Source organism: Variovorax sp. EBFNA2, from assembly GCF_033802765.1.
In the GTDB taxonomy this organism is placed as follows: domain Bacteria; phylum Pseudomonadota; class Gammaproteobacteria; order Burkholderiales; family Burkholderiaceae_C; genus Variovorax; species Variovorax paradoxus_H.
This window is the reverse complement of sequence record NZ_CP138496.1, coordinates 6,010,879-6,458,005: the sequence shown is the minus strand read 5'-3', so window position 1 is coordinate 6,458,005 and position 447,127 is coordinate 6,010,879. Positions and strand designations below refer to the sequence as shown.

The following is a 447,127-nucleotide window of genomic DNA, read 5'->3' as shown; positions in this document are numbered from 1 at the left end:
CCCAATGCGGCGACCGCAACTTCATCGCCAAGGCGCAATGCATGGCGGCCCAGTGCGTGAAGCCCGAGTACAAGTCGCACGCGCAGTGCGAAGCGGTGCGCCGTCAGCAGCGCATCGACGAAGAAAAGCGCAATCCGTCGCTCTTGAACTGAGCGCGCGCCGGCCCCGGCGGCCTCAGCCTTTTTGCAGCCGCTCGATGGCAATCGCCAGCGCGGCGGGCTTGCCGGACAGCACCAGGGTGTCGCCGTCCGACAGCAGCGTGTCGTCGTCCGGCACGCGCGCCTGACCGTCCTGGCGGCGCAGGTTGGCCACGCGCACGCCCAGCGTCGGCAGCGCCATCCGTCCCAGCGTCTGGCCGATCGCGCGGGCGCCCGGCGTGAGCGTGAAGCTGTTCAGGCGCTCGTGATCGATCTCGTCGGCGTTGTCGTCATCGGCGCCGTGGAAGTAGCCGCGCAGCAGGTTGTAGCGCGCGTCGCGCTGGTCCTGCACCACGCGGATCACGCGCCGCATCGGCACGCCGACCAGCGCCAGCGCATGGCTGGCGAGCATCAGCGAACCCTCGATGGCCTCGGGCACCACCTCGGTGGCGCCGGCGGCCTGCAGCTTCTCGAGGTCGTGGTCGTCCTGGGTGCGCACGATCACCGGCACGTGCGCCGCGTGGGCGCGGGTGTTGGCCAGCACCTTCATCGCGCCCCCCACGTCGAGGTAGGTGACCACCACCGCGCTGGCGCGCGCCAGGCCTGCCGCCATCAGCGCCTGCAGCCGCGCCGCGTCGCCGAACACCACCGAATCGCCGGCCGCGGCGGCTTGGCGCACGCGGTCGGGGTCGAGGTCGAGCGCCATGTAGGGAATGCCTTCGCGCTCCAGGATGCGCGCCAGGTTCTGGCCGCAGCGCCCGTAGCCGCAGATGATCACGTGCTGCGCGGTGTTGATGGTCTTGCGCGCGATGCTCGTCATCTGCAGCGACTGCTGCAGCCAGTCGCTCGCCACCAGCTTGCGCACGATGGTGTTGGTGTACATCACGATGAACGGCGTGGCCAGCATCGAGAGCACCATCGACGCCAGCACCGGGTTGGCCAGCCACGGCGGCAGCAGGTTGCGGTCTTGCGCGAGCGTGAGCAGCACGAAGCCGAACTCGCCGGCCTGCGCCAGGTACAGGCCGGTGCGCAGCGACACGCCCGAGGTCGCGCCCAGCACCCGCGCCAGCACCGTCACCAGCCCCAGCTTGAACAGCAGCGGCACCACCAGCAGCACGGCCACCAGCCGCCAGCGCTCGACCACGATGTGCCAGTCGAGCGACATGCCGACGGTGATGAAGAACAGCCCCAGCAGCACGTCGTGGAAGGGGCGGATGTCGGTCTCGACCTGGTGCTTGTATTCGGTCTCCGACACCAGCATGCCGGCGATGAAGGCGCCCAGCGCCAGGCTCAGCCCGGCCAGTTCGGTGAGCCAGGCCAGGCCCAACGTGATCAGCAGCACGTTCAGGATGAACAGCTCTTCGCTGCGCCGCCGCGCCACCAGCGTGAGCCACCAGCGCATGATGCGCGGCCCGCCGTAGAGCAGCACGCCGATGAGGAAGGTCGCCTTCACTAGCGCAAAACCCAGTGCCTTGGCCAGCGCCTCGGGCGGCGCGCCCAGGGCGGGAATCAGCACCAGCAGTGGCACCACGGCCAAATCTTGAAACAGCAGCACGCCCATCACGCGCTTGCCGTGCTCGCTCTCCAGCTCGAGCCGCTCGGCCATCAGCTTGACCACGATGGCCGTGCTGCTCATGGTGAGCGCGCTCGACAGCGCCAGCGTGGTCTGCCACCCGAGCTGCCAGGCCGGCGGCAGCTGCGTGGCGATGAGCAGTGCGCCGACGGTGGCCAGCGCCATGGTCAGCAGCACCTGCAGCAGACCCAGCCCGAACACGTGCTTGCGCATGGCGCGCAGCTTGGGCAGGCTGAACTCGAGCCCGATCACGAACATCAGGAACACCACGCCGAATTCGCCCAGGTGGCGGATGCCTTCGGAGTTCTGCGCCAGCGCCAGCGCATGCGGGCCGATGAGCACGCCGGCCGTCAGGTAGCCGAGCATCGGCGGCAGCTTGAGCGACCGGCAGGCCACCACGCCGATCACCGCGGCCAACAGATACAACAGCGTGAGATCGAACGAAGACATAGGCGCCGATGCTAGAGCAATGTCCGTGCCCCGGGCTTCCCCGGGCCATGTGATCCCCGACCGCGCCCGCCTCGTAAAATCCGGCGATGAGCTCCCGCCCCGCCCCGACCCCCATGGTCGACCCCGAAGCCATCCTGGCCCGGGCACGCGTCACATTCGACATCGAAGCCGAAGCCGTCCTCGGCCTGAAGGCCCGCGTCGGCCCGAGTTTTGTCGAGGCCGTGCGCAAGATTCTCGAAGTGCGCGGCCGCGTGGTCGTGATGGGCATGGGCAAGAGTGGCCACGTCGGCCGCAAGATCGCCGCCACCCTCGCCTCCACCGGCACGCCCGCGATGTTCGTGCACCCGGCCGAGGCCAGCCACGGCGACCTCGGCATGATCAAGTCGGTCGACCTCGTGCTCGCCATTTCCAACAGCGGCGAGGTCGACGAACTCACCGTGCTGCTGCCGGTGGTCAAGCGCCAGGGCGTGCCCCTGATCGCCATCACCGGCCGTGCCGATTCCACCCTGGCGCGCCATGCCGACATCGTGATCGATGCCGGCGTCGCCAAGGAAGCCTGTCCGCTGAACCTCGCGCCCACCGCAAGCACCACCGCCCAGATCGCCATGGGCGACGCGCTGGCCGTGGCTTTGCTCGATGCACGCGGTTTCGGTTCCGAAGACTTCGCGCGCTCGCACCCCGGCGGCGCGCTGGGCCGCAAGCTGCTCACGCACCTGAGCGACGTCATGCGCTCGGGCGACGAGGTGCCGTGCGTGCCGCCGACGGCCACCGTCAGCGAGCTGATGCGCGCGATGAGCATCAAGGGCTTCGGCGCCGCCGCGGTGGTCGAGCCCGACGGCCGGGCGCTGGGCATCTTCACCGACGGCGACCTGCGCCGCCTCATCGAAGCCGGCGCCGATCTGCGCACGCCCAAGGCGGCCGACATCATGCACCGCGACCCGCGCACCATCCGCGTCGACGCGCTGGCGGTGGAAGCGGCCGAACTCATGGAGCAATGCGGCATCACCCGCCTGTTCGTGATCGACAGCGCGGGGGTGATCGTCGGCGCGGTGAACACCAACGACCTGATGCGCGCGAAGGTCATCTGATGCCGCTTGATTTCCAGGCCGAGACCCTGCTGGCCGCGCAAGATGTGCGCATCGTCTTCTTCGACATCGACGGCGTGCTGACCGACGGCGGCGTGTACTTCACCGAGCACGGCGAGACGCTCAAGCGCTTCAGCATCCTCGACGGCTACGGCCTCAAGCTGCTGCGCAAGGCCGGCATCACGCCGGCCGTGATCACCGGGCGCGACTCCAAGCCGCTGCGCGTGCGGCTCGAGGCGCTGGGCATCGAGCACGTGCGCTACGGCACCGAAGACAAGCTGCCCGCCGCTGAGGCCATGCTGACGCAGCTCGGCTTCACCTGGGCGCAGGCCGCCGCCATCGGCGACGACTGGCCCGACCTGCCGGTGCTGACCCGTGTCGGCTTCGCGGCGGCGCCGGCCAACGCGCACGCCGAAGTGCGCGCCGTGGCCCGCTACGTCACCACCGCACGCGGCGGCGAAGGCGCGGCGCGCGAATTCTGCGACCTGCTGCTGACGGCCTGCGGCCAGTACCGCCCGTTGCTCGACGCTGCCCTGGGCCCCCGACCATGAGCCCGCAGCTGCGACGCGCCTGGAACCTGACGCGTGATGTGCTCGACCGCAGCACCATCTACCTGCCGATCATCCTGATGTTCGGCGTGGCGCTGGGCACCTACTGGCTGGTGCGCAACGCGCCCAAGCTGTTGGAGCCCACCGTCAAGGCCGCGCCCACGCACGAGCCCGACTACTTCATGCGGGATTTCGTCATCAAGAACTTCCTGCCCAACGGCGACCTGCGCAGCGAGCTGCATGGCGTCGAGGGCCGGCACTACCCGGACACCGACACCATCGAGGTCGACCAGGTGCGCATGCGCTCGGTGTCGCCCGAGGGGCTGGTCACGCGCTCGTCGGCCAACCGGGGCCTGTCGAATGCCGACGGCAGCGAGATCCAGCTGTTCGGCAACGCGATCGTGATCCGCGAACCGGCGGTCAGCGCGAGCGGCAAGGCCACGCCGCGGCTGGAGTTCCGGGGCGAGTTCCTGCACGCGTTCCTCGACACCGAAAAGGTGAAGTCGAACAAGCCGGTCACGCTCATCCGCGGCAGCGACCAGTTCACGGGCGATTCGCTCGACTACGACAACCTGAGCGGCGTGGCCAACCTCACGGGCCGCGTGCGCGGCGTGCTGGTGCCCTCGGCCGCGGCGGGCAAGCCGCGCTGAGCGGCTGCACTACAAAAACAAGTTCCCGGGAGACGACCGATACATGACCACCGCCGCACCGCTCGTCTTCATCACCGGCGCCTCCAGCGGCATCGGCCAGGCTTTGGCCGCGTCTTTCTACGACGCGGGCTACCGGCTGGCGCTGGTCGCGCGGCGCACGGCGGAGATCGACGCCTGGGCCACAGGTCGCCAGCTGGACGCGGGCCGCTACCAGGTCTACGGTGCCGACGTGGCGGACACCGACAGCATCGTGGCCGCCGGCACCGACTGCATCGCGCGCCAGGGCGTGCCCGACGTGGTGATCGCCAACGCCGGCATCAGCATCGGCATCGACACGGCCGATCGGTCGGACATCGACGTGCTGGCGCGCACCTTCGCCGTCAACAACGTGGGGCTGGCCGCGACCTTCCATCCGTTCGTGCAGGCCATGGTGAAGCGCGGCAGCGGGCGGCTCGTGGGCATCGGCAGCGTCGCCGCCATTCGCGGGCTGCCGGGGCACGGCGCCTACTGCGCGAGCAAGGCCGGCGTGGTCGCGTACTGCGAGAGCCTGCGCGGGGAATTGCGCACCAGTGGTGTGAAGGTTGTCACGCTGTGCCCGGGCTACATCGACACGCCGCTGACCCAGGGCAATCGCTACGGCATGCCCTTTCTCATGCAGCCCGAAGACTTCGCAGCCCAGGCGCTGCGCGCCATCGAGGCCGGCACCAGCTATCGCGTGATTCCGTGGCAGATGGGCGTGGTCGCCAAGGTCATGCGGCTGCTGCCCAACGCGCTGCTCGACCGCGCCGTGCAGGGCCGGGCGCGCAAGAAGCGCAGCGGCGAAGCCTGAGCTTCATCGCCGTCGCACAGGCAAAGAAAAAGGCTCCCGAGGAGCCTTTTCTGTTTGTGTGCCGTGAGGCATGCGAAGGATTGAACGGGGTTCAGTACCCACCGTTGCCGCCGCCGCCGTAGCCGCCACCACCGCCGCTGCGACCACCGCCGCCGCCGCCACGGGGACCTGCGCCGTAGGGGCTGCGGAAACCGCCATCGCCACCACCGCCGCCGCCACCCGAGCGACCACCACCGCCGCCGCCGTAGCCGCCGCCGCCGCCGTAGCCGCCGCCACCGCCGGAACGGCCACCGCCGCCGCCACCACCGTAGCCGCCACCACCACCGCCGCCGTAGCCACCGCCACCACCGCCGCCATAACCACCACCACCGCCGCCGTAGCCGCCACCGCCGCCACTGCGGGGGGGACGTGCTTCCATGGGACGTGCCTCGTTGACGACCACGCTGCGGCCACCCAGGGGTTGGCCGTTCATGCCGTTGATGGCGGCCTGTGCTTCCGCGTCACTGCCCATCTCGACAAAGCCGAAGCCCTTCGAGCGGCCCGTGTCGCGCTCCATCATGACCTTGGCGCTGGTCACTGCGCCGAACTGGCCGAAGGCCTGTTCGAGATCACCGTCGCGCACCGAATAAGGCAGGTTGCCGACGTAGAGTTTGTTGCCCATCAAGGGACTCCTATAAACACATCAAGAAAAGCGATGGAGTCCCGAAAGCATCACTCAAACGAGAGCCGCCGAGCCGCGCGAAACTGACCGATCACCGAGTTGCTTCCTCCCAAAATCAAGAGGGAGGCTTGTGCATTATGGGTGAAATATCAAAAAAGCAAGCATGAATTTGCGTCTTGAGGTAGCGACTTTTGAAACCAATGGAAGTTAGCGCACGCCTACCTGTTTGAGCCGGGCCAATTGACGATGCGGCTACAATTTGCGGGTCATTGGGGAGTAGCCGCCTTCCGCTTGCGAGAAGGGCCCGCGTCAACAGACTTGTCCTTGCCCCACGAGGACATGGCGCGTGCAGTGAACACACCTGGCGAGACCTTTGACCGCACAACTTCGGGAATATGGCCGAAGGTGTTGTGCGGTCAATTGCGTCCTTCGGCCCAAGGAACCCCACATCTCTCATGGAAGCTTTTCTCGTTGCAACGGGCGTGGTCGCGCTCGCCGAAATGGGCGACAAGACCCAACTCCTGGCCCTTTTGCTGGCCGCGCGTTTCAGGAAACCCTGGCCGATCGTGCTCGGCATCTTCGTTGCCACGGTCGTCAACCACGCGATGGCCGGCGCGGTCGGCAACTACATCACGCGTTGGCTCGGTCCCGAGGTGCTGCGCTGGATTCTGGGCGGCTCGTTCATCGCGATGGCCGTCTGGATGCTCATTCCCGACAAGCTCGATGAGGACGACGCTCCCGGCGTCTCGAAGTTTGGCGTCTTCGGCACCACCGTGATCGCCTTCTTCCTGGCCGAGATGGGCGACAAGACCCAGATCGCCACCGTCATGCTCGCCGCCCGCTTCACGCAGGACTACGCCTGGGTCGTCGTCGGCACCACGCTGGGCATGATGCTGGCCAATGCGCCGGTCGTGTGGCTGGGCGACAAGATCGTGCGGCGCGTGCCGATCAAGCTCGTGCACGGCATCTCGGCGGCGATCTTCCTGGTGCTGGGCGTCGTGATGATCGTCGGCTGGTAAGAAAAGAAGGAGGAATCCCTTCCAGAAACACCGCGGAACCGGCTTCGCCGGGCCGCTGGTGTTGCCCCCGGAAAGGGGGTTGGAGAAGCGACACGAAGTGCGCGAAGCCTGGGGGATATACTTGGTCTGCGCCGATTTGCTTCAGCTTGCGGGCGCTTTATAAATTCTGCTAAAGACGGCTGCCGAACCCGGCTCGTTTTTGGCGAGGCCGGGTTTTTTCATTCATGTCGTCGCCATCACCTTTGGTCGTCACCCCGCAGTCGATGCAGTTCGCAGGCCCGCTGGCCTTGCGCAGCGGCGCTTCGATCAGCGGCTACACGCTCGCCTACGAAACCTACGGCACCCTCAACGCCGAGCGCAGCAACGCGGTGCTGGTGTGCCATGCGCTCAATGCCTCGCACCACGTCGCGGGCGTGTACGAGGGCCAGGCCCGCTCCGAGGGCTGGTGGGACAACATGGTGGGTCCGGGCAAGCCGTTGGACACCGACCGCTTCTTCGTGATCGGCGTCAACAACCTCGGCTCCTGCTTCGGCTCGACCGGCCCGATGCACGTGAACCCCGCCAACGGCCGCGTCTACGGCGCCGACTTCCCGGTGGTCACGGTCGAAGACTGGGTCGACGCCCAGGCCGTGCTGCTCGACGCGCTCGGCATCCAGACGCTCGCGGCCGTGATGGGCGGCAGCCTCGGCGGCATGCAGGCGCTGTCGTGGACGCTGCAGTACCCCGACCGCGTGCGGCACGCCGTGGTGGTGGCCAGCGCGCCCAACCTCACGGCCGAGAACATCGCCTTCAACGAGGTGGCGCGCCGCGCCATCGTGACCGACCCCGACTTCCACGGCGGCCACTTCTACGAATACGGCGTGGTGCCCAAGCGCGGCCTGCGCATCGCGCGAATGATCGGCCACATCACCTACCTGAGCGACGACGTGATGAACGCCAAGTTCGGGCGCATCTTGCGCAGCGCCGTCGAAGGCGAGGTGGTGGGGCTCGACTACCGCTATTCCACGCAGGACATCGAGTTCCAGATCGAAAGCTACCTGCGCTACCAGGGCGACAAGTTCAGCGAGTATTTCGACGCGAACACCTACCTGCTGATCACCCGCGCGCTCGACTACTTCGACCCCGCGCGCCACCACGGCGGCCAGCTCAGCACTGCGCTCGCGCAGGCCACGGCCAAGTTCCTGCTCGTGAGCTTCAAGACCGACTGGCGCTTCTCGCCCGCGCGCAGCCGCGAGATCGTCAAGGCGCTGCTCGACAACCGCCGCAACGTGAGCTACGCCGAGATCGACGCGCCGCACGGCCACGACGCCTTCCTGCTCGACGACGTGCGCTACATGGGCGTGGTGCGCTCGTACTTCGAACGCGTCGCCAAGGAGTTCCAATGAGCGACATCGAACACCAACGACTGATTTCACAGCTTGTGCCCCATGGCTCGCGCGTGCTCGACCTGGGCTGCGGCGACGGCAGCCTGCTCGACCTGCTGCAGCGAGAGCGCGGCTGCACCGGCTACGGCGTGGAGATCGCCGACGGCAACGTGTTGCAGTGCATCCGCCGCGGCGTCGACGTGATCCAGCTCAACCTCGACGAAGGCCTGGCGATGTTCGACGACGCCACCTTCGACGTCGTGCTGCAGATCGACACGCTGCAGCATCTGCGCAATGCCGAGGTCATGCTGCGTGAGACCGCGCGCGTGGGCCGCTTCGGCATCGTCGCCTTTCCCAATTTTGCGCACTGGCCCAACCGCCTGAGCGTGGCGCGCGGGCGCATGCCCGTGACGCGCCGCCTGCCCTACCAGTGGTACGACACGCCCAACATCCGCGTCGGCACCTACAAGGACTTCGAAGTGCTGGCCGGCAAGAACAACCTGCGCGTGCTCGACGCCTTCGGCCTGCAGAACGGCCGCGATGTGCGTTGGCTGCCCAACGCGCGCGCCAGCACCGCGGTCTTCAAGTTCGAGCGGGGCGGCTGAGCACGCCGCCTTGCACCGCACGGACATCGGGTCGGAATGAGCTTCACGCTCGCGCAGCCGGTTCACAGCGAACTGCTCATCAAGAAAAGCCGTTTCATCGGCTGCGTGCAGCCGGTGCCCGACCGCGCAGCTGCGCTCGCCGTGGTCGCCTCGCTGCGCGCCGAACATCCGGGCGCCGCGCACGTGTGCTGGGCGCTGATGGCTGGCGGACAGTCGGCCGCGAACGACGACGGCGAGCCCGGAGGCACGGCCGGACGTCCCATGCTCGAGGTGCTGCGCCACCAGCAGGTGGAAGGCGCGCTCGCCACCGTGGTGCGTTACTTCGGCGGCGTGAAGCTCGGTGCCGGCGGCCTCGTGCGCGCCTACACCGACGCCATCGCGCAGGCCCTGCTCGGTGCCACGCTGGTGCCGCTCGTGCGCCAGCGCCAGCTGCAGTGCGCCGTGCCCTACGCGCTCGAGGGGCTGGTGCGGCGCGAGCTCGCTGCCATCGGTGCGGTGCTCGAAGATGTGCAGCACGGTGACGACGTGCGCTTTGCCTTCGCATTGCCTGCGCCCGAGGCGGACGCCTTCATCGCGCGCCTCGACGATGCTGCGCAAGGGCGCGTCGTCTGGCCGACGGCGTGAGCCGCTTCGCCGGCGCCTTGCCCGGTGTCGGCTCTGCAGCCAGGGCGAGCACGCCGCGCGATGCGAGGGCGACCGGCTCCGCCAGGTCGTCGTCGACACCGCGCCGCGTCATCTCGGCGGTCACGATGCCGGTGGGCACGGCCAGCACGCCCCAGCCCAGCAGCATCATCACCGAGGCGATCGCGCGGCCCAGATCGGTCTTGGGCACGAGGTCGCCGAAGCCGACCGTGGCCATGGTCGAGATGGCCCAGTAGATCGCCACCGGAATGCTGGTGAAGCCGTGCGTTGGGCCTTCGACCACATACATCAGCGTGCCCATCACCAGCACCACGAGCATCACGAAGCCCACGAACACCGTGATCTTGCGGCGGCTGGACGCCACCGCCGACACCAACGCCCGGTACTCCACCGAATAGCGTGAGAGCTTGAAGATGCGAAACACGCGCAGCAACCGCAGGATGCGCACGTCGATCAGGTAGGCCAGCTCCGGCGCGAAGGCCACGAGAAAGGTCGGCAGCAGCGCCAGCAGGTCGATCACGCCGTAGAAGCTCAGCGCGTAGCGCAGCGGCTTGTTCACGCAGCACAGCCGCGCGATGTACTCCAGCGTGAAAAGAATCGTGAACACCCATTCGAGGGCATTGAACAGGGGGCGCCACTGGTCCCGGATCGACTGCACGCTGTCCAGGATGACGACCAGCACGCTCATCACGATCACCGCGATCAGCGTCAGGTCGAACCACAGGCCGGCGGGCGTGTCGGCCTCGAAGATCACGGTGAAGAGCTTGCGCCGCCAGCCGCGCGCAGGTTTGTCGAACCGCGAGTCGGTGTCGGCGGGCGTGGACAGGGCTTCGAGCTTCGGGCGAATCAGGCGGGTCATGCGGGCATTGTCATGGGGCCGGGCGACTTATTCAGTTACGCTTCTTGCGCAATGAAGTGCGGCATGCCGCGAGCGCCTTCTTACGATAGTCCCCTTTCTTGAGGAGCTCCCCATTGGCCACACAGTCCCCCTTTTTCGGCAAGCGCGATCGTGACACCGACTCGTTGACTTCGCGTCCCGCACCGCTGGTTGGTTCGGGCACCAATCTCTCGGGCACTCCCGTCAATCCCTCCTCGTTGACCGCGCAGGCCGGCCTGGCCCCGGTGGCGGCAGCACCTGCCGCCAAGGAAGGCGGCAGCAAGCTCACCGTCGGCCCGAACATCAAGCTCAAGGGCGTCGAGATCACCGATTGCGACACGCTCGTGGTCGAAGGCCTGGTCGAAGCGACCATGGACTCGCGCCTGATGCAGATCGCCGAACAGGGCGAGTTCAAGGGCTCGGCCGAAATCGACATCGCCGAAATCCGCGGCGTGTTCGACGGCAACCTCACCGTGCGCGAAAAGCTCGTCATCCACTCGACCGGCAAGGTCACCGGCAAGATCCGCTACGGCAAGATCGTGATCGAAGAAGGCGGCCAGCTGTCGGGCGAAATCAGCTTCGGCGCCAAGGCGTCGTAAGCCAGCCGAGGCGGTCGCTCAGGCGGCCGGCGGCTCCCATCCCAGGCGCTCCAGCAAGGCACCGGCCGCGGCCGGTGCCTTTTCTTTGGCGCCATTGATGAAGTACACGAACACGTCGCGCGCCTTCGGTGCAGCGGCCCAGCCCTGCGCGCGCTCGGCCCAGGTGTCGAGCGCCCTCGGCCCGTAGCCCGTCTTGAGCTTGGCGTCGGCCATCATGAGCCGCGCATAGGCGACGTCGCCTTCGGGCTCCTCGAACGACGGAAACTTGTCGGCGTCGGTGAACACGGTCGACACCTTGTGCTTCTTCGCGAGCGCCTTGTAGGCGGGCACGATGAAGCTCTCGTGCCGCACGTCCATCACGTGGCGCAGCACGCGGCTGCCCTCCTTCTTGGGCAGCAACTCCAGAAACGCCTCGAAGTCTTCCGCATCGAACTGCTTGGTCGGCATGAACTGCCAAACGATCGGCCCGAGCTTGTCGCCCAGCTCGCTCACGCCGCTGTCGATGAAACGCTGGACCGACTCCCCCGCGCCCGCCAGCACCTTGCGGTTGGTCGTGAAGCGCGAGGCCTTCATCGAGAACACGAAGCCGTCGGGCGTGTCGTCGTGCCATTTGCGGAAGGTCTCGGGCTTGAAGGTGCTGTAGTAGGTGCCGTTGATCTCGATGGCGCTCACCTGTCGGCTCGCGTAGTTCAACTCCTTCGCTTGCGCGAGCCCCTTGGGATAGAAGTTGTCGCGCCAGGGCTCGTAGGTCCAGCCGCCTATCCCCACCTTGATCCGCGTCGATGGTGCCTTGCTCACATTGCGCTCCGGGTTTTGAGATCGCCCGCACTCTACGCGCGCTCGCCGCGAGCGCAAAATGCGTTTTTTCGTCCCCGCGGAGAACCCCCCGATGAACGCCCCCCTGCACCGTGAAATGCCCGCCGGCACGCTCGACGCGACGCGCGCCCTCTCTGACGTCACCGCCCAATGGGACGGCGACATCGTCAAGCAACTCACCGACTACATCGCCATTCCCGCCAAGTCGCCCGGCTTCGACAAGGACTGGTCGGCCAACGGCTACCTGGAGACCGTGCTGCGCAACGCCGCGGCCTGGGTCGAGGCGCAGAAGGTCGAAGGCCTGAAGCTCGAAATCGTGCGCCTCGAGGGCCGCACGCCGGTGCTGTTCTTCGAAGTGCCGGCCAGCGGCACGAACATGACCGAGACCGTGCTCATGTACGGCCACCTCGACAAGCAACCCGAATTCACCGGCTGGCGCAACGACCTCGGCCCGTGGACGCCCAAGTACGAGAACGGCCTGCTCTACGGCCGCGGCGGCGCCGACGACGGCTACGCGGTGTATGCCAGCGTGGCCGCGCTGCAGGCGCTCAAGGCGCAGGGCGTGGCGCACCCGCGCATCGTCGGCCTCATCGAGACCTGCGAGGAAAGCGGCTCCTACGACCTGCTGCCGTATGTCGACGCGTTGCGTCCGCGCCTGGGCCAGGTCGAGCTGGTGATCTGCCTCGATTCGGGCGCCGGCAACTACGACCAGCTGTGGCTCACGACCTCGCTGCGCGGCATGGCCAGCGGCACGCTCAAGGTCGAGGTGCTGACCGAAGGCATCCACTCGGGCGATGCCTCGGGCCTCGTGCCCTCGAGCTTCCGCATCATGCGGCAGGTGCTCGACCGCCTCGAAGACAGCGCCACCGGCCGCCTGCTGCCCGCCAGCTTCCACTGCGAAGTGCCGGCCGACCGCCTGGCGCAGGCCAAGGCCACCGCCGCCATCCTCGGCGACGAGGTCTACAAGCGCTTCCCGTGGGCGCACTACGACTGCGGCGGCTCGACCATGTTCGCGCTGCCGACCACCACCGACCCGCTCGAGGCCCTGCTCAACCGCACCTGGAAGCCCACGTTGTCGGTCACTGGCGCCGAAGGTTTCCCGGCCCTGAAGGACGCGGGCAACGTGCTGCGCCCCTACACCGCCTTCAAGCTCTCGCTGCGCCTGCCGCCGCTGGTCGACGCGGCCGAGACGGTGCAAAAGCTCAAGGCCCTGCTCGAAGACAACGCGCCCTACCAGGCCCGCGTCACCTTCGAAGGCAGCGGCGCCACCGGCTGGAACGCACCGACCATCACGCCGTGGTTCGAGGACGCGCTCAACAAGGCCTCGCGCGCGCACTTCGGCGCCTCGTGCGGCTACATCGGCCAGGGCGGCACGATCCCGCTGATGAACATGCTGAGCGCCGGCTTCCCGACGGCGCAGATGATGGTCTGCGGCGTGCTCGGCCCGAAGAGCAACGCGCACGGCCCCAACGAGTTCCTGCACGTGCCCTACGCCAAGAAGCTGACGGCCGCCGTGGCCGAGGTCATCGCCGCCCTGCCGGTCGCGCACCGCACTGCGGCTGCGGAGCCGGTGGCGGCTTGAGCGCCGCGCCGGGCCGCCCCAAGCAAGCTCGCTCCCGCTGGGCGGGAAGGCGCGCAGCGCCAGGGGTGCGCCCATGATCGACGCGCTGCCCCTACCGCATCGCGTGTCGCTGTCCACGCCGGACGGCGAGACGCTGGCGCTGCGGCGGCTGCCCGCGGCCGGCGCACCCCGCGCCGTGGTGGTCGTGGTGCATGGGCTGGGCGAGCACGCGGGGCGCTATCACGGCCTGGCCAAGCAATTGCACGCGTGGGGGTTCGCGGTCTGGGCGCACGACCATCACGGGCACGGCGAGTCCACCGGTGCGCGCGGCGGCCTGCCGAGCGAGCTGCGGCTGGTCGACGACCTCGCCCTGGTGATCGACGATGCGCGCCGCGAGAACCCCGGGGTGCCGCTGGTGCTGCTCGGCCACAGCCTGGGCGGCCTGGTCGCCGCGAGCCTGGTGGCGCGCGGCGTGCGGCCGGTCGATGCGCTGGTGCTGTCGTCGCCGGGGCTCGATCCGGGGCTGAATGGCGTCCAGAAGATGCTGCTGGCCGTGCTGCCGCGCATCGCGCCCAACCTGCGCGTGGGCAACGGGCTCGACGACAACTACCTCTCGCACGACCCGGAGGTGGTGCAGGCCTACCGCGACGATCCGCTCACGCACGACCGCATCGGCAGCCGGCTGGCGCGCTTTCTCGCGCACGAAGGCGCCACGGTGCAGCAGCACGCGGCGCATTGGCCGGTGCCCACGCTGCTGGTCTACGCGGGGGACGACCGGCTCGTGCGGCCGGCTGCGAGCCGCGCCTTCGCGGCGGCTGCGGCGCCCAGCGGCAAGGTCGAGGCGAGGTGCTTCGACACGCTGTACCACGAGCTCTTCAACGAGCTGGATGCAGAGCCCGTCTTCGACACGCTGCAGCGCTGGCTCGACCGGCGGTTTCAGGTCGCGACCGTGTCGACGCTCGCCGCCTGAGGTCGCTCAGGCCTTGGCCGCCAGTGCTTGTTTGCGCTGGGTCTGCGCGAGCCAGACCAGCGCCGCGCCGGTCAGCGCCACCGGCACCAGCGAACCGTAGTTCAGCAGCTGCCAGCCCTGCGTCGTCACCAGCACGCCCGAGGCGAACGAGGTCAGCGCGAGCGTCGCGAACACGCAGAAGTTGAGCGCGCCCTGCGCGCGGTCGCGCTCCTCGGCCGTGTACGCCGTGAGCGAGAGCGTCGTGCTGCCGGTGAACAGGAAATTCCAGCCCACGCCCAGCAGGAACAGCGCCACGAGGAAGTGGTGCAGCTCCACGCCCGACAGCGCCACCACAATGCAGCCGAGGTTGAGCGCCAGCCCCACCCCCATCACCGGCAGCACGCCGAAGCGGCGAATCAGGTGGCCGGTGAAGAAGCCCGGCGCGAACATGCCGATCACGTGCCATTCGAGCACCAGCGCCGCGTCGGAAAACGGCAGGCTGCAGATCTGCATCGCGATGGGCGTGGCGGCCATCAGCAGGTTCATCACGCCGTAGCTCAGCGCACCCGCGGCGGCGGCCACGATGAACACGGGCTGCCGCATGATCTCGCCCAGCGACCTGCCGCCGGCCGCTTCCTTGCGCGTCGGCGATGGCGGGAATTCGATGAAGCGCATCACGGCCATCGACAGCAGCGCCACCGCCGCCAGCGCGATGTAGGCGCCGGCAAACGGCACGGAAAGGGCGTCTCGCGTGAAGGTGGCGAGGTTCGGGCCGGCCACCGCACCGATCAGGCCGCCGGCCATCACCATCGACACGGCCTTCTCGCGCCAGGCCGGCAGTGCCAGTTCGGCCGCCGCGAAACGGTAGAGCCCGGCGTTGGCGTTGTAGTAGCCCGCGACCACCGTGGCGAAGCACAGCAGCCAGAAATTCTTCGAAGACGCCGCGTAAGCGCACAGCAGCGCCGAGCCGACCGCCACCGCCAGTCCGATCTGGAACGAGCCGCGGCGGCCGAAGTGCTGCTGCGTGCGCGCCACCAGCCCCGTGCTCAGCGCGCCGCCCACCACGTAGCCCATCACGGGCAGCGTGGCCATCCAGCCCTGCGGCGCGATGCCCAGGCCCACGAGGCCGTTGATGGCGATGAAGGTGACGTTGTTGGTCAGGAGCAGGCCCTGGCAGATGGCCAGGAGCCACAGATTGCGATTCATGGGGCGCGGTTCTACGCGATTGGGCGACGAAGGCAAGGCGCCGGCCAAAAAAAAGCGCCCTCGCGGGCGCCGGAATTCTGAGAATGGAAATTCGCCGGGTGGCAGTTCAGGCCGGCTTGTTGCCTTGCAGCAGACCGCTGAGCGAGCCCAGCAGGTCGTCCTGGTTGCCGAGGCCTTGCTCGGGCACCTTGCCCTGCGGCGTGAGCTGGTTGATGAGGGCCGGCAGCATGGTGGCCAGCATCGGCAGCAGCATTTGTGCGTTGATGCCGAGCTTGGACGCGATGGCGGCGATCGTGTCGCCGCCCAGCGCGTTCTGCAACTGATCACCCGAGACCGGCCGGTTTTCGCCGTTGCCGATCCACGAGCCGATCACGTCGCCCATGCCCGCCTGCTCGAATTTCGAGACCATGCCGCCGAGGCCGCCCTGCCCGCCGTTGTTGGCAAGCAGGCCGCCCAGGGCGCCGGCGAGGCCTCCGAGATCTCCCAATCCCCCGAGGCCTCCGCCCTGCGGTTGCTGCTGTTGTTGTGCAGCGCCTCCCAGCACCTGACCGAGTACCGAATCGAGCAATCCCATGGCGTTTCCTTGGTGTGTGACAGAACCGGCGGCATTTTCCGACGCCCCGGACCGCAAGCCGAAGGTGGCGTGACCACTTTCAAGCTTGCATCGTGACAAATTACTTGGTCCGCGCAGGCCGTTTGGGAAGCAATGCGGGATTGACCCCTTGCACGCCCACCAGGCCGAGCACGGTGACGAGCGAATTCTGCGCGCCTTTCCATGCATCTGTCACGTCGATCGACTCGGCCAGCGAGTGGAATCCGCCCGACTTGCCGCCGCCGCCGATGATGATGGCCGGGATGCCCAGCGAAATAGGAACGTTCGCATCCGTGCTGCCGCCGCGCAGCAGCGTCTTGTGGCCAAAAGCACTGTTGGCGCGCGTCGCGGCCTCGACGATCACCGAGTCGGGCGCCGTGCGACCGCCCGGGCGGTCGCCGATGAGCTTGGTGCTCACGCTCAGGCTGCTCACGTTCCAGCGCTTGTTCTCTTCCGCCACGGCCTCGTCGAGCGTGGCGAGGATCTTCTTTTCGGCCTCGAGCAGCGAGGCCATGTCGTCCGAGCGGATGTCGATGGCCATGCGGGCATCGGGCGCGATGGTGTTCACCGAGGTGCCGCCGCCCACGGTGCCGACGGTGAAGGTGGTCTTGGGGAAGCTGGGCGTGCGTACCTCGGCGATCTTGGCGATGGCGCGGCCCATGCCGTGGATCGCGCTGGGGACATGGCCGAAGGCGCCGAAGCTGTGGCCGCCCGGGCCCTTGAAGGTGACTTCGTAGCGGTGGCTCGCGGTGCCGAGCACGAGCACGTGGCCGTCGGGCGAGGGCTCCAGGCCGACCATGCCGTCGATGTCGAGGTGGTCGCGGAAGATGGCCTTCATGCCGCGCAGGTTGCCCAGCTCTTCCTCGCCGACGTTGGCGACGAACATCAGGTCGCCGACGGTCTGGATCTTGTTGTCGTTGAGCACCTTGAGCCACGACAGCAGCACCGACAGGCCGCGCGTGTCGTCGCCGATGCCGGGCGCGTAGAGCTTGCCGTCGCGCTCCTTCACCTTGACGTCGGTGCCGGCCGGAAAGACCGTATCGAGGTGCGCCGAGACCAGCAGCTTGGGACCGTTGCCGGTGCCCTTGCGCAGGCCGATCACGTTGCCTTCGGCGTCGATCTTCGCGTCGGTCAGGCCGAGCGCCTTCATGCGCGCCAGGAAGGCTTCGGCGCGCTTCTGTTCCTTGAAGGGCGGCGCCTCGATCTCGGTCAGGGCCTTCAGTTCTTCGACCGTGCGTTCGTGGTCGGCCTTGACCGATTCCAGCAGCTTGCGGATCGCAGGCGAGGCCATGAGCTGGGTGTAGGCCTGGTCGACCGCGGGGCTGACCTGCGCCGGCGTGGGCGCGACGGCCTGGTTCTGGGCGTGGACGGCGGGCATGGCGCACAGCGCGGCCAGAACGAGGGGGGCGAGACGAAACGCGCGGGATGAACGAGGCATGAGGGAGCGGCCTTTCCGGGAGGCGGATTGAACAATAAAAAGGAAGCGGCCATTGTTCCGCAGGCACCCGGTTCGCGCCTCGCGGAAAACCCCCCGGAACGGCTCAGGCGCCGATGAGCGACACCAGCGCCGCGAGTGCCGCGGTTTCTGCGCGCAGCACCCGCGCGCCGAGCGTGGTCGGTGCGAAGCCGCGCGCGATGGCGTCCTGTTCCTCGGAGGCGCTGAGGCCGCCTTCGGGGCCGCTGAGCACGAGAACCGGCTGCGTGGTCGGTGTCTCTGCAGCCACGACGGAAACGGCGCGTGTGCCGTCGGCCAGGCTGAGCACGAGGCGTGTCGCCGCAGCGTCCGAGGCGGCCGCACCGCCGAGCCAGCCCCCGAAGGACTGCACCGGATGGATCACCGGCACGCGGTTGCGACCGCACTGCTCGCAGGCCGCGACGGCGATGGCTTCCCAGTGCGCCCGTTTCTTCTCGGCGCGCTCGCCCGACAGGCGCAGCACGCCGTGCGCGGTGGCCAGCGGCTGGATGCTGGTCACGCCGAGTTCGGTGGCTTTTTCGACCAGCCAGTCCATGCGCTCGTTGGCCGGCATGCCGACCGCGAGGTGCACGGCGTGGGCCGCTTCGCGCTCCACCGGCGTGTGAACGCCGACCGCCACGGCGACCTCGCTGCGGCCCATGCGCTCGACCGTCGCGGCGTACTCGCCGCCCGTGCCGTCGAACAGGGTGAGGGTGTCGCCGGGCTGCATGCGCAGCACCTGCACATGGCGCGCGGCGCCCGGCGGCAGCGCCAGGCTGGCGCCGGCGGTCAGCGGCACGGAGCAGTGAAAACGGGGCATGCTATGGAATCAGGAGCCGACGGCGCCCGTGGTGCGGGCGCTACAGCGATTTTCTTTTTCGGCTTTTTTCAGTTTCTCTTCAGACTCGGCCGTAGGCGAAGCCGGTGACGGCTGTCGTGCCCTCGACTTCGTCGATCACCCGCACGAGCGGCGTGAGTTCCATGTAGCGGCTGGCGGTGGCGCGGATGTAAGCGATGAAGCGCGGCGTGTCGGCCAGGTAGCGCGGCTTGCCGTCGCGCAGCGTGAGGCGCGCGAAGATGCCGGCGACCTTGAGGTGGCGCTGCAGGCCCATCCATTCGACCGCGCGGTAGAAGGCGCCGAAATCTTCATCGACCGGCAGGCCCGCCTTGCGTGCGGCGTTCCAGTAGCGGATGGTGATGTCGAGCACGAACTCCTCGTCCCAGCTGAGGAACGCATCGCGCATCAGGCTGGCGATGTCGTAGCTAATCGGGCCGTAGACGGCGTCCTGGAAGTCGAGCACGCCCAGCGGCTGGCCGGCATCGCCGCCCACCATGAGGTTGCGCGGCATGAAGTCGCGGTGCACGTACACGCTCGGCGACGCGAGGTTGTTCTCGACGATCAGCGCGAAGGCGCGGTCCAGGCGTTCTTTCAGCCGGCCTTCGACGGCCACGCCGCGGTGCTTGCCGATGTACCACTCGGGAAAGAGCGCCAGTTCACGTTCGAGCAGCGCCCGGTCGTAGGGCGGCAGCACGCCGGGTTTGGAAGCCAGCTGCCAGCGGATCAGCGCGTCGATGGCCTGGTCGTAGAGCGGCCGGTTGGCGTCGGGCCGCGCTGGGTCGATCACGTCGAGCATGGTCTGGCGGCCCAGGTCGTCGAGCAGCAAAAAGCCGTGGTCGCGGTCCCATTCGAGCACCTGCGGCGCGGTCACGCCGGCCTCGGTCATCAGCTGTGCCACCTGCACGAAAGGGGCGCTGTTTTCCTTGTCGGGCGGCGCGTCCATCACGATGCGCGTGCGGCCGTCGGTGGTGTCCAGGCGGAAGTAGCGGCGGAAGCTGGCATCGGCCGAAGCCAGCCGGACGGTGTCCGGTCGCAGTTGCCGGGCGCCGGCGATGCCAGCCAGCCAGCCCCGGAACGCTTCGGCCCGCTGCGGATCTGTCCAGAGAATGGCCTGGGCGGGGTGTGGGGTCGTGGACGCCGGGGTCGAAGGTGCTGTCATGGATAATCAATTCTACAAATCCGCCTGGCGCGGCACCCCTTCCCAAGGCCGACCCGGCCGGGCAGGGTGGCTGCCGGTCCCCGCAACCCGCCGGCTTGCCGCGCCGTCCCGACGATTTTTCGTTCCGAATCGATGCCTACGACCCCACGCGCTGCCCTGCGACGTTCGAGCCCGCCGCTGCCACTGGCCGTGCTGTCGCTGGCGCTGCTGCACGCGCAGGGCGCCTTCGCCCAGCAGGCCGGTGTGCTTGACGGGCCCCTCACGCTCAAGCGCACGCCGCTGCTCACCGAGACGCTCACGCCCGCGCAACGCAGCCAGCTGCCCAGCCTCGTCACCGGCGACCGCATTTCCGGCCGCCCCGACCTGGAGACCGTGGTCGAGGGAAACGCCACGCTGCGCCGTGGCCCGCTGGCCATCACGGCCGACCGCCTCGAGTACTACCAGCCCGACGACCGCGCCAAGGCCACCGGCAATGTGCGGGTCAACCAGGCCGGCAACGTGTACGAAGGCCCCGAGCTCGAACTCAAGCTCGAGACCTTCGAGGGCTTCTTCAACAACGTGCGCTACCGCTTCCTCTCGACCGGTGGTCACGGCGAGGCCGAGCGCATCGACTTCGTCGACTCCAACGTCTCGATCGCGCGGCGCGCCAGCTACACCACCTGCCGCCGCGAAGACTTCCCCGGCTGGATGCCGGCCTGGCTGCTGACCGCCGCCACGCTGACCACCGACACCGAGGAAAACGAAGGCGTGGCCATCGACGCGCGCATGAGCTTCATGGGCATCACGACGCCGCCGATCCCGCGCGTGACCTTCCCGCTGTCGAACGAGCGCAAGAGCGGCCTGCTGCCGCCCACCATCGGGCTGGACAACACCAACGGCTTCGAGGTCGCGCAGCCCTACTACTGGAACATCGCGCCCAACCGCGACGCCACCATCACGCCCACGCTGATGAGCAAGCGCGGGCTCAACCTGGCCAACGAATTCCGCTACCTCGAGAAGGACTACAGCGGCAGCATCCGCCTGGACCTCATGGGCAGCGACCGCCTCGTGGGCCAGCGCTACAACGAGGCGCGCGCCGAGCAGCTGCAGAGGTTCAACAACGGCGAGATCGCGCTCAAGGACCTGAACCTCGGCAAGGCGCCCGACAGCACCAAGCGCTGGGGCCTGTGGCTCAACCACCACCATGACTTCGACGCCAAGGCGCTGGGGCTCGACTCGCTGTCGGCCAGCCTCAACATCAACCGCGTCAGCGACAACGACTACTGGCGCGACTTCACGCGCACGCCGACGCTCGCTCAGCGCCAGCTGCCGAACGATGCCTCGCTGAACTGGACCAAGGGCGACTGGAGCGGCGCGGTGCGCGCCCTGCGCTACCAGACGCTGCAATACAACCTGTCGCCGGTCGTGCCCTCGTATGACCGCGTGCCGCAGATCACGGCGAACTACGCCAAGTACGACTGGCACGGCTTCGACGTGTCGCTGAATACCGACTACTCGCGTTTTCGCGTCAACAGCATCCTGGCGGGCCAGCCCGGCTTCGACGCCAACCAGCAGTCGCAGCCCGACGGCGACCGCGTGTTCGCGCAGGCGGCGATCAGCCGGCCGTTCCTCACGCCGAGTTCGTTCGTCATTCCCAAGCTGCAGCTGCACGCGACCTCGTACAACTACTACCTGCCGCAGTCGTCCATTCCGAAGGCCTCGGTCAACGGCATCGACTACGTGAACGGGATGCCGTACAACCCGAGCCAGCTGTACTTCTTCCAGACTTCGTCGAACCGGGTCGTGCCGACCTTCAGCCTGGACAGCGGCCTGATCTTCGAGCGCGACGCCAACTACTTCGGCCGCGCCTTCCGCCAGACGCTGGAGCCGCGCGCGTACTACGTGTACACGCCGTACCGCGACCAGAGCATGCTGCCGAACTACGACTCGGCCGCCAACGACTTCAGCTTTGCGACCATCTACACCGAGAACGCGTTCTCGGGCGCCGACCGCATCTCGGACACCAACGCGCTCACGCTGGGCGTCACGTCCCGCCTCATCGATCCGGGCACCGGCGTCGAGGCCGTGCGGTTCGGCATCGCGCAGCGCTTCCGCTTCGCCGACCAGAAGGTCACGCTGCCCGGCGTTGCGCCGGTCACCGACCGCACCAGCGACCTGCTGCTGGGCGCCCAGATCAACTGGACGCCCAAGTGGAGCCTGGACACGCTGCTCCAGTACAACCCCGATTCGCGCCGCTCCACGCGCAGCGCGATCAGCGCGCGCTACAACCCGGGCCCGTACCGCAACCTCAGCGCCGCGTTCCGCTACCAGGCGCCGAGCACGCCCATCGCCACCGACGGCAACAAGTCGATCGACGTGGGCTGGCAATGGCCGATCAACGACCTGTGGGGCGACAAGGGCAAGGACCTCGGTCCGGGCAAGGGCGAAGGCGGTGGACGCTGGTACGCCGTGGGCCGCCTCAACTACAGCCTGCAGGACAAGAAGCTCACGGACGGCGTGCTCGGGGTCGAGTACGACGGCTGCTGCTGGATCGGTCGCGTGGTGCTGCAGCGCATCACCACCGGCCAGGTGACGGCCAACACCCGCATCATGTTCCAGCTCGAATTCGTCGGTTTCTCCGCCATCGGATCGAGCCCGATGCAGGCCTTGCGGCAGAACGTGCAGCGCTACCAGCCGCTGCGTCAACCGACCGAAGCCCCGAGCCGCTTCACCAATTACGACTGAAACGACGACCGTTCACGCCATGAAACACATCCGTTCCCTCCTCACCCTGGGTTGCCTTGCGGCCATCGCCGCAACGGCCGGCGCACAGGGCTTTCGTTCCGGCAGCGGCATCACGGACATCATGCGTGCCGGTCCCCGGATCGTGCCGCCGGCGGCCCGCCCTGCCGCCCCCTCGGCGGCGCCGGTGCAGCGCGCGGCCGAGTACATCGTGGCGCTGGTCAACTCCGAGCCCATCACCAACACCGAGGTGCAGTCGCGCGTTACGCGCCTGATCCGCGAGAACCCGGACGCCGAGCGCGTGCCGCGCGCCGAACTCACGCGCCTCGTGCTGGAGCGCCTGATCACCGAGCGCGCACAGCTGCAGCTCGCGAAGGAAAACGGCATCAAGGTCGATGACGTGGCGATCGACCAGGCCGAGCAGACCGTGGCCCGCCAGAACGAGATCAGCCTCACCGAGCTGCGCAGCCGCGTCGTGGCCGAGGGCATCTCGCCGCGCGAATTCCGCAACGACCTGCGCGACCAGTTGCTGCTTACGCGCCTGCGCGACCGCGAGGTCGAATCGAAGGTCAAGATCAGCGACACCGAGGCCGACGAGTACCTGCGCGACCAGCGCGAAAACGCCGTCAAGAACAGCGCCCTGCTCAACCTCAACATCGCGCAGCTGCTGGTGGCCGTGCCCGAGAACGCCACCGAGGCGCAGGTCGCGACCGCACAGAAGAAGGCCACCGACCTCGCGCAGCGCGCGCGCGGCGGCGAGGACTTCGCCAAGCTCGTGCGCGAGAACTCCGACTCGCCCGACCGTGCCAACGGCGGCGCGCTCGGCTTGCGCAGCGCCGACCGCTACCCGCCGGTGTTCGTCGAAGCCACGCAATCGACCGCGGTGAACGGCATCGCCGGGCCCGTGCGCTCGGGCGCCGGCTTCCATGTGCTCAAGGTGCTGACCAAGGCGCAGGTGGGCTCGTCGGATGCCTCCATCACCCAGACCCAGGTGCGCCACATCCTGCTGCTGAACGATCCCAAGCGCACGACCGCGCAGGCGGTGGCGCAGCTGCAGGAATTCAAGCGCCGCGTGCAGTCGGGCACCGCCGACTTCGCCGGCCTGGCGCGCGACAACTCGCAGGACGCGAGCGCCAAGGAAGGCGGCGACCTCGGCTGGGCACGCCCCGGCCAGTTCGTGCCCGAGTTCGAGGAAGCCATGGACCGCCTCACGCCGGGCCAGATCAGCGACCCCGTGGTGTCGCGCTTCGGTGTCCACCTGATCCAGGTGGTCGGCCGCCGCGAAGCCAAGCTGAGCCAGTCGGAGCAGCGCGAAGCCGCACGTGCCGCCCTGCGCGAACAGCGCGTCGAAGAAGCCTTCACCACCTGGGTGCAGGAAGTGCGCGCGCGCGCCTACGTCGAGTACCGCGAGACGCCGCAGTCCTGATGGCCGCGGCAGCGTTCTAGGCCGCGATGGCACAACACATTGCAAGAAAGCGGTTCGGGCAGCACTTCTTGTCCGACGGCGGGATCATCGACGGGATCGTGCAGGCGATTGCGCCGCAGCCCGGCGATGCGATGGTCGAGATCGGGCCCGGGCTGGCGGCGCTCACGCAGCCGCTGGTCGAACGGCTTGGCCGGCTCACGGTCATCGAACTCGACCGCGACCTGGCCAAGCGGCTGCGCGAGCATCCGCAGCTCGATGTCATCGAGTCCGACGTGCTCAAGGTCGACTTTGCCGACCTCGCGGCCAAGGCCCAGCCGAAGCCGCTGCGCGTGGTCGGCAACCTGCCCTACAACATCTCCACGCCGATCCTGTTTCACCTGCTGGGCTACGCCCACCTGATCGCCGACCAGCACTTCATGCTGCAAAAGGAAGTGATCGACCGCATGGTGGCCCGGCCCGCCACGTCGGATTACAGCCGTCTGAGCGTGATGCTGCAGTGGCGCTACGCCATGGAAAACGTGCTGTTCGTACCACCCGAGAGTTTCGATCCGCCGCCGCGCGTGGACAGCGCTGTGGTGCGCATGGTGCCGCTCGCGCAGCCGCCGGTGGTGAATGCAGCGCGGCTCGGCGAGATCGTGCAGGTGGCCTTCAGCCAGCGCCGCAAGATCCTGCGGCACACGCTGGGCAAGTGGCTTGGGGAGCACGGCTTCACGGGCGAATTCGATATCCAGCGCCGCGCCGAGGAAGTGCCGGTGGCCGAATACGTTGCACTGGCCCAGGCCGTTCCTCCATGAAAAATGCCCGTCGATGACGGGCATTTTTCTTTTCCAGGGTGCCACCGATCCGGCTTTGCCGGTCGGCAGGCGCCGCCCCCGGAAGGGGGTTGGCGAAGCGACACGAAGTGCGCGCCGCCGGGGGGTGAGCCTGGTTAGGCAGCGGCCAGCCAGTACCCCGCGTTGAAGGGGCTGCTCATGCGCAACGCCAGGGGCGACACGTCGACGAGCTTGTCGGTCGGCATTTTTTCGCCGGCCGGCTCGGTGCTGGCGGCGGTGGCCGCAGCGGTTGCTGCCGTGGCGGCAGGGTTGACTTCGATGCCATCGAGGGTTTCAGCGGTGGGCTGAGCCTCGTTCGCCCGTTCTGCTTGGCTGGTGGATGCAGAACGGGCTACAGAAAAGAATAGAAGCAGCGGAACGGGACCTTGCGATCGCCCCAGTAGTCCGAAGCGTCGCGGAAGATGTCGAGCAGTTGCTCGCGCGCTTCCTTGTCGAACTTGGCGTTGGCCGGAATCTGTTCGAGCACGATGACGAAACCAGGCTGCGGGCCCGATTTATGCAACGGGTCGGTCATGCAGTCGTACAGCGCGTCGAAGTTCTTGCCGAAGTGCGCCGGGAAGGTGAACTGCTGGGCAATCAGGTCGAGCACGTCCTGCTTGGTCTGGGCGTTGCCCAGGTTGGCATACAGGAAGTGCTGGCCGGCCGCATTGGCGGCATCCTGCAGGTCGTTCACGCGGAACGCGCGGATCGATTGCACGATGTTCGGGCGTACGGCTCGAAGGGATAAGGTCATATCCGCTGGTCTTTCCATAGTCATCATCATCTCGTCGGGGCGCTTCGGGGCGCCGCTCAGGTCGTTGTCATCGCTCATGGCGCAATCCGTCTGAAACTCGCATAGTGGTCCGCCGTGTACCAGCAGGCCTCGGGTGCCGTGCGCTGCTCGCCACCGCAAACGATTCGCCGGGCACCGCGGTTGCGCGCGCCGGGCGTTGGCACCGTGTATTCGCGGTAATGCCCGCGGCGTGCCGCTGGCAGGATGCGTTCGCGATTGCCGAATACCGTGCCGTCTTTGTCGTACCGGAAGGGGCCACCGTCAAGGATGGCCTGGTAGGTTCGCTGGCCCTGGACCGGGAGATCGGTCAGGGCAATCGATGCCTCGGTGGACGTTTTCTCGGCGCCGAACCATCCGCGGGCCTCGGCCCCCGTCGTCAGAGCCACCAGCATCAAGCTGGTGAGCGCAAACTTAGTGACAGAGGACGTGATCGAGGCGTAAGCCGCCATGGGGCACCACAAGAAAAGAGCGGGGGGTTTGAACTGCGCTCAACCTCGGGGTTAACCCGCAAATTCAAGCCCGCGAGTGTGCACCACGCTGGCGAAAATAGCAAGCGACTGCCCAAAGTTTGAGCAGTCGCGAGGACGGAAAGCGACGCCTTAAGTTGGCGTCCACTCTCGTCAAATGGCCTATCTCTCGGCGTTTGCGTCGGCCACTGTCAAGGCTGTCATGTTCACAATGCGGCGAACAGTGGCGCTCGCCGTGAGAATATGCACAGGTTTGGCCGCGCCGAGCAGAACCGGGCCGATGGCGATGTTGCCGCCGGCGGCGGTCTTGAGCAAGTTGTAAGAAATGTTGGCGGCGTCGATGTTGGGGAACACCAGCAGGTTGGCGTCGCCGGCGAGCGCGCTGTGCGGCATGACGACCGCGCGCTGCTTGCTGTCCAGCGCCACGTCGCCGTGCATTTCGCCGTCGACTTCGAGCCAGGGCGCCTGCACGCGCAGCAGGTCGAGCGTGCGGCGCATCTTGATGGCGCTGGGCTCGTTGCTGGTGCCGAAGTTGGAGTGCGACAGCAGCGCGGCCTTCGGCTTGAGGCCGAAGCGCATCATTTCCTCGGCCGCCATGGTCGTGATCTCGGCCAGTTCCTCGGGCGTCGGGTCGTAGTTGACGTGCGTGTCGACCAGGAACACCTGGCGGTCGGGCAGCAGCAGGCCGTTCATGCAGGCATACACCGGCACGTCCTGCGGGGTGCTTTCGCAGCCGCCGGGGCGCTTGCCGATCACCTGGTCGATGTAGTGCAGGTGGATCAGCGTGGTGCCCCAGGTGCCGCAGATCATGCCGTCGACCTCGCCCTTGTGCAGCAGCATCGCGCCGATCAGCGTGAGGCGGCGGCGCATCTCGATCTTGGCGGTCTGCACCGTCTGGCCCTTGCGCTCGGTCATGCGGTGGTAGGTCTGCCAGAAGTCGCGGTAGCGGTGGTCCTGCTCGACGTTGACGACGTCGTAGTCGAGCTCTTCCTTCAGGCGCAGGCCGAACTTCTCGATGCGCTGGGCGATGATGGCCGGACGGCCGATCAGCGTCGGGCGCGCCAGGCCTTCGTCGACCACGATCTGCGCGGCGCGCAGCACGCGCTCTTCTTCACCTTCGCAGTAGGCCACGCGCTTCTTCGGTGCGCGCTTGGCGGCATCGAAGATCGGCTTCATGGTGGTGCCCGAGGCGTAGACAAAGCTCTGCAGCTTGTCGCGGTAGGCGTCCATGTCCTTGATCGGGCGCTGCGCCACACCGCTTTCCTCGGCCGCCTTGGCCACGGCCGGCGCGATCTTCATCATCAGGCGCGGGTCGAAGGGCTTCGGAATCAGGTATTCGGGGCCGAAGCTCAGCTTTTCACCGACGTAGGCGGCGGCCACGCGTTCGCTCTGCTCGGCCTGGGCCAGCTCGGCGATGGCGTGCACCGCGGCAATCTCCATCTCGTCGGTGATGGTGGTGGCGCCCGAGTCGAGCGCGCCGCGGAAGATGTACGGGAAGCACAGGACGTTGTTGACCTGGTTCGGGTAGTCGGTGCGGCCCGTGGCCATGATCACGTCGTTGCGCACCGCATGGGCGTCTTCGGGCGCGATCTCGGGATTCGGATTGGCCAGCGCGAAGATCACCGGCTTGGGGGCCATCTTTGCGACCATTTCGGGCTTCAGCACGCCGCCGGCCGACAGGCCGAGGAACACGTCGGCACCGGCGATCACTTCCGACAGCTTGCGCATGTCGGTCTTTTGCATGTACTGACGCTTGTCGTCGTCCATCAGCTCTTCGCGGCCTTCGTAGACCACGCCGGCCAGGTCGGTGACGAACACGTTTTCGCGCTTCAGGCCCACCTTGAGCAGCAGGTTCAGGCAGGCCAGCGCCGCGGCGCCCGCGCCCGAGGTGACCAGCTTCACTTCGGCGATGTTCTTGCCGGCCACTTTCAGGCCGTTCAGCATGGCGGCCGCCACCGTGATGGCCGTGCCGTGCTGGTCGTCGTGGAACACCGGGATCTTCATGCGCTTGCGCAGCTCGCGCTCGACGTAGAAGCAGTCCGGGGCCTTGATGTCTTCCAGGTTGATGGCGCCGAAGGTCGGCTCCAGCGACGCGATGATCTCGACCAGCTTGACCGGGTCCTTCTCGTCGATCTCGATGTCGAACACGTCGACGCCGGCGAATTTCTTGAAGAGAACGCCCTTGCCTTCCATCACCGGCTTGGAGGCCAGCGGGCCGATGTCGCCCAGGCCCAGCACGGCGGTGCCGTTGCTGATGACACCCACGAGGTTGCCGCGCGAGGTGTACTTGAAGGCGTTGGCCGGGTCCTTGACGATTTCCTCGCAGGGCGCGGCCACGCCGGGCGAGTAGGCCAGCGACAGGTCGCGCTGGTTGACCATCTGCTTGGTCGCCGCAATGGCGATCTTGCCGGGAACGGGAAACTCGTGGTACTCGAGGGCGGCACGGCGCAACAGGGCGCGCTTGTCTTCCGGGGTGGGGGTCGAAGGGGACGATGCGGTCGAATCGGACATGTGCCGTTGCTCCTGGTGGCGCTTCTTCTGGGGGCGCCGATTGTAGACCTGGGTCCATACCGCCCTGCGCCGCATGGCCGGTGGCAGGCATGACCAAAAGCACGGGGCGCCGTCAAAGCCCTGTGGCAATATGTGCGGCTGGGACACAAACCGACAACATCTCGAGAGGAACGACCATGGCCCTGATGGATTTCATCAAGAAACAGTTCATCGACATCATCCAGTGGACCGAGTCCGGCGATGGCACGCTGGCCTGGCGTTTCCCGATGGCCGAGATGGAAATCCAGAACGGCGCCTCGCTCACCGTGCGCGAATCGCAGATGGCCGTGTTCGTGAACGAAGGCCAGGTGGCCGACGTGTTCGGTCCCGGCATGTACAAGCTCACGACGCAGACGCTGCCCGTGCTCACGTACCTGAAGAACTGGGACAAGCTCTTCGAATCTCCCTTCAAGAGCGATGTCTATTTCTTCAGCACGCGCCAGCAGGTCGACCAGAAGTGGGGCACGCCCCAGCCGATCACGATCCGCGACAAGGACTTCGGCGCCGTGCGCCTGCGCGCCTTCGGCAACTACAGCTTCCGTATCGGCGATCCGAAGCTGTTTCACACCGAAATCTCCGGCACGCGCGACATCTACTCCGTGGCCGACCTCGACGGCCAGCTGCGTGGGCTGGTGCTGCAGAACATCAGCAACGCCATCGCTTCCAGCGGCCTGCCCTTCCTCGACCTGGCGGCCAACCAGATCCAGTTTGCGACCGCGCTGGCCACCCAGCTGGTGCCCGAGTTCGAGAAGATCGGCATCAAGCTCGAGAACATCACGGTCCAGAACGTCTCGCTGCCCGAAGAGCTGCAGAAGATCCTCGACCAGAAGATCGGCATGGGCATGGTCGGCAACGACATGGGCAAGTTCATGCAGTACCAGACGGCGCAGGCCATTCCCAAGTTCGCCGAAGGTGCAGCGGGTGGTGGCGGCATCGCGGGCGACGCGATGGGCCTGGGTGCCGGCGTGGCGCTCGGCCAGGTGCTGGCGCAGAACCTCGCACAGGGCCTGAGCCCGAACGCGGCGGCCCAGGCTGCGGCCACGGCACAACAGCCGGCCGTGGCCGTGGTGAGCGCCGCCGACGTGATGACCACGCTCGAGAAGCTCGGCGAGCTCAAGACCAAGGGCATCCTCACGCAGGAAGAGTTCGACGCCAAGAAGGCCGAACTGCTCAAGAAGCTGGTCTGACCCCAGGCTTCGCGCGCTTCGTGTCGCTCTTCCCCGCTCCTTGCAGGGGGCGATGCCTGCGGGCCGGCGTAGCCGGTGCCGCGGTGGTGTCTCCCGCCTCGTTCGTTGTTGCCGTCGTGTCTTCTGCCGTGTGCCATGGCTGAGGAAACCGGCAACCAACGCTACTACCGCGCGCCCTGCCCCGGCTGCGGCGCGCCGGTCGAATTCCGCTCGGCGCAATCGACGCACGCGGTCTGTCCTTACTGCCAGAGCACCGTCGTGCGCCAGGGCGACACGCTCGCGCGCACCGGCAAGATGGCCGAGCTGTTCGACGACTTCAGCCCGCTGCAGTTGTTCGCCGCCGGCCGCATCCAGGACAAGCCCTTCACGCTGATCGGCCGCCTGCAGTACACCTATCCCGGTGGCCGCTGGACCGAGTGGATCGCTGCACTCGACGGCGACCGCACCGGCGTCCTCAGCGAGGACAACGGCGCCTACGTTTTTGCGCTGCCCTTCGACCTGCAGCGCGCCGCGCCGCCGCCGGTCGACCTGCGCGTGGGCGCCACCACCGCCTTCGCCGGCCAGAGCTACACCGTCGCTTCCAACGAACAGGTGGCGCTGACCTCTGCACAGGGCGAACTGCCGCACCTGCCCGAGCTCGGCAAGCCGTTCGCGATGGTCGAGCTGCGCAACGACAAGGGGCTGGTGCTCAGCATCGACTACGGCACCGCCAAGCCCACCGCGTACCTCGGCCGCTCGGTGCAGCTCGACGACCTGCAACTCACGGGCCTGCGCGACGAATCCGCGAAGGACGAAAAGGGCCGCAGCTTCAACTGCCCCAACTGCGGCTCGCCCGTCACGGTCAACCTGGCCGACAGCAAGAGCATCACCTGTGGCTCGTGCAACAGCATCATCGACCTGTCGCAAGGCATCGGCGGCGAGCTCAAGCACGCCGAGCAGAACGAGCCGGTGCGCCCGCTCATCGCGCTGGGCAGCGTGGGCCAGCTGCAGGGCGCGCAGTGGCAGGTGGTGGGCTTCAAGCACCGCATGGGCCAGGAGCCCGGCGACGACGAGCAGTTCGGCTGGGACGAGTACCTGCTCTACAACAAGAAGCGCGGCTTCAGTTTCCTGGTCGATGCCGAAGACGGCTGGAGCATGGTCAAGCCGACCACCGGTGCGCCCGTGATGGCAGAGAACGGCACCACCGCCACCTACCTCAACAAGCGCTACCAGCAGCAGTACGCCTACAACGCCGAGACCACCTACGTGGCGGGCGAGTTCTACTGGCAGGTCGAGCGCGACCAGAAAACCTTCAACCGCGACTTTGCGAGCGGCGGCGCGCTGCTTTCGATGGAGCGCTCGGCCAACGAGCTGACGTGGTCGTCGGGCAGCAAGATCGACAGCGGCGCTGTGGCCACGGCCTTCAAGCTCGACGCCAAGAAAGACCTGTTCTTGCGCGGCGACGCGCTGCCCGTGAGCGCCGCGTCCGGCATGGGCTGCGGCACGATCATCCTCGTCATCGTGGTCATCATCTTCGTGCTGATCATGATGAGCAACTGCAGCGGTTCCTCGAGCGGCTACCGCAGTTCGGGCGGTTCGTACGGCGGCTACTCGAGCGGCGGCAGCCACAAATGACGAAGATCGCGCGCAGGCGCTCCTCTCTCATCACTTCTCTCTTTATTGCTACGACTGGAGGTCCCCATGGGAATTGAATGGCTGAAACCGGGCGTGGTCCTCGGATCGCTCGTGTATGCGCTGATCGGCGTGGCGGTCTTCTGGATCTGCTTTTTGATCATCGACAAGATCACCCCCTATGACCTGTGGGGCGAGATCGTCGAGAAGCAGAACATGGCGCTGGCTTTGGTCGTGGCCGCCATGAGCCTGGGCATCAGCGTCATCGTGGCTGCTGCAATCCATTGAGCGACGCGGCCCTGCCCGCGCGCACCCCGGAGGCGCGGGGGCCGCAACCCGTCGAGATCGCGCTGCTCGCCAGCGTGTTCGTGGTCGCCGCGTGCGGTCTGGTTTATGAACTGAGCGCGGCCGCGCTGAGCTCTTACCTGCTTGGCGACTCGGTGCTGCAGTTCAGCACCATCATCGGCACCTACCTGTTCGCCATGGGCGTGGGCTCGTGGCTCTCGCGCTACTTCGAGCGGCAGCTGCCGGCGCACTTCCTTCGCATCGAACTGCTCGTGGCGCTGATCGGCGGCGCGCTGCCGGCCATCCTGTTCCTGGCCAACGCCTATGTGCCGGGCGCGTTCCGGCTGCTGCTGTACGGCCTCGTGGTGGTGGTGGGCACGTTGGTGGGGCTCGAGATTCCACTGGTGATGCGCATCCTCAAGCGCAACATCGTGCTCAAGGACCTCGTGTCGCAGGTGCTGACCTTCGACTACCTGGGCGCGCTCGCCGTGTCGGTCGCATTCCCGCTCATCCTTGTGCCGCAGCTCGGCATGATCCGCACCGGCCTGCTGTTCGGCGTGATGAACGCCGCGGTGGCCGTGTGGGCGCTGTGGCTGTTCCGCCATGAACTGCGCCGCGCCGGCGCGCATGCGGCGGCGTGCTTCCTGACGCTGGCCGCGCTCATCGGCGCCTTCTGGGGCGCCGACCACATCACCACGCTGGCGGAAGACAAGTTCTACCAGGACCACATCGTCTTCAGCGCCAGCTCGCCCTACCAGCGCATCGTGGTCACGCGCGGCGCACTGGGCCACCGGCTGTTCCTCAACGGCAACCTGCAGTTCGCCGAGCGCGACGAGTACCGCTACCACGAGGCGCTGGTGCACCCCGCGATGGCCGCGCACGGTGCGCCGAAGAAGGTCGCCGTGCTCGGCGGCGGCGACGGCATGGCGGTGCGCGAAGTTCTCAAGTACCCCTCGGTCGAGTCGGTCACGCTGGTCGAGCTCGATCCGAACATGACGCAGCTCTTCACCACGCACGAAACGCTGGCCGCGCTCAACGGGCACGCGCTCTCGTCGCCGAAGGTGAAGGTGGTCAACACCGACGCGTTCCAATGGCTGCAGCAGGACGGAGACACGTTTGATGTCATCGTGGTCGACTTTCCCGACCCCACCAACTTCGCCATCGGCAAGCTCTACACCAACAGCTTCTATGCGCTGCTCGACCGGCGCCTGTCGGCCAGCGGCTACGCGGTGATCCAGACCACCTCGCCGCTGGTGGCGCGCAAGAGCTACTGGACCGTGGCGACCACCATCGAGTCGGTCGGCCTGAAGGCCACGCCGTACCACGCGCACGTGCCGAGCTTCGGTGAATGGGGCTACATCATCGCGAGCCGCCGGCCCTACCGGCTGCCCGATGCGCTGCCGGGCGGCATGCGCTTTCTCACGCCTGCGACGCTGCCCCTGATGTTCGACTTTCCGCTCGACATGGTGCGCGTGCCAACCGAAGTGAACCGCCTGTCGAACCAGACCCTCGTCACCACTTACGAACAGGAGTGGGGCAAGGTCATGGCGCACTGATATGGCTCGCCCCCAGGCTGCGCGCACTTCGTGTCGCTTCGCCAACCCCCTACCGGGGGCAACACCTGCGGCCCGGCAAAGCCGGTTCCGCGGTGTTCCACGAAGGAACCGGGTGCCATGAGGCGTCGTGGCTTTCTTGGCGTCGCTGCCGGTGCAGGCGCCCTGGCGTTGGCCGGCTGCGAGGCACCGCCGCCGTCCATCGACGGCGGCTTCACCGGTGTCGATGTCGCGCGCGGCCACGCCATGCGCGAAGGCTCGCTCAGGTCGCAATCCCCGGCGACCGTCAAGCGCACCCGCGTCGTCATCGCGGGCGGTGGCGTGGCCGGTCTTGCGGCGGCGCGCGCGCTGCGCCTTGCGGGCATCGACGACTTCGCGCTGCTCGAACTCGAAGACACTGCCGGCGGCAACGCGCGCGGCGGCGCGGTCGGCGGCATCGCCTGTCCGCTCGGCGCGCATTATTTGCCCACGCCCGGCGACGACGCGCACGAGGTGCAGGACCTGCTGGAAGAACTCGGCCTGCGCCGCCGCGTGGCCGGCCGCTGGACCTACGACGAGCGTCACCTCTGCCACAGCCCGCAGGAGCGCCTGTTCTTCCGCGGCGAATGGCAGGACGGGCTGCTCCCCGTGCACGACGTCGGCGATGCCACGCACGCCCAATACCGCCGCTTCGCGCAGCGCATCGACGCGCTGCAGCACGCCGCGCACTTCGCCATTCCCACGTTGCGTTTCGCCGTCACGCCCGAGCTGCTCGCGCTCGACGCCGTGCCCTTCGCGGGCTGGCTCGACCGCGAAGGTTTTGACGACGCCCACCTGCGCTGGTACCTCGACTACTGCTGCCGCGACGACTACGGCGCCGGCATCGCGCAGGTGTCGGCCTGGGCCGGCATCCATTACTTCGCGAGCCGGCACGGCTTCCATGCGCCGGGCGACGCGAGCGGGAGCACCCATGACAGTGGCAGCGACAGCAACCCCGATCGCGACGGCGTGCTCACCTGGCCCGAAGGCAACGGCTGGCTCACGAAACAGCTGGCCGCGCCGCTGGGCGAGCGCCTGCGCACCGGCCAGGTCGTCATGCGCATCGCCGAAGGGCGCGGCGGCGTCGAGGTCGACGCGTGGGATGCCGCATCGAAATCGATGGTGCGCTGGCAGGCCGAGCGCTGCATCGTCGCGCTGCCCGTCTTCATCGCCGCGCGCGTGGTGGAGAACCCGCCGCCGCTGCTGACGAGCGCTGCCGCACATGTGCGCTACGCCCCGTGGCTGGTCGCCAACGTGCACCTGCGCGGGCCGCTGGCCGACCGCGTCGGCGCCGCGCCGAGCTGGGACAACGTGATCTACGGCACGCGCGGCCTCGGCTACGTCGATGCGCGCCACCAGACGCTCGACCCCACGCCGCGCGGCACCGTGCTCAGCTGGTACCGCCCGCTGGGCCCGAGCAGCTACGACACCGGCGACGGCCGGCAGCTGCTGCTCGAGCGCCCATGGACCGCATGGCGCGACGAGTTGCTGGCCGAGCTGTCGGTGCCGCACCCCGATCTGCCCGCGCTCGCCACGCGCGTCGAGATCACGCGCTACGGCCACGCCATGTCGATCCCGCGGCCCGGTCTGCTCGCGCAGATCGGCGCGCACGGCGACCGCGTGGCCGCGGGCCGGCTGTCGTTCGCGCACGCGGACTGGTCGGGCTATTCGATCTTCGAGGAAGCGTTCACGCGCGGCCACATCGCTGGAGCGAACCTCGCATGAAGACGCTGGTGCTCGGCGGCTACGGCAACTTCGGCGCGCGCATCAGCCGCGCGCTGGCGCAGGACGCGGGCATCGAGCTGTGGGTCGGCGGGCGCGACCTCGAGCGGGCCACGGCGTTTGCGCAATCGCTGGGCGGTCCCGGGCGCGGTGCGCGCGGTGTGCGCATCGATGCGCAGTCGCCCGATCTCGCGCAGGGGCTGGGCTTCCTGGGCGTGGACCTCGTCATCCACACCGCCGGCCCGTTCCAGGGCCAGGACTACCGCGTGCCGCAGGCCGTGGCGGTCGCCGGCGCGCACTACATCGACCTGGCCGACGGCCGGCGCTTCGTCTGCGACTTTCCCGCCGCGATGGACGCCGCCTTCCGCCGTGCAGGCCGCACCGCCGTGGCCGGCGCCAGCACCGTGCCGGCACTGTCGTCGGCGGTGGTCGATCACCTCGCCGCCGGTTGGCAAAGCCTGCGCAGCATCGACATCTGCATTGCGCCGGCACAGGGCGCACCGCGCGGCGAAGCCACGCTCGCGAGCGTGCTCGCCTACTGCGGCGCACCGATCCGCGTCTGGCAGGGCGGCCGATGGACCAAGCAGCCCGGCTGGGCCCATCCCGCGAAGGTGCAGTTCGCCCGCATGAAGCCGCGTCGCGGCGCCCTGTGCGACATCCCCGATCTCGAACTCTTTCCCGCGCGCTACGCCGGCGTGCAGTCGGTCATGTTCCGTGCGGCACTCGAAGTCGGCCTGACCCAGCACGCCTTCGCCTTCCTGGCCTTCCTGCGCCGCCTGGGATTGCTGCGCGCGCCGCAGAAGCTGGCGCCGTTGCTGCATGCGACAGGTGGCGTGTTCGATGCATTCGGTACCGCGCTCGGCGGCATGGTGGTGCGCGTCGAAGGCATCGATGCGCAGGGCGCCGTCGCACGCCGCGCCTGGCACATCGCGGCCGACGACAACCACGGCCCCGAGATTCCCTGCATGGCCGCGATCCTGCTGGCGCGCCGGCTCGCGCATGGTGACGCGTTGCCGGTGGGCGCGCATGCCTGTGCCGGCCTGCTCACGCTGCCTGAGTTCGACCCCGAGTTCGCGCGCTGGGGCATGGTGACGGATGTGATCGACGAAGCGTCGACTGCGCCATGACACGCCCTGCTGCGAACGACAACGACCGCCTGCTGCGCCTGAGCCTCGTCGCGGTCTGGCTGTTCACCGCCGTCGCCAGCATCCTAGAACTCGACGGCCAGAGCCGTCGCGTGCTGGCCGACGCAGGCATCGCCTCGCCGCTCTGGCTGGTGCATTCACTGATCGTCGGCGGTGCAGCCGCGGATCTTGCAATCGGCCTGGCGCTGTGGCTGCGGCCCGGGCGCACTGTCTACCTCGCCGCCTTTGCGCTGATGCTCGCCATGACACTCGTGGCGACCGTGCTGCAGCCAGGCCTGTGGCTGCACCCGCTCGGTCCGCTGCTCAAGAACCTGCCCATTGCCGCGCTGCTCTGGCATTTGTACCGACGCACGACGCCATGAACACCTACCTCGTCCTCAAGTGGCTGCACATCGTCTCCAGCGTGCTGATGGTCGGCACGGGGCTGGGGTCGGCCTTCTACATGTTCTTTGCCAACCGCAGCGGCAGCGTGCCGGCGCAGGCGGTGGTGAGCCGGCTGGTGGTGCGCGCCGACTGGTGGTTCACCACGCCGACGGTCATCCTGCAGCCGCTCACCGGCTTCGCGCTGGCGCACATGGCGGGCTGGCCGCTGTCGACGCCGTGGCTTGCGCTGTCGCTGGGGCTCTTCCTGTTCGCAGGGGCGTGCTGGCTGCCGGTGGTGTGGCTGCAGATCCGCATGGCGGCTCTTGCGGCGCACGCGCACCGCGAGGTGATGCCGCTGCCGCCGCTGTATCTACGCTACCAGCGCTACTGGGAGCTGCTGGGTTATCCGGCGTTCGTGGCGATGGCGGTCGTGTTCTGGTTGATGGTGAACAAGCCGCAGTTGTCGTTCTCCTGAGCGGATGTCATGGCGGCGTCACGCCTGGCCGGCAAGGTCTCGCGTTTTCGACTGAAACCTTTCTCGCTCATGACGCGTCTCGCTCCCCTCTCTTTGATCGCCTTGGCTGCGGCCTTCGCCTGCAGCGGCGCTGTGGCCCAGACCGTCTTCCCCGCCACGCTCGCCGGCCACGTCGTGCTGCCCGCGCAGAGTTTTGTCGCCGCACCGAAAGAGGCGCCGGCCGACCTGCAGGCCAGCGGCAAGTTCACGACCGGCAAGCGCGTCGAAGCGCTGGGCACGGTCGAAGGCCTCTCGGCCGGTCGCGGCACGGGCGTGTCGGTGCCTTTCAAGGGCCAGCCGTTGCAGGGCCACTCGGGCATCAAGAAGATGGACGACGGCTCTTTCTGGGTGCTCACGGACAACGGCGCCGGCGCGAAGGCCAACTCGCCCGACTTCATGCTCTACCTGAACCACTACAAGGTGGACTTCAAGAGCGGCAAGTTCAACCGCCTGAACACGATCTTCCTGCACGACCCCGACAAGAAGGTGCCGTTTCGCATCGTCCACGAAGGCACGAAGCAGCGCTACCTGACGGGCTCCGACTTCGACCCCGAGAGCTTCCAGTTCGCAGGCGGCGCGCTGTGGATCGGCGAGGAGTTCGGTCCCTTCCTGATCAAGGCCGACCTCAAGGGCAAGGTGCTCGCGGTGTTCGACACGCAGGTCGACGGCAAGGCCGTGCGCTCGCCCGACCATCCGGCCGTGACCACGCCGGGCGCACCGGGTGGCGCGGTCGATTTCCAGATCAAGCGCTCCAAGGGCTTCGAAGGCATGGCCTCGTCGAAGGACGGCAGCAAGCTGTACGCGCTGCTCGAAGGCCCGGTATGGAACGCCGAGACGAAGGACTACGAGAAGCTCGACGGCAAGGAGGCGCTGCGCGTGCTGGAGTTCGACGTGGCCTCTGAAAAATGGACGGGTCGCCACTGGAAGTACCCGCTCGAAGCCAACAGCCACGCCATCGGCGACTTCAACATGATCGACGGCACCACGGGCCTCATCATCGAGCGCGACAACGGCGAAGGCACGAGTGACAAGGCCTGCCCCGAAGGCCAGAAGCGCACCGACTGCTTCCACGACCTCGCGAAGTTCAAGCGCGTCTACAAGGTCGAGCTGAGCGATGCGAACGTTGGCGGCGCGTTGCGCAAGATCGGCTACATCGACCTGCTCAACATCGCCGACCCGAACAAGCTGGCGCGCAAGCCGCTGAACGACGGCGTGCTCAAGTTCCCGTTTTTCACGATCGAGAACGTCGATGTGGTCGACGCCACGCACATCGTGGTCGGCAACGACAACAACCTGCCCTTCTCCAGCAGCCGCGAGCCCAACAAGGCCGACGACAACGAGCTGGTGCTGCTCGAGGCCGGCGCGCTGCTGCAGGCGAAGTAAGGCGCACGGCGGCGCCCGCCTTTCAAGGCCCCGCGCGCGGGATGGGGGGCGGGAAAAGCCTAGAAGATGAGTATGATTCTCATTCTCCAGGTTTCTCCTCTCCCTCTGTCCCATGAATTTCCGAACGACCTTGCACGCCGTGCGGCGCTCGTCGTGAGCGCCGGCGTGCGTTACCGGATGGGCGTGGCGTCGCGGGCCGTGGCCGCCATCGCGGGCGGCTACGGTGTCGCCGCGCTGTCGGCCGCCGTGCTCGCGCTGGGCCTGCCCGCCCTCTTCGGCATGGCGCGCAGCGAAGCCGCGCTGACCGGCACGCTGGCCTCCTTCCTCGTCTACGCCGTGGCCGTGATGTGGGTCTTCGCGGCGCGCTCGGCGTGGCGCGCCTGGACCGGCCTCGCCATCGCGGCGGCGCTGCAGGGCCTGCTCTTGCTGCTGTGGACCCAGGGCGGCGGAGGCGCCGCATGAAGGACGGATTCCGCCAGTCGATGGCGTGGCTGCACACCTGGTCGGGCCTCTTGGTCGGCTGGGTGCTCTTCATGGTGTTCGCGGCCGGCACGGCGTCGTATTTCAAGGACGAGATCACCTTCTGGATGAAGCCGGAGCTGCATGCCATTTCGCACGGCAGCGTGACCCAATCGGTCGCGGCCGAGAACGCAGCGGCCTACCTGAACCGCAACGCCAGTAACGCGGCGCGCTGGTTCATCACGCTGCCGACCGCGCGCGAGCCCTCGGTCGGGGTGCTGTCGATCAAGCCGCCGCCACCGCCCGGTTCGCCGCCGGTGGAGCGGCGCCGCAGCTTCGACCGCGCCGCGCTCGACCCGGCCACGGGCCAGGCGATCACCGCGCCGCGCGAGACGCGCGGCGGCGAGTTCTTCTACCGCCTGCATTTCGACCTGCACTACATGCCCGCGATCTGGGCACGCTGGATCGTCGGCTTCTGCGCGATGTTCATGCTGGTGGCCATCGTCAGCGGCATCGTCACGCACAAGCGCATCTTCAAGGACTTCTTCACCTTGCGTCCGAAGAAGGGCCAGCGCAGCTGGCTCGACGCGCACAACGTCACCGCCGTGCTCGCGCTGCCGTACCACGCCATGATCACCTACACCGGGCTGGTCACGCTGATGTTCATGTACATGCCGTGGGGGCCGCAGGTGGCCTACAAGGCGCACGGCGGCACCGACACCTTCTTCGCCGAGGCCTTCCCGGGCGGCGCGCGCACGCAGGTCAAGCCCTCGGGCACCAAGGCCGCGCTGGCGCCCCTCGCACCGATGGTGGCGCAGGCCACGGCCCACTGGGACGGCGCGCCCGTCGGCCGCATCGTGGTGCACCAGCCCAACGACGCCAACGCCGTGGTCTCGATCGCGCGGGCCGAGGGCCGGCACCTGTCGTACGAACAGCCTTCCATGCAGTTCAACGGCACGACCGGCGCGCTCATCGGCACCTTCGGCGACGTGCCGAAGGCCGCGGCCGAGACGCGCGGCGTGCTCTACGGTTTGCACATCGGCCGTTTTGCCGATCCGCTCTTGCGCGCGCTGTTCTTCGTCTCGGGCCTCGCAGGCTGCCTGATGGTGGCGACCGGCCTGCTGCTGTGGGCCGTGAAGGAGCGCCAGAAATACGCCAGGACGCTCAAGCAGGGCGGGCGCATCGGCTTCGGCCTGCGGCTGGTCGACGGGCTGAACCTCGGCGCGATCGCCGGCCTGCCCGTGGCCATGGCCGCCTTCTTCTGGGCCAACCGCCTGCTGCCGGTCGACGTGGCCGGCCGCAACGAGGCCGAGATCCGCTGGTTCTTCATCGTCTGGGGCGCCACCGCCGTGCTGGGCCTGCTGCGTCCGACCCTGCGCATGTGGCAGGCGCAGCTCGCGCTCGGCGCGCTGCTGTTCGCGCTGCTGCCCGTGCTCAACGCCTTCACCGGCCCCGCGCCGCTCACGGTCAGTCTGCGCAGCGGACCGAGTTCGGTGGCGGGTTTCGACCTCGTGGCGATCGCACTCGGCCTGGGGCTCGCGGGTGCGACCTGGCTGGTGGAGCGCAAGCGCCGCAAGGCTTTGGCGGCGCCCAAGAAGGCCGTCAAGCCGCCGCCGACCGAACTCGCTGCTTCGGGGCAGGGGTCGTGATGCCGCTGCTCGGATTGGTGTTCGCGGCCTCGCTGGCCGGCTTCTGCGCGCTGAGCCTCGCGATGGATCGCCACAGCGAAGACGTCTTCGGCCGCGGCAGCACGCCGGGCGCCTGGCGCCGATGGCTGCAGCTCGGGGGCACTGCATTGCTGTGCCTGTCGCTGTGGGCCAGCCTGGAGGCAGCGGGCGGGTCGGTGGGTTGGGTGCTGTGGCTCGGGGCGCTGACTGCGGCGGCGCTGGCGACGGTGGGGTTGTTGAGCGGGTTGCCGCATCGCTTTCACTGGATCGCTTCTGCCGCAGGGGGCGTTGCGTTCCTCAGCCTGCTGTTCTGCCTCTGATTGCTTGCCGCCGCGACAGGCAAGCCCCCGCTCAGGTCTTCTTGTCTGTTTTCTCGAACAGTTCTTCCAGCAGTTCGCGAGCCATCTCCTCGGCAGATGTCCTGGCGAACGAGGTGCGGCGAACTTCACCCGCCGTGATCAGTTTTCCAGAAAGGGGATCGCGAACCTTGATGGTGAGCTTGAACAGGAACATGGACATGTCCCAGGACCATTGGTCGTTGTAGGTCAGGATCACATCCATCGGCTCGCTGGGCTTGGCGGCAGCCCCCACCACGGCGGTGTACCCCATCGACTTCAACTGCTGCGCAATGACGCGGTCGACGTTGTAGCCATCGCCCTCGATCGTTTGCACGTAGATCTTGCGAACGTCCGGAGGAATCTTCTTGCTGGATGTCGTGAGGTCGGCGGCACACCCGGAGAGCAGGATCGCAAGGGACGACATCCATACCCAGAGCCAGCGCGACATGGTGCTTTGGATGGCATCCATTACTTGTTCCCTTCCAATTGAATCTTGCATTCCTCGAGCAGGTTCTTGCTCTGCGTCACGTGAAACGGCGACCCCACAAACATGGTGACCAGGGTGCCATGCGCTGACTCCTCCAGGTCAAAAACGCGCATGGTGATGCCACCTGCCCGCAGGGCGACCGAGTCTGTGCTCGTCGTCACTTCGTAGGAGGTCTCTTTCAGCTTGCGGGCCAGGCATGCGGCCACGTCGGACTTGCTGGCCTCGATCTCCTTGATCTCGCGAGCCGGCGATTTGCGAACGGTGTCCGCAGAGACCGAACACCCCGCCAGCACGACCAGTGCCGGTACCCATGCAAACGCCCATCTTCCAAATACTCTCGCCACGTCTTCTCCCGTTTTCTTCTTTTGCGCAATGCCCGAACCGGGCCATCACCCCCGCATCAACGCCTCGATCTCATCCGCCTTCACCGGCACGCCCCGCGAAATCAGTTCGCAGCCCGTGGCCGTGACGATCGCGTCGTCCTCGATGCGGATGCCGATGTTGTGGAATTGTTCGGGCACGCCTTCGCCGGGCCGCACGTAGATGCCGGGTTCCAGCGTCAGCACCATGCCCGGGTGCAGGATGCGGCTCGGGCGGTTCTTGATGAGTTCGTTCGACAGCGGGTCCTTGCGCTCGCTCACCTCGCCCACCTGCGTGGGTTCGACATAGCTGCCGCAGTCGTGCACGTCCATGCCCAGCCAGTGGCCGGTGCGGTGCATGTAGAACTGGAAGTAGGCGCGCGAGTCGATCACGTCGTCGACGCTGCCGACCTTGTTGCCGTCGAGCAGGCCCAGGTCGAGCATGCCCTGCGCGAGCACCTTCACGGCGGCGTCGTGCGGGTCGTTGAAGCGGTTGCCGGCCTTGGTGGCGGCGGCCGAGGCGTCCTGGCTGGCGAGCACCAGGTCGTACAGCGCGCGCTGCGGGCCGCTGAACTTGCCGTCGGCCGGGAAGGTGCGGGTGATGTCGCTGGCGTAGCCGTCGAGTTCGCAACCGGCGTCGATCAGCACCAGCTCGCCCTTGCGCACGGGCGCGGCGTCGGCGCGGTAGTGCAGCACGCAGGCGTTGGCGCCGGCCGCGACGATGGAGCCGTAGGCCGGGTACTGCGAGCCGCCCAGGCGGAACTCGTGCAGCAGCTCGGCGTCGAGGTGGTACTCGCGCACGTCCTTGCCCTCGCGCAGCATGCGCGCCGACAGCTGCATCGCGCGGATGTGGGCGCGGGCGCTGATCTGTGCGGCGCGACGCATGATGTCCTGCTCGTGCGCGTCCTTGACCAGGCGCATCTCGTCGAGCGGGCCGCACAGGTCGCGTTGTTCTTCGGGGCACAGCGCGCCGAAGCGCACGCGCGCGCGTACCGACTGCAGCCAGCCGTCGATGCGGGTTTCCAGGCCCTTGTGGGTGGCGAAGGGGAACCACACGGTGGAGCGGTTCTCGAGCAGCTTCGGCAACTTCGCATCGAGGTCGTTGACCGAGAAGGCCTCGTCCACGCCCAGCGCGGCGGGGGCGGCGTCGGGGCCGAGGCGGTAGCCGTCCCAGATCTCGCGTTCGAGGTCTTTCGGCGCGCAGAACAGCGTGGCGCGGCCGTCGCCTGCCAGCACCAGCCAGGCATTGGGCTCGGTGAAGCCGGTCAGGTAGTAGAAATAGCTGTCGTGGCGGAACAGGAAGTCGCTGTCGCGGTTGCGCTGGCGCTCGAGCGCGGTCGGGACGATGGCGATGCCGTCCTTGCCCAGTTGCGAAGCGAGGCGCGCGCGGCGCTCGGCGTAGATCGTGGCGGTGTCTGCGGAGGTCATCTTGGCGTGTTCAGTTGGGCAAGCCGTTCGGGAGTTCCCACGTCGGTCCAGGGGGCGGTGTAGAGCTCGGCGCTCACTTGTTCATTGTCCATCGCCGCGCGCAGGATCGGGGCCAATGGGGCCTTGATGCCGCCCGGGTTGCCCGCCGGGATGCTGCAGTACGGCGGCGCAAACAGCGCGGCGCGGTACAGGCCGATGGTCGAGAAGGTGTATTTGTCGGCCGCCTGGTTCAGCGCGAGCCCGTCGGCCGAGAGGCCGAAGTCGCCCTTGAGGTTGTGCGCCGGGTTCGGCACCAGCCACAGGTGGGCGAGCTTGCCGCCGGCCAGGAAGCGGTCGACGGCGGCTTGCGTGAAGCGGAAGTCGGGCGCGAACACGTCGCCGGCCGCGACCCAGAACACCTCGCCCAGCAACGGCAGTGCGCGCACGATGCCGCCGGCCGTTTCGAGCGCGCCGCCGAAGTCGCGGCCTTCGTCGGAATAGGAGATGGACAGCGCGCCATGGCCCGCCAGCACAGGGTTCGCACCGAACCGGGCGGCGACCTGCGCGCCGAGCCAGTCGGTGTTGACGACCAGCTCGGTGAAGCCGCCCTCGGCCAGTGCTTCCATCGGCCACTGCATCAGCGGCTTGCCGCGCACCTCGAGCAGGGGCTTGGGGCGGGTGTCGGTCAGTGGCCGCATGCGTTCGCCGCGGCCGGCGGCCAGGATCATCGCGCGCACCGCCATCACCGCACCGACCCGGCCACACGCCCACGTTGCAGCTCGTTGCGTTCGCTGTGGCGGGGCTGGAACAGTGCCACCAGGCAGGCCATCAGCGCATGCGCCTTGGCCGAGTGGTCGGCACCGAAGTTGCAGACGTACACGTCGAGCGTCACGCCGCGCTGCTCGGGCCAGGTGTGGATGCACAGGTGCGATTCGGCCAGCAGCAGCGTGGCTGTCACCCCGCCCGGGCCCTGCGGCGTGGCCGGAAAACCGTGGACCAGCTTGCCCACGGCCTGCAGCCCCGCGGCGGCCACGGCCTTGGTGCAGACCTCGCCGAGCGCGCGCCCGTCGGTGAGCCATTGGAGGCCGCATTGGCAGTCGTGGAGATCGGCGGTGAGGTGCAGCCCTTGCATGGGGGGCAACTCTAGCAGCGTGCCTGCGACACAAGAGAGCATCAGCGGGGTGTTGGCCCTGTATCGAGGCCGGGCGCGGCTCGCCCGGTAAAATCTCGGGTTCTCCCGTATCCCCTACCCACCCTTTTCCCCCGAAAGCCCACTGCCCATGGCAAACCAAGCCCTGATGGCCAACGCGATCCGCGCGCTGGCAATGGATGCCGTTCAACAAGCAAATTCCGGACATCCGGGCGCACCGATGGGCATGGCCGACATGGCCGTCGCCCTGTGGGGCGAGCACCTGCGCTACAACCCCGCCAACCCGCACTGGTTCGACCGCGACCGCTTCGTGCTGTCCAACGGCCACGCCTCGATGCTGATCTACGCGGTGCTGCACCTCACGGGCTACGACCTGCCCCTGGCCGAGATCAAGAACTTCCGTCAGCTGCACAGCAAGACCGCCGGCCACCCTGAAGTCGACGTCACCCCCGGCGTCGAAACCACCACCGGCCCGCTGGGCCAGGGCATCACCAATGCCGTGGGCTTCGCGCTGGCCGAGAAGCTGCTCGCCGCCGAGTTCAATCGCAAGGACCTGGCCATCGTCGACCACCACACCTACGCCTTCCTGGGCGACGGTTGCATGATGGAAGGCATCAGCCACGAAGCCTGCGCCCTGGCCGGCGCCTGGCACCTGAACAAGCTGATCGCCCTGTACGACGACAACGGCATCAGCATCGACGGCCAGGTCAAGCCCTGGTTCATCGACAACACCGAAGAGCGCTTCAAGGCCTACGGCTGGAACGTCATCGGCCCGATCGACGGCAACGACGCGAAAGAAGTGGCCAAGGCTATCGCCAAGGCCAAGAAGGAAGCGACCAAGCCCACGCTGATCGTCTGCAAGACCACCATCGGCAAGGGCAGCCCGAACCGCGCCGGCACCGCCAAGGCGCACGGCGAGGCGCTCGGCGCCGAAGAAATCACCCTCACGCGCGAAGCCATCGGCTGGCCCTCCCCTGCCTTCGAAATCCCGGCCGAGGTGTACGCCGACTGGGACCACAAGGCCGAAGGCGCCAAGACCGAAGCCGCCTGGAACGACACCTTCGCCGCCTATACGGCCGCGTACCCCGAACTCGCCGCCGAGTTCACGCGCCGCATGAAGGGCGAGCTGCCCAAGAACTTCCACCAGGTCGCATTCGACACCGTGGTCGCCGCCCACACCAAGGGCGAAACCGTGGCCAGCCGCAAGGCCAGCCAGCTCGCGCTGGAAGCCTTCACCGCCGCGCTGCCCGAAATGCTCGGCGGCAGCGCCGACCTCACGGGCTCCAACCTCACCAACACCAAGAGCACCGCCGCGCTGCGCTTCGACGCCAAGACCGGCGCCGTGGTCATGAACGTGCCGGCCGTGGAACCCAAGCAGGGCGCCGAAGACGAGGCCGCACCCGCGCCCGTCGAGCCGCCGCACGGCACCATCGGCCGCCACATCAACTACGGCGTGCGCGAATTCGGCATGGCCGCCATCATGAACGGCGTGGCGCTGCATGGCGGCTACATCCCCTACGGCGGCACCTTCCTCACCTTCAGCGACTACAGCCGCAACGCCATCCGCATGGCCGCGCTCATGAAGCGCCGCGTGGTGCACGTGTTCACGCACGACTCCATCGGCCTGGGTGAAGACGGCCCGACGCACCAGTCGATCGAGCACGCCGCCTCGCTGCGCCTCATTCCCAACCTCGATGTCTGGCGTCCGGGTGACACGGCCGAAACCGCCGTGGCCTGGGCTGTCGCACTGCAGAACGCCACGCGCCCGACCGCGCTGCTGCTGAGCCGCCAGAACATCGCCTACGCCGCCAAGAGCGACCTGGGCGACATCAGCCGTGGTGCCTACGTGCTGTCCGAGCCCGAGAACGTCGGCCTCAAGAACAAGAAGACGGCCGCCGTCATCATCGCCACCGGCTCCGAAGTGCAGCTCGCACTGGCCGCCCAGAAGCTGCTGGCCGACAAGAAGATCGCCGTGCGCGTGGTGTCGATGCCCTCGACCACCACCTTCGACCGCCAGGACCTGGCCTACAAGAAGGCCGTGCTGCCCAAGAAGATCCCGCGCGTCGCGGTCGAAATGGGCTGCACCGACGGCTGGTGGAAGTACGGCTGCGCGGCCGTGGTCGGCATCGACAGCTACGGCGAGTCGGCCCCCGCACCCGTGCTGTTCAAGCACTTCGGTTTCACGGCGGAGAACGTGGCCGCCACCGTGGAAGCGGCCCTGCGCGACTGAGCGTCGCGCGGTTCGTCCGCTTCCCGTCCGATCAAAAAGTTTTTCAACCTTAGGAGCAAGTCAGATGGCTATCAAACTCGGTATCAACGGCTTCGGCCGCATCGGTCGCAACGTGCTGCGCGCAGCCGTGCAGAACTTCAAGAACGACATCGAAATCGTTGCCATCAACGACTTGCTCGAGCCGGAATACCTGGCTTACATGCTCCAGTACGACTCGGTGCATGGCCGCTTCAAGGGTGAAGTGACGGTCGAAGGCAACACGCTGATCGTGAACGGCAAGAAGATCCGCCTGACGCAAGAGCGCGACCCGTCGCAGCTCAAGTGGAACGAAGTCGGCGCCGACATCGTGCTCGAATCGACCGGCCTCTTCCTCACGAAGGAAACCGCGCAGAAGCACATCGACGCAGGCGCCAAGAAGGTGATCCTGTCGGCCCCCTCGAAGGACGACACCCCCATGTTCGTCTACGGCGTGAACGACAAGAAGTACGCCGGCGAAGCCATCATCAGCAACGCCAGCTGCACCACCAACTGCCTGGCCCCGCTGGCCAAGGTGCTGAACGACAAGTGGGGCATCAAGCGCGGCCTGATGACCACCGTGCACGCTGCCACCGCCACGCAGAAGACCGTGGACGGCCCGAGCAACAAGGACTGGCGCGGCGGCCGCGGCATCCTGGAAAACATCATTCCTTCGAGCACTGGCGCTGCCAAGGCCGTGGGCGTGGTGATTCCCGAGCTGAACAAGAAGCTCACGGGCATGAGCTTCCGTGTGCCGACCTCCGACGTGTCGGTGGTCGACCTCGTGGTCGAGCTGGAGAAGGAAGCCACCTACGCCGAGATCTGCGCCGAAATGAAGGCACAGAGCGAAGGCGCGCTGAAGGGCGTGCTGGGCTACACCGAAGACAAGGTCGTCGCTACCGACTTCCGCGGCGACCCGCGCACCTCGATCTTCGACGCCGAAGCCGGCATCGCCCTGGACAGCACCTTCGTGAAGCTCGTGAGCTGGTACGACAACGAATGGGGCTACTCGAACAAGTGCCTCGAGATGGTGAAGGTCGTGTCGAAGTAAGACTTCGCGGCCTCCATAAAAAACGCGCCCTCGGGCGCGTTTTTTCTTGGGCGAATGGTTGTTGAACTGCTCAGCGCAATTTCTCGTTGCGCCGTATCTCGCTGCTGAGTTGCGCCGTCATGCGCGTGGCGGCGCGCCGTGCGGCCAGGCCGTAGTCACCGTTGAACTCGCCGAACTCCGCCGTGCCGTTGCCGACCGCACGCACGCGCGTGACCTCGGCGCCCGCGGTGTCCGTCACCACGCAGGCCACCTCGGCCGTGAACGCGGTGGGCGGCCAGGTGATCCATGAGGACGAGCTCGAATCGGTCTTGATCTGCGGCGTGAACACGAGCGAGATGCCGGTCGCCTCGTTGGCCTTGGCATCGCCCGCGGTACGCAGGACGACCACGTTGCGGTAGACCGCGCGCAGCGCATCGCGGATCGACTTTTCCAAGTCGCGGTACGGGTAGTAGCTCACGCGGTCGCCGCTGCCGCCGGCGGTGATCACCTGCAGATCGCGTTGCGCATCGGTCATCACGTAGGCCACCTTCTTGGGAATGAGGTGGGCCGTCGACCGCGGAGGTGCGGTCTCGGTGATCATCGTGATCGGGTGGGAGCAGCCCGCCAGCAGCACGACGGTGGCCAGCGCTGCGGCCAGTCGGGGGATCGGAGAAGAAGAAAGAAACGACATGGTGCTTCTCCGGCCTTACGGCGCAGACGGCGCAATGGCCGCGACGAATTGCGGGTCGGCATACACCTGCCGCAGCAGCGCCCGCACCAGCCGCGGGTACGCGGCCTGCCCGGCGGGCACGGCCACGATGTTGGCGTAGCTCGAATCGAAGGCGATCTCGCCGCGGTAGGTCTTGCGCAGCCTCTGCGCGGCGTTGCGCGTGACGGTGACTTCGACGTCCATGCGGCCGGAGCCGTTGACCACGCCCAGGTCGAGTTCATTGACGAGGATGCGCGCCGCGATGCGGGTTGGGGCCTTGGGGTCGTAGACCGAAATCTCGCTCAGGTCGCGCATCAGCGCGTCTTCCAGGTACTGGGCGAAAGTGCCGCTGGGCGACACCAGCCTGGCGCGGCGCAGGCGCAAGGTGTTGACGGTGTCGTTGGGGTCGGTCGGCTGCACCTTGCCCACCGCGACCTTGCCGGGGGTGTGGGCCTCGAGCCGGTCGAGCGCCTCGTAATCGGCGGCATAGGGCGGCGCGCCGAGTTGTGCGCAGCCCGTGGCCAGGGCAGCCAGCAGGAGCGCGCCCATGCGCCAGCGCAGACCCAGCGGTCTGAAGACGATCGCCATGTATTGATCCTCCCCTCGTCCGAGATGAGATGTCTTCTTCTCCCCGGCGCGAGGGTAGCAGGCATCGCGCCGCGCGCGAAGGCGGCGGCGGCGCGACGCGGCGAATTCAGATCGGCTCGAGCACGTGGATCAGCTTGCTCTCGGTGAACTCCCGGGTCTGGGCGCTGAAGGCCGCCATGTGCGGCGCGACCCCGTGGGCCTGCAGGGCCGGGAGCGAGGCCCACTTCTCGATGACCACGAAGGTGTCGGGCCCGAAGCTCGCCTTCGACGGCGGAACGCCCTGCGCGTCGATCGTGGCCCCGTACTCGATGCAGCCCTCTTCGGCGAGCACGGCGGCGCGGTTGGCGTGGAAGGCTTCGAGCAGACGGGCGCGCTGGCCGGGCTTGGCGGTGATGACGGCAACGACTTGGATCATGGAACAGGGTCTCCGTGGAAGTGAGGGGGTGATGCGGTGAAGGGAACGACCGAATCTACGAGATCGCGCGCCGCCGCGCAGGTCCGGTGGGCGACAAGGCCGCCGCCCGGCCGCCGCATGCACACGCCGCATGCGACACAGTTACCCGCAAGACACACTCTCGCGCCGCCACTGTCGCGCCGAGGCCATAGGATCAGGTCTTCTTCCGCACCGATCTGCCTTTTGCCATGTTCATCGTCACCCTGACCTACATCCGCCCGCTCGAGGAACTCGACGCTCTGATGGATGCGCATGTCACCTGGCTGAAAAAGCACTACGCCAGCGGCCTGTTCGTGGCCTCGGGGCGCCAGGTGCCGCGCAAAGGCGGCGTGATCCTCGCGCGCTCGGGTGACCGCGAGGGCCTCGAGGCGGTGCTGGCGCGCGACCCCTTCGTGCAGGGCGGCGTCGCGCGCACCGACGTGATCGAGTTCATCCCCAGCATGACCGCGCTGAACGTCGAAGTGCTGCGCGGCTACTGAGCACCGCGCGGCCTCGAACGTCGACCGATCAGGCCCCCGGCACTTCCTCGCGCCCATCCGGGTGCCGTGCAAAGCGCGCGGCGTCGGCGCCATGCACCGGCGCCGGGTCGGCCCAGGGCCAGCCACCGAATTGCGTGCGGCGGTAGTCGGCCATCGTCTGGCTGATCTCGGCCTGCGTGTTCATCACGAACGGGCCGTACTGCGCCACGGGCTCGGCGATCGGGCGGCCCTGCAGCAGCAGGAACTCGCCGTCGCCCTCGGGGCCGTTCAACAGCTCGACCGGCGCGTCGGCGCGCAGCTCGATCGCCGCCGGCCCGTCCACGCGCCGGCCCGCCACCTGCGCGGTCGCGCCCTTGAAGAAATACAGCATGCGCCGCGTGCCCTCGCCCGTGGCGGGCGGCAGCGTCCAGCGCGCGCCGGGCGTCATGCGCAGCGTCCAGATCGCCAGGTCGGCACCGGCCTGCGCGGCCCATGAATCGGGCGGCGGCGCGAGCGGGTCGATGGCGGCTTGGGCCAGCGCGCTATCGCCGCCGAAGCGCCCGGCGATCACCGCCACCTCGGTGCGGCCGCCTTGCGCGTCGTCCGAGGCGAAGCGCGGAATCGCCTCCGACCAGAACATCGTGAAGTGCGGCTGCGCCATCTTGTTCTTCGCCGGCAGGTTGAGCCAGATCTGGAACAGCTCCAGCGGGTTCGGCGCGCTGGCGTCGAGCAGCGGGAACATCTCCGAATGCACGATGCCCTTGCCGGCCGTGAGCCACTGCACGTCGCCGCCGCCGAAGCGCGCGGTGGCGCCCAGCGAATCGGAATGGTCGACCAGGCCCTTGCGCACGATGGTCACCGTCTCGAAGCCGCGGTGCGGGTGCGACGGAAAGCCCGGCACCGTCTCGCCGTGGTACATGCTCCAGCCGTCTTTGCGACTGAAGTCCTGGCCGATCTGGCGGCCGGCCAGCGAGGCCTCGGGGCCCATGCGGCCGTTGGCCTTCGGGTACGCGTCGTCGTGGTAGACGCAGAACAGGAACGGGTCGAGCGTCTGCCACGGGAAGCCGAGCGGCTGGACCTGGACGATGGGAGACGGGCTGCTGCTGCTGCTGCTTTCGTTGCTGTCGGACATGTCGGGACTCCTGGGTGGGGTGGGCACGGCCGCCATGCGGGCCGTGCCTGAACCAGGAATATCGGGGCGCCGCCGCCTTTCGGTAGGTGCCTTCCGCGCAACGATCAAGAGCGCATATGGAACGATGGGCATCGTCCGGGCCGGTGTTACTGCGCGGGCATCTCGGCGTTCGGGTCCATGTAGACCAGCTCCCACAGGTGGCCGTCCAGGTCCTGGAAGCCGTGGCCGTACATGAAGCCGTAGTCCTTCGGCTCGCTGGGCGTCGTGGCGCCAGCGGCCACCGCCTTGGCGACCAGGTCTTCGACCTCGGCGCGGCTCTCGCATGACAGGCACACCAGCACCTCGGTGCTCGTGCGGGTGTCGGTGATGGCCTTGGTCGTGAAGGTCTTGAAGAAGTCTTCCATCAGCAGCATCGCGTGGATGCTGCCTTCGTGGATGACCATGCAGGCGGCGTTGGCGTCGGTGAACTTCGGGTTGAAGGTGTAGCCCAGTGCGCCGAAGAACGCCTTGCTCTTGTCGAGGTTCTTGACGGGGAGGTTCACGAAGATCTGCTTGGTGGCCATGGTGTCTTTCCTGTGTCGATGAAGGGTGGATGGGGTGTTTGCCGACGTCTTGTGTACGCCGTCCACAAAAGATATCAAAGAAAATGGACGGTGTCCACATGATTTTCGCGCCCCCGGAATCGGCCGGCAGCACGTCGCTGAGGGGGAAAAAGAGCGGGCATCATGAACACCATGGAAATCGAGTTCAAGTTCTGCATTCCCCCCGACCGCCTGAAGGCCGTCGACACCGCATTGCGGCGCGGCGCCGTCGTGCGCACGCGCCTGCAAGCCCGCTATTTCGACACCGCCGACCAGCGCCTCGTCGCCGACGGCATGGTGCTGCGCCTGCGCAAGGAGGGCCGGCGCTGGGTGCAGACCGTCAAGGCCGCCGGCGACAACGCGCTGCACCGGCTCGAGCACAACGTCGACCTGGGCACCGGCGCCGCCGCGCCCGCCATCGACCCCGCGCGCCACGCCGACACGCCCGTCGGCGAGCGGCTGGCCCGCCTGCTGCAGCTGGCCGATAGCGTCCCGGTGCCGCTGGTCGAGCGCCAGTCGACCGACATCGTGCGGCTCACGCGCGACCTGCGCGTGAGCGGCCAAGGCGGCGCCGTCGTCGAGATGGCGCTCGACGTCGGCAAGGTCGTCGTGCACGCGGGCACGCCTGCGCAGCGCACCTCGCCCGTGTGCGAGCTGGAGCTCGAACTCAAGAGCGGCGATGTGCAAGGGCTCGTGGCCCTCGCGCGGCGCTGGTCGCAGCAGCACGGCCTGTGGTTCAGCACCGTCTCGAAGGCCGAGCGCGGCATGCGCCTGCTGGCCGAGCAGGAGACCGTGCCCGCCGTCAAGGCCGAAGCGCCGCGCTTCCCGGCCCACGGCCTCGATGGCCGCACCCTCCAGCAGGCCGTGGTCGCGTCGTGCCTGGGCCAGATGCTGCCCAACGCCAGCGAGATCGCCGCAGGCAGCACCGACGAAGAACAGATCCACCAGCTGCGCATCGGCATCCGCCGCCTGCGCACCGCGCTGCGCGAACTCGCGGGGCTCGACGCCGACACGAGCCGCTTCGACGCCGCCGCCTGGGAGCCGCCGCTCGTCGACGCCTTCCGCGCGCTGGGCGACCTGCGCGATCGCGAACAGGTCGTGAAGCTCGCGCAGCCGCGGCTGCGTGAAGCGGGTGCGCCGGAGGTTGATCCGCTCGTGAGCGATGCCGACGCAGCCGCGTCCGCGCTGACGCCCGGCGACATCGTGCGCGCTGCGGCGTTCCAGGACGTGCTGGTGTCGCTCATCGGCTTTACCGCCGCCACGCCGCCGTCGACGGGGTCCGCACCGCTCGCCCCCGACGAGGCCCGCCAGCAGCTGCGCGAACAACTCCAGCGTTTGCACAAGCAGGCCGTGCGCGACGGCGAGCGTTTCGAATCGCTGGCCACCGAGCACCAGCACCGCGCGCGCAAGCGGCTCAAGCGCCTGCGCTACCTGGGGGAGTTCGTCGCGCCGTTGTTCGCCGAAGCGGAAGGCCGCAAAAAGAAGAAGGACGCGGCCGAGCGCTACCTGAAAGCCCTGCGCCCCGCGCAGGACGCGCTGGGCGCGTTCAACGACGAGGCGGTGGCGCTCGCGCTGTACCGCGAGGTCGCATCGCGCGACCCGCGCGCGTGGTTCGCGGTCGGCTGGTTCAGCGCGCGCCGCGCGGCGGGTGCGAAGGCGTGCCGCAAGGCGCTGGAAGAGATCGGCGAGGCGCCGAGGTTCTGGAAGAAGAAGTAGTCACCCGCCGTCGAAGCGAACGCCGGGCCGCGTGGCCCTCGGCGCTCGTCAGCGACTCACTCAGTGATGGTGCCCATGCGCCCCATGCACATGCCGGTGCTCGATTTCCACCGGCAGCGCCGCGCGCACGTCCGTCACCTGCAGGCTGAACTTCAGCGCCTTGCCGGCCCACGGGTGGTTGCCGTCGAGCAGCACGACCGGGCCCTTGATCTTGGTCACGGTGAAGACGTGCTCGGTGCCGTCGTCGAGCCGGCCATGCAGCTGGCCGCCGACCTTCACGCCGGGCGGGAACTCGGTCTTGGGGATGGTGCGCACCAGCGCCTCGTCGCGCAGGCCGAAGGCGTCTTCGGGGGCGAGGTTCAGCGTGGTCTGGAAGCCCTTTTCCTGGCCGTCGAGCGCTTGCTCGATTTTGGGCAGGGTGTTCTCGTAACCGCCATGCAGGTAGGCCATCGGCTCGGGGCTGGCTTCGATGAGCTTGCCCTGGGCGTCGGCGACTTTGTACTTGAGGGTGACGACGGTGTCTTTTTCGATTTTCATGGCGGGCATTTTCTGTGGAAATCGATCCGCGTCCGAAGTCAGGTCATCCGCGCCCGCCACACCTCCGGCAACGCCTCCTCCTCCCGCAGCTTCTGCGTCACCACCGCGATGAACGCCGACACCGCCCGCGGCAGGTGCTTGCGGCTGGGGTAGACCACGCTCAGCCCGTGCCCGGTGCGCTGGTACTGCGGCAGCACCGGCACCAGCCGCCCGGCCTCCACATCGAGCCGCCCCATGGCCGGCGGCAGCAGCGCGATGCCCAGGTCGGCGATGGCGGCCTTGCGCAATGCCTGCGCGGTGTTGCCGCTGAAACGGCCGCCGACCTGCACTTCTTCTTCCTTCCCGCCGGGCCCGGTCAGGCGCCAAGTGGTGCGGCCGCTGGGGTGGGCGGGGGTCACGCAGTCGTGGTCGGCCAGCTCGCCCAGCGTGGCGGGCGTGCCGCGTGCGGCCAGGTAGGCGGGGCTGGCGACGAGGCCGTCGGTGCGCGGGCCGAGCAGCTGGCGGGCGACGTAGCCCGAGTCGGCCAACGCGCCGCCGCGGAAGGCGATGTCGATCTGTTCGGCGATGAGGTCGGCCTTGGCGTCGCTGAGCACGAACTCGATGCGCACCAGCGGGTACGCCGCCAGGAAGTCGGCCACCCAGGCCATGGGGAAGAAGTCGAAGAAATCGGCGGTGGTCGCCACGCGCACCCGGCCGCTGGGTTCCTGGCTGCCGGTGATGAGCGCCTGCCCGGCCTCGACCAGCCCGTCGACCGCCTCGGCGCACTGTTCGTGAAACGCCTCCCCGGCGCCGGTGAGCGTGAGCTTGCGGGTCGAGCGCTGCAGCAGCCGGGTACCGAGCTGCGCCTCCAGCTGCTGGATGCGCCGGCTCACGGTGTTGGGCGGCAGGCCCAGCCGGCGGCCGGCCTCGGCAAAGCTGCCGTGGCGCACCACCTGCACGAAGACGGCGATGTCGTTGAGGTCGAGCATGGCGGGGTCTATTCCTTCTGTTCGTGGACGAGTGCAATCCGACTCTACCGTCTAGTCGATCAATGCGTGCATGCCTAACCTTGGGTCCATGGCCTTGCGGCCTTCGACCACCCCCATTTCATTCAGGAGCACGCACCCCATGACCGGACAGCAACAACAACCCCGCATCGGCATCATCCTCGGCTCGACCCGCGAAGGCCGCTTCGGCGAGAAGCCCGCGCAGTGGATCCACGAGATCGCCAAGCAGCGCACCGACCTGGCCTTCGAGCTGGTCGATCTGCGCGACCACCCGCTGCCCTTTTTCAACGAAGCCGGCGCGCCCGCCTGGGGCCCGGTGAAGAACGAGGCCGCGCAGCGCTGGCAGGCCAAGCTGGCCACCTTCGACGGGCTCATCATCGTCACGCCCGAGTACAACCACGGCCCGAGCGCGGTGCTGAAGAACGCGATCGACTGGGCCTACAAGGAGTTCATCCGCAAGCCGATCGGCTTCGTGGGCTACGGCGGCGTGGGCGCGGCGCGGGCCGTGGAGCAGCTGCGCCTGGTCGCGGTCGAGATGCAGATGGCGCCGGTGCGCCACGCGGTGCACATCGGCATGGTCGAGTTCCTCGGCATCTGGCAGCAGGGCAAATCGTTCGATGACTTCCCGCACCTGGCGCAGTCGGCCACGGGCCTGCTCGACGACATGGCGTGGTGGACCCGCGCACTGAAGACCGCCAGGGAGGCTGTATGAGCGCAGTTGTTGCAACGGACACCCGCGCCATCGTCTACCGCACGCGCGGCGCCAAGCACGGACCGATCACGCGGCTCATGAGCCCTGGCGACCTGGGCGAGTACCTCAAGCCTTTCGTGTTCCTCGACCTGTTCGGCTTCGACACCACGGGCGGCCACAAGGGCTTCGGCATGCACCCGCACTCGGGCATCGCCACGCTGACCTGGCTCATCGAAGGCGACACGCTCTATGAAGACACGACCGGCGAACAGGGCGTGCTGCGCGGCGGCGGCGTCGAGTGGATGCGAGCCGGCAACGGCGTGTGGCACACGGGCGCACCAGCGCCGGGCGTGACGCGCGTGCAGGGCTTCCAGCTCTGGGTGGCGCTGCCGGCCGCTGAAGAAAACGCGCCCGCGCAGAGCATTTACCTCGCGCCCTCGCAGGTGCCGCAGGACGGCCCGGCACGCGTGCTGCTCGGGCGCTACGGCGCGGCGCAAAGCCCCATTCCGGCGCCCTCTCCGATGAACTACCTGGCCGTGCAGCTGAAGGACGGCGAACGCTGGCGCTACACGCCGCCTGCCGGCCACACGGTGGGCTGGGTGGCGGTGAACGCGGGCCGGCTCGACGCGGGCGATGGCACCGGTGGCCCCATCGGCACGGGCGAGCTTGCGGTGTTCGAAGAGTCCGATGCGGCGCTCGAGGTCGTGGCGCAGGGCGACACGTCCTTCGTGCTCGGCTCGGCGGTGCCGCATCCGCACGAGCTGGTGATGGGCCACTACTCGGTCCACACGAGCCGCGCGACGCTCGACCAGGGCGAGGCCGAGATTCGCCGCATCGGCGCGAAGCTGCGCGAGGAAGGCCGGCTCGGCTAGCCTGAACCACGTGTAAGCCAGCATGCGCCGCGCGGGCGGCTGCGCCAGAATCGTTCGCTTCTGTTTTTCTCTCGAACGATCCCGCAGCCGCCCCACGCCATGAATCTCGTCGACGCCTTCGCCGCCCACGCCACCCATTTCATCGACATCCGGCGCGACATCCACGCGCACCCCGAACTCGGTTTCGAAGAGCACCGCACGGCCGAGAAGGTGGCGGGCCTGCTCACCGAATGGGGCATCGAGGTGCACCGCGGCATCGCGGGCACGGGCCTGGTCGGCGTGCTGCGCAAGGGCACGGGCACCCGCACCATCGGCCTGCGCGCCGACATGGACGCGCTGCCGCTGAACGAGGCCAACGACTTCGCCCACAAGTCCACGCACGCGGGCCGCATGCACGCCTGCGGGCACGACGGCCACACGACGATGCTGCTGGCCGCCGCCTGGCACCTGTCGCAGCAGGGGCCCGCCGACTTCGACGGCACGGTGCATTTCATCTTCCAGCCTGCTGAAGAGATGGGCAAGGCCGGCGCGAAGAAGATGATCGACGAGGGCCTGTTCGAGCGCTTTCCGTGCGACGCGGTGTTCGCGCTGCACAACTTCCCGGTCGGCGACGTGGGCCGCTTCGCGCTCAACGAAGGTGCGCTGATGGCGTCGAGCAACACCTACAAGGTCACGCTGCGCGGGCGCGGCACGCACGCCTCGATGCCGCACACCGGCATCGACCCGGTGGCCGCCGTGGTCACGCTGGCGCAGCAGCTGCAGACGATCGTGCCGCGCACCATTCCGAGCACCGAGCGCGCCCTGCTTGCGGTCACGCAGCTGCAGGGATCCGACGCACCGAACGTGATTCCTGATGAAGCTTCGGTGGGCGGCACGGTGCGCACCTTTTCCGTCGAGGCCATCGACAAGATCGAGGCGCGCCTGCGCGAGGTGGCCCAGGGCGTGGCCATGGCGCACGGCTGCACGGCCGACATCTTCTTCAAGCGCTCGTCGCCGCCGGTGGTGAACCACGCGGCCGAGGCGCGCTTTGCGGCCGGCGTGATGCGCGAGGTGGTGGGCGACGACATGGTCACCGACGACTTCCCCGCCGTGATGGGCGCCGAAGACTTCGCGCACATGCTGCTGGCGCGGCCCGGCTGCTACGCCTTCCTGGGCAATGGCGACGGCGACCACCGGCTGGACGGCCACGGGCCCGGCCCTTGCATCATCCACAACACCTCGTTCGACTTCAACGACGAGATCATCCCGATCGGTGCCAGCTACTTCGTGAAGCTGGTGCAGCGCTGGCTGCCGTCGGGCGCCTGACCCATTTTTTTGTTGACGATGAAAGCGGCCCCGCCCATGACTTTTTCTCTGCTGACCCGACGTTCGCTGGCTGCCGCGGCAGCCGCCCTGGCCCTGGGTGGCTTCGGCCTGGCCCATGCGCAGCAGCGCGTGATCCACATCATCGTGCCCTTCGGCACGGGCGCCGTGCAGGACACGGTGGCGCGCGCCTTCAACAACGAGCTGGGCGCCGCGCTCGGCGGCAGCGCCATCGTCGAGAACCGCGCGGGCGCGGGCGGCACGGTGGGCGCGGCGATGGCGGCCAAGGCGCCGGCCGACGGCAACACGCTGGTGCTGGCGGCGGCCAGCCACAACATCGCGGGCTTTCTGTACAGCAAGCTGCCCTACGACCCGCTGAAGGACTTCGTCGGCGTGGCCAACGTGGGCAACGCGGGCTATGTGCTGGCGGTGGCCAGCGGCATGAATGTGGCGAGCACGGCCGACTTCATCAAGGAGGTCAAGGCCAACCCCGGCAAGTACAACTATGCCTCGGCCGGCAACGGCAGCGCCACGCACCTGGCGATGGCGTCGTTCCTCGCGAAGGCGGGGCTGCAGATGACGCACATCCCGACCAAGTCGACCGGCGAGGCCGTGAACGAGGTGCTCGCGGGCCGTGTGCAGGCGGTGATCTCGTCGAGCATCGGCGTGATGGGCTTCCAGGACGACGCGCGCATGAAGCTGCTGGCCTCCACCGGTCAATCGCGCAGCCCGTTCCTGCCGAAGCTGCCGACGGTGGCGGAGAGCGGCTTGCCGGGCTACGCCTTCGATTCGTGGATCGGCCTGCTGGCGCCGGCCGCAACGCCGAAGGCCGAGGTCGAGCGCATCAACGCGGCGGCCAACAAGGTGCTGGCCGATCCGGTGATCCAGGAACGCTTCAAGCGCCTGGGCGTGGAGCCGCGCAGCCAGAGCGCCGAGGCTTTCCAGAAGCTGCTGCGTGCGGACTGGGATGCGATGGGGGTGGTGGTGAAGGCTTCGGGGGCTAAGGTCGACTGACCTTTTGTTCGCTTGGTTTAGCGCTCCTGTTCGGGGCGCGTGCCCGGGCCACCGGGTACTTCCCTCCGCGAATGTCCCCCGCTTCGCTCCTCCTTGATTTCGCTGCGGGAAGCACCCAGTGTCCCGGGCACGCCGGGCGCTGTCGTGGTGCTCCCCGATCCATCACTGCACTGCCCAACGAGCACGTCGATGGGGTGCCTTGCGCAGCGAAATTAAGGAGGAGCCCGAAGGGCGGGGGACATTCGCGGAGCAAAGGCTCCCCGTCGGCGGGATCGCCGCCCCGAACGGCCCGTTTGTTCACAGATATCACAGAAGCCTTCAGCCTGAAAGAGCGCTTGCCCCACAGATATCTACAAGATATGTACTTAATATATTTAAACTGCGACAGGCACCCCATGTAGTTGGCCCCTGTCGTTTTTCATTGTTCTTAACCCTAGGACGAAGCATGAAGTCACAAGCAGGCATGGTTTCCTCACTCAGTCTCGCGGGCCTTGTTGCCTTGGCCGTGGCAAGCCCCGCGCACGCGCAGGAGCAGGTGGTCAAGATCGGTCACAGCGGTCCGCTGTCGGGTCCCAACGCCTTCGCGGGCAAGGACAATGAAAACGGCATCCGCCTGGCCATCGAGGAGCTCAACGCGAAAAAACTCAGCGTCGGCGGCAAGACGCTGAAGTTCGAGCTGATTTCCGAAGACGACCAGTGCGACGCCAAGACCGGCGTCAGCGTGGCGCAGAAATTCGTCGACGACGGCGTCAAGTTCGTCATGGGCCCGTACTGCTCGGGCGTGGCCATTCCGGCTTCGCGCATCTACAGCGACGGCGGCACGCTGGTCTCCACCGTGGGCACCAACCCGAAGGTCACGCAGGGCGGCTACAAGAACCTGTACCGCATCATCGCGAGCGACAACCAGATCGGTGGCGCCATGGCCGTGTACGCGGCCAAGGAACTGAAGGTGAAGAAGGTCGGCGTGATCGACGACCGCACGGCCTTCGGCCAGGGCCTTGCCGAAGAGTTCACCAAAGAGGCCAAGAAGCAGGGCCTCACGATCGTGGGCCAGGAGTTCACCACCGACAAGGCCGTCGATTTCACCGCCATCCTGACCAACATGAAGGGCAAGGCGCCCGAGGCGATCTTCTTCGGCGGCTATGCGCCGCAGGCCGCGCCCATGGCACGCCAGATGAAGCAGCTGGCCGTGCCGGGCAAGCTGCTGGGCGGCGACACCGTGTGCAGCCCGGCCACCGGCAAGATCGGCGGCGACGCGGTGAACGACCTGGTGTTCTGCGCGCAGGGCGGCTCCATGCTCGAGAAGGCGCAGAGCGGCCCGGCCTTCAAGGAGAAGTTCAAGAAGCGCTTCAACATCGATCCCGATGCGTACGCCGCTTCGTACTACGACCAGGTGCTGTTCATCGGCGAGTCGATGAAGAAGGCCAACACCATCGACCCCGACAAGGTCGGCGCCGAGCTCTACAAGACCACCTACAAGGGCGTGGCCGCCACCTACGCCTACGACGACAAGGGCAACATGAAGCAGGCGCCCATCACCGTCTTCACGTTCAAGAACGCGGCCCCCGTGCCCATCGCCAGTTACTGAGCCCCACACGCATGCAACGCATCCAGATCATCGATTCGCACACGGGCGGCGAGCCCACGCGCCTTGTGATCGGCGGCTTTCCCGATCTGGGAAAGGGCTCCATGGCCGAGCGCCGCACGCTGCTGGCCGATCAGCACGACAAGTGGCGCGCAGCGGCCGTGCTCGAGCCGCGCGGCAGCGACGTCGTGGTCGGCGCGCTGTTGTGCGAGCCGGTGTCGCCCGATGCGGCGGCCGGCGTGGTCTTCTTCAACAACGCCGGGTATCTGGGCATGTGCGGCCACGGCACCATCGGGCTGGTCGCGAGCCTGGCGCACATGGGGCGCATCGGCGTGGGCGAGCACCGCATCGAGACGCCTGTCGGCACCGTCACGACCACGCTGCATGAAGACGGTTCGGTGAGCGTGCGCAACGTGCCGGCGTACCGGCACCTGCACCAAGTGGCGGTCGATCTGCCCGGCCACGGCAGCGTGCGCGGCGACGTGGCGTGGGGCGGCAACTGGTTCTTCCTCGTGAGCGAACACGGCCAGCGCGTGGCGAGCGACAACCTCGCGGCGCTGACCGACTACACGGCCGCCTTGCGCAAGGCGCTCGCGGCGCAGGGCATCACGGGCGCGAACGGCGCGGAGATCGACCACATCGAACTCTTTGCTGACGACGATGCCGGCGCCGACAGCCGCAACTTCGTGCTGTGCCCCGGCAACGCCTACGACCGCTCGCCCTGCGGCACCGGCACCAGCGCCAAGATCGCCTGCCTCGCGGCCGACGGCAAGCTCGGGCCCGGCGCGGTGTGGACGCAGGCCAGCGTGATCGGCAGCGTCTTCGAGGCGAGCTACGCGATGGACGGCGACCAGGTCATTCCCACGCTGCGCGGCCGCGCGCACATCAGCGCCGAGGCCACGCTGCTCATCGAAGACGAAGACCCCTTCGGCTGGGGCATCCGAACATGAGGCTCGCCCCCAGTCTTCGCGCACTTCGTGTCGCTTCGCCAACCCCCTACCGGGGGCAACACCTGCGGCCCGGCAAAGCCGGTTCCGCGGTGTTTCGCGAAGTGCGATAGGCCGTGGACGCGGACGTCATCGTCATCGGCGCCGGCATCGTCGGCGCGGCGTGTGCCCATGCGCTGGCGCAGGCCGGCCGTCGTGTGTGCGTGCTCGATGCGCGCCTCGGTGGTGCGACCGGCGCGGGCATGGGCCACCTCGTGGTGATGGACGACAACGCGGCCGAGCTCGAACTCAGCCGCCATTCGGTCGCGCAGTGGCGCGGCCTTGCACCGCGTCTGGGCGCCGACTGCGCCTACAGCCCCTGCGGCACGCTCTGGATCGCGGCGAACGACGAAGAAATGGCCGAGGCCGAACGCAAGCAGCAACGGCTGGGCGCGCTCGGCATCGAAAGCCGGCTGCTGAGCGCGGGCGAACTCGCGCGCGCCGAGCCCGCCCTGCGCGCCGGCCTGTCGGGCGCGCTCGAAGTGCCGGGCGACGGCATCCTCTATGCGCCGAATGCGGCGCGCTGGCTGCTCGCGCAGCATGCGGCGTCGGTGCACGTCGAACACGCGAAGGTCGAGGCCCTTGAAGACGACGGCACGCTGCGCCTGGCCGACGGTAGCCGCCGCCGTGCGCCGCAGGTCGTGCTCGCCAACGGCATCGAGGCGACGACGCTGTGCCCCGAATTGCCGATCCGCCCGAAGAAGGGCCACCTGCTCATCACCGACCGCTACCCGGGCACCGTGCACCACCAGCTCGTCGAGCTCGGCTACGTGACCAGCGCGCACCACAGCGATGGCGACTCGGTCGCCTTCAACGTGCAGCCGCGGCCCACGGGGCAGCTGCTGGTCGGCTCGTCGCGCCAGTTCGACACGACCGACCTGGCCGTCGAGGCGCCGATGCTCGCGCGCATGCTGCAGCGCACGCTCGACTACCTGCCGGGGCTCGCCGACCTGAACGCCGTGCGCGCGTGGACCGGCCTGCGCGCCGCCTCGCCCGACGGCCTGCCGCTGCTGGGCAAGCACCCGTGGCGCGAGAAGCTCTGGCTCGCGGTCGGCCACGAAGGGCTGGGCGTGACCACGGCGCCGGGCAGCGCGCATGTGCTCGCAGCGCTGATGACCGGTGCGACGCCCGATTTCGACGCCGCGCCATATGCGCCGCGCGGCCTGCGGGAGAGGGCATGAGCGATCAGACACAACTGCACATCGATGGCCAGCTCGTGCGCGTGAAAGCGGGCAGCTCGGTCGCCGCCGCGTTGCGCGTTGCGGGCGGCATGGGCGCGGCGCGCACCTCGGTCACGGGCCAGCCGCGTGCGCCGTTCTGCGGCATGGGCGTGTGCCAGGAATGCCGCGTGCAGATCGACGGGCGGCGCCGGCTCGCGTGCCAGACCGTGTGCGCCGACGGCATGCGCGTGGAGACGACGGCATGAGCGGCGTCACGCTCGAAACCTGCGATGTGCTGGTCGTCGGCGCGGGCCCTGCGGGCATGGCCGCGGCCGTGGCGGCGGCGCCCAGTGGTGCGTCGGTCGTGGTGATCGACGACAACCCCATGCCCGGCGGACAGATCTGGCGCGACGGCTCCGGCGCTTCGTTGCCGCCCGTGGCGCGCCAGTGGCGCGATGCACTCGCACGCCACGCGAACATCCGCGTGCGCAGCGGCACGCGTGTCGTCGCCGCGCCTGCTTCGCATGAATTGCTGCTCGAAGACGCCGAAGGCGCGACGCGCATGCAGTGGAAAAAGCTGATCCTGTGCACCGGCGCGCGCGAACTGCTGCTGCCCTTCCCCGGCTGGAAACTGCCCGGCGTGACAGGCGCGGGCGGGCTGCAGGCGCTGATCAAGGCGGGCTTGCCGGTCGAGGGCGAACGCATCGTCATCGCGGGCAGCGGGCCCTTGCTGCTGGCCGCTGCAGCCACGGCCAAAGCGGCCGGCGCGCAGGTGCTGCGCATCGCCGAGCAGGCCTCGTTCGCTTCGGTCGCGGCCTTCGGTGCCAACCTCGTGCGTTGGCCCGGCAAGGTCGTGCAGGCGCTCACGCTGGCCGATGGGCGCTACCGCACCGCGACGCGCGTGCTCTCGGCGCAAGGCACGACGCAGGTCGAATCGGTGCGGCTGCGCCACGGCAGTCGCGAGGTCGAACTGGCTTGCGATCGCATCGCCTGCGGTTTCGGGCTCACGCCGAACACGCAGCTGGGCCAGCTGCTCGGTTGCGCGCTCGCGGGCCAAGCCATCACAGTCGATGCGCTGCAGGCCACGAGCGTCGCAGGCATCTACGCGGCCGGCGAATGCACCGGCTTCGGCGGCAGCGAGCGCGCGCTGGTGCAGGGCACCATCGCCGGTCATGCGGCCGCCGGCGAGGCCGCGAAGGCCCGCACCCACGACCGCGAACGCGCCCGCTGGGACGCCTTCGCCGCCCAGCTGCACCGCCGCTTCGCACTGGCCGACGACCTCAAGGCCCTGCCCCGCCCCGACACGCTCGTGTGCCGCTGCGAGGACGTGCCCTTTGCTGCGCTCTCGGCCTGCACCGGCTGGACCGATGCCAAGCTGCACCGCCGCTGCGGCATGGGCGCCTGCCAGGGGCGCGTCTGCGGCGACGCGGCGCAGTTCCTGTTCGGCTGGACGCCGCCCGCGCCGCGCCCGCCGCTGGTGCCGGTCCGCATCGAGACACTGGCCGGGCTCGCAGCGCCCGGCGACGCCCGACAATGACGGCCCCGCATCTGTACACGCACGAGCACATCCACACTCCCACCATGGCCGCCCCGAAGACCGCTCTCCGACCCCCGCCCAAGCGCCGCGCGGCCGACCTGGCCTACGACGCCATCGAGGCGCTGCTGTCCACCATGCAGCTGGAGCCCGGCAGCCAGATCGTCGAGGCCGATCTGGCCGAGCGCACGGGCCTGGGTCGCACGCCGGTGCGCGAGGCGCTGATGCGCATGGTGTCGATCGGCCTCATCGTGCAGCAGCCGCGCCGCGGCCTGCTGGTGTCGACCATCGACCTGGCCGACCACCTCGACGTGATCCAGACCCGGCGCGTGCTCGAGCAGCTGATTGCGGCCTGCGCCGCGCGCCGCGCCACCGCGCCGCAGCGCCAGGCCATCGTGCGCTGCGCCGAGGCCATGGTCGAAGCGGCCGGCCGCGGCGACCTGACCGACTACATGCACGCCGACCGCGCGCTCGACCTCGTCACGCACCACGCGAGCCACAACGACTCGGCCGTGAAGGCGGTGGTGCCGCTCATCGTGCAGTGCCGGCGCTTCTGGTACGCCTACCAGCACGAGGGCGAGATCGTCGAGGGCGCCAACGCGCACCTCGAACTGGCGCAGGGCATCGCCACCGGCGACGAGGCCGCGGCCATCGCGGGGGCCGAGCGGCTCATGGACTACCTCGAAGTCTTCGCCCGGAAAATCATCGACAAGTAGGCCGAAGGGCCTCGCTCCCAGGCGCCCACACCGGGGAACTACGCGTGATCTGCCCGCGCCTTCGCCGCATACTGGCCCGATGGCCGCTGCACCCCGCGCTCGACCCGACGACTTCTTCACCCCCGACGAGTGGCAATCGCTCACCACGCGCTCGTCGTGGCGGGGCCTGTGGCTGGTGGCGCACTGCTGGGGCGTGATCGGCGCCGCGATGGCGGTGGGCATCGTGTGGCCGTGGACCATTCCGCTCATGGTGCCGATCGTCGGCACGCGCCAGCTGGGCCTGTTCATCCTCATGCACGACGCCGCGCACGCGGGGCTGCACCGCAACCGCAAGGTCAACGACTGGGTCGGCTACTGGCTGTGCTCGCCCACGCTGCGCGACTACCGGCCGTATCACCTGCAGCACCACCGCTTCGTGCAACAGACCGAAGACCCGGACCTGGTGCTGTCGGCGCCCTTTCCGATCTCGCGCGACTCGATGTGGCGCAAGGTCGTGCGCGACCTGAGCGGGCAGACCTTCTACAAGCAGCGCTTCGGCCACATCGCCGACGCCCTGCGCCAGCGTGCGCCGGGCGAATCGGCGCTGCGCGTGTTCGGGCGCGCGCTGGCAAAAGACAAGCGCTTCCTCATCGGCAACGGCCTGGGCCTGCTGGCCTTCACGCTCGCCGGGGTCTGGTGGGCCTGGGTGCTCATGTGGCTGCTGCCGATGGCGACCTGGCTGCCGCTCGTGAGCCGCGTGCGCAACATCGCCGAGCATGCGCTGGTGGCGCAGAACGAAGCCGATCCGCTGCGCCAGGCGCGCACCACGCATGCCGGCTGGCTCGAACGCATCTTCGTGGCGCCTTATTGGGTCAACTACCACTGCGAGCACCACATGTTCACCAACCTGCCCTGCTGGGCGCTGCCGAAGGCGCACCGCCTGCTGCAGCGCCAGGGCGCGACCGCGCGCATGGAAGTGCAGCCCGGCTACCTGCAGCTGCTGCGCCAGGCCGCGCCAGTGGCGTAAGACCTCAGCGGCTGGGTGCGGGCTGCACCGCCGGCACCGGCTGCGCACCGCGCTGCGCCTGCTGGCTCAGCCAGATGCTCGCGATCACGATGCCGATGCCCGCCATCTGCCAGCCCGACAGGCTCTGGCCCAGCAAGGCCCAGCCCAGGATCACCGCCGTCACCGGGCTCAGGAAGGCCAGCGGCGCGATCGCCGAGGACTCCAGCCGGGCCACGCCGCGGAACCACACGATGTAGGTGAGTGCGGCGCCGATCAGGCCGAGCCAGGCGAAGCCGACCCAGTTCATCGCCGTGAGCGCGGGCAGCGGCGGTTCCAGCCACAGTGCCACCGGCAGCAGCAGCAGGCCGCCCGCGGTCAGCTGCCAGGCCGTGAAGGTCAGCGCCGACACCGGCGGCTGCCAGCGCCGGCTCAGCACCGTGCCGAAGGCCATCGACACGGCCGCCGTGAGCGCGGCGGCGATGCCCAGCGCGTCGAGCGTGGCGTTCGGCGTGAGCACCAGCAGCGCCACCCCGCCCATGCCGATGACGGCCGCTGCCACCGACAGCGCGCGCACCGGCGCGCCCAGCAGCAGGCCGGCGAGGAACACCACGAACAGCGGCTGCACCGAGGTGATGGTGGCCGCCACGCCGCCCGGCAGCCGATAGGCGGCCAGGAACAGCATCGCCCACAGCACCGAGAAGTTCAGCGCGCCCAGCAGGAAGATGCGGCCCCACCACGCCCGGGGCGGCAGCTGGCGCACGAAGAGCATCAGCAGCAGGCCCGCCGGCAGCGCGCGCAGCAGCGCCACCGTCAGCGGGTAGTTCGCCGGCAGCAGCTCGGTGGTCACGATGTAGGTGCTGCCCCAGATCGCGGGCGCAATGGCGGTGAGCAGGACGTCGGTGGTGCGGGAGGTCATGGCCTGAATCTATTCAATTGACCCCTCGGGCGCTTCCCACCCCAGCAGCTCGGCCAGCCGCTGCACGATCCAGCCGGCCTCGGCGGGCGCCACGCCCGATTCGGGCGTGGCGAGCCCGGCGTGGATGCGCCGCAGGATCTCGCTTTCGACCGGCACCTCGGTGTGGTGCTGGATCTGCGCATGGCCTACGAGGTGGCCGGCGAGGTCTTCGCAGATCTCGTAGCGCGCGCGCACCACGTCGATCGGTTCGCGCAGGCGCTGGCGCGCGTCGCTGTAGACCGCGAAGAACGAGGGCGGGATGTAGATCTGGTTGTCGTCGGACATGGCGGCGGCAGGAATGGCGGGCCCCAATGACAAAACGCGCCCGGAGGCGCGTTCGTCGTGGCTCCGAAGAAAGAGCCGCGGGGGCTGGATCAGCCGCCCTTGGTCGGGCGCTTGCCCGGGTTCTTCTTGCTGCGCGTGGCGGTGCCGCGCTCGAGGCTGATCTTCTGGCCGCCACCGTTGCGCGGCACGGTGTAGCCGGGCATGGGCGTCGGCTTCGGGCTGGCAAGACGGTCGGCTTCGGTACGGATTTTCTTGGGCATGGAAAGCTCGGATAAAAAGGATGTTCGACCCCCGATTAGGCCACATCGGCAGATTTCATCTGCCAAGCGCCGAAACGGGAGCATGGGAGGGATGTCAGGTCGACTGCGCAGTCAGCAGGCGCACCCTGACGCTCTTGCCTTTCACGCGGCCGTTGTCCAGCTTGCGTGCGGCTTCTTCGGCAATGCTGCGGTCCACCGCAACATAGGTCGAGTACTCGTTGACGTTGATCTTGCCGACCTGCTCCTTGGCATAGCCGCAGTCGCCGGTCAGCGCGCCCAGCACGTCGCCGGCGCGGATCTTTTCCTTGCGTCCGCCGACGATCTGCAGCGTGGCCATCGGCGGCGTGAGCGGCGCGCCCGGGGCCGGCGTGAGCTCGGCCAGGTTGTGCCATTCGGATTCGCGGCCCTGCAGCTGCTCGATCTTTCCGACGAAGCCCATCTCGTTCATGCTGGCCAGGTTGAGCGCCAGGCCTTCCGAGCCGCCCTGCTGGCCCACGCGGCCGGTGCGGCCCACGCGGTGGATGTGGATTTCGGAGTCGGGCGTCACGTCGACGTTGATCACGGCTTCGAGGTGCGAGATGTCCAGGCCGCGCGCCGCCACGTCGGTGGCCACGAGCACCGAGCAGCTGCGGTTGGCGAACTGCACCAGCACCTGGTCGCGCTCGCGTTGTTCCAGCTCGCCGAACAGCGCCATCGCGCTGAAGCCCTGCCCTTGCAGCACCTCGACGAGGTCGCGGCACTGCTGCTTGGTGTTGCAGAAGGCCAGCGTGCTCACGGGACGGAAATGGTCGAGCAGCAGGCTCACGGTGTGCAGCCGCTCGCTGTCTTTGACCTGGTACCAGCGCTGGCGGATCTTGCTGCCCTCATGCTGGGCCTGCACCGTGATCTGCTCGGGATTCTTCATGAACTGCTGCGCGAGCTTGGCGATGCCTTCGGGGTACGTGGCCGAGAACAGCAGCGTCTGGCGTTCCTTGGGGCACTGGCGCGCCACCGTCACGATGTCGTCGAAGAAACCCATGTCGAGCATGCGGTCGGCCTCGTCGAGCACCAGCGTGTTCATCGCCGAGAGGTCGAGGTTGCCGCGCTCCAGGTGGTCCATGATGCGGCCCGGCGTGCCCACGACGATGTGCGCGCCGTGCTCCAGGCTGGCGATCTGCCCGCGCAGCGCGACGCCGCCGCAGAGCGTGACCACCTTGATGTTTTCTTCGGCGCGCGCCAGCCGGCGGATTTCGGTCGTGACCTGGTCGGCCAGCTCGCGCGTGGGGCACAGCACCATCGCCTGGATGGCGAAGCGGCGCGGGTTCAGGTTGGACAGCAGCGCCAGCGCAAAGGCGGCGGTCTTGCCGCTGCCGGTCTTGGCCTGCGCGATCAGGTCCTTGCCGAGCAAGGCCAGCGGCAGTGCGGCGGCCTGGATGGCCGTCATCTGCGTGTAGCCGAGCTGGGTGAGGTTGGCCAGCATCTGGGGCGACAGCGCCAGCGTGGCAAAGCCGTGGGGTTCGGCGGGGAGGCCGCCGGCTGGGGAGGTGGTGGAGTTCATCGTTCGGCAGCCGGAGACATACAGACAGGAAGACGCAAAAGGAAAAGTGACGCCCGGAAAAGACAAAGGCCTTGCAGGGCCCCCTCCGGGAGGGCGCTCTGCAAGGCCGGCCGGGCGTCGCTCAGCGACGGGGCGAGTTGTTGTTGGTTGGCGGGGGACCGCGACGTTCCAGGTGACGGAACGTGATGCGGCCCTTCGTCAGGTCGTAGGGCGAGAGCTCGAGCGACACCTTGTCGCCGGCCAGGATGCGGATGTGGTGCTTGCGCATCTTGCCGCCGCTGTAGGCGATCAGCTGGTGACCGTTGTCGAGCGTGACGCGGTAGCGCGAGTCGGGCAGGACTTCGGTCACTGCGCCGTTCATTTCGATCAGTTCTTCCTTGGGCATAAGTGATTACCTCTGAATCGTTCGATGTGTGTTGGAGATGAGATTGGGCGTAATTGTTTCAGGCCGCGCACGGAAGTGCGAGAGGGGCCTGCGGTGCGCGCTCGCGCACCCAGCCCAAGCCCTGTTCGATGGCGTAGCCGAGCGCCGCGGCGTGGCTGGCAAAGCGGGGCGTGAAGCGCATCACGCGGTCGTGCATGCCGCTGCCGTGGCCGGAGCGGATCGAGACGGAAGCGGCAAAGCCGCCGTCGTCCTGGTGTCGAATGAGCGGGGAAACAAGGTACTTGCCCACCGCGATACTGTGTTGAATGATGTCCATGAAGCCTTGGCGCCGCGCGCAAAGACAAAGCGCGAAGAGCCTGAAAAATAATTGAAAACGGGCGCGGACCGGCCGCAACGGCGCGGGGGATGCGCAATTCGCTTCAACAGGAACGAAGGCAGTGGTGGCAATCATGGGCGCCCGGTCTGGCGCTCCAACACACTGTGAAGCCGGCTTGAAAATGAAAGGCCTGAAGCATCCAAGGACAGTGCAGGTCAGCCGGCGGGAGTGACGAAATTCTTCGTCGTGGTATCGAAACGAACCCGACATTATAGCTTGCAGGGCATGACAGTTGCTTGTCTTAAAAACAACGTCTGCATGAAAAAGGCCCCGAAGGGCCGTCTGTCATGCAATGACAGCTATTAAAAATATAGCAACCCATTCGCTGCAAGCGCCCGGGTCGTGCCCGGCACGGCTCAGATCCCCAGCATCCGCCGGTTGGCCGCCACGTCTGCGCCGCCTGCCGCGAAGTCGTCGAAGGCGCGATCGGCCACGCGGATGATGTGGTCGCGAATGAAGGTGGCGCCCTCGCGCGCGCCGTCTTCCGGGTGCTTGATGCAGCACTCCCATTCGAGCACTGCCCAGCCCGGAAAGTCGTACTGCGCCATCTTCGAGAAGATGGCCTTGAAGTCGACCTGCCCGTCGCCCAGCGAGCGGAAGCGCCCCGCGCGGTTGATCCAGCTCTGGAAGCCGCCGTACACGCCCTGCTTGCCGGTCGGGTTGAACTCGGCGTCCTTCACGTGGAAGAGCTTGATGCGCTCGTGGTAGTGGTCGATGTAGGCCAGGTAGTCGAGCTGCTGCAGCACGAAATGGCTCGGGTCGTAGAGCAGGCAGGCGCGCGGATGGTTGTTCACGCGCTCCAGGAACATCTCGTAGCTCACGCCGTCGTGCAGGTCCTCGCCGGGATGAATTTCGTAGCCCACGTCGACGCCCACGGCATCGAAGGCATCGAGGATGGGGCGCCAGCGGCGCGCCAGTTCGTCGAAGGCTTCCTCGATGAGGCCGGCCGGGCGTGGCGGCCATGAATAAAGATACGGCCAGGCCAGCGCGCCCGAGAAGGTCGCGTGCGCCGTGAGCCCGAGGTTCGCCGAGGCCTTGGCCGCATGGTGCAGCTGCTGCACCGCCCACTGCTGGCGCGCGACGGGGTTGCCGCGCACCTCGGGCGCCGCAAAGCCGTCGAAGCCCGCGTCGTAGGCCGGGTGCACCGCGACCAACTGGCCCTGCAGGTGCGTCGAGAGCTCGGTGATCTCCAGTCCGTGGCCCGCAAGCCTGCCCTTGATCTCGTCGCAGTAGGTCTTGCTCTCGGCGGCGCGCTTCAGGTCGATGAGGCGCGTGTCCCAGCTCGGGATCTGCACGCCCTTGTAGCCGAGGCCCGCGGCCCAGCCGGCGATGGCGTCGAGCGAGTGGAACGGGGCCGTGTCGCCCGCGAACTGGGCCAGGAAAATGCCCGGCCCCTTGATCGTCTTCATGCGTGTCTCCTGATGCGCCGCACAGCATACTTCGGGGGTTCGGCTGACACACGACCGAAGTTCGATGGGCGCACAATGAACTTTGTCCACAGGGAACCCATCGAGATGTCTCAGCCTGTCGCCGCCCGGCTCAAGATCGGCTTGTCCGCCTGCTTCTCGCACGCCGACCCGGCCCGCTCGCTCTTCACGAACAAGACACTGCAGTACGTCGAACAGTCGATCGCACACTGGCTCATGTCGGCCGGCGCGATGGTGGTGATGGTGCCCTGCCCCACGGGCGAAACGGCGCGCGGCGACACCAAGCTCTCGCACTACGCCGAGTGGCTCGACGGCGTGGTGATGCACGGCGGCGCCGATGTCTGGCCCGGCAGCTACGGCGAGGAGCCCCTGAAAGACGCGTGGATCGGCGACCAGATCCGCGACCTGTACGACCTCGCGCTGGTCGAAGCCTTCGAGCAGGCCGGCAAGCCGATCTTCGGCGTGTGCCGCGGCCTGCAGCTGATCAACGTGGCCTTCGGCGGCTCGCTCTACCAGGACATCGAGGCGCAGCACGGCCATCCCGAGACGGTGCGCCACCGCGACCCGGTGACCTACGACCAGAACTTCCACCAGATCGAGATCGTCGAAGGCACGCGCCTGTCGAAGCTGTTTCCCGACGTGCGCACGGCGCGCGTCAACAGCATCCACCACCAGGGCATCAAGGGCCTCGCGCCGGGCTTCGAGGTCGAGGCCTGGAGCCTGCCCGACCGCGTGCCCGAGGCGATCCGCCGCCGGCCTGAAAAGGGGCGCGGCTACATCGCGGCGACGCAGTGGCACCCGGAGTTCCACAAGTACGGCAGCACCGAGACGGTGGACGACACGCCGATCCTGCACGACTTCCTGTGGGCCTGCGCCACCGCCCGCGTGGCGCCGCGCACGAGCATGCGCGAGATGCAGGGGCGGATTCGCAACCGGGCGTCGCGGTTGCTGCGGCAGGCGTTGCTGCGGCGCTGATGACGTCGGCGCGCTAGGTCCAGCTCACGAAGGTGGCGGCCGGAATGCTCGTTCGCCAGAACGCCTCTTCGCGAACGGGTGCTCCCCAGGCTTCCAGATAGTCGAGCACCAGGTCCCGCGTCAGGCGATCCTTCAGCAGCCTCGAGGCGTAGCGCGCCGTCTGCTCGAACCCGAGCGGGTTGCCTTCCTGAAAGAAATCCCAGTGATCGTCTTTCATCACGCGCACCATGCGCCTCAGCTTGCCCTCTGCATGGACCTCGAACGAGTTGATCTGGTCCGCCACCTGTTCATCGGTGCTCCGCACCTCGACAACGTTGAACAGGAACCGGGCACAGTACGAGCGAAAGAAGTAGTCGCTCGATGCAGCATGCGGCATGAACGCCGTGAGTTGCGGCGCAGCCTCCGGTTGCCAAAGCAGCATGGTGGAGTTTTCTCCGCTGTACGACTGGGAGGGAAACAGGAAGGGCGTGGCGGCTACTTTCACTCTCATAGGGGGATAGCCGTCGAAGGCTCGTGCCACTTCGCTCAAGGGTGCGCGAACGACGACGAGGTCGAAGTACGGTCGGCCCAAAGGATCGAAATTCGCCGCAATGGTCATATGGGGCGATTTTCGACGCTTGGAAACGGGCGAGCGTGAACTCCGCTCATTCTTCTTCGTCTCAATGCCAGGCCGCGCGCACCAGCGCGGCGGGGTCGCTGGTGCCGGCGCTGATGCCGGTCACCGGGCCCCAGTCGGGATCGAAGCGGCTCGACACGAAGGCCGCCGAAGCGAGCGGGCTCGCATGCTGCAGCATCAGCCCGGCCTGTGCCGCGCGCACCAGCCGCTGCGTGAAGCGGCGCGCCTGGCGTTCCAGGTCTTGCGGCGCCAGCTGCACCATCTGGCGCAGGGCCTGCACCTCGGTCTGCAGGCGCGTTTCGCCGGCGGTCACTTCCTGCAGGTGGTCGAGCACGAGGTGCGCGTCGTCGGGGTTGCGCGACACGGCACGCAGCACGTCCAGGCACATCACGTTGCCCGAGCCCTCCCAGATCGAGTTGACGGGCGCCTCGCGGAACAGGCGGCCCATCGGGCCGTCTTCCACGTAGCCGTTGCCGCCGAACACTTCCATCGCCTCGCCCGTGAGCGCGACCGCGCGCTTGCAGTTCCAGAACTTGGCGGCGGGCGTGAGCAGACGGCGCCACGCAGTGTCCAGCGGTGCGGGCGAGCCGAAGCGCGACGCGAGTTCCATCGCCAGCAGCGTGGCGCTCTCGGTTTCGAGCGCCATGTCGGCCAGCAGCTCGGTCATCACGGGCTGGTCGACCAGCGCCTTGCCGAAGGCAAAGCGGTTGCGCGTGTAGTGCAGCGCCTGCGCGAAGCCCTGGCGCATGAAGCCGGCGCTGGCGAGTGCGCAGTCCAGGCGCGTCACGGTCGCCATCTCGATGATGGTCGGGATGCCGCGGCCCTCGTCGCCCACGAGGACGCCCCAGGCTTCCTTGAACTCGACCTCGCTGCTGGAGTTGGAGCGGTTGCCGACCTTGTCCTTCAGGCGCTGGATGTGGATCGCGTTCTTGCTGCCGTCGGGCCGCCAGCGCGGCACGAAGAAGCACGACGAGCCGTGCTCGTCGGTCTTGGCCAGCACCAGGTGGCCGTCGCACATCGGCGCCGAGAAGAACCACTTGTGGCCGGTGATGAGGAACTCGCTGCCCCACGGGCCCTGGCCGGCCGGCACGGCGCGCGTGGTGTTGCTGCGCACGTCGCTGCCGCCCTGCTTCTCGGTCATGCCCATGCCGACGGTCATCGAGGTCTTGCCCTCGAGCGGGATGTCGCGCGCATCGTGTTCATTTGACGCGAGCTTGGTGCTCAGGTCGGCGTACAGCGCGGCGTTGCGGCGCATCACGGGGATGCAGGCCTTGGTCATGGTGGTCGGGCAGGTCGAGCCCGACTCGATCTGGCTGTGCATGTACAGCGAGGCGCCGTAGCCCACCCAGGCCGAGGGCCGCTCGTCGAAGAATGGCAGGTTGGCGATGCCGTTGCGCCGCGCGATCGACATCAGGGTGTGCCACGCGGGGTGGAACTGCACGCTGTCGATGCGCGTGCCGGTGCGCGAGTGCGTGTGCAGTTCGGGCTCGTGGCGGTTGGCGTCCTCGGCGGCGCGCAGCGTGGCCTCGGCGCCGTACTCGGCGCCTTGGCGCACCAGCTCGTCGTCGCGCCAGGCGGCGCCACCGCGCGCCACCGCGCCGCGCAGCGCGGGGTCGCTGGTGTAGACGTTGTAGTCCTTGAGCTCGGGGACCTGGTTGTCGGGGTGGATGCCGGTGGTGGTCATGGCGTGGTCTCCGTGAAGCGATGAAAGAGGGGCGTGTTCAGGCGGTGGCGGCGCGTTCGCGCACCACCAGCGTCTGGGTCGCGAGGCCGAGGAGGCCGCGCGTGTCGTACAGGTGGGACACGGTGAGGCCCGCGCCGCCGGCGTGCATCTCGGTGCTGGCGCGCAGGCCGATCCACTCGCCCTCGGGCACGCGGAACAGGTTCAGGCTCAGGTCGGCGTTCGAGAACAGGAAGTCGGTGGGCGGCAGCACCCAGCTCAGGCCGTTGCCGAAGTCGGCCGCCGCCGCCGCGCGCATCGCGGGCGACGTGGCCACGCCGCGCACCAGCGGCACTGCGAGCCGGAACCACGCAGCGCCCGCGCCGGGCTGCGAGATGTCGCCCTGCGCAAGGCGCGATTCGACGGCGGTCTGGTGGAACGAGATCCCGTCGGGCAGGCCGGGAATGCGCAGGTGCTCGGTGCAGTCTTCGGGCCGCGGGCGCAGTTCGCGCGGCGTATCGCCCGCGGGCAGGTTCGTCGGCAGCGTCACCGGCGACGTCTTCAGCAGCAGCGCATGCGCGCGGGCCACCACCGTGTCGCCCGCGAGCAGGTCGATGCCCACGCGCACCGTGGCGCGCGCGGCCTGCGACTGCGTGCGCGTGACCAGCGGCGCCACCGGCACCGGCTTCACCAGCTCGAGCGTGAGCCGGGCCAGCTGCCAGCCGGGGCCGGGCGCCGCGCCTTCGGCGATGTGTGCGAGCAAGGCGGCGGGTGCGCCGCCGTGCTGCGCGCGCGGGTCCCAGGGGCCGCGCGAGAGGGCGTCGGGCTGCCACGCGTCGCCCTCGCCGGTGTAGACGGCGGGGGGCGTTGTCTCGGGGGCACGGTCGTGCGAGGTCATTGCAGAATGCCTTTCGATGGGATCAAAAATTCTAGGAACAACCCGCCCGCCAGGTGTTCGGGTTCGGCGGCCATGACCGGCGCCCGTGCACCCGCCGCCGCCCCGAGGAGGAAGCCGCGCCAGTCCCGCGCGCGCCACACCTCGCAGGCCTTGCAGGAAGCCTTTGTTCGGCTTTTGGTCGAGAAAGGCTATGCCGCCATCACGATCCGCGAGATCGTGGCCGTCGCGGGCACGGGCCTGGGCAGCTTCTACGAATACTTCGAGAACAAGGAAGATCTGGCGCGCGTGTGCCTGCACCTGCGCTCCAAGGCGCTGCTGCTGGACATGCGTGCGGTCGTGGCCGCGAACGAAGGCCGTCCGTGGCGCGAGATCGTCGATGGGGTGATCGATGCGCAGCTCGATGCGCACCGCGCGCAGCCCGTGGCCTGGGGCGCGCACTACCTGCTGGAGCGGCACCTTTCCAGCCCCGAGGCCTACCGCAAGATGTACGACCGCTTCGTGGCCGAATGGGTGGGCGTGCTCGACGCGGCGGGTGATGTGCGGGCCGACGGCCCGAAGAAGAAAGAAGCGGCGCGCGTGTGCCAGACCATCATCTACGGGCTGGTGGCGCACACCCACCTCGGCACGGGCGGGCGGCCCGACCTGCAGGCGCTGTCACGCCAGTTGCGTGATGCGCTGCGAGGCTACCTGGCGACGGTCGCCTGATGCGGGGTCGCTCAGCGCGACGACTTGTTCGTCGTGCCGCTGACGCCGGCGTCGATGGTGCCGAACACCGTCACGCCGCTGCCCGATGACGACGTGGAGGAAGAAGACGGCGACGGCGCGGTGCCGGCGCAGCCTGAAATCAACAGGCCGGTCGCAAGGACGGCGAGGGCGGCAAGGATCGACTTCACGGCAGGACTCCAGAGAAAAAGGACGTCCCACTATAGGCCGGGGGCTCCGGCCGCCCTGTAACAAAGACACCAGCCGCCGCAGGGGTTGCGGCGTGGTGGCGTTCAGCTCGTTGCGATGCGCGGGTCGGTCGACAGCAGCATCTCGACCATCAATCGCAGGTCGGCCTGCAGCCGCGCCGCGCCGGCTTCGTCGAGCGCCAGCGTGGCCTCGTCCATGTAGAGCTTGCGGTTGATCTCGACCTGGATGCTGTGCCGGTTCGCCGCCGGGTTGCCGTGCCGGCGCACCAGCTCCACGCCCTTGTACGGGTGGTTGTAGTCCACGCTGTAGCCGCGCGCGCGCAGGTGCGCGCACAGCCGCTGCGACAGCGCCGGGTCGGCCGTGCTGCCGTCGCGGTCGCCGATCACGAAGTCGGCGTGCGCCAGCCCCGGGAAGTCGGTGGCGTGGCTGCCCGCAATGGCCGGCATCGAGTGGCAGTTGATGTGGACGCTGTAGCCGTGCCGCGCATGCGCGTCGTCGATGGCCTGCGCCACCGCCGCGTGGTACGGGCGCCAGCACTGGTCGATGCGCTGGCGCACCTCGGCCACCGTGAGCGGCCGGTCGTAGATCGGCAGGCCCTCGTCGGTGAGCTTCCAGATCAGGCCCTTGCCCAGGCGCACTTTCGACAGCACGCGCGGGTCGGTCGACACCGGCTCGGTCCACGGGCCGTCGAGCATCGTGGTGTCGACCTCGGTCATGTCGCGGTTGGCGTCGAGATAACTGCGCGGAAAGTGCGCCTCGACCCAGGCGGCGCCCATGGCGCTCGCGAAGGCATAGAGCTTCTCGACGTGGGTGTCCTCGGCCCGGCGCAGCGTGGCGAGGTCGCACACGGGCCGGAAGTCCTCGGGGTAGACGGTGCCGCTGTGCGGCGAGTCCAGCACCAGCGGGGTGTGCCCGGCGACGCTCGTCACCTGGGCGCGGGTTTGAATCAGTTTCAGAACTGGATGCATAGGCAGGGTCGGTCAGTCCAGTCGGATGCGCGCGAAGGCGGCCACCTTCTTCATCTTCTCGATCTCGCTCGCGATCTGCTTCGTGAACTCCGCCGGCGTGGTGCCCGAGGCGTACAGCCCCTGCAGCGCGAGGCGCTCGCGCACCGCGGGGTCCTTCAGCGCGGTGGCCACGGCCTGCTGCATGCGCAGCACCAGCTCGGGCGGCGTGCCGGCGGGCGCGATCATGCCGAACCACGACGGGTCGTTGCTGGCCGCCTGGCCCAGTTCGCCGTAGGTCGGCACGTCGGGCAGCACGTCGAGGCGGCCGCTCCAGGACACGGCCAGCGCCTTCAGCTTGCCGGCCTTCACGTGCGGCAGCGACGAGGCCACCTGGTCGAAGTACACCGGCACCTGGCCCGCGAGCACGTCGTTGATGGCCGGGCCCGCACCGCGGTAGGGGATGTGCACCATCGAGGTTCCGGTGCTGCTCTTGAACAGTTCGCCCCACATGTGGCCGATGGTGCCGTTGCCCGGCGAGGCGTACGACACCTTGCCGGGGTTGGCCTTCAGGTACTTCACGAGTTCCGCGAAGCTGCCGACCGGCAGCACGGCCGGGTTGATGACGATCACGCCCGGCGCCTTCACCAGCTCGGTCACGGCCGTGAAGCCCTTGATCGGGTCGTAGGGCAGCTTCTGGTACACGGCCGGGTTCACGCCGTGCGTGGAGAGCGTGGCCACGCCGAAGGTCAGGCCGTCGGGCGCGGCGCGCGCCAGCTCGGCCATGCCGATCGAGCCGCCCGCGCCGGCGCGGTTGTCGATTACCACGGGCTGCTGGAGGATCTTGGCCAGGGGCTCGGAGAGCACGCGGGCCGTGATGTCGGTGGCGCCACCGGGCGGGAAAGGCACGACCAGGCGGATCGGCTTGCCTTGGGCAAAGGATATTCCTGGGGCGAAAGAAGCGGCGGCCAGGATGGAGAGGAGATGACGACGTTGCATGAGGGTTCTTCCAATGGAACGATGAGTGAATGTGCAAAGCTGCAGCTCACCTGAAGCAAAGGATATACCCGATATCATTCCAATCTGGAATGACTTGATGGGCTCCCCCATGCCGCTGCGACGCCTCAACCCGCCCCTGAACCTGCTGCGCGCCTTCTCCACCGTGGTGCGCTTCGGCGGCGTGTCGCGCGCGGCCGAGGCGCTGCACCTCACGCAGGGCGCGGTCAGCAAGCAGGTGCAGGAGCTCGAACGCTGGATCGGCGCGCCGCTGTTCGAGCGCAGCCGCAAGCGCCTGGCGCTCACGCCGGCCGGCGAGCGCTACGAAAAGGCCGTGCGCGCCCTGCTGGCGCAGCTGGAAGCGGCCACGCTGGAGCTCATCACCAGTGGCGACGGTGGCGGTGCGCTGCACCTGTCGACGCTGCCCACCTTCGGCGCCAAGTGGCTGATTCCGCGCCTGCCCGATTTTCAGCAGCGGCACCCGCAGATCACGCTGCATTTCGTGTCCTTCGTGCACGGCTACGACTTCGAGCGGCCCGAGCTCGACTGCGCCATTTTGTTCGGTGACGGGCACTGGCCCGGCGCGCGCTCGCATTACCTCGCGGGGCAGGACGTGGCGCTCATCGCCCCGCGCGCCGCGCAGGCCGAAGCCCCCATCCGCACGCCGCAGGACGTGGCGCGCTGCACCCTGCTGCGCCACGTGAGCGTGCCGCAGTCGTGGTTGCACTGGAGCGAGGCGCACGGCGTGCGCGGGCTCGACCCGCTGGCCGGGCTGCAGTTCGACCAGTTCCAGACCATGATCCGCGCCGTTATGGCGGGCATGGGCGTGGCGCTGGTGCCGCGCTGCCTGGTGCAGGACGAAATCACGTCGGGGCTGGTGGAAGAGCCGCTGCCCAACGGCGGCTACCGGGGCAGCGAGGGCTACTGGTTCTGCTACCCCGAGGGGCGCGGCCAGCTGGCCACGCTGGATCATTTCCGCAACTGGCTGCTGGCCGAGGTCGACCGCAGCGGGGAAGCGATGGCGCAGCCGCTGGCCGTGCCGGCCGCGCCGGCCTGAGCAGTTACTCGGGCTTGGCGCCCGACGCCTTCACCGCCGCACCCCAGAGCCCGATCTCGCTCGCCACGAAGCGGTCGAACTCGGCGCCGGTCGTCGGTGCCGGCTCGGAGCCCCGGTCGCGGATGAAGCGCGCCATCTGCTCGCTCTTCAGGATGTCGGTCACTTCGTGGTTCAGCCGCGCCACGATGTCGGGCGGCGTGCCGCGCGGTGCCATCAGGCCGAGCCAGCCCACGGCTTCGAAGTCCTTCGTGCCGGCCACGCCGGTCTCGCGCACCGCAGGCACGTCGGGCAGTTGCGACGAGCGCGTGGCCGACGTCACCGCCAGCGGCACCGCCTTGCCCGACTTGATGTGCGGCAGCGCGGCCGTCACCGAGTCGACCATCAGCGGCACCTGGTTGCCCAGGAAATCCGCCTGCGCCGGCCCGCTGCCGCGGTACGGAATGTGCGTGATGAACACATGCGCCGCCGACTTGTACATCTCGCCCGACAGGTGCTGCGTGCCGCCGATGCCGGCGCTCGCGTAGCTCAGCTTGCCGGGCTCGGCCTTGGCGCGCGCCGTGAGGTCGGCCAGCGTGCGGATGCCGCTTTCGGGCGTGGCCAGGAACACCAGCGGCACCTTCGCGATCAGCGAGATGCCGACGAGGTCGCGGCGCGGGTCGAAGCCCGGCTTGGCGTAGAGCGTCTGGTTCACCGCCATCGCGCTGCCGGCCACCACGAGCGTGTAGCCGTCGGGCGGCGCGCGCACCACGAACTCGGTGCCGATGTTGCTGCCCGCGCCCGCCTTGTTGTCGACGATGACGGGCTGGCCCAGCCGCTTGCCGAGCTGTTCGGCGAGCGCGCGGGCAAAGATGTCGGTGGCCTGTCCGGGTGGGAAAGGCACGACCAGCTTGACGGGCTTGTCAGGCCACGCGGCGGCCTGGGCCAGGCCCGCGCCGCCCAGCAGCATCGCTGCACACAGGGCGGTGGCGAGGTGTCTGCGTTGCATGCGTCGTCAGGCCGCGTCGGGCGCCGAGAGGTGCTTGCCCACGATGCCCGCGAGTTCGAACATCGTCACCTGGTCCTTGCCGAACACGGGTTTCAGCTTGGCGTCGGCATTGATCGCGCGCTTGTTGGTCGCGTCCTGCAGGCCGTTGGCCTTGATGTAGTCCCACAGCTTCTTGATGACCTCGGTGCGCGCCACCGGTTCAGCGCCGATCACCGCCGCCAGCGAGTCGCTGGGCTTGAGGCCTGCGCCCGGCTTGCGCGGCTTGGCCGCCTTCTTCTCGGCCGGTGCCTTCTTGGCAGCAGGCGTCTTCTTCGCCGCGACCTTCTTGGCCGCCGCGGTTTTCGCCGCCGGCTTGCCGAAGGTCTTGCGCGGCGGGAACTTGCTGCCGCCTTCGCGCGGTGCGAATTCGAAGGTCACCTTGCCTTCCTCGGCATTCCAGGTCAGGAAGGCCTTGAAGGCGCGGCGCGTGCGCATCGACACGAACTTGTCGAGCAGGTCGGTCTTGCCGGTGGCGAGCAGCTTTTCCATCTGGTCGCGCTCCACCGGTTGCTGCAGGATGATCTTGCCGGTCTTGAAGGTGCAGCTCGGGGTCGGCTGCTCGTTCGTGGGCACCGATTTTTCGCAGACGTAGTTGCTGCCGTGATCGAACACCGGCGCGCCGCACACCGGGCACGGGCCCACGGTGTCCTGCGCGCTGAAGTCGACGATCTCGCCGCTCTCGGCGTTCTTGTCGTCGCCGAAGTCGAACTCCAGCTTCCAGTTCTTCGCTTCTTCCTCGTCGTACTTGAGGATGATCTCGGCCGTGAAGGGCCAGCCCGCCTTGGAGCGGAAGCCGTCGAGCGGGCCGATGTGCTTGTCGCGCACCAACGCCTCGGCCTCGACCACCTCGAAGGTGCGCCCGGCCGGCGACTTGCCGAACGAGAAGCCGCAAGCGTCTTCGCCCGTGCCGCTCTTGCCGGTGCAGCCGTAGCGGCGGTAGTTTTCCTTCACCACGCCGCCGCAGTTCGGGCAGGGCGTGGCGAGCGTGGCGTAGTCGCCGGGCACGGTGTCGCGGTCGTACTCCTTGGCCTTCTTGACGATGTGCTCCGTCATTTCGGCGATCTCGCGCATGAAGGCGTCGCGGCTCAGGGCGCCCTTCTCCATCTGCGCGAGCTTGTACTCCCATTCACCCGTGAGCTCGGCCTTGGAGAGTTCTTCCACGCCCAGGCCGCGCAGCAGCGTCATGAGCTGGAAGGCCTTGGCGGTCGGGATGAGTTCGCGGCCTTCGCGCAGCATGTACTTCTCGGCGATCAGCCCTTCGATGGTGGCCGCGCGCGTGGCTGGCGTGCCCAGGCCCTTCTCCTGCATGGCCTCGCGCAGCTCGTCGTCGTCGATGGTCTTGCCGGCGCCTTCCATGGCGCCCAGCAGCGTGGCTTCCGAATAGCGTGCGGGCGGGCGCGTCTTCAGGCCCTTGAGGTCGGCCGACTCGGTGTTCACGATTTCGCCCGGCTTCACCGGCACGAGGCGCTTGCCGTCCTTGTCGTCTTCCTTTTCGTCGTCTTGGGCTTCCTTGCCGTAGATGGCGAGCCAGCCCGGCTTCACCAGCACCTTGCCGTCGGTACGGAAGGGGTACTTCTTGCCGCCCTGCTCCACCGTGCTGATGCGCGTGGTCACCTGGTGCTCGGCGCTCGGGAAGAACACCGACAGGAAGCGGCGCACCACGAAGTCGTACAGCTTCTGCTCGGCTTCGCTCAGGCCGCTCGGGGCCTGCAGCGTCGGGATGATGGCGAAGTGATCCGACACCTTGGCGTTGTCGAAGATGCGCTTGTTGGGCTTGACGTAGTTGCCGTCGACCGCCTGCTGCGCGAACGGCGCCAAGTGCTTCATGCCGCTGTTGGCGAGCATTTCCATGGTCTGCTTGACCACTGGCAGATAGTCTTCGGGCAGCGCGCGCGAATCGGTACGCGGGTAGGTCAGCGCCTTGTGGCGTTCGTACAGGCTCTGGGCCAGGGCGAGCGTGGTCTTGGCGCTGAAGCCGAAGCGGCCGTTGGCCTCGCGCTGCAGCGAGGTCAGGTCGAACAGCGCGGGCGAGGCCTGCGTGGTGGGCTTGCTCTCTTCGGTGACCGTGGCGGGCTTGCCGCGCGAGGCGTCGGCGATGGCGCGGGCTTCCTGCTCGGACCACACGCGGTCGGCGCGCTGCTCGGCATCGGGCTCGCCGTTGGCCAGCAGCGGCGCGTTGGCTTTCTTCCAGTCGGGGTTGAACCACTTGCCCGGGTACTGGCCGGCCTCGGCCGCGAAGCTGCCGTGCACTTCCCAGTAGTTGCGCGAGACGAACTTGCGGATCTGCTCTTCGCGCTCCACCACCACCGACAGCGTCGGCGTCTGCACGCGGCCCACGGTCGTGAGGAAGAAGCCGCCGTCGCGCGAATTGAACGCGGTCATGGCGCGCGTGCCGTTGATGCCCACCAGCCAGTCGGCTTCGGAGCGCGAGCGCGCGGCGTCGGCCAGGCCCTGCATCTGCTTCTCGGAGCGCAGCGCGTCGAAGCCGTCGCGAATGGCCTGCGGCGTCATCGACTGCAGCCACAGCCGCTTCACCGGCTTGCCCAGCGGGCTCTTGCCGCCGGCGTACTGCTCGATCAGGCGGAAGATCAGTTCGCCCTCGCGGCCCGCGTCGCAGGCGTTGATGAGCTGCGTCACGTCCTTGCGCTTGGCCTGCTTGACCACGGCGTTCAGGCGCGTCTTCGTCTTGTCGACCGGCTTGAGGTCGAAGTGGGGCGGAATCACCGGCAGGTTGGCGAAGCTCCACTTGCCGCGCTTCACGTCGAATTCTTCCGGCGCCTGGATTTCGACCAGGTGGCCCACGGCACTGGTCACGACGTAGGTGTCGTTCTCGAAATGCTCGTCATGTTTGTCGAATTTGCCGGCCACCGGCGTGAGGGCCCGGACGATGTCCTGGGCCACCGACGGCTTTTCTGCGATTACCAAAGTTTTTGTCATCTGAGGGCTCTCTATACTCTGCGGCTTCCCGCGTGCACACGCGCGCACACGCATGTGTGCATATTCAACCTAACAGACTTCGGCGATGCCTTCCAAATCCCCACGCTCCAGCGGTCGTCGCATCCAGACGCGCCGCTCCACCGTCCACGGCAACGGCGTGTTCGCCGTGCAGGACCTGGCGGAAGGCGAAACGCTGATCGAATACAAGGGCCAGGTCATCAGCTGGAAGGAGGCGCTGCGCCGCCATCCGCACGACCCTGCGCAGCCCAACCACACCTTCTACTTCCACATCGACGACGGTCGTGTGATCGACGGCAATGTCGAAGGCAACGCCGCGCGCTGGATCAATCACTCGTGCGAGCCGAACTGCGAGGCCGACGAAGTCGATGGGCGCGTTTATATCAAGGCCCTGAGAAACATCGCCGCCGGTGAGGAACTCAACTACGACTACGGCCTGGTCATCGATGAGCCGTACACCGAGAAGTTGTTGTCCGAGTTCCCGTGCTGGTGCGGCTCCGAGCAGTGCCGCGGCACGCTGCTGACGCCGAAGGACGAGGACGAAGAAAAAGACAAGAAGAAAAAGAAGAAGGCCAAGAAAAAAGCCGAAAAAAAGAAGGCCGAGGCCAAGGAAGCGAAGAAGGCTGAAAAGAAAGCCGAGAAGAAAAAAGCGGACAAGAAGGCCGACAAGAAAAAGGCCGACGGCAAGAAGAAGTCCAGCGACGACGCCCCGTCCGCCGCCGGAGACTGACCATGGGCACGCCGGCCTCCGCCTGGTTCGAAGAGCGGATCGCCGCGGCGGTCGCGCCGCTGCTGCCCGGCTTCGCGGTCGAGGCCGTGGCCGAAATCGATTCCACCAACACCGAGCTGATGCGCCGTGCGCGCGCCGGTCGCACCGACCCCGTGCTGCTCGTGGCCGAGCGCCAGACAGCCGGACGCGGTCGTCTCGGCCGCCCCTGGCAGAGCGCGCAGCAGCCCGAGGCGCCCGCCTCCCTCACTTTTTCGCTGGGCCTGCCGCTGGCGCCGGCCGACTGGTCGGGCCTGTCGCTGGCCGTGGGCGTGACCGTCGCCGAAAGCCTCGACCCGACGGGCGCACACCAGATCGGCCTGAAATGGCCCAACGACATCTGGGTGAACGACCGCAAGCTGGTCGGCATCCTCATCGAAACCGCCATGCCGCAGACGGCGCGCCCCGATGCCGCGCGCTACCTCGTGGTCGGCATCGGCATCAACATCGGTCCGCGCGAAGGCGACGGCATGCGCACGCCGCCGGCCTGGCTGCGCCAGTGGCAACCCGATGCGTCCGCACCCGAGGTGCTGCAGGCGCTGGCCGAGCCGCTGGTGCGCAGCGTGCTCGCCTTCGAGGCGAACGGCTTCGGGCCCTTTGCCGAACGCTTTGCGGCGCGCGACGTGCTGCGCGGACGCGAAGTGACGCTCAGCGACGGCACCGCCGGCCTGTGCGAAGGCGTGGCCTGGGGCGGCGAACTGCAGGTGCGCACCGACGCCGGCCTGCAACTCATTTCGAGCGACGAAGTGAGCGTGCGCCCGCGCGGCATGTCTTTCTGAGCGAGGGCATGAAGCTGCGCCTGGTCCTCATCGCCCTGCTCGCGGTCAACGCGGGCTACTGGCTGTGGACGCGCGGCGACCTGGCCGGCTTCGGGCTCGCACCCGCGGCGCTCGACGAGCGCGAGCCGCAGCGCATGGCGCGGCAGATCCACCCCGAGTGGTTGCAGATCCGCAAGGAAGCCAAGCCCGCGCCCTGACCCGGTCAGGCGGCGGCCGCAGCGCGCGCGAACATGCGCCGCGCCTTGGCCAAGGCGGCCTGCAGCTTTTCTTCCGACGGCGGCTCGTGCGAGCTGGAACTCAGGCCGAACTTCTTGCCCGCGATCTCCTGCGCCGCGACCAGGATGCTGCCCAGCACGACCGGATCGGTCTCGGTGTCGAGCGCCTGTCGCAAAGGCTCGAGCGCCTTGGGCGCGGCGCTGCGGCGGCTCAACACGATCTGCATCAGCGCGCTCGCCGCCCATTGGCGGTTGGTGGCGACGGCATCGTGCGTGAGCAGCGGCACCACCTTGGCGATGTCGGTCGTGCCGCCGAGCCAGCCGATCACCCACAGGCCCTTGCAGCGCAGGTCGTCATGCGGCGACGTGAGTGCGGTGCGCGCCAGGGCCGCGGTTTCTTTCAGGCGCCGGCCCTTGCGGTACTTGAAGGCGCCGAGCATCTGCAGCACCGTGGCCTGCATGGCCGGATCGGGCTCTTGCTCGAACTGCGCGAGCAAATGGTCTTCAGCTTCGTCACCGCGCTCGCCGAACTTGCGGCAGAGCCAGTCGTAGAGCTCGCTGTCCATGCCGGTGTCGTGCAGCAATCCGTAGTGGAAGGCGAGCGCTTCGGGCGACTGCAACTCGAGCAGGTCGGCGCCGAAGTCGAACATGTCCGACACGTCGGTGTCGGTGCGGATCTCTGCGAAGCGCTGGCGCAGCGCGTCGAGCGTGGGGGGCGAACTCATTCGGAAGGGGCCTCCTCGAAGCGCACGGTGAAGAGCGCGCCCGGCGGATGCTTGCCGGGATGCGCGTCTTCCAGTTTCACCCGCGCGCGGTGTTGGTTGGCAATTTCTCGCACGATCGGCAGGCCCAGGCCCGAGCCGTCGGCCTCGTTGCCGAGCACGCGGTAGAAGGGCTCGAACACCAGCTCGCGGTCGGCCTCGGCGATGCCGGGGCCGTTGTCCTCCACCTGCACCAGCTGCACGTGGCCGAAGGGGTCGGCCAGCACGCGGGCGGTGATCACGCCGGGGCGCTCGGGCGTCGAAGGCGTGTAGTTGAGTGCGTTGTCGACCAGGTTGCGCACCAGCTCTTTCAGCAGCGTCGGGTTGCCGTCGACCATCACGCCGGGCGCGCCGGCCTGGGCGCCGTCGTAGCCGAGGTCGATGCGCTTCTCGATCGCGCGCGGCACGGCCTCGCGCACCACCTCGATGGTCAGCCGCGCGAGGTCGCAGGGCTGGCAGTGCGTCATGGCGCTGGTGCCTTCGGCGCGCGCCAGCGACAGCAGCTGGTTCACGGTGTGCGTGGCGCGCACGCTGGCGCGGCCGATCTGCTTGAGCGACTGCTTCAGCTCGTCGGCATTGGCGCCTTCGCGCTGCGCCAGGTCGGCCTGCATGCGCAGGCCCGCGAGCGGCGTCTTGAGCTGGTGGGCGGCGTCGGCCAGGAAGCGCTTCTGCGTGAAGATGGAGTCGTTGAGCTTGTCGAGCAGTTCGTTCACCGACGACACCAGCGGCACCACCTCGAGCGGCACCGAGGATTCATCGAGCGGGCTCAGGTCGCCCGGGCGGCGCTCGCGGATGCGCGCCTCGACCACCGACAGCGGCTTGATGCCGCGCACCAGCGCCAGCCAGATCAGCAGCACCGCCAGCGGCAGGATCGCGAACTGCGGCAGCAGCACGCCCTTGATGATCTCGGTGGCGAGCACGGCCTGCTTCTCGCGCGTCTCGGCCAGTTGCAGCAGCGAGGGCGGCACGTCGTCGCTGCCGCTGGGAATCCACAGCGAGGCCACGCGCACCGGCTGGCCGTGCACCGTGCTGTTGTGCAGCAGGACCACGTTGGTGCCGGGCGGGTCGTCCACGTTGGGCTGCGGCAGGTCGCGCTCGCCGTGCAGCAGCGTGCCGTGGCCGTCGAGCAGCTGGTAGTAGATGTGGCCCGCGTCGTCGGCGCGCAGGATCTCGCGCGCCGACTGCGACAGCACGAAATGCGTCTGCCCCTCTTTCACCGTGACCAGTTCGGCCAGCACCTTCACGTTGTGCTCCAGCGCGCGGTCGTAGGGCGCGTTGGCGATGCCCTGCGCCACCAGCCACGTCACGCCGATGCTCACCGGCACGAGCAGCAGCAGCGGCGTGAGCATCCAGTCAAGGATTTCGCCGAACAGGGAGCGCTGGGCGCGCTGGAAGAGCTTCAAGGGAGTTCCTGGCAAGGCGAAAGAACGCTGGCGAGCGTGAACTAGTGCTGCGATTCGCAGCCGTGTCGTTTCATTGACGAGGTGTGACTGGTTGTAGCCTTGGTGTGCAGTTTCTGCAATTCAAAAACATCAGGGAGAAATCATGAAGCAAAAGACCGTGGGCGGCTGCCCCAAGCCGCTCTGGATCGCCGCGACCGTGTTGGCCGCCAGCGTGGGTGTGACCGCATGCGGCGGGGGTGGAGGAGGCGGCGGCGGTGGCATGCCGATGCTGCCCATCGCACCAGTTCTGGCACCCGCCCCCGCGCCCGCTCCGGCCCCCGCGCCTGCGCCGGCCGAGAACCGCGATCCGGTGCCGGGCTCCGAGCCGTCGCCCTCGCTGAGCGCGCCGCAGGCTGGTTCGACCGCCGCGGTGGGCAACGACAGCGAAGGCATCTACGCCGCGGGCGTGCGCGGGCTCGCCTTCGTCGGCGCCGATGGCTCGATTGCGCGCAGCTTCACGGTCGGCACGCTGTGGGGCTCGCTGAAGCTCACGGGGCTCGACTGGTCGTTCAACCCCGACACCGAGTTCTCTTTTCTCAGCGTCTCGCAGGTCACCGGCTCGGGCACCTTCGCGCCGAAGAAGACGATGAACGGCACCTACGCCTACGGCACCCGCGACCCGGCAGATTTCGGTCCCCTGACCTACACCATCGAGAACGCGTTGGCGGTGTCGCAGGCGAGCGTGGTCGGCACGTGGTCCAACAACGACAGCAGCCTCGGCGTGACGGTCCAGGTCGACGACAAGGGCGTGTTCACCGGCACCACGAGCGGCGTGGAGATCGGCCAGTGCACGCTCTCGGGCACCGTCGCCCTGGCGCAGCCCGGCTCGGCCAAGAACATGTACGCGCTCAAGCTGAAGGCGGTGAATGCCGCGACGGCCAGCAAGGACGACTGCCAGCTCACCCTTGCCGCCGCCGGTTCCTACGTCGGGCCGGCGGCCATCGGGCTGGTGCCGGCGGGCGTGTTCGAGAGCAACGGCTACTTCCGCAGCCTCATGTTCCTGATCCGTTCGAACACCGGCGCCACGCTGCTCGTCGGCCTGCGCAAGCAGCCCTGACGGTGTTCTGCGCGGGCGGGGCACGCTCAACCGGGAATCTTCTCGAGGCAGTAGCCCAGCCCGCGCACCGTCGCGATGCGCACCGGTCCTTTTTCGATCTTCTTGCGCAGGCGGTGGATGTAGACCTCGATGGCGTTGATGCTCACCTCTTCGCCCCATTCGCACAGCCGGTCCACCAGCTGGTCCTTGCTGACCAGCCGGCCGGCGCGCTGCAGCAGCACTTCGAGCAGGCCCAGTTCGCGCGCCGACAGCTCGATCATCTTGCCGTCGATGGTCGCCACCCGGCCGGCCTGGTCGTAGACCAGCGGGCCGTGGCGGATCGCGTTGCTGGTGGCGCCCATGCCGCGCCGCGTGAGGGCGCGCACGCGCGCTTCGAGCTCCTGCAGGCTGAAGGGCTTGGCCATGTAGTCGTCGGCGCCGTGGTCCAGGCCCTTGACGCGCTCCTCGACGCTGTCGGCGGCGGTAAGCACCAGCACGGGCAATTGCGAACCGCGCGCACGCAGGCGCTTGAGGATCTCGATGCCGTGCAGGCTAGGCAGCCCGAGGTCGAGGATCAGCAGGTCGAACTCGCTGTGGGTCATGAGCGCGGTGTCGGCCTGCGAGCCGTTGGCCACATGATCGACCGCCGCGCCCGAGGTGCGCAGGCTGCGCAGCAAGGCATCGGCCAGCACCTGGTCGTCTTCGGCAATCAGTATCCGCATGTGCGCCACCTCCGGCTCAGTCAGTGTCGGCGCCCCTCGGCGCGCGTTGTCCCATGACGCGAAGTCTAGCCCGCCGTATAGGCCTCGAGTCCGATGGTTACCACGGTGGCAATCTCGTCGCCCACGCTGGCGCGGAACTCGCGCTCGGCCTGCGTGACGGCGCGGCGGAAGGCGTCCAGCCAGGCCAGCCCGTCGGCCGTGAACAGCACGCGCCGCGCGCGCGCATCGAGCGGGTCGGGCCCGCGCGTGACCAGCCCCCAGGCTTCGCACTGATCGACCAGCGTGCCCATGGCCTGCTTGGTCATGCCGGCGCGCTCGGCCAGCTCGGTCAGGCGCGAGCCCTCGCGTGCCAGGTGCCGCGTGATGTGGATGTGCGCGGCGCTCACCTGCGCACGCGCCGCGAGGTTCGACAGCGCCAGCGGCACCTCGATGTCGTGCGCCATCAGCGCCAGCACGCGCTCGTCGAAGCGGCGCATCGCATGGCCCAGCAGGCGGCCCAGGTGGGTCTGCCGCCAAGCGTCGGGATCGGTCGGAAAAGCGAGGTCGGACATGGCGCCAAATGGTAAGCCAAACTGACCATAAAGTGGGTTTGCAAACTGCAATGAGCCCCTACACTACTGTTCAAGCATCCAGCCTGTGATTAAAAGCAGATGGATGAATCCCGACACAAACCGTTGATATTCAAGGAGATTTCCACATGGACGCAGTCGTCAAGGGCGCAAGCATCTCGGTCGCCAACAGTGAAAAGGCCAAGGCCCTGCAAGCCGCGCTGGCCCAGATCGAAAAGCAGTTCGGCAAGGGCACGATCATGCGGCTCGGCGAAGGCGAGGCGCTCGAAGACATCCAGGTGGTCTCCACCGGCTCGCTGGGCCTGGACATCGCCCTGGGCGTCGGCGGCCTGCCGCGCGGCCGCGTCGTTGAAATCTACGGCCCGGAATCCTCGGGCAAGACCACGCTCACGCTGCAGGTGATCGCCTCCATGCAGAAGCAGGCCGGCACCTGCGCCTTCGTCGACGCCGAGCACGCGCTCGACGTGCAGTACGCCCAGAAGCTCGGCGTGAACCTGTCCGACCTGCTGATCAGCCAGCCCGACACCGGCGAGCAGGCGCTCGAAATCGTCGATTCGCTGGTGCGCTCGGGTGCTGTCGACCTGATCGTGGTCGACTCGGTCGCTGCGCTCACGCCCAAGGCCGAAATCGAAGGCGAAATGGGCGACTCGCTGCCCGGCCTGCAGGCCCGCCTGATGAGCCAGGCGCTGCGCAAGCTCACGGCCACGATCAAGAAGACCAACTGCATGGTCATCTTCATCAACCAGATCCGCATGAAGATCGGCGTGATGTTCGGCTCACCCGAAACCACCACCGGCGGCAACGCGCTGAAGTTCTACGCCTCGGTGCGCCTGGACATCCGCCGCATCGGCACCATCAAGAAGGGCGACGAAGCCATCGGCAACGAAACCAAGGTGAAGGTGGTAAAGAACAAGGTGAGCCCGCCGTTCAAGACGGCCGAGTTCGACATCCTGTTCGGCGAAGGCATCAGCCGCGAGGGCGAGATCATCGACATGGGCGTCACGGCCAAGATCATCGACAAGTCGGGCGCCTGGTACGCCTACAACGGCGAGAAGATCGGCCAGGGCCGCGACAACGCCCGCGAGTTCCTGCGCGAGAACCCCGACCTGTCGCGTGAGATCGAGAACAAGGTGCGCGAATCGCTGGGCATTCCGCTGCTCGCAGCCGATGCCGGCAGCGAACCCGAGAAGGCCGAGAAGCCCGCCAAGGCCTCGAAGGCCGACAAGGCGGCAGCGGAGTAAGTTCGACAAGGCGGCCGTCGCGCAGTGCGCGGGCCGCGTGAGCGCCCCACCCCCGCATGGCTTTCAGCGCCCCCTCCCTCAAAGGCCGCGCCCTGCGCCTCCTGAGCCAGCGCGAGCATTCGCGCACGGAGCTGGAGCGCAAGCTGGCCAAGCACGAGGAAGAGCCCGGCACGCTGGCGAAGGCGCTCGACGAGCTGGCCGCCAAGGATTTCATCAGCGAGCCGCGCGTCGTGGCCTCGGTGCTGAACCAGCGCGCGGCCCGCTCGGGCGCGTTGCGCGTCAAGCAGGAGCTGCAGGCCAAGGGCATCGCGCCTGAAGCCATCGCCGAGGCGGTGGCCGGTTTGCAGGAGACGGAAGTCGCGCGCGCCACGGCCCTGTGGCGCCGCCGCTTCGATGCACCGCCGGCTGATGCCAAAGCGCGTGCGAAGCAGATGCGATTCCTGATGGCGCGCGGTTTCTCGGGCGCTGTCGTGTCCAAGGTGCTCAGGAGTGATTTCGATGACACAAGCGACGACAACCCCGACGAATGAAGGCGGCGCGCTCTCCCGCGTCATCACGCAGCGTGTGAACTGCGAATGGCGCGACGCCTATGCGCTCGCGTCCGACCCCAAGCGGCTGCCTGACTGGGCCAGCGGCCTTTCGAAAAGTGCGCTGGTGCCGCACGGCGACCACTGGGTCGTGCGCACGCCCGAAAGCGGCGAGGCCCGCATGCGCTTTGCGCCGCCCAATGAGTTCGGCGTGCTCGACCACTGGGTGGCGCCCGAAGGCGTGCCCGAGGTCTACCTGCCGTTTCGTGTGATCGGCGTGGCGCCGGGCGTGTGCGAGTTGCAGTTCACGCTGCTGCGCCAGCCGCACATGGACGACGCAGCCTTTGCGCGCGATGCCGACTGGATCGCGCGCGACCTGCAGGCCCTGCGCCGCCTGCTCGAGGCGGGCTGAGCCGGGTCTGGCTTACTCCGCGGCGGCGACTTCGTCGGCCAGCGGGTTCTCGGCCTTGTACGAGGCGATGTCGCGCACGTTCTTCTGCACCGCCACTGCGCCGAACAGGCTCAGCAGGAAGGCCATGGCGTAGAAGCCTTTTTCGCTCGCGGCCAGCGAGGCGTTGAACAGGCCCACGGCCAGCAGGCCCACCGACAGCAGCAGCGAGACCCAGCACAGGCCGAAGTAGATGCCCGTGACCGAAATGCCTTCGAGCCGGTCGCGCACCGTCTTTTGCAGCGACACGGCGGAGAACAGGCCGTACATCAGGATGGTGAAGTAGTAGCCCTTCTCGTTGAGCTGCATCGCGGCATTCCACAGCCCGAGCAGGTAGACGATGGCACCGATGATCAGCGCGGCCCAGGAGGCGGCGACGAATGCAGCGGTCGGTTTCTGAAATTTGACGGTTCCCATGGCGATCCTCCTCGTTGTTGTGTGGCGCGATTATGGTGCGGGAAGGCGGTGGCATGATCGCCGGCGACCGGCCTCCCAGGAGGCGGCTTTCCAAAAAACCGGAGGAACCGTTCATGTCGTCACAACCCGCTCGTCCGCAGTCTCTCGTTCGCACCGGCGCCAAGGCCGGCTTCGCCTTCGCCGGCTCGGCCATCAAGGGCGCGCTGATCGGCCTGTTCCTCGGCGGCGGCGTGTTCTTCTATTACCTGAGCCAGCTGCAGGGGCCCGGCAACACAGCCGCGCGGGCCGGCGGTGCGGGTGCCATCGTGGCCCTGATCACGTCGCCGCCGCTGCTGGTGGCCGTGCTGCTGGCGTTGTTCGTTGGCGTGTACTTTCTGCTCGGCGTGCAGCAGGGCCGCGCCCGCGCAATGCAGCACGTGGTGGTGGCGCGCGGCGAGGCCGTCTCGCAGCGGCTCGGCGACGCGATCGCGGGCCGCATCGAAGCCATGCCGCGCACCCACGGCGGGCTGCAGCGCGTGGCCGACTGGTTGTCGCCCGACGCCCTGTGCCAGCAGCTCGCGCCGATGCTCGGCGAAGGCCGCGCCGTGCGCACCGTGGTCGGCTTCGTGCTGGCCCGCCTGCCCCTGAGCGAGATGCTGGCCGAGTGGCAGCAAGAGCGTGCCGCGCACGGTGCAGCCGCACCGGCGACGGGCGAAGGCGCTGCGCAAGATCCCGCGCTGCGCGCGCTGCTCACGCGCCGCATCCACGAGGTGCTGCAGGACATGGCGACGCCTTCGCGCACGCTGTTCTACATCGCGCTGGCCGTGCATGCGGCCTTGCTCGGCGTCGGGCTGTGGCTCGTGCGCTGAGCCCGACCGTCTTCGTTGGGCTTGGGGCGCGCAGCCGCCCTCGCGCTGACGCCTCGGCCACAATGAGCGCCCGCGCAGGCCTTGCGGCATGCGCGGCATCCATGCCTCCCCGTCTGCCCCTCCCCTCGCTTTCATGATCGTCCGGAAACGCCCGTCCGGGCTCAAGCTGTTTCTGTCCTGGCGGGGCTCCGTCCTGCCGCGCATCGCCGCGGCGCTCGCGCTCAACGTGATCGTGGCCATCGTCGTCACGGTGCTGCACGGGCGCTTCGGCTCGATCAAGATTCCGCTCGGCACCGTGCCCTTCGCGCTGCTCGGCTTGCCGCTGGCGATTTTCCTGGGTTTTCGCAACACCGCGGCCTACGACCGCTTCTGGGAAGCGCGCAAGCTCTGGGGCGAGGTGATCCTGCGTTCGCGCAACCTGGCGCGCCAATGCCAGAGCCTCATCGACGGCGATGCGCCGGTGAACGCCGGCGCCGACACCGTCCGTCGCCTGGACGATCTGCGCGTGTGCATGACCTTGCGCGCCGCGGCTTTTGCCCATGCGCTGCGCCACCAGTTGCGCGGCACCGACGCCGCCGCCGACACCCAGCCCTTCCTGCGCGAAGCGGAATGGCAGGGCCTGACGCAGGTCGCCAACCGGCCGCATGCGCTGCTGATGCACATGGGCGCCGACCTGCGCGAAGCGCTGCGCGCGCGACGCATCGATCCGGCGCTGGCGGCGGGCGTCGACGGCACGCTGTCGGCGCTGAGCGCGGCGGCCGCGTCGTGCGAGCGCATCCTCAGCACGCCCATTCCCTTTTCGTACACGCTGCTGCTGCACCGCACGGCGTACCTCTACTGCTACCTGCTGCCCTTCGGGCTGGTGGACTCCGTCGGATTCATGACGCCGGTGGTGGTGCTGATCGTGGCCTACACCTTCTTCGGCCTGGACGCGCTCGGCGACGAGATCGAGGAGCCCTTCGGCACCGAGTCGAACGACCTGCCGCTTGAGGCGCTGTGCCGCACGCTCGAGATCGACCTGTGCCAGTCGGTGGGCGCTCCGGCGCCGGCGCCGATGGTGCCGGTCGATTACTTCCTGCGCTGACGTCCGCCCCAGGGGCCCGACGGAAAGCAAAAAGGCCGGTCCTTGCGGGCCGGCCTTTCGGGTCTGTCAGCGGTTGAAGTGGCTCAGAGACCGAGCATCAGCTTGAGGTTCTGTACCGCAGCGCCGCTGGCGCCCTTGCCCAGGTTGTCCAGGCGCGCGATCACCACGGCGTGGCGGTGGTCCTCGTTCGGGAACACGCGGATCTCGAGGGTGTTGGTGTCGTTGAGTGCCAGCGCGTCGAGCTTGCCGTCGTCGGTCGGCGGCAGCACCTTCACGAACTGTTCGGGCGTGTTGCTCTTGGCGTAGTGCGCGGCCAGCGCGTCCTGCAGGTCGCCGGCCTTGGGCTTGCCGGGCAGCAGGTCGAGGTGCAGCGGCAGCTGGACCAGCATGCCCTGCTTGAAATTGCCCACCGACGGAATGAAGACCGGCCGGCGCGTGAGGCCCGTGTAGGTCATGATTTCGGGGATGTGCTTGTGCTTCAGGCCCAGCGCGTAGGTCTCGAACAGCGGCGCCTTGCCGGCTTCGTAGTCTTCGATCATCGTGCGGCCGCCGCCGGAGTAGCCGCTCACCGAAGGCAGCGACACGGGGAAATCGGCCGGCAGCAGGCCCGCATCGACCAGCGGACGCACCATCGCGATGGCGCCGGTGGCGTAGCAGCCGGGGTTGCCGACGCGGTCGGCCTGGGCCACCGCCTGCCAGTGGCCTGCGACGAGTTCGGGGAAGCCGAAGACCCAGCCCGGCGCGATGCGGTGGGCGGTCGAGGCGTCGATGATCTTGGGTTTCTGGCCCGGGAGCTGATCGATCAGCGCGACCGATTCGCGCGCCGCGTCGTCATGCAGGCACAGCACCACGAGGTCGACGCCCGCCATCAGCTCGCGCTTGGCGGCCACGTCCTTGCGCAGCTCGGGCGCGATGCTCACGAGCTCGATCTGCGGCATCGTCTGCAGCCGCTCGCGAATTTGCAGGCCGGTGGTGCCGGCTTCGCCGTCGATGAAAACCTTGGCCATATCGGAGTATGCGTAGAGTGGCTAGAAGAAAGTACGTATTGACCGCAACCGCACATCAAGTATTGGTGCGGCGCACCATGATACAGTCCGCGGTTGTTCGCCGCCCCCAGCCGTCAGGCTGCCGTCGCCCGCGAACAACAGAGCAGAAACAACAGTCTCACTCCCGATCTCCCGTTCTCAACCTCCTCCTTCCGAGAGACATCCCTCATGAAGATTCACGAGTACCAAGGCAAGGAAATCCTTGCCAAGTTCGGCGTGCCGGTGCCGCGCGGCATTCCGGCCTATACGGTTCAGGAGGCGGTCGAAGCCGCCCAGAAGCTTGGAGGCCCGGTCTGGGTCGTCAAGGCCCAGATTCACGCGGGTGGCCGCGGCAAGGGCGGCGGCGTCAAGGTCGCCAAGTCGATCGAAGACGTCAAGAAGCTGGCTGGCGAGATCCTCGGCATGCAGCTCAAGACGCACCAGACCGGCCCTGAAGGCCAGAAGGTCCGCCGCCTCTACATCGAAGACGGCGCCGACATCAACAAGGAATACTACATTTCGGCCGTGACCGACCGCGCGACGCAGAAGATCGCGTTCATCGCGTCGAGCGAAGGCGGCATGGACATCGAGGAAGTGGCCCATTCCACCCCCGAGAAGATCATCACGGTCTACGCCGACCCCAAGGACGGCCTGACCGACGCGCAAGCCAAGGAAATCGCCGACGGCATCGGCATGCCGGCCGATTCGACCGCGCAAACGGTCGACATCCTCAAAAAGCTCTACACCTGCTACATGGAGACGGACGCCTCGCTGGTCGAGATCAACCCGCTCAACCGTGACAGCAAGGGCAACGTCGTCGCCCTGGACGCCAAGTTCAACTTCGACAGCAACGCGCTGTTCCGCCACCCCGAAATCGTGGCGCTGCGCGACCTCGACGAAGAAGACGCGGCCGAAGTCGAAGCCTCGAAGTTCGACCTCGCCTACATCTCGCTGGACGGCAACATCGGCTGCCTGGTGAACGGTGCCGGCCTGGCCATGGCCACCATGGACACCATCAAGCTGTTCGGCGGCGAGCCGGCCAACTTCCTGGACGTGGGCGGCGGTGCCACCCCCGAGAAGGTCACGGAAGCCTTCAAGATCATGCTGAAGAACAAGAACGTGGAAGCCATCCTCGTGAACATCTTCGGCGGCATCATGAAGTGCGACACCATCGCCACCGGCGTGATCGCAGCCTGCAAGGCCGTGAACCTGCAAGTGCCGCTGGTCGTGCGCATGAAGGGCACCAACGAAGTCGAAGGCAAGAAGCTGCTGGCCGAGTCGGGCCTGCCGATCATCAGCGCCGACACCATGGCGGACGCGGCCCAGAAGGTCGTGGCAGCAGTCAAGAAGGCCTAAGGAACAAGTCATGTCGATCTACATCAACAAAGACACCAAAGTCATCACGCAAGGCATCACCGGCAAGACCGGTCAGTTCCACACCGAAAAGTGCCAGGAATACGCGAACGGCAAGAACGCCTTCGTGGCCGGCGTGAACCCGAAGAAGGCCGGCGAGTCGATCTTCAACATCCCGATCTTCGGTTCGGTGAAGGAAGCCGCCACGCAAACCGGCGCTACCGTGTCGGTGATCTACGTGCCGCCGGCAGGCGCCGCGGCCGCCATCTGGGAAGCCGTTGAGGCCGACCTGGACATGGCGATCTGCATCACCGAAGGCATTCCGGTTCGCGACATGCTCGAAGTGCGCAACCGCATGAAGGCCAAGGAAGCGGCCGGCGGCAAGAAGACCTTGCTGCTGGGCCCGAACTGCCCCGGCCTGATCACGCCCGACGAAATCAAGATCGGCATCATGCCCGGGCACATCCACCGCAAGGGCCGCATCGGCGTGGTCTCGCGCTCGGGCACGCTGACGTACGAAGCCGTGGCTCAACTGACGGAAATCGGCCTGGGCCAATCGTCGGCAGTCGGCATCGGCGGCGACCCGATCAACGGTCTGAAGCACATCGACGTGATGCAAGCCTTCAACGACGATCCGGACACCGACGCCGTCATCATGATCGGTGAAATCGGCGGCCCGGACGAAGCTGACGCAGCCCGCTGGTGCAAGGACAACATGAAGAAGCCGGTCGTCGGTTTCATCGCCGGTGTCACTGCCCCTCCCGGCAAGCGCATGGGCCACGCCGGCGCGCTGATCTCGGGCGGTGCCGACACGGCCGAAGCCAAGCTCGCCATCATGGAAGAGTGCGGCTTCACCGTAACGCGCAACTTCTCGGAACTGGCAAAGCTGCTCAAGGGCAAGCTCTAAAAAGCACTCGTACCGCTGGCGGCGTTCCCGCCGCTCGCATTACCACGCAGAAATGAAAAAGCGCCCGCATTGAGTTGCGGGCGCTTTTTTAACTACAACACAGTGGAATCAGAGACATGGAACTTCTTCAAAGCACGGACTTCTGGATCGGCCTGATCAAGATCGTCTGGATCAACATCATCCTGTCGGGCGACAACGCCGTCGTGATCGCCATGGCGGCACGATCGCTGCCGCCCGCGCAACAGAAAAAAGCCGTCCTGTTCGGCTCGGGCGCGGCCGTCGTGCTGCGCATCGTGCTGACGGTGGTGGCGGCCAAGCTGCTGGCGCTGCCCTATCTGCAGATCATCGGTGGCGCGCTGCTGCTCTGGATCGGCCTGCAGCTCTTGAGCGAGGAAGACGACGGCGACGGCGAGTCCAAGGAATACGGCAGCATGTTCGCCGCCGTGCGGACCATCCTGCTGGCCGACCTGGTGATGAGCCTGGACAACGTGATCGCCGTGGCGGCCGCCGCGCAAGGCAGCATGGTGCTGCTGGTGTTGGGTTTGGCCATCAGCATCCCCTTGGTGATTTTCGGCAGCACGCTCATGATCAAGCTCATGGAACGCTTCCCGATCATCATCATGCTGGGCGCTGCGCTGATCGGCTGGGTCGGCGGCGAGACCATCGTGAGCGACGTGTCGCTGCATGAGGCGCTGGTAGCCAATCCCTGGTTGCACTATGCGGGCGCGATCGCCGGCGCGGTGCTCGTCGTGGCCCTGGGCCGCTTCCTGCAACGGCGCGCACGCGCTGCTGCGCACTGATACTTTAAAAAAGCGAGCGCTGACAAACGATGGCAGGTGTTGGCGTTTCTCTTTTCTCCAGTCGACCGGCCCTGAGCTGGGAGTTCGCGGCACTGACCGATGTCGGGCGCCTGCGCGCCCACAACGAAGACGCCGTGCATGTCGATCCGGCCCTCGGCCTGGCGCTGCTGGCCGACGGCATGGGCGGCTACAAGGGCGGCGAGGTGGCCAGTGCCATGGCCATTTCGCTGATGCACGCGAGCTTCGGCCGCTGGTTCGCCCAAGCCGGCATGCAGGCGCCCGCCCGCGTGGTCCGGCGTGCACTGCAAGCGGCCACCGACGAGGCCAACGGCGCCATCCTCCAGGCCGGCATCACCCACGAAGAGCTGCGGGGCATGGGCACGACCCTGGTGCTGGCGGCGTTTCGTCCGCAGCGCGTGGTGGTCGGCCACATCGGCGATTCGCGCTGCTACCGCCTGCGCAACAACAAGCTGGAGCAGCTCACGCGCGACCATTCGCTGCGCCAGCAGCAGCTCGACGCCGGCGCCATCACGCCCGAAGAAGCCCTGAACTCCCCCACCCGCAACCTCGTGACGCGCGCCGTGGGCGTGGAAGCCCAGGTCTTGCTGGAGATGCACGAGCACAGCGCCCGGCCGGGCGACCTGTACATGCTGTGCTCCGACGGACTCAGCGAGATGGTGCCGGATGCGCAGCTTTTCACGCTTTTGACTCGCGATCTGGGGCTCAAGGAGATGGCTTCACTTTTGGTTGCAATTTCAAACGACAATGGCGGACGGGATAACATTTCAGTTGTTCTGGCCAAGGCGGGCGTCAGCGAAGCGACCCGCGGGGCCATGTAGCAGCCAACCCAGGCGGCGGACCGTTTGCGCCGCCTGAGGGTGCTGGATCTTTGCAAACGGGGAGTAATCGGCCATGCCGAAGATGATCATTTCGGTCGATGGCGTCGTCATCGGCCAAGTGGCGCTCGCCAAGAATCGCACGACGTTGGGCCGGCGCGCCTACAACGACATCGTGATCGACAATCTTGCCGTCAGCGGCGAGCATGCCGTGCTGCACATGAGCGGCGGCGAAGTCGAAATTGAAGATCTCAACAGCACCAACGGCACCTACGTCAATGCGCTCGCCATCCAGAAGCAGGCGCTCCAGGACAACGACGTCATCGAGGTCGGTGGCTGCCGCATCCATTTCCGTTCGCACAGCAACCTCATGGCCGGCCCCGGTTCCGTGCGGGCCTCGCTTTCCGAGTATTCGGCCCCGATGCCGCTCTCGTCGGCGCCCACCGAATCGGGCGCGCTGGTCGAACTCGGCGTGCCCATGCTGCGCGTGCTCTCGGGCGCCAACGAAGGCCAGGACGTCCCGCTGCAGAAGGTGGTCACCACCATCGGCAAACCCGGCGTGGCCGTGGCTGTCGTCACCCGCCGGCGTCAGGGCTACGTGGCTGCCACCGTTGTCGGCAGCGTCACGCTCAACGGCGTGCAACTGGGCGCCGAAGCCGTCGCGCTGCAGGAAGGCGACGTGCTCGAACTCGGCGGCGCCACGCGCATGCAGTTCGTCCGGATCTGAGTCGGCGCGGGCGCCCTTCTCCGCTCCCCGTTTTTTTGCCGTCAGGCCACCGTTGTCCAAGGCTGATCGGCCATGAGCGCATTGCTGCGGCACTGGCCGCGCATTGCCATCACGCTGCTGCCGGTGTTGCTGGCGCTGCTCCATGCCACTGGCGTCTGGCGGCTGGGCGTGATCGAGCACCTGGACCACCTGATCTACGACGCCCGCCTGCGCGCCACCATGCCGGGCACGCCCGACACGCGGGTCGTGATCGTCGACGTCGACGACGCCAGCCTGGCGCGCGAAGGCCAATGGCCCTGGCCGCGCGACAAGATCGCCAGCCTCACGAATGAATTGCTGGTTCGCCAGCGCGCGGCCGTGTTGGGCTTCGACGTGATGTTTCTCGAGCCCGACCGGAGCTCCGGCCTCGGGCGCCTGAAAGAGATCGCAGCCGGACCGTTGCGCGGTGTGCCGGGTCTCGCCGCCGAAATCGACCGGCTCGCACCGACCCTCGACCACGACGCGACCTTGGCCCAGGCCCTGCGCGGCCAGCGCGTGGCGCTCGGTTATTACTTCACGCGCACCGAACAGCCCAGCGCCAAGGGGCTGCTGCCCGCAACGCCGGTGCTGCCGCCCGAGGCTTTTCCGCCCCACGCTTCCTTCGTCACGCTCTGGAACGGATTCGGGGCCAGCCTGCCGGTGCTGGCGAGTGCGGCGCCCGTCGCGGGGTTCCTCAACACCCTGGTCGGTGACGGCGGCGACGACGGCGTGATCCGCAGCGTGCCGCTCATCGCGCGCTACGAAGGCGAGCACGCGTCGCCTGGCCACTACGAGTCGCTGGCGCTGGCGGTGTACCGGCTGGCGAACGGCTCGCCGCCGGTGCGGCCCGCGCTCGTGGCCGGTGATGGCGACTTTCCACGCCTGCAGGCGTTGGTGCTCGGGTCGTTGCGCATCCCGGTCGACCAGAGCGCCAGCCTGCAGGTGCCGTTCCGCGGGCCCGGCGGTCCGCGTGCGGGGTCGTTCCGCTACGTGGCCGCCGCCGACGTGCTCGACGGTCGACTCGCGCCGGGCGAATTGAAGGACAAGATCGTGCTGCTCGGCGCCACCGCGCCCGGCCTGCAGGATTTGCGTGCCACCCCGGTCGGCGCGGCGTTCCCGGGCGTCGAAGTGCACGCCAACATCGTCTCCGGCTTGCTCGACCAGCGCCTGCTGGCCGTGCCCGACTACGCGCCGGGGTACGAAGTGCTGACCGTGCTGGCCGCCGGGCTCCTGCTCGCATTCGGGCTGTCGCTGTTGTCCGCGTCGCGCGCCGTGCTGCTCGGTGCGGGCGTGGTCGCCGCACTGGTCGGCCTCAACACCTGGCTCTACATCGGCCACAGCCTCGTGCTCCCGCTGGCGTCCGCGCTCGTCATGGCGGCGCTGGCCTTCGCGCTCAACATGAGCTGGGGCTACTTCGTCGAATCGCGCGCGCGGCGCGGGCTGGTGCGGCTCTTCGGCACCTACGTGCCACCGCAGCTGGTCGACGAAATGCTCGTGCGCCCCGGCCGCTACAGCATGCGCGCCGAGAGCAAGGAAATGACCGTGATGTTCTGCGACATGCGCGACTTCACCCGGTTGTCCGAGCAGATGGCGCCGGCCGAGCTGCAGGCCTTTCTGAACACCGTCTTCAGCCGGCTCACCGAGGTGATCAGCGCGCACCGCGGCACCGTCGACAAATACATGGGCGACTGCGTCATGGCCTTCTGGGGCGCGCCGATCGACACGCCCGACCACGCCGCGCTCGCCGTGCAGGCCGCGCTCGACATGGCCGCCGCCGTGCACGACATCAACCGCCTGCACCGCGCGAGCGGCCGCCCCGAAATCAGCGCCGGCATCGGCCTCAACAGTGGCCTCATGAGCGTCGGCGACATGGGCTCGACCGCGCGCCGCAGCTATACCGTGGTCGGCGACGCGGTCAATCTCGCGGCGCGGCTGGAGGGCTTGAGCGGCCACTACGGCGTCGAGATCGTGGCCAGCGGCGCGACCCGCGAAGCGGCGCCCGGATTCGTCTGGCAGGAACTCGACAGCGTGCGCGTCAAGGGCAAGGCCCAGGCCGTCGCCATCTACACCCCGCTCGCGGCGCAGCAGGACGGCGCCGACGCGCAGCACACCACACGGCAGCAGCTCGAACGCTGGCGCGAGGTGCTCGCCGCCTACCGCCGCCAGGATTGGGCGCTGGGCCGAAACTTGCTGGCTCCCCTGCTCGCCGCGGATGCCAAAAAAGTCCTTTACCAGCTCTATGCCCAGCGTTTAGCCTCGATGGCGCTACGCCCGCAAGACCCGGACTGGGACGGCGCCACCCGGTTCGACACCAAATGACGACAGACGCAACCAAGGGGTCTTCCACAATGCAGGTACGCGTGCTGGGTTGCTCGGGCGCCATCGCCAAGGACTGCCGCACCACCTCGTTCCTGGTCGATGCGGACCTGCTCGTGGACGCCGGCACGGGCGTCGGCGATCTCACCCTCGACGAGATGGCCGCCATCGACGACGTGGTGCTCACCCACTCGCACCTCGACCACATCGCCGCCCTGCCCCTGATGCTCGACGCCGTCGGCAGCCGCCGCACCCGGCCGCTGCGCGTGCATGCCTTGGCTGCCACCATCGATGCGCTGCGGGCCCATGTGTTCAACAACGTCATCTGGCCGAATTTCGAACGCATTCCCAGCCCCGAATCGCCCTTCGTGAGCTTTCACGAGATCGCCGTCGGCCAATGCCTCGAACTGGGCAGCGACGCCCCCAAGCTCATCGAAGTGCTGCCGGCGGTCCACACCGTGCCGGCCTGCGGCTTCGCCATCCGCCGGGCCGAAGGCGGCGCCCACTGGGTCTTCAGCGGTGACACCGAACGCAACCCGCCCTTCTGGGAGCGCATCAACGCCATCGACGTGGCGATGCTGGTCATCGAGACCGCCTTCAGCTCCCGCGAGGAGGCGTTGGCCGAACGCAGCCTGCACCTGTCCCCGGTGGCGCTGGCGCACGAACTGGCGCAGATCGACCCGGGCAAGCAATACCCGATCTACATCACCCACACCAAGCCGGCCGAGACCGAAGAAATCATGAGCCAGATCGAGATGCTGGCGGGGCGCGAGGTGGCAGGGTTGGCGCAGCGGGACATCCGCTGGCTCAAGGCGAACGGGGTGCTGACCTTCTGACCAAGCCCGGTCGGGCATGACAAATTTGTCGACACATTTGGCATCTGAGTGCGAGTTGTGTCACATCATGTAACCATCTTGTGACCAAAGACGGCCCTAGCGAGGGCTGCAGGGTGGGGAAGCCGGGTGGCACGGATGCTGCGGAAGTGACCCCGCTCCGGGCTGGTTCCCGGGCTTTACAAACCAACCTGGAGTTAATCGAATGAACCGTCGTTCTATCGCACGCAATGTGCAAAAGGGTTTCACCCTGATCGAGTTGATGATCGTTGTGGCGATCATCGGCATCTTGGCTGCTGTGGCGCTGCCTGCGTATCAGGACTACACCAAGCGCGCAAAGGTGACGGAACTGATTTTGGCGGCGTCTGCATGCCGCACCACAATTAGCGAGGTCGTGCAATCGGCTACAGGTACCTCATTGCCGAACGGAGGTGCGTGGGGTTGCGAATCGACTTCTGCTACTTCCCAGTACGTGGCGAGCGTGGCAACCAGCAATGCCGGCGTGGTTACCGTCACTGCTCAGAATATCCCGGGCGTTACTGGAACCATTACGTTGACCCCGTACGTTGGCGCCACCGGAACGACTGCTCCCACTGCTGGTACGGTTATCGGTCGTTGGGTTTGCAACGGCACCATCGATCCTAAGTTCCGTCCGGGCTCCTGCCGCGGGTGATAGTTCTCTGAATGAAACGGGCAGCTTCGGCTGCCTTTTTTTATGTCCAAACTTTCTCTTCGGCAAATCTTGATCTTTATGGCGACGGGTCTGGCTGGAATTGGCTGGCTTGTTCCCAATCATTACGCGCCATGGGTGTCTGCATGGAGTGATGGGGCCTCGATCGTGGCCTTTTTTCTCATGGCATTTTTGATGCTTGCCGAAGTAAAGCAAAGAGAGCACGGAAAACAGTCAGCCCTGCTGGTATTTGTTGCATGTGTTTCGGTTGCTGCTATATTTTTCCAGGTCATTTTCGGAAAAATAATATATAGCGGCGATGCAGTTGTTTCTGCTTTTTATGTATTTATTTGGTTTGGCGCTACCATTGTTGGGGCTGTTGCAAAAGGTAAATTTGGCGAAGAATGGCTATTGGTATTCTTGGTTGGGCTCGCTGGGATTTCGGCCCTGAGTGTCACCATCGCATTGCTTCAGTGGACCGGTTCCCATGAGTTGGGTGTTTATTTTGCAGAGCTGAAGCCGGGTGGTCGCCCGTTTGCAAATGTTGCACAGCCCAATCATTTTGGGACCATCTGCTTTGTGGGGTTGTGCACGATGCTTTATATCTATGAGCGCAAGTTGATCGGAAGACTGCCGATTCTTCTGTTGGCAAGTTTTTTTGTCATAGGTATGGTGTTATCTCAATCCCGAACCGGATTGCTTCAGTTGGTCATGCTTTCGATTTTTTCATGGATGAAAAAGGGGAGGTGGCCAATTCTATTTTCTAGGGCTCTGCTATTATTTTTGTGTGTAAGCGCCTTCGTTGGTGTTTCCAAACTTCGTGAAATAAACGAGTTACTGCTCCTCGGCGGCGGGCGATACTTCCAAGACTCAATTGGACAGGAAATAAGGTTCCCCTATTGGTCTTCGATGGTTGACGCATTAAGACGCGAGCCGCTCTGGGGCTATGGGTGGCAACAAATAGGGGCGGCGCAGTACGCGATTGCACTTGATCACCCCAGTGTCGGAGCACATTTTGAACACAGTCATAATCTTATTCTTGACTTGATGCTGTGGAATGGGGTTTTTCTTGGCGGTGCTCTTGTTCTGGCGCTAATTATTTGGGGCGCCGGAGTATTTTCCCGTTTGAAGGATGCGTCGGAATTATGGATATTTGCCATAATTGCCGGGCTCTTTGTCCATTCAATGTCCGAATACCCTCTCGACTACGCTTATTTTTTAATTCCACTTGGTCTTTTGATGGGGTGGCTTCAAGGATCGAATAAATTCGAGATAGAAGTCAAGAGTAAAAAGAGCCTGTGTTGCATTTTAATCCTCACATTCCCTGCTTTTCTTGCAATCGCTTTTGACTATGCTCGCTTCGAAGAAGCCTTTCGAACGCTTCGACTGGAGACTGCGGGGATAGGAGCGGAAGCGACGATGATCTCTATTCCGAACGCTGTTGTATTGAATCAGCTGGAGAGTTTTCAGAAATTCGCCGCCAAAGAGGCCAGGCCGAAAATGACGGTAAATGAATTGAATGCCATGAAAATGGCAGCGCTGAGATTTGGATATCCTCCGGTCCTTTTTCGATATGCTATTGCATTGGGGTTGAACGGTAAAGGCAGTGATGCTCAAGTCGTGATTTCACGAATTTGTAAAATTCACGGAAAAAAATCGTGCCAAGAAGCTGCTGAAAATTGGGGTGGTCTCGCGAAAAAGTATCCCGAGTTGCTGAATGCTAAATTCAACACTGAGAACGTGATTGAGCGATGATTTTTTGAATTAATGGAAGTGCAGTACAAGGGCTTGAAAATTTTGCTCGGGCAAACACGGCCGTCGAAAATTTGTAACCCATGAGTCCATTGCGACGAACAGGCAAGATTTCACGCTGGTCAGCAATCGAACGACGAGTTCTGGAAGCCCGCGCCGCTGCCAGCGCAGGCGCCCTTTGCGAGGCCGCAACTGCCTTGATGACGTGAGTGTAGAAAGCCAACGCTGGGCTGTTAAATCTTCTGCCGGATGGTCGTTTGGGAGCGATGAGCGGCGGCCTTGTGCCCTCCCAGAGTGAATATCATTCAATTCACACATGGACACATTTCAAAACAAGTGCAAACACATGCCGCCAGAGCACGCCAGCGCGGCCTGACGGCCATCGAGCTGCTCGTCACGTTCACCATCCTTGCGATCCTGGTCGGCATTGCCGCCCCTTCGATGTCGCGCTTCATCAACCAGTGGCGCGCCTCCAATACCGTCAACGCTCTGACCGGCTCGCTGCGCATTGCGCGTACTGAGGCGATCGCGCGCGGACGCCCGGTCGTTGTGTGCCGGGTGGCATCAAGCACGGCTACCGCTTGTGAGACCACAGCGGGCACCAAGGGTTACGCCAGCGGCTGGATCGTGTTCGTCAACAACGATCGCGACGCCAACAACGACTTTTCTTCGACGAACGGCGATGAACTGTTGCTTCGTCAGGTGGAGCCCTCCGGCATCGCGATCATCAAGCTCAAGACCGCGGGGCGCTTTGTCTTTATGCCCAACGGTCTGCTGAACGGCACTGCTAATGGCATCGACATCGACGCCACCGGTTTCAGCAGTGCCAGCGCCACGCCGTGGGCGCGCAAGGCCCTCTGCATCACCAAGCCCGGCCGTGTTCGTTCCGTAGCGAACGCGTCCGACTGCGATAGCAACGAGGGATGAAGTCGCCCGACTGCTCGGCCGTACTTGGACAGCCCCGCCCTTTTTTCACGGACATGAGAACCCACAACAGACAGCGAGGCGCCACCCTCATCGAGGTGCTGGTGGCCATCGTCATCTTGGCCGTTGCCCTGTTCGGCATGGCGGGGCTCACTTCCTCGGCCATCAAGTACAACCAGTTCTCCCGTATGCGGGCCACCGGCTTGAGCCTGGTGACCGACTACACGGAGCGCGCCCGGGCCAATCTCTCCGGCTTTGCGAACTACGCCAACACCACGGCGTACACCGCCAGCACGCGTTCGGCCGCAACGACCGACCCCACGGAAGCACCGGCCAGTTGCCAGGTCGATACCTCCAATCCCACGAACCCCATCAATACCTGCGGCTCGGCGATTGCGGACTACGACAAATCCCAATGGCTCACCAACGTCGCCAACCGGTTGCCGGGCGGCACCGCCTACGTCACCGCGGACCTGACGGACGCACCAGCGGGCGTGAACGGCCTGCCGGCCACCCGCGTGCTGAACATCTGGTTGATCTGGACCTCGATCCAGGAAGGCGAGGGCTTTCGGCAGTCGCAGCCGTGCCCCAAGGGCGCCAACATTTCCGAGGCCACCGAGGCTTCGGTGACCTGCATGTATTTCCGGGTCACGCTATGAGAAAGACTGCGATCTTCCCGCGCCGCGCGCGCCAGCAGCACATTGCCGGCTTCACCCTGCTCGAACTGCTGATCGCGTTGACGCTCGGGCTGGTGATCCTGGCGTCCAGTCTTTCGATCTATGTTGCGTCGAGCCGGGGCAGCCAGATGTCCCAGGTCGAAACGCAGATGAACGAGGACGGCATCCTCGCGCTCAACCTGATCCAGCAGCAGCTCAAGCAAGCCGGCTACTCGCGGCAGATCATTCCAGGCAGCGGCGCCACTGTGATGGGCAACTACGCGGGCCCAGCTGTGCGTGGGTGCGACGGTGGCTTTACCGATGCCACCGCTGCGGGCGCCTTTGGCAGCCTGGCGTGCAAACCGGGTGGTGGCAGCGACGCCATCGCTATCCGGTACGAGGCCACCACGGACAACACGACGCCCTCGACTGACAGCACGCCGTTGGCGACAAATTGTGTGGGCACCGGCATCGTCGCGGCGACTCCCTCGCAGGTGGCCCCACCTCCGACGCCCGCGTCTGCAGCGCCAAACTACACCCTGGCAGACAACCGTTACTCGGTGGCTGACGCGAGCACGCAGCCCATGCTGTCCTGCCACGGATCGGAGAAAAGCAGCGCCACAGCCAACGCCATAGGGGCCGCGCAGCCATTGCTGGCCAATGTGGAAGACATGCAGATTCTCTACGGTGTGGCCAATCGCCCCAGCGCTGAACTGGCCTCTACCTACGATCCCATGCGGCACCAGATCGTCCAGTACCTGGATGCATCCGGGGTCGACGCGTTGGCCAGCAGCGGTGTCCTTCCTGATCTCACCGAAGACCGTTGGAGTCGTGTGCTGAGCGTGCGCGTGTGCCTGCTCATGCGCAGCGATCGGCCTGTGAAGGACGTGCCCGCCGGCGGGACGTCTTACAAGAACTGCAGCAACGTCGACGTCACTGACAACGACGGCTATCTGCGCAGGGCTTACATCACCACGGTGCTGCTGAGAAACCGCCTGATCATCCAATGAGCACCACGCCTTCTATTCATCGCTGCCCGCGCATGCATTCGGGACGTACCCGTTTCCGGCAAGAGCGTGGCGCTGTGCTGGTCATCACACTGATCCTGATCGTGATCCTGTCACTGTTGGGCACCTTCGCGATTCGCAATGCGACCCAGAGCGAGCGCAGCATCAACGGCATCCGCTTGACGGAAGTGGCACGCGAGGCTGCAGAAACCGCGCTGCGCTTCTGCGAACAGGTGGCCATCTTCGACGGCGACGGCAAGGACTACACCGAGTACTCCACCACGGGCCTGCGCGGCAAGATCATCGCCACCACCATCGAGTCGGAGTTGGATACAGCCGCTGAATGGCGCAAGAGCGCTAGCTGGACGGGCAACAACGTGATCAAACTTCCGGCTGACTACTACAACAAGAAACCGTCTGGCTCAGACATTGATTCCGCGCAGCTGAACATCGAGCCGCGCTGCCTCATCCAAAAAATCGAAAGCACATCCACGCCGAAGCTCACGGGCTATCTGATCACTGCCCGGGGCTTCGCCAACAACGCCAAGTTCGACGACGCGACCGGTAAATCCACCCGGGGCGCCGAATCGTGGATGCAGTCCGTGTTGTCGCGCAGCAGCTGAATCCCATGCCCCCGCCTCTTTTCGCCATGACATACCTACCTTGCGATTCCCGTCGGTCCCGCGGCTTCACCTTGATCGAAGTCATGATCGTGGTCGCGATCGTTGCCATCCTCGCGGCTGTGGCGTTGCCGAGCTACCAGGAGTACGTGCGCCGTTCCAAGCGTGCTGAAGCCCAAGCCATCCTGATGGAAGCCGCGCAGTTCATGCAGCGCTATTACTCGGCCAATGACCGCTACACCGCCAGTGCGGGAGGCACGAGCGCCAGCGAAGTCGAGCAGAAGAACGGCGACGTCAGCATGCTTCCTGCGAACCTACGCAATTCGCCCAAGACAGGCACCGCCAACTACACCATTGCCGTGTTCGCGCCCGACACCACGCACAGCTACACCCTCAAGGCCACCCGCACGGGAAGCATGAGTGCAGACAAGTGCGGCACGCTGACCTTGAACAGCCAAGGCGTGAAAGGTGTAGATAGCCCAGCCACGGGCGTCAACGTTGCGGATTGCTGGAAATAGCGAACGCAACAGTCCGCTCAAACAAATAGCAGCGCTTGAGATTCGGTTGATTGCGCGCCTCGAGCGTCGCACCAATTCACCAGCTCACGGCATCCTTGAAAAAATACCAGATCGCCCGGGGAAATACGCGATGAACACCGCATTCCAGACCCTTGCACCGACCACGCAGACAACCTGCGCGTGGCGAGCTTTTCGAAGGATCGCCTACCGCTTGATCGCTTCGCTCGTTATCGCTGTTTTTCCTGTCGCCGGCGCGTTCGCTGCTGGCACACCCAGCCAAGCACCATTGTTCAGTGCAGTGCCGGGCGCCAAGCCCAATCTGATGTTCGTATTGGACAATTCAGGGTCGATGGCGTACGAATACCAGGAAGGGTATTCAATGCCTGAAAGATGCAAAAGCAGTTCGTGCGATTACGCTTGGTATCGCATGCGCTCGAACAGCGTCAATACGCAGTATTACAACCCTTCGATTACCTACTCGCCTCGAGTCAATTCCAGTGGCGTTGCAGAAGACAATCCGCTTGTTTTCATAGACAATCAATCATCCAGAAAATTTTCTTATTCTGCGCCGGGCATTGCTTACACGATCAACGACGATAATTATGTCCCGTCCTATGTTACTTACACCGCGGCGGGCAGTGTAGACGGCGATGCGAAATTTACCTATGTTCGATGCACGAACACAAGCTGTTCTTCCAATGCCGCGACAGATATTACGCCGACATCAGGCAGTGTGACTTTGCCCAGCGGGCACAAGCGCACAGACTGTGGGCCAAATGCCACCGAGTGCACCAAGGAAAAAGAGCTTCAAAACATTCTCAATTGGTATCGCTGGTATCGCACTCGCACCCTCGCGGTCAGTACAGCCGTGGGCCAAGCGATGCAAAACTATGAAAGCAAGTTTCGTGTGGGGTATGTTCAATACAACTACACCAACACGGCAACTGAAAGAAGCGGAACGGCCACCAATATCGTGCGAGGTGTCCGGTATTTCAGCGACGACAAGGATGACGCCAATAAGAAATGGAAAACACAGTTCTATAACTGGATCTACGGAATCATTCCAGCTCAAGGAACGCCAAGTCACAACGCCCTGTCTCTTGCGGCTGGATATTACAACGGTGATGTCAAGTCCACATACGGGAATCCCTGGAAAAACGATCCGACGAGCACGGGTGAAACCAGTGCAGCCAATGATCTGAGTTGCCGGCGCGCTTACTCGATCGTGTTGTCAGATGGTGCGTGGAATTCTGCGACCACAAAAAACGCCGATATCAAATATGCCAGCACGCAGGGCACGAACTACAGCGGAAATCCGTCGGGCAACCCGGCTGCGCTTCAATTCAACCCGAGTGGAGCCACGGGATCCAGCAATGCCAATCTTGCAACCAGACTGGCAGCCCGCAATCTCTACATCCCTTACAGCGATGGAGAGGCCAGCAGCTATGGCTTTGCCGACCTGACCGCCCGTTATTTCTGGCGCACGGACTTCTCGGGCACGTTGGCCAACAACGTCCCCCCCATTGAAGGTCAGCACAACCCCACGTTCTGGCAGAACATGACGACCTTCACCATCGGCTGGGGGTTGACGCCATCGGGGGAATCTGGGACAGCCAGCGGTTTGACTTGGGCGCAAATCAATACATACAACAACGATTGGCTTGCCGGTAATTCAACGACGCGTCCGAAGTGGGCATCTGGCGACTTGAACGCGACCTCTGGCAGCGCGGCCGATGCACGGCGCGTCGATGACTTCATCCGTGCTGGTTTCACCGGTGGTGGCCGCGCTTACAGCGTCTATTCGGGCGAAGATGTTCGCCAGGCTCTCGACAATGCGCTCAGCAGCATGGTGGGTTCGGGCAACGACGCCGGGGTGGCCGTGTCGGGCAACAGCAGCGAATTCCAGACGCTGGAAAACCAATACAAGTACACGACGGAATATCAAACGGCCGACAACAGCGGCGACATCAAGGCCTTCCAGCTGAATGCCAACGGCGGCTATCTTTCCGTGGATTCGTCCGGCAAGGCAGTTCCCGCATGGTCTGCCAATGCCAAGATGCCCGCCCTGACGAGCCGGAAGATTTTTTCCCTGTCGGACTATGACGCCAACGTGCCCAGCAAACTGGCCACCAAGCGCGTGGAGTTGAACTACAACACGACGCTGAACAGTTTGCCACTCGACTTCAAGGCGCTGTTGAACGCGGACAGCCTGCAAAAAACCGACAGCAGCTTCATCCGCTACCTGTTGGGTGAAGACCCGCAGAAGGATATCAACAACACCGTCTATCGCTCGCGCAAGCAGCCGATCGGCGCGTCGGTCAATTCGCCGCCGGTGTTCGTGGGTGGACGCATCGACATGGGCTACAACATCTATGGCTCGGTCGATGGCAAGGACACCTATGCCACCTACAAGGGCAACAAGACATCGCTGCCTCCGACCATCTTTGCCGCCACCAACAACGGCAAGGTCCATGTGCTGAACGCCGCCAAGAACGACACCACGCTGTCGGGCATTCCGGCCGGTACGGAACTGGCCGAATTCATGCCCAAGGGTGCAATGGCCTCGCAGATCGATCTGGCCAACTCGAATTTCCGCTTCCGCTACACGCTTGACGGGCCTTTGGTGGAGCACGACGTGTACGACAAGAACAACATGACCCCTGCGGGCGGAGCGGCCGCATGGCGCCAACTGGTGTTTGGCACGGGCGGGCGCGCGGGCAGCTTCATGTACGGCCTGGAGTCACCCATGAACTCAGGGAACCGGACCCCGACCAAGGATCACTTTCTCTGGGAATTGAACAACAAGACCGAGGGATATGACAACCTGACCCATGTGACCAACAACCCCACCGCAGGTCAACTGGACGACGGCACCTGGGTCGTGCTGACGGGCAGCGGCCACTATCCGGCGTCCGGCAAGAAAGTCGGCTTGTATGTGGTGGAGGCGATCACTGGCAAGCTCAAGGCATTCATCCCGCTGCCGGCGGCATTTGGCAACGACGTCACCGACGGCAACCGCGGTCTGGGCGGTGTGGTGGCCGTGCGAGACACCACCCGCAAGATTGTGGCCGCCTACGCTGGTGACGCCAACGGCAATCTGTGGCGTTTCGACCTGCGAAGCTCGAAGTTTGTGGTGTCCTATGACCGGCCGTTGTTCACCACGCCGGGTGGCAAGACACAGCCCATCTACGCCGCACCGACATGGCAGGTCCATCCTGGCGACGCGAGTGCCTGTACTTACAGCACCACCTCGCAGTGCGGCGCCATCGTGGTGGTGGGCACGGGCATCCTGCTCGACGAAGATGACCTGAAGACGCCGGCCACGAAGCAGGCCATCTACGGCATCTGGGACCAGACGCCGATCGGGGGCAACGACAAGGCGGGCTTCAACAAGGTCGTGCTCACGGATCTGGTGGCGCAAACCATCGACATGGGGTCGGCGAAACTGGGAACCGGCATCGAGAACGGCAAGAATTTCTACCAGGTCAGCGCCAATCCCGTGGACTGGAAAACCAAGAAGGGGTGGCTGCTGAATCTTGGGGTGATCAACTACACCGGGGCCATGGCCAATGGTGAGCGGATCGTGGGCGACTTGGCCAACCTGGGCAGCAGCGTGATGATCACGTCTTTTCTGCCCGAGAGTAAGGACCTGGGCCTCGAGTCCTGCACGGCCACCGGCAGCCTGCCCAACATCATCTACGTGCTCGACGCGCTGACGGGCAAGAACAAGTATTCCTTCGACGTCGATTCCAACGGCAGCTTCGATTTCTATTCGATCGTCGCCATCCCTGCTGGCGGCTTCACGCGTGGCAACGTGAGTTCGCGCAACATGATCGGCCAGCCCAACGAAGGGCGGCCGGACCTCAGGCCTGATGTCGATTGCACCAACGAGACCGGCTACCTGACCGGCGTGGGCGGCACACAGAAGGCTGGTGACGGCTGCTCGGCGCCCAAGGTCTGGCGTCGCGCTTGGCGGCCGGTGATCTCGCCACCGTTCTGAGCTCCTGCCGGTACAGCGAGCCGTCGCCGGCAGGGCCGTCGGGCATCGCTCTTGCGCCCGGCCGGGCTGCCGTCCCGAAATTCGGGCCAAGGGCACAATGTCGAGGGATGACCGTTGATGCTGCCCGTGCCTCCCCCACGCCAGTGGCCGAGCGCGCAAGTTTCATAGTGCTCGCGGGGCTGGTGGCGCTCCCTTTCTTGAGCCCGCTGGTCGCGGGGCCCTCGGTCAATACCTGGCAGACGTTCGTCACAGGGGCATGCCTTGCAGGACTGCTGGTGCTGATACCAACAGCCCCTCTGCAACGGAAGATGTGGGTTTGGCTGGCCGCAAGTGCGTTCTTCGTCGCGCTGTCGGACGCGGGCCGAGTCACTGCGTTCCTGTGGCCGACATTGGGCGTGTTCGTGGGAATAGGAGCAGCAGCCTCCGTTGGCGCGGGAGCGGTCAGCGGGCAAGGGCCGTATGCCCGTTCAGTGGCGGTGGGCCTGCTCGCCGCAGGTTTGCTCAGTGCCGTCCTTGGGCTGCTCCAGTATTACGGCTTGGCGGAGTCTCTTGGTCACTTGACTACATCTCCATCGGTGGGCCGTGCCTGGGGAAACCTTCGCCAGCGCAACCAGTTTGCGACCCTGATCAACCTGACTTTGGTCGCGGCGTTGTGGCTGTATGCCTCGCGGCGATCTCGACGCGCCGGGTGGTCGCTGGGGGGCGCAGCCGTTCTGTTGATCGCCGCATTGGCCGCGTCTGTGTCCCGCACGGGCCTGCTGCAGTTGCTGATGATCGTCGGCATCGCCGGTGTCATGGCATGGCGGGAGCGTCACCCGTCGCAAGGAGGAGCGGAGCGCGAGGGTTTCAATCTCCCGGCGCTGTGGTTTTTGCTCAGCGCGCTCCCTTTGTATGCCGCATTCCATTGGCTGTTGCCGTACCTAGCCAGTGTCGGCAGTGTTGCTTCCAGCACCGGCATGCTCCACCGCCTGCAACCCACCGTCGTCACGACCGACAGCCGCGTCGTCCTCTGGCAGAACGTCCTGACCCTCATCGCCCAGCGCCCCCTCACCGGCTGGGGCTGGGGCGAACTCAGCTTCGCGCATTTCGCCACGCTGTACAACGGCCCGCGTTTCCCCGTCATCCTCGACAACGCCCACAACCTCCCACTGCACCTCGCGGTCGAGCTGGGCATTCCGGCAGCGCTATTGATCTGCGGCGGTTTTCTCTGGCTGGTGGCGGCGGCGAAGCCGTGGCGCGAGCACGACCCCTTGCGGCTGATGGCGTGGGGCCTGCTCGGCGTCATCCTGCTGCACAGCCTGCTCGAATACCCGCTCTGGTATGGCCCCTTCCAGCTGGTGTTCGGCCTGTGCCTCGGCATCCTGTGGCCGGCATCGCCCCAGCGCCCCGCAGTGAATGGCAGCCGAAAGCTCGCCACCTTCGCCGCAACAGCCTGGATCGCCGTCATCGGCTACGCCGCCTGGGACTACACCCGCATCAGCCAGATCTACCTGCCGCGCGACGCGCGCCTGCCGGCCTACCGTGACGACACGCTCGCCAAGCTCCAGGGCTCGTGGCTGTTCTCACGCCAGGTGGATTTCGCCGAACTGACGCTCACCGCCGTCACACCGGCGAATGCCGCGCACATGCACGAACTGGCCGGGCGCGTGCTGCACTTTTCGCCCGAGCCGCGCGTGATCATGAAGTTGATCGAAAGCGCCGAACTGCTGGGGCGCGATGCCGAAGCGCAGGCGTTGGCCGCGCGCTTTCGGGTGGCGTTTCCGGCTGCGTTCGCCCGCTGGATGGACAACCGCCCGGACGATGCGCCCGAGCTGTAGCCGCTTCACTCACTCCGTCGTGGCGACGTAGCTCCCCGACTTCCCGCCGTGCTTCTCCAGCACATGCACGTCGGTGATGCGCATCCCGCGGTCGACGGCCTTGCACATGTCGTAGATGGTGAGCAGCGCGACCTGCACGGCCGTGAGGGCTTCCATCTCGACGCCGGTCGGGCCGACGGTCTCGACGGTCGCGGTGCAGGCCACCTGCGGCGCCTGGCCGCCCTCGGCGAGCGCGAAGGCCACGGCCACGCGGGTCAGCGCGAGCGGGTGGCACAGCGGGATCAGGTCGCTGGTCTTCTTGGCCGCCTGGATGCCGGCGATGCGCGCGATGCCCAGCACGTCGCCCTTCTTGGCGGTGCCCGATTCGATCAGCGCGAGCGTCGCGGGCTGCATCTCGATGCGGCCGGTGGCCACGGCCACGCGGTGGGTGGCGGGCTTGGCCGCCACGTCGACCATGTGGGCCTGGCCTTGGGCGTCGAAGTGGGTGAGGGTGCTCATCGGTGAACGTTCGTTTTGAAGATGCATCATACGAGCCCGAGCCACAGACGAGGAATGCCGCGCTTGACTCCTTCTTCCCCCAAGAAAACCCGCCCGGCGCCCTTCCGGCATGCGGTGTGCGCTACTTTTTTAATAGCTTCCCAGGTGCTGCTGCCGGCCCCCGCGCTGGCGCAGGTGCAGCAGATCCTGCCGGGCCTCGGCGACGGCGGCGAGATGACCGCGAGCGCCGAGCGCCGGCTGGGCGACCAGATCGTGCGCGAGCTGTACCGCGACACGGACTACATCGACGACCCGGTGATCGCCGCCTACGTGCAGGACATCTGGCAGCGCCTGCTGGACGCCGCACGCGCGCGCGGCGAGCTCACGCCGGAACTCGACGAGCGCTTCGCCTGGACGATCCTGCTGGGGCGCGACCGCAACATCAACGCCTTCGCGCTGCCGGGCGGCTACCTCGGGCTGAACCTGGGGCTGCTGGCCGCGGTCGGCAGCCGCGACGAGCTGGCGACGGTGCTCGGGCACGAGCTGTCGCACGTCACGCAGCGCCACATCTCGCGCATCATGAGCAAGCAGGGCAAGCAGATGCCCCTGATGGTCGCGGGCCTGATCCTCGGGATGATCGCGGCCAGCAAGAGCCGAAATTCCGACGCCGGCCAGGCCGTGATCATGGGCAGCCAGGCGCTGTTCATGCAGAACCAGCTGAGCTTCTCGCGCGACATGGAGCGCGAGGCCGACCGCATCGGCTTCGGCGTGATGACGCAGGCGGGCTTTGCGCCGCAGGGCGCCGCGGCGATGTTCGAGAAGCTGCAGTACGCCTCGCGCCTGAACGACAACGGCTCGTACCCCTACCTGCGCAGCCATCCGCTGACGACCGAGCGCATCTCGGACATGCAGGGCCGCTTCCAGTTCCGCGCCGATGCCGCACCGCCGGTGGTGCCGCTGGTGATGGACCACGCCATGGTCGCCGCGCGTGCCCGCGTGCTGACGCGCCCGGGTGTCGACGTGTTGCGGCTGTGGGTCAACGCGGCGTCGAGCGGCGAGTTCGCGGGCAGTTCACCGGCGCAGCAGGCGGGCACGCTCTACGCGGCGGCGATGGCGGCCAAGGCGCTGCGCGACTTCAAGGCGGCGCGTGCGCTGGCCGAACGGCTCGTGACCCGCACGGCGGACGACGCGGCCGCGAGCAAGCAGGCGCGCTGGCTGCAGGCCGAGATCGAACTCGCAGCCGGCGGCGCGCCTCGCGCGGCGGCGTTGCTCGACGCCAAGTCGAAGGAGCGGCCCGAGATGATCCTCGCGGCCGAAGCCGCGATCGCCCAGCGCCAACCCGCGCCGATGGTGCCGGTGCTGCGCGATTGGGTGGCCGTCCATCCGCGCGACGCCACGGTCTGGCGCACGCTGGCCAACCTGTACGGTGCGCAGAACGACACGCTGCGCGCGATCCGCGCCGACGCCGAGGCCAACGTGGCGATCCTCGATTACCCGGCGGCGCGCGACCGCTTCAAGGCGGCGCAGGAACTGATCCGCAAGTCGGGCGGGCCGATCGATCACTACGAGGCATCGATCGTCGACACGCGCGCGCGCGCCGTCGACGTGCTGGTCAAGCAGCAGGCCGAGGAGCCGCCGCTGAAGTGATGATGAAGGGGAAGAGGGCGGTGCCGCCGGCGCTCAGCGCCGTGACGACAGCAGCCCGCCCAGCGCGCTCTCGATGAGCAGCCCGAGCAGCGAGTAGATCAGCGAGCCCACCAGCGCCGCAAAGAAGCCGCTGACGTGGAACCCGCCGAGCAGGCCCGAGGCGGCCCAGAACAGCAGGGCGTTGATCACGAACAGAAACAGCCCGAGCGTGACGATGGTGACCGGCAGCGTCAGGATCACCAGCACCGGCCGCACGACCATGTTGAGCAGGCCGATCACGGCCGCCGCGAGCAGCGCCGAACCGAAACTCTGAACCTGGACGCCGCTGTAGAGGTAGGCGACCGCGAGCAGCGCGACGGCGCTGAGAAGCCATTTGAGGAGGATGCGCATGCGCCGCAGGATACCCCACGGGCCCGCACAAAAAAACGCCCCGCTGCGTTGCCGCAGCGGGGCGTGTGTCGGTTCGAAGGGCGTGTGGCCCGGGGCTTACTCGGCCAGTTCGTTCGCCAGCACCAGCAGTGCGCCCATGCCCATCACGGCGCCGGGAAAGGCCCAGCCCGATTGCTTGGGCGGGGTCTGGTCGGGTGTGACCGGTTCCAGGTCGACGCCGATCTTCGGGCGGCGCGCATCGACCACATGGGTGGCCGCGTGCTCGCGCTTGAGTTGCTGCGTCAGGTCGGTCAGCGGGCCCTTGGCCAGCACCGCCGTCACCTGGCCGCCGTTGCGTTCGAGCAGCGGCAGCATCTGCGCCTGCACCTTGCTGAACCACTTGGCGCGCCAGTTCTCGCGCGCGCTGTGGCTCACCCACTTGCTGATCCGGTGTGTCATGCGCGGCGCGCAGGCCACGAGCACCCAATGGCGCGCCACGACGTTGTCCGCATCCGGCGCCAGTTCGGCGAACTGCTCGCTGGCATAGACGGCGTCGTCGACGTAAAGAATGATCTTTTCCATGGGTGCTCTCCTTTGATAGTTAGAGTGACAGAGACCGGATTGATGCAAGAAGTTTCAGTGCGGGGCGTTTATCGACCGATGAACGCTCAGTGGGCCGGGGTGGCGGGAGCCGGCTTGCGCGAGGCCACCCACTTGCCGATCGCCAGCACCAGCAGCGCACCGAAGACGCCGGCGGCGTACTTGATGGTGTCGGTCTGCGGCACCTTCGGCACCCAGGTCCAGTTGGTCGGGTTCGCCAGGGCGGGGTCGGACACGGCCATCGTGCCGGCGATCCAGCCCAGCAGCATGCCGCCCAGCGTGATGATCATCGGGAAACGGTCCATCAGCTTGATGACCAGCTGGCTGCCCCAGACGATGATCGGGATGCTCACGAGCAGACCGAAGATCACCAGCGGCATCTGGTGGCCGTCGCCCGCGCCTTGTGCGGCACCGGCGATGGCGATGACGTTGTCCACGCTCATCACCAGGTCGGCAATGATCACGGTCTTCACGGCACCCCAGAGCTTGTCGCTGCCGGTGATGTTGCCGTGCGCGTCGTCATGGTCGGGGGCCAGCAGTTTCACGCCGATCCACAGCAGCAGGATCGCGCCCACCAGCTTCAGGAACGGAATCGCGAGCAGCGTGAGCGCGAAGAAGATCAGGATCACGCGCAGGATGATGGCGCCGGCGGTGCCCCACAGGATGCCCTGGGTGCGTTGCGCGGGCGGCAGCTTGCGGCATGCCAGCGCGATGACGACAGCGTTGTCGCCGCCCAGAAGAATGTCGATCATGATGATCTGACCGACCGCGACCCAGAATTCCGGGGTCATGAACTGTTCCATAGATTCCTCATTGTCTTGGCAGCGCGCCCGCAGCTCCCTGGAGGGGACCACGACGGGCAGCGGCATGCCGATGCGTTTCGATTCACCCTGCGCGGGTGCGGTCGAGAGCGGGGGTGCGAAGGCCGGGTGACACCGGGGACTTGCGAACGCTTCGACCAAACCTGCGCAGGTTCAAATCGAAGGTCTCGCTCGACGACAGCAGGCGCGCCGACAGGCGTCGGCGCGTGTGTCGCCCGCCAGGCCGGAAGTGTTGTGCTTCGTATTGACGACCTGACGATTCACGCTGCCCGGGAACAGCGATCGGGAGCTACTCCCCTTCGTGGGCGGGATTAGAGCATTGAAGACAGGGCCGAGGCAACCAAAAGTTTTCTTCACATTTGAAAGCGATTCTTCTGCAGCCCGCATGCATTGGGCAAAGCACGCTCTGCTTTTCGTAGCGTCCATGCCCCTAAAAAGGCGCGGGACATTGCGGGACTATGATCGCCGCTCGCTGTTTTTTCACTCTTCATGGCCGCCATCCACATCACCGACATCGAGGCCGCCATCAACCACTGGCGCGAGAAGTCTCCCTCGCCCGACGGCATCACGCTGGCGCCCGAACTGCGCGCGCTGGCCGAGGTCTATGCGCTCATGGTCTTCCACCACGAAGACGAGGTCGACGAGGTCGGCTTTCCTGCCAAGGCATGGGCCGCCTGGCTCGACTGGTACCACAGCACGCCCGACACGCCCTGCATCGCGATCTGCTCGACGAGCCAGGGCGACGACGAGTGCAAGGGCTGCGGGCGCAGCTTCGACGAGGTGCAGTACTGGCCGGCGATGACGCCGGTCGAGAAGCGCGTCACCTGGCGCCGCATCACCATGGAAGACTCGGCGTGGCGCTTCAACCGTTATGCCGAGCGCGCGCGCGAAGCCGAGCCGGCGCAGCAGCCGGCCGAGGCTGAGCCCGAGTTCGATCCCGACACCGACAAAAACTGGGCGCCCTGACCATGCGCCGCCTCGCGCAAGCCCCCAACCTCGCGATCGCGACCGTGTGGGCGCATGCCTTGCGCGAAGAAGGCGTGGCCGCGACGGTGCAGCGCGAATTCCTCGGTGCGGTCATGGGCCAGCTACCGCCCGACCAGTGCCTGCCCGAGATCTGGATCGACGACGAATCGCAGTACGAGCTCGCGAAGCGCTTGCTGCACGAACTGCAGAACCGCCCGCAGCGCAGCTGGCGGTGCGTGTGCGGCGAGCAGGTCGAAGGCGGTTTCGAGCAGTGCTGGCAGTGCGGCGAGATGATGCCGGCCGCCTAGCTGCGCGGGTTCACTTCCAGCGCAGAAGCTCGACGTCGATGCTGTTCACGCCGTCGCCCAGCGTCAGCGTGCTTTCCTGGATCGTTGCCTGCAACTGCATGCTGCGCTGCGCCAGCTTGGCGAGCGCCTGCGAGGCTTCGGTCGGCACGCGGTAGACCTTGAGGTTCTGCGGCCGCGTGAGCTTGTTCTCGATGCCGCGCCACCAGATTTCGGCCGCGTGGTTGAAGCAGTAGACGATCACCTCGTCCGCCTTGCCGCAGGCCTTGATGATGGGCTTGTCTTCCGGCTGGCCGACCTCGATCCAGATTTTGGTCTGGCCCGTGAAGTCGCGCAGCCACACGTCGGGCTCCTCGACGTTGGACAGCCCCGCGCCGAAGGCCAGCGTGCCGTCGCCGTTGCAGATGTCCTGCAGCTGGTGCGCGTTGAGCGCGAGCGCGACCAGCCGGATCATCATCCGCTCGTCGGTCTCGCTGGGGTGGCGCGCCAGGGTCAGCGCATGGTCGGCGTAGTAGCCGTGGTCGATGTCGGCAACGGCGAGGGTGGCCTTGAAGATCGTGGACTTGAGGGCCATCAGACGCGCTTTGCCAGCTCGGCCGCCTTGCCGGTGTAGCTGGCGGGCGTCATGGCCAGGAGGCGGGCTTTTTCCTCTTCGGGAATGGCCAGCGAACGGATCAGCCCGTGCAGCGCCTCGGCCGTCACGGTCTTGCCGCGCGTGACTTCCTTGAGCTGCTCGTAGGCGCCCTGCACGCCGAAGCGGCGCATCACGGTCTGGATCGGCTCGGCCAGCACTTCCCACGAGGCGTCGAGGTCGTCGGCCAGCGCTTCTTCGTTGAGCTCCAGCTTGCCCAGGCCCGTGGCCAGGCTGGCGTAGGCCAGCGTGGCGTAGCCGAAAGCCACGCCGATGTTGCGCAGCACCGTGCTGTCGGTCAGGTCGCGCTGCCAGCGGCTGATGGGCAGCTTCTCGCTCAGGTGGCGCAGCACCGCATTGGCCAGGCCCAGGTTGCCCTCGGCGTTCTCGAAGTCGATCGGGTTGACCTTGTGCGGCATCGTCGACGAGCCGATCTCGCCCTTCTTCAGGCGCTGCTTGAAGTAGCCCAGGCTCACGTAGCCCCAGATGTCGCGCGAGAAGTCGACCAGGATCGTGTTGACGCGCGCCACGGCATCGAACAACTCGGCCATGTAGTCGTGCGGCTCGATCTGGATGCTGTACGGCTGGAAGTTCAGGCCCAGGCCCAGCGGCGCGGGCGTCTCGACGACCTTGCGGCTGAAGGCTTCCCAGTCGAACTCGGGCCAGGCGGCCAGGTGCGCGTTGTAGTTGCCGACGGCGCCGTTCATCTTGCCGAGCAGCTGCACGGCGGCGATTTGCGCGCGGGCCTTGGTCAGGCGCACCGCCACGTTGGCGATTTCCTTGCCGACGGTGGTCGGGCTGGCGGTCTGGCCGTGCGTGCGCGAGAGCATGGACACGTCGGCGAACTGGTGCGCCATTTCGCGCAGCTTGGCGATGAGGCCGTCGATGGCCGGCAGCACCACGGTGTCGCGCGCGGCTTGGATCTGCAGGGCGTGGCTGGTGTTGTTGATGTCTTCGCTGGTGCAGGCGAAGTGCACGAATTCGGCGGCGGCCAGCAGCTCCGGCCGGGCTTCGAACTTCGACTTGATCCAGTATTCGACGGCCTTCACGTCGTGGTTGGTGGTCTTCTCGATGTCCTTGATGGCCAGCGCGTCGGCCTCGGAAAAGTGCGACACCAGCCCCATCAGGTACTTGCGGGCGCCGCCCGTGAGGGGCTTGAACTCGGCAAAGCCGCAGTCGGACAGCGCAATGAACCAGGCCACCTCCACCTGCACGCGACGGTGCATATAGCCCTGTTCGCTCATCAGCGGGCGCAAGGCCGCGAGTTTGGCCGCATAGCGGCCGTCAAGGGGGGAGAGGGCGGAGACGGTGGAAAAGCTCATGCCCGAATTTTAGGCGGCCCCCGGCGGGTCGCGCCGCGGGGGAATTGGGGCGGCGACTTTTTCCCTTCACCTAAAATGCCTGCGAACAAACGTTAACAAACGATATGGGGAGAGAGCCTTCATGAAACTGATCGGATCCGCCGCCAGCCCTTATGTGCGCAAGGTGCGCGTGGTGCTGGCCGAAAAGCGGCTCGACTACCAGTTCGTGATCGAAGACGTCTGGTCCGCCGACACCACGATCGCCCATTCGAATCCGCTGGGCAAGGTGCCGTGCCTGATCATGGAAGGCGGCGAGGCGATGTTCGACTCGCGCGTCATCGTCGAGTACATCGACACCCTGTCGCCCGTGGGCAAGCTCATTCCGCAGCAAAGCCGCGAACGCGCCGAGGTCAAGACCTGGGAAGCGCTGGCCGACGGAGTCATGGACGCCGGCGTGCTCTGGCGCCTCGAAGCCACCTGGACCGGCCGCGCCGACGGCGAGCGCAGCGCCGCCTGGATCGAGCGCCAGCGCGTCAAGGTCGAGGCCGGCGTGGCCGCCATGGCCAAGGGCCTGGGCGACAAGCCCTTCTGCAGCGGCATCCACCTGAGCCTGTCGGACATCGCGGTCGGCTGCGCGCTGGGCTGGCTGGGGCTGCGTTTTCCCGAGATCGACTGGCGCGGCGAACACGCCAACCTGGCCCGGCTGTACGACAAGCTCATGCTGCGGCCGAGCTTCATCGACACCCAGCCCTGAAACGACAAAGCGCCCCTTGAGGCGCTTTTTTCATGGGCCGTTCGGGCCACCACGTGCCGGAAGGTCGGCGGGGCGCTGCGTCATCGCGGGCCCCGCTGGCGGCGGGAAGACAAAAATGCTGCGAGGCGCCCCGACACGAAGGAGGGAGGGAGGGAGGAGGAGAAGAATCGCCTCGGGATTTCAACCGGACGGCAGGCGCCCGGAAGACCTCGCAACATGAAAACCTGTGGGCATTTGCCGCCCACGCTCAAGTATGAGCGCGGCTCCGGTGCCCGGTTCCCGGTCGAGTGGTAAACGTTTGTGACTCAAAGTTCACATTGCAGGGGGCCGCATTGCGCATCACAGCAGCCCGGTGCATGCGTCAATCGCCCGCCTTGTCCTGACTCGGCCCGAGCTGTTTCTCGATGACGTTCACAAAGCCGGTTTCGTCCGGCGCCGTCATGCTCGACCAAGCCTGCACCACCTTGCCGTCGCGCCCGATCAGGTACTTGTAGAAGTTCCACTTCGGTGTTGTGCCCGAGGCCTGCGCGAGCTGCTTGAACAGCGGGTTGGCATCGGTGCCGCGCACCGACGACTTGGCGAACATCGGGAATTTCACGCCGAAGGTGCTTTCGCAGAAGTCGGCGATTTCCTTGTTGGAACCCGATTCCTGGGAGAAGTCGTTCGAGGGGAAACCCAGCACCACGAGGCCGCGCGCGCGGTACTTCATGTCCAGCGCCTCCAGCCCCTTGTACTGCGGGGTGAAGCCGCAAAAGCTGGCCGTGTTGACCACCAGGACCACTTTTCCGGAGTACTGGCAAAGGTCCTGGGGCTTTTCATCCTGCAGCCGCGGGAAGCTGTGTTGCAGGATGGCCGGGCACCCGGCGGCGGCGCCACCCGAGGGCGCTGCAGGCGCGGCGGGGGCCGTCTGGGCACCCACCGGGAGGGCGGCGGCGAGGCCCGCCACGAGGGAAAAGGCCGTGGCGCAACGTCGCAGCGTCGACAATCGGGCGGGGGTTCGCATGACGGGCTCCTGGATCGAAAGGGGGGTGTGCATCTATGGCGCAAGCGCGCGCGTAAGCACATCATCGCGCGTCTGTCACGGGCGCGCCAAACGGCCCGATTAAAATCGGCGGCCATTGAAAGACTTTGATGCTCTACCCGGAACTCTTCAGACAACTCGAATCCGTCCGCTGGGACATGGACAAGGACATCCCCTGGCAGTCGTTCGACGCTTCCTTGCTGACCGAAGAGCAGGCGCAGACCATCAAGATGAATGCCATCACCGAGTGGTCGGCGTTGCCGGCCACCGAGATGTTCCTGCGCGACAACCGGCACGACAGTGACTTTTCGGCGTTCATGTCGATCTGGTTCTTCGAAGAGCAGAAGCACTCGCTGGTGCTCATGGAGTACCTGAAACGCTTCAGCCCGCAGCACGCGCCCACCGAGCAGGAGCTGCACGAGGTGCGCTTCGACTTCGACCCCGCGCCCCCGCTCGAAACCCTCATGCTGCACTTCTGCGGCGAGATCCGCCTGAACCACTGGTACCGCCGCGCCGCCCAGTGGCACACCGAGCCGGTCATCAAGCACATCTACACCACGCTGAGCCAGGACGAAGCCCGCCACGGCGGCGCCTACCTGCGCTACATGAAGCGCGCCATGGAAAAGTTCGGCGACGAGGCCCGCGCCGCCTTCACCAAGGTCGGCGTGCTCATGGCCAGCGCGCGCCGCACCGCCCAGGCGCTGCACCCGACCAACCTGCACGTGAACAAGGCGCTGTTCCCGAACGACACCATCCAGAGCCGCATGCCCGACCCCGACTGGCTCGAGCACTGGCTGGACAAGCAGATCAAGTTCGACGCCGTCTGGGAAACCAAGGTCGGCGAGCGCATCCTGCACAACCTGAGCCTCTTGATGAACCGCAGCTTCAAGACCGTGCAGGAGCTGAACCGCTACCGCAAGGAAGTCTCGGCCACGCTGGGCCCCAAGCCCGAATACCAGGGCGCCTGAGCCGCTCCCAGACTTCGAAGAAATCGCCCCGCATTCCGGGGCGATTTTTTTTGCCCGCCGGCTGTCACAGCGCGCGGGCCTCGAACGTCTAATCGGGCATGGACGACCCGACCCTCACCTTCGACAGCCACCGCCGCCGCCTCCAGGGCATCGCCTACCGCATGCTCGGCTCCGTGGCCGAGGCGGAAGAGGTGGTGCAGGACGCCTGGCTGCGCTGGCACGAGGCCGACAAGGCCAGTTTCGACAGCGCCGAAGCCTGGCTCGTGACCGTCGTCACGCGCCTGTCGATCGACCGGCTGCGCAGCGCCAAGGTCCAGCGCGAGCACTACATCGGCCCGTGGATGCCCGAGCCCACGCTCACCGGGTCGCCCGACACGCCCGAAGAAACGCTCGAGCGCGTCGACAACATCTCCGTCGCCTTCCTGGCCGTGCTCGAGCGCCTGGCGCCCGAGGCGCGCGCCGCCTTTCTCATGCGCGAGGTGTTCGACGCCGACTACGACGAGATCGCCCAGACCCTCGGCAAGAGCGAGGCCGCCTGCCGCCAGCTCGTGCACCGCGCCAAGGCGCAGGTGCAGGAGGCGCGCCCGCGCTTCCAGGTGTCGCGCGACACCCACCAGCGGCTGCTGCGCGCCTTTGCCGACGCCGCCGCGCGCGGCAGCATGCAGGACCTGAAGGCGCTGATGGCCGAAGACGTGGAACTCATCGGCGACGGTGGCGGCAAGGTGCAGACCTTCAGCAAGATCCTGCGCGGCAGCCAGCGGCTGGCGCAGCTGTACTACTCGCTCTGGCGCCGCATGGGCGCCGGCGTGCGCATGGAGTTGGTCGAACTCAACGGCGAGCCCGGGATGCTGCGCTTTCTCGACGGCGAGCTCGAATCGGCCCAGACCTTCGAGATCGAGGGCGAGCGCATCGTGCGCATCCGCGCCCAGCGCAACCCCGACAAGCTGGCGCGCATCGCGCAGCTGTTCGCCGCGAAACGGTCTGACTGAAGAAAAAATTCGCGCGGCCTGTCACAGGGCCGATGGCTGGCGCGTCTTCAGGGTGTAGCAAGCAGATTTCATCGCTCTTCTTCATCAACCACCCAGGAGTACATCTCATGAGCCAAGCCCCCGCCCTCCGTCTCGCCTGGACCAAGTTCGCTCCCAAGTCCTTCCAGGCCATGATCGCCGTCAACGGCAGCTTCGAGTCGAGCACGCTCGGCAAGGTGCTGATCGACCTCGTCTTTGCGCGCGTGTCGCAGATCAACGGCTGCGCTTACTGCCTCGACATGCATGTGCGCGACCTGCGCGTGCAGGGCGAAGAGTGGCAGCGCATCAACAGCCTCGCCACCTGGCGCGAGGTGAGCCTCTTCAACGAACGCGAGCGTGCGGCGCTCGACTGGGCCGAAACGCTCACGCGCCTGGCCGACCACCACGCCGATCGCGATGCGGAGTACGAAGCATTGAAGGCCGTCTTCAGCGACCAGGAAATCGTCGAACTCTCGCTCGCCGTGGCGCAGATCAATGCCTGGAACCGCCTCGGCGTGGGCCTGCGTTCGCAGGTCGTGGCCAAGGCGATGCCCTGAGCCTCAGCGCCGCTCCACCACCATCGGTGCGATGCGCAGGCTGTCGCGCAGCTGCGTGACGGCCTCGCCCGCCGCGTTGCGCGACGGGAACGGGCCGGCCTGCAGGCGGTGCGTGCCGGCTTCGCTGAACACGCGCAGCTGCGGTGCCAGCGTGGGCAGGCCGCGCGCGGCCTGGTTTCTCAGGCTCTCGGCGCCGTCGCGTTCGCGGAACGCACCGAGTTGGACCCAGAAGCCGGAAGCGGCGGATGCAGAAGGCGTCGACGGTGCCGCGGGCGCAGCGAGCGGGGCCAGCGGCGCGAGGTCTGTCACCACCATCGCTTCGCGCGGGCCGGCCGGTGCCTCGGGCGCTGATGGCGGTGCCGCGGCCATCACGGGCGTCTGCGGTGCCACGGGCATCGTCGCTGCAGGCGCGGCAGCGGCCGTCATCGCGACCGGCGCGACCCAAGCCGATGGCACGGCCACCGGCGCCGCCGCCACCCGGACGGGCGCGGGGGCCGGCGCTCGCGCAGGCGCCGCCGCATAGGCCGTGCCCGCATCGCGTCGCCAGGCGCCGGTGCGGATGTCTTCATTGGTGATGCGCTCGATCTCCACCGGCGCCACGCCGCGCAGCAGATCGAGCTTCAGCGCCGCCGTGTAGCTCAGGTCGATCACGCGGCCGTCCACGAAGGGTCCGCGGTCGTTCACGCGCACGATCACTTCGCGCCCGTTGGCCGGGTTGCGCACGCGCACGTAGCTCGGCAGCGGCAGCGTCTTGTGCGCGGCCGTCATGGCGTACATGTCGTAGGGCTCGCCGCTGGCGGTGGACGCCGCATGAAACTTGCGGCCGTACCACGAGGCGATGCCCGATTCGCGGAACGGCCGGTCGTCGGTGATCGGCTGGTAGCCGCGGCCCAGCACCGTGTACGGTTTGCTGGTGCCGCCGCTGCTGCGGATGGGCTCGATGCGGGGCTCGGCGTCGGGCACGCGGTCGAGGTCCGAGGGGATGTTGCTGCCGGGGCCGTCGCGGCCACCGGCGACGCCGCCACCGCTGCTTCGCGGTCCGCTGGCGCAGCCGGCCAGCACGAGCGCGGCGGCCAGGGCGCAGGCCGTCAGCGCCCGGGAAGCGAGCGTGCCGTCAGCCAAAGACCGCCTTCCACAGCGCCAGCATGGCGTCGCGCTCGGCGCTCAGGGCGGGCGGCGTGACCTGTGTCGGCTCTTCGTTCAGGCGTGCGCGGTGCTGCACGCGGCGCAGCTCGCGGTAGGCCTTGGCCGCGTCGCGGCCCACGCCTTCGGGCAGCAGGCCGGCCTGTTCGGCACGCAGCAGCAGCGCGATGTTGCCCAGGTTGGGAATCAGCTCGGGGTGTGCGCCTGAGGCCGACAGCACCAGGAACTGCACCGCGAACTCGGCATCGACCATGCCGCCGGGGCTGTGCTTCACGTCGAAGCGGTCGGCCTTCACGGGACGGGCGCCGCGCAGCTTGTTGCGCATGCCGATGATCTCGGCCTTCAGCGACTCGCGGTCGCGCGGGGCCACCATCACGGCCTCGCGCACCTGGTCGAAACGCGCGCCCAGTTCGGCGCCGTGGTCGGCGCTGCCGAGCACGAAGCGCGCGCGCGTCATGGCCTGGTGCTCCCAGGTCCATGCGGTGTTGCTGCCGCGTCCGAGCTGGTACTTTTCGTAGGCCTCGAAGCTGGTGGTGAGCAGGCCCGAGTTGCCGTTGGGCCGCAGCGCGGTGTCGATCTCGAACAGATCGCCCTCGCGCGTTTTCACCGTGAGCCAGTTGATGAGCTTGCGCACGTAGGCCGCATAGACCTCGCCGGCGCGCTCGTCGTCGTCGTCGTAGACGAACACGATGTCCAGGTCGCTGCCGTAGCCCAGCTCTTTGCCGCCCAGCTTGCCGTAGCCAATGATCGCGAACTGCGGCACCTCGCGGTGCCGGTTGCGCACATGCGGCCAGCACCAGCGCGCGGTCACGCGCAGCGTGGTGTCGGCCAGCGCACTCAGGTCGTCGGCCACCTGCTCGACGGTGATGCGGCCGTCCACGTCGCGCGCCAGCGTGCGGAACACTTCGGCGTGGTGGGCGTGGCGCAGCAGGTTCAGCAGGCGCTCTTCGTCGGCTTCGCCGGTGCGCGTGAGCGAGGTGTGGCGCGCTTCGAGTTCACGCTCGAATTCGTCGGCGATGAAGCGGCCCGAGAGCATCTCGTCGCTCGCGAGCTCGTCGATCACGCCGGGGTGCTGCATCAAATAGCGCGCCGGCCATTTCGCGGCGCCCAGCAGGCGCAACAGGCGCTCCTGCACGGCGGGGCGTTCGACCAGCAGCGCCAGGTAGCTCTCGCGGCGCATCAGCGGCTCGATCCAGTCGGCCCAGCGCATCGCGGCATCGACGTGGCGCGGCGTTTGCCCTGCGCCGTCGCCGTCGGGCTCCTTCAGCCACTGGCCGGTGCGTTGCACCAGTTGGCGCAGGCGGCCCCGGGTTTCTTCGCGCAGGGCGAGCACACGCGGCGTTTCGCACCAGTCGCGGATGCGCTCGGCAAACACGGGCGGCAGGTCGTCGAGCAGGTCGGCCAGGTCGGCGGGCGCGGCCGATTTCTTGCCGTTGCACTTGCCGTTGCAGGGCTTCTCGCCGCCCAGCAGCTTGTCGAATTCCTGCGCCACGAACTCGCGGTGCGTGTCGAGCTGTTCGAGGAAGGGGCAGCAGTCGGCATAGCCCATCGACTGCGCGATCCAGCGCAGGTCGTCGTCGTTGACCGGCAGCACGTGGGTCTGCTGGTCGTCCAGATACTGGATGCGGTGCTCCACGCGGCGCAGGAACTCGTAGGCCGCGGCCAGCGTGTCGGCCGTGTCCTGCGGCATGAGGTTGGCGCGCGCCAGCCGCTGCAGTGCGTCGAGCGTGGGGCGCGTGCGCAGCTCGGGGAACTGGCCGCCGCGCACCACCTGCAGCAGCTGCACGGTGAATTCGATTTCGCGGATGCCGCCGCGCGAGAGCTTCACGTCGTTGGCGCGCTCGGGGCGTCCGGCGCTGCGGCGCGCCGACTGCTCGCGGATCTGGCGGTGCAGGATGCGCAGCGAGTCGAACACGCTGTAGTCGAGGTAGCGGCGGAACACGAAGGGCAGCACCACGGTGCGCAGCGCCTGCGCCTGTCCGCCGAGCACCACCTCGCGCGGCGCGACCACGCGGCTCTTCATCCAGGCAAAGCGCTCCCATTCGCGGCCCTGCACCTGGAAATATTCTTCGAGCGCATCGAGCGAGACCACGCTCGGCCCCGAGTTGCCGTTGGGCCGCAGCGCCAGGTCGACGCGGAACACGAAGCCGTGCTCGGTCACGTCGCCCACCAGCGCATAGATGCGCTTCACGGCGCGCGCAAAGTACTCCTGGTTCGACAGCTTGCCGCGCCCGTCGGCATCGCCGGCCGTGTCGCCGTCGACGTCGTACAGGTAGATGAGGTCGATGTCGCTGGACACATTGAGCTCGCGCGCGCCGAGCTTGCCCATGCCAATCACCCACAGCTGCGAGCGCTGGCCTTCGGGGCCGAGCGGCGCGCCGTGCTGGGCGTCGAGTTCATGGCAGGCGTCCTGGCAGGCGATGTCGAGCGCCAGTTCGGCCAGCTCTGTCACGGCGGTGGTCACCACCGCGAGCGGGGCCTGCTGGTCGCAATCGAGTGTGACCAGGCGTTCCATGACCAGCTGGCGCACGATGCGCAGCGCATCGCCGACGGCCACGCCGCGTGCGCGCAGGGCGTCGTAGGCGACGGTCATCGATTCGCGCCGGGGCTCGCCGGGTGGCAGCAGGCCGAGCTCGGCCGCATAGCGGCGACGCAGTCGCTGGACGAATCGGGAACTGGAAGAAAACGCGGAAGGCGTCGGATTGGATGGCAACTGATTCACACTGGTGTGGGTTGGCGCGGAACCCGGCTCTAGGCTGGCGGTCATAATTCCCGACACAGCGCGACCCTCAATGAACGACACGGCGTCTTCCCCTTCACGTCTGCTCCAAATCACCGCTGTGACAGCGCGCTGGCTATTGGGTCTGCTCTTCGCTGCGTGGCTTCTGCTGGCGCTGTCAGTCGTGGTCCTGCACGCGTGGATTGTGCCGCGAATCGGCGATTTTCGCGGTGCACTCGAGGCGCAGGCTAGCAAGGCCATCGGTGTCCCGGTGCGCATCGGCGCCATCACCGCCCGTTCCGAAGGGCTATTTCCGGCCTTCGAATTGCGCGACGTGGTGCTGCAGGACGCAGACAAACGCGAGGCCCTTCGCCTCGTGCGGGTGGTGGCGAGCGTGTCGCCGCGATCGCTTTGGCGCCTGAATTTCGAGCAGCTCTACATCGAGGGCCCGCAGCTCGACGTGCGTCGCGACACTCAGGGAAAACTCCATGTGGCTGGATTGCACATGGAGACCGACACCACCGGAGAGACCCGCGCCGCCGACTGGTTTTTCGCGCAGCGCGAGTTCGTCATCGAAGGCGGCACCGTGCGCTGGACCGACGAGCAGCGCCGCGCCGAACCCCTGCTGCTGACCGACGTGCGCTTCGTCTCGCGCAACGGTTCGCGCCGCCACGGTCTGCGGCTGGACGCCACGCCGCCGGCCGGCTGGGGCGAGCGCTTCACGCTGCGCGGCCAGTTCCGCCAGCCGCTGCTGTCGATCCGCAGCGGCCACTGGCAGACCTGGGACGGCCAGCTCTATGCCAACCTGCCCTACATCGACGTCACCCGGCTGGGCCAGTACGTCTCGCTCGATGCGCGCATCCGCGAAGGCAACGGCGCGCTGCGCCTGTGGGCCGACGTGAACGACGGGCGCATCGTCGGCGGCGCCGCCGACCTCGGACTGAACCGCATCGACGCCTCGCTCGGCAAGGGGCTGGAGCCGCTGGTGCTGCGCGCCGTCACCGGCCGGCTGGCGGGGCAGCTGAACGCCGACACTTTCGAGTTCTCGACCACCGCGCTGCAGTTCGACACCGTCGACGGCCTGCGCTGGCCCGGCGGCAACCTGTGGCTGCAGCACACGCCGGCCAAGGGCCGCACGCCCGAGCACGGCGCGCTGAAGGCGGACCGGCTCGACCTCGCGGCGCTGGCCCTCATCGCCGACCGCCTGCCGCTGGGCGAGGCCACGCACCGCGTGCTGGGCGCCTATGCGCCGCGCGGCCTGGTCGAGCGCATCGACATGAACTGGCAGGGCGCGCCCGACGCAATCGCGCGCTACCAGGCCAAGGGCCGGATCAGCGGGTTGCGCGTCGCGTCGCAGCCGGCCCCGGCCGCACCGGTCGCGTCGAGTACGCCACCACCGGCGGGCGCTGCCGCCACGCCGCCCCGCGTGCACCCCGGCACGCCCGGCCTCAGCGGCGCCACGCTCGACTTCGACGCCAGCCACACCGGCGGCACGGCCACGCTGGCCATGGCCAAGGGCACGCTCGAATTCCCCGGCGTGTTCGAAGACCCGGTGATCCCCATCGACCGGCTCTCGACCCAGCTGCAGTGGAAGCTCGACAACGGCGCGATGCAGGTGCAGGTGTCGAAGCTGCGCTTCGCCAACGCCGACGCCGAAGGCGAGGCAGAGGCCCATTGGCGCACCAGCGACCCGGCCACCTCGCGCAGCCGCGCGCAGCACCCCGGCGTGCTCGACCTGCAAGGCAAGCTCACGCGCGCCGACGGCACCCGCGTGTTCCGCTACCTGCCGCTCGACATTCCGCAGCACACGCGCGACTACGTGCGCGAGTCGGTCGTCAAGGGCACGGCCAGCACGGTCGATTTCCGCGTGCGCGGCGACCTGTACGACATGCCCTTCATGGACCCGAAGCAGGGCGAGTTCCGCATCGCGGCCAAGGTGTCGGACGTGCACTACGCCTACGTGCCGCCATCGCTCGCCGCCGCCACGGCCGCCCCCGCGACGCCCGCGTCGCGCACCGGCCCGCCCGCCGCGCCGCCGCCCGTGTGGCCGGCGCTCACGGGCGTGTCGGGCGAGCTGGTGTTCGAGCGCGCGGGCATGCTGGTGCGCAACGCGCGCGGGCGCATCGCGGGCGCGCCCGGCGTCGAGGTCACGAAGGCCGAGGCGCAGATCGCCGACATGTCGCACCACGCCGCCATGCTGCGCGTCGACGCGCAGGCCAAGGGGCCGCTGGGCGAAGTGCTGCGCGCCGGCGCGCCGCTGGCCGGCGAGGCCGGGCCTTTCCTGCAGCGTGCGCGCGCCACCGGTTCGGCCGACTACAAGCTGCACCTCGACCTGCCGCTGGACAACGTCGACAACACCAAGGTGCAGGCCACCGTGACGCTGGCCGACAACGAGCTGCAGCTGGTGCCCGAGGCCCCGCCGTTCACGCAGGCGCGCGGCACGCTCAGCTTCACCGACACCGGCTTCTCTCTGGCCGGCGTGCAGGCCCGCCTGCTGGGCGGTGATGTGCGCGTCGAAGGCAAGGGCCGCTTCAGCGGGCCGCAGCGCGAACTGGCGCTGAAGGCGCAGGGCACGGTCAGCGCCGAGGGCCTGCGCGGCGCGCGCGAGGTCGACTGGCTCGCGCGGCTGGCCAGGCAGGCCACCGGCAGCGCGCCGTATGCCGCCACCTTCTCGATGCGCGACGACACGCCCGAGTTCTCCCTCACCAGCAGCCTGCAGGGGCTGGCGCTGAACCTGCCCACGCCGCTGGTCAAGACCGCCGAAGAACAGATGCCGCTGCGCATCGAAAAGAAGGTGCTCACGCGCGACGCCCGCCACGTCGCCACGCAAGACCAGCTGACGCTCGAACTCGGCCGCGTCGGCGCGGTGCAGTACGTGCGCGAACTCTCGGCCACGGGCGAGGCGCGCGTGCTGCGCGGCGGCATCGGCATCGGACTGGCACCGGGCGAGACGGCGCTGCCGCCCGACCGCGGCGTGTTCGCCAACGTCAACGTCGCCAAGCTCGACATGGGCGCCTGGCAGACGCTGGTGGGCACCAGCGCCGCGGCCGCCGCCGGCGGCGAGCGCGCCGACGATCCCGACCTGGCCTACCTGCCCACGCGCATCGCCGTGCGCGCGCAGCAACTGGGCATTGCGGGCCGCACCCTGCACAACGTGGTGCTCGGCGGCACGCGCGAAGGTGCGCTGTGGCGCGCCAACGTCGACGCCAGCGAATTGAGCGGCTACGCCGAGTACAGCCACAGCCAGGACGGCCGGCTCTACGCGCGGCTGGCGCGCCTGAAGATCGCGCCGACCGAGGCCACGCAGGTCGAGACCCTGCTCGACGAGCAACCGGGCACCTTGCCGGCGCTGGACATCGTGGTCGACGACTTCGAGCTGCTGGGCAAGCGCCTGGGCCGCGCCGAGATCGACGCCGTCAACCGCGGCGGGCGCGAATGGCTGCTCAACAAGCTCGCCTTCAGCGTGCCCGAAGCCACCTTCACCGCCAAGGGCACCTGGGCCGCACCGGCGGGCGGCGGCGCAAGCGCCGGCCAGCGCCGCACCACGGCCATGAACTTCAAGCTCGACATCGCCGACGCCGGCGACCTGCTCACGCGCTTCGGCATGCCGGGCGTCCTGCGGCGCGGCAAGGGGCGGCTCGAGGGCGAGGTCAACTGGCGCGGCTCGCCGTTCTCGCTCGACTACCCGAGCCTGGGCGGCCAGTTGCAGGTCGACGTGGAGCAGGGCCAGTTCCTCAAGGCCGATCCGGGCCTGGCCAAGCTGCTGGGCGTGCTGAGCCTGCAGGCGCTGCCGCGCCGACTCACGCTCGACTTCCGCGACGTGTTCAGCCAGGGCTTCGCCTTCGACTTCATCCGCGGCGACGCCAGGATCAACAAGGGCATCGCCAGCACCAACAACCTGCAGATGAAGGGCGTCAATGCCGCCGCGCTCATGGACGGCTCGGCCGACATCGTGCGCGAGACGCAGAACCTGCGCGTGGTGGTGGTGCCCGAAATCAACGCCGGCACCGCCGCGCTGGTGGCCACGGCCATCAACCCCGCCATCGGCCTGGGCACCTTCCTCGCGCAGTGGGTGCTGAGCAAGCCGCTCGCGGCCGCCGCCACGCAGGAGTTCCACATCGAAGGCACCTGGGCCGATCCGAAGATCGCCAAGGTGCCGCGCTCGCTGCAGCTGCCCGGCCTGCCGGGCACGTCGGGCGCACCCGCGGCCGGCGAAGGCAGGAAAACGGAGACCACGCAATGAAAGTCGCAGCCATCCAGATGGTGTCCGCCATCACCCGCGAAGCCAACCTCGTGCGGGCCCACGCCCTGCTCGGGCAGGCGGCGCGCGACGGCGCCGAGCTTGCGGTGCTGCCCGAGTATTTCTGCATGATGGGTGCGCGCGACACCGACAAGCTCGGCCTGCGCGAGACCGCCGGCGCCGGCACCGTGCAGGGCTTCCTGGCCGACGCCGCGCGCGAGTTCGGCCTGTGGATCGTCGGCGGCACGCTGCCCATCGAGAGCGACGACGCCGACCACGTGTTCAACAGCTCGCTGGCCTTCTCGCCCGAAGGCAAGTGCGTGGCGCGCTACGACAAGATCCACCTGTTCTTCTTCGACAACGGCACCGAGCACTACGACGAGCGCCGCGTCATCGCACCGGGCGCGCAGCCGGTGGTGTTCGACCTGCCTTCGCGCGACGGCCACAGCTGGCGCGTGGGCATGAGCGTCTGCTACGACCTGCGCTTTCCCGAGCTGTACCGCGCGCTGGCGGGGCAGGGCGCCGACCTGATGCTGGTGCCCAGCGCCTTCACGCGCACGACGGGCGCCGCGCACTGGGAGGTGCTGCTGCGCGCCCGCGCCATCGAGAACCTGGCCTGGGTGGTCGCGCCCGCGCAGGGCGGCACGCACGAGAACGGCCGCCAGACCTGGGGCCAGTCGCTGGTCATCGACCCCTGGGGCACGGTGGTGGCGCAGCAGGCCGTCGAAGAGGGCGTGGTGCTGTTCGACCTCGACGCCCGCCAGGTCGAGCGCACGCGCGCCCAGCTGCCCGCGCTGTCGCACCGCGTGCTCGCCTGACGATGGCCGACGAGGCGCTCGACGTTCCCGCACCGCCGCCGCCGCAACAGCCGCAGCGCCGGGGATGGGTCGTCGCCTTCGCGCGCCTGCGCTCGCTGTGGAAGCGCTGGTTCCTCTGGCTGCTGCTGGCGGTGCTGGTGTCGGCGCTGCTGGTCACCGTCGTGTGGCTGGCCGGTCGGCACGAGGTCGAGCAGGTGCAGGCCGCGCTCGAGCGCGACACCGCCGATGCCGTCGTCGACCTGCGCAGCGGCCTGCAGCGCAACGCCCAGAGCCTGCGCGCCACGCTCGCGCCGGGCATGGAGCGCACGCACTGGGCCGACCGCGCGGCGGCGCAATTGCGCGAGCACCGCGAATGGCTGCGGCTCGAATGGCGCGATGCCGACCTGCGCCCCATCGAGGCCGTGAACACGCCCTACCGCACACGCATCCTCGAAGAGAGCAACCGCGGCCCCGCGCAGTCCGATGTGGCACTGGCCTGCGCCACCGCGCGCAAGGGCGGCGCGCCCGCCTACTCACCCAGCCACTACGTGCCCGTGGCCGGCGGCGGCGGCGTCGAGGTGATGGAGCTGTGCCTGCCGATGGACGGCGGCGACTACCTGGTCGCGAGCTATTCGCTGCGCGACACGCTGGTCGAACTGGTCGGCCCCACGCTCACGCGCGGCCAGGAGGTCGCCTTCACCGAGGCCGACGGCACGCGGCTGGTGGCGCTGGGCACGTCGCGACGCATCGGCACGCGCGTGTTCACCTCGCAGCAGCGCATCGACCTGCCGGGCGCCTCGCTCATGCTGCGCGTGGACGGCTGGCGCGCCGCGCCCGACCTGTTCCCCAACATGCTCACGGCGCTGGTCACGGCGATCTCGATTGCGCTCGTGTCGGTGCTCGTGCTGCTGGCGCGCGACACCCGCCGCCGCCTGCGCGCCGAGCGCGACCTGGCCGACGCGCTGGCTTTTCGCAAGGCGATGGAAGACTCGGTCATCACCGGCCTGCGCGCGCGCGACCTGCAGGGCCGCATCACCTACGTCAACCCGGCCTTCTGCGAGATGGTCGGCTTCACGCCCGAAGAACTCATGGCCGACAGTGTCGAGGCGCCGTACTGGCCCACCGAGCTGGCGCACGAATACCACCTGCGCCAGACGCGCCGTTTCGCGGGCGGCCTGCCGCCGCGCGAGGGCTTCGAGTCGGTCTTCATGCGCAAGGACGGCACGCGTTTTCCGGTGCTCATCTTCGAGGCACCGCTGATCAACGCGCACAAGGTGCAGACCGGCTGGATGAGTGCCTTCATCGACGTGAGCGAGCAGCGCCGCGTCGAAGAGATTTCGCGTGCCAGCCAGGAGCGACTGCAGGCCAGCGCGCGCCTGGCCACCGTGGGCGAAATGGCCTCGCTGCTGAGCCACGAGCTCACGCAGCCGCTGGCCGCCATTGCCAGCTACGCCACCGGCTCGCTCAACCTGCTCGGGCCCGAAGTGAAGGGCGAGCAGGCCGAAGTGGCCATGGCCGTGAAGCGCATCGCCGAGCAGGCCGACCGCGCGGGCCAGGTCATTCGCAGCGTGCACGACTTCGTGCGCCGGCGCGACCGCATGCGCGAGGCCGTGGCGCCGCAGGCGCTCATCGACGCCGTGCTGCCGCTGGTGCGGCTGCAGGCGCGCAAGCTCGACGTGACGATCGAGATCGTCTTCGAAGAGCGCCTGCCCGCCGTGGTGTGCGATCGCACGCTGGTCGAGCAGGTGCTGCTGAACCTCGCGCGCAACGCCATGCAGGCGATGGACAGTCCCGACAACACTGGAAACCGCCTGTTGAGGCTGCGCGTGGCGCGCGCCCTGCCCGTGGGCGCCACCGTGCCGGCCGACGGCCGCCGCTGGCTCGAGTTTTCCGTGGCCGACCTGGGCTGCGGCATCAGCGACGACGTGGCCGCGCGCCTGTTCACGCCCTTCTTCACCACCCGTGCCGACGGCATGGGCCTGGGCCTGAGCCTGTGCCGCACCGTGGTGGAGCAGCATGGCGGCGCGCTGATGTTCGAGCCCAACCGCCCGCAGGGCACCGTCTTCCGCTTTACGCTTCCGGCTGCGGGATAGCCGCCTTTTTCTTTTTCTTCGTTTTCTGTTCCGCTGGACCTCATGGCATGCAACCGCTGATCGATGGCTTGATCTTTATCGTGGACGACGACGCCAGCGTGCGCGAGGCGCTGGCCTGGCTGCTGCGTTCGCGCCGCCTCGCCAGCGAGCACTTCGGCAGCGCCGAGGCCTTCGAGCAGTACCTGAACGAGGCGCCGCTGCCCGATCAGCCGCGCTGCCTGCTGCTGGACGTGCGCATGCCCGGCATGAGTGGGTTGGTGCTGTTCGACCGCCTGGCCGAACGCGGCCTGCTGGCCGAGATGCCGGTGATCTTCCTGACCGGCCATGCCGACGTGCCGACCGCCGTCGAGGCGGTCAAGCGCGGGGCTTTCGATTTCTGCGAGAAGCCGTTCTCGGACAACGCACTGGTCGACCGCATCGAGCAGGCGCTGGGCATGTCGCAGCGCGCCCTCGAAGTGCAGCGCGTGCGCCGCGGCCTGGCCGACCGCATTGCCGAGCTGACCGACCGTGAGCGCGACGTGATGCGGCTCGTGGTCGAGGGCCTGCCGAACAAGCTCATCGCCGACCAGCTCGCGATCAGCGTGCGCACGGTGGAGGTCCACCGCGCGCGCGTGTTCGAGAAGATGGAAGTGAAGTCGGCGGTGGAGCTGGCCAACCGCCTCAGAGACCTTTAGAAGGTCAGATTTTCTCGGCGACGAAGATTTCGACGCGGCGGTTCTGCGCGCGGCCGGCGGCCGTGCCGTTGTCCGCCAGCGGCTCGCGCGAACCGCGGCCGTCGGTGGTGATCACGGTGGTCGACACGCCGCGGCCCACGAGGTGGTTGCGCACGCTGTCGGCGCGGCTCACCGAGAGGCGCTCGTTGCCTTCTTCGCTGCCCGTGCTGTCGGTGTGGCCGACCACGCGCAGGCTGGCGGTGGTGGCGCTCTTCAGGCCCTCGGCGACCTTGTCCAGCACCTGCGCCAGGTTGCGCTTGACGTTGGAACGGCCCGTGTCGAACGAGAGTTCATTGGGAATCACGACGTGAAGCTGGTTGTCGGCGGTCTGCTCGATCACCACGCCGGTGCCCTTGGTGGAGCCTTCGAGCTCGGCCTTCAGCGCGGCCAGTCGGGCGGTCCAGCTGTTGGCCGGTGCGGCCTGCTGTGCGGCCGGTGCTTCGGCCGGCGGGGTCGACGATGCGCACCCCGCGATGAACAACACAGCGGCCAGGGCCGCGCTAGACACTACAAACTTCCTCATGAATTTTCCCTCTGCTTGGACCAATGAAAACTGAAGCGGGAACCGGCCGTTCGATGGTGCGGCCGGTTTCCCCGTGGGGCTTTTGATCAGCCGCGCGGTGCGCGCTCGCCCACGTAGATCTCGACGCGGCGGTTCTGTGCCCGGCCGGCGTCGCTGTTGTTGTCGGCCACCGGCTCGTGCGAGCCGCGGCCTTCGATGCGGAATGCCGCGGCGCTCACGCCGCGTGCCACCAGGTAGTCGCGCGTGCTGGCGGCGCGGTCCACCGACAGCGGGTTGTTGATGGCGTCGGAGCCGGTGCTGTCGGTGTGGCCAATGATGCGCACCTCGGCGTTCGGGTTGTTGCGCAGGCCGTTGGCGAACTGGTCGAGCACGGGCGCGAAGTTCGACTTGATGTTGGAGCGGCCCACGTCGAACGACACGTCGCTCGGAATGGCGAGCTTCAGCTCGTTGTTGGCCGTCTGCGTCACGGCCACGCCGGTGCCCTGCGTGGCGGCTTCCATCTGGCGCTTCTGGTTTTCCATGCGCTGCGACCACAGGTAGCCGCCGAGCGCGCCGGCTGCCGCGCCGACCACGGCGCCCGTGCCGATGGCTCCGCGGTTGCCGCCGGTGGCCGAGCCGATGGCGGCGCCGCCGAGCGCGCCGATGCCGGCGCCGATGCCGGTGTTGCGTTGGGTGTCAGTCATGCCGCCGGCGCAGCCGGACAAGACGAGGGCTGCTGCGGTGGTTGCAAGAACGAACTTTTTCATGGCGATCCCTTTCAAGGTTGAATCAAGCGGGCCACAGCTTAGCCCCCGACGCGCCCCCGATGGTACGTGCTCAAAGCCCTACGGAAAATAAGAAAACTTTCGCCATCGCCCGTGAATGCTGCGATGATTGCTACTAAAGTTGTAGCAATGGGGTGCTTGTCCGACAACGGGCTGCGCCGTGCGGCTACACAAGCATTTCACGCTTTCGGCGGCCGGTCCTCGTCGGGTTGCTCGGCATCGGCCTCGTCATGCAATTCACCCTTGTTACGCCCGGAAAACATGGTCCACCAGATGATCAAGATCAGGACGAGTCCCGCGGCGAGGGCTTCAAGCAGAATCAAACCCATGAGAAATGGACTCCAGTGGCTGGTCGGGCTTGCAATCGTAGCAACGCTCGCCGGCTGTTCCCTCGGCCCCCGCGCCCCCGAAGCCCCCACCCGACCCACCGTCACCCCGCCGCGCGACCTTGGTCCGCTGACCGGATCGCTCGCGCATCCGAAAAGCCGCTGGGTCCCCGTGGGCTGGTCGGAATTGCCGGGCTTCAGCGAAGACCCGTTGCACGAAGGGTGGATCGCGTTGCTGGCCAATTGCGCACGCCCCAACGCCGCCTTCGCGCCGCTGTGCCGCGACGTGCGCCAGCTCGCGATCGCCACGCCCGAAGAGCAGCGCCGCTGGATGACCGACCGGCTGCAGCCCTACCGCGTCGAATCGCTCGCGGGCCAGAGCGAAGGCAAGCTCACGAGCTACTACGAGCCCGTGTACGAAGCCTCGCGCGTGCCCTCGGCCGGCTTCAGCGTGCCGCTGTACCAGGCGCCCGACGGCCTCGTGCCCAAGCGCCCCTGGTTCACGCGCCAGGAAATCGAAACCCTGCCCGAAGCCCAGGCCGCGCTGCGCGGCCGCGAGATCGCCTGGATGGCCGACCCCATCGACGCGCTCATGCTGCACATCCAGGGCTCGGGCCGGTTGCGCATCACCGAGGCCAACGGCTACCAGCACACCGTGCGCGTGGCCTACGCCGCCACCAACGAGCAGCCGTACCGCAGCGTGCAGCAATGGCTCGTGAGCCAGGGCGTGAGCAAGGTCGGCAAGTGGCCCGACGACACCAAGGCCTGGGCTGCGCAGAACCCGCAGCGCGTGTCGCAGATGCTGTGGAGCAACCCGCGCTACGTGTTCTTCCGCGAAGAAACGATGAGCGAACTCGACGCCGCCTTCGGCCCGCGCGGCGCGCAGGGCGTGCCGCTCACGGCGGGGCGCTCCATCGCCGTCGACCGCGAGAGCATTCCCTACGGCACGCCGGTCTGGCTTGCATCGAACGGTCCGACCGCGCAGCTGCAGAAGCTGGTGGTGGCGCAGGACACGGGCAGCGCCATCGTGGGCGCGGTGCGCGCCGACTACTTCGCCGGCACCGGCGCCGAGGCCGGCCGGCTGGCCGCGAGCGTGAACCAGCCGCTGCGGCTGTGGGCGCTGTGGCCGAGGCAGTCGCCAGCGCCCTGAGCAAGGGCAAGGCACACGTCTCTTCCAGAAACACCGCGGAACCGGCTCTGCCGGGCCGCTGGTGTTGCCCCCGGTAGGGGGTTGGCGCAGCGACACGAAGTGCGCGAAGCCTGGGGGCGAGCCACAGTTTCACAGGCATGTCATGCGAAGTGCCTAACTTCGCGGGTTGGTTTCAATCCCAACCCACGAAAGACATTGCGCATGACCGCAAACACCCGCACGGACGCCCATGGCGTCGATCTCGACGACGTCGGCACCAACGATTCCCCGAATCCCTCCTTCACCGATCTGGTCGCGTCGCGCCTGAGCCGCCGCCATCTGTTCGGCCTGGGCGTCGGCACCGCCGGTACCGCACTGCTGCAGGCCTGCGGCGGCGGCAGCGGTGGTGGCGGCGCAGCCTTCCCCATTCTTCCGCCCGCACCGGCCCCCGCGCCGGCTCCGGCTCCCGCCCCGTCGCCCACGCCGCTGAAGCTGGGCTTCAACCCCGTCGCCAAGAGCCTTGCAGACGTCGTGACCGTGCCTGCCGGCTACACCGCCAGCGTCCTCTATCGCCTGGGCGACCCGATCGCCGCCGGCGTGGCTGCGTACAAGAACGACGGCACCGACGATCCGGCCACCTACGATCGCCGTGCCGGCGATCACCACGACGGCATGACCTTCTTCGGTGTCAACGCCGCCAACAAGTGGGACGCGACCAGCGCCACGCGCGGCCTGCTGGTGATGAACCATGAAGCCATCACGCCGCTGTTCCTACACCCGGCCGGCCAGACCATCGTGAGCGGTGTGCGCACCGTCGCCGACGAAGTGCAGCGCGAGTTCTACCTGCACGGCGTGAGCGTGATCGAGGTGAACAAGAACGGCAATGCCTGGAGCTACAAGCAGGATTCGAGCTTCAACCGCCGCGTCCACACGCTCACCGAAATGCAGTTCTCGGGCCCGGCCGCCAAGACCGACTACCTGAAGACCAAGTACTCGACCGACGGCAGCAAGACCCGCGGCACGCTCAACAACTGCGCCAACGGCACCACGCCGTGGGGCACGTACCTCACCTGTGAAGAGAACTGGGCCGGCTACTTCCGCCGCATCAAGGGCACCGACGATAGCAAGCGCTCGATGAAGGAACTCGCGAGCTTCGGCCGCTACGGCGTGGCCAGCACCGGCCGCGAGCTCTGGGCCACCGTCACGCCCGACACCGCCGACGGCCAGTACGGCCGCTGGAACACCGAAGTCATCGGCGCCTCGGCCACCGACGACTATCGCAACGGTCACAACACCTACGGCTGGGTGGTTGAGATCGATCCGTTCAACCCCACCAGCACGCCGAAGAAGCGCACCGCTCTCGGCCGCTTCGGCCACGAAGGCGCCTGCCTCGGCCCGGTCGTGGTCGGCAAGCCGCTGGTCTGGTACATGGGTGACGACTCGCGCAACGAGTACATCTACAAGTTCGTCTCCACCAAGAACTGGGACGCGGCCGACATCGGCGGCGGCATGGCCTCGGGCGACAAGTACATGGACGACGGCCGCCTCTACGTGGCCCGTTTCGACGAAGACGGCACGGGCGTGTGGCTCGAGCTCAAGCTCGGCGTGAACAACATCACTTCGAACTACGACAAATACGCCTTCGCCGATGCGGCCGACGTGGTGATCAACGCCCGCCTGGCCGCCGACGCCGCTGGCGCGACCAAGATGGACCGCCCCGAGTGGACCGCCGTCAACCCGAAAACGGGCGACGTCTACGTGACGCTGACCAACACCAACGCCGCCTCGCGCCCGATCGACAAGACCAGCGCCTCCAACCCGCGCTACTACGACGACCAGACCACCGCCAACAAGTCGCAGCTGGGCAACCCGAACGGCCACATCGTGCGCTTCGCGGACGAGAACGCCGACCCGACCTCGCTGCGCTTCAAGTGGGACGTGTACCTCTTCGCCGCGCGCTCGACGGCCTCGGCCGACGTCAACCTCTCGCAGCTCACCGCCGACAACGATCTCTCCAGCCCCGACGGGATGTGGTTCAGCCACGCCGCCCCCGGCCTGCTGTGGCTGCAGACCGACGACGGTGCCTACACCGACGTGACCAACTGCATGCTGCTGGCCGCACTGCCCGGCAAGGTGGGCGACGGCGGCGCGAAGGTGATCACCAACGTGGACACCGCGAGCAGCAGGACGCGCACGCAGAACACTTTCGTGGGCAAGGCGCCCGGTACCGAAGGCCTGCGCCGCTTCCTGGTCGGCCCGGTCGATTGCGAACTCACCGGCATTGCCGAATCAGGCGACGGCCGTGCGCTGTTCGTGAACATCCAGCATCCGGGTGAAGGCACGAGCGACATCGCGGCGCCGATCAGCCACTGGCCGGACGGCGGCGCGTCGCGCCCGCGCTCGGCCACCGTGGTCATCACGAAGAACGACGGCGGCCTGATCGGTCTCTGAGTTTTCTTTCCCCTGACTCCTTCGGGAAACACCGTGGAACCGGCTTTGCCGGGCCACTGGTGTTGCCCCCGGCGAGGGGGTTGGCGCAGCGACACGAAGTGCGCGAAGCCTGGGGGCGTGCCAACTACAACGGCGCTGCTGGCAACGGCAGCGCCGTTTTGTATCTCACCTGCTTCAGCGCAAAGCTCGAGCGGATCTTCTCGATCCCCGGAATCGGCGTCAGCTGCTCCATGATGAAGCGCTCCAGCGCCGCCATGTCGGCCACGGCGATGCGGATCAGGTAGTCGCTGTCGCCGGTCATCAGGTAGCACTCCATCACCTCGTCGTGCTCGGCGATGCGTTGTTCGAAGTCGGCCAGCGACTGCTTGCTCTGCGTCGTGAGGCTGATCGAGATGAACACGTTGAGCCCCAGCCCCAGCGCCTTGGCGTTCGCCAGCGCCACATAGCGATCGATCACGCCGCTGGTCTCCAGCACCTTCACGCGCGCCAGGCACGGCGAGGGCGACAGGTGCACGCGGCGCGCGAGTTCGACGTTCGACAGCGCGCCGTCGCGTTGCAGCTCGTCGAGAATGCGCAGGTCGATGGCATCGAGTTCCATGAAATTCCGCGAAGCTGTTGAATCGTGGCATTTTATGCTTGCAAATAGCCATGAAATCGAAGGTGCCGGTAGCTAATTTTCCGCAAGGCGGCTTAAAGTGCTGGCATGAACGCCCCGATCTCCGCCGACCAGATGCGCGCCCTGTTGCTCGACACGCCGCCGTCGCACGACCCCGACCCCGAAGAGACCGCCGAATGGCGCGACGCCTTCCTGGCGCTGGCGCAGACGCAAGGCGCGCAACGCGCGCGCCAGATGCTGACCGAGCTGGCACGTCTGGCGCGGCAGCAGCGCATCGGCTGGCAGCCCGAGCTGGCCACGCCGTACGTCAACACCATCGCCGCAGCCGATCAGCCGCCGTTTCCGGGTGACCTCGCCGTCGAAGAAAAGCTCGCCTCGCTGATGCGCTGGAACGCGCTCGCGATGGTGGCCAAGGCCAACCAGGCGTATGGCGAACTCGGCGGCCACATCGCCAGTTATGCGAGCGCGGCCGACTTGTTCGAAACCGGCTTCAACCATTTCTTCCATGCGCGCAGCCCGGCGCACCGCGGCGACCTCGTGTTCTTCCAGCCGCACAGCGCGCCCGGCGTGTATGCGCGGGCGTACCTCGAAGGCCGCCTGAGCGAAGAAGACCTGAACCACTACCGCCAGGAACTCACCGCGCCGGCGTTCGTGAACGGCAGCGGCGCGCGCGGGCTGTGCAGCTACCCGCACCCGTACCTGATGCCGGACTTCTGGCAGTTCCCCACGGGCTCGATGGGCATCGGCCCGATCAGCTCGATCTATCACGCGCGCTTCATGCGCTACCTCACGCACCGCAACCTGCTGAACTGCGAAGGCCGCAAGGTCTGGGGCGTGTTCGGCGACGGCGAGATGGACGAGCCCGAATCGATGAGCGCGCTGACGCTCGCCGCGCGCGAAAAGCTCGACAACCTCGTGTGGGTCGTCAACTGCAATCTGCAGCGTCTGGACGGCCCGGTGCGCGGCAACGGCCGCATCATCGACGAGCTCGAAAAGCTCTTCGCCGGGGCCGGCTGGAACGTCGTCAAGCTCGTGTGGGGCAGCGACTGGGACGGCCTCTTCGCGCAGGACGTGAGCGGCGCGCTCGCGCGCGTGTTCGCCAACACCGTCGACGGCCAGATGCAGACCTTCGCCGCAAAAGACGGCCGCTTCAACCGCGACAACTTCTTCGGCCAGAACCCCGAACTCGCGCGCCTGGCCGAAGGCATGACCGACGAGCAGATCGACCGCTTGAAGCGCGGCGGCCACGACCTCGTGAAGATCCATGCCGCGTATGCCGCTGCCGCCGCCCACAAGGGCCAGCCCACCGTGATCCTTGCCCACACCAAGAAGGGCTACGGCATGGGCAGCGCCGCGCAGGGCAAGATGACCACGCACTCGCACAAGAAGATGGGCGACGTCGACCTCATCGAGTTTCGCGATCGCTTCAACCTGCCGCTCACCGATGCGCAGGCCACCGCGATGGACTTCTACCGCCCGGCCGAAGACAGCGCCGAAATGCGCTACCTGCGCCAGCACCGCGAAGCGCTCGGCGGCGCCATGCCGCGCCGCGAGACCGCGTGCGACGTCGTGCCCAAGCCCGACATCGCGGCCTACGCGAACTTCGCCACGGCCGCCGCCGGCAAGGAGATGAGCACCACCATGGCCTTCGTGCGCATGCTGGGTAACCTCATGAAGGACAAGGCGCTCGGTCCGCGCATCGTGCCCATCGTGGCCGACGAGGCGCGCACCTTCGGCATGGCCAACCTGTTCAAGCAGGTCGGCATCTATTCGAGCGTGGGCCAGCGCTATGCGCCGGAAGACATCGGCTCGGTGCTGAGCTACCGCGAAGCCACCGACGGGCAGATCCTTGAAGAAGGCATCAGCGAGGCCGGCGCCATTGCGAGCTGGACGGCCGCGGCCACCAGCTACAGCGTGCACGGCCTGGCGATGCTGCCGTTCTACATCTACTACTCGATGTTCGGCTTCCAGCGCGTGGGCGACGCCATCTGGGCGGCGGCCGACCAGCGCGCACGCGGCTTCCTGCTGGGCGCCACCTCGGGCCGCACCACGCTCGGCGGCGAAGGCCTGCAGCACCAGGACGGCAGCAGCCACCTGGTGGCCGCGACCATTCCGAACTGCAAGGCCTACGACCCGGCCTTCGCGGGCGAGATGGCCGTCATCGTCGATGCGGGCATCCGCGAGATGATGGTCGAGCAGCAGGACGTGTTCTATTACGTCACGCTCATGAACGAGAACTACGCGCAGCCCGACCTGCCGGCGGGTGCCGAGGCCGACATCCTGCGCGGTTGCTACCGCTTCGGCACGTATGCGCCGGCATCGGGCAAGGCCAAGAAAAGCGTCACGCTGCTGGGCTCGGGCGCGATCCTCACCGAGGTCATCAAGGCCGCACAGCAGCTGGCCGACGAAGGCATCGAGGCCGAGGTGTTCAGCGTCACGAGCTGGAGCGAGCTGGCACGCGACGGCCAGGCCTGCGAGCAACGCGCGCTGGCTGGCGAGAAGAACGCCGGCACGCCCTTCGTCGCGCAGCAACTCGGCAAGGGCAGCAGCAAGGCCCCGATCGTCGCCGCCACCGACTACGTGCGCGCCCTGCCCGAGAGCGTGCGCGCCTTCCTGCCCGAAGGCCGCCGCTACCTCACGCTGGGCACCGACGGCTTCGGCCGCAGCGACACGCGCGCCGCGCTGCGCGACTTCTTCGGTGTGGACGCGGCGAGCATCGCGCGGGCCGCGCGCCACGCGCTCGGCCTCTGACACAGGCGAAGGTGCGGCCATGCGGCGTGACGGTGCGGTGCCTGCGTTAGAGTCGCAGACCCCACCGCCTCCCCGCGCCCATGACCCCCCGTTTTCAGTCCCTCGCTCCCGCCGTCCGCCTGGCCGATCAGGTGGCGGATGCGCTCGTGGCCGAGGTGCGCAGCGGGCGTTTGTCGGAAGGCGATCGGTTGCCGACCGAGACCGCGTTGGCCACCCAGTTCGGCGTGAGCCGCACCGTGGTGCGCGAGGCGGTGTCGCGGCTCAAGTCGCTCGGGCTGGTCGATTCGCGCCAGGGCAGCGGCGTGTACGTGCGCGCTGCCGGCGTGGAGCCGTTGCGTTTCGAGATGCCGCATGTGGCATCGCGCGAAGCGGTGGTGCAGATGGTCGAGCTGCGCCGCGCGCTCGAGGCCGAGGTGGCCGCGCTCGCGGCCGAGCGCCGCACGCCCGAGGACATGCTGCGCATCCGCGATGCCATCGATGCGCTGCACGCGGCGGTGTCGATGGGCGGCAACGGGGCCGACGAAGACGTGCGCTTTCACCGCGCCATCGCCGAGGCCGCGCGCAACCCGTTCCTCATCGGCACGCTGCAGTACCTGCGGCAGTTCCTGCATGGCGCCACCCGCGTCACGCGCGCCAACGAGGCGCGCCGTGCCGACTTCGTGCGCGAAGTGGCGCAGGAGCACGCGCGCATCGTCGAGGCGATCGATGCCGGCGACGCACTGGCCGCGCGCGAAGCCGCCAAGGCGCACATGGACAACGCCATCCGCCGCATCGAGCAGGCCGACCCGGCCTTCTGGCAGCAGGAAGGCGCCCAGCTCGCCCGCCCCCTGGTCGAAGGCTGGCCTGCGGGCAAGTAAGCCCACGCTCACAGTTTCGTGAAGAGGTCGCAATGTGCGGGTTATCCCGTATCCGGGAGTTTGTCTTAAATTTGTATGATGACCTGACAAGTAAGGGGCGACCGCGCCGCAGGGTGACGGGACGACCCCGTTTTTTCATCCAGCGGACTCCCTCCCAATGACTTCCACCCTCCAGGCCGGCGCGCCTTCGGCCATGGCCGACCTGCCCGTCGATGCCGCGCTCGAGAAACGCGCCTACGCCAAGGTGTTCTGGCGCCTCGTGCCCTTCCTGATGCTCTGCTACGTGGTCGCGTACCTCGACCGCGTGAACGTCGGCTTCGCCAAGCTGCAGATGGGCGCGGACCTCGGCTTCAGCGAAACCGTGTTCGGCCTGGGCGCCGGCATCTTCTTCCTGGGCTACTTCCTGTTCGAGGTGCCGAGCAACCTGCTGCTCAACCGCGTGGGTGCCCGCGTGTGGATCGCGCGGATCATGATCACCTGGGGCCTCTTGTCGGCCTGCTTCGTGTTCGTGGAAACGCCGACCAGCTTCTACATCCTGCGCTTCCTGCTCGGCGTGGCCGAAGCGGGCTTCTACCCCGGCGTGATCCTGTACCTGACGCACTGGTACCCGTCGCACCGGCGCGCGCGGATCATCGCGGTGTTCATGTCGGCGATTCCCGTGGCGGGCATCTTCGGCAACCCGCTGTCGGGCTGGATCATGGACGCCTTCCACGGCGTGTCGTCGATGCACGGCTGGCAGTGGATGTTCATCATCGAAGCCATTCCCGCCGTGCTGGTGGGCGTGATGGTGCTCCTCTACCTGGACAACGGCATCCAGCACGCACGCTGGCTCTCGCCCGAAGAAAAGCAGTTGCTGCAGCGTGAAGTCGCGCGCGACCAGGCGCACGGCGCCAAGGGCCCGCACTCGGTGGGCGCGATGTTCCGCGACGCGCGCGTGTGGTGGATGGCGCTGATCTATTTCGCCTTCGTGATGGGCCAGTACGCGCTGACCTTCTGGCTGCCGACGCTGGTGAAAGCCACGGGCGTGCAGGGCAACTTCAACATCGGCCTGCTGAGCGCCATTCCGTTCCTCTGCGCGATCGTGGCGATGAACCTCTTCGGCCGCAGCGCCGACGCGCGCCGCGAACGCCGCTGGCACCTGATCATTCCCGCGATGATGGGCGCCGTGGGCTTCACGGTCGCGGCCTCGTACACGCAGAACACGGTCGTGTCGCTGACCTTCCTGTCGCTCGCGGCGGCCGGCGTGCTCACCTGCGCGCCGCTGTTCTGGTCGCTGCCCACCGCCTTCCTTTCGGGCACGGCGGCGGCAGCGGGCATTGCGGTCATCAACTCGGTGGGCAATCTCGCGGGCTTCGTGAGCCCGTACCTCATCGGCTACCTGAAGGACCTCACGGGCAGCACGCAGATCGGCATGTACGTGCTGGCCGGCGCGCTGGTGCTCGGCGCCATCGGCGTGTGGCTCACGCCCAAGCAACTCGTCAATCGCTGATCGAAGGACGCACGACATGACTTCTTCTTCCAACACCCCCCCCGTCGTCGGCCTCGTGGGCCTGGGCGCCATGGGCAGCGGCATGGCGCAATCGCTGCGCCGCGCGGGCCATGCACCGCATGTGTTCGACGTGCGCCCCGGCGTCGCCGAAGCCTTCGCGCGCGAAGGCGGCACGGCCTGCGACACGCTGGCTGCGCTCGGCGCGCAGTGCGACATCGTGGTCAGCGTGGTCGTCAACGCGGCGCAGACAGAGTCGGTGCTGTTCGGCGACGGCACCACGCCCGGCTGCGCGGCGTCGATGAAGCCCGGCAGCCTGTTCGTGATGTGCTCCACGGTCGACCCGAACTGGTCGGTGGCGCTCGAAACGCGCCTCGCGCAGCAGGGCATCCTGTACCTCGACGCGCCCATTTCCGGCGGCGCCGCCAAGGCCGCGAGCGGCCAGATGACGATGATGACCGCCGGCACGCCCGCGGCGTATGAAAAGGCCGGCGCGATGCTCGACGCGATGGCCGCCAAGGTCTACCGCCTGGGCGATTCGGCCGGCGCGGGCAGCAAGGTGAAGGTCATCAACCAGCTGCTGGCCGGCGTGCACATTGCCGCCGCGGCCGAAGCCATGGCGCTCGGCCTGCGCGAAGGCGTGAACCCCGACGCGCTGTACGAGGTCATCACCCACAGCGCCGGCAACAGCTGGATGTTCGAGAACCGCATGGCCCACGTGCTCGCGGGCGACTACACGCCGCTGTCGGCCGTCGACATCTTCGTGAAAGACCTGGGCCTGGTGCTCGACGTGGCGCGTGCGAGCAAGTTTCCGCTGCCGCTGTCGTCCACCGCGCACCAGATGTTCATGCAGGCCTCCACGGCCGGCTTCGCGCGCGAAGACGACAGCGCGGTCATCAAGATCTTCCCGGGCATCGAATTGCCTGCTGCGAAAGAATCGAAGAAATAGCATTGAGCGTTGCGCTCCACCGATCAGGAAAGACACACACCATGAACGTTCTCATCACCGGCGGCTGCGGCTTCCTCGGCGCCCGCCTCGCCCGCACCCTGCTCGCCGGCGGCCCGCTCGCACTGGCCGGCGGCCAGCCCCAGGACATCGCGCGCATCACGCTCGCCGACCGCGTGCCGCCGCCCGCCGACCTCGCGGCCGACGCGCGCATCCAGTTCGTGCAGGGCGACCTCTACGAGCAGGCCGCCAACGGCGCATTGCCGCTGGCCGACACCGACGCCGTGTTCCACCTCGCCGCCGCCGTGAGCGGCGAGTGCGAGGCCGACTTCGACCTCGGCATGCGCAGCAACCTCGACACCACGCGCGCCCTGCTCGACGCCTGCCGCAGCGCCGGCCATGCGCCCGTGTTCGTGTTCTCCAGCTCCGTCGCCGTGTTCGGCGATTCGCCCGAGCAGCGCCTGCCCGCGGTGATCGAAGACACGACGCTGCCTACGCCGCAGAACAGCTACGGCATCCAGAAGTTCATCGGCGAGCAGCTCGTGGCCGACTACACCCGCAAGGGCTTCGTGCAGGGCCGCAACGTGCGACTCATGACGGTGTCGGTGCGCCCGGGCCGTCCGAACGGCGCGGCCTCCAGCTTCCTCAGCGGCATGCTGCGCGAGCCGCTGGCCGGCGTGCGCGCACGCTGCCCCGTGGCGCCCGAGACGCCCGTCGCGCTGGCCTCGCCCGGCAACACCGTCGCCGGCATCGTGCGCGCGGCCACCGCCGGCGCCGCCGAATGGGGCGCGCGCACCGCCATCAACCTGCCCGCGCTGACCACCACCGTGCGCGAGATGGCGCAGGCGCTCGAACGCATCGCCGGCACCGAGGCCACCGCCCTCATCGACTGGGAGCCCGACGCCGCCATCGCGAAGATCGTCACCAGCTGGCCCAGCCGCATCCATGCGGCGCGCGCCGAGGCGCTGGGCCTGAAGGCCGATGCCAGCTTCGACGCCATCCTGCGCGATTACGTGCGCGAGAACGCACAGGCGGTCACGCTGCCGCTGAAGGGCTGAGCGATGGCGAAGCTTGTGCTCGGCTGCATCGCCGACGACTTCACCGGCGCCACCGACCTGGCCAACAACCTCGTGCGCGCCGGCATGCGCGTGGTGCAGACCATCGGCGTGCCCGCCGGCCCGCTCGACGCCGACGTGGATGCGGTCGTGGTCGCGCTCAAGTCGCGCACCATCGCGCCGGCCGACGCCATCGCGCAGTCGCTCGACGCGCTGCGCTGGCTGCAGGCGCAGGGCGCGCAGCAGATCTACTTCAAGTACTGCTCCACCTTCGACAGCACGGCCCAAGGCAACATCGGCCCCGTGACCGAGGCGCTGATGGACGCGCTGCGATGCGACTTCACCATCGCCACGCCGGCCTTCCCCGACAACAAGCGCACCGTGTTCAAGGGCTACCTGTTCGCGGGCGACGTGCTGCTCAACGAGAGCGGCATGCAGAACCATCCGCTCACGCCGATGACCGACCCCAACCTCGTGCGCGTGCTGCAGGCGCAGTGCACGCGCAAGGTGGGCCTGATCGACCACGCGGTGGTCGCACGCGGCGCAGCGGCCATCGAAGAACGCATCGCGCAATTGAAGGCCGAGGGCGTCCGCATCGCCATCGTCGATGCGGTCTCGAACGACGACCTGCTGCGCATGGGCCCGGCGCTCGCGAAGCTGCCGCTGCTCACGGCGGGCTCGGGCGTGGCCATCGGCCTGCCGGCCAACTTCGGCCTCGCGCCGTCGTCGCAGGCCAGCGCCTTGCCGAAGGCCGGCGGCAAGACGGCGGTGGTGTCGGGCAGCTGCTCGCTCGCCACCAACCGGCAGGTGCTCGACTTCATCCAGCGCGGTGGCGCGGCGATGGCCATCGACCCGCTGCGCATTGCCGCAGGCGTGGACGTGGCGGCCGAAGTGCTGGCCTGGGCCGCACCGCGGATCGACAAGGGTTCTGTGCTCGTCTACTCGACCGCCGAAGCCGGCGCCGTGAAGTCGGTGCAAGGTCGGCTCGGCGTGGAAGAAGCCGGCGCGATGGTCGAACGCACCATCGCCGCCATCGCGCGCGGCCTGGTCGAGCGCGGCGTGCACCAGCTGGTGGTCGCGGGCGGCGAAACCTCGGGCGCCTGCGTGCAGGCGCTGGGCATCGCGCAGATGCAGATCGGTCCGCAGATCGACCCCGGCGTGCCGTGGTGCCATGCGCGCTCCGATGCGGCGCCCGAAGCCGGGCTGCACATCACGCTGAAGTCGGGCAACTTCGGCAGCGACGATTTCTTCACCAAAGCTTTTACAGTGCTCGCATGACCGAGAACGAAGCCCGCGACGAAATCTGCCGTGTCGGCCGCAGCCTGTTCGAGCGCGGCTACGTGCATGCCACGGCCGGCAACATCAGCGTGCGGCTGGACGACGGGTTCCTCATCACACCGACCGATGCCTGCCTGGGTTTTCTCGACCCCGCGCGGCTCGCACGGCTCGATGCCCAAGGCCAGCAGACGGGTGGCGACCGCGCCAGCAAGACCATCGCGCTGCACACGCGCATCTATGCCGCCGCGCGCGCGTTCGACCCCGCCACGGCCTGCGTGATCCACACGCACAGCACGCACTGCGTTGCCCTGACCCTGGGCAATCCGCAAGCCGAACTGCTGCCCGCGCTCACGCCCTACTTCGTGATGAAGGTCGGCCATGTGCCGGTCATTGCGTACCACCGCCCCGGCGCGCCCGAGGCGGCCGAACAGGTGGCATACACCATCGCGCGCTACGGCGCGGCCGGCACGCCGATCCGCGCGGCGATGCTCGCGCGCCTGGGCCCCAACGTCTGGCACGAAACACCGGCCGCCGCCATGGCCGTGCTCGAAGAGCTGGAAGAAACCGCACGCCTGCAGATGCTCACGCAGGCCACCCGGCCCGCACCGCTCGCCCCCGATCAGATCGATGAACTGCGCCGCACTTTCGGTGCGCGCTGGTAGTAGAAACACCCCATGCCTCAATTCGCAGCCAACCTCTCGATGCTCTACCCGGAGCTCGCATTTCTTGACCGCTTCGACGCCGCCGCGAAAGACGGCTTCCAGGCCGTCGAGTACCTTTTCCCCTACGACTTCAGCAAGGAAGAGATCGTCGCGCGCCTGAAGCACAACGGCCTGCAACAGGTGCTGTTCAACGGCCCGCCCGGCGACTGGGCCGGCGGCGAACGCGGCCTGGCCTGCCTGCCGGGGCGCGAGGGCGAGTTCCGCGAAGGCATTGCCAAGGCCATCGACTACGCCGTGGCGCTCGACTGCCCGCGCATCCACGTCATGGCCGGCCTCGTGCCCGAAGGCCTCACGCGCGAGGCGGCAGAAGCCGTCTATGTCGAGAACCTGCGCTGGGCCGCGGCCGAGGCTGCGAAGGCCGGGCGCGACGTGCTGATCGAGCCGATCAACACGCGCGACATTCCGCGCTTCTTTCTCAACCGGCAGGACCACGCGCACCAGATCGTCGAGACCGTGGGCGCGGCCAACCTCAAGGTGCAGATGGACCTGTACCACTGCCAGATCGTCGAAGGCGACGTGGCGATGAAGCTGCGCCAGTACCTGCCGACCGGCCGCGTCGGCCACCTGCAGATCGCGGGCGTGCCCGAGCGCCACGAGCCCGATGTGGGCGAGCAGAACTACGACTACCTCTTCGGCGTGATCGACGAAGTGGCGACGCAGTGCGGCTGGCAAGGCTGGGTCGGTTGCGAATACCGCCCGCGCCGCGGCATGGAGCCCGGCGGCACCTCGGCCGGCCTGGGCTGGCTGCGCGACTGGCGCCAGCGCGCATGACGACGCTCGAAGCGCTGCGCATCCCGATGCCGCTGCGTGGCTTTGCCGCGGCGGGCGATGCGCAGGTCTTCGACGTCACGATCGACGGCGACAAGATCGCGGCCATCGTGCCCAGCGCGTCGCAGACGCAAGCACGCGGCACGCTGCTGAGCGCGCTCGTCGAGGCGCACGCGCACATCGACAAGAACTTCACCGTGCAGGACGTCGGCGCCGCGCAGGGCGACCTGTTCACCGCCATCGAGCGCATGGGCCGCCATCGCGCGAGCTGGACTAGCGCCTCGCTGCGCCTGCGCATGGAGCGTGCGCTGCACGAGGCCTGGCGCGCCGGCACGCGCGCGCTGCGCACGCACCTCGACTGGGTCGAGCCCGAGCCGCCGGCCGCGCTGGCCGTGTTCGAGGCGCTGCGCGAAGAGTGGGCTAGCCGCATCGCGCTGCAGTTCGTCGCGCTCGTGCCGCTCGACGTGTTCGCCGACCTCGCGGCCGGTGAGCGCATCGCGCGCGACGTGAAGCGCGCGGGCGGCGCGTTGGGCGCTTTCGTCTACCGCAATGAAGGCCTGGTCCACAAGCTGGGCCGCGTGTTCGACCTCGCGCAGCAGCACGGGCTGACGCTCGACTTCCACGTCGACGAAGGCCTGGACACCGACGCCAGCGGCCTGCGCAGCATCGCGCAGCTGGTGCGCGCGCGCGACTTCAAGGGCCGCGTGGTCTGCGGCCACGCCTGCTCGCTCTCGGTGCAGGACGATGCCGTGGCCGCCGAAACGCTCACGCTGTGCGCCGGCGCCGGGCTGCACCTGGTCGCGCTGCCGACCACCAACCTCTACCTGCAGGGCGCGTGGGACCGCACGCCCGTGGCGCGCGGCATCACGCGCATCCGCGAGGCCGCAGCGCACGGCCTGCGCGCGAGCCTGGCCACCGACAACGTGCAGGACGCCTTCTATCCCTACGGCAGCTACGACCTGCTCGAGACCTTCGGCCTGGGCGTGCAGATGGCGCACCTCGCGCCCGCCGCCGACTGGCTCGACACCATCACCGTGAACCCCGCGAAGGCGCTGGGGCTCGCATGGGACGGGCGGCTGGCGCCGGGTTGCCCGGCCGACCTGGTGGTGCTGGCCGCCACCGACGAACACGAACTCATCGGCCCGCGCGGCCGCCTGCGCAGCGTCTACCGCGCGGGTCAACTTCTGGAGCCGAACACACCATGAGCATGGGCAAGCCGATGGCCAACTATGCCGCCGCCAAGCGCGTCGGCGATTTCGTCTTCATGAGCGGCGTGGTCGCCGTCGACCCGGCCACGCGCCGCGCGGTGGCGGGCTACGACGCCATTCCCGAAGAAGCCCGCACCGCGCTGCAGGGCGTGGGCTACGCCACGGGCCAGATGTCGGTCGACATCTTCGAGGCGCCCATCGTGGCGCAGAGCTGGTTCGTGCTCGAGCGCATCCGCCAGATCGCGGCCGAGCACGGCGGCACCATGGAAGACGTGGTGAAGCTGGTGCAGTACTTCCGCCACCTGCCGCACTACGCGTTCTACAACCGCGTGCGCGGCCTGTTCTATCCGGGCGAGCCGCCGGTGAGCACGGTGGTCGAGGTGTCGCGCTTCCTGCCGGGCGACGAGGTGCTCGTCGAGGTGGAAGCGACGATGTTCCTGCCCCTGCGCAGCGCTACCTGACGCCTGCGCCTTTCAAAAGAAACTCCGTCACCTGCTCGATCAGGTAGCGGCGGTCCTTGTCGTCACCCTCTTGTGCGGCGCTGCGGTAGTAGGCCGCCTGCGTGGCGTGGTCGGCGTAGAACTGCGTCACGGCCCAGATGTGGAACAGCACCAGCATCGGGTCGGCCTTGTCCATCAGGCCCTGGTTCATCCAGTTCTGGATCACGGCGGCGGCCTGGTCGGTGCGCTGCTTGCTCGTGTCCATCATGCTGTTGATGACGGGCGCGCCGCGCATCATCTCGGCGGTGAAGATGCGCGAGCGCAGCGGGTGCTCGAACGAGAACATCATCTTGCGCTGGATGAGATCGCCCAGCACCTTGCGCGGGCCGAAGGCCTCGTCGCTGAAGCCGAACACCACGATCCAGTCGGTCAGGATGTCCTGCAGCACCTGGCGGTACAGCGCTTCCTTGCTCTCGATGTAGTAGTGCAGCTGCGCCTTCGACAGGCCGGCCTTGTCGGCGATGGCCTGCGTCGAGGCGCCGGCCAGCCCTTCGCTGGCGAACACCTCGATGGCGGCCTGGTTGATGAGGCCGAGCACCTGTGTGTACTTGCGCGAACGCCCGCGCGTGGCGGGTGCGTCGCTGTCGGTGTCGCTCACGCTCACAGCTGCAGCACCAGGTCGGGGCCCTTGGCGCGCGAGCAGCACAGTGCGACCTTGGTGCGCCGCTCGGTGCCCGTGAGGCAGAAGTCGCGGTGCTCGGCGCCTTCGCCGTCGCCCTCGACCACGCAGGTGCCGCACAGGCCCTGCTGGCACGACACGGGAATGTCGATGCCCACTTCGTGCAGCGCATCGACGGCAGTCTGGTCGGCCGCCACCGGCACCTCGATGCCGCGCCGCGCCAGCTTCAGCGTGAAGGGCAGGCCCGTGGTGGCGGCGGCCGTGCCGGTGGGCGCGGCGAAGTACTCGGTGTGCAGCGCGTCTTCGGGCCAGTGCGCGGCGGCCTCGCGCACCGCCTGCATGAAGCCGCCGGGGCCGCACACGTACAGGTGCGTGTCGGGCGCGCGGTCGGCCAGCAGCGCGCGCAGGTCGATGCGTTGCGTCGCGTCACCCTGGTCGAGGTGCAGCTTCAGATGTGGGGCCAGCGCGGGCGCATACAGCGCCTCGGCAAAGGCCAGGTGCTCCTCGCTGCGTGCGAACACGCACAGCGTGAAGTCGGCGCCGCGCGCGGCCAGCGCCTGCGCCATCGCCAGCAGCGGCGTCATGCCGATGCCGCCGGCCAGCAGCAGGTGGCGGCGAGCTTCGGCGCGCAGCGGGAAGGTGTTGCGCGGCGCGCTGATCGCAATCAGGTCGCCCTCGCGCACGCGCTCGTGCATCGAGGCCGAGCCGCCGCGGCTCGCGTGTTCGCGCTTCACGCCGATCACGTAAGAGCCCGTGCCCGAGGGCGCGCGCGCCAGTGAATACTGGCGCGAGAAACCGCCGGGCATGTGCACGTCGATGTGCGCGCCGGCCTCGTAGCCGGGCAGCGCGCGGCCCCACGGATGCGTCAGCTCGAAGGCCAAAATTTCCGGCGTCTGGCGCGAGATGCGTTCGACGCGGACGGTCAGGGTGCGTTCGAGGCTCATGGTGTCTGTCTCCCTGCTTGCTTGTTTGTTTGTGGGCTAGATGTTGTGCAGCGTGCGCGCCACGCGCGCGATGAAATGGCTGCGGTCGCGGTCGGTGACGGCGTTCATGTCGTGCAGCTGCAGCCACGTCACCTTGCAGCGCCACGCGAACAGCGCGCGCAGTGCGCGCGTGAACAGCCGTCGCCCCGGGTCGCCGATGGCCATCACGAACCAGCGCGGCGAGCCGCCCGTGGTCACCACGGTGAGCCGGCGGATGTGCCGCATGCCCGACTTCGCGAGCTGTCCCTTGCGCTCCGCGGGCAGGAAGGCCACGCCCGGCAGCCACACGCGCTCGAGCCAGCCCTTGAGCATGGACGGAGGTCCGTGGAACCAGGTGGGGTAGACGAACACCAGGTGCTCGGCCCACAGCAGCGCTTCGACGTGGGGTTTCACGCGTTCGCGGATCAGTTCGGGGTTGTCGAGGTAGGCGATGCGCTCTTCGCGTGTCAGCGTCGGGTCGAAGCCCTCGGCGTACAGGTCGATGGCCCGCACCGGGTGGCGAGGCTGCAGCGCGTCGAGGGCGGTGCGGTAGAGCGCGTGGTTGAAGCTGTCAGGATTCGGATGGCAATGGACGACGAGCGTTTTCATGGTTCGGGCCGGTTCGCCTGTTCGGCGAGACGGGGTCAGAGCCCAGGGATAAAAGGCCGCGCGTGCCTTATGGCAAACCCAGGCGCCGGCATCTGACCCCGGCGCAAGCCCCGCGCGACCCACGGGAAAAAACGAAGCGACTTACTTGCTGGTGAGCTTCTTGCGGATGTCGACACCGACGCCCTTGTTGACGAACTGCGTGCTCACGACCTTCGACAGGTCGATCTCGCCGGGCTTGTACAGGCCGGCCTTGACCATCTTGTCGTAGAAGTCCTTCACGCGGGCTTCGTCGATGGCGCCGATGCCCTTGGTGAGCGAGTCGCCGCTGTCGACGATGCCCATCTTCTTGATGAGGTCGATGGAGCCCTGCAGCGCGGCTGGCGTGGCGTCGGGGTTGGTCTTGGCCATGAGCTCGTTGGCGGCCTTGTTGTCGCCGTAGAGGTAGTTGTTCCAGCCGACGATCGAGGCCTCGATGAACTTGCGCACCGTCTCGGGCTTGGTCTTGATGAGGTCGGCGCGGGTCTCGATGGTGGTGGCGTAGGTCGAGAAGCCGTGGTCGGCCAACAGGTGCACCACGGGGTCGAAGCCGGCCTGGGCCTTGATCGACAGCGGTTCCGAGATGGCGTAGCCCTGCTGGATCGACTTCTTGTCGGCGAGGAACGGGCCGACGTTGAAGGTGTAGGGCTTGAGCTGCGCATCCTTGAAGCCGTGCTCCGACTTCATCCACTGCCAGAAGCTGAACTGGCCGTCCTTGCCGATGAAGGCCACGGGCGCCTTCGTCATGTCCTTGAAGCTGTCGTAGCCCTGGCCCGGGTGCGCGAACATGGCCTGCGGGTCTTTCTGGAAGATGGCCGCGACCACCACGGTGGGCACGCCGTTCTTCACGTTGTCGAACGATTGCAGCAGGTTGCCGGTCATCAGGAAGTCGACCTTGCCGGCCGGCAGCATGGGCCGGTTGTTGACCATCGGGCCGCCCTGCATGATTTCCACGTCGAGGCCGTACTTCTTGTAGGTGCCGTCCACCAGCGCCTGGTAGAAGCCGCCGTGACCGGCCTGCGCTTTCCAGTTGGTGGCGAACACCACTTTTTCCTGGGCGTGCGCGGCGAGGGCAGCACCTGCGAGGGCCAGGCCGAAGGCCAGCGGCCGGAGAGAGAAAGCGGGGATGCGCATGGGGACGGACTCCTGTGGAGGTTGGGGTGGGGACGGGATGCGAAGACTAAATGTTTTCGACGGCTTCAACGCTCGACGGCCATGTCGGGCGTCCAGCCGCGCGTTTTTCCGGGGTTCATCAAACCCATCGGGTCGCTGCGCTTCTTGAACTCGATCTGCTGCGTGTCGATGGTCTTCATGCCGCCGTCCTCGATGGTGAAGACGTGCGGGTTGAAGATCTGCGCGCCGCCCTGCGACTCGATCTCGCGCATCACCTCGTACTGGTGGGCCTCGCCCTTCCAGCGCACGAGCAGGATGCCGAAGGTGCCGCATTCGCCGTTGGCGCGCGCGAAGTCCTGGTGCTGTAGCACGTCGTCGCCGAAGATTTGCAGGTGGCGCTCGACGACTGAAGGATCGAAAGGCTGGGCGTAGGCCACCTGCAGATACGTCCAGCTGCGGTCGGCCTTCAGCGCTTGCAGCGTCGTGTGGTTGAAGGCGCATTCGTAGGCCGGCGGCAGGCCGGCGGCCAGCAGCTCGTCTTCGGTGCCGGCCACCGAGATGGTGCCGCCGTGCGCCGCGGCCAGCGCGCGAAAGCCCGCGAGCGTGTCGGGCGAGACCATGGTGAACACGGCGTGCCGGTCGGGCGGAAAGTGCTCGCCCATGGCCGTGTAGTAGGGCGAGAAGCGCGCCTCCACGGTCGACAGCAGAAACAGGTCGTACGCGGGCGCCTGCGCGGCAATGCCGAAGTCGAGCGCGCCGCGGTAGCTGTCGAACAGCACCGTGCAGTGCACCCAGTCGACCGCCGGGCTCAGCGCCACTTCGACGTCGAGGATCACGCCGTTGGTGCCGTAGGCGTGGTGCACCTGCTGGATCTCGTCGCCCACCAGTTCGATGACGCGCGGCTCGCGCTCCACCGTCATCACGCGCGCGCGCAGCAGGTTGCCGGGGTCGCGCAGGATGCCGTGGCGGAACGAGCCGATGCCGCCGAAGCCGCCCGCGATGAAGCCGCCGATGCTGGCCACGTGCCAGGTCGAGGGCCACATGCGCAGCGCCTGACCGGTTTCGCGCGCGGCCAGGTCGATGTCGTGCATGCGCGCGCCGGCCTCGACGCGGATGCGGCCGTCGGCCAGGTCGAGCACGCGGCACATCTGCGTCACGTCGAGCACGAGTCCACCTTCGAGCGGCACGCACTGGCCGTAGTTGCCGGTGCCGCCCGCGCGCACGGTGAGCGGCAGCTTCCACTTGGCGGCCACGGCCGCGGCCTGGCGCACGTCGTCCTCGGTGCTGACCTTGACCACGAGGTCGGCCACGCAGCCCGCGAGCTGCGCCGTGAGGATCGGGCTGTACCAGTAGAAGTCTTTCGACAGCTGCTTGCGCTGGCTGGGCGTGGCGATCACGTTCAGGCCGCGCAGGTCCTCGCGCACGGCGTCCCAGTCGACGACGGTGTGCATCGCTCTAGCGTTCACGGCGCATCTCGCTCTCGTGCCAGTGGCCGAGCACCAGCCGCGACAAGGCGGCGAACACGATGAAGATCACGATGCCCAGCAGAGACACCAGCAGCAGCGCCGCGAACATCATCGGGATCTCGGTGCGGAAGCTCGATTCGAGGATGCGCGAGGCCAGCCCCGTTTCCTTGCCCGCCGTGCCGGCCGTGAACTCGGCCACCACCGCGCCGATCAGGCTCAGGCCGCCGGCGATCTTCAGGCCCGCCATGAAGTACGGCAGCGCGCTGGGTGCGAGCAGGTAGCGGAAGGTCTGCCAGGGCGAGGCCTTGTAGAGCTGGAACAGGTCGCGCAGGTTGCTGTCGGCGCTCTTCAGGCCGATGACGGTGTTCGACAGGATGGGGAAGAAGGCCACGATCCACGCGCACAGCAACAGCGCCGCGGTGGTGCTCGACACGTAGATCAATATCAGCGGCGCGATCGCGATGATCGGCGTCACCTGCAGGATCACGGCGATCGGGAACAGGCCGATCTCCACCCACTTGAACAGCGCGAACGCAATCGCCAACAGCACGCCGCCGACGATGGCAGCGCCCAGCGCGAGCAGCGTGAGCTTCACCGTGAACCACAGCGCGCCCGAGAGCGAACCCCAGTTGTCGAACAGCGTGCGCAGGATCAGCGAGGGCGCGGGCAGGATGTAGTGGGGGATGTCGTTGGCACGCACCATCCACTCCCACACCAGCAGCAGCGCCGCGACGATGACGACCGGCACGACGACGCGCAGCGTCGACTCGCGACGGCGCAGCTTGTCTTCGTGCGCGCGCAGCGTTTCCGCGGACGGCGTGGCTTCGTGGGTGGCGGTGGTGTCGAGGGGCATCACGGTTTCAATGGTCGATGTCGAGGCCATGGAGTGCTCCGTGCAGAGAGTGTGAAACGGCGGTGCAGTGCGCGTTGTAGCGGCTGGAGGTGCGGAAGGCTTCGCCGCGCGGGTAGGGCTCGTCGATGGCGATCTCGTCGATCACGCGGCCCGGGCGCGCCGCCATCACGACGATGCGGTTCGACAGATACACCGACTCGTACACGCTGTGCGTGACGAACACGATCGAGAAGCGGTGCTCGCGCCAGATGGCCAGCAGGTCGTTGTTGAGCTTGATGCGCGTCATTTCGTCGAGCGCGGCAAAGGGCTCGTCCATGAGCAGCAGGCGCGGGTGCGTGACCAGCGCGCGCGCGATCGACACGCGCATCTTCATGCCGCCCGAGAGCTCGCGCGGGTACACATCGGCAAAGCGCGAGAGGCCGACCAGTTCCAGCACCTGCTGCACCACCGGTGCGGCTTCGTCGCGGCCCATGCCCGCGAGCTTGAGCGGCAGCCAGACGTTGTCGAACACCTTGGTCCAGGGCATGAGCGTGGGCTCCTGGAACACGAAGCCCAGGTCGCGGTCGCTCTTGCTGTCCTTCGCGGTGCCCGTGTTGGCGCCCGACCATTGCATGTCGCCCGAGCTGATGCGCGTGAGCCCGGCAATCAGCCGCAGCGCGGTGCTCTTGCCGCAGCCCGAGGGGCCGAGGAAGCTGACGAAGTCGTGCTCGCCGATGTCGAGCGTCATGTCCTGCAGGGCGAGCGTGCCGTTGGCGAATCGCTTGCCGACGTTGCGAAGGCGGACCAGCGGCGTGGATGGCGTGGTGCTTTCCATGGAACTCCTTGTGCAACCGGGGCTCAGCGCCAGGCGGGAACGTTGGCCAGCCGCTCCAGGGGGAAGCGGTCGATCTCGTGCAGCAGCTCGACGAAGCGCTGGCCCACGTGGTCGAGCACCGCGGCGCCCTTCTCGGCCGTGGCGCGCGTGGCGTCGCCGGCGGCGCCGGCCGGGTTGATGTCGTGCATCTGCCAGCCGAGTTTGCCGCTGGGCGTGATCGACAGGAACTTGTTTTCGGCGGCCATCTGCTCGGTCAGGGAGCTGAAGTTCTGGAATTGATCCTTGCGCACGTAGTCGGGCGTGAGGTGCAGCATCACCGAGCTTTCGAGGTCGCCCGCGTGGATGCCGTGCTTGCCTTCGTGCGCGGTGAACAGGCCTTCGGGCAGGCCCAGCGTGTACCAGTTGGCGGCCACGACCATCATGTCGTGCTCCTCGCGCAGGTCGCGCGCCACGATGTCCATGACGCTCATCTGCCCGCCGTGGCTGTTGTAGAGCACCAGCTTGCGCACGCCGGCCTTGGCGACGCAGGCGCCGACGTCCTTCCACAGCGAGATCAGCGTGTTGGCCGACACCGTGAGCGTGCCCGGGTAGCGCGAGTGCTCGTTGCTCTTGCCGTAGGGCACGGTGGGCAGGAACAGCACCGGCAGGTCGTCGGGCAGGTAGGGCAGGCAGGCCTGCACCATGCCGTCGATGGTGGCGGTGTCGGTCGACATCGGCAGGTGGGGGCCGTGCTGTTCGGTCGCCCCCACCGGCAGCACGGCGATGAGCCGTTCGCGGTCGAGGCGGGAGAACTCTTCACTGGTCAGGTCGGACCAGAAGCGGCTGCGCAACGGGGGCGGATTCATCGTGGCAAACCTCGTGACAACGGTGGGAGGGTCTAAATTATCCGTCTGGTCAAAAAAAGTAGACCATGCGTGGATACCCTTGCCCAGCCGCTTGCAAGCGGCATGCCAGCAAAACAATGCAGGTGGTCAAAACACCTGGGTAGGGCACGCCCGGCCCGTGGTGTCAGCGGCGCACCACGAAGCGCGTGATCACCGGCGCCGTTTCGCCGAGGTGGAACGCCAGCCGGCGCTCGCGCAGCGCCATGTCGGCGGCGGTGGCGCGGTTGAAGCGGCGCAGGTGGTCGGTCCACGACTCATCGACGATCTGCTCCACGTAGCGCTCGGCCTGCGCGATGTCGTGCAGCAGCTCCCAGCCGATGGCGCCCTGGCCCAGGCGCGCGCGGCGGGTCTGCTGCATCACGAGGTGGAAGGCCGCGGCGCGCGACGGGTCGATGAGGTACTCGACCGTGATCACCACGCGGCCGTCTTCCTGCGGCGCCTCGGCGGGCGGGCCGGTGGCCCAGCCGGCCTGGGCGGGGCGCACGTCGTCCTCGCCGCTCACGTCGGTCACCCAGCGGATGGCCGCGAGCATCAGCAGCGTGCCGCTCACGGCGGCGATGGCCAGGCTCAGCGTCAGCGACGTGACGGTGGCCACCTGGCCCCACAGCGCCGCGCCGATCGCGCTCGCGCCCATGATCGCCATCTGGTAGGTCGACATGCCGCGCGCGCGCACCCAGTCGGGCAGCGCGAGCTGGGCCGACACCGACAGCGAGTTGGCCACCGTGATCCACGCCATGCCGCCGAAGAACATCGCCGGCACCGCGACCCAGGCGTTGGGCGCCACGGCCATCACGGCGGTGGCGGCCGACTGCAGCATGGCGCCGCGCAGCACCAGCTGGTCGCGCCCGAGCGCCTGGCGCAGCCGCGGCAGGAAGAGCACCGCGATGATCGCGCCCGTGCCCATGGCGGCCAGCAGCAGCGTGAAGGTGCCGGCGCCACCGCCCTCGAGGTTGCGCGCCAGCAGCGGCAGCAGCGCCAGCAGCGCGGTCGAGTGGAAGAAGAAGAGCGACACGCGCGTGAGCACCGCCCGCATGCGCTGCGACTGGCGCACGAACTGCACGCCCACGCGCATTGCGCTGATGAGCTTCTCGCGGCCCAGCGGGTTGGGCGTGTGCTCGCGGCGCCAGCGCAGCACCACGAAGCCCGAGGCCACCGACAGCACCGCGTTGAGCGCGAACACCCACACGCTGCCCGCGCTCGCGATCAGCATGCCGGCCGTGAGCGGGCCGACGATGCGCGAGGCGTTCATGGCGATGCCGTTCAGGCCCAGCGCGGCTGGCAGTTGCTGGCGCGGCACGAGCTCGGGCACGATGGCCGAGAACACCGGCCAGCGCAGCGCGAGGCCGATGCCGTTGGCGAAGGTGAGTGCCAGCAAAAGCGGCGCGGTCATCACGTCGAGCGCGATCGCGGCGCACAGCACGACGGCGGTGCCGGCCAGCCAGAACTGCGTGGCCACCAGCCAGCGCCGGCGATCGAGGATGTCGGCCAGCGCGCCGCTCGGAAGGCCGAGCAGGAACACCGGCAAGGTGGAGGCCGACTGCACCAGCGCCACCCAGATCGGCGAGGTGGTGAGCGAGGTCATCATCCACGCCGCCGCCACATCGTTCATCCACATGCAGATGTTGGCGATGAGCCAGGTGCTCCACAGCATGCGGAACACGGGGAGCTTCAGGGGCTCGAGCGCCGCGAGGTTCGAGGGCTGCGGCTTGGCCGGCGGGAGGGGTGTCTCTTCGGGGGATATGGGCGGCATGTCGCGCTATTGTGGCGCGGCTCAGCCTCTGTCGCTGCGGGCGAGGCGATGCTCGAGGCGACGCAGCAGCGTCGTCAGCACCAGCGTCATCACCCAGTACACGACCGAGATCGCGAGGTACGGTTCCCAGTAGCGCGCATAGGCGCCGGCCACGGTGCGCGCGGCATAGGCCAGCTCGGCCAGGCCGATGGCCGACACGAGCGAGGTGTCCTTGAGCAGTGCGATCGCGTTGTTGCCCAGCGGCGGCAGCATGCGGCGAAACGCCTGCGGCAGCACCACGTAGCGCATCACCTGCGCCGGGCTGAAGCCCAGCGAGCGGCCGGCGTCGAACTGCCCGCGCGAGATCGACTGGATGCCGGCGCGGAACACTTCGGAAATGTAGGCCGCCGAGTTCAGCGTGAGCGCGACCACGCCCGAGATGAGCGCGCCGTGCTCCTGCTTGAGCGTGCGCGCCAGGTCGCCGTCGATGAGCAGGCCCGTGCTCGGGTGGATGAACACCGGCATCACCGCGAAGTGGATCAGCAGGATCTGCACGAACAGCGGCGTGCCCCGGAAGAAGCTCACGTACACCGTGGCGGGCCAGCGCAGGAACACGCGCGTGAGCCAGGTCCACGGCGCATGGCGCGCCTGCGCCAGCCGCGCCAGCGCCAGGCACAGGCCCCAGCTCGCGCCCAGCAGCACGCAGACCACGGTCATGCGCAGCGTCATCCAGGCGCCCTGCCAGAACAGGTCTTTGTATTCCACGAGGATGTCCCAGCGGAACCATCCGAAAAGCAGCACTGGTTGTTCCATGCCTGCGTCCTCCACTCTGTCTATCTGTTTGTCTGCGAAAAAACGAAACGGCCGCGTGAGGGCGGCCGTGTTCAGGAAAATGCCGTGCGGCTCAGCGCACGTTCGGGTCCTTGTTGAACCACTTCTTGTAGATCGTCACGTAGCTGCCGTCGGCGCGGATGGCCGCCAGGCCGGCGCTGAGCTTGTCGAGCAGCGCCTTGTCGCCCTTCTTCACGACGATGCCGAAGCCTTCTTCAGGGAAGGACTTGTCGTCGAGCGTCTTCAGCTCGGCGTGCTGCGCCACGCGGTAGGCGATCACGCCGTTGTCGCCCATGGCGGCATCGACGCCGCCCCCGGCCAGCTCGGAAATGATGAGCGGCGTGCTCTCGAAGCGGCGGATGTTGGGGCTGGTCTTGCCGAACTCGCGCGAGGCGATGTCGTCGGCGGTGGAGGCGCTGACCACGGCGATCTTCTTGCCCGTGAGGTCCTTCAGCGAGGCCACGGTGCTGTTCTTCGGCAGCGCGATGAGCTGGCGCGCCGCGAAGTACGGCGGCGTGAAGTCGTAGCTCTGCTTGCGCTTCTCGTTGATGGTGACGCCCGAGATCACGAGGTCGACGTCGCCATTGTTCAGCGCGCCGAAGATGCCGGTGAAGGGCGTGTTGACGACCTTGATCTTCAGGCCCTGCTGCTTGGCGATGGCGTTGATGATGTCGATGTCGAAGCCGACGATCTGCTTGTCCTTGTTCTCGAAGGCAAAGGGCGCGTAGGTGGCGCTGGAGGCCACGGTGAGTTCGCGGTTCTGGGCTTGGGCCTGGGCACCGAAGGTGAGCGAAGCGGCTGCGAGGCCGAGGGCCAGGGCGCGGCGGAGAGAGTTCATTCGGGGTCCTTGTGTCTTGCCGCCCGGCGGGAAGCGGTGGGCGAGCATTTTAGGCGGTCGCTATCGGGACCCCTTGCCGGTTACCGGGCGAACAGGAAGTAGAGCGCGACGGCTACCACCGCCACGACGGCGATCACCTTGCCCGCGCGGGGCGAACCCGAAGCGCTGGACGCGCCCGTGCTGTGCCACGTCACGGTGCGGGTATGCACCGTCTTCGTGTGGCCGTCGCTGCTGCTGCGCTCGGTGCGGGTGTGCACCGATTTCGTGTGGCCGCCGCCGCCGCGCTCCGTGCGGGCGAGCGCGTCGGCCACGACCTGCCGGCCTTCCGGCGAGATCGCGGACGTCGGCGTGGCGAGCGCCTGCAGCTGCGCGGGCGTCAGCACGCCGGTGCGCACGGCCCAGGCCAGCGTGGCGGCCGGCGAAGCGGGCGCGGCCCATTCGGGGTCCTGTTCGGGCAGCAGGCTGCGGGCCTGGAAGTGCTGCACGGGGTCGATCAGCTGCAGCGCCTGCAACTGGTCGAGCGCGCTGTCGGTCACGCCGTCTTCGAGCCGGTGGGCCATGAGGCCGATCTCGAACAGCACCCAGGCCGGCGCCTGCCCGCTGACCATGGCCACCGCGTTCGCCACGGTGCGGTGCGCTTCGTCTTCCGCGCCGGGGGCGGCACGGGCGCGCAGGCCCGGCAGTGCGTCCGCCGCGACGATGTCCTTGGCGGCGGCCCAGCCCAGCGCTTCGCTCGGGGTGCGCAGCGCGGTGTTCGGCAGGTCGGGGTGCGCGAGCGCCTGCGCGTGTTCCGCGTCGGTCAGCAGGCCCAGGGTGTGCAGGTGCGACAGGGCCCGCAGGCGGTTTTCTTCGAGAGTCATCGGGCCAAGTGTCCCAGAGGCAGCGCGCTGTTGGCCTTTACTTCGCCCAGCGAGAAGCTCGTGTGCAGGTCTTTCACGTTCGGCAGGTTCATGAGGTTCTGCCGCGCGAAGGCCGAGAAACCGTTCAGGTCCTGGGCCACCACCTGCAGCTCGAAGGTGCCGGTGCCGCTGATGTAGTGGCAGGCCACGACCTCGGGCATCTTGCGGATCGCGTCTTCGAGCTTGCGCGTGGCTTCGTGGGTGACGCGCTCGGTGTCCACGCGCACGAAAGCGAGCACGCCCAGCCCGATCTTGTGGCGGTCGATCTCGGCGCGGTAGCCCTTGATGAAGCCGGCGTCTTCGAGCGCGCGCACGCGGCGCCAGCAGGGCGCCGCCGACAGGCCCACGCGCTGCGCAAGCTCGGCGTTCGTGAGGCGGCCGTCGGTCTGCAGTTCTTGCAGGATAGCGAGGTCGAACTTGTCAATGCTTTCCATGGGCGTAGATGTTAAGCAAGATTCTTTCTGAAAGCAGCTTTTTGGGGACGAAAAACGCAAACACCTGTCGCGGACCCCGGCATACACTTTGCGTGATCATGGGCTCGCGCCCTACCGGGCACAGACCCACACCCATCAGCCAGGCCCACAAAGCCCTGCCACTACGGAGACAGAAGACATGAACGCCCCGCTGCCCGAGCACATTCGCCGCGCGCTAGAAACCGTCACGCTCGACGACAAATACTCCCTCGATTACGGCCGCGCCTTCATGAGCGGCGTGCAGGCCCTGGTCAAGCTGCCGATGCTGCAGCGCCTGCGCGACAAGCAGGTCGGCAAGAACACCGCCGGCTTCATCAGCGGCTACCGCGGCTCGCCGCTCGGCGGCTACGACCAGGCGCTGTGGAAGGCCAGCAAGTTCCTCAAGGAACAGAACATCGTCTTCCAGCCCGGCGTGAACGAAGAGCTCGCGGCCACGGCGCTGTGGGGCACGCAGCAGCTGGGCTTCTCGCCGCAAGGCACCAACAAGTTCGACGGCGTCTTCGGCATCTGGTACGGCAAGGGCCCGGGCGTGGACCGCTGCTCCGACGTCTTCAAGCACGCCAACATGGCGGGCACCACCGCCTGGGGCGGCGTGATCGCGGTGGCGGGCGACGACCACATCTCCAAGAGCTCGACCGCAGCACACCAGAGCGACCATATCTTCAAGGCCTGCGGCACGCCGGTGTTCTTTCCGGCCAACGTGCAGGAAATTCTCGACCTGGGCATCCACGCCTTTGCGCTGAGCCGCTTCTCGGGCGTGTGGTCGGGCATGAAGACGATCCAGGAGATCGTCGAGTCGAGCGCCACGGCCATGATCGACCCCGAGCGCGTCGACATCGTCATTCCCACCGACTTTGAGATGCCGCCCGGCGGCCTGCACATCCGCTGGCCCGACCATGCGCTGGAGCAGGAAGCCCGGCTCATGCACTACAAGTGGTATGCCGCGCTGGCCTACATCCGCGCCAACCGCCTGAACCACAACGTGATCGAAGGCCCGAACGATCGCTTCGGCATCATGGCCAGCGGCAAGGCCTTCAACGACACGCGCCAGGCGCTCATCGACCTGGGCCTGGACGACGCGGCCTGCCGCCAGCTGGGCATCCGCTTGCACAAGGTGGGCGTGGTGTGGCCGCTCGAGGCGCAGCTCACGCGCGACTTCGCCACCGGTCTGCAAGAGATTCTGGTGGTCGAGGAGAAGCGCCAGGTCATCGAATACCAGCTGAAGGAAGAGCTCTACAACTGGCGCTCCGACGTACGCCCCAACGTGGTCGGCAAGTTCGACGAAGGCGCCAGCTCCACGGACGACGGCTACTCCGGCGGCGAATGGTCGATGCCCAATCCGACCTCGCACACGCTGCTGCGCGCCAACGCCGACCTGAACCCGGCGCTCATCGCCAAGGCCATCGCCGCGCGCCTGAAGAAGACCGGCCTGCTGGCCGCCGCCGGCGCCGACATGGCCGCCCGCATCGACGCACAGCTCGCCATCCTCGAGGCCAAGGAACGCGCGATGGTGGTGCAGCAGGCGTCCACCAGCGTGGCCGACGCCACGCGCCAGCCCTGGTTCTGCTCGGGCTGCCCGCACAACACCAGCACCGTCGTGCCCGAAGGTTCGCGCGCGATGGGCGGCATCGGCTGCCACTTCATGGCGACCTGGATGGACCGCTCCACCATCGGCTTCACGCAGATGGGCGGCGAGGGCGTGCCATGGGTCGGCCAGCAGCCCTTCACGACCGACCAGCACATCTTCGCCAACCTGGGCGACGGCACGTACTTCCACAGCGGCCTGCTGGCGATTCGCCAGAGCATCGCGGCGGGCGTGAACATCACCTACAAGATTCTTTACAACGACGCGGTCGCCATGACCGGCGGCCAGCAGGTCGGCGAGCGCCCCGAGGGCCACTCGGTGCTGCAGATTGCAGAGAGCCTGCACGCCGAAGGCGCCAAGAAGGTCGTGATCGTCACCGACGAGCCCGAAAAGTACGAGGGCGTGACCATTCCGGGCGACCACGTGCAGGTGAAGCACCGTGACCTGCTGGACGACATCCAGCGCGAGTTCCGCGCCATGGCCGGCACCACGGCCATCATCTATGACCAGACCTGCGCCACCGAGAAGCGCCGCCGCCGCAAGCGGGGCACGGCCGTCGATCCGGCCAAGCGCGTGGTCATCAACGAGCTGGTCTGCGAAGGCTGCGGCGACTGCAGCGTGCAGAGCAACTGCCTCTCCGTGGAGCCGCTGGAAACCGAATTCGGCCGCAAGCGCACCATCAACCAGAGCAGCTGCAACAAGGACATGAGCTGCCTGAAGGGCTTCTGCCCGAGCTTCGTGACCGTCGAAGGCGGTCAGCTCAAGAAGAAGGGCAAGAACAAGGCGGCCACGCCGGCCGAGTTCGGCCTGCTGACCGAGCCCGTCATTCCGTCGCTCGTGGGCGGCAAGGTCTGGGGCGTGGTGGTGGCCGGCGTCGGCGGCACCGGCGTGATCACCATCGGCCAGCTCTTGGGCATGGCCGCGCACATCGAAGCCAAGGGCATCGTCACGCAGGACGCGGCGGGCCTGGCGCAAAAGGGCGGCGCCACGTGGAGCCATGTGCTCATCGGCGACACGCAGGACGACATCCGCACCACCCGCGTGGGCACCGCGGCGGCCGACCTGATCCTGGCCTGCGACCCGCTCGTCACGATCAACGCCGAGACCATGGCGCGCATGCGCGAAGGGCGCACGCACGTGGCGCTCAACAGCCACAGCGCGCCCACGGCCGCCTTCGTGCGCAACGCCAACTGGCAGAACCCCGAAGACGCCTGCGCCGCTGAAATCGCGCGCGCCGTGGGCATCGACGGCCTGGGTGCCTTCGACGCCGATGCCGCCGCCACCGCGCTGATGGGCGACACCATCTACGTCAACCCGATGATCCTGGGCTACGCCTGGCAAAAGGGCTGGGTGCCGCTGGCGCACGAGTCGCTGATGCGCGCGATCGAGCTGAACGCCGTGGCCGTCGAAAACAACAAGACCGCCTTCGAGTGGGGCCGCCAGGCCGCCGTGCGCCCGGACGAACTGCAAAAGCGCGTGCGCCCGGGCCAGATCATCGAGTTCAAGAAGCGCGAGACGGTCGAGGCCCTGGTGGCTCGCCGCGCCGAGTTCCTGACCGGCTACCAGAACGCCGCCTACGCCGAGGAATACAAGGCCTTCGTCGGCCGCGTGCAGCAGGCCGAAGCGGCCGTCGGCAAGAGCACGGCGCTGAGCGAAACGGTGGCGCGCTACCTGTTCAAGCTCATGGCCTACAAGGACGAGTACGAAGTCGCCCGCCTGCACACCGACCGCACCTTCCTGGACCGCGTCGAGGGCATGTTCGAAGGCGACTACAAGCTCAACTACCACCTGGCGCCGCCGCTCATCGCCAAGAAGAACGCCAAGGGCCAGCTGCAGAAGCAGAAGTTCGGTCCCTGGATGCTCACGGGCTTCCGTGTCCTCGCCAAGCTCAAGGGCCTGCGCGGCACGGCGCTCGACGTCTTCGGCCGCACCGAAGAGCGCAAGACCGAGCGTGCGCTCATCGCCGAGTACCGCGCCAGCATCGAGGAAGTGCTCAAGGGCCTGCGCGCCGACAACCACGCGCTGGCGCTGGAGATCGCGGCGCTGCCCGAGCAGATCCGCGGCTACGGCCACGTGAAGGAGCGCAACCTGGCGGCGGCCCGCACCCGCTGGAACGAGCTGCTGGGCAAGTGGCGCCACCCCGAGGCGCAGCGCGCAGCGGCCTGATCCACGGGCGCCGTTTCCCCTTGAAAAGAGCGTCCTTGTGGCGCTCTTTGCTATTTAAACAATAGCGAAAAGCCCTCCCCACCGCGCCGGATAAGGGCGCGAAACGGCCATCTGCGACGAATACAATGCCCGACTGCGCGCGGCCTCCCCCGCCGAGCCTCTGACTTGCGGCCCGCATCCCTCGTGGGCGCGGAACCGCGGGCCCGGCCCGCGCATCTGAAGTCTTTTTCTTCTCTCTTCCCTCTGCTGGAGACTCTCTTGTTCATTTCCTCTGCTTTCGCACAAACCGCGCCCGCAGCCGCCGGTGGTGGCGACATGTTGTCTTCGCTGGGCAGCATGCTGCCGCTGGTGCTGATGTTCGTGGTGCTGTATTTCGTCATGATCCGCCCGCAAATGAAGCGCCAGAAAGAAGCCCGCGCCATGATCGAAGCCCTGGCCAAGGGTGACGAAGTCGCCACGGCCGGCGGCGTGCTCGGCAAGATCACGTCGATCAGCGACCAGTACCTCGGCCTGGAGATCGCCAACGGCATCGAGATCAAGATCCAGCGCAGCGCGGTGGTCCAGGTGCTGCCCAAGGGCGCCGTCAAGCAATAAAAGCGTGAGCTGAACCTTGCGCTTCGCGGCGCAGGGCCCCAAGTCACGCCGTGTTCCCTTTCTGAAACGCTTGTGAAAAGCGCCTTCTCATGAACCGTTACCCGGTCTGGAAGTACGCGATCATCGTGATCGTGCTACTCGTGGGGCTCATTTACGCCCTGCCCAATCTCTTCGGCGAAGCACCTGCGGTGCAGGTGTCCGCGGCCAAGACGAGCGTCAAGGTCGATGCCGCCACCCAGACCCGGGTCGAGGAGGCGCTGAAGGCGGCCGGCCTGACGCCCGACCTGGTGACGCTGGACGCCGGCTCGCTGCGCGCCCGCTTCACCACCACCGACGACCAGCTCAAGGCGCGCGACGTCGTGCAGCGCGCCCTGGTGCCCGACGCCAGCGACCCGCCCTACACGGTGGCGCTGAACCTGCTGTCGCGTTCGCCCAAGTGGCTCACGTCGCTGCATGCCTACCCGATGTACCTGGGCCTCGACTTGCGCGGCGGCGTCGACTTCCTGCTGCAGGTCGACATGAAGGGCGCCATCGACAAGAAGGCCGAATCGTTCGCGAGCGACCTGCGCACCACCTTCCGCGACAAGAACATCCGCGGCACCCAGGTCAGCCGCAACGGCCAGACCGTCGAGGTGACCTTCCGCGACGCGGCCTCGCTCGAGACCGCCAAGCGCCTGATCGTGGACCAGTTCCCCGACCTCAGCACCACCGACACGCAGGACGGCACCAACTGGCGCCTGACCGCCACCATCAAGCCCGAGGCGGCCCGCCGCCTGCAGGACGCCGCGCTCAAGCAGAACATCACGACCCTGCACAACCGGATCAACGAACTCGGCGTGGCCGAGCCGGTGATCCAGCAGCAGGGCCTGGACCGCATCGTCGTGCAGCTCCCGGGCGTGCAGGACACGGCCAAGGCCAAGGAAATCCTGGGCCGCACCGCCACGCTCGAGATGCGCATGGTCGACGAGAGCGCCGAAGGCCGCGCGGCCGAACTGAGCGGCGCGCCCGTGCCCTTCGGCTCCGAGAAATTCCTCGACCGCAGCGGCCGTCCGGTGATCGTGAAGAAGCAGGTGCTCGTCACCGGCGAGAACCTCACCGACGCCCAGCCCGGCTTCGACCAGCAGAGCAACCAGCCCAAGGTCGACCTGACCATGGACGCCAAGGGCGGCCGCATCATGCGCGACGTCAGCCGCGAAAACTACAAGAAGCGCATGGCCATGCTGATCTTCGAGAAGGGCAAGGGCGAAGTGCTCACGGCCCCGTCGATCAACGGCGAACTGGGCAACCGCTTCCAGGTTTCGGGTTCGATGACGGTGGCCGAAGCCAGCGACCTCGCCCTGCTGCTGCGCGCCGGCTCGCTGGCTGCGCCCATGGAGATCATCCAGGAGCGCACCATCGGCCCGACGCTCGGTGCCGACAACATCGAAAAAGGCTTCAAGAGCGTGATGTACGGCTTCCTGGCCATCATGGTCTTCATGTGCCTGTACTACGCACTGTTCGGCCTGTTCTCGTCGATCGCGCTGGCCGTCAACCTGATGCTGCTGGTCGCCATCCTGTCGATGCTGCAGGCCACGCTCACGCTGCCCGGCATCGCGGCCATGGCGCTCGCCATCGGCGTGGCCATCGACTCCAACGTGCTCATCAACGAGCGCGTGCGCGAAGAGTTGCGCAACGGCGCCTCGCCGCAGGCCGCCATCCACGCGGGCTACGACCGCGCCTGGGGCACGATTCTCGACTCCAACGTGACCACGCTGATCGCGGGCATTGCGCTGCTGGCCTTCGGCTCGGGCCCGGTGCGCGGCTTCGCCGTGGTGCACTGCATCGGCATCGTCACCTCGATGTTCTCCGCCGTGTTCTTCTCGCGCGGCCTCGTGAACTTCTGGTACGGCAACAAGAAGAAGCTCAAGACCGTGTCGATCGGCACCGTCTGGCGGCCTAAAACCGGTAGCGCCGACGGCACCGCCGTGGTCGAAACCAAGTAACGGCCGAGGACCCACGCCATGGAATTCTTCCGCATCCACAAGACCATCCCGTTCATGCGCCATGCCCTGGTGCTGAACATCATCTCCTTCGCAACCTTTGCGCTGGCGCTGTTCTTCCTTTTCCACCGCGGACTGCACCTGTCGGTGGAGTTCACCGGCGGCACGGTGATGGAAGTGGCCTACGAGCAATCGGCCGACATCGGCAAGGTGCGCGAGGCCGTCACCAAGCTCGGCTATCCCGAAGTGCAGGTGCAGAACTACGGCACCTCGCGCGACGTGCAGATCCGCCTGCCCACGCAGAAGGGCATGAGCTCCGACCAGCAGAGCGCGCAGGTCATGCAGGCGCTGAAGTCGGTCGATCCGTCGGCCACGCAGCGCGGCATCGAGGTCGTCGGGCCGCAGGTCGGTGAGGAGCTGACCACCAACGGCATCAAGGCGCTGGCCATGGTGGTGGTGGGCATCATGATCTACCTGGCGTTCCGCTTCGAATGGAAGTTCGCGCTGTCCACCGTGCTGGCCAACCTGCACGACGTGGTGATCATCCTGGGCTTCTTCGCGTTCTTCCAGTGGGAGTTCTCGCTGGCGGTTCTGGCGGCGGTGCTCGCGGTGCTGGGCTACTCGGTGAACGAGTCGGTCGTGATCTTCGACCGCGTGCGCGAGAACTTCCGCCGTTACCGCAAGATGACGACCACCGAAGTCATCGACAACGCGATCACCTCGACGATCAGCCGCACGATCATCACGCACGGCTCCACGCAGCTCGTGGTGCTGTCGATGTTCTTCTTCGGCGGCCCCACGCTGCACTACTTCGCGCTGGCACTGACGATCGGCATCTGCTTCGGCATCTATTCGTCGTGCTTCGTGGCCGCCGCGATCGCGATGTGGCTGGGCGTGAAGCGTGAAGACCTGATCAAGGGCCCCGTCAAGCGCGACGGCGATCCCGGCGGCGACGACCCGAACGCCGGCGCGGTGGTTTGACGGTGGTCTGAGGGATACTCCGGCGCCGGCTGCGCGTCAGCCGCACTTGTGCGGCGGCGCATCCCGATGCAAGCTCGGGGCTGTCGCCGACGAACCGTTTCGTTTCCTCTGGCCTTTCCGATTCTTCAATGAGCACTGCGCGGTCCGCCTCTTCCCTGCAGCTCGCACGCGAGGCGCGTGAGCGTTTCGTGGCGGCCACGGAAGGTGCGATCGCTCCGCTGGCCCAGGCCATCCGCGACCGGCTGACCGCGGTGGCCTCCGATGTCGGCAGCGCGCGCACCATGCAGGAAAGCCGCGACGACCTCGTGGCGTTCCAGGGCCACGCCTCACAGTGGGTGTCGCTGGCGCAGGCCGGCTGGCGCAAGGCGCTGGGCACGGGCCCGACGGGCACCACTTCTTCGGCCCCTGCGGCGCTGCGGCTGGAACTCATCGGCGACGAAGTAGTCGAGAGCCACATCCTCGCTTCGCGCCTCGCACAGACCATTCACGACAAGGCCAGCTTCGAACTCAGCGACCTGCGCCTGCGCATCCAGCATCTCGAAGGCACGCACGAGCTCGACGTCCGCGACGTGCTGAAACCCGAGACGCTGGCCCAGCTGCTGGTGGATCAGTGGCTGGCCGCCGGCCTGAGCCGTGAGGCCTGGGGCCGCGTGCAGGGCACCGTGCAGCAGGCCCTGGCCGATGTGGTCGTGAAGGCCTACGAAAGCGCCAACGCCTTCCTGATCGCGCAGGGCGTGATGCAGGAGATCGATCTCAAGAGCTTCGTGCGCCGCACGGGCGATTCGGGTGGCGGTTCGTCGTCCATGGGCATGCCGACATCGTCGAGCATGCCGATGGGCCAGGGCGTACCGGGCGGTGCGCCGGTGTCGCACGCCCGGCAGCCATCGTCACAGCCCTCGCAACCGCAGCGACCGGGCTTCGGCTTCCAGGCATCGGTGCCGTCGTCGGGGCCGGCCTCCAGCTCGATGATGGCCAGCTCGCCGCTTGCCTTCGCGCGGCAGCGCGCGCAGACCGCGCTGCTGAGCCTCAAGCGTTTTGTCGCCGCGCGCATCGGTGGCGAGACCGGCGCCTCGCAACCGGGCGGGGTGACCGGCACCGGCGGCGGCGTGGCCGCGCCCCGCGTGTTTTCGCGCACCTTTGCCGGCGCCATCGCCGATGCCGAGGTGGCCTACCGCATGGCGGCCACGCAGTACATGGACGGCGGTGGCGAGCAGGCCACGCTGATCCAGCAGACCGCGGTCGACCTGCGTCGCCGCACCGCCGAACTCAAGAAGCGCGCCCCCACCACGGCCGACAAGGCCACGGTCGAGATCGTGGCGCTGATGTTCCAGGCCATCCTCGCGGAAGAGCGCATTCCGTTCTCCGCCCGCGTGTGGTTCGCACGGCTGCAGATGCCCGTGCTGCGTGTGGCCATCGCCGAGCCCGAATTCTTCGGCACCTTGCAGCACCCCGCACGCATGCTGATCGACCGCATGGGCTCCTGCGTGATGGGCTTCGACGCCGCCGCCATCACCGGCAGCGCGCTCGAGAACGAGATCAAGCGCGTGGTGCAGGTGATCGAGCAGTACCCCGAAACCGGCCAGCGCGTGTTCAAGCTGGTGTTCGACGAGTTCGTCGCTTTTCTGGGCCGCTACCTCACGCAGAGCGACGCCACGCAGCGCGTCATGAGCGTGGCGCAGCAGGTCGAGCAGAAGGAGACGATGGCGATCCAGTACACCATCGAGTTGCGCAAGATGCTCAACGACATGCCGGTGCGCGACGAGATCCGCGAGTTCCTGTTCAAGGTCTGGGCTGAAGTGCTGGCCATTGCGGCGCTGCGCTACGGCGCCCAGGGCGAGCACACCGTGATGCTCAAGCGCGTGGCCTCCGAGCTGGTCTGGGCCGCGAGCGCCAAGCCCAACCGCGCCGACCGCGCCCGCGTCATTCAAGACCTGCCGCAGCTGCTGCAACGCCTGCGCCAGGGCATGGACCTGCTGGGCATCGTCGGCGAGCCGCAGGAAGGCCACATCAAGATCATCGGCGCCACGCTGACCGACGCCTTCATGTCGAAGACCGAGGCCATTCCCCAGGCCAAGATCGAGGCCATGGCCGAGCGGCTGGCGCACCTGGAAGACTTCGTGACCGACGACGGCAGCGCCTCCAGCCTGCCGCTCGACGCGCAGAGCATCGAGCTGCTGCTCGGCGTGGACGCCAGCGCCATCGAGGTCATTTCCGACACCGCCGGCGTCAAGGTCGCGGACGAGATGCTCGCGTGGACCCACGAGCTGCAGGTAGGCAACTGGTTCATGCTGGACCACAACGACCGCGTGACCCAGGTCCAGTTCGTCTGGCGCAGCGACCGCAAGCAGCTGCACCTGTTCGCCTCGGCCGACGGCCGCAGTTTCCTCATCCAGGCCGGACGGCTGGCGATGTACCTGCAGGCCGGCCTGCTGGTGCCGGCCGAGGAAGAAACGCTCACCGCACGCGCCACGCGCGAGGCGCTGGCGAAGCTCGATGCGAATCCCGAGCGACTCTTGAATTAGTCAGCCGCCTCGGCTGTTCTTGTCTGTTTGTGGAACACCGAGGAACCGGCTTTGCCGGGCCTCAGGTGTTGCCCCCGGTAGGGGGTTGGCGAAGCGACACGAAGTGCGCGAAGCCTGGGGGCGAGCTAATGTGCAGTGCGGCCTTCGCGGCTCTCGCAGAGTTCGTCGAGCACCAGCGCATCGGGCTCGATGCCGGTGCTCCAGTGCACCATCAGCACGATGATCTTGAGTTCGTCCAGCGCCACCGGGTCGCCCGGCGCGGCCATTGCGCGCTCGACGACGATCTCGCGCAAGCCGCAGGGCAGCACGTTCGACAGTTCGAGAAAACGGATGAAGCCGAGGCATTCGGCGCCGAGGTGTTCCTGTTCCGACGGCGAGTACACGCGCATCGACTGGCTCGACTGGGGCAGCGCCGCATCGGGTGCGCCGCCCAGCGTGACACGGGCCGCGGTGATGGCGTTGTCGCCGTCGCCTTCGCTGGGCTGATGTTCGAACTGCAGGCCTTGCGTGGCAAGGCTCAGGCCGTCGAGCCACTGCAGGGCGTCGCGAATTTCTTCCGCCTCGAAACCGTGCGCACTGAGCTTGCGGCCCAGCTGTTCGGGTTCGGGGCAGGCATCGCCGCGCCAGTAGTTTTCATACACAAACACGAGCACTTCGAACATGGGCTCAATATAGCCCAGGAAACCGTGGCTCGCCCCCAGTCTTCGCGCACTTCGTGTCGCTACGCCAACCCCCTACCGGGGGCAACACCAGCGGCCCGGCAAAGCCGGTTCCGCGGTGTTCCACGAAAAATCGGGCCCGGGGCCCCGGGCGTCAGCCGACGGCGGCTCTTTGGAACAGGCCGCCGGGCAGTCGCGAGACATGCCCGTCGAGTTCAAGCTCGAGCATCTTCGCCTGCAACATGGCTGCGCTCCAGCCGGTGCGCGCGCTCAGCGCATCGAGGCTCACGGGGTCGAAGCCGAGGGCGTCGAGCAGCGGATGCTCCGGGGCCGATGAAGGCGTGTCGTTGGCAACCGTGCGAGCGGGTGGCGCGAGCGGCGGCAGCTCTTCGAGGATGTCGTTCACCGACTCGACCAGCTTCGCGCCTTGGCGGATCAGCGCGTGGCAGCCGCGCGATTGCGGCGAGTGGATCGAGCCCGGGATCGCGAACACTTCCTTGCCCTGCTCCGACGTGAGCCGCGCGGTGATCAGCGAGCCCGACGCCAGTGCCGCCTCGACCACCAGCGTGCCGCGCGCCAGGCCCGCGATGAGGCGGTTGCGCTTGGGAAAGTTCTGCGTGAGCGGCGGCGTGCCCAGCGGCAGCTCGCTCACGATGAGCCCCTGCAGCGTGATGCGGTGCGCGAGGTCGCGGTGCCGCGCGGGGTAGACGCGGTCCAGGCCGGTGCCGACCACGGCCACGGTGGCGAGCACCGGTGCGTCGCCGGCCGCGTCGAGTGCGCCGAGGTGCGCCGCGCCGTCGATGCCGAGCGCCAGTCCCGAGACGACGGGCAGGCCCGCCTCGCCCAGCGCCCGCGCGAAGGCGCGCGCGTGGCTCGCGCCCTGCGGCGTCGGATTGCGGCTGCCGACCACGGCGAGGCTGCGGCCGAGCTGCGTGAGGTCGAAGGCGGGGGCGCCGAGCACGTAGAGCATCAGCGGCGGGTCGACCATTTCGAGCAGCGAGCTCGGGTAGCCGGCATCGCCGAGCGTCACGACGCGGCGCGTGACGGCGCCGCCGGTGGTGTCGTCCGCGGGATGCAGCCATTGCCAGGTCATGTCGACCTGCGCCTGCAGGCCGGAGGGCAGCTGCTTCAGCGCGGCGGCCTGGGCGTTGCTGACGACTTCGCCCAGCGTCGCTTCGGGCTGCGCGAAGATCGCTTCAGGCAGCCCGAAGGCCGCGAGCAGACGGCGTGCGGCGCCGTCGCCGACGCCTGGTGTCAGTGATAGTCGCAGCCAGCCTGCGAGTTCTGCGCGTTCCAAACGAGTGTGCGAGAAAAAAGCCTCAGGCGCGTGTCAGGGATTGACGAGGAAGTCGCCGGCGCGGGGAGTGTCGTTGATTTCGAGCACCAATGCGTAAGAGACTTTCTCGAAGGTGCGAAACACCATCAGCAGGCCGATGCGTTCGTTCGGCAGCTTGATCGTTTCCTTGCGGGCACCGGTGCGGTCGAGGATGGTCTCGCCGTTCTTCAGGATGGCCAGCACGTGGCCGTTGTCGACGCCGTCGCGCGTGCCCTTGTTGATGGCCACGACCTGGTTCTGCGCGGCGTACTGCACCGCGTTGCCGTAGACCGAGATGATCCGTCCGTCGACCTGCGTCGACGGTGCGCGCGGTGCGTAGCTCAGCAGCTGGCGCGGCGGCTCGGGCAGCAGGCGGTCGCCGGCGCGCATTTCTTCGCGCGACGCAATGATGTCGATGCTGGCCGGCACGACCGTGATGACGTCCTTGTCGCCGGTCGTCTCGACGGTGGTGGATTCGCCGCGCTGCAGCTGCGCCTTGCCCAGGTACTGCGCCTCGTAGCCGAGGATCTCGCCGGTGCCGGGGTCTTTCAGCGGCGTGGCGCTGCGGAAGATGCGGTAGTGCTGCACCGGGCCGGGCTTTTCGACCAGCGGCGATTCGGCGTTGCCGCGCGCATAGGCGCGGTCGCCGCGCGACAGCAGCACGCGGCTGTCGTTGCCGGCCACGATGCGCGGCGCGGCGTCGAGCGTGTTGGCATCGACCACGATGGGTTCGCTGAGGAAGGGCTCGATGAGGCTCGGGTTGAGCGTGGGCAGGGCCATGCCCGCGAGCGAGTCGAAGCGGGTGCGCGGCGACAGCTTGATGGTGCCGCCGTCGCCGCCGGCCGTGCCGCGGCGCGTGGTCAGGCGGGCGCGGCCGCCGCTCTTGTCCAGGTACAGCACCTGGCCCGGGTAGATGCGGTGCGGGTCCTGGATCTCGTTGATGTTCATGCCCCAGAGTTCCGGCCAGCGCCAGGGGCGCAGCAGGTACAGGCGCGAGATGGCCCAGAGCGTGTCACCGGGCTTGACCGTGTATTCGTCGGGCGCCTTCGGCGACAGTTCGCTCAGCGGCACGCCGGCCTGGGCGGTCTGCTGGGCGGTGGCGCGTTGTTGGGGCGTGACCGGGTAGGTCGTCTGCGCCCAGGCCGCCGTGGTGCCGCAGCTGCCGGCCACCGCCAGGGCGGCCGTCCAGAAGGCAAAGAAGGTCGGGCGCTGGTGTTCGGTGGGGCTGGGCTGTGTCATGTCTGGATGGGTGAGCGCACGAAGTATCGTGGCGCATACGAATCTCACAATTTGCTACGAATTCTGCGCCCGAAGCCCTTGCAAGGGCAACGTTTTCGCGTCATTGCGCCGCGACGCGTCGCGGAATTGGCGAAAATAGCCACAACTTCCCCCCGATTTCATGGCCAAACGAATCATTCTGAGTTACCCGGACAAGCGCCTGCACACGGTGGCCAAGCCGGTGCAGGGCGTGGACGCGCGCATCAAGACGCTGGTGGCCGACATGCTGGAAACGATGTACGACGCGAGCGGCATCGGCCTGGCCGCGACGCAGATCGACGTGCACGAGCGCGTGGTCGTGATCGACGTGTCCGAAGAGCGCAACGAGCCGATCGTGCTCATCAACCCCGAAATCACCTGGGCCAGCGACGAGAAGGTGCTCAACGAAGAGGGCTGCCTCTCGGTGCCCGGCATCTACGACGGCGTGATGCGCTCCACTTCGGTGAAGGTCCAGGCGCTCGACGCCGACGGCAACAGCCACACCATTGAGGCCGATGGCCTGCTGGCCGTGTGCATCCAGCACGAACTCGACCACCTCCTGGGCAAGGTCTTCGTCGAATACTTGTCGCCGCTGAAGCGCAACCGCATCAAGAGCAAGCTTCTCAAGCAGCAGCGCGAGGACATGAAAGAAGCGCGGGCATGAGCCCGCGGGCTGCGAGCGCGTTGGCCGCCGCCGGACTGTTGTTCCTGGCGGGTTGCGTCAGCGAACCCACGCGCATCCAGCCCGGCACCTCCGCCGCCGACACCCTGCAGCGCTTGGGCGCGCCCACGGGCCGCTACCCGCTCAACGGTGGTGGCGAGCGGCTGCAGTACTCGCGCATGCCGGCGGGCTTCGAGGTGGTCGACATCGACCTCGACGCGTCCGGCAAGGTCGTCTCGGTGACCCAGGTGCTGGCCGAAGCGCGCTTCGGCCACGACATCCAGGTCGACCGCTGGCGCCAGAACGACGTGCTGGCCTTCTACGGCAAGCCCTACGAAATCAGCCGCGTCAGCTCCTTCGACGGCACCGTCTGGACCTGGCGCTACAAGGCCATCAACGAGCGCCGCATGCTCTATATCTACATCGACCCCACCGGCGTGGTTCGCCGCTATCACACGGGGGATGACCTCGAATTCGAACGGATCCGGGATTGAGTGCGTTGAAAGTCGTTTTTGCGGGCACGCCCGAGTTCGCGCGCGTCGCCCTGGAGGCCATTGCCGCTGCCGGCCATGACATCGTCGGCGTGATGAGCCAGCCCGACCGGCCCGCCGGCCGCGGCATGAAGCTGCAGGCCTCGCCCGTCAAGCAGTGCGCCGTTGCCCACAGCTGGCCCGTGGCGCAGCCGCGCAGCCTGCGGCTCGACGGCAAGTACCCCGACGAGGCCACCGCCGCGCGCGACACGCTGCTGGCGTGGCAGCCCGACGTGATGGTGGTCGCGGCCTACGGGCTGATCCTGCCGCAGTGGGTGCTCGACCTCCCGCTGCACGGCTGCCTCAACATCCACGCCAGCCTGCTGCCGCGCTGGCGCGGCGCCGCGCCGATCCACCGCGCCATCGAGGCCGGCGACACCCAAACCGGCATCACCATCATGCAGATGGACGCGGGCCTGGACACCGGCGACATGCTGCTGCGCGAGGCGGTCGATATCGCCCCCGACGACAACACCGCCCGCCTGCACGACCGGCTGGCCGCGCTCGGCGGCCGCATGGTGGTCGAGGCGCTGGCGCAGATCGGCCAGCTGGTTCGCACACCGCAGCCCACCGAAGGCATCACCTACGCCCACAAGGTCGAGAAGCACGAAGCGCTGATCGACTGGACGCAGCCGGCCAGTGCCATCGTGCGCCGCGTGCTGGCCTTCGATCCGTTTCCCGGCGCCAACAGCCCGATCGGCGGCGAGACCGTCAAGCTCTGGGCCGCGCACGTGGCAAGTGGCAATGCAGGCGTCGCGCCCGGCACCATCGTTTCGGCCGATGCCAGCGGCGTCGCCGTGGCGGCGTCGGATGCGACCGTGGTGCTCACCGAACTGCAACGCCCGGGCGGCAAGCGCCTGCCCGCGGCCGATTTCCTGCGCGGCTTCGACCTGAAGACCGGCCAGGTCTTCGGCTGATGTTCCTCTCGCCCACGCTGCGCCGCCAGCCCGAGTTCCGCGCCGGCATGCGCGACATGGCCTCGGCCGCGCTCGGCATCGGCGCCTGGGGCCTGATGACCGGCGTGGCCATGGTCAAGTCGGACATGAGCGTGCTCGAGGCCGTGGCGATGACCCTGTTCGTCTACGCCGGCAGCTCGCAACTGGCCGCCATCCCGCTGCTGGCCGCGGGTGCGCCCGCCTGGGTGATTCTGGCGACGGGCTTCTGCGTCAACCTGCGCTTCGTGGTGTTCAGCCTGCACCTGCGGCCCTACCTCATGCACATGCCGCGCTGGCGCCGCCTGCTGCACGGCTACCTGACGGCCGACCTGAGCTACGCGCTCTTCACGAAGCAGTACACGGCCCCACCGACGACGCCCGCCGAGCAGCTGTCGCAAGAGGCGTATCTCACCGGCAACTACTTCGTGACCTGGTGCGCGTGGATGGGCATGAGCCTGCTGGGCATTGCGCTGGCCAACTTCATTCCGCAGACCTGGGGCCTGGGCTTTGCCGGCGTGCTGAGTCTGGTGGCCATCGTTTGCTCGATGGCGACGACGCGGCTGCGCGTGCTGGCCGCGCTCATCGCAGGCGCCACAGCGGTCGCGGCCTATGCGCTGCCGCTCAAGCTCAACATCGTGGTCGCGATCGGCGTGGCGGTGCTGCTGTGCTTCTGGCTCGAAAAGCAGTTCGGGCTCGACCCCGACGCGGAGGACGACAAGTGAGCGGCGGTACCGACTGGTGGTCCATTGCCGTGATCGCCGGCCTTGCGGCCGTCACCGTGCTCACGCGCTGCTTCTTCTTCATCCTCGACCGGCCCTGGGGTCTGCCCGAGTGGGCGCACCGTGCGCTGCACTACGCGCCGGCCGCCGCGCTGGCCGGCGTGATCGCGCCCGAGATCGTGATGACCCAGGGCCACCTGATCACCACGCTGCATGACGCCCGCCTCTATGCGGCGGTCGTCGGCGGCGCCTATTACTTCTGGCGGCGCGGCGTGCTCGGCACGATGCTCGCGGGCATGGCCGTGTACCTGCCCCTGCACCTCGGCCTGGGCTGGTGACCGGGTTCGATCAGTCGAGTTTCACGCCGGCGGTCTTGATGATGTTGCCCCAGCGCTCGCTCTCCGCGCGCGAGAGCTTGTAGAAGTCCTGCGGCGTGCCGGGCAGCGCCTCGAAGCCGAACTCCGAGAACAGCTTCACCACCTTCGGTGCCTTCATCGCCTTGTGCAGCTCGGTGTTGATGCGCGCCACGGCCTCGGGCGGCATGCCGGCCGGGCCGATCAGGCCGTGGAAGGCGTAGGCGTTGACGTCGCTGAAGCCGGCTTCGACGAAGGTCGGCACCTCGGGCAGGGCGCTGGCGCGCTGCGGCAGCGCAATGGCCAGCACGCGCACCTTGCCCGACTTGATGATCGGCAGGCCCGACGCCAGGTCGAGCATCATCGTCGGCACCTGGCCGCCCATCACGTCGGTCATGGCAGGCGCGGCGCCCTTGTACGGCACGTGCGTGATCGTGAGGCCGGCCTTCTGCTTGAACAGCTCCATCGCCATGTGGTGCGGCGAGCCGTTGCCGGGCGAGGCGTAGCTCACCTTCTCGGGGTTGGCCTTCACGTAGCGCACGAACTCCGCCACGTTCTTCGCGGGAAAGTCGGGGTGCACGACCAGCGCCACCGGAAAGCGTCCGATGGTGCCGATGTAGGTGAAGTCGGTCGCCGGCTTGTAGGGCAGCTTGGCGAACATGTGCTCGTTGAACAGCAGCGCCGCGTTCTCGGCCTGCATGATCGTGTAGCCGTCGGGCTTGGCCTGCATCATCACCGACACGCCGATGTTGGTCGACGCGCCGGGGCGGTTGTCGATGATCAGCGGCTGTCCGAGCGACGGCTGCATGGCCTCGGCCAGCGAACGCGCGAGGTTGTCGGTGCCGCCGCCGGCCACGTAGGGCACGATCCATTTCACGGGCTGGCTCGGGTAGGCCGCAGGCTGCGCTGACGCGAAGGGGCTGGTGGCGAGCGCGAGGGCCGTGGCCAGCAGGGGAAGGAAGCGTTTCATCGTTTTTGTCTCCGTTGCTTTGTTGAAAAAACCAGGGATCGATCGGCTCAGGTCCCGCGCAGCACCTGCCAGAGTTCCTGGTCGCGCTCGGCGGTCCACACGACCGGGTGCTCGATGCCGCGCAGCTCGTCATATGCGCGGGACACGTCGAAAGGCAGCACGTGCTGGAACACCGGCCAGCCGCCGAAGCGCGGCGTCATGGCCGCCTCGGCGCGCGCGAAGCAGCCCCTGAGCGTGTCGCCCGCGGCGATGCCCGCGCGCACGCTGTCGAGCAGCGTCGAGAGAAAGTCCTTCGTGAGCCCGATCGCCTCGGCGCAGGCGGCTTCGCCCTGCAGCACCGCGCCGCGTCCGGGCACCAGCACGCGCGATTGCAATGCGCGCACCGCGTCGAGCGTGCCGGCCCACTCGCCGATGTAGGCGTCGCCCGCGTAGACGCCGCAGTGGTTCTCGACCACGTCGCCCGAGAACAGCACGCCGCAGTCGGACAGCCAGGCGACGGTGTCGCCGCCCGAGTGGCCGCGGCCCAGTGCCATCAACTGCAGTTCGCGGCCGCCGCCGAGCGGCAGCGTCATCTCGCGTTCGAAGACCGTGGTCGGGAAGGTCAGGCCCGGAATCTCTTCCACGCCTGCGAACAGGCGCGGAAAGCGGCCCACGTCCGATTCGAAGTCGGCCTGGCCGCGCGTGCGAATCCAGTCGAGCGTGCCGGCGCTGGCGATGATCTCCTGCACCTCGTCGAAGGCGCTCGCGCCCATCACGCGCACCGCGTGGTAGTGCGTGAGCACGATGGTGCGGATCGGCTTGTCGGTGACGCTGCGGATCGCCGCGAGAAAGTCGCGCGCCATGCGCGGCGTGGGGCGGGTGTCGATGAGCACCACCTGCTCCTCGCCGACGACGAAGCCGCAATTGGGATCGAAGTCGCTGATGTAGCCGTAGGCGCCCGGGGCGAGTTCCTGCAGCCGGGGTTTCTGCTCCCGGGTGTCGGAGGCGGAAGCGAAAGAGACGGTGGCGGTCATGGCGGTGTTGTCGTGGTCGTGGGGATGTCTTCTTCTTCGGCCTCGGCTGCCGCGCGGATGCACGCGAGCAGCACGGCCTGGTCGGCGCACTGGTTGGCCAGCAGCAGCACGAGGCGGGCGTTGAGATCGGCGCTCTGCGCCTCGGTGCGGCCTTCGTGCGCGGCCAGCAGCGCGGCGTAGAAGCCGTCGGGGTCGGGGATGCGGGGCTCGGTGATCATGAGGACGAAGCGGTGAGTGCGAGCGCCGTGCGGACAGCGGCGGCGATCGTGTCGGGGGTGGCTTGCAGCAGCGTCGCAGCGCGGTAGGCATCGGGGCGCACGAGCACGAAGCCGCCTGCCGCGTCGGGGTCGATGCCGAGGTGGCGTGCGAGCGTCTCGTCGGCGCGCAAGGTCGGCAGGCCGCTGTCGCCGCCCACGGCCAGCAGGCGCAGCGGCAATCCGGCCGTGACGTCGCACGCCGCCTGCGCCTGCGCGCGCGTCGGTGCGAACCACAGGCCCAGGCACTGCGTGCCCTCGGCCAGCAGCTGCACCAGCGTCGTCTCGCGCCCGTCGGCCCACTGCAGCGGCAGGTTCTGCACCGTGCGCCCGCCCTCGGGCAGCAGCGGCGCGGCGGGGTAGTCGTTGGCGACCGACATGCGGCCCGTGTTGACCAGCGCACGCGCGAAGCTGTGGCGCTTGGCCAGCGCCACCACGGCGCGGCGCAGCGTGTGCTCGGCCGACGAGCGCGGTGCGAGGAAGCGCGCCGAGCGGCTCGTGACCGTCAGGTTCTCCTGCGCGGCCGGGCGGCGCTCGGCGTCGTAGCTGTCGAGCAGCGCATCGCCGGCTTTCCCCTGCACCACCAGCGCGAGCTTCCAGCTGAGGTTGGCCGCGTCCTGGATGCCGGTGTTGCCGCCGCGCGCGCCGAAGGGGCTCACCACATGCGCGGCATCGCCGATGAAGCACACGCGGCCGTGGCGGAAGCGCTCGAGCAGGTGGTCGCGGTAGCCGTAGGGGCCGATCCACACGAACTCGAAGGCCACGTCGGGCCCGAGCTGTTCGCGCAGCCGCGCGCCGGCCACCTCGGGGCGGCTGATCTCGGCCGGGTCGCAGTCTTCGGGCATCTGGTAGTCGATGCGCCACACGCCGTCGGCCATGAGGTGTTGCCACACGCCGCGGCCTTCGTTGAAGGGCGCGTCGACCCAGGTCCAGCGCTCGGTGGGCAGCGGTTTTTCGAAGCGCACGTCGGAGATGCACCAGCGGTCGGTGCTGCGCGAGGCGTGCGATTCGACGCCGAGTTGCGTGCGGATCGGGCTGTTCGCGCCCGTGGCGTCGATCAGGTGGTCGGCCTCGATGGTGTAGCTGCCGGCGGGCGTCTCGATGTCGATGCGCACGCCGTCGGCCAGCGGCTCGACGTGCGTCACGCGGCTCTTCCAGCGCAGGTCGGTCACGCCGAGTTCGAGGATGCGATCGACCAGGAACCACTCGATGTAGAACTGCTGCAGGTTGATGAAGGGCGGCTGCTTCGAGACACTCGTGGCCTGCAGGTTGAAGTTGTAGACCTCTTCGTCGCCCGAGAAGGTGCGACCGAACGACCAGGTGATGCCCTTGGCCGCGATGCGCTCGTAGATGCCCAGGCGCTCGAAGATCTCCAGGCTCTTCTGCGCATAGCAGATGCCGCGCGACGAGGCGCCGCGCACGCCCACGGTGTCGTCCTCGTCGAGCAGCACGGCACGCACGCCGCGTTGTGCGAGGTCGCAGGCCAGCGTGAGGCCCGAGGGGCCGGCGCCGACGATCACGACCGGGTGACGCACGACCTGCGCGCTGCCGAGTTCGGGCGGCGGCGTGAAGGGCCAGACCGGCAGTTCGTAGGCCGGCGCGAATGCAAAGCTTTCCATGGTGTCGGGGCTCACAGCGCGTGGGCGAATTCGGCGATGGCGTCCGCCGCTTGCGGGATCAGCTCGGGCTGGCCCGCCAGGTAGTGGTTGCCGCCGACGATGTCGACGTTGCGGATGCGCGCGCCGCCCGCGGCCATCCACGCGTCGCGCGTGCTCGGGAAGGTCGACTGGTCGCCGGTGTAGGTCAGCAGCAGCTTGGGCACGGTGGTGCGCGCGAGGTTGGTCGGCCCGTCGGCCTGCGAGCGCGACGACCACTGCGAGAGGAACGCGGTCAGCGAGGTGGTGCGGCCCATCGCGTTGGCCGAATAGTTCACCTGCCGCGCATCGCCCCAGACGCTGCCGGGCAGGCGCGCGTTCGCATCGAGCGACAGGTCGACGCAGCGCGGATCGGCGTGCGTGCGGTAGACGACGAAGGTCTGGTCGCGCGGTGCGCCCGGTGTGCTGCGCAGCAATGCGAGGCGGTCGAGGCACCACTGCTCGATGCGGTCCAGCCGCGCCTTTTGCGCCGCGCTGAAGCGCGCGAGAAAGTCGGCCTCGTAGGGCACGCGGTGGCGCGGGTCGTACATGTCGAGGTCGGGGTCGACCGAGAGCGGGTCGTGCTCGTCGGTGACCGAGGGGTCGATCCAGTCGCGCATGAGCCGCGTGCGGCCCAGGTGCGCGGCGCACAGCGCGAGGCCGTCGACCGGTGGCAGGTCGGCTTGGTGCAGGTGCGTCGGGTCGCCGTCGGGCAGGTGCGTGGCCGTGAGCTGTTCGGCCTGCGCCTGGTAGAAGGCCGCGAGCGCCGCGCCGCCCGAGTTGCCGACCAGGAACACCTTCTCGTAGCCGGCCGCGCGCAGGTGCTGCACGCCGGCGCCCAGGTCTTGAATCGCGCGTTCCATCAGCAGCACCGTGTCGTTGCCGACGAAGCGCGAGTTCAGGCCCATGCAGCAGATGCCGCGCTCGGCCAGCGGGCCGATGAGGTAGTGGCCCATGAAGTTGCTGGTCGGGTGCATCACGATGGCCGCGATCTTTTTCGGCCCCGGCGGCGCGCGGAAGGCGCCGTAGATGCGCGGGCGCAGCAGTTGCAGGCCCGACTGGCTGTCCATGGCCGCGCCGGGCTTCACGTCGATGACGGCGAGTTGCAGCTCAGACATGCGAGGCGCCTTTCGTTGCTCGCAACTCGGCCTTGCGCGCGGTCCACGCGTCGAGGTCGGCGTGGGCATGGCGCGCGTGCGCGTCCATCTCGGCCTGCGGCACGGTCGGCGTGGTGAGTTCCACGCGGATGCCGTTGGGGTCGAAGAAGTAGATCGACTCGATGATGTGGTGGTCGGTCACGCCCAGCACCTCGATGCCGGCGCCTTCGAGCCGCGCCTTGGCGGCCAGCAGGTCGTTCCCCGAATCGACGCGCAGCGCGATGTGGTTCACCCACGAAGGGGTGTTGGGCGAGGGCAGCGCGGCGGTGTCATCGCCCAGGTCGAAGAAGGCGATGTACGCGCCGTCGCGCATCTGGAAAAAGATGTGCACGTAGGGGCAGTACTCGCCCGTGCTCGGCACGTGGTCGTTCTTGATGACGTGGGCCAGCGGCAGGCCCAGCAGGTCTTCGTAGAAGTGGCGGGTTTCCTCGCTGTCGCGGCAGCGCCAGGCGAAATGGTGCAGCCCGCGAATCGGGGGCGCGGACGTGGGGGCGGTCGTCGTCGGCATGCGTGTCTCCGTTGAGGCCGCGATTGGGCAATGCCGCGTCTTATGATGCAATCGAAATTAATTCATCGATTGATGAAATAATCATATATATGAACCTCACCCTGCGCCAGCTGCGCGCCTTCGCCGCCGTGGCCGAAACCGGCAGCTTCACCACCGCGGCCGGGCAGCTGCACCTCACGCAGTCGGCGCTCAGCGTGCTGGTGCGCGAGCTCGAGCGCGAGATGGGCGTGCAGCTGCTCGACCGCAACACACGCCGCGTGCAGCTGTCGGAGGCGGGGCGCGAGTTCCTGCCGTCGGTGCACCGCCTGCTCGGCGACCTGGCGGGCGCGGTCGCCGGCGTGACCGATCTGCGTGACAAGAAGAAAGGGCTGTTGCGGCTTGCAGCGCCGCAGCTCATGGCCTGCACGCTGATGCCGCGCGTGATCGCCGCCTACCGCGAGGCCTATCCCGACGTGGACGTGCGCCTGGCCGACACGCTGCCCGAGCACCTGCTGCTGGGCGTGGCGGCGGGCGACGTCGAACTGGCCGTGGGCCAGGACGTGGCAGTGGACGCCGCCGCCATCGAGCGCCGCACGCTGTTCCGCGACCGCCACTGGCTGATCTGCCCGCCCGGCCACGCCTTTGCCAAGCGCCGCAAGGTGCGCTGGCACGAGCTGGCGCCCTACACCTTCATCGCGCCCACGCGCGACTTTCGCCAGCGCGTGCTGCCCGAGCTGGGGCCCGAGGAGCGCGCGTACATGCTGCGGCCCGGCACGCAGGAGGTGTCGTACATGACCACCGCGCTCGGCATGGTGGCCTCGGGGCTGGGGCTGACCGTGTGCCCGACGTACTCGGCGTCGCTGGTGCGTGCGCACGGGCTGCAGATGGTGCGGCTCGAATCGCCCGACTTCCACCGCGAGGTCTGCGTGTACAGCGCGGCGCGGCGCTCGTTGTCGCCCGCGGCGGCGAGCTTCGTCGGCATCCTCGCGCAGTTTGCGACCGCGCAGCCGAAAGCCTGAAAAACATCGAAGCGGCGCAACAGGCGCACAGAGGCGTCGGAGGGTGAAAACTACAATGCACGCAGTCCCGCCTTTCAGTCTTTCACCATCCTCAGACCCATGAACGTCATTCGATTCACCGACCTCTGTGCGCAAGGCAAGGCCGCCGGCCAGCGCGTCTTCATCCGTGCCGACCTCAACGTGCCGCAAGACGACGCCGGCAACATCACCGAAGACACGCGCATCCGCGCCTCGGTGCCCTGCATCCAGTTGGCGCTCGATGCCGGCGCGGCCGTGATGGTCACCTCGCACCTGGGCCGTCCGACCGAAGGCGAGTTCAAGCCCGAAGACTCGCTGGCGCCCGTCGCCAAGCGCCTGGGCGAGCTGCTCGGCCGTGAAGTTCCGCTGGTGGCCAACTGGGTCGATGGCGTCGACGTGAAGCCCGGCCAGGTCGTGCTGCTCGAGAACTGCCGCGTCAACAAGGGCGAGAAGAAGAACGACGAAACGCTGGCCCGCAAGCTCGCCGCGCTGACCGACATCTACGTGAACGACGCCTTCGGCACCGCCCACCGCGCCGAAGCCACCACCTACGGCATCGCCCAGTTCGCCAAGATTGCCGCGGCCGGCCCGCTGCTGGCGGCCGAAATGGACGCCATCAGCAAGGCGCTGGCTCAGCCCAAGCGACCGCTGGTCGCCATCGTGGCGGGCTCGAAGGTCAGCACCAAGCTCACCATCCTGAAGAGCCTGTCGGCCAACGTCGACCAGCTGATCGTCGGCGGCGGCATCGCCAACACCTTCATGCTGGCCGCGGGCCTTTCGATCGGCAAGTCGCTGGCCGAGCCCGACCTGCTCGACCAGGCCAAGGCCGTGATCGACGCCATGCGCGCACGCGGCGCCGACGTGCCGATTCCGGTGGACGTGGTCACGGCCAAGACCTTCGCGGCCGATGCGCCCGCCACCGTCAAGGACGCCACCGACGTGGCCGACGACGACCTGATCCTGGACATCGGCCCCAAGACCTCGGCCATCCTGGCCGCGCAGCTGCGCGAAGCCGGCACCATCGTCTGGAACGGCCCGGTCGGCGTGTTCGAGTTCGACGCCTTCGCAGGCGGCACCAAGGCCATCGCGCAGGCGATTGCCGAGAGCAGCGCCTTCTCGATCGCCGGCGGTGGCGACACCCTGGCGGCCATCGCCAAGTACGGCATCGAGAAGCAGGTCGGCTACATCTCGACCGGCGGCGGTGCCTTCCTCGAGGTGCTGGAGGGCAAGACCCTGCCGGCCTTCGAGATCCTGGCCAAGCGCGCGGCCGGCTGATTCCGGCGGCGGTCCGGCCACGGGAGGGAAACCCCCCGTGGCGACTGACTTCCGTTCGACACACAAAGTGTATACAGTAGAGAATACAAAACGGAGACCCCTTTCATGAGCTCGGACCGCATCCCCCGCCACGCCACCAAGATCGTCGCCACCCTCGGCCCCGCCTCCAGCACGCCGGAATTGCTGGAACAGATGATCCTGGCCAAGGTCAGCGTGGTGCGGCTGAACTTCAGCCACGGCACGGCGCAGGACCACATCGACCGGGCCACCATGGTGCGCGAAGCGGCCCGCAAGGTGGGCCGCGAGGTGGCCATCATGGCCGACCTGCAGGGTCCCAAGATCCGCGTCGGCAAGTTCGCGCAGGGCAAGATCTGGCTCGAGCCGGGCGCCAAGTTCGTGCTCGACGCCTCGCGCACCGAGTTGGGCGACGTCGATGCTGTCGGCCTCGACTACAAGGACCTGCCGCGCGACGTGAAGCCCGGCGACAAGCTGCTGCTGAACGACGGCCTGATCGTGCTCACGGTCGACGGCGTCAAGGGCGAAGCGGTGCACACCACCGTCAAGCTCGGCGGCGAGCTGTCGAACAACAAGGGCATCAACAAGCAGGGCGGCGGCCTCACGGCGCCCGCGCTGACGGCCAAGGACATGGAAGACATCAAGACCGCGATGAGCTTCCAGGCCGACTACGTGGCCGTGAGCTTTCCCAAGAACGCCACCGACATGGAAATGGCCCGCCAGCTGTGCAACGTGGCGGCCGCCGAGTACGGCCACAAGCCCGGCATGATCGCCAAGATCGAGCGCGCCGAAGCCATTCCGAAGCTGGAAGAAATCCTGCGTGCCAGCGACGGCATCATGGTCGCCCGCGGCGACCTGGCGGTGGAAGTCGGCAACGCCGCCGTGCCGGCGCTGCAGAAAAAGATGATCCGCATGGCGCGCGACATGGACAAGGTGGTCATCACCGCGACCCAGATGATGGAGTCGATGATCACCAATCCCGTGCCCACGCGCGCCGAGGTGAGCGACGTGGCCAATGCCGTGCTCGACGGCACCGACGCCGTGATGCTCTCGGCCGAAACCGCGTCGGGCCGCTACCCGCTCGAGACCGTGCAGGAAATGAGCCGCATCTGCGAAGCCGCCGAAGGCGCCGAAGACCAGACGCTCGACGCCGACTTCAGCGGCAAGACCTACAGCCGCATCGACCAGTCGATCGCCATGGGCGCGCTGTTCACGGCGCACCACCTCGGCGCCAAGGCCATCGTGGCGCTGACCGAGTCGGGCTCGACCATCCTGTGGATGAGCCGCCACCGCGCGCACATTCCCATGTACGCGCTGACCTCGCGCCTGGCCACGCAGCGCAAGCTGGCGCTGTACCGCAACGTGCGCCCGCTGCTCATGGACTCGGAAAGCGACCGCGACACGGCGCTGCAGCAGGCCGAAAACCACCTGAAGAAGCGCGGCATCGTGCAGACCGGCGACGTGTATGCGATCACCTGCGGCGAACCGATGGGTGCACCCGGCGGCACCAACATGCTGAAGATCTGCCGCGCGAGCTGAGTCCGTTCGCCCGCAGCAAGACAAAGGCCGGCACATGCCGGCCTTTGTCGTTGCGTCGACCCCGTTCAGCCGTTGCGGAACAGGAAGCTGTAGGCGTTCAGCGCCGGCACGCCGCCCAGGTGTGCGTAGAGCACCTTCGAGCCCGCCGGAAACTCCCCGAGCCGCACCTTCTCGATCATTCCGTGCATCGACTTGCCCTCGTACACGGGGTCGGTCAGCATGCCTTCGAAGCGCGCGCTCAACCGAATGGCCTCCAGCGTGCCTTCGTTCGGCAGCCCGTACTCGGGCCCGCCGAAGCGGCGGTCGAGCACCACGTCTTTCTCGGTGATGTCGCGGCCCAGTTCGACCAGTTCGGCCGTGTTCTTTGCGATGCGCAAGATTTGTTCGAAGGTCTGCTGCGGCTTGGCCGAGGCGTCGATGCCGATCACGCGGTCGGCGCGGCCGTCGGCCGCGAAGCCCACCACCATGCCGGCCTGCGTGCTGCCGGTGACCGAGCAGACCACGATGTAGTCGAACTTGAAGCCGAGTTCGGCCTCCTGCTGGCGCACCTCCTCGGCAAAGCCCACGAAGCCGAGGCCACCGCGCGGATGCTCGGAGCAACCCGCCGGAATCGGGAAGGGTTTGCCGCCGGCCGCGCGCACGTCGGCCATGGCCTGTTCCCAGCTCTGGCGGATGCCGATGTCGAAGCCGGCCGCGTCCAGCCGCACGTCGGCGCCCATGATGCGAGACATCTCGATGTTGCCGACCCGGTCGTACACCGCGTCGGAGTAGTTGACCCAGTTCTCCTGCACCAGCACGCACTTCAGGCCCAGGTGCGCAGCCACCGCGGCCACCTGCCGCGTCTGGTTCGACTGGATGCCGCCGATCGACACCAGCGTGTCGTAGCCGCCTTCGAGCGCCTCGGGAATCAGGTACTCCAGCTTGCGCGTCTTGTTGCCGCCGAAGGCCAGGCCGCTGTTGCAGTCCTCGCGCTTGGCGTAGAGATCGACCTTGCCGCCGAGGTGGGCGCTCAGGCGCTTCAGCGGCTGGATCGGCGTGGGGCCGAAGGTCAGGACGTGGCGGGGGAATTTCTTCAGGTTCATCGACGCAGCTCCAGGGAGGATGGGGTGAAGCTGTCGATCGTAGGAAGAAGGGTTTGCAATGTGCTTGCGAAGTTTGATGGATCTGCGGTGGTAAAAAAGGCAGGATGGCCAGGAAGACCATCTTTCATCCGAAAAGAAAGCCATGAGCACAACAAAGTTGCGTACGCCGACGGAGCTCGATCGCACCGACCGCGCCATCCTGCGCGCCCTGCAGCGCGACGCCTCGGTGTCGAACGTGGCGCTGGCCGCCAAGGTGAACCTCAGCGCGCCGGCCTGCCTGCGCCGGGTCGAGCGGCTCAAGGCCGGCGGGCTCATCAAGGGCGTGGTCGCCTTGCTCGACCCCGACGCGCTCGAGGTCGGCATGCTCGTGATGATCGGCGTGGTGCTCGACCGCTCCACGCCCAACTCGTTCGCCGATTTCGAGAAGGCGGCGCAGAAGGTGTCGGGCTGCCTCGAGTGCCACGTCGTCACGGGCGAATTCGACTATTTCATGCTCGTGCGCACACGCGACAACGACAGCTTCAACCGCCTGCACGCCGAGCAGCTGCTGTACCTGCCGGGCGTGCGGCAGATCCGGACCTTCGTGGTGCTCAAGCAGGTGCTGTCGACCACGCAGTTGCCGATCTGAGCGAGGGCGCGAAACCGCGGCCGCGCCGGCCGCGTACACCTTCGATGACCTTGCCATCCTCTGCCTTGACGTTCCGCCCGCGCCGTGGCGCCCTTGCCGTCTCTCTCGCCGTGGCGGGGGCCGCCCTGCTGTCGGCGTGTTCGCCGATCAGGCTGCTCGACCGGCTGGTGCCCGGCGACACCTACCGGTTCGAGGGCGGCATCGCCTACGGTCCCGCGCCGCGCCAGCGGCTCGACGTGTACCAGCCGTTGCCGTCCGCCCAGCCGGCCGGCGACGCCCGCCCCCTCGTGGTGTTCTTCTTCGGGGGCACCTGGACGAGCGGCGACCGCGCCAGCTACAGGTTCATGGGCGAGGCGCTGGCCGCGCGCGGCGCCGTGGTGGTGGTGCCCGACTACGGCCTGTCGCCCGCCTTCACCTACCCGGTCTTCGTGCAGGACAGCGCCCGGGCCGTCAAATGGGCGCTCGACAACGCCGCGCGGCTCGGCGCCGATCCGAAGCAGGTCTACGTGATGGGCCACAGCTCGGGCGGCTACAACGCGGCGATGGTGGCGCTCGACGATCGCTGGCTCGGTGAACTGGGCGCCAGCCCGAAGCAGCTCGCGGGCTGGATCGGCCTGGCTGGCCCTTACGACTTTTTGCCCATCGGGGACCCGCAGGCGCAGGCCGCCTTCAATTGGCCGGACACGCCGCGCGATTCGCAGCCGCTGTCGCATGTGACGCCCGCCGCGCCGCGGGCGCTGCTGCTCGCGGCGGCGAAGGACAACCTGGTCTATCCCGACCGCAACACCGGCCGGATGGCCGCCGCGCTGCGCGCCGCCGACGTTCCGGTGCAGGTGAGGCTGTTCGACAACCTGAGCCATGTCACGCTGGTCGGCGCCTTTGCCAGGCCCATCCAGTGGCTGGGCGGGCCGGTGCTGCCGCCTGTGGTGGATTTCCTCGGGTTGGCGTCAGCGCCGTCCCACAAGGGGGCTCGGTAGAATCGGGGTAGTTTTCTCCCGACTTTCCGCCTTCTCTTTTTTCCCGTTTTTTCTATTCCCACGAGGTATTTCCCATGGCACTCGTCTCGATGCGCGAACTGCTGGACCACGCCGCCGCCAACGGCTACGGCATTCCGGCCTTCAACGTCAACAACCTCGAACAGGTCCAGGCCGTCATGGAGGCCGCCAAGGAAACCGGCGCGCCCGTCATCCTGCAAGCCAGCGCCGGCGCCCGCAAGTACGCGGGTGAAGCCTTCATCAAGCACCTGATCCAGGCCGCCATCGAGCAGTACCCGAACATCCCGCTGGTGATGCACCAGGACCACGGCCAGAGCCCGGCCATCTGCCAGGGCGCGATCGACCTGGGCTTCTCGTCCGTGATGATGGACGGCTCGCTGCACGAAGACGGCAAGACGCCCGCTTCGTTCGACTACAACGTCGAGGTGACCCGCAAGGTGGTCGAACTGGCCCACAAGGTCGGCGTCACCGTCGAAGGCGAGCTGGGCTGCCTGGGCTCGCTCGAAACCGGCCTGGCCGGTGAAGAAGACGGCATCGGCGCCGAAGGCGTGCTCGACCACGCCTCGCTGCTCACCGACCCCGAGGAAGCCGCGCAGTTCGTGAAGGCCACGCAGCTGGACGCACTGGCGATCGCCATCGGCACCAGCCACGGCGCCTACAAGTTCACGCGCAAGCCCACGGGCGACATCCTGTCGATCCAGCGCGTCAAGGAAATCCACGCCCGCCTGCCCAACACCCACCTGGTGATGCACGGCTCGTCGTCGGTGCCGCAGGACCTGCTGGAAATCATTCGCCAGTACGGCGGCAACATGAAGGAAACCTACGGCGTGCCCGTCGAGGAAATCCAGGAAGCCATCAAGTACGGCGTGCGCAAGATCAACATCGACACCGACATCCGCCTGGCGATGACCGGCGCGGTGCGCAAGTTCCTGGCCGAGAACCCCGAGAAGTTCGACGCCCGCGAATGGCTCAAGCCCGCGCGCGAAGCCGCCAAGCAGATCTGCAAGCAGCGCTACATCGAGTTCGGCTGCGAAGGCCAGGGCGCCAAGATCAAGGGCGACACGCTGCAGGTCGTCGCTGCCAGGTACGCCAAGGGCGACCTGGCGCAGCAAGTCATCTAACGAAGACAGACTGCGCGCCGCAGGCCACCGCTCGCGGTGGCTTTTTTCTGCGCGCACAATCCGCTTTTCCCGTCACCGTTTCCCAGCCGAGCATCCGTCCATGACCACCGTTCACACCTCCTCCATCCAGAGCCTGCCCCTGCTTGCGCGCGGCAAGGTGCGCGACAACTACGCCGTCGGCGAAGACCGCATCCTGATGGTCGCGAGCGACCGGCTCAGCGCCTTCGACGTGATCATGGGCGAACCCATCCCCGGCAAGGGCGAGATCCTCACGAAGATGGCGCTGTGGTGGTTCGACCGCCTGGGCGCGCTGTGCCCCAACCACCTGACGGGCGAAGCGCCCGAGAGCGTGGTCACCGCCGAGGAGGTGCCGCAGGTCACGGGCCGCTCGATGCTGGTCAAGCGCCTGCGTCCGATCCCGGTCGAGGCGGTGGTGCGCGGCTACCTGGCCGGCAGCGGATGGAAGGAATACCAGGACAACCGCGCGGTCTGCGGCGTGCCGCTGCCCGAGGGCCTGACCAACGCGAGCAAGCTGCCGCGCCCGATCTTCACGCCCGCCGCCAAGGCCGCGGCCGGCGAGCACGACGAGAACATCAGCTACGAGCGCGTGGTCGAGATCGTCGGCCCCAAGCTGGCCCAGCAGATCCGCGAGATCAGCATCGCCATCTACGAGGCCGCGGCCCAGATCGCACTCGCCAAGGGCATGATCATTGCCGACACCAAGTTCGAGTTCGGCCTGGACGAGAACGACACGCTGGTGCTCATGGACGAAGTGCTCACGCCCGACAGCTCGCGCTACTGGCCCGTCGAGGGCTACGAAGCCGCGCTGGCCGCCGGCACCAATCCGCCGAGCTACGACAAGCAGTTCGTGCGCGATTGGCTCGAAGCCACCAAGATCAACGGCAAGCCCTGGGACAAGACGCCCCCGGCGCCGCGCCTGCCGGCCGAAGTCATCGAGAAGACGGCCGCCAAGTACCGTGAGGCGCTGGACCGCCTCACCCACGGCTGATCTGTTTTTTTCCTAGCGGTTGCCGCTGCTGAGCAGCGCGACCGTGCGGCCGCTCGCATCGAGCAGCGCGAGCCGCCCCGGCGCCAGCCGGTAGCTGGCCGTGCTCTGCAGCGCCGACAGGAACTGCGCCTCGTTGGCGCCGCGCACCGGGTCGGCGCAGGCCATGCGCGTCGCGGCCATCTGGCCGAGCTTGAGCGACACGCCCGCGCGCGTGAACGATCCCGTGACGCGGTTGCAGCCGCCCGACCCACTCACCCGTCCGCTGTTGCGGTCGAACTGCAACTGGGCATCGCCGCCCGGTGCGATGGGCTCGTCGCCCAGTTGCACCAGGCGCCACACCGGCCCTTCGATCGGCTCGTCGAGGCTGATGCCGCTGCCGCAACCGGTCAGGGCGGTCAGCAGCAGCGCGGCCGAGGCAACGGCGGGGAGCGCGGTACGGCGGGCGAAGGAACGCATGGCCAATTTTCCTTTTCAATCTGCAACAAGTTAAAACCGGCGCCATCGTATGCGACGCCGTGGCCGGTGCGAAGACAGGCCCGTCGGCGCGTCCGGGCTTCTTCAGGCCGCGAGTGCTGCGAGGGCCACGCCGCCCGCAAGGCGCGTCTCGACGCAGCGGCGCACGCTGGCGGGCGTGCCGTCCTGCGCCAGCAGCGCGGGCCACTCGGCCTGGGCCTGGCGCACGGTGTCGCGCGCGATGGCCATCAAACGCGCCGGCCGCAGCAGCCCGGCCGCGCGCAGCAGCGCCTCCAGCGCGGGCCCGTCGAAAGCGCGCAGCGTGGCGTCGATGGCGCGGTTGACGCCGTAGTCGCGCGCCGGCACGTCCTCGAAGAAGGCGGCCACGCAGACCGGGTCGTACAGCGGCGCGAGCACCGGCGCCATGCCGTCGGGGTAGCGCAGGGCCCAGTTCTTCAGGTGCGCGTCGCTGTTGCCCAGCAGGATGAAGGCGACCAGGCGGCGCACGCACTCGCGCACGTCGGCCACCGGGTTGGGCGACAGGCGGTCGAGCACGCGCAGCATGGCGGGCCAGTCGGTGGTCAGCCCGCGGCCGTACTTCTGGCGCGGCTCGTACTGCAGCACCTGCGCGAACTCTTCCATGTGAATGCGCCCGCCCTCGGGTGTGCGGTCGAAGCGGCGCACTGCCAGGATCTGCGCGAACGGCACCTGCTCGGGCAGGTCGGCGTCGGCGCGGCCGATCACGTGGGCCTGCGCGCAGTCGAGGCCGAGTGCGCCGCACAGGCGATAGCCGGTGTATTCGTTGGCGACCAGGTCGGGGTGGCGCGTGCTCGGCAGCTTGAGGATGAACGAGCCCGCCGCGCCGTGGCGCTTGACCACGTAACGCCGCCCGTCCTGCACCGCCGAGAACTTGGTCACCACGCCGGGGATGGCGGCGGCGTCTTCCACCGGCATCTCGACAAAGCCGGGTTCGAGCACGTCGAGCCCCAGCGCCGTGTGCCAGTGGCGCACGGTGTCGGGAATGCCTTCGGACGTGGGCACGGGCTCGACCTCGAGCGCGCCCATGAGGTCGTGGCCGGCGGCGGCCAGCAGCTCGAACTCGTCGTCGGCCGCGCAGCCGCGCTGCTGCGCCAGGCGCTCGCGGTTGTGGCCCTCGGGCAGCAGGTTCTGGAAGTAGCTGGGCCAGCGGCCGTCGCTGCGCGACACGCGGGTGTCGCGCGCCGACGCCAGGATGGCGCGCGTGGCGGCCTCGTCCGCGCCGCGGTAGGCCAGCGACAGCGTGGGCCGGCCCGGGTCGGCGATGTAGGCCTCATCGAACGACACGCGCAGGATGTCGCCGTACTGCGAGAGGTAACCGATGGCGCGCCGCCCGCCACCGGGCAGGTGCAGGTGCATCCGCAGGTAGCGGATGCCGGTGTTGAAGACGGCGCGCGTGCTCACCGGCTCACCGGTTCTCGTCCGCCAGGCTCTGCGCGATGGACGGCGGCGCGCCCACGCCCGCAGGCTGGCCGAGCAGGCGCCCGCCCGAGCGCACGAAGTCTTCGAGCTGCGGGCGCAGCGTGGCGGGCACGGGCATGAGTTCGAGCCCCAGCACGCGCGCCATTTCGAGCAGCGTCGACAGGCGCGGATCGATCTGGCCGCTTTCGATGCGCTGCACCGTCATGCGCGACAGCCCGGCGCGCGTGGCCAGCGCCTCCTGGCTCAGGCCGCCGGCCTTGCGGGCTTTTTCGAGTTCTTCAGTCAGTTGGAGCATTGCAATGCGCTTTTATCGGAAATTGAGTAGCAATGCTATCTATATGGGACGACAGCGGCAATAAAAAAGCGACCCACAGATCGCTTTTTTGTTCAATTGCGCACTGAAAGGCGCAATGCGTCGTTCAGCTCAGCACCACGCTGCTCAGGCGGCGGCGGTACGTGGCGACGACCGGATCGTCCGGCGGAATCTGCCCGTCGGCGACCTTCACCTTCGGCGGTTCGATCACATCGAGGATCGCGATGTAGGTCTTGCGCGCCAGGTCTTCGCTCCAGCTCTTGTCGCGCATGAGGATGTCGAGCAGCTCGTCCATCGCGTCGGTCCAGCGCTGGGCGGCCATCAGCAGGCGGGCGCGGCCAAAGCGGGCGTCGAAGTCGCGCTTGTTGGCGGCGATCTTGTCGTCGAAATCGCCCAGCGTCGGTGCGGAGCCGGTGACCGGTGCGGCGAAATCGATGGCGTCCATCCAGCGCTGCAGCGAATCGAAGCGGCGCACCAGCGTGGTCTTGGCGATCACCGGTGCAAAGGCGACCTTCGCGTCGTCGGTGCGGCCTTCCTGCAGCAGCAGCTTGATGTAGTCGAAGCGCACGTCGTCGTTGGCCGGGTCGGTGGCCACGGCGTGCTGCAGCTTCTCGAGCGCGCCCAGGGTGTCGCCCTCGGCCAGTGCTTCCTGCGCGGCGGCTTCTTCCGAGGCGGCTTCGGCCTCGTCGGCGCCCGGCACGTGCTTGTCGAGGAATTCGCGGATCTTCTCGGCCGGAATGGCGCCGACGAAGCCGTCGACCGGCTGGCCGTCCTTGAACATCACGCAGAACGGGATGCTGCGCACGCCGAACATTTCGGACAGCTGCGACGAGATTTGCGGCACCTTGTCGGCGTCGAGCTTGGCCAACGTGAAGCGGCCGGCGTATTCGGTTTCGAGTTTTTCGAGCACCGGGCCGAGCTGTTTGCAGGGGCCGCACCATTCGGCCCAGATGTCCAGCAGCACCGGCGTGGCGACCGAGCCTTCGATCAGCTCGGACTGGAAATTTTCGAGAGTGATGTCGATCATCGGGAACAGCTGGGGGTGAAACGTAAAATTGAAACCATGAACGAAACCATTCAGGTCGGTGTAGTGATGGGCTCGAACTCCGATTGGGAGACGATGCGCCACGCGGTCGAGATTCTCCAGCAATTCGGAATCAGCCACGAAGCGAAGGTGGTCTCGGCCCACCGGATGCCCGATGCGCTGTTCGCGTACGCCGAAAGCGCCGCCGGGCGCGGGCTCACCGCGATCATCGCGGGGGCGGGCGGCGCGGCCCACCTGCCGGGCATGCTGGCCTCCAAAACCACGGTGCCGGTGCTCGGCGTGCCGGTGGCCAGCCGCCACCTGCAGGGCGTCGATTCCCTCTACAGCATCGTGCAGATGCCCAAGGGCGTGCCCGTGGCCACCTTTGCCATCGGCACCGCCGGCGCGGCCAATGCGGCGCTGTTCGCGGTGGCGATGCTGGCAGTGAACAACCCCGCGTTGCGCGCCAGGCTCGATGCCTTCCGCACGGCCCAGACCGCCGCCGCCGAGGCCATGGTGCTGCCGCCGCCCGAAGCGGGCGCTGTGTCTCCCGTGTCGCCCGTGTCACCGTTTTCGCCGCAAGGCGGGGGTGCACTGTGAGCGGCGTCACCGGCCATTCGGCCGACCTGCCGATCCTCCCGGGCGCCACGCTCGGCGTGCTCGGCGGCGGCCAGCTCGGGCGCATGTTCGCGCACGCGGCCCAGCGCATGGGCTACTTCACCGCGGTGCTCGACCCCGATGCCGACAGCCCCGCCGGCCGCGTGAGCCATCACCACATCCACACCGACTACGCCGACGTCGACGGCCTCGCCCGCCTCGCCGGCCTGGCCGACGCGGTGACGACCGAGTTCGAGAACGTGCCCGCGCCCTCGCTGGAGCACCTGGCGGTCGCGCGGCCGGTGTCGCCCGCCGCGTCGGCCATCGCCATCGCGCAGGACCGCATCGCCGAGAAGGCGCACTTCACGCGCTGCGGCGTGCCGTGCGCGCCCTATGCCGTCATCGAGACGGCGGAGCAGCTGGCTGCCGTCGACGAGCAGCTGCTGCTGCCCGGCATCCTCAAGACCGCCCGCCTGGGCTATGACGGCAAGGGCCAGCAGCGCGTGAAGACGCGCGCCGAACTGGTCGAGGCCTGGCAGGCCGCCGGCTGCGTGCCCTGCGTGCTCGAAAAGATGCTGCCGCTCGAGTTCGAGTGCTCGGTGATCCTGGCGCGCGGCCGCGACGGCCAGATCGTGCATTTCCCGCCGCAGCGCAACCTGCACCGCGACGGCATCCTCGCCGTGACCGAGGTGCATCCGCAGAACATGCCCAAGACCGTGGCGCAGGGCGCGGTCAATTCCGCCAGGAGCATCGCCAGCGGCCTGGACTACGTGGGCGTGCTGTGCGTCGAGTTCTTCGCGCTGGCCGACGGTTCGCTGGTGGTCAACGAAATGGCGCCGCGTCCGCACAACAGCGGCCACTACACGATGGAAGCCTGCGACGTGTCGCAGTTCGAGCTGCAGGTGCGCACCCTGGCCGGCCTGCCGCTGACCGCACCGCGCCAGCACAGCCCCGCCGTCATGCTCAACCTGCTGGGCGACCTGTGGTTCCCCGACGGCGAAGGCGACGGCATCAAGCCGGTCGCGCCGCGCTGGAGCGAAGTGCTCGCCGTGCCCGGCACGCACCTGCACCTGTACGGCAAGCTGGCACCACGCCGCGGCCGCAAGATGGGCCACCTGACCCTCACCGGCGCCACGCTCGAGAGCGTGCGCGCCAATGCCTCGCAGGCCGCGCTGCTGCTGGGCCTGCCGGCGCTCGCATGATCCTCGACGGCCACGCTCCCGACGCCATCGCCGAGGCCGCGCGCGTGCTGCGCGCGGGCGGGCTGGTCGCCTTCCCGACCGAGACCGTCTACGGCCTGGGCGCCGACGCCAGCAGCGACACCGCTGTCGCCGGCATCTTCACGGCCAAGGGCCGGCCGGCCGACCATCCGCTGATCGTCCACGTGGCGGCGGGCGCCAAGGGCGCGCAGGCGCTGTCGCGCTTTGCCCAGCCGCTGCCGCCTTTCGCGCAGAAGCTCGTGCAGGCCTTCTGGCCCGGCCCGCTCACGCTGATCGTCACGCGCCAGCCCGGCGTGGGCACGGCGGCGGCCGGCGGACAGGACACCATCGGCCTGCGCTGTCCCGCGCACCCGGTGGCACAGGCGCTGCTCGAAGCCTGCGCCGAACAGGGCGTGCCCGGCCTGGCGGGGCCGAGCGCCAACCGCTTCGGCCGCGTCAGCCCGACCACGGCGCAGCACGTGCACGACGAGTTTGGCGACGCGCTGCTCGTCATCGACGGCGGTGCCTGCGAAGTGGGCATCGAATCGACCATCGTCGACTGCAGCCGCGGCGCGCCCGTGCTGCTGCGCCCGGGCCTCATCACGCGCGCACAGATCGAGGCCGCCGTCGGCGAGCCATTGCGCGACCGCGAGGTGCTCGACACGCCCGACCCGCGCGCCTCGGGCACGCTGGAGGCGCACTACGCGCCCGACGCCAAGGTGCGGCTCATGGACACCAAGGCCATTCAGACCGGGCTGGACGTGCTCGGCGCCAACGCCGCGCACATCGCCGTGTGGACGCGCAGCAATGTGCGCAGCCGCTCGCAGCGCGTGCTGCTGCGGCGCATGCCCGACGATGCCGCTGCCGCCGCGCAGCAGCTGTTCGCGGTGCTGCGCGAGTTCGACGCGCAGGGCGTGAAGCTGATCTGGGTCGAGACGCCGCCCGACACGCCCGAGTGGGAAGGCGTCAAGGACCGCTTGCAGCGCGCTGCAGCGGCCTGATCAACGCCTTTTAGGCTGCTGCGGGGCTCAGCCCCCGGCCGCCAGCACACCCTGGAAGAATCCGCGCGCTGCCGCCAGGCAGAACGGCGGCGCCAGCGTGCCGTGGTAGGCCGCGGTCACGGCGCGCGCCTTGTCGGCGGCGCTGCCCGGCGTGCTCTGTGCCAGCAGGTCCTTCGCCTGCGCGAAGCCTGCGCGCGCCGCCGAATAGCTGTCGGTGGCGCCGTTGTCTTCCAGGTCGACCACCGCGAGCGCGGCGGCCGGCATGCCCTTGGCGCGGAAGTAGCCGGCCGTGGCGCGGGTGCTCAGGAAGTTCACGGTCGGGTCGTTCGCGCCGCTGCACAGCAGCATCGGCTTGGCTGGCACCCAGTTGCGCAGGTCGTTGGCGATGGCCGCCTTGCGGAAGCCCGTGGCCGGCTTGCAGTCCAGCGGCGTGGCCGAACCGAGCGACGCGGCCGTGGCCGGCAGCGCGTTGCCGGGGCAGGTGTTCGACTGGATGTCGGTGGCCGCCTGCGTCAGGAAGCTCTGCTTGATGAGGTTGTTGGCGCCGTAGAAGATCGACAGCTCGGGGCTCACCGGGCCCGGTTTGCCGTCGGCCGGGAACAGCGCCAGCTGCGGCAGCTTGCCGCTGGAGAACAGCGTGCCCGGCGAGAGGCTCGGCAGCAGCGTCTCGATGCCGGTGGCGTACTGCGCTTCGTAGACGTCGCCGGGGCTGCCGTAGACGTTGCCGAACTGCTGCTGCCAGCTGGTCGACAGCAGCGGCACGAACAGCGTGGAGCCCAGTGCGGGCCAGCCCAGGTAGGTGTAGTCGGTCAGCAGGCTGATGGCCGAGGGCGCGGCCAGCGGGGCCGAGGCCGTCACGGGCTTGCCGGTGGCCTGCATCTCGCGGTGCGCGGCCATTGCCACGTAGCCGCCCTGCGAGTAGCCGGTGATGAACAGCGAGCCGGCGTCGTTCGCGCCGATCTCAGAGAAGGTCTTGCGCGCCGCGGTGAGCGCATCGACCATGTCCTTGCCCTGCTGCTCGCCGTTGAGGTACGGGTGGTAGGGCAGCGTCGACTTGTCGTAGCCCGCGTAGTTGGGCGCCACCACGATGTAGCCCTGCGCCGCGAACATGGCTGCCACCATCAGGCCTTCGCCGGCGGCCGGCTGGGTGGTGTCGGTCCACTTGGCGAGGTTGTAGTTGCGCGCCGGCGTGGTGCCGTGCGCGTACAGCACCACCGGGCGCCCGCCGCTGCAGGCGACGTCGGAACCCGAGGGCACCATGATCGCGGCGGTGGCGTTGGTGGCTTCGTTCTTGCCGCCGACGGTGCGGTACTCGAGGTAGCGCATGTCGACGCCGCACTTGGGCGCGCCGGTGACCTGCAGCAGCGCCTTGCCCTGGTCGGAGGCCTGCAGGCTGGCCCTGAACTGGTCGGCCGTGAGCTTGGTGCCCTGCTCGGGCGGGCTGGTGACGACCGTGCCGCGGCCGGTGTCGCTGCCGCCGCCCGGCGGCGGAAATACGACGCCGATGCCGCCCCCACCGCCGCCGCCCCCGCCGCAGGCGGCGAGCAGCAACGCGGTGCCGGCGAGCGTCGCCGTGGCAGTGATTCGGCGAGCCGAGAGGGACGATGGCCGTGGATGCTGCAAGGTCAAGACGCGTCTCCTGGAGAGGTATCGAAACGAACGAGCGTCCCATTCTGGGCAGCGCCACGGCCGCGCGCAAGCCGCGTTTGCCAGCAGAACCTATTCAGTAGCCCGGTAGCCGAATTGGGCCAGCCCCCGTCCGGGTCACTGGTCCTGCGCGGTCCAGTCGATCAGCGCATCGAAGGCGGCGCGCGCCGCGCCGGCGTTCTCGCCGTTGGCGATGGCCACCAGCACGTAGCGCCGGCCGCTCGCGCCGTGCACGTAGCCGGCCACGCCCGACGCGTCGCGCAGCGTGCCGGTCTTCAGGTGGGCCGCGCCGCCCGAGCGCAGCGTGCGCCGCTTCAGCGTGCCGTCCACGCCCATCGCGGGCAGCGAGGCCACCAGCTCGGGCATCACGGGCGAGCGCCATGCCACCTGCAGCATCTTGCCGAGCGCGGCGGCGCTGATGCGCTCGTCGCGCGACAGGCCCGAGCCGTTCTCGAACACCGGCGAGGCCTCGCCGGTGCCGATGCGGTCGCGCCACCACTGGCCCATCGCGCTGCGCGAGGCTTCGAAGGTGCCGCGCTGCTTCTGCGTGAGGCCGAGCGTGAGGAACAGCTGCTGCGCCATCACGTTGTTGCTGTACTTGTTGATGTCGCGCACCACCTCGGCCAGCGGCGGCGATTCGAAATCGAAGGTCGGCTTCAGGCCCGCGGGCACGCGGCCTTCGCGCATCTGGCCGCCCACGCGTCCGCCCATCTCGGCCCACATGCCGCCGATGGCGCGCAGGCTGTAGGTGCGCGGGTCGGCGTACGCCACGGCCCAGCTCTTCTCGCCGCAGCCCGTCGGAAAGCCGCCGTTGAAGCGGATGCGGTTCACGTCGCTGAAGTCGGGCTTGAGTGCACCGCGCCAGTCGCCGCATTCGCCGGGCGCCAGCGGCACGGTCGGCGGCATCGCCACGCTGGCCAGCGGGGGCTCGTAGCTCACGCGCGCGAACTGGCCGGCGCGGTCGGGCGCGAAGGTCATGTTCACCGACTTGAAGTTCACCAGCAGCGCATCGGGCGAGGCGTTGTAGGGGCGCAGCGGTTCGCCGTCGAAGGCGGCGGGGTCGTTCTCGACCGTGGTCTCGAAGGCGCTGCGGTCGATCACGATGTCACCGCTCACCGTGGTGATGCCCAGGCCCTGCACGTGGCGCAGCAGCAGCCACACGCGTTCGAGCACCAGCTTGGGATCGCCCTGGCCCTTGATGTAGAGGTTGCCGTTGAGCACGCCGTTGGCCACCGAGCCCTCGACGTAGACCGGCGTGTTCCAGCTGTAGGCCGGGCCGAGCAGGTCGAGCGCCGCGTAGGTGGTCACCAGCTTCATGATCGAGGCCGGGTTCACCGGCACCTGCGAGCGCCAGGCCAGGCGCGGCGCGCGGCCGGCGTCGGCATCGGCCACGAGCACAGTCACGGCGTCGCGCGACACCTTGGCGCGCGCGAGGGCGGCATCGACCTGGGGCGGGAGGGCTTGCTGTGCGAGGGCGCCGGTCGAAACCAGCAGTGCAAGGGTCAGCGCAAGAGTCTGCGCACGGGGCGCGTGGCGGAAGGCAGGAGGCATCCGCCGATTATCCCGGCGCGAACACGTGCAGCTTCGCGTGGTAGAGCAGCATGATCGTCTTGGCGTCGGCGATGCGGCCGTCGGCCACCATGGCCAACGCCTCGTCGATGCGCAGCTCGAGCACCTCGATGTCCTCGCCCTCCTCCGCCAGCCCGCCGCCCGCGCCGACGCGCATCGAGGCCTCGTAGGGCGCGACGAAGAAGTGCAGCTTCTCGGTCACCGAGCCCGGGCTCATGAAGCTCTCGAACACTTTCTGCACCGCGCCGAGCCGGTAGCCCAGTTCTTCTTCGACCTCGGCGCGGATGCGTTCCTCGGGCGCGGCGTTGTCCAGCAGGCCCGCGGCCGCCTCGATCAGCAGGTCGTCGTGGCCGTTGACGAAGGCCGGGTAGCGGAACTGCCGCGTGAGCAGCACCGTGCGCTGGCCGAGGTGATAGGGCAGCAGCGTGGCGCCGTTGCCGCGGTCGTAGGTCTCGCGGTGCATGCGCTGCCACTCGCCGTCGTTGCGCCGCCAGTCGAAGGCGGTGGTGCGCAGCGTGTACCAGTTGTCGGACAGGAGGGTGACTTCGTGCACCCGGACGCGGTCGTGAATGGTCATGGCGGTGAGCATAAAACCGGATTCGTGCAATATCAAGATGATTCGTGCAACATCGTGCAAACTCGCTATCATCGGCCCATGCTCACCCGCCCGCGCAAGCAACACATCCTCTCGGTCCTGCGGCGCGACGGCCAGGTCGTCGCCAAGGCGCTCAGCGAGGAGCTGGCCCTGTCCGAAGACACCATCCGCCGCGACCTGCGCGAGCTCGCGGCCGAAGGGCTGCTGCAGCGCGTGCACGGCGGCGCCCTGCCGGTGGCGGCGGCCGAGGCCGACTTCACCGGGCGCCAGCAGCTCGCGCCCGACGAAAAAGTGGCCATCGGCCGCGCCGCCGCGCGCCTCGTGAAACCGGGGCAGGTGGTGTTCATCGACGGCGGCACCACGGCCGTGCAACTGGCGCGCCACCTGCCGCTCACGCTGCAGGCCACGGTGGTCACGCACAGCCCGTCGGTGGCGGTCGAGCTGCAGGCGCACGCCGGCATCGAGGTGGTGCTGATCGGCGGGCGCCTCTTCCGGCATTCGATGGTGGCGGTCGGCGCGGCGGCCATGGCGGCCATTTCGCGCATCCATGCCGACACGTATTTCATGGGCGTCACCGGCGTGCATGCCGAGGCGGGCCTGACCACGGGCGACGCGGAAGAGGCCGAGATCAAGCGCGCGCTCATGGCCGCGGCGGCCGAGACCATCGTGCTGGCCTCGTCCGAAAAGCTCGGGGCCGCGTCGGCCTGGGTGATCAACCCGCTGGCGGACGCAACGCAGCTGCTGGTGGCGCCGCAGGCCCCGGAGCAGGCGCTGGCGCCGCTGCGCGCGGCCGGCCTGGCGATCCTGCGCGCCGACGAGGCTGGTTGATTCGCCCCGCCCCTGCGCGGCCGAGGTCCGCCCTCGATAATGGCGGGATGCCCGCCGCGCTCCCGCAGACCTCCCCGCCCCTCCTGTCTCCCCGCATGCTCGGCATCGGCGCGGCCGTGGTCACCGTCGTGGTCTGGACCGCCTTCATCCTCATCGCGCGCGCCTCGGCCGCACGTTCGCTCACGCCCTTCGACCTCGCCTTTGCGCGCGTCTGCGGCGCCAGCCTGGTGCTGGTGCCCTGGGGCGCATGGCTGGCGACGAAGCACCGCGGCGCGGTGTCGTCGTTCTTCGGTTTGTCGCCGCTGTCGCTGCGCGTGACGGCCACGGCCGGCATCTTCGGCGGCGTGGCCTACGCGCTCATCGCGTACAGCGGCTTCTTCTTTGCGCCGGCCGGCCATGCCGCCGTGCTGATGCCCGGCAGCCTGCCGCTGTGGACCACCTTGCTGGCTGCACTGGTGCTGCGCGACCGCATCACGCCCACGCGCGCCATCGGCCTGGCGATGATCGTCGCGGGCGACCTCGTGGTCGGCGGGCGCAGCCTGCTGCACGCCTTCGAGGGCGGCGAGGTCTGGAAGGGCGACCTGATGTTCATGGGCGCCGCCTTCTGCTGGGCCTGCTACAGCATCGTGGCGCGCCGCCACGGCCTCGACGCGGTGCGCGCGACCATCGCCATCACCGTGTTCGCGCTCATGACCTACGTGCCGGTCTACACGCTGCTGGTGGCTTCGGGCGCGGTCGTGAGCCACATCGGCAGCGCGCCGTGGGGCGAGGTCGCGTTCCAGATGGCCTTCCAGGGCCTCGGCTCGGTCGTGATCTCCGGCATCACCTTCACCAAAATGATCCAGCACTTCGGCCCCGTGCGCACCACCATGATCACGGCGCTGGTGCCGGGCCTGTCGGCCTTCGGCGCGGTGCTGTGGCTGGGCGAACCGATGCACTGGAGCCTGATCGCCGGGCTTGCGCTGGTGACGGCCGGCATCCTGTTCGGCGTGCGCAAGGCCGCGGCCGTGCGTGCGGCGCCGGTCTGCCCGACGCCGTGCCCGGCAGGAATGGGGCGTCCGAATGTTTGACAAGCTGCTGGCCTTCGACACGAGCACCGAGCACCTGTCGGTCGCGGTGCGCCACGGCGACCGCGTGCTGGCGCACAGCGGCGTGGGCGGCGCGCAGGCGTCGAGCACGCTGCTGCCATTGATTCGTCAGCTGCTTGCCGACGCGGGGCTCGCGCTGGCCGAGCTCGACGCCATCGTCTTCGGGCGCGGCCCGGGTTCCTTCACCGGCCTGCGCACCGCCTGTTCGGTGGCGCAGGGCCTGGCCTTCGGCGCCAAGGTGCCGCTGCTCCCGGTCGACACCCTGCTGGCGGTGGCCGACGAGGCACGCCATGCCTTCGGCGCGCAGCGTGTGGTGGCCGTGCTCGATGCGCGCATGGACCAGCTCTACGCCGCGCACTACGACTTCGACACCGCCGGCCCGTTCGGCGGCGATCCCGAGCCGCTGCTGCTCGCCCCCGAGGCGCTCGAGGTGCCGGCCGGCTGGGCGCTCGCCGGCAACGCCTTCACCGCCTACGGCCCGCGCCTGGCGCCCGCCACGGCCCGCCACGAGGTGCTGCCCACGGCCGCCGCCATGCTGCGGCTGGCGCCCGCGCTGCTCGCGGCCGGACGCACCGTGCCCGCCGCGCAGGCCTGGCCGCTCTATGTTCGCGATAAAGTGGCGCAAACCACCGAGGAACGCGCCGCCATCAAGGCTGCTGCCGCTGTCGTTCCGCCGAACCCCGCATGAGTGCTGTCCTCCAGTCCGTCGAAGCCCGCCTTGAACCGCTCACCGTCGAGCGGATCGATGCCGTGTGCGCGGTCGAGCAGACGGCCTACACGCACCCCTGGACGCGCGCCAACTTCACCGATTCGATGGCCGTGGGCTACCACTGCCAGTGCCTGCTGGCGCCCGGCGTGGCAGCGGGTGTCGAATCGCCCTGCACCAGCCTGGGCGAAACGCTCATCGGCTACTTCGTCGCCATGAAGGGCGTGGACGAGGTGCACCTGCTCAACATCACCGTGGCGCCGGCTTTCCAGCGCCAGGGCTGGGCGCCGCTCATGCTCGAAGCGCTGGCCGGCTGGTCGCGCGGCGAGGGCGCGCTGTGGCTCTGGCTGGAGGTGCGCGAAAGCAACCGGCGCGCGCTCGACATCTACCTGCGGCAAGGCTTTCGCAGCGTCGGCGTGCGCAAGGGCTACTACCCGGCGTTCGACGGCAAGCGTGAAGACGCGGTCGTCATGAGCATGCGCCTCAACGAAACAGGCTCCGCCTGGGGAGCTTTGCGATGACGGACACCGCAGTCCACACCCTGCGCCTGGACGCGCGCCAGCGCGCCATGCTCGACGAGATGGGCGTGAAGGTCTGGTGGCCCGTGCCGCCGGAACCCGAGATCGAAGTCGAAGCCGAGCCGCAGGCCCCCGTGGCCGCTGATTCCGGCATGCCCGACATGCCCGAAGGCCCGCCGCTGGAGCTCGACGATCGCGACCAGTCCTACGACGCGCCCCCGCCGCCCTCGCCGCGCCCGGCACCCGCGCCCGTCGCCCGCCCCGTGGCCGCCCCGGCACCGCGTCCCGTCGCGGCACCGCCCGTGGCGCAAGGCGCCGCCGTGCTGGTCGAAGCGCCCTGCCGCCTGTATGCCGACAAGGCCGATGCCACGGCGCCGGTGCAGGGCGGCTGGCTGGTCGTTGCCGACATGCCGCCCGAGGCCGACGGCCGCCACGGCGAGCCCTTCGCGGGCGACGCCGGCCGCCTGCTCGACAACATGCTGCGCGCGCTCAAGCTGCACGACGGCCGCACGCCCGTGCACCTGATGCGCACGCACCGCGGCGTGGCCGCCGGCCAGCCCGGCAGCCCGCAGCCGATCGATGCCGCGTTCGACGCCCACGCCGCGGCGCTGGCGCCGAGCATCGTGCTGGCGATGGGCCCGCTGGCCGCGCAGAGCCTGATGCAAAGCCGCGATCCGCTGGGCAAGCTGCGCGGTCGCGCGGTGCCGCTGGCGTCGGCGAACGGCGTGCCGGTGGTCGCCACGTACCACCCCGCCTACCTGCTGCGCAACCCGGCCGACAAGGCCCGCGCCTGGGCCGACCTGTGCCTGGCGGCAGAGCAGGCCACCCCCACGGCCTGAGGGCGGCGGGCGGGGTCCGTAAAATCGGCCCCCATGACTTTCCTCGACAAGCTGGCCGCCGCACAGCAAACCAACGGTTCGTTGCTCTGCGTGGGCCTCGACCCGGAGCCCGCCAAATTCCCGGGGGCGTACAAGGGCGACGCCAGCCGCATCTATGACTTCTGCGCGCGCATCGTCGACGCGACGGCCGACCTGGTCATCGCCTTCAAGCCGCAGATCGCCTACTTCGCCGCCCACCGCGCCGAAGACCAGCTCGAACGCCTGATGGAACACATGCGCCGCAACGCGCCCCACGTGCCCACCATTCTTGACGCCAAGCGCGGCGACATCGGCTCCACTGCCGAGCAATACGCGCTCGAAGCCTTCGAGCGCTACGGCGCCGACGCCGTGACGCTGTCGCCCTTCATGGGCTTCGATTCGGTCGCGCCCTACCTCAAGCACGAAGGCAAGGGCGCCTTCCTGCTGTGCCGCACCAGCAACCCCGGCGGTTCCGACCTGCAGGGCCAGCGGCTCGCGAGCGTCGAGGGCCAGCCCTTCCTGTACGAGCACGTCGCGCGCCTGGCGCAGGGCCCGTGGAACCTCAACGGCCAGCTCGGCCTCGTGGTGGGTGCGACCTACCCGGCCGAGATCGAGCGCGTGCGCGAACTCGCGCCGACGGTGCCGCTGCTGATCCCGGGCGTCGGTGCCCAGGGCGGCGACGCGGTTGCCACGGTGCGCGCCGGCTGGCGTGCCGATGCGCCGATCATCGTGAACTCGTCGCGGGCGATCATCTATGCCTCGTCGGGCGAAGACTTCGCCGACGCGGCGAAGAACGCCGCGCGCACCACGCGCGACGCGCTCGAAGCCGCCAAGCCTTAGTTTCTGCGGAGTCGAGTGAACGCCTCGAACTCCCAATTGCGCATGCCCAGCAGCAGGGTGTAGCCCTCGCGGTCCTTGGCCGACAGCTTCTGGTCGGTCTGATGCTGCTGCGCAAAGTCTTGCGCCACGCGCTGCAGCCGCTCCAGGAAGGCCGGTGCCAATGACCGGCTGATCGAGCCGTGCACCAGCAGCAGGCCTTCGGCCGGGCCGTCGAAGCCGCCCTTGTAGTAATCGAGCACCACGTTCTCGCGGAAGAACTCCATCACCGGGCCGTGCGGGCGCCAGCGGAAGGTTTTCGCGAGCTTCAGGCGGTACCGGTTGAGCGGACGCAGCTCGATGATGCCGATGCGGTCCAGTTGCGCCAGGCAGCCGATGCACTCGGGCTCGGTGATCCGGTACGACGCCACGATCTGCTCCAGCGTCCACTGGCTCAGCACGCTGATCGCCACCAGCAGCAGCTTCTTGTCCTTGACCACGGCCTTTTCCTGCTCGTGCGTCAGCTCCTTCAGCAGCGGCTGGGCGTCGGCCACGCGCCGCGCCAACTCGGCGAAATCGATCTTCAGGGCGCGGCAGATCGCGTCGACGCGCGACAGCGGCATGTCGCTCTTGGCCAGCATGCGCTTGACGCTGGATTCCGCCATGTCCAGCGACCGGGCCAGGTCGGCATACGTCATGCGGGCGCTTTTGAGTTCGTTCTTGAGGGCCTGGACCAGGTCGACGGTGGTGCTCATGAAGGGAGGGTACGGGTTGAAGGTATAGAAAAAGGATACCGAAGGGTGTGAAATAGTGCCTCGTATCGATTCTCGATGCCTGGGGGAGGGCTGGCAACTAAATTCCACCCGCCAGACACCACCCCCACCGAGGAACGCCATGCTTTTGCCCACCCTGACACGTCGCGAACGCGGACTGTTGTTCACCTTCGCGCTGCTCCTGCTCGTCGCCTTCTTCGGCCCGGCGCTGCCCGCCGCCGACGTGGCGATCGCCTCGGTGTTCGCCGACAACCGGCCGCTGCTGCACCTGCCCAACGCGATGGACGTGCTGAGCAACCTGCCGTTCCTGGCGATCGGCTGCCTGGGGCTGTACCGGCTCAACCGCATCGACCGTTCGCACCAGGAGGCGCTGGCCGGGTTCCCGCTGGCACCGCCCGCCAACGACCCGCCCGACAACACGCTGGACTGCGCCTGGCTGTTCTTCGCCGGCCTGATCGCCACCGCCGCGGGCTCGGCCTTCTATCACCTGCTGCCCGACGCGCCCCGCCTCGCCGCCGACCGCGCCGGCATGGCCGTGGCCTTCGCGGGCCTCATCGGCATCGCCGTCTGCGAGCGGGTCAGCCAGCGTGCCGGCTGGCCCGCTGCCTGGTTCGTGCTCACGGCCGGCCTGCTGGCGGCCGAGGTCTGCCAGGAAACCGGCAACGTGCTGCCCTGGGCGCTGGTGCAGTTCGGCGGCATGGCGGTGGTGCTCACGCTGGCGCTGGCCACGCCGATGCGCGGCGCCGTCGGGCTCAAGCTGGGCTGGGTGATCGCGTTCTACGCGGTGGCCAAGGCCTTCGAGCTGGGCGACCACGCCATCTACGAAGCCACCGGCCACCTCGTGTCGGGCCACACGCTCAAGCACCTGGTGGCGTCGCTGGCCGGCCTGCCCGTGCTGATGGCGCTGAACCGCCTCGAAAAGGGCTGGCGCGCCACCCTGCTGCGGCACAATCCCGACCCTGCCGCCGTCGCGGCATGACGCGGCCTGACCACGGGAACGCCCGTGGCGCAACGGTAGAAGACAAAGAGGAGATTGCATCGCATGACAACCCCCGCCGCCGCCGCGCCCGCGCCCGTGGTTCATGAGGCCAACGCCCACGCCAACCAGTTCGCGCTGCTCGGCCAGCGGCGCTTCGCACCCTTCTTCTGGACCCAGTTCGCGGGCGCCGCGAACGACAACCTCTTCAAGTTCGCCTTCACCGTCATGGTGACCTACCAGCTGCAGCTCAGCTGGATGCCGCCCGCGATGGCGGGGCTGGTGATCGGTGCGCTGTTCATCCTGCCGTTTTTGCTGTTCTCGGCCACGGCCGGGCAGCTGACCGACAAGTTCGACAAGACGAAGATGATCCGCTTCGTCAAGAACCTCGAGATCGCGATCATGGTGATCGCCGCCTGGGGTTTCGTGCGCGCCGATGCGGTGGTGCTACTGGCCTGCGTGTTCCTCATGGGGCTGCACTCCACCTTGTTCGGGCCGGTCAAGTTCGCCTACCTGCCGCAGGTGCTCGACTCGCGCGAGCTCACGGGCGGCAACGGCATGGTCGAGATGGGCACCTTCGTCGCCATCCTGCTGGGCCAGGTGGCGGGCGGGCTGCTGGTGGCGATGCCGCAGATCGGCCACACCACGGTGGCCGTGGCCTGCCTGCTGCTCGCGCTGGTGGGGCGCGGCGTGGCGCAGGCCATTCCGCCCGCGCCGGCCACCGACCCGAGCCTGGTCATCAACTGGAACCCTTTCAGCGAAACCTGGCGCAACCTGATGCTGGCGCGCGAGAACATCGTGGTGTTCCGCTCGCTGCTCGGCATCTCGTGGATGTGGTTCTTCGGCGCGGTGTTCCTGAGCCAGTTCCCGAGCTTCGCCAAAGAAGTGCTGCATGGCGACGAGCAGGTGGCGTCGCTGCTGCTGGTGGTGTTCTCGGTGGGCATCGGCGTGGGCTCGCTGCTGTGCGAGACGCTGAGCCGCCGTCAGGTCGAGATCGGCCTCGTGCCGCTGGGCGCCATCGGCATGAGCGTGTTCGCCATCGACCTGTACTTTGCCTCGCGCGCCTTGCCGCCTTCCGCCGGCATGGGCCTGGGCGCCTTCGTGAACCAGGCCGCGCACTGGCGCGTGATGGCCGACCTCGCGCTGCTGTCGCTCTTCGCGGGCCTGTACAGCGTGCCGATGTACGCACTGATCCAGCTGCGCAGCCAGCCCACGCACCGCGCGCGGATCATCGCGGCGAACAACATCCTCAACGCGCTCTTCATGATCGGCAGCTCGGTGCTGGCGGGCGCGCTGCTGGGCGCGGGCTTCACCATTCCGCAGATCTTTTTGTTCACCGGCATCGCCAATGCGGTGGTGGCGTTCTACATCTTCATGCTGGTGCCCGAGTACCTGCTGCGCTTCGTGGCCTGGGTGCTGTCGCGCTTCGTGTACCGCTTCGACATCAAGGACGACCAGCACATTCCCACCGAAGGCGCCGCCGTGCTGGTGTGCAACCACGTGAGCTTCATCGATGCGGTGTTGCTGATGGCCGCGAGCCCGCGGCCCATCCGTTTCATCATGGACCACCGCATCTTCAAGGTGCCGGTGCTCGGCTGGCTCTTCAAGCTGGCCAAGGCCATTCCGATCGCGCCGCAGAAGGAAGACCCGGCCGCGTACGAGGCGGCCTTTGCAAAGGCCATCGGCGTGCTGCGCGAGGGCGACCTGCTCGCGATCTTCCCCGAAGGCGCGATCACGCGCGACGGCGAGCTGCAGCCCTTCAAGGGCGGCGTGATGAAGATCCTCGAGGGCGCGCGCGCCGAAGGCATCGAGCCGCCGGTGATTCCGATGGCGCTGACCAACCTCTGGGGCTCGTACTTCAGCCGCATCGAGCTGCGCGGCGGCCACCAGGTCGCCATGGCCAAGCCCTTCCGCCGCGGCTTCTTCAGCCGCGTGGGCCTGCGCGTCGGCCACCCCGTGCCGCTGCAGGAAGTGCAGCCGGAGACGCTGCGCCAGCGTGTGGCGGGCCTGCTGACGACTTGAGGCGCGCGAAAGTATCTCGTCGGGATACTGCAGGACGCCAGCGCCGCAACTGGTTGAAGTATCCGAGCCTCGCGGCGTGAAGGCGAACCATCATTCGCTCACCTTCACTGCGCCGCGAGGCCTTCATGCAACCCCTCTCTTCCCCCACCGCTTCGATCGTCCCGCGCAGCCAGCCGGCTTCGCGCAAGGCCACCCTGACGCGCTCGATGGCCGCGCTGGCCTTCGCCGTCTGCGCCGCGTTCGCGGGTGTGGCGACGCCGCGGCCCGCACAGGCGCAGAGCGAGGCCTCGACCGCGCTGTCGCTGCTGCCCGTGGCCTCGGTGGTCGGCGCTGCGTCTGTCGTCGGTGCATCGGCCACCGCGGTGGTCGCCGTGCCTGCGGCGCTGTCGGTGGGCGGTTCGGTGCTCACGGTGATCGCGGTCGAGGCCTCGGTCGATGGCACCGTCTATCTGCTCGAGCGCGCCTCGGACGGCGCCCGCGCCAGCGTCAAGGTGATGGGGCGCGCCACCCGCGGCGTGTCGGTGGTCGCCGGCACGGCCGTGGTCGTGAGCGTGATCGGCACGGGGGTCGTGCTCTCGGCCGCCGGCGAGGTGCTGGCCTTCGTGCCCAACGCGGTCGGCCGCGCATTGCTCCACAACGAAAGACTGTCGTGAAACCCGCCGTGCGCCCCGCGCTGCTGCTGGCGTTCGCCGTTGCAGCGGTGCTGCCGCAGCAGGCGAACGCCGGCCGCTCGTGCGAACAGGTCAAGCCGACGCCGGCACTGATCGTCAAGGGCATGCAACTGGCCGAGCGCACCTCGCAGCAGCTCGATGCGAGCGGCGCGCGCGTGGTCATCCTGGCGCGCGCCGGGCAGGACCTGAGCAAGTACGGCCTGCGCTATTCGCACCTGGGCATCGCCTACAAGACCGACGAAGGTCCGTGGCGCGTGCTGCACAAGCTCAATCACTGCGGCACGGCGGTGGCCGCGGTCTACCGGCAGGGGCTGGGCGAGTTCTTTCTCGACGACCTGTGGCGCTACGAGGCCGCGTGGTCCGTGCCCGCGCCCGCGGTGCAAACGCAGCTGCTGGCCGCGCTGCGCGAGCCCGATGCGCGCCTGGTGCGGCTGAATGTGGCGCCTTACAGCATCGTGAGCTACGCCTGGGGTCAGAAGTACCAGCAGTCGAACCAGTGGGCCCTCGAGACCCTGGCCGCCGCGATGGAGCCCGCCACCATCGGCACCCGCGCGCAGGCGCAGGCCTGGCTGCAGTTCAAGGGCTACGAGCCGACCACGCTGAACCTCGGCCCACTGACCCGCCTGGGCGGGCGCGTGGGCTCGGCCAACATCGCGTTCGACGATCATCCGAACGAGAAGCGGTTTTCGGACCGCATCGAGACCGTGACCGTCGACTCGGTGTTCAGTTGGCTGCCGCGCGCGGGCCTGGGTGCGGCGCCGGTCACACTCAAGCTCTGAGCCAAGAGACACAACGAAGAAAAGAAAGAACGAAGGAAAGACCATGAGCAAATCCCTGCGCCTGTCCGAGAAGTGGTTCCGCCGCGGCCTGTGGCTGGTGGCGTTCGTGTTCGCGAGCTTCCTGATCGGGCTGGGCAGCACGATCGTGGGCGACCTGCCGCAGGTCGAGCGCGTGCGCGTGCTCGACGACTTCATCGACAAGCCGGCGGCCGAGCCGCTGCGCGCCACCATCAAGGCGTCTGAAAAGGCCGAGGAGCAGGCTGCGCGCGACCTCGACCAGGCGCAGCTGCAGCTCAACGTGGCGCAGCAGGCCAGCGCCAACGCGCGCGAGACCTTCGGCAACTGGATCGCCACGCGCCGCGCCACCGCGCAACCCGACCAGGACACCGAACTCATCGCGCGCACCAGGGCGCTCGACGCCTTCAAGCAGAAGGAAAACGCGGCGCAGCGCAAGGCCGACGCCCAGCGCCAGATTGCGCTCGATGCGCGCCAGGCCGAGCAGCGTGCGCGCGAGGCGTTGTCGGTGCTGGAGCACGATGCGCAGGAGCGCCTGGACGCCGAATACCGACGCATCGAACTGCGCGTGTTCGCCTACCGGCTCGCGCTGACCCTGCCGCTGCTGCTGGTGGCCGGCTGGCTGTTCGTGAAGAAGCGCAAGAGCACCTACTGGCCCTTTGTGTGGGGCTTCATCTTCTTCGCGCTGTTCGCCTTCTTCGTCGAGCTGGTGCCCTACCTGCCGAGCTACGGCGGCTACGTGCGCTACGTGGTGGGCATCGTGCTCACGGTGCTCGTGGGGCGCTACGCGATCATCGCGCTCAACCGCTACCTGGCACGGCAGAAGCTCGCCGAGCAGCAGCCCGACCAGGTGCGCCGCGAAGAGCTGAGCTACGACGTTGCGCTGGCACGCCTGGGCAAGAGCGTGTGCCCCGGCTGCGAGCGGCCGGTCGATTTGAAGAACAACGAGATCGACTTCTGCCCGCACTGCGGCATCGGCCTGTTCGATCACTGCGGCCACTGCAGCACGCGCAAGAGCGCGTTCTCCAAGTTCTGCCACGCCTGCGGAACCGCCGCGACCGCAACGTCAGCGCCGCACACACCTGTGACCGGCACTGCGCAATCGGTCACGCCGGGCGCGCCGGTTCAGCCGGCCACGTAGCGAAAGCGCCGCACGGTCGTGCTACAACCCCGGGCTGCGGTACGCAACGCCGTGCCGCGGGTTTTCCCATTCACATTGACGGAGCACACCCATGAGCATTTTCGGCAAGATTTTTTCCAAGATTTTTCCGTCGGCCAACGCCGCTGAAGTCGTCGCCGCACCGCCGGCGGCTGCACCCGGCGCGCCGGCCGCTGTCGCACCGCCGGCTGCGATCCCGCTGGGCGACGTGCCCGCCGTCCTGGACGCGATGCCGGGTGCCGCCGGCCTGAACTGGCGCACCTCGATCGTCGACCTGCTCAAGTTGCTGGGCCTGGACAGCAGCCTCGCCGCGCGCAAGGAACTGGCCAGCGAAATTCTCTACAGCGACGGCGAACCGGGTTCGGCCGAATGGAACATCGGCCTGCACAAGCAGGTGATGACGCGCATCGCCGCCAATGGCGGCACGCTGCCGGCCGAACTGCGCGACTGATCGGTCCCGCCACCCACGCAGCAGAAAGCCCGGCATGCCGGGCTTTTTCTTTGGGGCGACCGTTGAAGCGCTTCAGGTCCAGCCTGCGTCCACCACGTAGTCTTGTGCAGTGCACATGCGCGAATCGTCGGCCGCGAGGAACAGTGCCATCGCGGCGATGTCTTCCGCCATCACGCGGCCCGGCAGGCACTGCGCCGCATCGATCTCCGCGCCCGATTCGGGCTTCACCCACAGCTGGATCTGCCGCTCGGTCATCACCCAGCCCGGCATGATCGTGTTGACCCGGATGTTCTGCTTGCCCAGGTCGCGCGCCAGCGAGCGCGTGAGGCCGATCACGCCCGCCTTGCAGGCCTGGTAGACCGGGTAGCCGCGGCCCTTCATGAGCCAGCTGATCGAACCGAAGTTGACGATCGAGCCGCCGCCCAGCCCGCGCATGTCGTCGGCCACGGCCTGCGCGGCAAAGAACTGGTGCTTGAAGTTGACGGCCACGAGGCGGTCGAAGTCGTCGCTCGTCACGTCGGCCAGTTCGTGGCGCCGGTCGTTGGCTGCGTTGTTCAGCAGCACCGACACCGGCCCGAAGCGCTGGCGTACCGCATCGATGGCGGCGGCGAGCGCGGCCGTGTCGGTCACGTCGCAGGGCACGAACAGCGCGGGCTGCGCGCCCTGCAGTTGCGCGGCAAGCGCGCCGCCGGCGGCGGTGTCGAGGTCGCAGAAGCCGACCTTGGCACCCTGTGCATGAAAGGCCCGCACCAGCGATTCGCCGATGCCGCTGGCGCCACCCGAGATGAACACGGTGCGGCCGGCCAGCGAGGGGTAGCGGGCGGTGTAGACAGAAGCAGAGGAAGCAGCGGCGGATGTCATGGCCGCAAGCCTACCCCAATGCCGCCGCGCCGGCTGTCAGACGCCGCGTGCGCGGTCGGCCTTGAACTGTGCGCGAAACGCCGTGAAGGTGCCCGCGTCGAGCGCCGCGCGAATCTCCGTCATCAGGTTCAGGTAGTAGTGCAGGTTGTGGATCGTGCACAGCATCGGACCGAGCATTTCGCCGCAGCGGTCGAGGTGATGCAGGTAGGCGCGGCTGAAGCCCTCGCGCCCGCCGTCGTTCCAGCTCACGCCCGAGGTGCCCGCGCAGGCATGGCAGGTGCAGCTCGGGTCGACCGGCTGCGGGTCGCTCTTGTGGCGCGCGTTGCGCATCTTCAGGTCGCCGAAGCGCGTGAACATCGTGCCGTTGCGCGCATTGCGCGTGGGCATCACGCAGTCGAACATGTCGACGCCGTCGGCCACGCCCTGCACCAGGTCTTCGGGCGTGCCCACGCCCATCAGGTAGCGCGGCTTGTTCGCGGGCAGCCGGTGCGGCGTGTGGCCCATGATGTGCAGCATCTCTTCCTTGGGCTCGCCCACGCTCACGCCGCCGATGGCGTAGCCGGGGAAGTCCATGTCGACCAGCGCGGCGAGCGACTCTTCGCGCAGGTTCTCGAACATGCCGCCCTGCACGATGCCGAACAGCGCGTTGGGGTTTTCGAGCCGCGCGAATTCGCTCTGGCAGCGCTTGGCCCAGCGCAGGCTCAGCTCCATCGAGATGCGGGCTTCGGCCTCGGTCGTGATGTGGCCCTTGGTGTCGTAGGGCGTGCACTCGTCGAACTGCATCACGATGTCGCTGTTCAGGATGGTCTGGATCTGCATCGAGACCTCGGGCGTGAGGAACAGCTTGTCGCCGTTGACGGGCGACGCGAACTTCACGCCCTCTTCGCTGATCTTGCGCATCGCGCCCAGCGACCACACCTGGAAGCCGCCCGAGTCGGTGAGGATGGGCTTGTTCCACTTCTCGAACTGGTGCAGCCCGCCGAAGCTCGCCATCACGTCGAGGCCCGGGCGCATCCACAGGTGGAAGGTGTTGCCCAGGATGATCTGCGCGCCCATCTCTTCGAGGCTGCGCGGCATCACGCCCTTGACGGTGCCATACGTGCCCACGGGCATGAAGATCGGCGTCTGGACCTTGCCGTGGTTGAGCGTGAGCGTGGCGCGGCGCGCGTGGCTGTCGGGGTCGGTCTTGAGGAGTTCGAAGTTCAGCATGTCGTTCAGTCCGTTTGTCGTGCGAGCAGCATGGCATCGCCGTAGCTGAAGAAGCGGTAGCCGTTGGCAATGGCATGGGCATACAGCGCCATCACGCGCTCGTAGCCCGCGAAGGCCGAGACCAGCATCATCAGCGTGCTCTTCGGCAAATGGAAGTTGGTCACCAGCACGTCGACGTGTTCGAAGGCGAAGCCCGGCGTGATGAAGATGCGCGTGTCGCCCGTGGCCTCGCCGCTCTTGGCCCACGATTCGAGCGTGCGCACCGTGGTCGTGCCCACCGCAACGACGCGCCCGCCGCGTGCCTTGCATTCGGCAATGGCGCGCTGCGTGGCCTCGGGCACTTCGTAGCGCTCGGCGTGCATCGTGTGCTCGGCGATGTTCTCGGTCTTCACCGGCTGGAAGGTGCCGGCGCCCACATGCAGCGTGACGCTGGCGCGCTGCACGCCGCGCGCTTCGAGTTCGGCCAGCAGGCCTTCGTCGAAATGCAGCGCGGCGGTGGGTGCGGCCACGGCACCGGGCACGCGCGCGAACACGGTCTGGTAGCGGCGCTCGTCGTCGGCCGAGTCGGTGTGCGCGATGTAGGGCGGCAGCGGCACGTGGCCGCAGCGCTGCATCAGCGCATACGGGTCTTCGCCGGCGTCGCTCTCGAAGCCGAAGCGGAACAGCGCGCCGTCTTCCTCGGGCCAGCGTCCCAGCAGCGTGGCGCGGAAGCCGCCCACCATCTCGAGCGTGGTGCCGATGGGCGGCTTCTTGCTGACCTTCATGTGCGCCACGACCTCGTGGCCCTGCAGCACGCGCTCGACCAGCAGCTCGAGCTTGCCGCCGGTCGGCTTCTCGCCGAACAGGCGCGCCTTGACCACGCGCGTGTCGTTGAAGACCAGCAGGTCGCCCGCGCGCAGCAGCGAGGGCAGTGCTTTGAAGATGCGGTCGACCGGGGCGTCGCCGGTGCCGTCGAGCAGACGGGAGGCGGTGCGTTCGATGGCCGGGTGTTGGGCCACCAGCTCGGGCGGTAGATGGAAATCGAAATCGGAAAGCGTGAAGGCGCGCATGGTGCTTGAGGGCCGGACGGGCCCGTGCCAAGGAGGCATGGGAAAGGGAAAAAGGCGGAGAGCGGCGATTGTCCCATGGCCCGGAATCACGGGTGCCGACCGGGGTTGCCGAGGCAAAATCGACGCATGGTCGATTCCTCTGTCGCGCGTGTTGCGCCGTCCCCAGCCCCTCCTTCCGAAGGCGAGCTCTTCAAGAAGATCCTGGGCAGCGCCTGGATGGGGCTGCATCCCGACATTCGCCGGCGCTTCGACAAGAACCCCCTGCCGGGCAAGGCGCTGCACTACCTGGGCGCGCTCAGCGAACTGCGCTGCTCGCGCTTCGGCAAGCTGCTGGGCCACCTCACGCAGCCGATGATCCAGGGCGCGCTGATCCCGTACAGCGACAGCCACTTTCCGGTCGAGATCCAGGTCTACGCCCGGCCCGACGACCCGGCCATCTACAAGCAGCGCATCTACCGCCTGCACGGGCGCCAACCCATCCAGTTCACCAGCTTCATGCGCGAGAGCGAACGCGGCGAGGTGCTGGAGTACGTGGGCATGGGGCTGGGCATGAAGCTGGTGCTGAGCGTGGAAGCCAACGGCAGCCTGCATTTCCAGAGCGACGGCTATTTCTGGGAGCTGTTCGGCTGGCGCATTCCGCTGCCGGGCCTGTTCACGCCGGGCAAGACTTTTCTCTGGCACCACAACGAGACGCCCGAGCGCTTCAACATCCGCATCGAGATCCGTCACTGCCTCATGGGCACCACCTTCACGCAGGTCGGCGTGTTCGAGGAAGTGCCGGAGCCGCAGGCGGTGTCCGCATGATCGACACGCACCTGCTGGCCCTGCAGCTCATGGCGGCGCAGGGCGCGCTGGGCGCCTTCGACACGCTCTACCACCACGAAGGCACCGAAGCCCTGCCGCGCCGCGGCACGGCGGGGCGCGAGCTGGCGATCCATGCCACGCGCTCGTCGATCTATTGCGCGCTGTTCCTCGGGCTGTCGGCGTGGGCCTGGCACGGCGCATGGGCGTGGGTGCTGCTCGCGGTGTTCGGCGTCGAGATCGTGCTCACGCTGTGGGACTTCGTGGTCGAAGACGGCAGCCGCCTGCTGCCGCCGACCGAACGCGTCACGCACACGGTGCTGGCCATCAACGCCGGCGCGTTCATCGCGCTGCTGGCGATGAGCGCGGTCGGCTGGGCAGACCAACCGACGGCGATGGTGTGGCAGCCGCATGGCTGGCTCAGCGCCTTCCTGGCGCTGTGCGGCGTGGGCGTCGGCATCTCGGGCCTGCGCGACGGCTTCGCAGCGCGCGCCTTGTTCAAGCAGCAGAAGCAGGCGCAGGTGCGCGCCATCGAGGCCCCGGTGCGCTTCGGCACGAAACCGCGGCAAGTGCTGGTGACGGGCGGTACCGGCTTCATCGGCCAGATCCTCGTGCGCCACCTGCTGGTCGACGGCCACGCGGTGACGGTGTGGACGCGCGACGCGCGCGGCGCCGCCTGGGGCTTCGGCGGCGCGGTGCGCTGCGTGCAATCGCTCGACCAGATTCCCGCCGCGGACGCCATCGACGTGGTCGTCAACCTCGCGGGCGCGCGCATCCTTGGCCAGCGCTGGAGCGCGCGGCGCCAGCAGCAGCTGCTGCAAAGCCGCGAAGGACTGACGCAGCAACTCGTCGCGTGGATCGCCGCGCGCCCACGCAAGCCGTGGCTGCTGCTCTCGGGCTCGGCCATCGGCTACTACGGCGTGCAGCCGCAGGGCGACACCACCGAGCTCGCCGAAGACGCGCCGCCGCAGCGCATCTTCATGTCGACGCTGTGCCAGCGCTGGGAGCAGGCCGCGCACGCGGCCGTGGCGCACGGCGTTCGCGTGGCCTGCCTGCGTTTCGGCTTCGTGCTGGGCCACCAGGGCTCGCTGCCGCAGCTGCTGATGCCGGTGCAACTGGGCATGGGCGGGCGCCTGGGCAGCGGGCGGCAGTGGCTGTCGTGGGTGCATGTGCATGACCTGATCCGCGCCATCGCGCATGTGTGGACCGTGACCGAATCCGCCACCGTCCCTGTCGCCGCGCAGGCCTTCAACGTCACCGCGCCGGGCGCGCTGGGCCAGGAGGCCTTCACCCGCGTCGCCGCCGGCGTGTTGCACCGCCCCTGCTGGATGCCCACGCCCGCCGCGCCCGTGAAGCTGCTGCTGGGCGAGCAGGCCGACCTGCTGCTCGAAGGCCAACGCGTGGTGCCGGCGCAGTTGCTGCGCACCGGCTTCCAGTTCATGTTCCCCGATGCCCGCAGCGCCTTGACGGACCTTTGCCGTCCACGCTAGAAGCCTTGTCCGTGCCCGCCAAGAAAGAACCGACTCCCCCTCCCGCCGTGCAGGCGCCGGCGCAACCGCCCGGCACCGGCCTGAGCCTCGTGCAGCGCGCGCTGCGCAAGCTCGGCCTCGTGCGCGACATCGACTTCGCGCTCTACCTGCCGATGCGCTACGAGGACGAGACGCGCGTCGTGCGCCTCGCCGACACGCGCGACGGCGACATGGCGCAGGTCGAGGGCGTGGTCACCGAGTGCGAGGTGGTGTTCCGCCCGCGCCGCCAGCTCATCGCCACCATCGACGACGGCAGCGACACGTGCCAGCTGCGCTTCTTCAACTTCTATCCGTCGCAGCAGAAGCAGCTTGCGGTGGGCGCCAAGGTGCGCGTGCGCGGCGAGATGCGCGGCGGCTTCGTGGGGCGGCAGATCATGCATCCGACCGTCAAGGCGGCCGGCACGGCGCTGCCCAATGCGCTCACGCCGGTGTACTCGACCGTCGCCGGGCTCGCGCAGCCGGTGCTGCGGCGCGAGGTGCGCTCGGGCCTGGCGCGCGCGCTGCTCGACGAGACCATCCCCGTGCAGATCGGCCTGCGCGGCGCGTGGGACCTGCGCAGCGCGCTGAGCTTTTTGCACTACCCCACGCCCGACGTGTCGATCGCCGCGCTCGAAGACCACAGCCATCCGGCGTGGCAGCGCATCAAGGCGGAAGAACTGCTGGCGCAGCAGCTCTCGCAGTTGCAGGCGCGGCTGGAGCGCGCGGCGCAGCGTGCGCCGGTGCTGCCTTCGTCCGCCGAACCGGTGGCGAGTTCACTGCACGCGCAGCTGCTCGCCGTGCTGCCCTTCGGTCTCACCGGCGCGCAGCAGCGCGTGGGCGAGGAGATCACGGCCGACCTGCACCGCCAGATCCCGATGCACCGCCTGCTGCAGGGCGACGTGGGCTCGGGCAAGACCGTGGTCGCGGCGCTGGCGGCGGCGCGCTGCATCGACGCGGGTTTCCAGTGCGCGCTGATGGCGCCCACCGAAATCCTCGCGGCACAGCACTTCGGCAAGCTGGTCGGCTGGCTCGATCCGCTGCTGGCCGAGCGCGGCCTGCGCGTGGCCTGGCTCACGGGCAGCCAGAAGAAGAAGGAGCGCGACGAGATGTCGGCCGCCGTCGAAAGCGGCGAGGCCGCGCTGGTCATCGGCACGCACGCGGTCATCTCGGAAAAAGTGCGCTTCAAGAAGCTCGCGCTGGCGATCATCGACGAGCAGCACCGCTTCGGCGTCGCGCAGCGCCTCGCGCTGCGCGGCAAGGCCGGCGGCGACCTCGAGCCCCACTTGCTGATGATGAGCGCCACACCGATTCCCCGCACGCTGGCGATGAGCTACTACGCCGACCTCGACGTGTCGACGCTCGACGAGCTGCCGCCGGGCCGCACGCCCATCGTCACCAAGCTGGTGGCCGACCACCGGCGCGACGAGGTCATCGACCGCATCCAGGCGCAGATCGCGCAGGGCCGGCAGGTCTACTGGGTCTGTCCGCTCATCGAGGAGAGCGAGGCGGTCGACCTGCGCAACGCCACCGAGACGCGCGACGAACTCGCTGGCACGCTGGGCGACCACATCCACGTCGGCCTGCTGCATTCGCGCATGCCCACGGCCGAGAAGCAGGCGGTGATGGCCGCGTTTACCGCGAACGAAATCCAGGTGCTCGTGAGCACCACGGTGATCGAAGTGGGCGTCGACGTGCCCAACGCCTCGCTCATGGTGATCGAGCATGCCGAGCGCTTCGGCCTCTCGCAGCTGCACCAGCTGCGCGGGCGCGTGGGGCGCGGCGCGGCGGCTTCGGCCTGCGTGCTGCTCTATGCGCCGGGCGACAGTGGGCGCGTGGGCGAGGCGGCGCGTGCGCGGCTCAAGGCCATGGCCGAGACCGGCGACGGTTTCGAGATCGCGCGGCGCGACCTCGAGATTCGCGGGCCCGGCGAGTTTCTGGGCGCACGCCAGTCGGGCGCGCCGCTGCTGCGCTTTGCCGACCTCGCGACCGACACGCTGCTGCTCGACTGGGCGCGCGAGCTGGCGCCGGTGATGCTGCAGAAGCACCCCGAGCTGGCGCAACGCCACATCGATCGCTGGCTCGGCACCAAGGCCGAGTACCTCAAGGCCTGAGAAAGATCAGGCCGCCGGCCGGCGCGTGAAGGCGAGGATCAGCCCGAAGCCGACCATCATGCTGCCGCTCACGCGGTTGAACCAGCGCATCGCGCGGCTGCCATTGGCCAGGCGTCGCATGCGCGCGCCGAGCAGCGCATACAGCGCGATCGCGACCACTTCGAACACGAGGAAGGTCACGCCCAGCAGCAGGTAGCTCGACGCATACGCGCCGGGCACCACGAACTGTGGGAAGAAGGCGGTGAACACCAAAATCGCCTTCGGGTTGCCGGCCGCCACCGTGAACTCCTGGCGCACCAGCGCGTGCATCGATGGCGGGGCCGCGTCGTGCGCCTGCACCTGCGCGGTCGGTGCCGGCGCGCGCAGCAGCCGGATGCCGATCCACACGAGGTACGCGGCGCCGATGTACTTGATGACATCGAAGGCCAGCTCTGAAGCCACCAGCACCGCGCCCATGCCCAGGCCCGCGATGGCGATCATGACCGCGAAGGCCACGAGCCGGCCGCTCGCCGCAATGACCGCCGGCGACACGCCGTGCTTCGCGCCGTTGGTCACCGACAGCAGGTTGTTGGGGCCGAACGCCATGTTGATGGCGAAGCAGGCGGGCAGGAACAGCAGGTAGGCAGACAGGGTCATGGCGTGTCCGTCGAACGAAGAGGAGCCGCCATTATCTGCAGGTGAAGCTAGCCGTCGATGCCGCTTTCGGGCATCTGCCGCGCATACACCGCCAGCACGATGCGCTCGGAGTGGATGAGGTAGTCGTTCAGCGCCGCCGAGCCTTCGGCGAACTTGCCGGCCTCGATGAGCTCGAGCAGCTTCGTGTTCATGTCCACGTAGGGCGCGTGCAAAAACTCGGGGTCTTTCAGCAGCCCGAAGGCCAGTCGCAGCTCGACCAGGATGTGGGCGAACAGCACGTTGAGCCGTTCGCTGTCGGCCAGCTCGACGATGCCCTTGTGGAACTCCATGTTGGCCGTGCCCACGCCCAGCCAGTCGCCGGCGTCGCGGCATTTCAGCGCCATCTCGACCGCCTCGCGCATGTGCTTCTTGGCGGGGTGGCGCGGGTAGGCCTGCGCCAGCGCCTGGCACTCGATGAGCCGGCGCACGCGGTAGATGTCGATGATCGACGCGATGCTCGGCACCGCCACGAACACGCCGCGGTTCGGCGCGTGCTTGAGCAGGCCTTCCTTGGTCAGCGTGCGGAACACCTCGCGCAGGGTGTTGCGCGAAATCTCCAGGCTGTCGGCCAGCGCGGCCTCCGACAGCCGCTGCCCCGGCGAGAACTCGCCCTTCACGATCTTCTGGCGAATCAGCTCGGCCACGCGGTCGTTGAGCGTGAGCGCGCCGGCGGCCGGCGAAGCGGAGGAAGGGGGGGAATCCAGTCGGGTCATGCCGGTCGGTAGAGAGAAAAAAGAGCGGGTCGCAGCGAGCCTGCGTTCTAACAGAGGCCGCCGGTGCCCCGCCGCGCGGGCGCACCCAAACGCCCCGTTTCAGGGTTTTCATGGGGGTATTCAGGCACTGTTGTTGGGCACACTACGTGAAATTGTTCAACAACTTGTTCTAAATGAGTGATTCATAAGAAATGAATTGCTCATTCATTGGCATGAGGTTTGCATCAATCGACCGCACCGGTGACCCGCGCCGGTGTTTTGCATTGCAACGAAAGACCCACCATGACACCTGAAGTCCCCCTGTGGCCGCTGATCGGCGTGGCCGTGATCATTGCGGGGTTCATCCTGCGCTTCAATCCGATGCTGGTCGTGATCGTCACGGCCATCGTGACGGCGTTTGCCGCGGGCTTCAGCCCGATGGCGATCCTCACGGCCATCGGCACCGGCTTCATCAAGACGCGCAACCTGCCGCTGATCATTCTTCTGCCGCTGGCGGTGATCGGCCTCTTGGAGCGCCACGGCCTGCGCCAGCACGCGCAGAACTGGATCAGCCGCATCAAGTCGGCCACCGCCGGCCGCCTGCTGATCGTCTACCTCGCGGCGCGCGAACTCACGGCGGCCATGGGCCTGACCAGCCTGGGCGGCCATCCGCAGATGGTGCGTCCGCTGCTCGCGCCGATGGCCGAAGGCGCCACCGAAACGCGCTACGGCAAGCTGCCCGACCGCATCCGCCACAAGCTGCGCGCCTACGCCGCAGCCACCGACAACGTGGGCCTGTTCTTCGGCGAAGACATCTTCGTGGCCTTCGGCGCCATCGTGCTCATGACCACCTTCCTGCACGAAGCGGGCATCGACGTGGAGCCGCTGCACATCGCGATGTGGGGCATCCCGACGGCCATTGCCGCTTTCATCATCCACGCCTGGCGCCTGCGCCGGCTTGACCAGGCACTGGCCCGTGAGCTGGGCGGCGCCGCACAGGCCGACGCGCCTGTCGCCACCGCCGTGCCCGCCAAGGAAGGACGCTGATCATGATTCTTTCGATCCAGCACCTGTACCTTCTGGTCGGCGTCATCCTCGCCATCACGGCCGTGATGACGCTGGCCGACCGCCAGCATCCCAAGCGCTACACCAGTGCGCTCTTCTGGGGCATCTATGCGCTGGTCTTCCTGATCGGCGACAAGCTGCCGCCCGCGCTGGTCGGCGTCGGCGCGATCGGCATGGCCGTCATTGCCGGCCTGCGCGGTGTCGGCGCGGGCAAGCACCGTGAACCCACCCCCGCGCAGTACCAGGCCAGCGCCACGCGGCTGGGCAACAAGCTGTTCATTCCGGCGCTGGCGATTCCGCTGGTCACCGTGATCGGCACCGTGGGCATGAGCCACATCAAGCTCGGCGGCACGCTGCTGCTCGACCCCAAGAACACCACGCTGGTGAGCCTGGGCATCGGCTGCGTGGTGGCGCTCGCGCTGGCCTGCTGGCTGACGCGCGAGACGCCGGTGCAGGGCATGCGCGAGTCGCGCCGCCTGACCGACGCGCTCGGCTGGGCCGTGGTGCTGCCGCAGATGCTCGGCATGCTGGGCCTGGTGTTCTCCGACGCCGGCGTGGGCAAGGCGGTGGCGCACATCACCACCAGCTACATCAACATGGACATCCGCTTCGTCGCCGTCGCGGTGTATGTGCTGGGCATGGCGCTCTTCACCATCATCATGGGCAACGGCTTCGCGGCCTTCCCGGTGATGACGGGCGGTGTCGGCGTGCCGGTGCTGGTGGGCGTGTACCACGGCGACCCGGCCGTGATGGCGGCCATCGGCATGTTCTCGGGCTACTGCGGCACGCTCATGACGCCGATGGCGGCCAACTTCAACATCGTGCCCGCGGCCCTGCTGGAGCTGCCCGACAAGAACGCGGTGATCAAGGTGCAGATACCGACCGCGGCCGCGCTGCTGGTGGTCAACATCTTCCTGCTGTACTTCCTGATGTTCCGCTGAGGCACCGCGCATGACCACAGCCATCACCGATGCGAAGGCACGCCGCGTGCTGCTCGCGGGCTTCGAGCCCTTCGAGAACGACCCGGTCAACCCCGCGTGGGAAATTGCCCGCGCGCTCGACGGCTGGGCCTGCGAAGGCGCCGTGGTGCAGGCGGTGCAACTGCCCTGCGTGTTCGGCCGCGCCATCGACACGCTCGACGCCGCATTGATCGGCTCGCCCCTGCAGCTGGTGCTGTGCATCGGCGCGGCGGGCGGGCGCACCGAAATCTCGATGGAGCGCGCCGCGCTGAACATCGATGACGCGCGCATTCCCGACAACGCCGGACAGCAGCCCATCGACCTGCCCGTGGTCAAGGACGGCCCGGCCGCCTACTTCTCGACGCTGCCGATCAAGGCCATGGTGCGCGACATGCGCGCGGCGGGCCTGCCCGCGGCCGTGTCGAACAGCGCCGGCACCTTCGTGTGCAACCACATCTTCTACGCGCTGATGCACCGGCTCGCGACGCGCCCGACGCTGGCGCACACGCGCGGCGGCTTCGTCCACGTGCCCTACCTGCCCGAGCAGGCCGCCTCGAAGCCCGGCGTGGCGAGCATGGCGCTGGACGCGCAGGTGGAGGCCTTCCGTGTGGCGATCCGCACCGCGCTCACCGTGCGCCACGACGTGCGCGAAACCGCCGGCCGGCTGCATTGACCTGACCCCAAGGCGTGCACGCATGCACGCCGGAGCAGAAAGAACAGGGACCCGATGAACATCGACTTGAACAGTGACCTCGGCGAGAGCCTCGGCGTCTGGCGCATGGGCGACGACGCCGCCATGCTCGACATCGTCAGCAGCGCCAACGTGGCCTGCGGCTTCCACGCCGGCGACCCGGCGGGCATCCTGCGCACGCTGCGCCAGGCGAAGGAACGCGGCGTTGCCGTGGGCGCCCACGTGGCCTACCGCGACCTCGTCGGCTTCGGCCGCCGCAACATGGACGTCGACAGCGCCGACCTGCGCGCCGACGTGATCTACCAGATCGGCGCATTGAAGGGGCTGGCCGCCGCGGCCGGCACAGACGTGCGCTACGTGAAGCCGCACGGCGCGCTCTACAACACCATTGCGCACGACGAGCGCCAGGCGCGCGACGTGATCGCAGCGATCCGCGAAATCGATTCGAACCTCGTCCTCGTCGCGCTCGCGGGTTCACCGCTCGTGGGTTGGGCCGAAGCGCAGGGCCTGCGCGTGGTGGCCGAAGCCTTTGCCGACCGCGCCTACACGCCGCAAGGCACGCTGGTGTCGCGCCGCGAACCCGGCGCCGTGCTGCACGACGCGAACGACGTGGCCGAACGCATGCTGCGGCTGGCGAACGAAGGCACGGTCACCGCCATCGACGGCAGCATGGTGCGCATCCGCGCCGATTCGATCTGCGTGCATGGCGACAGCCCCGGCGCGGTCGAGATGGCGCGCCGCGTGCGCGAGCGGCTCGTGCAGGCCGGCGTGACGGTCCGCCCCTTCACCGAGGCAGCGACCGCATGACGACGTCGATGCGCTTTCTGCCCGTCAACCTCAATGCGGTGCTGGTCGAGCTCGACGACCTGGCGCAGACGCTCGCGCTGCTGACCTCGCTGCGCGCCGAGCCCATCGCCGGCATCGAAGAGCTGGTGCCCGCCGCGCGCACGATCCTCATCACCTTCCGGCCCGCCGCGCTGTCGGCGGCTGCATTGGCGCACGCCGTGCGCCAGCGAAAGCTCGACGCCCGCGAGACGCGCGTCGACAAGCGCATCGAGATTCCCGTGCGCTACGACGGCGAAGACATCGCCGAGGTGGCCGGCCTGCTCGGCATCACGCCCGACGAGCTGGTGCGCCGCCACACCGGCAGCGATTACACCGTCGCCTTCACCGGCTTCGCGCCCGGCTTCGCCTACCTGAGCGGCGGCCACCCGAGCCTGAACGTGCCGCGCCGCACCGTGCCGCGCACCCGCATCCCCGCAGGCGCCGTCGGCCTCGCGGGCAGCTTCAGCGGCGTGTACCCGCAGGCCAGCCCCGGCGGCTGGCAGATCATCGGCGTGACGGACACGCCGATGTGGGACCTGTCGCGCGAGACGCCGGCGCTGCTGCAGCCTGGTGACACGGTGCGCTTCGTTGATGCCACATCATTGAAGGTCGCATTGCCCGTGGTCGAGAAAGTTGTCGCCGCACCAGCATCTGCTGCCATCGAAGGCGGCTGCGCACTCGAAGTTCGCGCCACTGGTTTGCAAGCGCTGTGGCAGGACGGCGGTCGCCATGGCCAAGCGCGGCAGGGCGTGTCCGCCTCCGGTGCGATGGACCAGCGCTCGCTGCAGGCAGCCAATCGACTGGTCGGCAATGCGTCGGACATGGCCTGCCTCGAGCTGGCCTACGGTGGCTTCCAGTTCGTCTGCCGCGACGACGCCGTGATGGCGGTCACCGGCGCCGACGGCCCGCTCACGCTGACCCGCGCCGATGGCGCGCAATGGCCACTGCCGCGTTACCAGCCCGTCGCACTGGCCGATGGCGACACCGTCACCTTTGGCGAACCGGTCGCCGGCATCCGCAGCTACCTGTCTGTGCGCGGCGGCTTTGCTGTGACGCCCGTGCTCGGCAGCTGCGCGACCGACACGCTGGCCCGGATCGGCCCGCCCGCGGTGGTGGCGGGCGACGTGTTGCCCGTGCGCGCCGTCGCCATCGGCGCCGTCGTCGGCACCGCCGAAGCACCACCGACCGACCTGCCCACCGTGCACGAAGAAGTCGTGCTCGACATCGTGCTCGGTCCGCGCACCGACTGGTTCACCGCCGACGCCGTCCAGCGCCTGTGCAGTCAGCCGTGGGTGGTGACGCCGCAGTCGAACCGCGTCGGCATCCGCCTGAATGCGGAGCAGCCGCTCGTGCGTGCCAACACCGCCGAGCTGCCCAGCGAGGGCACGGCGCGCGGTTCGATCCAGGTGCCGCCCAGCGGCCAGCCCGTGCTGTTCCTGGCCGACCACCCGCTCACCGGCGGCTACCCCGTGATCGCGTCGGTTGCCACCCACCACCTGGACCGTGCGGGGCAGATCCCCGTGAACGCCCGCGTCCGCTTCCAACCGATGGCTGGCCCTCACGTCCCCATCGAACTTTGAGATCGAGAGTCCCGCGATGAAAAAAGTCCTGATCGCCAACCGCGGCGAAATCGCCGTGCGCATCGCACGCGCCTGTGCCGACCAAGGCGTGCAATCGGTCGCCGTCTATGCCGACCCCGATCTGAATGCGCTGCACGTGCGCCGGGCCGACGAGGCCTACGGCCTGGACGGCCACCGCCCCGCCGACACCTACCTCAACATTCCCAAGCTGCTGGCCATCGCGAAGCGCAGCGGCGCCGACGCCGTGCACCCCGGCTACGGCTTCCTTTCTGAAAGCGCAGCCTTCGCGCAGGCGGTGATCGACGCCGGCCTCACGTGGATCGGCCCCTCGCCCTCGGCCATTGCCACGCTGGGCGACAAGGTGCAGGCCCGCAAGCTCGCGATGAAGGTCGGCGCACCGCTCGTCGCCGGCACCGCCGACCCCGTGAACAACGCCGGCGAGGTGCTCGCTTTTGCAGAGCAGCACGGCCTGCCGATCGCCATCAAGGCGGCGTTCGGCGGCGGCGGGCGCGGTATCAAGGTCGCGTGGCGGCTCGACGAAGTCGAAGGCCTGTTCGAGTCGGCCGTGCGCGAAGCCATCACCGCCTTCGGCCGCGGCGAGTGCTACGTCGAACAGTTCCTCGACCGCCCGCGCCACGTCGAGGCGCAGGTGATCGCCGACACGCATGGCAACGTCGTCGTGCTCGGCACGCGCGACTGCTCGCTGCAGCGGCGCAACCAGAAGCTGGTCGAAGAAGCGCCCGCGCCGTTTCTGAGCGATGTGCAGCGCGAACGCATCCACCAATCGGCGCGCGACATCTGCGCGGCCGCCGGCTACACCGGCGCCGGCACCGTCGAGTTCATGCTCAGCGCGAGCGGCGCGATCTCGTTCCTCGAGGTCAACACGCGCCTGCAGGTCGAGCACCCCGTGACCGAGGAAACCACCGGCATCGACCTCGTCATCGAACAACTGCGCATCGCCGAAGGCCTGCCGCTGTCGGTCAAGGAGACGCCCGCGCCGCGCGGCCACTCCTTCGAATTCCGCATCAACGCCGAAGACGTGGGCCGCGGCTTCCTGCCGACGCCCGGCCCCGTCCACGTGTTCGACGCACCCTCGGGCCCCGGCGTGCGCGTCGACACCGGCGTCGACGCCGGCTCGCAGGTGCCCGGCACCTTCGACTCGCTGATGGCCAAGCTCATCGTCACCGGCGCCACGCGCGCCCAAGCGATCGCACGCGCACGCCGCGCCCTCAAGGAATTCCGCATCGAAGGCCTGGCGACCGTGCTGCCGTTTCACCGCGCCGTGATGGCGCACCCTGATTTCGTGTCGGAAGACACCTTCAAGGTCCACACGCGCTGGATCGAGACGGACTTTGCGAACGGCGAAGCGGCAGGCATGCGGACCGATCCGCTGCCGGATTCGTCGCTGCATCGCACGGCCATCGAGATCGACGGGCGTCGCATGTCGCTGGGGCTGCCGGCGGAGTTGCTGCGTGGGTTGGCGTCGGCGGGTGGTGGTGGTGTTGCTGCTGCGCCTGGCGTTGCGAACGCACCCGCGGCCGATGCCGCCGCCGTGGCTGCGCCGGTGTCGGGCACGTTGCAAGGATGGAAGGTCGCCGATGGCGATGAGGTCACCGAAGGCGCGGTGATCGCGGTGATGGAGGCGATGAAGATGGAGATGCAGGTCGTCGCGCACCGCGCGGGGCGCATCGCGTTTGCGGCTGCTGCGGGGGGCTACGTGGCGGCTGGGACGGCGATCGCGCGGATTGGGTGAGTGAGGGCGGTCGTCAAGGTTTGGGGAACAAGGCGACGAGTCCTGAAACGATGCAAGGTGCGAACGTCACGGCGGCCATGTAGGTCTCGAGACGCGCGCCGGTGTCACGTGCGTCGATGAGTGGGTAGCGTGCCGCTGGTTCTGCGAGGTGACGACGGAACCAGCAGCGGGCTTCTTCAACTCTTGTCGAACACGCGCCGGTAGCGGCCGTGGCCGCGCGGTTCACGGCGGCTGGCGGTGCCCAGGAGCTTCAATGCGAGCGTCGCGGCCGTGCCCGCGTTGTCTCGCAGATCTTCCGCATCCGCATCCGTCATCAGCGGCAGTGTCCCCGGCTCTTTCGCATCCTGTGCGAGCACACGGCGTTCGAAATTGTTGAGTTCATAGCCGCGGGCAAAGTTGCGCAGGTTCGCCGCAGCAGAGGGCATCGACTCTTCGTCAGCGGCCTTCAGCAACCGGTCGTGCGTGGCCTTCTTTTGCTTGATGGCTGCCACGAAGTCCTCGCGGTTTTCCTTCGTGATGGGGCCGAGCATCCAGAACCCGCCGTGCGAGTCGTGGACAAACCTGTCGAAGAAGTCGTTGGCGGTTTGTGGAACGTCCTTGGCGGCTGCCACGGCGCGCACGAGGCGCTTTTCCACCTCGTTGGCGCGGGGCGGCTGGTCAACGTAGACGCCCGCTCTGGGAACGAACACCCGTCGGGGCTGGTTGGCCGCCTGTGCGGCCTTGACGTCTTCACGCCAGTCGAGCTCCGACTCCCAGAGATCTTGCTGGTCTTGTTCTTCGGAGGCCTTGTAGCTCGCCATGGCCTTGAAGGTGGCCTCATCGCTCTTGGACGCACGCCAGCGCCAATACAGTTCCATGTGATAGCGCATGCGGTTCTGCACGGGCTCGCCGCCGTTGGCGACGTTCTGTTTTTCTTCTGTCGTGGTCCAGGCGGCGTAGTCGCTGAAGGCTTTGTCGAGCACAGGGTTGACCTCAAAATCGCCACTGACCTGGCCGGGCATTTCAGTCTTGCTGCGCAATCGAACGCCCGCAGTCAGCGCTTCGAAATACATGTCCATCAAGGGAATCTGCGAGAGCAATGCGGTTCGTCCCTCGACACCCTTCCCTTGGGACTTCGACGGGTAGCCTCCACCCAGATCAGAGTGGGCGCCCGGGTAGACGAACTCCTTGGTGTTCGGCGGGTAGTTCGTGGCCCTGATACGCGCAGTGGACAGCGGGAACGACTGGCGTATTTCATGCGCTGCCACGTAGTGAACGGTCTGGTTGACGCCGTTGATGTCCATGGTGCCATCGGCCCAGTCTTGAAAACCTTGGAAGATCGGTGCCGAGTCGGCCAGCCCGACGGACGCCACGGTGTCGAAGATGCCCAGGAAATGAATCTCCAGCGTCGCTTCGCCGATGGTCATGTCTTTGGCGACCAGCTGGATCCATTGGCAAAAGGTGCGCGCTTCGGCCGCACCGCGCGAGAAGCCGAAAACCGACAGATGCAGCTTGGTCACGCGTGGCCGCTGGTCCTTGATGGCTTTCAGTAGACGCTCTTGAATGCCCTTGAAGATGCTGACCATCTTGGAGTCGCCCCAACGCCACCAAGTCTTCAGCTCATCGACACAGAGTGTCTTCGCCTCTTCAGGCCGGATCAACAGAACACCGTGATAGGCCATATGCAGGGCGTTGTAGACCTGTATCAACCCCCAATGGATGCGCGCTTCACCCCCGGTGCCGAAGCGCTTGCCGTTGTCCAGTTCTTTGTTCTCGCCGATCTCGGGGAAGTGTGTGCCGACGCCGGGTATGTAGAAACGAAAATTCTCGACCTGGTCATCCTTGTGCGCGTTGAAGAGGCTGACGATGTTCGTGTGGCTTTGGTCGCGTGTGTCGCGAATCAGGTTGTTGTTGGTGCCGTCAAAAAACAGGCCCACGTGAATCTCTTTGGCACAACTCAGGGCCTCGGCCTTGCTCGGATCGGCCGTGGCGGCGCGTTGGCACAGTTCGCGTGCGGTCAGGGTCCGGTTGGCGCGCGAGTGGTCGCCCGGCAGCGCGGGCTGGTAGTTCTTGCCGCCCGGGTCGTTGTCCCACCAATCGCCTGCAGGCGCATTGGCTGTCCACTTGTAATTTGGCGACCAGTCCATGGCCCTGCCCGCGTCGTCCGACCACCTCAGTATCTGCAGCCCCGTTTCCTTGACGATGCACTCGGCCGTGCAAAGTTTGGCGGTCTTGAAGTAGAGATAGCGCTTCTCACGGGTGTTGGCGTCAAAGCTGATCTCGTACCAGCCCTCTTCAAATTTTTCCATCTGTTGCTCCCGGATTTTTCAAGACATCTCTGCTTCGCCTTGGCTCACCATTTCCAGTCCGCAGGTTTCACGGGGGAGGCTGGGCCGGGATAGTCCTTGGCGCCGGCCCTCTTGTTGGAAATGATCAGCCGCACCTCGTTGTTCGGCAGGAAATGCACGTTCAGGAGCCCGCCGGGCTCGTCATACTTTTCGATGGGAACGACTTTTTCATGCCACCGGGGCTTGATCGCATCCGGTCGTTTGTCGCCCGGAATTCCGCTGGAAGTCGTCCACTTCACTGTTGCATTGAGACCGGCGCGCCACTTGGCGGGAAAGGAGATGCAGCACACAAAGCTGCCGCCGCCGCCGTACGGGTATGAGTTGCCGCCGCCTGCCCCGTCCACATAGAACTCGTGGATGTAGTCCTGCGTGTGGTTGTAGGCGCTGATGTTGGCGCTGTAGCTTTCTGTCGCTGGTTTCTTGCTGCTGCAAGCCGCCAGCGGCAGCGTCAGTAGCGCCAGTGCGCAAAGCGCCAGGGTCGTTGTGCGTTTCATGGCGTGGCCTTTCAATGCGTTCACGTGTTGTTCGTCGGGTTCCCGAAAATTCTTACTCGCCTTGACTCACCACTTCCAGCTCGGTGGCTTCACCGGGTAGTCGGGGCCGGGGTAGTCCTTGGCACCGGAGCCCTTGCTGGAGATGACCAATCGAACATCGCCATCGGTAAGGAAATGCACGTTGAGCGTGCTGCCTGGGACGTCGTATTTGTCGATCGGGATGACTCTTTCGTGCCACTGCTCAAGAGCTGCTTCTGGTTTCGTATCTGCGGGATTGCCACTCGAAGTCGTCCACTTCACTGTTGCACTGAGACCAGGATGCCATTGAGCCGGATAGGAGATGCAGCACACAAAGCTGCCGCCACCGCCGTAAGGGCGCGAGTTACCACCACCTGCGCCATCCACATAGAACTGATGGATGTAGTCCTCCGTATGGTTGTAGGCGCTGAGGTTGGCGCTGTGGCTTTTGGCTGCCGGCTTCTTGCTGCTGCAAGCCCCCAACAACGCCAACGCGCAAAGAACCAAGAGAGCAAAGAGCTTCATGAAGCCTTGCCCTCCAACGCCTTCCACAGTTCGTCGCTCCAGCCCTTCATCAGGCTCGACAGGCTGGTACCTTGTGCGACAGCCTTCCATGTGTCCGACAGATCGGGATGTTGGTAGAAGTTGTCGCCACAGGTCAGCGAGAGCACCACGAACTGCAGCCGGTCGGGGTTGCCTGCCACGTGCAGGTGGGTGGCGACCTCGAGCGCGCGCTGGAGCCGCTGATGAAACGCCGCCCGGCCGGTCTGCGGGACCAGCTGCGACACCGTCTCGAGCAACTGCGCAAAGATACCGTCGGCCTCCGAGGCATCCAGAAGCGCTGCGAATTGTGTTGCGTCGAGTTCGAGATGATCGCCGGCACCAGCAGCACCTTCGTCCCCGGCAGCGGCAAGCCAGTTGCCGACCGAGGCACCGCTGCGATCGAACCACTGCCATTGCGCAATGGCTTGGGCCACACGCTGTGTCTGAGGCACGGACAGCGCGGCCAGCAGCGTGGGAAGCACGCGCGCATCGCCCATTCGGCAGTGCAGCTTCAGGCCATCGTGTCGCGCCTGGGCAAGGTAGCCGAAGCAGGCCTGCAAGTGCGCAACGGAATGGCTGGACGCGAGCCAGCTGAATGCAGGAGCCGCCGGGTCGATCGTGGCGAGGCGCCGCAAGCCTTCGGCGCGCACCTCGTCATCGTCTCGTGGCAGTTCCAGCAACTGCGGTCCCTGCGCACCGTAGGCCTCCAGCGGTGTGTTGGCCAGTGCATTGACATGCGTCCACCCGTTGCGGCGCAGCACCGACGCCAGGCGTGCCGGGTCCAGCAACGCCGCATCGATCAGCAGCCAGAGGCCGAAGGGTGAGGGTTGGGCGTCGGCCATCGCTTGCACGGCGTGGGCAAGGTGGACGGGGTCGATCGGATCGGTCGCGAATTCCAACGCAACACTCTCACTGCAAGGCGGAGAAGGGGGCTCCGCTTTGTGCCGCCTTCAGCATGCACTCGATGCAGATGCTCTGCGGGAACAGCGGCAGTCCATACGGCGAGCTTGTCGGCCCCGCCAGCTTCCGCTGCACCGCGTGATACGTGATCTTCCCCGGCGCCTCGAAGGTGATGTCCCCATCCTGCAGCGTGATCGACGCGCCCTGCGCCGTCGCAATGCGGATCTTCTTCTTGGCCGCGAACTCCACCGTCTGGTCCGTACTGGCGATCTTCAGCGCCTCCTTGGCCTGGATGCGCAGCTCGTCGTGCTGCGCCTGGAAGTCTAGGTCGTCGTTGCCCGCGATGACCGACAGGCCCGCGTCGGCATCCGCTTTCTGCGCCCCGGCCAGCAGGCCGATGGCCTGCCCGCTGTGCACACGCAGCACGTCGGCCAGTGCCAGGTTGATGTCGCCACCGCTGGCCAGCGTGGCGGTCTCGCCGCTGACGATCTGCAGCTGCTGGCCTGCGACCATCGCCAGGCCGCCGCGTGCGGCGAGCGCGATCACGGCATCGCTGGTGTGCGGCACCTTGCCTTCGCCGGTGGCGATGGCCTTGTCAGCGGCATCGGCGTAGGCGGTATCGAGCGCATCGGCCGTCACCATGCCGCTGGCGGTGCGCTCCATCGCCGCGTAAGGGGCGCGCTCCTTGTCGAGTTGCGATTCGTCGGCCTTGTTCGCACCGATGTGCCCGGCCAGCTGCACGGTCTCGTGGGTCTTGGCCGCATCGCTCAGCGCCTGGCCCAGCTGCTGCACCTGCTTGAGCAGCGCCATGCCGGCGGCGAAGTCGCCTACGGGTTCCAGCTTCTGGCCGCCTGCGCCGTGGTACGTGCTCAGCAACACGCCCTTGCCGCCGCGCAAGGCGGCATAGCCGTCGGTGCGCAGCTCCAGGCCCTGCCCGCGGAAGCTGCCCCGGAAGTTGTCGGCCTGGTGGATCAGGTGGCCCAGGTTCAGTTGGCTGTGGGCGGTGCTTGCGTGCAGCTGCACGCGCAGCTGCTGGTTGGAGTCGTCGAACACCAGCTGGCTGAAGCCTTCGCCGCCGAACTCCTTGGTCTTGAAGCCGCTCAGGGCTGCTGCGTTGCGGTGGCCCTTGTCGTCGGCGCTGGCGCCGTGCCAGGGCGGGGCGTGGCCCGCAGCGAGGTTGGCCTGGGCACTGGGCGAGGCGTTGCCCGCTTGGGCGAAGACGTCTTCATTGGTTTCACCGGCTCGCGATGCGCCACCGGGCGTGGGGGCGATGCCGCCGTCGCCGCGGCCGTTGTACAGCGCGCCGACGATGACGGGCTGGTCCACATCGAGGTCGACGAACTTGACCAGCACTTCCTGGCCGATGCGCGGCAGCCACTGCCAGCCCATGCCGGGGCCAGCCTGGCGCTGGGCCACGCGGATCCAGCGGGTGCTGCGGTTGTCGGGGGCGCTGTCATCCGAGCTGTTCTGCCAGTGGAAGCGCACGCGCACGTCGCCGCGGTCGTTGCAGTACAGCTCGTCGGCGCCGTTGGGCGAGGTCTCGCCCGACGGCCCGACCACGATGGCGCTGTGTACGCCGCTGGCCGTGGGCTTCGCATGCAGGCGGGCACCATCGGCCGCGGCCAGTGCGGGGCGCCAGGGGCGCGGGACGTGCACGCCCGAGAAGCTGTTGGCGTAGCCCTGGGCTTGAGCAGTTGCGAGGTTCTGGGGCTGCGGATGGATGTCGTTGTCTGCGTTCGTTGCTGCAGACACCAGTCCGAACACGTTGGACTCGGCCGTCACCGGTGCGCACGGCTGGTCGAACACCAGGTGTTCCGTCAACTCACCCAGCTGCGCCGCAATCGACGCCGCCGTGTCCTTGGGCAGGTTGTTGATGCCCACGTGTTCGACGGTGTCCAGCAGCAGCGCAGGCTTGGCTTGCAGGCCCAGTGCGGGCGCATCGTCGATCTCGATGCGCGTGCCGGCGCGCAAGGTGCGCACGGTGCTGTGGCCCAGCATCACGTCGGCGCGACATTCGGCCGCTTCCATCATCAGGGCCGCATAACGCTCCAGCGTGCGGTTGGTGCCCCAGCCGCGGCTGCGGTCGTTCAGTCCGAGCACGTCGTCGTACTCCAGGCGCGGGGCGTTCTTGCCGCCCACCGGAAAGCGCGCCGGCGCGCTGCCTGCGAGCTGGCGCTTGCCGTCGACGTTCCAGGCGCTCAGGTGCACCTGCGCCACCGACTGGCGCATGCGGCGCACCAGCGCCTGCACGGCGTCGCTGCGCTCCTGCGAGCTCTTGCGGTGGAAGCGAACGGGCGAGCCGACGTCGGCGGGCTGGGTGTCGTTCGACGAAAAGATCACGAGCTTGTGGCCCATGGGGGCCTTGGCGTCTTCCTCGGTGCGCCAGGCCAGGCCCTCTTCGGCCAGCAGGCGCGAGAAGAAGTCGAAGTCGCTCTCTCGGTACTGCGTGCAGTAGGTGCGCACGGGCGCATCGGCGAGGAAGGCGTTCACTTCGGAAGAGAAGGCCCAGCTGCCCGCATCCGCATACGGCGCCAGCACGCGTTCGATGATGTCGGCGACGCTGCGTTGCTGGAAGACCTGGCTGCGTCCTTGCTGGGTGGCCAGCCAGAGCCAGGGCACCAAGGTCAGGCGGTAGCGGGCCAGGCCGCCATCGGAGCCCAGCGATTCGACGGCGCGGATCAATCCGGTGCGCTTTGCGAGCGAGCCATTGGCCAGCACGGTGACCAACGTCAGTGGTTGGTCAATCAGCGAAGACAACGCCAGGTCCGCGCGAAGGCTCAGGCACACGATGCGCAGCTCGAACAGCTGCGACACCGCCTCGCGCTGCACCCAGCCTTCCACGCGCAAGGCGTCGATGCTCTCGCGGGCTGCAGATGAAGAAGGTGAAGCAGCGCTGGGTGCTTCGAGGCGATAAAGCCGCGCCGCCTGGCTCAGCTCGGCCCACAGGGCGCTGCGATCAGCGGAAGGCATCGGGAATTCGCTCGGTTCGGAGGTTCAAGGCTTGCAAGGCGCGCCGGGCTTGCAGTCCGCCGTGGCAGCAGTGGCCTGCGCGGACGGTGCGGGGTCGGAGGTCTTGCTGCGCTTGAGCAGTGCGGTCAGCAGGTCCGTGTCGGGATCGGGTCCCTTCGGACGCGCCGCTGTCTGCGTGAGATTGGCGCGCGTCGCGGGCTTGGTCGCCTTGCTGCTGTTGGCTGCGGTCTTGACGGGCTTGCTGTTCGTGGCCGTGCGCACCGACTTCTTGGAACCCGAGGCGATGCGCTCCGGCTGCTTCTTCGCGGCGACGTTGGCTTTGCTGTCAGCACCTGACTTTTTCGCAGGCGACGCAGCTGCAACGCGCGCAGGCTTTGCGGTCGGCGGCACGGCCATGGGTTGTGCACCGATCGCAGCGAACGGCGTGGAAGCCGGTTGCTGTTGTTGTGGCTGCTGCAGTGGCGGCGGCGTGCTGTCGCCTTCGACGATGCGCGCAGGCGTCGGCTCCGGCGCAGCGGCTGCGACAGGTGCCGCAGGCTTCGGTGGTTCGACCGCAACAGGCGCGGCCACCGGCGCAGGCGGCACAGCTGCAACGGTGATCGCTGTATCCGCACGCTTCGATTGCAGGTGGTAGGTCGTGGCCCCCGCCACGCCGACCAGCACCGCGACCGAAGCCCACACGCCGGGCCGCGCAAGAAAGGAACGCGCGCCGCTCTCGCGGCCACCGAGCTGTGCGAGCACACGCGTGGATTCGGCTCCGGGTGCGGCGGTCGATGTGGCCGCGGTGGGGGCGCTCGAACCGAGCAGGCTCGGTCGGTCCTTGTGGGCGTCTGACGCGCCCATCATGGATGGGTGGTCCGGCTGGCTGCGGGCATGTGTTTTCTCCCCTCGGCTTTATGTGGCGCGATCAACGCGATATCGCAATTGGGATGCAACTGGGCGTTGCGTGCGATGGGTTCAAATTTTTGAGCGACTCATACAATTGAGTCGCTCTCATTGAACACCGTTGATCTTCTTCACTCTCTTTTGTTATTTTGCCTTGATGGTGGCTGCACTTGCCATCTTCTTGTTCCCTTCTTTTCGTGACCGTGTGTTGCGAGCGACGGTCTCCATTTCTACTGCTATTGCATTCTTTTTTATTGGAATAGGACGCCGCCTCGGTTTTGTGTCCGAAGCAAGTTTTCAGTTGATGCGCGAGAGTGGCTCAGGAGTGCGTACTTTTGCCGTAAGGCATCGCTACTTGTTGTTGTCGGGCATGGGCCTGCTTATCGTGCCGGTGTTGTTAAGTGTGACTTTCGGAAGTGGCCGCGTTCTCTTCTTCGATGACTGGGCTGCGACAAGCGACCCGAAAATCGAGGCCTTGCTCCAAGGCGAGCAGCTGGTGCCGCCGCAGCCGTTGCCGCCCGAGGTGTTTGCCACTGCAGAGGTCGAGCAGATTCGTCCGCTGACGAAAGAAGGCAGTCGGGACTGGGCTGCGCTCGATGTGGACTTTCGTAATCGTTTGCTGCTCGTCTACAAGATCATGAAAGAAAAGCACGGCTACGACCTCGCATTGCTCGAGGGTTATCGCAGCCCGGAACGACAAGCCAAACTTGCTGCATTGGGCAATACAGTGACCATGGCAAAGGCGAATCAAAGCTATCATCAGTATGGACTTGCGGCAGACAACGCGTTCTATCGCAATGGCAAGCTGGTGATCTCTGAAAAAGATCCATGGGCCATGGAAGGCTATCGCCTCTATGGCGAAGCGGCCGAGTCCGTGGGCTTGGTGTGGGGTGGTCGATGGTCCTTCAGGGACTACGGTCACGTGGAGTACCGCAAGCCGGGATTTAAATTGTCACGCAACTGAATGCCGGAGCGACACCTGTCGCATCGGCACACCACGAGGCAATCAAGGGGGGAGTTCGAATGGGTGAGGATCAACCCGACGCCGACAACGATCGGCCGTGGATCGTTCTACATGACAAGACCGACCACGGCGGCTTCGTGATCACCGCGTCCGAAAACACAAGCATCGACGACCGGCGCGTGGCGCGCATCGGCGACATGGTGTCGTGCCCACGGCCCGGCCATGGCATCAATCCCATCGTGACAGGCAGCGACTGCGTCACGCTCGATGGCCGGCGCGTGGCGCGCCACGGCGACCGCGCGGCGTGCGGCTGCAGGCTGTTGTCCAGCCAGATTGCTTCCGCGTCCGAATGAAGCCGGCGTTTGCTTCTTCGGCTGCAGGCATGGCATGCGGTCGCGCGACCGCGTGCGTGCGCTCGTGACAAAGGCCGCCACGGGTTCCTGATGCTGGCGCGACTGATCAAGCCCGTTCTCTTGGCCTGCGCCGTGTTCATCACGGTGTGGGTGCTCGTGATCGTCTACTGGCAGTACACGGCGCGCATGCCGAGCACGAGCGACATCGTGCTGTACCTCGTGGTGCTGCCGCTGGCGCTGATGCTCTTCTATGTGGTGCTGCGCCGCATCTTCACGGCGGCACCCACTGCTGCGTTGCCCGTGGGTGGAGCGACAGTGGCCGCAGGTGCCGCCGCCTCATCGAATGCCGCGACACCCGAGGCCTCGCAAGATCGCCTGCAGATGGCCGTGCTCGCCTTCGCCCTTCGCACACCCCGCGGCAGCGATGCCGACACGGTGGCCACGGCGATCGGGCAGGCACAGACACCCGAGCTGGTGCCCGAGCTGCGCGACGGCGAAGGCTTCCCTGTCATCGCGGGCCGCGTCGAAGGCATCGACGAGAACGAACTGCGTGAGCACCTGCGCGAAAGCCTGCAACCCGCCGGCGAGCCGTTCGATGTCGATGCGCTGCCCGACGACCGGCTGCGCGCCATCCACCTCATGTCGGATGTGTTGCAAGAGCTGCTGACGTCCGCGGCCGAGGCGATCGCGAACGCCGGCGATGCGCTGTCGGTGCGCGCGCCCGGTCGATTCGTGTCCAGCGGCAGTGTCATCCCGGGGCCGGCGGCGGCGCCGCAACTGAATGTCTCGCTGCTGTTGCCGGGCGCATGGACCGAGAGCGAACGCGTGATCGCCACGCAGTGGGTGCAGCAGCGCGTGCGCGAAGGCGATGCGTCGCAGCGCTGGCATGTCGACTGCTTCAAGAGTGAAGACGGCGTGTCCGCCATGGCACTGCTCGACCGCATCAGCCTGTCGCTGCATCGCGAGCAGCGGCCCGCACCGTGGATCGCGCTGGCGGCCGACTCCTCGGTGTCCGAGGCGAGCATTGCGCGCTGGGAGGCCGAGGGCCTGCTGTACACCGCCGCGCGCCGCAAGGGCCGCGTGCCCGGCGAAGCTGCCGCGGGCCTGCTGCTCGCACGCGCCGGCGATGCGCTGCTGGCGCCGCCCGATGCCGTGCGACTCTCGCGCAGTGCGAACGGCCAGCGCGAAGCATCCGCCGACACGGCGCGCACGCCCGATGCAAGCCTGCTCGATCGCTTTGCCCAACACCTGCTGGCCACATCGTCGCTCGACACCGCCCAGATCGACTGGGTCGTGAGCGACGCCGACCACCGCACCAGCCGCGTCACCGAAGTGGCCGGCCTCGTGCAGCAACGGCTGCCGCATGTGCCGTTCGAAAACAACCTGTCCGTCTGCGCCACCCTGGGTCACCTGGGAGCCGCGGCCGACATGAGCGCCGTCGTGCTCGCGTGCCACTTGGCTGCGCGCGATGCCCGGCATGTGCTCGCCATTTCCGTGCAGGACGCGCACGCCCGAACGGCCTTGCTGGCCGGCCCGGCGAGCCCCGCGTCACCCGCTACTTAAACAGGACCGATTCCAGAAACTTCTATGCGGCGATTCTTCAGTTTCCTGGCCGATCCGCGCACCTTGTCGGTGATCGGCGCCATCGCGCTCGGCGCGTTCCTGCTGCTCGGGGCGCAGACGCTCGAAGTCGGCGCGATCTGGGCGGTCGGCATCTTCGTGGTGCTGCTGCTGTTGTGGCTGCTCGTGTGGTTCGTGCGGCGCATGCGCACGCGCGCGGCCAACCGCAAGCTCGGCGACATGCTCGAGGACCAGGCCGATGCCGCCGTGCGCGACAGCGACCCCGAGCGCAAGGCCGAGATCGACGAGCTGCGCGGACGCATGGTCGAGGCCGTCAAGACCATCAAGACCTCGAAGATCGGGCAGATGTCGGGCAGCGAGGCGCTGTACGAGCTGCCCTGGTACATGGTCATCGGCAACCCGGCGGCGGGCAAGAGCAGCGCCATCCTGAACTCGGGCCTGCAGTTTCCGTTTGCCGACAAGGGCAACGCGGTGATCCAGGGCATCGGCGGCACGCGCAACTGCGACTGGTTCTTCACCACCGAAGGCATCGTGCTCGACACCGCGGGCCGCTATTCCATTCACCAGGAAGACCGCAAGGAGTGGTTCGGCTTTCTGGACCTGCTCAAGAAGTACCGGCCGAAGGCGCCCATCAACGGCATCATCATCACGGCCAGCATTCCCGAGCTGATCGGCAGCCGGCCCGACTTCGCCATTCAGCTGGCCAAGAACCTGCGCCAGCGCATGCAGGAACTCACCGAGCGGCTCGAGGTGTTCGCGCCGGTCTACGTGATGTTCACCAAGGCCGACCTCATCACCGGCTTTGCCGAGTTTTTCGGCGACAGCGACAAGATGGAGCGCGACCGCGTGTGGGGCGCCTCGCTGCCCTACGACGGCGACGAGAAGCAGGACGCCGTGGCGCTGTTCGACAAGCGCTTCGACGAGCTCTACATGGGCCTGAAGGAAATCAGCGTCTCGCACTTCGCGAACCACCGCAGCAGCGACCCGTCGCCCGAGCTGCTGATCTTCCCGCTCGAGTTCGCGGCCATCAAGCCCGCGCTGCGCGCCTTTCTGGCCACGCTGTTCGAGAGCAACCCGTTCCAGCACAAGCCGGTGTTCCGCGGCTTCTACTTCACCAGCGCCTTGCAAGAGGGCACGATGCGCAGCCTGTCGACCGAGCGCATCGCCAAGCGCTTCGGCCTCACGCTGAGCAACGCCGCCACCAAGTCGAAGGAAATCTATTCGCAGAACGGGTTCTTCCTGCGCGACCTGTTCTCCAAGGTGATCTTTGCCGACAAGAAGACGGTGCGGCAGTTCTCCAGCCCCGTGAAGGCGCGCGTGCGCTACGTGAGCTTCTTCGCGTTCGTCACCGTGCTGGGCCTGCTGCTCGGCGGCTGGACGTGGTCGTACCTCGGCAACCGCCAGCTGGTGGAGAACGTGCAGGCCGACCTCGACAAGGTGGTCAAGCTGCAGGCCAGCGACAACGGCCTGCGCACGCGCTTCGAGGCGCTGAACATCCTGCAGGACCGCATCGAGCAGCTCGAGAAATTCCGCAACGACCGGCCGCTGTCGCTGTCGCTGGGCCTGTACCAGGGCAACCAGCTCGAAGACAAGCTCGTGGCCGAGTACTACGGCGGCGTGAAGCAGCTCATGCTCGCGCCGGTGTCGGACAACCTGCAGGCCTTTCTGCGCGATGTCAACGCACACCCCGACCGCCTGAAGCGCGCCGATGCGGTGGCCGCGCTGACCGGCGGAACGGCGCCCGCGCCGCTGCCGGTCGCCGGTGCTGTCACCACCACCGCACCCGCCGCAGCGCCGGAAGGCGGCGGCCTGTATGCCGGCTCTTCCCCGGCCGACGTGCAGGACGCCTACAACGCGCTCAAGACCTACCTCATGCTGTCCGACAAGCGGCAGGTGGAAACGGCGCACCTCACCGACCAGATCTCGCGCTTCTGGCGCGGCTGGCTCGAGAGCAACCGCGGCGACATGCCGCGTGCGGCGGTCATCCGCGACGCCGAACGCATGATCACTTTCTACCTGCGCCGCGTGGGCGACGACAACTGGCCCGCGCTGGCCGACACCAACCTGGCGCTGGTCGAGCAGACGCGCGACAACCTGCGCCGCGTGGTGCGCGGCATGCCGGCGCGCGAACGGGTGTACGCCGAGATCAAGGCGCGCGCCTCGACGCGCTTCGCGCCGATGACCGTAGCCCGCATCCTCGGGACCACGGCGAGCAGTGCCGAGAGCGAAGGCACGCTGGCCGGCAGCGTCGCCATCTCCGGCGCGTTCACGCGCGAGGCCTGGCAGCAGTACGTGGACGACGCGATCCGCGACGCCGCGAACAAGGAAACCTCGAGCAAGGACTGGGTGCTCAACGTTGCCGGCAACGACGACCTGACGCTCGAAGGCAGCCCGGAGCAGATCCGCAAGACGCTGGCCACCATGTACAAGCTGGAGTACGCCAAGGAGTGGCAGCGCTTCCTGCAGGGCATTGCGGTGAAGGACATGGGCAGCTTCGAGCAGGCCGTGGTGGCGATGAACCAGCTCGGCGATCCGCAGAACTCGCCGATCCGCAAGGTCTTCGACACGGTGTACGACCAGACCTCGTGGGACAACCCCTCGCTGGTCAACGCCGGCCTGCAGCAGGCGCGCACCGGGGCCTTCAACTGGTTCAAGCGCCTCTTCAGCCGCGCCACGCCGTCGCAGGTCAACGTGAACGTCGACCTCAACGGCGGCGCCACGGAAATTCCGATGGGCCCGATCGGCCGCGAGTTCGCGGGCGTGGCGCGCCTGGTGGTCGAGCGCGACAACACCTCGCTGCTGCGCGGCTACCTGGGCACGCTGTCGAAGTTGCGCGGGCGCTTCAACCAGATCAAGAACCAGGGCGACCCCGGACCGGGCGCGCGCCAGCTCATGCAGCAGACGCTGGAGGGCAACGGCTCCGAGCTGGCCGACGCGCTCAAGTACGTCGACGAGCAGATGCTCACCGGCATGGACGCCGCGCAGCGCCAGGCACTGCGCCCGCTGCTCGTGCGGCCGCTGCTGCAGGCGTACGCAGTGACGGTGCAGCCGACGGCGGTGGAGGTCAACAAGATCTGGAGTGCGCAGGTGCACCAGCCGTTCCAGCAGTCGCTGGCCACCAAGTACCCGTTCTCGGCGAGCGCGAAGATCGAGGCCTCGCCGGCGGAAATCGCGCAGTTCTTCGGACCTGAAGGCGCCATCGGCAAGTTCGTGACGACCACGCTGGGATCGCTGGTGATTCGCCGCGGCGACCTGCTGTCGCCGCGCGCCTGGGGCGACCAGGGCCTCACGCTGAGCCCCGATTTCGTGAACGGTTTTGCGCAGTGGGTGGCGCCGCTGTCGGGCGGTGCCGCGGCCGGTGCCGGCGGCAGCGCGCAGCCGCAGACGCTGTTCCAAATATTGCCGCAGCCCGTGTCGGGCCTCACGGAGTACATGGTCGAAATCGACGGCCAGCAGCTGCGCTACCGCAACACGCCGCCGCAGTGGTCCAACTTCGTCTGGCCCAACGCACAGGGCACGCCGGGCGCGAAGATCACGGCCGTCACCTTCGACGGGCGCACCGTCGAGCTGATCAACGAGCCGGGCAACTTCGGCCTGGAGCGGCTGCTCAGCACCGCGCAGCGCACGAAGTTGCCCGACGGCAGTTTCGAGCTCACATGGGCGCGCGACAACGCGAGCGTGACCGTCAAGCTGCGCGTGATCCAGAACACGCAGTCGGCCGGTTCGGGCGGCGATTCGCCGCAAGGCAAGGGCCTGCGCGGCACGGTGTTGCCGCCGACGGTCGCGGAGATTGGTGCGCCGCGCGCCACAGCAACAGTTCAGGCACCGGCTCAAGTCCCGGTGCAGGCAGGGGGAGCAGGAAAATGAGCGCGCCACAACAGCTGTGCTACTTCGGCAAGTTGCCCGGACGCGGCGACTTCGTGAAGGGCCTGTACAACCCGCAGCTCATCAAGGTGTTCGACCACTGGCTGTCGCAGACCATGGAGATGTTGTCGGAAGACCCGCGCTGGAAGCTGATCTACGACAACGCGGCGCCGATGCACTTCGTGTGCCTGGGCTCGCGCAGCCGCGTGGCGATTGCGGGGCACCTGCGTGCCAGCCGCGACGAGTCGTCGCGCCGCTACCCGTTCCTGGCGGCCACCTCGGTGGACGTGGACGAGGCGCTCGACTTCATGCGCGGCGCGCCGATGCTGGTCGGCCCCTACTGGGACCGCATGGCGGTGCAGGTGCAGTCGCTGGCGGCCGGCACCGACCTGGACAACGAGCTGAAGAAGTTCGAGGCCATCGACCCGGCCATCGAGACCGGCTTCAAGAAGTCGGCCTCGCGCGCCACCTATGCGGCCTTCACGCGCGACACCAGCCTGCTGCGCATCGAGCAGATGCTCAACTTCGACGGCCACAAGGTGTCGCTGCGCCGCGCCATCCTGGCGCTGGGTTTGCTGCTGCAGCCTGTGATGGCCAGCGCGGTGTCGCACCTGGACAAGGGGCTCACGCTGCCGCTGCCGCGCGACCCGGTCGACCGCTCGCTGATCGCCACCTTCTGGCTCGAGATGGTGTCGCAGTTCCTGGCCAAGGCCGACTTCGAGCTGGTGCTGCTGGTCACCGAGATCGACGGTCGCGCGCGGCTGGTGATCGGCTTCAACGGCCTGTCGCCGCGCAGCCTGCAAAGCGTGCTGCATCCGCAGGTCTACACCGAGCACAACATCGACATCGACAACCCGGAGTGGGTCGAGGACACCATCCACAGCAACTACGCGATGTTCAAGCTGGTGAGCTACCTCGACCAGCCGCAGCTGCCGCTGGACATCGTGCTCACCGCCTTTCGCGAAGTCTTCATCGGGGAATGACACGGTCATGAATTGTTCTTTGCGCGTTCTCGTGCTGTCCATGGCCTGCGGGCTCGCGCTCGTGCCGGCCGTGCAGGCCCAGCAACCCCAACAACAACCCGCGGCGGGCGCCACCGCCGCCCGCGTCGAGACCACGGCCGCGGCCGTCGGCAAGGGCGAACCGGTCGTGGCCGGCGGGCAGGTGCCCGACGAAGCCACGCGCGCCGCCGTCATCGAGGCGCTGCGCCGCATCTACGGCCCCAGCGGCGTGATCGACAAGATCGAGGTGGTGAGCACCGTCAGCATGCCGGCCAACTGGGCCGCCAACGTGCAGCGGCTGATCACGCCCTCGCTCAAGGACATCCATCGCGGCCAGTTCCAGATCGAGGGCACGCAGATGGCGCTGAGCGGCGAGGTCGGCAACGAGGCGCTGCGCCAGAAGATCGTGAGCGACATGGCGAACGCGCTCAACCCGACCTACACCATCAAGAACAGCCTGCGCGTGCCCGTGTCGGAGCAGATCGCCGTCGACCAGGTGCTGGGCAACCGCACCATCGAGTTCGAGCTGGGCAGCGCCACGCTCACCAGCAAAGGCCGCGCCATCCTCGACGAGATGGCGCCCATCCTGCAGAAGCTCACGAACAAGTCGGTGGCGGTGGTGGGCCACACCGACAACGCCGGCAACCGCACGTCGAACCTGGCGCTGAGCCAGTCGCGCGCCGAATCGGTCAAGGGCTACCTGGTAGGCAAGGGCATCGACCCGATGACGCTTACGACCTCGGGCGTGGGCCCCGACCAGCCGGTGGCGAGCAACGCGACCGACGAGGGGCGCTCGCGCAACCGGCGCATCGAGTTCCGGGTCGGACGTTAACGAAAAAGGCCCGCAGCGCGGGCCTTTCTTCTGTCGCTCGGCGCGAAGTCAACGCGATTCGTCGTCGCCCTTCGGCAGGTCGAGCAGGTCCACCAATTGGGCCAGCTCCTGCTCGTTCTTGATCACGTTGCGCAGCCAGGCATGCAGCGGCATGTCGGCCCAGCGCGCGGCCTTGTTCGCCATGTAGGCGGCCGGGCTCGACGGCTCGGTCTGCTCGAAATACGCCGCCACTTCTTTCAGCTGTGCAATGGCCTGCGCACGGCTGTGGATGCCGGGCGGCAGCGCGGCGGGTGCGTGCACTGCCGCGTGGTAAATCGGGGGCGAATGGGGCATGGCGGCGTCGAAGACGGGTTCGATGCGGGACGGAGCAGCCGGTGCACTGGCAGCCGGTGCCGCGGCGGTGTTCGGCTGCGGCGCGCCGTTGTCGATCGGCACGCCGGCCTCGCGCGCAAAGCGCTCGACGGTCTGGCGGATGGCCGTGGCTGCGTCCTTCGCGGCGCGAAAGCTCGGGCCGTTGGAGGCGGTGCGTTCGTCGAACACGGCCTCGAACTCGGCCAGTGCCTGCTCGCAGGCCTGCACGTCGCGGTGCGTCTTCTGCAGGAACTTCGCGGGCGTGGCGCGGCGCAGGCGGTCGAACTGGTCGACCGTCACCTTGTTGCGCTGCAGCTCGTCGGCCTGCGCCGGCGTGCGGCGGATGGCCTGGTCGAGCGCCAGCGCGGTCTCCCAGACCAGCGCGCTGTGGCCGGTGCTGCCGTCGCTCACGATGGGCGCGCGCTGCAGCAGCTCGACCGAGCGCGAGATCAGCCACGTGACGGTGCCGATCCGCATCTCGATGTCGCCGCCTTCGGGCTGCGGATGCAGCTCGTCCCAGTACTGGCGGCACAGGCCGGTGAGCAGGCGGTAGCCGTCGGCCAGGCCCTCGAAGCCGCGCTGGCTGGCCAGCGCGTCGGTGAGCCACACGGCCAGCCGCAGGTCCTTGGTGGATGCGCGCAGCAGCTTGTCGCACTCGGCGATCACGAAGGGCCAGTTGGCCTCTTTCAGTTCGATGACCCATTCGCCCTGTTCGAGCGAGGGATCGTCGTGCTTGCGCGCTTCCTGGATGGCGTCGAACTCGCGCGAGAACAGCATGTCCTCACCGCAGGGTTTGGCCTCGGAGATCGGCGCCAGCAACGCCGGCAGATCGAGCCGCGCCGTCATGGCAGCGAGATCGTCAGGTTGGCCTGGCGCGGGCCGAGCTTCACGATGTCCTGATAGCTCGCGAGCGCGCCCTGCGTGGTGCTGCCCAGGTGCGCCGAGAGGCCGACGAAGCCCAGCAGGCCGATGAGCGAGAACAGCGCGGCCACCACCCACTGCGGCGCCTCGCGCTTGAGCGAGTGCGAGATGAGGTCGGGCAGCGGCCAGTGCGGCGCGAACGGCGTGCGCTTGCCGCGCGCGTTGGCAATCTCGTCGCCCACGCGCGCCGTGAGGTAGGCCAGCTTCTCGGTGCCGTCGATGGCGTACTTGCCCTGGAAGCCCAGCAGCAGGCACATGTAGAACACCTCGAGCGTCTGGATGCGCGCGGCGCCATGCGCCCGCTCGACCTCGAGCATCTGGAAGAAGTTCTCGCCCGCCAGTTGGTCGCCGAACAGCGTGAGCTGCAGCGGCCGGCGCTCCCACTCGGAGCGAATCGCGAACTCGGGCGCCGAGAGCACGAACTCGTCGACGGTGGCGCAGAAGGCGTACTTGGCGGCGTGGATCTGATCGGCCGTGGCATCGAGCTTGCGCGCGTTGCGCTCGAACTCGCCCAGGTAGTTGCGGATGCCCGTGAGGAACTGCTCGGTGGTGGCGGGCTGCTGCTTCTTCTTCAGCAGGAACAGCATCACGAAGCCGTCGTACAGCAGGTCGAGCAGGCTCGAGTCGGCGTCGGGCGCCACGCCTGCCGGCGTGAACGATGCGGGCGGCGCGTCGGCGCCCAGCAGGGAAGGGGCCTTGTTCAGGGTGGTGGTGTTCATACGATCAGGCGGATCAGCCGGTCACGGCGATCAGTTCGAGTTGCATGTCGGGGATGCCGGCCGGCGCGTAGATGGTGACGCTCTGCGCCTGCAGCATGCGGTCGTACAGCTGGCTCTTGCTGTCGATGGAAAAGTAGCAGGCGCCCGCGCGGATCGGAATGGCCGGCGGCACCTGCGGGGCGTAGACGATGCGCACGCCCGGCATGGCCGAGAGCACGAGCTTGTCGACGTCTTCGGGCGCGCCGATCTTGAAGCGCTGCGGCACCACCTCGGCCAGCTCGGCGGCCGGCATGCTGGCGGTGACCGACATGTAGAACACGGTCTTCTCGTCGATCTTTCCGGAGTCGAGGCGCCCCAGGTAGAAGGCGTTGCGCGTCTCGGTGAGCGCGATGGCGAAGTAGCGTGTGGAGATGACGGTGTCGAGCAGGTCGCGCACGATGCGGTCGAGCTCGGCGAAGGCCGGGCCCGGCTTCTCGTGGTCGTACACCGGCAGGTCGTTCAGCGAGTAGGTCTTGGCGAACGTCATCAGCGCGCCGGCCAGGCTCAGCAGTTCCTGGAACAGCCGCTCCGGGTGCAGCGACGGGTGATGGAACAGGTGCGAGAGCGACGCGAACGCCGAGTTGGCCGTGTGCAGCAGCCAGAACGAGGCGATGTCGCCCGAGCGGAACTCGATGATGTTCTTGCTCGGCTCACGGTGAATGCCGTACAGCGAATTGACCTTGGCCTGCAGCACGTCGAGCAGGCGGCGCAGCTGCTGGAACACGGTGGGCGAGGCATCGATGCTCGTGCACGGCGGCACGAAGCTGCGGTCGATCTCGAAGCCGCCCGCGGCGGTGCGACGGATGCGGATCACCGGAATCGACACGAACTGCTCGCGCGGCTCGGTGTCGGCCAGCAGCTTCACGCTCTTGCGCAGGAACACCACCTCGGCGCTCACGGCGTTGGTGTACAGGTCGAGCGACTGCGTCGCGTCGCTCGTGTAGCGCGCGGCAAAGCCTTCTTCGTTGGGGTCGGTGTAGTTCTTGCCGAGCTCCTTCACCGGGTGCAGCACCAGGTAGAAGGTGATCTCGTTCTGGCCCGGGCTCAGTGTGTCGAGCGAGATGGGCGGCGGCAGTGCGTCGGCCTGCGGCGCCGCGTAGGGTTCGCCGTCGGGGAACACCAGCGACAGCTGCGAGGCGCGCAGCATGCCGCTGGCCAGCGCATCGAGGTCGAAGCTGATGGAGCGCACGCCCCAGAAGTACGGATGCAGCGCCTGCGCCGTGGCGCGCAGGCGCGCCTCGTGGTACGCGTCTTGGCGCTGAAAGTGCTGGGGGCGTAGAAACAAGCCCTCTCCCCAGAGGACCTTGGCTGCATAGCTCACGTCGGATCAACTCCCCTCGATTTTTTTGGAATGTATCGCATCGTCATGTCGACTTGACAGGCCCGCCGTCGGTGCAGGTCAGGCGGGCGAGGGCCGGCAAGTGACCGGCCCCAACAGGTTGAGCGCGCCCGTGGGGGCCGCGCCTTGTGCGTTCTGCTGGCCCACCACCGCGCCTGTCGTGACCGTGAGCGCGCAGGCATGCGCGCCCATCACGATGCCGGTTTTCTCGGCGTCGGCGGCGTTGAAGGCGAAGCGCCAGCGCTGGGCATCGGGCGAGTGGAACAGCACCACCACGGCCACCGCGTTGGCGGTGCGCGGAACCATCTCGGTCCAGGTGTATTGCTGGTCGGGAATGAGCGTGATCTCGCGGCTCTCCACGAGGTCGTCGCCCAGCTGCGTCTTGTCGCGTCCCGGCGTCACGAAGGCATCGAAGGACGACTGGTAGAAGCCCGTCGTTTCCTTCAGCTTGTAGATGCGCATCACCACGGACAGCGGGCGGTTGCGGCCGTCGGCGTTGAGGTTCTTGCCCGCGGCGATCGACATCGTCACCTTGCGCGGGGGCTTCTGCGACTCGGGCAGCTCGGGCTTCTTCAGTCCGCTCGCCTCGAGCGCGATGTTGGCGATCGTGAGCGCCGGCGAACTGCACCCGCCGAGCATCAACGCGGCCAGCAGCGCGCCAGATGTAATTAATATTTTCATTAAAAGCGAGTCGTAACAATATTGTGATGGACCAAATAGGATTAACCGATTTCGAAAATGACTTTCGATTAGGAAATTAGCATTAATCCTCTCCCGTCATTTGCCATCCACGCGGCTGTAGTATCGTGTATTGTTATTGTCAACGGTCGCAATTTAATGAATGATTGCGGCCAGCTAAAAAGTCAGATCAGGGGGGAATGTGTCGATTCGAAAAATCATGTCTCGCACGATGATTGCCGGTGCCATTGCGAGCACCGTCTTTTTGTCGGCCTGTACCACCACGCCGGACGCGGCCGTTGCCCAGGCCACCGCGGCCTACAACAAGAGCCTGGCCGACGTCGATGCCGCCGCGGCAGCCGCCACCGGCGACAAGGCGCCCGTCATCCGCCAGTACCAGCAGCTCGCCACCGACAACCCGACTCGCGGTGAGCCGTGGTCGCGCATCGCGCAGATCTACTTCAACGAAGGCCGCTACAGCCTGGCCATCTCGGCTGCCGAAGAGTCGCTGCGCCGCGACCCGTCCAGCCGCCAGGCCAAGAGCATCACCGCCGTGGGCGGCCTGCGCCTTGCGGCCCGCTCCATCGAAGACCTGGGCAAGGACAGCAGCCTGAGCGGCGACGCCAACGCCGACGCCTACCGCCTGGCCGCCCTGCTGCGCGAAACCCTGGGCCTGTCGGTGCTGGTGCCCGCCGGCCCGGAAGCCCGGCCGACGCCCACGCGCCGCGCCGCCGCATCCAACCCGGCGCCTTCGCCGTCGTCTGCCGCGCCGACCCCGGTCGCTGCCGCACGGTCGGCCCCAGCACCGGTCGCCGCGCCGCGTCCGGCACCTGCCGCGCCCGCCCCGCGGGCGGGTGGCGGCAATCCATTTGACGCCCTCAAGTAATTGTTTTGTTTTTGAATTGGTTTTTTAAACCAATGTATTAACGAATGGGCGTGCGGTTTTCGGAATGAGCCGTACAACTTTTTAATTCGTTTCTCAGTCCTATTGCGAAGGTATCGAAACTTATGGCGACCAAAAGACAGAGCGTGCAGAAGCGGCTTCAAAAAGTGCGCCCGCCGCGCGTGCAACTCACGTACGACGTGGAACTCGGCGACGCCATCGAGAAAAAGGAATTGCCTTTCGTCGTCGGCGTGATTGCCGACCTGGCGGGCCAGTCCGAGGTGGAGCAGCCCAAGCTCAAGGACCGCAAGTTCGTCAGCATCGACCGCGACAACATGGACGACGTCATGAAGGGCGTGGCCCCCCGTGCCGCCTTCCAGGTGCCGAACAAGCTCGACGGGCGCGGCGGCAGCTTCGGCGTCGACCTCACCTTCAACTCGATGGACGCCTTCTCGCCCGAAGCCGTCGTCGACCAGATCGAGCCGCTCAAGCGCCTGCTCGACGCGCGCACCAAGCTGGCCGACCTGCGCAACAAGATGGCCGGCAACAGCAAGCTCGAAGACCTGCTGGCCGACGTGCTGAACAACACCGAGCAACTCCAGCGCCTGGGACAGGGCGTCGGCAAGAAGGACGAAAGCTGAACATGACTGCGCAAGCACTATCGGCATCGAGCGGTGCCTCTTCGTCCCAGGTTTCGTCTGAAGCCACGGTCGACCTGCTCGACCAGATCGTCGAGCAGAGCAAGGTCGCCAAGTCCGACGTGGAACACACGCGCACCAAGGACCTGATCGGCGAACTGGTCAGCCAGGTCCTCGAGGGCTCGGTGATCGTCTCGGACAACGTGTCGGCCATGATCGACGCCCGCGTGGCCGACCTCGACGCCCTCATCTCCGCGCAGCTCAGCGCCGTGATGCACGCGCCCGAGTTCCAGAAGCTCGAGAGCACCTGGCGCGGCCTGGAGTACCTGGTCAAGGAAACGCCGACCGGCACGATGCTCAAGATCAAGGTCATCAACGCCACCAAGCGCGACCTGATCCGCGACTTCAAGGCCGCCGTCGAGTTCGACCAGAGCGCGATGTTCAAGAAGGTCTACGAAGAAGAGTTCGGCACCTTCGGCGGTGCGCCGTTCGGCGCGCTGGTGGGCGACTTCGACGTCACGCGCCAGCCCGAAGACATGTACTTCCTGGACCAGATGGCGCACGTGGCGGCTGCCGCCCACGCGCCCTTCATCGGCGCCGCCTCGCCCGAGCTGCTGGGCCTGGAGAGCTTCTCCGACCTGGGCAAGCCGCGCGACATGGCCAAGGTGTTCGACACCGTCGAATACGCCAAGTGGAAGTCGTTCCGCGATTCGGAAGACTCGCGCTACGTCGGCCTCACGCTGCCGCGCTTTCTCGGCCGACTGCCCTACCACCCGCGTGACGGCACAGTCGTCGACAGCTTCAACTTCGTCGAAGACGTCGACGGCACCGACCACGCCAAGTACCTCTGGTGCAACGCCGCCTGGGCCTTCGCCACACGCCTCACGGCCGCGTTCGACGACTTCGGCTGGTGCGCGGCCATCCGCGGTGTCGAAGGTGGTGGCCTGGTCGAAGACCTGCCCACGCACACCTTCAAGACCGACGAAGGCGAGATCGCCCTCAAGTGCCCGACCGAAATCGCCATCACCGACCGGCGCGAGAAAGAGCTCAGCGACCTGGGCTTCATTCCGCTCGTGCACTGCAAGAACTCCGACTACGCGGCGTTCTTCGGCGCGCAGTCGCTGCAGAAGGCCAAGAAGTACAACACCGACAGTGCCAACGCCAACGCCGTGCTGTCGGCGCAGCTGCAGTACATCTTCTCGGTGTCGCGCATCGCGCACTACCTCAAGGCCATGATGCGCGACAAGATCGGCAGCTTTGCCTCGGCGCACAACGTCGAACAGTTCCTGAACCGCTGGATCGCGCAGTACGTGCTGCTCGACGACAACGCGACGCAGGAACAGAAAGCCCAGTTCCCGCTGCGCGAAGCCGCCATCCAGGTCGGCGAAGTGCCCGGGCGGCCCGGCGTGTACCGCGCGGTCGCGTTCCTGCGCCCGCATTTCCAGCTGGATGAACTGTCTATTTCACTGCGCTTGGTCGCCGATCTGCCGAAGTCAGTGAATAAGTAAGGAGGCAGATCGGGGCGCACGGCCTGAAGGCTGTGCTTCAACACGTTAACTGTCAGTAATCAATCAAGAAGGGGAAGAAACATGAAAGATATCTACGTCAAATTCGGCAGCCCGGCCATCAACGGCGAGTCGCAGGACAAGGACCACAAGGACTGGATCGAAGTCAGCTCGTGGCAGCACAGCATCGTGCAACCGCGCTCGGCCACCGCGTCGACCGCCGGCGGCCACACCGCCGAGCGCTGCGAGCACGGCGAGATGGTCTTCACGAAGGACATGGACGTCGTCAGCCCGCTGCTGTATCAGCACGCGTCGGGCGGCACCACCTTCGACGAAGTCACGGTGCAGTTCTACCGTGCCGACGGTGAAGGCAAGCGCGTGCAGTACATGGAGATCAAGCTCAAGTACGTGCTGATCGCCAGCGTGAACCCGAAGGTCGTGAGCACCGACGTGGCCAGCGTGCCGAGCGAGACCTTCTCGCTGAAGTACGCCGCCGTGCAGTGGAAGTACACGCAGCAGAAGATCGGCGGCAACCAGGGCGGTAACTCGCAAGGCGCCTGGAGCCTCACGAAGAACGACAAGACCTACTCGGTCTGACGCCAGTCGGGCAACGTGGACCGCGGCGCAGGCCGCGGTTTCTTTTTGGCACCGCGCCCTGCGCGGCGCCTTGCGTGCCCGCTGTTCGACGCGAGAGACAGGGAGTGACCCATGACAGGATTCGAACCCGGCCTGCTCGACAAGCTGTTCGATGACGACTGGCGCGGTCCGGCTTCGCCGGTGCTGCGCCATTTGTCGCTTGACGAGGTCAAGAACGTGGTCGCACGCGACCTCGAATCCCTGCTCAACACGCGCATGGTCTTCGACGACGCCAAGCTCGAGGCCTACCCCGAGTGCCGGCGTTCCGTCATGACCTACGGCCTGAGCGATTTCTCGGGCCTCAGCCTCGCAAGCCACTACGACCGTTCGTTCATCTGCCGCTCGCTGGAGCAGGCCATTGCGCGCCACGAGTCGCGCCTGCGCGATGTCTCGGTGTCGCTCGAGGTCGACGGCCAGGCCAGCACCCACATGCTCTATTTTGGAATCACCGCCTTGCTCGTGCTGCCCGAGCTGTCCGAGCCGGTGAACTTCGACGCCATGCTGCAGCCCACGACGCTGCAGTACTCCATCACCCGCGGCACCGGCAAGAGCCGGTACGCCTAGCGCCACGATCCGCGCACACGACGCACACCATGGACGAGTTGCTGCCCTTCTACGAACGCGAGCTGGCCTTCCTGCGCGGCTACTCGCAGGAGTTCGCCAAGGGCTACCCGAAGATCGCGGCGCGCCTGGCCATCTCGGCCGACGCCAGCGAAGACCCGCACGTCGAACGCATGATCCAGTCGTTCGCGCTGCTCACGGCCCGCATCAGCAAGAAGCTCGACGACGACTACCCCGAGCTCACCGAAGCGCTGCTCGAGGTGATGTACCCGCACTACCTGCGGCCCTTTCCGTCGTGCTCCATTGCGCAGTTCGACGCCGGCGGCGCGGCGCTCGCCAAGCTCAGCAAGCCCATCACCATCGCGCGCGGCACCGAGCTCACTTCGCAGCCGGTGCGCGGCGGCGCCTGCCGTTTTCGCAGCGTGTACGACGTCACGCTGGCAGCAGTGCAGGTGTCGAACGTGGTCTACCACTCGGTGGTCAACGCGCCTGCGCAGGCCTCGCTGCCGCGCAACGCCACGGGCTGCCTCTCGGTCACGCTCGAGGCCACCGGCGAGCAGAAGTCGCTCGGCACCCTGGCGCTCACGCTGGCGCGCCTGCGCACCTTCATCGATGCCGAGCCCTCGCTGGCCACGGCGCTGGCCGACGCCATCTTTTTGAAGACAGCCGCCGTCTTCGTCGAGCCCGAGCGCAGCGGCAAATGGACGCTGGTGCAGGGCGAGGCGCTGCACCCGGTCGGCTTCGATGAGGCCGATGCGCTCATCGAACTGCCGGCGCGCTCGCACCCGGCCTACCGCCTGCTCAGCGAGTACTTCGCGTTCCCCGAGAAGTTCAACTTCGTCGACATCGACCTGGCGAACGCGCTGCGCCACATCGGCTCCTGCCGCTCGATCACGCTGCACCTGGTGATGACCGACGTGCGCGCCGACTCGCCCACGGCGCGGCTGCTCGAAGGCGTGTCGAGCCGCAACCTGCGGCTGGGCTGCACGCCCGTCATCAACCTCTTCAAGCAGCGCAGCGACCCCATTCGCGTCACGCATGCCGCGGCCGCGTACCCGGTGGTGGCCGATGCGCGCCGCGCCTTCGGCTTCGAGGTCTACAGCATCGACTCGGTCAAGCTCGTGAAGCAGACCGCCGAGGGCGACGCGTACATCGAGTTCCGGCCCTTCTATTCGCTGCACCACGGCGAGCACCCGAAGGAGGCCGAGCACTACTGGTTTGCGCGCCGCAACGAACTCGTGGCGCAACGCAGCCCGGGCTACGAGACCGAGCTCTCGATCGTCGACATCGACTTCCAGCCCTCGCTGCCGCAAACGGAAACGTTGAGCATCGACCTCACCTGCACCAACCGCGACCTGCCGCACTCGCTGGCCTTCGGCCTGCCCGGCGGTGACCTGTTCATCGAGGGCAACTCGGTGGCGCGCTCGATCCGCATGCTGCGCCGCCCGACGCAGACGCTGCGCATGCCGCGCGGCAAGGGCGTGCAGTGGCGGCTGGTGTCGCACCTGTCGCTCAACCATTTGTCGCTGGCCACCAGCGGGCTGCCGGCGTTGAAGGAAATGCTGCGGCTGTACGACCTGGGCCGCTCCGCCGTGTCGGCGCGGCAGATCGAGGCCATCACCGCGATCGAGCAGCAGGCCACCACGCAGTGGTTGCCCGGCAAGCCCTTCGCGACCTTCGTGCGCGGCATCGAGCTCAGGCTCACGGTCGACGAGACCGGCTTCGTGGGCAGCAGCCTGCAGGCCTTTGCCCGCGTGATGGACCATTTCTTCGGTCTCTATGTGCACCTGAACAGCTTCACCCAACTGGTGATTGTTTCGGCGCGCGACAAGGAGGAGCTGGTGCGATGCAAGCCCCGCAGCGGCGAATCGATCCTCCTGTAGCCGAAAGGCTGCTGCGCGAACCCTACCGCTTCGAGTTTTTCCAGGCGGTGCGGTTGATCGAGCTCATGCTGCTCAAGCGGCAGGAGCGCGATGTGCACCAGCGCCTGGTGCCCGGCGAGCGCATGGTGCCGCGCTGGGTGCGCTTTCGCAGCTCCACGAGCCTGAACTTTCCGCCCAGCGAGATCGAGGCGCTGGCGGTGCGCGACGCCGTGGGCGAGCTGATGTCGGGTGCGCAACTGTGCGAGCCGCCACTGCCGCATGAAGACGCGCACGGCCTGAGCCGCATCGAACTCACGCCCGCGTCGTTCGGCATGCTGGGCGTGTCGGGCGCCTTGCCCATCGTCTACACCGAGATGTTGATGCGCCGCGAGCAGCATCTGCGCGACAGCTCGGCGCGCGCCTTTCTCGACGTGTTCAGCAACCGCGCCGCCGCGCTCTTCTATGCGGCCTGGCGCAAATACCGCCTGCCGCTGCACTGCGAGCACGAGCGCAGCCGCGCCTACCTGCCGGTGCTGCTGTCGATGGCCGGGCTGGAACACACGGCCCAGCGCGATCCGCTGACCGACGGCACGGGCACCGTGTTCGACGAGACCGTGGCCGGCTACGCCGCCGCGGTGCGCCACCGGCCCATGTCGGCGGCCTACCTGCAGCGCGTGCTGTCCGATTACTTTCGCAGCCACATCCGCATCGAGCAGTTCCTCGGCAAGTGGTACGACATGCCCGTGCAGCAGCGCTCCAAACTGGGCGAAGGCAACGTGAGCCTGGGCCAGAACGCGATGGCGGGCGAACGCATCTGGCAGCGCGACCTGCGCATCCGCCTGTGGATCGGCCCGCTCAAGCGCAGCGCGCTGCGCGAGTTCTTTCCGGGCCGCGCGCATGCGAAGGCGCTCGAAAAAATGCTGGCACTGCTCGCCGGCGTGACCTGCGAATACGAAGTGCGCCTGATCCTGGCGCGCGAAGAAGTGGCCGCCGTGCAGCTCAGCGACAGCGGCGGCAGCCACCTCGGCTGGGACAGCTTCATCACCACCTGCGAAGCCGAGAGCGACCGCAGCGACACGCAGTACGAGCTTCAGCCCCTGCAGTGACCTTTCAACGAACACGACCGACAGAAGAACACCACCGCTCATGAGCACCTCGCTGAAGACACTGATCACCAAGCTCAACGCCAGCGCACGCATGGCCACGCAGCGCGCCGCCAACCTGTGCCTGGCCCACGGCCACTACGAGGTCGACCTGGAGCACCTGTTCCTTGCGCTGCTGGAGCAGACCGACAACGACCTCGCGCGCGTGCTGCACGCCAACCGCATCAGCGCCAGCGCGATCCAGTCGGACCTGGAGCGCGAGATCCAGACCTTCAAGAACGGCAACACGCGCACGCCGGTGTTCTCGCAGCACCTGCAGCAGCTGTTCCAGCAGGCATGGCTGCTCGCCTCGCTCGATGCGCATGCGGCGCAGATCCGCTCGGGCCACCTGCTGCTCGCGCTGCTCACGCAGCCCGACTTGGCACAACTCGCGCAGCGCGGCTCGCCGCTGTTCGCCAAGATCCGCCTCGAAGACCTGAAGCACGACTTCGACAAGCTCACCGACGGTTCGAGCGAAGCGGCCGAGGCCAGCGCCTCGGGCGCGGCGGCCGAAGGTGATGCGCAGCAAGCGCCGGCCGACCCGCTGGCCGCTGGCGTGCCCGGCAAGACGCCCGCGCTCGACCAGTTCACCACCAACCTCACGCAGCGCGCGCGCGACGGCGCACTCGACCCGGTGATCGGGCGCGACACCGAGATCCGCCAGGTCATCGACATCCTGATGCGCCGTCGCCAGAACAACCCCATCCTCACGGGCGAGGCCGGCGTCGGCAAGACGGCCGTGGTCGAAGGGCTTGCGCTGCGCATCGCCGCGCAGGACGTGCCCGAGTCGCTGCGCGCCGTGGCGCTGCACACGCTCGACATGGGCCTCTTGCAGGCCGGTGCGAGCGTGAAGGGCGAGTTCGAGAACCGCCTGAAGAACGTGATCGCCGAAGTGAAGAAGAGCCCGCACCCGATCGTGCTCTTCATCGACGAGGCCCACACCATGATCGGCGCGGGCGGCCAGGCTGGGCAGAGCGATGCGGCCAACCTGCTCAAGCCGGCGCTCGCGCGCGGCGAGCTGCGCACCATCGCCGCCACCACCTGGGGCGAGTACAAGAAATACTTCGAGAAGGACGCGGCGCTCGCGCGGCGCTTCCAGGTCGTGAAGGTCGAGGAGCCCAGCGAAACGCTGGCCGCCGCCATGCTGCGCGGCATGGTGCCGCTGATGGAGAGGCACTTCAACATCCGCGTGCTCGACGAAGCCATCACCGAGGCCGTGCGCCTGTCGCACCGCTACATCAGTGGCCGGCAACTGCCCGACAAGGCCGTGAGCGTGCTCGACACCGCGTGCGCGAAAGTGGCACTCGGCCAGAGCGCGACGCCGGCGTTGATCGAGGAAGCGAATCGCGGCCTCGAACGCATCGAGGCCGAGAGCGCCGCGCTGGTGCGCGACACCGCAGCCGGCGGGCGCCATGAAGCGCGTCTTGCCGAACTGGCAGAGCAGAAGGCTGCACTGCAGGTCGAACTCGCCGCGAGCCAGCAACGCCTGACCGAAGAGAACGCGCTGGTGGAGCGCATCCGCGCCCTGCGTGCACAACGCGACGAGTCGGCTGCGCAGCCCGAGGCCGCGCCCGCAGCTGCAGAAAAAGCACCGGCCCGCGCCGCCAGCCGCAAGAAAGCCGCAGCCGCCGCAGACCCCGCGCGCGACCAACTCGACGCCCTGCTCGCCGAACTGCGCGCACTGCAAGGCACCACGCCGATGGTGCCGCTGCAGGTCGACGGCCACGTCGTCGCCGAGATCGTCTCGGCCTGGACCGGCGTGCCGCTGGGCCGCATGGTCAAGGACGAGATCAAGACCGTGCGTGCCCTCGACACCTTGCTGGCCGAACGCGTCATCGGCCAGGACCACGCGCTCGCCGCCGTGGCCCAGCGCGTGCGCACCGCGAGCGCGCGCCTGGAAGACCCCAACAAGCCGCGCGGCGTGTTCATGTTCGTCGGCCCTTCGGGCGTCGGAAAGACCGAGACCGCGCTCGCGCTGGCCGACATCCTCTACGGCGGCGAGAAGAAGCTCATCACCATCAACATGAGCGAGTACCAGGAGGCGCACAGCGTCTCGGGCCTCAAGGGCTCGCCGCCCGGCTACGTGGGCTATGGCGAAGGCGGTGTGCTCACCGAGGCCGTGCGCCGCCAGCCCTACAGCGTGGTGCTGCTCGACGAGGTCGAGAAGGCGCACCCCGACGTGCTCGAGATGTTCTTCCAGGTGTTCGACAAGGGCATGATGGACGACGCCGAGGGTCGCGAGATCGACTTCCGCAACACGCTGATCATCCTCACGTCGAACATCGGTTCGTCGCAGATCATGCAGGCCTGTCTCAACAAGGCCGACGACGAGCGCCCCGCGCCCGACGCGCTGGCCGACGCGCTGCGCCCCGTGCTCATGAAGGCCTTCAAGCCGGCCTTTCTCGGCCGCATGAAGGTGGCGCCGTTCTATCCGATCACCGATGCGGTGCTGGAGCAGATCATCGCGCTCAAGCTCGGCCGCATCCGCGACCGCATCGCGACGAATCACAAGGCCGTGTTCGAGTGGGACGACGCGCTGGTCGAGGCCGTGCTCGCGCGCTGCACCGAGGTCGACTCGGGCGCACGCAACGTCGACCACATCCTCAACGGCACCTTGCTGCCCGAGATTGCCGAGGCCGTGCTCACGCGCATGGCCGACGAGACGCCGCTCGCGAAGATCAAGGCCAGCTGCGGCAAAGGCGGCGAGTTCCGCTACCGGATCACCTAGGCGCGGCGCCGGCGCGTGTCCATGGGAGAACAAAAACAATGACGACGACCTTCACATCGGCTTCGCTCGGCGGGCTCTTGCGCGCGGGCACCACGCAGCGCGAGCGCCTGCTGGTGCTGCACACGCCGCTGGGCGAGAACAAGCTGCTGGCCGAGCGCCTGGACGGCGTGGAAAGCATCGATGACGGCGGCTTTCGCTTCGAACTCACCGCACTGAGCGACGACGCGCAGATCGAACTCAAGACCCTCATCGGCCAGGGCGTGCGCCTCGATCTGCAGACCGCGCAAAGCCGCACCGAACTGCGCCCCTTCCACGGCCATGTGAGCGAGGCCGAGTGCGTGTCGAGCAACGGCGGCATGGCGCGCTACCGGCTCGTCATCGAACCGTGGATGGCCTTCCTGCGCTACCGCCAGGACAGCTGCCTGTTCCAGCACCAGAACGTGTTCGACATCGTCGATGCCGTGTTCGGTCGCTACCAGAGCCAAGGGAAGCTCGTGCCCCAATGGCGCTGGGAGATCGCGCAGCGCGACATCTACCCCGTGCGCGGCATCACCACCCAGTACCAGGAAAGCGACTTCGACTTCGTCGCGCGCCTGCTCGCCGAAGAAGGCCTGTACTACTGGTTCGAACACGCCACCGGCAAAGACGGCGCCCTGGGCAACCACACCCTCGTCATCGCCGACCACGCCGGCGCCTTCCGCGCCAACACGCAAGCCACCATCCGCTTTCACCGCGCCGATGCCAGCGAACGCGAAGACACCATCCAGCAGTGGCGCGGCCGTCGCCAGCTGCAGACCAACAGCCTGGCGCAGCACAGCTGGGACTACAAGAGCGTGAGCGCGCGCCCCGTGCAACAGCAAAGCGGCGCTGCAGGCCAGCGCACCTTGCACTGGAGCGACGACCCCGGCGCCTACGGCTGGGAGACCAGCGCACAAGGCGAGCGCCTGCTGGCCAACGCGCTGCAGGCACTGGAGCTGCGCAACAAGCGCTTCGAAGGCCGCAGCGCCGTGCGCACCCTGGCACCCGCCACCACCTTCACCCTGAGCGGCCACGAGCAGCACGACAAGGACAGCGAGCAGGACCGCCGCTTCGCCGTGCTCGCCGTGCGCCACATCGCACGCAACAACTTCGACGAAGACCTGAAGACCGGCATCGGCGAGCGACTGGGCCTGCCCGACATCGCCACCGAGCTCGATGCAAAGGTCGACAGCGGCAACGCCGATGCGAAAGCAGACGCCGTCACCCACTACCGCAACGAGTTCACCACCGTGCGCGCGGCCATCCCGTACCGGCCCCTGAGCCTGGACGGCCACGGCCAGCGCATCCACCCCAAGCCCAGCGTGCACGGCAGCCAGAGCGCCATCGTCATCGGCGTGGGTGGCACCGACGCCCCGATCCACACCGACCGCGACCACCGCATCAAGGTGCAATTCCACTGGCAGCGCGGCAGTGCGTCCAGCGCACGCCAGTCGCGCACCGACGGCCAGGACAACGCCCCCGCCGCCGACCGCCTGGGCGCCTGGGTGCGCGTGGCCGCCAGCGCCGCCGGCGACAACTGGGGCCAGATGAGCCTGCCGCGCGTCGGCCAGGAAGTGCTGGTGGAGTTCCACCACGGCGACATCGACCGCCCCGTCGTCGTCGCCGCGCTGTACAACGGCGCCGGCCAGGTCGACGCCCAGCACAACCAGAAATCAGCAGGCGCCGCCCAGTCCACCGGCAACGCACCCGCATGGTTCGCCGGCGAAGGCAAGGGCGCCAAGGAGCATGCGCACAACGCCGTGTTCAGCGGCATCAAGACCCAGGAACTCAGCGCCAGCCAGAGCGGCGACGGGGGCTACAACCAGCTCGTCTTCGACGACACCCCGGGCCAGGGCAGCACCAGCCTGGCCACCACGCAAGCCAGCAGCCGCCTGCACCTGGGCCACCACAAGCAGCAGGACGACAACGCACGCGGCAAGGGTCGCGGTCACGGCGCCGAGCTGGCCACCACCGCGCAAGGCGCCATCCGAGCTGGCTCAGGGCTGCTCGTGAGCGCCTACGCCCAGCCGAACGCCAAGGATGCGTTCATGGTGAGTCGCGAAGCGCAGCAGCAGACGAAGCAGGCTGAAGAACTTGCCACGTCACTCGCGCAGAGTGCGCAGACGCAGAAGGCGCAGATCAAGGGTGAAGGTGCTCCGGGCGAACTGCCCGCGATCGCTGCGCTGAAGCATGTGGCTGAAGTGCTGGAGGCGAAGCAGGAAGGCGGCGCTGCCGGATCGAACAACGGATCAAGCAGCGGAGACATCAAGGCCACCGAAGGCGGCCACGGCAGCGTCACCGCGTACAGCGAACCGCACCTGCAGTTCAGCGCGCCGATGGGCATCGGCTTCGTCACGCCCAAGGAAGTGATCGCCGTGAGCGGCCAGCACACCGCCATCGTCGCAAGCCAGGACATCGACCTGCCCGCGCAAGGGCAGATCGCGGTAAGCGCGGCCAAGGGCGTGAGCCTGTACACCGTGGGCGCGAAGGCGGCGGAAGGCAGCGAACCGAATCAGGAGCGCGGCATTGCACTGCATGCGGCCAGTGGCAAGGTGAGCCTGCAGAGTCAGACCGGCGCCACCAAGATCGCAGGCGATAAGAAAGTGACGATCTCCAGCACGGCGAAGGACGTGGCAGTGGAAGCACCCAAGCACGTGCTGCTGACCAGCGCGGGGGCGTACATCAAGCTGGAAGGATCGAGCATCAAGATCCATGCGCCGAGGAAGGTGACGTTCAGGGGGATGCATAACTTCGTCGGACCGGCCGGCTCGGCGGCGCAAGCGGCGGTGCCATCGGGTACGCTGGATCCCTGCGAATGGAAGACATGAGCGAAGCGGCGGAGATCGGCGAGCAGCTCGCCATGGCGCAGGCACTGCGGGAGCAGTTGTGGCTACACCTTGATACCGACGCACCTCGGTGGGTGCTGGCGCTGCTCGATCCCAACCATCCGGTGGCGGTCCACGACCCACTGCATGTGACGCGCCTTGCCCAGCGCCAGCCGCCCGTCGAATGGCTGCCGGTGCGCCGCGAAGACTTTCTTTCGTCGCCCGAGCTGTGGCCCCAACTGCTGGTGCTGCGCGCGCCCGATCGCAGTGGCTGGATCGACGAGCCCCTGTTCGACCTGACGGTGGCCCATGCGCTGGAACGTCGCACCAGCATCAACGGCGCTTACGTCTGCGGGTGGCTGGTGACGGACCGCGATCCGGCGGACATCGCCAGGCAAATGAAGCGCGCCTTGCAGCAACGCATGTCGTTCCTGCAGCAGCGCGCTATCGCCTGGTTCGAGCCGCACCGCTGGGCGTTGCTCATGGCGTCAGAAGACGCCCGCGCGTGGTTACGGACAGCGATGGCCGGCGTGCACAGCTGGAGCTGGATCGACCTGGCTGGGCATCTGAACGAAACCTCGTTCACTGGACACAACGAAACGCCCGCTGCCGGGGCATTGACCGATGCGGACTGGGCCCGGCAGCAAAGGGTGCCGCAGGCGCGGCAGGTGGTGCTCGCCCTGACCAAGGCCGACATCGATCTTCCCGCCGACGCCGAACGCCACATCGATCAGGCCCTGCTGCAAGCGGACGTTCTGGGGTTGATCCTGCTGGAAGACCGGCTGTGCTTTGCGCTGCACAGCATCGGGATCGGCCCGCAGTGGCATCGGCATCCGGCAGCCACCGCATGCATCGAGCGCGCAACGCACGGCGAGTCCACGCTGGCGGATGCGCTTGACGCGCTGGACGACGAAACGCTGCACCGGATCGCCATCACTGCCGGCGAACACGTCGGCACGAAGACACGCAAGGAGTTCATGGCATGAATGCAACAGCAACGGGAGCCAAGGCCAGAGGCGGCGCCCACGGCGTTCGCAAGGCCAACGCCGCATCGCGGCAGGTCGCCAGCTGCACAGGCGGAGGCAATTGCCCGCTCTGCCAACGCCTGGGGCTGCCGGTGCTGCTGGTGCGGCACGCGGTGGTACACAACTATGTCAGTGGCGGTCGCGGCTATGCGAAGTACCCGGGGCAGTTGGGCGAGAAGGTCGATGACAAGAAACTGAACCACCACAGCTACGCCCTGCGCACGCTGCGCCAGGGCTTCGTCTACGTCTACTTCGGCAAGGCCGGGCATTGGCATGTCTATGCCGTCACGCCCAACGGCTACCTGCGGCTGCTGCCCGATCCCGACGACATCGACTGCAAGACGCACCGCGATCTGTCAGTGCAGTGCGAACGCAAGGGGGATGGCATCCCTGCCAGCTTCATTCATCTGCCGACCAAGGTGGTCGAGAAGGGCGGCAACATATGGATCGCCTTCAGCACCGCCGCGTGGACGAAGGCCGTGCGTACCCGTTACGAAAAAGACCCCGGAAAGCGGATGCAGGTGTTCGATGTGGCCAAGCTTGCCAGCACACCCGGCGGGCAGGCGCACACCTTCGCGCCCACGGCGCAGATGCTGCACGACCACGTCGAAGAATACGCAGCCGACCAGACGGAACTCACTAGCCGCCGGACCTACCAGGCCATCGAGGTCTACACCGCGAAGAAGCTGAACCTGACCTGGGAGGACGCCACGCCGCTGACCGCCGCGCGCATCGGCAAGGCGCCAGAGACCGGCAACTACGTCACCGCGTACGAGGCGGCCAGTGGCGGAAAGAAGATCTCCGGCGTGGCCCTGACCGACGCCGTCGGCATCGTGCAGGAGCTCAATGCCAGCCGGTTGTATTTCGTCGAAGGCCGCAGCAGCTACTGCGCGATCTGGGAGCGGCCCCTCACCATCTCGCGTTCCATCCTGGGCCTGAAGGCCTTGACGGAACAGAACGCCCTGCAGTCGCGCGAGGTGCAGGAAGCGGCGAGCAAGAAGTCCGACGTACAGACCGAGACCTACCATTTCCCGGACGACCTGGGAGGCCAGACCGCCACGGTCACCACCACCCGCGCCGAGCGCGCGGCGGACGACGCCCGCCAGATGTGGGGCCGGCTCGCAGGCAACTACGACGAAGCCAAGCGCAAGAGCTTCCAGGACAAGTTCGATGAAGGGCTGCGCGTGCTCTGGACGCTGGTCGAAAATTGCGACACCGACTGGGCCGCTTGGGCAAGGGACCCGCAGTGGAAAACCTGGTTCGACGATTACGACCCCGAAAGCGCGGAGCAGCAGGCCGAACTGGTCAAGGCCTTTGCGCCCTGCCTGGCCGGCGGCATCGTTGAGTCGCTGCTCGCGCCGAAGGCTTCCGGCCCCGCCGCGGTCACGGGCAAGGGAACTGCCTCGGCGGCCGGCAAGGCGGCGAACACGGCCACCAAGAACGCGGCCGCCGCGCAAAACACGGCCGGCTATATCTTGTGGAAGGAATGGCTGGCCAAGCAGCCGGCAGCGCCCGACAACCCCGTGTACCGCGCGCTGTTCGGCAATCGCCAGGCGATCCTTGACAACCTGCTGCCCGACGGCGGCGACGTCAAGAAGGGCGACAAGATCTACGACACCGTCAAGGGGCTGGTCGGCTCCGACGAGTTCGAGCGATTCCTGCTCGCGCCGGTGAAGCAGGCTGCAGGCCTGACCAAGCTGGCGATCACCACGGCGATGAACCGGCTCGGTGACCAGCTCGAGGAGGCGGCCCACCAGGGCATCATGCGTGCGCAGGCGGCGGCCTTCAAGCTCTACGACAAGGTCGACGTGCTGATCTTCACCGCCAACATCACCGTGCAGGAATACGTCGACCTGCTGTCGACGCAGGCCTTCAACAAGGCACAGTCGGTCACGAAGGCACTGAATCGCCAGGGCAAGCAGGCGGTGCGCTCGATCCTGGTCGGCGGCATGGGGGTGCTTCGCATCCGCAACCCGCTGGCGCGCAATACCGTCATGACCGTCACCTTCTGCCTGGTGATCGAAAGCGAGCAGTTGGCCCGGATCGCCTCGCTCAAGGGCGAGCAACTCAAGAACTGGTTGCGTGAAAAGTCCGGCCTCGAGACGATCTCCGAGAAGGCAAAAACGGCCGCCCGGATGGCCTCCGCGGAAGTCGGCAAGCTCAGGCTCAGCACGATGACACTGGGCGTTCGCGCCGAGCAGCTGCTGTCGGAGCTGTCGCAAGGGCTCAGCTTCGGCGCGCAAGAAGTCAACGAGATGATCGGCGGCATGCTCACCCGCAGCCGCACCCTGCTGGCCGGCAGCACCGACATCGGCTGGTCGGCAGGCACGGCATTTTTCCAGTGGTGGGTGCTGCGCCAGTCGTTGAACGACTACCGCAAGGCGTTCGGCGAGCGGCTGCCCGATGCCCAGATGGCGATGGCCTCGGCCGTCACGGGAACCACGGGCGCGACCATCGAAGCGTTCGGGCAGGGCATGAAACTGATTGCCAAGGTATCGAGCCAGGAGGCAGGGACCGCGTTGGCGCTCTCGGGCGCGAAATGGGCCTTGCGCGGCAGCGTGGTTGCGGCGGGAGCGGCGATGTTCGACGCCATGATCGAGGCCAACGCGGCACAGCGCAGCGGCGCCAAGGGCGACCACACGGCCAGAGTACTGCACACGGCCGCGGCGCTCGCCTTCACTGCCGCAGCGGTGACGGGCACGGCGGCGGTCCTGAGTGGATCGACGGCCATCTTCGCGACCGGCACGCTGCTGGGTCCCTTCGGCTGGGCCATTGCCCTGGTCGCCATCGGCGTGCTGTTCGCCATGGCCGCTGCCAACGCCGAGCGCAGCGTGGCCGAGGTCTGGCTGGACCGCTGCTACTTCGGCAAGCACGAGCGCACGGAAGGCGCCTGGACCGACGCGGAACACGCCGACGAACTGGCCGGCCTCAACGCCATTGCGCTGGGCCTGGATGGCAGCGTGGGCTACAACGACGACTGGCTCGGCGTGGGCGCCGTGCGTGGCTATGACACCGTCAAGATGATGGTGCGCGTGCCTGCGTTCGACCAGGAGACCTCGGCCTTCTCGGTCACGCTCTCCCTGCAGCACGAAAAACGAGGCTGGATCCACGCCATCCAGCTGCGCACGCCGAACCTTGCCCATCTGCCGTCGCAAGACTGGAAGAAGGACTACGGCCGGGAGGCGGACGACTGGATGCACCAACCCGTGGCCGATTGGAATATGGCCAGGAAGACCCTGACCGGCGAGGTGGAAGCCAGCACCAAGCACTTCCAGAAAGTGCGCCTGCGCATCGACTACTGGCAGGACTACGTGGCGTCCCCGGATGCCTTCGCCAAGTTCGAGCTGGACGACGAGGACTGACCGGCCATGGTGCAGAAGCAGGGTCGCTTGTTGCCGCCGGTGGCGCACTGGTTCGAGGACCAGCCCGACGGCGGTGCGCCGGCGCGCGGCGTGCCATCGACGTGCGGCAACCTCAGGCACATCGATGCGAACTACCTGGAGATCTCGCGCACCGAGACGCTGATGCGCGGCGTGGGGATCTGGGCCGGGTGTTTTTCGTTGGCGGCCTATTTGTATTTCTTGTTGTCGACGCCGTTCGATTTCTGGAGCCTGGTGCTGCTGGCCATCGCCCACATCCTCGTCGTGTTTGCCTTGTTCTTCTTTCGTCTGGACACGAGGGTTCCGTCCGACACACCCGTTCGCTTCAATCGCGCCCTGGGAAAAATCTACGCCTACGAATTCAAGTGGAAACCCAACCCGCTGGTGCGCTGGCCGCAAAGCATCAAGGTGTTCGATTGGGCCCACGTGCACGCCGAAATCACCCGGCAGGCCGGCAACAGCGGCACCACCTACGCGGTGCGCTACGCGTTGTTTCTCAGTCATTGCAAGCCGGGCACGCTGGAAGTGCTGGACCGCATCCAACTGGGCGGCAACACCCTTGATGAAGCCGACATGCGGCGCCTGTGGGACTACTGCCGCCTCTACATGCTGCAAGGCCCCGATGCCTTGCCGGCGCAGACGCCACGGCTTGACGACGTGAGTTTTCGGCGCTGCTTCTTTTTCTTCATGCCGTTCCTGGATCCCACGGCGGAAGGCCGCGCCTATCGCCAGCAGATGCACATCGTCGAATGGATCGCCAGCATCTTTCTGATGATGCCCGTGTGCTGGCTGCTGCTGCCACTGGGCCTGATGCGCTACGTCGCCTTGAAGCTGGCGCCCAGGGCGACATGGCCGGCCGAGCTGGATGCCGAATCGCGCGGGTCACTCGCGGCGGCCCGCTGACTATTTCTTGTGCGACGACGCGCCCTTATTTTTACTCATGAAGCGACTGTTTTTATTCCTGGCGATGGTGGTTGTGGTCGTTGTGCTGGCACTGGTGGCCTACCGGGGCTATCGGGTCAATGCGAGCACCTCCGACGTGTCGACCGCGGTGTCGAGCGACGAGAGCCGGGCTCAGGGGAGGCTGCTCGCAAAGCTTCGTTTCGATGCGCCGTCTTTTGGCGATTGCTCGGTGCATGACGCGTGGCTGGAAAAGTCCTCCACGTTCGTGACGCGCAGCTGGTTCGGCATTCGTCTGGGCAAAGAGACCATTCCGACAGCCGCCATCCATGTGGTCCTCAACATTCCCAAGGACCCATTCCAGTCTGCGGAAAGCTTGAGCTTCGACGAGACGAATCCGACCGCCTCCGACTTGGGGCTGACGGGCTCGTTCACCCAGACCGTCACGATCAACGCGAAGCGCTACTGGCTGTTCGGATCGAACACCGTGTTTCCGCCGCCTGCGGTCATGAAATTCAGCTGTGGCACAGCAAAAGCACATGCAACGTTGGCGAACTAGGATTTTTCCGGTCCACGCGATGTCGATCGGCCAGCCCCTGAACCGACAGGGCGGGAAGATCGCGCGCGGCCATGCATCGAACGAAGACCGGCACGACCGGCACTGACACCAGGGAGGTGGAGAACCATGTCATCAGACACATCAAACAGCGTCATGCCGACCTATGGCGCGGCGCCATGGAAGCTCGAAGGCCTGAACGTCGCGCGGCTTTCGGAGCAGGCGCGGCTCATCAAGCTGCAGCTGCCCGCGTCGGCGCCGCAGAACGCCGTCGTCGTCGAGCGCTTCACCGGCAGCGAAGGCCTCAACGAACTCTTCGAGTTCACCATCGACACCCTTGCCACGTCGAGCGAGTTCGATCCGTTCGCGCTGATCGGCGAAGAGCTGAGCCTGCGCCTGCTGCTGGCCAATGGCAGCTTTCGCACCTGGCACGGCTACCTCACGGCCGTCGATGCGCTGGGCGGTGATGGCGGCCTTGCGCGCTATCGGCTGCACCTGCAACCCTGGCTTGCTGCGCTCGGCCTGCGCCGCGACAGCTTCGTGTACGCCGCCAAGCACGTGCAGGACATCGTCAGCGAAGTGTTCGCCGACCACACCACCGCGAGCTTCAGCTTCGAAGTCACACAGGAGATGCCCGTGCGGCCCACCTGCGTGCAGTACCGCGAGTCGGATTTGGCCTTTGTGCTGCGCCTGCTCGCGGAAGAAGGCCTGAGCTTTCGCTTCGCGCATGAACAGCAGTCTGCCAATGGCAGCAGCACGGGGAACAACACCACGCCCTCACACCACCGCCTGGTGATCTTCGACCGCGCGGCGACCCCGCCCGACTGCGCCTTGCCGCAGATCCGCTTTCACCGCGTCGACGCCACCGAATCGACCGATGCCATCACCGCATGGAGCAGCCGACGTCAGGTTGCCACCAACGCCGTCATGCGCAACGCCTGGGACGCCAGCGTGCTGCAAGCCCCCACCGGCGCCGTGCAGAGCGCGCTGGCGATGGGCGATGTGCCCGTGCTGGAGCACTACGACGGCGCCGGTGCGCAGCGCTACGCCGACAGCGCCACTGCCGCCCGCCGCGCCGAGCAGCAGCTCGTGGCCTTCGAGTCGCGCATCAAGCGCTACGGCGGCGCGGGCAGCGTGCGACAGCTCGGCGCGGGCGAGCGCTTCACGCTCACGCAGCACGACCGCTACGAGGGCCGCAAATTCCTCGCGCTGCGCGTTCGCCACGAAGCAGCCAACAACCTCGGCGCACAAGCCGCACAGGTGCTCGAAGCCGGCGAGCTCGAGAAGGGCAGCTACCGCAACAGCTTCGAGGCCCAGCCGGCGGATGCACAGGTCGTGCCGCTGTGGCGACCCAAGCCCACAGCTCCCGAAGCCATGGTCGCGCTCGTGGTCGGGGCCGATGACGACGAGGCACCGACCGCCGTCCACACACAGCGTGACCATCGCGTGCAAGTCCGTTTCCATTGGCAGACCCAGCGTGCGGGCCAGCAGCAGTCGACGAGCAGCGGACAAGGCAGCCTGGTCGCCGCCGGCCGCCATGCCAGCAACCGCCAGTCCGTCTGGCTGCGCGTGGCGGCACCGGTGGCGGGCCCCAACTGGGGCGCCCACCACCTGCCGCGCGTGGGCTCCGAGGTGCTCGTGTCCTTCATCGAAGGCGACATCGACCGACCGGTGGTCGCCCAGCAGCTGTACAACGGACAGGATCTGCCGCCCTGGTCGGCCGGCACCGATTCGTCGGCCAATCATGCCGGCGTACTCTCAGGCTGGCACAGCCGCGCGCTCGACGGCAGTGGCTACAACCAGTGGATCGCCGACGACGCGCCCGGCCAGGTGCGCACCCGCCTGGCCAGCTCGCACGCGGCCAGTCAACTGAACCTGGGCCACCTCAATGCCCAGTCGCCCGACGAGAGCAGCCGTGGCGCCTGGCGCGGCAGCGGCGCAGAGCTGCGCTCCGACGCCTGGGTCGCCACGCGCGCTGGCGAGGGTTTGCTGATCTCCACGCTGGCCCAGGACCGAGCGGCGGGCAGCGTGCAGGACACCACCAGCGTGCGCGATCAACTCGCGGGTGCGCTGCGCGAGGCGCAGAAACTGTCCGATGCGGCTGGCGGCGCGAAGGCGTTGGCATTGAGTGCCACGGCGCTGCTGCAGCCGCTCATCGACGACATTGATCCGCAGAAGAACGGGCACTACCCGGGCAGCGTCAACGGGCAGGACGCGCGCGAGCCGAAGGGTGGAGAAGGCGCAGGTTCGCGCGAAGGTCAAGACCCTGTGCCCGCTTTTGCGCGGCCGCTCATGGTGCTCGACGCGGCCATGAGCCTGAACATGGCCACGCCCGCCAGCGCGACTGTGTACGCGGGCGAGGCGATCCATTGGACTGCGCAGGCGCAGGCCCACATCGCAGCGGGCAAGACCGTGAGCTTTGCGGCCGCCAAATCCGTGGGGCTGTACAGCCACAAGGGCGGCATCCAGGTCATCGCGCAAGACGGGCCGATGAGCGTGCAGGCGCACACCGACGAACTCGAATGGCTGGCCAAGGAAGGCTTCACGGTCACCAGCAGCAATGACGAGATTCACGTGCTGGCGCAGAAGAAGATCACGCTCAAGGGGGGGCAGACAAGCATCGAGCTGGATGGGATGAACATCACCTTGAAGATGCCGGGGCTGCTGGACATCAAGGGGACCAGCAAGAGCTTTGTGGGGCCGAAGGGGAATCCGGTCGAACTGCCAGCGTTGCCTGCCGGCGATCTTCCGCCAGGCACAGTCCAACTGGATCATCGATATCACGACGATGAAGGACTCGCCGGGGCCAAGTACTTCCTCCGGCTTCCCGGCGGCGCAGAGCGCACAGGTGTTCTCGACGATCAGGGGCGAGCAACCGTCACCGACGTGCCATTGGGCGGCACCGTGAGCTTCGGGCCGGCTGCAGGGGCGTTTCAGCGCAAGGACAAGACGCCGACCCCTGCGCACGACCCCAATCCGAGTGAAGAAAAACTCGGTGGCCTTGTCGACAAGTATTTCAAGCAACCGTCATCTTCCGGGCAAGAAGGCAGGGAATAGAAAATGGCAGATACAACGACTGCATCCGGCAGCGCGCCCGGAGGACTGAGCTGGGCGCGCTTCAAAGCTTGGTCTGCCGAAGCGGGCGAATGGGTCTGGGGTACCACGCAAGGGGCATTCAACGAAAAGGCGTCGTTCAGCCAGATTCTTGTAGATGCGGTGATCGGCATGATCCCGCTGGTGGGCGACGTCACGGCCGTGCGCGACCTGATTGCCGTGGTCATCGGTTTGATCGAGAGCCCCGCGAAGCGCGAGAAGGTGTGGGAATGGGTGCTGCTGGTTGTGTTGCTGTTTGCCTTGATTCCCGTCTTTGGCGGCGTGATCAAAGGGGTCGGGCGCATCGCTGTCAAGGTAGGCAAGGCGGCCGAGGCGCTGACGGGCGCGGCTCGGGCAGCCAAGCTGCAAGAGGGCGCCAGGGAAATCATCGCATTCCTCAACCGCATTGGCTTCAAGAACGCGGAGAAATGGTTTCTTTCGCTACGTATTACCGAGTACCAAGCCCAGTTGTTGGAGCGCTTCAACAAGCTCATGGAAGTCATCAACGGTGTGCTGGTGCAGATTCAGCGCAAGGCGGGCAGCCTGATGCCGGCCAGCTTGAACAGCCGCATCGAAACACTCAAATCGGGACTGGCTACGCTCAAGAAGCTGGCGCCGGACATGCTCGTCAAGGCCGTGAAGGAACTCGATCAGACGCTCAGAGACATGCAGGCCTATGTGCGTAGCGGTGGCGAAACTACCAGCCGGTTGGCGGCGCATGAAGTGGCGGTAGGGGAGCGTGCCGTAACGCGGGCTGACGAGGCTCGCATTATCGAAAGTGGGCCTTTGCCGGCGAGATCGGTGCGTGGGTGGAAGAAAAACAAGGCAATTGCAGGTGAGCCCGACACGTATGAGCTGGTCTACAAGCACGAACCGGGCTATCCAGATCTAACCGAGTACTCCAAGGACAACCGCTACATAAATATCGAAGCCTTCAGCGGCAAGATCATCAACCGCCCGTTGAAGCCGGGCGAGCAAATTTATCGCTACTTTGGACCGGAAGGCGTGACCCATCGCCATGACGTCAAACTTACCCAGCCTGGCGGCGGCTGGTGGGGATTAGGTCCTCCTCCTAGAACAGCGAAAGAGTGGCGCGAAAAATGCGCGGTTCTGGATGAGTGGAATCGCGACGGCTACATCGTCATTGGTACCGCACCGGTAGATCACGAAATCAAAGCGGCAGTGGGTACGATTTCAGAGCAAAGCGGGAAAGAGATCTCGGGGCAATATTTGCCGGGTGGAAACTCACAGGCTGTCATTGATATTTCAGAGTCCGCCAAGAATGGCTTGAAAGATGTAGCTGAAAAAGTTGTTGCCAGCGGAAAAGCCGCCGTGTGGAGTGATCCGGTCACACGCATGAAATTCGAGATCAGACCCACGGGTTGGACTGATGCTAACGGTATTCATGGCTACGCCAACGTACCAAGAGCGGCCTCTGTGCAGACTTCTCGATTGGGTGCACGCGAAATGGCGACCAAAGAAAATAGAGAGGTCACGAAATGACAGTGCAAGTCTCCACTAGGTTGCCTAATGAATTGGAGCGAAAGCAAATCTTCTACGCGCTCAAGCGATGGACTTCTTATACGGCGTGGGAGCGAATCCTTAAGTTCTATCAAGCGTGGGCTGATATCACTGAGGCAAGTCTTCGCGAAGCCAGTGCAAAGGGCCTCGAAGACAAGAGCAGTATTCGTGCTTCACGCCTGATCTCGGTTCTGAAAGGGCTTGCGGACTTGGACGAGGCAGTAGCACGACTCAAGCAGGGTGACAAGGGCATCTTCAAATACGCCTCGTACTCCGAACTCGCACGTTCGTACCGGCCACTGGATCACGAGGGGGAAATGCTCTGGCGCGTGGCGAAGGGAGAAATCGGCATCAACTATGAGTCAACTCCTCTGTGGAATGAGTACGCACGAACAGTCACTCAGTTGTCTCAAGCCTGGAGTGAATGCTCGTCAAACGCTATACAACCGAATTTTGACGGTTCTGTCGATCCTGTCACGCGCACCCGATTCAACGACTATCTGAAAGCAGAGCTCGAACGCATGACTTTCCCCGACTCGTTGCCAGAACCCTCAGATCCAATCGAACCCCTACTGGTCCGAACCGGGCAGGGCGTTAAGTTCTCGGGTATTTGGGAACCGGTCGATGCACCTGCACCAAAGATCATTAGCTTTTTCAAGCCCGCACCACCCAAAGGGCCATTCCCCATCGTGGGCACAATGGCTTACCTACATGGCGGCACGGCCGCCCCTAATATGGCGAGCGACGGCACGGGCGGAGAGGGTCGGCCTGCCGTCTGGCGCCTTTTATGGAAAGATGATCGCTACGAAGATGGCACCGTTCCTGAAGAAGAAAAGCACTATGTGTTCCTCCAGCCCCAAGCAGAGGAGGTACATGTACCGACTCGCAGCACTCCCACTGCGTCTTTGACCGTCATAGAAAGCGGACAGCAAGCCCCCGTCGCGGGTCGTTGGCTGGTGGAAGATGACCTCCGTGCATCGATTGAGGTCGCAGCCGGAGAAGTGCTTCCTTTGCACGAGGGGCGCAAAGTCCGGTGGACGCTGGCGGCGGCGTAAACCACCTCCATCTTGCTCGGGGAGAGAAGCGATGAATGCCGAATTCTCTGGCCAATTTCTTGTTTGAGGCCGAAAAATAACGTGTCCACCGCTCTGCTGTCACAAGAGGTATTTTTTCTCGAGAGGTACTGCTCACTGAGCTACTTTGGGCAGATGCAGGATGCTTGGGCCAAGATGATCGAGGCTGCAGAGCGTGCGTTGGAGCAATTCATGCACGCGTTACCACCAGATTACCGTCGACGGCATTTATCCATGCAACCGGACATCGTTTGGGGCGAGCGCGTTCTGCCAAACTTTCGGACGACGTTGGAATCTGTAAATTCTGGCTATGCCCTGTTGTCGCACGGAGATCTCAGTGCATTGGGACTTGGTGGAAATATTCAAAGCGCCATCAAAGGGCAGACCAGTGACTATCCTGCGAGCTGGATGCCAACGGAACTGGAAGATCAATTCTGGTATTGGCAGGCTGAGGCGGGGACTCGAGCCTTCAACATGTCGATCACAGAGTACGCCGGGTGGACTCTCGGTGATCTCTCAACAGCGTACTCTGCACAAGCGCGTGGGCCGCTAGAAGCGCCGACGACATGGCCGGTCTATCGGCTCAATCCCTCCGTGACGGTGCGGACTGGTCAACTTGTGACGCGGGGCGGCATCTACTTGCCTAGCAGTGACGATAGCTGTGCAGCGGTTCTCATCAAGGACTACGAAGCGTGGGAGGCCAATATCGGGTATGACCCAGCGACCATGCAACGCCGTGGCACGGCATCGACTACGTGGACCTTGGTGGAACGCGTTGCCGACGAAGGAGGGGGCATCCCCGGCAAGGAGGATGCAATGGATGACGAAATCTCCTCGCGTCTGCGTTGGGAAGGAGGCCAGCCTTCTCCTCATGCAGGTTGGTGGGATACCCCTGCCAAGATCGGCAGTCGTCGCTATTTTCTCGCAGAGGCTGCTTGACAGTCCGAGTAACGGTGCGAAAAAAACAACATGCCCACACCGCTCATACCTCAGGAAATCTACCTGTTGGAACGCTACTCGTCGCTCGACTATTTTGGCCAGATGCGCGATGCCTGGGCCAGCATGGTCAAGGTCGCCGAGGAAGCGTTTGAGCAATTCATGCACAAGCTGCCAGCGGACTATCGGCGTCGGCATCTATCAATGCAACCGGACATCGTGTGGGGCGAGCGGGTGCTGCCTAACTTCCGCTCCACGCTGGAGGCGCTGAACAGAGGGTATGCACTCCTTTCACGTGGGGATCTCAGCGCACTTGCTCTGGGCGGAAATGTCAAGAGCGATATCAAGGGCCAGACCAGTGACTACGCTCCCGACTGGATGCCGAAGGAACTGGAAGACCAGTTCTGGCATTGGCAAAGCGAAGCTGATATTCGGGCGTTCAATATTTCGATCACGGAGGCTGGAAGCTGGAAGATTGGCAGCCTGACATCTCGCTACTCAGTGGAGGATCGGGGTGATTTGAATGCACCTTCGAGCTGGCCCGTATACCGAATCGATCCTTCGGTGACATTGACAACGGATGAGCCGGTCTTGCGCAATGGCGTCTATTTACCCGTCTGTGACGACAGCTGTGCAGCCGTACTCATCGAAGGCTACCCGACTCGCAAAGCGACAGTTGGATATGACCCGCAGACGAGACAACGGGTGTCTCGCGCACCGACAACCTGGGTGCTGATCAGCCGCGTCGCTGACGAAGGCGGAGGTATCCCCGGAAAGGAAGAGACGGCGGCCGACGAAGCCTTCTTACGCCTGCGTTGTGAAGGAGGCCGGCCTTGCCCTCAAGGAGGGTGGTGGAATACCCCTGCCAAGATCGGCAGTCGCCGTTACTTCAAAGTGGGCGAGGTCATGCCTGTGATCGAAGGCAGCGACTACGGCACCACCTTCTGGCAGTGGAGCCAAGATCAATCCACACCTCGGCTTTGAACTGGTATGCGACGGCGTGCACAAGTACCCGGCGAGAGCCTCGCGGGGCCTGACGGCCGGAGCACTGAGTCCGCGCCGTTTCCTGGGTCGTCACGGTAGACATATGAAGACCTATCGGGCACCGCCAGACTTGTCGATCGCTTTGAGTCTGAAAACGCCAAGCCGCCCGCACGCTCGATGGAGTTGATCATGAGAGCAACTACAAGCTTTCTCAGCGAGCAAGATCTCGATGAGCTTGCCACCGAATTGAAGGAGTGGCCTAACACGGCACGTAGCAACGACGCTTTCGAACTCGGCGTCACGCCGTTCGTGACCTTCTATTTCTTGTACGACACCAAACGCTACGTCGAGACGTCCCTGCTGATGGTCGATATTCACGAGGAGTTCGAGCGCCTTGTTGGGAAACCGTACAAGACCGCGACGCACCCCGATTCAGAGCGGCCGTATCCGTACGGTTCGAAGCGCATACCGGATTTGCGTGAGTACGCGAAAAATGCAGACGCGGATGGCCATTTCGCGTTCAGCTTCAACGACGAGACGAATCACAAGTCCTCGCCTGCCACCTCCAACAATTCATGGCGAATTCCCGCCTATCAGAACGATCGTGAAAGCCGTCGCGACCGCACCTACTCGTCCATCCAGCTCTACTACCGCTGGTCTTGGTGGAAGGACAACAAGGTGGCTTGGTGTGCTTTTGTGCATCAAACCATCCAGAAGCTGCAGCCCGAGCAGGTCTACAGCGGCTTTGCCATGGCCAACCCCGTGGAATTCGGCACGCGCTCCGAAGTTGCAGTGTGGGAGCGCGCGCTGACGCCGCGCTTCTATGGATTGGACATCGACTCGCCGTACGGGATGCACAGAGAGCTGCTCTGGGGCGTCCGTCCACCAACATGGGCCTTTCTGTTGTCCGACGTATGGCGCGAACAACTGTCGCTGACACGCGAAGCGGTCAAGGTCGCGCTGACTCATCCTCGAATCACCATTACCGAGCTCGACGCGGGCTTGTGGATCGAGTTGGGCTCGGAGCCGGAGTTGTATCCCGTAGAAAGTGGTGTCCCCGAGCTGCCCTCGTTGCTCAACAAGCTGTTGCGACCTATACGTCACGATGCTATGGGCCTGCTGGACTTCGGCGAATGGGACGGTGACCCAAATGAGCGATTCACCAATGCAGATGCGGTGCGCTGGATGCGTCGCTTCGACGAAGACAGCGATTGGCCGAGTTCGGAGCAGCGCTTGCGTGCACCCATCGATTCGGTGAGCCAATCGCTCACATCGATCTCCGGCGGTCAGCCTTGTCCCCAGGCAGGCTGGTGGCTAACTCCGGCCAAAGCAGGCAGTCGCAGCTACTTCAAGGTCGGGGAGGTCATGCCAATCATCAGGGGGAGTAGTTACGGATCGACCTTCTGGCAATGGGACATTGATCAGTCGGGTCCAAAGCTCTGAGATTTCAGTTCGAGGCGGTGCGAGAAATGGTCCGAGGCCGGGCGCGCTGCACGAGGCGCAGCAACTGTCCGACGTGACTGGTGGCGTCAGGCACTGACGTTGAGCGTCACAGCGCTGCTGCCGCCGGGCGGCCGGGTACGTGCGTTGTCCTTATGGATGCCAATATGCCAACGCCAAAATAGAAAGAAAACGCGAGCGCGCGGCGGCAGACGGATGCAAAGGCTGGCATTTTTTCCGCCTTGTGCATTGCGCAGGTACGACATCGAAAAAAAGAAATGGACGTCTAGAAAATGACTGACTTCTACTCGGATCGGCGTGAGCGCTTCTTAAACGAGGAGCCATACCTACTCCTTGTGAACGCGACCCGAGAAAACGTCGCGGAGCTCGAAGGCTATCTAAAAAATGATCTGGCTTCCGCGGATGAAAATGCTTGGTCCCGCTGGCACAGCTTCTTGGCCGGGGCGAAGTTTTCCTTGTTCGTTGGGGACTATTCCGTGGGGAGCCCGGTGCAGGAAATCGCGAAAGTTTTTCCTTCTTTGATTCAAGCTGTTGAGGCCGAAAACCTGCCTCACCCGATCTATCAGACGGAGCCTGTTTTCCTCGAAGAACTCGACGGCTACCACTACGTCATGACCTTGCTTTCGTTGGCCAATCTGCTGCGCCACGACGACCTCGTTCCACGCGTGGCCGCCCTGTTCGATGTGGCCCGGGCCGAAAATCGAGGAAAGGATGCTCTGTACGAAGCGCTGCTTGGAAAGCTCGGCTTGCCGACAGTTCCTGCAAAGGGCATGTTGCGTTTTCTCAAAGCCCATCCACTTCTGTCGAAGGCCATTGAGGCTGCCCCCCAAAAGCGCCCGCTCTTCATCGCCGAGTTTCTCAAGAAGTGGTACCCCGCCATGAAGGGCACTTACTGGCATGGGCTGCACGACAGAACACCGCAGAGTTTCTTCGGTTACTGGGCCTTCGAGGCCGGGCTGGTTACCTACCTCTGGGACATCGACGACAGCAGCTACCGCGACCTGCCGTTCTATCCCAAGGACCTGGTTGACTATGCGCGCACGCATGGCGCGGTCGCATCGCCTGACACCAGCGCTTCCCTTTCAGCACAAGACGGCCCTCCGGTCTCCACACGAGGTGGAGAGCCTTGCCCACTGGCCGGCTGGTGGTTCACGCCAGCCAAGGCGGGCAGCCGACGCTACTTCAAGGCGGACGAGGTCATGCCCGTCATCGAGGGCAGCAGCTACGGCGCAACCTTCTGGCAATGGAGTGCGGATCAAACGGCGCCCAAGCTCTGAGACTCAAGTCAAATGCGCGGGTTGGACTGGTGAGCCATGAGTAGTTTCTCCTCGAAGCGTCGCGAAAAATTTCTGAATGAAGAGCCCAGTTCGGTCCGCCGGCTGGGTCTGCACGAAGACATTGCCGATGCTCAGCTGCTGCTCGACACAAGTCTCGGAAAAGAGGGCTTTCGCGAAGATGGCTGGTTTGCTTGGAATTGGGCCCTCGCCAGCGCCAAGAGACGTCTCTTGGTTCACTCCTATTCGGACGGCAGCCCGATGGAGCACCTCGCTGCGGACTTTCCCGGCGTGCTTGCTGCGCAAGAGCCATCAAGCCTCCCTCATCCATTGCACGAAACCGAGCCGTTCTCCCTCGAGGAACTCGACGGCTACCACTACGCCATGACGTTCCTGTCCTTGGCCAAGCTGCTGTGTCGTGACGACTTGGTTCCACGCGTTGTTGCCTTGTTCGATGTTGCCTATACCGACAACCGCGGCAAAGACGCGCTCTACGAGGCGCTTCTCGGAAAGCTGGGGCTACCGACGGTGCCTGCGAAGGGCATGCTGCGCTTTCTCAAAGCCCACCCACTGTTGTTGAAGGCCATTGAGGCCGAGCCGAGAAAGCGCCCCTTGTTCGTGGCTGAATTCCTCGAGAAGTGGTACTCGGCGATGAAGGGAACTGCGTGGCACGGGTTGCACGACAAGATCCCGCAAAGCTTCGATGGCTACTGGGCCTTCGAGGCCGGGCTGGTGACTTACCTCTGGGACATCGACGACAGCAGCTACCGAGACCTGCCGTTCTATCCCAAGGACCTCGTTGACTATGCGCGCACGCATGGCGCAGTCGCGTCGCCTGACATCAACGCGACCCTTGCGGCACAAGACGGTCCCCCACCTCCACCCGAAGTGGAGAGGTTTGCCCGAAATAGGGCTGATGGATTAACCAGTTCCATGTGGCTCTACCTCCATCACACCGCCTCAGACCTCATCGACCTGAACCCTGCAACCGGCCACTGGCGCCCCGTCGACGATGCCGAAAAACCGCCGGGCGCTTCGGTGCTCGCCGACCTCCCGGTCAAAGGCGGCTACACCATCGAGAACGACAAGCGCTACTACAGCTATTGGACGGACGATGAAAAGTTCGTTTTTCGCAGCGACGACGGTGCCGTGTTCGAGATCTGCCAGAAGCGCGACGACGGCTCCGTGGTCATGCTCCCGCCGGTCTTGCGCAGCGAGATCGCGCCTTCGCGGTATGGCGACGGGCGGTTGCGACAAGGCTTCAGCCAGTTTCGATTGATCGATGCTGCGACAGGCCGCGTTGTCTTCGAGCTGGACTACAACGCCGAGCGCTATCAGCGCCTGTATCAGGCCGACTTCACCGCCGCGGCGGCGGAGCAGGATCTGTCCGACTGGGACTTCTTCGTCGCCTTGCAGGGCGCCGTCGAGATCTTCGAAGAGCGCGCTGCATCCGGCCGCGTCGCGTTCTCCGCGGAGGTCGATGGTTCGGCGCAGATCCAGGGGCAACGCATGCGCCGCGATGAGTTGCTGTTTGCAGACACAGGCCAGACCTGCCCCCGCTCGGGCATCTGGGCCTGCCTGACCGATCTGCGCGTGAGCGTGCCCGTCACGCAGGGCGAGCCGATGCCTTCGACTGGCGGGCAGCCAGTGCAATGGGTCTGGAGCCGCCCTGGCTGATCGCAGCCCGCGACTTTTAACCCCGCCCCAGCCGGGTCACACACCCTTGCGCATAATTGACGCAAGCTATGACTCTCACCGAACTCAAATACATCGTCGCAGTCGCCCGCGAGCGGCACTTCGGCAAGGCGGCCGAGGCCTGTTATGTGTCCCAGCCGACGCTTTCGGTGGCCATCAAGAAACTCGAGGACGAACTCGAGGTCAAGCTCTTCGAGCGCAGCGCCGGTGAAGTGACCGTGACGCCGCTCGGCGAGCAGATCGTCCAGCAGGCGCAGAGCGTGCTCGACCAGGCCGCCAGCATCAAGGAGATCGCCAAGCGCGGCAAAGACCCGCTGGCCGGCCCGCTGAACCTGGGCGTGATCTACACGATCGGCCCCTACCTGCTGCCCGACCTGGTGCGCCAGGTGATTGCGCGCACGCCGCAGATGCCGCTGGTGCTGCAGGAGAACTTCACGGTCAAGCTGCTCGAGATGCTGCGCGCCGGTGAGATCGACTGCGCGATCATGGCCGAGCCCTTTCCCGACACGGGCCTGGCGATGGCGCCGCTGTACGACGAGCCTTTCATGGCGGCGCTGCCCGTGAAGCACAAGTTTGCCGACCGCGAGTCGATCACCTCGGAAGAGCTGCAGAACGAGACGATGCTGCTGCTGGGCACGGGCCACTGTTTCCGTGACCACGTGCTCGAGGTGTGCCCCGAGTTCGCGCGCTTCTCGAGCAATGCCGAGGGCATCCGCAAGAGCTTCGAGGGCTCGTCGCTCGAAACCATCAAGCACATGGTGGCCTCGGGCATGGGCGTGACGCTGGTGCCGCGGCTGTCGGTGCCGGCCGAGGCGCTCAAGCCCAAGGGCAAGGGCCGCAAGGACTCCGAGCAGATGGTGCGCTACCTGCCCGTGCGCGACGCGCAGGACCGCGACCCGCCGATGCGCCGCGTGGTGCTGGCCTGGCGCCGCACCTTCACGCGCTACGAGGCGATTGCGGCCCTGCGCAACGCGATCTACGCGTGCGAGCTGCCGGGCGTCAAACGACTCTCCTAGCGATTCGGGGCCTTCGCCTACGCGCGGGCTGTTTGGGATCGCTGATCGCTGGGATAGAGTGAAGCTGTTGCGAAGCCGCCCGCCGGCTTTCAGAATTTCGGTGTTGTCACCCAACTTCAAGAAAGACCTCTACGCCATGGCCAAACCCGTGAAAAAGACCAAGTCCCCGTCGCCTGCTTCTTCGGCCGGCAAGGTGCCGAAGAAGGGCGGCGCCGTCGTCGCGCAGGAGTCGGGCAGCCGCAACGCGCCGCTGATCAACATCGGCATCGAGCGCCAGGACCGCGCGGCCATTGCCGAAGGCCTGAGCCGCGTGCTGGCCGACACCTACACGCTGTACCTCACGACCCACAACTTCCATTGGAACGTGACGGGTCCGCACTTCAACTCGCTGCATGCGATGTTCATGACGCAGTACACCGAGCTGTGGAACTCGACCGATGTGATCGCCGAGCGCATCCGCGCGCTGGGCCACTACGCGCCGGGCTCGTACGCCGAGTTCAGCAAGATCGCCACCGTGCCCGACGTGCCGCTGAATCCGCCCAAGGCGATGGAGATGGTGCGCATCCTCGTGAAGGGCCACGAAACGGTGTCGCGCATCGCGCGCGAGTTCATTCCGGTGGCCGAAGAGGCCGGCGACGACCCGACCGCCGACATGCTGACGGCGCGCTGCACGGTGCACGACCAGACGGCCTGGATGCTGCGCTCGCTGCTCGAGGACTGACGGCGTCATCCTGATCTCCTGGCACCTCTGAGGTGTTGGGAGCCCCTTCAGAGAGCGGCACAATGGCCGCTCTTTTGACGTCTGCCTTGCCGCTTTTCGCATGCCTCTCGCCCGCCGTTTTGCGCTCTACCTCGATCTGATCCGCTGGAACCGGCCGGCTGGCTGGCTGTTGTTGCTGTGGCCCACGCTGGGCGCGCTCTGGTTTGCGGCCGATGGCTGGCCCGGTGGGCACCTCGTCGTGGTGTTCACGCTCGGCACGTTCCTGATGCGCAGCGCGGGCTGCTGCGTCAACGACGTGGCCGACCGCGAGTTCGACCGCCATGTGAAGCGCACGGCCCAGCGACCCGTGACGAGCGGCGCGCTGTCGGTCAAGGAGGCGCTGGGGCTGGGCGCGGTGCTGGCGTTGCTGTCCTTCAGGCTGGTGCTCACCACCAACCGCACGACGGTGCTGTGGTCGTTCGCGGCGCTGGCGATCACGCTGATCTACCCGTTCGCCAAGCGCTTCGTGTCGATCCCGCAGGCGGTGCTGGGCATCGCCTTCAGTTTCGGCATTCCGATGGCCTTTGCCGCGGTGCAGTCGACGGTGCCGGCTTTTGCCTGGTGGCTGCTGGCGGGCAACCTGTTCTGGGTGCTGGCCTACGACACCGAGTACGCGATGGTGGACCGCGACGACGACCTGAAGATCGGCATGAAGACGTCGGCGATCACCTTCGGCCGCTTCGACGTGGCGGCGGTGATGGCGAGCTACGCGATCTTCCTGGCGGTCTGGATCTGGGCCGGTGCCAGCCGATCGTTGGGGGTGCTCTTCTATGTGGGCATTGCCGTGGCAGCGGCCCAGGCGCTCTGGCACTGGCGCCTGATCCATGACCGCACGCGCGACGGCTGTTTCAAGGCCTTCCGCGAAAACCACTGGCTGGGCTTCGCGGTGTTCGTCGGCGTCGTGGCCGGCTATGCCATCCGATAAAGCAAGAGGACGCACATGCTCGACCGCCTGACACAGAAGATCGGCCAGGAGGGCCTGTCCGAATGGCATGCCATCACGCAGCAGATGGTCGACCAGTACGCGGTGCTCTCGGGCGATGGCGAAGGCGAGTGGATCCACCTCGATCCGGAGCGCGCAGCCCGCGAGGCGAGCTACGGCGGAACGATCGTGCCGGGCTTTTTCCAGGTTTCGCACCTGATCCGGCTGACCGGCGAGGCGATGCGCACGCTGCTGCCCTTCGATTCGAACCACGCGCTGAACTACGGCTTCGACCGCCTGCGCTTCGCGAGGCCGATGCCGGTGGGTGCGCGCTTTCGGGCGCGGGTGCGCATTCTCGGCGCGACGCCCAAGGGAAAAGACGGTTTCCTGTTGAAGGAAGAGGTGCTGCTCGAACTCGAGGACGGCACGGTCACGCTGGCGGCCGAGTGGCTGTTTTTTCTCGGCCCGCGTGCGCTCGCTGGCTGACCGGCTTCAACCGCGGCCGAATTCCTCGCCCAACTCGGCGGCCCGCGCCTGCGCTGCGCGGATGGCGGTCTTGAACTGCGCCTTGACGTTCGCGCCTTCCAGCGAGGTGATCGCCGCGTAGGTGGTGCCGCCCTTGGACGTCACGCGTTCGCGCAGCACCGACGGCGGCTCGGTCGCGCTGTGCGCCAGCGCCGAGGCGCCGGTGAAGGTGCCGATGGCCAGCCGCTGGGCCTGGTCGGGCGTGAGGCCCATCTCGACGCCGGCTTCGGTCATCGCTTCGATGAAATAGAACACGTAGGCCGGGCCCGAACCCGACAGCGCAGTCACCGCATCGAGCGCGGGTTCGGCGTCGACCCAGATCAACTCGCCGGTCGGCGCCAGCAACTGGCCGACGCGCGCACGGTCGGCGCCTTCGACGCCGGGCCGCGCGAAGAGGCCGGTCATGCCCTTGCCCACCAGCGCGGGCGTGTTGGGCATGGCGCGCACGACGCGCTCGGTACCGAGCCAGCGGGCGATGCTGTCGGACGGAATGCCCGCCGCCACGCTCAGGTGCAGGGCGTCGCCGGCAAAGGCGCGCACCGGACGGGCGGCTTCCGCGAAGGTCTGGGGCTTGACGGCCCACACCACCACGTCGCAGCGCGCGAGGGCCTCGGTGGCCTCGGCCTGGGCCACGATGCCGAAGGACTGGGTCAGCTTGGTGCGGGCATCGTCGAAGGGTTCGACCACTTCGAAGTTGTCGGCTGCGACGCCCTGCTGGATCAGGCCGCCGATGATGGCGCTGGCCATGTTGCCGCCGCCGATGAAGGCGATGGGGGGCAGGGGGCCCGGCGCGGTGCGGGGCAGGAAGGTCACGGCGATGGTCATGGTCGGTCGGTGTAGGCGAAGGCGGCGAACTGCGTCACTTGCAGCGGATTGAAATTGTCGTCGCTCACGACCACCAGCAGGCGGCGGCCGTCAGGCAGCGGTGGGCCCCAGCACATGCCCTCGGTGTTGTCGAGGCGCGAGAGGCCGAGGGTGGCGAAGTCGGCGACGAGCGTCTTGGCGGCCGGGCGGTGGTTGCCGGGCGCGAGGGTGTCGATGGCGAGCACGTCGTCGGCGGCGCGGGTGTCTATTTCATACAGGCGCAGCGAATTGCCGGCGCCCGCGGCGTAGGCGCGCTCGAGCACCAGCATGCGGTGGGCGTCGAGCATCAGCACCTCGCTCACGCCGTTGTCGGCGTAGGTGCCCGGGACCAGCGGGCGCAGCGGGATGGCGTCGGGTACGTAGGCGATCTGGCGCATGGCGCGGCCGGTCGACAGGTCGATCTGGGTGAAGCGGCAGGGGCCGCCGGCGGCGGAAGTGGTCGGGACCGGGCCGTCCTGGACCAGGGCGTTTTCCATCGCGAGCCAGGCCGAGCGATCGTCGAGCGTGAGGGCCAGCCCCTCGAATGTCAGGTTGTCGCGCGGGCCGCGGCGTTGGGCCGGGTCCGGGGCAAACATCGGCGGCAGGGCGAATTCGCGCAGAAAGCGGCCGTCGCGCGCCGATTCATACAGGGCGGGGCCGAAACCGCGGGCGAGATCGCCTTCGCTGGTCCACAGCAGGGTGCCGGCCGAGGGGCGCAGGCGCAGGGCTTCGGGGTCGGGAATGGGCAGGGCGGCGATGGCCTGGCGCCGTGCGGGCCAGGGGGCGCCACCGGGGCGTTGCAGTTGAACAACGCCGGTGGGTTCGGGGGCGGTGTCGCCGGGCAGGCGCCATCGTGCCGTGTAGCAGCGGACGGGAGCCAAGTCTGACCGGTCATCGCTGAGAAGCAGGTACTCACCTTTGGCGGCGTCGTAGTCGATGCCTGAGAGGCCGCCCGCTGTGGTGCTCTCTATAGAGTGTCGATGCGCCCAGCGGGCTTCTCCCAGGCGCTGCAGCCGGCCGGTGTCTGGTGCCGGCGCGGCGCTGCGGCATCCGGCGAGCCCCAGTGATCCCAGCCCCAGCAGGCCGGCGCCGCCCGCCAGCAGGCGTCGGCGCAGCATGGAAGGCGGCGAAATGAAGGGGTGGACAGGGGCGCGCACGCTACAAAGTCTAGCGGCTGTCGAAGTTCGTGTAATGAGGCAGTTGACATCCCTGGATATGGGTGCCACAATCGCGGGCTTCGCTTTCAAAAGGCGAAGCTTTCAGCCCAAAGCGGAAGCATCTCGAGTGGTTCGAGGTGTGGACGACGGGCCCAAGACTGACCGCGGTGTCTCTCTCCTGGAGGCTCATCGGTACAAGTTGGGAATATCAAGAAATGATCCAAACTGAATCCCGGCTCGAAGTGGCCGACAACACGGGCGCGAAATCCGTCCTGTGTATCAAGGTGCTCGGTGGCTCCAAGCGGCGTTACGCCAGCGTGGGCGACGTCATCAAGGTCAGCATCAAGGAAGCCGCTCCACGTGGTCGCGTCAAGAAGGGCGAGATCTACAGTGCAGTGGTGGTCCGCACCGCCAAGGGCATCCGTCGTGCTGACGGTTCGCTCGTCAAGTTCGACGGCAATGCCGCCGTGCTGCTCAATGCCAAGCTGGAGCCTATCGGCACCCGCATCTTCGGACCGGTCACGCGCGAACTGCGCACCGAGAAGTTCATGAAGATCGTGTCGCTGGCACCTGAAGTTCTCTAAGGACACAACGCCATGAACAAGATTCGCAAAGGCGACCAGGTCATCGTGTTGGCCGGTCGTGACAAGGGCAAGCGCGGCGTCGTGTCGCTGCGCGCAGACGATTCGCATGTGATCGTCGACGGCATCAACCTCGTCAAGAAGCACACCAAGCCGAACCCCCTCAAGGGTACGACCGGTGGCATCGTCGAGAAGACCATGCCTATTCACCAATCCAACGTGGCGATCTTCAATGCCGCGACCGGCAAGGCCGATCGCGTGGGCATCAAGGTCACCCAAGGTGCCGACGGCAAGCGCGTGGCTGTTCGCGTCTTCAAGTCGAGCGGCGACGAAATCAAGTTCGCCTAAGAGGTACTCACATGGCACGTCTCCAACAACACTATCGCGAAAAGATCGCGAAAGACCTGACGGAAAAGTTCGGCTACAAGTCGCCGATGCAAGTTCCGCGTCTCACCAAGATCACCCTGAACATGGGTGTGGGTGAAGCAGTCGCCGACAAGAAGGTCCTCGACAACGCTGTCGCCGACCTGACCAAGATCGCTGGCCAGAAGCCTGTGGTCACCAAGTCGAAGAAGGCCATTGCCGGCTTCAAGATCCGCGAAAACCAGCCGATCGGCTGCATGGTCACGCTGCGTGGCGTGCACATGTACGAGTTCCTGGACCGTTTCGTCACCGTGGCCTTGCCCCGCGTGCGTGACTTCCGCGGTATCTCGGGTCGCGCATTCGACGGCCGTGGCAACTACAACATCGGCGTCAAAGAGCAGATCATTTTCCCTGAGATCGAGTACGACAAGGTCGACGCCCTGCGCGGTCTCAATATCAGCATCACGACGACGGCCAAGACCGACGAAGAAGCCAAGGCGCTTCTCGCTGGCTTCCGTTTCCCGTTCAAGAACTGAGGCGAACCATGGCTAAACAATCTTTGATTCAGCGCGAACTCAAGCGCGACAAGCTGGTTGCCAAGTTCGCTGCGAAGCACGCAGAACTGAAGGCAATTTCCAACGACGCGAAGAAGAGCGACGAAGAGCGCGCAGTGGCCCGTCTGGCCCTGCAGAAGCTCCCGCGCAACGCGAACCCCACGCGCCAGCGCAACCGTTGTGCAATCACCGGTCGCCCCCGTGGCACCTTCCGTCAATTCGGTCTGGCTCGCGCCAAGATCCGCGAACTGGCGTTCAACGGCGACATCCCTGGTGTCACCAAGGCCAGCTGGTAAGCCAGGCAGGAGCAAACAACATGAGCATGAGTGATCCCATTGCCGACCTGCTGACGCGTATCCGTAACGCGCAGATGGTGGCGAAGCCCACTGTGTCGATCCCGTCTTCCAAGGTGAAGGCCGCGATTGCACAAGTCCTGAAGGACGAAGGCTACATCGACGGCTTCGAGGTGAAGACCGATGCCGGCAAGTCCGAACTCGTCATCACGCTGAAGTACTACGCTGGCCGTCCGGTCATCGAACGTATCGAGCGCGTGAGCCGCCCCGGCCTGCGCGTCTACAAGGCCAGCGCTGCCATCCCGCAAGTCCAGAACGGCCTCGGCGTTGCGATCGTCACGACCCCCCAGGGCGTGATGACCGACCGCAAGGCTCGCGCTACCGGTGTCGGTGGCGAAGTTCTGTGCTACGTCGCCTAACCGAGACATCGAGGAGTTACTGAAATGTCCCGAGTAGGAAAAATGCCGGTCGCCATCCCCGCAGGTGTGGATGTGTCGATCAAGGAAGACCAGATCAGCGTCAAGGGCACGGGCGGCACGCTCAACCTGGCTCGCAATGCGCTGGTCAATGTCGTCAGCAATGACGGCAAGCTGAGCTTCGAGCCCGCCAACGAATCGCGTGAAGCGAATGCGATGAGCGGCACGATCCGTCAGCTGGTGAACAACATGGTGGTTGGCGTGACCAAGGGCTTCGAGAAGAAGCTCAACCTGGTCGGCGTCGGCTACAAGGCTGCAGCGTCCAACAACAAGTTGAACCTGCAAGTCGGTTACTCGCACCCGGTCAACATCGACATGCCGCAAGGCATCACGGTGACCACCGCGACCCCGACCGAAATCGTGATCAAGGGTGCTGACCGTCAGCGCGTTGGTCAAATCGCCGCTGAGATCCGCGCTGTTCGTCCGCCTGAGCCTTACAAGGGCAAGGGCATCCGTTATTCGGACGAGAAGATCGTGATCAAAGAGACCAAGAAGAAGTAAGGGGCAGCAAAATGATGTTGACCAAAAAAGCACAGCGTCTTCGCCGCTCGCGCCAGACCCGCATCCGGATCGCGACGCAGGGCGTGGCTCGCCTCACGGTGAATCGCACCAACCTGCACATCTATGCCACCGTCATTTCCGACGACGGCACCAAGGTGATCGCAACCGCATCGACCGCCGAAGCCGAAGTGCGCGCAGCACTCGGCGCCTCGGGCAAGGGTGGCAATGCCGCCGCTGCCACCGCCATCGGCAAGCGCATCGCTGAAAAGGCGAAGGCTGCCGGCGTCGAGAAGGTCGCTTTCGATCGCGCAGGTTTCGCCTACCACGGCCGCGTCAAGGCGCTGGCCGAGGCAGCCCGCGAAGCCGGTCTGCAGTTCTAATCGGACACGAGATTCAAAATGGCAAAGATTCAAGCAAGAACGCAGAACGAAGGTCCTGAGGACGGTTTGCGCGAGAAGATGATCGCGATCAACCGCGTCACCAAGGTGGTGAAGGGTGGTCGTATCCTCGGTTTCGCAGCACTGACCGTGGTCGGTGACGGTGAAGGCCGCGTCGGCATGGGCAAGGGCAAGTCGAAGGAAGTGCCTGCTGCCGTACAGAAGGCAATGGAAGAAGCCCGTCGCAACCTGTTCAAGGCTGCGATCAAGAACGGCACGCTGCACCACCAGGTGCAAGGCCATCATGGTGCCGCCAGGGTCGTGATGTATCCGGCTCCCAAGGGTACCGGCATCATCGCCGGCGGCCCGATGCGCGCCGTGTTCGAAGTCATGGGCATCACCGACATCGTGGCCAAGAGCCATGGTTCGTCGAACCCCTACAACATGGTTCGCGCCACGCTCGACGGGTTGAAGAACTCGACGACGGCCGGCAATGTGGCTGCCAAGCGCGGTCTCACCGTCGAAGAAATCTTCGCCTGAGCGCAAGCTCTCGCAAGGCTGAAGGAAGCATTCAAATGACGCAACAACAAACCCTCAAGGTGCAGCTGGTGAAGAGCCCGATCGGCACCAAGGAATCGCATCGCGCGACCGTGCGTGGCCTCGGCCTGCGCAAGCTCAACAGCGTGAGCGAGCTGCAAGACACGCCCGCAGTGCGCGGCATGATCAACAAGATCAGTTATCTGGTCAAAGTTCTGTAAGAGAGACTGATATGGAACTCAATGGCATCAAGCCGGCAGCTGGCGCCAAGCACGCCAAGCGTCGCGTCGGCCGCGGTATCGGCTCCGGCATCGGCAAGACCGCAGGTCGCGGTCACAAGGGCCAGAAGTCGCGCGCAGGCGGTTTCCACAAGGTCGGCTTCGAAGGCGGTCAAATGCCGCTGCAGCGTCGCCTGCCGAAGCGTGGCTTCAAGTCGCACCTGCTGAAGTACAACGCCGAAGTCACGCTGACTGCTCTCGAGCAGCTCGGCCTGGCCGAAGTCGATGTCCTGGCACTGAAGCAAGCCGGCCTCGTGGGCCAGCTCGCCAAGGTCGTCAAGATCATCAAGACCGGCGAACTCACCAAGGCCGTCAAGCTGACGGGCGTGGGTGCGACCGCTGGTGCCAAGGCTGCGATCGAAGCAGCCGGCGGCAGCTTCGCCTGATCACCTTCGGACTGAAAGAAGTTCTTCGTGGCAACTAACGCGGCAACGATCGCAAAAACAGGCAAGTTCGGCGACCTCCGTCGTCGGCTCGTCTTTTTGCTGCTCGCGCTCGTGGTCTACCGGATTGGCGCGCACATTCCTGTGCCGGGTATCAACCCGGACCAGCTGGCAGCGTTGTTCCAGGGCCAGCAGGGCGGCATTCTGAGCCTGTTCAACATGTTCTCGGGCGGGGCGCTCTCGCGCTTCACCGTGTTCGCGTTGGGGATCATGCCGTACATCTCGGCGTCGATCATCATGCAGCTGATGACCTACGTGCTTCCTACCTTCGAGCAATTGAAGAAGGAAGGCGAGGCTGGTCGCCGCAAGATCACGCAGTACACGCGCTATGGCGCACTCGGCCTGGCTCTGTTCCAGTCGTTCAGCATCGCAGTGGCCCTCGAATCGTCGGCTGGTCTGGTGATCGCCCCCGGTTTCGGCTTCCGCCTGACCGCCATGGTGAGCCTGACCGCTGGTTCGATGTTCCTGATGTGGCTCGGCGAGCAGATCACCGAACGCGGCCTGGGCAACGGCATCTCGATCCTGATCTTTGCAGGTATCGCGGCCGGTCTCCCGGGTGCCATCGGTGGCTTGGCTTCGCTGGTGACGACCGGTGCGATGAACCCCATCGTTGCGCTCTTCATCATCGCTGTCGTGGTGCTGGTCACTTACTTCGTGGTGTTCGTGGAACGCGGTCAGCGCAAGATCCTCGTGAACTATGCGCGGCGCCAGGTTGGCAACAAGGTCTACGGCGGTCAGTCGTCGCACCTGCCCCTGAAGCTGAACATGGCCGGTGTGATTCCTCCGATCTTCGCGTCGTCGATCATTCTGCTGCCGGCAACGGTGGTGGGCTGGTTCAGCGCCGGTGACGGTGGCTTCCGCTGGATCAAGGACATCGCCAGCGCACTGCGTCCGGGCGAGCCGATCTACGTGCTGCTGTACGCTGCTGCGATCGTTTTCTTCTGCTTCTTCTACACGGCACTCGTGTTCAACAGCAAGGAAACGGCCGACAACCTGAAGAAGAGTGGTGCGTTCATTCCTGGCATTCGCCCGGGTGACCAGACCGCTCGCTATATCGACAAGATTCTGGTTCGCCTGACGTTGGCTGGCGCGGTGTACATCACCTTCGTCTGCCTGCTGCCCGAGTTCCTGATCCTGAAGTACAACGTCCCGTTCTACTTCGGTGGTACCTCCCTGCTGATCATCGTGGTCGTCACGATGGACTTCATGGCCCAGGTGCAAAACTACATGATGTCCCAGCAGTACGAATCGCTGCTGAAGAAGGCTAACTTCAAGACATCGTAGGGCTGTGAGTTTCAGTATTGAGAATTTGGGTGTGGGCGGTGTACCGCCACGTTAAACAGTTTTAGGAGAATGAAATGAGAGTTTCGGCTTCGGTCAAAACCATCTGCCGTAATTGCAAGGTCATCCGCCGTAAAGGTGTGGTGCGTGTGATTTGCACCGACCCGCGCCACAAGCAGCGCCAGGGTTGATTGAAGAGTATTAGAGGACGCACATGGCACGTATTGCTGGCATCAACATCCCGCCGCACAAGCACGCTGAAATCGGCCTGACCGCCATTTTCGGTATCGGTCGCACCCGCGCCCGTCAAATCTGCGAAGCGAGCGGCATCGAATATTCGAAGAAGATCAAGGATCTGACCGACGCCGATCTCGAAAAGATCCGCGACCAGATCGCTCTGTTCACGATCGAAGGCGATCTGCGTCGCGAGACGACGATGAACATCAAGCGTTTGATGGACATCGGCTGCTATCGCGGCTTCCGTCACCGTCGCGGCCTGCCGATGCGCGGCCAGCGCACGCGCACCAATGCCCGCACCCGCAAGGGTCCGCGCAAGGCTGCGCAGTCCCTGAAGAAATAAGGATAGACAAGCATGGCTAAAGCACCTGCAAACAACGCCGCACAGCGCGTTCGCAAGAAGGTTCGCAAGAACGTTGCGGACGGTATCGCCCACGTGCATGCCTCGTTCAACAACACCATCATCACGATCACCGATCGCCAGGGCAACGCCCTGTCGTGGGCTTCGTCGGGTGGCCAGGGCTTCAAGGGCTCGCGCAAGTCGACCCCGTTCGCTGCGCAGGTCGCTTCCGAAGTGGCCGGCCGTGCTGCTGTCGAACAAGGTATCAAGAACCTCGACGTCGAGATCAAGGGCCCCGGTCCTGGTCGCGAGTCGTCTGTGCGCGCACTGGCTGCGCTCGGCATCCGGATCAATTCCATTGCCGACGTGACGCCCGTTCCGCACAACGGCTGCCGTCCCCAGAAGCGTCGCCGCATCTGATCGTCAGTCCGCAAGGCGCAGCCAGCTTTCGAGCGGCTGCGCATTTGTTTTTTCACTAAGCCCACCGCCATCGGCACATCCGCCGACGGCTCCCGCAGGCAACTGCGGCAGATGACACCAAGGAAATACCGTGGCACGTTACCTCGGCCCCAAGGCCAAACTTTCCCGCCGTGAAGGCACCGACCTGTTCCTGAAGAGCGCCCGCCGTTCGATCCAGGACAAGGCCAAGTTCGACTCCAAGCCCGGCCAGCACGGCCGCACCTCGGGTCAACGCACCTCCGACTACGGTCTGCAGCTGCGTGAGAAGCAGAAGGTCAAGCGCATGTACGGCGTGCTCGAAAAGCAGTTCCGCCGCTACTTCGAAGAAGCCGATCGCCGCCGTGGCAACACCGGCGCCAACCTGCTGTTCATCCTTGAGTCGCGCCTGGACAACGTGGTCTACCGCATGGGCTTCGGCTCGACGCGCGCCGAAGCACGCCAGCTCGTGTCGCACAAGGCGATCACCGTGAACGGCCAGTCGGTCAACATCCCGTCGTACCTGGTCAAGACCGGTGACGTGATCGCCGTGCGCGAAAAGTCGAAGAAGCAGAACCGCATTGTCGAAGCGCTGCAACTCGCCCAACAAGTCGGCATGCCGGCCTGGGTCGATGTGAACGCCGACAAGGCCGAAGGCACCTTCAAGAAGGTCCCGGATCGCGACGAATTCGCAGCCGACATCAACGAATCGCTGATCGTCGAACTGTATTCGCGTTGATTTTCTCTACCCGCCTGCGCGTCTGTGCGCCGGCGGGAGATTGATATTGTTGTTCACGTTCCTGCTCCGCACTCTGTTGCGGATCAGGCGCTTCACCAGCCTTACCGGTGTAACGAGCCGGGGGTATTGAGAGGAAGTCTGCATGCAAACCACCCTGCTGAAACCCAAGACCATCCAGGTCGAGCAACTTGCCCCCAACAAGGCCAAGGTCACGCTCGAACCTTTCGAGCGCGGCTACGGCCACACGCTCGGCAACGCGCTGCGTCGCGTTCTGCTGTCGTCCATGGTCGGCTACTCGGCCACCGAAGTCACGATCGCTGGCGTTCTGCATGAGTACTCGTCGATCGACGGCGTGCAGGAAGATGTCGTCAACATCCTGCTGAATCTCAAGGGCGTGGTGTTCAAGCTCCACAACCGCGACGAAGTCACGCTGAGCCTGCGCAAGGACGGCGAAGGCCCGGTCCTCGCATCGGACATCCAGACCCCGCACGACGTCGAGATCATCAATCCTGACCACGTGATCGCGCACCTGTCGCAAGGCGGCAAGCTCGACATGCAGATCAAGGTCGAAAAGGGTCGCGGCTATGTGCCCGGCACGATGCGTCGCTACGCCGACGAGCCGACCAAGTCGATCGGACGCATCGTTCTCGACGCGTCGTTCTCGCCCGTCAAGCGCGTGAGCTACACCGTCGAAAGCGCCCGTGTCGAACAGCGTACCGACCTGGACAAGCTGCTGGTCGAGATCGAAACCAACGGTGCGATCAGCGCCGAAGATGCCGTTCGCGCATCGGCTAAAATCCTGGTTGAACAGCTCGCCGTGTTTGCGCAGCTCGAAGGCGGCGAACTCGCTGCATTCGATGCACCCGCACCGCGCAGCGCCCAGCAATTCGATCCGATCCTGCTGCGCCCTGTCGACGAACTCGAACTGACGGTGCGTTCGGCCAACTGCCTGAAGGCCGAAAACATCTACTACATCGGCGACCTGATCCAGCGCACCGAGAACGAGCTGCTCAAGACCCCGAACCTGGGTCGCAAGTCGCTCAACGAAATCAAGGAAGTCCTCGCTTCGCGCGGTCTCACCTTGGGTATGAAGCTTGAAAGCTGGCCGCCGGCCGGTCTCGACAAGCGTTGATTTTTGTTTGAATTGAGCCCCTGAGGGCTCGTGCCCGGGCAGTACCTGATACGGCTGCCTGTTTAATAAAGTAAAGGAAAAGCACCATGCGTCACGGACACGGACTTCGCAAACTCAACCGCACCAGCTCGCACCGCCTTGCGATGCTGCAGAACATGATGAATTCGCTCATCGAGCACGAAGTCATCAAGACCACGGTCCCCAAGGCCAAGGAACTGCGCCGCGTCATCGAACCGATGATCACGCTCGCCAAGAAGCCCACGCTCGCCAACAAGCGCCTGGCCTTCGACCGCCTGCGCAGCCGCGACAGCGTCGTCAAGCTCTTCGGCGAACTCGGCCCGCGTTTCGCAGCGCGTCCGGGCGGCTACACCCGCATCCTGAAGATGGGCTTCCGCGTGGGCGACAACGCGCCGATGGCGCTCGTCGAACTGGTCGACCGTGCTGAAATTAAAGATGCAGGCGCTGAGCAGAACGCCGCTGAATAAGCTATAATTTATACTTGCCGCGCGATGGAGCAGCCTGGTAGCTCGTTGGGCTCATAACCCAAAGGTCGCAAGTTCAAATCTTGCTCGCGCAACCAATTTAAAAGGCCCTTTGAGAAATCAAAGGGCCTTTTTCTTTGGCCAAATTCGTTTGCAAATTCCCGGTCGAAATTCGACATCAAAAAAAGCCCTCGCGAAGAGGGCTTTTCTGTTTCTGGAGCAGCCCCGCAAAGAGGCCGGTTTCGAGAACGTGCGCCGCAGCGACGCCGGAAGACTGCGCTGACGCGCAGCCCCAGAGCAGGATCAGTCCGGAATGACCGCCGTGACCTCGATCTCCACCTTCGCGCGGTGCTCCACCAGCGCCGCCACCTGCACGCAGGTCATGGCCGGGAAGTTGCGGCCCAGCGCGTCGCGGTAGACCGGCCCGAGCTCGGACAGGCGCCGGCTGTACTCGTCGCGGTCCGTCACGTACCAGGTCATGCGCACCATGTGCTCGGGACCGGCGCCGGCTTCGCGCAGCACCTCGGCGATGTTGCGCAGCGCCTGGCCGCACTGGTCGATGAAGTCGTCGGATTCGAACTGCTGCTGGGCATTCCAGCCGATCTGGCCGCCGACGAACACTTGCGTGCCGCGCGCGGCGATGCCGTTTGCATAGCCCTTCGGGGGCAACCAGCCGGGAGGCTGAATGAGTTTGTTCGTCATGATGATGGTGTCTCGCTGTTGAGTTGTCTCAATTTGAAGCGCTGGAGTTTGCCGGTTTCGGTGCGCGGCAGCGCCGTCACGAACTCGATCTCCCGCGGGTACTTGAAGGGGGCGATGGTGGCTTTCACGTGGTCCTGAAGCGCTTTCGCCATCGCTGCGTCGCCGGTGTTGCCGGGCTTGAGCACGCAGAAGGCTTTCACGATCATGCCGCGGTCGGCGTCGGGCTTGCCGATCACGCCGCACTCGGCCACGGCCGGGTGCTTGAGCAGCGCATCTTCCACTTCCGGTCCGCCGACGTTGTAGCCGGCCGTGATGATCATGTCGTCCGCACGCGCCTGATAGAAGAAGTAGCCGTCGTCATCCTGCACGAACGAGTCACCAGGGTAGTTCCAGCCGTTCTTCACGTAGTCGGCCTGGCGCGGATCGTCGAGGTAGCGGCAGCCGACCGGCCCTTGCAACGCCAGCTTGCCGACCGTGCCGCGCGGCACTTCGTTGCCCTGGTCGTCGACCACTTTGGCCGTGAACCCCGGCACCGCCTTGCCGACGGCGCCGCGGCGCACGTCGTCGCCGGCGGCCGAGATGTAGATGTGGAATACCTCGGTGCCGCCGATGCCGTCGAGCATCTCGATACCGGTGGTGTCCTTCCAGAGTTGGCGCGTGGCGTCGGGAAGCGCCTCGCCTGCGCTCACGCAGATGCGCAGGCTTGGCGCCCCGTGCTGCCGGACGAAGGGCGCCATCTGGCGATAGAAAGTGGGCGCGGTGTAGCAGATGGTCGCGCCGACCTCGTTGATGAGCTTCACGAGCGCTTCGGGCGAGAACGAGCCCTCCGGAAAGTACACCGACGCACCGGCCCACATCGGAAAGATCAGCAGGCCGCCGAGCCCGAAGGTGAACGCCAGCGGCGGGGTGCCGACCACGATGTCGTCGCTGCGCGCGCGCAGCACGTGGCGCGGCCAGGTCTGGCACATCGCGACCACGTCGCGGTGCGTGGTGACAGGCGCCTTGGGCTTGCCCGTGGTGCCCGAGGTGAAGGCGAGCAGCGCGATGTCGTCGGCCGCAGTGGGGCAGGCGGTGAATACGCCGCTCTTGCCGGCGGCGCGCGCCGACAGCGAATCGGGTGCGTCGGGCTGGTTGAACGCAATCACCGTCGCGAGCACGGGGTGCACCTGCTGCGCAGCCACCAGCTCCTCGAGCAGGCGGCCCTCGCACAGCGCAGCCACGGGCCGCGCCTTCTCGATGATCTCGCCGAGCTCCTTGGCGCGCAGCAGCGGCATCGTCGCCACCGCGATCAGCCCGGCCTTGACCACGGCCAGCCACGACAGCGCCATCCACACCGAGTTGCCGCCGCGCAGCAGCACGCGGTTGCCGGGCACGAGCCCGAGATCCTCGACCAGCACCTGGGCGATGCGGTTCACCTCGACGCCCGCCTGGGCGTAGGTGAGCACGCCGGCGGGCGAACGCAGCATCGGCTTGTCGCCGAAGCCCTTGGCGACCGCCTTGTCCAGCAGCTCCTCGACCAGGTTCAGCTGGTCGGGAAACTGCAGCTCGGGCAGGTCGTAGCGAAAGACCGGCAACTGCGCGGCTGGCGGCAGGCGGTCATGAACGAAGCGATCGACTTGGGCAGACACGATTTCACCCCCGCAAAACGGATTTGCCGATGATCAGTTGCTGGACTTCCGTCGCGCCTTCGTAAATGCGCAGCGAACGGATGTCCCGGTACAGGCTTTCGATCTTGGTGCCGACCTTCACGCCGAGGCCCCCATGCATCTGCAGCGCCATGTCGATCACGCGGCTCGCGTTCTCGGTGGCGCACATCTTGGCCATGGCGGCAGCCGCCGACACGTCGCCGACCGCCGGCGCACCACGGCGCTCGGCGTCGTCGCGCATCCAGGCCGCGCGGTAGGTCAGCAGCGCGGCGCTGTCGATCAGCGCGGCCATCTCGCCGAGCTTGGCCTGCGTGAGCTGGAAGTCGGCCAGCGTCTGACCGAACATGCGGCGACCCTTGGCATGCGCGATGGCTTCGGCCAGCGCACGGCGCCCCATGCCGAGCGCGGCGGCAGCCACCGACGCGCGGAAGATGTCGAGCGTGCGCATCGCGAGCTTGAAGCCGCCGTTCAGCGTGCCCAGCTGGGCCGTGCGCGGCACGATGCAGTTGTCGAAGCGCAAGGTGGCCAGCGGGTGCGGCGCCATCACGTCGATGTGGGCCGAGGTGTCGAGCCCCGGCGTCGTGGCGTCGACGAGGAACACCGTGATGCCGCGCGTGCCGGCCGTGGGGTCGGTCTTCGCGAACACGCAGTAGAAGTCGGCGATGCCGCCGTTGCTGATCCAGGTCTTCTCGCCGTTCAGGCACCAGCCGTCGGCGGTGGGCTCGGCGCGCATCGCCATCGCTGCCACGTCGGAGCCGGCCTCGGGTTCGCTGAGCGCAAAGGCCGCGATCTTCTGGCCCTGGCCCACGGCCGTGAGGTACTGCGACTGCTGCTCGGGCGTGCCGTCCAGCGTGATCGCGCCGCTGCCCAGGCCCTGCATCGCGAACGCGAAGTCGGCCAGTGGCGAGTGGTAGCCGAGCGTCTCGCGCAGCAGCACGAGCGCGCGCGAATCGAGGCGTTCGAGCGCGCCGCCGGCACTGCCGGGCACCGCGTAGCGCAGCCAGCCGGCGTCGCCGAGACGGCGCACCCATTCACGGCAGGCCGCGCGGTCGTCGCGCTCATCGATCTCCTGTGCGGCGCACCAGGGCAGCAGGTCGTTGGCGAGCGCGCGGTGCGCGTCGTCGAAGAACGGCAGCGCGAGGTGCGCGGTCGAAGGTGGGGCGGGGATCTTGGTCATCATGATGCGCGTCAGTCTCCACCGAACACCGGCTTGCGCTTGGCCGCGAAGGCCTCGTAGGCGCGCTTGAAGTCTTCGGTCTGCATGCAGATCGCCTGGGCTTGCGCTTCGGCCTCGATGGCCTGGTCGATGGTCATCGACCACTCTTGCGCGAGCATCGTCTTGGTCATGCCGTGCGCGAAGCTCGGGCCTTCGGCCAGGTCGCGCGCGACCTTGGTGGCAGCGTCGAGCAGCGAGGCGCTGTCGTGCAGTGCGTTGAAGAAGCCCCAGGCCTGGCCTTCGTCGGCGGTCATGGCGCGGCCGGTGAACAGCAGCTCCGAGGCGCGACCCTGGCCGATCACGCGCGGCAGCAGCGCGCAGGCGCCCATGTCGGCGCCGGCCAGACCCACGCGGGTGAACAGGAACGCAGTGCGCGTGGCGGGCGTGCCGTAGCGCAGGTCGCAGGCCAGCGCGATCATCGCGCCGGCGCCGGCGCACACGCCGTCGATGGCGCCGACGATGGGCTGCGGGCAGTTGCGAATGGCCTTCACGAGGTCGCCCGTCATGCGCGTGAACTCGAGCAGCTCGGGCATGCGCATGCCGGTCAGCGGGCCGATGATTTCATGCACGTCGCCGCCCGAGCAGAAGTTGCCGCCGGCGCCGGTGATGACGATGACCTTCACGTCGGTCGCGTAGGTCAGCGCGCGGAACAGGTCGCGCAGCTCGGCGTACGAGTCGAAGGTCAGCGGGTTCTTGCGCTCGGGGCGGTTCAGCGTGATGGTGCCGACGCCGGCCTCGAAACGCCAGGCAAAGTGCTCGGCCTTGTAGTCGGCCTTGGGTTCGAATTGCGCGCGCATGGGATTGCTTGCGCCGATGTAGTGCTTCATGCGGTCTCCGCCAATTGGCTGCTGTGTGAATGTTGCTTGACCTTGCCGAGCAGCTTGTGAAGCTGCGCGATCTCCTTGGGGTTGAGGCTTGAAAAAGCCTCGACGATCCAGTCTTCGTGCTGCTGCGCCATCTCGTTGAAGAGCTTGCGTCCGCGCGGCGTGAGGCGCACGCGCCAGGCGCGGCGGTCGCCCTCGACGTTGATGCGCTCCACCAGCCCTTCGGTCACGAGCTGGTCGGTGATGCCAGTGACGTTGCCGCCCGTGACCATCATGCGGCGCGAGAGCTCGTTCATCTTCAGGCCGTCGGGCGAGCGCTCGAGTTGCGACATGAGATCGAAGCGCGGCAGCGTGGTGGCGAACTGCGCGCGCAGCCCGTTGCGCACCTGCTTTTCCACCAGCTGCGTGCAGGTGAGCATGCGCAGCCAGAGGCGCAGCGCCTCGGGGTGCTCGCTGTGGGCGCGTGCTTCGAGGTCCATGTCAGTGGGTCTCTTCGGTGTCGGCCGCGCGGCCTGCGGCAGCGGTGGCCGCGGCGATCTGCTGCTGCTTGGCGATCTCGCGGTACATCTGGTCGCGGCCGCTCAGGTACTGCTTGGGCCAGTCGACGTCGCGGCTTTGCAGCTTGGCGGCTTCGTGCAGCGTCCATGCGGGGTCGGCCAGGTGCGGGCGCGCCACGGCGCACAGGTCGGCGCGGCCGGCCGCGATGATGCTGTTGGCCTGGTCGGCGTCGGTGATGGCGCCCACCGCGATGGTCGAGATGCCGACCTCGTTGCGGATGCGGTCGGCAAATGGCGTCTGGTACATGCGGCCATACACGGGCTTGGCATCGCGCGTGGTCTGGCCCGACGACACGTCGATGAAGTCGGCACCGGCTTCCTTGAAGAGGCGTGCGACCACCACGGCGTCGGCATCGGTGTTGCCGCCGGGCGCCCAGTCGTGCGCCGAGATGCGCACGCTCATGGGCTTGTCGGCGGGCCACACGGCGCGCATGGCGCGGAACACTTCGAGCGGGTAGCGGCAGCGCGCGTCGATGTCGCCGCCGTAGTCGTCGGTGCGCTGGTTGGTGAGCGGGCTGATGAAGGCCGACAGCAGGTAGCCGTGCGCGCAGTGCAGTTCGAGCCAGTCGAAGCCGCATTCGACGGCGCGGCGCGTCGAGTCGACGAACTGGTCGCGCAGCGTGTCCATCTCGGCGCGCGTGATCGCGGCCGGCAGCTGGTTCTGTTCGCCGTACGGCAGGGCACTCGCGGCGAGCAGCGGCCAGTTGCCGCTTTCGAGCGGCTCGTCGGTGCCTTCCCAGCCCACGCGGGTCGAGCCCTTGGGGCCGCTGTGGCCGAGCTGGATCGCGATCTTCGCGCTCGACTGCGTGTGCACGAAGTCGACGATGCGCTTGAACGCCGCCTGCTGCGTGTCGTTGTACAGGCCCGTGCAGGCCGGCGTGATGCGGCCTTCGGGCGTCGGGCTCGTCATCTCGACGCAGACCATCGCGGCGCCGCCGAGCGCGCGTGCGCCCAGGTGCACCAGCAGGAAGTCTTGCGGCACGCCGTCGACCGCGCTGTAGGTTGCCATCGGCGAGACGACGATGCGGTTCTTCAACTCCACGCCGCGCACCTTCAGCGGCATGAGCATCGGCGCCATCGCCTTGCCGCCTGCCAGCCACTGCTCGTAGCCGCCGAGCCATTGCGTGTCGCGCACGCGCAGGTTCTCGTGGCTGATGCGCTGCGAGCGCGTGAGCAGCGAGTAGGCGAACTGCTCGATCTCCATGCCCGTGTAGCGCGGCACGTTCTCGAACCATTCGGTGGAGTTGCGCGCGGCGTTCTGGATCTTCAGCACCTCGACGCTGCGGCGTGCTTCATAGCCTTCGAGCACGTGGTCGAGCGTGCCGCCCTGTTCGAATTCGTTGGCCAGGTCGATCGCGTCCTCGAGCGCGAGCTTGGTGCCCGAGCCGATCGAGAAGTGCGCCGTGTGCGCGGCATCGCCCATGAGCACGACGGGCACCGAGCGGCCGTCGACCTCGATGCGGTGCGTCCAGCGCTCGCACACCACGCGCGGAAAACGGATCCAGTTGGCAGAGCCGCGCAGGTGCGTGGCGTTGCTGATGAGCGCGTGGCCGCCCAGGTACTTGGCAAACAGCTTCTCGCAGAAGGCGACAGCCTCGGGCTGCTCCATCTGGTCGAGGCCGTGGGCCTTCCACACGGCTTCGGGCGTCTCGACGATGAAGGTCGAGGTCTTGTCGTCGAACTGGTAGGCGTGGGCCTGGAACCAGCCGTGCTCGGTCTCTTCGAACGCGAAGGTGAAGGCGTCGAAGGTCTGGTGCGTGCCCAGCCACACGAAGCGGCAGTTGCGCAGATCGACGTCGGGCTTGTACACATCGGCGTAGCGCTGGCGGATGCGGCTGTTGAGGCCGTCGCTGGCAATGACGAGGTCGGCCTTGTACTGCGCGGCAATCGCCTGGTCGTCGGTGGCGTCGGTTTCGAACACCAGCTCCACGCCGAGTTCGAGGCAGCGTTCCTGCAGGATGTTCAGCAGGCGCTTGCGGCCGATGCCGCAGAAGCCGTGGCCGCCCGAGCGTACCTGGCGGCCCTTGAAGAAGACCTGGATGTCGTCCCAGTGGTGGAACTCGTTGCCGATGAGCGCAGCGGTCGGGCCGTCGGCCGCGCGCAGGTTACCCAGCGTCTGGTCGCTCAGCACCACGCCCCAGCCGAAGGTGTCGAAGGGGCGGTTGCGCTCGACCACGGTGATCTGCAGCGCCGGGTTGCGGGCCTTCATCAGCAGGGCGAAATACAGGCCGGCCGGACCCCCGCCGATGCACAGGATGCGCTGGAGGTCCGAGGCGGGCGCGAGGCGGGGGGAGGTCAAGCTGTTCATGGTTGAATAGTTTAGGCATAAACAATCTGTTGTCAACGAGGGCTTCTCTGCAGAGGCCCGAGGGCCCGCGCGGCGTGTGATGTCATGCAAATCCTTGGAAAAATCAATACCATGGACGGATGCAACACTTGATACCCAAGATCGAGTCGCAGCTGGCCTCGCTGCCCGTGCCCATCGCACTGGAGTTGCCCGACGGGCGCCGGGTCGCCCAGGCGGGTTCGCGCGTGACGCTGGCTTTCAAGGAGTGGTCGGTGCTGGCCAAGCTGGCCGGCCGGCAGGTCGGGGCCATCGGCGAGGCCTACGTCGAAGGCAAGGTGCAGATCGAAGGCGCCATGCGCGACCTGATCGACGCCACCGTCGGCCTGTTGCCCGGCAACCCCGCCGAGACCGACACCAGCTGGTGGAGCCGCCTGCAGCACCGCGCCAAGTCGCGCGGCTCGCACTCGCTGCGCAAGGACGCCGCGCAGATCGAGTTCCACTACGACGTCTCCGACGATTTCTACGCGCTGTGGCTCGACCCGCGCCGTGTCTATTCGTGCGCCTACTTCCGCACGCCCGAGCTCACGCTGGCGCAGGCGCAGGAAGCCAAGCTCGACCACATCTGCCGCAAGCTCATGCTGCAGCCCGGCGAGCGCTACCTGGACATCGGATCGGGCTGGGGCGCGCTGCTGCTGTGGGCGGCTGAGCACTACGGCGTGGACGCCACGGGCATCACGCTGTCGAAGAACCAGCATGCGCATGTGCAGCGGCTCATCGAAGAAAAAGGGCTGCAGGGCCGCGTGCGCGTGGAGCTGCGCGACTACCGCGAGCTGCCCGACGACCAGCCCTTCGACAAGATCTCGTCGGTGGGCATGTTCGAGCACGTGGGCGCGGCCAACATGCCGACCTATTTCCGCAAGATCCACGCACTGCTCAAGCCGGGTGGGCTGGTGCTCAACCACGGCATCACCTCGGGCGAGCTGAACTACCGCCAGCTCGGTGCGGGCATGGGCGACTTCATCGAGAAATACATCTTCCCCGGCGGCGAACTGCTGCATGTGACGCACGTGCTGCGCGAGACCGCGGCGGCCGGGCTGGAGATGGTCGACACCGAAAGCCTGCGCCCGCACTACGCGCGCACGCTGTGGGCGTGGTCGGATGCGCTCGAGGCGCAGCTCGATGCCGCGCGCGAGGTGCTCAGCCGCAGCGGTGGGCGCCAGGGCCCGAATGCCGAGCGCATCCTTCGCGCCTACCGCCTGTACCTCGCGGGCTCGGCGATGAGTTTCGAGCAGGGATGGATCTCCTTGCATCAGATGCTGTCGACAAAGCCTGACGGCAATGTAGGGCGCGCGGGCGTCTTGCGCGGTGCGCAATCGGTGTACCCTTTTGCCCGTGACTACATCTACAAATAAGTGAGGACACCATGCTCTACCGCTTCAAATCCCGGGCCGCGCCTGACTTCGTGATGCTCGAGGTGCATGCGCGGCAACTGCTCGACATCGTCGGCAAGCCGGCCGCGCCGCAGGGCATCATCACGGTCGAGCAGATTCCGTCCGCCATTGCCGCCCTCGAGGCCGCACTGGCCCGTGAAAGCACCAAGCCCGCCGTGCACAACCACGACGACCACGCCGTGGAAGGCCACGATGCCGACGCCGAGAAACAGCATGTCGGCCTGCACCAGCGCGCCGCGCCGCTGCTGCACATGCTCAAGGACTCACAGGCCGAGAGCAAGGATGTGACCTGGGGGACCTGAGCCGCCCCGGCTCGTGATCAGTCCACCTTTGCGCCGGACTCTTTGACGACCTTCGCCCACTTCACGTGCTCACTCGCGATGAGCTTCGTGAAGTCTGCCGGCGAATTGCCGCTCGGGATCGCGCCCTGGGCCAGCATTTTTTCCTTGATCGCCGGCGTGCCCAGCGACTTCGCCACTTCCTGCTGGATGCGGTTCACGATCTCGGGCGAGGTGCCGGCCGGTGCCAGCAACCCGAACCATGAGCTCGCCTCGTAGCCCTTGAGCGCGGGGCCGCCGGCTTCTTCCACCGTCGGCACATCGGGCAGCGCGGGCGAGCGCTGCGAACTGGTCACGGCCAGCGCCGTGAGCTTGCCGCCCTTGATCTGCGCCATCGACGAGGGCAGGTTGTCGAACATCACGTCGGCGTTGCCGCCCACCATGTCCAGCAGCGCCGGGCCCGAGCCCTTGTACGGAATGTGGGCCATGAAGGTGCCGGTCATGCTCTTGAAGAGTTCGCCCGCCAAATGGATCGAGGTGCCGCTGCCGCTCGATGCCATGTTCAGCTTGCCGGGATTCGCCTTCGCGTACTTGATGAAATCCTGCACGTTGCGGATGTTCAGTTTCTTGGCTGTTTCGGCGTTCATCTCCATCACGTTCGGCACCGCGGCCACCAGCGTGACGGGCGCGAAGTCCTTGATCGGGTCGAAGGGCAGCTTGGGGTACAGCGCGCGGTTGATGCCGTGCGTGCCCACCGTGCCCATCAGCAGCGTGTAGCCGTCGTTGGGCGCGCGCGCCACGAGCTCGGCGCCCACGTTGCCGCCGGCGCCCGCGCGGTTGTCCACGATGAACTGCTGGCCGAAGGCCTTCGACAGCTCAGGCGCCACCGCGCGCGCCAGGATGTCGGTGGTGCCGCCGGCCGCGAAGGGCACGACGATGCGCACCGGCTTGGTCGGCCACGTGCCTTGCGCGTGCGCGGCGCCGCCCAGCAGCGCAAGCGTGGCCGCCGCCGTGGCGACCAGTGCGAAGCGGCGGGTGGATGAAGAGACGGAAGAAGAGCGAGAGGTAAAAGTCATGCGCGCCTTTGTACAGGGGGGCGCGGCAGGCGTCGCGGGTAAAAACCCCGGCCTGTGAGGGCCATCGCCGCTCAACCCACCTGCATCCGCTGCGAGAAGCGCGCCTCGCGAAAGCGCGCGAGCACGAAGTCGACGAACACCCGCGTCTTGGGCGGCAGCAGCTTCTTGCTTGGGTAGTAGATCCACACGGCGCCCGAATCCTGGTACCACTCGGGCAGCAGCCGCACGAGCGCGCCGCTGCGCAGGCCGCGTTCCACGAAAGGCATCGGCAGCATCGCCACGCCAAACCCCAAGAGCGCCGCCTGCGCGATCGCCTCGGGGTCGTTGAAGATCGCGCGCGGGCGCTGCGGCAACTCGACCATGGTTTCTTCGCCGCTCGCATGCCGCAGCGTCCACGGCCGCAGCCGGCCCGTGGGCGAGGAGCGGCGCAGCAGCACGTCGAAGTGCGCCAGCTCGCCCGGATGCGCGGGCAGCGCGCGCCCCGCCAGGTAGGCCGGCGACGCCACGGCGACCACGTGGATGCGCGCCAGTTCGCGCGCCACCACGCCAGGCGACAGCGCGATGCCGCCGCCGATGGCCGCGTCGAAGCCCTCGCCGATCAGGTCGACCTGCTGGTTGTCGAAATGCCAGTCGGGCACGATGCCCGGGTAGCGCGCCAGAAAGTCGCCCATGAACGGCAGCACATGCTCGCGCCCGAAGGCCTGGCCCATGCTCACCTTGAGCGTGCCCGACGGCTGGCCGTCGTCCTGCGCGAGGCCGGCCACCGCGTCCTGCAGCGTGGCCAGCGCGCCGCCGACCTGCGCCAGGAAGCGCTCGCCGGCCTCGGTCAGCGTGAGCCGCCGCGTGCTGCGCTGGAACAGCCGCACGCCCAACCGCGCCTCGAGCCGCGCCACGTTCTTGCTGACCGCCGCCGGCGTCAGCCCCAGGCGCCGCGCGGCCGCCGAGAAGCTGCCGCCCTCGGCGCTCTGCACGAAGGATTCGAGGTGATTGAGCGGTTCCATGCCGCGATTCTGGCGCTCATCTTCAACTTTGGGTTGAATCTGATCGGGCCGATTGATGGCTACCGCAAAGGGAATGGAATTCCGACACTGAAGGCCTTCTTCCTCCAACTGATCGGAAAAATCATGGCTTCCACCTCTGTGTCCTCTTCGTCGTCTTCCCCCGTCCTGGCCGGCAAGGTCGCCTTCGTCACCGGCGGTTCGCGCGGCATCGGCGCCGCCATCGTGCGCCGGCTGGCGCGCGACGGCGCGGCCGTGGCCTTCACCTACGTCAGCGCCCAAGCCGAGGCCGACAAGCTCGCCGGCGAGATCCAGGCCGCGGGCGGCCGCGCACTCGCCATCCGTGCCGACGCCGGCGACGCCGCCGCGCTGACGGCGGCCATTGCCCAGGGCGCACGCGCCTTCGAGCGCCTCGACATCCTCGTGAACAACGCCGGCGTGTACCTCGGCGGCGACCTCGACACCTTCTCGCTCGACGACTTCGACCGCACCATCGACGTCAACGTGCGCGCCACCTTCGTGGCCGTCCAGGCCGCCGCGCGCCACATGGGCGACGGCACGGGTCGCATCGTCAACATCGGCAGCGTCAACGCCGAGCGCGTGTTCGACGCGGGCGCCAGCGTCTACGCCATGAGCAAGGCCGCTATCGTCGGCCTCACGCGCGGCCTGGCGCGTGACCTCGGCCCGCGCGGCATCACGGTGAACAACGTGCAGCCCGGCCCCATCGACACCGCCATGAACCCTGCCACCGGCCCGCGCGCTGCCTCGATGCACGACGTGATGGCGCTGCCGCGCCACGGCCGCGGCGAAGAAATCGCCGGCATGGTCGCCTACCTCGTGGGCCCGGACGGCGGCTTCGTCACCGGCGCCAACCTGAGCGTGGACGGCGGCTACACGGTCTGATCGGCCGCGCCAGGGCCGGGCGCACGCTCCACGGCGCGGATCAGCGTGTCGAGCGTGTCGCTCAGCCGGGCCAGCTCGCTGGCATCGACGCCCGCGAACAGCTCGGCCTCGCGCTGCCGGCCCAGCGCGCCGACCGTCGCGTGCAGCGCCTTGCCGGCGGCCGTGAGGTAGAGCCGGCTGCAGCGCTGGTCGGTCGGGTCGCCGCGACGCTGCACGCGCTTGTGCCGCTTCAGGCCCGCCAGCGCGCGGCTCACGGCCATCTTGTCCAGGCCGGTCAGGTCGGCCACCTGCGCGCCCGTGAGCCCCGGCTGCGTGGCGAGCACGGCCAGCGTGCGCCATTCGTTCAGCGTGAGCTGGTGCTCGCGCCCCACGCGCTCATGGAACGGCCGCGCCGTGAGGTTGACCACCCGCACCAGCTTGAAGAAGAGCGGGTCCATGGCCGTTCGTGTTCTGGTTCTGGCGTGTCAGCCGGTCAGCTTCTTCGCCGCCGCCACGATCGCATCCACACCGACGCGCGACTGCGCCTCCAGCACCGGCGCATAGCCGACCGGAATGCGCGGCGCGCCCAGCCGCGCGACGCGGCAGCCCGTGGACTCGGCCGCGCTCGCGGCGATCTCGGCGCCGAAGCCCGCGGCCTGCACCGCCTCGTGCACCACCAGCAGCCGCCCTGTGCGCGCGCACGACGACAGCACCGTTTCGCGGTCCCAGGGCCACAGCGTGCGCAGGTCGATCAGGTCGACCGCGATGCCCTCGGCCGCCAGCGCGTCGCAGGCTGCGGCGCAGGGCTGCATCTGCTTGCTCCAGCTCACGAGCGTGAGCGCATTGCCTTCGCGCACGCGCGCCGCCTTGCCCAGCGGCACGACCAGCGTGTCGTCCACCTCGCCGCGCAGGCCCCACAGCGTCTTGTGCTCGATGTAGACCACCGGGTCGCCGCACTGCAGCGCCGCGCGCAGCAGGCCGTGGTTGTCCTGCGGCGTCGACGGGCTCACCACCACCACGCCCGGCAGGTGCGCGAACCAGGCCTCGAGCGACTGCGAATGCTGCGCCGCCGACGCGTCCCAGATGCCGCCCGGCATGCGCGCCACCAGCGGCACGCGGCCCTGGCCGCCGAACATGAAACGGTTTTTTGCGGCCTGGTTCACCAGTTCGTCCATGCCGCACAGCGCGAAGTCGACCACGCGCATCTCGACCACGGGGCGCAGCCCCGCGAGCGCCATGCCCACGCCGGCGCCCATGATCGCGGCCTCGCTGATCGGCGTGTCGATCACGCGCTCGGCGCCGTACTGCTGCTGCAGCCCCTTGTACTGGCCGAAGATGCCACCGCGGCCCACGTCCTCGCCGAGCACGACCACGCGCGGGTCGGCGTCCATCTCCTGCTGCAGCGCGCGCACGGCGGCTTCGGAATAACTCAGCGTCGTCGTCACAGCCATTGGCCTGCTCCCGTGGTCTGCACGTCGGTGAAAGCGGCGCCGGCCTCGGGCCAGGGCGCCGCGTCGGCCACGGCGAGGGCGGTGTCCACCTCGTCGCGCGCGGCGTTCTCGATGGCGTCGAGCGTCGCGGCGGTCACGCCGGTGTCGAGCAGGTGGCCGCGGGCGCGCGCGATCGGGTCGGTCTCCAGTGCGGCGGCCAGCTCGGCCGGGTCGCGGTACGCCGCGAGGTCGACCGACACATGGCCCTTCACGCGGTAGGTGAGCGCGTGCAGCAGGCGCGGCCCCGCGCCGCTGCGCACCTCGGTCACCAGACGCGCGGCGGCTTCGTGCACCGCGAACACGTCGTTGCCGTCGACCTGTGTGGCCGCGATGTCCATGGATGCAGCGCGCGCCGAAGCGCCGTCACCGGCCGTCATCGGGCCGCTCGCGGTGGTCGCGCTCCAGCGGTTGTCTTCGCAGACGAAGAGCACGGGCAGGTCGTACACGCGGGCCCAGTTCAGCGCTTCGAGGAACGGGCCGCGGTTGATCGCGCCGTCACCAAAAAAACAGACCGTGATGTCGTCGCCTTGCTTCAAGAGTTTTTGCGCATGCGCCGCGCCGACGGCGATCGGCAAGCCCGCCGCCACCACGCCGTTGGCGCCGAGCATGCCGACCGAGAAGTCCGCGATGTGCATCGAGCCGCCCTTGCCGCCGTTGAAGCCCGTGGCCTTGCCGAACAGCTCGCACATCATCCGCGTGAGGTCCGCGCCCTTGGCCAGCGTGTGGCCGTGGCCGCGGTGCGTGGAGGTGAGGTAGTCGCTCGTGCGCAGGTGGGCGCACACGCCGGCCGGCACGGCCTCTTGCCCGGTCGACAGGTGCAGTGGCCCGCGCACCTTGGCGGCGCCGCCCGCCTGCTGGCCGTAAGCACTGACCCCGCCCTGGCTGGCGGTTTCGGCGGCATTCTCGAAGGCGCGGATGCGCACCATGACGCGGTACAGCGCCTCGCCGGCGCTGAGTGGGTTGCTCGGGTCCATCTTGTCTCCAACGCCGTGGGAATCGGCGCTTTGAGAAAAATCGTATCAACCGAGACGGCTTCGACCTACCGGGCTAACCCTTCGACCCCTCGCCCGGCCTCTTTTTCGGGCGCGGGCTTCCCGCTCTCTTCTCTATTTATTCTTCTTATTTAAGTTAGTAGTAGTAGATAAGGGTAAACCCGCCCTGTGGACAGGCCGCTTTTTCCCTTGCCTGACAACGAGTTGCGGCACCCGAGACACTGTGTGCGCCTGTGCTTCCGTGGTGCTATCAAAAAAGGAACAACTTGGGCGCGGTCGCTCCCGCTGTGGATAACAGGGGGCTTGTCCGGAAACTGTCCCCAGAGTTTTCCGTGGCCTGCGGCTCACCGACGTGCATGCGTTCCGATCCCCGTGCGTGCGCTTTCTTCCGCTCGGGAATTCCCGGGTGCCCATCGCGTGGCGGGAATGGGATAGTTAGTTCGCCACTCAAACTAACTACCTCGGCACGCCAGCACACGCTCGGCAAACCGTTCAGGAGAGACACCGATGCAACTGACAACGAAACACACCCTGGCCGCCATGGCGTTCGGTCTCACGGCCGTGGGCGCGATGGCGCAGACCGTGGTCGGCGTGAGCTGGTCCAACTTCCAGGAAGAGCGCTGGAAGACCGACGAGGCCGCGATCAAGGCGCAGCTCGAAAAGCTCGGCGCGAAGTACATCAGCGCCGACGCGGGCGGTTCGCCCGAGAAGCAGCTGGGCGACATCGAAGGGCTGATGTCGAAGGGCGCGAAGGCGCTCATCGTGCTGGCGATGGACAAGGACGCGATCCTGCCCGCCGTGACCAAGGCCACGCGGCAGAAGGTGCCGGTGGTGGCGTACGACCGGCTGATCGAGGCGCCCGGCGTGTTCTACATCACCTTCGACAACGTCGAGGTCGGGCGCATGGAGGCGCGCGAGGTGCTCAAGGTCAAGCCCAAGGGCAACTACGTGATCATCAAGGGCTCGCCGAGCGACCCGAACGCCGACTTCCTGCGCGCGGGCCAGCAGGAGGTGCTCGAGCCTTCGATCAAGAAGGGCGACATCAAGATCGTCGGCGACGAGTACACCGAAGGCTGGAAGCCCGAGGTCGCGCAGAAGAACATGGAGCAGATCCTCACCAAGAACGGCAACAAGGTCGACGCGGTGGTGGCGGCCAACGACGGCACGGCCGGCGGCGCGGTCGCGGCGCTCACGGCCAAGGGCCTGCGCGGCATTCCGGTGTCGGGCCAGGACGCCGACTTTGCGGCGCTCAACCGCATCGCGCTCGGCACGCAGACGGCCACCATCTTCAAGGACTCGCGCGAGCTCGGCCGCGAAGCTGCCTCCGCCGCCATCGCACTGTCGCAGGGCAAGCCGGTCGAGAAGGCCGCGCAGTGGAACTCGGGCCCGAAGAAGGTCGCGCTTTCCTCGCGCCTGCTCACGCCGGTGCCCATCACGCGCGACAACCTCGACGTCGTCGTGAAAGCCGGCTGGATCAAGAAGGACGAGCTCTGCAAGGGCGTCCCGGGTGCGAACGCACCGGCGGCCTGCAAGTAACGCAGCCACCCACGACGCGTTCGGCCTTCTTCTGAACGGCTGACCGCGTCGATCCATCTCCTCGCAACATGGCTTCCGGCGGACCCGCGAGGGTCTGGCGGCGGCCGGTTGCGCACCTGAAATCCTGAGGGGGTTCAAGAAATGAGCGATCCAACACCCGGCTGGTGGCGCCGCACCGGCGTCGACCTGCGCCTGATCCTGATGTGCGTGCTGCTGGCCGCGATGGCGGTGGCGTTCAGCGTCATGTCGGGCGGCGTGTTCCTGTCGCCCGAGAACCTCTACAACGTCGCGCAGCAGACGGCCGTGGTCGGCATCGTTTCCACGGTGATGGTGCTGGTCATCGTGGCGCGCCACATCGACCTGTCGGTGGGTTCGGTGATGGGCTTCGTCGGCGTGCTCATCGCGTACCTGCAATACACCTCGGGCTGGTCGTGGCCCACGGCCTGCCTCGCGGGGCTCGCGGTGGCGCTGCTGGTGTCGATCTACCAGGGCTGGCTCACGGCGGTGCTGGGCGTGCCCTCGTTCGTGGTCACGCTGGGCGGGCTGATGTCGTTCCGCGGCGCGGCATTTCTCGTGGCCGACGGCAAGACGCAGCCGGTGAACGACGAGTTCTTCCAGCGACTGGGCGGCGGCTACGACGGCGGCATCGGCGTCACCGCCAGCTGGGTGCTTGCGGCCTTCGTGGCGCTGGTGCTGTTCGGGCGCATGGTGCAAAAACGCCGCGCGCGCCAGCGCCACGACATGCCGACCGAGGCGCTGTGGCTCGACGTGCTGCTCACGGCGGTGCCGGTGGCGGTGGTGGCCGGCTTCGCCTGGGTGATGAACAGCTACCAGATCTCGTCGAAGAGCGAGCCGCAGGGCATTCCGATTCCGGTGCTGATCTGGGCCGTGGTGGCGATCGTGCTGTCGTTCATCGTGCACCGCACGCGCTTCGGGCGCTACGTGTTCGCGATGGGCGGCAACCCCGACGCGGCGGCGCTGGTGGGCATTCCGGTCAAGCGCGTCACGCTCATGTTGTTCGCGCTGCTGGCGGTGCTGGTGACCATTGCGGCCATCGTGTCGATCGCGCGGCTCAATGCGGGCACCAACTCGCTGGGCACCGGCATGGAGCTGTACGTGATCGCGGCGGCCGTCATTGGCGGCACGGCGCTCGCGGGCGGCAGCGGCTCGATCTTCGGCTCGGTGCTGGGCGCGCTCATCATGCAATCGCTCGACAGCGGCATGCTGCTGCTCGACGTGCCCATCGGCAAACGCATGGTGATCATCGGCCAGGTGCTGATCGTGGCCGTCGTCTTCGACGTGCTCTACCGCCGCAAGTTCGGGGAGAACTGACATGGCCGACATCGACAACACGAAACCCCTGGTCGAGCTGCGCGAGATCCGCAAGGCCTTCGGCGGCGTGAAGGCCGTGGACGGCGTGAGCATCAACCTCTACCCCGGCGAAGTGGTCGCGCTGCTGGGCCACAACGGCGCGGGCAAGTCCACGCTCATGAAGATGCTCGCGGGCGCCTACCCGATCGATTCGGGCGACACACTCATCGCGGGCGAGAAGGTCCACATCCGCACGCCCGCCGAAGCGCAGGCGCAGGGCATCGAGACCATCTACCAGACGCTTGCGCTGGCCGACAACCTCGATTCGGTGGCCAACCTCTTTCTCGGCCGCGAGAAGATGACGGCGTGGAACACGCTCGACGACCACTTCATGGAAGTGCAGGCGCGCAAGGTGTTCCAGCGCCTGAACAAGAACTTCACCAACATCCGCATCCCCGTGCGGCGCCTGTCGGGCGGGCAGCGGCAGGTGGTGGCGATTTCACGTGCGCTGTACTTCAACGCGCGCATCCTCATCATGGACGAGCCCTGCGCCGCGCTGGGCCCCGAAGAGACGGCGATGGTCGGACGCCTCGTGAAGCAGCTGAAGGACGACGGCGTCGGCATCTTCCTGATCACGCACGACATGCCCGACGTGTTCTCGCTGAGCGATCGGCTCGCGGTGATGAAGAACGGCAAGCTCGTGGGCACCTACCGCACGGCCGATGTCACCGAGGACGAAGTGCTCGGGATGATCATTGCCGGCAAGCGGCCCGAGGGGCGGGAGCAGGCGCATCACGCAGCCACCGCAGCCACTGCATCGGCATGAAAACGATCGGCGACCAGCCGCTGTTGAAGCGCATGAACCGCAGCGTGCTGCTGCGGTTGCTGCGCGCGCAGCCGGGCTTGTCGCGCGCGCGGCTCGCGAGCGAAAGCGGCCTCACCAAATCGACCGTGAGCCTGCTGGTGCGCGAGCTGCTCGACGAAGGCTGGCTCAGCGAATCGGGCGCGGCCGTGGCCGACGGGCTCGGTCGGCCGTCCACGCCGCTGCAGATCAACGTCGGCGTGCGCGCGCTGATGGGCGTGGAGATCGCCGTCGAAACATTGCGCCTCGTGTGCGTCTCGTTGCAGGGCGAGGTGCTGCATGCGGAAGCCCAGCCGCTGGACGACGGCGAGCCCGGTCGCGTGTGTGCGCAGCTCGCGCGCATGGCGGCTGCGGGGCATGCGCACCTCGACCGGCGCGGCCTGCGCCTGTCGAGCATCGGCGTGTGCGTGCCGGGCGCGGTGGACGACTGCACGGGCGTGGTCCGCTTCGCGCCCAACCTCGGTTGGCGCAACGTGAACCTGCTGCCTGCGCTCGAAAAGGCGCTGGCCGCGGCCGGCCTGCCGGGCGTCACCGTGCAGCTGCAGAACGACGCCGATGCGGCGGCGCTCGGCGAGTACGAGTTCGCGGCGGGCGAGGGCGAAGACCCGCTGATCTTCGTCAGCAGCGATGTCGGCGTGGGCGCCGGCGTGGTGCTGAACGACCGCCTCTTCACCGGCGCGCAAGGCATGGCCGGCGAGATCGGCCACACCATCCTGCAGCTCGACGGACCGCTGTGCTCGTGCGGACGGCACGGCTGCGCCGAGGCCTTCTTCGGCTCGCGCGTGCTGGCGCGCGAGGGCGCCGACATGGCGCGTGCCGCCGCGTTCTTCGGCGTGCTGCTGCAGAACCTGTGGGTCACCTTCAACCCGCGCGCGATCGTGCTCGGGGGCAAGGTCTGCGCGGAGCATCCCGCGTTCGTGCAGACCGCGTTCGACGCCGTGAAGGGCTATGCCGAGCGCGCCGGCATGCCCGCGCCCGATCTGCGCACCGCGCGCTACGAAGCGCTCGCGCCCGCGGTGGGCGCGGCGGCGCTGGCGCTGCACGAATACTTAAGGCCGCTGCAGCCCGACGCCCGCACACGGCGCGCGCGCGCCGCACAAGGTCTTGCCACCGTCGTCTGAGCCATCGGCCTACGCGCGTGGCGCGGGCGTTGGTCTACGGTAAGGCTTCCGTCCCAGGGGAGCTCCAGCCATGACGCGTTCTTCCGCCCAATTCACGCAGCCTGCCGGGGTGTCGTCGGCGTCTCCCTTGCTGGTCGTCACGGCCGTGGTGCTCGGCCTCGCCGGCCTGGTGCTCGCCGCTGCGGGCGCGTGGCTCATCGCGCTCGGCGGCTCGTGGTACTACCTTGTCGCGGGGCTCGGACTCATCGCGTCGGCGTGGCTGCTGAAGCGCGGCGGCGGCATCGGCCTGCTGGTCTATGCGGCGGTGGTGCTGCTGACGCTGGTGTGGTCGCTGTGGGAGGTGGGCTTCGACTGGTGGCCGCTGGCCGCGCGCGGCGATGTGTTCTTCGTGCTCGGCCTGTTCCTGCTCTCGCCGTGGGTGGCGCGTGCGCTGGCGCGCCGCGATGCCACGGGCATCGGGCCCACGCGCGCCGTGCTCGGCGGCGTGCTTGCGGCCTTCCTCGTGGCCGCGGTGGTTTCGTGGACGCGCGAGCCCGGCCGCATCGAAGGCATCGCGCCGCTGCCCGATGCATCGAGCAATGCAACCAGCAACGCAGCCGCCCACCCGCCACCGCCCACGGATGAGTGGACCGCCTACGGCGGCACCGGTTTCGGCCAGCGCTACTCGGCGCTCGACCAGATCACGCCGGCCAATGTGGGGCAGCTCGAGGAGGCGTGGCACTTCCGCACCGGCGACGTGCGCGGCCAGCCCGGCGATCCGGAAGAGACGACCTTCGAGGTCACGCCGCTGAAGATCGGCGAGCGGCTCTTTTTGTGCACGCCGCACCAGTCGGTGGTGGCGCTCGACGCGACCACGGGCGCGCAGCTGTGGCGCTACACGCCGGAGATCAAGCGCCCGCTCGCGCTGCAGCACCTGACCTGCCGCGGGCTCTCGTACCACGCGGGCAGCGCGGCGCAGCCGCCTGCGCCATCACCCGCGCCGTCGCCCTCGCCGGCACCCGCGGGCGACTGCAGCGCCAAGCTCTTCATGCCCACCGCCGACGGCCGCGTGCTCGCGCTCAACCCCGAGAACGGCAAGCCCTGCATGGCCTTCGGCAACGGCACGGGGCAGATCGACCTGTGGAAGAACATGCCCAACGTGAACCCGGGCTCGTATTACTCGACCTCGCCCGTCGTCGTGACGCGCTCGCTGCTCATCGTGGGCGGCACCGTGCTCGACAACGTCTCGACGAAGGAAGCCTCGGGCGTGATCCGCGCCTTCGACGTGAACACCGGCGCGCTGGTGTGGAACTGGGATTCGGGCAACCCCGACGACACCGCGCCCATCGCGCCCGACCGCACCTACAGCGCCAACTCGCCCAACAGCTGGTCGATCTCGAGCGTGGACGAGGCGCTGGGCCTGGTCTACGTGCCCACGGGCAATCAGCCGCCCGACCAGTGGGGCGGCAAGCGCACCGAGGGCGCCGAGCGCTACTCGTCGTCGGTGGTGGCGCTCGACCTGGCGAGCGGCCGCGTGCGCTGGAATTTCCAGACCGTGCACCACGACCTGTGGGACTACGACGTGCCGTCGCAGCCGAGCCTCATCGACCTGCGCGTGGGCAGCGAGACCATTCCCGCGCTCGTGCAGCCGACCAAGCAGGGCGAGCTCTTCGTGCTCGACCGCCGCAACGGCCAACCGATCGTGCCGGTGACCGAACGGCCCGCGCCGCAGGGCGCAGCCGCAGGCGACCGCACCGCGCCGACGCAGCCGGTGTCGGGCCTGTCGTTCGATCCGCCCGCGCTCACGCCGGCCGACATGTGGGGCGGCACGGTCTTCGACCAGCTGGCCTGCCGCATCGCGTTCCACCGGCTGCGCTACGAAGGCCGCTACACGCCGCCGTCGACGCAGGGCTCGCTGATCTACCCGGGCAACTTCGGCGTCTTCAACTGGGGCGGCCTCGCGGTCGATCCGCAGCGGCAGATCGCCTTCGCCACGCCGACCTCGCTGGCCTTCGTGTCGAAGCTCGTGCCGCGCGCCGACGACACCACGCCGTACGTGCAGGGAAAGAACCGCCCCAACGACAGCCTGCCCGCGCTCAACGAGAACTTCGGCGCGCCCTTCGCGGTGAAGCTCAGCGCGTTCACCTCGGTGTTCGGCCTGCCCTGCCAGGCGCCGCCGTGGGGCCACGTGGCCGCCGCCGACCTGCGCACCGGCCAGGTCGTGTGGAAACACAAGAACGGCACCGTGCGCGACAGCTCGCCGCTGCCGCTGCCCTTCGCGATGGGCGTGCCGAACCTCGGCGGCCCGGTCATGACGGCGGGCGGCGTGGCCTTTCTCTCAGGCACGCTCGACCAGTTCGTGCGCGGCTACGACGTCGGCAACGGCAAGGAACTCTGGCGCAGCCGTTTGCCCGCCGGCGGACAGGCCACGCCGATGACCTACCGCGGCAGCGACGGCCGCCAGTACGTGGTGGTGGCCGCAGGCGGCCACGGCTCGCTGGGCACGCGCACGGGCGACCATGTGATCGCGTACGCGCTGCCAAAGCCATAAAAGCGAACCGGCTCAGTCGAGCTGCAGGCCCGCTTCCTGCGCCGCCTTCGGCAGGATGGCCAGTTCGCGCTTGAGCACATCGGCAAAGGCTTCGGGCGTGTTGCCTGTTGCCGGCGCCACGCCGCCCAGGTCATTGAGCCGCTTGCGGAACGCCGGCTCGGCGGTGATCTTGGCGATCTTCTCGCCGAGCAGCTTGACCACCGGTGCGGGCGTCTTGGCGGGCGCCACCACGCCGAACCACACATCGAAGTCCACGCCGCCGGGCACGCCCTGCTCGGTGAGCGTCGGCACGTCGGGCCACAGTTCGGAGCGGCCGTTGCGCAGCTGCCCGATGGCCTTGAGCTTGCCCGACTGGATGAAGCCGCGCACGTCGCCCGTGCCCAGCAGGCCCCAGGTCACCTCGTTGGCCATCAGCGCCTGCACCAGCGGCGCGCCGCCCTTGTAGGGCACGTGCGTGAAGTTGCTGTCGGCGTTGGCATTGAAGGCTTCCGACGCCAGGTGCGACAGCCCGCCCGCGCCGGCCGATCCGTAGGGCAGGCCGCCCTTGCCGGCCTTCTTGCCCGCGGCCAGCAGCTCCTGCACGTTCTTGTACGGCGACTTCTCGGGCACCACCAGCAGCAGCGGCGCGAGCGACACGCGCGCCACGGGCACGAAGTCCGACGCCTGGAAGCCGGCCTTCTTGTAGATGACGGGGTTGATCGACAGCATGCCCGTGAGCGTGACCGCCAGCGTGTAGCCGTCGGGGGCGCTCTGCGCCACGTTGATCATGGCGATGTTGCCGCCGGCACCGGGGCGGTTCTCGACCAGGACGGTCTGGCCCAGCTCCTCCTGCAGGCGCGGGCTCAGCATGCGCGCGGCCACGTCGGTGGCGCCGCCCGGCGGGTAGGGAACGACCAGGCGGATCGGCTTGCTCGGATAGGCGCCGCCGCCTTGCGCCATGGCGACCGTGCCCAGGCCCAGGGCCAGGGATCCCGCCGTGACGACACGGCCGATGAGAGTGAGAGTGCGCACGTGTGCTCCTGATTTTTTCTTGAAGGGTGAACGAAGGGGTCGGGTTCAGCGGGCGTTGCCGGTTTCGTAGCGGGCCTGCCGCTCTTCGAGCGCGTGCCAGCCGATGAGGTCCTTGAAGTCCGCCATCGGCGTCTGCGCAAAGGGCAGGTCGGCGAAATCGCCCGAGCGGCGGCGCGCCAGCTCGCGCAGGTTGGCCTGCACGGTGTGCACGGTGGTCAGCAGGCCGGCAATCGGATAGCTGGCAAAGGCCGCCACGCTTTCGATCTGTTCGCGGCTCAGCGCGGTCATCCAGGTGCCGGCCATCAGCATCAGCGACAGCCGGCGGCCGCAGGCTTCACGCAATTGCAGCAGTTGCTCGTAGCTGTTGAAGGTGCGCGAGATGGGCTGGATGAGGTCGGCGCCCGCTTCGGCGTAGCGGGCGGCGCGCTCCAGCGCTTCGCCGGGGTCCTGGGCATCGGTGCGCGCGACGATCAGCAGGTCGGGGTCGGTGCGCGCATCGAGCGCGGCCTTGATGCGCCCCAGCGCGTCGTCCATCGACACCAGCGTGGACGTCGGTGCGGCGGCCGGGCAACGCTTGGGACTGACCTGGTCTTCCAGCTGCAGGGCCGCGGCACCGGCTTTTTCGAACTCGCGCACGGCCCGGCCCACGTTGAGCACGCTGCCGTAGCCCGTGTCCGCGTCGACAAAGATCGGCTTGCGCACGACGTTGGCCATGCGGTTCACGGTGGCGACGTTCTCGCTGAGCGTGTACAGCTCCATGTCGGGCTGGCCCAGCAGCGCGGCCGAGATGCCGAAGCCCGTGCTGAAGATGCCGTCGAAGTCCGATTGGTCGACCAGCAGGGCCGACAGCGCGTCCTGTGCGCCGCCGAACCAGAGGGTCGGGCCGTGGGTGATGCGCTGGCGCAGCGCCTGGCGGGATGAGGTCATCGTGTGTCTCCAGAAAAAAAGTGCGGGCCGTTCAGCCCGCTCACCGCGTGGGAGCCATGCGGCGCTTCAGGTACGGAATGAGTCCGCCCGCGTCCAGCATGCCGCGCTCGGAATCCGAGAAGGGCTGCAGCGCCAGGGTCTGGCCCGAGCGCAGGTTCTTCACTTCGTTCGTGCGCCAGTCGACCGTGAGTTCGTCGCCGCGCTGCGTGGCCGCGCGGATGCCCGGGCAGCTGATGAGTGGAAAGCCCATGCTCGTCTCGCCGCGGAAAAACCCCGGCGAGAACGACTCGGCGATGACTGCGGTGATGCCCAGGTGCCGCATGGCGCGCATGGCCGGGTAGTGCGGGTGGCCGTAGCCGAAGTTGTGGCCGCCGACCAGCAGGTCGCCCGGCTTCACGCTGGCGGCAAAGCCCGGCGTGTAGTCGGCCATGGCCAGCGCGGCCAGCTCCTTCACGTCGGTGATCTTGATGTTGCGCACGCCGACGATGAGGTCGATGTCGTAGTCGTCTTCCTCGAAGACCCAGGCGGCGCGGCCGTGCAGGTTCGCGAGGCTCATGCAGGCGCTCCTGCAGCGGCTTTCGCGGCTTTGGCAGCCTCTGCCAGGTAGGGGCGCGGATCGGCGATGCGGCCTTCGAGCGCCGATGCCGCGACCACGGCCGCGTTGCAGATGTAGATCTCCGAGTCCACGCTGCCCATGCGTCCCGGCGTGTTCAGCGTGCCGGTGGACACGGCGCGCTGGCCGTCGCTCATGGTGGCGATGCGCCCGAAGCAGTAGTCGCAGCTGGGCGAACTGATGAAGGCGCCTGCTTCGACCAGCACCTCGATCAGCCCCTCGCGCGCGGCGGCCGCCATGATCGCCTTCGACGTCGGCACCACGTGCAGCTGGAAGCCCGGCTGGATGCGGCGCCCGCGCAGCACGTCGGCCGCAATGCGCAGGTCTTCGAGCCGGCCGCTGGCGCACGAACCCAGGTAGCCGGTGTGCACCTCCACGCCGGTGAAGTCCTTCAGGTCGCGCGTGTTGGCGGGGCTCGGCGGAATCACGACGATGGGTTCGAGCGCCGAGACATCGATCGTCAGCACCTGGTCGTACGCGGCATCGGCATCGGGGTACACCGGGTCCAGCGCGATCTTCGAGCGTCCCTGCACATAGGCCAGCGTCTTCGCATCGGGCGCGATGAGCATGGTGGTCGCGCCGAGGAACATGGCCTGGCCGCAGAGCGTCTGGCGGCCTTCGATGCTCATGGCGTCGATCACGGGTCCGCACAGCTCCACCACCTTGAAGCGGCACGAGGCCGGACCCATCACGCGGACCATGTGGTGGAACACGTCGCGCGCCATCACGCCGGGCTGCAGCGTGCCCGTCAGTTCGACCTTCACGGTCGCCGGCACGGTCATCGTGAGCGTCTCGGTCACGAAGGATTCGAGCACGCCCTTGCGCGCGCCGAAGGCGAAGGTGCCGAAGGCGCCCAGCTGGCTCACATGGCCGTCGAAGTGCACGGCGAAGGCGCCCGGCGTGGCATAGCCCAGCTCGGCCGCGACCTGGTGGCCGATGCCCTCGCGCTCATGCACCGGCACGCCTTGCTCCTTGCCCCAGGCGCGGGTGACCTTGTGCAGCTCTTCTTCCTTCGGCGCGGTGGCCGGGACCATGTGGTCGATGAACAGCACGAAGCGCTCGGGGCTGGCCACCTTCTCGATCCCGAAGTCCTCGCGCGTCTCCTTGAAGAACACGTCGGTGTAGCCGGGAAAGTCGTAGGCGATCACGAAGTCGGGGCGCGCCGTGATCTCTTCGCCCGGCACCACGCGCGGCCTTCCGGCGGCGCGGGCCAGGATCTTTTCGGTCATCGTCTGGGGCATCTGGTTCGGCTTTCGACTTCCACGATGTGGCAGTGCAGGGTGTTCGATGAATGCAATTACATTCGAGGGAATTCCTTCCCCATTCGGGAGCAACCCGAATTACTGCCGCATCGTGGAAACTAAACGCCGAACTGCCGCCGCGAAGACCGCCTCACCCCCGCCGCTGGCCACGGCCGGTGCGCGCTCGGGCACGCAGAGCATCGAGCGCATGGTGGGCATGCTGCGCGTGGTGGCTTCGCGCGGTCGGCGCGGCATGCGCATTGCCGATGTCGTGAGCCTCAGCGGCCTGCCGATGTCGACCTGCTTTCGCATGCTGCAGCGGCTGGAGGTCGAAGGGCTGCTGGTGCGCGACCTGCTCACCCGCAAGTACCACCTGGGGCCGCTGCTGCATGAGCTGGGCATGCTGGCCGAGCCGCGCTACCAGTTGAGCGAACTGTGCGAGCCCGCGCTGCGCACCATCGCCGAGCTGACGCACGACACGGTCTATCTGAGCGAGCGGCGCGGCCCCGAATCGATCTGCACGAGCCGCGCACTGGGCGCCTACCCGATCAAGGCGCTGACGCTGGACGTGGGCATTCGCCGGCCCATGGGCGTGGGCGCCGGCGGCCTCGCGATCCTGAGCGCGCTGCCCGAGGCCGAAGCCGAATTGATCGTCGCGGCCAACGAAGCGCGCTATGCCAGGTTCGGCGCCGCCTTCGAGCCGGGCTTTCTGCGCGAGGCCATCGCGCAGACGCGCGCGCAGGGCTACTCGTTCCTGGACAGCGCGGCGACGCCGGGCGCCGCGGCCATCGGCGTCGCCTTTCCGCCCGACAACCCGATCGCGGCGGTGAGCGTGGCGGCGATCTCCAGCCGCATGGGGCCGGCGCGGCGCGCCGAGGTGGCGAAGATCATCCAGCAGCAGGTGCGGGCGATCTGCGTGCTGCTCGCCTCTGAGTCTGTGGCGGCGCCTTCAGGCCGCGAAGGCGATTGAGCTAAGCCGCTGAAGCGGCGTCCGCTTCGTCGCTCCCCTGCGCCCAACTGCGCAGCCGCCGGTACAGCGTGCCGCGCGACACATTGAGCTGCCGCGCCGCCTGCGACACGTTGCCGCCGTGCGCCGCGAGCGTGTCTTCGATGAGCTTGCGGCTGTGCTCGCGCAGGGTTTCGGTGGGCGCTGTCGGCTCGATGTCGCTCATGGGGGCAAGCGCCACCGGCTGCGCTGCATGCACCTCGATCGCCGCAGGCGCATCGACCTGCGCGTGCGCCATGCCCGGCATCGCCACCGCATGCCGGAAGTCGGCGCCGTCCGCGCCCTTGAGCTGCGCCTGCATCCACACGCCGAGCCCGCTCGCCAGCCGCATCGGCTGCGCGGCCTCGCGCCGGCCCAGCCGCAGCAGGCTTGCCAAGTCGTGGCCCAGCAGGCATTCCACGTCGCGGTCGTCGGGTGCTTCGGGCAGCCGTCCCAGCAGCCGCGCGCCGGCATTGTTGAGCCACGCGATGGTGCCGTCGGGCGCGATGCCCGCGAGCGCTTCGAGCGGCGTGCCGAGCAGCGTGGGGCTGGCCTGGAAGCGCAGGATCAGGTGGTCGCGCGACTGCGCCTGCAGCAGCCGGTTCTCGATGATGGTGGCGTGCAGCGCGACCATCGACGCCGCATCGAAACCGAAGCGCCGCGCTTCCACCGTGAGGTCGAGCACGCCGGCGAGCTGGCCGCTCACGTCGCGGATCGGCGCTGCGGCGCATTGCATGTGGCGCAGCACGTCGTAGTAGTGCTCGGCGCCGTCCACGGTGCAGGCCTGCCCGGTGCTGGCCACGATGCCCGGCGCCGTGGTGCCGACGACCCGTTCGGAGATGTTCACGCCCAGGCGCGCGGTCTGGCGCAGCACGGGCTGGTGCGTGCCGGCGGGCTCGCTCGTGACGTGCACCACCACGCCGTCGCGGTCGGTGAGGATCACGCGGCAGTCGGTGCCCGCGAGCACGTGCTCCATCTGCGCGAGTTCGTGCCGCGCCACGTCGAGCAGCTCGCGGTTGCGCGCGAGCGTGGTGTGCAGCCGGCTGGGCGTGACCGCGTCGAAGGCCACCACGCGCTGCCGGTCGGTGTGGGTGCGGCTGCAGCGCATCCACGACTGGAGCACCGCCTCGCCGACCAGCCCCGAGGGGCGCACGCCTTCTTCGAAGAACTGCTGCCGCGCCAGCGCCACGCGCTGCGCGGGCGTGCTGGCAAAGAGTTGGCGCGGCGCATCCGCCGTGCCGAGCCTGTCGAGCGCCATGGGTTCGCCGCCTCTTCTGGAATCAAGACCGTCTCGAATGTGTTCCGCAATGGAACAAGGCTTGATTGGGGAAATCCCGGGGGTGAAGGCCGGTGCCGCGCGAACGATCCTTGGGGCAGAACGACGAAGGAGACAGACCACGATGAAGACGATCACACAGCCTCTTGCCGGGCGGCGCCTGCTTGCGGGCGCCTTGCTGTGCCTGGGCCTTGCGGCCCCGGCGCTGGCCCAGACGGCAGCCTCCCCGCAGGACCGCGCCGGCGCGGCCGCCAAGCGCGTCGACGCCAACTTCGTGCGCGCCAACGCGGCGAAGAAGACGCCCGACTGGCCCAGCTACGGGCTCGACTATGCCGAGTCGCGCTTCAGCAAGCTCGACCAGGTCAACACGGGCAACGTGAAGCAGCTCGGGCTGGTCTGGTCGTACAACCTGGAGTCGACGCGCGGGGTGGAAGCCACGCCGCTGGTGGTCGACGGCATCATGTACGTCACGGCCTCGTGGAGCGTGGTGCATGCGATCGACACGCGCACCGGGCAGAAAATCTGGAGCTTCGATCCGCAGGTCGACCGTTCCAAGGGCTTCCGGGGCTGCTGCGACGTGGTCAACCGCGGCGTGGCGCTGTACGAAGGCCGCGTCTACGTGGCCGCCTACGACGGCCGCCTGATCGCGCTGGACGCCGCCACCGGCCAGAAGGTGTGGGAGAAGAACACCATCGACGGCCAGAAGGGCAGCTACACCATCACCGGCGCGCCGCGCGTGTTCAAGGGCAAGGTCATCATCGGCAACGGCGGCGCCGAGTACGGCGTGCGCGGCTACGTCACCGCCTACGACGCAAAAACCGGCGACCAGAAGTGGCGCTGGTTCGTGGTGCCCGGCGACCCGAGCAAGCCCTTCGAAGACGAGTCGATGGCGCGCGCCGCCAAGACCTGGGACCCTTCGGCCAAGTACTGGGAAGCCGGCGGCGGCGGCACCGCCTGGGACAGCTTTGCCTACGACCCCGAGCTCAACCTGATGTACGTGGGCACCGGCAACGGCTCGCCCTGGGCGCACAAGAAGCGCAGCCCCAAGGGCGGCGACAACCTCTACCTGAGTTCGGTGGTGGCGCTGAACCCCGACACCGGCAAGTACGTGTGGCACTACCAGGAGACGCCCGGCGACAACTGGGACTACACCTCCACGCAGTCGATGATCCTGGCCGACGTCAAGCTGGACGGCAAGACCCGCAAGGTGCTCATGCACGCGCCGAAGAACGGCTTCTTCTTCGTCATCGACCGCACCAACGGCAAGTTCATCTCGGCGAAGAACTTCGTCGAGGTCAACTGGGCCACGGGCTACGACAAGAACGGCCGGCCCATCGAGGTCGCCGCCGCGCGGCAGAACGAGAAGCCGGGCGACAGCATCCCGGGCCCGTTCGGCGCGCACAACTGGCACCCGATGTCGTTCAACCCGCAGACCGGCCTGGCCTACCTGCCCGCCCAGCACGTGCCGCTCAACCTGATGGACGACAAGGACTGGAAGTTCGACCAGAACGCGCCCGGCCGCCCGCACGCCGCGCTGGGCTGGAACACCGCCATGTTCGCCAACGCCGAGCCGCCCAAGAGCAAGCCCTTCGGCCGCCTCGTGGCCTGGGACCCGGTCACGCAGAAGGAAGCCTGGGGCGTGGACTACGCCTCGCCGTGGAACGGCGGCACGCTGACCACCGCCGGCACGCTGGTGTTCCAGGGCACGGCCGACGGCCGGCTCGTGGCCTACCACGCCAAGACCGGCGAGAAGCTCTGGGAAACGCCCACCGGCACCGGCGTGGTGGCGGCGCCCGCGACCTACATGGTGGACGGCAAGCAGTACGTGTCGGTGGCCGTGGGCTGGGGCGGCGTGTACGGCCTGGCGCAGCGCGCCACCGAGCGGCAGGGGCCGGGCACGGTCTACACCTTCGCGGTCGGCGGCACGGCCAAGATGCCCGCGTTCGTCGAGTACCGCATGGCCAAGCTGGTGCAGGGCGTGAAGTACGACCCCGCCAAGGTCCAGGCCGGCACCATGCTGTACGTGAGCAACTGCGTGTTCTGCCACGGCGTGCCGGGCGTGGACCGCGGCGGCAACATCCCGAACCTGGGCTACCTCGATGCGGCCTACATCGAGAACCTCGACAAGTTCGTGCTCAAGGGCCCGGCCATGTCGCGCGGCATGCCCGACTTCACGGGCAAGCTCTCGGGCGACGACATCGAGAGCATCAAGGCCTTCATCCAGGGCACGGCGGACGCGATCCGGCCGAAGTAGGGCGCATCGCGCGCAAGCAAACAGGAAAGGCGCCATCGGCGCCTTTTCTTTTGAGGGCAGGGCGGCCGGTCAGCCCGCCAGCCGCAACTCGTGGATCAGCCCCGCCACGTTGCCCACCTGCAGCTTGTCGTAGATCGACTGGATGTGGTTGCGCACCGTGGCCGGCGAGCGGTTCAGGAGGGCGGCGATGTCCTTGTGCGTGTCGCCGCGCGCCAGCAGTTCGGCCACCGTGTGCTCGCGCGGCGTGAGGCTGTCGGCGCGGCAGCGCTTGCGAATGCTCAGGAACAGGAGGCGCTGCTCAAGCCGATAGGACACCACGACGTGCCGGCCCATGCAAGCCGACTGCGCCGTCATGAAGTGCTGCAGCAGCAACTGCGGCAGCGCCTGGCGCGGCCAACCCGGGAATTCTTCCTGCATCAGCGCCACGAAGGTCACGTCGCAGTGATAGATCGCGCCTTTCAAGTCGGCAATCGCTGCGCCGCGCGGGTGCGTGCCCGAGGCCGGCGAGAGCGTGCGGTCCAGGTGCATCACGCGGTTGAGCGCCAGCGCCTGCATGAGGTGGGGCGACAGGCTGGCCAGGAGGCTCACTTCCTCGGGCTTGCAGTGCGCATCGGGATCGGCGCGGAACAGCGAGAACCAGTGCATGAAATTGGACTGCGGGTTGCTGTCCATCGTGATGAAGATGTTGTTCTGGTCATAGCGCTGCACGTAGTCCAGAAACGGCGCGTACGTGGGGCCGCTCCACCAGCTCGCCGAGTTGAAGCCCCGCGTGCCGTGTCCCTTGCCGAAGAAGCTCGCGGCCGCGGAGTCGAGGTGCTTGAAGTCGTCGTACTCCATCATCATCTCGGGCGTCTTGCGGTGCAGGTGCAGCGTGTGCACGTCGATCCCCTCGGCCGCTGTGGTGGCGGTACCCCACATCGACGAGTCGAAGGGCAGCACGGGCTTGATGAGGTCGAGCGCCGCATCCTGGAAGGCATCGATGGGCAGCTCGTGCGAGAGGCGGTACAGCCGCAGCAGGAGGTCGCTGAGATCGTGCGGAGCACCGGCCGGGGAGGTCATGCGCGGAGTCTTCCAGCCGCCGAACCCTCTGCCCATCCCATGTTCCGGGGAAGCGCGCCAGGCCTGGCCGGGGGGTTTCAAGAATGGTGCATTTGCATCATTTGATTTCCAAAAGCGAAAGCTATTGTTTGCAGCGCCCTCGGTTGCTGCCCAGGCCCTTTCCCTTTTCGAGAGATCCACGATGCCTCATCCCACCTCCAGAATCCCCCACGCCCTGTCCCTTGCCACCCTGTTGATCCTCGGCGCCTGCGGCGGCGGAGGGGGTGGCGGAGGCGGCGGTGGTTTCGCGTTCCCCGTCGGCACGGGCGGCAATGGCGGCACGCCGCCCGCCGCCGAATCGCCCGGCACGCTGAGCGGCACCGTCGCCACCGGCGCCGCCTTTGCCGGCGCCGCCCTCACCGTGTTCGACCAGACCGGCGCCAAGGTCTGCGAACTGACCGTGCCGGCCGAAGGCAGCTACAGCTGCGTGCTGCCCGCCGGCACCAGGGCGCCGCTGGTGATCCAGGCCGTGCGCGACGACCTCACGCTCTACAGCACCACCGCCAGCACCGCCACCGGCACCACCAATGTGACGCCGCTGACCACCGTCGTGGTGGCGCAGCTGTCGCCCGACGGCGACCCCTCGAAGCTGGCCGCCGCCGTGCAGGCCGATGCCGGCGCCGTCACGCCGGGCGCCATCAGCGACCAGGTCGCCAGGCTCGTGGCCGCGCTGAAGCCGCTGCTGGACGCGCTCAACACCAGCATCGATCCGATGAGCGGCGAGTTCCAGGCCAACGGCACGGGACAGGACCGCGTGCTCGACACGCTCAATGTCTCGGTGCGCCCCGACGGCACCGCCGCCAACATCGAGATCACCGTGAAGGCGCAGCCTGCGAGCGAAGACAGCGCGCCGGTGTCCATCGTCTTTCGCACCGGCGAGAGCACCATCGCGCCGCTGCCCGCGGTCGATGTCGCGGCCCTCGTGCCGCCGCCCACGCCGGCGATGGTGAAAGACCTGCTCGACCGCCTCGACGCCTGCTACGCGCTGCCGGTGAACGAGCGCGTGGACAGCACCATCGGCTCCGACGGCAACGCCTTCGGCGAGGCCTTCAACGTGGTCGCGCCGGCCTGCCGCACGCTGTTCGTGGGCGACGACCCGGCCAGCTTCGTGACGGCCGGCCTGCACATCGGCCGCGCGTCGAGCGGCCCGCGCCGGCCTTTCGAAAGCCTGTTCCGTTTCGGTCCCACGAACCTGAAGCACGACCGCGGCAACTTCGAATATTTCCATCCGGGCGGCGACATCGCGCTGACCTACCGCTGGACCGACAGCGTGGGCAACACCGACAACGACGTGTTCAACGCGAAGATCGTGAATGGCGCGCTCAAGCTCACCGGCAACAGCAACGCCTACCGCGCCGCCGTGCGCCCGCAGCAGGAGCTGAAGGACTTCCTCAAGCACGCGAACCTGATGTACCACGCCGCCGGCTACAACGTCGCGGTGGACAATGTGCTCGACGGCAACGGCGACTCGATCTTCACGAAGGTGGTGGCCACCTCGTCCGCGCTGCCGGGCCGCGAGCTGGTGCTGGTGCCCCGGGCCGGGCTGACGACCCTGGTGCTCACCACCGACGGCACCCCCAACGGCGCGCTGAACTCCTCGCTGTGGCGCATGGCCGCACGCTACGCGGACCCGGCACAAGGCGGCAATCCGAGCAGCATCGAGCCCGGAAATCTCTTCGCCGCGCCGCAGTTCGACGACGCACAGCTGGGCGCCATTCCCGACCAGTCGGTCTGGAAGCTCGAGTTCTTCCTGGCGGCCGGCGGGACGAACCCGGTGCAGTACGCGCGCACCTTCTCGCGCGCGCCGACCCTCGCCGAGGCCATGCAGTTGCCGACCATGGACATGACGCCGGCCCTGCGCGCCGAGCTGATGCAGGAGATCGACGGCGTTCCGCGCGGCATCGTGTTCGGCGCGCCGGAGCCGTCCGACCCCGGCGCCAACAACATCGACTTCAGCGCCGAGGGCAACCAGGACGGCTGGTCGGTGCCCACCGGCGCCTACGCCCCGACCACCTTCCTGGTGGCCGGCCGTGGCCCGAACAACAACCGCTTCACCGACTCGATCACCGTGCGCACCTCGGCGCGCAAGGCCGTCATCTACTGCCAGCCCGTGAACTCGCCGAGCGACAACCACTGCACGAGCGTCGGCAACAACGCCTGGCAGTATGCGCAGGGCTCGTCGGTCAGCAGCTTCATCTTCACGGCACGCACCGCGCGCCAGGTCGATGTGCGCAAGAACTTCGAAGTCTGGACCGTCCCCACCCCCTGATTCTTTTTCCTGCTGTCACACCGGATGAAAAAAGCCGCCGGCCCTTTCGGGCCGGCGGCTTTTTCTATGGGAGATCGAAAGGATCAGTCGGCGTACACGCCAGCCGCCTTGATGATCGGGCCCCACTTGGCGATTTCAGCCGAGACGAACTTCTTGTGCTCGGCCGGCTCGACGCGCTTGTCGGTGGTGATCACGGCGCCCAGGCCTTCCTGGCGCTTGATGAAGGCCGGGTCCTTCATGGCGGCCTTGATGGCCTCGTTGACCTTCTTCAGCACCGGCGCGGGCGTGCCCTTGGGGGCGTACACGCCGTGCCAGATCGACACTTCGAAGCCCTTCAGGCCCGACTCGTCGAGCGTGGGCAGGTCTTTCAGCGCGGGCGTCGTGAGGCGCTTGCTGGTGGTCACGGCGTAGGCCTTGACCTTCTTGGCCTCGATCTGCGACGTGGTGTTGGTGGTCTGGTCGCACAGCAGGTCGATCTGGCCGCCCAGCAGGTCGGCGATGGCCGGCGCGGTGCCCTTGTACGGCACGGGCGTCATTTCGACCTTCAGCGCGCTCTGGAACAGCAGGCCGCACAGGTGCGAGGCGGCGCCCAGGCCGGCGTTGCCCAGGTTGATCTTGCCCTTGTTGGCATTGATCCAGGTCGTCAGTTCCTTGTAGTTGTTGGCGGGCAGGCCGGGCTTGCCGATGAGCGTCATGGGCACTTCATTGACCATGCCGAGGTATTCGAAGTCGTTCTCGACGTTGAACGGCAGCTTGCGGTACAGCGCTGGCATCGTCGACATGCCGATGTGGTTCAGCAGCAGCGTGTAGCCGTCGGGGTTGGCGCGGGCCACCTTGGCGGTGCCGATCGAGCTGCCGGCGCCGGCGGTGTTGTCCACGATGATCGTGGTGCCCAGCGTCTTCTGCAGCGATTCGGCCAGGTCGCGGGCCACGCGGTCGGTCGGGCCGCCGGCCGAGAAAGGCACCACCAGTGTCACGGGCTTGCCTGCGGGGAAATCCTGGGCGTGTGCGCCGACGGCGGCCGCGGCAATCGCCGCGAGGGCAAACAGTTTCTTCATGATGTCTCCGACGGAGTTTTTAAATGGAAAGGGTCGCGATCTTATCGGCTGACCGGGGGCTGACCCATACCGAATAGCCCTTAGGAATGTCACCGATTTCGCCCCATGCTGGGGCATGATCACGCCCGTCCCGCGCACCCGCGCCGGGGTGACCACAACCACAAACAGGCCAGCCCGACGGGCGGCATCGAGGAGAAGAAACCAATGGATCCCTGGGTCTATCCGCGCGAGCGCTGGCTCGGCAAACTCACGCTCGTTCTGGGCCTGCTGGCCTGGGCGCTGATCGTCGTCGGCACGCTGGGCATTGCGCTGCTGTACGTGCTGCTGGGCTTCATCGGCTACGTGTTCGCACAGTCGGCGGTCATCGCCTGGATCAAGGGCACCGGCGTGAAGCTGTCGCCCCAGCAGCTGCCCGAGCTGCACGCGCGTTTTGTCGACTGCTGCACCCGCCTGGGCATCGCGCAGCCGCCCGAGGCCTACCTGCTGCACGGCGACGGCATGTTCAACGCCTTTGCCACGCGCTTCTTCGGCCGCAACTTCGTGGTGCTGCTGTCCGACGTGGTCGACGCCATGGAGTCGCAACCCGACGGCATCCACTTCTACATGGGCCACGAGCTGGGCCACATCCGCCGCGGCCACCTCACGGGCCACATCTGGCGCGCGCCCGTGCTCTGGCTGCCGCTGCTGGGCGCGGCCTACGCGCGCGCCAAGGAATACACCTGCGACCTGCACGGCGCCGCCTGCTGCCGCGAGGTCGATTCCGCGCCGCGCGCGCTGGTGGCATTGGCCGCCGGCGCGCAGCAGTGGCGCAACGTGAACCTGCAGCGCTACGCCGCCCAGTCGGTGGCCAACCGCGGTTTCTGGGGCTCGTTCCATGAGCTCATCGCCGGCTATCCCTGGCTCACCAAGCGCGTCGCACGCGCCATCGACCCGGGCGCCAAGCTGCCCGAGCGCAACCCGGTGGCGTACCTGCTCGCGCTCTTCGTGCCGTATGCCGGCCGGGCCGGCGGCGGCGCGGCGGGCGCGCTGATCGTGGTGGCGGTCATCGGCGTCCTGGCGGCGGTGGCCATCCCCGCCTACCAGGAGTACCAGACCCGCGCCGCCGTCGCGCAGGCCTGGACCCAGGGCGCACCGGTGCGCGACGCGCTCACGCGCCACTACGAAGAAAAGGCCGAGATCCCCGACACCCTGGCCGCCGTCGGCCTGCCGGGCAACCTGCCCAACGGCGCGGCGCTCACGCTCGACCCGGACAGCATGGTGGTGGAGGTGGCCACGCCCAAGGGCACGCTGCGCATGGAGCCGTCGTCGACGGACGCGGGCATCGCGTGGCACTGCAGCGCGGGGGACGGGTTGAAGGACAAGGCGTTGCCGGCGAGCTGCAAGAAGTAGCCGTCTGTTGGCTTCGATGACGTCTTCCACTTCACTCGCCAACGCGTGGCGCCTGCCGCGCGACTTCGCGCTCATCACCGTGGCCGTCGAAGCGGCCATCGTGGGGGTCCGCTTCGGCCGGCAGCTGTCGTCCGCCTCGGAGGACAGCGGCTATGGCCTGGAGGTGTGGTTGGGCATGGCGGCCAACCTCGCGATGGCCTGGGTGCTGTCGGCGGCATTGGCCTGGAGCCATGCCCGCCAGGCGCTGGAAGTGCGCGGTGCCGCGCGCCTGACGCAACTGCGCGGCCCGCATGTGCGCCTTGCCGGGGCCTATCTCATCGTGCGGGTGCTCGAGTATTTCGTGCTGAGCCCCTGGCTCTACGGGCTGGAGCTGCTCTACATGCCGGGCGGTCGGCTGGTGCAACTGGCGATGCTGGTGCTGGGCGTGTGGCTCGCAACCTGGATTGCGCTGAGGCAGGGCACTCAGGCATCGGCCGCGTCGTCCGATGCGGGCGTCGCCGATGCCGCGGCGCCCCCGGGCGCGTGGTCGGGCCGGACCACGGTGGCACTGTTGATCGCCGCCGTGTTCGCGTCGACCCAGGTGTGGTGCGTGATGGCCGTGGACCCGTGGAACGAGGTCGAAAGGACCCTGAATCGCGTGGTGCCCTTCCTGGGCTTCCTCGGGCCGCCGCTGCTGCTCTTTGCGCTGGCGTTCTGGGGCGGCTGGCTCGGCATCGGCCGCGGGCCCGGCCCCGCACGCATCCGGCCCTTCCGGGCCGTGGCGGCATCGGTGCTGGCCTTGGTGCTGGTGGTGGGGAGTTGCGCGGCCCTCTTCTTCGTGGGGTTGGCGGCGGTGCTCGTGCCGTCGTCGAGCAGCATGGCCGGCCTCGGCGGCCTGATCGTGCTGGTGGGCGTGCTCGTGCTGCTCTACCTCGTGCTGACGGTGCTGCTCACACGGTTCATCACGCGCCGCCTGTATCGCCCCTACTTGTAGCTGCGCGCGTCCTCGATCACCTTGCCGTCGTTCGGCAAGGTGCCCGGCGCCACCAGTTCGATGGTGCCGCGCAGCTTGGTCACTTCGCGCACCGCGTCGGCAACCCGCGCATCGAGCCCGGCCGGGGCGCCGGCGCATTCGAGCTTGAAGGTCATCTGGTCGTCGCCCATTTCGCCCGACACCACGAGGCGTGCGCGCACGATCTCGGGAAAGCGCCGCACGACCTCGGCGACCTGCGACGGGTGCACGAACATGCCGCGCACCTTGGTGGTCTGGTCGGCACGGCCGAGCCAGCCCTTGATGCGCTGGTTGGTGCGGCCCGTGGGGCAGGTGCCCGCGAGCACGGCCGAGAGGTCGCCGGTGCCGAAGCGCACCAGCGGGTAGTCGGGGTTGAAGGTGGTGACGACGATCTCGCCCACCTCGCCGTCGGGCACCGGGTCGCCGGTGCCGGGGCGCACGATCTCGACCAGCACGCCTTCGTCGATCACCAGGCCCTGGCGCGCGCTGGTTTCATACGCGATGAGGCCCAGGTCGGCGGTGGCGTAGCACTGGATGCCCTGCACGCCGTGCGCGGCAATCCAGTCGTGCAGGCTGGGCGGAAAGGCCTCGCCAGAGACGAGCGCCTTGGTGAACCACGGCAGCTTCTGGCCTTTTTCCTCGGCCTTCTCCAGCAGGATCTTCAGGAAGCTCGGCGTGCCCGCATAGCCATCGGGCTTGAGGTCGACGATGGCTTCGAGCTGCTGCTCGGTCTGGCCCGTGCCACCCGCGAAGATGGTGCAGCCCATGGCGTGCGCGCCGCTTTCCATGATCGAGCCGGCCGGCGTCATGTGGTAGCTGAAGCTGTTGTGGATCAGCTCGCCGCCGCGAAAGCCCGCCGCATGCAGCGCCCGTGCGGTGCGCCAGTAGTCGCGCGCCTCGCCCTCGGGTTCGTAGATGGTGCCGGGGCTCGCGAAGATGCGCGGCATGCGCGGCCCGCGCACGATCGACGCAAAGCCGCCGAACGGGTCGTCGGCGCGGCGTGCCTTCTGCAGCTCGAGCAGTTCCGATTTGCGCGTGACGGGCAGCTTGGTGAGGGCTTCGCGCGAGGTGACGTTGCCGGGCTTCACGCCGTCGAGGATCTTCGTGAACGCGGGAGAGGCGGTCTGGGCCTGGGCGATCTGCTTGGGCAGCGCGGCCAGCAGGTCACGTTCGCGTTCGGCGGGGTCGCGGATCTCGAGGTTGTCGTAGTGGTCGGTCATGTCCGTACCCTTTGTCTTTCTGTTCGGTCTTGCTCCCTCTCCCGCGTGCGGGAGAGGGCTGGGGTGAGGGTCGGCGGCGATGGCGGAGGCGGTGTCGGTGCAAAGGCCGATGCCCTCACCCTGACCCTCTCCCGCAAGCGGGAGAGGGAACAAGACAAGCCCCTCAAGCCAGCCACCTCTTGCGGCGCTTGTAGCTCTTGACGTCGCGGAAGCTCTTGCGGTCTGCGCCGCCCACGCCGAGGTAGAACTCCTTCACGTCCTCGTTCTCGCGCAGGCTCTTGGCTTCGCCGTCCATCACGATGCGGCCGTTCTCCAGGATGTAGCCGTAGTCGGCGTAGCGCAGCGCCATGTTGGTGTTCTGCTCGGCCAGGAGGAAGGTCACCTTCTCCTTGGTGTTCAGGTCTTTGACGATCTCGAACACCTCTTCCACGATCTGCGGCGCCAGGCCCATCGAGGGCTCGTCGAGCAGCACCATCGTCGGGTTGGCCATCAGCGCGCGGCCGATGGCGCACATCTGCTGTTCGCCGCCCGAGGTGTAGGCCGCCTGCGAGGTGCGGCGCGTCTTCAGGCGCGGGAAGTACGCGTAGACCTTCTCCAGCGTCTCCAGCACCGCGGCCTTGCCGTCGGTGCGCGTGTAGGCGCCGGTCATCAGGTTCTCTTCGATGGTCAGGTGGGCGAAGCAGTGGCGGCCTTCCATCACCTGGATCAGCCCGCGCTTGACCAGCTCGGCCGGCGACAGCGCCTCGATGCGTTCGCCGCGCAGCTCGATGGTGCCCTTGGTGACGGCGCCGCGTTCGCCTGCGAGCAGGTTGCTCACGGCGCGCAAGGTGGTCGTCTTGCCGGCGCCGTTGCCGCCGAGCAGCGCGACGATGCCGCTTTCGGGCACGGTCAGCGACACGCCCTTGAGCACGAGGATCACGTGGTTATAGATAACCTCGATGCCGTTGACGTTGAGAAGGATCTTGGGTTCGCTCATGGTGTGGTCCGAAGCATTCGCAAGAACGGCACATCGCCGTCCTTGCGAATGGCGGCTCTTGCGAGCCGCCACGGCACTCAGTGCATCAGGATTGGCAGTCGGCCGCTTCGCGGCGGGTGATCTTCTTCTCACCGGCGTACTTGTCGGCAGCAGCCTTCACCATCGGCTTGATGATTTGGCTGTCGGCTTCGTACCAATCAGACATGCCGCCCCACTTCGCGCCGTCCCAGGTGTGGACGCGCGCCCAGGTCGATCCCATGTGGTCCTGGCACGAGGTGCTCACCGGACGCATCACGCCCGAGAAGCCCAATGCGTCGAGCTTCTTCTGGTCGAGTGCGAGGTTCTCCATGCCCCAGCGCACTTGCTCGCCGGTCATGACCTTGCCCTTGCCGAAGCGCTCTTGCGCGCGCTTGACGGCCTCGATGGTCAGCATCTGGATGATCACGCCGCGCGTGTAGAGCACCGAGCCCACTTCGTCCTTCGGACCCGTGCCCTGGCCCTTGTCGTGCACTTGCTTGAGGATGTCCTGGATCACCTTCGGCTGCGTGCCCGAGGTGTTCAGCGCCAGCGCGTTGTAGCCCTTGGCGTTGGCACCGACGTCCTTCACGTCGGGTTCGGCGCCGGCCCACCACACGCCGTACATCTTCTCGCGCGGGTAGCCCGTGGCCACGGCTTCCTTCAGGGCGGTGGAGTTCATCACGCCCCAGCCCCACAGCAGCACGAAGTCAGGACGCGACTGGCGCACCTGCAGCCAGGCCGACTTCTGTTCCACGCCGGGCGCGGTCACGGGAATGAGCGACAGCTCGAAGCCGTTCTGCTTGGCGCGCTCCTGCAGCAGCGGAATCGGTTCCTTGCCGAACGGCGAGTCGTGGTACACGAGGGCGATCTTCTTGCCCTTGAGCTTGTCCATGCCGCCTTCTTTTTTCCCGATGTGCTGGATCAGGATGTCGGCCGCGGTCCAGTAGGAGCCCATGAGCGGGAAGTTCCACTTGAACACGCCACCGTCTTGCGAGGCCGAGAGGCCGTAGCCCAGCGTGATGAGCGGGATCTTGTCGGTGGGCACCTTGTCGGTCAGCGCGAAGGTGATGCCGGTGGCCTGCGGGTCGAACAACGCAACGCCCGGGCGGCCCTTCAGGCGCTCATAGCATTCCACGCCCTTGTCGGTCGCGTAGCCGGTTTCGCATTCCTCGTAGGCGATCTTCACGCCATTCATGCCGCCGGTGGCGTTGACGTACTTGATGTAGTCCTGCTTGCCGTTGGCCCAAGGCGTGCCGTTGGGCGCGTAGGGGCCGGTGCGGTAGACCAGCAGCGGGAAGAACTGTTCCTTGGCCTGCGCCTGGACCAGCGAAGGCGCCAGCGCCGTGCCCAGGGTGGTGACCACCAGGGCGGCGGTCAGAGCGAGCGATTTCAGTGTCATGCCTGTCTCCTTTTGTGGGCACCTCGGTGCCGGGTTTTTACGAACGAACAACAACGGGAACCTGTCAGTGCGGGAAGGGCCACAGCCGCAGTTTTTCCTTGGCCGTGGACCACAGCCGCGCCAGGCCGTGCGGCTCGACGATCAGGAAGAACACGATCAGCGCGCCGAAGATCATGGTCTCCAGGTGCGAGGCCAGTGCGGTGGAAATCGAGAAGCCCAGCCACCCCGGCAGCTGGTTCAGAAAGAGCGGCAGCAGCACGATGAAGGCGGCGCCGAAGAAGCTGCCCATGATCGAGCCGAGCCCGCCGATGATCACCATGAACAGCAGCTGGAACGAGCGGTCGATGCTGAACGCCGCCGGCTCCCACGCACCCAGGTGAATGAAGCCCCACAGCGCGCCGGCCACGCCGACGATGAAGCTGCTCACCGCAAAGGCCGTGAGCTTGGCGTACACCGGGCGGATGCCGATCACCGCGGCCGCCACGTCCATGTCGCGCATCGCCATCCACTCGCGGCCGATGGCGCTGCGCACCAGGTTCTTGGCGAGCAGTGCGAACACCACCACGAAGACCAGGCAGAACAGATACTTCTGCACCGGCGATTCGATCGGCACGCCGAACACGTTCAAACCTGCCACGCTCACCGAACCCGACGACGAGTTGTTGGTGAACCACTGGATGCGCAGGAACGCCCAGTCGGTGAAGAACTGCGCGGCCAGCGTGGCCACCGCGAGGTACAGGCCCTTGATGCGCAGGCTTGGAATGCCGAACAGCACGCCGATCACCGTGGCGCACAGTCCGCCCAGCAGCAGCGAGGCAATGAGCGGCATGCCGTCGATGCGCACCTGGAAGTTGTAGGCCGCATACGCGCCCACCGCCATGAAGGCGCCGGTGCCCAGCGAGATCTGGCCGCAGTAGCCGACCAAAATGTTCAGGCCGAGCGCCGCGAGCGACAGGATCAGAAAGGGCGTGAGGATGGCGCGCATCCAGTAGTCGGACACGCCCATCGGCACCACGACGAACGCCACGAGCAGCAGCACGAGGATCGCGATGCGGTCCTGCGCAATCGGAAAGATCTGTTGGTCGGCGCGGTAGCTCGACTTGAACTGGCCGTTTTCTCTGTAGAACATGTCAGACCCGATCGATGATCTTTTCGCCGAACAGCCCTTGGGGCCGCACGAGCAGGAAGACCAGTGCAAGAACATAAGCAAACCAGATCTCGATGCCGCCACCGAGCATGGGGCCGAGATAGATTTCAGACAGCTTCTCGCCGACACCGATCAACAGGCCGCCGATGATGGCGCCGGGGATCGAGGTCAGTCCGCCGAGGATCACCACCGGCAGCGCCTTCAGCGCCACCAGCGAGAGCGAGAACTGCACGCCGAGCTTGGAGCCCCAGATGATCCCGGCCACGAGTGCCGAGAAGCCGGCCACCGACCACACGATCACCCAGATGCGCGACAGCGGAATGCCGATCGACTGCGCGGCCTGGTGGTCGTCGGCCACCGCACGCAGCGCGCGGCCCGTGGCGGTCTTCTGGAAGAAGATGGCCAGCACCACCACCAGCGCGGCCGACACCGCCGCGGCGGCCAGGTCTTCCTGGCTCAGCAGCAGGCCGCCGGGGAAGGTGCCTTCAAGCACCATCAGCGGCTCCTTGGGCATGCCGACATCGATCTTGTAGATGTCGTTGCCGAAGATCGTCTGGCCCACGCCGTCGAGAAAGTAGGCGATGCCCAGCGTGGCCATCAGCAGCGTGATGCCTTCCTGGTTCACCAGCTTGCTCAGCGCGAGCCGTTCGATGAGCCAGGCCACGACGATCATCACGGCCATGGCCGCGATGAAGGCCAGGATGTTCGCGAGCAGCAGGCTCTGGAAGCCGAACCACAGCGGGAACCACTCGGCAAAGCGCGCCATGGCCAGTGCGGCGAACAGCACCATTGCGCCCTGCGCGAAGTTGAAGACGCCCGAGGCCTTGTAGATCAGCACGAAGCCGATCGCGATGAGCGAATACAGCATGCCGACCATGAGGCCGCCGAAGAGGGTTTCGAGGAAAAAGCCCATGGTCAATGTCTCTCTTGTTTTTCTCCCTCCCCCGCTGGGGGAGGGTTGGGGTGGGGGCAGGCGGCGTATCCACTGGGCGCTCTGCGTGCCCCCATCCCAGCCTTCCCCCAGAGGGGGAAGGAGAAATGCTTCATGGCGATGATCGGCATGGCGTCAGTGCTCCACACCCAGATACGCCCGGATCACGTCTTCGTTGTTGCGCACTTCGTCCGGCGTGCCGTCACCGATCTTCTTGCCGTAGTCCAGCACCACCACGCGGTCGGAGATGTCCATCACCACGCCCATGTCGTGCTCGATGAGCACGATGGTCGCGCCGAACTCGTCGTTCACGTCGAGGATGAAGCGGCTCATGTCCTGCTTCTCTTCGACGTTCATGCCGGCCATGGGTTCGTCGAGCAGCAGCACCTGCGGTTCCATCGCGAGCGCACGGCCGAGGTCGACGCGCTTTTGCAGACCGTAGGGCAGGCGGCCCACCGGCGTCTTGCGGTGTGCCTGGATTTCCAGGAAGTCGATGATGTGTTCGACGAACTCGCGGTGCTGCAGCTCTTCGCGTTCGGCCGGGCCCCAGCGCAGCGCTTGCGCCAGCAGGCCGCTCTTCATCTTGAGGTTGCGGCCCGTCATGATGTTGTCGAGCACGCTCATGCCCTTGAATAGCGCCAGGTTCTGGAAGGTGCGCGCCACGCCCATCTCGGCCACCTGACGCGAGTTCATGTGCTTGAAGGTCTGGCCGCGGAAGGTGATGGAGCCCTGCTGCGGCCAGTACACGCCGTTGATGCAGTTCAGCATCGAGCTCTTGCCCGCGCCGTTGGGGCCGATGATGGCCCGCACCTCGTGCTCGCGCACGTTGAAGCTGATGTCGGTCAGCGCCTTCACGCCGCCGAAGCTCAGGCTGATGTTCTGGACGTCGAGGATGACCTCGCCGATTTTTCGGTTGCTCATGCGGCGGCCTTCACGATGGGGAAGGTCTTGGCTTCGGTGATCTTCAGCGTGGCGCTGACAACCCCCGTGCGTCCGTCCTCGAACTTGACCTGGGTCTCGATGTACTGCTCGGTCTTGCCGCCGTAGAGCGCATCGACCAGCACGGCGTATTTCTCGGCGATGAAGCCGCGGCGCACCTTGCGCGTGCGGGTCAGTTCGTCGTCGTCGGGGTCGAGCTCCTTGTGCAGCACGAGGAAGCGCGCGATCTGCGTCTCGCCCATGCCGTCTTCGGCCGCGAGGTCGGCGTTGACCTTGCCGATGCACTCGGCAATGAGTGCCAGCACCTCGGGCTTGCCGGCCAGGTCGACATAGCCGCCATAGGCCAGGCCGCGGCGCTCGGCCCAGTTGCCGACCGCTTCGAAGTCGATGTTGATGGCGGCGCAGACCTCGTCGCGGGCGTTGCCGAAGCACACGGCTTCCTTGATCTGCGGGAAGAACTTGAGCTTGTTCTCGATGTAGTTGGGCGCAAAGATCGCGCCGCGCACGAGCTTGCCGACGTCTTTCGCGCGGTCGATGATGCGCAGGTGGCCTTCGCTGTCGAGCACGCCGGCGTCGCCGGTGTGGAAGTAGCCGTTGGCGTCGAGCACCTCGGCCGTGGCGTCGGGGCGCTTGTAGTACTCCTTGAGCACCGACACGCCGCGCACCAGCACCTCGCCGTCTTCGGCGATCTTGAGTTCGATGCCGGGCGCCGCCGTGCCCACGGTCTGCAGCTTGACCTTGCCGTCCTGCTGCAGGCACACATAGGCGCAGGTTTCGGTCTGGCCGTAGAACTGCTTGAGGTTCACGCCGATCGAGCGGTAGAAGCGGAACAGGTCGGGCCCGATGGCCGCGCCGGCCGTGTAGGCCACGCGGATGCGGCTCATGCCCAGCACGTTGCGCAGCGGGCCGTAGATCAGCAGGTTGCCCAGGCTGTACATGACCCGGTCGCCCGTGCTCACCGGCGCGCCGTTGAGGATGTCGGCGCCCACGCGCTGTGCCAGCGCCATGAACTTCGCATACAGCCAGCGCTTGGGCGCGGCCGCGTCTTCCATGCGGATCGACACGGCCGTGAGCAAACCTTCGAAGGTGCGCGGCGGGCCGAAGTAGTAGCTCGGGCCGATCTCGCGCATGTCGTTCATCACCGTCTCGGCCGACTCGGGGCAGTTGAGCGTGAAGCCGCCCACCAGCCACTGCGCCACCGAGAACAGGTGGTCGCCCACCCACGCCATCGGCAGGTAGCTCATGATGTTGTCGCCGGGGCCGAGCTTGTCGGTATCGACGCCGCCGCGGCCCGCCGCGATGAAGCTGGCGTGCGTCTGGCACACGCCCTTCGGGCGGCCGGTGGTGCCCGAGGTGTAGAGGATCACGCCGACGTCGGCCGCCTCGCCGCTGGCCACGGCGCGGTCGTAATACCCGGCGTTGGCCTTGTCGAAGGCACGGCCCAGCTCGCGCAGCTGCTCGTAGCCCATGAGCCCCGGCTGCTCGTAGTGGCGCAGGCCCTTGGGGTCGTCGTAGATGATGTGGCGGATGCCCTGCTGCTGGCCTTCTTGCCCTTGCTGCAGCTCGCGGCACTCGAGCAGCTTGTCGACCTGCTCCTGGTCTTCGACGATCACGAACTCGATGCTGGCGTCGTTCAGCATGAAGACCATTTCGCCGGCGACCGCGTCCTGGTACAGCGGCACGGGCACGCCGCGCAGGCTTTGCGCGGCGAGCACCGCCATGTACAGGTGCGGCCGGTTGGCACCGACGATCGCGAGGTTGTCGAAGGCCTTGAAGCCAAGGCTTGCCAGACCGCAGGCCATCTCGCGCACTTCTTGCGCCACGGCGTTCCAGGTCCAGGTTTGCCAGATGCCAAGGTCTTTTTCGCGCACGGCGGGGGCCTCGGGACGGGCCTCGGCATGCGCGAGCAGCAGACGGGGGAAGGTGGGGGCGGTGGTTTGCACAGTGGCCGGATCGTAGGTCCCACTTTGACGCCCGGTTGTCGTTCCAACGACAATCCTAGGGACACTACTCCCCGGAGTTTCCCGATGCCTCCTGGCAACCTCAATCCGCAGAACGTGCTCGGCGGTTCCATCAAGGACCGCGTGCGCCCCGCGAATGCGACCGAACTCGATGGCATTCCGTGGCTGCACACGCTCACGCCCACCGAGCGCCGCCGCGCCGAGGCCACGCTCGTGGTCGGCGAGGCCGAGCCCGGCGACCTGGTGTGCCGCGTCGGGCGCTCGCCCACCTACTGGTTCGGCGTGGTCGAGGGCCTCTTGAAGATGAGCAACGACAACGCCGACGGCGGCTCGGTCACCTACACCGGCGTGCCGCCCGGCGGCTGGTTCGGCGAAGGCACGGTGATGAAGCGCGAGCCCTACCGCTACAACATCCAGGCGCTGCGCCGCAGCCTCGTGGCGGGGCTTCCGATCGAGAGCTTCCACTGGCTGCTCGACCATTCCATCGGCTTCAACCGCTTCGTGATGAACCAGCTCAACGAGCGGCTCGGCCAGTTCATCGCGGCGCTGGAGATCGACCGCCTCAACAACCCCGACGCGCGCGTGGCGCGCAACCTGGTGTCGCTGTTCAACCCGGTGCTGTACCCCGGCGTGGGCGAGGTCTTGCGCATCACGCAGCAGGAGCTGGCGTATCTTGTCGGCCTGTCGCGCCAGCGCGTGAACGAGGCGCTCAATGCGCTGTCGGCGCAGGGCCTGATCCGCGTCGAGTACGGCGGCCTGCGCGTGCTCGACCTGCCGGGCCTGCGCGCCACCGCGATGTCCAGCCGCAAGAACAACAGCACCTCGAACTGAACCTGAAAGAAGAAAAAAACATGGCCCTCTCCGACCACCTGCAGATCGTGCCCGCCGACGCACAGGCGAGCTTTCTGCCGCCGCCGCAGCAACAGGCCACGCAGGCCCGCAACGAGGAAGACGACGGCCCGACGCTCGAAGAAGCCATCGACCGCGCCGAGGCCCTGGGCGAACAGATCGACGCGCTCAACGAGATCCTGGCGCGCCCGCTGAAAGACATCCTTGCCGACCGCGAAAAGTCGGAAGAAGCCGCGCTGGCCTGGGACCGTTTCGGCGCGATGTGGATGCTGTCGCAGCGCGCCATGCGCCGCGTCGCGATCGACCTGGCCGCGCAGCTTGGCGTGAGCGAGGAAGAGGTCGTCGCGCGCGCCATGGCGAATGCCAACGCGGTGCTCAACGGTGCGGACGAAGTCGATCTCGGCGGTTCCATCGCGCCCGCACAGCTGCAGCACATCGCCCGCCACCGCAACTTCCTGCGCGCCCAGTTCCGTACCGGCTGATGCACGCGGCCTTTCGATATCCCTTAGCCTTGCGGCCTTCTCCTGCCCCCATACATCCATGACCACCTCCGCCCCTTCCCACCTCACCGTCATCACCGGCGCCTCGCGCGGCCTGGGCCGTGCCATGGCCGAACAGCTGCTGCAGGCCGGCCACACGGTGCTCGGCATTGCGCGCAAGCCCTCGCCCGAACTCGCCGAAGCGGCGAAGGCCGGCGGCGCCGAACTGACGCAATGGGAGCAGGACCTGTCCGACCCAGTCGCCGCCGCGGCGCGCCTGTCGGACTGGCTCCAGACGCTCGACGGCCAGCGCTTCGACAGCGTCACGCTCATCAACAACGCCGGCACCGTCGGCAACCCCGCGCCGCTGTCGCGCGCCGTGCCTGCTGAGCTGGCACAGGCGCTGCGCATCGGTCTCGAAGCGCCGATGCTGCTCACGGCCGCTTTCCTGGGTGCCACGCGCGAATGGCGCGGCGCACGCAAGGTGCTGAACATCTCGTCGGGCCTGGGCCGCAACGCCCTGGGCAGCCAGGCGCCGTACTGCGCGGCCAAGGCCGGCATGGACCATTTCTCGCGCGCCGTGGCGCTCGAGGAAGCGGTGGCACCGAACGGCGCGCGCATCGTGTCGCTGGCGCCCGGCATCATCGACACCGACATGCAGGTGCAGCTGCGCGGCGCGTCGGCCGAACAGTTCCCGGACCGCACGCGCTTCGTGAGCATGAAGGAAGAAGGCCGGCTCGACAGCCCCCAGAGCGCCGCGGCCAAGGTGCTCGCCTACCTGGCACGTGCCGACTTCGGCAGCAACCCCGTGGCCGACGTGCGCGACCCGGCCTGAGCACCGAAGACAGAAGTACATCATGGCCACCGCAAAGTCCATCGACACCGTCGAATACAAGCTCTTCCCGTCACCGAGGAACGTGCACCGCGTCGTCTTCGAACACCAGGTCTTCGTGCCCTACCCGTACGCGCTGATCGTGATGGACGAGTTCTATTTCAAGGGCCGCTACAGCCTGTTCTCGGCCTGCCGCATGAGCGACGGGAAGATGGGGCAGGTGGCAACCTTCGAGGATGCGGCGGATGTGGAGATCTTCAATACGAAGTTCGTGCCGGACTGAGCGTTCGGGAATTTCTCCCTCCCCCGCTGGGGGAGGGTTGGGGTGGGGGCACGACGGCCTCCTGAACAGCGCGGCGCTTCATCGGAGGCCTGCCCCCATCCCCACCTTCCCCCAGAGGGGGAAGGGGCAAGAGACTTACTCGATCGTCGCCCCCGAGGCCTGCACGATCCCCTTCCACTTCTCATAGTCCGTCTTCAGCAGCGCACCGAACTGCTCCGGCGTCATGCTCTGCGGCTCCGCGCCCTGCGCAATGATGGCCGCCTTCATCTCCGGCGTGGCCAGCAGCTTGTTGACCGCCGCGTTCAGCGTCGTGACGATGTCCTTGGGCGTGCCGGCCGGCACGAAGACGCCGTACCAGGTGCTCACGTCGAAGTCCTTGTAGCCCAGCTCGGCCACGGTGGGCGTGTCGGGCAGCGAGGTGCTGCGCTTGGCGGAGGTGACCGCCAGCGGACGCAGCTTGCCGGCCTTGATCTGCGCCAGTGCCGAAGGCACCGACGACACCATCAGGTCGACGTTGCCCGCGAGCACGTCCATCATGGCCGCGTTGGAGCCCTTGTAGGGCACGTGGCGCATCTTGATCTTGGCGGCGCCGTTGAAGATCTCGCCGGCCAGGTGGATGGTGGTGCCGTTGCCGGGCGAGCCGTAGGTGACGGTGTCGGGCGCGGCGCGTGCGGCCTTCACCACGTCGTCGAGCGTCTTGAACTTGGAGTTGGCCTGCGTGACGATCACCACGGGCGTGTAGGCCACGTGGGCCACGGCCGTGAGGTCTTTCACCGGGTTGTAGCTGAGGCTCTTGTAGAGCCAGGGCGCGACGACCATGTTGTCCTTCTGGCCCATCACGATGTCGTAGCCCGTGGGCGCGGCGCGCGCCGCCTCGGCGATGCCGATGGTGCCGCCGGCGCCGCCGCGGTTGTCGGGCACCACGGTCCAGTGGTTGGCCTCGGTGAGCTTCTGCGCCACCAGGCGCGCCAGGATGTCGGTGCCGCCGCCGGGCGGGAAGGGCACGACCATGCGGATCGGCTTGGCGGGGTAGGCGGCGGTCTGGGCCTGCGCGGCCACGGTGCCAAAGGCCAGGGGGAGTGCGAGCACGAGGGCCAGCGAGCGGGTGAGTTTTCTTCGGATCATGGGTTTGTCTCTCTCGGTCTGAGCGGATCGGGGGGCGGCAGTTGGTGGAGGTCTTTCGACCTCACTGCACCCACGGTGCAGTGTGCCGGAAGGGGCATCCCCCCATTTTCGTGGTTTGCGATGGGCCCCGTATCGGACGGCGCCGACTTGACAGGGCCATCGCGGCGCCGAAGATGAAATGTCCATTCCCCCCACAGGAGACACCCATGCTCGGAAACATCGATGCAGTGGCGAATCTCGCGGTGAAAGACATGACCGTGGCACGCCGTTTCTATGAAGACACCCTGGGCCTTGCGCAGGTCGATTCGGAGGGCGACGAGGTCGCCGTGTACCGCAGCGGCAACACGCGCGTCCAGGTGTACCGCTCGTCGTTCGCAGGCACCAACCAGGCCACGGCCGTGAGCTGGCAGGTCGGCGCGGACATCGAGCGCCTCGTCGCCGCGCTCCAGGCCAAGGGCGTGCGCTTCGAGCACTACGACATGCCCGAGACGAAGCGCGAAGGCGACCTCCACGTCGCGGACGGCATGAAGATGGCGTGGTTCAAGGACCCGGACGGGAACATCCTGCACCTGATCGGCGGCTGAGGCACTGGCCGTCCGGCATCCCTCGTTTGGGGGAAGTAAAAGGCGGCGCGCTGCGGACAATCCCTCCTGCCATGCACCCGCGTGGCATGAGGAGTCACTCCATGCGCGCACCGTCGCCGGAGCAGCCAACGTCTGAGCCTGCGCGCCCCGAGCGCGTCGCGGTCATCGCCATCCACGGCGTGGCCGACCAGAAGGCCGGCGACACAGCCCGCGCCATCGCCTCGCTGATGCTCAACAACCCCGGCCCGGGCGCCACCTACCGGCAGGCCGACTGCGACACCCACCTGCTGCCGGTGCCGCCGCTGACGTCGATGGTGCAGCAGCGCACCCAGCATCAGGACAAGAACGAGAAGGCCGCCACGGAAGGCACTGCCGCGCAGAAGGCCTATGTGCCGCCCGTGCGCAAGGCGATGCGGCAGTCGAAGACCTCCGACTTCAGCGCCGACGACTGGATCTCCACCGCCGAGTCCGACGACGCGGGCGTGGTGCGCGCCGCCAAGGGGCGCGGGCCGCTCACGCCGCGCGAGCTGAAGAAGAGCAACCCCGACATCGCCTTCAGCGACTACCTGCTGTTCAAGTCGCAGCGCGCCGAGCCCGACCACGAGGCCTACGAAGCAACGCGCGTGCGCATGACGCGCGACGCGACCGATGCCCAAGGGCAGCCAACGCAGCAGCGCATCGACGTGCACGAGATGTACTGGGCCGACCTGTCGCGCCTGCCGGGCTCGGTGGCGCGCATCGTCGCCGAGCTGTTCACCATCGTGTTCCGCCTCTCGCAGCTGGGCCGCGATGCGGTCGACCGCGCGGCCGAAGCGGCCGGCGTGAACAGGCAACCCCGGCCGCCGGGCGCGCGGCGCTGGGCCTGCCTGGCGTCGCTGCAGACCGCACTCGACTGGGCCTTTGCGAACCTGCTGGCGAATCTCTTCCTGCAGCTGTTGCTCATCGGGCTGGTGATCGCGGGGCTCGGCGGACTGGCGCGGTTTGAGCCCGCGCCGAGTGCGCTGTCGCTCACCGAACTGTTGCGCCGGGTGCTGGCCGTGGCCGTGCCCGTGCTGGCGGTCTGGTGGTACGGCTACCAGGCGCGCCCCGGGCTTTCCGGGCGCATCGTCGTGGGCCTGTATGCCTTGCTCGCGGGATGGCTCCTGTGGGCGCAGTTGCCCGCGCACTGGGTGGTCGGCCTGACCTGGCTGGCGCTGCTCGCCGCGTTGGCCGACCGCGCCTTGCGCATCGCGCGCGACCGCTTTCCGGCGGCACGCACCTGGGGCCTGGGCCTCATGGCGCTGACCGCGGCCGCGCTGCTGCTGCACGTGGCGCTCAACGCCGCAGCGGCAGGCGGCACCGACGACCTGCGCCACTGGGTGCGCGCGGGCATGCGCGTGGTCGAGTACCTGCTGCTGGGCGTCGTGGGCTGGTGGGGCGTGGCCGGCGTGCTGCTCATCGGCTGGCTCGTCGCCGGCCAGTCGGTGCCCGACCGCGATGCGGCGGCGCGCGCCAGCATCGCCACGGGACGGCTCGGGCTCTTCGTGTCGGTGGCCGCGTTCGTGGCGCTGTCGATGGTGTTCTGGGCCGTGCTCACGAACATCGTGGAGCTCGGCGCAAAAAACGTCGACTACGCGCCGTTCTGGTTCGGCAAGGGCATCTACTGGGCCGACGGCGCGAACTTCCTGCACGGCCGCTACGAGAAGAGCACGCAGGCCTTCGCCCTGACGGCGGGGCTCACGCTCTCGCTGCTCGCGTATCTCGTGGCGGTGCTGGTGCCCAGCCTGTTCGCGGAACTCAAGGTGGCCTTCGGGACCTCGGAGCGCCTGGGACACTGGCTCGGCGCAGGCTACCGGCGGCTCGACTTCTTCGTCACCTTTCTCACGAGCGCCAGCGTGCTGGTCGCCTGCGCGGTCGCGCTGCTGCTGGTGCTCAAGCAATGCGGTGTCTCGGTCGGCGGGCGGATCGACGACGCGGTCGTCTGGGTGTCGGCGCTGTCGCAGACCGGCCTCAAGCCGTTGATCTTCACCGCCGCCACGCTGACCGCCGCTGTCTCGCTGCTCGGCGGTTTCCTGTCGCGCACCGTGCCGGGCCTGCGCATGCCGCTCGACGTGGCGCTCGATGTCGACGGCCACTTCCGCGAGTTTCCGCGCCGTGCCATTCCGCGCGCGCGCATCTTCTCGCGCTATGTGTCGCTGCTGGAGCATGTGGCGGCCCAGGGCTACGACCGCATCGTGATCGTGGCCCACAGCCAGGGCACGGTGATCTCGACGGAGCTGCTGCGCTACCTGCAGTTCCGCGCCGAGCAGAACGTCGACGCGCGCGTGACCGAACTCTGGACTGCGCTGAACAAGAGCCGGCTGTTGCTGCTCACCGCCGGTTGTCCGCTGCGCCAGCTGTACGCGGCGCGCTTTCCGCACCTCTATGCCTGGGTGACGGCGGAAGCCGCGAACGGCGGCGGGCCGAGCGCGGCCAAAGTCGGCGTGGACCGCTGGGTCAACCTGTACACGGCCGGCGACTACGTTGGGCGCTGGCTCTGGGGCCCCGACGACAAGTCGTACACGCAGGTGAGCGTGCCGCCGGCATGGGGCGCCATGCCCGAGCACGAGGCCTGCCTCGGCCTGGGCGCCCACACCCACTACTTCGACCTCGACCAGGCGCACGTCGCGCGCTGGATCGACTGGATGGTGACGGCACCGCGCTGAACCGAGCGCCCACAAAAAAGCCGACCCGCAGGTCGGCTTCCTTCATGGCAAGAGCGCGGGCTTCAGCCGAAGTTCTTTGCTGCGAAGTCCCAGTTGGCCAGCTTGGCCAGGAAAGTCTCGACGAACTTCGGGCGCATGTTGCGGTAGTCGATGTAGTACGCGTGCTCCCACACGTCGACCGTCAGCAGCGCGGTGTCGGCGGTGGTCAGCGGCGTGCCGGCGGCGCCGGTGTTCACGATGTCCACCGAGCCATCGGCCTTCTTCACGAGCCAGGTCCAGCCCGAACCGAAGTTGCCCACGGCCGACTTCACGAAGGCTTCCTTGAAGGCGTCGTAGCTGCCCCACTTGGCATCGATGGCCTTGGCCAGTGCACCGGTGGGAGCACCGCCGCCTTGCGGCTTCATGCAGTTCCAGAAGAAGGTGTGGTTCCAGATCTGCGCGGCGTTGTTGTAGATGCCGCCGCTGGACTTCTTGATGATCTCTTCGAGCGTCATCGCTTCGAATTCGGTGCCCTTTTGCAGGTTGTTCAGGTTCACCACGTAGGCGTTGTGGTGCTTGCCGTGGTGGAACTCGAGCGTTTCCTGCGAGTACTCGGGGGCCAGTGCGTCGATGGCGTACGGCAGCGGGGGAAGGGTGTGTTCCATGGGGGTCTTTCTTTCTAGTTGGTGGAAGGGGGAAAACAAAAACAGGTCGGTGCTTCAGGCGCGGGCCTTGGGCACGACGCGGTACGCGCAGCGCCGCGCGCCCGCGAGCACGTGCTCGACGCGGCTCACGTCGGCTTCGGGCCCCAGCACCTCGTCGAAGAGCTGCAGCTCGCTGCGGCAGAAGCCGGTGCAGGCCTGCGCCGCGGTGCAGATGGGGCAGTGGTTCTCGATGAAGAGAAAGCCGTCGCCCTCGGCCCGGTACTCGGCCATGTAGCCCTCGCGGCTGCGGATGTCCGCGAGCCGTTCGAGCCGCGTCTCGAGGTTGCGCGCGCCGCGCATGGCCTCGGTGTAGGTGGCGCGCATGGCGGCTTCGCGCGCGCCGATGAGCTGGTCCATGCCCTTCTCGCCGAACACGCTGATCACGGCGCTGATCATCTGCACCGTCATCTCGGCGTGTGTGTCGGGAAAGCGTTTGTGGCCCTCGCCGGTGAGCCGCCAGATCTGGGTCGGACGGCCGCGGCCGCTGGAGCGGCTCTCGGCGTCCACCAAGCCTTCGGTCTCGAGCTTGGACATCTGCTGGCGCACCGCCTCGACCGTCACGTTCAGCACCTTGGCGATGTCGGGAATGCCGAGCGCGCCGCGGGTCTTCAGCGTGGACAGGATGCGGTCTGCCGGCTGGTGCGGCATCCAGGTGGGCTTGGTGGCATCGGGGGCGGACATGGCTGCTTCGGTCGTGGGGAAAAACAGTGTCATTGTCAGGTGGTTGGCACTCCCTTCGCATCCGTGGGCGCTTGCCACCCGCCGCCCAGTGCTTTGTAAAGCGCCACGAGGCTGGTGAACGAGGCCGTTTCGGCCTCGGCCACGGCGTCCTGCGCGCGCAGCAGGGTGCGCTGCGCGTCGAGCACGCTCAGGTAGGGCGCGGCGCCTTCGCGGTAGCGCACCTGGGCCAGCTCGGCGGCGCGGCCGCTGCGGGCCGAGGCCTCCAGCAGCCGCTGCAGGCGCAGCTGGTTCTGGCCGTAGCCGGTGAGGGCGTTCTCCACGTCCTCGATGGCGCGCAGCACCGTCAGTTCATAGGCGGCGCGTTCGCCCTCGGCACGGGCTTCAGCGCCGCGCAGGCGGGCTTTGACCGAGCCCAGCCGCAGCGCAGGCCAGCTCACGCCGGGCGTAACGCTGAAGGCGCGGCTCGATGAGCTGCCCAGGTCCGCACCCCGCAGCGCGACAAAGCCTAGGAACCCACCGATGTCGACACGCGGATACAGCTCGGCCGTGGCCGCGCCCACGTCGGCGGTGCTGGCCGCGAGGCCGCGCTCGGCGCGCAGCACGTCGGGCCGGCGGCGCAGCAACGCGCCCAGGTCGCCGATGGGCAGGCGCTTGTCGAGCACGCGCAGCGGTTGCGGCTGCAGCATGGGCACCAGCTCGGCCGGGCGCAGGCCCGCCAGCACGGCGACGCGGTAGGCGGCTTGGCGGCGCGCGGTTTCGAAGGCGGGCAGCTGGCTCTCAGTGCTGGCCAGGTTGGCCTGCGCACTCGCCAAGTCGCCTTCGAGGCCGCGCCCGGTCTGCACCTGCGCCTCGGTCACGCGCAGGCTCTGGCGCAGGCTGTCTAGCGTGCGCTGCGTCACGGCCAGGCGCTGCTCGGCGCCGCGCATCTCGTAGTAGTTGCGCGCCAGTTCGGCCACGGCCACGATGCGCACCTGTTCGAGGTCGGCCGCGCTGGCCTGGGCGCGCGCGGCGGCGGCTTCGTCCAGGCGCTGCAGGCGGCCGAACAGGTCGATCTCCCAGCCGGCGTCGAAGCCCGCGCGGCTGCTTTGCGCCAGCGTGCGCGCGTCGGCCGGCACGCCGTTGCCTTGGGCAATGCTGCGCGTCTTGCTGGCGCCCAGCGTCACCACGGGCAGGCGGTCGAGTTCGGCCTCGGTCTGCATCGCGCGGGCTTCGAGCAGTCGGGCCTGCGCGATGCGGATGTCGTGGTTGCCGGCCAGCGCGCGTTCGATGAGCGCATCGAGCTGCGGGTCGTCGAGCTGGCGCCACCAGTCGCGCTGCACCGCGTCGGGTGCGAACAGCGCGCGCTCGGGGGCGGCGATGGCGACCGGCGCATCGTTCGGCGCGGCGTACTTTGGCCCGACCGCGCAACCGGCCAGCACCAGCACGCTGAGGGCGAACGGCGCGGCGCAGGAGAAGAGTCTTCTTGTCATGGTCATGCTCCCGGTGTCGTCAGGGCGGGGTCGCCGGCGGGCTCGCGCGCCACCAGCGCTTCGAGTTCGGCGGTGCGCGCCGAGCGGCCCACCGTGCGGTGGTCGCGCGCCAGCAGCGTGTACATGGTGGGCAGCACGAACAGCGTGAACAGCGTGCCCACCAGCATGCCGACCACGATCACCAGGCCGATGCTGAAGCGGCTGTTGGCGCCCGCACCGCTCGCGAACAGCAGCGGCACGAGGCCCACCACCATCGCGGCCGTGGTCATCAGGATCGGGCGCAGCCGGATGCGCGCGGCCTGCTCGATGGCGGCGCGGCGGTCCAGGTTCTGGCGCTCCTGGATCTCGTTGGCAAACTCCACCATCAGGATGCCGTGCTTGCTGATGAGCCCGATGAGCGTCACCAGCCCGATCTGCGTGTAGATGTTGATGGTGGCAAAGCCCAGCGCCAGCGGCACCAGCGCACCGCAGATCGACATCGGCACGCTGATCAGGATGATCAGCGGGTCGCGCAGGCTCTCGTACTGCGCGGCGAGCACCAGGTAGATCACCACGATCGCGAACACGAAGGCCATCACCAGCGCCGAGCCTTCCTGCGTGAACTGGCGCGCGTCCGACTGCCAGTCGTAGCTGAAGCCGGCCGGCAGCTTCTTCGCCTCTTCGCTCAAGAAGGCCACCGCGTCGCCCATGGTCACGCCCGGCATCGGAATGGCCTGGAAGGTCGAGGCGTTGAGCTGGTTGAACTGCGTGAGCTTGTTGGGGCCGACGCTGGTCGACAGCGTCACCAGGTTGGCCAGCGGCACGGGCTGGCCGCTCGCGCTCTTCACGAAGTAGCGCGACAGCGCCTCGGCCGTGAGCCGCTGGTCGCGCGGCGATTGCGGAATCACGTCGTACGAGCGGCCGTCCATGCCGAAGCGGTTGACGTAGTTCTCGCCCACCAGCACCGCCAGCGTGTCGCCGATGGCCTTCATGGTCACGCCCATGCTGTTGGCCTTGGCGCGGTCCACGCGCACTTCGGTCACGGGGTTGTTGAACTCCAGGTCGCTGTCGACCACGGCGAACTTGCCGCTGTCGCGCGCCGCCTTCTTCAGCGTTTCCATCGCCTCGAACACCGTGGCGTGGTCGCCCGCGCTGCGGATCACCATCTGCACCGGAAGCCCACCGGTCGAGCCGGGAAGCGACGGCAACTGAAAGGCGAACACGCTGCTGCCCTCGACCTCGTTCATGCCGCCTTGCACGTCGGCCTGGATCTGGTCGGCGTTGCGCTGGCGAGCGTTCCAGTCGGACAGCTGCACGCCGCCGATGCTGTTGGACACGCCGTCCGAGCCGTTGATGAGCCAGCGGCCGGTGTTCTCGGGCAGCTTGGCCAGCACCGCGTCCCACGTCTGGCCGAACTTCTCGACGTAGTCGATGTTGGCGTGCTGCGGCGACTTGATGACGGTCATCACCATCGCCTGGTCTTCACCGGGCGCCAGCTCGCGCTGCGCCGCGTTGTACAGAAAGGGCAGGCTCACGAGCACGGCCGCGGCCAGCACGCCCGTGACCCAGCGGTGGTGCAGCGACACGTCGAGCAGCCGGCCATACGCGCTGGCGAGCTTGTGGAAGAACGATTCCGCATAGCGCGCCATGCGGCCCGCCGTGGCATCTTGCGGCAGCAGGAACGAACTCATCACCGGCGACAGCGTGAGCGCGATCACGCCCGACACCACCACCGCGCCCGCCAGTGTGAAGGCGAACTCCTTGAACAGCGAGCCCGTGAGCCCGCCCATGAGGCCGATGGGCGCGTACACCGCGGCCAGCGTGAGCGTCATGGCGATCACCGGGCCGGCCACTTCGCGCGCGCCGATCAACGCGGCCTGCACGCGCGACTTGCCCTCTTCGATGTGGCGGTGCACGTTCTCCACCACCACGATCGCGTCGTCCACCACCAGGCCGATGGCCAGCACCATCGCCAGCAGCGTGAGCAGGTTGATGCTGAAGCCGAACAGCAGCATCAGCGCGGCCGCACCCAGCATCGACAGCGGAATGGTCACCACAGGAATGAGCACCGCGCGCAGCGAGCCCAGGCACAGGAAGATCACCAGCACCACGATGGCGATGGCTTCGAGCAGCGTCTTCTGCACTTCGTCGATCGAGGCCTCGATGAAGCGCGCGAGCTCGAAAGGCAGCTGCACCTCCACGCCCGGCGGCAGGTTCTGCTTGATGCCGGGCAGCAGGTTGCGGATGCGCTTCACGATCACCAGCGGGTTGCCGTTGGGTGCGGCCTGCAGGCCGAGGTAGATGGCCTTGTCGCCGTCCATCGTCGCGCTGCTGTCGGCACTGGCCGCACCGAGTTCCACCGTGGCCACGTCGCCCAGCCGCACGATGGCTTCACCGTCACGCTTGATGACCATGTCGCGGAACTCGGCCACGTTCACCAGGTCGGTGTTCACGCGGATGTTCGACACCACGTACAGGCCCTTCACCTGCCCGGGTGCGGCCTGCACGTTGTTCTGGCGCAGTGCGTCGGCCAGCTCGCCGGCCGAGATGCCGCGCGCGGCCATGCGGTTGGCGTCGAGCCACACGCGCATCGCCAGCGTCTGCCCGCCCGACACCTCGACGCCCGAGACGCCCTCGATCGATGCGAACTGCGGCTGCACCACGCGCGAGAGGTAGTCGGTGAGCTGCGGCACCGGCATGGTCTTGCTCGAGAAGCCCACGTACGCCACCGCGGTGGCCTCGCCCGCCGACTTCAGGATCACCGGGTCGAAGGCCTCGGCCGGCAGCCGGTACTTCACCTGGCTGACCTGCGCCATCGTCTGCGTGAGCGCCTGATTGGCGTCGGCGTTGAGCTTCATGCGCACGCTGATCACGCTGCGGCCCAGCGTGGACGACGACGAAAGGTAGTCGACGTTCTCGATGGTCGCCACCGCCTGCGCGATGGGCTGCGTGACGAAGCCCTGCATCAGCTCCGGCGACGCGCCGGGGTACTGCGTGGTGATGGTGAGCGTGGTGCTTTCAGTCAGCGGGTACTGGCGCACCGGCAGGTCGCCCAGCGCGCGGGCGCCGAGCAGAAGAATGAGCGTGCTCACCACCAGCGCCAGCACGGGCCGGCGCACGAAGAGGTCGGTGAACTTCATGACTTCGGCTCCGTGAGGGCCAGCGTGTCCTTCGCGGCCGGCGCTACGGCGGCGCCGTTGTACAGGCGCAGCTGGCCCGAGGTGACGACCTGCTCGCCGGCCTTCAGGCCCTGCTCGACCACCACCAGCCCGTCCTGCCGCTCGCCGGTCTTCACGAACACCTGCTGCACCGAGAAGCCGTCGCCTTTGTCGCCGGCGCGCACCACGAACACCGAGTCGCCGTGCGTGCTGTAGGTGATGGCGGTTTCAGGCACGGCGATGGCGTCGGCGCGCGTGGGCAGCGCGACCTTGCCGTTGACGTACATGCCGGGCGTGAGCGCACCGTCGGCGTTGTCGACCGTGGCCTGCAGCCGCACGGTGCGCGTGTCGCTGCCGATCATCGGTTCGATGGCGCTGAGCTTCGCGGGGAACACGCGGCCCGGGTAGGCATCGACCGCGAGCGCCACGGCCTGGTTGCGCTTGAGCGCGGGCAGCGCGGTCTCGGGCAGCGTGAGGTTGGCAAAGAGCGTGCGGCTGTCGGTGAGCGAGACCAGCGCATCGCCGGCGCGCACGAACTGGCCGAGGTTGACCTTGCGGATGCCCAGCACGCCGTCGAACGGCGCCTTGATGTGCTTCTGTTCGATGAGCGCCTGCACGCGGCGCAGCTCGCCGCTGGCCTGGTCGAAGGCGGCTTGCGCCTGTTCCATCTGCTCCTGCGTGGCGGCCTGCTGCGGCAGCAGGCGGCGCGTGCGTTCGAGCAAGGCCTTGGCATTGGCCTGCTGGGCGCGCAGCCGTTCGAGGTCGCCCTGCTCGGGCGCATCGTTGAGCTGCACCAGCAGCTGGCCGGCACGCACCTGCGCGCCCGGCGTGAACAGGATCTTCGCGACCCGTCCCTCCACCTCGGCCGGCACCTCGACCTGCCGGTTGGCCTCCAGCGTGCCGATGCCGCTGAGAAAGCGCGCCATCTCGGTCTGCCGCGCGGGGGCCACCGCCACCTTGGCCGGCGGCATGGCGCTGCCCTGTGCATGGGCCGGCTGGAATTTCGCCACGAGCCCGTAGCCCGCCGCGCCCAGCACCGCGACCGTGAGACCGGCGCCGAGCCAGGTCCTGGATTGTTTGTTCATACGCAACCTGCTCTTTTATCAAAGAAAGTGCTTTGATTATTAGATCGCGTCGGAACGAAGTCGAGAACGACGTGGCAATGGCCTCGATAGGGCAGGGCTATCTTTTGCAGCGCGTGCATGCGGGGTGCTCCGGTGGTGGCGCGGGGACATCCCCGCATCCCGAAGACGGGCAGCCCGTCGCGTTTGTGACGCGCCGCCGCTGCGCAATCGCCATACGGCCGCCGGGACATCGCTCGCCGTGCCAAGGGCCGATGTACATTGCGACCTGCGCATGAACCTATTCAGCATGGCCACCAAACCCCGCAAGAAGTCCTCGGCTGTCACCGAGGATGAGGTCTTCGACATTGCCGCCGACCTGTTCCGGGCCATGGCTGCGCCCATGCGGCTGAAGATCGTGAGCCTGCTGTGCAACGGCGAGAAGAACGTGAGCGAGCTGCTCGCGCAGATCGACACCACGCAGCCCAACATGTCGCAGCACCTGAACACGCTCTACCAGGCGGGCGTGCTCGCACGACGCCGCGACGGCGTGAGCATCTACTACAGCATCGCGAACGAAACCGTGGTGGCGCTGTGCCGCAGCATCTGCGTGCAGATCGCCATCGAGCAGGAATAAGAAGAGAAGAAGGCCGGCGTCAGCCGGCTTTCTGGCCTCAGGGCTTCAGGTAGACGTAGCCTTCGTTCGCCTGCAGTCGCGCCACCTCGGCCACGCCCGAGGGCACCACCTTGGTTTCCATCAGCAGCTTGCCCGCGTCGATGTTGCGCGAGGTCAGCGTGTTGTTGCACACCTTGAACTCCACGCCGCGTCCGGCCAGTGCGCTCACCGGACCACTGAACTCGCGACCCTTGCTGTCCTTCGCGTCGGTCAGCAGAAAGTCGATGCCGGGGCCGTGCGTGACCACGACGATCTTCGCCTTCGGCTCCGCGTTCAGGTGGTTCGTGATGTTCGCGAGGATGGCTGCGCTGCTCTCCACGCCGGTGTTCACGTGGTAGACCACCTTGGTCTCCTGTGCGCCCGCGAACGTGGCGACCATGGCGAGCAGGAAGGCAATGAATGCGTGTCTCATGGGGAAACCCTCTGGCTGTTGTCGTTGCCCGCAAAATATCATCTTCTGCTTATATTTACAGCCGGGCAAGCCCGCGGCCCTCGCCGCCCAGCCCGCAGGAGACGACCTACGATGTTCCCGTGCCGGCCCACCGCCGTTCGCGCGAAGGCGCTGTTGATGTGCGCTGCGCTCTGGCTGAGCGCGAGTGCCGCAGTCGCCGCTCCCGAGATCCGCCCGCTGCCCGTGGCGCCCGACATCTACTACGTGCAGGGCATCCCCGCGCTGGGCTCGAAGGACAACCAGAACTTCATCTCCAACGCCGGCTTCGTCGTCACGCGCGACAGCGTCGTGATGATCGACGCGCTCGGCTCGCCCGCCGTCGCCGAGCGCATGGTGGCCGAGATCCGCAAGCTCGCGCCCAAGCCGATCAGCCACGTCATCCTCACGCACTACCACGCCGACCACATCTACGGCCTGCAGGTGTTCAAGGCGCTGGGCGCGCAGATCGTGGCGCACACGCGGGGCAAGACCTACCTCACGTCCGACACCGCACGGTTGCGGCTCGAGGCCTCGCGCCAGGAGCTCGCGCCATGGATCGACGAGCGCACGCGGCTGGTGCCGGCCGATGTGTGGATCGACGGCCGCACCGAGCTCACCATCGGCGGCACCCGCTTCGTGATCCAGCCCGCGGGCCCCGCGCACACGCCCGAAGACCTCGCCATCTTTTTGCCGCAGCAGAAGGTGCTGTTCACCGGCGACATCGTGTTCCGCAACCGCACGCCCTACGTGGGATCGGCCGACAGCCGGCACTGGATCACATCGCTCGATGCGCTGCTTGCGCTCGACGCGCGCACCATCGTGCCGGGCCACGGACCCGCGTCGGACGACCCGGCGCAAGACCTGCGGCAGACACGCGACTACCTCGTCTTCCTGCGCGGCGCGATGCAGAAGGCCGCGACCGAGATGACACCGTTCGACGAGGCCTACGCCGCCACCGACTGGTCACGCTTCGAGGCCTGGCCGTTGTTCAAGGTGGCCAACCGCATGAACGCCTACAACACCTACCTGCTGCTGGAGCAGGAGGCGCGATGAACAGCGGCGACCGCACGCGCCGGCAGCTCGTCGCGGGTCTTGCCGCGTGGTGCGTGGCACCGACGGTTGTGCATGCGGCTGATGTGCAGTTGCCCGCGCCCGCCTCGCTGGCCGACGCACTCGCCGCAGCGCTGGCCCGCTCGCAACCGCTGGTCGTCATGGCCAGCCTGCAGGGCTGCCCCTTCTGCAAGATCGTGCGCGCGCACTACCTCGTGCCCGAACTCGCCGCGGGCCTGCCGGTGGTGCAGATCGACTTTCGCGACCTACGCAGCGTGCGCGATTTCGACGGTTCAGCGCGCACGCACGATGCGCTCATCAAGGCGTGGAAAGTCACCGTCGCACCGACGGTGCTCTTCTTCGGCCGCAACGGCCGCGAGGTCGCCGAGCGGCTGACCGGCGGCGACTCGGACTTCTACGGCGCTTACCTCGAAGCACGCCTGCAGCACGCACGCACCGCCGTCCGCAGCTGACGTGGCGCAGCGAGAAACCGCACGGGTTTCCCCCAAGGCCGAAGCCCTTCCCTTGTGCACGATCGTCCCTAAAATCAATACATAACGATTTACTTATTTAACGATGAAACCAGCCGCTTCGGGGCGCGTTTCAAGGAGACCGATTTGAAGTTGCTGTTGCCGTCGCTCGCCGTTGCTGTCACCGCCCTGCTGCTGTCGACGCCGGCCCTTGCCAACAAGGAGCTGGCCCAGAAGAACGCCTGCCTCGCCTGCCACGCGGTCGACAAGAAGCTGGTCGGCCCCGCCTACCTCGACGTGGCGAAAAAGTACACCGGCCAGGCCGATGCGCTCGCCGTGCTCACCGCGAGCATCCAGAAGGGCAGCACCGGCAAGTGGGGCGCCGTGCCCATGCCCGCGCAGCCTGCGATGAGCGAGGCCGATGCCAAGGCGCTGGCCGCCTGGGTGTTGGGCGGCGCCAAGTAAGGCGCACGGACGCGACGCCATGAGCGGCAGCATCCAGCAGACCGGGCAGGTGCGCAAGGCGCCCGAGAATTTTCTCGACGCGCAGGGCGTGCGTGCCGTCTTCGCCGAAGCCGGCAAGGGGCGGCGCGACTTCATTCGCAACGCGTTCGCAGCGGCCGTTGCAGGCACGGCGGCCACATCGTCGGCGCTCGCGCAAACGCGCACCGCAGTGGGCGATGGCGACCCCGCCATATTGAATCTGCCCGCGCACAGCACGGGTCTCGGCCAGCCGGTGGTCACCGATGGCTACGGCAAGCCTTCCAAATACGAAGCCAATGTGCAGCGCCGCCAGAGCCCGGGGCTCACGCCGACCGCGCAGGCCTCGGTGTCGTTCGCGCCGCTGCAGTCGCTGTTCGGCATCGTCACGCCCAGCGGCCTGCACTTCGAGCGGCACCACCAGGGCTGGTGGGACATCGATCCGTCGAAGCACCGCCTCATGGTCAACGGCATGGTGAAGACGCCGAAGGTCTTCACGCTCGACGAGCTGATGCGGCTGCCGTCGGTGTCGCGCTTTCACTTCATCGAGTGCGGCGCCAACACCGGCATGGAGTGGGGCAACGTTGCGGTGCCCACGGCCCAGTACACGCACGGCATGCTGTCGTGCAGCGAGTTCACCGGCGTGCCGCTGATCACGCTGCTCGAGATGGCGGGCGCCGACCTCAAAGGCGAGCGCTTCGTGCTCGCCGAAGGCGCCGACGGTTCGTCGATGACGCGCACCATTCCCATGAGCCTCATCCGCTCGGGCGACGTGCTCGTGGCCTACGGCCAGAACGGCGAGATGCTGCGGCCCGAGCAGGGCTACCCGCTGCGGCTCGTGGTGCCCGGCGTGCAGGGCGTGAGCTGGGTCAAGTACCTGCGCCGCATCGAACTCGGCGACCAGCCCTACGGCGCCAAGGACGAGACCGTGCACTACGTCGACCTCATGCCCGACGGCCAGCACCGCCAGTACACCAGCATCCAGGAATGCAAGAGCGTCGTGACCACGCCCTCGGGCGGTCAGATGCTGCTCGACAAGGGCTTCTACAACATCACCGGCCTCGCGTGGTCGGGCCGCGGCTCGGTGAAGCGCGTGGACGTGAGCGTGGACGGCGGGCGCAACTGGCGCACCGCGCGGCTCGAATCGCCCGTGCTCTCGAAGTGCCTCACGCGCTTCAACATCGACTGGGTGTGGGACGGCACGCCCGCGATCATCCAGAGCCGCGCGATGGACGACACCGGCTACGTGCAGCCCAGCTACAAGCAACTGCGCGCGGTGCGCGGCACGCGCTCGATCTATCACAACAACGCCATCCAGTCGTGGCAGGTGCAGGCGAACGGGGAGGTGGCGAATGTCCAGCTTTCCTAAGCGCGCGGTGCTGTTGCTCGTTCTCGCTTGCGGCGTCGGCGCTGCGGCATGGGCACAACCCAAGACGGCAGGCTACGCTGGCATCGGCCGCGACGCCACGCCCAAGGAAGTGGCCGCGTGGGACATCGACGTGCGCCCCGACTTCAAGGGCCTGCCGCCCGGCTCGGGCTCCGTCACGCGCGGGCAAGACCTGTGGGAAGGCAAGTGCGCTTCGTGCCACGGCGTGTTCGGCGAATCGAACCAGGTGTTCAGCCCGATCGTCGGCGGCACCACCGCAGAAGACATCAAGAGCGGCCACGTCGCGCGCCTGAAAGACCCGGCGTTCCCCGGCCGCACCACGCTGATGAAGGTCACGAGCCTGTCGACCGTGTGGGACTACGTGTACCGCGCCATGCCGTGGAACCAGCCCAAGTCGCTGACGCCGGACGACGTGTATGCCGTCACCGCCTACATGCTGAACCTCGGCGGCATCGTGCCCGACGACTTCACGCTGTCCGACAAGAACATCCGCGAGGTGCAGGCCCGCATGCCCAACCGCAACGGCGGCACCACCGCGCACGCGATGTGGCCCGGCAACGAACTCGGCCGCGCCGCCAAGCCCGATGTGTCGGCCGTGGCCTGCATGCGCGACTGCGTGCCGGCGGCGTCGTCGGTCGCGCAACTGCCGCCGCATGCGCGCGGCAGCCACGGCAACCTCGCCGACCAGAACCGGCTGGTGGGCGCGCAGCGCGGCATCGCCACCGCCACTGCCGCGACCGCCGCTGCCGTGAAGACCAACGCACCCGCTGCAGCAGCACCGAAGGTGCCCGTCGCCTTGCTCGAGAAGAACAGCTGTACCGCCTGCCACGGCATGACGCAGAAGCTCGTCGGCCCCGCCTTCTCGGACATCGCGAAAAAGTACCCCGGCCAGACCGACCACCTGCTGCAGAAGATCAAGGCAGGCAGCACCGGTGTCTGGGGGGCGATCCCGATGCCGCCGCAGACCCTCGGCGACGATGATGCCAAGGCCATCGCCCGCTGGCTCGCCGACAGCACCGGACCATGATTCGACAGGAGACAACCCCATGAAAAACCGCAGACAGATGCTCACGCAGTCCGCCGCCCTCGCAGGCCTGGCGGCCACCGCCGGCTGGCTTCCCGCCACCGCGTTCGCGTACTCCAAAGACGCCTTCGACGCCAAGAGCGTGGCCGACGCGCTCAAGGCCGTCGGCGTGACCGGCGCGCCCACCGAGAGCAAGGACGTCACCATCACCGGCCCCGACATCGCCGAGAACGGCGCCGTGGTGCCGCTCAGCGTGGCCACCGCCTTGCCCGGCGTGAAGCAGCTCATGCTGCTGGTCGAGAAGAACCCCAACGCCGTGGTCGCGATCTTCAATACCTCGGAGTTCGTCGAATCGAACTTCACCACGCGCGCCAAGCTGGGCCAGTCGTCCGACGTTTACGCGATCGCGGTCATGAACGACGGCAAGGCGCTCTTCGCCAAGAAGGAAGTCAAGGTCACGCTCGGCGGCTGCGGCGGCTGAGCGACGGACTTCACACACAAGAACACGACGAGAAGAAGGAGACCACCATGGCAGATCCCATGCGCATCCGCGCCCAGGCCGCGGGCGACAAGACGACCGTGCGCATCCTCATGGCGCACGAAATGGAAACCGGCCAGCGCAAGGACGCCGCCGGCAAGACGATTCCCGCCTGGTTCATCCAGGAGGTCACGGCCTCGCTCAACGGCAAGACCGTGCTCACGGCCGACTGGGGCCCGGCGGTGTCGAAGAACCCCTTCATGCAGTTCACGCTGAAGGGCGCGAAGGCCGGCGACAAGATCGCCGTGACCTGGAAGGACAACCGCGGCGACACTCGCACCGACGAAGCCACCGTCAGCTGACGCTTTCTTCGACCACGCGGGCTATCGATTGATCGATCGCTCGCGTGTTGTTGTGTTCCCCACGAGAAAAAAAGGCGGCCCCATGAGGACAACCACATGCCTGAGCCTGCTGGTGCTGGCCGGCAGCATCGCGCTGCCCGCCGCGGCGCAGAAGACCACGGCCGAAGGCATCGCCGAGTACCGCGCGCTGCTGCAGGACGGCAACCCCGCCGAACTGTTCGAAGCCAAGGGCGAAGACCTCTGGAAACAGAAGCGCGGGCCCAAGGCCGCGTCGATGGAGAAGTGCGACCTCGGCAAGGGCCCGGGCGTGGTGAAGGGTGCGTTCGCCGAACTGCCGCGCTACTTTCCCGACACCGGCCGCGTGCAGGACATGGAGTCGCGTTTGCTCACCTGCATGGAAACCTTGCAGGGCTTCGACGCCGCCGCCATCGCCAAGACGCCGTTCGGCCAGGGCGAGCAGAAGAACCTCGAGGGGCTGGTGGCGTGGATCTCGGCCGAATCGAAAGGCCTGCCGCTGAACCTGCCGCAGTCGCACGCGAGCGAACGCCGAGCGTATGAAGTGGGCAAGCGCCTGTTCTTCCTGCGCGCGGGCCCGCACGACTTTGCGTGCGCCACCTGCCACGGCGCCGACGGCAAGCGCATCCGTTTGCAAGATCTGCCCAACCTCACGAAGAACCCTGGCGCGGGCGAAGGCTTCGGTGCCTGGCCGGCCTACCGCGTGTCGTCGGGCGAGCTGTGGGGCATGCAGCGCCGTCTCAACGACTGCTTCCGCCAGCAGCGCTTTCCGTACCCGGGCTACGCCAGCGACGTGACCGTGGCGCTGGCCGTGTACATGGGCGTCAACGGCAAGGGCGGCAAGACCACCGCGCCCGGCATCAAGCGCTGAAGGAGCCACGCCATGAAGTCTGATCATTTCTTCGGCCTGGCCGCCGTGGCCTGCGCGCTCACCGTGTTCGGTTGCGCGTCCGTCGACAGCGCCGCCGAGCTCGACAAGCTCACCGCCGACGCGCTGCAGCGCTCCTTCCGCGACCAGGGCATCGCCAAGGTCGACCGCCTCGTGCAAGACCCGGCCAACCTCGCGTGCAGCGAAGCCGAGGCCAACGGCAAGCCGCTGGACGACCAGCGCACCAAGGAGATCGAGGCCGCCAACATGAAGACCGTGCGCTGGCCTTCTGACGGCAAGTTCGTCGGCGACTGGCGCGAGGGCGAGAAGATCGCGCAGAACGGCCGCGGCCTCACCTGGACCGACGCCGCGAATGCGGCCAACGGCGGCAATTGCTACAACTGCCACCAGATGTCGAAGGAAGAAATCTCCTTCGGCACGCTCGGCCCGAGCCTGTACCACTACGGCAAGCTGCGCGGCGTGAGCGACCCGGCCAGCGCTGCTTCCAAGCCCATCGTCGAATACACCTGGGGCAAGCTGTGGAACGCGCGCGCCTACAACGCCTGCTCGAACATGCCGCGCGTCGGCCATTCCGGCATCCTCAACGAGAAGCAGATCCGCGACGTGATGGGCTTGCTGCTCGACCCCCAGTCTCCCGTCAACCGCTGAGCGTTCGGCTTTCTTCTTCATGAACCTTTCCAAGCGCGAGTTCGTCCAGATGCTCGGTGCCGGCGCTGTCGCCGGCCTGGGCGTGAGCCGCCACGGCAGCAGCGTGGCTGCCGGCCTCGACGGCATGTACACCGTGCCGGCCTTCGGCAACGTGTCGATGCTGCACATGACCGACTGCCACGCGCAGCTCAAGCCGCTGTACTTCCGCGAACCGGGCGTCAACATCGGCATCGGCCCCATGCGCGGCAAGGTGCCGCACCTCGTGGGCGAGCACCTGCTGAAAGCCGCCGGCGTGAAGCCCGGCACGCGCATGGCGCACGCGCTCACCTACCTCGACTTCGACAACGCCGCGCAGCGCTACGGCAAGGTGGGCGGCTTCGCGCACCTGGCCACGCTGGTCAAGCAGCTCAAGGCCAGCCGCCCCGGCGCGCTGCTGCTCGACGGCGGCGACACCTGGCAGGGCTCGGCCACCTCGCTGTGGACCGATGCACAGGACATGGTCGACGCCTGCAAGCTGCTCGGCGTCGACGTGATGACCGGTCACTGGGAGTTCACCTACGGCATGGCGCGGGTGCAGCAGATCATCGAAAAAGACTTTGCGGGCAAGGTCGAGTTCGTGGCGCAGAACGTCAAGACCGCCGACTTCGGCGACCCGGTGTTCAAGCCCTATGTGATGCGCGAGATCAACGGCGTGCCCTGCGCCATCGTCGGCCAGGCCTTTCCCTACACGCCCATCGCCAACCCGCGCTACATGGTGGCCGACTGGACCTTCGGCATCCAGGACGACAACCTGCAGCGCGTGGTGAACGAGGCGCGCGGCAAGGGCGCGCAGGTGGTGGTGGTGCTGTCGCACAACGGGATGGACGTCGACCTCAAGATGGCCAGCCGCGTCACCGGCATCGACGCCATCTTGGGCGGCCACACGCACGACGGCACGCCCATGCCCACACTGGTGAGCAACGCGGGCGGCAAGACCATCGTGGTCAACGGCGGCTCCAACGGCAAGTTCCTCGGCGTGATCGACTTCGACGTCAAGGGCAAGAAGGTGAGCGACTTCCGCTACCGCCTGCTGCCCGTGTTCTCCGACCTGATTCCGGCCGACAAGGAGATGGACGCGCTCATCACCCGCGTGCGCGCGCCCTACGAGGCCAAGCTTGCTGAAACCCTCGCGCACACCGACGGCGCGCTGTACCGGCGTGGCAACTTCAACGGCACCGGCGACCAGCTGCTGCTCGACGCGCTCATGGAAGTCCAAGACGCGCCCATCGCCTTCTCGCCCGGCTTCCGCTGGGGCACCTCGCTGCTGCCCGGCCAGGCGATCACGCGCGAGTGGCTCATGGACATGACGGCCACCACCTACTCGTACGCCACCGTCACGCAGATGACCGGCGAGACGCTGAAGACCGTGCTCGAAGACGTGTGCGACAACCTCTTCAACCCCGACCCCTACTACCAGCAGGGCGGCGACATGGTGCGCGTGGGCGGGCTGCAGTACACCTGCGACCCGACGGCCGCCATGGGCCAGCGCATCCAGGACATGCGCCTGGGCGGCAAGCCCATCGACGGCAGCCGCAGCTACAAGGTCGCGGGCTGGGCGCCCGTGAGCGAAGAGGCGCGCACCGCCGGCAACAAGCCGGTGTGGGAAGTCATCGAGCCGTGGCTGAAATCGCGCAAGGTCGTGACCACGCGCCGGCTCGACGAACCCGTGCTGAAGAACATCGCACCGAACCCAGGCCTGGCCTGAATCGAGCGCCCCGCATGTGGGGCGCTCCCTAGAATCGGGGCATGTCCATCGAGCAGGTTTCCCTTCTCACCACGCTCGCGCTCGTGGCGGCCTTCGTGCTGTCGGCGGTGTTCGGCGCCGTCGCGCGCGCCACGCGCTTTTGCACCATGGGTGCGATCAGCGACGTGGTGGCGCTCGGCGACTGGACCCGCGTGAAGCAATGGGCCGCGGCCGGCGGCGTCGCGCTCATCGGCTTCTCGGCGCTCGTGTCCGCGGGGCTCGTCGATGCCGACCGCACGCTCTACGCCTCGCACCAGATCCTCTGGCTCTCGGCGCTGGTCGGCGGCCTGCTGTTCGGCGTCGGCATGGTGCTGTCTTCGGGCTGCGGCAACAAGACGCTGGTGCGCCTGGGCGGCGGCAACCTCAAGGCGCTGGTGGTGCTGGTGCTCATGGGCGTGTCGGCCTTCGCCACGCTGAAGGGCATCACCGCGGTGCTGCGTGTTGCGACTGTCGATGCGGTGCATGTGGACCTGGCCGTGAATGCATCATTGCCTGACGTGCTGGCCGCCTCCTTCCAACTCAACGCAGCGTCGCTGCGCCTCGCGCTCGGCCTCGTGCTCGGCGGCGCGCTGCTCGTGTGGGCCGCGTGGGGCCGCGAGACGCGCGACGTGCGCAGCCTTGTCGGCGGCATGCTGATCGGCGCGCTGGTCGTCGGCGCGTGGTGGCTCAGCGGCCATTGGGCGGTGGTCGAGGAGCATCCGCTCACGCTCGAGCATGTGTTCCTCGCCACCAACTCCGGCCGCGCCGAAGCGCTGAGCTTCGTCACGCCGGTGGCCTACGCGCTCGACTGGCTCATGTTCTACAGCGACGTCAACAAGCGGCTCACGCTCGGCATCGTGTCGGTCGCAGGCGTGGTGGTCGGCGCTGCACTGCATGCGCTGTGGTCGCGCGAATTCCGCTGGGAAGGTTTCGGCGGCACCGGTGATCTTGCCCATCACGCGACGGGCGCCGTGCTCATGGGCATCGGCGGCGTCACGGCCATGGGCTGCACCATCGGGCAGGGCCTGAGTGCGTTGTCGACGCTGAGCATCGCGAGCGTGCCGGCCATCGCGGGCATCGTGGCCGGTGCGGTGGTCAGCCTGAAGTACCAGGCGTGGCAGCTCGAACGGAGTGCTTGACGCACGCCAAGTTGCCCCCATCTCTTGTCTTGTTCCGACACGCCCCATCCGGAACCCTGTGTGCAAAGCGCGGGCAACCACTGGAGAAATAGATGACTCACCACGACACTGCAATCCTGGCCGGCGGCTGCTTCTGGGGGATGCAGGATCTCATCCGCAAGATGCCGGGCGTGGTTTCTACCCGGGTCGGGTACAGCGGCGGCGATGTACCCAACGCCACGTACCGCAACCACGGCACCCACGCGGAAGCCATTGAAATCGTGTTCGACCCCGCGGTCCTGAGCTATCGGAAATTGCTGGAATTCTTCTTCCAGATCCATGACCCCACGACCCCCAACCGCCAGGGCAATGACCGGGGCGCCTCCTACCGCTCTGGCATCTACTACACCTCGCCCGAACAGTTGCAGGTGGCGCAGGACACCATCGCCGACGTGAATGCTTCGGGGCTGTGGCCGGGCACGGTGACGAGCGAAGTCAAGGCGGCGGGCCCCTTCTGGCAGGCCGAGCCGGAACACCAGGACTACCTGGAGCACTACCCGGGCGGCTATACCTGCCACTTCGCACGTCCCGACTGGCGCTTGCCGGGATCGGCATAAGCAGCACCCGCTGACATCGACAGCCCGTAGAGGGCGGCCCCCGCGTGGGCGCGCGGCAGCCCGGTCTGCGCGCTGCCGGTGTAACCCTTTGGATGTCTGGACCGAACTCAGTAGGTGTGTGCCATCCGCACCGACCGGCTGACGGCCGTTCGGGCTTTGACGCTCCCCCAAGATCCAGCGACTCAAGGAGCATTCCGTGCAGACTGATTTAGACCCTCGTCAACCCGGCATCCTCGGCCAGGCGGCGCCGGAACTGGGCGTGACCCAATGGGTCGATGCCGCAGGCCAGCCGCTTTCGCATTTCGGTCTGTCGCACATGCCCCGGCGCGTTCAAGCTGTTGTTTTGTTTTCAGGATGCCTGCCCCGGCTGCCACAGCGCGGGCTTTCCCAGCCTCATCAAGCTGGTGGAAGGCCTGCGCGGTTCGCGCATGGTGAGCTTTGCCGCTGTCCAGACCGCGTTTGAAGACTTCGAACACAACAGCTACGAGCGCATCGACCGGGCACGTGCCGTCATTTCCGACGCGACCGTCATTCGACCGACATCTCCAACGGAGTCCCCATGAATCTGCTGCACCTGACAGACGAGGTCACCATCGAATTCCTGAGCCATCAGGCCGGGTCCACCGTCTCTCGCATCGATTTCGATCCCCATGCGGCAGCAGCGGTCCACGCGCACGCACAAGAGGAAATCAACTACGCGTTGCAGGGACGCTTCGAGGTGAAGAACGGGGCAGAGACGTTGGTCATCGAAACGGGCCAAGCGGTGCATATTGCGCCGAACGTCGCCCACAACATTACCAATCTGGGCGAAACACCCGGATCGGTGCTGAGCTTCTGGGCGCCCGGCCGCCAGGATCTGGTGGACTTCGTTCAGAAGAAGAACGCTGGCAGCGATTGACGTGGTCGAACCATGTGCGCCCACACGGCTGGCCGTGAGACAGCGGCGCGCCGCCCGCGCCGGCTACGTCCTCAGCCGGCGTGGCGACGGGCGTTGGATGGCGCACTGAGCCTCTCGCCCGCCCGAATCAGGGCACCACGTCCATGACCACCGGGTAGTAGATGTCATAGGCAGGGCCTCCGTCCGGGGTGTAGCGGAACTGAACCTGTGCGCTGTAGCGTCCGGGCACCAGGCATCGGTCGTTGTAGCAGGCCTGCACCTGCGTACTCCAGCTGTAGCTCTTCGTCGCGTACCGGGGCAAGCCCGCTTCGTTGTAGTAGTAGTCATAGAGCCACAGGTTCGGTCCTGGGTACATGCTGGTGTCCACGCCGGGCGGTGTGTTCATCACCGTGCCCATGTAGCGCATCTTGTCGCTGGTGTCGCCCGGGAAGAAGACCGCGCCGTCCTGTGCGGGCGCCAGGGTGGACGTTCCTTGCTTGACCACGAAGTACGCTTCCGGCCTGGACAGGGCGTAGGGCGCGCTGGAGGGGTTGGTCAGCACGCTCACCTCGAGCAGCCTGGACAGTGTCTGCTCATCCGAAGTGGTGGCGCTCACGTTGAAGCTGGCCTTGTACGACGAGGCGCTCGGCAGCAGCGCCGGCAGCGAGACCACGAGGTTCGCCGAGCCATCGCCCGCCTTCTCGACCTTGAAGATATCGGTCGACCCGATCGCCGGCGCGACGGCCCAGGAGACGGCGCCCGCAGGCAGCGTGACCGGAACCGTCACAGGCGCCACGGCGGCGCCGAAGGGGGTGACGAAGTCGACGTTTTTGCTGCCCAGGCCCAGCCCGGCCTTGACGGTGATCGCATACGGAATCTGCGGATTCTCGACCCGGATTTCCGACTGGCATGCCGTGTCCAGGCAGGCCTTGATCGTCATGCTGCCCTTGTAGGTCTTGGGGCCGTCGGGTGCCATCTTGCCGGTCATGCTCAGCGAAGCCGACTGTGCCGCGGCATTGACGGTGATGACGGGCTTCTCTTCGAACAGCGGATCGGGCATCACGACAAGCAGTACCAGCACCTTGCCGCTGAGCAGATTCACATCGCCCGACAGCGTGCCGGACACCAGGGCGCTTGGGATCATCTGCCCTTCGTAGACCGTCTTGTCGATGCTGGCCGGCTGGTTGATGCGGATGGACAGCCCGCTGACATAGTTCACAGGGGGAGCGACGGGTGCGATGCCGACCGGAAAACCGCCACCACCTCCTCCCCCGCCACCCCCTCCGCCGCCGCACGCGGCGATCATCAGGAACGAAAGGCCAGCCGCAGCCGCCTGAAAGACACGCTTCAGTTTCATTTCTTCTCCTCTGTGGTTTGCACTTTTTTGCGGGCCCGATCGATCACTGTTTCGGCCCGCACCCTCTTTGGTTTGCGCTTTTTTTCCTGCGCTCTCGTTTTCAGGGATTGTTGTCGATTCCACCTGGCGGCGGCAACAACTTGGCAGGCGACCACCGGTCGCCTTCTGCGTTGCCTGCGTTTTTACGTTTTCTTTACGGCTGCCCGCTCACTCTTTCCCCCGGTTTTACGCACGCCTGCCGAGACTCATCCCGTCTTGTTTGCAGGAGTGATGAATGGACATCGTCTGGATGGGCGCCTTGCTGGCGCTGTGGGCCGTGGTGGCGGCCCTGGTCGTCGGGCTGAACCGGCTCGAAGGGCCGCAGAAGCCGAACGCGAGCGTTGATACGACACGCACGCAGGGAGACGCATCGTGATCGGCCTCGAAGTGCTGTATGGCTTCGGTGCGCTGGTCGCCGTGGTCCTGTTCGCGTACCTGGTGTTCGCGCTGATCTGCGCCGAGGAGTTCTGACATGGAAACCTCGGCCTGGGTCTTGCTGGCCCTTTTTCTCGGCGCACTGCTGGTGCTGGCCTGGCCGCTGGGCAAGCTGCTGGCCGCGCTGTGCGGCGAGCGCGTGCCGCGCTGGATGCAGCGCATCGAAGCACCGCTCTACCGGCTCGCGGGCACGAAGCCCGAGCAGTCGATGCACTGGCTGCGCTACGCGCTGGCGCTGCTGGCCTTCAACGCCATCGGCGCACTCTTTCTCTATGCGCTGCAACGCCTGCAGGGCGGGCTGCCGTTCAATCCGGCCGGCATGGGCGCGGTGTCGCCCGACTCGGCCTTCAACACGGCGGTGAGCTTCGTTGCCAACACCAACTGGCAGGGCTACGGCGGCGAGTCGACCATGAGCTATCTCACGCAGATGCTCGGCCTGGCGGTGCAGAACTTTTTCTCTGCCGCCACCGGCATCGCGGTGGCCTTCGCGCTGGTGCGCGGCTTTGCGCGCCGCGGGGAAGGGCGTGAGGGCAAGGGCCTGGTCGGAAACTTCTGGGCCGACGTCACGCGTGTCACGCTGTGGGTGCTGCTGCCGATCTCGTTCGTGCTCGCGCTGTGCCTCGCGGGGCAGGGCGTGATCCAGAACTTCGACGCCTACAAGAGCGTGCAGACGCTCGAGGCCACGGCCTTCCAGCAACCGAAGAACGGCCCCGACGGCCAGCCGTTGAAGGACGACAAGGGCGCCCCTGTGATGGAAGACGCCAGCACCCCCACGCAGACGCTCGCCATGGGCCCGGTCGCTTCACAAGAGGCGATCAAGATGCTCGGCACCAACGGTGGCGGCTTCTTTAACGCCAACTCGGCGCATCCCTACGAGAACCCGACGGCATTCAGCAACCTGCTGGAGATGCTGGCGATCTTCCTGATCCCGGCGGCGCTGTGTTTCGCCTTCGGCCGCGTGGTCGGCGACCTGCGCCAGGGCTGGGCTGTGCTTGCGGCGATGACGGTGCTGTTCGTGGTGGCGGTGCTGGTCGTCACGCCCGCCGAGCAGGCCGGCAACCCGCTGCTGGGCCCACTGGGCGTGGACCAGATGGCCAGTGCGCTGCAAAGCGGCGGCAACATGGAAGGCAAGGAAGTGCGCTTCGGCATCGACGCCTCGGCCCTCTTTGCCGCCGTGACCACCGCCGCTTCGTGCGGTGCGGTGAACGCCATGCACGACTCGCTCACGCCCATCGGCGGCATGGTCCCCCTGGTGCTGATGCAGCTGGGCGAGGTCGTCTTCGGCGGTGTCGGCAGCGGCCTGTACGGCATGCTGGTGTTCGCCATGCTCGCGGTGTTCATCGCGGGCCTGATGATCGGCCGCACGCCCGAGTACCTCGGCAAGAAGATCGAGGTGCGCGAGATGAAGCTGATCTCCATCGCCATCCTGGTCACGCCAGTGTTGGTGCTGGCGGGCACCGCGCTGGCGGTGAGCGCGGGTGCGGGCAAGGTCGGCATTGCCAACCCCGGCGCGCACGGCTTCTCCGAGGTGTTGTACGCGCTGACCTCGGCCGCCAACAACAACGGCAGCGCCTTCGCCGGTCTGTCGGCCAACACACCGTTCTACAACGGCCTGCTCGGCCTGGCGATGTGGCTCGGCCGCTTCGCGATGATCGTGCCGGTGCTCGCCATTGCTGGCGCGCTGGCCGCCAAGAAGCGCCTGCCCGTCACCAGCGGCACGCTGCCCACGCACGGCCCGCTGTTCGTCTTCCTGCTGATCGGCACCGTGCTGCTGGTCGGCTTGCTCAACTACGTGCCGGCACTGGCCCTCGGGCCGATCGTCGAACACCTCGTGCTCTGGAAATAAGAAGGAGCGCACCATGACTGCCAAAACCAAAACCTCTCTCTCGCTGTTCGACGCGGCGCTCGTGAAGCCCGCGCTGTGGGGCGCCTTCGCCAAGCTGAACCCGCGCACCCAGTGGCGCAACCCGGTGATGTTCATCGTCTACATCGGGAGCATCCTCACGACGCTGCTCTGGGTGCATGCGCTGAGCTTTCCGGGCGACACCGGCATGCAGCCCGCCTTCGTGCTGGCCGTGACCGTGTGGCTGTGGTTCACCGTGCTGTTCGCCAACTTCGCCGAAGCGCTGGCCGAAGGCCGCAGCAAGGCGCAGGCGGCGTCGCTGCGCGGCCTGCGCAAGGACACCTGGGCCAAGAAGCTGAAGGACCAGCAACAGCCGCACCATGGCGCGCCGTGGCTTCCCGAGCAGGCGCCCAACCTGCGCAAGGGCGACGTCGTGCTGGTCGAAGCCGGCGACGTGATTCCGCTCGACGGCGAGGTCATCGAAGGCGTGGCCTCGGTCGATGAAAGCGCCATCACCGGCGAATCGGCGCCTGTGGTGCGCGAATCGGGCGGTGACTTCTCGGCCGTCACCGGCGGCACCCGCGTGCTGTCCGACTGGCTGGTGGTGCGCATCTCGGTGAACCCGGGCGAGTCGTTCCTGGACCGCATGATCGGCATGGTCGAGGCGGCCAAGCGCCACAAGACGCCGAACGAGATCGCGCTGACCATCCTGCTGGTCGCACTGACGATCGTGTTCCTCATGGTCACCGTCACGCTGCTGCCGTTCTCGGTGTTCAGCGTCGAGGCCGCGGGCGCGGGCACCGTGGTGTCGCTCACCGCGCTGGTCGCGCTGCTCGTGTGCCTGATTCCGACCACCATCGGCGGCCTGCTCTCGGCCGTGGGCGTGGCCGGCATGAGCCGCATGATGCAGGCCAACGTGATCGCCACCTCGGGCCGCGCGGTGGAAGCCGCCGGCGACGTCGACGTGCTGCTGCTCGACAAGACCGGCACCATCACGCACGGCAACCGCCAGGCCAGCGCCTTCCTGCCCGCACCGGGCGTGCCGAAGGGCCGCCTCGCGCGCGCCGCCATGCTCGCCTCGCTGGCCGATGAAACGCCCGAAGGCCGCAGCATCGTCGAGCTGGCACGCCGCGATGGGCTCGAAGCCGCTGCAATCGACGTGCTGCGCTATGTGCCCTTCACCGCGCAGACCCGCATGAGCGGTGTCGACCTGCCGGCCGCGCCCCACAGCCTGGACACCGACGTCATCGTGCTGCGCAAGGGCGCGGTCGATGCGGTGCGCCGCCATGTCGAATCGTTCGGCGGCACCATGCCGGCCGAGATGCTGCGTGCCGCCGAAGAAACGGCACGCCGCGGCAGCACGCCGCTGGCCGTGGCCGAAGGCAACCGCGTGCTCGGCGTGGTCGAACTCAAGGACATCGTCAAGACCGGCATCAAGGAGCGCTTTGCCGAGCTGCGCCGCATGGGCATCAAGACCGTGATGATCACGGGCGACAACAAGCTCACGGCCGCCGCCATCGCGGCCGAGGCCGGCGTGGACGACTTCCTGGCCGAGGCCACGCCCGAAGACAAGCTTGCGCTCATCCGCAAGTACCAGGCCGAAGGCCGCCTGGTCGCGATGACCGGTGACGGCACCAACGACGCCCCCGCGCTCGCGCAGGCCGACGTGGCCGTGGCCATGGGCAGCGGCACGCAGGCCGCGAAAGAGGCCGGCAACATGGTCGACCTCGACTCCAACCCGACCAAGCTGCTCGAGGTGGTGGAGACCGGCAAGGCGCTGCTCATGACGCGCGGCTCGCTCACCACCTTCTCGATCGCGAACGACGTGGCGAAGTACTTCGCGATCATTCCGGCGATCTTCGTGTCGACGTATCCGCAGCTGGGTGCGCTCAACGTGATGCGGCTTGCGAGCCCGTCGTCGGCCATTCTGTCGGCGGTGATCTTCAACGCGCTCGTCATCGTGTTCCTGATTCCGCTCGCGCTCAAGGGTGTGCGCTACCGGCCGGTGGGCGCCGCTGCGCTGCTGCGCCGCAACCTCGCCATCTACGGCCTGGGCGGTCTGCTCGTTCCTTTCATCGGCATCAAGTTGATCGACTGGCTGCTCGTGGCCGTCCATCTCGTCTGAGGAGTTCTTCACCATGACAAGCCACAACACCAACGCCAACAACAACGGTGGCATTTTTCGCCCCGCACTCGTGCTTTTCGCACTGCTGAGCGCGCTCACCGGCCTGATCTACCCGGCGGCTGTCACAGGCGCCGCGCAGTCGCTGTTCCCATCGCAAGCGGCGGGCAGCCTCGTCGTGCGCGACGGCAAGCCCGTCGGCTCCGCGCTCATCGGCCAGAACTTCAGCGACCCGAAGCACTTCTGGGGCCGCCCGTCGGCCACCGCGCCGCAGCCCTACAACGCCAGCGCCTCGGGCGGCTCCAACCAGGGCCCGCTCAACCCCGCGCTGGCCGATGCGGTGAAGGCGCGCGTCGAAGCGCTGCGCGCGGCTGACGCGGGCAACACCGCGCCGGTGCCCGTGGACCTCGTCACGGCCTCGGCCAGCGGGCTCGACCCCGACATCAGCCCCGCCGCCGCGCACTACCAGGCCGCCCGTGTGGCACGTGAACGCGGCATGGCGCCCGACCAGGTGAATGCGCTGATCGTGCAGAACACCCAGAAGCCGCTGTGGGGCGTGCTGGGCGAATCGCGCGTCAACGTGCTGGCGCTGAACCTGGCGCTTGAAGCTTCTTCGACGGTGCGTTGAGGAGAAAACAACCATGGCCTATGCCGCTTACCGTGACCACCCCAGCGTCGTGCGAAGTCCGATCGCGCCGCGCACGACGCAGTTCCACGTGCTCGATGTCACCGTCTGCTGCGCCGACGCACTGCGCGTGCGCCGCAGCATTGCGGCCTGCGCCGAAGCCGGCGTGGTGCGCTGCGAGCCGCTGCTGCATGCCTGCAGCTCGCAGGAAAGCGACGCGCCCTGCGTGCGCCTGATGATCCGCTTTCCGACCACGCGCTACGCTGAGGTGCTGCACCGGCTCATCGAATGCGTGCCCTCGGGCGAGATCGGCCGGCTCATGAGCTGGCGCGATCACCTCACGCGCTGCGGCCTGCGCCATGGTCTCTGACCTGCTGCACGTGCTGCTGGCCATGGCGGCGCTGTTCGTGCCGCTGGGCTTTGCCTGGTGGGTGCTGTCGCGCACCGCGCGCCGGCATGCGCGGCGGCGCAAGAACGGGCCGATGCGATAACCTGCACCTTCCCATGCCCGAGACCCGCCCCGACCCCGACGCCCTGCTCGCGCAACTGCGCAGCGACGAGGCGCGCGCGCTGCGCGGCAAGCTGCGCATCTACTTCGGCGCCAGCGCCGGCGTGGGCAAGACCTGGGCCATGCTCAGCGCCGCCCGGCGCGAGCGCGAGGCCGGACGCGACGTGCTCATCGGCGTGGTCGAAACGCACGGCCGCAGCGAGACGGCCGCGCTGCTCGCGGGGCTCGACACGCTGCCGCTGCGCGAGCTGCCTTATCGCGGCCGCACGCTCGCCGAGTTCGATTTAGACGCCGCCCTGGCGCGCAAGCCCGCCGTGCTGCTGGTCGACGAACTGGCCCACACCAACGCACCCGGCTCGCGCCACGCCAAGCGCTGGCAGGACGTGCAGGAGCTGCTGGCCGCGGGCATCGAGGTGTGGTCGGCGCTCAACGTGCAGCACCTCGAAAGCCTCAACGGCACCGTCGGCGCCATCACCGGCGTGCGCGTGCACGAGACCGTGCCCGACAGCGTGCTCGACGAGGCCGACGAGGTGGTGCTGGTCGACGTCACGCCCGACGAACTCACGGCGCGGCTCGCGGCCGGCAAGGTCTACCTGCCGCAGCAGGCCGAGCGCGCCGCACAGAACTTCTTCCGCAAGGGCAACCTGATCGCGCTGCGCGAGATCGCCCTGCGCCGCACCGCCGAGCACGTCGAAGACGACGTGCGCGGCTGGCGCGTCGAGCAGTCGGTCCCCGGCGGCAACGGGCAGGGCGGCGCGGCGCTGCAGGCCTGGAACACCTCGGGCGCGATCCTGGCCTGCGTCGGCCCGCACGAGGGCGCGGCGCAGACCGTGCGCACCGCCGCGCGGCTCGCGGGCCAGCTCAACGTGCGGTGGCATGCCGCGTATGTCGAGACGCCGCGGCTGCAGCGCCTCGATGCCGCGCAGCGCGACCGCATCCTCGCCGTGCTCAAGCTCGCCGAGGAACTGGGCGCGGCCACGGCCGTGCTTACCGGCGCCGACGTGGCCGAGCAACTGTCCGAGCAGGCGCGGCGCCTCAACTGCGCGACGCTGGTCATCGGCCGCGCGGAGCCCGTGCGCGGATGGCGGCGCTGGTGGGGTGCGTCCGCGGTGCCGCTGGCGCGCGCGCTGGCACAACGGGCACCGGCGCTCGACATCCTCGAAGTCGGCCGCGCCGACAGCGCACGCCGCCTGTCGCAAGCATCGCTGGTCGCCACGCAGGCCGACGAAGACGACGAGCGCGCGCAATCGCGCTGGCCCGGCTACGCGTGGGCCGCTGCCTCCAGCATCGCGCTCACGCTGCTGTGCACGCCGCTGACCGGCGTGCTGGAGCTCACCAACATCGTCATGCTGTTCCTGCTCGGCGTGGTGGGCGTGGCGATGCGCTTCGGGCGCGGGCCGTCGGCGCTCGCGGCGATGCTCAACGTGGCGGCCTTCGACTACTTCTTCGTCGCGCCGCGCCTGTCCTTCGCGGTCAGCGACGTGCAGTACCTGCTGACCTTCGCCGTGATGCTCGGCGTCGGCCTGCTGGTGGGCCAGCTCACGGCCGGGCTGCGCTTCGCGGCGGGCGTGTCGACCAGCCGCGAACGCCGCGCACGCTCGCTGTTCGAGCTCACGCGCGAACTCTCGGCCGCCCTCGAAAGCACCCAGGTCGTCGCGCTCGGCGCCGCCGCCGTGCAGGCCCATTTCGGCGGCCATGCGCGCGTGCTGGTCACCGACGCGGCCGACCAGCTCGTGCCCCCCGCCGACCCGCCGCCCGGCTTCGATGCGCAGGTGGCCGACTGGGCTTTCCGCCACGGCCAGCCCGCCGGCCTGGCCACCGCCACGCTCGCCGCCCAGCCCTGGCACTACGTGCCGCTGCGCGCGCCGATGCGCGTGCGCGGCGTGCTCGCGCTGTGCCCGGCCCGTCCGCGCTGGCTGCTGATTCCCGAGCAGGCGCAGCAGCTGGACACGCTCGCGCGCCAGATCGCCATCGCGCTGGAGCGTGTGCACTACGTCGAAGTCGCGCAGCGCGCCGTGGTCGAGATGGAATCGGAGCGCCTGCGCAACGCGTTGCTCGGCGCCATCTCGCACGACGTGCGCACGCCGCTCACCGCGCTCATCGCACTGGCCGAATCGCTGCAGACCCTGCCGCCCGAAGAACACACCGAGGCCGCGCGCGCCATCGTCGTGCAGGCCCACGCGCTGCATGCGCTGGTCAGCAACCTGCTCGACATGGCGCGCCTCGAAAGCGGCGTGGCCGGCGGCACCGTCAACCTGCGGCGCGACTGGCAGTCGGTCGAAGAGGTGGTGGGCGCCGCCATCCGCGCCGCGCGCCCCGCGCTGCGCGGCATGGTGGTGCAGACCGCGTGGGACCCCGAGCTGCCGCTGGTCGAGTTCGACGCCGTGCTCATCGAGCGCGTGCTCGTCAACCTGCTGGAGAACGCCGCCAAGTACGGCGCCGCGCCCATCGAGGTCGGCGCACGCGCCGAGGCCGGCGCGCTGGTGCTCACCGTGCGCGACCATGGCCCCGGCCTGCCCGCCGCACTGCATGGCCGCGAGCAGACGCTGTTCGACAAGTTCACGCGCGGCGAGGCCGAATCCGCCACGCCCGGCGTCGGCCTCGGCCTGGCCATCTGCCGTGCCGTGGTGAGCGCGCACGGCGGGGAGATCAGCGCAGCGAATGCACGCGACGGCGGTGCAGAATTCACCGTCACCTTGCCGCGCCGCGAGCCCCCCGAACCCGCTGAAGCCCAGCTCTGAAACCCGCCATGCCATCCCCCACCGCCATCGTGATCGAAGATGAGCCGCAGATCCGCCGCTTCGTGCGCGGCGCGCTTGAGGCCGAAGGCTGGCAGGTGCACGAAGCCGGCACCTTGCGCGACGGCCTTGCTGCCGCCGGCACGCGGCAACCCGATCTGCTGGTGCTTGATCTGGGCCTGCCCGACGGCGACGGCGTGTCGCTGATCCGCGATGTGCGCGGCTGGTCACAGGTGCCGATCATCGTGCTCTCGGCCCGCACCGACGAAGCCGACAAGATCGCCGCACTCGACGCCGGCGCCGACGACTACCTCACCAAGCCCTTCGGCACCGGCGAACTGCTGGCCCGTGTGCGCGCCAACCTGCGCCGCCCGCGCGCCGCGAGCGGCAACGGCGATGAACCGGCCGCCGAAGCCGTGTTCCGCTTCGGCGAGATCGAGCTGGACCGCGCCGCACGCATCGTGCGCCGCGCCGGCGCCGAGGTGCACCTCACACCGACCGAGTACCGATTGCTCTGCGTGCTGGTGGCCAACGCCGGCCGCGTGCTGACGCAGCGGCAGTTGCTGCGCGAGGTGTGGGGCCCGTCGCACACGGACCAGAGCCACTACCTGCGCATCTACATGGGACATCTGCGGCAGAAGCTGGAGGCCGATCCGGCGCAGCCGAAGCATCTGTTGACGGAGACGGCGGTGGGGTACCGACTCGTCGTCTAGTGGGGAGGCCGCGCTTTGTCGGCGGCACATGCCCTCACCCTAACCCTCTCCCCGAGGGGAGAGGGGACAAGACGGGTACAAGCGAGCAAGAGGTGCGCAGGAAGGCCGTCAGCGACACCGAGGTCTTGCTCCCTCTCCCCTCGGGGAGAGGGTTGGGGTGAGGGCCGCGGCCATCACCTCACGACAGCCGCTCACCCCAGGCAAGCGATCAGGCCGCCACGCCCTTGTTCGGATTCAGCAGGAATTTCTCACCGGTAGCTTGCTTCCCATACACCCCGATCGCATCCAGCTGCAGCGCCTCGACCAGCGACACCTCCCGCGTGTAGTGACTCGCAAACGTCGTCTTCAACTCTGCCACCACGCGCGCCCGCAGCCGCTGCGTGCCTTCATCGCCCAGCTTCTGCAGGAACGGGAACAGCAGCCAGCCGCCCATGCCCCAGGCCATGCCGAAGTTGCGCACGAACTCGGTCGGGCTGCGGTCCAGGCCGCCGTAGATGTAGACCTGCTTGTGCGTGGTCGAGCCGTAGCGGCTGTATTCCTTGGCGGTGCGGTTCAGCGCCGCTTCCATGCAACCGAGGATCTGGCCGGCGAGCTTGCCGCCGCCCGTCGCGTCGAAGGCCAGCGTGGCGCCGGTGGCGACCAGCGCGTCGGTCAGTTGATCGAGAAAGTCGGGCGAGCTCGCGTTGCAGACGTACTTCGCGCCGATGCCGCGCAGCAGCGCTTCCTGCTCGGGCTTGCGCACGATGTTGACGAGGTCGATGCCGTCCTTCTGGCAGATCTTGTTGAGCATCTGGCCGAGGTTGGACGCGGCTGCCGTGTGCACCAGCGCCTTGTGGCCTTCCATCCGCATGGTCTCGACCATGCTCAGCGAGGTGAGCGGGTTGACGAAACACGAGGCGCCATCGGCAGGAGTGGCATCCGCAGGCAGCTCCAGGCACTGCGCAGCGGCGAGGCAGCGGTACTGCGAATACATCGCACCACCGATGGCCGCCACGGTCTTGCCCATCAGCGCTTGGGCAGCCGGCGACGAACCGGCCTTGACCACCACGCCCGCACCCTCGTTGCCCACCGGCATCGACTGGTCGAGCCGCGCCGCCATCGAGGCGCGCGCGCGCTCGGGCACCATGGCCGTGACGACGGGGCGATCGGCCGTGCCGGAGGCCACCGCGGTCGTCATGTCGGCGGCGCCGAAGAGCAGGCCCAGGTCCGACGGGTTCATCGGTGCCGCCTCGACGCGGATCACCACCTCGTGGGCCTGCGGTTCGGGCATCGGGTCGTCGTGCAGGGAGAGTTCGAGGTCGCCGTTGGAACGGACGAGAGAGCGCAGTTGGAGTGCCATGGAGAAGCCCCTGTGAAAGGTCGTTCGAAGATGGCCATCGGCCACGGGGCGGCCAGTATAGGAGCGGGTGCGCGCGGCTGCTGGCGCCTTCAGGACACCACGGGAATCACCGGGGCATGGGCCAGCGCATGGCGCATCTTCAGCGGGTCGAGCCGCTCGAGGTAGCGCGGAATGTTGCGCCACATCGTGTGGTACCCATAGCCGCCGCGCAGCATCTCCTGGCGCGCGCTGTCCTTGTCCCAGTCCTGCACGGCCATGCGGTAGACGGCCGCCACCACGCCCGTGCGGTCGGCGCCGTGCATGCAATGGATGAGCACCGGTCCCTGCTTCTCGGCCTCGCGAATGGCGACCAGCGCGCGCAGCACCTTGGCATCGTCGATCGACCAGGTGTTGATCGGCACGCGCACCAGCCGGATGCCGCTGCCGGCAAACACCTTCCGGTCGTCGTTGAAGGAGCGCAGGCTCACGACCGTGCGGATGCCCAGCGACTGCAGCGCCGCCACGTTCGCGCGGCGCGGCTGCGCGCTGCGATACAGCGTGGGCGTGATGCGGTGCAGGTTCTCGACCTGCAAGGCATCGAGCGGATCGGCCCAGTGGCCGGGGCGCAGGTCGGCGACCTTGGTTTTCGTTGTCGTCATCGTGCGCGCGAAGGCCAGTGGCGCACCGTCAGGATGAGCGCCGCCACCGCGAGCCCGCCCCAGTAGTCCACCGGCGCGCCCCACAGCCAGTGCTTGTGCCAGAACGCCTTGGTCGGGTTGAAGTTCTCGAAGCCGAAGGCCGGGTTGATGAGGAACCACAGGAAGTCTTCGCAGACCCAGAACACGATGAGCCCCGCGAGCGCCAGCCCCCAGTCGCGCCAGGTCCAACGCCCCTGGAAGGCCAGCGGCGAGACGAACACCAGCATCATGAAGGTGAACACCCAGGCGTGATACCCCGTCATCGCGCGCCCGCCCCAGAACAGGTCGAGCCAGATGTTGTTCTCGATGCGCCACGTGGGCAGCGAGGTGGCCCAGCCGGCGCCGCCCTCGATCTGGATCTCGGCGTTGGCGAAGAAGAACGCCATCGTCACGACCCACGCGAGGTAGACCAGCGTGCGGCCGATGCCCGGGCGGGGCTCCATAGCGCCGCCGCTCATTCGGTGAGGCCCAGCACGCGTTGCAGCACCGCGCGCGCGGCCTGCGGCTTGCCCAAGGCGCGGCTGCGTGCGGCCATGGCCGCGAGCTTGGCGGGGTCGGCCATGAGGCGCGCCACCTTGTAGTCCAGGCCGATGGCGTCGTAGGCCAGCCACGCGGCGCTTTCTTCCATGAGGAAGCCGGCGTTGTGCTCTTCCTGCCCCGGAATCGGCGAGATCAGCAGCATCGGCTTGCCCAGCGCCAGGCACTCCGACACCGTGAGGCCGCCGGGCTTGGTCACGACCAGGTCGGCCGCGGCCATCATCTTGTGCATTTCGTTCGTGAAACCGACCGCCACCACGCGGCCCGGATAACGCTGCGACAACGCCTCGAGCCGGGCGTGGGCCTCGGCGTTGCGGCCCGCAACCGCGATCACCTGGAAGGGCGTGTCGCCGCCGAGCGCCAGCACGCGCTCGACCATGCTCGGCAGGTCGCCCACGCCGGCACCACCCGACGCCATCAACAGCACCGGCCGTGCGGGGTCCAGCCCCAGCGCACGAGCGCAGGCCGCGTGCGCCAGCTCGGGTGCATCAGGCTCGGAAAAAGCCGGCATCACCGGAATGCCCGTGACATGCACGCGCTCGGGCGGAATACCGCGTGCGCGCAGTCGGAAAGCGACTTCTTCCGTCGCCGCGAGGTAGCCCGTCATGCCCGGCACCAGCCACATGTTGTGCAGGTCGTAGTCGGTGATCTGCAGCCACACGGGGCACTCGATGCGGCCCCGGTTGCGTTCGCGCATCAGCAGCTCGGCCGGCAGGAAGTGGGTGCAGATCACGGCGTCGGGCTTGGCGCGGCGGATCTCGCGCACCAGCGCGCCGGTGCTAAGGCGCTCGATGCCGCGGCGCAGCCGCTGCGAGGGCGCGTGGTGCGGCGTGACGTCGGTGCGCTGGTGCAGGTACGACCACAGCTCGGGCGCGCGGTTCACCAGCTGGAGGTACCAGTCGGTGTACACCTTGCGAAAGCCCAACGGCACATGGGCCATGGCGTCGACATGCACCGCGGTGTGCGGCGCGAACGACTGGGCGAGGGTGGCTTCTAGCGCCTGGGCGGCGCGCACATGGCCGTTGCCGGCGCTCACACTGAGGATCAGGAGTTTGGTCATGGATTCGGCGGTCTGGTCGCCGGATTATGGGCATGCCATGTGGCAGGGCCCGCGCACGCGCCCTGGACTGAAAAAGGTCACCGCCTCAGAGCGGCGCCCGCGACGTGACGAGCGCTCTCACGCCCACAGCCGCCCGCTCGCGAATCGCATCGAAGGTGGTGTTCGCGACGATGCGTCCGTTCTCGAACACCGTTTGCAGCAGATCGACCTGGCCGCTCGCCAGTGTTTCTTCGCGCACGGTCTGTACGTCGCCGTGTGCGTTCCGAATCAGCGCAAGTCGCCCCTTCTTCGAGGCCTTGTTCACGTCGCCTACCGGCGACTTGTAGACATCGCGCCACTCGCCATTCACCTGCATCGCCGAGCACTTCATCGCCCACTGCATGGTGTCGCGGTTGACCTGCTGCAGCAGGCCGCCACCCATGCCGAAGGAGATGTTCTCGGTCGAGAAGCCGTTGTGGAAGAAGTTCGAGAGGCACAAGCGCAGCGAGTCGAGGTTCACGCCGTCGCCCTGGATGATGCGCACGTTGTTCAGCACGCGAAAGCCCTTGGCGTTCGTCGTGGTGCCGAAGCGATCGGCCAGGATCTGCGCCACCTTGAGCGTGGTTTCGACCGGGTCGCCCGAGTCGGGCCGCACCACCAGCGTCGCACCCGAGGCCACCACCTTGGCCTTGAGTTCGTCGCCCCAGATGTGCGCGCAGGCATTGAAGATGTCGTAGCTGTCGCTCACCACCGCGAAGGTCGTGCCGGGCTTGGCGAACTGGTCGACCATGTTGCTGTACGCGTCGGTTTCATGGTCGCGGCCCCAGCCCGTGATGGTGCTGTGCTCGGCCGCGGGGATCGAGAAGCCCGCCACGTCGCAGTCGTAGTAGCGACGTGCCGCTACCAGGGCAGCCAGCGTGTCGGTGCCCATGAAGTTGACCAGGTGGGCCATGCCGCCGAGCGCGGCCGATTCGAGGCTTGAGACCCCGCGCGCGCCGAAGTCGTGCAGCCTGAACGCGATCTGCCCTTGCGGGTCGTCGCAGGTCGCTTCAAGGTAGCGCAGCAGCGTGGTGCGCGCGGCGGCCGAGAGCGTGGCCACCGTGGTCGGATACCAGATGGCACGCAGCAATTCGGTTTCGAGAAAGCTCGTGACCCAGAAGAACTCGGGGTCGGTGTTCTCGATGGTGGCCAGCACGTTGTGCACCGGCAGCACGCTGCCCTCGGGCACGGCGCGGATGCGCACCGGCATCAGTCCGTCGTGCTTCTCGATGAGCCGCAGCCATCCTTCGCGGTTGAAGGGTTCGCCGTGCACGGCCATCATTGCAGCGGCCTCCTCGACGTCGTCGCGCGTCACCGGCGTCTGCAGGTATTCGCGCAGGTACGCCTGCAGGCCGAAGAACAGCGAGTGGCTGAACAGCCCGCCGCGCGATTCGATGTAGCTGTGGACCGTCTGCGTGCCGGGCGGATATTGCATCCAGTGCGACACCTTGTAGGAATCGGTGCGCAGCAGCAGGTTGTTGCCCAGGGGCGAGGAGGTGAGGTTGCGGTTCATGTGAAAGCTCCTTTCACGTGGGCCCCGTCAACCGGGGCCCGTTCTTGCTGACAAAGCCTGGTCGTTCAGTTCTTGCCCAGGCCACCCAAAAAATGGTTTGCGATGAAGTAGTGGTCTTCGTAGATGCGGTCGGGCATGCCGAGGAACTCGGCAATCGGCACCCACCGCACCGCGGCCGCATCGTCGTCAGCACGCACGTCCGACAGGCCCGTCCACTGGTTGTGCGCCAGCTCGAAGAAGAAGCCGTGCGTGATCGTGCGGCCGCGCTGCGAGCGGTCGGGCGCATCGAACACATGGCTGGCCTTCATGCTGCCGTTGAGCACGGGCACGGGCACCTTGAGGCGGGTTTCTTCCTTCAGCTCGCGGATGGCCGCGTCCTGCAGCCGCTCGTGCTGGCCAACGAAGCCGCCGGGCAGCGCCCACGTGCCCTTGCCGGGATGGAACTTGCGCTGCACCAGGAGGATGTGGCCGGCCTCGACCACGATCGCATCGACCGTGGTGTAGATCGGTGGAAAGCTGCTGCCCGCATAGCGGTACTTGTCGCGGTAGTCGACGAGGAAGGCGCGTTCGTCGCAGAGCTCGGCGTAGTCGGCGGTGCCGGTGAACTTGTCGAGAAAGGCGGCGGTGCCGTCGGGCAGGTCGGCACGCGCGAGCTGGCCGCGGTTCTCAGGATCGAAATAGAGGTTGCGCACGTCGGTGGCGTTGAGGCTTTCCACGCTGTGCTGGCCCACGAACTCCCAGTGCGGAAAGAGCTTGAGGTAGTAGCTGGAGCTGTCCTTCAGGTGCCCCACCAGCGCGACCTTGGCCTGCGCTGCGGGCACATGGCCGTCCTGCTGGATCAGCCGCTCGACGGCGGACTGGATCGATGCGATCCAGAGCTGGTCGTTGTAGGGCGAGTCGCCGACCCCGACGACGCTCACGCGCATCTGCTCGGTGCCACGCAGGCACGCGCGCACCATGCGTTCGCGTTCATCGAAGGTGAAGGGGTCTTTGACGCTGCGGGGCTTGCGGTCGGAGCCGACCACCACGATGACCCGATCGGCGGCGCGCAGGCCTTCTTCGATGAGTCGCTGGTGACCGAAATGAACGGGCTGGAAACGCCCGATGACGACGGCGTACTGAAACTTGCGTGTGTTTGGCATGGTCACTTGGGAATCCCCCAAAAAGGGCGCAATCAACTTGCGCCTGAATTCAGGATAGCACCGGTCCGACGCATCGATCAAGTGTTCCTGGCCCCACGGGGAAGGTGGCCGACGGCAAACGGCCAGATACTCGGAGGGCGCATTTGCTAGGATTCGCCCCCCCATGACCGAGCCCTCCAACTCCCCCCACGCGCCCGTGCGCCTCAACAAACGCATGGCCGAACTCGGCCTGTGCTCGCGCCGCGAGGCCGACGACTGGATCGCGCAGGGCTGGGTGCGCGTCAACGGCAAGCCCGCCGAGATGGGCGTGAAGGTCACGCCCAACGACCGCATCGAGGTCGACAAGGCCGCCAAGGGCCAGCAGGCGAACCAGGTCACGATCCTCATCAACAAGCCCATCGGCTACGTGAGCGGGCAGGCCGAAGACGGCCACGAGCCGGCGGTCACGCTCTTCACGCCGCAGAACCGCTGGGTGGAAGACAACGCACGCTTCTTCTTCGGCCCGCAGCAGCTGCGCGGCCTGGCGCCGTGCGGGCGGCTGGACATCGACTCCACCGGCCTGCTCGTGATGACGCAAGACGGCCGCATCGCGCGCCAGCTCATCGGCGAAGACTCGGTGATGGACAAGGAATACCTCGTGCGCGTGGCCTACCACGGCCTGGACCAGCCCGCGCCCACCGGCCAGCTGGTGCGCCTGGACGACGACGACCCGGTCACCACCAACGTGCAGGCGGTGTTTCCGCCCGCCATGCTCGCGCGGCTGCGGCACGGCCTGAGCCTGGACGGCCAGGCGCTGAAGCCGGCGCGCGTCGAGTGGCAGAACCCCGAGCAGCTGCGCTTCGTGCTCACCGAAGGCAAGAAGCGCCAGATCCGCCGCATGTGCGAGCTGGTCGGCCTCAAGGTGGTGGGCCTGAAGCGCGTGCGCATCGGCAAGGTGATGCTCGGCAACCTGCCGGTGGGGCAGTGGCGCTACCTGGCGCCGCACGAGAAGTTCTAACCAAAAATCGATCCATGGCCGCGGTGCTGAGCCGTCGCGCACTGAACCGGGCCACGCTGGCGCGGCAGATGCTGCTGGCGCGACGCAAGGCGAGCGTCGTGCAGGCCATCGACAAGCTGGCCGGGCTGCAGGCGCAGGCGCCCAACCCGCCGTACGTCGGTCTGTGGAGCCGGCTCGAAGGCTTTCGCCGCGAGCAGCTGACCGACGCGCTGAAGAACCGCCGCATCGTGCGCATGTCGACGCTGCGCGCGACCCTTCACTTGATGACCGCTTCGGACGCGTGGGCCTGGCGGCCGTTGCTCGAACCCGTGCACCAGCGCGGCCTGTCGGGCCTGCATGCGCGGGCCCTTGAAGGCGTCGATCGCGCGGCCGTGGTGAAGGCGGGCCGTGCGCTGCTCGACGACGGACCGCTCACCGGCACGGCGCTCGGCCAGGCTTTGGCCGCGCGCTGGAAAGACCACGCGCCGGCCTCGCTCGCCGCACTCATCCGCAACAACGTGCCACTCGTCCACCTGCCGCCCGCGGGCAGCTGGAACTCGCACCAGAACGCGGTGCTGCAGCCCCTCGGCGCATGGCTCGGTGAATCCACCGCCGAGATCGCAGAAGCCACGCAAGACGACCTGCTCCTGCGCTACCTCGCCGCCTTCGGCCCCGCGACGCTGGCCGATGCGGGCGCGTGGTCGGGCCTCACGGGCTGGAAGGCCGTGGCCGAACGGCTGAGGCCGCAGCTGCGCGTGTTCACCGGCGAGCAGGGCCAGGAGCTCTTCGATCTGCCGCGCGCGCCGCGCCCCGACCCCGACACGCCCGCGCCGCCGCGCCTGGTCGCCGAATGGGACAACCTGCTGCTCTCGCACGCCGACCGCAGCCGCGTGCTCGACGAGGCGCATCGCGCCCGCGTGTTCACCGTCAACGGCATCGTGCGCGGCACGGTGCTGCTCGACGGCTTCGTGGCGGGCACCTGGAAGATCGAACGCGCGACGCAGGCGGCCACCGTGGTTCTGGAGCCCTTCACGCGCTGGTCGGCGGCCGACCGGCGCGGCGTGGAGGAAGAGGCGCTGCGCCTGCTGGCCTTTGCCGCGGACGCAGAAGGCGAGCGGCACGCGGTCCGCGTCCTGAGCCCCGCCTAAGCCTCTCCTAAGTCTTCGCGCCTACGCTGCGCCGCGGCGCAGGGCCACTACCGATCATCCCGGTCGCGTGCTACCTTGCGCGCGAAGGAGTCGCCGCGATGCGCGTGCTGCTGGTGGAAGACGACGAAATGATCGGGCGCAGCCTGAAGCAGGCGCTCGAGGGTGCGGGCTGGTCGGCCGACTGGGTGCGCGACGGCGAGCTGGCGCAAAGCGCGCTCGGCGACGGCGGCTACACCTGCGTGCTGCTCGACCTGGGCCTGCCCCGCCAGGACGGCACCGAGGTGCTGCGCCGCGCGCGCGAACGCGGCGACGCGACGCCCGTGCTGGTGCTCACCGCGCGCGACGGCCTCGACGACCGCATCCACAGCCTGGACCTCGGCGCCGACGACTACCTGCTCAAGCCCTTCGAGTTCCGCGAGCTGCTCGCGCGCATGCGCGCCGTGGTGCGTCGCCGCGACGGCGCGGCGCATTCGCTGATCGGCACCGCCGCGCTGCAGCTGGACCTCACGACGCGCGAGGTGGCGGTCAACGGCGTGCGCGAGGCGCTCACCGCGCGCGAGTTCGCGCTGCTGCATGCACTGCTGGAGCGGCCCGGCGCCATCCTCTCGCGCGAGCAGCTCGAAAACCGCATCTACGGTTGGGGCGACGAAGTGACCAGCAACGCCATCGACGTGCTGATCCACGGCATGCGCCGCAAGCTCGGCGCCGACGCGATCCGCAACGTGCGTGGGCTCGGCTGGCGAGTGGCTGCATGACCAGTGCGGCCCGCCGCTGGTGGCGCCCGCGTTCGCTGCGCACCCAGCTGCTGCTGTGGCTCGTCACGCTGCATGTGGTGGCGGCGGTGCTCACGGCGTGGTTCTCTTTTCTGGCCTACGGCAACCTCGTTCACAACGCACTCGACGACCAGATGCGGCTGGTGGCCGAGTCGTATGGGGGCAACGATCCGCCCAAGACCCCGCGCGCGATGGACGGCGAAGCGGCGTTCTCGCGCGGCGCCTTCGTCGTGCAACTCTGGAGCGCCGACGGCGCCACGTTGCGCGCGAGTTCGTGGCCCGCGCTGTCGGTGCCGCTGCAACCCGGTAGCGGCTTCAGCGACGTGCATGCCGAAGGGCCCGCGCATTCGCGCTGGCGCGTGTTCACGGCCGAGCCCGCGCTGCATGCCGACGCGCCACGCGTGCAGGTGCTGCAGAACGAGGACTACCGGCATCGCCGCGCGCTGCGCCGCGCCTTGCTCGAAGGCCTGCCGATCGCGCTGCTGCTGCCGGCGGCGCTGCTGGTGCTGTGGCTCATCGTGTCGGCCGCCTCGCGCTCGCTGCGCGGCGTGGCGCGCGACGTGGCCTCGCAGGACGAGCGCCGCCCGACCGAGCTGTCGCTGGCGCGCGTGCCCGACGAGATCACGCCGCTGGTGGGCGCCTTCAATCACCTGCTGTCGCGCGTGCGCAGCGCCTTCGCCACGCAGCGCCGCTTCGTGCAGGACGCGGCGCACGAGCTGCGCACGCCGATGGCCGCCATCGGGCTGCAGATCGAGAACCTGCGTGCGCATGTGCCGGCCGGCGAAGCCACCGACCGCTTCAACCAGCTCGAGGCGGGCGTGACGCGCGCGCAGCACCTCATCGAACAGCTGCTGCAGCTGTCGCGGCAGGACGCACCGCCCTCGGATGCGCCGGGCGAGTGGGTCGACATCGAAGCGCTGCTGCGCGACAGCCTGGGCCAGCGCATGGTGCTGGCCGATGCGCGGCGCATCGACGTGGGCTTCGAAGGGCTCACCAGCGCCGTGGTCACCGCACCCGCGTCCGAACTGCGCAGCGTGTTCGACAACCTCATCGACAACGCGCTGCGCTACGCGCCCGAAGGCGGCGTGGTCGATGTGCGGCTGCACCGGGTCGAGAACGGGCAGGCGGTGGTCGATGTGCTGGACAACGGACCGGGCATTCCACCGGCCGAACTGGAGCGCGTGTTCGACCGCTTCTTCCGCGTGCCGGGCGCGGCGGCGGGTGGCAGCGGGCTGGGCCTGGCGATCGCGCGCACGGCGGCCGAGCGGCATGGCTTGCGCATCGAGCTGCGCAACCGCGACGACGGACCGGGGTTGAGGGCGCGGGTGCTGCTGCCGATGTAGACGGCGCGGTGGTGCTCACGCCCGCCTCATTCTTCGCTCACGCTGGCCTCAGTCTGGCTGCCTAGAGTGGCTGCAGGTCCTGCTGCGCGCAGTCCGCGCGATGGCACCGGACCGGAGACAACCTGCCCTCAGGAGAACACACCATGCGCATTTCGTTCCAACTTCTTGCCGTTGCTTCCTTCGCCGCGTTCGCGGCCCTGGGCACGGTCAATGCGTCCGCCGAAACCACCGACGGTTCGGACTTCCATCCGCTGCAGATGAATTCGCCGGAGAACCCGGAGGTGCAGGCCGGCGCGATGGCGGCGGCACGTCCGAGCGGCACGGAGCCCATTGGGCAGTCGACGTCGGCGCCGGCGATCAATGGGTTGACGCCGGTGTCCGACATCGAGGCGGGCGCCTATGCGGCGTCGCACCCGACGGGCACCGAGCCCATCGGGCAATCGACTTCACTGCCGATGGTGAAGTCGGGCAGCGGAAGCTGATTCCGCCGCCGAAGACTTACAAGCTCAGTCGTCGTTGCTGCTGAGCAGTGCGCGGTAGATCACCGCGCCGATGATCGCGCCCACGATCGGGGCGACCCAGAACAGCCACAGCTCCGACATCGCGTACGACGGGCCGAACAGCGCGGGGCCGGTGCTGCGCGCCGGGTTCACCGAAGTGTTGGTCACGGGGATCGACACCAGGTGGATCAGCGTCAGGCACAGGCCGATGGCCATGCCCGCGAAGCCGGCCGCCGCGCGGCGGGCGGTGGCACCGAGGATCACGATCAGGAACACGGCGGTCATCACCACTTCGCTGATGAGTGCGGCCGTCATGCTGTACTTGCCGGGCGAGTGCTCGCCGTAGCCGTTGGTGGCAAAGCCGCCGATGTCCGCGCCCGGCTTGCCGGTGGCGATCAGGTACAGCACGCCGGCCGCCGCGATGGCGCCCAGCACCTGCGACACGATGTAGCCCGGCAACTGTCCGGCCTTGAAGCGGCCTGCGGCTGCAAGGCCGATCGACACGGCCGGGTTGAAGTGGCCGCCCGAGATCGGACCGAGCGCATAGGCGCCGGTGACCACCGTGAGGCCGAAGGCCAGCGAGACGCCGAGCAGGCCGATGCCGACGCCCGGAAAGGCCGCTGCCAGAACTGCGCTTCCGCAGCCTCCGAGCGTGAGCCAGAAAGTACCAATGAATTCTGCAGACCACTTTTTGTAGGTACTGTGTTCCATAACGCTCCATCCTGAAGTTGAGAAAGCGCGCACGGCGGGGGCCGAACGCGGGCCGCATTCTAGGAACGGGAAATGGAGGCGTCGAGCAAACGGGCGCGCTGAGCGGCAACTGTTCACGATTGCTGTGGATTTGTGCCCTGCAGCATTTGCAAATGGGCGGGGCGAGGGCGCGCCACCGCACATCGTCGTCACATCGTCACGACCACTTTGCCGAACGCGCCGCGTTCCAGATGGTCGAGCGCGGCGGGCAATGCGTCGAAGCCGTAGCGCGCCGCGATCACCGGCTTCAGCGCGTTGGCATCGACCGCGCGCACCAGCTCTTCGAGCGCGCGCCGGTGGCCGACGCCGATGCCTTGCACCGTCACGCGGCCGAGCACCATCGCGTAGAACGACGCGCTCAGCGTGTCGCCGCCGAGCATGCCGATGATCGACACGCGCCCGCCCTGCTTCACGGCCTGCAGCGAGCGGTCGAGGTCGGGGCCGCTCGACAGTTCGAGCACGTGGTCGACGCCGCGCCCTTGCGTGAGCCGGCGCACCTCGGCGGGCCAGTCGCTGTCGCGTGCGAGCACGTGCGTGGCGCCGAGCGCGCGCGCCGCGGCCTGCTTGTCGGCGCTGCCCGTCACCACGATGGCCTGCGCGCCGTGCAGCCGCGCGAGCTGCAGGCCGAACAGCGCGACGCCGCCGGTGCCGTGGACCAGCACCGTCTCGCCCGCGCGCAGGGCGCCGGTTTCGACCAGCGCGAACCACGCCGTGAGGCCGGCGCACGGCAGCGTGCTGGCTTCTTCGAGGCTCAGCGTGGCGGGCGCGGCCACGGCCCAGTTCGCATCGATGCACACGTGCGAGGCCAGCATGCCCGGGCCGGGGCCGCCGAGCAGCGTGGTGTCGGCGTGCCAGTGGCTGTCGATCCAGCCGCCCCAGAAGGTGTTGATCACGCGGTCGCCCACGGCAAAGCGGCGCACGCCCGGGCCCACGGCCACCACGGTGCCCGCCATGTCCGAGCCGGGCGTGAAGGGCAGGTCCAGCGCCATGCCCATGCCGTCGCGCACCATGAGCAGGTCGCGGTAGTTGAGCGCCACCGCGCCCACGCGCACGAGGATCTGGCCCGCACTCGGCGAGGGCATCGGCGCGTCGGCTTGTTCGAGGTGGGCGCGGCCCAGTCGGGGAAGCTGCCAGCGGCGCAGCACGTCGGGTTCTTGCATCGGAAAGGCTCCATCGGAAAAGATCGACCTCGATGCTATTGGCGATGAAAACGATCCGGTGGTGGATAATTTTCCGAAGAATGGTGCTTGAAAGTCTCCAATGAGCCAACGCCTGCAAGGCATCGAAGAGTTCGTCGCGGCGGTGGAGGCGGGCAGCTTTGCGCTTGCCGCGCAGCGCCTGCACGTCACCCGTTCGGCCGTCGCCAAGAGCATCGCGCGGCTCGAGGCGCGGCTGGACACGCGCCTCTTTTTGCGCACCACGCGCAGCCAGAGCCTCACCGAGGAAGGGCACGGCTACTACGAGCGCTGCCGCCGCGCGCTGGCCGAGCTGGACGCGGCCGAGGCGCTCACCGACGCCGCGCGCCACACGGCCGCCGGCCTCGTGCGCCTGAGCATGCCGGCGATGCTCGGGCGGCTCAAGGTCGGGCCGCTGCTGCTGGCCTTGGCGCGCCAGCATCCGCAGCTGTCGCTGGAGCTGGCCTTCAACGACCGGCGCGTCGACCTCGTCGAAGAGAGGCTCGACCTGGCCATCCGCAGCGGCGAACTCGACGACAGCGCCGGCCTCGTGGCGCGGCCGGTCGGCGTGCAGTGGATGCTGCTGTGCGCCGCGCCCGCGTACCTGGCCGAGCGCGGCCATCCGCGCGACCTGCGCGCACTGGTCGCGCCGCACGAGGCCGTGTACTACGCCCGCGACGGGCAGGTGTCGCCCTGGCGCTTTCACGAAGGCGGAACGATGGTGGAGGCCGCGCTGCCGTCGCGCCTGCGCTGCGACAGCGCCGAGGTGCTGCTGGAGGCCGCCCTCGGCGGCATGGGCCTCGCGCGGCTGCCGGCCTGGCTGGCGGCCGACGCGCTCGCGGCCGGCACGCTGGTGCGCGTGTTCGACGAGCCGGTGCCGTTCGGCTTTCCGCTGCACGTGATCCGCACGCCGAGCCGCTACCTGCCGCTGAAGACGCGCGTGGTGATCGACTGGCTGGTGGAACACCTGCCACCGCTGCTGGCGACACGCTGAACCCATCCACGCGGACGGGCGCTATCCTGCGCCTTCGAGCAACGAGGAGACCCGCGCATGCCTTCATCATTCGCCCCGCGACACACCGTGAGCGCCCTGGCCGCCGCCTGCCTGGGCGCGGCGTTCCTGCTCGGGGCGCCGCAGGCCGCCGCGCAGGGCACCGTCAACGCGCTGTGCAGCACCGACGCGGGCTGGTGCGAGGCGGCCGCCACGGCCTTCACGCGCGAGACCGGCATCAAGGTGCAGCAGGCCCACAAGGGCACCGGCGAAATCGGTGCGCAGCTGCGCGCCGAGGCCGCCAACCCCAAGACCGATATCTGGTGGGGCGGCACAGGCGACCCGTTTTTGCAGGCCGCCGAGCAGGGCCTGCTCGAGCCCTACCGCCCGGCCTACATCAACGATCTGCACGACTGGTCGGTGCGCCAGTACGCCATGTCGCAGAACATGGTGGGCGGCTTCTACACGAGCGCCATGGGCTTCGGCTTCAACACCGACCTGCTGAAGAAAAAGAAGCTCGCGGAGCCGAAGTGCTGGGCCGACCTCATCAAGCCCGAGTACAAGGGCGAGATCGAAATTTCGCACCCCGCCACCAGCGGCACGGCCTACACCGTCATCGCCGGCCTGGTGCAGCAGATGGGCGAGGAGCCCGCGTTCGACTACCTGAAGAAGCTGCATAAAAACGTGACCAGCTACACGCGCAGCGGCCAGGCGCAGGCGCCCAACGTGGCCAAGGGCGAGGTGGCGATCGGCGTGAGCTTCATCTTCGGCTTCGAGCGCTGGCGGCACGACAAATTTCCGGTGAAGACCGCCGCGCCCTGCGAAGGCACGGGCTTCGAGATCGGCGGCATCGCGCTCGTGAAGGGCGCGCGCAACAAGGAGAACGCCAGGCGCTACTACGACTGGCTCATGAGCCCCGCGGGCCAGTCCATCGGCGCCAAGGTTGGCAGCCTGCAGTCGCCGGCCAACAAGACCTTCAAGCCCGATGCCCGCATTCCGTCGATGGACGGCGTGCGGCTCATCAAGTACGACTTCGAGAAATACGGCAAGGTGGCCGAGCGCAAACGGCTCATCGACCGCTGGACGCGTGAAGTGGAGTCGCAACCGCGCTGAAAGCGCAGCGTGCAGCCGACAGCCGTGTGACAAAGTTCGCCCGGCCTTGCACTCGTTGTTTTTTGGCGCGACAACCCCAGTTCATAAAGTTGGCAAGGCCGCTGCCCGCCGCGGGCGGCTCGCCTTAGAATTTTTTGGCTTCGATCTCATTCTTTCCCATGGCTGATTCCTCCAATACCAAACTCCCGTTCCAGGCTGAAGTCGCGCAACTGCTGCACCTCGTCACGCATGCGCTGTACTCCAACAAGGAAATCTTCCTGCGCGAGCTGATCTCGAACGCGTCCGACGCGTGCGACAAGCTGCGCTTCGAGGCGCTCGACCATCCCGAGCTCTACGAAGACCAGCCCGAGCTCGACGTGCGCCTGTCGTTCGACAAGGCCGCGCGCACCCTCACCCTCACCGACAAGGGCATCGGCCTGTCGCGCCAGGAAGCCATCGACAACCTCGGCACCATCGCCAAGAGTGGTACCAAAGACTTCATGAGCCGCCTGAGCGGCGACCAGAAGGCCGACGCGCAGCTCATCGGCCAGTTCGGCGTGGGCTTTTACTCGGGCTTCATCGTGGCCGACAAGATCAGCGTCGAGTCGCGCCGCGCGGGCCTGCCCGCCGACCAGGGCGTGCGCTGGGTGAGCGGCGGCGCCGGCGACTTCGAGGTGGCCGACATCACGCGCGCCGAACGCGGCACCAGCATCACGCTGCACCTGCGCGACGATGCCGACGAATACCTCAACGCCTGGAAGCTCAAGCAGATCGTCGGCAAATATTCCGACCACATCTCCCTGCCCATCCTGATGGAAAAGGAAGAGTGGAAAGAAGGCGAGAACGACCAGCCCGGCGACATGGTGAAAACCGGCGAATGGGAAACCGTCAACAAGGCCAACGCCCTGTGGAGCCGTCCCAAGAAGGACATCACGTCCGAGCAGTACGAAGAGTTCTACAAGAGCATCAGCCACGACTTCGAGGCGCCGCTGGCCTGGAGCCACAACCGCGTCGAAGGCAGCACCGAGTACACGCAGCTGCTGTACATCCCGGCCAAGGCCCCGTTCGACCTGTGGAACCGCGACAAGAGCGCGGGCGTCAAGCTGTACGTCAAGCGCGTCTTCATCATGGACGATGCCGAGGCGCTGCTGCCCAACTACCTGCGCTTCGTGAAGGGCGTGATCGACTCCGCCGACCTGCCGCTCAACGTGAGCCGCGAGCTGCTGCAGGAAAGCCGCGACGTGAAGGCCATCCGTGAAGGCAGCACCAAGCGCGTGCTGTCGATGCTCGAGGACCTGGCGAAGAAGCAGAAGACCGCACCCGACAGCGTCGAGGGCAAGATCGATGTGGGCTCGGGCGAATCGGTGCCGGCTCCCGAGCCGACCGAAGGTGTGACCGACGTGGTCGACAAGAACACGCCCACCGCCGCCGAAACGGCCGCCGCGGCCGCCGACGACTCGGGCAAGTTCGCCAAGTTCTACGCCGAGTTCGGCGCGGTGCTGAAAGAAGGCCTGGGCGAGGACATGGGCAACCGCGACCGCATCGCCAAGCTGCTGCGCTTTGCCTCCACCACGAGCGACGTCGCGAGCGTGAGCTTCGCCGACTACAAGGCGCGCATGAAGGACGGCCAGGACGCCATCTACTACATCACGGCCGACAATCTCGCCGCCGCCAAGAACAGCCCGCAGCTCGAGGTCTTCAAGAAGAAGGGCATCGAGGTGCTGCTCATGACCGACCGTGTCGATGAGTGGGCGCTGAACTACCTCAACGAGTTCGACGGCACGCCGCTGCAAAGTGTGGCCAAGGGCGCGGTCGATCTGGGCAAGCTGCAGGACGAGGCCGAGAAGAAGGCCGCCGAGGAAGCCGCCGAGTCGTTCAAGCCGCTGCTCGAGAAGCTGAAAGAAGCGCTCAAGGACAAGGCCGAAGACGTGCGCGTGACCACGCGCCTGGTCGACTCGCCCGCCTGCCTCGTGGTGGAAGACGGCGGCATGAGCACGCAGCTCGCGCGCATGCTCAAGCAGGCCGGCCAGCCCGCGCCCGACCTCAAGCCCGTTCTCGAAGTCAACGCCGAGCACCCGCTGGTGAAGAAGCTCGAAGGCTCCGCGCATTTCGACGACCTCGCGAACATCCTGTTCGACCAGGCATTGCTGGCCGAAGGCGGCCTGCCGGCCGACCCCGCGGCCTACGTGAGGCGCGTCAACGCGCTGCTGGTGTGAACGCCCGGCCGCGCATCGTTCGTCGCGCAGCGGCTGCCACTTCGGCACTGCTGTTGTTGCTTCTGATGGGCGGCTGTTCGCACTATCACATCGGCATTCCGCTGGTGCCCGGGCTCTCGCTCGGGCTCGGTGCCACGAAGGACGGCAATTTTTCCGTCGGCCTGAACACCGGCTGGGGCCCGCTCGGCGCGGGCGTGTCCCTGCACGACAACGGCGCCGTCACCGGCTCGGCCAGCGTCGGCGTGGGGGTCGGCGTCGGGCCGATCGGCACCGGCGTGGGCGTCGGCAAGAGCGTGGTGCTGCACAACCCGTACGAGACGGCGGCGCCAGCACCCGGGCAGGCGACGCTTGGCGTGGTGGTGCCTGCTTCGGTATCGGCCACCGCGCCTGTCAACGTCACCAAGGCTGGCGTCACGCGGCCGATGTCGCCGTCGCCACCGATCGCCGCTGCACCCGTGCCGGCGGCACGCGTGTCCTACCGCCCCTCCGCTGCGAAAACAGCGGTCGTGGCCGGCGAAGCAGGCACCCCCGGCAATCCCATCGCGCCCTGATGGTCGCGCCCCTCCCACCCCTGACCGCGCCGCGGCCCGGCGCGAGGCTGCCCTTTCCATGAGTCTCAGTACCGAAGCCGTCCTCGCGCTTGCGCCGGACGACGCCTCCGCGAAGGCCGCCAAAGGCCTGCTCGCGCCCGCCAAGTGGCCCACGCTCGCGCATTCCGACGACGCCGTCTGGGGCGAATGCCAGGGCAGCGGCAGCAAGCCCTACCAGACGCAGGTCGACCTGTCGGGGCCCGTGTTCCGCTGCTCCTGCCCGAGCCGCAAGTTCCCCTGCAAGCACGGCCTGGCGCTGATGCTGCTGCGTGCGCAGAGCGAAGCCAGCTTCACCGCCGGCACGCCGCCGCCGTGGGTGGCCGACTGGCTCGCCTTGCGCCGCGACAAGGCCGAGAAGAAAGAAGCCCGCGCCGCCGAACCGGCCGCCGCGCCCGATCCCGCGGCCGCCGCCAAGCGCGACGCGCAGCGCTGGAAGCGCATCGAGGCCGGCGTGCAGGAGCTTGCGCGCTGGCTCGACGACCAGACCCAGCGTGGCTTGGCCGCGCTCGGCAGCGAGCAGGCCGAGGGCTGGACCGCCATGGCCGCGCGCATGGTCGACGCGCAGGCGCCAGGACTCGGCCAGCGCATCACGCAGGCGGCCGAGCTGATCGGTGCCGGCGACGGCTGGCCCGCGCGGCTGCTCGACCGGCTGGGCCGGCTGCAGCTCATCGTCGATGCGGTGCCGCGCCGCGACAGCCTGTCGCCCGCCACGCGCGCCGACCTGCGCGCCGCCCTCGGCTGGCCGCAGGACCGCGAGGCGTTGCTCGCCGATGGCGAGCGCGTGAACGACCACTGGCTCGTGCTGGGCCAGTGCCTCGACGAGCGCGACACCAAGCTGGTCGAGCGCCATGTGTGGCTGCAGGGCCGCGCGAGCGGACGCCGCGCGCTGCTGCTCGACTACTCGCACGGCGGACGCGGCTTCGAGACCGGCTGGGTCAGCGGCAGCGAACGCGCGGCCGTGCTGTGCTTCTATCCCGGCCACGCCTCGCAGCGCGCGGTGGTGGCCGAGCTGCCGGCCGAGGCTGCGTCGACCGCAGCGCCTGTCGCGGTTCATGACGAAGCCAGTGAATGGCAACGCATGGCGCAGCAGATCGCGGCCAACCCGTGGCAGCCGTTGCTGCCCCTGGTGTGGGCCGACGCCGTGCCTGCGCGGCATGGCGACCAGTGGTGGCTGCGCCTGGGCGCGGCGTCGCAAGCGCTGCCGATGCAACTGGCCGCGGCGGAAGCCTGGCAGTTGCTGGCGCATTCGGGCGGTGCGCCGCTGCGCGTCTTCGGCGAATGGAATGGCGAGCAGTTCGCGCCACTCACCGCGTGGGCGGCTGAGGGGGGAACACCCGTCTGGACCTTGAGCGGAGCGCGCGCATGAGCCACTGGAACACCTTGCTGCAGACGGCCCTCGTGGGCACCGCACGCCAACCCGTACCAGCCGCCGACGGCATGGCCGGCGATTTCGGCGCGTTGCTACAAGCGCTGCAACAACCCACAGACACCGCGCAGGGCGTGCTGCTGCGCGTCGCAGGCGCGGTGGCCGTGGGCCGTCGCGCGGGCTTCGTCGCGCCGGGCCTGCCCGCCGACGACGCACCGCCTGCCGCGAACGACACCTGCCCCGCGCTCGGCGACACCGCCTTGCTTGCTGTGATCGCCGATGCACTCGCCGCCGGCCCGCAGCGCCTGCAGCACGAGGTGTTGGCCGCGCTTTCGACGGCTGGCTGGCGCCTGCCGCCCAGTCTGCTGCCCGCCGCCCTCGATGCCGGCCGCCGTGACACCGCGCTGCGTCCCGCCGTCGTCCTCGCGCTCGGCGAACGCGGTCGCTGGCTGGCCGCGCGCAACGACGACTGGCGCTACGCCGTCGGCGCCAGCGCGCAGGCCGACACCCAGACCCGCTGGGACGAAGGCAGCATCGACCAGCGCCGCGCCGTGCTGGCCGAGCAACGCCGCGACGACCCGGCCGGCGCGCGCGAACGCCTCGCCGCCGAGCTGCCGCAACTGCCCGCCAAGGAACGCGCCGTGCTGATCGGTGCATTGGCAGAAAACCTCGGCCCCGACGACGAAGCGCTGCTCGAAGCCCAGTTGAAAGACCGCGCACGCGATGTGCGCCAGACCGTGGTCGAACTGCTGCAGCGCCTGCCGGCCAGTGCGCACGTGCGGCGCGTCGAAGCCTTCCTCGCGCCGTTGCTCTCATCGCAAGGCGCGACGTGGCAACTGAACGCCCCCGAGGCCGTCGACCCGCGCTGGAAGGACGACGCCATCGACGCCACGCGCCCCACGCACGACAGCCTCGGCGAGCGTGCGTGGTGGCTCTACCAGCTCGTGCGCCAGATGCCGCTCGCGTGGTGGACCACGCGCACCGGCCTGACGCCCGCTGCATTGCTCGACTGGGCCGCCACCGGCGACTGGCACGACGCGCTGCTGCGCGGCTGGAACGAGGCCGTGCTGGCTGCGCCCGACTTCGACTGGTGCGATGCGCTGCTCGACCGTCCGCGCGGCCACCGCGGCGGCGTGGGCTCGCTGCTCGCGCTGCTGCCGCGTGAACGTCGCGAGCGCCACTGGGCGACGCAACTCGGCGATGCCGGGCAGGGCGTGCAGGACGTCGTCGCGTTTTCCGACCAGGCCTGCGCACCCGGCGACACGCCCTCGGCCGCGCTGTCGCTGCGCATCGCGCAGGCGCTGCGCACGCGCGTCGAGCGCGGCGACCTCGTCAACGACTACGTGCTGCGCCAGGTGCTCGGCACCGCCGCCGCGCTGCTGCACCTCGATGCGCTGGCGCTGCTGGCCGACCTGCCGCGCGCGGCCGAGGAAAGCCCCGGCCTCGCCCACGCACTGGCCGACACCGCGCGCATCGTGCGCGCGCGCCGGCTGGTCGCGACCCTTCCCTTGTCTTCTTCCTCTTCCTCACTTTCAACCTCTTCCCAAGGCCGTCCATGAGCAATGTCCTGCGCCAGCATGCCGAACAGCAATTCGCCGAAGAACTCGAAGCGCTCCAGAAGGTCGACGACCGCCAGCGCCCGGCCAACTGGAAGCTCTCGCCCTGGGCCGTGCTCACCTACCTGATGGGCGGCAAGCTGGCCAACGGCTTCGAGGTCAGCCCCAAGTACATCGGCAGTTCGCGCCTGATGGAAATCGCCGTCTCCACGCTCGCCACCGACCGCGCGCTGCTGCTGTACGGCGTGCCGGGCACCGCCAAGTCGTGGGTGTCGGAGCACCTGGCTGCGGCCGTGAGCGGTGACTCGACCATGCTGATCCAGGGCACGGCCGGCACCAGCGAAGAACAGCTGCGCTACGGCTGGAACTACGCCGAGCTGCTGGCCCACGGCCCGTCCGAAAAGGCGCTGGTGCCGAGCCCGCTGGTGAACGCCATGCGCCTGGGCAAGATCGCGCGCGTCGAAGAACTCACGCGCATCCCGGCCGACGTACAAGACTCGCTGATCACCGTCCTGTCGGAAAAGACGCTGCCCGTGCCCGAACTCGGCACCGAGGTGCAGGCCGTGCGCGGCTTCTCGGTCATTGCCACCGCCAACAACCGCGACAAGGGCGTGAACGAACTGTCGAGCGCGCTCAAGCGCCGCTTCAACACGGTGGTGCTGCCCGTGCCGTCGAGCGAGGCCGAGGAAGTGCAGATCGTCGTCAAGCGCGTGTCCGAGCTGGGCCGTGCGCTCGCGCTGCCGGCCGAGCCGCCCGCGCTGCAGGAAGTGCGCCGCGTGGTGCAGATCTTCCGCGAGCTGCGCAACGGCCAGACCGAAGACGGCAAGACGCGCATCAAGTCGCCCACCTCCACGCTCTCGACCGCCGAAGCCATCTCGGTCATCAACAGCGGCATGGCGCTGGCCGGCCATTTCGGCGACGGCGTGCTGCGCTCGGCCGACGTGGCTTCGGGCCTGATCGGCGCCGTCATCAAGGACCCGGTGCAGGACCAGGTGGTGTGGAAGGAATACCTCGAGACCGTGGTGAAGGAACGGGCCGACTGGAAGGACCTGTACCGCGCCTGCCGCGAACAACTCTGACGCGAGCCAGCGCATGAGCACGAGCGCGGCGCCTTCGCCGCTGCACTACTTCGGCATCCGCCACCACGGCCCCGGCTGTGCGCGCAGCCTGCTGCGCGCCTTCGAGTCGCTGCAGCCCGACTGCATCCTCGTCGAGGGTCCGCCCGAGGCCGAACCGCTGCTGTCCTTCCTCGCGCATGCCGACCTGCAACCGCCGGTCGCGGTGCTGATCCACGCGAGCGACGACACCGGCCTGGCCGCGTTCTACCCTTTCGCCACCTTCTCGCCCGAATGGCAGGCGCTGCAATGGGGCGCCGCGCGCGGCGTGCCCACGCGCTTCATCGACCTGCCGCAGGCGCACCGCATGGCGATCGAACAGGCCGCGCGCGCGGCCGACGAAGCCAAGGCCGCAGAGCCTGTCGACACGCCGCTCGGCGATGACGAAACCGACACGGTGCCCGTCGCCGAAACGGTCGAAGCCCCCGAGGAAGAACAGGCCACGCACACGCTGCCCGACGACCCCTTCGATTGGCTCGCCCATGCCGCCGGCTATGCCGACGGCGAGAGCTGGTGGAACCACATGGTCGAGGAACGCGGCGACGGCGAAGACCTGTTCGGCGCCATCGCCGAAGCCATGACCGCCGTGCGCGCCGAAACGCCCGAAGACCGGCGCGGCGTGCGCGCGATGGAACGCGAGCGGCGGCGCGAAGCCTTCATGCGGCAATCGATCCGCGAGGCCGTCAAGGCCGGCCACCAGCGCATCGCCGTCGTCTGCGGTGCGTGGCACGTGCCCGCGCTGCAGGGCGCGGCCACCGCCAAGGCCGATGCGGCGCTGCTCAAGGGCCTGCCCAAGCTCAAGGTGCTCGCGACCTGGGTGCCGTGGACCTATCGCCACCTCACGAGCGCCAGCGGCTACGGCGCCGGCATCGATTCGCCGGGCTGGTACGAGCACCTGTGGCAGCAGGGGCACGAGGTGGCGGGGCGCAGCACCGGCTGGCTCGCACGCGTCGCGCGCTTGCTGCGCGAGCACGACCTCGACTGCTCCTCCGCCCACCTCATCGAGGCCACGCGCCTGGCCGACACGCTCGCCGCATTGCGCGAGCGTCCCGCGCCCGGCCTGCCCGAGCTCGACGAGGCCGTGCGCAGCGTGATCTGCATGGGCGAGCAGGCGCCGCTCACGCTCATCCGCGAGCGCCTCACGGTCGGCGACCGCATGGGCCAGGTGCCGGCCGACGTGCCCACCGTGCCGCTGCAGCGCGACCTCGAACAGGCGCAGAAAAGCCTGCGCCTCAAGCCCGAAGCCACCGCGAAGACGCTCGACCTCGACCTGCGCCAGCCCAACGACCTCGCACGCAGCCACCTGCTGCACCGCCTGCGCCTGCTCGATCTGCCGTGGGGCGAGGTCACTGCGGGCCAGCGCGCGAGCCGCGGCACCTTCCACGAGGTGTGGCAGCTGCAGTGGCAGCCCGAGTTCGCACTGCGCGTCATCGAGGCCAGCCGCTTCGGCGCCACCGTGGCGCATGCCGCCAGCGCGCGCGTGATGGAAGGGCTGGCGGGCGAGACCTCGCTCACCGTGCTCGCAGAGCAGGTCGACACCGTGCTGCTCGCCGACCTGCCGGTGGCCGTGCAGGCCGTGACGCGTGCGCTCGAAGACCGCGCCGCGCTCACCGGCGACGCCGTCCAGCTCATCGGCGCCGTGCCGCCGCTGGCCAACGTGTTCCGCTACGGCAGCGTGCGCCAGACCGACAGCGCGCTGCTCTCGCACGTGCTCGACAGCCTCATCGTGCGCGGCGCCATCGGCCTGCCGATTGCGTGCGGCGCGCTCGACGCCGAAGCCGCCGAGTCGCTGCGCATCCGCCTCATCGGCGCGCACGACGCGGTGCGCCTGCGCGACGGCGAAGAAACCACCACCGCCTGGCGCCACGCATTGCGCGCCATCGCCTTCGGCGAAACCGGCGCGCCACTGTTGCGCGGTGTGAGCTGCCGGCTGCTGCTCGACGACGCGCAGATCGACAGCGACGGCGCTTCGCAGCAACTCGCGCGCAACCTCTCGGCCGGCGCGCCGCCGACCGATGCGGCGGCGTGGCTCGAAGGCTTTCTCAACCGCAACGCGATGGTGCTGTTGCACGACGATGCCGTGTGGTCGCTGGTCGACGGCTGGCTCGCGGGGCTCGGCGAAGACCACTTCGTGCAGGTGCTGCCGCTGGTGCGGCGCAGCTTCGCGGACTTCTCGGGCGCCGACCGGCGCGCGCTCGGCGAACGCGCCAAGCGCGGCGCGGTCGGCGGCACGCTGCCGTCCGCCGTGGCCGCCACCGACTGGGACGAATCACGCGCGGTGCTCGCGCTGCCGCTGCTGCGGGAACTGCTGGGAGTGAAGGCATGAACGTTCGCTCTTGCTCCCTCTCCCCTTGGGGAGAGGGTTGGGGTGAGGGCATGGGCCTTCGCACCTTCACCGCCTTCGCTGTCGTCGCTGGCCCTCACCCCCGCCCTCTCCCCAAGGGGAGAGGGAGCAACACGAGCACAGAGGTGACTCCATGAGCGCGAATCTTCAGGACCCCGCAGACACCGAAGACAAAACCCTGCCGCCCACCGACCGCCTGCAACGCTGGCGCCTTGTGCTCGGCAGCGAAGCCAACGCCAGCTGCGGCGCCATCGAAGGCCGTGTGCGCGAGATCGACCAGGCGCTCGCCGCGCTCTACGAAGCCGATGGCCGGCGTGGCCTCGGCCAGGGCGGGCAGCGCGGCGGCCGCGGCGATTCGGCGCCCAGCGTGGCGCGCTGGCTCGGCGACATCCGCAAGTACTTTCCGAGCCAGGTGGTGCAGGTCATGCAGCGCGACGCGATGGAGCGGCTCAACCTGCGCCAGATGCTGCTGCAGCCCGAGATGCTCGAGAACGCGCAGCCCGACGTGCACCTGGTGGCCAACCTCGTGGCGCTGGCGAGCGTGATCCCGGCCGGCACCAAGGACACGGCGCGTGCCGTGGTGCGCAAGGTGGTCGACGAGCTCATGAAGAAGCTCGAGGAGCCGATGCGCAGCGCCGTGAGCGGCGCGCTCAACCGCAGCCAGCGCAACCGCCGCCCGCGCCATTCGGAGATCGACTGGCACCGCACCATCCGCGCCAACCTGCGCCACTGGCAGCCCGAGTACCGCACGGTGGTGCCGCAGACGCTGATCGGCTACGGCCGCAAGGCGCGCCAGCCGCAGCGCGAAGTGATTTTGTGCATCGACCAGAGCGGCTCCATGGCCGCATCGGTGGTCTATTCGAGCATCTTCGGCGCGGTGATGGCGAGCCTGCCGGCGGTGTCGACCAAGCTGGTGGTGTTCGACACCGCCGTGGTCGACATGACCGAGCAGCTGCAAGACCCGGTCGACCTGCTGTTCGGTGTGCAGCTGGGCGGCGGCACCGACATCAACGGCGCCGTGGGCTACTGCCAGACACTGGTGCGCGAGCCGCGCAACACCATCCTGATTTTGATCTCCGACCTGTACGAAGGCGGCGTGGAAGACGGCCTGCTGCGCCGCGCTCACCAGCTGGTGGAAGCCGGTGTGCAGTTCATCGCGCTGCTGGCGCTCAGCGACGAGGGCGCGCCTTCATACGACCGCGACCTGGCCGCCAAGCTCGCCGCGCTGGGCGTGCCCTCGTTCGCCTGCACGCCCGATGCGTTCCCCGGCCTCATGGCCGCGGCCATCAAGCGCGAGGACGTGTCGACCTGGGCTGCGGGGCAGGGCCTGAAGACCAGCCGCGCGGCCTGACGACACGCGCGGAGACGATGCCGGCGCTCAGCGCGCCGCGTCGTCGTCGCTCGGCAGGAAGGCGTCGCCCGGCGTCAGCGGCGCATGGCGGTAGCTGGCCGGCGTGCGGCTGAGCTTCACCGGCGCGCCGATGCCGCGGTAGCCGCCTTCCATCTCCACCACCATCTCGCGGTGCAGCGTGTGCGGGTGCTGCAGCGCGGCCGCCACGGGCAGCACGGGCGCGGCGGGCACGCCGGCGGCCATCAGCTGGTCGACCAGCGTGCGGCCGTCGAAGGCGGCGAGCGCGGCTTCGAGCTGTTGCTTGAGTCCGTCGCGGTTCACCGAGCGCGCGCCGGCGGTGCGGTACAGCGGATCGTCGGACAGCGCAGGCAGGCCGATGCAGCGGCAGAAGCTTGCGAACTGGCGGTCGTTGCCCACGGCCACGAAGATCGGGTCGGTGCCCGTGGCCAGTGCATCGTAGGGATAGATGTTCGGGTGCGCGTTGCCCGTGCGGCGCGGCGCCGTGCCGTCCATGAACCAGTTGGCCGCGTGCGGGTGCAGCAGCGAGAGGCCGCTGTCGTACAGCGCCGCTTCGACGAACTGGCCGCGTCCGCTGCGATTTCGCTCTTGCAGCGCGAGCAGCACGCCGATCACCGCATTGAGCCCGGTCACCATGTCGACCACCGGCAGGCCCACGCGCAGTGGGCCCCCGTCGGCTTCGCCGTTGATGCTCATGATGCCGGTCATGGCCTGCACGGCGGCGTCGTAGCCCGGCAGCGCGCCCAACGGGCCGTCGGCGCCGAAGCCCGACACGCGGCACCACACGAGGCGCGGAAAGCGCTGCGACAGCGCCTCGTAGCCGATGCCCCAGCGCTCCATCGTGCCGGTCTTGAAGTTCTCGATGAGCACGTCGGCCTCGGCCACCAGCGCGAGCAGCGCCTCGCGGCCTTCTTCGGTCGAGAAGTCCAGGTGCTGCACGCGCTTGTTGCGGTTCAGCCCGTGGTAGTACGAGGCCACGCCCTCCTTGAAGGGTGGGCCCCAGGTGCGCGTGTCGTCGCCCTGCGGCGGCTCGACCTTGAGCACGTCGGCACCGTGGTCGCCGAGGATCTGGCCGCAGTACGGGCCGCCGAGGATGCGCGAGATGTCGAGCACGCGGATGCCCGCGAGAGCGCCTTGGGGGGATGTCATGTCAGTGCGGTGCCTTCGCCATCGTCAATCGAGCTGCGCACCCGACTTCTTCACCACGTCTTTCCACTTGGCCGTTTCGCTGGCGATGAACTGCGCCAGCTTCTGCGGCGAGGTGTCGGCCGATGCTTCGAGGCCTTGGCCGGCGAACATCTGCTTCACCTTCGGCGAGTTGAGCACTTCGGCGAACGCCTGGTTGAGCTTGGCCACGCGGTCGGGCGGCGTGCCGGCCGGCGCGACGATGCCGAAGAACACGCTCACGTCGTAGCCCTTGTTGCCTTGTTCGGCAATCGTCGGCACGTCGGGCAGCGCCTGCGAGCGGGCCGCCGTGGTCACGCCGAGCGCGCGCAGCTTGCCGGTCTTGACGTAGGGCAGCGCGGTGAGGATGTCGGTGAAGGTCATGCTGACCTGGTTGCCCAGCAGGTCGTTGAGCGCCGGGCCCGTGCCCTTGTAGGGCACGTGCAGCAGGTCGGTGCCGGCCACCGAGTTGAACAGCACGCCGGCCAGGTGCGACGACGCGCCGTTGCCCGACGAGGCATAGCTGAGCTTGCCCGGGTTGGCCTTGGCGTACGCGACCAGCTCGGGCACGTTCTTCACCGGCAGGGCCGGGTTCACCACCAGGATGTTCGGCAGGTAGCCGACCTGGATCACGGGCGCGAAGCTCTTGGTCGGGTCGTAGCTGATCTTGCGGTACAGGCTGACGTTGATGGCCAGCGGCCCCGAGGTGCCGAACAGCAGCGTGTGGCCGTCGGCCTCGGCGCGCGCGACGTAGTCGGCACCGATGTTGCCGCCCGCGCCCGCGCGGTTCTCCACGATCATGGGCTGGCCGAGCTTGTCGCGCAGCTCGGCGGCGAGCGTGCGCGCCATCGCATCGGTCGGGCCGCCGGGCGGGAAGGGCACGACCAGCGTCATCGGCTTGGACGGGAAGGCGCCGGGTTGCGCGTGCGCAGCGGGCGTGGCCGCCAGCAGCAGGGCGGCGCAGGCGGTGGCCGCTGCGCTGAGGAAGTGGCTGAGGGGATGTCGCATGGGTTCTTGTCTCCGTTGTTCTAGAAAAAGTGGGGTCAGGCGGCGGTGCGGACGACGGCGGCGTGCCAGTCGGCAGGCAGCGCATCGGGTGCCAGCGGATCGCGCGGCAGCACGCGGTGCAGCAGCACCAGCTGCGCCCAGCGCAGGCGCGCGGCGGACCCGCCGGCCGAGGCCTCCCAGGCCATCGCAGCGGCGCTGGTGCAGTGGTACAGGGCCGATGCGGCCTGGCGCGCGAGCACGTCGCCGCCTTCGCGTGCGGCGGTCTCGGCCAGGGCGCAGGCGCGCGCCATTGTGTCGCGCAGCGCGGCGGCAAAGGCCGGCGTGAGTTCGGTGGCATCGCCGATGAGCTTGTCGACGTGCGCGCGCAGCACGGGCAGCGAGCCTTCGCGCTTCACGGCGCGGATCACGTCGAGCGCGACGATGTTGCTGGTGCCTTCCCAGATCGAGCCCAGGTGCGCGTCGCGCACGAGGCGCGGATCGCTCCACTCTTCGATGTAGCCGCAGCCGCCGCGCACTTCCATCGCATCGCCGGTGACCTGGCGCGCGTCGCGGCAGGCGCGGAACTTGATGAGCGGCGTGAGGATGCGCAGCAGCGCATACGCATCGGGCTCGCCGGCGTCGGAGCGCGCGAGCGCCTGCGCGGTCTGGCAGACCATGGTGCGGGCCTGCTCGGACGGCACGCGCAGCTTGTCGAGCTGGCGCTGCATCAGCGGCATCTGCTCGAGCGCGCGGCCGAAGGCGCGGCGCTCGGAGGCGATGTACTCGGCCTCGGCCACCGCGCGGCGCATCAGGCCGGCGGAACGCACGCCGTTCGACAGGCGCGAGTTGTTGACCATGTCGGCCATCTGCTGGAAGCCGCGGCCTTCCTCGCCCACGAGGTAGGCCACTGCGCCTTCGAGGCGGATCTCGCCGCTGGCCATCGAGCGCGTGCCCAGCTTGTCCTTGAGCCGGATGATGCGGTAGTGGTTGAGGCTGCCGTCGTCGAGCTCGCGCGGCAGCAGGAACAGCGACACGCCCTTCATGCCCGCGGGTGCGTCGTCGGCGCGTGCCAGCACCATCGCAAAGCCGGCGTCGGGGTTGGAGCAGAACCACTTGTCGCCGGCCAGGCGCCAGCTGCCGTCGGCCTGGCGCTGCGCGGTGGTGGCGGTGGCGGCGATGTCGGAGCCGGCGGCCTGCTCGGTCATGAACATCGCGCCCTGCGCCAGTTCGTCGAAGTCGAGCGAGGTCAGGCGCGGCAGGTACTTGGCGACCAGCTCGGGCGTGCCGAACTTCTTCAGCGTGCGCGTGAGCGAGTCGGTCATCGAGACCGGGCAGCACAGGCCGAACTCGGCCTGCACGAAGAGGTAGGTCAGCACGTACTTGACCAGCGGCGGCATCTTGCCTTGCCAGCCCAGCGTCTCGTCGCGGTGCGAGATGGCGGCCAGGCCGAATTCGCTGAGCGCCAGGCGCTCCATCTCGACATAGGCCGGGTGCTTGATGACCTTCTGCTCGTCGACGCCGGTGCGCGTGCGCTGCTTGAGCGTGGGCGGGTTGCGGTCGGCGGTGCCGGCCAGGTCGTCCAGCAGGCCGCCCGCCAGGCCGCCCAGGCGTTCGAAGTGCGGGCGCATGTGCGTGCGCAGGGCTTCGGGCAGGTACAGCGCGAGCAGCGTGTGCAGCTCGGTGTCGGTGGTGAAGAGGTTCTGGCCGTGGCGATCGGGAATCGGGTGCGCGGTGGGGTGCGCGGCGGCTGCGGCTGCGGATGTAGGCATGCGGGCGTCTCCTGGTTCGCCGCATTGTTGAGTTGGCAACGATCCGTGTCTAATATTGATTTGGTCTTGTACGATTTGATTTAACTATTCATGGAACTGCGGCACCTGCGCTACTTCTCCGTGCTCGCCGAAGAGTTGCACTTCGGGCGCGCTGCGCGCCGGCTGGCCATTTCGCAGCCGCCGCTGTCGGTGGCGATCCGCCAACTCGAAGACTCGGTGGGCGCGCGCCTGTTCGAGCGCAACAGCAAGGAAGTGCGGCTCACGCCCGCGGGCGAGGCGTTGCGCGTGTCGGCGCGGCGCGTGCTGCTGCAGGCCGAAGAGGCTGCCATGGAGGCGCGCGATGTGGCCACCGGCTCGGCCGGTCGGCTGCGCATCGGCTTTGTCGGCGCCATGCTCTACCGCGGCCTGCCGCCCGCGCTGCGCGCGTTCCAGGCGCGGCATCCGGCGGTGCGCATCACGCTCAGCGAACTCAACTCGGGCGTGCAGATCGCCGAGCTGCTGCACGACCGGCTCGACCTGGGTTTTGTTCACACCAGCCGCATGCCGGCCGAGCTGCAGCACCAGCTGCTGCTGTCGGAGCCCTTCGTGGCCTGCCTGCCCGCGGGCCATGCGCTGGCGCGCAAGCGCGTGCTGGCGCCGGCCGACCTGCGCGCGCAGCCCTTCGTGCTGTTCTCGCGCGAGGCCTCACCCGACTACCACGAGCGCATTCTGTCGATCTGTGCCGACGCGGGCTTTTCGCCCGAAGTGCGCCACGAGGTGCGGCACTGGCTGGCCGTGGTGTCGCTGGTGTCGCAGGGGATGGGCGTGGCGCTGGTGCCGCAGGCGATGCGGCACTCGGCGCTGCGCGGCGCGGTGTTCCGCCCGCTCGACCGCGCGGTGGCGCAGTCGGAGGCTTATGGCGTGTGGCGCACCGGGCCGGTCAATGTGCTGGTCGAGCGGCTGCTGCAGGGCGTATCCAACGTCCAACCGGCCGCCGCCGGGCCGCCCCAAGGCGGCCGGGCCTCCCCCATGGGGGGTGGCGAATTACACGCAGCGAAGCGAAGTGAAAAGCCGGGGGGCCGACATTTCTAGGCGTACAGCGGCTCTTCGGCCATCTGCTCGCACTGGTCTTCCAGCACGAGGATCTGGCCCTTCCAGTAGTCGCTCGAGCCGAACCACGGAAAGTTGATCGGGAAGATCGGGTCTTCCCAGCGGCGCGCCAGCCAGGCGCTGTAGTGGATGAGCCGCAGCGTGCGCAGCGGCTCGATGAGCGCCAGCTCGCGGCGGTCGAATTCGCGGAACTGCTCGTAGCCGTCGAGCAGGCCCGACAGCTGCGCCGTGCGCTGCGCGCGGTCGCCCGACAGCAGCATCCACAGGTCTTGCACCGCGAAACCCGTGCGCGCGTCGTCCAGGTCGACGAAGTGCGGGCCGCCGCCGGGGCGGTCGGTGGGCGTCCACAGGATGTTGCCGGGATGCACGTCGCCGTGCAGGCGCAGCTTGCGGGGCTTGAAGTCGGAGGCCGGCGGTTGCAGCGCGAGGGCGGTGGCGCGGACCATGTCCAGCGCCTCGTTGCAGGTCTTTTCCCATTCGCGCTGCATGTCGAGCGGGATCTTGTCGTTCTCGAGCAGCCAGTCGCGCGAGTCGAGGCCGAAGGTCTGCAGGTCGAGCGCGGGGCGGGCCTCGAAAGGCTTGGCGCTGCCCACGGTGTGGATGCGCGCGAGGAAGCGGCCGACCCATTCGAGCACCTCGAAGTTGTCCAGCTCGGGCGCGCGGCCGCCGCGGTAGGGGCTCACGCTGAAGGCAAAGCCGGCGTGGTGGTGCAGCGTCTTGCCGTCGAAGGCCAGCGGGGGCACGGCCGGCACTTCGCCGGCGGCCAGTTCGAGCGAGAAGGCGTGCTCTTCGAGGATCTCGGCCTCGCTCCAGCGGCCGGGCCGGTAGAACTTGAGCACCACCGCAGGATGGGGATTCGGGTCTTCCAGGAACACCTGGTAGACCCGGTTTTCATAGGAGTTCAGGCCGGTGAGCCGGCCGTCGCCGTGCAGGCCGAGTGTCGCGAGCGCGTCGAGCACCACGTCAGGCGTGAGGCTCTCGTAAGGATGGGTGTTCGCGGGCGCGACAGAAGAAGGGGTCATGCGGCGATTGTCGCCACACGGGCCCCGTGCCGGTCAGCGTGCACCCGCTTGTTTGTAAAGCGAAAGGATATGGCCCGTGCGCGGGTCGCCCTTGCCCGCCAGCACCTGCGCGTAGGCGGCCTGCACCGCCTCGCCGCCGAAGTGGTGTTGGGCGTGCAGCCAGGGGTTGTTGGGGTCGGTCACCGTGGCCAGGAAGTGGTGCCACGCGGCCACCATGCGCCGACCGAACTCGTCGGCGCCCCATTCGGTGGTGCGCTTCTTGATCTGTGCCGGCGCAAAGAACAGCGTGGCGCGCGGACCGCTCAGGCTCTTGCCCGCGCCCTTGGCGGCGAGCTGCTCCACGTGCGTGCCGCCGATCGAGCTGCTGTACTTCAGGTTCGTGAAGCGCTCGTGGATCGCAGTGCGCAGCTCGCCGTTGCCGGCGAAGTCGATGTACACGCAGGGCGTGTCGGCCGCGATGCTGTCGAGCGCGTCGTAGGTCACCACGCGGTCGTAGCAGCCCAGGCTCTGGCAGAAGGCCACGTTGGCGGGCGACGTGAGGCCGATCACTTCGATGCCTTCGCGCTGGTGCAGCTGGAAGGCCGTGCCGTAGGCCGTCTTGCTCGACGCGCTCGACAGCAGCATGGTGGTGGCGCCGAAGAAGTCGTTGTCGGCCATGAAGTCGTCGATGAGCCACGAGGTGATGAACAGCGGGCGCAGCAGCGCCTGCAGGTCTTCGGTGTCGGTGGTGTACAGCGGGTCGGCGTTGCAGCGGAAGTACTGGTTGTAGACCGCGGGCAGCTCGGCGCGGTGCGGCGCTGCGTCGGTGAAGCGTGCGGGCGAAAGCCGGTCGGGGCTGAGTACCGCGCTCGTGGCCATCGGCCAGTAGCCGTACAGCCGTTCGCCCACGGCCACGCCCGGGTGCAGCGACTGCACCACGCTCGCGAAGCCCCACACCGGGATGCTGCCCCAGCCTTCTTCCTCGGAGGGGAAGAACTGCCAGTAGCTCATCGCATCGCCGAAGGCGGCGTAGGTGATGTTGTTGGAGGTGAGCGCAAAGCTGTCGATGCGCACGCGCACCTGCCCGTCGGCCAGCGGCCGTTCGGTGGTGTCGGTGTGCAGGCGCGCGGTGGCGAGCTGGTCTTTGCGGATCAGGAGGTGGGTGGTGCTCATGGGGTCGATCTCCACGGGGGTGTGTTGAGGACAGACGGGGCGGGCGGGACGGGCGGGACGTGCGGCCACATTAGCCAAGCTTGGTGAAAGGCGCTATCTCGGCGTGCGTTTCGGCGTCACCCGTGAGACAGACATGAAAAAAGCGCCCGGGCTTGTAGCCGGGGCGCTTTGTTTCACGAAACCGTCAGAGCGGAATCAGACGATGGTGAGTTCCACGTCGATGTTGCCGCGCGTGGCGTTCGAGTACGGGCAGACCTGGTGGGCCGTGTCGACCAGCAGTTTTTTCTGTGCGTCGTCGAGGCCGGGCAGCGAGATCGCCAGTTGCACCGAGATGCCGTAGGCCGCGCCGCCGTTCGTCGGGCCGAGGGAAACCTTCGAGTCGATGGCGACTTCTTCCGGCACCTTGACGCTGATCTTCGGGCCGACGGCCTTCATGGCGCCGATGAAGCAGGCGGCGTAGCCGACCGCGAACAGCTGCTCGGGGTTGGTGCCGGGCTTGCCCGAACCGGGCGAGCTCAGCTTGACGTCGATGGCGCCGTCGCTGGACTTGCCGGCGCCGTCACGGCCGCCGACGGTGTGGGCTTCTGCGGTGTAGAGAACTTTGTCGAGCTTGGTGGTCATGGTGATTTCCTTTGGCTTGGGGTGGTGAAAGGGCTTCCTGGGGAGGCCGGGGAGAACTGTGATGGGGTTGTATGTCAGGCGGCTTTGCGGATGCGGTCGCGCAGGGTCTGGATTTGCTGCGTGAGGGCGATCAGCTCGGGGACGGAGCATTCGGCGGCGGCCATGAGGCAGGCGGGGACGTTGGCGGCGCGGGTCTTGAGCTTGCGGCCTGTGGCGGTGAGCGTGATGTGGACGCGGCGCTCGTCTGCGACGTCGCGGACTCGGGAGACGTAGCCGTTGGCTTCGAGGCGCTTGAGCAGCGGGGTCAGCGTGCCGGAATCCAGGGAGAGACGCTCGCCGAGGGCGGAGACGGTGGGGCCGTCTTGTTCCCAGAGGGCGAGCATCACCAAGTATTGAGGGTAGGTGAGCTGGAGCTTTTCCAGCAGCGGCTTGTAGAGACGGGTCATGGCCAAGGACGCGGAGTAGACGGCGAAGCAGAGCTGGTTGTCTAGCTTGAGCATCTCGTCTGGTTGGATCTTCTTTGGCATGGGTGGAATTGTAGTTCGCAATTGAATTGTGTGCAATGTAGTTGGTTTGGGTGACATGGGGTGGGGGTCGTTTTGCTTTCCGAGGCCGGGACTCGCCCCGGCGGGCGACTTACTTTCTTTTGCTTCGCCAAAAGAAAGTAAGCAAAGAAAAGGCGACCCCACTGTCTGCGTCCCTTCGCTTCGCTGCGGGCAACCTGCGGTGCTCGCGTTTCGCGGGGTCTCGCAGAACTCGCTGCGCTCAAACAGCTGCGAGCCCTGATCCGCGAAACGCTGCGCTCCTCGGCGCAGCCAGAGGGGATTGGGACGCCGGACGGGCCATCGCTTTGCTCGGCTTGCAATCGGGCCTTTGCTTCGCTCGGCCTTGTGGTGGTTGGGCCGCTGCTTCGTTCGGCGGCTGGACTGGCTCCCTCTCCCCTTGGGGAGAGGGCGGGGGTGAGGGCGTCGGCATTCATGCGCGCGAGGCGGTGTTTCTGTGCCGCGGACCCTCACCCCAACCCTCTCCCCAAGGGGAGAGGGAGCAATGCAAGCCGAGCGAGCGAAGGCTCGTGAGGTGTTCAGCTGCCGAGCAAAGCGATGGCCCGCTCGGTATCAAAGCCCTTCTGTATGCGCCGAGGAGCGCAGCGTTTCGCGGATCAGGGCTCGCCCTTGTTTGAGCGAAGCGAGTTTGGGCGAGACCCCGCGAAACGTGAGCACCGCAGGTTGCCCGCAGCGAAGCGGAGGGACGCAGACAGCAGGGTCGCCTTTCTTTTGCCTACGTTTCTTTGGCGAAGCAAAGAAAAGTAGGTCGCCCGCCGGGGCGAGACCCGGCCCCGGGAAGCAAACCAGATCACGCCCTAAACATCACCCCCGAAACCTCTTCCGAGTCAACGCCAAAGCAACCCAGAAAGCAACGACCGCATACACAACCAACACCCCCGCATGCACCCACCACCCTTCAGGCCAGCGATCCATGAACAGAGGCCGCACCAAAGCAACAGCATTCGTCAAAGGCAACCAGGCAGCCACAGCACGCACAGCAGAAGGCAGTTGTTCCAAAGGAAAAAACACCCCACTCAAAAACATCATCGGCGTCATGAACAGCGTGAAGTAATAAGTAAAAAAGTCATACCCCTTGGCCAACGCATTGAAGATCAACGCCACAGAAGAAAACGTGATCCCGCACCCAATCAACACCATCCAGGCCACGATCAACTTGGGGCTGTGACTGATCCCCAGCCCCAACATCACAAACAAGATCGCAGTCACCGTAAAAATCGACTTGAACGCCGCCCACAGCATCTCGGCGAGCACGATGTCATCCAGCCCCACCGGCGCATTCATGATCCCGTCCCACGTCTTCTGCACATGCATCCGCGAGAACGCCGAATACAGCGCCTCGAAGCTCGCCGCATTCATCGCACTCATGCAGATCGACCCACTCGCCAAAAACAGGATGTACGGCACCTGCGTGCCATCCACCGTCACCTGCCCGACGAGTGCGCCCATGCCGTAGCCAAAAGCCACCAGCCAGATCAGCGGCTCCGCGATGTTGCCGATCAGGCTCGGCAGCGCGAGCTTGCGCCACACCAGCAGGTTGCGCAGAAACACCGGCCACCATCGCATCGACAGCTCGGGCGCGCGCCACACGGAGGGAGACGGAGGCACGGGTGTCTCGGGAGAAGCAGTGGTCGTATTCATAAAGAAAAAGAAGGTCTGATTAGCCATCCTGGCGAATCTGCCGGCCAGTGAGCTTGAGGAACAGGTCTTCCAGATTGGCCGGCCGATGGAAGGTCCGCAGCCCGCCGTGCTGCGTCAATGCGTCAAGCAAACGCCGCGCATCCTGCGTGTAGAAGAAAACAGTCTCACCGCTCACTTCCACGCGCGCAGCCAGCGCCTGCAGCTCCGCCGAGCCGGCCAGCGACAGCGCGCCATTGCCATACACCTCGACCACATCAGGCTCCAGGTGCTCGGCGATCAGGTCACGCGGACGGCCCTCGGCGATCTTGCGGCCGTGGTCGAGCACCAGCAGGCGCGAGCACAGACGCTCGGCCTCGTCCATGAAGTGCGTCGTCAACAAGATCGACTTGCCTTGCTGCAGCAGCACCTGCAACCGCTCCCACATCAGGTGACGCGCCTGCGGGTCGAGCCCGGTCGTGGGCTCGTCGAGCAGCAGCAACTTGGGGTCGTTCACCAGCGCACGCGCCAGCGACAGGCGCCGACGCATGCCGCCCGACAGCTCGCCGGGCTTGGCGTCGGCCTTGTGCGAGAGCGCGGCGAACTCCAGCAGCTGCGGCACGCGTGCGCGCACGTGCGCCTTGCTGAAGCCGAAGTAGCGGCCGTACACCACGAGGTTCTCGGCGCAGCTGAAGTCGGGGTCGAGCGTGTCGAACTGCGACACCACGCCCAGCTGCGCCTTGATGGCCAGCGCGTCGCGCGGCATCTGCAGGCCCAGCGCGTCGATGCTGCCGCCGTCGGGCGCGGTGAGGCCCAGGCACATGCGGATGGTGGTGGTCTTGCCCGCGCCGTTCGGCCCGATCACGCCCAGGCACTCGCCAGGCGCGATCTCGAACGAAAGATCGTCGACGACCGTGGTCTCGCCGTAGCGCTTGCGCAGCCCACGGACCTGGAAAAACGGGGAGGAAGAAGAAGGCGAGGAGGGGGTGGTGTGGGATGGCACGCGGTCATTCTGACGCAGCTCGCCGATTGGCGCAGCGGCTACATGCGCAGCCCGCTGAACTCGGTTTTCATCCAGTCGATGAAGACCCGCGTGCGTGCCGGCAGCAGCCGTGCGTTGGGGTAGATCACGCTCACGGGCCGGGGCGCGGGCTCGTAGTCTTCGAGCACCAGCTGCAGCCGGCCCTGCGCCACGTAGGGCAGCACTTGGTACGAGAAGAAGGTGCCGAAGCCCATGCCCGCGGCGCAGGCTTCGAGGGCAGGCGCGAGGTGGTTGAACTCGAGGCGGTTGTCGAGCGTGACATGCACGGTCTTGCCACCGTCGCGGAACGCCCATTGCGGCGGTGCATCAATGCGCCCGCGCACGCTGGGCGCACCGGCCAGGTCGCGCGGATGGCGCGGCACGCCGTGCTGCGCCAGGAAGGCAGGGCTGGCCGCCACCACGCGGCGGATGGTGCCCAGCGTCTGCGCCACCAGCGACGAGTCTTCGAGCGGGCTGATGCGGATGCCGACGTCGATGCCTTCTTCGAGCAGGTTCACCGTGCGGTCGTGCAGCCGCACGCTGCAGCGCACCTTCTCGTGGCGCTGCATGAAACGCACGATGGCCGGCGCCACGTACATGTGGCCGAACAGCACCGGCGCGGTGATGACGAGTTGCCCCGCGGGCTCGCGCGCCTCGGCCTTCAGCGCCTGGTCGGCGGCGTCGGCCGCGAGCAGCACCTCGCGTGCGCTCGGCAGGTAGTGGCGGCCCTCCTCGGTGAGCGACAGGCGCCGCGTGGTGCGGTGAAACAGGCGCACGCCCAGGTGCGCCTCGAGCGCGGCGAGCGCGCGCACCACGGCGGGCAGCGAACTGCCGAGCGCCTCGGCGGCGCGGGTCAGGCTGCCCTGGTCGGCAATCTGCACGAAGGTCTGCATGGCTTTGAAGCGGTCCATCAGGCGATTAAACCGGAAAGCGCAGCAGTCAAATCCGGCAAAGGCTATTCATTCATTTGGTGGAAGAGAGAAGAATCGAGGCCATACCCACCCGAAGGACTCCCATGACCGAGAACACCGCCTCCGCCTCCGCCTCCGCCGCCCGCCTGCCAGCCCAACCCATCAAGCTCTACGGCAGCGCCATCTCGGGCCATGTGCACCGCGTGCGCCTCTTCCTCACGGTGCTCGACCTGCCCTTCGAGATCGTCGAACTCAACCTGCGCCAGCGCGAGCACCGCACGCCGGAGTTCCTGGCCCGCAACCCCTTCGGCCAGGTGCCGGTGATCGAGGACGGCGACGTCACGCTGGCCGACTCCAACGCCATCCTCGTGTACCTCAACGAGCGCTACGCCGCCGATCCGTCGCGCTGGATGCCGCGCGACCCGGTGGGTGCGGCCCGCGTGCAGCGCTGGTTCTCGGTGGCGGCCGGCCCGCTGGCGTTCGGGCCCGCGGCGGCCCGCGTGATGGTGCTGTTCGGCCTGGACACCGACCCGACCGAAACGGTCAAGCGCTCGCACGCCCTGCTCGCCGTGATGGAAACCTGCCTGACCGGCCAGGCCTTCCTCGCGGGCCCGTCGGCCACGCTGGCCGACCTCGCGAACTACGCCTACGTGGCGCATGCGCCCGAGGGCAGCGTGTCGCTCGACGCGTATCCGCAACTGCGCGCCTGGCTGGCGCGCGTGGAAGCCTTGCCGGGGTTCGTGCCGATGGTGCGTACACCGGTCGGCCTGGCGGCGGTCGCATGATCGCCGCCCCATTTCATGCGGGAGAGCGCGCGTTGCAGGCGCTGGTCGGCTCGCGCGAGCAGATGGAGGCCATGGGCCCGCGCGTGATCCGCGACTACATGCCCGACCAGCACCGCGAGTTCTTCGCGCAGCTGCCGTTCCTCGTCGTCGGCAGCCTCGACGCCGACCTGCAGCCGTGGGCCAGCATGCTCGCAGCGCCCGCCGGCTTTGCGCATTCGCCCGACGCGACGCACCTGCGCATCGATGCGCTGCCGGGCGCCGGCGATCCGCTCACGGGCCAGCTCGCGAACGGCGCCACGCTCGGGCTGCTGGGCATCCAGCCACACACGCGGCGGCGCAACCGCATGAACGGCACGGTCGAGGCGCTCGACGCGGCGGGCTTCATGGTCGAGGTGCAGCAGAGCTTCGGCAATTGCCCGCGCTACATCCAGGCGCGCGAGCCGGTGTTTGCCGCACCGCCTGCCAATGAGCCGGCCGTGCAGTGGCTCGACACGCTCGACCTCGCCGCCGAGCGGCTCATCGGTGCCGCCGACACGCTGTTCATCGCCACGGCGTATCCCGACGCGGCGGCGGTGGGCGACGAGGCCGATGCGCGCTCGCACGGCGTCGACGTGTCGCACCGCGGCGGGCGGCCGGGCTTCCTGCGCGTCGATGCGGGCGGCGTGCTCACGGTGCCCGACTTCAACGGCAACCGTTTCTTCAACACGCTCGGCAACCTGCAGGCGCACCCGCGCGCGGGTCTGCTGTTCGTCGATTTCGACACCGGCGAACTGCTGCACCTGAGCGCCACGGCGGAGATCGTCACGGACGGCCCCGAGGTCGCGGCGTTCGAGGGCGCGGAGCGGCTGATGCGCTTTCATGTCACGCGTGCGCTGCGCCGTCCGGCCGCGTTGCCGCTGCGCTGGGGCGAGGCCGCGTTGTCGCCGCACCTTGCGGGCACGGGCCGCTGGGCCGCGCATTGACTCAGTCGAAGACGGGAATGCGTCCGTTGACCGACGGCCGGTAGCGCCAGCGAAGCGCGTCGAGATCGGATGCGCGTTGTGGGCGCAATAGCGCTTCGAGGCCCGCAGCGGCCAGCGTGCAGGCCAGTGCCTGCCCGGGGCACGCATGCATGCCATGGCCGAAGCCGAGCACGCGGCGCTGGGCACGCACGGGCATGAAGCGATCGGGCTCGGGGTTGAACGCCGGGTCGCGGTGCGCCGAGGCCAGCAGTACCAGCACTGCAGCGCCCGCCGCCAGCGAGGTGCCGGCGATCTCGATGGGTTCGATCGCGAAGCGGCGCGTGTTCTGCACCGACGGGTCGTGGCGCGCCGTCTCTTCGACGATCGCGAGCAGCCCGTCGCGCGTGCGTGCCAGCGGGCGCAGCGCAGGCTCGCGCGCCAGTGCGATCAGGCTGTTGCCAAGCAGGCCCGCCGTGGCGTCGCAGGTCTGCGAGAGCAGGCCCACGAGGTTCGCCAGCAGCGCGCGCGAGAGCGGCGCGCTCGCGGCGCTTTCGGCCAGCACCGCCGCCAGCAGCGTGCCGTCGCGCGGCGAAGCGTTCGCGCTCAGGGCTTCGAAGCGGGTCATCAGCTCGCAGGCCGCCGCGCTCGCCGCCTGCAACTGGTCGGCGTTCGACAGCGGTGAGAGGCAGGCGACGAAGTCACGCATCCAGCGGTCCAATTGCGGCAGCGTCGCGTCGTCGAAGCCGAGCAGCTGCGCCATCGCCCGCACGGGCAGCGAGAACAGCGCATCGGACAGCGGTGCGTGCGCAGGCATCTGCTGCGCGATTGCGAGCGCGGCGGCGTGCGCCGCATGAAGGTCGAGCCCGGCCAGCGCGCGTTGCAACGCCGGCCGGTGCGCCTGGTGCGCGGGGCCATCGTTCATGCGCACCAGATGGCCGAACACCTCGCCGGCCGGGCTGCCCACGATCGCGCGCGGCACGGGCTCGGCGGCGGGGCGCACGCGCAGCGCGCCATGGGCTTGCAACACCTGCATGACCACATCGGCGCGGCTCGCAACCCACACGCGCAAGCCGTCGTGCCACGCGAGCGGCGGGCCGTCGCGCAGCGTGGCGTAGTACGGGTACGGGTCGGCATGCGTGGCAGCGGCGACCGGGTTGGCGGGGTGAGGGGTGAGCACTGCGGCAGTCATGGCGCGCAGTGTGCGTTCGCAGCTGCCGACACACTTCGGTCGCGAACGAAGTGTGGAATGCGCCGCCGCTTTAGGATGGCCGCATGGACGACACCACCGCTTCCGACTTCCAGCTCGCCCGCCTCGCCGGCGCCATCGCCGAACCGGCGCGCGCCCGCATGCTGAACTGCCTGATGGACGGCCACGCCCGCACCGCGACCGAGCTCGCCACCGTGGCCGAGGTGGCCGCCTCGACTGCGAGCGCGCACCTCGCGCGCCTGAAGGAAGAGCGGCTGGTTGAGGTGCTTGTGCAAGGCAAGCACCGCTACTTCCGCCTGGCCAGCGACGATGTGGCTGCCGCGCTCGAAAGCCTCATGGTCGTGGCCGGCGCGCCGCGCCCCACGGCGGCCGCCTTTCAGCCCAACACGCCGAGCCGCCTGCGCAGCGCCCGCACCTGCTACGACCACATGGCCGGCACCGCGGGCGTCGCGCTGCACGACCGGCTGCATGCGCAGGGCTGGCTCAGCGGGCTGGAGAGCGGGTCGTACGACCTCACGCCCGACGGCGCGATCGCGCTGGAAAGCCTGGGCGTCGAGGTCGATGCCGTGCGCCGTTCACGCCGCCGCTTCGCCTGCGCCTGCCTCGACTGGAGCGAACGCCGCCCGCACCTGGGCGGCGCACTCGGCGCCGCGTGGCTGCAGCTGTCGCTGCGGCGCGGCTGGGTGCGGCAAGCGCTCGACGGGCGCGCGCTCACGCTGACGCCGAAGGCGCTGCGGGAGATGCCGGAGTTGTTTGCCTGAACGTCTGTCCTGCGGGCGAACCCCAGTGAACGGGGCGCTGCGACCTGACTACCATCTTCGGTTTCCAAGGGAGAGAGACCGTGACTGTGAAAACATGGGCGGCCGTGAGCTGCATCGTTCTGGGGGCGTGCGGAGGTGGGGGCGGAGGCGGTGGAGGCGGCGGTGGTTTTGCCGGCTTCGTTCCACCAGTGACAGGTACATCGCAGACACCGCCCGCGGGCACGCAAACCACGCCGAACACAACGACCGATCCGGAGCCCGGAGCCGGTCCTGGTCCCGGACCAGGCCAGCCGGAGCCGGGTGGAACTGGGCCTCGACCTGGCCCCGTCGTCACCTACACCTACAAGCTGGCCAAGATCACAGAAGCAGGCAACCCCTTCGCCGGCACCATGGCCACAACGGTGCTCGGTCTGCTGAACAGCCCTGAGTTCGTGGGCTATTACTACGCCGGCTTTCTCAATTCTCAGACGGGCAATGGCATCTTCGCCAAGTCGTCGCTGGAGTCGTCCTATGTGTGGACCTTCGACAAGGCCTCGCCTCCGAATGGTGAGGCTGCCGCGAGCTTCCTGCCGATGATGTTCTTCCCCGGTCAGGGCGGAACGGGCGTGCAATACCTCTATGGAAGACCGGCCACAGCCGCAACGTACGAGAGCATGCCGGTCGATGCCGACTGGTTCGGCGCCAGCGACGATGTCCTGGCACGGCTCAATGCGATGGGCGCACAAGGCTATTGCCGGCAGTCGGGCGAATGGGATGCGCCGAAGCTCTCTCTGATCCGACAGCAGGGCGCCAGTGATCGCTGCGCCTACGAGTTCAAGGCTTTTCCGCGGGACGTAATGAGCGACAGCCTTGAAACGCTCAACGCAATGGGCGACAGGGGCTTTGTACCGCTCACCTCCGTGGCCTCGCGTGGCACCTACTACGTCAAGGTGAGCAACGATCCGACCACCTATTACTACTACGTGGTCGATGCCGTGATGAGCAGCGATGCGGATTGGGTGGCACAGCTCAACACCGAAGGCGCCAAGGGCGGAGCCCAGTACACCTTCGTTCCGGCGAACGGCAGCCTGCCGGCAAAGCGCGTCTTCCGGATTGCCACCCAGTGCACACGCACCTGGCTCTGCCGATGACCGCGGGCGGCGCTCGCGCGCCGCGCCACGATCTGCTCAGGCCTTCAGTTTGAGCAGATAGATCAGCGGACCGGCCATCGCCGTATCGAGTTCAAGAAAGCTCTCGAAGTCCTTGCCCGCCATCCAGTACGGGTCCCAGTTGTTGCGCTTGATGGTCTTCTGCCAGAGGTCGTGCGTGGTGGCGCGTTGCACGGCCTCGAGCAGCTGGCCGCGGCGGTAGGGCGGCACCTTCTTGCCGGTCATCACGCCGCGCCAGTTGGCCAGATCGGCGTCCACGCCCTGCTGGCGCACCGACGCAATGCCCTGGAACGGATGCTTGGACGACACGCCGATGGCGCGCAGCTTGCCGCTCGTGATGTGCTCGGCGAACTCGCTGTAGCCCGAGATGCCGGCCGCGGCCTTGCCCGTCTCGAGCGCTTCGACCACCTGCGCGCCGCCCGGGTGCGGCTGGTAGTTCAGCGACGCCGAGGCGCCGGCCACGCGCGCCAGCATGCCGGCGAACATGTGGTCCACGCCGCCGGCCGAACCGCCGGCGATGACCGTGCTGGCGGCATCGGCGCGCAGCTGGGCGATGAGGTCCTTGGGGGTCTTGATGGGCGAGTCGGCCTTGACGGCCACCACCTCGTAGTCGCTGGTGAGCCGCGCCACGGGCGACACATGCGCCAGCGTGACGGCGGGCTTCTGCAGCGCCACCGCGCCGACCATCACCATGCCGCTGACCAGCAGCGCCTCGGGGTCGGCGTCGTACTTCTCGACGTACCTGGCCAGCCCGATGGTGCCGCCCTTGCCGCCGATGTTCTCGTAGGTGACGGTGCCCACGGCGCCCGAGGCCAGCAGGGCGGCGCCGAGGGCGCGGCCGGTCTGGTCCCAGCCGCCGCCTTCGTTCGCGGGAATGACGATGCGCAGCTTGCTGCTCAGCGGCGCGTCGGCCGCGCGGGCGTTGCCGGCCCACAGCGCGGCCTGGCCCGCACCGGCGGCAGCGGCCGAGGCGGCCAGCCAGGTGCCGAATCGGCGGCGGGACAGGGGGAGGGCGGCGGCAGGCGGCGAAGACGGGCGCATCGTGTTTCCGGTGGTGTACGTGACAGCCAATGATGTCCGCGAAACACCGCCATCCCGTCTTCGGCCTCACAGGGAGAAACCCTGAGGCGAAGACCGGGAGAAAGGCGCCGCAGCCTACTGGAAAGCCACTTCCGCAAAGCTTCGCAGCTTGCGACTGTGCAGCCGGGTCGTGCCTTCCTGGCGCAGGATCTCGATGGCGCGCATGCCGATGCGCAGGTGCTGCTCGACGCGCTCGCGGTAGAAGTGGTTGGCCATGCCGGGCAGCTTGATCTCGCCGTGCAGCGGCTTGTCGCTCACGCACAGCAGCGTGCCGTAGGGCACCCGGAAGCGGAAGCCGTTGGCCGCGATGGTCGCGCTTTCCATGTCCAACGCGACGGCGCGGCTCTGGCTGAAGCGGCGCTGCGGCTGGTTGGCGGGCAGCAGCTCCCAGTTGCGGTTGTCGGTGCTGGCCACGGTGCCGGTGCGCATGATCTTCTTGAGCTCGGGCCCTTCGCACTTCGTGACGTCGGCCACGGCCTGCTCGAGCGCGAGCTGGATTTCCGACAGTGCCGGAATCGGCACCCACAGCGGCAGCTCTTCGTCGAGCACGTGGTCCTCGCGCACGTAGGCGTGGGCCAGCACGTAGTCGCCCAGCTGCTGCGTGTTGCGCAGGCCGGCGCAGTGGCCCAGCATCATCCAGGCGTGCGGGCGCAGCACGGCGATGTGGTCGGTGATGGTCTTGGCGTTGGCCGGGCCGACGCCGATGTTGGTCATGGTGATGCCGCTGTAGTCCTCGCGCACCAGGTGGTAGGCCGGCATCTGCGGCAGGCGCGGCGGCGCGGTGCCCTGGCTGCCGTCCAGCAGATGGGCGAAGGTGTCGCTCTGGCCCGCGGCCAGCCCGCGCCGGCGCGTGATCACGTTGCCGGGCTCGATGAAGGCGATGTACTCGCTGTTCTCGTCGGCCATGGCCTCGTGGCCCAGGCGCACGAACTCGTCGATGTAGAACTGGTAGTTGGTGAACAGCACGAAGTTCTGGAACCACTCGGGCGCCGTGCCCGTGTAGTGGCGCAGGCGGTGCAGCGAGTAGTCGACGCGCGCCGCCGTGAACAGCGACAGCGGCTGCGGCTCGCCGGGCAGCGCCTCGAAGGTGCCGTTGGCAATGCCGTCGTCCATGGCGCCCAGGTCGGGCAGGTCGAACACGTCGCGCATGAGGGCGCGGCGCTCGGTGCTCATCGTGCCTTCGATGTGGTCGTTCTCGGCGAACGAGAAGTGGATGGGAATCGGCTGCGTGCTGGTGCCCACCTCGAGTTCGACCTGGTGGTTCTCGAGCAGCAGGCGGAACTGGTCGAGGTAGTAGCGCGAGAACAGGTCGGGCCGCGTCAGCGTGGTCTCGTAGCGGCCGGGGCCGGCCACGAAGCCGTAGCTCAGGCCGGCGTTGGCCGGCGGCGTGTGACGCGACACCGTGTGCGTGTGCACCCGCACGAACGGGTAGCAGGCCCGCACCCGGCCCGGCAGCGCCTCCCCGGCCACGAAGCGCAGCATCGACTCACGCAGGTGGGCGAGCCCGCCCTGGTAGATGGCTTTGACCTGGTCGAGCGCCTCGGCGGCGTCGGTGAAGCGGGCGGGAGCGACGAAGGTGGGCATGTAGGGCATGGCGTCATTGTGCAATGCGGGCGTGACGCGCGGGCGGTCGCCGCGCGGCGCTGTCGTGCTTCGGCGCGCGCCCCGGCGCGCCGGGCGCGAAGTGATTAACCTCGATGGTTTCCGCTCAACGAATGCAGGAAGGTGAAGGAATGAAAGTCGCAGTCATGGGTGCCGGCGCGGTCGGCTGTTACTACGGCGCCATGCTGGCGCGCGCAGGCCACGCGGTGGTGCTGATCGGCCGGCCTTCGCATGTGGAGGCGGTGCGCGCGAACGGGCTGCGGCTGGAGACGAAGACTTTCGATGAACAGGTGCCGCTCGATGCGAGCACCGAAGCGGACGCGGTGCAGGGCGCCGACCTCGTGCTGTTCTGCGTGAAGTCCACCGACACCGAATCGGCCGCCGCGCAGATCCAGTCGCACCTCGCGCCCGGTGCGTTGGTGCTCACGCTGCAGAACGGCGTCGACAACGACGAGCGCGTGCGCGCGGCGCTGCCGTCGCACGACGTGGCCGCTGCCGTGGTCTACGTGGCGACCGAGATGGCCGGGCCGGGCCACGTGAAGCACCACGGCCGCGGCGAACTGGTGATCGCGCCGTCGCGCCGCAGCGAGGAGGTCGCGCAGGCATTGGTCGCCGCCGGCGTGCCCACGCAGATTTCCGACAACGTGCGCGGCGCGCTGTGGGCCAAGCTGGTGCTCAACTGCGCCTACAACGCGCTGTCGGCCGTGTCGCAGCTGCCGTACGGCGTGCTCGTGCAGGGCACCGGCGTGAACGACGTGATCCGCGACGTGGTCGCCGAATGTCTTGCGGTGGCGAAGGCCGAAGGCGTCGTCATTCCGGGCGACACCGATGCGGCCCTTCGCGGCATCGCGCAGTCGATGCCCTCGCAGTATTCGTCGACCGCGCAAGACCTCGCGCGCAGCAAGCGCAGCGAGATCGACCACCTCAACGGGCTGGTCGTGCGGCGCGGCGAGGCACTGGGTGTGCCGACGCCGGCGAACCGCGTGCTGTTCGTGATGGTGAAGCTGCTCGAAGGCAAGCAGCCCCAGGCCGGCGTCTAGCCGGGCATTGGTTCGCGCATCGTCACGAACTCTTCAGCAGCGGTGGGATGGATGCCGATAGTGCTGTCGAACAGCGCCTTCGTCGCGCCCGCGCGCATCGCCACCGCAAAGCCCTGCACCACCTCGCCCGCGTCCGCGCCGACCATGTGCAGGCCCACCACGCGGTCGCTTTTCTTGTCGACCACGAGCTTCATGAAGGTGCGCTCGCTGCGGCCCGAGAGCGTGTGGCGCAGCGACTTGAACTCGCTGGAGAACACGGTGACCTCGCCGAACTTCGCGCGGGCGTCGATCTCGCTGTAGCCGCAGGTGCCGATGTTGGGGTGGGTGAACACGGCGGTGGGAATGAACTCGTAGTCCATGCCGCGCTTGCCCTTGCCGAACAGCGCATCGACCACCACCATCGCCTCGGCCAGCGCCACGGGTGTGAGCTGCACGCGGGTCGACACGTCGCCCACTGCGTAGATCGACGGCACCGAGGTGCGGTAGTGCGCATCGACCGCGATGGCGCCCTTGTCATCGACCTTCACGCCCGCCGCCTCGAGGCCAAGCCCCTGCGTGTTGGGCACGCGGCCGGTGGCGAAGAGCACGGTGTCGGCCTCGATCTGCTGACCGCGCGCGAGCGTGACCACGAGCCCATCGGGCCCGCGTGCGATCGACGAGGCCTCGCAGTTCAGGCGCACGTCGACGCCGGCCTTGCCCATCTCGTGCGCGAGGAACTGGCGCACGTCGTCGTCGAAGCCGGTGAGCAGGTGGGCGCGGCGGTGCAGCTGCGTCACCTTCGAGCCCAGGCCGTTGAAGATCGATGCGAACTCGCAGGCGATGTAGCCGCCGCCGACCACCAGCAGGCGCTTGGGGAACGGATCGAGGTCGAACATCGCGTCGGAGGTCACGATGTGTTCGCGGCCCGCAATTGCGGGCACGAAGGGCGTGCCGCCGGTGGCCACCAGCAGGTGGCGCGCGGTGTGGCGCTTGCCTTCGATTTCCACGGTGTGGGCATCGACCAGCTGCGCCCAGCCGGTGACGAGCGTGACGCCCGAGTTCTTCAGCAACGAGCCGTAGATGCCGTTGAGCCGGCTGATCTCCTTGGCGCGCTGCGTCTTGAGGTGGGCCCAGTCGAACTGCGGCGCCTCGGGCAGCTTCCAGCCGTAGCCTTCGGCTTCCTCGAAGGCCTCGGCATAGCCGGCGGCGTAGCTGTAGAGCTTCTTCGGGATGCAGCCCACGTTGACGCAGGTGCCGCCGAGTTCGGCGGCCTCGGCCAGCGCGACGCGCGCGCCGGTTTGCGCCGCCATGCGCGCGGCACGCACGCCGCCGCTGCCGCCGCCAATGACGAAGAGGTCGAAATCGAATGGTTGCATGAGAAAGACGCTCCTTGCGACCGACTGTAGCGGTGAGGCGAAGGCGGTGCTCGTGGCGGGGCTTGAGGGCCGGTGGCGAGCGAGAATTCGCGCTCGTCGCAACGGGAGTCCGAGGCCTCATGAAGAACAACACGCACAGCCATAGAAACATCCTCGGCATCGGGGCCGGGTGGCCGCAGAAGGGCGTGGCCCTGTGCGCGCTCGCGCTCGTCTGCCTGAGCGCCGGCGCGCAGCTCGCGCGCAAGCCGTCGTACTACCAGCAGCAGAACCAGCCGCAGCCCGAAGGGCCGGCCGCGCAGCTCGTGCCGCGCCCCGCCGTGCCGGCCTCGTTGCCGGCGCTGCGCAGCCAGGGCGATTTCGATGCGCTGGCGCGCGTCTACGACGCCGGCACGCCGATGCAGCTGGCGCACGTGCTGTTCGCGATCGACCGCAAGGCCAGGCCGGCGCGCATGCACTACATCGACACGCCGCGCTTCCAGCTGCACGTGCGCTTCCTGCGCGACACGCGGCTCACGCCGAACACGGTCAAGCGCGAGATCGACCGCAACTACCTCGTGCCCGACCGGCGCTTTCTGTTCGGCACGCTGAGCTGGCAGCAGAACATCGGCACCTTCACCTACGAGTTCTGGGAAGGCGACCGGCTCACGGTGCCCTTGCTGCGCGAGGCCGAGGCGCAGGTGAAGGCCAGCTTCTTCGCGCCAGTGAAGTTCAAGACCAACTCGACGCTGCACGAGCGCATCGCAAAAGAAGCCGGCATCGACTTCGTGAGCCAGGAGGCGCTGATCCGCGAGCAGCCCTTTTTGCCGATGAACCTCGGCACCGCCACGGGTCGCGTGCGCATCGTGAACGACGCCTCGGGCCTGAACGCCTTGCTGCCCGACGACATCGCCGTGCTGCGCGAGGTGCCGATCAACCTGCCGCCGGTGGCCGGCGTGCTGACCGAGCGGCCGTCCACGGCGCTGTCGCACGTCAACCTGCTGGCCAAGGGCTGGGGCATTCCGAACGCCTATGTGCGCGATGCCGCATCCGTGCTGCGCGAGCACGCGGGCCAGTGGGTGGCGCTGAAGGTGGCGGCCTCGGGCTACCAGCTGCGCCGCCTCACGGCGGAAGAAATCGCCGCGCTGCCGCCGCGCGCTGCGCGTACCGCTGCCACCGGCGCGCTGCCCGGCAGCAAGGCCGCGAAGCCCGATCTGCGCGAAACGCGCCTGCTGCCCTTGGCCTCGCTGCGTGCGCGGAACAGCGTGCAATGCGGCTCGAAGGCGGCCAACCTTGGTGCGGTGCTGGCCGCGCGTATTCCCTCGACCACCGTGCCCGACGGCTTCTGCATTCCGTTTGCACACTACGACCGCTTCATGCGATCGAACGGGCTGGCCGAGCGCATCGCGCGCATGCAGCAGCAACCCGGCTTCGCGGGCGACCCGCAGGTGCGGCTGAAGGCGCTGGCGCAGCTGCGCGAGGAGATCGTGCAATGGCCCGTCGATGCGGGCACCGCGGCAGCTTGGCGCGCCGCGTGGCAATCGCAGCTGGGTGGGGGCGGCGTGTTCGTGCGCAGCTCGTCCAACTCGGAAGATCTGCCGGGCTTCAGCGGCGCGGGGCTCTACACGACGGTGCCCAACGTGAAGACTGGTGATGCGCTCGAACTCGCGGTGAAGAAGGTCTGGGCTTCGGTGTTCAATCCCGAGGCCTGGGAGGCGCGCAGCGCCGCGGGCTTCGGCGCCGAGTCGGTGCTGATGGGCGTGTTCGTGCAGACCGCCATCGACGCGACGAACGCCGGCGTGATGATCACGCGCGACCCCTTCGACGCGGGGCATCCGCACGTCACCTACATCTCGGCCAAGCGCGGCATCGGCATCCGCGTGGTCGAGGGCAAGCGCGTGGCGGAGCAGGTGATGTATTCGAGCTGGTCCAAAGCCATCCAGGTGCTCAGCCGCTCGGCCGAGGAGACGGCCCTGCAGCTGGACAAGGACGGCGGCGTGAAGGAAGTGCCCGTGGAACTGGGCCGCCACGTGCTCACCGACGAACTGGTGGTGCGGCTCGCGAACGTGGGCGCGGCGGTGAAGCGCACGTTCAATGCGGTCGATCAGGACATCGAGTGGGCGACCGTGGGCGACAAGATCGTGCTGCTGCAGGCGCGGCCGTATGTGGAGCGGCGGCGCTGACTAGCAAGCAGCGCCGTCACACCGGCGCGGCGCGCGGGCGATGCCCCGCCAGCGTGTTCAGCGGAATGCGCAGGTAGGCCACGCCGTTGTCGTCGGGCGGCGGCAACCGGCCGCCTCGCACGTTGACCTGCATCGACGGCAGGATCAGCGTCGGCACTTCGAGGGTGGCGTCGCGCGCGGTGCGCATGCGCACGAATTCGTCTTCGGCGATGCCGTCGCGCACGTGGATGTTGTGGGCGCGCTGTTGCGCCACGGTGCTCTGCCAGCGGGGCTCGCGCGTGGCGGGCGGGTAGTCGTGGCAGACGTACACGGTGGTCTCGGGCGGCAGCGCGAGCAGCCGGCGCATCGAGCGATACAGCTCACGCGCATCGCCGCCCGGAAAGTCGGCGCGCGCGCTGCCCAGGTCGGGCATGAAGAGCGTGTCGCCCACGAAGACCGCGTCGTCCACCAGGTACGCCATGTCGGCCGGTGTGTGGCCGGGCACGCGCAGGGCCTGGGCCTCGATCTCGCCGATGCGAAAGCGCTCGCCATCCTGGAAGAGGTGATCGAACTGGCTGCCGTCAGGGACGAAGTCGCGCTCCAGGTTGTAGAGGCTGCGAAAGGTGGCCTGCACCGTGCGGATGTGCTCGCCGATGGCGACGCGCCCGCCGGCCTGCGACTGCACATGGCGCGCGCCCGAGAGGTGGTCGGCGTGCGCGTGGGTTTCCAGAATCCAGTCGACCTGCAAGGCCTGCGCGCGCACGTACGCCAGCAGGCGGTCGGCCGAGACGGTGTCGGTGTGGCCGGAGCGAAAGTCGTAATCGAGCACCGGGTCGATGACGGCGGCGCGTTGCGTGGCGCCGTCCCACACCACGTAGGACACGGTACCCGTTGCGGGGTCGAAGAACGCCTGGGTGATGGCGCGGTGCGTGGTCATGGGCACTCCTTTCGCGAACAAGGGCCAAGGCTCATTCAAGCGATCTATATTATATGAATTGATAGAATATAAATTCACGAACTGACAATCTTCCCATGAAGGCTTCCACTCTCGTCATCGATCCCGCGCAACTGCGCAGTGCGGCCGGCCAGGCGGTCGCCGTGCTCAAGCTGCTGGCCAACGAAGACAGGCTGCTGCTGCTGTGCCAGCTCTCGCAGGGCGAGATGTGCGTGAGCGATCTCGAAAGCGTGCTGGGCATCCGCCAGCCCACCTTGTCGCAGCAACTGTCGGTGCTGCGCACCGAGGGCGTGGTGACCACGCGCCGCGAAGGCAAGAACATCCACTACAGCGTGGCCGACCCCGCGCTGCTCGAGATTCTTGCGGTGCTCTACCGCCTCTACTGCCCGAAGGAGAACTGAAGATGCCCACCATCGACTGGCCTCATTTCACGCCCTGGGCCGCACTGGCCGGCGGCGTGCTCATCGGACTTTCCGCGGCGATGTTCGTGCTGCTCAACGGCCGCATCGCCGGCGTCAGCGGCGTGCTGGGCGGCTTGCTGCACCCCATGAAGGGCGACGTGACCTGGCGCGCGGCCTTCGTGCTCGGGCTGGTCGGCGCGCCGCTCGTGTACGGGCTGTTCACTGTGCTGCCCGCGGCGCAGATCGACGCGGGCTACGGCACGCTCGCGCTGGCCGGCCTGCTGGTGGGCGTGGGCACGCGCTATGGCGCGGGCTGCACCAGCGGCCACGGCGTGTGCGGGTTGGCGCGGCGCTCGCCGCGTTCGCTGGTCGCCACGCTGGCGTTCATGGCCGCGGGGTTCGTCACGGTGTTCGTGCTGCGCCACCTGCTGAATCTGTGAACCGGGAGACTGCCATGTGGACCGCCCTCGCTTCTTTGCTCGCCGGCCTCGTCTTCGGGCTCGGCCTCATCGTCTCCGGCATGGCCAATCCGGCCAAGGTGCTGGGCTTTCTTGATCTGGGCGGGGCCTGGGATCCCTCGCTTGCCTTCGTGATGGCCGGTGCGGTGGCAGTGAGCACCGTCGGCTTCCTGCTGGCGGGCCGTCGCAAGGACTCGCTGCTCGGCGGACCGATCACGCTGCCCGGCCTGCGCCACATCGACCGCCGCCTGGTCGGCGGTAGCCTGCTGTTCGGCGTCGGCTGGGGCGTCGCGGGCTTCTGCCCCGGGCCCGCGCTGGTGTCGCTGGGCTCGGGCGAAGTCAAGGCGCTGGTCTTCGTGGGCGCCATGCTGCTGGGCATGGGCCTGTTCGAAGTGATCGAGCGCCGCCGTTGAGCAGCGCCCGGCGCCGTCCGCTTACTTGTAGAGCAGCTGCGGCAGCCACAGCCCGATCTGCGGCCAGATGTACAGCAGCACGATCGCCAGCACCTGGATGCCCATGAACGGCAGCATGCCCAGGAAGATCTGGTTCAGCGTGACGTGCGACGGGCTCACGCCCTTCAGGTAGAAGGCGGCCATCGCCACCGGCGGCGACAGGAACGCCGTCTGCAGGTTCAGCGCCACCAGCAGGCCGAAGAACAGCGGGTCGACACCGAAGTTGTCCAGCAGCGGAATGAAGATGGGCATGAAGATCACGATGATCTCGGTCCACTCCAGCGGCCAGCCCAGCAGGAAGATGATGACCTGGCTCAGGATCAGGAACTGAACCTTCGTGAGGTTCATGCCGAGCACCCACTGTTCCACCAGCGCCTGGCCGCCCAGCAGCGCGAACGCCGCCGAGAAGATGGCCGAGCCGACGAACAGCCAGCACACCATCGCCGAGGTCTTGGCCGTGAGGAAGACCGATTCCTTCAGCACCGTGAGGTTGAGCCGCCGGTAGGCCGCGGCCAGCAGCATGCCGCCCAGTGCGCCCATGGCGGCGGCCTCGGTCGGCGTGGCCAGGCCCAGCACGATCGAGCCCAGCACCGAGAGGATCAGCAGCACCAGCGGGAAGAACGACCCGAGGAGCATCTTGAAGATCTCGAGCCGCGCGAAACTCAGGAACAGGTAGAACAGCGTGACCATCGCGCCGAAGACGGCGAAGGTGACCCACCACCAGGTCGGCGCGGGGCGCACCGAGGCGCCTTCGGCCGGCGCTGACGATGCGGCGGCCGGCGGTTCTGCCACCGCGGCTGCGGGCGCAGCGGCTTCGGCGGCAGCACCGGGCGGTTCGGCCAGCGGGCCTGAAGACGAGGCGGCCGGCGCGGGCGTCTCTTCCGACGGCGGCTCCTGCAGCCCGCCTTCCGCAGGCGGCTCTCCCAGGCTGTCGTTCGACGGCGGCTCCTGCAAGCCGCCCGCAGTGCTTTCGCCGCTGCCCGTTCCGGTCGCGCCGATCTCCTGGATCTCGTAGCGCGCCTGCGCTTCCACGGTGGTCACCGACTGGTAGCTCAGGCCCGCGGCCAGCAGGAAGATCGCGCCGGGCAGCACGACGATGCCCAGCTGCTTGAGCACATGCGAGAACGGCACGTCGGCGTTGCGGCGGCCTTTCAGCAGCCCGACCACGGCGTGCGCGGCGGGGCTGTCGGCCAGCCGCTGCGACAGCGGCGGCAGCGGCACGACGCGCTCGGCCTGCGACAGCGGCGGCGCCCACTGCGGCTTCAGCCACGCGATGACGATCACATACACCACATACAGCGACGCGAGCATCAGCCCCGGAAAGAAAGCGCCCGCGTACAGCTGCACCACCGACACGCCCGCCGTCGCGCCGTACACGATCAGCAGCACCGACGGTGGAATCAGGATGCCCAGGCAGCCGCCCGCCGTGATCGCACCCGCGGCCAGCGGCACGCTGTAGCCCGCGCGCAGCATGGCCGGCAGCGCGAGCAGGCCCATGAGCGTGACCACCGCGCCGACGATGCCGGTGGCAGTCGCGAAGATGGTGCAGGTGACCAGCGTCGCCACGGCCAGCGCGCCCGGCAGGCGCGCGAGCGCCAGGTGCAGGCTCTTGAAGAGCGACTCGATGAGGTTGGCGCGCTCCACCAGGTAGCCCATGAAGACGAACAGCGGCACGGCGATCAGCACGTCGTTGGCCATGGTCTTGTAGGCCGACTGCACCATCAGGTCGAGCGTGCGGTGCCAGTCGCGGTCGTAGGCCAGCCAGGTGAAGAGCATGCCCATGCCCATCAGCGTGAACGCCGTGGGAAAGCCCAGCATGATCGCCACCACGACGAGCGAGAGCATCAACAGGCCCAGATGGCCGTTGGTGATGGTGTCGGCGCTCAGCAGCATGGCTGCCGCGCCGATGACGATGAGGGCCATGAACGACAGGCCGAACCAGAGTTCGCGGCGGATGTTCATCGCGCGGCCTCCTTGGCCACCACCACGCGGTCGAGCGCGGCGATGTCTTCGTCCTTCACGTGCACCATTTCCTTGAGCTTCTCGACGTCGACTTCTTCCACGTCCTGCTCGCGCGACGGCCAGGCGCCGGTGCGGATGCATTGCACGCAGCGAATGATCTCGACCACGCCCTGCAGCAGCAGCGTGAAGCCGGCCAGCGGAATGACGTACTTGAACGGGTACAGCGGCAGCGGCTCGGCCGAGAAGGTCTGCTCGCGGATGGCCAGCGACTCGCCCGCATAGACCCAGCCCGCCCAGGTCAGCGCGATGATGCCGGGCAGAAAGAAAAGAAAGTAGAGCACCAGGTCGAACAGCGCCTGCGTGCGGGGGCGGAAGAAGCCGTAGAGCACGTCACCGCGCACATGGCCGTTCTTCGAGAGCGTGTAGGCGCCGGCCGTCATGAACATGGCGCCGTACAACATGATCTGGGCATCGAGCACCCAGGCGTGCGGGCGGTTCAGCACATAGCGAGAGAACACCTCCCAGCTGATGAGCAGCGTGAGCAGCAGCGCGCACCACGAGAAGGTCTTGCCGATCCAGGTCGAGAACCGGTCGACGGCCAACAAAAAAGATTGCATCGAAAGGGGCTCCTCGCTGCGGGCGATGCCGCGCGGACAGGCAAGCAAAGAGGGCACCGCGCGGGTGCCCTCAGGTCGGCGGATGGCCTCAGGCCTTCTTGGCCTTGGCGCCGAAGTAGTGGTTGTAGGCCATCTTGAAATCGACCGTGTAGTCGTTCTGCCATTGGCCTGCGCGCTCGGCAAAGGCCTTCTGCGAGTCGAGCACCTTCTTGAACATCGGGTTCTCGGCCGACTTCTTGGCCACCGTCTTGTCCCACGAGGCCAGCTGCGCGCGCAGGATGGCGTCGGGCGTCTTGTAGAACTTGATGCCGGCCTTCTTCAGCTCGATGTAGTCCTGCGAGTTGCGCTGGATCGCCTTCCAGCTCATGTCGGCGCTGGAGGCCTGCACCGCGTAGTCGATGATCGACTTGAGCTCGGTCGGCAGCGCCGTGAGCTTGGCCTTGTTGAAGAGAATCTCGAACTGCTCGCCCGACTGGTGAAAGCTCTGCAGCATGCAGTTCTTGGCCACGTCGGGAAAGCCCAGCACGCGGTCGCTCGACGCGTTGTTGAACTCGGCCGCATCGATCAGGCCGCGGTCCAGCGCCGGCACGATCTCGCCGCCGGGCAGCGGGTTCACGGCCGTGCCCATGTCGGTGAACACGTCCACCGCCAGGCCCACGGTGCGGAACTTCAGGCCCTTCATGTCCTCGACCTTGGCCACCGGCTTCTTGAACCAGCCCAGCGGCTGCGTGGGCATGGGGCCGTACAGGTACGACACCACGTCCAGGTTCAGGCTCTTGTAGATCTCGTCGATCAGCGCCTTGCCGCCGCCGTAGTTGTGCCAGGCCAGGACCATGTTGGCGTCCATGCCGAAGCCCGGGCCCGAACCCCACAGCGCGAGCGCCGAGTTCTTGCCGTACCAGTACGCGACCACGCCGTGGCCGCCGTCGAGCGTGCCCTTGGCCACCGCGTCGAGCAGCTGGAAGGCGGGCACCACCGAGCCGGCGGGCAGCACTTCGATCTTCAGGCGGTTGCCCGCCATCTCGTTCACCTTCTTGGCGAAGTCCTGTGCGTACTCGTGGAAGATGTCTTTCGCCGGCCAGGTGCTCTGGAAACGCAGCGACGTGGTTTGGGCCATGCTGACCATAGGCGCCGACATGGCGCCTGCGGCCACCGCCGCGCCTTTGAGAAGGCTTCGGCGGCGGGGCGATTTGCTGTCTGTCATGTGTCTCTCTCCATAAGTTCTCTGACCGGAACACCCAGGCCGTCGTCTTCAAGTTATGGTTTCGACAGGCCGCGACCTCCATCTTTGGCGCGCCACACCTTGTGACAAACAGGGTTTTCACGAACCGGTGAAAAATTCCATCATCCGGCGTGCAGATCGATCGGCCCCAGCCGCCCAAGGCTTCGGGCTAACCCTAGAAATTGGAAAGAAAACGCGAACATGAGTGAACCCGTTGGAGAAAAAGGCTACGCCGGCGACGTGACGCCCGAACAAGCCGCGCAGTGGATGGCCAGCGGCGAGGCCGTGCTGGTGGACGTGCGCACCGACGCCGAGCGCGAATGGGTCGGCTATGTGCCCGGCGCCGTGCCGCTGGCCTGGAAGCAATGGCCGGGCATGGCGATCAACCCGTCGTTCGACGACGGCGTGCGCGCCGCTGCGGAGGGCGGCAAGAAGCTGGTGCTGCTGTGCCGCAGCGGTGTGCGCTCGATCGCCGCGGCGAAGCGTGCGACCGAGCTGGGCGTGCAGGCCTACAACATCCTCGAAGGCTTCGAGGGCAACCCGGACGAGAGCGGGCACCGCGGGTTGATCGGCGGCTGGCGCAAGCGCGGGCTGCCCTGGCGCCAGAACTAGAGAGCGCCGCTCGCCTCACTCGGACGTGGCCGGGTCGATCACGCTGTACACCCGGTCCACACGGTTGGCCGGAAAGCCACCGAGCTCCGCGTGACGGCGCACCAGGGCCTCGTCGGTCGCCTGGTAGACGCAGTAGATCCGGTCGTCGGTCACGTAGCTGTGGATCCACTGGATGTCGGTGCCCATGCTGTTGAGCACGCCACAGGATTTCTGCGAGATGGCCTTGAGGTCCGACGGCGTGAACTTGCCGGCGCCGGGGATGTCTCGCTCGATAACGAATTTGGGCATGGCGGTACTCCTGTCTAGAATCGGCCGAAGGTGACCAGGTCCTATGGTGCCGACGCGCAGCCGCCCTGCATTGCCCGTCTCGCCGGACTTGTTGACTGAAACCCCGCCCTCGCTTGCCGGGAGGTGACCATGGATGTCTTGTCGAACGTGCTTCGGACCATCCACCTGGAGGGTGCGCTGTTCCTGAACGGGGACATGTATGCACCCTGGTGCTTCAAGGTACCCAGGGGCGCGGACATCGCGCAACTGCTCAGGCCCGGCGCGCAGCGGCTGGCCATCTGCCATCTCGTGCTGCAAGGCGAATGCTGGGCCCAGCTCGACGGCGAGGCTCCGATCCACGCGCACGCCGGCGATGTGATCGCCGTGCCGCATGGCGACGCGCATGTGCTGGGCAGTGGCCTGCAGCATGCGGCCGTGGACATGTCGCATGTGGTGAGCCCGCGGGCGCCCGAGCTGGAGCGCATCCGCTACGGCGGCCAGGGCGACCGCACGGTGCTGGTCTGCAGCTGGTTCGCGTACGAAGGCGACGCGCCCCATCCCCTCATGGCGAACATTCCTCGTCTGTTCACCACGCCGCTGCGCAGCAGGGCGGCGGGCCCGTGGATCGAGCAGTCGGTCGACTTCGTGCTGGGTGATGCGCCGTTGCACACGCCCGGCTCGGAGCTGGTCGCCGCCAAGGTGGCGGAAGTGCTGTTCACCGAAGTGCTGCGCGGCTACATCGAGTCGATGCCCGCCAACAACCCCGGCTGGCTGGCGGGCCTGCGCGACCCCCACGTGAGCCGCTGCCTGGCGCTGATGCACGCCGAGCCCGCGCGCAACTGGACGGTCGACGCACTGGCACAGGAAATCCACACCTCGCGCAGCGTGCTGGCGGACCGCTTCACCGAACTGGTGGGCGCACCGCCCATGCACTACCTGGCACGCTGGCGCATGATCCTGGCCGCCGGGATGCTGCGCAAGGACCAGGGCAACCTGGCGCGCATTGCCGAAGGCGTGGGCTACGAATCGGAAGCGGCTTTCAACCGCGCATTCAAGCGGGAGTACGGCGTGTCGCCCGGGGCCTGGCGCCAGAACGGTGCCTAGCGATGCGCGCCGGGCTTGATCCGGCTGCGATCAGAGCGCGGGGATGCGCAGCTTCTGCCCCGGGTAGATCTTGTCCGGGTGCGACAGCATCGGCTTGTTCGCCTCGAAGATCGCGTTGTACTTGTTGGCGTCGCCGTAGTACTTCTTCGAGATGGCCGAGAGCGTGTCGCCCTTCACCACGTCGTGGTACTGCGCCGGCGGCGCGGCCGGGGCGACGAGGTTGTTGTCCACGCTCGTGACGTTGGCCACGTTGCCCGCGGCGAGCGCGGCTTTTTCGCTGGCTTCCTGCGAGGGCGCCTGGCCCGCGAGGGTGACGACGCCGCTGCTGGCGGTGTAGGTCACTTCCAGTCCGGTGAGGCCGAGGTTCTGGGTCTCGATGTAGGTCTTGATGGCGGCGGCGGCTGCCGTGTTCGCATCGGGCGTGGCCGCTTCGGCCGACGAACCGCCGAACAGTTTTTCACCGGCCTCCTTGATGAAGCTGAGCAATCCCATGGTGTTCTCCTTGTGCCGTGGTGGATGGAAAAAGCGAATGTAGAGGCGGAACCGACCGCGTCCACGTAGGCCCACGCCGCGACTGTCAAAGAGGCGCCAGCAGGAATAACAACAAAGTCGCAATAATCGCGCGCATGTCTTCCCCCTTCCTCGCCATCGACATCGGCAACACCCGGCTCAAGTGGGCGCTGTACGAGGGGGCCTTCCCCGGTGCGGCACTGCAGGCCCACGGTGCCGAGTTTCTCGACCACATCGAACGCCTGGCCGACGGCCCCTGGGCCGAGCTGCCCGCACCCGGTTCCATGCTGGGCTGCGTCGTGGCCGGCGACACCCTGCGACGGCGCGCCGAAGAACAGATCACCGAGCGCTTCGACTGCACCCCGCGCTGGGTCGTGTCGAGCGCGGGCGAGGCCGGCATCGTCAACGGCTACGACCACCCGACACGGCTGGGCGCCGACCGCTTCGTGGCGATGATCGGTGCGCGCCACCGCATGCTGACGCAAGGGCCCGAGCGGCCGATGGTGGTGGTGCTGATCGGCACCGCCGTCACCGTCGAGGCGATCGATGCCAGCGGCAAATTCCTGGGCGGCCTCATCCTGCCGGGCCACGGCATCATGCTGCGCGCGCTCGAGTCGGGCACGGCGGGCCTGCACGTGCCCACCGGCGAGGTGCGCGAATTTCCCACCAACACCAGCGACGCGCTGACCAGCGGGGGTACCTACGCCATCGCGGGCGCGGTCGAGCGCATGGTGCAGCACGTGCGCTCGCACTGCGGCGCCGAGCCGGCCTGCTTCATGACCGGCGGCGCGGGCTGGAAGATGGCGCCCGCCATGAACGGCGACTTCGAGCTGGTCGAGAGCCTGATCATGGACGGGCTGCTCGTCATCGCGAAGCAGCGCGCCGGCTGAGCCGACGCGTTCGGACAGCCGCTCAGGGCTTCATCAACGCCTCGCCCATGGCCTGGAAGGCGGGCAGGGTCAGCGGGTCGTTGCCCGCGTTCGCGGCGATCGGGTGCGCCGCGTAGCGCACGATCACCATCTCGGCCTTCGGATCGATGTAGATGCTCTGGCCGTGGATGCCGCGCGCCATGTACGCGCCATGCGGGTTGTGCGTCACCCACCACATGTTCCGGTAGCTCCAGCCCGGCAACAGCGCGTAGCCCGCCTTCGCGAACTTCGCCGGGTCGGCGCCGCGCTGGATGTCGTCGACCACCGCCTTCGCAATGGCCTGCTGGCCGTTGGGTGCGCGCCCGCCGTTGCGCAGCGTCTCGCCGAAGCGTGCGATGTCGCGCAGCACGGTGTTCAGGCCGCCGCCGCCCGACTCGGTGCCGATGCGGTCGACCATGAAATACGCATCCTGTTCGGCGCCGATGCGGCGCCAGATTTTTTCGCTCAGCAGGTCGGCCAGCGAGCGGTTGGACGCGCGGCGCACGATCCAGGCCAGCACCTCGGCATTGACCGTCTTGTAGGCAAAGGCATCGCCGTGCGTGCCTTCCTTCTTGAGCGTGACCAGGAACTCGTAGAACGACTTCGGACCCGTGTAGTTGGCGCCCTGAGTCAGCATGCCGCCGGCGCGCGCATAGTCCCAGACCTCGGCCTTCGGGTCGGCGTAGTTCTCGGAGTAGCGCACGCCGATGGTCATGTCCATCACCTGGCGCACCGTGGCGTCGCCGTAGGCCGTGTCCTTGAGTTCGGGCAGGTACTTGGTGACCGGCGCCGACGGATCGATCGTGCCCTCCTGCGCGAGGATGGCCGCCAGCGTGCCCACGAACGACTTGGTGACCGACATCGCCAGGTGCGGCCGTTCGGGCGTGAGCGCGCCGAAGTACTTCTCGTAGACCACCTGGCCGCGGTGCAGCACCAGGATGCCGTCGGTGTAGGTGCGCGTGACCATCTGGCCGAAGGTCTGCGCCTCGCCGCCGCCCATCGGCTGGAAGCGCACGGCCTCGATGTCGAAGCGCGGCGTGGCCGTCGGCAGCGGGCTCGCGGCGCCGGGGCCGCGCCACACGTTGGCCGTGGGCACCGTCTCGCGCACGTGCGAGAAGCTCCAGCGGATGCGCGGGTACACGCCGCCGACCGGGTTGTCGAAGGTGATCTGCTTGTCGGGCGGTGGCGGAAAGCCCTGCATCCAGCCCATCGCCTCCACCGAGGTGGCAGCGGGATCGGGCAGCGCGGGCGGCGTCGGGGTCTGGGCGTGGCTGGTGTTCACGGCAAGAAGGGCGAAGGCGGCGGCCAGCGCCGTGCGTTGAAAGAAGAAGGGCACGAGGGAACGGAAAGAATGCATGCAACGGGCTCCAGTGGACGACAGAAACGGAACGGCAATCAACGACGGTTTCAGCGGCCGCTGAACCGCGCAGGCCGGCGCTCGATGAACGAGCGCACGCCCTCGGCCGCGTCCTCGCTGTTCGACAGGCGTTTCTGCGTCTCGATGAATTCCGCCACGGCCGCCAGCGGCCCGTGTTCGATCGCCTTGAGCACGTTGAGCCGCGTGGCCTGCACGGCCAGCGGCGCCTGGGCCGCGATGCGCTGCGCGATCTGCAGCGCCGCGTCGAGCTCCTGCCCGGCCGGCACCACCTTCTGCACGAAGTTCAGGCGATAGGCCTCGGCGCTGTCGAACTCGTCGGCCGTGAGCAGGTGCAGCATCGCGTTGCCCAGCCCCGCGCGCTCGGCCATGCGCAGCGTGGCGCCGCCCGTGGCCATGATGCCGCGCTGCACTTCCATCTGCGAGAAGCGGCAGTTGTCGGCCGCCACCACGATGTCGGCGCCCAGCATCAGCTCGATGCCCACCGTGAAGCAGATGCCCTTCACGGCCGCCACCATCGGCTTGGTGCGGCGGCGGTAGCCCTCCAGGCCGAAGTCGTGCGGCTCCACCAGCCCGGCCGGAATCGCCTTTTCGCCGCGCTTCATGTACTCGGTGACCGCCGGCAGGTCCAGGCCTGCCGTGAAGTGGTCACCGAAGGCATGCAGCACGCCCACGTGCAGGCTCGGGTCGTCGTCCAGCCGCGTGTAGGCCTCGGCCAGCTGCTTGAACATCGGCGGCGTCCAGCCGTTGCGCTTGGCGGGGCGGTTGATGCCGATCAGCAGCACGTGGTCGAGCACCTGCGTGTCGATGCAGCCTTCGGCGGGCGGGGTGGTGGGGGTCGCGGTCATCGGTCTTGTCTCCTTGTTGTTGTGGTCGTGGCGCTGCGGATCAGTAGGTGTACACGCCGCGGCCCGTTTTGCGGCCCAGCTGGCCCGCCGCGACCATTTCCTTCAGCAGCGGGCAGGGGCGGTACTTGGAATCGCCGAACTGCTCGAGATAGACCTCCATCACGGCCAGGCACACATCGAGGCCGATCATGTCGGCCAGTGCCAGCGGGCCGATGGGCTGGTTGCAGCCCAGCTTCATGCCGGCGTCGATGTCCTCGGCGGTGGCCAGGCCTTCGGCCAGCACGAAGAAAGCCTCGTTGATCATCGGCACCAGGATGCGGTTGACCACGAAGCCCGGTGCGTTCTTCACCGTGATGGGCGACTTGCCCAGCTTCTCGGCCAGCGCCTTCACGGCGTCGTGCGTGGCGTCGCTCGTGAGGTAGCCGCGGATCAGCTCCACCAGCGCCATCATCGGCACCGGGTTGAAGAAGTGCATGCCGATGAAACGGTCGGCGCGCGAGGTGGCGGCGGCCAGCTGAGTGATCGAGATCGACGAGGTGTTCGACGCAATGATCACCTCGGGGCCCACCAGATCGTCCACCTGCTTGAGGATCTTGAGCTTGAGCGCGTGGTTCTCGGTGGCGGCCTCGATGACCAGCTGCGCGCCCTTCAGGTCGTTGTAGTCGGTCGAGCCCTTGACCAGCGCCAGCGCGGCGGCCTTCTGCTCGGCCGTGAGCTTTTCCTTCTTGATCAGGCGGTCGAGGCTGCCCGAAATGGTGGCGATGCCCTTGTCGACGGCCGCCTGGGCGACGTCGATCATCACCACGTTGACACCCGACACCGCGCAGGCCTGGGCGATGCCGTTGCCCATGGTGCCGGCGCCGATGATGCCCACAGTTTGAATCGTCATGAAAAATGCTCCTTGAAACAAAAAAGAAAGGGGGAGGCGAGGGCGGGCGCGGAGCCGCCGTCGCGCAATGGCGGTCATTGTGAATCAGCCGTGCAGCGCGGCCGTTCCCGTGGGCGACACCAGCCCGGGGTGGCTTACAGTGCTGCGATTGTTTTCAACCCTATTTTTTCGAGCCCTCGCATGACCACCCTCGGCACCCCCCTGTCCCCTTCCGCCACCCGCGTGATGCTGCTCGGCTCCGGCGAGCTCGGCAAGGAGGTGCTCATCGCCTTGCAACGCCTGGGCGTCGAGACCATCGCGGTCGACCGCTACGAGAACGCGCCCGGCCAGCAGGTGGCCCACCACGCGCGCACCATCACCATGAGCGACCCTGAGCAGCTCAAGGCGCTCATCGAGGCCGAGAAGCCCACGCTCGTCGTGCCCGAGATCGAAGCCATCGCCACGCAGACGCTCCAGGCGCTCGAAGACGCGGGCGTGGTGCGCGTGATTCCCACCGCCCGTGCCGCCCGCCTCACGATGGACCGCGAAGGCATCCGCCGCCTGGCCGCCGAGACGCTGGGCGTTCCCACCAGCCCCTACAAGTTCTGCGACTCGCTGGCCGAGCTGCAAGCCGCCATCGACGCGGGCATCGGTTACCCCTGCATCGTCAAGCCCGTGATGAGCAGCTCCGGCAAGGGCCAGAGCAAGATCGACGGCCCGGCCGACGTGCAGAAGGCCTGGGACTACGCCATGGCCGGCGGCCGCGTGAGCCATGGTCGCGTGATCGTCGAGGGCTTCATCGACTTCGACTACGAGATCACGCTGCTGACCGTGCGCGCCAAGGATGCGGCAGGCGCCGTCGAAACGAAGTTCTGCGACCCCATCGGCCACGTGCAGGTCAGCGGTGACTACGTGGAAAGCTGGCAGCCGCACCCCATGGCGCCGGCCGCGCTGCAGAAGGCGCAGCAGATCGCGCAGGCCGTCACGGCCGACCTCGGCGGCCAGGGCCTGTTCGGCGTCGAGCTGTTCGTGAAGGGCGACGAGGTCTGGTTCAGCGAAGTCAGCCCGCGTCCGCACGACACCGGCATGGTCACCATGGCCACGCAATGGCAGAACGAGTTCGAGCTGCATGCACGCGCCATCCTCGGCCTGCCGGTCGACACTTCGCTCAAGAGCCCGGGCGCGAGCGCCGTGATCTACGGCGGCGTCGACGCCACCGGCATCGCCTTCGACGGCGTGGCCGAGGCGCTGCAGGTGCCGGGCAGCGACATCCGCCTGTTCGGCAAGCCCGAGAGCTTCGTCAAGCGCCGCATGGGCGTGGCGCTGGTGCACGCGGCCGACACCGACACGGCGCGCAAGCTCGCCAAGGAAGCCGCCTCGCGCGTGAAGCCCCGCACGGCCTGAGCGACCCAATCCTCCGGGTGAACCCGCGAGCCGGGCCCCGGTAGCCAGTTTTCGCAAGCGACCCCGCAGCGGTGCGGGCATGGTGCAGGTCTTGTCGTCAGGACGCCGGTCGGGTGCGGGTGCATGCGGATACCCCGCAGGCACCCCGCCCTCCACACTGAGCGCTCCGTTCGATTCACCGGAGACACCATGCTGCATCCCCAGGCGCGCGCCTTGCTGGATTTCATCGAAGCGCGCGGCATTCCGCCGACCCACACGCTGTCGCCCGCCGATGCGCGGGCTTTCTATCGCGAGCGTCGCACGGCCACGCAGCCGCTGCCGGCGGAGGTCGCCGAAGTGCGCGACCTCGCCGCCGACGGGCCGCACGGCACCATTCCGGTGCGGCTGTACAAGCCACTCGGCGCAAACGCAAGTGCAGGTCCGCTGCCTGTGCTCGTCTACTACCACGGGGGCGGCTGGGTCATCGGCGACCTCGACACGCACGACGTGTTGTGCCGCGAGCTGGCCAACGACGCGGGCTGCGCGGTGGTCGCGGTCGACTACCGCATGGGCCCGGAGCACCGCTTTCCCACGGCCGTGGACGACGTGCTCGCCGCCACGCGCTGGGTGCGCCGCGAGGCCGCTGCACTGGGGCTCGATGCGAGCCGCCTCGCGGTGGGCGGCGACAGCGCGGGCGGCAACCTCGCGGCCGTGGCGGCGATTGCCGCGCGCGATGCGGGTGACCTGCCGATCATGTTCCAGCTCCTGATCTACCCGGCCACCGACATGCGCCGCGGCCATCCGTCGCACCAGGCGAACGGGCAGGGCTACCTGCTCACGCGCGACACGATGACCTACTTCCACGACCACTACATCACCGACGTGGCGCACGACCTCGACTGGCGCGCTTCGCCGCTGCTGCACACCGACCTCGCGGGCCTGCCGCCGGCGCTCGTGATCACCGCCGGCTACGACCCGTTGCGCGACGAAGGCGCGGCGTATGCCGAGGCGCTCACGGCCGCCGGCAACCGCGCGAACTACGTGTGCTTCGAGCGCCAGATCCATGGCTTCATCACCATGGGCAAGGTGCTCGACGAAGCGCACACCGCGGTCGCGTTGTGCGCCGCCGAACTGCGCCGCGCATTCGCGTCGGCCTAGGGAAAGTCCCCGCGCAAATGGATGCCGCGCTCAGGGCCCTCGCCGCTACGATCCAGCGAACACGACGCCACCCCCCGGTCGGACGTCGTCGACCGATGCAGGAGACAGACACCATGC

At 67.6% G+C, this 447,127-nt stretch carries 425 protein-coding genes, 1 tRNA gene and 1 riboswitch (2 of these 427 running past the window's edge); of the genes, 256 read left to right on the top strand and 170 right to left on the bottom strand.

Translation table 11 applies throughout. The annotated features are described in order from the left end of the window. Positions 1-152 carry the 3' end of a zinc ribbon domain-containing protein gene (locus RZE79_RS30410; protein WP_319358252.1) on the top strand. It extends 787 nt beyond the left edge of the window, so 152 of the gene's 939 nt are visible here — the last part of the coding sequence; its start codon lies beyond the left edge, outside the window; its stop codon occupies positions 150-152. Between the two features lie 22 nt (positions 153-174). Here the strand turns inward: RZE79_RS30410 and RZE79_RS30405 are convergent, their stop codons facing one another. Beyond that, positions 175-2,160, bottom strand: coding sequence for a monovalent cation:proton antiporter-2 (CPA2) family protein (locus tag RZE79_RS30405; protein WP_319358250.1), 1,986 nt, complete (start codon positions 2,158-2,160; stop codon positions 175-177). Positions 2,161-2,246: 86 nt separating this feature from the next. On the opposite strand from RZE79_RS30405, the gene RZE79_RS30400 reads away from it, so the two are divergent. From RZE79_RS30400 to RZE79_RS30385, 4 genes are read left to right on the top strand one after another with little or no spacing between them, the layout of a single operon-like run. Then, positions 2,247-3,248, top strand: coding sequence for an SIS domain-containing protein (locus RZE79_RS30400; protein ID WP_101490709.1), 1,002 nt, complete (start codon positions 2,247-2,249; stop codon positions 3,246-3,248). Then, complete coding sequence (locus RZE79_RS30395; protein ID WP_319358247.1) at positions 3,248-3,796, top strand: HAD hydrolase family protein; 549 nt, start codon at positions 3,248-3,250, stop codon at positions 3,794-3,796. Before RZE79_RS30400 ends, RZE79_RS30395 begins: the two co-directional genes overlap by 1 nt. Then, positions 3,793-4,443 carry an LPS export ABC transporter periplasmic protein LptC gene (gene lptC / locus RZE79_RS30390; protein ID WP_194274045.1) on the top strand — a complete coding sequence of 217 codons (651 nt, stop codon included), beginning with the start codon at positions 3,793-3,795 and terminating at the stop codon, positions 4,441-4,443. The genes RZE79_RS30395 and lptC overlap by 4 nt, the downstream gene beginning before the upstream one ends. Positions 4,444-4,486: 43 nt before the next feature. Further along, positions 4,487-5,272: an SDR family oxidoreductase gene (locus tag RZE79_RS30385; RefSeq protein WP_319358245.1), complete on the top strand. Its 786-nt coding sequence runs from the start codon at positions 4,487-4,489 to the stop codon at positions 5,270-5,272. Between the two features lie 91 nt (positions 5,273-5,363). Here the strand turns inward: RZE79_RS30385 and RZE79_RS30380 are convergent, their stop codons facing one another. Continuing rightward, on the bottom strand, positions 5,364-5,933 hold the full coding sequence (locus tag RZE79_RS30380; protein WP_319358243.1) for an RNA-binding protein: 570 nt from the start codon (positions 5,931-5,933) through the stop codon (positions 5,364-5,366). A gap of 259 nt (positions 5,934-6,192) precedes the next feature. Then, positions 6,193-6,371: riboswitch (yybP-ykoY riboswitch) on the top strand. A gap of 17 nt (positions 6,372-6,388) precedes the next feature. Here RZE79_RS30380 and RZE79_RS30375 point away from each other — a divergent pair. The 4 genes from RZE79_RS30375 (at position 6,389) to RZE79_RS30360 (ending at position 9,545) form a co-directional block, all read left to right on the top strand. Beyond that, complete coding sequence (locus tag RZE79_RS30375; RefSeq protein ID WP_319358241.1) at positions 6,389-6,952, top strand: TMEM165/GDT1 family protein; 564 nt, start codon at positions 6,389-6,391, stop codon at positions 6,950-6,952. A 224-nt stretch (positions 6,953-7,176) separates the two neighbouring features. Next, a complete protein-coding gene (locus RZE79_RS30370) occupies positions 7,177-8,337 on the top strand; it encodes a homoserine O-acetyltransferase (RefSeq protein ID WP_319358239.1) in 1,161 nt (386 codons plus the stop codon). Beyond that, positions 8,334-8,921, top strand: coding sequence for a methionine biosynthesis protein MetW (metW, locus tag RZE79_RS30365; protein ID WP_319358236.1), 588 nt, complete (start codon positions 8,334-8,336; stop codon positions 8,919-8,921). Before RZE79_RS30370 ends, metW begins: the two co-directional genes overlap by 4 nt. A gap of 36 nt (positions 8,922-8,957) precedes the next feature. Continuing rightward, positions 8,958-9,545, top strand: coding sequence for a YigZ family protein (locus RZE79_RS30360; protein ID WP_319358234.1), 588 nt, complete (start codon positions 8,958-8,960; stop codon positions 9,543-9,545). Here RZE79_RS30360 and RZE79_RS30355 read toward each other — a convergent pair. After that, positions 9,490-10,422, bottom strand: coding sequence for an ion transporter (locus RZE79_RS30355; RefSeq protein ID WP_319358232.1), 933 nt, complete (start codon positions 10,420-10,422; stop codon positions 9,490-9,492). The genes RZE79_RS30360 and RZE79_RS30355 overlap by 56 nt on opposite strands. A gap of 113 nt (positions 10,423-10,535) precedes the next feature. Between RZE79_RS30355 and RZE79_RS30350 the strand changes: the two genes are divergently transcribed. Then, entirely contained in the window at positions 10,536-11,039 is a 504-nt protein-coding gene (locus tag RZE79_RS30350) for a polymer-forming cytoskeletal protein (RefSeq protein ID WP_101490717.1), read from the top strand. Positions 11,040-11,057: 18 nt separating this feature from the next. Here RZE79_RS30350 and RZE79_RS30345 read toward each other — a convergent pair whose 3' ends face one another. After that, positions 11,058-11,837, bottom strand: a complete 780-nt coding sequence (locus RZE79_RS30345; protein WP_319358229.1) for a DUF72 domain-containing protein — start codon at positions 11,835-11,837, stop codon at positions 11,058-11,060. 91 nt (positions 11,838-11,928) lie between these two features. Here RZE79_RS30345 and RZE79_RS30340 point away from each other — a divergent pair, with 91 nt between their 5' ends. Beyond that, positions 11,929-13,437 carry a M20 family metallopeptidase gene (locus tag RZE79_RS30340; RefSeq protein ID WP_319358227.1) on the top strand — a complete coding sequence of 503 codons (1,509 nt, stop codon included), beginning with the start codon at positions 11,929-11,931 and terminating at the stop codon, positions 13,435-13,437. A 73-nt stretch (positions 13,438-13,510) separates the two neighbouring features. Continuing rightward, positions 13,511-14,386 carry an alpha/beta hydrolase gene (locus RZE79_RS30335; RefSeq protein WP_319358225.1) on the top strand — a complete coding sequence of 292 codons (876 nt, stop codon included), beginning with the start codon at positions 13,511-13,513 and terminating at the stop codon, positions 14,384-14,386. Between the two features lie 6 nt (positions 14,387-14,392). Here RZE79_RS30335 and RZE79_RS30330 read toward each other — a convergent pair whose 3' ends face one another. The 5 genes from RZE79_RS30330 to RZE79_RS30310 all read right to left on the bottom strand — a co-directional run bounded on the left by RZE79_RS30330 (position 14,393) and on the right by RZE79_RS30310 (position 19,613). Then, complete coding sequence (locus RZE79_RS30330) at positions 14,393-15,571, bottom strand: MFS transporter (RefSeq protein WP_319358223.1); 1,179 nt, start codon at positions 15,569-15,571, stop codon at positions 14,393-14,395. A gap of 106 nt (positions 15,572-15,677) precedes the next feature. After that, a complete protein-coding gene (locus tag RZE79_RS30325) occupies positions 15,678-16,145 on the bottom strand; it encodes a YidB family protein (RefSeq protein ID WP_153281408.1) in 468 nt (155 codons plus the stop codon). Positions 16,146-16,245: 100 nt separating this feature from the next. After that, positions 16,246-17,601: a M20/M25/M40 family metallo-hydrolase gene (locus RZE79_RS30320; protein WP_319358219.1), complete on the bottom strand. Its 1,356-nt coding sequence runs from the start codon at positions 17,599-17,601 to the stop codon at positions 16,246-16,248. A 103-nt stretch (positions 17,602-17,704) separates the two neighbouring features. Continuing rightward, positions 17,705-18,436 carry a 16S rRNA (uracil(1498)-N(3))-methyltransferase gene (locus RZE79_RS30315; protein WP_319358217.1) on the bottom strand — a complete coding sequence of 244 codons (732 nt, stop codon included), beginning with the start codon at positions 18,434-18,436 and terminating at the stop codon, positions 17,705-17,707. 79 nt (positions 18,437-18,515) lie between these two features. Continuing rightward, entirely contained in the window at positions 18,516-19,613 is a 1,098-nt protein-coding gene (locus RZE79_RS30310) for a phosphotransferase (RefSeq protein ID WP_319358215.1), read from the bottom strand. Between the two features lie 132 nt (positions 19,614-19,745). Here RZE79_RS30310 and RZE79_RS30305 point away from each other — a divergent pair, with 132 nt between their 5' ends. From RZE79_RS30305 to rsmA, 3 genes are read left to right on the top strand one after another with little or no spacing between them, the layout of a single operon-like run. Then, on the top strand, positions 19,746-22,337 hold the full coding sequence (locus tag RZE79_RS30305; protein WP_319358213.1) for an LPS-assembly protein LptD: 2,592 nt from the start codon (positions 19,746-19,748) through the stop codon (positions 22,335-22,337). Positions 22,338-22,356: 19 nt separating this feature from the next. Further along, complete coding sequence (locus RZE79_RS30300; protein WP_319358211.1) at positions 22,357-23,760, top strand: peptidylprolyl isomerase; 1,404 nt, start codon at positions 22,357-22,359, stop codon at positions 23,758-23,760. A gap of 26 nt (positions 23,761-23,786) precedes the next feature. Then, a complete protein-coding gene (gene rsmA / locus RZE79_RS30295) occupies positions 23,787-24,554 on the top strand; it encodes a 16S rRNA (adenine(1518)-N(6)/adenine(1519)-N(6))-dimethyltransferase RsmA (protein ID WP_319358209.1) in 768 nt (255 codons plus the stop codon). Between the two features lie 370 nt (positions 24,555-24,924). Here rsmA and RZE79_RS30290 read toward each other — a convergent pair whose 3' ends face one another. The 3 genes from RZE79_RS30290 to RZE79_RS30280 all read right to left on the bottom strand — a co-directional run bounded on the left by RZE79_RS30290 (position 24,925) and on the right by RZE79_RS30280 (position 28,343). After that, the gene (locus RZE79_RS30290; protein ID WP_095747788.1) at positions 24,925-25,350 is read right to left on the bottom strand and encodes a barstar family protein; all 426 of its coding nucleotides are present in this window, start codon (positions 25,348-25,350) and stop codon (positions 24,925-24,927) included. A gap of 50 nt (positions 25,351-25,400) precedes the next feature. Further along, positions 25,401-25,814 carry a ribonuclease domain-containing protein gene (locus RZE79_RS30285; protein WP_319358207.1) on the bottom strand — a complete coding sequence of 138 codons (414 nt, stop codon included), beginning with the start codon at positions 25,812-25,814 and terminating at the stop codon, positions 25,401-25,403. Positions 25,815-25,994: 180 nt separating this feature from the next. Beyond that, positions 25,995-28,343, bottom strand: a complete 2,349-nt coding sequence (locus RZE79_RS30280; RefSeq protein ID WP_319358205.1) for an NADP-dependent malic enzyme — start codon at positions 28,341-28,343, stop codon at positions 25,995-25,997. Positions 28,344-28,519: 176 nt separating this feature from the next. On the opposite strand from RZE79_RS30280, the gene RZE79_RS30275 reads away from it, so the two are divergent. From RZE79_RS30275 to RZE79_RS30220, 12 genes are all read left to right on the top strand, one after another. After that, entirely contained in the window at positions 28,520-29,569 is a 1,050-nt protein-coding gene (locus RZE79_RS30275; protein WP_095747359.1) for an SPFH domain-containing protein, read from the top strand. A 135-nt stretch (positions 29,570-29,704) separates the two neighbouring features. Continuing rightward, positions 29,705-31,183: a DUF4178 domain-containing protein gene (locus RZE79_RS30270; RefSeq protein ID WP_319358203.1), complete on the top strand. Its 1,479-nt coding sequence runs from the start codon at positions 29,705-29,707 to the stop codon at positions 31,181-31,183. A gap of 66 nt (positions 31,184-31,249) precedes the next feature. Next, positions 31,250-31,468 (top strand): DUF350 domain-containing protein, encoded by a 219-nt coding sequence (locus tag RZE79_RS30265; RefSeq protein ID WP_153281419.1) that lies wholly within the window; start codon positions 31,250-31,252, stop codon positions 31,466-31,468. Further along, positions 31,465-33,021 (top strand): polyamine aminopropyltransferase, encoded by a 1,557-nt coding sequence (locus RZE79_RS30260; protein WP_373696521.1) that lies wholly within the window; start codon positions 31,465-31,467, stop codon positions 33,019-33,021. Before RZE79_RS30265 ends, RZE79_RS30260 begins: the two co-directional genes overlap by 4 nt. A 117-nt stretch (positions 33,022-33,138) precedes the next feature. Then, the gene (locus RZE79_RS30255) at positions 33,139-34,761 is read left to right on the top strand and encodes an FAD-dependent oxidoreductase (protein ID WP_319358201.1); all 1,623 of its coding nucleotides are present in this window, start codon (positions 33,139-33,141) and stop codon (positions 34,759-34,761) included. Continuing rightward, positions 34,758-35,885: a saccharopine dehydrogenase NADP-binding domain-containing protein gene (locus RZE79_RS30250; RefSeq protein WP_319358199.1), complete on the top strand. Its 1,128-nt coding sequence runs from the start codon at positions 34,758-34,760 to the stop codon at positions 35,883-35,885. The genes RZE79_RS30255 and RZE79_RS30250 overlap by 4 nt, the downstream gene beginning before the upstream one ends. After that, entirely contained in the window at positions 35,882-36,265 is a 384-nt protein-coding gene (locus tag RZE79_RS30245) for a DoxX-like family protein (RefSeq protein WP_319358197.1), read from the top strand. Before RZE79_RS30250 ends, RZE79_RS30245 begins: the two co-directional genes overlap by 4 nt. Further along, positions 36,262-36,741, top strand: coding sequence for a DUF2269 domain-containing protein (locus RZE79_RS30240; RefSeq protein ID WP_319358195.1), 480 nt, complete (start codon positions 36,262-36,264; stop codon positions 36,739-36,741). The genes RZE79_RS30245 and RZE79_RS30240 overlap by 4 nt, the downstream gene beginning before the upstream one ends. Before the next feature lie 69 nt (positions 36,742-36,810). Beyond that, on the top strand, positions 36,811-38,163 hold the full coding sequence (locus RZE79_RS30235) for an esterase-like activity of phytase family protein (RefSeq protein ID WP_319358193.1): 1,353 nt from the start codon (positions 36,811-36,813) through the stop codon (positions 38,161-38,163). A 72-nt stretch (positions 38,164-38,235) separates the two neighbouring features. Beyond that, the gene (locus RZE79_RS30230) at positions 38,236-38,625 is read left to right on the top strand and encodes a DUF3649 domain-containing protein (protein ID WP_373696520.1); all 390 of its coding nucleotides are present in this window, start codon (positions 38,236-38,238) and stop codon (positions 38,623-38,625) included. Continuing rightward, positions 38,622-40,271, top strand: a complete 1,650-nt coding sequence (locus tag RZE79_RS30225; protein WP_319358191.1) for a PepSY-associated TM helix domain-containing protein — start codon at positions 38,622-38,624, stop codon at positions 40,269-40,271. The genes RZE79_RS30230 and RZE79_RS30225 overlap by 4 nt, the downstream gene beginning before the upstream one ends. Further along, positions 40,271-40,609, top strand: a complete 339-nt coding sequence (locus RZE79_RS30220) for a DUF3325 domain-containing protein (protein ID WP_319358189.1) — start codon at positions 40,271-40,273, stop codon at positions 40,607-40,609. Before RZE79_RS30225 ends, RZE79_RS30220 begins: the two co-directional genes overlap by 1 nt. Before the next feature lie 31 nt (positions 40,610-40,640). On the opposite strand, the gene RZE79_RS30215 is transcribed toward RZE79_RS30220, so the two are convergent. Genes RZE79_RS30215 through RZE79_RS30195 form a run of 5 tightly spaced genes read right to left on the bottom strand, consistent with a single transcriptional unit; the run spans position 40,641 to position 44,012 of the window. Continuing rightward, a complete protein-coding gene (locus RZE79_RS30215; protein ID WP_319358187.1) occupies positions 40,641-41,096 on the bottom strand; it encodes a hypothetical protein in 456 nt (151 codons plus the stop codon). Continuing rightward, positions 41,096-41,458, bottom strand: coding sequence for a hypothetical protein (locus RZE79_RS30210; protein WP_319358185.1), 363 nt, complete (start codon positions 41,456-41,458; stop codon positions 41,096-41,098). Before RZE79_RS30210 ends, RZE79_RS30215 begins: the two co-directional genes overlap by 1 nt. A 45-nt stretch (positions 41,459-41,503) precedes the next feature. Beyond that, complete coding sequence (locus RZE79_RS30205; protein ID WP_319358183.1) at positions 41,504-42,901, bottom strand: aminopeptidase P N-terminal domain-containing protein; 1,398 nt, start codon at positions 42,899-42,901, stop codon at positions 41,504-41,506. Then, the gene (locus tag RZE79_RS30200) at positions 42,898-43,608 is read right to left on the bottom strand and encodes a nucleotidyltransferase family protein (protein ID WP_319358181.1); all 711 of its coding nucleotides are present in this window, start codon (positions 43,606-43,608) and stop codon (positions 42,898-42,900) included. Before RZE79_RS30200 ends, RZE79_RS30205 begins: the two co-directional genes overlap by 4 nt. 14 nt (positions 43,609-43,622) lie before the next feature. Beyond that, positions 43,623-44,012 (bottom strand): S-adenosylmethionine decarboxylase family protein, encoded by a 390-nt coding sequence (locus RZE79_RS30195; RefSeq protein ID WP_153281429.1) that lies wholly within the window; start codon positions 44,010-44,012, stop codon positions 43,623-43,625. 148 nt (positions 44,013-44,160) lie between these two features. Here RZE79_RS30195 and RZE79_RS30190 point away from each other — a divergent pair, with 148 nt between their 5' ends. Beyond that, positions 44,161-46,260 (top strand): transketolase, encoded by a 2,100-nt coding sequence (locus RZE79_RS30190; protein WP_319358178.1) that lies wholly within the window; start codon positions 44,161-44,163, stop codon positions 46,258-46,260. Between the two features lie 64 nt (positions 46,261-46,324). Beyond that, positions 46,325-47,326: a type I glyceraldehyde-3-phosphate dehydrogenase gene (gene gap, locus RZE79_RS30185; protein ID WP_099794203.1), complete on the top strand. Its 1,002-nt coding sequence runs from the start codon at positions 46,325-46,327 to the stop codon at positions 47,324-47,326. 70 nt (positions 47,327-47,396) lie between these two features. On the opposite strand, the gene RZE79_RS30180 is transcribed toward gap, so the two are convergent. From RZE79_RS30180 to RZE79_RS30170, 3 genes are all read right to left on the bottom strand, one after another. Next, a complete protein-coding gene (locus RZE79_RS30180) occupies positions 47,397-47,996 on the bottom strand; it encodes a hypothetical protein (protein ID WP_319358175.1) in 600 nt (199 codons plus the stop codon). A 15-nt stretch (positions 47,997-48,011) separates the two neighbouring features. Then, entirely contained in the window at positions 48,012-48,602 is a 591-nt protein-coding gene (locus RZE79_RS30175) for a hypothetical protein (RefSeq protein ID WP_319358173.1), read from the bottom strand. Between the two features lie 106 nt (positions 48,603-48,708). Next, positions 48,709-49,017, bottom strand: coding sequence for a putative quinol monooxygenase (locus RZE79_RS30170; protein ID WP_319358170.1), 309 nt, complete (start codon positions 49,015-49,017; stop codon positions 48,709-48,711). Between the two features lie 227 nt (positions 49,018-49,244). Between RZE79_RS30170 and RZE79_RS30165 the strand changes: the two genes are divergently transcribed. After that, positions 49,245-49,535, top strand: coding sequence for a YciI family protein (locus tag RZE79_RS30165; protein WP_056575028.1), 291 nt, complete (start codon positions 49,245-49,247; stop codon positions 49,533-49,535). A gap of 28 nt (positions 49,536-49,563) precedes the next feature. Here the strand turns inward: RZE79_RS30165 and RZE79_RS30160 are convergent, their stop codons facing one another. Further along, positions 49,564-50,646, bottom strand: a complete 1,083-nt coding sequence (locus tag RZE79_RS30160; protein ID WP_319358165.1) for a pirin family protein — start codon at positions 50,644-50,646, stop codon at positions 49,564-49,566. A gap of 146 nt (positions 50,647-50,792) precedes the next feature. Then, a complete protein-coding gene (locus tag RZE79_RS30155) occupies positions 50,793-51,209 on the bottom strand; it encodes a VOC family protein (RefSeq protein ID WP_319358163.1) in 417 nt (138 codons plus the stop codon). Between the two features lie 162 nt (positions 51,210-51,371). Here RZE79_RS30155 and RZE79_RS30150 point away from each other — a divergent pair, with 162 nt between their 5' ends. Further along, positions 51,372-52,943, top strand: coding sequence for a CYTH and CHAD domain-containing protein (locus tag RZE79_RS30150; RefSeq protein ID WP_319358161.1), 1,572 nt, complete (start codon positions 51,372-51,374; stop codon positions 52,941-52,943). 60 nt (positions 52,944-53,003) lie between these two features. Here the strand turns inward: RZE79_RS30150 and RZE79_RS30145 are convergent, their stop codons facing one another. Then, a complete protein-coding gene (locus RZE79_RS30145) occupies positions 53,004-53,480 on the bottom strand; it encodes a peptidylprolyl isomerase (protein WP_319358159.1) in 477 nt (158 codons plus the stop codon). A gap of 38 nt (positions 53,481-53,518) precedes the next feature. Further along, positions 53,519-54,448, bottom strand: coding sequence for a LysR family transcriptional regulator (locus tag RZE79_RS30140; RefSeq protein ID WP_319358157.1), 930 nt, complete (start codon positions 54,446-54,448; stop codon positions 53,519-53,521). A gap of 139 nt (positions 54,449-54,587) precedes the next feature. Between RZE79_RS30140 and RZE79_RS30135 the strand changes: the two genes are divergently transcribed. From RZE79_RS30135 to RZE79_RS30085, 11 genes are all read left to right on the top strand, one after another. Continuing rightward, positions 54,588-55,178 (top strand): NAD(P)H-dependent oxidoreductase, encoded by a 591-nt coding sequence (locus RZE79_RS30135; RefSeq protein ID WP_319358155.1) that lies wholly within the window; start codon positions 54,588-54,590, stop codon positions 55,176-55,178. Next, positions 55,175-56,029, top strand: a complete 855-nt coding sequence (locus RZE79_RS30130) for a pirin family protein (protein ID WP_319358153.1) — start codon at positions 55,175-55,177, stop codon at positions 56,027-56,029. Before RZE79_RS30135 ends, RZE79_RS30130 begins: the two co-directional genes overlap by 4 nt. A gap of 99 nt (positions 56,030-56,128) precedes the next feature. After that, positions 56,129-57,334, top strand: a complete 1,206-nt coding sequence (locus RZE79_RS30125) for a M20 aminoacylase family protein (RefSeq protein ID WP_319358151.1) — start codon at positions 56,129-56,131, stop codon at positions 57,332-57,334. An 18-nt stretch (positions 57,335-57,352) separates the two neighbouring features. Then, positions 57,353-58,345 carry a tripartite tricarboxylate transporter substrate-binding protein gene (locus tag RZE79_RS30120; protein WP_319358149.1) on the top strand — a complete coding sequence of 331 codons (993 nt, stop codon included), beginning with the start codon at positions 57,353-57,355 and terminating at the stop codon, positions 58,343-58,345. 445 nt (positions 58,346-58,790) lie between these two features. Beyond that, entirely contained in the window at positions 58,791-59,933 is a 1,143-nt protein-coding gene (locus RZE79_RS30115) for a branched-chain amino acid ABC transporter substrate-binding protein (protein ID WP_101490757.1), read from the top strand. A gap of 11 nt (positions 59,934-59,944) precedes the next feature. Further along, positions 59,945-60,880: a 4-hydroxyproline epimerase gene (locus RZE79_RS30110; RefSeq protein ID WP_319358146.1), complete on the top strand. Its 936-nt coding sequence runs from the start codon at positions 59,945-59,947 to the stop codon at positions 60,878-60,880. Positions 60,881-60,993: 113 nt separating this feature from the next. Next, entirely contained in the window at positions 60,994-62,097 is a 1,104-nt protein-coding gene (locus tag RZE79_RS30105) for an FAD-dependent oxidoreductase (RefSeq protein WP_319358144.1), read from the top strand. Then, on the top strand, positions 62,094-62,342 hold the full coding sequence (locus tag RZE79_RS30100; protein WP_319358142.1) for a (2Fe-2S)-binding protein: 249 nt from the start codon (positions 62,094-62,096) through the stop codon (positions 62,340-62,342). The genes RZE79_RS30105 and RZE79_RS30100 overlap by 4 nt, the downstream gene beginning before the upstream one ends. Then, the gene (locus tag RZE79_RS30095; protein WP_319358141.1) at positions 62,339-63,613 is read left to right on the top strand and encodes an FAD/NAD(P)-binding oxidoreductase; all 1,275 of its coding nucleotides are present in this window, start codon (positions 62,339-62,341) and stop codon (positions 63,611-63,613) included. Before RZE79_RS30100 ends, RZE79_RS30095 begins: the two co-directional genes overlap by 4 nt. Before the next feature lie 44 nt (positions 63,614-63,657). Then, positions 63,658-64,326 carry a GntR family transcriptional regulator gene (locus tag RZE79_RS30090; protein ID WP_319358139.1) on the top strand — a complete coding sequence of 223 codons (669 nt, stop codon included), beginning with the start codon at positions 63,658-63,660 and terminating at the stop codon, positions 64,324-64,326. A 79-nt stretch (positions 64,327-64,405) separates the two neighbouring features. Beyond that, on the top strand, positions 64,406-65,332 hold the full coding sequence (locus RZE79_RS30085) for a fatty acid desaturase family protein (RefSeq protein ID WP_319358137.1): 927 nt from the start codon (positions 64,406-64,408) through the stop codon (positions 65,330-65,332). 4 nt (positions 65,333-65,336) lie between these two features. Here RZE79_RS30085 and RZE79_RS30080 read toward each other — a convergent pair whose 3' ends face one another. From RZE79_RS30080 to RZE79_RS30050, 7 genes are all read right to left on the bottom strand, one after another. Further along, complete coding sequence (locus tag RZE79_RS30080) at positions 65,337-66,227, bottom strand: EamA family transporter (RefSeq protein WP_319358135.1); 891 nt, start codon at positions 66,225-66,227, stop codon at positions 65,337-65,339. A gap of 9 nt (positions 66,228-66,236) precedes the next feature. Further along, positions 66,237-66,551 carry a hypothetical protein gene (locus RZE79_RS30075; protein ID WP_153281452.1) on the bottom strand — a complete coding sequence of 105 codons (315 nt, stop codon included), beginning with the start codon at positions 66,549-66,551 and terminating at the stop codon, positions 66,237-66,239. Positions 66,552-66,640: 89 nt separating this feature from the next. Next, positions 66,641-66,811, bottom strand: a complete 171-nt coding sequence (locus RZE79_RS30070; RefSeq protein ID WP_194274047.1) for a hypothetical protein — start codon at positions 66,809-66,811, stop codon at positions 66,641-66,643. Between the two features lie 94 nt (positions 66,812-66,905). Beyond that, positions 66,906-68,348: an ATP-dependent RNA helicase DbpA gene (gene dbpA, locus RZE79_RS30065; RefSeq protein ID WP_319358131.1), complete on the bottom strand. Its 1,443-nt coding sequence runs from the start codon at positions 68,346-68,348 to the stop codon at positions 66,906-66,908. A gap of 121 nt (positions 68,349-68,469) precedes the next feature. Beyond that, positions 68,470-68,733 carry a translation initiation factor IF-1 gene (infA, locus tag RZE79_RS30060; RefSeq protein WP_056575080.1) on the bottom strand — a complete coding sequence of 88 codons (264 nt, stop codon included), beginning with the start codon at positions 68,731-68,733 and terminating at the stop codon, positions 68,470-68,472. A 58-nt stretch (positions 68,734-68,791) separates the two neighbouring features. Then, on the bottom strand, positions 68,792-69,049 hold the full coding sequence (locus RZE79_RS30055) for a hypothetical protein (RefSeq protein WP_319361340.1): 258 nt from the start codon (positions 69,047-69,049) through the stop codon (positions 68,792-68,794). 416 nt (positions 69,050-69,465) lie between these two features. Next, positions 69,466-70,518, bottom strand: a complete 1,053-nt coding sequence (locus tag RZE79_RS30050) for a sugar phosphate isomerase/epimerase (protein WP_319358128.1) — start codon at positions 70,516-70,518, stop codon at positions 69,466-69,468. A gap of 105 nt (positions 70,519-70,623) precedes the next feature. Between RZE79_RS30050 and RZE79_RS30045 the strand changes: the two genes are divergently transcribed. Then, positions 70,624-71,511 carry a type 1 glutamine amidotransferase gene (locus tag RZE79_RS30045; RefSeq protein WP_319358126.1) on the top strand — a complete coding sequence of 296 codons (888 nt, stop codon included), beginning with the start codon at positions 70,624-70,626 and terminating at the stop codon, positions 71,509-71,511. Between the two features lie 13 nt (positions 71,512-71,524). Here RZE79_RS30045 and RZE79_RS30040 read toward each other — a convergent pair whose 3' ends face one another. The 3 genes from RZE79_RS30040 to RZE79_RS30030 all read right to left on the bottom strand — a co-directional run bounded on the left by RZE79_RS30040 (position 71,525) and on the right by RZE79_RS30030 (position 74,685). Then, positions 71,525-72,109 carry a hypothetical protein gene (locus RZE79_RS30040; RefSeq protein ID WP_319358124.1) on the bottom strand — a complete coding sequence of 195 codons (585 nt, stop codon included), beginning with the start codon at positions 72,107-72,109 and terminating at the stop codon, positions 71,525-71,527. A 61-nt stretch (positions 72,110-72,170) separates the two neighbouring features. Continuing rightward, positions 72,171-73,811, bottom strand: coding sequence for an acyl-CoA dehydrogenase family protein (locus tag RZE79_RS30035; protein WP_319358122.1), 1,641 nt, complete (start codon positions 73,809-73,811; stop codon positions 72,171-72,173). A 37-nt stretch (positions 73,812-73,848) separates the two neighbouring features. After that, positions 73,849-74,685 (bottom strand): thioesterase family protein, encoded by an 837-nt coding sequence (locus tag RZE79_RS30030; protein ID WP_319358120.1) that lies wholly within the window; start codon positions 74,683-74,685, stop codon positions 73,849-73,851. A 72-nt stretch (positions 74,686-74,757) separates the two neighbouring features. Here RZE79_RS30030 and RZE79_RS30025 point away from each other — a divergent pair, with 72 nt between their 5' ends. Then, positions 74,758-75,390, top strand: a complete 633-nt coding sequence (locus RZE79_RS30025; RefSeq protein ID WP_319358118.1) for a TetR/AcrR family transcriptional regulator — start codon at positions 74,758-74,760, stop codon at positions 75,388-75,390. 11 nt (positions 75,391-75,401) lie between these two features. Here the strand turns inward: RZE79_RS30025 and RZE79_RS30020 are convergent, their stop codons facing one another. The 3 genes from RZE79_RS30020 to RZE79_RS30010 form a co-directional block, all read right to left on the bottom strand. Then, complete coding sequence (locus RZE79_RS30020) at positions 75,402-75,578, bottom strand: hypothetical protein (RefSeq protein WP_180838947.1); 177 nt, start codon at positions 75,576-75,578, stop codon at positions 75,402-75,404. 102 nt (positions 75,579-75,680) lie between these two features. Further along, complete coding sequence (locus RZE79_RS30015; RefSeq protein WP_319358115.1) at positions 75,681-76,565, bottom strand: N-formylglutamate amidohydrolase; 885 nt, start codon at positions 76,563-76,565, stop codon at positions 75,681-75,683. Between the two features lie 12 nt (positions 76,566-76,577). Beyond that, entirely contained in the window at positions 76,578-77,540 is a 963-nt protein-coding gene (locus RZE79_RS30010) for a tripartite tricarboxylate transporter substrate binding protein BugE (protein ID WP_101490778.1), read from the bottom strand. Positions 77,541-77,649: 109 nt separating this feature from the next. Between RZE79_RS30010 and RZE79_RS30005 the strand changes: the two genes are divergently transcribed. After that, positions 77,650-78,594: a LysR substrate-binding domain-containing protein gene (locus RZE79_RS30005; protein ID WP_319361338.1), complete on the top strand. Its 945-nt coding sequence runs from the start codon at positions 77,650-77,652 to the stop codon at positions 78,592-78,594. 4 nt (positions 78,595-78,598) lie between these two features. Here the strand turns inward: RZE79_RS30005 and RZE79_RS30000 are convergent, their stop codons facing one another. Both RZE79_RS30000 and RZE79_RS29995 read right to left on the bottom strand, forming a co-directional pair. Beyond that, the gene (locus RZE79_RS30000; RefSeq protein ID WP_319358112.1) at positions 78,599-79,579 is read right to left on the bottom strand and encodes a tripartite tricarboxylate transporter substrate binding protein; all 981 of its coding nucleotides are present in this window, start codon (positions 79,577-79,579) and stop codon (positions 78,599-78,601) included. A gap of 6 nt (positions 79,580-79,585) precedes the next feature. Beyond that, positions 79,586-82,555, bottom strand: coding sequence for a DNA topoisomerase III (locus RZE79_RS29995; protein ID WP_319358110.1), 2,970 nt, complete (start codon positions 82,553-82,555; stop codon positions 79,586-79,588). Positions 82,556-82,640: 85 nt separating this feature from the next. Between RZE79_RS29995 and RZE79_RS29990 the strand changes: the two genes are divergently transcribed. The 3 genes from RZE79_RS29990 to RZE79_RS29980 are packed head-to-tail and all read left to right on the top strand — an operon-like array spanning position 82,641 to position 84,315. Beyond that, the gene (locus tag RZE79_RS29990; protein WP_319358107.1) at positions 82,641-83,303 is read left to right on the top strand and encodes an SET domain-containing protein-lysine N-methyltransferase; all 663 of its coding nucleotides are present in this window, start codon (positions 82,641-82,643) and stop codon (positions 83,301-83,303) included. 2 nt (positions 83,304-83,305) lie between these two features. Next, positions 83,306-84,118 (top strand): biotin--[acetyl-CoA-carboxylase] ligase, encoded by an 813-nt coding sequence (locus tag RZE79_RS29985; protein WP_319358106.1) that lies wholly within the window; start codon positions 83,306-83,308, stop codon positions 84,116-84,118. Positions 84,119-84,126: 8 nt separating this feature from the next. Next, the gene (locus RZE79_RS29980; protein ID WP_192194181.1) at positions 84,127-84,315 is read left to right on the top strand and encodes a sporulation protein; all 189 of its coding nucleotides are present in this window, start codon (positions 84,127-84,129) and stop codon (positions 84,313-84,315) included. Between the two features lie 5 nt (positions 84,316-84,320). Here the strand turns inward: RZE79_RS29980 and RZE79_RS29975 are convergent, their stop codons facing one another. Together RZE79_RS29975 and RZE79_RS29970 are read right to left on the bottom strand one after the other, a co-directional pair. Next, a complete protein-coding gene (locus RZE79_RS29975; protein WP_319358102.1) occupies positions 84,321-85,058 on the bottom strand; it encodes a HEAT repeat domain-containing protein in 738 nt (245 codons plus the stop codon). Further along, positions 85,055-86,497 carry a sensor histidine kinase N-terminal domain-containing protein gene (locus tag RZE79_RS29970; RefSeq protein ID WP_319358100.1) on the bottom strand — a complete coding sequence of 481 codons (1,443 nt, stop codon included), beginning with the start codon at positions 86,495-86,497 and terminating at the stop codon, positions 85,055-85,057. Before RZE79_RS29970 ends, RZE79_RS29975 begins: the two co-directional genes overlap by 4 nt. A 142-nt stretch (positions 86,498-86,639) precedes the next feature. Between RZE79_RS29970 and RZE79_RS29965 the strand changes: the two genes are divergently transcribed. Then, positions 86,640-87,593, top strand: coding sequence for a hypothetical protein (locus tag RZE79_RS29965; RefSeq protein WP_319358099.1), 954 nt, complete (start codon positions 86,640-86,642; stop codon positions 87,591-87,593). A 26-nt stretch (positions 87,594-87,619) separates the two neighbouring features. On the opposite strand, the gene RZE79_RS29960 is transcribed toward RZE79_RS29965, so the two are convergent. Together RZE79_RS29960 and RZE79_RS29955 are read right to left on the bottom strand one after the other, a co-directional pair. Next, on the bottom strand, positions 87,620-88,294 hold the full coding sequence (locus RZE79_RS29960) for a response regulator transcription factor (RefSeq protein WP_056575150.1): 675 nt from the start codon (positions 88,292-88,294) through the stop codon (positions 87,620-87,622). A gap of 65 nt (positions 88,295-88,359) precedes the next feature. Continuing rightward, positions 88,360-88,845: a helix-turn-helix domain-containing protein gene (locus tag RZE79_RS29955; protein WP_319358097.1), complete on the bottom strand. Its 486-nt coding sequence runs from the start codon at positions 88,843-88,845 to the stop codon at positions 88,360-88,362. Positions 88,846-88,991: 146 nt separating this feature from the next. Between RZE79_RS29955 and recA the strand changes: the two genes are divergently transcribed. From recA to RZE79_RS29940, 3 genes are read left to right on the top strand one after another with little or no spacing between them, the layout of a single operon-like run. Continuing rightward, the gene (gene recA, locus RZE79_RS29950; protein ID WP_319358096.1) at positions 88,992-90,104 is read left to right on the top strand and encodes a recombinase RecA; all 1,113 of its coding nucleotides are present in this window, start codon (positions 88,992-88,994) and stop codon (positions 90,102-90,104) included. Between the two features lie 56 nt (positions 90,105-90,160). Next, complete coding sequence (recX, locus tag RZE79_RS29945; protein ID WP_319358094.1) at positions 90,161-90,634, top strand: recombination regulator RecX; 474 nt, start codon at positions 90,161-90,163, stop codon at positions 90,632-90,634. Then, entirely contained in the window at positions 90,603-91,043 is a 441-nt protein-coding gene (locus RZE79_RS29940) for an SRPBCC family protein (protein ID WP_153281472.1), read from the top strand. Before recX ends, RZE79_RS29940 begins: the two co-directional genes overlap by 32 nt. Positions 91,044-91,055: 12 nt before the next feature. Here RZE79_RS29940 and yiaA read toward each other — a convergent pair whose 3' ends face one another. Beyond that, positions 91,056-91,496 carry an inner membrane protein YiaA gene (gene yiaA, locus RZE79_RS29935; protein WP_319358092.1) on the bottom strand — a complete coding sequence of 147 codons (441 nt, stop codon included), beginning with the start codon at positions 91,494-91,496 and terminating at the stop codon, positions 91,056-91,058. A gap of 113 nt (positions 91,497-91,609) precedes the next feature. Here yiaA and RZE79_RS29930 point away from each other — a divergent pair, with 113 nt between their 5' ends. Beyond that, positions 91,610-92,344 carry a hypothetical protein gene (locus tag RZE79_RS29930; protein ID WP_319358091.1) on the top strand — a complete coding sequence of 245 codons (735 nt, stop codon included), beginning with the start codon at positions 91,610-91,612 and terminating at the stop codon, positions 92,342-92,344. A gap of 133 nt (positions 92,345-92,477) precedes the next feature. Next, positions 92,478-93,428 (top strand): bestrophin family ion channel, encoded by a 951-nt coding sequence (locus tag RZE79_RS29925; protein WP_319358090.1) that lies wholly within the window; start codon positions 92,478-92,480, stop codon positions 93,426-93,428. An 83-nt stretch (positions 93,429-93,511) separates the two neighbouring features. Here the strand turns inward: RZE79_RS29925 and argC are convergent, their stop codons facing one another. Then, positions 93,512-94,435, bottom strand: a complete 924-nt coding sequence (gene argC / locus RZE79_RS29920; RefSeq protein WP_319358089.1) for an N-acetyl-gamma-glutamyl-phosphate reductase — start codon at positions 94,433-94,435, stop codon at positions 93,512-93,514. Positions 94,436-94,642: 207 nt separating this feature from the next. Here argC and sucC point away from each other — a divergent pair, with 207 nt between their 5' ends. From sucC to RZE79_RS29840, 16 genes are all read left to right on the top strand, one after another. Continuing rightward, entirely contained in the window at positions 94,643-95,809 is a 1,167-nt protein-coding gene (gene sucC / locus RZE79_RS29915; RefSeq protein WP_153281477.1) for an ADP-forming succinate--CoA ligase subunit beta, read from the top strand. A 10-nt stretch (positions 95,810-95,819) separates the two neighbouring features. After that, complete coding sequence (sucD, locus tag RZE79_RS29910; protein ID WP_319358088.1) at positions 95,820-96,713, top strand: succinate--CoA ligase subunit alpha; 894 nt, start codon at positions 95,820-95,822, stop codon at positions 96,711-96,713. Between the two features lie 116 nt (positions 96,714-96,829). After that, entirely contained in the window at positions 96,830-97,513 is a 684-nt protein-coding gene (locus tag RZE79_RS29905) for a TerC family protein (RefSeq protein WP_319358087.1), read from the top strand. Between the two features lie 29 nt (positions 97,514-97,542). Further along, a complete protein-coding gene (locus RZE79_RS29900; protein WP_153281479.1) occupies positions 97,543-98,352 on the top strand; it encodes a Stp1/IreP family PP2C-type Ser/Thr phosphatase in 810 nt (269 codons plus the stop codon). 73 nt (positions 98,353-98,425) lie between these two features. Beyond that, the gene (locus tag RZE79_RS29895; protein ID WP_319358085.1) at positions 98,426-99,076 is read left to right on the top strand and encodes an FHA domain-containing protein; all 651 of its coding nucleotides are present in this window, start codon (positions 98,426-98,428) and stop codon (positions 99,074-99,076) included. Positions 99,077-99,148: 72 nt separating this feature from the next. Continuing rightward, positions 99,149-101,413, top strand: coding sequence for an adenylate/guanylate cyclase domain-containing protein (locus tag RZE79_RS29890; RefSeq protein WP_319358084.1), 2,265 nt, complete (start codon positions 99,149-99,151; stop codon positions 101,411-101,413). A 29-nt stretch (positions 101,414-101,442) separates the two neighbouring features. Continuing rightward, entirely contained in the window at positions 101,443-102,246 is an 804-nt protein-coding gene (locus tag RZE79_RS29885) for a 3',5'-cyclic-nucleotide phosphodiesterase (protein ID WP_153285888.1), read from the top strand. 202 nt (positions 102,247-102,448) lie between these two features. Then, positions 102,449-102,916: a pilin gene (locus tag RZE79_RS29880; RefSeq protein ID WP_319358083.1), complete on the top strand. Its 468-nt coding sequence runs from the start codon at positions 102,449-102,451 to the stop codon at positions 102,914-102,916. 42 nt (positions 102,917-102,958) lie between these two features. Continuing rightward, complete coding sequence (locus tag RZE79_RS29875; RefSeq protein ID WP_319358081.1) at positions 102,959-104,668, top strand: Wzy polymerase domain-containing protein; 1,710 nt, start codon at positions 102,959-102,961, stop codon at positions 104,666-104,668. A 291-nt stretch (positions 104,669-104,959) separates the two neighbouring features. Next, a complete protein-coding gene (locus RZE79_RS29870) occupies positions 104,960-105,592 on the top strand; it encodes a GspH/FimT family pseudopilin (RefSeq protein WP_319358079.1) in 633 nt (210 codons plus the stop codon). Continuing rightward, positions 105,589-106,248, top strand: coding sequence for a type IV pilus modification protein PilV (gene pilV, locus RZE79_RS29865; protein ID WP_319358078.1), 660 nt, complete (start codon positions 105,589-105,591; stop codon positions 106,246-106,248). The genes RZE79_RS29870 and pilV overlap by 4 nt, the downstream gene beginning before the upstream one ends. After that, on the top strand, positions 106,245-107,255 hold the full coding sequence (locus RZE79_RS29860) for a PilW family protein (RefSeq protein ID WP_319358077.1): 1,011 nt from the start codon (positions 106,245-106,247) through the stop codon (positions 107,253-107,255). Before pilV ends, RZE79_RS29860 begins: the two co-directional genes overlap by 4 nt. Then, complete coding sequence (locus tag RZE79_RS29855; RefSeq protein WP_319358076.1) at positions 107,252-107,875, top strand: PilX N-terminal domain-containing pilus assembly protein; 624 nt, start codon at positions 107,252-107,254, stop codon at positions 107,873-107,875. The genes RZE79_RS29860 and RZE79_RS29855 overlap by 4 nt, the downstream gene beginning before the upstream one ends. A gap of 71 nt (positions 107,876-107,946) precedes the next feature. Continuing rightward, positions 107,947-108,390 (top strand): type IV pilin protein, encoded by a 444-nt coding sequence (locus RZE79_RS29850; protein ID WP_319358075.1) that lies wholly within the window; start codon positions 107,947-107,949, stop codon positions 108,388-108,390. Positions 108,391-108,520: 130 nt separating this feature from the next. After that, positions 108,521-112,390, top strand: coding sequence for a PilC/PilY family type IV pilus protein (locus RZE79_RS29845; RefSeq protein WP_319358074.1), 3,870 nt, complete (start codon positions 108,521-108,523; stop codon positions 112,388-112,390). 107 nt (positions 112,391-112,497) lie between these two features. After that, the gene (locus RZE79_RS29840; RefSeq protein WP_319358073.1) at positions 112,498-114,207 is read left to right on the top strand and encodes a Wzy polymerase domain-containing protein; all 1,710 of its coding nucleotides are present in this window, start codon (positions 112,498-112,500) and stop codon (positions 114,205-114,207) included. 9 nt (positions 114,208-114,216) lie between these two features. Here the strand turns inward: RZE79_RS29840 and moaC are convergent, their stop codons facing one another. Next, entirely contained in the window at positions 114,217-114,705 is a 489-nt protein-coding gene (gene moaC / locus RZE79_RS29835) for a cyclic pyranopterin monophosphate synthase MoaC (RefSeq protein ID WP_319358072.1), read from the bottom strand. A gap of 54 nt (positions 114,706-114,759) precedes the next feature. On the opposite strand from moaC, the gene RZE79_RS29830 reads away from it, so the two are divergent. Further along, positions 114,760-116,331 carry a M48 family metalloprotease gene (locus tag RZE79_RS29830; protein WP_319358070.1) on the top strand — a complete coding sequence of 524 codons (1,572 nt, stop codon included), beginning with the start codon at positions 114,760-114,762 and terminating at the stop codon, positions 116,329-116,331. Positions 116,332-116,364: 33 nt separating this feature from the next. Here the strand turns inward: RZE79_RS29830 and RZE79_RS29825 are convergent, their stop codons facing one another. The 3 genes from RZE79_RS29825 to RZE79_RS29815 form a co-directional block, all read right to left on the bottom strand. Next, positions 116,365-116,721, bottom strand: a complete 357-nt coding sequence (locus tag RZE79_RS29825) for a phage holin family protein (protein WP_101490814.1) — start codon at positions 116,719-116,721, stop codon at positions 116,365-116,367. A 96-nt stretch (positions 116,722-116,817) separates the two neighbouring features. After that, on the bottom strand, positions 116,818-117,282 hold the full coding sequence (locus tag RZE79_RS29820) for a hypothetical protein (RefSeq protein WP_062475284.1): 465 nt from the start codon (positions 117,280-117,282) through the stop codon (positions 116,818-116,820). Positions 117,283-117,368: 86 nt separating this feature from the next. Further along, the gene (locus tag RZE79_RS29815) at positions 117,369-118,103 is read right to left on the bottom strand and encodes a TerC family protein (protein ID WP_101490816.1); all 735 of its coding nucleotides are present in this window, start codon (positions 118,101-118,103) and stop codon (positions 117,369-117,371) included. Between the two features lie 507 nt (positions 118,104-118,610). On the opposite strand from RZE79_RS29815, the gene RZE79_RS29810 reads away from it, so the two are divergent. Beyond that, the gene (locus RZE79_RS29810) at positions 118,611-119,087 is read left to right on the top strand and encodes a DUF3717 domain-containing protein (protein WP_319358069.1); all 477 of its coding nucleotides are present in this window, start codon (positions 118,611-118,613) and stop codon (positions 119,085-119,087) included. A gap of 2 nt (positions 119,088-119,089) precedes the next feature. Further along, a complete protein-coding gene (locus RZE79_RS29805; protein WP_101490818.1) occupies positions 119,090-119,395 on the top strand; it encodes a putative signal transducing protein in 306 nt (101 codons plus the stop codon). A gap of 10 nt (positions 119,396-119,405) precedes the next feature. Here the strand turns inward: RZE79_RS29805 and RZE79_RS29800 are convergent, their stop codons facing one another. Both RZE79_RS29800 and purB read right to left on the bottom strand, forming a co-directional pair. Then, the gene (locus tag RZE79_RS29800) at positions 119,406-119,966 is read right to left on the bottom strand and encodes a YaeQ family protein (protein ID WP_056575239.1); all 561 of its coding nucleotides are present in this window, start codon (positions 119,964-119,966) and stop codon (positions 119,406-119,408) included. Beyond that, complete coding sequence (gene purB, locus RZE79_RS29795) at positions 119,966-121,345, bottom strand: adenylosuccinate lyase (protein ID WP_319358067.1); 1,380 nt, start codon at positions 121,343-121,345, stop codon at positions 119,966-119,968. The genes RZE79_RS29800 and purB overlap by 1 nt, the downstream gene beginning before the upstream one ends. A gap of 121 nt (positions 121,346-121,466) precedes the next feature. Between purB and RZE79_RS29790 the strand changes: the two genes are divergently transcribed. Further along, entirely contained in the window at positions 121,467-122,078 is a 612-nt protein-coding gene (locus tag RZE79_RS29790; RefSeq protein WP_153281498.1) for a glutathione S-transferase N-terminal domain-containing protein, read from the top strand. Between the two features lie 361 nt (positions 122,079-122,439). Here RZE79_RS29790 and RZE79_RS29785 read toward each other — a convergent pair whose 3' ends face one another. Continuing rightward, positions 122,440-123,081, bottom strand: coding sequence for a glutathione peroxidase (locus RZE79_RS29785; RefSeq protein ID WP_319358066.1), 642 nt, complete (start codon positions 123,079-123,081; stop codon positions 122,440-122,442). Between the two features lie 128 nt (positions 123,082-123,209). Here RZE79_RS29785 and RZE79_RS29780 point away from each other — a divergent pair, with 128 nt between their 5' ends. From RZE79_RS29780 to RZE79_RS29770, 3 genes are all read left to right on the top strand, one after another. Continuing rightward, entirely contained in the window at positions 123,210-124,067 is an 858-nt protein-coding gene (locus RZE79_RS29780; RefSeq protein WP_095747294.1) for a ferritin, read from the top strand. A gap of 98 nt (positions 124,068-124,165) precedes the next feature. Beyond that, on the top strand, positions 124,166-125,056 hold the full coding sequence (locus tag RZE79_RS29775) for an RNA polymerase sigma-70 factor (protein ID WP_319358064.1): 891 nt from the start codon (positions 124,166-124,168) through the stop codon (positions 125,054-125,056). A gap of 107 nt (positions 125,057-125,163) precedes the next feature. Further along, on the top strand, positions 125,164-125,631 hold the full coding sequence (locus RZE79_RS29770; RefSeq protein ID WP_319358063.1) for a carboxymuconolactone decarboxylase family protein: 468 nt from the start codon (positions 125,164-125,166) through the stop codon (positions 125,629-125,631). 3 nt (positions 125,632-125,634) lie between these two features. Here RZE79_RS29770 and RZE79_RS29765 read toward each other — a convergent pair whose 3' ends face one another. Beyond that, positions 125,635-126,753, bottom strand: a complete 1,119-nt coding sequence (locus RZE79_RS29765; protein ID WP_319358062.1) for a septal ring lytic transglycosylase RlpA family protein — start codon at positions 126,751-126,753, stop codon at positions 125,635-125,637. Beyond that, a complete protein-coding gene (gene glnE, locus RZE79_RS29760; RefSeq protein ID WP_319358060.1) occupies positions 126,746-129,541 on the bottom strand; it encodes a bifunctional [glutamate--ammonia ligase]-adenylyl-L-tyrosine phosphorylase/[glutamate--ammonia-ligase] adenylyltransferase in 2,796 nt (931 codons plus the stop codon). Before glnE ends, RZE79_RS29765 begins: the two co-directional genes overlap by 8 nt. 25 nt (positions 129,542-129,566) lie before the next feature. On the opposite strand from glnE, the gene RZE79_RS29755 reads away from it, so the two are divergent. The 4 genes from RZE79_RS29755 to RZE79_RS29740 are packed head-to-tail and all read left to right on the top strand — an operon-like array spanning position 129,567 to position 137,297. Further along, positions 129,567-133,736, top strand: coding sequence for a YhdP family protein (locus RZE79_RS29755; RefSeq protein WP_319358058.1), 4,170 nt, complete (start codon positions 129,567-129,569; stop codon positions 133,734-133,736). Next, positions 133,733-134,551, top strand: coding sequence for a carbon-nitrogen hydrolase family protein (locus RZE79_RS29750; RefSeq protein WP_101490829.1), 819 nt, complete (start codon positions 133,733-133,735; stop codon positions 134,549-134,551). The genes RZE79_RS29755 and RZE79_RS29750 overlap by 4 nt, the downstream gene beginning before the upstream one ends. 2 nt (positions 134,552-134,553) lie before the next feature. Beyond that, positions 134,554-136,623, top strand: coding sequence for a PAS domain S-box protein (locus tag RZE79_RS29745; protein WP_319358057.1), 2,070 nt, complete (start codon positions 134,554-134,556; stop codon positions 136,621-136,623). A gap of 47 nt (positions 136,624-136,670) precedes the next feature. Further along, the gene (locus RZE79_RS29740) at positions 136,671-137,297 is read left to right on the top strand and encodes a response regulator transcription factor (RefSeq protein WP_153281507.1); all 627 of its coding nucleotides are present in this window, start codon (positions 136,671-136,673) and stop codon (positions 137,295-137,297) included. Positions 137,298-137,301: 4 nt separating this feature from the next. Here the strand turns inward: RZE79_RS29740 and RZE79_RS29735 are convergent, their stop codons facing one another. The 3 genes from RZE79_RS29735 to RZE79_RS29725 form a co-directional block, all read right to left on the bottom strand. Beyond that, a complete protein-coding gene (locus RZE79_RS29735) occupies positions 137,302-137,859 on the bottom strand; it encodes an OmpA family protein (RefSeq protein WP_153281508.1) in 558 nt (185 codons plus the stop codon). An 86-nt stretch (positions 137,860-137,945) separates the two neighbouring features. Continuing rightward, positions 137,946-138,605 carry an OmpA family protein gene (locus RZE79_RS29730; RefSeq protein ID WP_056575284.1) on the bottom strand — a complete coding sequence of 220 codons (660 nt, stop codon included), beginning with the start codon at positions 138,603-138,605 and terminating at the stop codon, positions 137,946-137,948. 197 nt (positions 138,606-138,802) lie between these two features. Then, a complete protein-coding gene (locus RZE79_RS29725) occupies positions 138,803-138,952 on the bottom strand; it encodes a hypothetical protein (RefSeq protein WP_319358056.1) in 150 nt (49 codons plus the stop codon). Here RZE79_RS29725 and RZE79_RS29720 point away from each other — a divergent pair. Beyond that, positions 138,951-140,099 (top strand): MltA domain-containing protein, encoded by a 1,149-nt coding sequence (locus RZE79_RS29720; RefSeq protein ID WP_319358055.1) that lies wholly within the window; start codon positions 138,951-138,953, stop codon positions 140,097-140,099. The genes RZE79_RS29725 and RZE79_RS29720 overlap by 2 nt on opposite strands. 201 nt (positions 140,100-140,300) lie before the next feature. After that, positions 140,301-142,529: a PhoX family phosphatase gene (locus RZE79_RS29715; RefSeq protein WP_319358054.1), complete on the top strand. Its 2,229-nt coding sequence runs from the start codon at positions 140,301-140,303 to the stop codon at positions 142,527-142,529. Between the two features lie 124 nt (positions 142,530-142,653). Here RZE79_RS29715 and RZE79_RS29710 read toward each other — a convergent pair whose 3' ends face one another. Then, positions 142,654-143,127 (bottom strand): Lrp/AsnC family transcriptional regulator, encoded by a 474-nt coding sequence (locus RZE79_RS29710; RefSeq protein WP_062480783.1) that lies wholly within the window; start codon positions 143,125-143,127, stop codon positions 142,654-142,656. Positions 143,128-143,232: 105 nt separating this feature from the next. Here RZE79_RS29710 and mdeB point away from each other — a divergent pair, with 105 nt between their 5' ends. From mdeB to RZE79_RS29660, 10 genes are all read left to right on the top strand, one after another. Beyond that, a complete protein-coding gene (gene mdeB / locus RZE79_RS29705) occupies positions 143,233-145,896 on the top strand; it encodes an alpha-ketoglutarate dehydrogenase (RefSeq protein ID WP_319358053.1) in 2,664 nt (887 codons plus the stop codon). A gap of 80 nt (positions 145,897-145,976) precedes the next feature. After that, on the top strand, positions 145,977-146,753 hold the full coding sequence (locus RZE79_RS29700) for a FadR/GntR family transcriptional regulator (protein ID WP_319358052.1): 777 nt from the start codon (positions 145,977-145,979) through the stop codon (positions 146,751-146,753). Positions 146,754-146,910: 157 nt separating this feature from the next. After that, entirely contained in the window at positions 146,911-148,242 is a 1,332-nt protein-coding gene (locus tag RZE79_RS29695; protein WP_099794058.1) for an MFS transporter, read from the top strand. Positions 148,243-148,258: 16 nt separating this feature from the next. Continuing rightward, entirely contained in the window at positions 148,259-149,188 is a 930-nt protein-coding gene (gene ltnD / locus RZE79_RS29690) for an L-threonate dehydrogenase (protein ID WP_319358051.1), read from the top strand. A 41-nt stretch (positions 149,189-149,229) separates the two neighbouring features. Further along, the gene (gene denD / locus RZE79_RS29685; RefSeq protein WP_319358050.1) at positions 149,230-150,243 is read left to right on the top strand and encodes a D-erythronate dehydrogenase; all 1,014 of its coding nucleotides are present in this window, start codon (positions 149,230-149,232) and stop codon (positions 150,241-150,243) included. Positions 150,244-150,246: 3 nt separating this feature from the next. After that, positions 150,247-151,518 carry a 3-oxo-tetronate kinase gene (otnK, locus tag RZE79_RS29680; RefSeq protein ID WP_319358049.1) on the top strand — a complete coding sequence of 424 codons (1,272 nt, stop codon included), beginning with the start codon at positions 150,247-150,249 and terminating at the stop codon, positions 151,516-151,518. Then, positions 151,515-152,180 (top strand): aldolase, encoded by a 666-nt coding sequence (locus RZE79_RS29675; protein ID WP_319358048.1) that lies wholly within the window; start codon positions 151,515-151,517, stop codon positions 152,178-152,180. Before otnK ends, RZE79_RS29675 begins: the two co-directional genes overlap by 4 nt. A 12-nt stretch (positions 152,181-152,192) precedes the next feature. Then, positions 152,193-153,011, top strand: coding sequence for a 2-oxo-tetronate isomerase (gene otnI / locus RZE79_RS29670; protein ID WP_319358047.1), 819 nt, complete (start codon positions 152,193-152,195; stop codon positions 153,009-153,011). Continuing rightward, the gene (locus tag RZE79_RS29665) at positions 153,008-154,213 is read left to right on the top strand and encodes an amidohydrolase family protein (RefSeq protein WP_319358046.1); all 1,206 of its coding nucleotides are present in this window, start codon (positions 153,008-153,010) and stop codon (positions 154,211-154,213) included. Before otnI ends, RZE79_RS29665 begins: the two co-directional genes overlap by 4 nt. Next, a complete protein-coding gene (locus RZE79_RS29660) occupies positions 154,210-154,677 on the top strand; it encodes a RidA family protein (protein ID WP_099794045.1) in 468 nt (155 codons plus the stop codon). Before RZE79_RS29665 ends, RZE79_RS29660 begins: the two co-directional genes overlap by 4 nt. Here RZE79_RS29660 and RZE79_RS29655 read toward each other — a convergent pair. The 13 genes from RZE79_RS29655 to RZE79_RS29595 form a co-directional block, all read right to left on the bottom strand. Continuing rightward, the gene (locus tag RZE79_RS29655) at positions 154,670-155,320 is read right to left on the bottom strand and encodes a TetR family transcriptional regulator C-terminal domain-containing protein (protein WP_319358044.1); all 651 of its coding nucleotides are present in this window, start codon (positions 155,318-155,320) and stop codon (positions 154,670-154,672) included. The two genes, RZE79_RS29660 and RZE79_RS29655, sit on opposite strands and share 8 nt — an antisense overlap. Beyond that, positions 155,317-156,279, bottom strand: coding sequence for a PDR/VanB family oxidoreductase (locus RZE79_RS29650; protein ID WP_319358043.1), 963 nt, complete (start codon positions 156,277-156,279; stop codon positions 155,317-155,319). The genes RZE79_RS29655 and RZE79_RS29650 overlap by 4 nt, the downstream gene beginning before the upstream one ends. 36 nt (positions 156,280-156,315) lie before the next feature. Then, positions 156,316-156,906: an NAD(P)H-dependent oxidoreductase gene (locus RZE79_RS29645; RefSeq protein ID WP_319358042.1), complete on the bottom strand. Its 591-nt coding sequence runs from the start codon at positions 156,904-156,906 to the stop codon at positions 156,316-156,318. 141 nt (positions 156,907-157,047) lie between these two features. Next, positions 157,048-158,076: an ABC transporter substrate-binding protein gene (locus tag RZE79_RS29640; protein ID WP_319358041.1), complete on the bottom strand. Its 1,029-nt coding sequence runs from the start codon at positions 158,074-158,076 to the stop codon at positions 157,048-157,050. Between the two features lie 65 nt (positions 158,077-158,141). Next, positions 158,142-159,506 (bottom strand): FAD-binding oxidoreductase, encoded by a 1,365-nt coding sequence (locus RZE79_RS29635; RefSeq protein ID WP_319358040.1) that lies wholly within the window; start codon positions 159,504-159,506, stop codon positions 158,142-158,144. 4 nt (positions 159,507-159,510) lie between these two features. Then, positions 159,511-160,404, bottom strand: a complete 894-nt coding sequence (locus tag RZE79_RS29630) for an ABC transporter permease (protein ID WP_319358039.1) — start codon at positions 160,402-160,404, stop codon at positions 159,511-159,513. Continuing rightward, complete coding sequence (locus RZE79_RS29625) at positions 160,382-161,188, bottom strand: ABC transporter ATP-binding protein (RefSeq protein ID WP_319358038.1); 807 nt, start codon at positions 161,186-161,188, stop codon at positions 160,382-160,384. The genes RZE79_RS29630 and RZE79_RS29625 overlap by 23 nt, the downstream gene beginning before the upstream one ends. Positions 161,189-161,211: 23 nt before the next feature. Further along, positions 161,212-162,033: a creatininase family protein gene (locus RZE79_RS29620; protein ID WP_319358036.1), complete on the bottom strand. Its 822-nt coding sequence runs from the start codon at positions 162,031-162,033 to the stop codon at positions 161,212-161,214. Positions 162,034-162,196: 163 nt separating this feature from the next. Then, the gene (locus RZE79_RS29615) at positions 162,197-163,822 is read right to left on the bottom strand and encodes an MFS transporter (RefSeq protein ID WP_319358035.1); all 1,626 of its coding nucleotides are present in this window, start codon (positions 163,820-163,822) and stop codon (positions 162,197-162,199) included. Positions 163,823-163,843: 21 nt separating this feature from the next. Then, the gene (locus tag RZE79_RS29610; RefSeq protein WP_153281528.1) at positions 163,844-164,614 is read right to left on the bottom strand and encodes an amino acid ABC transporter permease; all 771 of its coding nucleotides are present in this window, start codon (positions 164,612-164,614) and stop codon (positions 163,844-163,846) included. 91 nt (positions 164,615-164,705) lie between these two features. Next, entirely contained in the window at positions 164,706-165,470 is a 765-nt protein-coding gene (locus RZE79_RS29605; RefSeq protein WP_319358034.1) for a basic amino acid ABC transporter substrate-binding protein, read from the bottom strand. Positions 165,471-165,550: 80 nt separating this feature from the next. Continuing rightward, complete coding sequence (locus RZE79_RS29600; protein WP_319358033.1) at positions 165,551-166,330, bottom strand: hypothetical protein; 780 nt, start codon at positions 166,328-166,330, stop codon at positions 165,551-165,553. After that, positions 166,327-166,803 carry an Lrp/AsnC family transcriptional regulator gene (locus RZE79_RS29595; protein WP_153281531.1) on the bottom strand — a complete coding sequence of 159 codons (477 nt, stop codon included), beginning with the start codon at positions 166,801-166,803 and terminating at the stop codon, positions 166,327-166,329. The genes RZE79_RS29600 and RZE79_RS29595 overlap by 4 nt, the downstream gene beginning before the upstream one ends. A 178-nt stretch (positions 166,804-166,981) precedes the next feature. Here RZE79_RS29595 and RZE79_RS29590 point away from each other — a divergent pair, with 178 nt between their 5' ends. The 5 genes from RZE79_RS29590 to RZE79_RS29570 all read left to right on the top strand — a co-directional run bounded on the left by RZE79_RS29590 (position 166,982) and on the right by RZE79_RS29570 (position 176,669). Next, positions 166,982-170,593 (top strand): indolepyruvate ferredoxin oxidoreductase family protein, encoded by a 3,612-nt coding sequence (locus RZE79_RS29590; protein ID WP_319358032.1) that lies wholly within the window; start codon positions 166,982-166,984, stop codon positions 170,591-170,593. Between the two features lie 258 nt (positions 170,594-170,851). Then, on the top strand, positions 170,852-171,187 hold the full coding sequence (gene yajC / locus RZE79_RS29585) for a preprotein translocase subunit YajC (RefSeq protein ID WP_099793994.1): 336 nt from the start codon (positions 170,852-170,854) through the stop codon (positions 171,185-171,187). Between the two features lie 89 nt (positions 171,188-171,276). Continuing rightward, positions 171,277-173,169, top strand: coding sequence for a protein translocase subunit SecD (gene secD / locus RZE79_RS29580; protein WP_319358030.1), 1,893 nt, complete (start codon positions 171,277-171,279; stop codon positions 173,167-173,169). Positions 173,170-173,187: 18 nt separating this feature from the next. After that, positions 173,188-174,147 (top strand): protein translocase subunit SecF, encoded by a 960-nt coding sequence (gene secF, locus RZE79_RS29575; RefSeq protein ID WP_153281534.1) that lies wholly within the window; start codon positions 173,188-173,190, stop codon positions 174,145-174,147. A 128-nt stretch (positions 174,148-174,275) separates the two neighbouring features. Continuing rightward, a complete protein-coding gene (locus RZE79_RS29570; RefSeq protein WP_319358028.1) occupies positions 174,276-176,669 on the top strand; it encodes a DUF1631 family protein in 2,394 nt (797 codons plus the stop codon). A 125-nt stretch (positions 176,670-176,794) separates the two neighbouring features. On the opposite strand, the gene RZE79_RS29565 is transcribed toward RZE79_RS29570, so the two are convergent. The 3 genes from RZE79_RS29565 to RZE79_RS29555 form a co-directional block, all read right to left on the bottom strand. After that, complete coding sequence (locus tag RZE79_RS29565) at positions 176,795-177,331, bottom strand: DUF494 family protein (protein WP_153281536.1); 537 nt, start codon at positions 177,329-177,331, stop codon at positions 176,795-176,797. Between the two features lie 151 nt (positions 177,332-177,482). Beyond that, positions 177,483-178,625: a DNA-processing protein DprA gene (gene dprA, locus RZE79_RS29560; RefSeq protein ID WP_319358027.1), complete on the bottom strand. Its 1,143-nt coding sequence runs from the start codon at positions 178,623-178,625 to the stop codon at positions 177,483-177,485. Between the two features lie 33 nt (positions 178,626-178,658). After that, the gene (locus tag RZE79_RS29555; RefSeq protein WP_319358026.1) at positions 178,659-179,882 is read right to left on the bottom strand and encodes a LysM domain-containing protein; all 1,224 of its coding nucleotides are present in this window, start codon (positions 179,880-179,882) and stop codon (positions 178,659-178,661) included. Between the two features lie 160 nt (positions 179,883-180,042). On the opposite strand from RZE79_RS29555, the gene def reads away from it, so the two are divergent. From def to RZE79_RS29530, 5 genes are read left to right on the top strand one after another with little or no spacing between them, the layout of a single operon-like run. After that, positions 180,043-180,564: a peptide deformylase gene (gene def / locus RZE79_RS29550; RefSeq protein WP_056577160.1), complete on the top strand. Its 522-nt coding sequence runs from the start codon at positions 180,043-180,045 to the stop codon at positions 180,562-180,564. Next, the gene (locus RZE79_RS29545) at positions 180,561-181,055 is read left to right on the top strand and encodes a hypothetical protein (protein ID WP_319358025.1); all 495 of its coding nucleotides are present in this window, start codon (positions 180,561-180,563) and stop codon (positions 181,053-181,055) included. Before def ends, RZE79_RS29545 begins: the two co-directional genes overlap by 4 nt. Further along, positions 181,052-182,008 carry a methionyl-tRNA formyltransferase gene (gene fmt, locus RZE79_RS29540; RefSeq protein WP_319358024.1) on the top strand — a complete coding sequence of 319 codons (957 nt, stop codon included), beginning with the start codon at positions 181,052-181,054 and terminating at the stop codon, positions 182,006-182,008. The genes RZE79_RS29545 and fmt overlap by 4 nt, the downstream gene beginning before the upstream one ends. Continuing rightward, positions 182,008-182,748, top strand: a complete 741-nt coding sequence (locus RZE79_RS29535; protein ID WP_101490875.1) for an AzlC family ABC transporter permease — start codon at positions 182,008-182,010, stop codon at positions 182,746-182,748. The genes fmt and RZE79_RS29535 overlap by 1 nt, the downstream gene beginning before the upstream one ends. Beyond that, on the top strand, positions 182,745-183,083 hold the full coding sequence (locus RZE79_RS29530) for an AzlD domain-containing protein (RefSeq protein ID WP_101490876.1): 339 nt from the start codon (positions 182,745-182,747) through the stop codon (positions 183,081-183,083). Before RZE79_RS29535 ends, RZE79_RS29530 begins: the two co-directional genes overlap by 4 nt. 10 nt (positions 183,084-183,093) lie before the next feature. On the opposite strand, the gene RZE79_RS29525 is transcribed toward RZE79_RS29530, so the two are convergent. From RZE79_RS29525 to RZE79_RS29500, 6 genes are read right to left on the bottom strand one after another with little or no spacing between them, the layout of a single operon-like run. Further along, on the bottom strand, positions 183,094-184,068 hold the full coding sequence (locus RZE79_RS29525) for a tripartite tricarboxylate transporter substrate binding protein (protein WP_319358022.1): 975 nt from the start codon (positions 184,066-184,068) through the stop codon (positions 183,094-183,096). 47 nt (positions 184,069-184,115) lie between these two features. Beyond that, complete coding sequence (locus tag RZE79_RS29520) at positions 184,116-185,081, bottom strand: MBL fold metallo-hydrolase (RefSeq protein ID WP_319358021.1); 966 nt, start codon at positions 185,079-185,081, stop codon at positions 184,116-184,118. Then, positions 185,078-185,299: a DUF2783 domain-containing protein gene (locus RZE79_RS29515; RefSeq protein ID WP_319358020.1), complete on the bottom strand. Its 222-nt coding sequence runs from the start codon at positions 185,297-185,299 to the stop codon at positions 185,078-185,080. Before RZE79_RS29515 ends, RZE79_RS29520 begins: the two co-directional genes overlap by 4 nt. Beyond that, the gene (locus RZE79_RS29510; RefSeq protein ID WP_319358019.1) at positions 185,296-186,954 is read right to left on the bottom strand and encodes an FAD-dependent oxidoreductase; all 1,659 of its coding nucleotides are present in this window, start codon (positions 186,952-186,954) and stop codon (positions 185,296-185,298) included. The genes RZE79_RS29515 and RZE79_RS29510 overlap by 4 nt, the downstream gene beginning before the upstream one ends. Before the next feature lie 11 nt (positions 186,955-186,965). Continuing rightward, positions 186,966-188,087, bottom strand: coding sequence for an alpha/beta hydrolase (locus RZE79_RS29505; protein WP_319358018.1), 1,122 nt, complete (start codon positions 188,085-188,087; stop codon positions 186,966-186,968). Beyond that, positions 188,080-188,634, bottom strand: coding sequence for a VOC family protein (locus RZE79_RS29500; RefSeq protein ID WP_319358017.1), 555 nt, complete (start codon positions 188,632-188,634; stop codon positions 188,080-188,082). The genes RZE79_RS29505 and RZE79_RS29500 overlap by 8 nt, the downstream gene beginning before the upstream one ends. Positions 188,635-188,723: 89 nt before the next feature. On the opposite strand from RZE79_RS29500, the gene RZE79_RS29495 reads away from it, so the two are divergent. The 3 genes from RZE79_RS29495 to pyk all read left to right on the top strand — a co-directional run bounded on the left by RZE79_RS29495 (position 188,724) and on the right by pyk (position 192,479). Beyond that, complete coding sequence (locus tag RZE79_RS29495) at positions 188,724-189,632, top strand: LysR family transcriptional regulator (protein WP_319358016.1); 909 nt, start codon at positions 188,724-188,726, stop codon at positions 189,630-189,632. Between the two features lie 99 nt (positions 189,633-189,731). Further along, positions 189,732-190,925, top strand: coding sequence for a phosphoglycerate kinase (locus RZE79_RS29490; RefSeq protein WP_319358015.1), 1,194 nt, complete (start codon positions 189,732-189,734; stop codon positions 190,923-190,925). A 105-nt stretch (positions 190,926-191,030) separates the two neighbouring features. Continuing rightward, on the top strand, positions 191,031-192,479 hold the full coding sequence (pyk, locus tag RZE79_RS29485; RefSeq protein WP_153281551.1) for a pyruvate kinase: 1,449 nt from the start codon (positions 191,031-191,033) through the stop codon (positions 192,477-192,479). Between the two features lie 65 nt (positions 192,480-192,544). On the opposite strand, the gene RZE79_RS29480 is transcribed toward pyk, so the two are convergent. Further along, on the bottom strand, positions 192,545-193,561 hold the full coding sequence (locus RZE79_RS29480) for a 1-aminocyclopropane-1-carboxylate deaminase (protein WP_319358013.1): 1,017 nt from the start codon (positions 193,559-193,561) through the stop codon (positions 192,545-192,547). A gap of 142 nt (positions 193,562-193,703) precedes the next feature. Here RZE79_RS29480 and RZE79_RS29475 point away from each other — a divergent pair, with 142 nt between their 5' ends. The 4 genes from RZE79_RS29475 (at position 193,704) to RZE79_RS29460 (ending at position 197,314) form a co-directional block, all read left to right on the top strand. Further along, positions 193,704-194,189, top strand: a complete 486-nt coding sequence (locus RZE79_RS29475) for an Lrp/AsnC family transcriptional regulator (protein WP_319358012.1) — start codon at positions 193,704-193,706, stop codon at positions 194,187-194,189. A gap of 44 nt (positions 194,190-194,233) precedes the next feature. Next, the gene (locus RZE79_RS29470; RefSeq protein ID WP_373696519.1) at positions 194,234-195,166 is read left to right on the top strand and encodes an alpha/beta hydrolase; all 933 of its coding nucleotides are present in this window, start codon (positions 194,234-194,236) and stop codon (positions 195,164-195,166) included. 74 nt (positions 195,167-195,240) lie between these two features. Then, a complete protein-coding gene (fba, locus tag RZE79_RS29465; protein ID WP_319358010.1) occupies positions 195,241-196,305 on the top strand; it encodes a class II fructose-bisphosphate aldolase in 1,065 nt (354 codons plus the stop codon). A gap of 100 nt (positions 196,306-196,405) precedes the next feature. Beyond that, positions 196,406-197,314: a phosphoribosylaminoimidazolesuccinocarboxamide synthase gene (locus RZE79_RS29460; RefSeq protein ID WP_153281556.1), complete on the top strand. Its 909-nt coding sequence runs from the start codon at positions 196,406-196,408 to the stop codon at positions 197,312-197,314. A 12-nt stretch (positions 197,315-197,326) separates the two neighbouring features. Here the strand turns inward: RZE79_RS29460 and RZE79_RS29455 are convergent, their stop codons facing one another. The 4 genes from RZE79_RS29455 to RZE79_RS29440 form a co-directional block, all read right to left on the bottom strand. Next, entirely contained in the window at positions 197,327-197,770 is a 444-nt protein-coding gene (locus RZE79_RS29455; protein WP_319358009.1) for an META domain-containing protein, read from the bottom strand. Between the two features lie 102 nt (positions 197,771-197,872). Beyond that, a complete protein-coding gene (locus RZE79_RS29450; RefSeq protein WP_319361336.1) occupies positions 197,873-199,162 on the bottom strand; it encodes a type II toxin-antitoxin system HipA family toxin in 1,290 nt (429 codons plus the stop codon). 49 nt (positions 199,163-199,211) lie between these two features. Next, positions 199,212-199,520 carry a helix-turn-helix transcriptional regulator gene (locus RZE79_RS29445; RefSeq protein WP_319358008.1) on the bottom strand — a complete coding sequence of 103 codons (309 nt, stop codon included), beginning with the start codon at positions 199,518-199,520 and terminating at the stop codon, positions 199,212-199,214. Between the two features lie 124 nt (positions 199,521-199,644). Then, the gene (locus tag RZE79_RS29440) at positions 199,645-200,565 is read right to left on the bottom strand and encodes a tetratricopeptide repeat protein (protein ID WP_319358007.1); all 921 of its coding nucleotides are present in this window, start codon (positions 200,563-200,565) and stop codon (positions 199,645-199,647) included. A gap of 36 nt (positions 200,566-200,601) precedes the next feature. Between RZE79_RS29440 and purE the strand changes: the two genes are divergently transcribed. The 3 genes from purE to RZE79_RS29425 are packed head-to-tail and all read left to right on the top strand — an operon-like array spanning position 200,602 to position 203,359. Beyond that, a complete protein-coding gene (purE, locus tag RZE79_RS29435; RefSeq protein ID WP_319358006.1) occupies positions 200,602-201,162 on the top strand; it encodes a 5-(carboxyamino)imidazole ribonucleotide mutase in 561 nt (186 codons plus the stop codon). Further along, on the top strand, positions 201,159-202,361 hold the full coding sequence (locus tag RZE79_RS29430) for a 5-(carboxyamino)imidazole ribonucleotide synthase (RefSeq protein ID WP_319358005.1): 1,203 nt from the start codon (positions 201,159-201,161) through the stop codon (positions 202,359-202,361). Before purE ends, RZE79_RS29430 begins: the two co-directional genes overlap by 4 nt. Further along, positions 202,358-203,359 carry an L-threonylcarbamoyladenylate synthase gene (locus RZE79_RS29425; RefSeq protein WP_319358004.1) on the top strand — a complete coding sequence of 334 codons (1,002 nt, stop codon included), beginning with the start codon at positions 202,358-202,360 and terminating at the stop codon, positions 203,357-203,359. Before RZE79_RS29430 ends, RZE79_RS29425 begins: the two co-directional genes overlap by 4 nt. Before the next feature lie 27 nt (positions 203,360-203,386). Here RZE79_RS29425 and RZE79_RS29420 read toward each other — a convergent pair whose 3' ends face one another. From RZE79_RS29420 to RZE79_RS29410, 3 genes are all read right to left on the bottom strand, one after another. Then, positions 203,387-204,982 (bottom strand): prolyl oligopeptidase family serine peptidase, encoded by a 1,596-nt coding sequence (locus tag RZE79_RS29420; RefSeq protein WP_319361334.1) that lies wholly within the window; start codon positions 204,980-204,982, stop codon positions 203,387-203,389. A gap of 141 nt (positions 204,983-205,123) precedes the next feature. Further along, complete coding sequence (dacB, locus tag RZE79_RS29415) at positions 205,124-206,557, bottom strand: D-alanyl-D-alanine carboxypeptidase/D-alanyl-D-alanine-endopeptidase (RefSeq protein WP_319358003.1); 1,434 nt, start codon at positions 206,555-206,557, stop codon at positions 205,124-205,126. A 7-nt stretch (positions 206,558-206,564) separates the two neighbouring features. Further along, positions 206,565-207,152 (bottom strand): GDP-mannose pyrophosphatase, encoded by a 588-nt coding sequence (locus RZE79_RS29410; protein WP_319358002.1) that lies wholly within the window; start codon positions 207,150-207,152, stop codon positions 206,565-206,567. 78 nt (positions 207,153-207,230) lie between these two features. On the opposite strand from RZE79_RS29410, the gene RZE79_RS29405 reads away from it, so the two are divergent. From RZE79_RS29405 to pyrF, 6 genes are read left to right on the top strand one after another with little or no spacing between them, the layout of a single operon-like run. Further along, positions 207,231-207,998 (top strand): DeoR/GlpR family DNA-binding transcription regulator, encoded by a 768-nt coding sequence (locus tag RZE79_RS29405; RefSeq protein WP_319358001.1) that lies wholly within the window; start codon positions 207,231-207,233, stop codon positions 207,996-207,998. A 47-nt stretch (positions 207,999-208,045) separates the two neighbouring features. Further along, complete coding sequence (locus RZE79_RS29400) at positions 208,046-209,068, top strand: DMT family transporter (protein WP_319358000.1); 1,023 nt, start codon at positions 208,046-208,048, stop codon at positions 209,066-209,068. Next, positions 209,061-209,774: a tRNA (adenosine(37)-N6)-threonylcarbamoyltransferase complex dimerization subunit type 1 TsaB gene (gene tsaB / locus RZE79_RS29395; protein ID WP_319357999.1), complete on the top strand. Its 714-nt coding sequence runs from the start codon at positions 209,061-209,063 to the stop codon at positions 209,772-209,774. Before RZE79_RS29400 ends, tsaB begins: the two co-directional genes overlap by 8 nt. Then, complete coding sequence (gene rimI / locus RZE79_RS29390) at positions 209,771-210,313, top strand: ribosomal protein S18-alanine N-acetyltransferase (RefSeq protein ID WP_099793929.1); 543 nt, start codon at positions 209,771-209,773, stop codon at positions 210,311-210,313. The genes tsaB and rimI overlap by 4 nt, the downstream gene beginning before the upstream one ends. Then, a complete protein-coding gene (locus tag RZE79_RS29385; RefSeq protein WP_319357998.1) occupies positions 210,310-211,149 on the top strand; it encodes a uracil-DNA glycosylase family protein in 840 nt (279 codons plus the stop codon). Before rimI ends, RZE79_RS29385 begins: the two co-directional genes overlap by 4 nt. A 33-nt stretch (positions 211,150-211,182) precedes the next feature. After that, positions 211,183-212,007, top strand: coding sequence for an orotidine-5'-phosphate decarboxylase (gene pyrF, locus RZE79_RS29380; RefSeq protein ID WP_056577070.1), 825 nt, complete (start codon positions 211,183-211,185; stop codon positions 212,005-212,007). Here the strand turns inward: pyrF and RZE79_RS29375 are convergent. After that, the gene (locus RZE79_RS29375; RefSeq protein WP_099793925.1) at positions 212,004-212,738 is read right to left on the bottom strand and encodes a helix-turn-helix transcriptional regulator; all 735 of its coding nucleotides are present in this window, start codon (positions 212,736-212,738) and stop codon (positions 212,004-212,006) included. The genes pyrF and RZE79_RS29375 overlap by 4 nt on opposite strands. A 139-nt stretch (positions 212,739-212,877) precedes the next feature. Here RZE79_RS29375 and RZE79_RS29370 point away from each other — a divergent pair, with 139 nt between their 5' ends. The 6 genes from RZE79_RS29370 to RZE79_RS29345 all read left to right on the top strand — a co-directional run bounded on the left by RZE79_RS29370 (position 212,878) and on the right by RZE79_RS29345 (position 218,829). Next, on the top strand, positions 212,878-213,735 hold the full coding sequence (locus tag RZE79_RS29370; protein ID WP_319357997.1) for a hypothetical protein: 858 nt from the start codon (positions 212,878-212,880) through the stop codon (positions 213,733-213,735). Positions 213,736-213,798: 63 nt separating this feature from the next. Further along, a complete protein-coding gene (locus tag RZE79_RS29365; RefSeq protein ID WP_319357995.1) occupies positions 213,799-215,754 on the top strand; it encodes an MFS transporter in 1,956 nt (651 codons plus the stop codon). Positions 215,755-215,960: 206 nt separating this feature from the next. Continuing rightward, positions 215,961-216,407 (top strand): hypothetical protein, encoded by a 447-nt coding sequence (locus RZE79_RS29360; protein ID WP_319361333.1) that lies wholly within the window; start codon positions 215,961-215,963, stop codon positions 216,405-216,407. Continuing rightward, the gene (locus tag RZE79_RS29355; RefSeq protein WP_319357994.1) at positions 216,404-217,204 is read left to right on the top strand and encodes a DUF2145 domain-containing protein; all 801 of its coding nucleotides are present in this window, start codon (positions 216,404-216,406) and stop codon (positions 217,202-217,204) included. The genes RZE79_RS29360 and RZE79_RS29355 overlap by 4 nt, the downstream gene beginning before the upstream one ends. 43 nt (positions 217,205-217,247) lie before the next feature. Continuing rightward, on the top strand, positions 217,248-218,360 hold the full coding sequence (locus tag RZE79_RS29350) for a serine endopeptidase (RefSeq protein ID WP_319357992.1): 1,113 nt from the start codon (positions 217,248-217,250) through the stop codon (positions 218,358-218,360). 91 nt (positions 218,361-218,451) lie between these two features. Continuing rightward, the gene (locus tag RZE79_RS29345) at positions 218,452-218,829 is read left to right on the top strand and encodes a DUF3597 domain-containing protein (protein WP_153281571.1); all 378 of its coding nucleotides are present in this window, start codon (positions 218,452-218,454) and stop codon (positions 218,827-218,829) included. Between the two features lie 72 nt (positions 218,830-218,901). On the opposite strand, the gene RZE79_RS29340 is transcribed toward RZE79_RS29345, so the two are convergent. The 3 genes from RZE79_RS29340 to queA are packed head-to-tail and all read right to left on the bottom strand — an operon-like array spanning position 218,902 to position 221,948. Further along, complete coding sequence (locus RZE79_RS29340; protein WP_319357990.1) at positions 218,902-219,690, bottom strand: SDR family oxidoreductase; 789 nt, start codon at positions 219,688-219,690, stop codon at positions 218,902-218,904. A gap of 36 nt (positions 219,691-219,726) precedes the next feature. Further along, complete coding sequence (gene tgt / locus RZE79_RS29335) at positions 219,727-220,899, bottom strand: tRNA guanosine(34) transglycosylase Tgt (RefSeq protein WP_153281573.1); 1,173 nt, start codon at positions 220,897-220,899, stop codon at positions 219,727-219,729. Positions 220,900-220,904: 5 nt separating this feature from the next. Next, positions 220,905-221,948, bottom strand: a complete 1,044-nt coding sequence (gene queA / locus RZE79_RS29330) for a tRNA preQ1(34) S-adenosylmethionine ribosyltransferase-isomerase QueA (protein ID WP_319357987.1) — start codon at positions 221,946-221,948, stop codon at positions 220,905-220,907. A 126-nt stretch (positions 221,949-222,074) separates the two neighbouring features. On the opposite strand from queA, the gene RZE79_RS29325 reads away from it, so the two are divergent. Genes RZE79_RS29325 through recG form a run of 3 tightly spaced genes read left to right on the top strand, consistent with a single transcriptional unit; the run spans position 222,075 to position 226,368 of the window. Next, positions 222,075-222,752 carry a DUF4166 domain-containing protein gene (locus RZE79_RS29325; protein ID WP_319357986.1) on the top strand — a complete coding sequence of 226 codons (678 nt, stop codon included), beginning with the start codon at positions 222,075-222,077 and terminating at the stop codon, positions 222,750-222,752. After that, on the top strand, positions 222,749-224,239 hold the full coding sequence (locus tag RZE79_RS29320) for a TIGR01777 family oxidoreductase (RefSeq protein WP_319357984.1): 1,491 nt from the start codon (positions 222,749-222,751) through the stop codon (positions 224,237-224,239). The genes RZE79_RS29325 and RZE79_RS29320 overlap by 4 nt, the downstream gene beginning before the upstream one ends. Positions 224,240-224,250: 11 nt before the next feature. Beyond that, positions 224,251-226,368, top strand: a complete 2,118-nt coding sequence (gene recG, locus RZE79_RS29315; protein WP_373696518.1) for an ATP-dependent DNA helicase RecG — start codon at positions 224,251-224,253, stop codon at positions 226,366-226,368. Between the two features lie 6 nt (positions 226,369-226,374). Here the strand turns inward: recG and RZE79_RS29310 are convergent, their stop codons facing one another. Continuing rightward, a complete protein-coding gene (locus tag RZE79_RS29310) occupies positions 226,375-227,004 on the bottom strand; it encodes a LysE family translocator (protein WP_319357982.1) in 630 nt (209 codons plus the stop codon). Positions 227,005-227,051: 47 nt separating this feature from the next. Further along, complete coding sequence (locus RZE79_RS29305) at positions 227,052-227,756, bottom strand: GntR family transcriptional regulator (RefSeq protein WP_319357980.1); 705 nt, start codon at positions 227,754-227,756, stop codon at positions 227,052-227,054. 282 nt (positions 227,757-228,038) lie between these two features. Here RZE79_RS29305 and RZE79_RS29300 point away from each other — a divergent pair, with 282 nt between their 5' ends. Genes RZE79_RS29300 through RZE79_RS29275 form a run of 6 tightly spaced genes read left to right on the top strand, consistent with a single transcriptional unit; the run spans position 228,039 to position 234,608 of the window. Continuing rightward, entirely contained in the window at positions 228,039-228,782 is a 744-nt protein-coding gene (locus tag RZE79_RS29300; protein ID WP_099793884.1) for a DUF969 domain-containing protein, read from the top strand. A gap of 2 nt (positions 228,783-228,784) precedes the next feature. Next, entirely contained in the window at positions 228,785-229,741 is a 957-nt protein-coding gene (locus RZE79_RS29295) for a DUF979 domain-containing protein (RefSeq protein WP_319357977.1), read from the top strand. 10 nt (positions 229,742-229,751) lie between these two features. Next, the gene (gene pcp, locus RZE79_RS29290; RefSeq protein WP_319357975.1) at positions 229,752-230,432 is read left to right on the top strand and encodes a pyroglutamyl-peptidase I; all 681 of its coding nucleotides are present in this window, start codon (positions 229,752-229,754) and stop codon (positions 230,430-230,432) included. Positions 230,433-230,486: 54 nt separating this feature from the next. Next, positions 230,487-231,257: a 5-oxoprolinase subunit PxpA gene (locus RZE79_RS29285; RefSeq protein WP_319357972.1), complete on the top strand. Its 771-nt coding sequence runs from the start codon at positions 230,487-230,489 to the stop codon at positions 231,255-231,257. 8 nt (positions 231,258-231,265) lie between these two features. Then, positions 231,266-232,855 carry an urea amidolyase family protein gene (locus RZE79_RS29280; RefSeq protein ID WP_319361329.1) on the top strand — a complete coding sequence of 530 codons (1,590 nt, stop codon included), beginning with the start codon at positions 231,266-231,268 and terminating at the stop codon, positions 232,853-232,855. Positions 232,856-232,871: 16 nt separating this feature from the next. Continuing rightward, positions 232,872-234,608, top strand: a complete 1,737-nt coding sequence (locus tag RZE79_RS29275) for a biotin carboxylase N-terminal domain-containing protein (protein WP_319357970.1) — start codon at positions 232,872-232,874, stop codon at positions 234,606-234,608. 176 nt (positions 234,609-234,784) lie between these two features. Here RZE79_RS29275 and RZE79_RS29270 read toward each other — a convergent pair whose 3' ends face one another. The 6 genes from RZE79_RS29270 to RZE79_RS29245 all read right to left on the bottom strand — a co-directional run bounded on the left by RZE79_RS29270 (position 234,785) and on the right by RZE79_RS29245 (position 242,706). Beyond that, positions 234,785-236,896, bottom strand: a complete 2,112-nt coding sequence (locus tag RZE79_RS29270; RefSeq protein WP_153281584.1) for a DUF2235 domain-containing protein — start codon at positions 236,894-236,896, stop codon at positions 234,785-234,787. Positions 236,897-236,940: 44 nt separating this feature from the next. Next, positions 236,941-237,429: a DUF3304 domain-containing protein gene (locus RZE79_RS29265; protein ID WP_153281585.1), complete on the bottom strand. Its 489-nt coding sequence runs from the start codon at positions 237,427-237,429 to the stop codon at positions 236,941-236,943. A 66-nt stretch (positions 237,430-237,495) separates the two neighbouring features. Next, positions 237,496-237,972: a DUF3304 domain-containing protein gene (locus RZE79_RS29260; RefSeq protein WP_153281586.1), complete on the bottom strand. Its 477-nt coding sequence runs from the start codon at positions 237,970-237,972 to the stop codon at positions 237,496-237,498. Then, entirely contained in the window at positions 237,969-238,889 is a 921-nt protein-coding gene (locus tag RZE79_RS29255; RefSeq protein WP_153281587.1) for a DUF4123 domain-containing protein, read from the bottom strand. Before RZE79_RS29255 ends, RZE79_RS29260 begins: the two co-directional genes overlap by 4 nt. 10 nt (positions 238,890-238,899) lie before the next feature. Then, a complete protein-coding gene (locus RZE79_RS29250) occupies positions 238,900-241,860 on the bottom strand; it encodes a type VI secretion system Vgr family protein (protein ID WP_319357966.1) in 2,961 nt (986 codons plus the stop codon). A 24-nt stretch (positions 241,861-241,884) separates the two neighbouring features. Beyond that, positions 241,885-242,706 (bottom strand): hypothetical protein, encoded by an 822-nt coding sequence (locus RZE79_RS29245; protein WP_153281589.1) that lies wholly within the window; start codon positions 242,704-242,706, stop codon positions 241,885-241,887. A gap of 160 nt (positions 242,707-242,866) precedes the next feature. Here RZE79_RS29245 and RZE79_RS29240 point away from each other — a divergent pair, with 160 nt between their 5' ends. From RZE79_RS29240 to RZE79_RS29215, 6 genes are all read left to right on the top strand, one after another. Then, entirely contained in the window at positions 242,867-243,709 is an 843-nt protein-coding gene (locus tag RZE79_RS29240) for a M15 family metallopeptidase (RefSeq protein ID WP_373696517.1), read from the top strand. A gap of 59 nt (positions 243,710-243,768) precedes the next feature. Then, entirely contained in the window at positions 243,769-244,062 is a 294-nt protein-coding gene (locus tag RZE79_RS29235; protein ID WP_099793860.1) for a PAAR domain-containing protein, read from the top strand. Between the two features lie 90 nt (positions 244,063-244,152). Then, positions 244,153-245,625 (top strand): hypothetical protein, encoded by a 1,473-nt coding sequence (locus RZE79_RS29230; RefSeq protein ID WP_319357963.1) that lies wholly within the window; start codon positions 244,153-244,155, stop codon positions 245,623-245,625. A 24-nt stretch (positions 245,626-245,649) separates the two neighbouring features. Beyond that, on the top strand, positions 245,650-249,510 hold the full coding sequence (tssM, locus tag RZE79_RS29225; protein WP_319357961.1) for a type VI secretion system membrane subunit TssM: 3,861 nt from the start codon (positions 245,650-245,652) through the stop codon (positions 249,508-249,510). Continuing rightward, positions 249,507-250,490 (top strand): type VI secretion system-associated protein TagF, encoded by a 984-nt coding sequence (tagF, locus tag RZE79_RS29220; RefSeq protein ID WP_153281592.1) that lies wholly within the window; start codon positions 249,507-249,509, stop codon positions 250,488-250,490. The genes tssM and tagF overlap by 4 nt, the downstream gene beginning before the upstream one ends. Before the next feature lie 7 nt (positions 250,491-250,497). Beyond that, entirely contained in the window at positions 250,498-251,340 is an 843-nt protein-coding gene (locus RZE79_RS29215; protein WP_101494020.1) for an OmpA family protein, read from the top strand. A 48-nt stretch (positions 251,341-251,388) separates the two neighbouring features. On the opposite strand, the gene tssA is transcribed toward RZE79_RS29215, so the two are convergent. From tssA to tssJ, 4 genes are all read right to left on the bottom strand, one after another. Next, entirely contained in the window at positions 251,389-252,537 is a 1,149-nt protein-coding gene (gene tssA, locus RZE79_RS29210; protein ID WP_319357958.1) for a type VI secretion system protein TssA, read from the bottom strand. Further along, a complete protein-coding gene (gene icmH, locus RZE79_RS29205) occupies positions 252,534-253,316 on the bottom strand; it encodes a type IVB secretion system protein IcmH/DotU (protein ID WP_319361327.1) in 783 nt (260 codons plus the stop codon). Before icmH ends, tssA begins: the two co-directional genes overlap by 4 nt. A 28-nt stretch (positions 253,317-253,344) precedes the next feature. Beyond that, positions 253,345-254,691, bottom strand: a complete 1,347-nt coding sequence (gene tssK, locus RZE79_RS29200; RefSeq protein ID WP_153281596.1) for a type VI secretion system baseplate subunit TssK — start codon at positions 254,689-254,691, stop codon at positions 253,345-253,347. A gap of 78 nt (positions 254,692-254,769) precedes the next feature. Then, positions 254,770-255,390, bottom strand: a complete 621-nt coding sequence (tssJ, locus tag RZE79_RS29195) for a type VI secretion system lipoprotein TssJ (protein WP_101494023.1) — start codon at positions 255,388-255,390, stop codon at positions 254,770-254,772. Between the two features lie 217 nt (positions 255,391-255,607). Between tssJ and RZE79_RS29190 the strand changes: the two genes are divergently transcribed. From RZE79_RS29190 to RZE79_RS29070, 25 genes are all read left to right on the top strand, one after another. Further along, positions 255,608-256,273 (top strand): hypothetical protein, encoded by a 666-nt coding sequence (locus RZE79_RS29190; protein WP_319357953.1) that lies wholly within the window; start codon positions 255,608-255,610, stop codon positions 256,271-256,273. Positions 256,274-256,395: 122 nt separating this feature from the next. Then, the gene (tssB, locus tag RZE79_RS29185) at positions 256,396-256,911 is read left to right on the top strand and encodes a type VI secretion system contractile sheath small subunit (protein WP_153281598.1); all 516 of its coding nucleotides are present in this window, start codon (positions 256,396-256,398) and stop codon (positions 256,909-256,911) included. Positions 256,912-256,913: 2 nt separating this feature from the next. Then, complete coding sequence (gene tssC, locus RZE79_RS29180; protein ID WP_319357951.1) at positions 256,914-258,416, top strand: type VI secretion system contractile sheath large subunit; 1,503 nt, start codon at positions 256,914-256,916, stop codon at positions 258,414-258,416. Between the two features lie 81 nt (positions 258,417-258,497). Continuing rightward, on the top strand, positions 258,498-259,010 hold the full coding sequence (locus tag RZE79_RS29175; RefSeq protein ID WP_153281600.1) for a type VI secretion system tube protein Hcp: 513 nt from the start codon (positions 258,498-258,500) through the stop codon (positions 259,008-259,010). A 111-nt stretch (positions 259,011-259,121) separates the two neighbouring features. Beyond that, on the top strand, positions 259,122-259,613 hold the full coding sequence (gene tssE, locus RZE79_RS29170) for a type VI secretion system baseplate subunit TssE (protein ID WP_153281601.1): 492 nt from the start codon (positions 259,122-259,124) through the stop codon (positions 259,611-259,613). A 29-nt stretch (positions 259,614-259,642) separates the two neighbouring features. Beyond that, complete coding sequence (gene tssF, locus RZE79_RS29165; RefSeq protein WP_099793840.1) at positions 259,643-261,493, top strand: type VI secretion system baseplate subunit TssF; 1,851 nt, start codon at positions 259,643-259,645, stop codon at positions 261,491-261,493. Next, positions 261,457-262,578 (top strand): type VI secretion system baseplate subunit TssG, encoded by a 1,122-nt coding sequence (gene tssG, locus RZE79_RS29160; protein WP_319357946.1) that lies wholly within the window; start codon positions 261,457-261,459, stop codon positions 262,576-262,578. Before tssF ends, tssG begins: the two co-directional genes overlap by 37 nt. Before the next feature lie 40 nt (positions 262,579-262,618). After that, positions 262,619-265,342 (top strand): type VI secretion system ATPase TssH, encoded by a 2,724-nt coding sequence (gene tssH, locus RZE79_RS29155; RefSeq protein WP_319357944.1) that lies wholly within the window; start codon positions 262,619-262,621, stop codon positions 265,340-265,342. A 38-nt stretch (positions 265,343-265,380) separates the two neighbouring features. After that, a complete protein-coding gene (locus RZE79_RS29150; RefSeq protein WP_319357942.1) occupies positions 265,381-268,188 on the top strand; it encodes a type VI secretion system Vgr family protein in 2,808 nt (935 codons plus the stop codon). Beyond that, a complete protein-coding gene (locus tag RZE79_RS29145; protein WP_319357940.1) occupies positions 268,176-269,171 on the top strand; it encodes a hypothetical protein in 996 nt (331 codons plus the stop codon). The genes RZE79_RS29150 and RZE79_RS29145 overlap by 13 nt, the downstream gene beginning before the upstream one ends. After that, positions 269,168-272,572 carry a T6SS effector BTH_I2691 family protein gene (locus RZE79_RS29140; protein ID WP_319357938.1) on the top strand — a complete coding sequence of 1,135 codons (3,405 nt, stop codon included), beginning with the start codon at positions 269,168-269,170 and terminating at the stop codon, positions 272,570-272,572. Before RZE79_RS29145 ends, RZE79_RS29140 begins: the two co-directional genes overlap by 4 nt. 6 nt (positions 272,573-272,578) lie before the next feature. After that, positions 272,579-273,493 carry a DUF6708 domain-containing protein gene (locus RZE79_RS29135; protein ID WP_319357936.1) on the top strand — a complete coding sequence of 305 codons (915 nt, stop codon included), beginning with the start codon at positions 272,579-272,581 and terminating at the stop codon, positions 273,491-273,493. 37 nt (positions 273,494-273,530) lie between these two features. Next, positions 273,531-274,049, top strand: a complete 519-nt coding sequence (locus RZE79_RS29130) for a hypothetical protein (RefSeq protein WP_319357934.1) — start codon at positions 273,531-273,533, stop codon at positions 274,047-274,049. A gap of 153 nt (positions 274,050-274,202) precedes the next feature. Beyond that, the gene (locus tag RZE79_RS29125) at positions 274,203-277,103 is read left to right on the top strand and encodes a type VI secretion system Vgr family protein (protein ID WP_319357932.1); all 2,901 of its coding nucleotides are present in this window, start codon (positions 274,203-274,205) and stop codon (positions 277,101-277,103) included. Between the two features lie 3 nt (positions 277,104-277,106). Continuing rightward, positions 277,107-278,642: a hypothetical protein gene (locus RZE79_RS29120; protein WP_153281613.1), complete on the top strand. Its 1,536-nt coding sequence runs from the start codon at positions 277,107-277,109 to the stop codon at positions 278,640-278,642. Next, positions 278,639-279,715 (top strand): Imm71 family immunity protein, encoded by a 1,077-nt coding sequence (locus RZE79_RS29115; RefSeq protein ID WP_153281614.1) that lies wholly within the window; start codon positions 278,639-278,641, stop codon positions 279,713-279,715. The genes RZE79_RS29120 and RZE79_RS29115 overlap by 4 nt, the downstream gene beginning before the upstream one ends. A gap of 81 nt (positions 279,716-279,796) precedes the next feature. Continuing rightward, the gene (locus tag RZE79_RS29110; protein ID WP_153281615.1) at positions 279,797-280,672 is read left to right on the top strand and encodes a hypothetical protein; all 876 of its coding nucleotides are present in this window, start codon (positions 279,797-279,799) and stop codon (positions 280,670-280,672) included. Between the two features lie 30 nt (positions 280,673-280,702). Further along, entirely contained in the window at positions 280,703-281,653 is a 951-nt protein-coding gene (locus RZE79_RS29105; RefSeq protein WP_319357928.1) for a hypothetical protein, read from the top strand. Between the two features lie 189 nt (positions 281,654-281,842). Further along, on the top strand, positions 281,843-283,096 hold the full coding sequence (locus RZE79_RS29100) for a type VI immunity family protein (protein ID WP_319357926.1): 1,254 nt from the start codon (positions 281,843-281,845) through the stop codon (positions 283,094-283,096). 290 nt (positions 283,097-283,386) lie between these two features. Then, positions 283,387-284,391 carry a PoNe immunity protein domain-containing protein gene (locus RZE79_RS29095; protein WP_319357924.1) on the top strand — a complete coding sequence of 335 codons (1,005 nt, stop codon included), beginning with the start codon at positions 283,387-283,389 and terminating at the stop codon, positions 284,389-284,391. Between the two features lie 36 nt (positions 284,392-284,427). Continuing rightward, positions 284,428-286,065, top strand: a complete 1,638-nt coding sequence (locus RZE79_RS29090) for a PoNe immunity protein domain-containing protein (protein WP_319357922.1) — start codon at positions 284,428-284,430, stop codon at positions 286,063-286,065. Between the two features lie 68 nt (positions 286,066-286,133). Then, positions 286,134-287,099: a LysR substrate-binding domain-containing protein gene (locus tag RZE79_RS29085; RefSeq protein ID WP_153281620.1), complete on the top strand. Its 966-nt coding sequence runs from the start codon at positions 286,134-286,136 to the stop codon at positions 287,097-287,099. Positions 287,100-287,235: 136 nt separating this feature from the next. Next, complete coding sequence (locus tag RZE79_RS29080; RefSeq protein WP_319361326.1) at positions 287,236-287,820, top strand: DNA starvation/stationary phase protection protein; 585 nt, start codon at positions 287,236-287,238, stop codon at positions 287,818-287,820. A 100-nt stretch (positions 287,821-287,920) separates the two neighbouring features. After that, positions 287,921-288,784: a 4-hydroxybenzoate octaprenyltransferase gene (ubiA, locus tag RZE79_RS29075; RefSeq protein WP_319357919.1), complete on the top strand. Its 864-nt coding sequence runs from the start codon at positions 287,921-287,923 to the stop codon at positions 288,782-288,784. Positions 288,785-288,799: 15 nt separating this feature from the next. Further along, positions 288,800-289,267 carry a MaoC/PaaZ C-terminal domain-containing protein gene (locus RZE79_RS29070; RefSeq protein WP_319357917.1) on the top strand — a complete coding sequence of 156 codons (468 nt, stop codon included), beginning with the start codon at positions 288,800-288,802 and terminating at the stop codon, positions 289,265-289,267. Positions 289,268-289,273: 6 nt separating this feature from the next. Here RZE79_RS29070 and proC read toward each other — a convergent pair whose 3' ends face one another. Then, entirely contained in the window at positions 289,274-290,131 is an 858-nt protein-coding gene (gene proC, locus RZE79_RS29065) for a pyrroline-5-carboxylate reductase (protein WP_319357915.1), read from the bottom strand. Next, positions 290,128-291,267 (bottom strand): esterase-like activity of phytase family protein, encoded by a 1,140-nt coding sequence (locus tag RZE79_RS29060; RefSeq protein ID WP_319357913.1) that lies wholly within the window; start codon positions 291,265-291,267, stop codon positions 290,128-290,130. The genes proC and RZE79_RS29060 overlap by 4 nt, the downstream gene beginning before the upstream one ends. A gap of 254 nt (positions 291,268-291,521) precedes the next feature. Here RZE79_RS29060 and rplN point away from each other — a divergent pair, with 254 nt between their 5' ends. From rplN to RZE79_RS28970, 18 genes are all read left to right on the top strand, one after another. Continuing rightward, positions 291,522-291,890: a 50S ribosomal protein L14 gene (gene rplN / locus RZE79_RS29055; RefSeq protein WP_009124801.1), complete on the top strand. Its 369-nt coding sequence runs from the start codon at positions 291,522-291,524 to the stop codon at positions 291,888-291,890. Between the two features lie 12 nt (positions 291,891-291,902). Continuing rightward, entirely contained in the window at positions 291,903-292,235 is a 333-nt protein-coding gene (rplX, locus tag RZE79_RS29050; protein ID WP_062474813.1) for a 50S ribosomal protein L24, read from the top strand. Positions 292,236-292,246: 11 nt separating this feature from the next. Next, positions 292,247-292,786 carry a 50S ribosomal protein L5 gene (gene rplE / locus RZE79_RS29045; RefSeq protein WP_056576993.1) on the top strand — a complete coding sequence of 180 codons (540 nt, stop codon included), beginning with the start codon at positions 292,247-292,249 and terminating at the stop codon, positions 292,784-292,786. 8 nt (positions 292,787-292,794) lie between these two features. Beyond that, the gene (gene rpsN / locus RZE79_RS29040; protein ID WP_192194038.1) at positions 292,795-293,100 is read left to right on the top strand and encodes a 30S ribosomal protein S14; all 306 of its coding nucleotides are present in this window, start codon (positions 292,795-292,797) and stop codon (positions 293,098-293,100) included. Positions 293,101-293,120: 20 nt separating this feature from the next. Continuing rightward, a complete protein-coding gene (gene rpsH / locus RZE79_RS29035; protein WP_056516708.1) occupies positions 293,121-293,516 on the top strand; it encodes a 30S ribosomal protein S8 in 396 nt (131 codons plus the stop codon). Positions 293,517-293,540: 24 nt separating this feature from the next. Beyond that, positions 293,541-294,074: a 50S ribosomal protein L6 gene (rplF, locus tag RZE79_RS29030; protein WP_099793808.1), complete on the top strand. Its 534-nt coding sequence runs from the start codon at positions 293,541-293,543 to the stop codon at positions 294,072-294,074. Between the two features lie 14 nt (positions 294,075-294,088). Next, positions 294,089-294,454 (top strand): 50S ribosomal protein L18, encoded by a 366-nt coding sequence (gene rplR / locus RZE79_RS29025; protein ID WP_056577252.1) that lies wholly within the window; start codon positions 294,089-294,091, stop codon positions 294,452-294,454. Between the two features lie 18 nt (positions 294,455-294,472). Further along, a complete protein-coding gene (gene rpsE, locus RZE79_RS29020) occupies positions 294,473-294,991 on the top strand; it encodes a 30S ribosomal protein S5 (RefSeq protein WP_099793806.1) in 519 nt (172 codons plus the stop codon). A 35-nt stretch (positions 294,992-295,026) separates the two neighbouring features. Further along, a complete protein-coding gene (gene rpmD, locus RZE79_RS29015; protein ID WP_019653974.1) occupies positions 295,027-295,209 on the top strand; it encodes a 50S ribosomal protein L30 in 183 nt (60 codons plus the stop codon). Positions 295,210-295,220: 11 nt separating this feature from the next. Further along, the gene (rplO, locus tag RZE79_RS29010) at positions 295,221-295,652 is read left to right on the top strand and encodes a 50S ribosomal protein L15 (RefSeq protein WP_099793804.1); all 432 of its coding nucleotides are present in this window, start codon (positions 295,221-295,223) and stop codon (positions 295,650-295,652) included. Positions 295,653-295,679: 27 nt separating this feature from the next. Then, positions 295,680-296,993 (top strand): preprotein translocase subunit SecY, encoded by a 1,314-nt coding sequence (secY, locus tag RZE79_RS29005; protein WP_056576979.1) that lies wholly within the window; start codon positions 295,680-295,682, stop codon positions 296,991-296,993. Between the two features lie 74 nt (positions 296,994-297,067). Then, entirely contained in the window at positions 297,068-297,181 is a 114-nt protein-coding gene (rpmJ, locus tag RZE79_RS29000) for a 50S ribosomal protein L36 (RefSeq protein WP_013544106.1), read from the top strand. Positions 297,182-297,204: 23 nt separating this feature from the next. After that, entirely contained in the window at positions 297,205-297,570 is a 366-nt protein-coding gene (gene rpsM, locus RZE79_RS28995) for a 30S ribosomal protein S13 (RefSeq protein ID WP_013544105.1), read from the top strand. 12 nt (positions 297,571-297,582) lie between these two features. After that, positions 297,583-297,987: a 30S ribosomal protein S11 gene (gene rpsK, locus RZE79_RS28990; RefSeq protein ID WP_009124825.1), complete on the top strand. Its 405-nt coding sequence runs from the start codon at positions 297,583-297,585 to the stop codon at positions 297,985-297,987. 130 nt (positions 297,988-298,117) lie between these two features. Continuing rightward, the gene (gene rpsD, locus RZE79_RS28985) at positions 298,118-298,741 is read left to right on the top strand and encodes a 30S ribosomal protein S4 (RefSeq protein ID WP_056576976.1); all 624 of its coding nucleotides are present in this window, start codon (positions 298,118-298,120) and stop codon (positions 298,739-298,741) included. A gap of 142 nt (positions 298,742-298,883) precedes the next feature. Continuing rightward, positions 298,884-299,873, top strand: coding sequence for a DNA-directed RNA polymerase subunit alpha (locus RZE79_RS28980; RefSeq protein WP_101491463.1), 990 nt, complete (start codon positions 298,884-298,886; stop codon positions 299,871-299,873). A gap of 86 nt (positions 299,874-299,959) precedes the next feature. Then, the gene (rplQ, locus tag RZE79_RS28975) at positions 299,960-300,358 is read left to right on the top strand and encodes a 50S ribosomal protein L17 (protein ID WP_056576970.1); all 399 of its coding nucleotides are present in this window, start codon (positions 299,960-299,962) and stop codon (positions 300,356-300,358) included. 18 nt (positions 300,359-300,376) lie between these two features. Next, a tRNA-Met gene (locus RZE79_RS28970) sits at positions 300,377-300,453 on the top strand. A 205-nt stretch (positions 300,454-300,658) separates the two neighbouring features. Here the strand turns inward: RZE79_RS28970 and RZE79_RS28965 are convergent. Genes RZE79_RS28965 through RZE79_RS28940 form a run of 6 tightly spaced genes read right to left on the bottom strand, consistent with a single transcriptional unit; the run spans position 300,659 to position 307,608 of the window. Next, positions 300,659-301,057, bottom strand: a complete 399-nt coding sequence (locus RZE79_RS28965) for a RidA family protein (RefSeq protein ID WP_056576966.1) — start codon at positions 301,055-301,057, stop codon at positions 300,659-300,661. Continuing rightward, positions 301,054-302,685, bottom strand: coding sequence for an AMP-binding protein (locus RZE79_RS28960; RefSeq protein WP_319357875.1), 1,632 nt, complete (start codon positions 302,683-302,685; stop codon positions 301,054-301,056). Before RZE79_RS28960 ends, RZE79_RS28965 begins: the two co-directional genes overlap by 4 nt. A gap of 4 nt (positions 302,686-302,689) precedes the next feature. Beyond that, positions 302,690-303,883 carry an acyl-CoA dehydrogenase family protein gene (locus RZE79_RS28955; protein WP_319357874.1) on the bottom strand — a complete coding sequence of 398 codons (1,194 nt, stop codon included), beginning with the start codon at positions 303,881-303,883 and terminating at the stop codon, positions 302,690-302,692. Between the two features lie 8 nt (positions 303,884-303,891). Further along, a complete protein-coding gene (locus tag RZE79_RS28950) occupies positions 303,892-304,746 on the bottom strand; it encodes an enoyl-CoA hydratase family protein (RefSeq protein ID WP_101491459.1) in 855 nt (284 codons plus the stop codon). Next, entirely contained in the window at positions 304,743-305,222 is a 480-nt protein-coding gene (locus RZE79_RS28945) for a MarR family winged helix-turn-helix transcriptional regulator (protein WP_101491458.1), read from the bottom strand. The genes RZE79_RS28950 and RZE79_RS28945 overlap by 4 nt, the downstream gene beginning before the upstream one ends. Position 305,223: 1 nt before the next feature. Beyond that, positions 305,224-307,608 (bottom strand): bifunctional salicylyl-CoA 5-hydroxylase/oxidoreductase, encoded by a 2,385-nt coding sequence (locus RZE79_RS28940; protein ID WP_319357873.1) that lies wholly within the window; start codon positions 307,606-307,608, stop codon positions 305,224-305,226. Positions 307,609-307,727: 119 nt separating this feature from the next. Here RZE79_RS28940 and RZE79_RS28935 point away from each other — a divergent pair, with 119 nt between their 5' ends. Both RZE79_RS28935 and RZE79_RS28930 read left to right on the top strand, forming a co-directional pair. After that, positions 307,728-308,999, top strand: a complete 1,272-nt coding sequence (locus RZE79_RS28935) for a cyclopropane-fatty-acyl-phospholipid synthase family protein (protein ID WP_319357872.1) — start codon at positions 307,728-307,730, stop codon at positions 308,997-308,999. 11 nt (positions 309,000-309,010) lie between these two features. After that, positions 309,011-309,340, top strand: a complete 330-nt coding sequence (locus RZE79_RS28930) for a DUF1840 domain-containing protein (RefSeq protein ID WP_319357871.1) — start codon at positions 309,011-309,013, stop codon at positions 309,338-309,340. 17 nt (positions 309,341-309,357) lie between these two features. Here the strand turns inward: RZE79_RS28930 and RZE79_RS28925 are convergent, their stop codons facing one another. Beyond that, entirely contained in the window at positions 309,358-310,392 is a 1,035-nt protein-coding gene (locus RZE79_RS28925; RefSeq protein ID WP_319357870.1) for a tripartite tricarboxylate transporter substrate binding protein, read from the bottom strand. Positions 310,393-310,463: 71 nt separating this feature from the next. Then, positions 310,464-311,393 (bottom strand): LysR family transcriptional regulator, encoded by a 930-nt coding sequence (locus RZE79_RS28920; RefSeq protein ID WP_319357869.1) that lies wholly within the window; start codon positions 311,391-311,393, stop codon positions 310,464-310,466. A gap of 123 nt (positions 311,394-311,516) precedes the next feature. Between RZE79_RS28920 and RZE79_RS28915 the strand changes: the two genes are divergently transcribed. Beyond that, entirely contained in the window at positions 311,517-312,293 is a 777-nt protein-coding gene (locus RZE79_RS28915) for an SDR family oxidoreductase (RefSeq protein WP_319357868.1), read from the top strand. Here the strand turns inward: RZE79_RS28915 and RZE79_RS28910 are convergent. Genes RZE79_RS28910 through RZE79_RS28900 form a run of 3 tightly spaced genes read right to left on the bottom strand, consistent with a single transcriptional unit; the run spans position 312,281 to position 314,736 of the window. Further along, positions 312,281-312,730 carry a MarR family winged helix-turn-helix transcriptional regulator gene (locus RZE79_RS28910; protein ID WP_319357867.1) on the bottom strand — a complete coding sequence of 150 codons (450 nt, stop codon included), beginning with the start codon at positions 312,728-312,730 and terminating at the stop codon, positions 312,281-312,283. The two genes, RZE79_RS28915 and RZE79_RS28910, sit on opposite strands and share 13 nt — an antisense overlap. A gap of 27 nt (positions 312,731-312,757) precedes the next feature. Further along, positions 312,758-313,723, bottom strand: a complete 966-nt coding sequence (locus tag RZE79_RS28905; RefSeq protein ID WP_319357866.1) for a transketolase C-terminal domain-containing protein — start codon at positions 313,721-313,723, stop codon at positions 312,758-312,760. Beyond that, entirely contained in the window at positions 313,714-314,736 is a 1,023-nt protein-coding gene (locus tag RZE79_RS28900) for a thiamine pyrophosphate-dependent dehydrogenase E1 component subunit alpha (RefSeq protein WP_319357865.1), read from the bottom strand. The genes RZE79_RS28905 and RZE79_RS28900 overlap by 10 nt, the downstream gene beginning before the upstream one ends. A gap of 531 nt (positions 314,737-315,267) precedes the next feature. Here RZE79_RS28900 and xylF point away from each other — a divergent pair. The 5 genes from xylF to RZE79_RS28875 all read left to right on the top strand — a co-directional run bounded on the left by xylF (position 315,268) and on the right by RZE79_RS28875 (position 322,114). Next, the gene (gene xylF, locus RZE79_RS28895; RefSeq protein WP_373696583.1) at positions 315,268-316,290 is read left to right on the top strand and encodes a D-xylose ABC transporter substrate-binding protein; all 1,023 of its coding nucleotides are present in this window, start codon (positions 315,268-315,270) and stop codon (positions 316,288-316,290) included. Between the two features lie 141 nt (positions 316,291-316,431). Further along, on the top strand, positions 316,432-317,622 hold the full coding sequence (locus RZE79_RS28890; RefSeq protein WP_319357864.1) for an ABC transporter permease: 1,191 nt from the start codon (positions 316,432-316,434) through the stop codon (positions 317,620-317,622). Position 317,623: 1 nt separating this feature from the next. Continuing rightward, positions 317,624-318,427, top strand: a complete 804-nt coding sequence (locus RZE79_RS28885; protein WP_319357863.1) for an ATP-binding cassette domain-containing protein — start codon at positions 317,624-317,626, stop codon at positions 318,425-318,427. Next, on the top strand, positions 318,424-319,584 hold the full coding sequence (locus RZE79_RS28880) for an ROK family transcriptional regulator (protein ID WP_319357862.1): 1,161 nt from the start codon (positions 318,424-318,426) through the stop codon (positions 319,582-319,584). The genes RZE79_RS28885 and RZE79_RS28880 overlap by 4 nt, the downstream gene beginning before the upstream one ends. A 70-nt stretch (positions 319,585-319,654) precedes the next feature. Continuing rightward, positions 319,655-322,114 (top strand): glucose/quinate/shikimate family membrane-bound PQQ-dependent dehydrogenase, encoded by a 2,460-nt coding sequence (locus RZE79_RS28875; protein ID WP_319357861.1) that lies wholly within the window; start codon positions 319,655-319,657, stop codon positions 322,112-322,114. Positions 322,115-322,126: 12 nt separating this feature from the next. On the opposite strand, the gene RZE79_RS28870 is transcribed toward RZE79_RS28875, so the two are convergent. Genes RZE79_RS28870 through RZE79_RS28855 form a run of 4 tightly spaced genes read right to left on the bottom strand, consistent with a single transcriptional unit; the run spans position 322,127 to position 325,894 of the window. Then, positions 322,127-323,125, bottom strand: a complete 999-nt coding sequence (locus RZE79_RS28870) for a tripartite tricarboxylate transporter substrate binding protein (protein WP_319357860.1) — start codon at positions 323,123-323,125, stop codon at positions 322,127-322,129. Between the two features lie 45 nt (positions 323,126-323,170). Further along, complete coding sequence (locus RZE79_RS28865) at positions 323,171-324,052, bottom strand: isocitrate lyase/PEP mutase family protein (protein WP_319357859.1); 882 nt, start codon at positions 324,050-324,052, stop codon at positions 323,171-323,173. Positions 324,053-324,092: 40 nt separating this feature from the next. Then, the gene (locus RZE79_RS28860) at positions 324,093-324,608 is read right to left on the bottom strand and encodes a 3-isopropylmalate dehydratase (protein ID WP_319357858.1); all 516 of its coding nucleotides are present in this window, start codon (positions 324,606-324,608) and stop codon (positions 324,093-324,095) included. Further along, positions 324,605-325,894, bottom strand: coding sequence for an aconitase family protein (locus tag RZE79_RS28855; protein ID WP_319357857.1), 1,290 nt, complete (start codon positions 325,892-325,894; stop codon positions 324,605-324,607). Before RZE79_RS28855 ends, RZE79_RS28860 begins: the two co-directional genes overlap by 4 nt. Before the next feature lie 124 nt (positions 325,895-326,018). Between RZE79_RS28855 and RZE79_RS28850 the strand changes: the two genes are divergently transcribed. Continuing rightward, complete coding sequence (locus tag RZE79_RS28850) at positions 326,019-326,876, top strand: IclR family transcriptional regulator (RefSeq protein ID WP_319357856.1); 858 nt, start codon at positions 326,019-326,021, stop codon at positions 326,874-326,876. A gap of 1 nt (position 326,877) precedes the next feature. Here RZE79_RS28850 and RZE79_RS28845 read toward each other — a convergent pair whose 3' ends face one another. Further along, positions 326,878-328,149, bottom strand: coding sequence for a helix-turn-helix domain-containing protein (locus RZE79_RS28845; RefSeq protein WP_319357855.1), 1,272 nt, complete (start codon positions 328,147-328,149; stop codon positions 326,878-326,880). Between the two features lie 142 nt (positions 328,150-328,291). Here RZE79_RS28845 and RZE79_RS28840 point away from each other — a divergent pair, with 142 nt between their 5' ends. Further along, on the top strand, positions 328,292-330,421 hold the full coding sequence (locus RZE79_RS28840) for a PQQ-dependent dehydrogenase, methanol/ethanol family (RefSeq protein ID WP_319357854.1): 2,130 nt from the start codon (positions 328,292-328,294) through the stop codon (positions 330,419-330,421). 69 nt (positions 330,422-330,490) lie between these two features. Here the strand turns inward: RZE79_RS28840 and RZE79_RS28835 are convergent, their stop codons facing one another. Next, entirely contained in the window at positions 330,491-331,480 is a 990-nt protein-coding gene (locus tag RZE79_RS28835; protein WP_319357853.1) for a LuxR C-terminal-related transcriptional regulator, read from the bottom strand. A 181-nt stretch (positions 331,481-331,661) separates the two neighbouring features. Here RZE79_RS28835 and RZE79_RS28830 point away from each other — a divergent pair, with 181 nt between their 5' ends. Further along, positions 331,662-333,788, top strand: coding sequence for a carboxypeptidase regulatory-like domain-containing protein (locus tag RZE79_RS28830; protein WP_319357852.1), 2,127 nt, complete (start codon positions 331,662-331,664; stop codon positions 333,786-333,788). Positions 333,789-333,871: 83 nt separating this feature from the next. Here the strand turns inward: RZE79_RS28830 and RZE79_RS28825 are convergent, their stop codons facing one another. Continuing rightward, positions 333,872-334,846, bottom strand: coding sequence for a tripartite tricarboxylate transporter substrate-binding protein (locus RZE79_RS28825; protein ID WP_153281671.1), 975 nt, complete (start codon positions 334,844-334,846; stop codon positions 333,872-333,874). Between the two features lie 204 nt (positions 334,847-335,050). Between RZE79_RS28825 and RZE79_RS28820 the strand changes: the two genes are divergently transcribed. Together RZE79_RS28820 and RZE79_RS28815 are read left to right on the top strand one after the other, a co-directional pair. Next, a complete protein-coding gene (locus tag RZE79_RS28820; RefSeq protein WP_319357851.1) occupies positions 335,051-336,235 on the top strand; it encodes a M48 family metalloprotease in 1,185 nt (394 codons plus the stop codon). A 16-nt stretch (positions 336,236-336,251) separates the two neighbouring features. After that, positions 336,252-337,208, top strand: coding sequence for a hypothetical protein (locus RZE79_RS28815; protein WP_319361324.1), 957 nt, complete (start codon positions 336,252-336,254; stop codon positions 337,206-337,208). On the opposite strand, the gene RZE79_RS28810 is transcribed toward RZE79_RS28815, so the two are convergent. The 7 genes from RZE79_RS28810 to RZE79_RS28780 all read right to left on the bottom strand — a co-directional run bounded on the left by RZE79_RS28810 (position 337,199) and on the right by RZE79_RS28780 (position 345,799). Next, positions 337,199-338,446 carry an AMP-binding protein gene (locus RZE79_RS28810; protein WP_319357850.1) on the bottom strand — a complete coding sequence of 416 codons (1,248 nt, stop codon included), beginning with the start codon at positions 338,444-338,446 and terminating at the stop codon, positions 337,199-337,201. The two genes, RZE79_RS28815 and RZE79_RS28810, sit on opposite strands and share 10 nt — an antisense overlap. A gap of 163 nt (positions 338,447-338,609) precedes the next feature. Continuing rightward, positions 338,610-339,422 (bottom strand): ABC transporter ATP-binding protein, encoded by an 813-nt coding sequence (locus RZE79_RS28805; RefSeq protein ID WP_101491433.1) that lies wholly within the window; start codon positions 339,420-339,422, stop codon positions 338,610-338,612. A gap of 85 nt (positions 339,423-339,507) precedes the next feature. Continuing rightward, positions 339,508-340,839: an ABC transporter substrate-binding protein gene (locus tag RZE79_RS28800; RefSeq protein ID WP_153281675.1), complete on the bottom strand. Its 1,332-nt coding sequence runs from the start codon at positions 340,837-340,839 to the stop codon at positions 339,508-339,510. A 64-nt stretch (positions 340,840-340,903) separates the two neighbouring features. After that, positions 340,904-341,968, bottom strand: coding sequence for a branched-chain amino acid ABC transporter permease (locus tag RZE79_RS28795; protein WP_319357849.1), 1,065 nt, complete (start codon positions 341,966-341,968; stop codon positions 340,904-340,906). A 1-nt stretch (position 341,969) separates the two neighbouring features. Next, entirely contained in the window at positions 341,970-342,899 is a 930-nt protein-coding gene (locus RZE79_RS28790) for a branched-chain amino acid ABC transporter permease (RefSeq protein WP_192194009.1), read from the bottom strand. Positions 342,900-343,052: 153 nt separating this feature from the next. Next, on the bottom strand, positions 343,053-343,838 hold the full coding sequence (locus RZE79_RS28785) for an ABC transporter ATP-binding protein (protein ID WP_099793739.1): 786 nt from the start codon (positions 343,836-343,838) through the stop codon (positions 343,053-343,055). Further along, positions 343,835-345,799 carry an AMP-binding protein gene (locus RZE79_RS28780; RefSeq protein WP_319357848.1) on the bottom strand — a complete coding sequence of 655 codons (1,965 nt, stop codon included), beginning with the start codon at positions 345,797-345,799 and terminating at the stop codon, positions 343,835-343,837. Before RZE79_RS28780 ends, RZE79_RS28785 begins: the two co-directional genes overlap by 4 nt. Positions 345,800-345,883: 84 nt before the next feature. Here RZE79_RS28780 and RZE79_RS28775 point away from each other — a divergent pair, with 84 nt between their 5' ends. The 4 genes from RZE79_RS28775 to RZE79_RS28760 are packed head-to-tail and all read left to right on the top strand — an operon-like array spanning position 345,884 to position 348,260. Further along, positions 345,884-346,648, top strand: a complete 765-nt coding sequence (locus tag RZE79_RS28775) for a Crp/Fnr family transcriptional regulator (RefSeq protein ID WP_319357847.1) — start codon at positions 345,884-345,886, stop codon at positions 346,646-346,648. Between the two features lie 20 nt (positions 346,649-346,668). Beyond that, on the top strand, positions 346,669-347,148 hold the full coding sequence (locus RZE79_RS28770; RefSeq protein WP_319357846.1) for a hypothetical protein: 480 nt from the start codon (positions 346,669-346,671) through the stop codon (positions 347,146-347,148). Positions 347,149-347,206: 58 nt separating this feature from the next. After that, positions 347,207-347,980, top strand: a complete 774-nt coding sequence (locus tag RZE79_RS28765) for an SDR family NAD(P)-dependent oxidoreductase (protein ID WP_319357845.1) — start codon at positions 347,207-347,209, stop codon at positions 347,978-347,980. 22 nt (positions 347,981-348,002) lie between these two features. Then, the gene (locus RZE79_RS28760; RefSeq protein ID WP_319357844.1) at positions 348,003-348,260 is read left to right on the top strand and encodes a hypothetical protein; all 258 of its coding nucleotides are present in this window, start codon (positions 348,003-348,005) and stop codon (positions 348,258-348,260) included. A gap of 135 nt (positions 348,261-348,395) precedes the next feature. On the opposite strand, the gene RZE79_RS28755 is transcribed toward RZE79_RS28760, so the two are convergent. Continuing rightward, a complete protein-coding gene (locus RZE79_RS28755; RefSeq protein ID WP_194274055.1) occupies positions 348,396-349,385 on the bottom strand; it encodes a tripartite tricarboxylate transporter substrate binding protein in 990 nt (329 codons plus the stop codon). Positions 349,386-349,591: 206 nt separating this feature from the next. On the opposite strand from RZE79_RS28755, the gene RZE79_RS28750 reads away from it, so the two are divergent. Then, positions 349,592-349,969: a VOC family protein gene (locus RZE79_RS28750; RefSeq protein ID WP_319357843.1), complete on the top strand. Its 378-nt coding sequence runs from the start codon at positions 349,592-349,594 to the stop codon at positions 349,967-349,969. A 101-nt stretch (positions 349,970-350,070) separates the two neighbouring features. Continuing rightward, positions 350,071-352,653, top strand: a complete 2,583-nt coding sequence (locus tag RZE79_RS28745; protein WP_319357842.1) for a hypothetical protein — start codon at positions 350,071-350,073, stop codon at positions 352,651-352,653. Positions 352,654-352,715: 62 nt separating this feature from the next. On the opposite strand, the gene RZE79_RS28740 is transcribed toward RZE79_RS28745, so the two are convergent. Genes RZE79_RS28740 through RZE79_RS28720 form a run of 5 tightly spaced genes read right to left on the bottom strand, consistent with a single transcriptional unit; the run spans position 352,716 to position 359,708 of the window. Beyond that, on the bottom strand, positions 352,716-353,297 hold the full coding sequence (locus RZE79_RS28740; RefSeq protein ID WP_319357841.1) for a Fe-Mn family superoxide dismutase: 582 nt from the start codon (positions 353,295-353,297) through the stop codon (positions 352,716-352,718). A 54-nt stretch (positions 353,298-353,351) separates the two neighbouring features. After that, a complete protein-coding gene (locus tag RZE79_RS28735) occupies positions 353,352-354,017 on the bottom strand; it encodes a metalloregulator ArsR/SmtB family transcription factor (protein ID WP_319357840.1) in 666 nt (221 codons plus the stop codon). Between the two features lie 35 nt (positions 354,018-354,052). Beyond that, complete coding sequence (locus RZE79_RS28730) at positions 354,053-355,492, bottom strand: TolC family protein (protein ID WP_319357839.1); 1,440 nt, start codon at positions 355,490-355,492, stop codon at positions 354,053-354,055. Continuing rightward, positions 355,489-358,605: a MexW/MexI family multidrug efflux RND transporter permease subunit gene (locus RZE79_RS28725; protein WP_319357838.1), complete on the bottom strand. Its 3,117-nt coding sequence runs from the start codon at positions 358,603-358,605 to the stop codon at positions 355,489-355,491. Before RZE79_RS28725 ends, RZE79_RS28730 begins: the two co-directional genes overlap by 4 nt. After that, complete coding sequence (locus tag RZE79_RS28720) at positions 358,602-359,708, bottom strand: efflux RND transporter periplasmic adaptor subunit (protein ID WP_319357837.1); 1,107 nt, start codon at positions 359,706-359,708, stop codon at positions 358,602-358,604. The genes RZE79_RS28725 and RZE79_RS28720 overlap by 4 nt, the downstream gene beginning before the upstream one ends. A 286-nt stretch (positions 359,709-359,994) precedes the next feature. Here RZE79_RS28720 and RZE79_RS28715 point away from each other — a divergent pair, with 286 nt between their 5' ends. Continuing rightward, positions 359,995-360,321, top strand: a complete 327-nt coding sequence (locus RZE79_RS28715) for a metalloregulator ArsR/SmtB family transcription factor (protein ID WP_099793711.1) — start codon at positions 359,995-359,997, stop codon at positions 360,319-360,321. Positions 360,322-360,358: 37 nt separating this feature from the next. On the opposite strand, the gene RZE79_RS28710 is transcribed toward RZE79_RS28715, so the two are convergent. Further along, positions 360,359-360,772, bottom strand: coding sequence for a DsrE family protein (locus RZE79_RS28710; RefSeq protein ID WP_319357836.1), 414 nt, complete (start codon positions 360,770-360,772; stop codon positions 360,359-360,361). A 156-nt stretch (positions 360,773-360,928) separates the two neighbouring features. Between RZE79_RS28710 and RZE79_RS28705 the strand changes: the two genes are divergently transcribed. The 14 genes from RZE79_RS28705 (at position 360,929) to RZE79_RS28640 (ending at position 371,988) form a co-directional block, all read left to right on the top strand. Next, on the top strand, positions 360,929-361,843 hold the full coding sequence (locus tag RZE79_RS28705; protein ID WP_319357835.1) for an MBL fold metallo-hydrolase: 915 nt from the start codon (positions 360,929-360,931) through the stop codon (positions 361,841-361,843). Further along, positions 361,840-362,313 carry a hypothetical protein gene (locus tag RZE79_RS28700; protein ID WP_319357834.1) on the top strand — a complete coding sequence of 158 codons (474 nt, stop codon included), beginning with the start codon at positions 361,840-361,842 and terminating at the stop codon, positions 362,311-362,313. The genes RZE79_RS28705 and RZE79_RS28700 overlap by 4 nt, the downstream gene beginning before the upstream one ends. 144 nt (positions 362,314-362,457) lie before the next feature. Further along, a complete protein-coding gene (locus RZE79_RS28695) occupies positions 362,458-362,775 on the top strand; it encodes a c-type cytochrome (protein WP_101491419.1) in 318 nt (105 codons plus the stop codon). A gap of 19 nt (positions 362,776-362,794) precedes the next feature. Beyond that, positions 362,795-364,159, top strand: a complete 1,365-nt coding sequence (gene soxC, locus RZE79_RS28690; RefSeq protein ID WP_319357833.1) for a sulfite dehydrogenase — start codon at positions 362,795-362,797, stop codon at positions 364,157-364,159. Then, positions 364,143-365,204, top strand: a complete 1,062-nt coding sequence (locus tag RZE79_RS28685) for a c-type cytochrome (protein WP_319357832.1) — start codon at positions 364,143-364,145, stop codon at positions 365,202-365,204. The genes soxC and RZE79_RS28685 overlap by 17 nt, the downstream gene beginning before the upstream one ends. Positions 365,205-365,223: 19 nt before the next feature. Next, the gene (soxY, locus tag RZE79_RS28680) at positions 365,224-365,682 is read left to right on the top strand and encodes a thiosulfate oxidation carrier protein SoxY (RefSeq protein ID WP_095950317.1); all 459 of its coding nucleotides are present in this window, start codon (positions 365,224-365,226) and stop codon (positions 365,680-365,682) included. A 47-nt stretch (positions 365,683-365,729) separates the two neighbouring features. After that, the gene (gene soxZ, locus RZE79_RS28675; protein WP_172438442.1) at positions 365,730-366,041 is read left to right on the top strand and encodes a thiosulfate oxidation carrier complex protein SoxZ; all 312 of its coding nucleotides are present in this window, start codon (positions 365,730-365,732) and stop codon (positions 366,039-366,041) included. 82 nt (positions 366,042-366,123) lie between these two features. After that, positions 366,124-366,927 (top strand): sulfur oxidation c-type cytochrome SoxA, encoded by an 804-nt coding sequence (gene soxA, locus RZE79_RS28670; protein WP_101491416.1) that lies wholly within the window; start codon positions 366,124-366,126, stop codon positions 366,925-366,927. A gap of 12 nt (positions 366,928-366,939) precedes the next feature. Further along, positions 366,940-367,593 carry a sulfur oxidation c-type cytochrome SoxX gene (gene soxX, locus RZE79_RS28665; RefSeq protein ID WP_319357831.1) on the top strand — a complete coding sequence of 218 codons (654 nt, stop codon included), beginning with the start codon at positions 366,940-366,942 and terminating at the stop codon, positions 367,591-367,593. Between the two features lie 19 nt (positions 367,594-367,612). After that, positions 367,613-369,337, top strand: coding sequence for a thiosulfohydrolase SoxB (soxB, locus tag RZE79_RS28660; protein WP_319357830.1), 1,725 nt, complete (start codon positions 367,613-367,615; stop codon positions 369,335-369,337). A 41-nt stretch (positions 369,338-369,378) separates the two neighbouring features. Then, a complete protein-coding gene (locus RZE79_RS28655; protein WP_319357829.1) occupies positions 369,379-370,494 on the top strand; it encodes a YeeE/YedE family protein in 1,116 nt (371 codons plus the stop codon). A 92-nt stretch (positions 370,495-370,586) separates the two neighbouring features. Continuing rightward, positions 370,587-371,090 (top strand): peptide-methionine (S)-S-oxide reductase MsrA, encoded by a 504-nt coding sequence (gene msrA, locus RZE79_RS28650; protein ID WP_319357828.1) that lies wholly within the window; start codon positions 370,587-370,589, stop codon positions 371,088-371,090. Positions 371,091-371,365: 275 nt separating this feature from the next. Further along, positions 371,366-371,653 (top strand): hypothetical protein, encoded by a 288-nt coding sequence (locus RZE79_RS28645; RefSeq protein WP_319357827.1) that lies wholly within the window; start codon positions 371,366-371,368, stop codon positions 371,651-371,653. Beyond that, positions 371,650-371,988, top strand: coding sequence for a cupin domain-containing protein (locus tag RZE79_RS28640; RefSeq protein WP_319357826.1), 339 nt, complete (start codon positions 371,650-371,652; stop codon positions 371,986-371,988). Before RZE79_RS28645 ends, RZE79_RS28640 begins: the two co-directional genes overlap by 4 nt. A gap of 127 nt (positions 371,989-372,115) precedes the next feature. Here RZE79_RS28640 and RZE79_RS28635 read toward each other — a convergent pair whose 3' ends face one another. Beyond that, positions 372,116-373,324, bottom strand: a complete 1,209-nt coding sequence (locus tag RZE79_RS28635) for a hypothetical protein (RefSeq protein ID WP_319357825.1) — start codon at positions 373,322-373,324, stop codon at positions 372,116-372,118. Between the two features lie 274 nt (positions 373,325-373,598). Here RZE79_RS28635 and RZE79_RS28630 point away from each other — a divergent pair, with 274 nt between their 5' ends. The 9 genes from RZE79_RS28630 to kdpE are packed head-to-tail and all read left to right on the top strand — an operon-like array spanning position 373,599 to position 382,347. After that, positions 373,599-373,739, top strand: a complete 141-nt coding sequence (locus tag RZE79_RS28630) for a hypothetical protein (protein ID WP_319357824.1) — start codon at positions 373,599-373,601, stop codon at positions 373,737-373,739. Beyond that, positions 373,736-373,834, top strand: coding sequence for a K(+)-transporting ATPase subunit F (gene kdpF, locus RZE79_RS28625; protein WP_056576794.1), 99 nt, complete (start codon positions 373,736-373,738; stop codon positions 373,832-373,834). The genes RZE79_RS28630 and kdpF overlap by 4 nt, the downstream gene beginning before the upstream one ends. A gap of 1 nt (position 373,835) precedes the next feature. Continuing rightward, positions 373,836-375,644 carry a potassium-transporting ATPase subunit KdpA gene (gene kdpA / locus RZE79_RS28620; protein ID WP_319357823.1) on the top strand — a complete coding sequence of 603 codons (1,809 nt, stop codon included), beginning with the start codon at positions 373,836-373,838 and terminating at the stop codon, positions 375,642-375,644. Between the two features lie 13 nt (positions 375,645-375,657). Then, a complete protein-coding gene (kdpB, locus tag RZE79_RS28615) occupies positions 375,658-377,766 on the top strand; it encodes a potassium-transporting ATPase subunit KdpB (protein ID WP_319357822.1) in 2,109 nt (702 codons plus the stop codon). A gap of 13 nt (positions 377,767-377,779) precedes the next feature. Then, the gene (gene kdpC / locus RZE79_RS28610; protein ID WP_153281703.1) at positions 377,780-378,391 is read left to right on the top strand and encodes a potassium-transporting ATPase subunit KdpC; all 612 of its coding nucleotides are present in this window, start codon (positions 377,780-377,782) and stop codon (positions 378,389-378,391) included. A 13-nt stretch (positions 378,392-378,404) separates the two neighbouring features. Beyond that, on the top strand, positions 378,405-378,758 hold the full coding sequence (locus tag RZE79_RS28605) for a hypothetical protein (RefSeq protein WP_153281704.1): 354 nt from the start codon (positions 378,405-378,407) through the stop codon (positions 378,756-378,758). Beyond that, positions 378,748-378,879 carry a hypothetical protein gene (locus RZE79_RS28600; RefSeq protein WP_265590126.1) on the top strand — a complete coding sequence of 44 codons (132 nt, stop codon included), beginning with the start codon at positions 378,748-378,750 and terminating at the stop codon, positions 378,877-378,879. The genes RZE79_RS28605 and RZE79_RS28600 overlap by 11 nt, the downstream gene beginning before the upstream one ends. 13 nt (positions 378,880-378,892) lie before the next feature. Next, positions 378,893-381,637 (top strand): DUF4118 domain-containing protein, encoded by a 2,745-nt coding sequence (locus tag RZE79_RS28595; protein ID WP_319357821.1) that lies wholly within the window; start codon positions 378,893-378,895, stop codon positions 381,635-381,637. 8 nt (positions 381,638-381,645) lie between these two features. Next, the gene (gene kdpE / locus RZE79_RS28590; RefSeq protein ID WP_192193987.1) at positions 381,646-382,347 is read left to right on the top strand and encodes a two-component system response regulator KdpE; all 702 of its coding nucleotides are present in this window, start codon (positions 381,646-381,648) and stop codon (positions 382,345-382,347) included. Between the two features lie 208 nt (positions 382,348-382,555). Here kdpE and RZE79_RS28585 read toward each other — a convergent pair whose 3' ends face one another. From RZE79_RS28585 to RZE79_RS28560, 6 genes are all read right to left on the bottom strand, one after another. Next, a complete protein-coding gene (locus tag RZE79_RS28585) occupies positions 382,556-383,686 on the bottom strand; it encodes a zinc-binding dehydrogenase (RefSeq protein WP_319357820.1) in 1,131 nt (376 codons plus the stop codon). A gap of 89 nt (positions 383,687-383,775) precedes the next feature. After that, complete coding sequence (locus tag RZE79_RS28580; protein ID WP_319357819.1) at positions 383,776-384,324, bottom strand: dual specificity protein phosphatase family protein; 549 nt, start codon at positions 384,322-384,324, stop codon at positions 383,776-383,778. After that, complete coding sequence (locus tag RZE79_RS28575; protein WP_319357818.1) at positions 384,321-384,821, bottom strand: hypothetical protein; 501 nt, start codon at positions 384,819-384,821, stop codon at positions 384,321-384,323. Before RZE79_RS28575 ends, RZE79_RS28580 begins: the two co-directional genes overlap by 4 nt. Then, a complete protein-coding gene (locus RZE79_RS28570; RefSeq protein ID WP_319357817.1) occupies positions 384,818-385,960 on the bottom strand; it encodes a glycosyltransferase in 1,143 nt (380 codons plus the stop codon). The genes RZE79_RS28575 and RZE79_RS28570 overlap by 4 nt, the downstream gene beginning before the upstream one ends. 85 nt (positions 385,961-386,045) lie before the next feature. Next, positions 386,046-387,491: a nicotinate phosphoribosyltransferase gene (locus RZE79_RS28565; protein ID WP_319357816.1), complete on the bottom strand. Its 1,446-nt coding sequence runs from the start codon at positions 387,489-387,491 to the stop codon at positions 386,046-386,048. A gap of 65 nt (positions 387,492-387,556) precedes the next feature. Continuing rightward, complete coding sequence (locus RZE79_RS28560) at positions 387,557-388,633, bottom strand: bifunctional nicotinamide-nucleotide adenylyltransferase/Nudix hydroxylase (protein WP_319357815.1); 1,077 nt, start codon at positions 388,631-388,633, stop codon at positions 387,557-387,559. A gap of 163 nt (positions 388,634-388,796) precedes the next feature. Between RZE79_RS28560 and RZE79_RS28555 the strand changes: the two genes are divergently transcribed. The 5 genes from RZE79_RS28555 (at position 388,797) to RZE79_RS28535 (ending at position 393,355) form a co-directional block, all read left to right on the top strand. Next, the gene (locus tag RZE79_RS28555; protein WP_319357814.1) at positions 388,797-389,630 is read left to right on the top strand and encodes a pseudouridine synthase; all 834 of its coding nucleotides are present in this window, start codon (positions 388,797-388,799) and stop codon (positions 389,628-389,630) included. 14 nt (positions 389,631-389,644) lie between these two features. Then, a complete protein-coding gene (locus RZE79_RS28550; RefSeq protein ID WP_319357813.1) occupies positions 389,645-390,757 on the top strand; it encodes a winged helix DNA-binding domain-containing protein in 1,113 nt (370 codons plus the stop codon). 98 nt (positions 390,758-390,855) lie between these two features. Beyond that, entirely contained in the window at positions 390,856-391,512 is a 657-nt protein-coding gene (locus RZE79_RS28545; RefSeq protein ID WP_099793665.1) for a response regulator transcription factor, read from the top strand. After that, a complete protein-coding gene (locus RZE79_RS28540; protein ID WP_319357812.1) occupies positions 391,509-392,873 on the top strand; it encodes an ATP-binding protein in 1,365 nt (454 codons plus the stop codon). Before RZE79_RS28545 ends, RZE79_RS28540 begins: the two co-directional genes overlap by 4 nt. Positions 392,874-393,016: 143 nt before the next feature. Beyond that, the gene (locus tag RZE79_RS28535; RefSeq protein WP_319357811.1) at positions 393,017-393,355 is read left to right on the top strand and encodes a hypothetical protein; all 339 of its coding nucleotides are present in this window, start codon (positions 393,017-393,019) and stop codon (positions 393,353-393,355) included. A gap of 24 nt (positions 393,356-393,379) precedes the next feature. Here RZE79_RS28535 and aqpZ read toward each other — a convergent pair whose 3' ends face one another. Next, positions 393,380-394,084 carry an aquaporin Z gene (gene aqpZ / locus RZE79_RS28530; RefSeq protein ID WP_153281715.1) on the bottom strand — a complete coding sequence of 235 codons (705 nt, stop codon included), beginning with the start codon at positions 394,082-394,084 and terminating at the stop codon, positions 393,380-393,382. A 188-nt stretch (positions 394,085-394,272) separates the two neighbouring features. After that, positions 394,273-395,283, bottom strand: coding sequence for an NAD(P)-dependent alcohol dehydrogenase (locus RZE79_RS28525; protein WP_319357810.1), 1,011 nt, complete (start codon positions 395,281-395,283; stop codon positions 394,273-394,275). Positions 395,284-395,383: 100 nt separating this feature from the next. On the opposite strand from RZE79_RS28525, the gene RZE79_RS28520 reads away from it, so the two are divergent. The 9 genes from RZE79_RS28520 (at position 395,384) to RZE79_RS28480 (ending at position 407,919) form a co-directional block, all read left to right on the top strand. Continuing rightward, positions 395,384-396,292, top strand: a complete 909-nt coding sequence (locus RZE79_RS28520; RefSeq protein WP_319357809.1) for a LysR substrate-binding domain-containing protein — start codon at positions 395,384-395,386, stop codon at positions 396,290-396,292. A gap of 57 nt (positions 396,293-396,349) precedes the next feature. Beyond that, complete coding sequence (locus tag RZE79_RS28515) at positions 396,350-397,402, top strand: ABC transporter substrate-binding protein (RefSeq protein WP_319357808.1); 1,053 nt, start codon at positions 396,350-396,352, stop codon at positions 397,400-397,402. A 158-nt stretch (positions 397,403-397,560) separates the two neighbouring features. Further along, entirely contained in the window at positions 397,561-399,597 is a 2,037-nt protein-coding gene (htpG, locus tag RZE79_RS28510; protein ID WP_319357807.1) for a molecular chaperone HtpG, read from the top strand. Next, positions 399,594-400,148: a hypothetical protein gene (locus RZE79_RS28505; RefSeq protein ID WP_319357806.1), complete on the top strand. Its 555-nt coding sequence runs from the start codon at positions 399,594-399,596 to the stop codon at positions 400,146-400,148. Before htpG ends, RZE79_RS28505 begins: the two co-directional genes overlap by 4 nt. A 58-nt stretch (positions 400,149-400,206) precedes the next feature. Next, complete coding sequence (locus RZE79_RS28500; protein ID WP_319357805.1) at positions 400,207-401,553, top strand: SWIM zinc finger family protein; 1,347 nt, start codon at positions 400,207-400,209, stop codon at positions 401,551-401,553. After that, a complete protein-coding gene (locus RZE79_RS28495; RefSeq protein ID WP_319357804.1) occupies positions 401,550-403,112 on the top strand; it encodes a DUF5691 domain-containing protein in 1,563 nt (520 codons plus the stop codon). Before RZE79_RS28500 ends, RZE79_RS28495 begins: the two co-directional genes overlap by 4 nt. Continuing rightward, on the top strand, positions 403,109-404,188 hold the full coding sequence (locus RZE79_RS28490) for an AAA family ATPase (protein WP_192193970.1): 1,080 nt from the start codon (positions 403,109-403,111) through the stop codon (positions 404,186-404,188). The genes RZE79_RS28495 and RZE79_RS28490 overlap by 4 nt, the downstream gene beginning before the upstream one ends. 13 nt (positions 404,189-404,201) lie before the next feature. After that, positions 404,202-406,550 carry a DUF5682 family protein gene (locus RZE79_RS28485; RefSeq protein ID WP_319357803.1) on the top strand — a complete coding sequence of 783 codons (2,349 nt, stop codon included), beginning with the start codon at positions 404,202-404,204 and terminating at the stop codon, positions 406,548-406,550. A 151-nt stretch (positions 406,551-406,701) separates the two neighbouring features. Further along, positions 406,702-407,919 carry a VWA domain-containing protein gene (locus RZE79_RS28480; RefSeq protein ID WP_319357802.1) on the top strand — a complete coding sequence of 406 codons (1,218 nt, stop codon included), beginning with the start codon at positions 406,702-406,704 and terminating at the stop codon, positions 407,917-407,919. A 27-nt stretch (positions 407,920-407,946) separates the two neighbouring features. On the opposite strand, the gene RZE79_RS28475 is transcribed toward RZE79_RS28480, so the two are convergent. From RZE79_RS28475 to RZE79_RS28465, 3 genes are read right to left on the bottom strand one after another with little or no spacing between them, the layout of a single operon-like run. Next, positions 407,947-409,086, bottom strand: a complete 1,140-nt coding sequence (locus tag RZE79_RS28475; protein ID WP_319357801.1) for a CoA transferase — start codon at positions 409,084-409,086, stop codon at positions 407,947-407,949. Positions 409,087-409,110: 24 nt separating this feature from the next. Then, positions 409,111-410,109, bottom strand: coding sequence for a tripartite tricarboxylate transporter substrate binding protein (locus RZE79_RS28470; protein ID WP_319357800.1), 999 nt, complete (start codon positions 410,107-410,109; stop codon positions 409,111-409,113). A 35-nt stretch (positions 410,110-410,144) separates the two neighbouring features. Then, a complete protein-coding gene (locus RZE79_RS28465) occupies positions 410,145-411,857 on the bottom strand; it encodes an acyl-CoA dehydrogenase family protein (RefSeq protein ID WP_319357799.1) in 1,713 nt (570 codons plus the stop codon). Between the two features lie 90 nt (positions 411,858-411,947). Here RZE79_RS28465 and RZE79_RS28460 point away from each other — a divergent pair, with 90 nt between their 5' ends. Then, positions 411,948-412,928 carry a LysR family transcriptional regulator gene (locus RZE79_RS28460; RefSeq protein WP_319357798.1) on the top strand — a complete coding sequence of 327 codons (981 nt, stop codon included), beginning with the start codon at positions 411,948-411,950 and terminating at the stop codon, positions 412,926-412,928. On the opposite strand, the gene RZE79_RS28455 is transcribed toward RZE79_RS28460, so the two are convergent. From RZE79_RS28455 to RZE79_RS28425, 7 genes are all read right to left on the bottom strand, one after another. Beyond that, on the bottom strand, positions 412,925-413,968 hold the full coding sequence (locus RZE79_RS28455; protein ID WP_153281730.1) for a serine/threonine protein kinase: 1,044 nt from the start codon (positions 413,966-413,968) through the stop codon (positions 412,925-412,927). The two genes, RZE79_RS28460 and RZE79_RS28455, sit on opposite strands and share 4 nt — an antisense overlap. A 33-nt stretch (positions 413,969-414,001) precedes the next feature. Continuing rightward, the gene (locus tag RZE79_RS28450; protein WP_194274057.1) at positions 414,002-415,120 is read right to left on the bottom strand and encodes a DUF2855 family protein; all 1,119 of its coding nucleotides are present in this window, start codon (positions 415,118-415,120) and stop codon (positions 414,002-414,004) included. A gap of 195 nt (positions 415,121-415,315) precedes the next feature. Further along, entirely contained in the window at positions 415,316-415,741 is a 426-nt protein-coding gene (locus tag RZE79_RS28445; RefSeq protein WP_062481095.1) for an organic hydroperoxide resistance protein, read from the bottom strand. A 74-nt stretch (positions 415,742-415,815) separates the two neighbouring features. Next, a complete protein-coding gene (locus RZE79_RS28440; RefSeq protein WP_319357797.1) occupies positions 415,816-416,268 on the bottom strand; it encodes a MarR family transcriptional regulator in 453 nt (150 codons plus the stop codon). An 840-nt stretch (positions 416,269-417,108) separates the two neighbouring features. Continuing rightward, positions 417,109-417,945, bottom strand: a complete 837-nt coding sequence (locus RZE79_RS28435; protein WP_319361322.1) for an ABC transporter permease — start codon at positions 417,943-417,945, stop codon at positions 417,109-417,111. A 19-nt stretch (positions 417,946-417,964) separates the two neighbouring features. Further along, the gene (locus RZE79_RS28430; RefSeq protein WP_373696516.1) at positions 417,965-418,924 is read right to left on the bottom strand and encodes an ATP-binding cassette domain-containing protein; all 960 of its coding nucleotides are present in this window, start codon (positions 418,922-418,924) and stop codon (positions 417,965-417,967) included. A gap of 38 nt (positions 418,925-418,962) precedes the next feature. Further along, the gene (locus RZE79_RS28425; protein WP_319357796.1) at positions 418,963-419,853 is read right to left on the bottom strand and encodes a LysR family transcriptional regulator; all 891 of its coding nucleotides are present in this window, start codon (positions 419,851-419,853) and stop codon (positions 418,963-418,965) included. Positions 419,854-419,957: 104 nt separating this feature from the next. On the opposite strand from RZE79_RS28425, the gene RZE79_RS28420 reads away from it, so the two are divergent. After that, a complete protein-coding gene (locus RZE79_RS28420) occupies positions 419,958-420,638 on the top strand; it encodes a glutathione S-transferase (protein ID WP_319357795.1) in 681 nt (226 codons plus the stop codon). Next, entirely contained in the window at positions 420,635-421,600 is a 966-nt protein-coding gene (locus RZE79_RS28415) for a pyridoxamine 5'-phosphate oxidase family protein (RefSeq protein WP_319357794.1), read from the top strand. The genes RZE79_RS28420 and RZE79_RS28415 overlap by 4 nt, the downstream gene beginning before the upstream one ends. Position 421,601: 1 nt before the next feature. On the opposite strand, the gene RZE79_RS28410 is transcribed toward RZE79_RS28415, so the two are convergent. After that, positions 421,602-422,768, bottom strand: a complete 1,167-nt coding sequence (locus tag RZE79_RS28410; RefSeq protein WP_319357793.1) for a cytochrome P450 — start codon at positions 422,766-422,768, stop codon at positions 421,602-421,604. 83 nt (positions 422,769-422,851) lie between these two features. Between RZE79_RS28410 and RZE79_RS28405 the strand changes: the two genes are divergently transcribed. Then, entirely contained in the window at positions 422,852-423,547 is a 696-nt protein-coding gene (locus RZE79_RS28405; protein ID WP_319357792.1) for a helix-turn-helix transcriptional regulator, read from the top strand. A gap of 80 nt (positions 423,548-423,627) precedes the next feature. Next, a complete protein-coding gene (locus tag RZE79_RS28400; protein WP_319357791.1) occupies positions 423,628-424,677 on the top strand; it encodes a hypothetical protein in 1,050 nt (349 codons plus the stop codon). 36 nt (positions 424,678-424,713) lie between these two features. Here RZE79_RS28400 and RZE79_RS28395 read toward each other — a convergent pair whose 3' ends face one another. Both RZE79_RS28395 and RZE79_RS28390 read right to left on the bottom strand, forming a co-directional pair. Beyond that, a complete protein-coding gene (locus RZE79_RS28395) occupies positions 424,714-425,736 on the bottom strand; it encodes a Bug family tripartite tricarboxylate transporter substrate binding protein (protein ID WP_373696515.1) in 1,023 nt (340 codons plus the stop codon). 114 nt (positions 425,737-425,850) lie between these two features. Continuing rightward, positions 425,851-427,368, bottom strand: coding sequence for an AMP nucleosidase (locus RZE79_RS28390; RefSeq protein ID WP_319357790.1), 1,518 nt, complete (start codon positions 427,366-427,368; stop codon positions 425,851-425,853). Positions 427,369-427,508: 140 nt separating this feature from the next. Between RZE79_RS28390 and RZE79_RS28385 the strand changes: the two genes are divergently transcribed. Further along, positions 427,509-428,417: a 2-dehydropantoate 2-reductase gene (locus RZE79_RS28385; RefSeq protein ID WP_319357789.1), complete on the top strand. Its 909-nt coding sequence runs from the start codon at positions 427,509-427,511 to the stop codon at positions 428,415-428,417. Here the strand turns inward: RZE79_RS28385 and gorA are convergent. Then, entirely contained in the window at positions 428,414-429,772 is a 1,359-nt protein-coding gene (gorA, locus tag RZE79_RS28380; RefSeq protein WP_319357788.1) for a glutathione-disulfide reductase, read from the bottom strand. The two genes, RZE79_RS28385 and gorA, sit on opposite strands and share 4 nt — an antisense overlap. A 119-nt stretch (positions 429,773-429,891) precedes the next feature. Here gorA and RZE79_RS28375 point away from each other — a divergent pair, with 119 nt between their 5' ends. Next, on the top strand, positions 429,892-431,931 hold the full coding sequence (locus RZE79_RS28375; RefSeq protein ID WP_319357787.1) for a PEP/pyruvate-binding domain-containing protein: 2,040 nt from the start codon (positions 429,892-429,894) through the stop codon (positions 431,929-431,931). 16 nt (positions 431,932-431,947) lie between these two features. On the opposite strand, the gene RZE79_RS28370 is transcribed toward RZE79_RS28375, so the two are convergent. After that, positions 431,948-432,847: an MBL fold metallo-hydrolase gene (locus RZE79_RS28370; RefSeq protein WP_319357786.1), complete on the bottom strand. Its 900-nt coding sequence runs from the start codon at positions 432,845-432,847 to the stop codon at positions 431,948-431,950. 95 nt (positions 432,848-432,942) lie between these two features. Here RZE79_RS28370 and RZE79_RS28365 point away from each other — a divergent pair, with 95 nt between their 5' ends. From RZE79_RS28365 to RZE79_RS28355, 3 genes are read left to right on the top strand one after another with little or no spacing between them, the layout of a single operon-like run. Beyond that, positions 432,943-433,266 carry a helix-turn-helix transcriptional regulator gene (locus RZE79_RS28365; protein ID WP_153281745.1) on the top strand — a complete coding sequence of 108 codons (324 nt, stop codon included), beginning with the start codon at positions 432,943-432,945 and terminating at the stop codon, positions 433,264-433,266. A gap of 2 nt (positions 433,267-433,268) precedes the next feature. After that, on the top strand, positions 433,269-433,706 hold the full coding sequence (locus RZE79_RS28360) for a YeeE/YedE family protein (protein ID WP_319357785.1): 438 nt from the start codon (positions 433,269-433,271) through the stop codon (positions 433,704-433,706). A 14-nt stretch (positions 433,707-433,720) separates the two neighbouring features. Continuing rightward, a complete protein-coding gene (locus tag RZE79_RS28355) occupies positions 433,721-434,137 on the top strand; it encodes a DUF6691 family protein (RefSeq protein ID WP_319357784.1) in 417 nt (138 codons plus the stop codon). Between the two features lie 21 nt (positions 434,138-434,158). Here the strand turns inward: RZE79_RS28355 and RZE79_RS28350 are convergent, their stop codons facing one another. The 3 genes from RZE79_RS28350 to RZE79_RS28340 form a co-directional block, all read right to left on the bottom strand. After that, the gene (locus RZE79_RS28350) at positions 434,159-436,138 is read right to left on the bottom strand and encodes a TRAP transporter large permease subunit (RefSeq protein ID WP_319357783.1); all 1,980 of its coding nucleotides are present in this window, start codon (positions 436,136-436,138) and stop codon (positions 434,159-434,161) included. Further along, positions 436,135-436,755: a TRAP transporter small permease subunit gene (locus RZE79_RS28345; protein WP_319357782.1), complete on the bottom strand. Its 621-nt coding sequence runs from the start codon at positions 436,753-436,755 to the stop codon at positions 436,135-436,137. Before RZE79_RS28345 ends, RZE79_RS28350 begins: the two co-directional genes overlap by 4 nt. A gap of 88 nt (positions 436,756-436,843) precedes the next feature. Continuing rightward, positions 436,844-437,959 (bottom strand): TRAP transporter substrate-binding protein, encoded by a 1,116-nt coding sequence (locus RZE79_RS28340; protein ID WP_319357781.1) that lies wholly within the window; start codon positions 437,957-437,959, stop codon positions 436,844-436,846. Positions 437,960-438,178: 219 nt separating this feature from the next. On the opposite strand from RZE79_RS28340, the gene RZE79_RS28335 reads away from it, so the two are divergent. Next, positions 438,179-438,589, top strand: coding sequence for a rhodanese-like domain-containing protein (locus RZE79_RS28335; protein WP_319357780.1), 411 nt, complete (start codon positions 438,179-438,181; stop codon positions 438,587-438,589). A gap of 15 nt (positions 438,590-438,604) precedes the next feature. Here RZE79_RS28335 and RZE79_RS28330 read toward each other — a convergent pair whose 3' ends face one another. Beyond that, complete coding sequence (locus RZE79_RS28330) at positions 438,605-438,877, bottom strand: DUF4242 domain-containing protein (RefSeq protein WP_153281752.1); 273 nt, start codon at positions 438,875-438,877, stop codon at positions 438,605-438,607. Between the two features lie 129 nt (positions 438,878-439,006). On the opposite strand from RZE79_RS28330, the gene RZE79_RS28325 reads away from it, so the two are divergent. Next, positions 439,007-439,960, top strand: coding sequence for an AraC family transcriptional regulator (locus RZE79_RS28325; protein WP_319357779.1), 954 nt, complete (start codon positions 439,007-439,009; stop codon positions 439,958-439,960). Positions 439,961-439,990: 30 nt separating this feature from the next. Here RZE79_RS28325 and lysM read toward each other — a convergent pair whose 3' ends face one another. Next, positions 439,991-440,452 (bottom strand): peptidoglycan-binding protein LysM, encoded by a 462-nt coding sequence (gene lysM, locus RZE79_RS28320; RefSeq protein WP_153281754.1) that lies wholly within the window; start codon positions 440,450-440,452, stop codon positions 439,991-439,993. A 134-nt stretch (positions 440,453-440,586) separates the two neighbouring features. Here lysM and RZE79_RS28315 point away from each other — a divergent pair, with 134 nt between their 5' ends. Continuing rightward, positions 440,587-441,360 carry a type III pantothenate kinase gene (locus RZE79_RS28315; RefSeq protein WP_153281755.1) on the top strand — a complete coding sequence of 258 codons (774 nt, stop codon included), beginning with the start codon at positions 440,587-440,589 and terminating at the stop codon, positions 441,358-441,360. Positions 441,361-441,382: 22 nt separating this feature from the next. Here the strand turns inward: RZE79_RS28315 and RZE79_RS28310 are convergent, their stop codons facing one another. From RZE79_RS28310 to RZE79_RS28300, 3 genes are read right to left on the bottom strand one after another with little or no spacing between them, the layout of a single operon-like run. Further along, a complete protein-coding gene (locus tag RZE79_RS28310) occupies positions 441,383-442,735 on the bottom strand; it encodes a serine hydrolase (RefSeq protein WP_319357778.1) in 1,353 nt (450 codons plus the stop codon). A 50-nt stretch (positions 442,736-442,785) separates the two neighbouring features. Next, a complete protein-coding gene (locus RZE79_RS28305) occupies positions 442,786-443,601 on the bottom strand; it encodes a crotonase/enoyl-CoA hydratase family protein (RefSeq protein ID WP_101491348.1) in 816 nt (271 codons plus the stop codon). A 40-nt stretch (positions 443,602-443,641) separates the two neighbouring features. Continuing rightward, the gene (locus RZE79_RS28300) at positions 443,642-444,490 is read right to left on the bottom strand and encodes a 3-hydroxybutyryl-CoA dehydrogenase (protein WP_099793566.1); all 849 of its coding nucleotides are present in this window, start codon (positions 444,488-444,490) and stop codon (positions 443,642-443,644) included. 180 nt (positions 444,491-444,670) lie between these two features. On the opposite strand from RZE79_RS28300, the gene purT reads away from it, so the two are divergent. The 3 genes from purT to RZE79_RS28285 form a co-directional block, all read left to right on the top strand. Next, complete coding sequence (gene purT, locus RZE79_RS28295; RefSeq protein WP_099793564.1) at positions 444,671-445,873, top strand: formate-dependent phosphoribosylglycinamide formyltransferase; 1,203 nt, start codon at positions 444,671-444,673, stop codon at positions 445,871-445,873. 189 nt (positions 445,874-446,062) lie between these two features. Further along, the gene (locus RZE79_RS28290; protein WP_319357777.1) at positions 446,063-447,010 is read left to right on the top strand and encodes an alpha/beta hydrolase; all 948 of its coding nucleotides are present in this window, start codon (positions 446,063-446,065) and stop codon (positions 447,008-447,010) included. A gap of 113 nt (positions 447,011-447,123) precedes the next feature. Next, positions 447,124-447,127, top strand: the 5' end (the start) of a protein-coding gene (locus tag RZE79_RS28285) for an AraC family transcriptional regulator (RefSeq protein ID WP_153281759.1). Its footprint extends 827 nt past the window's final position; the window shows 4 of its 831 coding nt (coding positions 1-4); the start codon lies at positions 447,124-447,126; its stop codon lies beyond the right edge, outside the window.

Excerpts from the sequence above, each read along its gene's own strand:
- RZE79_RS30405 (WP_319358250.1), bottom strand. The coding sequence starts at position 2,160 with ATGTCTTCGTTCGATCTCACGCTGTTGTATCTGTTGGCCGCGGTGATC.
- RZE79_RS30400 (WP_101490709.1), top strand. The coding sequence starts at position 2,247 with ATGAGCTCCCGCCCCGCCCCGACCCCCATGGTCGACCCCGAAGCCATC.
- RZE79_RS30395 (WP_319358247.1), top strand. The coding sequence starts at position 3,248 with ATGCCGCTTGATTTCCAGGCCGAGACCCTGCTGGCCGCGCAAGATGTG.
- lptC (WP_194274045.1), top strand. The coding sequence starts at position 3,793 with ATGAGCCCGCAGCTGCGACGCGCCTGGAACCTGACGCGTGATGTGCTC.
- RZE79_RS30385 (WP_319358245.1), top strand. The coding sequence starts at position 4,487 with ATGACCACCGCCGCACCGCTCGTCTTCATCACCGGCGCCTCCAGCGGC.
- RZE79_RS30380 (WP_319358243.1), bottom strand. The coding sequence starts at position 5,933 with ATGGGCAACAAACTCTACGTCGGCAACCTGCCTTATTCGGTGCGCGAC.
- RZE79_RS30375 (WP_319358241.1), top strand. The coding sequence starts at position 6,389 with ATGGAAGCTTTTCTCGTTGCAACGGGCGTGGTCGCGCTCGCCGAAATG.
- RZE79_RS30370 (WP_319358239.1), top strand. The coding sequence starts at position 7,177 with ATGTCGTCGCCATCACCTTTGGTCGTCACCCCGCAGTCGATGCAGTTC.
- metW (WP_319358236.1), top strand. The coding sequence starts at position 8,334 with ATGAGCGACATCGAACACCAACGACTGATTTCACAGCTTGTGCCCCAT.
- RZE79_RS30360 (WP_319358234.1), top strand. The coding sequence starts at position 8,958 with ATGAGCTTCACGCTCGCGCAGCCGGTTCACAGCGAACTGCTCATCAAG.
- RZE79_RS30355 (WP_319358232.1), bottom strand. The coding sequence starts at position 10,422 with ATGACCCGCCTGATTCGCCCGAAGCTCGAAGCCCTGTCCACGCCCGCC.
- RZE79_RS30340 (WP_319358227.1), top strand. The coding sequence starts at position 11,929 with ATGAACGCCCCCCTGCACCGTGAAATGCCCGCCGGCACGCTCGACGCG.
- RZE79_RS30335 (WP_319358225.1), top strand. The coding sequence starts at position 13,511 with ATGATCGACGCGCTGCCCCTACCGCATCGCGTGTCGCTGTCCACGCCG.
- RZE79_RS30330 (WP_319358223.1), bottom strand. The coding sequence starts at position 15,571 with ATGAATCGCAATCTGTGGCTCCTGGCCATCTGCCAGGGCCTGCTCCTG.
- RZE79_RS30325 (WP_153281408.1), bottom strand. The coding sequence starts at position 16,145 with ATGGGATTGCTCGATTCGGTACTCGGTCAGGTGCTGGGAGGCGCTGCA.
- RZE79_RS30320 (WP_319358219.1), bottom strand. The coding sequence starts at position 17,601 with ATGCCTCGTTCATCCCGCGCGTTTCGTCTCGCCCCCCTCGTTCTGGCC.
- RZE79_RS30315 (WP_319358217.1), bottom strand. The coding sequence starts at position 18,436 with ATGCCCCGTTTTCACTGCTCCGTGCCGCTGACCGCCGGCGCCAGCCTG.
- RZE79_RS30310 (WP_319358215.1), bottom strand. The coding sequence starts at position 19,613 with ATGACAGCACCTTCGACCCCGGCGTCCACGACCCCACACCCCGCCCAG.
- RZE79_RS30305 (WP_319358213.1), top strand. The coding sequence starts at position 19,746 with ATGCCTACGACCCCACGCGCTGCCCTGCGACGTTCGAGCCCGCCGCTG.
- RZE79_RS30300 (WP_319358211.1), top strand. The coding sequence starts at position 22,357 with ATGAAACACATCCGTTCCCTCCTCACCCTGGGTTGCCTTGCGGCCATC.
- rsmA (WP_319358209.1), top strand. The coding sequence starts at position 23,787 with ATGGCACAACACATTGCAAGAAAGCGGTTCGGGCAGCACTTCTTGTCC.
- RZE79_RS30290 (WP_095747788.1), bottom strand. The coding sequence starts at position 25,350 with ATGACTATGGAAAGACCAGCGGATATGACCTTATCCCTTCGAGCCGTA.
- RZE79_RS30285 (WP_319358207.1), bottom strand. The coding sequence starts at position 25,814 with ATGGCGGCTTACGCCTCGATCACGTCCTCTGTCACTAAGTTTGCGCTC.
- RZE79_RS30280 (WP_319358205.1), bottom strand. The coding sequence starts at position 28,343 with ATGTCCGATTCGACCGCATCGTCCCCTTCGACCCCCACCCCGGAAGAC.
- RZE79_RS30275 (WP_095747359.1), top strand. The coding sequence starts at position 28,520 with ATGGCCCTGATGGATTTCATCAAGAAACAGTTCATCGACATCATCCAG.
- RZE79_RS30270 (WP_319358203.1), top strand. The coding sequence starts at position 29,705 with ATGGCTGAGGAAACCGGCAACCAACGCTACTACCGCGCGCCCTGCCCC.
- RZE79_RS30265 (WP_153281419.1), top strand. The coding sequence starts at position 31,250 with ATGGGAATTGAATGGCTGAAACCGGGCGTGGTCCTCGGATCGCTCGTG.
- RZE79_RS30255 (WP_319358201.1), top strand. The coding sequence starts at position 33,139 with ATGAGGCGTCGTGGCTTTCTTGGCGTCGCTGCCGGTGCAGGCGCCCTG.
- RZE79_RS30250 (WP_319358199.1), top strand. The coding sequence starts at position 34,758 with ATGAAGACGCTGGTGCTCGGCGGCTACGGCAACTTCGGCGCGCGCATC.
- RZE79_RS30245 (WP_319358197.1), top strand. The coding sequence starts at position 35,882 with ATGACACGCCCTGCTGCGAACGACAACGACCGCCTGCTGCGCCTGAGC.
- RZE79_RS30240 (WP_319358195.1), top strand. The coding sequence starts at position 36,262 with ATGAACACCTACCTCGTCCTCAAGTGGCTGCACATCGTCTCCAGCGTG.
- RZE79_RS30235 (WP_319358193.1), top strand. The coding sequence starts at position 36,811 with ATGACGCGTCTCGCTCCCCTCTCTTTGATCGCCTTGGCTGCGGCCTTC.
- RZE79_RS30230 (WP_373696520.1), top strand. The coding sequence starts at position 38,236 with ATGATTCTCATTCTCCAGGTTTCTCCTCTCCCTCTGTCCCATGAATTT.
- RZE79_RS30225 (WP_319358191.1), top strand. The coding sequence starts at position 38,622 with ATGAAGGACGGATTCCGCCAGTCGATGGCGTGGCTGCACACCTGGTCG.
- RZE79_RS30220 (WP_319358189.1), top strand. The coding sequence starts at position 40,271 with ATGCCGCTGCTCGGATTGGTGTTCGCGGCCTCGCTGGCCGGCTTCTGC.
- RZE79_RS30215 (WP_319358187.1), bottom strand. The coding sequence starts at position 41,096 with ATGGATGCCATCCAAAGCACCATGTCGCGCTGGCTCTGGGTATGGATG.
- RZE79_RS30205 (WP_319358183.1), bottom strand. The coding sequence starts at position 42,901 with ATGACCTCCGCAGACACCGCCACGATCTACGCCGAGCGCCGCGCGCGC.
- RZE79_RS30200 (WP_319358181.1), bottom strand. The coding sequence starts at position 43,608 with ATGATCCTGGCCGCCGGCCGCGGCGAACGCATGCGGCCACTGACCGAC.
- RZE79_RS30195 (WP_153281429.1), bottom strand. The coding sequence starts at position 44,012 with ATGCAAGGGCTGCACCTCACCGCCGATCTCCACGACTGCCAATGCGGC.
- RZE79_RS30190 (WP_319358178.1), top strand. The coding sequence starts at position 44,161 with ATGGCAAACCAAGCCCTGATGGCCAACGCGATCCGCGCGCTGGCAATG.
- gap (WP_099794203.1), top strand. The coding sequence starts at position 46,325 with ATGGCTATCAAACTCGGTATCAACGGCTTCGGCCGCATCGGTCGCAAC.
- RZE79_RS30180 (WP_319358175.1), bottom strand. The coding sequence starts at position 47,996 with ATGTCGTTTCTTTCTTCTTCTCCGATCCCCCGACTGGCCGCAGCGCTG.
- RZE79_RS30175 (WP_319358173.1), bottom strand. The coding sequence starts at position 48,602 with ATGGCGATCGTCTTCAGACCGCTGGGTCTGCGCTGGCGCATGGGCGCG.
- RZE79_RS30170 (WP_319358170.1), bottom strand. The coding sequence starts at position 49,017 with ATGATCCAAGTCGTTGCCGTCATCACCGCCAAGCCCGGCCAGCGCGCC.
- RZE79_RS30165 (WP_056575028.1), top strand. The coding sequence starts at position 49,245 with ATGTTCATCGTCACCCTGACCTACATCCGCCCGCTCGAGGAACTCGAC.
- RZE79_RS30160 (WP_319358165.1), bottom strand. The coding sequence starts at position 50,646 with ATGTCCGACAGCAACGAAAGCAGCAGCAGCAGCAGCCCGTCTCCCATC.
- RZE79_RS30155 (WP_319358163.1), bottom strand. The coding sequence starts at position 51,209 with ATGGCCACCAAGCAGATCTTCGTGAACCTCCCCGTCAAGAACCTCGAC.
- RZE79_RS30150 (WP_319358161.1), top strand. The coding sequence starts at position 51,372 with ATGAACACCATGGAAATCGAGTTCAAGTTCTGCATTCCCCCCGACCGC.
- RZE79_RS30145 (WP_319358159.1), bottom strand. The coding sequence starts at position 53,480 with ATGAAAATCGAAAAAGACACCGTCGTCACCCTCAAGTACAAAGTCGCC.
- RZE79_RS30140 (WP_319358157.1), bottom strand. The coding sequence starts at position 54,448 with ATGCTCGACCTCAACGACATCGCCGTCTTCGTGCAGGTGGTGCGCCAC.
- RZE79_RS30135 (WP_319358155.1), top strand. The coding sequence starts at position 54,588 with ATGACCGGACAGCAACAACAACCCCGCATCGGCATCATCCTCGGCTCG.
- RZE79_RS30130 (WP_319358153.1), top strand. The coding sequence starts at position 55,175 with ATGAGCGCAGTTGTTGCAACGGACACCCGCGCCATCGTCTACCGCACG.
- RZE79_RS30125 (WP_319358151.1), top strand. The coding sequence starts at position 56,129 with ATGAATCTCGTCGACGCCTTCGCCGCCCACGCCACCCATTTCATCGAC.
- RZE79_RS30120 (WP_319358149.1), top strand. The coding sequence starts at position 57,353 with ATGAAAGCGGCCCCGCCCATGACTTTTTCTCTGCTGACCCGACGTTCG.
- RZE79_RS30115 (WP_101490757.1), top strand. The coding sequence starts at position 58,791 with ATGAAGTCACAAGCAGGCATGGTTTCCTCACTCAGTCTCGCGGGCCTT.
- RZE79_RS30110 (WP_319358146.1), top strand. The coding sequence starts at position 59,945 with ATGCAACGCATCCAGATCATCGATTCGCACACGGGCGGCGAGCCCACG.
- RZE79_RS30100 (WP_319358142.1), top strand. The coding sequence starts at position 62,094 with ATGAGCGATCAGACACAACTGCACATCGATGGCCAGCTCGTGCGCGTG.
- RZE79_RS30095 (WP_319358141.1), top strand. The coding sequence starts at position 62,339 with ATGAGCGGCGTCACGCTCGAAACCTGCGATGTGCTGGTCGTCGGCGCG.
- RZE79_RS30090 (WP_319358139.1), top strand. The coding sequence starts at position 63,658 with ATGGCCGCCCCGAAGACCGCTCTCCGACCCCCGCCCAAGCGCCGCGCG.
- RZE79_RS30085 (WP_319358137.1), top strand. The coding sequence starts at position 64,406 with ATGGCCGCTGCACCCCGCGCTCGACCCGACGACTTCTTCACCCCCGAC.
- RZE79_RS30080 (WP_319358135.1), bottom strand. The coding sequence starts at position 66,227 with ATGACCTCCCGCACCACCGACGTCCTGCTCACCGCCATTGCGCCCGCG.
- RZE79_RS30075 (WP_153281452.1), bottom strand. The coding sequence starts at position 66,551 with ATGTCCGACGACAACCAGATCTACATCCCGCCCTCGTTCTTCGCGGTC.
- RZE79_RS30070 (WP_194274047.1), bottom strand. The coding sequence starts at position 66,811 with ATGCCCAAGAAAATCCGTACCGAAGCCGACCGTCTTGCCAGCCCGAAG.
- dbpA (WP_319358131.1), bottom strand. The coding sequence starts at position 68,348 with ATGAACTCCACCACCTCCCCAGCCGGCGGCCTCCCCGCCGAACCCCAC.
- infA (WP_056575080.1), bottom strand. The coding sequence starts at position 68,733 with ATGCCCAAGGAAGAACTGATCGAAATGAACGGCGCAGTGACCGAAGTC.
- RZE79_RS30055 (WP_319361340.1), bottom strand. The coding sequence starts at position 69,049 with ATGGACATCATTCAACACAGTATCGCGGTGGGCAAGTACCTTGTTTCC.
- RZE79_RS30050 (WP_319358128.1), bottom strand. The coding sequence starts at position 70,518 with ATGAAGACGATCAAGGGGCCGGGCATTTTCCTGGCCCAGTTCGCGGGC.
- RZE79_RS30045 (WP_319358126.1), top strand. The coding sequence starts at position 70,624 with ATGTCTCAGCCTGTCGCCGCCCGGCTCAAGATCGGCTTGTCCGCCTGC.
- RZE79_RS30040 (WP_319358124.1), bottom strand. The coding sequence starts at position 72,109 with ATGACCATTGCGGCGAATTTCGATCCTTTGGGCCGACCGTACTTCGAC.
- RZE79_RS30035 (WP_319358122.1), bottom strand. The coding sequence starts at position 73,811 with ATGACCACCACCGGCATCCACCCCGACAACCAGGTCCCCGAGCTCAAG.
- RZE79_RS30030 (WP_319358120.1), bottom strand. The coding sequence starts at position 74,685 with ATGACCTCGCACGACCGTGCCCCCGAGACAACGCCCCCCGCCGTCTAC.
- RZE79_RS30025 (WP_319358118.1), top strand. The coding sequence starts at position 74,758 with ATGACCGGCGCCCGTGCACCCGCCGCCGCCCCGAGGAGGAAGCCGCGC.
- RZE79_RS30015 (WP_319358115.1), bottom strand. The coding sequence starts at position 76,565 with ATGCATCCAGTTCTGAAACTGATTCAAACCCGCGCCCAGGTGACGAGC.
- RZE79_RS30010 (WP_101490778.1), bottom strand. The coding sequence starts at position 77,540 with ATGCAACGTCGTCATCTCCTCTCCATCCTGGCCGCCGCTTCTTTCGCC.
- RZE79_RS30005 (WP_319361338.1), top strand. The coding sequence starts at position 77,650 with ATGCCGCTGCGACGCCTCAACCCGCCCCTGAACCTGCTGCGCGCCTTC.
- RZE79_RS30000 (WP_319358112.1), bottom strand. The coding sequence starts at position 79,579 with ATGCAACGCAGACACCTCGCCACCGCCCTGTGTGCAGCGATGCTGCTG.
- RZE79_RS29995 (WP_319358110.1), bottom strand. The coding sequence starts at position 82,555 with ATGACAAAAACTTTGGTAATCGCAGAAAAGCCGTCGGTGGCCCAGGAC.
- RZE79_RS29990 (WP_319358107.1), top strand. The coding sequence starts at position 82,641 with ATGCCTTCCAAATCCCCACGCTCCAGCGGTCGTCGCATCCAGACGCGC.
- RZE79_RS29985 (WP_319358106.1), top strand. The coding sequence starts at position 83,306 with ATGGGCACGCCGGCCTCCGCCTGGTTCGAAGAGCGGATCGCCGCGGCG.
- RZE79_RS29980 (WP_192194181.1), top strand. The coding sequence starts at position 84,127 with ATGAAGCTGCGCCTGGTCCTCATCGCCCTGCTCGCGGTCAACGCGGGC.
- RZE79_RS29975 (WP_319358102.1), bottom strand. The coding sequence starts at position 85,058 with ATGAGTTCGCCCCCCACGCTCGACGCGCTGCGCCAGCGCTTCGCAGAG.
- RZE79_RS29965 (WP_319358099.1), top strand. The coding sequence starts at position 86,640 with ATGAAGCAAAAGACCGTGGGCGGCTGCCCCAAGCCGCTCTGGATCGCC.
- RZE79_RS29960 (WP_056575150.1), bottom strand. The coding sequence starts at position 88,294 with ATGCGGATACTGATTGCCGAAGACGACCAGGTGCTGGCCGATGCCTTG.
- RZE79_RS29955 (WP_319358097.1), bottom strand. The coding sequence starts at position 88,845 with ATGTCCGACCTCGCTTTTCCGACCGATCCCGACGCTTGGCGGCAGACC.
- recA (WP_319358096.1), top strand. The coding sequence starts at position 88,992 with ATGGACGCAGTCGTCAAGGGCGCAAGCATCTCGGTCGCCAACAGTGAA.
- recX (WP_319358094.1), top strand. The coding sequence starts at position 90,161 with ATGGCTTTCAGCGCCCCCTCCCTCAAAGGCCGCGCCCTGCGCCTCCTG.
- RZE79_RS29940 (WP_153281472.1), top strand. The coding sequence starts at position 90,603 with ATGACACAAGCGACGACAACCCCGACGAATGAAGGCGGCGCGCTCTCC.
- yiaA (WP_319358092.1), bottom strand. The coding sequence starts at position 91,496 with ATGGGAACCGTCAAATTTCAGAAACCGACCGCTGCATTCGTCGCCGCC.
- RZE79_RS29930 (WP_319358091.1), top strand. The coding sequence starts at position 91,610 with ATGTCGTCACAACCCGCTCGTCCGCAGTCTCTCGTTCGCACCGGCGCC.
- RZE79_RS29925 (WP_319358090.1), top strand. The coding sequence starts at position 92,478 with ATGATCGTCCGGAAACGCCCGTCCGGGCTCAAGCTGTTTCTGTCCTGG.
- argC (WP_319358089.1), bottom strand. The coding sequence starts at position 94,435 with ATGGCCAAGGTTTTCATCGACGGCGAAGCCGGCACCACCGGCCTGCAA.
- sucC (WP_153281477.1), top strand. The coding sequence starts at position 94,643 with ATGAAGATTCACGAGTACCAAGGCAAGGAAATCCTTGCCAAGTTCGGC.
- sucD (WP_319358088.1), top strand. The coding sequence starts at position 95,820 with ATGTCGATCTACATCAACAAAGACACCAAAGTCATCACGCAAGGCATC.
- RZE79_RS29905 (WP_319358087.1), top strand. The coding sequence starts at position 96,830 with ATGGAACTTCTTCAAAGCACGGACTTCTGGATCGGCCTGATCAAGATC.
- RZE79_RS29900 (WP_153281479.1), top strand. The coding sequence starts at position 97,543 with ATGGCAGGTGTTGGCGTTTCTCTTTTCTCCAGTCGACCGGCCCTGAGC.
- RZE79_RS29895 (WP_319358085.1), top strand. The coding sequence starts at position 98,426 with ATGCCGAAGATGATCATTTCGGTCGATGGCGTCGTCATCGGCCAAGTG.
- RZE79_RS29890 (WP_319358084.1), top strand. The coding sequence starts at position 99,149 with ATGAGCGCATTGCTGCGGCACTGGCCGCGCATTGCCATCACGCTGCTG.
- RZE79_RS29885 (WP_153285888.1), top strand. The coding sequence starts at position 101,443 with ATGCAGGTACGCGTGCTGGGTTGCTCGGGCGCCATCGCCAAGGACTGC.
- RZE79_RS29880 (WP_319358083.1), top strand. The coding sequence starts at position 102,449 with ATGAACCGTCGTTCTATCGCACGCAATGTGCAAAAGGGTTTCACCCTG.
- RZE79_RS29875 (WP_319358081.1), top strand. The coding sequence starts at position 102,959 with ATGTCCAAACTTTCTCTTCGGCAAATCTTGATCTTTATGGCGACGGGT.
- pilV (WP_319358078.1), top strand. The coding sequence starts at position 105,589 with ATGAAGTCGCCCGACTGCTCGGCCGTACTTGGACAGCCCCGCCCTTTT.
- RZE79_RS29860 (WP_319358077.1), top strand. The coding sequence starts at position 106,245 with ATGAGAAAGACTGCGATCTTCCCGCGCCGCGCGCGCCAGCAGCACATT.
- RZE79_RS29855 (WP_319358076.1), top strand. The coding sequence starts at position 107,252 with ATGAGCACCACGCCTTCTATTCATCGCTGCCCGCGCATGCATTCGGGA.
- RZE79_RS29845 (WP_319358074.1), top strand. The coding sequence starts at position 108,521 with ATGAACACCGCATTCCAGACCCTTGCACCGACCACGCAGACAACCTGC.
- RZE79_RS29840 (WP_319358073.1), top strand. The coding sequence starts at position 112,498 with ATGACCGTTGATGCTGCCCGTGCCTCCCCCACGCCAGTGGCCGAGCGC.
- moaC (WP_319358072.1), bottom strand. The coding sequence starts at position 114,705 with ATGAGCACCCTCACCCACTTCGACGCCCAAGGCCAGGCCCACATGGTC.
- RZE79_RS29830 (WP_319358070.1), top strand. The coding sequence starts at position 114,760 with ATGCCGCGCTTGACTCCTTCTTCCCCCAAGAAAACCCGCCCGGCGCCC.
- RZE79_RS29825 (WP_101490814.1), bottom strand. The coding sequence starts at position 116,721 with ATGCGCATCCTCCTCAAATGGCTTCTCAGCGCCGTCGCGCTGCTCGCG.
- RZE79_RS29820 (WP_062475284.1), bottom strand. The coding sequence starts at position 117,282 with ATGGAAAAGATCATTCTTTACGTCGACGACGCCGTCTATGCCAGCGAG.
- RZE79_RS29815 (WP_101490816.1), bottom strand. The coding sequence starts at position 118,103 with ATGGAACAGTTCATGACCCCGGAATTCTGGGTCGCGGTCGGTCAGATC.
- RZE79_RS29810 (WP_319358069.1), top strand. The coding sequence starts at position 118,611 with ATGGCCGCCATCCACATCACCGACATCGAGGCCGCCATCAACCACTGG.
- RZE79_RS29805 (WP_101490818.1), top strand. The coding sequence starts at position 119,090 with ATGCGCCGCCTCGCGCAAGCCCCCAACCTCGCGATCGCGACCGTGTGG.
- RZE79_RS29800 (WP_056575239.1), bottom strand. The coding sequence starts at position 119,966 with ATGGCCCTCAAGTCCACGATCTTCAAGGCCACCCTCGCCGTTGCCGAC.
- purB (WP_319358067.1), bottom strand. The coding sequence starts at position 121,345 with ATGAGCTTTTCCACCGTCTCCGCCCTCTCCCCCCTTGACGGCCGCTAT.
- RZE79_RS29790 (WP_153281498.1), top strand. The coding sequence starts at position 121,467 with ATGAAACTGATCGGATCCGCCGCCAGCCCTTATGTGCGCAAGGTGCGC.
- RZE79_RS29785 (WP_319358066.1), bottom strand. The coding sequence starts at position 123,081 with ATGCGAACCCCCGCCCGATTGTCGACGCTGCGACGTTGCGCCACGGCC.
- RZE79_RS29780 (WP_095747294.1), top strand. The coding sequence starts at position 123,210 with ATGCTCTACCCGGAACTCTTCAGACAACTCGAATCCGTCCGCTGGGAC.
- RZE79_RS29775 (WP_319358064.1), top strand. The coding sequence starts at position 124,166 with ATGGACGACCCGACCCTCACCTTCGACAGCCACCGCCGCCGCCTCCAG.
- RZE79_RS29770 (WP_319358063.1), top strand. The coding sequence starts at position 125,164 with ATGAGCCAAGCCCCCGCCCTCCGTCTCGCCTGGACCAAGTTCGCTCCC.
- glnE (WP_319358060.1), bottom strand. The coding sequence starts at position 129,541 with ATGACCGCCAGCCTAGAGCCGGGTTCCGCGCCAACCCACACCAGTGTG.
- RZE79_RS29755 (WP_319358058.1), top strand. The coding sequence starts at position 129,567 with ATGAACGACACGGCGTCTTCCCCTTCACGTCTGCTCCAAATCACCGCT.
- RZE79_RS29750 (WP_101490829.1), top strand. The coding sequence starts at position 133,733 with ATGAAAGTCGCAGCCATCCAGATGGTGTCCGCCATCACCCGCGAAGCC.
- RZE79_RS29745 (WP_319358057.1), top strand. The coding sequence starts at position 134,554 with ATGGCCGACGAGGCGCTCGACGTTCCCGCACCGCCGCCGCCGCAACAG.
- RZE79_RS29740 (WP_153281507.1), top strand. The coding sequence starts at position 136,671 with ATGCAACCGCTGATCGATGGCTTGATCTTTATCGTGGACGACGACGCC.
- RZE79_RS29735 (WP_153281508.1), bottom strand. The coding sequence starts at position 137,859 with ATGAGGAAGTTTGTAGTGTCTAGCGCGGCCCTGGCCGCTGTGTTGTTC.
- RZE79_RS29730 (WP_056575284.1), bottom strand. The coding sequence starts at position 138,605 with ATGAAAAAGTTCGTTCTTGCAACCACCGCAGCAGCCCTCGTCTTGTCC.
- RZE79_RS29720 (WP_319358055.1), top strand. The coding sequence starts at position 138,951 with ATGAGAAATGGACTCCAGTGGCTGGTCGGGCTTGCAATCGTAGCAACG.
- RZE79_RS29725 (WP_319358056.1), bottom strand. The coding sequence starts at position 138,952 with ATGGGTTTGATTCTGCTTGAAGCCCTCGCCGCGGGACTCGTCCTGATC.
- RZE79_RS29715 (WP_319358054.1), top strand. The coding sequence starts at position 140,301 with ATGACCGCAAACACCCGCACGGACGCCCATGGCGTCGATCTCGACGAC.
- RZE79_RS29710 (WP_062480783.1), bottom strand. The coding sequence starts at position 143,127 with ATGGAACTCGATGCCATCGACCTGCGCATTCTCGACGAGCTGCAACGC.
- mdeB (WP_319358053.1), top strand. The coding sequence starts at position 143,233 with ATGAACGCCCCGATCTCCGCCGACCAGATGCGCGCCCTGTTGCTCGAC.
- RZE79_RS29700 (WP_319358052.1), top strand. The coding sequence starts at position 145,977 with ATGACCCCCCGTTTTCAGTCCCTCGCTCCCGCCGTCCGCCTGGCCGAT.
- RZE79_RS29695 (WP_099794058.1), top strand. The coding sequence starts at position 146,911 with ATGACTTCCACCCTCCAGGCCGGCGCGCCTTCGGCCATGGCCGACCTG.
- ltnD (WP_319358051.1), top strand. The coding sequence starts at position 148,259 with ATGACTTCTTCTTCCAACACCCCCCCCGTCGTCGGCCTCGTGGGCCTG.
- denD (WP_319358050.1), top strand. The coding sequence starts at position 149,230 with ATGAACGTTCTCATCACCGGCGGCTGCGGCTTCCTCGGCGCCCGCCTC.
- otnK (WP_319358049.1), top strand. The coding sequence starts at position 150,247 with ATGGCGAAGCTTGTGCTCGGCTGCATCGCCGACGACTTCACCGGCGCC.
- RZE79_RS29675 (WP_319358048.1), top strand. The coding sequence starts at position 151,515 with ATGACCGAGAACGAAGCCCGCGACGAAATCTGCCGTGTCGGCCGCAGC.
- otnI (WP_319358047.1), top strand. The coding sequence starts at position 152,193 with ATGCCTCAATTCGCAGCCAACCTCTCGATGCTCTACCCGGAGCTCGCA.
- RZE79_RS29665 (WP_319358046.1), top strand. The coding sequence starts at position 153,008 with ATGACGACGCTCGAAGCGCTGCGCATCCCGATGCCGCTGCGTGGCTTT.
- RZE79_RS29660 (WP_099794045.1), top strand. The coding sequence starts at position 154,210 with ATGAGCATGGGCAAGCCGATGGCCAACTATGCCGCCGCCAAGCGCGTC.
- RZE79_RS29650 (WP_319358043.1), bottom strand. The coding sequence starts at position 156,279 with ATGAGCCTCGAACGCACCCTGACCGTCCGCGTCGAACGCATCTCGCGC.
- RZE79_RS29645 (WP_319358042.1), bottom strand. The coding sequence starts at position 156,906 with ATGAAAACGCTCGTCGTCCATTGCCATCCGAATCCTGACAGCTTCAAC.
- RZE79_RS29640 (WP_319358041.1), bottom strand. The coding sequence starts at position 158,076 with ATGCGCATCCCCGCTTTCTCTCTCCGGCCGCTGGCCTTCGGCCTGGCC.
- RZE79_RS29635 (WP_319358040.1), bottom strand. The coding sequence starts at position 159,506 with ATGCACACCGTCGTCGACTGGGACGCCGTGCGCGAGGACCTGCGCGGC.
- RZE79_RS29630 (WP_319358039.1), bottom strand. The coding sequence starts at position 160,404 with ATGGCCTCGACATCGACCATTGAAACCGTGATGCCCCTCGACACCACC.
- RZE79_RS29625 (WP_319358038.1), bottom strand. The coding sequence starts at position 161,188 with ATGGAAAGCACCACGCCATCCACGCCGCTGGTCCGCCTTCGCAACGTC.
- RZE79_RS29620 (WP_319358036.1), bottom strand. The coding sequence starts at position 162,033 with ATGAATCCGCCCCCGTTGCGCAGCCGCTTCTGGTCCGACCTGACCAGT.
- RZE79_RS29615 (WP_319358035.1), bottom strand. The coding sequence starts at position 163,822 with ATGCCGCCCATATCCCCCGAAGAGACACCCCTCCCGCCGGCCAAGCCG.
- RZE79_RS29610 (WP_153281528.1), bottom strand. The coding sequence starts at position 164,614 with ATGGAACAACCAGTGCTGCTTTTCGGATGGTTCCGCTGGGACATCCTC.
- RZE79_RS29605 (WP_319358034.1), bottom strand. The coding sequence starts at position 165,470 with ATGAACTCTCTCCGCCGCGCCCTGGCCCTCGGCCTCGCAGCCGCTTCG.
- RZE79_RS29600 (WP_319358033.1), bottom strand. The coding sequence starts at position 166,330 with ATGACTCTCGAAGAAAACCGCCTGCGGGCCCTGTCGCACCTGCACACC.
- RZE79_RS29595 (WP_153281531.1), bottom strand. The coding sequence starts at position 166,803 with ATGGAAAGCATTGACAAGTTCGACCTCGCTATCCTGCAAGAACTGCAG.
- RZE79_RS29590 (WP_319358032.1), top strand. The coding sequence starts at position 166,982 with ATGAACGCCCCGCTGCCCGAGCACATTCGCCGCGCGCTAGAAACCGTC.
- secD (WP_319358030.1), top strand. The coding sequence starts at position 171,277 with ATGAACCGTTACCCGGTCTGGAAGTACGCGATCATCGTGATCGTGCTA.
- secF (WP_153281534.1), top strand. The coding sequence starts at position 173,188 with ATGGAATTCTTCCGCATCCACAAGACCATCCCGTTCATGCGCCATGCC.
- RZE79_RS29570 (WP_319358028.1), top strand. The coding sequence starts at position 174,276 with ATGAGCACTGCGCGGTCCGCCTCTTCCCTGCAGCTCGCACGCGAGGCG.
- RZE79_RS29565 (WP_153281536.1), bottom strand. The coding sequence starts at position 177,331 with ATGTTCGAAGTGCTCGTGTTTGTGTATGAAAACTACTGGCGCGGCGAT.
- RZE79_RS29555 (WP_319358026.1), bottom strand. The coding sequence starts at position 179,882 with ATGACACAGCCCAGCCCCACCGAACACCAGCGCCCGACCTTCTTTGCC.
- def (WP_056577160.1), top strand. The coding sequence starts at position 180,043 with ATGGCCAAACGAATCATTCTGAGTTACCCGGACAAGCGCCTGCACACG.
- RZE79_RS29545 (WP_319358025.1), top strand. The coding sequence starts at position 180,561 with ATGAGCCCGCGGGCTGCGAGCGCGTTGGCCGCCGCCGGACTGTTGTTC.
- RZE79_RS29535 (WP_101490875.1), top strand. The coding sequence starts at position 182,008 with ATGTTCCTCTCGCCCACGCTGCGCCGCCAGCCCGAGTTCCGCGCCGGC.
- RZE79_RS29525 (WP_319358022.1), bottom strand. The coding sequence starts at position 184,068 with ATGAAACGCTTCCTTCCCCTGCTGGCCACGGCCCTCGCGCTCGCCACC.
- RZE79_RS29520 (WP_319358021.1), bottom strand. The coding sequence starts at position 185,081 with ATGACCGCCACCGTCTCTTTCGCTTCCGCCTCCGACACCCGGGAGCAG.
- RZE79_RS29515 (WP_319358020.1), bottom strand. The coding sequence starts at position 185,299 with ATGATCACCGAGCCCCGCATCCCCGACCCCGACGGCTTCTACGCCGCG.
- RZE79_RS29510 (WP_319358019.1), bottom strand. The coding sequence starts at position 186,954 with ATGGAAAGCTTTGCATTCGCGCCGGCCTACGAACTGCCGGTCTGGCCC.
- RZE79_RS29505 (WP_319358018.1), bottom strand. The coding sequence starts at position 188,087 with ATGTCTGAGCTGCAACTCGCCGTCATCGACGTGAAGCCCGGCGCGGCC.
- RZE79_RS29500 (WP_319358017.1), bottom strand. The coding sequence starts at position 188,634 with ATGCCGACGACGACCGCCCCCACGTCCGCGCCCCCGATTCGCGGGCTG.
- RZE79_RS29495 (WP_319358016.1), top strand. The coding sequence starts at position 188,724 with ATGAACCTCACCCTGCGCCAGCTGCGCGCCTTCGCCGCCGTGGCCGAA.
- RZE79_RS29490 (WP_319358015.1), top strand. The coding sequence starts at position 189,732 with ATGAACGTCATTCGATTCACCGACCTCTGTGCGCAAGGCAAGGCCGCC.
- pyk (WP_153281551.1), top strand. The coding sequence starts at position 191,031 with ATGAGCTCGGACCGCATCCCCCGCCACGCCACCAAGATCGTCGCCACC.
- RZE79_RS29480 (WP_319358013.1), bottom strand. The coding sequence starts at position 193,561 with ATGAACCTGAAGAAATTCCCCCGCCACGTCCTGACCTTCGGCCCCACG.
- RZE79_RS29475 (WP_319358012.1), top strand. The coding sequence starts at position 193,704 with ATGAGCACAACAAAGTTGCGTACGCCGACGGAGCTCGATCGCACCGAC.
- RZE79_RS29470 (WP_373696519.1), top strand. The coding sequence starts at position 194,234 with ATGACCTTGCCATCCTCTGCCTTGACGTTCCGCCCGCGCCGTGGCGCC.
- fba (WP_319358010.1), top strand. The coding sequence starts at position 195,241 with ATGGCACTCGTCTCGATGCGCGAACTGCTGGACCACGCCGCCGCCAAC.
- RZE79_RS29460 (WP_153281556.1), top strand. The coding sequence starts at position 196,406 with ATGACCACCGTTCACACCTCCTCCATCCAGAGCCTGCCCCTGCTTGCG.
- RZE79_RS29455 (WP_319358009.1), bottom strand. The coding sequence starts at position 197,770 with ATGCGTTCCTTCGCCCGCCGTACCGCGCTCCCCGCCGTTGCCTCGGCC.
- RZE79_RS29450 (WP_319361336.1), bottom strand. The coding sequence starts at position 199,162 with ATGCACCTGCACCTGCCCGGTGGCGGGCGGCGCGCCATCGGTTACCTC.
- RZE79_RS29445 (WP_319358008.1), bottom strand. The coding sequence starts at position 199,520 with ATGCTCCAACTGACTGAAGAACTCGAAAAAGCCCGCAAGGCCGGCGGC.
- RZE79_RS29440 (WP_319358007.1), bottom strand. The coding sequence starts at position 200,565 with ATGATCGACATCACTCTCGAAAATTTCCAGTCCGAGCTGATCGAAGGC.
- purE (WP_319358006.1), top strand. The coding sequence starts at position 200,602 with ATGAACGAAACCATTCAGGTCGGTGTAGTGATGGGCTCGAACTCCGAT.
- RZE79_RS29425 (WP_319358004.1), top strand. The coding sequence starts at position 202,358 with ATGATCCTCGACGGCCACGCTCCCGACGCCATCGCCGAGGCCGCGCGC.
- dacB (WP_319358003.1), bottom strand. The coding sequence starts at position 206,557 with ATGCCTCCTGCCTTCCGCCACGCGCCCCGTGCGCAGACTCTTGCGCTG.
- RZE79_RS29410 (WP_319358002.1), bottom strand. The coding sequence starts at position 207,152 with ATGACCATTCACGACCGCGTCCGGGTGCACGAAGTCACCCTCCTGTCC.
- RZE79_RS29405 (WP_319358001.1), top strand. The coding sequence starts at position 207,231 with ATGCTCACCCGCCCGCGCAAGCAACACATCCTCTCGGTCCTGCGGCGC.
- RZE79_RS29400 (WP_319358000.1), top strand. The coding sequence starts at position 208,046 with ATGCCCGCCGCGCTCCCGCAGACCTCCCCGCCCCTCCTGTCTCCCCGC.
- tsaB (WP_319357999.1), top strand. The coding sequence starts at position 209,061 with ATGTTTGACAAGCTGCTGGCCTTCGACACGAGCACCGAGCACCTGTCG.
- rimI (WP_099793929.1), top strand. The coding sequence starts at position 209,771 with ATGAGTGCTGTCCTCCAGTCCGTCGAAGCCCGCCTTGAACCGCTCACC.
- RZE79_RS29385 (WP_319357998.1), top strand. The coding sequence starts at position 210,310 with ATGACGGACACCGCAGTCCACACCCTGCGCCTGGACGCGCGCCAGCGC.
- pyrF (WP_056577070.1), top strand. The coding sequence starts at position 211,183 with ATGACTTTCCTCGACAAGCTGGCCGCCGCACAGCAAACCAACGGTTCG.
- RZE79_RS29375 (WP_099793925.1), bottom strand. The coding sequence starts at position 212,738 with ATGAGCACCACCGTCGACCTGGTCCAGGCCCTCAAGAACGAACTCAAA.
- RZE79_RS29370 (WP_319357997.1), top strand. The coding sequence starts at position 212,878 with ATGCTTTTGCCCACCCTGACACGTCGCGAACGCGGACTGTTGTTCACC.
- RZE79_RS29365 (WP_319357995.1), top strand. The coding sequence starts at position 213,799 with ATGACAACCCCCGCCGCCGCCGCGCCCGCGCCCGTGGTTCATGAGGCC.
- RZE79_RS29360 (WP_319361333.1), top strand. The coding sequence starts at position 215,961 with ATGGCCGCGCTGGCCTTCGCCGTCTGCGCCGCGTTCGCGGGTGTGGCG.
- RZE79_RS29350 (WP_319357992.1), top strand. The coding sequence starts at position 217,248 with ATGAGCAAATCCCTGCGCCTGTCCGAGAAGTGGTTCCGCCGCGGCCTG.
- RZE79_RS29345 (WP_153281571.1), top strand. The coding sequence starts at position 218,452 with ATGAGCATTTTCGGCAAGATTTTTTCCAAGATTTTTCCGTCGGCCAAC.
- RZE79_RS29340 (WP_319357990.1), bottom strand. The coding sequence starts at position 219,690 with ATGACATCCGCCGCTGCTTCCTCTGCTTCTGTCTACACCGCCCGCTAC.
- tgt (WP_153281573.1), bottom strand. The coding sequence starts at position 220,899 with ATGCTGAACTTCGAACTCCTCAAGACCGACCCCGACAGCCACGCGCGC.
- queA (WP_319357987.1), bottom strand. The coding sequence starts at position 221,948 with ATGCGCGCCTTCACGCTTTCCGATTTCGATTTCCATCTACCGCCCGAG.
- RZE79_RS29325 (WP_319357986.1), top strand. The coding sequence starts at position 222,075 with ATGGTCGATTCCTCTGTCGCGCGTGTTGCGCCGTCCCCAGCCCCTCCT.
- RZE79_RS29320 (WP_319357984.1), top strand. The coding sequence starts at position 222,749 with ATGATCGACACGCACCTGCTGGCCCTGCAGCTCATGGCGGCGCAGGGC.
- RZE79_RS29310 (WP_319357982.1), bottom strand. The coding sequence starts at position 227,004 with ATGACCCTGTCTGCCTACCTGCTGTTCCTGCCCGCCTGCTTCGCCATC.
- RZE79_RS29305 (WP_319357980.1), bottom strand. The coding sequence starts at position 227,756 with ATGACCCGACTGGATTCCCCCCCTTCCTCCGCTTCGCCGGCCGCCGGC.
- RZE79_RS29300 (WP_099793884.1), top strand. The coding sequence starts at position 228,039 with ATGACACCTGAAGTCCCCCTGTGGCCGCTGATCGGCGTGGCCGTGATC.
- RZE79_RS29295 (WP_319357977.1), top strand. The coding sequence starts at position 228,785 with ATGATTCTTTCGATCCAGCACCTGTACCTTCTGGTCGGCGTCATCCTC.
- pcp (WP_319357975.1), top strand. The coding sequence starts at position 229,752 with ATGACCACAGCCATCACCGATGCGAAGGCACGCCGCGTGCTGCTCGCG.
- RZE79_RS29285 (WP_319357972.1), top strand. The coding sequence starts at position 230,487 with ATGAACATCGACTTGAACAGTGACCTCGGCGAGAGCCTCGGCGTCTGG.
- RZE79_RS29280 (WP_319361329.1), top strand. The coding sequence starts at position 231,266 with ATGCGCTTTCTGCCCGTCAACCTCAATGCGGTGCTGGTCGAGCTCGAC.
- RZE79_RS29275 (WP_319357970.1), top strand. The coding sequence starts at position 232,872 with ATGAAAAAAGTCCTGATCGCCAACCGCGGCGAAATCGCCGTGCGCATC.
- RZE79_RS29270 (WP_153281584.1), bottom strand. The coding sequence starts at position 236,896 with ATGGAAAAATTTGAAGAGGGCTGGTACGAGATCAGCTTTGACGCCAAC.
- RZE79_RS29265 (WP_153281585.1), bottom strand. The coding sequence starts at position 237,429 with ATGAAACGCACAACGACCCTGGCGCTTTGCGCACTGGCGCTACTGACG.
- RZE79_RS29260 (WP_153281586.1), bottom strand. The coding sequence starts at position 237,972 with ATGAAGCTCTTTGCTCTCTTGGTTCTTTGCGCGTTGGCGTTGTTGGGG.
- RZE79_RS29250 (WP_319357966.1), bottom strand. The coding sequence starts at position 241,860 with ATGCCTTCCGCTGATCGCAGCGCCCTGTGGGCCGAGCTGAGCCAGGCG.
- RZE79_RS29245 (WP_153281589.1), bottom strand. The coding sequence starts at position 242,706 with ATGATGGGCGCGTCAGACGCCCACAAGGACCGACCGAGCCTGCTCGGT.
- RZE79_RS29235 (WP_099793860.1), top strand. The coding sequence starts at position 243,769 with ATGGGTGAGGATCAACCCGACGCCGACAACGATCGGCCGTGGATCGTT.
- RZE79_RS29230 (WP_319357963.1), top strand. The coding sequence starts at position 244,153 with ATGCTGGCGCGACTGATCAAGCCCGTTCTCTTGGCCTGCGCCGTGTTC.
- tssM (WP_319357961.1), top strand. The coding sequence starts at position 245,650 with ATGCGGCGATTCTTCAGTTTCCTGGCCGATCCGCGCACCTTGTCGGTG.
- tagF (WP_153281592.1), top strand. The coding sequence starts at position 249,507 with ATGAGCGCGCCACAACAGCTGTGCTACTTCGGCAAGTTGCCCGGACGC.
- RZE79_RS29215 (WP_101494020.1), top strand. The coding sequence starts at position 250,498 with ATGAATTGTTCTTTGCGCGTTCTCGTGCTGTCCATGGCCTGCGGGCTC.
- tssA (WP_319357958.1), bottom strand. The coding sequence starts at position 252,537 with ATGACGGCGCGGCTCGATCTGCCGGCGTTGCTGGCGCCGATCTCCGAG.
- tssJ (WP_101494023.1), bottom strand. The coding sequence starts at position 255,390 with ATGAAAATATTAATTACATCTGGCGCGCTGCTGGCCGCGTTGATGCTC.
- RZE79_RS29190 (WP_319357953.1), top strand. The coding sequence starts at position 255,608 with ATGTCTCGCACGATGATTGCCGGTGCCATTGCGAGCACCGTCTTTTTG.
- tssB (WP_153281598.1), top strand. The coding sequence starts at position 256,396 with ATGGCGACCAAAAGACAGAGCGTGCAGAAGCGGCTTCAAAAAGTGCGC.
- tssC (WP_319357951.1), top strand. The coding sequence starts at position 256,914 with ATGACTGCGCAAGCACTATCGGCATCGAGCGGTGCCTCTTCGTCCCAG.
- RZE79_RS29175 (WP_153281600.1), top strand. The coding sequence starts at position 258,498 with ATGAAAGATATCTACGTCAAATTCGGCAGCCCGGCCATCAACGGCGAG.
- tssE (WP_153281601.1), top strand. The coding sequence starts at position 259,122 with ATGACAGGATTCGAACCCGGCCTGCTCGACAAGCTGTTCGATGACGAC.
- tssF (WP_099793840.1), top strand. The coding sequence starts at position 259,643 with ATGGACGAGTTGCTGCCCTTCTACGAACGCGAGCTGGCCTTCCTGCGC.
- tssG (WP_319357946.1), top strand. The coding sequence starts at position 261,457 with ATGCAAGCCCCGCAGCGGCGAATCGATCCTCCTGTAGCCGAAAGGCTG.
- tssH (WP_319357944.1), top strand. The coding sequence starts at position 262,619 with ATGAGCACCTCGCTGAAGACACTGATCACCAAGCTCAACGCCAGCGCA.
- RZE79_RS29150 (WP_319357942.1), top strand. The coding sequence starts at position 265,381 with ATGACGACGACCTTCACATCGGCTTCGCTCGGCGGGCTCTTGCGCGCG.
- RZE79_RS29145 (WP_319357940.1), top strand. The coding sequence starts at position 268,176 with ATGGAAGACATGAGCGAAGCGGCGGAGATCGGCGAGCAGCTCGCCATG.
- RZE79_RS29140 (WP_319357938.1), top strand. The coding sequence starts at position 269,168 with ATGAATGCAACAGCAACGGGAGCCAAGGCCAGAGGCGGCGCCCACGGC.
- RZE79_RS29135 (WP_319357936.1), top strand. The coding sequence starts at position 272,579 with ATGGTGCAGAAGCAGGGTCGCTTGTTGCCGCCGGTGGCGCACTGGTTC.
- RZE79_RS29130 (WP_319357934.1), top strand. The coding sequence starts at position 273,531 with ATGAAGCGACTGTTTTTATTCCTGGCGATGGTGGTTGTGGTCGTTGTG.
- RZE79_RS29125 (WP_319357932.1), top strand. The coding sequence starts at position 274,203 with ATGCCGACCTATGGCGCGGCGCCATGGAAGCTCGAAGGCCTGAACGTC.
- RZE79_RS29120 (WP_153281613.1), top strand. The coding sequence starts at position 277,107 with ATGGCAGATACAACGACTGCATCCGGCAGCGCGCCCGGAGGACTGAGC.
- RZE79_RS29115 (WP_153281614.1), top strand. The coding sequence starts at position 278,639 with ATGACAGTGCAAGTCTCCACTAGGTTGCCTAATGAATTGGAGCGAAAG.
- RZE79_RS29105 (WP_319357928.1), top strand. The coding sequence starts at position 280,703 with ATGCCCACACCGCTCATACCTCAGGAAATCTACCTGTTGGAACGCTAC.
- RZE79_RS29100 (WP_319357926.1), top strand. The coding sequence starts at position 281,843 with ATGAGAGCAACTACAAGCTTTCTCAGCGAGCAAGATCTCGATGAGCTT.
- RZE79_RS29095 (WP_319357924.1), top strand. The coding sequence starts at position 283,387 with ATGACTGACTTCTACTCGGATCGGCGTGAGCGCTTCTTAAACGAGGAG.
- RZE79_RS29090 (WP_319357922.1), top strand. The coding sequence starts at position 284,428 with ATGAGTAGTTTCTCCTCGAAGCGTCGCGAAAAATTTCTGAATGAAGAG.
- RZE79_RS29085 (WP_153281620.1), top strand. The coding sequence starts at position 286,134 with ATGACTCTCACCGAACTCAAATACATCGTCGCAGTCGCCCGCGAGCGG.
- RZE79_RS29080 (WP_319361326.1), top strand. The coding sequence starts at position 287,236 with ATGGCCAAACCCGTGAAAAAGACCAAGTCCCCGTCGCCTGCTTCTTCG.
- ubiA (WP_319357919.1), top strand. The coding sequence starts at position 287,921 with ATGCCTCTCGCCCGCCGTTTTGCGCTCTACCTCGATCTGATCCGCTGG.
- RZE79_RS29070 (WP_319357917.1), top strand. The coding sequence starts at position 288,800 with ATGCTCGACCGCCTGACACAGAAGATCGGCCAGGAGGGCCTGTCCGAA.
- proC (WP_319357915.1), bottom strand. The coding sequence starts at position 290,131 with ATGACCATCGCCGTGACCTTCCTGCCCCGCACCGCGCCGGGCCCCCTG.
- RZE79_RS29060 (WP_319357913.1), bottom strand. The coding sequence starts at position 291,267 with ATGCTGCGCCGACGCCTGCTGGCGGGCGGCGCCGGCCTGCTGGGGCTG.
- rplN (WP_009124801.1), top strand. The coding sequence starts at position 291,522 with ATGATCCAAACTGAATCCCGGCTCGAAGTGGCCGACAACACGGGCGCG.
- rplX (WP_062474813.1), top strand. The coding sequence starts at position 291,903 with ATGAACAAGATTCGCAAAGGCGACCAGGTCATCGTGTTGGCCGGTCGT.
- rplE (WP_056576993.1), top strand. The coding sequence starts at position 292,247 with ATGGCACGTCTCCAACAACACTATCGCGAAAAGATCGCGAAAGACCTG.
- rpsN (WP_192194038.1), top strand. The coding sequence starts at position 292,795 with ATGGCTAAACAATCTTTGATTCAGCGCGAACTCAAGCGCGACAAGCTG.
- rpsH (WP_056516708.1), top strand. The coding sequence starts at position 293,121 with ATGAGCATGAGTGATCCCATTGCCGACCTGCTGACGCGTATCCGTAAC.
- rplF (WP_099793808.1), top strand. The coding sequence starts at position 293,541 with ATGTCCCGAGTAGGAAAAATGCCGGTCGCCATCCCCGCAGGTGTGGAT.
- rplR (WP_056577252.1), top strand. The coding sequence starts at position 294,089 with ATGTTGACCAAAAAAGCACAGCGTCTTCGCCGCTCGCGCCAGACCCGC.
- rpsE (WP_099793806.1), top strand. The coding sequence starts at position 294,473 with ATGGCAAAGATTCAAGCAAGAACGCAGAACGAAGGTCCTGAGGACGGT.
- rpmD (WP_019653974.1), top strand. The coding sequence starts at position 295,027 with ATGACGCAACAACAAACCCTCAAGGTGCAGCTGGTGAAGAGCCCGATC.
- rplO (WP_099793804.1), top strand. The coding sequence starts at position 295,221 with ATGGAACTCAATGGCATCAAGCCGGCAGCTGGCGCCAAGCACGCCAAG.
- rpmJ (WP_013544106.1), top strand. The coding sequence starts at position 297,068 with ATGAGAGTTTCGGCTTCGGTCAAAACCATCTGCCGTAATTGCAAGGTC.
- rpsM (WP_013544105.1), top strand. The coding sequence starts at position 297,205 with ATGGCACGTATTGCTGGCATCAACATCCCGCCGCACAAGCACGCTGAA.
- rpsK (WP_009124825.1), top strand. The coding sequence starts at position 297,583 with ATGGCTAAAGCACCTGCAAACAACGCCGCACAGCGCGTTCGCAAGAAG.
- RZE79_RS28980 (WP_101491463.1), top strand. The coding sequence starts at position 298,884 with ATGCAAACCACCCTGCTGAAACCCAAGACCATCCAGGTCGAGCAACTT.
- rplQ (WP_056576970.1), top strand. The coding sequence starts at position 299,960 with ATGCGTCACGGACACGGACTTCGCAAACTCAACCGCACCAGCTCGCAC.
- RZE79_RS28965 (WP_056576966.1), bottom strand. The coding sequence starts at position 301,057 with ATGACGAACAAACTCATTCAGCCTCCCGGCTGGTTGCCCCCGAAGGGC.
- RZE79_RS28955 (WP_319357874.1), bottom strand. The coding sequence starts at position 303,883 with ATGATGACCAAGATCCCCGCCCCACCTTCGACCGCGCACCTCGCGCTG.
- RZE79_RS28950 (WP_101491459.1), bottom strand. The coding sequence starts at position 304,746 with ATGAAGCACTACATCGGCGCAAGCAATCCCATGCGCGCGCAATTCGAA.
- RZE79_RS28945 (WP_101491458.1), bottom strand. The coding sequence starts at position 305,222 with ATGGACCTCGAAGCACGCGCCCACAGCGAGCACCCCGAGGCGCTGCGC.
- RZE79_RS28940 (WP_319357873.1), bottom strand. The coding sequence starts at position 307,608 with ATGAACAGCTTGACCTCCCCCCGCCTCGCGCCCGCCTCGGACCTCCAG.
- RZE79_RS28935 (WP_319357872.1), top strand. The coding sequence starts at position 307,728 with ATGCAACACTTGATACCCAAGATCGAGTCGCAGCTGGCCTCGCTGCCC.
- RZE79_RS28930 (WP_319357871.1), top strand. The coding sequence starts at position 309,011 with ATGCTCTACCGCTTCAAATCCCGGGCCGCGCCTGACTTCGTGATGCTC.
- RZE79_RS28925 (WP_319357870.1), bottom strand. The coding sequence starts at position 310,392 with ATGACTTTTACCTCTCGCTCTTCTTCCGTCTCTTCATCCACCCGCCGC.
- RZE79_RS28920 (WP_319357869.1), bottom strand. The coding sequence starts at position 311,393 with ATGGAACCGCTCAATCACCTCGAATCCTTCGTGCAGAGCGCCGAGGGC.
- RZE79_RS28915 (WP_319357868.1), top strand. The coding sequence starts at position 311,517 with ATGGCTTCCACCTCTGTGTCCTCTTCGTCGTCTTCCCCCGTCCTGGCC.
- RZE79_RS28910 (WP_319357867.1), bottom strand. The coding sequence starts at position 312,730 with ATGGACCCGCTCTTCTTCAAGCTGGTGCGGGTGGTCAACCTCACGGCG.
- RZE79_RS28905 (WP_319357866.1), bottom strand. The coding sequence starts at position 313,723 with ATGGCTGTGACGACGACGCTGAGTTATTCCGAAGCCGCCGTGCGCGCG.
- RZE79_RS28900 (WP_319357865.1), bottom strand. The coding sequence starts at position 314,736 with ATGGACCCGAGCAACCCACTCAGCGCCGGCGAGGCGCTGTACCGCGTC.
- RZE79_RS28890 (WP_319357864.1), top strand. The coding sequence starts at position 316,432 with ATGAGCGATCCAACACCCGGCTGGTGGCGCCGCACCGGCGTCGACCTG.
- RZE79_RS28885 (WP_319357863.1), top strand. The coding sequence starts at position 317,624 with ATGGCCGACATCGACAACACGAAACCCCTGGTCGAGCTGCGCGAGATC.
- RZE79_RS28880 (WP_319357862.1), top strand. The coding sequence starts at position 318,424 with ATGAAAACGATCGGCGACCAGCCGCTGTTGAAGCGCATGAACCGCAGC.
- RZE79_RS28875 (WP_319357861.1), top strand. The coding sequence starts at position 319,655 with ATGACGCGTTCTTCCGCCCAATTCACGCAGCCTGCCGGGGTGTCGTCG.
- RZE79_RS28865 (WP_319357859.1), bottom strand. The coding sequence starts at position 324,052 with ATGACCTCATCCCGCCAGGCGCTGCGCCAGCGCATCACCCACGGCCCG.
- RZE79_RS28860 (WP_319357858.1), bottom strand. The coding sequence starts at position 324,608 with ATGAGCCTCGCGAACCTGCACGGCCGCGCCGCCTGGGTCTTCGAGGAA.
- RZE79_RS28855 (WP_319357857.1), bottom strand. The coding sequence starts at position 325,894 with ATGACCGAAAAGATCCTGGCCCGCGCCGCCGGAAGGCCGCGCGTGGTG.
- RZE79_RS28845 (WP_319357855.1), bottom strand. The coding sequence starts at position 328,149 with ATGGCGCTCGACAGGCTCGGCACGGCGGATGCGCCGCGCCAACTCTTT.
- RZE79_RS28840 (WP_319357854.1), top strand. The coding sequence starts at position 328,292 with ATGAAGACGATCACACAGCCTCTTGCCGGGCGGCGCCTGCTTGCGGGC.
- RZE79_RS28835 (WP_319357853.1), bottom strand. The coding sequence starts at position 331,480 with ATGACCTCCCCGGCCGGTGCTCCGCACGATCTCAGCGACCTCCTGCTG.
- RZE79_RS28830 (WP_319357852.1), top strand. The coding sequence starts at position 331,662 with ATGCCTCATCCCACCTCCAGAATCCCCCACGCCCTGTCCCTTGCCACC.
- RZE79_RS28825 (WP_153281671.1), bottom strand. The coding sequence starts at position 334,846 with ATGAAGAAACTGTTTGCCCTCGCGGCGATTGCCGCGGCCGCCGTCGGC.
- RZE79_RS28820 (WP_319357851.1), top strand. The coding sequence starts at position 335,051 with ATGGATCCCTGGGTCTATCCGCGCGAGCGCTGGCTCGGCAAACTCACG.
- RZE79_RS28815 (WP_319361324.1), top strand. The coding sequence starts at position 336,252 with ATGACGTCTTCCACTTCACTCGCCAACGCGTGGCGCCTGCCGCGCGAC.
- RZE79_RS28810 (WP_319357850.1), bottom strand. The coding sequence starts at position 338,446 with ATGACCGACCACTACGACAACCTCGAGATCCGCGACCCCGCCGAACGC.
- RZE79_RS28805 (WP_101491433.1), bottom strand. The coding sequence starts at position 339,422 with ATGAGCGAACCCAAGATCCTTCTCAACGTCAACGGCATCGAGGTTATC.
- RZE79_RS28800 (WP_153281675.1), bottom strand. The coding sequence starts at position 340,839 with ATGACACTGAAATCGCTCGCTCTGACCGCCGCCCTGGTGGTCACCACC.
- RZE79_RS28795 (WP_319357849.1), bottom strand. The coding sequence starts at position 341,968 with ATGTTCTACAGAGAAAACGGCCAGTTCAAGTCGAGCTACCGCGCCGAC.
- RZE79_RS28790 (WP_192194009.1), bottom strand. The coding sequence starts at position 342,899 with ATGGGCTTTTTCCTCGAAACCCTCTTCGGCGGCCTCATGGTCGGCATG.
- RZE79_RS28785 (WP_099793739.1), bottom strand. The coding sequence starts at position 343,838 with ATGAGCAACCGAAAAATCGGCGAGGTCATCCTCGACGTCCAGAACATC.
- RZE79_RS28775 (WP_319357847.1), top strand. The coding sequence starts at position 345,884 with ATGCCTCCTGGCAACCTCAATCCGCAGAACGTGCTCGGCGGTTCCATC.
- RZE79_RS28770 (WP_319357846.1), top strand. The coding sequence starts at position 346,669 with ATGGCCCTCTCCGACCACCTGCAGATCGTGCCCGCCGACGCACAGGCG.
- RZE79_RS28765 (WP_319357845.1), top strand. The coding sequence starts at position 347,207 with ATGACCACCTCCGCCCCTTCCCACCTCACCGTCATCACCGGCGCCTCG.
- RZE79_RS28760 (WP_319357844.1), top strand. The coding sequence starts at position 348,003 with ATGGCCACCGCAAAGTCCATCGACACCGTCGAATACAAGCTCTTCCCG.
- RZE79_RS28755 (WP_194274055.1), bottom strand. The coding sequence starts at position 349,385 with ATGATCCGAAGAAAACTCACCCGCTCGCTGGCCCTCGTGCTCGCACTC.
- RZE79_RS28750 (WP_319357843.1), top strand. The coding sequence starts at position 349,592 with ATGCTCGGAAACATCGATGCAGTGGCGAATCTCGCGGTGAAAGACATG.
- RZE79_RS28745 (WP_319357842.1), top strand. The coding sequence starts at position 350,071 with ATGCGCGCACCGTCGCCGGAGCAGCCAACGTCTGAGCCTGCGCGCCCC.
- RZE79_RS28740 (WP_319357841.1), bottom strand. The coding sequence starts at position 353,297 with ATGGAACACACCCTTCCCCCGCTGCCGTACGCCATCGACGCACTGGCC.
- RZE79_RS28735 (WP_319357840.1), bottom strand. The coding sequence starts at position 354,017 with ATGTCCGCCCCCGATGCCACCAAGCCCACCTGGATGCCGCACCAGCCG.
- RZE79_RS28730 (WP_319357839.1), bottom strand. The coding sequence starts at position 355,492 with ATGACCATGACAAGAAGACTCTTCTCCTGCGCCGCGCCGTTCGCCCTC.
- RZE79_RS28725 (WP_319357838.1), bottom strand. The coding sequence starts at position 358,605 with ATGAAGTTCACCGACCTCTTCGTGCGCCGGCCCGTGCTGGCGCTGGTG.
- RZE79_RS28720 (WP_319357837.1), bottom strand. The coding sequence starts at position 359,708 with ATGAACAAACAATCCAGGACCTGGCTCGGCGCCGGTCTCACGGTCGCG.
- RZE79_RS28715 (WP_099793711.1), top strand. The coding sequence starts at position 359,995 with ATGGCCACCAAACCCCGCAAGAAGTCCTCGGCTGTCACCGAGGATGAG.
- RZE79_RS28710 (WP_319357836.1), bottom strand. The coding sequence starts at position 360,772 with ATGAGACACGCATTCATTGCCTTCCTGCTCGCCATGGTCGCCACGTTC.
- RZE79_RS28705 (WP_319357835.1), top strand. The coding sequence starts at position 360,929 with ATGTGCGCTGCGCTCTGGCTGAGCGCGAGTGCCGCAGTCGCCGCTCCC.
- RZE79_RS28700 (WP_319357834.1), top strand. The coding sequence starts at position 361,840 with ATGAACAGCGGCGACCGCACGCGCCGGCAGCTCGTCGCGGGTCTTGCC.
- soxC (WP_319357833.1), top strand. The coding sequence starts at position 362,795 with ATGAGCGGCAGCATCCAGCAGACCGGGCAGGTGCGCAAGGCGCCCGAG.
- RZE79_RS28685 (WP_319357832.1), top strand. The coding sequence starts at position 364,143 with ATGTCCAGCTTTCCTAAGCGCGCGGTGCTGTTGCTCGTTCTCGCTTGC.
- soxY (WP_095950317.1), top strand. The coding sequence starts at position 365,224 with ATGAAAAACCGCAGACAGATGCTCACGCAGTCCGCCGCCCTCGCAGGC.
- soxZ (WP_172438442.1), top strand. The coding sequence starts at position 365,730 with ATGGCAGATCCCATGCGCATCCGCGCCCAGGCCGCGGGCGACAAGACG.
- soxA (WP_101491416.1), top strand. The coding sequence starts at position 366,124 with ATGAGGACAACCACATGCCTGAGCCTGCTGGTGCTGGCCGGCAGCATC.
- soxX (WP_319357831.1), top strand. The coding sequence starts at position 366,940 with ATGAAGTCTGATCATTTCTTCGGCCTGGCCGCCGTGGCCTGCGCGCTC.
- soxB (WP_319357830.1), top strand. The coding sequence starts at position 367,613 with ATGAACCTTTCCAAGCGCGAGTTCGTCCAGATGCTCGGTGCCGGCGCT.
- RZE79_RS28655 (WP_319357829.1), top strand. The coding sequence starts at position 369,379 with ATGTCCATCGAGCAGGTTTCCCTTCTCACCACGCTCGCGCTCGTGGCG.
- msrA (WP_319357828.1), top strand. The coding sequence starts at position 370,587 with ATGACTCACCACGACACTGCAATCCTGGCCGGCGGCTGCTTCTGGGGG.
- RZE79_RS28645 (WP_319357827.1), top strand. The coding sequence starts at position 371,366 with ATGCCGCAGGCCAGCCGCTTTCGCATTTCGGTCTGTCGCACATGCCCC.
- RZE79_RS28640 (WP_319357826.1), top strand. The coding sequence starts at position 371,650 with ATGAATCTGCTGCACCTGACAGACGAGGTCACCATCGAATTCCTGAGC.
- RZE79_RS28635 (WP_319357825.1), bottom strand. The coding sequence starts at position 373,324 with ATGAAACTGAAGCGTGTCTTTCAGGCGGCTGCGGCTGGCCTTTCGTTC.
- RZE79_RS28630 (WP_319357824.1), top strand. The coding sequence starts at position 373,599 with ATGGACATCGTCTGGATGGGCGCCTTGCTGGCGCTGTGGGCCGTGGTG.
- kdpA (WP_319357823.1), top strand. The coding sequence starts at position 373,836 with ATGGAAACCTCGGCCTGGGTCTTGCTGGCCCTTTTTCTCGGCGCACTG.
- kdpB (WP_319357822.1), top strand. The coding sequence starts at position 375,658 with ATGACTGCCAAAACCAAAACCTCTCTCTCGCTGTTCGACGCGGCGCTC.
- kdpC (WP_153281703.1), top strand. The coding sequence starts at position 377,780 with ATGACAAGCCACAACACCAACGCCAACAACAACGGTGGCATTTTTCGC.
- RZE79_RS28605 (WP_153281704.1), top strand. The coding sequence starts at position 378,405 with ATGGCCTATGCCGCTTACCGTGACCACCCCAGCGTCGTGCGAAGTCCG.
- RZE79_RS28600 (WP_265590126.1), top strand. The coding sequence starts at position 378,748 with ATGGTCTCTGACCTGCTGCACGTGCTGCTGGCCATGGCGGCGCTGTTC.
- RZE79_RS28595 (WP_319357821.1), top strand. The coding sequence starts at position 378,893 with ATGCCCGAGACCCGCCCCGACCCCGACGCCCTGCTCGCGCAACTGCGC.
- kdpE (WP_192193987.1), top strand. The coding sequence starts at position 381,646 with ATGCCATCCCCCACCGCCATCGTGATCGAAGATGAGCCGCAGATCCGC.
- RZE79_RS28585 (WP_319357820.1), bottom strand. The coding sequence starts at position 383,686 with ATGGCACTCCAACTGCGCTCTCTCGTCCGTTCCAACGGCGACCTCGAA.
- RZE79_RS28580 (WP_319357819.1), bottom strand. The coding sequence starts at position 384,324 with ATGACGACAACGAAAACCAAGGTCGCCGACCTGCGCCCCGGCCACTGG.
- RZE79_RS28575 (WP_319357818.1), bottom strand. The coding sequence starts at position 384,821 with ATGAGCGGCGGCGCTATGGAGCCCCGCCCGGGCATCGGCCGCACGCTG.
- RZE79_RS28570 (WP_319357817.1), bottom strand. The coding sequence starts at position 385,960 with ATGACCAAACTCCTGATCCTCAGTGTGAGCGCCGGCAACGGCCATGTG.
- RZE79_RS28565 (WP_319357816.1), bottom strand. The coding sequence starts at position 387,491 with ATGAACCGCAACCTCACCTCCTCGCCCCTGGGCAACAACCTGCTGCTG.
- RZE79_RS28560 (WP_319357815.1), bottom strand. The coding sequence starts at position 388,633 with ATGCCAAACACACGCAAGTTTCAGTACGCCGTCGTCATCGGGCGTTTC.
- RZE79_RS28555 (WP_319357814.1), top strand. The coding sequence starts at position 388,797 with ATGACCGAGCCCTCCAACTCCCCCCACGCGCCCGTGCGCCTCAACAAA.
- RZE79_RS28550 (WP_319357813.1), top strand. The coding sequence starts at position 389,645 with ATGGCCGCGGTGCTGAGCCGTCGCGCACTGAACCGGGCCACGCTGGCG.
- RZE79_RS28545 (WP_099793665.1), top strand. The coding sequence starts at position 390,856 with ATGCGCGTGCTGCTGGTGGAAGACGACGAAATGATCGGGCGCAGCCTG.
- RZE79_RS28540 (WP_319357812.1), top strand. The coding sequence starts at position 391,509 with ATGACCAGTGCGGCCCGCCGCTGGTGGCGCCCGCGTTCGCTGCGCACC.
- RZE79_RS28535 (WP_319357811.1), top strand. The coding sequence starts at position 393,017 with ATGCGCATTTCGTTCCAACTTCTTGCCGTTGCTTCCTTCGCCGCGTTC.
- aqpZ (WP_153281715.1), bottom strand. The coding sequence starts at position 394,084 with ATGGAACACAGTACCTACAAAAAGTGGTCTGCAGAATTCATTGGTACT.
- RZE79_RS28525 (WP_319357810.1), bottom strand. The coding sequence starts at position 395,283 with ATGCAAGAACCCGACGTGCTGCGCCGCTGGCAGCTTCCCCGACTGGGC.
- RZE79_RS28520 (WP_319357809.1), top strand. The coding sequence starts at position 395,384 with ATGAGCCAACGCCTGCAAGGCATCGAAGAGTTCGTCGCGGCGGTGGAG.
- RZE79_RS28515 (WP_319357808.1), top strand. The coding sequence starts at position 396,350 with ATGCCTTCATCATTCGCCCCGCGACACACCGTGAGCGCCCTGGCCGCC.
- htpG (WP_319357807.1), top strand. The coding sequence starts at position 397,561 with ATGGCTGATTCCTCCAATACCAAACTCCCGTTCCAGGCTGAAGTCGCG.
- RZE79_RS28500 (WP_319357805.1), top strand. The coding sequence starts at position 400,207 with ATGAGTCTCAGTACCGAAGCCGTCCTCGCGCTTGCGCCGGACGACGCC.
- RZE79_RS28495 (WP_319357804.1), top strand. The coding sequence starts at position 401,550 with ATGAGCCACTGGAACACCTTGCTGCAGACGGCCCTCGTGGGCACCGCA.
- RZE79_RS28490 (WP_192193970.1), top strand. The coding sequence starts at position 403,109 with ATGAGCAATGTCCTGCGCCAGCATGCCGAACAGCAATTCGCCGAAGAA.
- RZE79_RS28485 (WP_319357803.1), top strand. The coding sequence starts at position 404,202 with ATGAGCACGAGCGCGGCGCCTTCGCCGCTGCACTACTTCGGCATCCGC.
- RZE79_RS28480 (WP_319357802.1), top strand. The coding sequence starts at position 406,702 with ATGAGCGCGAATCTTCAGGACCCCGCAGACACCGAAGACAAAACCCTG.
- RZE79_RS28475 (WP_319357801.1), bottom strand. The coding sequence starts at position 409,086 with ATGACATCCCCCCAAGGCGCTCTCGCGGGCATCCGCGTGCTCGACATC.
- RZE79_RS28470 (WP_319357800.1), bottom strand. The coding sequence starts at position 410,109 with ATGCGACATCCCCTCAGCCACTTCCTCAGCGCAGCGGCCACCGCCTGC.
- RZE79_RS28465 (WP_319357799.1), bottom strand. The coding sequence starts at position 411,857 with ATGCCTACATCCGCAGCCGCAGCCGCCGCGCACCCCACCGCGCACCCG.
- RZE79_RS28460 (WP_319357798.1), top strand. The coding sequence starts at position 411,948 with ATGGAACTGCGGCACCTGCGCTACTTCTCCGTGCTCGCCGAAGAGTTG.
- RZE79_RS28455 (WP_153281730.1), bottom strand. The coding sequence starts at position 413,968 with ATGACCCCTTCTTCTGTCGCGCCCGCGAACACCCATCCTTACGAGAGC.
- RZE79_RS28450 (WP_194274057.1), bottom strand. The coding sequence starts at position 415,120 with ATGAGCACCACCCACCTCCTGATCCGCAAAGACCAGCTCGCCACCGCG.
- RZE79_RS28445 (WP_062481095.1), bottom strand. The coding sequence starts at position 415,741 with ATGACCACCAAGCTCGACAAAGTTCTCTACACCGCAGAAGCCCACACC.
- RZE79_RS28440 (WP_319357797.1), bottom strand. The coding sequence starts at position 416,268 with ATGCCAAAGAAGATCCAACCAGACGAGATGCTCAAGCTAGACAACCAG.
- RZE79_RS28435 (WP_319361322.1), bottom strand. The coding sequence starts at position 417,945 with ATGAATACGACCACTGCTTCTCCCGAGACACCCGTGCCTCCGTCTCCC.
- RZE79_RS28425 (WP_319357796.1), bottom strand. The coding sequence starts at position 419,853 with ATGGACCGCTTCAAAGCCATGCAGACCTTCGTGCAGATTGCCGACCAG.
- RZE79_RS28420 (WP_319357795.1), top strand. The coding sequence starts at position 419,958 with ATGACCGAGAACACCGCCTCCGCCTCCGCCTCCGCCGCCCGCCTGCCA.
- RZE79_RS28415 (WP_319357794.1), top strand. The coding sequence starts at position 420,635 with ATGATCGCCGCCCCATTTCATGCGGGAGAGCGCGCGTTGCAGGCGCTG.
- RZE79_RS28410 (WP_319357793.1), bottom strand. The coding sequence starts at position 422,768 with ATGACTGCCGCAGTGCTCACCCCTCACCCCGCCAACCCGGTCGCCGCT.
- RZE79_RS28405 (WP_319357792.1), top strand. The coding sequence starts at position 422,852 with ATGGACGACACCACCGCTTCCGACTTCCAGCTCGCCCGCCTCGCCGGC.
- RZE79_RS28395 (WP_373696515.1), bottom strand. The coding sequence starts at position 425,736 with ATGCGCCCGTCTTCGCCGCCTGCCGCCGCCCTCCCCCTGTCCCGCCGC.
- RZE79_RS28390 (WP_319357790.1), bottom strand. The coding sequence starts at position 427,368 with ATGCCCTACATGCCCACCTTCGTCGCTCCCGCCCGCTTCACCGACGCC.
- RZE79_RS28385 (WP_319357789.1), top strand. The coding sequence starts at position 427,509 with ATGAAAGTCGCAGTCATGGGTGCCGGCGCGGTCGGCTGTTACTACGGC.
- gorA (WP_319357788.1), bottom strand. The coding sequence starts at position 429,772 with ATGCAACCATTCGATTTCGACCTCTTCGTCATTGGCGGCGGCAGCGGC.
- RZE79_RS28375 (WP_319357787.1), top strand. The coding sequence starts at position 429,892 with ATGAAGAACAACACGCACAGCCATAGAAACATCCTCGGCATCGGGGCC.
- RZE79_RS28370 (WP_319357786.1), bottom strand. The coding sequence starts at position 432,847 with ATGACCACGCACCGCGCCATCACCCAGGCGTTCTTCGACCCCGCAACG.
- RZE79_RS28365 (WP_153281745.1), top strand. The coding sequence starts at position 432,943 with ATGAAGGCTTCCACTCTCGTCATCGATCCCGCGCAACTGCGCAGTGCG.
- RZE79_RS28360 (WP_319357785.1), top strand. The coding sequence starts at position 433,269 with ATGCCCACCATCGACTGGCCTCATTTCACGCCCTGGGCCGCACTGGCC.
- RZE79_RS28355 (WP_319357784.1), top strand. The coding sequence starts at position 433,721 with ATGTGGACCGCCCTCGCTTCTTTGCTCGCCGGCCTCGTCTTCGGGCTC.
- RZE79_RS28350 (WP_319357783.1), bottom strand. The coding sequence starts at position 436,138 with ATGAACATCCGCCGCGAACTCTGGTTCGGCCTGTCGTTCATGGCCCTC.
- RZE79_RS28345 (WP_319357782.1), bottom strand. The coding sequence starts at position 436,755 with ATGCAATCTTTTTTGTTGGCCGTCGACCGGTTCTCGACCTGGATCGGC.
- RZE79_RS28340 (WP_319357781.1), bottom strand. The coding sequence starts at position 437,959 with ATGACAGACAGCAAATCGCCCCGCCGCCGAAGCCTTCTCAAAGGCGCG.
- RZE79_RS28335 (WP_319357780.1), top strand. The coding sequence starts at position 438,179 with ATGAGTGAACCCGTTGGAGAAAAAGGCTACGCCGGCGACGTGACGCCC.
- RZE79_RS28330 (WP_153281752.1), bottom strand. The coding sequence starts at position 438,877 with ATGCCCAAATTCGTTATCGAGCGAGACATCCCCGGCGCCGGCAAGTTC.
- RZE79_RS28325 (WP_319357779.1), top strand. The coding sequence starts at position 439,007 with ATGGATGTCTTGTCGAACGTGCTTCGGACCATCCACCTGGAGGGTGCG.
- lysM (WP_153281754.1), bottom strand. The coding sequence starts at position 440,452 with ATGGGATTGCTCAGCTTCATCAAGGAGGCCGGTGAAAAACTGTTCGGC.
- RZE79_RS28315 (WP_153281755.1), top strand. The coding sequence starts at position 440,587 with ATGTCTTCCCCCTTCCTCGCCATCGACATCGGCAACACCCGGCTCAAG.
- RZE79_RS28310 (WP_319357778.1), bottom strand. The coding sequence starts at position 442,735 with ATGCATTCTTTCCGTTCCCTCGTGCCCTTCTTCTTTCAACGCACGGCG.
- RZE79_RS28305 (WP_101491348.1), bottom strand. The coding sequence starts at position 443,601 with ATGACCGCGACCCCCACCACCCCGCCCGCCGAAGGCTGCATCGACACG.
- RZE79_RS28300 (WP_099793566.1), bottom strand. The coding sequence starts at position 444,490 with ATGACGATTCAAACTGTGGGCATCATCGGCGCCGGCACCATGGGCAAC.
- purT (WP_099793564.1), top strand. The coding sequence starts at position 444,671 with ATGACCACCCTCGGCACCCCCCTGTCCCCTTCCGCCACCCGCGTGATG.
- RZE79_RS28290 (WP_319357777.1), top strand. The coding sequence starts at position 446,063 with ATGCTGCATCCCCAGGCGCGCGCCTTGCTGGATTTCATCGAAGCGCGC.